The organism is Litoreibacter roseus (assembly GCF_009811795.1).
GTDB classification, from domain to species: Bacteria; Pseudomonadota; Alphaproteobacteria; order Rhodobacterales; family Rhodobacteraceae; genus Litoreibacter; species Litoreibacter roseus.
The window spans coordinates 1-459,472 of record NZ_BLJE01000001.1; the positions used below are offsets into that span (position 1 = coordinate 1).

The window sequence follows — 459,472 nt, forward strand, 5'->3', positions numbered from 1 at the left end:
TCCGGCAAAATCATGCGCCGCATCCTGCGCAAAGTCGCCGAAAACGACTACAAAGCACTCGGAGACACATCAACGCTCGCTGACCCAGACGTCGTCGACGACCTCATCAATAACAGAATGAATAGGGGGAGGTCATGATGGATGGCAGCAAAGGGCCAAAGCGCCCCCCCGTTCTGATCCTGCTCGGACCACCGGGTGCTGGAAAAGGTACCCAGGCGCGCATGCTCAGCGAGCGGTTCGGGTTTATTCAGCTCTCGACCGGCGATCTGCTGCGGGCTGCGGTTGTTGCAGGCACCGACGCGGGCAAGAGGGCCAAATCCGTTATGGAGGCTGGTGGGCTTGTCAGTGATAACATCGTTCTGGCGATCCTCGCCGATCGTCTGGCAGAGCCTGACTGCGCAAATGGTGTGATCTTGGACGGCGTGCCCCGCACCACCGCGCAGGCAAAGGCTCTGGACACACTGCTGGCAAACGCCGGTCAGAGCATTGACGCTGCCCTCGCCCTTGAAGTGGACGATGTGGAGATGGTCGTTCGCATCGCCGGGCGGTTTACCTGTGGCGCATGCGGCGAAGGATATCACGACAGCTTCAAGGCACCCAAGGTCGAGGGTGTCTGCGATTGTTGCGGCGCGCAAGACATGAAGCGCCGTGCCGATGACAAGGCAGAAACCGTGATGGCCCGCCTTGATGCATATCATGCAGAAACGGCGCCGCTCATTTCATATTACGAGCAGCGCGGCGTTCTTTGGCGCATTCGGGCAATGGGAGATATCGACGAGATTGCTGCGAAGATCACCGGCGTCGTTGCAGCAATAACAGCTTAAAAAAGACCGGGCGCGGCGTGTTCGGCGCGTTCAATAAACCACACAAGGAGGAGCGCCAAAATGGCGGATCAAACCACACAACATGAAAAGGCGGCGGAGGGCGACAGTGCCTACTGGTCGGCCAATCTCCGCATCATTGTCATCAGTCTCATCATCTGGGCGCTTGTCTCGTTCGGGTTTGGCATTCTGCTTCGCCCGCTTCTGAGCGGCATTAGCGTTGGTGGCACTGATCTGGGCTTCTGGTTTGCCCAGCAGGGTTCGATCATCGTATTTCTGGCGCTGATCTTCTTCTACGCGTGGCGCATGAACCGTCTCGACCGTGAATACGGCGTGGACGAGGAGTAAGAGAACATGGATCAGTTTACGCTTAACCTTCTTTTCGTGGGCGCAAGTTTTGCGCTTTATATCGGAATTGCGGTCTGGGCACGTGCCGGCTCAACATCCGAGTTCTATGCCGCTGGTCGCGGCGTTCACCCAGTCACCAATGGCATGGCGACCGCTGCTGACTGGATGTCCGCCGCGTCATTCATCTCGATGGCAGGTCTGATTGCCTTTACGGGCTACGATAACTCGTCTTTCCTCATGGGCTGGACTGGGGGCTATGTCTTGCTGGCGCTGTTGCTTGCGCCGTACCTGCGGAAGTTCGGTAAGTTCACGGTGTCCGAGTTCATCGGGGACCGGTTCTATTCGCCGACCGCGCGGCTTGTGGCAGTGATTTGTCTGATCGTGGCATCCGTGACGTATGTGATCGGTCAGATGACTGGCGTTGGAGTTGCATTCGGGCGCTTTCTTGAGATCTCAAATACGGCCGGGCTGCTGATCGGCGCATGTGTTGTTTTTGCCTATGCAGTGTTCGGCGGCATGAAGGGTGTGACCTACACGCAGGTGGCCCAGTACGTCGTGTTGATCATGGCCTATACAATCCCGGCTATCTTCATCTCACTACAGCTAACAGGCACACCGATCCCTGCGTTGGGACTGTTCGGTGAATATACGCCAGGTGGGGAAAGCTCCGGGGTTTATCTGCTGACCAAGCTTGATCAGGTTGTGACCGATTTGGGATTTGCCAGCTACACCGAAGCGCACAAAGACAATCTGAATATGGTGCTCTTCACCCTGTCTCTGATGATCGGGACGGCGGGTCTGCCCCACGTCATCATGCGCTTCTTTACCGTTCCTAAGGTATCTGACGCCCGGTGGTCTGCCGGTTGGGCGCTGGTCTTCATTGCGTTGCTCTACCTGACAGCGCCAGCGGTTGGTGCGATGGCACGGTTGAACATCACAGAACTTATGTGGCCTGAGGGCACAGCAGGTGAAGCGGTGTCTGTCGAAACCATCGAGTCCGATCCGCAGTATGATTGGATGCTGACATGGCAGAAAACCGGTCTTCTCGATTGGGAAGACAAGAACGGGGATGGCCGCATCCAGTACTACAATGACAGTTCTGACACGATCGCAGACCGTGCGGCTGCTGCAGGCTGGCAAGGCAATGAGCTGACCAACTTCAACCGTGATATTCTGGTGCTCGCAAATCCGGAGATCGCAAACCTTCCGGGGTGGGTCATCGGTCTTGTCGCAGCGGGCGGCCTTGCGGCGGCTCTGTCGACGGCGGCGGGTTTGCTCTTGGCTATCTCATCTGCGGTAAGCCACGATCTGGTGAAAGGCGCAATCAATCCCAATATCTCGGAGAAGGGTGAGCTTCTGTCCGCCCGGATCGCGATGGCGGTGGCGATCGCAGTGGCGACTTGGTTGGGTCTCAATCCTCCAGGATTTGCGGCGCAAACCGTGGCGTTGGCCTTTGGTTTGGCTGCGGCATCGATCTTCCCTGCACTGATGATGGGCATTTTCTCCAAGCGCGTGAACAATGTTGGCGCTGTTTCGGGGATGCTGGCCGGTCTGATCTTCACCTTGCTCTACATCTTCCTGCACAAGGGCTGGTTCTTCATCGCGGGCACCAACTCCTTCCCGGATACCGTTGATGGATCACTGTTCGGTATTCAGTCGACGGCAATCGGTGCGATCGGTGCGTTGATCAACTTCGGCGTGGCCTATGCTGTCTCCACGGCAACGAAGGACACACCGCAAGAGATCAAGGATCTGGTGGAGAGCGTGCGGTCCCCTAGGGGTGCAGGCGCCGCTGTGGATCACTGATCCGTCCATGAGGACTTAGCACATAGCCCTATCCCGCATGTTCGTGGGGTAGGGCTTTTCAATAGGGGCATATCTCTTGTGAATACGGTCGCCGCGACTTTTCTGGCAAATCTCCATCCCTATAGCGCGCTGTCCGAGGCCGCGCAGGACGATATGCTGGCCCATGTCAGATTGATGGATCTGGCCGCCGGCGAGACCGTTTATAAGCTGGGCGAACCGCTTACCGGAATCTATGTCATCGTGTCCGGAACAGTCGCAATCACCGATATCAACAATGTTCAGGTTTCCCGTCTTGAGACTGGCAATACCTTTGGCGAACGGGGATTTCTGAAGGACGGAAGCGCCGCAACCACAGCAAAGACGGAAGACCCGACCCGGCTGATGTGCATTCCGGGGGCGTACTTCAGTCAGTTGCTTGACCAGCACCCACCCATCAAGCGGTTCTTCAATCGTTCTGGACAGGCCGAAGATCGCGTTCAGGGTCACAAATCCGATCTGGCCACAATGCGCATTGCTGACCTCATGGCTTCAGACCCGATCACATGTTCTGGGTCCACGACCATTCTAGAGGCCGCGCAGATGATGCGGGACAACCGAATTTCCTCGCTCTGTGTGATGGAGGGCGATGCATTGACCGGTATCGTGACGGTGCGGGATTTGACCAACAAGGCACTGGCTGAGGCGCTGCCGTCCGACACGCCTGTGTCCCAAGTGATGACGGCCGGTCCCAAGACACTGCCCCCCACAGCGATCGGCTCAGACGTTCTTCACCTCATGATGGAGCATGCCTGGGGCCATCTGCCCATTGTGGATGCAGGCAGGCTTGTTGGTATCGTCACGCAAACCGATTTGACGCGCCATCAGGCGGCAACGTCGGCAGGCGTAATCGCTGCGGCGGCCCATGCCGAGAACGCGCAGGATCTTGCACGGATCACTGCGCGAATTCCGAGGCTTCTGGTCCATCTCGTGGCCTCGGGCAATCGGCACGACATTGTCACGCGTCTGATCACTGATGTGGCGGATGTCGTCACCCGCCGTCTGCTTGCATTGGCGGAAGCGAAGTTCGGACCACCGCCAGTGCCGTATGTGTGGCTCGCCTGCGGCTCTCAAGGCAGGCAGGAACAGACCGGCGTTTCGGATCAGGACAACTGCCTGATGATTGATGACAGCGTCGATGCTTCTGATCTGGGCTACTTTGAAGACTTCGCAACCTTCGTATCAGATGGCTTACATGCTTGTGGTTACGTGTATTGCCCTGGCGATATGATGGCCACTAACCCGCGCTGGCGGCAGCCCGTCGCCGTGTGGCGTGACTATTTCAAAAGCTGGATCGCGTCCCCAAGCAAGGAGGCGCAGATGCTCGCTTCCGTTATGTTTGATCTCAGACCTATCGGCGGGCGAGCCGAGCTTTTTGAAGGGGTGCAGACCGAAACACTCGCAGCTGCGTCAAAGAACTCGATCTTCACAAGCCATATGGCCAGCAATGCCACGACCCACGGAACCCCGCTTGGGCTGCTCCGAGGTTTTGTCACGATCCGGTCGGGGGAGCATCGCAATACAATTGACATGAAGCACAATGGCGTGGTGCCGGTCGTCGATCTGGGTCGGATGTATGCGCTGCAGGGTAAGTTGCAGGTCGTCAACACCCGCGCGCGACTTGAGGCTGCCATGTCTGCTGGCATCGTCAGCCCTGGCGGTGGGCGGGATTTGCTTGATGCCTACGATCTCATCGCCCAGAGTCGGCTGGAGCACCAAGCAAAGTCGATCAAAGCTGGGGCGGCGCCAGATAACTTTCTACCGCCGGCCGCGCTTTCCGATTTCGAACGCAGCCATCTGCGTGATGCATTTGTGGTTGTGAAAACGATGCAAGCCGCTTTGATGCAGGGACGGGGTGTTCTGGGCTAAAGCATCAAAAAGGGGAGCCGAGAGATGTTCTACGAATTGATCGGGGTATTCGTTGCCGGTGCCGTCGCCGCCCTTTTGTTCTGGGCGCTGAACCGGACGTTGAAAGGTATATTGCCCAGCTGGCTGATGCCGGTTTGCGCGGGCGCGGCGATGCTGGCCGCCACGATCTCAGGCGAATATGGATGGTTCTCGCGTACCACGGCCAATCTACCCGAAGGGATCGAAGTCGCGCAAACGGTCGAGGAGACTGTTTTCTACCGGCCATGGACCTATGTCAAGCCTTTCGTGACACGGTTCGTTGCCGTGGACCGGGCCACGATGAAGACGCATCCGGCCAGTCCGGAACAACGTATGGTCGATCTTTTGTTCTACGGACGATGGTCCCCTTTGATAAAGGCGCCCGTCTTGTTCGATTGCGCCGCCGGACGGCGCGCGGATCTGATCGACGGCGTTGAGTTTTCTTCGGATGGTCAGGTGTCTGACCCGGACTGGATCGCCGTGGGTACAACGGATCCCATCCTGCAGACTGCGTGTCGGAAGGTTTAGATATGAATGGATTGAGCCTGAGATTAAGAGCGTTCCTTCTGTTTTGTGCGATTGCCATCGGCGGCATAGGGATAACTCTGGTTGCACTGCTCCTTGCTTATCGGCAGCTTGGATTGCCCGATGTGTCTTCTGCATTCGTGACGGCCTTTGTCGTTGCATCTTTTGGATTCGCCTTGCTCTCGGTTGGTATCTGGCTGTGGGTTGATGACCATTGTGCAAAGCCACTTGAACGGCTGGCGGCGGATATCCGAACCCGGGCGCATAGTGGGCATAGCTCCGATCTTGATCCGAGCAGCGCGCCGCATCTCGGTGATATCGGCCCGGCTGCGGCAGCGCTATGCACCCACATGCGCGCTGCACGGGAAGAGACCGGGCGTCTTGTTACGAAGGAAACCGCGCAGCTCGTTCACGAGAAGGAGCAGTTGATCGCGATCCTGTCCGATATTCCGATCGCTGTCATGATGGTCAACGCGGCCCATCAGATCGTTCTCTATGACGGGCAGGCGGCTGAGATGATGGAACGGGAAGCGCCGGTGCGCCTCAACGCGTCCGTCTATGATTATTTCAAAGAAGGGCCCCTGAAAACCGCAGTGAAGGAGTTGCGGGCTGCGGATGCAAGTCGGATCGCTGCAGTTCTGGAAAGTAGGTCCGGCGCATCTTACAGCGGACATCTTCGCAAGACGGACTACAAGGGTGGCTATACGCTGATGCTGGAGCCGATGAGCCCAGATGCCGAGCGTCCGCTGACCTACGATTTTGCACTTTTGGAGCGGCGGACAAGCGTCAATCTGGAGGACACGCCTCTGCGGGATCTCAGCTATGTTGTGTTCGACACGGAAACCACCGGGCTTTTGCCCCATAAAGATGAGGTCGTTCAGATCGGTGCGGTGCGTGTCGTCAACGGCAAACAGGTGGTCGGAGAAAAGTTCGACTGTCTCGTAAATCCGGGCGTTCCAATTCCGAGGACGGCCAGCCGTGTCCACGGGATCACTGACAGCATGGTCGCCACGTCTCGCGATATCATCGACATTGGACGTGACTTTCACAAGTTTTCGACCGGTGCGGTCATGGTCGCGCACAACGCCCCCTTCGACATGGCGTTTCTGCACAGATACTCAAAGCAGATGGGGGTGCGGTTCGATCATCCGATCCTCGACACCGTTTTGCTGTCGGCAATTGTGTTCGGTGCATCGGCACGGCACACGTTGGATGATCTTTGCGCACGGTTTTCTATCACCATTCCACCCCATCTGCGCCACACTGCAATGGGCGACGCTGTTGCGACAGCTGATGTCTTTACATCGATGCTTCCCATTCTCGAAGCGCGTGGTATCTCGACCTTCGGGGACGTGCTGTCAGAGATGAGAAAGCACCAGCGAATCCTCAAAGACCAAAACGAATGATTGTCCGAAGGGACGAAAACGGCGACTGATCGTGAGAATCTCGTTATGGTTTACGGTGAGATCTGCGCTGAAACCCGCCAAATTTTGTTTCGACTTCCAACTTTATTGTTATTTTGTTTCTCAAATCCGCGTAAATCGGCGATATTGCGCTGACCGTATCAGTTAACGAATAAGACTTTTTTGTGTTCAGTTAACCAACTTTTAACCATTTTCCGCGTCGCCGTATCCGCATTGTCAACAATTCGTCCATATTGCGTAGATTTTTGGACGCAATTCGTAGGCAGTGTTCACATCACGAAGAAGGCCGACCTGGACGGCCGCTAGAAACATTTTGGCATTTATCGGAGACAGTCAAATGAAGAGCATGACGCTCAATAAACTTCTTTCAGGCACCGCGCTTGGTTTCGCCATGCTCAGCGCTCCTGCATTTGCAGAGCCAGTGACCCTGACCACAGAAGACGGTTCCATCACCATTTCTGGTGAAATTAAAAACTTTGACGGTACCAATTACACGATCGAAACAGTGATTGGTACGGTTATCATGTCTGCACAGACGGTCAGCTGCCAAGGTGCAGCATGCCCGGTTCTGGCGCCACAGGAATCCCAGTTTAAATTTGCAGGATCCCGCGCACTTGCCGACAGCTTGATCCCGACGCTGATCAGCGATTACAGCAAATCTATCGGCGCACAGTCCGAAAGCAGCGTGTCCTCGAACGGCAGAGCTGTTTTCTCGTTCGACACCGAACAGGCTGGCAAAGCTGAGATCGAAGTCGCTTCCACCAACTCGCGCGACGGTTTCGAGGCGCTGGTAGGGGGCGATGCAACGTTTGCTCTGGCAACACGTCCTGCACGTAACCGCGAAGTTCGCGCCGCCGCAGACGCAGGCAAAGGCGAATTGCGTACACCACAGCAAGAGCACATCGTTGCTGTTGACGGTCTTCTGCTTGTGACGCACCCGGACAACCCGGTTCGCGCCGTATCCGAAGTCAACGCGGCCCTCGCTTTTAGTGGTCGTATCGCAAACTGGTCCGAGCTCGGCGGCAACAACGCCCCGATCAACCTCTATGTGCGTGAAGCTGACAGCGGCAGCCGCGAAGTGTTCGACAACCTCGTGATGCGCCCGAACGGTCTTGCTGTTGCGGCGAATGTCACAGTGCTCGACTCTGACCAAGCTATCTCTGACGCTGTTCAGCAGGATCCAAACGGATTTGGCTTTACGAGCTTTGCGAACGTCGGTGAAGCGGCTGCGCTCGACATTCAAGGTGTTTGCGGACTTCGTACACCGGCCAGCGCGTTCACGATTAAGACGGAAGAATATCCACTGACACGTCTGATGTACATGTATCAGGCGGGTGACCGTCTGGACTACCACGCGAAAGGCTTCCTTGATTATCTGGAAACCGATGAGGCGCAGGAAGCTGTTGCGCGTGCAGGGTTCGTGGATCAGTCGATCTCGTCCGAAACGATCAACTCCCAAGGTATCCGGGTTGCATCCGCTGTTGTGAACAACGAGACGCCCGAGGATTTCGCCGTTATGCGCGATATGCTTGAGTTGCTCTTGTCCTCTGACCGTATGTCCACGACCTACCGTTTCGAGACCGGTTCTGCCCGTCTTGACGCGCGTGCTCAGGCCGACGTTGCGCGTCTTGCGGAGCTTTTGGAAAGTGATCGGTTCAGAAACAAAGAAATCCTCTTTGTTGGGTTCACCGACTCTGTTGGTAAGTCTGATCTGAACCAGCTTCTGTCGCTGCAGCGTGCCGAGCTTGTTCGTCGGAACGTTCTTGCTGAAAACCCAAGTCTGCGTAACTCGATCAAGACACGCGCTGTCGGTTTTGGCGAAGTTTCGCCGCTGGGTTGCAACGAAACCGATACTGGTCGCCGCATCAACCGTCGTGTTGAAGTATGGGTCCAAGACATCGTCGCCGCCGATCAATCTTAATCAATGGTCAATTAAGAAACACCAAACTATCTGAGCGGACCTCATGTTCAACCTGAGCGCTCCGCCGAGAGGAGTAAGACAAATGAAAACTCTAACTAAGTTTCTGACCATTGCGGCAATGGCTCTTCCATTGCCTGCGTTGGCGGATCCAACGGCCTGCGACCCGGGCGAAGAAGTGCTGAAGTTCAGCGTCGTCACAGCGCTTAAAGGTCACCCTAAAGGTGAAGCGGCGCTGGCCTATGCGGCAGTGATCAACAGTGAGCTTGACGGTCGGTACTGTGTGGAAGTCTACGGAAAGAGCGATCTTTATCCTGATGACGACACATTGTTCACCGCTCTGCGTGAAGGCGACGCACATTTTGCAATGCCTGCATTTGCAAAGACCAGCTCTTTCAGCGCCAAAGCTGACATCTTCAACCTGCCATTCCTTTTCGATGGCCCACTGCATGTGTTGGAATTTCTTCAGTCCGATACGATCGACCAGATCGGTGACGACTTTGTAGATGATGGGTTTGCGGTTCTGGGGTATGCCAGTAATGGAATGCGCCAGTTTTCGGCAACCGTCCCAATGCGGTCCCCTGGTGATGCAGAAGGTATGTCCTTCCGCGTATCTTCAGGTTCTCCAATCACTGCGGCAGTTCTCAACATCATGGGTGTCACACCGGTGAAGCTGAAGTTCGCGGACGTTTATGACAACCTCGACAATGGAACGGTGCAGGGTCAAGAAAATACCTATGCAAACATCGAAAAGATGGGGTTCTACGAAGTTCAGGCCGCTGTCACGGAGACGAACCATACCTATATCGGGTATCCAATGATCGCATCCTTGAGCTTCTTGGATAGCCTAGATGCTGAAACCCGGAGTGTCTTCGTGAACTCGGCAAAGCTGGTGCTTCATGAAAGAAATCGGTTTGCGTTCGAGTTGAACCAACTCAGCCGTCAGAACATCTTGGATGACGATGGAATCATCATTCGTCTGTCCGACGGCGAGCTTCAGGAATGGAGAGACGCATTTGCGCCGGTCCTTACAGAATTCAAATCCTCCATTGGTGATGAATTTGTAGACGCAGCAATCGCGATCAACGCTGCGGCGGACCCATTCAACTAAGTCACAGACCAAGACAAAAGGCCCCCCTCCCTGTTTGGGCGGGGGGCTTTTGCCGTTGTGAGAGTGATCCAAAGAGGGTGAAAAACGGCCGTTTTTTACGCGTTCCGCTGCGGAACTTTCATGAGGACGACACATGTTATCGTTTTTTGATCATGAAATCGCCTGAATTCAGGTAGATAAAAGTTTAATGGAGACGTTGTTACATAGTTCGGAGCTTTTTTGGGGATGCTCTGGTAAGCAAATGGGGGGCACCAATCATGGGTGCTGATGGGAAGATGCAAGCAGTAACAAAAAATGGCGGGATTACCGAAGGCGATCCTGCGGATGTGAATGACGAACTGGAGCCGGGCACAGAGCTTCTGGATGGTCTCTACAAGATCACGGAGTTTCTGAACAGCGGTGGCTTCGGGATGACATACCTGGCCGAGGACAGCCTTGAGCGCCGTATCGTCATCAAAGAATGCTTTCCTGGATCGTTTTGTCGGCGGATCGGAACGAAAGTCGCCGTACGCTCACGCGCCCACGAGGCAGAGCTTCGCCGCATCGTAAAAAGCTTCAAGCAAGAGGCGAAGAGCCTTGCGAAGCTTGAGCACGCCAATATCGTCGGCATCCACCTCGTGTTTAACGACAACGACACGGCCTATATGGCAATGGATTACATCGAGGGGACAGACCTTCTCGACCTGATCGAGGACAAATCCGGTCTGCTGACGCCCGAGAACAACATCTCGATGCTGCGCAAGCTGATCAACGCGATGTCCTACGTTCATAAAAATGGCCTGTTGCACCGCGATATCTCGCCCGACAACATTCTTTTGAACGAAAAGAAAGAACCGGTTCTCATTGATTTTGGCGCTGCGCGGGAAAGTTCCCAGAAGGCCAGCCGCCTTCTATCTGCGCTGAGTGTTGTCAAGGACGGGTACTCCCCGCAGGAATTGTACCTTCAAGGCAGCGATCAGGCAGCGTCAATCGACGTGTACGCATTGGGCGCAACCTTCTATCATGTGATCAAAGGTGAAACGCCGCCACCCAGCCAATCTCGCTTGATGGCAGTCGCTGAAGGGGACGGCGACCCCTATGAGCCGCTCCTCGGGAATGTCGAAGGCTACCCTGAAGCGTATCTGAAATCCATCGACCGCGCGTTGGCCGTTCTGCCGAAAGATCGCTTCCAGTCCATGGAAGACTGGTTGGACATGATCGACGGCAAGGATGTTGCCGACGGAAATGTCATCCCGCTGAACGTAGGTGAGCCTCGCGCGGAAGCTCCAAAGCCGGAGAGCACTGCGGACGTCGAGCCAGTCGTTGAAGCCGCTGTGGCGTCCACATTGGCAACGGAGCCTGCGAACAAAAACAAAGCAATTCTTTTGGGCTCTGTCGCAGCTGCCGCAATCGTGGCGGTTGGCGTTGCCTACGTTGCGTTGTCTCCGAGCGAGCCAACCGAGGTTGCTGCCGTTGACGCGCCATCGATCCAAGCGGACGTGGCTGCTGTTGCGCCTGCTGTTGAGGCACCTTCAACCACCGAGACACCTGCACCTGCCGAAGCGGTAGAAACACCTGTGATTGCTGCGCCGGAAGTTGTCGTTGAAGCCCCCGTCGAGCCCGCTGCGCCAACAGCAGCGGACGTCATGGCGACGCTCAACCCGGCAACGATAGATGACGTTTTCACTCCGGCTCCAGAAGCAGAGTTGGTCGACCCTGCACCAACTGCGGCGGAAGTTATGGCTGCTGTTGAACCTTCCGCAATTCAGGACGTCTTTGTGCCCCCGCAAAGTTCTGAATTTACGGATGAAATCATGGCTGCCGTACCGCCAAGTGCGATTGAGGATGTGTTCGTCCCAGAAACGCTTGAAGTTGACATACCCCTGGCAGAGCGTGTCTCACCTATTGCACCCGTTCTGATGAGTGATGCGCCTGCGACAGATGGATTTGATCCGACGCAGCCGCTTGATTTCGGTCCGGGCGTTGCAGTGTCTTCCGCGAATGGCGATGCCGTGCCTGAAACGCTGAAAGTTTCTCAGCTTCAGGGGGGCGCGTCTGTTTCTGATGGCAACCCCGACGGTTTGGCTCAGATCGACCGCGCCACCTATGTTGCGCCGCCGAAGCCGGAGCCCGCGCCAGTTGAAACAGCTGCTGCACCGCTTGTCGTCATGCCACTTGTTGTGGAACCCGAGGCAGTACCCGCGCCTGCGCCAAGTGCTGAGGCCGAGGTTCTTTTCTCCGTTGTTGCACCTACAGCAAACTCCTCCAATACACCTTCTGTTGACGCAAGTTTTGAAGGCCGCTGGGACGTCAGTCTGAGCATCGACACGGTGTCCGAGCAATCAGAATACGGTGTGTTCCCACGGATTGTAGGTGTGACAGCGCCGGAAGTGCTTGCCTATAATCCTTGGATTGAGGTTGGCCAGACCATCTTCTCGATCAACGGGGAATTGGTTTCCAACGAAGCGCAAGTGAAAGAACTGTTCCTGCAAAACGCCAACGTTGATCGGAATGACAATCTGACGGCGAGCGTTCTGATCCGGGACGGTGATGCGCTGATCGATCACCAATTGGCTTTGCCTGCGGTGCGCGTTACTGAACTGGAGAACGGCACTACGCTGCGCAGTTCCACGAACAACGGACTGTGGTTTGCAGAGGTGACTTCATTGTCAAACAACGGTGCGAGTGGCCTTCAGATTGGCGATCGCATCATCAGCGAAGATATTTCGGGACTGTCTGTGATGTATCCTACGGCGATTGAAGACATCCTGACGAGCGTTCTTTCGGACAACATTGCAGAGGCTGAATTCGTAGTTCAGCGTGGCAATAACGAACTCCTGGTAACGGAGCCGCTTACAAACTAAGCGGCCCCGGCCACCCCACTACTACCAGTCTCGCGTCATCCCACCTATTGCGTTTAGGCGTTCTAGGTTGACGATTGTTGACAGCATGATGCGATCTTGGCTCCACCCGCTTTGTTTTTGGATCGCGACAGCCGTTATTCCGACTGCACCAGCGAGAAATAAACTGACGGCAATGGTGGTCCGCTTTCTGATGGTCGGTTCCGTATTCTTTGCCATGGAATTTGCCCGCTCTGCCAAAAGGTTATGTGCCTTCATAGGCTGGCGTTTGGGGGCAAATGGTACACCTGTCAGCACCACACGAGGCTCCGCCGGTTCATGGCTGTCTGCACAGACCCGCAAGAGGCAACTGAGGTAGCGCTGCGGACTGATAGATAAGCGGGCAATCACCGCCTGATCGCAGTTAAGTTCTCTTACCCGTTCAATATCACGCTTCCAGCCATGGAAGGCTGGGTTCCAGAAGAACAATGGCCGCAGAAGCTCCAACGCAAATTCCCACGTGAGGTCTCCGTTGCGGACATGCTGAAACTCGTGCGCCATAACGAGTTTTAGGTCATTCGGTCTCGCCAAAAGTACGTGCGGGAGGATCACGTAAAACCGAAAAAGCCCGCGGGTGGAAAACGGTGTATCGATCCGATCGCTAATCAAAACGCGTGTCCGCCGAGATGTTCGCCAAACATAGGCTTGCCCCAGTATTTTTCGGAGCCCTAGACCCTGACGAACAAGCTTCAGAGCATGTACCAAGGCACCAAGGGCAAGCAGCGTGAGAATCGCGCGGGTGACAGGCATCGTTTGGCTGATCATCGCGTCCACCCATATGTCGCGGCTGTTCAAGACCTGCTGAAAGGTCATCGCGTCGAGCGCAATGTTCCCATGAAGATATTGGCGGACTGTCCAATCCGAAAGCGTCTGCAGCGGCAGGCCAGCGACGCCGTCCGGTCCGAACAGAAGGCCGGCACAGGACCCTATGCCGAAAGCCAGAAGCGTGACTTGCGCAAAAAACAGGTGGCTTCTGTGTGCCTGACTGTATCCAAGCGTGGCCAGAGATCTCTTCGCAAGACTCCAAACCAGAAAGGACGCCACAAGCAAGATATTGGCGTCGATATACAGATGTGCGAGCGTTTCAAGACGAACCATCTTTCAACCTCCGGTCCAGAAGTGCGCGAATTTCTTCAAGAGCTTCGGTGGATAGACCATCATCATCCACCAGCCGTGCGACGAGCGCCACCGGAGTGTTGTCGAACAATTTTTGCGATAGGTCACGGAGAGATCTGGACTGGTAGTCGTCCTTGCTCAGTACAGGTTCGTAAATGAACGTCTTGCCGACCTTCGTGCTGCTGACGAATTTCTTCTGCTCGAGAATGCGCATAATCGTCGCGGCAGAGGTGTATGCGAGGTTCCGATCGGCAGGAAGCGCTGCCAATAAATCACGCACGCTGCCTTCGCCGATGGCCCAAAGCAGGGTCATAAACTCAAGCTCGACCTCTGTGAGAAGTGTGATTTTCTTGCGTTGCCTCATGTCATGTCCGATTGCCTCAGGCCCGGCGAAAAACCCGCTGAGGCGTTAAACCTTCCAAAAGCAGAAACCGCCCCACGCTATTGCGAGCCCCAGCGGAATCCAGAGCGGTGTTCCGAAGAAGCCGAGCCATGCGAGGAAAATGTACGCTGTTCCAAGCAGTGAGATGAACAAGCGGTCGCCGCGTGTCGTTGTCAGACCGAGAATACCCGTCCGTTCTGCTCCGCCTGGGCGCTTGATTTCCAGAACGGTAATTATGGCCATCGCTGAGAATATTCCAATGAAGACAAAAGCCGTCGGCCAGGTCCATGCCATCCAACTCAACATATCAAACTCTCCCGAGGGCAAAGCCCTTCGCGATATAGTTACGAACAAAGTAGATCACGATAGCCCCGGGGATGATTGTCAGAGTGCCAGCTGCGGCCAGCAATCCCAACTCATAGCCCGCGCTTGACGCGGTTTTGGTCATCGTCGCAGCGATCGGTTTGGCTGCGACAGCAGTCAATGTCTTGGCCAGCAGCAATTCGACCCATGAGAACATGAAACAGAAGAAGGCCGCCACGCCCACGCCCGCCTTGATCGTCGGCAGGAAGATCGACACGAAAAAGCGTGGGAAGGAATAGCCATCCACATAAGCGGTTTCGTCCAACTCCTTTGGGACGCCGGACATGAAGCCTTCGAGGATCCAGACCGCCAGCGGAATGTTGAACAGGCAGTGGGCAAGTGCAACTGCGAGGTGGGTGTCGAAAAGACCCACAGCCGAATAGAGCTGAAAGAACGGCAGTGCGAAAACCGCTGCGGGGGCCATGCGATTGGTGAGAAGCCAGAAGAACAGTTGCTTGTCACCCAGAAAACTGTAGCGCGAGAAGGCATAGGCCGCGGGAAGTGCCACGATAATTGAGATCACCGTATTGAGCGACACGTATATGATTGAATTGATGTAGCCCCAGTACCAAGTTGGGTCAGTAAAGATCACCCGGTAGTTTTCCAGCGTGAATGTCTGTGGGAACAGTGAGAAGCCCGACAGGATCTCGTTGGTTGTCTTGAAGCTCATCGCCACAAGCCAGTAGATCGGCAACATCAGAAAGAGGATGTAAAGGATCGGAATGAGGCTACGTTTCTTCATTTCCCATCATCCTTCGTCATCAGAGTGTAGAAGAGCCAAGACACCAAGAGCGTGATCGCGAAGTAGATCAGGCTCATCGCTGCAGCAGGGCCTAAATCGAACTGGCCGAGTGCGATTTTCACCAGATCAATCGACAGCAGGGTCGTCGAGTTGCCCGGTCCACCGCCCGTCAGAACGAATGGTTCGGTGTAGATGTTGAAGCTGTCCATGAAACGCAGCAGGATCGCGATGGTCAGGACCGTCTTCATCTTAGGCAGTTGGATATGGCGAAACACGGACCATGGACTGGCCCCGTCGATCTTGGCCGCCTGATAATATGCATCGGGGATCGAGACGAGGCCCGCGTAGCTCAGAAGGACAACCAGCGATGTCCAGTGCCAGACATCCATGGTGACGATCGTCACCCAAGCGGCAATCGGATCCTGGGTCATGTCATAGGAGATACCCAGCGTGTTGTTCATAAAATAGCCCAGTAGGCCGATCTCGGGCAGGGTGAAGATGTTCCACATCGCGCCGACGACATTCCAAGGGATCAGCATGGGCAACGCCATCGTGACAAGACAAACGGGAACCCAGAACCCTTGGCGCGGCATCGCGAGCGCGATGATGATGCCAAGGGGGATTTCGATGGCAAGGATCAGACCGGTAAAGAGAAATTGACGACCGAGGGCGGCGTGAAACCTATCGGATCGCAGGATTTGCTCGAACCAGTCGAGCCCCTGCCAGAAAAACACGTTATCGCCGAACGTCTCTTGGACGGAATAATTGACCACCGTCATCATTGGGATCAGCGCATTGAACGCGACCAGAAGGAGGACGGGCAGAACGAAGTACCAACCGTACTGGTTTTGGGTTTTCATGATGCGGCCTCCGTCGCGATCCAACCATCCCGGTAGAGCCGGGTCTGATCTGGTCTGAATGCCAGTTTGACGGACGAGCCCTTCACTGGGGTGTCCCCTTCCAGAATGGCTTTGACTTCGATGTCCCCGACGCGGGCTTCGACCACATTATGGCGGCCGACATCTGCGACCTTTGTGATCGTCGCGTCCAATCCTTGATCCGCGATGGAGACGAACTCGGGGCGGATCCCGATCTGTGTTTCACCGTCCCCTTGGGAGGCCGGTCCTTCGAGCGCCACTTGCTCCCCTTGAAAAAACGCACCGCCGTCCCGCAGATCGCAGGGCAGGATGTTCATACCGGGTGATCCAATGAAATGGCCGACAAATGTATGCTGCGGACGCTCAAATAGGTCGACAGGTGTTCCCATCTGTACGATTTCTCCGTCCTGCATAACGACGACCTGATCCGCGAAGGTCAGTGCTTCGGTCTGGTCATGCGTCACATAAATCATTGTGGCCCGCACGCGCTGATGAAGCTCTTTCAGTTTTGAGCGCAGCTTCCATTTCAGGTGAGGGTCAATCACGGTCAGGGGCTCGTCAAACATCACAACATTCACGTCATCGCGGACGAGGCCGCGACCCATCGAGATCTTCTGCTTGTTATCCGGGCTAAGTCCGGCTGCGCGGAGCCCGAGCATATCCGTTACCTCAAGCATATCCGCGATTTCCGTGACGCGCGCATCGACCTTCGCCGCCGCGACGCCGCGGTTGCGGAGCGGGAACGCGAGATTGTCGTAGACGGTCATCGTGTCGTAAATCACCGGGAACTGGAACACCTGTGCGATGTTACGCTGGTCCGGGGGCAGGGACGTAACATCCGTATCATCGAAAAGAATGCGTCCCTCGGACGGATTGAGCAGACCAGAGATGATATTGAGCAAGGTCGACTTGCCGCAGCCCGATGGGCCGAGCAGGGCGTAAGCGCCGCCATCTTCCCATGTCAGGTCTATCTCTTTCAGCGCGTAGTCATCGCGAGTCTTTGGCGTGGCACTGTAGCTGTGACGCAGATTTGAGAGCGTGATCTGTGCCATCTAAGCCACCAACTTTCCATCGGGTGCAAAGTAGTAACAATGCGCGGGATCCATCCAGAAGGCGTGGTCTTCGCCGACTTCATAGGGGTGAACGCCATGGGCGAGCGACACCCAGTTGTCGGTTCCCATCAGGAAATGAGCACTTGATTCCGATCCGCTCAGTTCCGTCACTTGCACCTGGCCTGTCAGCTCAACCGCTTGCGCACCTTGGGAGGCGGGTGTGACATGGTGCGGTCGCACCGCAACAGTGTAGGCTCCATCCGGCAGCGCCGCGGCCTGACCGTCCAGTGGCCATGAAACGCCGGTTGGTAAGCTCGCTTGCGCGCCGTTTTTCTGGATTGTCGCAGAGTTTATGGGGGGATCCGAGAACACCCGTGCGGAGGTCAGGTTCGCAGGTTTGCGGTAAATCTCTGCTGTCGGGCCAAACTGCGCGACATGGCCATCATGCATCAACGCGGTTTCCCCGCCAAGAAGCAGCGCCTCCTCCGGCTCGGAGGTCGCATAGATCACCACGGCCCCGCGACCGGCAAACAACTCTGGCAGTTGCTCGCGCAATTCCTCTCGCAACTTGTAATCTAGATTGGCAAGAGGCTCGTCCAAGAACACCGCTTGGCTTTCTTTCGCGATCGCGCGGGCCAGCGCCGTCCTTTGCTGTTGGCCGCCGGACAATTCTTGCGGACGGCGGTTCAGCATGGGGCGAAGTTGAAGGATGTCGGCGGCCTCTTCGACGCGGCCTTGGATTTCGGATTTCGCCATGCCTGCGACCCGAAGAGGGGAGGCGATGTTATCGAAAACGGTCATGTGGGGGTAATTCACAAAAAACTGGTGGACCAGAGAGATGTTGCGCTTCTGTGGAGAAAGCTTTGTCACATCCTGGCCGTTAATCAGGATCTGGCCGGAGGCAGCGAGATCAAGACCCGCCATCAGTTTGATCAGTGATGTCTTGCCGGACCCGGTCTCGCCCAACAGCACATTGAAATGGCCGGTCTGCAAAGTCAGCGAGGTCGGCTTGATATGGATGATCTGGCCGATCTTCTTGGAGATGTCGCGCAACTCGATCATGGCGGGACTCCGGTGTGATGTGTGGAAACGGGACGCAGGCGTTGCCGCGTCAAAGTGCCAGCCCCACGCATCGGGGCGGGGCTGGCAAATTTGTTACTGGGACGACCAGCGCGCAACCAGTTCGTCATAGTTGACGGTCTGGCCTTGCGGCTTTTCGTTGTCCAGCTTTGGCTTGGGCGAGCCGGGCTGGGACAGCCAGTACTCGGGATCACGCTCTTCGTTCAGGCGTGGGCCACAGCCACCATAGACTTCCTGTGCCTCGTCCGCACGCTGCATCCGAGCCATGGTGATGTCCATTTCCTCGGCCAGCCGGTCCATCGCCTCTTGTGGCGTGAAAGCGCCAGAGTTCACGTCACCGATTTGCTGCCACCAGATCTGGGCCAGCTTCGGATAGTCAGGCACGTTCACACCGGTTGGAGACCATGCCACGCGATCAGGCGAGCGGTAAAACTCGACCAAGCCACCCAGCTTTGGCGCGCGCTCGGTGAAGCTTTCGTGATTGACCGAACTGTCTCGAATGAAGGTCAGACCCACCTGGGACTTCTTCACGTCGACTGTTTTGGAGGTCACGAACTGTGCGTAGAGCCACGCAGCCTTCGCGCGTTCAAGCGGTGTGGATTTCAGGATCGTCCAAGATCCCACATCCTGATAGCCAACCTTCTGGCCTTCTTCCCAGTACGGGCCATGTGGCGATGGCGCCATCCGCCACAGCGGGTTGCCCTCGTCGTCTACTGTATTGTTGCCTTCGGATTTCGGCTTCACCATGTCCGCAGTAAAGGCGGTGTACCAGAAGATCTGCTGGGCCACGTTGCCTTGGGCCAAAGCTGGCAGGGACTGGTAGAAATCGTAGGACGCCGCACCGGGTGGTGCATAGTTCCGAAGCCATTCATCCCACTTGCGGATTGCATAAACAGCAGCAGGCGCGTTGGCGGCCCCGCCACGGGATACCGACGCACCCACTGGGTTACAGGTGCCTTCCTCCATCCGGATGCCCCATTCATCAACGGGTACGCCGTTTGGTTCGCCGACCGAGCCAGCGCCCGCCATGGACAGCCACGCATCGGTCATCCGCCAGCCAAGATCTGGGGCGCGTTTGCCGTAATCCATGTGGCCGTAGATCGTGACGCCGTCGATTTCCTTTACATCGTTCGAGAAGAACTCGGCGATGTCCTCATAGGCAGACCAATTGACCGGAACGCCAAGTTCATAGCCATACTTTTCCTGAAACGCTGTTTTCAGATCCTCACGGTCGAACCAGTCCTTGCGGAACCAATACAGGTTCGCGAACTGTTGGTCGGGCAACTGATAGAGGTCGCCATCCGCACCGGTGGTGAATTGCAGCCCCATGAAATCGTCGAGATCCAGTGTCGGACTTGTGACGTCTGCGCCGTCGCCTGCCATGAAGTCAGTCAGGTTGTACGCCAGCTGCAAACGGGAGTGAGTACCGATCAGATCACTGTCGTTGACATAGGCATCGTAAAGGTTCCGCTTGGTCTGCATCTGCGTTTGAACCGCCTGCACGACCTCGCCTTCGCCCAAGATCTGGTGGTTCACCTTGATCCCGGTGATTTCCTCGAACGCCTTTGTCAAAACCTCGGATTCGTACCCATGGGTCGGGATACCTTCGCTGAGCACGTTGATCTCCATCCCGGAGAACGGCTCGGCGGCATTGATGAACCATTCCATCTCCGACATCTGCTCGTCCTTGCTGAGCGATGAAGGCTGGAATTCTGAATCAATCCATTTCTGTGCTGCGGCCGCATCGGCAAAAGCAGCATTGGACCCCGCAACAACGGCACTTGCCGCAACTGCGGAGAGCAGATACTTGCGCATCTTGTCTCCTCCCTAACATTTTTTAGTCGGACGACTGCCGACACGTTAACCATCATCGAAGATGTGACAATTTGTCAAACTAAATAATTAGTAGAAAATTAATTTCACGATTTCAGATGGTTGTCGGTCACGCGGTCGTCGGCCTGAGTGTGTTGGGCAGCCATGTTGCCAGCTCAGGAATCGCTATCAGCACAAAAACCATCAATACCATGATCAGGAACATCGGGATCGCTGCACGTGCAATGAAACCCATTTCGTGATCGGTCATGCCTTGCAAAACGAACAGGTTGAAGCCGATGGGTGGCGTGATCTGCGCCATCTCGACCACGACCACGATGAAGATGCCGAACCAGATCAGGTCGATGCCCGCCTGACGCACCATCGGTTCGACAACGGCCATAGTCAGAACGACCGATGAGATGCCGTCGAGAAAGCACCCGAGGATGATATAGAATACGAGAAGTACCATCAGTAGTTCGAAGCGGGTCAATTCCCACGCCGCGACCAGTTCCGCGAGACCGCGCGGCAGGCCCGTAAAGCCCATAGATAGGGATAAAAATGCGGCACCCGCGAGAATGAGGGCAATCATGGCAGATGTTCGCGTCGCTCCCATCAAGCTTTCTGTGAATGTCGTCCAGTTGAGCGAACCTTGGCCAAGTGCGAGCAGGAGCGCGCCGATGACGCCGAAAGCGGCCGCCTCGGTGGCGGTCGCAAAGCCCAGATACATCGAGCCGATCACCACAAGGATCAAACAGATCACCGGCAGCAGAAAACGGGAGTTTCTGACCTTTTCCGCGAAGGTTAGCTTCGGTTCTGAGGCGGGGGCCCAGTTGCCCGACAGCTTCGCGTAGATCGCGACATACCCCATGAACATCGCCGCCAACACCAGCCCCGGAACAATGCCCGCAAAGAAAAGTTTTGTTATGCTTTCATTGATCGTGACCCCGTAGACGATCAGCGTCAAAGAAGGGGGTATCATCAGACCAAGCGTCGCCGCGCCGGCGAGCGTTCCGATGACCATACGCTCGGGATATTGGCGCTTCCGCAATTCGGGAATAGACATCTTTCCGACCGTTGTAAGCGTCGCTGCCGAGGATCCGGAAACCGCCGCAAAAACTGTGCAACCGACGATATTCGTGTGAACCAGACCACCCGGCAAGGGCGCCATCCAAGGACTGAGCCCGCGAAACATATCTTCGCTCAGCCGCGTTCGATACAATATCTCGCCCATCCAGATGAACATGGGCAGGGCGGTCAGTGTCCAGGACGATGATGTTGACCAGATGGTCGTCAGCATCACGTCGCCGACCGGGCGCGACGTGAACAACTCCATCCCGACCCACGCAACACCCATAAGAGCCAACCCGACCCAGACGCCCGAACCGAGCAGGGTGAACAGCACAAACAAGAAAAGAAGAATGACTGACAGGTTTTCCATGCGTTATTCCCCGCTGGCCTGATCGTGCAGGTTTCGGTGAATGCGGTTCTCCCCCTTCAGAATAAGGTGCAAAAGGTTGTCAGTCAGCGCAATCGCCAAGATAACTGCGCCCAAAAGCATCAACCCCTGCGGCATCCACAGAGGTGTCTTGTCCTGCCCTTGGCTCACGTCGCCGAACTTCCACGACCAGAAAACAAAGCGCTGCGCGTAGTAAACGAAGTACCACATCACGGCCGTCGCGATTGCAAAACACCAAATATCCAGCCACCTGCGAGCGGTTGGCCCGAGTGCATTCAGAACGATGGAAACGCGAATATGGCTCCCGCGATTGAGCGCGTTTGCGAACGCAAGAAAAGACGCCGCCGCCATTGCATATCCCGCGTAATCAGGGGCGCCCGGAAAGACCTCGCCCGTCCAGCGCGCCAGCATTTGAACCAGTATCAAAAGCAAAATGGCAATCAGGCTCAATGCAGCCAGCACACCGGCAGCGGTATAGAGCGCGTCGAGAGATTTGCGTAGCGCAATCATGGCATTCAACCTGATCGTACAGTTTGAGGGAGCCTATCCCCCGGAGCATCGAACCCCGAGGGACAGATCAGATCAGTTTTTGAACGCGTCCACGATTGCCTGACCGTCGTCACCTGCGGCTTCGAGCCACTCTGCGGTCATCGTCTCGCCAATTGTTTTCAACTCACCAACCAGCGTATCACTTGCCGGGGCCACTGTCATGCCGCCTTCGGCCAGACCGTCCATTGTGAACTGGGTATAGTCCTTCGACAGCTGCAGGCCATTCGCCTCAGCCGTTGCGGCGCAATCTGTCAGCACAGTTTTGTTCGCATCGCCCAGCCCATTCCAGGCATCGCTGTTGACCATCACGTAGTTCCGCGGCAGCCAAGCGTCGACCTCATAGAAATAGTTCAGGCTTTCCCAAACCTTGCGATCATAGCCCGTTGCGCCAGACGATACCATCGACTCGGCCACACCGGTGGCAAAGGCCTGGCTGATTTCTGCGGCTTCGATTGTTACGGGCAGCATACCGGTCAGTTCCGCCAGTCGCGCCGTCGCGGAATTGTAAGACCGGAACTTCACGCCTTTCATGTCCTCAACCGAAGTGACTTCATCCTTGAAATAGAGCCCTTGGGGCGGCCAAGGCACCGCATAGAGCAGGGTCAGGTTTTGCTCTGCCAAGACCTCTTCCAACTTCGGCTTGGCCGCCTCGTAAAGCGCGACGCTGTCATCGAAGGAGGTCGCGAGAAACGGAACAGAGTCAAATCCAAAGAGCGGGTTTTCGTTTTGATGCCCTGACAGGAGGCGTTCCCCGATGGGCACCTGACCGGTTTGGACAGCGCGCTTGATGTCCGCCCCTTTGAAAAGCGAACCGGACGGATGTGTCGTGATTTCGATCTCGCCGTTCGTGCCGGATGTTACGCATTGCGCAAACTCCGCTGCGTTTTCTGAATGGAAATTCGTCGCAGAGTAGGCCAGCGGCATGTCCCACTTCTCGGCCAATGCTGGGGCTGCAGCGGTCACGGCCGTTGCAGCCAGCGCATATGTCAGTCGTCTCATAAGTCTCTCCTTGTTCTGCGGGCCTGGTTTCTCCCAGACATCATTTTGATCCACCGAAGCGTGCAGGCGAATAGCACGCGACGTCAACATTTGGTTTGCGCCCGGATATCATTTGGGCGACCAGTCGTCCGGTCTTGGGGCCGCCGGTCAGGCCGACATGGTGGTGGCCAAACGCCATGTAGAGACCGCGCCAGCCGGGCACCTCGCCGATCACCGGAATGCTGTCCGCAGGCGCCGGGCGATGGCCCATCCAGCGCTCGGCCCGTGACCATGTCAGGCCCGGTAGGGCGGCTCGCGCGCTGCGTTCCAAAAGCTCAAAAGGTGGCTCCGACGGCGGGGCGTCCAACCCCCCGAACTCCACGACGCCAGCAAGCCGCAATCGCCCCTCCATAGGCGTCGCCACAAACTTGCCAGCAGCGACCATGGTGGGCGCGTTGGGCATGATGGATGGATCCCACAGGTCGATGTGGTAGCCGCGCTCACTTTCGAGCGGGATGCTCAGTCCAAGTTTTCCCGCAAGCGGTTTCGACCATACGCCAGTCGCCAGAACGGCCGCATCACAGGTCAGGCTGCTTCCGTCGATTTTCAGATGGGTCAGACGACCACCGTTTCGTTGAAATCCGCTGATCTCACCTTTCAGAATACGCCCACCGTTCGTCGCAAAGTGCTTTGCAAGATGTTTGACATAAGCCCCGGGATCCGTAATCCGGCCGTGATTTGGAAGCTGGATGCCAAAAGACAGATTTTCCGCGAAAACAGGATCGTAAGAACCCAAATCAATTTCCGACCATTCGAAGCCATTTGCCTTGCGAACATCCCATCCAAAGGCGTCACCCAAGAAGGCCGCACGGTCCGGATAGGCATATATGTAGTCGCCGGGCACGACAAATTTCGCCGCATCGGTTCCGGCGCTCAGCGCCTGATGATCCGCAAGGCTGTCTCCGATCAGAGGTGTCAGCGCTTTCGCGATGCGTCGAGCATCTGCCGCGTTTGCATGCTTGAGATATTTTCCGAGCCAAGGCAGCAGTTTGGGAAGATAACGCCATTTGAGGAAAAGCGGTTTCGTCGAATCAAACAGCATGGCGGGTGCCTTGCGAACAAGTCCCGGTACGGTGACAGGCACAACCGCACAGGACGCCAAAACGCCGCCGTTGCCATAGCTTGTGCCTTCCCCGGGGCCTGCCTTGTCGATAAGTGTCACGTGGTGACCATCGCGTTGTAGCCAGATCGCCGTTGCGACACCGACGATGCCTGCCCCAATCACATGGATATGCTTTGGTTCGGTCATTGGCCTACGGTGACCATCTCTGTCAGCTCATGCAATTTCTTTGTTGCCAAAGGGTCACGACGGCCTCCAATTTGCTGCGAATGGAGGACCGTAGATGAGCAGAGGAGCGATAGGTGTACTCATGCTGGAGACGCGGTTTCCGCGCCCGCCGGGTGACATCGGCAATCCTGAAACCTTCGATTTCCCGATGCTTTACCAGACGGTGCGGGGCGCTTCGCCCAAAGCCGTCGTAGAAGATCGAGAGACCGGGCTTCTGACCCCGTTTGTTACGGCTGGTCATGATCTAGTTGAGCGAGGCGCCGTTGCGCTGACAACCAGTTGTGGTTTCCTGACGTTGTTTCAAAAAGAATTGACCGCAGCTTTGCCAGTGCCGGTTGCCACGTCCGCGCTGCTGCAGGTTCCGTTGATCGACGCGGTGTTGCCGGACGGCCAGCGTGCCGGGATACTGACCATATCCGCGCAAAACCTCACGGCAGATCATCTGGCGGCGGTTGGGGTGCCGGAGGACACTCCGATTGGTTCAACCGAAGGCGGGATTGAGTTCACTGATGCCATCCTTGGCAACCGTGAAACACTCGATTTCGCGCTTGCAGAGGTGGACAATGTTGAAGCGGCGCAGGACCTGTGCCGAAGGCATCCGGAGGTTGGTGCGATCTGTCTCGAATGCACGAACATGCCGCCCTATGCAGCCGCAATTCAGGCCGCCACGGGCCGACCGGTTTATTCGATTGTCACCCTTGTCGAATGGTTGCATGCCAGTGCTCAGACGTTCAGGGCGTGACGTCTTGCCTTTGCTTTGCTAGACGCGCAGGACGCCATTTTCCGGAAAGTCTGAGTCCATGACATCTTTCGACCCGTCGACAATCGCATTGTTGGTCGCCATTGCTGCGGGCGCAGGTGTGTTTGGAGGCATTCTGGCCGGACTTCTGGGGGTCGGGGGTGGCATCGTAATCGTTCCGGCACTTTATTTTGCGCTTTCGCTAACCGGTATTGATCCCGCTTTGACGATTCAGATTGCGGTGGGTACGTCGCTGGCGACAATCGTCTTCACCTCTCTTTCGTCAAGTTGGGGGCACTACAAGAAAGGTGCGCTTGATATGACGCTGCTGAAGAAATGGGCGCCTTCCATCTTGATCGGCGTGGTGATCGGCGGCCTTCTGGGCGGTGTCGTGAGCGGCTACATTCTGGTCGCGGTCTTCGCGGTTGTTGCGGGCGTCGTCGCGCTGGACATGATCTTTCGCAAACCCCGGACCGATCCTGAGCCAAAGACATTCTCCAATATGATCTGGGCCGCGCTCGGGGTGTTTGCGGGCGGCGTCAGCGCGATGATGGGCATTGGTGGCGGAACAGTTTGCGTCCCGGTGCTCAGTTTTCTGGGGTATGATATTCGAAAGGCCGTTGGGACATCGGCCGCGATTGGATTTCTGATCGGTGTGCCCGGTGCGCTGATCTATGCCGCGACAGGTTTTGGCCAAGCTGGTCTGCCACCGTTCTCCATAGGCTACGTCAATCTTGTCGCAGCCGCGATCATCATACCTCTCAGCACAACCTTTGCACGGGTTGGCGTTCGGATTGCTCATGCAATTCCGCAGCGCGCGCTGAAACTATCTTTCGGTGTATTCTTGCTTTTGACGTCAGCGCGGATGTTCTCTGATCTGCTCGGCAACTAGAGCCGAGTCCAGCGGACATCCGCAGGTGCAAGTTCCACACCGTCAAACTCTCGCGGTTCTGCGGCATAGTTAAATACAAACTTATGGCTCTCTGTGCGCCTGATCCGAACGCCTTCCGGGAGGTCGGTGGTCTGCAAATCACAGGTCAAACAGAGCTCATCCAACATGCGAGCAAGCGCAGTTTCATCGGGCCAACCGGCGAGGTATCTGATCCCTGCGTCACCCACCAAAAGCGGCCTGTCGTCGGTCATTTTGAACGTGGTTGGGGCTGTCGTTTCGAGTGTTTCGAACCAATGCAAGACATGACCTCCGCCTTCTACAGGGCGCGCCATATCGGCCCGGAACGTTTCTACGTAAGAAACGGTCGCATCCAGGCCGGGCAGGTCAGGCGGCAGCGGTGTCGGGATCGCAAAATCCTTTGTTTTGGAATTGCTCCGAGGGCCAATCACGGCAATCGCGTTTGACCGACTGAGGGCCGTTTTCAGATCCGCAGATAGCGCGAAAAGGCCTGGGGCGAAAACCAACTTATAGTCCGAAAGATCGGCGGCCGTTGCGGGCAAGATATCGACATCAAGCCCGAGTTTCCGAAGGCCACGATAGATTTCGAACACCAGCCTGAAATAGCTGAAGCCTCTGCCTTGGGGTTGCACTGTCCAGGCCCAATCGGATGTATAATCAAAGATCAGGGCAACATGGCTCTGCGCTGTGGCAACCTCTGGCATCCCTTGGATTTCTTCCGCAACCTGAGTGGCTTCTGCCAAGGCAGGTGCTGCTGCGCTGTCAGGCCTCAGAAGGCCAGCATGCATCTGTTCCTGTGCGATGGGGGCCTGCCGCCAGCGGAAATAACAAACGGTTTCGGCACCATGGGCAAAAGCCTCCCACGCCCACAACCGACACATTCCGGGCAGCGGGGCGGGGTTGACAGGCGCCCAATTCACGGGGCCGGGCTGCTGTTCCATAATCCACCATCGTCCACCACCAACGGCGCGATAGAGATCGTGGTGAAACGCCTGAAAATCCGGATCGCCCTGTTGCGCGTAGGCGCATTTGTGTGGGTCGCCGTCCTCCATCCGATCTTCGAGGAAACCCAACGGATAGCTGTCCCACGAGGCGATATCGAGATCCTGACCGACGTCGAAATGATCGAACTCCGTCACCCGGCCCATGTAGTTGTGGATCAACGGCGCATCGGAGTGCTCTCGCAGGATATCGGTTTGCGCCCGGTTGAACCTGACGACCTGATCAGAGCTGAAACGTCGGAAATCCAGCGCATGTGCCGGGTTCGGCTCGGTGACGGTCAGGTTGGGTAAACCGATCTGATCGAACGTGTCATACTCCATGGACCAGAACACGTTGCCCCATGCGCGGTTCAGCGCATCGGTGCTTTGGTACCGCTGCGCAAGCCAATCGCGAAAGCCACTGCGGGCAGCGCCAGAAAACGACAAAACCGTATCATGGCATCCGTATTCATTGTCGGTTTGCCACGCCGCAATATGAGCGTTGGATCCATATCGCTTGACCAGCTTCATCGTGATCCGGCGGCATTCTTCAAGGTACTCGGCGTGGCTGAAGCAGTAATGGCGGCGCGATCCGAACCCGCGGGGATGTCCATGGTCGTCCAATGCGATCATGTCAGGATACTTGTCGAGCATCCACCGGGGTGGTGTGGCAGTTGGCGTCCCAAGAATAACCTTTAACCCGGCGTTGCCCAATGTCTCGATCGCGCGGTCCAGCCAATCAAAGTCATACGCGCCTTCTTTCGGCTCAAGACGGGACCAGGCGAATTCGCCGATCCGAACCCAGCTGAGACCTGCCGCAGCCATCCGATCTGCATCTTCTGCCCAGATATCTTCCGGCCAGTGTTCCGGATAGTAGCAAACGCCAAGTGTGCGTCTCACAGGATCACCAGATATTCGGGCTGTGGTTTGAGGTCGGTTGCGATGGCGAAGGTCTTGCCGGCGTCCGGCTGCTCTTTTTTCTGGGCGTTGGTCAGTCCCTGTCGCGCAGAGGTTGCGAACAGGAAACCACCGCCAAGCGCGGGGCATGTTATGTGATCTGTGGGCATCTCGATTGTCTTAGACATGGTTCCGCTGGGGTCATATACCGCCAATCGCGCGGCCCCCCACTGGGCATTGATCAGACGACCGTCGGTCGTAACGATGGCACCGTCGGGGTTGATGTCGTCAGATGCGAGGTCAAGGAAGACGTTCGGAGCAGCGTTCGGCCAACCTGTTGCGTCATCCAGCAAGACTTTCATTATCTTCTGGGTCGGCGTGTCGGTGAAGTAAGCGCAACTCTTATCCGGGGCAAAGCAAATCGCATTCGAAATCGTGATCGGGGCAAACAACTGACGAAGCTCGCCTTGGTAGAACCGATAAATAGCACCTGCGTCAGGTTCAGCGTTTTTGCCCATCGTCCCGATCCAGAACCCGCCCCAAGGATCCGCGCGGCCATCGTTGGACCGTGTCAGCGTTGTATTCTTTTCGAGATCGCAAATGTGATCTGAGAGACCGGTCTTTACGTCAAATACGGACAAGCTGGTTTCGCTCGCGATCAAAAGTCGGGTTTCAGTTACCCATCCACCAGCCGAGACGTGTTCAGGAAATTGCCACGCCCGCCCGTCGTCGCACAGCAGCTTGCGGTCCATGATGTCGAACCAGAACAGTGCACCGGACCAACTGTGCCAGATCGGCCCTTCGCCCAAAACGCAAGCGCGCGCGTCATGAACCCTAACCCCGGTCATGAAAACGCCGCGTCGTAAGATGCAACCATGTCTGCGGCAATGGCGGAGATGTCGCCTACAGACCGGCCCGGCTTGTACAGCGCAGACCCGATTCCAAACCCGTTGGCCCCGGCTCTTTTCCATTCTGCGAACCCGTCCGGTCCAACCCCGCCAACCATATACATTGGGACGTCGTTTGGAATCACAGCGCGGAGTGCACCAAGCCCATCGACACCCAATTTAAACGCAGGAAAAACCTTCAGGCCGGTCGCCCCAGCCTTGATGGCGGCAAAGCACTCTGTCGGCGTGAGAACGCCGGGCCAGCTTTCCAGTCCTTGGGACAGCGTGGCCGCAACAACTTCGGGGTCAATATTAGGTGACACGATCAACCGACCGCCAATACCAGAAACATCAGCGACAGCCTTCTCTGTCAAAACTGTGCCTGCTCCGATAAGCGCGTCATTTCCGAATGCAGACACCATAGCTTCGATGCTGGTCAGCGGTTCAGGGGAGTTCAGGGGAACCTCGATCTTGGTGATCCCCGCATGCACTAACGCCTCACAGATCGGAACAGCTTCACCGGGCGTAACCCCGCGAAGAATGGCAATAAGATTTCGGGTCATCCATAAAGCTCCGTATATGCTGCCGTTAGGCCTTTCAGCGTCATGGTGTCACCGTCTTCCACCTGCGCGACGAGCCCTTGAACCGAAAGCGCGCTGGCGTAAAGCGCGGTGAGGGCTGTTGCGCCGACCAGCGCGATATTCTGGCCCAGCCAATAGGGTTTGGTCGCGGCCAGTTCCACGCCCAGCAAGAACCCCGAAAGGCGCGCGCGCGCGATACCCGCATGCGTGCCTTCCAGCAGATCGCGCGCCCTGATCTGAAACAGCCGAGCGGCCAAGGCCTCTGGTCTACTTAGTGTATCGGACACCGCCTCCGAGAATGCGGCTTTGTCCCAGTCTTCCGTGTCTACGGAGTGGCGCAGGACAGACTGCCGTCCCAGAAGGTCAAACAGTTCCCCGGTCATGAGTGTCTGGAACGAGACGACCTCGCCTGCGCTGATATGAACCCATTTTGTGTGAGTTCCCGGTAAGCAGAGAACACCATCAAACTTGGGATGCGTTGCAAGAAACCCGGCGATCTGGGTTTCCTCGCCTCGCATTACATCCGGCGCGTTTTGCTGCTTCAAACCCGGCAGGAGAGACACCTTGATCCGTCCATCTGAACAAGGCACGTCCTGCGCCCCACCCAGCGGTGCGGTCGGAACTGCGGCATACGGAGCCTCTCGCCAACCTTGCCGCGAGCCGACCATGCCGCAACAGACAACTGGAGTGGGCGCAGTTCCAAGCCACGGTTCGATCAGGTTCAGCAAAACAGGCTCGAACTCTGCTTGAGACAGCTTGGACATACCTTGGTCCGACATGCGTTGATCGCGAACCTCCCCGCGCCCGGTCATGGCCCAGACGCGTAGGTTCGAGGTGCCCCAGTCCACCGCAATCCAGTCAGCATATGATGCGCGGCCGCTCATCAGCCAGTCACCACCACACCGCCATCGATTACCATGGCTTGGCCCGTCATCATCTTGGACATGTTTGAGGCCAGGAACAGAACGCCACCAACGATATCTTGGGGATCGAGTGTATCCTTCAGGCACTGGCGATCTAAGTGGGCCGCCAACCCATCTTCCGTGACCCACATGTCTTTTTGCTTCTGCGTCAGCACCCACCCAGGGGCAAGGGCGTTCACACGGATCCGATCCGGTCCGAACTCGCGCGCAAGGGATCTGGTCATACCGTTGATCCCAGAGTTTGCAGCGGTGTAGATGGGATAGCCCGCATTGCCCATCATGTAGCTTATTGAACTGAAATTGATGATCGAGCCCCCGCCAGCCTGTTTCATTCCGTCAGCAACCGCTTGGCAGGCGAAGAAATAAGCTTTCATATTAATCGCGATCATCCAGTCCCAGAAATCGCTGTCGACCTCTTCGGTGCTGTGACGTTTGTCGTTCGCGGCGTTATTGACCAGCGTGGTGATGGGCCCGTTGGCTTCTGCGGCTTGAGACATCGCTGCTTTCAACGTCTCTATTTCCGTAATGTCTCCTTGGATGAACAGCGGGGCCGCGCCGTGCTTGTCCGTCATGTCCGTAACGAACCCTGACGCGTCCGATCGGCCAATGAAGGCGACCTTTGCGCCCTGAGCCAGAAATCCGTCGGTAAGGGCCGCCCCAATACCGGAGCCCCCGCCTGTGATGAAAACGGATGTATCTTTGAGATCGTGGAACGTAGCTGTCTGGGTCATCAATGACCTCCCCTGAACAGAGTGCGTGCGATACGCGCGGTATTGCGAACACGACCTTGGCCAATCATAGCCGCTCCCCCTCAAGAACCCACATGGTTTCCGGGAAGCTCCAAGGCATTATAACGCCATGGTTCATAAGATAGGTCCCAGATGCGCGTAGGTTTTCCGTCTTCAGAAGTGGTGACCCCCGTGAGAGTGTCGGCGCGTTTGTGCGGTTGGCCAAAGTAATCTGATACATCGCATCGGGATGCAGGCGCGTCAGCCTCAAAGGGCGTGGAGCAATCTGCTCGCTGGTGGCGGCTTTGCCAGCGAAGACAACAAAGCGGGTGCCATCACCCGCCATTTGTTGTTCCGCAATGACCGCTGGATCAGCGCTGTCGAGCCGCAGGATATCCGCCTGCATCATCCAATCCCGATTGTGTTTCCACCAGGATGTGACCTCCCTCAGCACCGCCGTTTCGTGATCGGTCAACTCGCGCGGGTCCATCTCGAACCCCATATGTCGTTGCGCCGCGACCCATGACCGGAAGCTGATATCCAGCGTCCGGCCAGACGTGTGACATTTGCGCGGACCTACGTGAGAGCCAGTGACAGTAGCAGGCAGAAACAGCGTCGCATTGTGCTGCATCTTCAGCCGTTCGAGCGCGTCGTTGCTGTCGCTGAGCCAGACGCGTTGTGTCCGCTTCAAAATGCCGAAGTCGATCCTTCCGCCGCCGGAGGCACAGCTTTCAATCTCGACAGCCGGAAAATCGGCGCGCAGCCGATCCAGCAATGCGTAAGAGCCTCGTGTCTGGTTCGCATCTGGGGCGGGTAGGACGCGGTTGTGATCCCATTTGATGTAGTCAATCGGATACTTCGACAGGATTGCAGCCATGCGGTCATAGATGAACTCCCGCACTTCGGGCAGCGCCATGTTGAGCGCTTTTTGTTGACGCCCAAGTGTCTGGTCCTCCGACCCAAGCGCCCAGTCGGGATGGGCGCGGTGCAGATCGCTGTCAGGGTTGATCATCTCTGGCTCGAACCAGATGCCGAAACTCAGACCCAGATCGTGAACATGGTCAATTAGGGGACCCAAACCGTCGGGATACTTTCTAGGGTCAACCTCCCAATCACTGAGGGATGTCGTATCATCGTCGCGTTGACCGAACCATCCATCGTCCAGCACGAACCGTTCGGCCCCCAAATCCGCGGCGCGGGTCGCGATGTCTTTCAGGACGGGCAGCTTGTGGTCAAAGTAAACGGCCTCCCAGCAATTGTAATGAACCGGGCGGGGTTTATCGGACGTGGGCGTGACGATCCGGTCGCGCAGATGGCGTTGGAACGCAACCGCGCATCCGTTGAGACCGTCCGTTGAAAACGTGATGTAGAGTGGGGCCGTGCTGAATTTCTTTGATGGCGCAGTTTCCATCCTCGCCGCATGGCCGAACTGAATTTGACGGCGCCCATCAGGTAACTCTTCGGCGATCATCTTATGACCGCCGGACCAACCATAGTGAAATGCGTAGGCTTGCCCTTGCGTGTTGGTTGCGCCACGGCAGGGAATAAGAAGACCCGGAAAATGCTCGTGACCCGTTCGACCCGTGCGATTTTCGCGGTACCGCATCCCGGCGGACCAAGGCGTCCGCGCCAGTTGAAATTCACCACACCATCTGCCGTGAAAATCAATCATGTCATCTGCGAATTGCGGGGCGGGCAGGACCGGGGCAGCAAGCCAGTGAAGGTGCACAGGGCGATCCGCCTCGAGCTCTGCCGAAGTGGTGATGATCCGCGTCTGCGCGTCCGTTTCAAAAGACACGCTATAGTGCAGTTGATGCTCGGCATCGTGATAGCGCAGACGCAGCCCGGTCTCGGATGTTTCATCGCTTTCAAAACAAAATTTTGGCAGGATCGGTGTTCCATCCGTATCCCGCAGAATAAGCCCAGGTTGCCCGGGGAACGTCCGCACGGCCTCTGGACACAGGGACAGATCCGGGTTTTCATCAAGCATCCCGCCGGTCACATCGATCATATGAGCTTCGGCAAGGACCGACAGATCATCCGCTATCGGCAGCGGGGCGCCCCAGTAAACCACTTGGGGCAACCGCATGTTTCTGGCTGCCAGAACAAGTGTCTGACGCCCGTCGTCCAACCGCCAAGTTTGCATTATTTCACGGCACCCAAAGTGAGACCAGCAATGAAGTGGCGCTGCATTAGAAAGAACATCGCGACCGGGGGGACTGCCGCCAGCAGAGACGCCGCTGATACGAGATGCCAGTTGTTTACGAATTGCCCGTTGAGCGCGCGGACGCCCGCCGTGATTGGTTTAGAGGCTTCTCCCTGAGTCAGAACCGTGGCCCAGAAAAAATCATTCCAGATGAAAGTGAAGATCAGAACGGCAAGGGCGGCAATGGCGGGACGCACCAGCGGCAGGACCAGATACCAGAAGATCTTGAACTCGCCGACGCCCTCAATCCGCGCGCTCTCGATCAGGTCAAAAGGCAGCGCTTTGATGAAGTTTCGCATGAAGAGCGTGCAGAATCCGGTTTGAAAAGCTGCATGAAACAGGACAAGGCCGGTGACTGTGTCGTAGAGACCCGTCTTCACTGACAGATCGCGCACCGGAACCATCAGGATCTGGAACGGCACGAAATTACCCGCGACGAAGATAAAGAACAGGGGCAGGGCCGCGCGGAATTTGTAAATTGCCAAGGCATAGCCAGAAAGGCAGGCCAGACTTACTGACAGGATCACGGTCGGAATAGTGATCTTGAAGGAGTTCAGGAAGTAGGTCGTGGCTTCCGATTGCGTGAAAACGGCCGTGTAGTTTTCGATGATCTGGAAGGAAGACGGCCAGCCAAACACATTGCCGGTATTGATGTCGGATGGCGGCCTGACAGACGTTGCCACAATGGCCAGCAAAGGCAGCAGCCAAATGATCAGCGCTATGGGCAGAAACACTTTGTAGGCGAATTGGGTCGCAACGCCTGATTTCTCTATCGGTTTGGGAAACATCAGCGGGCTCCCTTCTCGTCTTGGTACATGCGGTAGAGGAAATAGCTGATGTAAATCAGCATGATCAGGAAGAGGACCGTGGCGATGGCAGAGCCATATCCCATCCGATAACCATATTCGCTGAGCGCTGTTTCGTACATGTAGTAGGCCAGCACATTGGAAGACCCGTAAGGGCCGCCCTGTGTCATGATTGCGATCATGTCAAAGCTGCGCAGCGCGCCGATAACGGTGACAACCACCGCAATGAAAGTTGCGGGCTTGAGTTGCGGTAGCACGACATACCAAAGCATCTTCCAGCCTTTGGCTCCATCCAGTCGGCCTGCTTCGATTTGATCCGCGGCGACGTTGTTCAGCCCGGTTAGATAGAGGATCATGCAATACGCGATTTGCGGCCACAAACCCGCAGCGATGATGCCATAGGTGACGTAACGCTCATCGCCCAGAATAGAGGGTGGGGTGGCCCCGAAGAACTGCCAGACCTGCCCGACGACACCGAAATCGGGATTGTAGAACCACGTGAAAATGAGGCCGACGACAACCTGACTGATCACGAACGGGAAGAAGAACATCGATTTGTATATGCGCATGCCCGTGACGGTCTGGTTCAGGAACAGTGCTACGAACAAGCCCGCCGGGACCGCCAACATGTAAAGCAGCAGCCACAGGACATTGTTCCATAGCGATGTGTAGAACCTATCGTCGTCCATCAATTCGACATAGTTGCGCGCGCCGACCCACTCAGCGGCGCCCAAGCCATCCCATTCGTAGAAGGAGATCCAGATAGATTGGAAAATCGGCGCGATCACGTAAATCAGGAAGAAGATCATCGCGGGGATCAAGAAAAGCCATGGCGTGATCGCCAGCTTGTTGCGCGCATACCAAGAGCGCGTGACCGGGGGATCGGTGTCAGGCAAGGCAGTTGCGGTCATTGCAGTCTCTCCCCCGGAATTGGAAAAGGTGGGCCGCGAAAGGGCCCACCTACAAGGCCGCTTACTTGTAAACGCGCTCTTGGATCTTATCGAGACGCTGCAAGATCGCGTCCATACGCTCTGGCTTGATCATGAATTCCTGAAAGCCTTCCATGCCAGCCTTTGCCATCTCGGCGGGCGCATCGCGGTCATAAAATTGTGCGAGGCCCGCTGCGGTCGAAACGGTTTCAAACCCTTCTCTCAGGAACTTGTTGTCGCCGATCTCGGACTCTGAGTTCACCGGAAGCTGACCAATGGTTTTGTTCCACTCGGTTTGCACATCAGGCTGGGCGACGAACGCCAGGAACTTACGGGCGTCTTCCTTGTTCTTCGCACCGGATGGGATGAAGAATGCATCCGCCGGGGCTTCTTCGGCCCGTGGCAGGCCCGGTGTGATTTCCGGGAACTGGAAATAGTCGATCTGATCCATGGTCAGACCCGCGTTCAGATAGGCGTCCACTGAGAAATTGCCCATCACATACATCGCGGCTTCGCCATTCGCGAAGGGAGCTACGGCGTCCTGCCAGCTCATCGTCGCGTGGTTTTCAATGAAGTAGCCGGGCTCGATCAACTGCTTCCATTTCTCGAAGACGTCGACGATGCGCGGATCAGTGTATTTGATCTTGCCCGCTGTCAGGTCATTGTGCACGTCATAACCGTTGGTGCGCAAGTTCAGGTAGTCAAAGACGCCGGCTGCGGTCCAAAGAAATTTTGTGCCGATGGTGAATGGCGTAACACCATTTTCTTTCAGCTTCGCAGAGGCGGCCAGAAGCTCGTCCCACGTCTGCGGTTCGCTGATGCCCATCTCGTCGAAGATGTCTTTGCGGTAATAGATGCCCCATTGATAGTAAGAATAGGGCACGCCCCAGATCTCGCCGTTGCGGCTCATCGTCGGTTTAATTGCGGCCAGCGTTTCGTTGAAGCCTTCTTGTTCCCAAAGATCGGTCACCGGTTCAAAGAGGCCTGCGTCCACGAAGGGGGCCATGCGGTTGCCGGGATACCATGTGGTGACATCGGGTGCGTCGGCGCTCAGAAAGTTGCGGATCGCTGTCTTGTGGGCTTCGCGGTCGTTGATGTTGACGATTACGTTGATGTCGGGATTGGCTTCTTTGAATTTCGCAACGGCGTCCTCGAAGCCTTTCTTTGGGCCTGGGTTCGGGTCGTCGAAGTTGATGACAAGGTCGGCAGCAAACGCGGCGGCTGTCATCATGGAAGAGGTAACAAGCGCCGCAAGCGACGCCTTCAAGATGGAACGCATAGTATCCTCCCTAGGTGCTTCCACTACTAGTTCCAAATAATGAAACTTAGTTTTGTATATTGAAAATTTAATCTCGACTCGGTTAGGGTTGTCAACAGGTTTCCCCTACGGAGGCGGGGAGAGGGAGGATAAATGAGCGATACCGCGCAAGGCGACGGGACGGTCGGAAAGGCATTGGACGTTCTCGATCAGGTCGCGGGCTTCGGCAGGCCCGTGCGGTTTTCCGAGTTGCTCGACGCCAGTCCTTATCCGAAAGCGACGCTTTACCGCTTGCTGCAAACGCTGACAAAGCAGGGGATGGTGTCTTTCGATCCTGACCGCAGTGCGTATTCTTTGGGGGTTCGGCTTGTTCGGTTGGCGCATCGGGCGTGGCGGCAGTCGTCGTTGGCCCCGTTAGCCCGACCTCAGGTTGACGCATTATCGCGCACTTTGGGTGAGACCGTTCACTTGGCGCAGATGGACAACGCGCAGGTGCTCTACGTCGACAAGCGCAACGCGGCCAAACCCATCGAGATGTATTCGCAAGCCGGCAAGGTCGGGCCCGCCTATTGCACAGGTGTTGGGAAAGCCATGCTGGCCTGGATGCCAGCGGAAGAGCAGGAACGCATCATCTCTCAGCAAAGCTTCCACGGGTTTACGCCAACCACGCTGACCACGGCGGAAGACTTACGGGCAGAACTTGCCGAATGCGTCCGTCGGGGGTTCGCCTTTGACAACGAAGAACATGAACCCGGCATCATTTGCATCGCATTCCCCATTCTATCGGGGGCTGGGCGGGTGATGGGCGGGCTTTCGATTACATCAACAACGACGCGGCATTCGCTGCAATCGCTTCAAACCATGGTGCCGACAATCCGCACCGCAGTCGACCGGATTGCCGAAGACGTCGAAAACTGGCGCTTTCCGGACGAAATCAAAGAACGCGCCTAACCGAGGGAGGACGAGGCCATGTCAGGTCTGACGATACGCAATGCGATCAAACGCTACGGCGAGGTGCAGGTGATGCACGGCGTCGATCTGGATATTGCGGATGGGGAGTTCTGTGTTTTTGTCGGCCCGTCTGGCTGTGGTAAATCTACGCTGCTGCGCATGGTGGCTGGGCTTGAAGAGACAACCGAAGGCAAGATGGCCATTGGCGGGCGGGACGTGACCCACATGGACCCAGCGGACCGGGGCGTCGCGATGGTGTTCCAGACTTACGCGCTCTACCCACACATGACGGTCAAGGAGAACATGAGTTTCGGGCTGAAGATGAACGGTCATCCCAAGGAAGAGATTGAAACCAAGGTGGCCGAGGCATCGCGCATTCTGAAACTGGACGAATATTTGGATCGCAAGCCTGCGGCGTTGTCCGGTGGCCAGCGTCAGCGGGTGTCCATCGGGCGCGCAATTGTTCGTGGTCCTGAGGTGTTTTTGTTTGACGAGCCTCTGTCAAACCTTGATGCGGAACTCCGGGTTGAGATGCGGGTCGAGATCGCGCGCCTTCACAAGGAGATCGGCGCGACGATGATCTATGTGACCCATGATCAGGTCGAGGCGATGACACTGGCCGATAAGATCGTCGTGCTGCGGGCCGGGCGGATCGAACAGGTTGGTGCGCCGCTGGAATTATACCGCGACCCGGACAACAAATTCGTGGCAGGATTCATCGGCTCGCCCTCGATGAACTTTCTCAACGGCACTATGAATGCAGGCGGTCTTGTTGACGTTCCATCTTTGCAAACGTCGCTTAAATTGAACGTGACGCCGCCACCTGAAGGAACGGCGGTTACGCTTGGTCTGCGACCGGAACATCTCATTGTCGATCCAGCAGGGGACACACATCGCATCGACCTGACAGAAGCCTTGGGCGGCGTGTCCTACGACTATCTCATGAGCGCGACCGGCGAGCGGATTGTTGTGGAAGAGCGGGGCGATGAGCGCGCCGTTGAAGGGGCAACCGTCGGTCTCACCATCGACCCGGACCGCGCCATGCTCTTCGACACGAAAACCGAGACGCGCATCAGGTAATTCGTCCTCGGCGAGACTTCGTTCAGGGCATTTCGGAGTGGTTGACAGTCGAGAGCGCTTGGCGACTAATTGACAAAACGCCGCACCCAAGCGGCGAGTTCGGGAGGAACATGCCAATCATGCTGGCAGTCACGCGCGCCTTGGCGGCTGTGAACGCGCTTGTTCTCGCGATCGGTCGGTTTATTTCGATCGGCCTCATGGGCTTTATGGTTCTTGTGATCCTCTTGCAGGTCTTCTTTCGATACATCTTGAACGATGCGTTGCCCTGGTCCGAGGAGGCCGCCCGCTTCATGATGCTGTGGATGACCGGCTTGGTCGCACCATCGGCCTATCGTTGGGGGGGCTTTGTGGCGATCGAGATGGTGCCGCAAATGCTGCCGAAACGGATCGGCGCGCTCCTGATGCTATTCCTGTTGGTTGTTGCAGGCCTCGTTCTTGTCGTTGCCGTCCAACTGGGTTGGAAGCACGTGAACAGCGGTTGGTTGTTCAACTCGTCATCCCTTAAAATCCCTATGGACCTGTTTGGAATGAAGGTCGTCCGGGTCAAGCTGGCGTGGATGTATATGTCCCTTTTCGTCGGTGTGATCCTTCTGCTGTCGGTGAACGTGGAACTGATCCTGCGTACTTTGGCTAAATTCGCCGACCGCGAAGACGAGTTGCCAGAGATCAAGCCGCTGATGGCGGTTGAGGCAGAGTAATGCTGGTCTGGTTCCTGCCCATCTTCCTGCTGTTCCTGATGATTGGCCTGCCGGTGTTCTTCGCGCTCTTGGCGGCGCCGGGCATCATGCTGTGGCTGAACGGACAAGAGCGCGATCTCGCGCTGCTTTATCGCAATGTCTACAACGGCATGGACAGCTTCCCGCTGATGGCGATCCCGTTCTTCATGCTGGCTGGCGAGATGATGAACCGCGGCGGCATCACCATGCGGCTGGTCGAGTTCAGTCAGGCCATGGTCGGGCACTTCAAAGGTGGGTTGGCACAGGTCAATATTCTGTCCTCCATGCTGTTTGCAGGGCTGTCCGGATCGGCCGTCGCGGACACCTCTGCACTTGGCTCGATGCTGATCCCCGCGATGGAAAAAGAGGGCTACACCCGCAGGTTCGCCGCCGCGGTAACCGCTGCCTCCAGTGTAATCGGTCCGATCATTCCACCGTCAGGCATCATGATCATCTATTCCTATGTCATGGGTGAAAGCGTTGCGGCGCTGTTTCTGGCGGGCATCGTGCCGGGCGTGCTGGTCGGGCTTGGTCTCATGATCGTCACGCGGATCATGGCGAACAGCAACGACTTTCCTGCCTCCCGTGCACGCGCCACATGGCCGGAAAAGGGCCAAGCATCGCTGAAGGCTTTCTTCCCACTTTTGACCCCAGTGATCATTCTCGGCGGTATCTTGGGCGGGGCGTTCACTCCGACGGAAGCGAGTGCGGTCGCCGTGGCCTATGCTTTCATCGTAGCGATCTTCATGCGGACGATGACCGTTGGCGATCTGCCGCAGGTTCTGCTGAAGGCCGCGCTTACGTCTTCCGTCGTTTTGCTGTTGGTCGGCGCGGCAATGGCGTTCAAGACGGTTGTCAGCCTTAGTCACGCGCCAGAAGCTTTGGCCGCCTTCATTCTGACCCTCAGCGAGAATCCGTTGATCCTGCTGTTCCTGATCAACCTGCTGCTTTTCATTGTGGGCATGTTCCTTGATGCGGGACCTGCGATCATCATCCTCGGTCCGATCCTTGGCCCCATTTTTACAAATCTGGGCATCGATCCGGTCCACTTCGCGATTATAATGAGTGTCAACCTGACGGTGGGTCTTGCGACGCCGCCTATGGGACTGGTTCTATTCGTCGCGTCATCGGTGTCGGGGGAGCGGGTGGAGTCCATTGCGAAGGCAATTCTGCCGTTCCTTGCGATTGAAATCGCTGTCATATTCCTGATCACATACGTGCCGAACATCTCGCTGTTTGTCCCGAGGTTCTTCGGCTTCGTAACTTAAAAAGAGTTCCAATAGGGAGGAAACACATCATGAAACTGGGAACGCTCACAAAATCGCTGGCTTTGGCTGCGATCATGGGATGTGCAGGGCTTTCGGCCTATGCAGATGGTCATGCGATCACCATTCGGGCCACCGCAAATTCCAACGAAAACGACGAGGATTATGATGGTCTGGTCGTCTTCAAAAACTATGTCGAACAGGCGTCCAACGGCGCGATCACGGTCGAGATGTTTATCGGGACTCAGCTGTGTTCGAATGGAACCGAGTGTTTGCAGGGCATCGCGGACGGTACGATCGACGTTTTCGTGTCTACATCTGGGGGCGTGTCGGGGGCGTTTCCCTTCGTCCAGGTTCTGGATCTGCCCTACCTGATGTCAGATGACCGCGTCGCCGAGACGGCGCTTGCGAACGGCTCGACCTTCACGACAAAAATGCAGGACATGGTCGAAGAAACCTCTGGCGGCGCGATCCGCTTGATGACCATTGGCAACACCGGCGGCTGGCGCAACTTTGCCAACACTCAACGGCGCGTCCAAACACCTGCTGACATGGAAGGTCTGAAGATCCGGACCGTCGTCGCCGATCTGCCGCAGGAGCTTGTGAAGGCGCTTGGTGCGTCCCCGACGCCGATCCCGTGGCCTGAACTGTTCACATCGTTTCAAACAGGCGTTGTAGAAGGATCCAAGAACGGCATCACAGATATCATGAACATGAAGTTCCCCGATGCTGGTCTGAACTACGTCACGCTGGACGGACACGCCTATATGGGCGCGCTTTGGTTCATGAACAACGACAAATTCATGTCGATGGATGAGGACATGCGGCGCGTCATCGTCGACGGGTTCTACCAGCTACAGCAGGCGACGTTTGCGTCACCAAAGCGCAAGTCGATCCAAGCCTACGAAGACTTCCAAGCGGCTGGCGGTGATCTCTATGTACCAACGCCAGACGAAAAAGCTGCATTCAAAGAGGCGGCCGCTCCGGTCTATGACTGGTTCAAGGCCAACATTGATGGTGGCGAAGACATCTTCAACGCGCTGAACGAAGCCGTTGCGGACGCAGAGGAAACGATCAATGCGGCGCGCGAAGCGGACCTGAACTGAACTCTGTAAACAAAAAGTCGGCGCCCGCTGAATCGGGCGCCGACTTCTTTTCAACGGTAGACAAAATGGCAGATTGCCCTGTCACCAATGGCACAATCTCCCTTTTTGGGATCGTTGAACTAGTGGAAATCGAGACGCGTCCGGATCGCGTTGATGCAGGGGGCAATGGTCTGTGGCAAGGTTAATCCGATGATGTCAGCGAAACGGATACATCCAGACCTTGTAATCCGCGATCAAAGCGTGGGCATGGGCGATCTCGTCCTGCGTCATTTTCTTGACCACCTCCTCCTGACTTATCGCGGCATCGGGATCGCCGCCGATCGCGCTGAGGGCGTACCACATATACGCGCGCACCAGATCAGGCGCGGGCATGCCGATGCCTTCTTCGTAGTACCAACCGATGCCGGATTGCGCGCCGGGGTGTCCTTTCATGGCCGATCGCAGGTACCACTCGAAGGCGCGCACCGGGTCCTTTTCGACGCCGAGGCCGAGGGCGTACATTACGCCGATCAACTCTTCGGCGTCGGCATTTCCAGACCGCGCAAACGGGGCAAGCGCGGCGCGGGCTTCTTCGAATTGCCCTGCTTCCATCAGGTCGCGGGCCTTTTCGATATCTCCCAGTGCTGGCGTCGCAAAAAACAGAAGAGCCAAGAAAAGTCGCATCGAAATCTCCGTGTCGCGATCGCACTTTGCCTGTCTGTAGGGTCAACCGCAATGGCGGAGCAACCATTGGTGATCACGTCCGAGATGTTTCCCGCGATTGACGCAGAGAAGGCCGCATTGGGCCAACTCTTATTTTATGACCCCATCCTGTCGGGCAATCGCAACATCAGCTGTGGGACTTGCCATCATCACGATCATTTCTCGGCGGATGGGGTCAGCCTGTCTATCGGCGAAGGCGGGGAGGGCGTTGGACCAAGTCGCAAGGTTGGGCTCGATGAGATCAAGAAACGCGTACCTCGGCATGCGCCCGCTTTATGGAATATCGGCGCGCACCAGTTTCGGACGTTTTTCCACGACGGCCGGGTAAGCGCGTCGGACGATTACGGGAACGGCATAAACTCCCCGGCAGAAGAATGGTTACCCGAAGGCTTGGAAGGCCTCCTCGCCGCGCAAGCGCTGTTTCCGATGACCGCGCAGTTTGAAATGGCGGGCAACCCAAGCGAAAATGAAGTGTCCGGTGCAGTACATGATCGGATCGACAAAGGTTGGCCCATATTAGCGAAGCGAGTGCGCGGGATTGATGACTATGCCCGGCGGTTCACGCGGGCTTTCGATCTGAACACCCGAGAGGATATCTCAATTGCCCATATTGCAAACGCACTTGGTGCATTCATGGGCAGTGAGTGGCGGAGCTTTGACAGCCCATTCGATGAATGGCTCATGGGAACAGGGCAGCTGACAATTGATCAGGATCGAGGCCGCAAGCTGTTTTACGGCCGTGCGGGATGCAGCAGCTGCCATAGCGGGCCGTTTCAAACGGACCATGCCTTTCACGCGATCGGCTTGCCGCCTTTCGGTCCAGGGCGCACCCGGCAGTTCGATCCTCTGCCACGGGATGTCGGGCGCATGGCCGAGAGTAATGATTTGGCCGATGCCTACAGATTTCGAACCCCGTCGCTGCGTAATGTTGCCCTAACGGGCCCGTACGGTCACAACGGCGCTTATCCGACGCTGGCCGGTATCATTCGCCACCATGCAAACCCAGGGAAAAGCCTGCTCGATTGGCTGCCAGAGCTTGCGCGACTTCCGGATATTCCCAACCTCTCTGCGGTGGACTTTGCGATCCATCAAGACAGTCGCGAAATGGCGCGGGTGCGAGGCAAACTTGATATCGAACCGCGCGATCTCAGTGATCGTGATATTGAGGATCTCGTGGCATTTATGGGCTCTTTGACAGGTAGGGACAGCCGCCATGGAAGATTGGGGCGCCCCGACATCGTACCTAGCGGATTGAAGGTCGACTGATGGTTCATGTCTTGGTCGTCGGCAGTGCGGTTCTGGACTTCGTCTACCGCGTAGATGAGTTACCAAAAGCGGCCGAGAAATACAGGGCGTTTGATATGGAAACTGTCGGCGGGGGGTGCGCCGCAAACGCCGCCGTGGCGATTTCACGGTTGGGTCAGAGGGCTTCGCTGTTGGCCCGGTTCGGGCGCGATATTGTTCAAACGCAAGTGATGGAGGATCTGACAAACGAAGGTGTCTTGTTGGATTTGGTCGACATCGCGGAAGGGGGGCGATCGGCTGTTTCGTCGGTCTACGTGGACAGGACCGGCGAACGGCAGATCATGGCGTTTCGCGGGGAAGGGCTAAGCCAAAAACCGGCACCGCTGAAGTTGGAGGCCATCGACGCTGTGCTCGCGGATACCCGTTGGCCCGAGGCCTCCCTTCTGGCTTTAGAGCACGCACGGGCGCTTGGTTCACCTGGCATTTTGGACGGGGAAGCACCGATTGACCTCGCTCTGGCTGAGGCGGCAAGCCACGTTATTTTCTCGGAACAGGGGCTTCTGGATTTCCAAACCGAAACCAATGTAAAAGAAGCGCTTTTGGGCGCATCAGCGCGTCTGCCGGGCTGGGTTGCCGTGACCTCGGGCAGTGCCGGTGTCGCTTGGGTCGAGGGCGACCATGTGCGTCAAATGCCTGCCTTCAAGGTCGATGTCAAAGATACATTGGGGGCGGGCGACGTGTGGCACGGCGCGTTCGCGCTCAATCTGTCAGAGGGGGCAGTGATCGAAGAGGCAATTCGGTTTGCAAATGCCGCGGCGGCATTGAAATGTACGGGCCATGGGGGCCGCAAGGCGGCGCCGAACCGCGAACAGGTTGAACAGTTTCTAAAGGACAACACATGATAATTTTATCGCCGGGCAAGCTCTGGGGAATGCGCCGGATGGCGGACGCGTCGGGTCTTTTCAAGATGACCGCAGTGGATCAGCGCCCACCGATTAAAGGACCAATCGCCCAGCACTACGGAACGGCGGAGGCGCCTTTTGAAGATGTTGCGCGGTTTAAAGCGCTGCTGGTCGAGACGTTGCAGGAGGCCTCGTCGGCCATGCTGCTTGATCCTCACTATGCGATCCCGGTGGGTTTGAAGCATCTGTCGCCAACAAAGGGCCTGATTGTGACGCTGGAGAACTCGCTTTTCGAGGAAACGGGGAACGGCCGGAAATCGTCAGAGATCGATGATTGGTCGGTGGCGAAGATCAAGCGGATGGGTGGCGACGCTGTCAAAGTCCTCGCTTGGTATCGGCCAGATGCGGATGCGGCTGTGTTGCAGCACCAGAAAGACTGGACCAAGCGGATCGGCGCGGCCTGCGCCAAGTATGATATCCCGTTCCTTTTCGAACTGCTGGTTCATCCCCTGGACAGCGACGCGGAGCAGACCAGCGAATACGTCGAAATGAACACCAAGCGTGCAGGTGATGTTCTGGCGTCGGTCGAGGAATTCGCAAAACCGGACTACGGTGTTGATGTTTTCAAGCTGGAAAGCCCGGTTCCGGCCAAGGATGTTGCAAACACGGACGGGGTGCAGGACCTGTTCGATGAGATGGGCCGTCTTTCTGGTCGCCCTTGGGTCATGTTGTCAGCGGGTGCCGGAAAACCTGAGTTCCACACGATACTTGAACACGCTTACGCCGCTGGCGCATCCGGGTTCTTGGCAGGTCGGGCGATCTGGTTGGATGCGTTTCAGATGTTCCCGGACTGGGACGACATAGAGGTTGGATTGCGGGGCGACAGCTCAAGCTACATGGCGGAGATCAGTGCATTGACCGATGCGAAGGCAACGCCGTGGGATCAGCATACATGTTTCGGCGAGGGCGGCGCGCAATTCACCCCAGCGGATGCCAGCTTTCGGCATGGCTACGACGGATTCTGAACCATGAAGATTGGACTTTTGCCCCTGGCGCGCCCGACCTTCGATGTTGCTTATGCGGAAGAGAAGCTGGCCGGTATGTTGGCTGTTTTGGATGCCACGGGTCATGAGATCGTAGGGCCCAGAAGCTTGTTGATGGAAGCGAGCCTTGACGCGCTGAATGCGGTGGGTGAGGCGGATCTGGTCCTTATCCTGCAAGTAACCTTTACCGACGCCGCCTTTATCGTGGAGGCATCCAAGCTCAATCGACCGCTTGCGATCTGGGCCGTTCCTGAACCGCGCTTAGGCGGACGGCTGCGGCTTAATGCATTCTGTGGTTTGAATCTCGCGAGCCACGCATTGGCCGCCAACGGGATCGCTTTCAATTGGCTTTATGGAGATCCGGAAGATGTGGACCTGACGTCGCTGCTGGATGGGTCGCGCGGCGTTCGGCGTATTGAAGGCTCTGTCCCGAATGTATCGCCTTCACCGATGCCTGCCGAGGGTTTGCGAATTGCGCGGATAGGGGAACATCCCATCGGGTTCGATACCTGTGCGTATGACAAAAGCGCGCTGAAGGCACTTACTGGTGCGGAAATTGATGAGCTTGCACTGGACGACATGTTTGCAGCCGCACGCGCTTTGCCCGAAGATGCCGTCGCGCCCTATATGGAGAAAGCAGCAGCTCTTCCAAATCTTAAACACATGGATGCGGGCGAGTTGAATAGATCCTTGCGACTCGCCGGGGCGTTGGATCAACTGAAGACAGACGGCAAGTATGACGCCTTCGCGATACGGTGTTGGCCAGAAACGTTCACTGAATATGGTGGTGCGGTCTGTGGCCCCGTGTCGATGATGGGCGAGGCGCGTGTGCCGTGTGCCTGTGAGGCGGATGTCTATGGTGCGGTAACGCAGGCGATGTTGCAGGAGATTGCAGACGCGCCGGTGTTTCTGGCCGATCTCGTCGATATGGATGTTGCGGACGACACAGGTGTGGTGTGGCATTGCGGGCAAGCGCCTGTCTCAATGACGGACGACACACCGATGGCCACGGTTCATACGAACCGCAGGCAGGCATTGCTCTACGAGTTCACCTTGAAGCCGGGGCGCGTGACATTTTTCCGGCTCTCTCAGGCGGGCGGCACACCGAAGATCATTATCGCAACCGGTGAGATGCTGGCACGGGACATGGCATTCACCGGTACATCAGGCGTGGTCCGCTTTGACCACGGTGCTGCGGGCGTCTTGCGGGACGTGATGAACAGCGGATTGGAACATCACATGGCACTGGCCTATGGCGATCATGCCGATGCCTTACGATCGGTTGCCGCTGGGATGAACCTGCCGCTCATCGAACTGGGGGTGGGACAATGATCCGGTACGGTCTGATCGGCGCCGGCATGATGGGGCAGGAACACATCCGCAATATCGCCTTACTGGACGGGGCCTCCGTCACTGCGGTGGCCGATCCGGATGAAGGCATGCGGTGCCGAGCCGCTGAAGTCGCCCATGGCGCGCGGGCCTTTTCCGACTACGCGGAGCTGTTGGGCTCGGATCTGTGCGACGTTTACCTGGTGGCCGCACCGAATGACTTACACGCAGGCATACTCCAGAAATTGCTCGCGACAGACAAACCGATCCTTGTAGAAAAGCCCTTGGCCACCACGTCAGCGGATTGCCGAGATTTGCTGAACATGGCGCGCGGTCGCAACGCGCCGATTTGGGTCGCGATGGAGTACCGTTATATGCCGCCGTTGCAACGGCTGATGCAGGCCATCGATCAGGGTGCTGCGGGCACCCCCCGCATGATGTCGATCCGCGAACACCGTTTTCCCTTTTTGCCTAAAGTCGCGGACTGGAACCGGTTTAACACACGGACGGGCGGAACCCTGACCGAGAAATGCTGCCACTTCTGGGATCTCATGCGTCTGGTTCTGAAAAGCGATCCCGTGCGGGTCTACGCAAGTGCTGGCGTCGACGTGAACCACAGGGATGAGCGCTATTTTGGAAAGGTGCCGGATATCGTGGATAATGCTTATGTCATTGTGGATTTCGCCTCCGGCGCGCGCGGAATGTTGGATTTGTGCATGTTCGCCGAAGGCTCATATTGGCAGGAAACCGTGGCCGTGACAGGCGAAAAGGCGCGATTAGAGGCGTTCGTACCGGGACCGGCCCGGTTCGCACCCGATGGCCAAGAAAGGAAATCCGAGTTTGTCATGTCATTGCGCGCCTTGAAAGAAGAGGTCCGCGAAGAAATACATGTAGACGAAAAAATCCTGAACGCGGGTGATCACCACGGATCGACCTATTTCCAGCATGAGCGCTTCCTAAAGCTGGTCAGAACCGGGCGCGGCGCGCCTGAGATCACCTTGGAGGATGGTTATTGGTCAGTATTGGTCGGTGAGGCGGCAGAAGAAAGTGCCCGGTCCGGACAGGCAATTGATTTGCGAGGAAAAGGCCCTTGAGCTTTGGTGCGATGCCCGCTGGTGATCCAGTCACGCGCCACCGCATAGAGGGCGGCGGTCTTACGGCTTGGATCTTAAGCTACGGGGCAGTTTTGCAGGATCTGAGGTTTGAGGGACATCCGCACCCGCTGGTGCTTGGCTTCGAACGCTTCGAGCCCTACCTTACATCATCTCCCTATTTCGGTGCGATTGCTGGCAGATGCGCCAACCGGATCACCAATGCCAGTTTCGAAATTGACGGGAAGACCTTTCAACTCGACCGGAACGTCGAAGGCATCCACAGCTTGCACGGTGGCTCAAAGGGCATGGGAAAGCGCAACTGGGACGTGGTTGGTATTGGCCCGGATAGCGTAACGCTGGAATATATCGCTGACAACGGCGAGATGGGATACCCGGGCAAACTGTCGGCACGTGTGACTTACACTTGCCTGCCGGATGGCATTTTCGATATTCGACTTCATGCAACCACCGACACCCCGACCCTCTGCAATCTTGCCCATCATACCTATTGGGCGCTTGATGACACTGGGGATACGGCACACCACCTGCTGCAGGTTGATGCGGATCATTACGTTGAGGTCGATGACCTTTTCATTCCCACAGGGACAGTTGCGAATGTCGCCGGCACGCGCTTTGATTTCAGGACGACCCGTCCTATCGCGGACGAAACGTTGATCGATCATAATCTGTGCCTGTCGTCCGAGCGGGAACCATTGCGCCGTGTCGCCCGTTTGATGTCAACGCAAAGTGATGTCTCGATGGAGGTTCTGACAACGGAACCGGGGCTTCAGGTTTACGACGGCTATAAAATCGACATCGACATACCCGGGCTCGAGCAAAAACATTATGGACCAAATGCCGGGCTGGCGCTGGAACCGCAGGTTTGGCCTGACGCCATCAACCACGACAGCTTTCCAAACGCTGTACTCCGACCAGACGACACCTACCGTCAGCACACGCAATTCAAGTTTTCAAAAGGACCAGCCTCATGAGCTACGACACATATCTCAAGCAAGCGAACTTTATCGACGGGTCATGGGTCGGCGCGGACGGCGGTGAGACCATTGATGTGATCAACCCCGCGACAGGCGAGGTGATTGGAACTGTCCCGGCCAGCGGCACGGATGAAACCAGACGCGCGATCGCGGCAGCACAGGAAGCTTTTCCCGGCTTCTCCTCCATGCCTTTGATGGAACGTCTCGATTTGCTTTGGAAGCTGCACGATGCACTGATGGACAACCGCGACACTCTGGGGGAATTGCTGACGGTCGAGCAGGGTAAACCGCTGGCGGAGGCGAAGGGAGAGATCACCATCGGCGCGGGCTATATCCGATGGTTCGCCGAAGAGGCGCGCCGTGCAAAAGGTGAGATTGTCCCAGCACCCGGGAATGGTCGCCGTATCCTTGTAACGAAACACGCGGTGGGCGTGGTGGGAATGATCACGCCGTGGAACTTCCCATCCTCGATGCTGGCACGCAAGGTTGGCCCGGCCTTGGCCGTCGGCTGCACCGTCGTGGCAAAGCCTGCAACAGCGACGCCATACTCTGGTCTGGCATGGGCTGCTTTATGCGAAGAGGTCGGCTTTCCAAAGGGTGCGATCAACATTCTGACTGGTTCGGCGAAAAAGATCGGCGGTGCAATCATGGATGATCCGCGTGTGCGTAAGGTCACGTTCACAGGCTCCACCGGTGTTGGCAAAGAGCTCATTCGGCAATCTGCGGACACGGTTAAAAAGGTGTCTATGGAGCTTGGGGGCAACGCGCCGTTTCTGGTTTTTGACGACGCCGATATTGACGCCGCTGTTCAGGGGGCCGTCGTCTCCAAATTTCGCAATGCGGGTCAGACCTGCGTTTGCGCCAACCGAATCTATGTACAGTCCGGCGTGTACGATGAATTTGTCGAGAAACTGAAGTCCGAGACCGCGAAGATGAAAGTGGGTGACGGACGCGAAGATGGCGTCGAGCAGGGGCCGATGATCGACATGGATGCTGTCGAGAAGGTGGAGGAACTGTTGTCAGACGCCAAGGAAAAAGGCGGTAAAGTGATACTCGGCGGCAACCGTCACGAGAAAGGGCACAGTTTCTTTGAGCCGACAATCGTATCTGAGGCTACCCAAGACATGCGCTTTTCGAAGGAAGAGATCTTTGGACCGCTCGCACCGGTGTTTCGCTTTGAGGATGAGCAGGACGCAATAGATTGGGCGAATGACACTGAATTCGGTCTGGCGTCCTACGCATACACCCGTGACATCGGGCGTATCTGGCGTCTTAACGAGGGCCTACAATATGGCATGATCGGGATTAACTCGGGGCTCATTACCACCGTCGAGGCACCTTTCGGGGGCGTAAAGGAAAGTGGTTTGGGTAAGGAAGGCGGCAGTCAAGGGCTCGAGGATTACATGGACACTAAGTACACCGCCGTTGATTTCTGATGGCGCTCTGCGAACGTGAGTGTCGCATAGGGACTTGATTTCGGCGGGCGCGCCATGGAGCATCGTCCCATGCGCGCGCCCGTCATCGATAACCTTCAGTATGCCAATTGGTCTGAAAAGATCTTTCGTCAGATGCGTGAGGGGGGCGTCGATGCTGTTCACGTCACGATCGCCTATCATGAGAGCTTCCGTGAAGCCGTCCTCAATTTGGAGGCGTGGAACACGTGGTTCGAGCAGTATCCCAACCTGATCTTTCGCGGATTGACCGGTAAGGACGTCCAGCGGGCTCAAGAGACAGGCCGCACCGCTATCTTCTTTGGCTTTCAGAATCCAAGCCCTATCGAAGACGACATCGGTCTGGTTGAGGTTTTCCACCAGCTCGGCGTTCGGTTTATGCAATTGACCTACAACAACCAATCGTTGCTTGCGACGGGGTGCTACGAGGAAGATGACACGGGCCTCACGCGCTTCGGCAAGCAAGTGGTGACCGAGATGAACCGCGTCGGGATGGTCATCGATATGAGCCATTCGGCAAACCGCTCTACATTGGAAGCCATAGACCACTCCACCCGGCCAATCGCCATCACCCATGCAAATCCGGCGTGGTGGCACGGGGCGCTTCGAAACAAGTCTGACGAGGTTCTGCGGGCCTTGACGACATCAGGGGGCATGCTGGGGTTTTCTCTTTATCCGCATCATCTGAAAGATGGGTCTAGTTGCACACTGACTTCATTTTGCACGATGATTGCGGAAGCCGCAGAACGGTACGGTACGGATGCGCTTGGGATCGGGTCGGACCTTTGCCAAGATCAACCCGACAGTGTGGTGTCATGGATGCGCAACGGACGCTGGTCAAAGGTGACCGATTTCGGTGAAGGCTCTGCGGATGCGCCGGGGTTTCCCGACATGCCCGGCTGGTTCAGGGACAATCGCGATTTCGGTCAAATCGCGGCAGGCTTGCAAGACGTCGGGTTCACCGCAGCGGAGGTTGCGGCGATCATGGGCGACAACTGGCAGCGATTTTATGACGCCTCCTTCGGTCCCGCAGCATGACAATTGCACTTCCCCCACAAGAGCCGTTACGCCCACCGGCAGACGTCATGCGTCTGGCTCGGATGGGGGCGATGTTTCCGACGCGTCTCAGCTTTATGAGAACGCTACTGCGATATCTGGGGACGGAAAGCGCATCCGTGATGCGGCCTGTCTGGGAAATGGACAATGATGGGTACGGCCATGCGGTCTATTCCATCAGTTTTGGTGGATACACTTACAGCCTCGTTGCGGTCTCAAACGCACTGTCGCCGGATCAGCGAACGGACCGCGTTATCGCAGAGGCGTGGGATACCACGTATGTGTTGTATGACGGCGTGCCGGATAGCAATGAGATTGCGCGTCTGACAGAGAACGCCCCGCTGCAAGAGGCCGGGCGATTTACTGAGCGCGATCTCGTGTTGAGCCGGGCCAACAAATCCGTGCGCCTGTTCGCGCATGTCGCCGAGGCGCTTCGACGAGGTGCGCAACCCGACCTGCAGATGGTCCGCGATATTGGGTACCTGATGCGAACCACGGCGGTCTATGGGAACGGTAAGTTCGGCATAGCGGATCGGGAAGTCATCAGGGAAAGACCTGGATTGGACGGTCCGTTCATGGCTGAGATGCTCACTGTTTGGCTGATCCGTGGCTTCACCCATGATCTTGTAGAGCATGTCGGCGGCGGACAGCTGGACCCGGCAGTGAAGCGGCACCTTGGTATCGGCAATTCCACCGGACTTGGCATGGCGCCGTTCCTGGTGTCTCACCCGGACCTTCTCAACAACTGGATGATGGCGCGGGAGACGGCCTTGGCGCGGGTCAGAGCGGTGCGAGGTCTTACGTCTGAACAGATCGACCGTATTGTCGCTCTTACAGATCGCGCAGCGCAGCATCTTGGCGAATGGACTGTCCCTGACGTGGAACACCAGCAGCGGATCGCGCGGTTGCGGTTGGACTGGGCAGACCTCACAGCCAACCTTAAAGACTTGCTCGACCAGCCCAAACCTATTGACCAGCTGGTTCGCGTCTGTGCCACGATCTCGCGGGACTGTGAAGAATTGGCCGCAGCGCTTGTTCTGGAACCTTTTGGCGATCTTGTGGATCAGCTTGCCCTCGGCATGATCAGCGCTCAGTTGCCGCCTTTGGATCCGAGGGGCGGAGTATGCGATTTACGGATGTTGATCGAAGCGCGGTGGGACTGGGCGCTTGAGATCAACTTTGATGATCCTTGGGAAACGGCCCAGTTCTGGTATGTGAGCGAAGAAAAACTGGAGCCGCGTCTGGGGCGCCGTGCGGAAGAACCGGGCGCGGATCAGGAAAGCCCTCTGGACATTGCTCGGCAAATTCAGGCTCTTCACCGGGACATGGCTGACGCAGATGGCACGCTTGCTTCTTTCCTGAGAGCCTATCCGCAGCACCGATCAGCGGTACATCGTGTGCAGATCAATCTTGCTCATCCTTATTCCGAAATCTGCGATAACCTGATTGGCGAGGGGTGCAAGCCGATTGATATGCTACGGTGCAAGCTGTCGTTCTTCGGGGCATCCAAATTTGACCCAAAGTCCGATCGCTGGATCCGGATCACCCTGGCGCAAGGTGCGCCTCTGTTTGATGAACTTGGCGGCGCGGACGATTGGTGGCTGCCTGTCTTCGGTGCATGAGACGCTCGGCCAACGAGGCGCAGATGCTCGTGTTGAAGGCAGTCCGTGGTGCGGGGGCGCCGCTGGGTGCGGCCGAGATGCTTGCGCGTGTCGTCCCTGATCTGAGCACGGCTGCATGGCACGAACTGCCCACTGCGCTCAGAGGCCCGTTCCCTGCATCGCGACCGTACCAAGAGGGCGGCATCGTCAAGTTCACCAAAGCCCGCGTTCTGACTTGCGGAGTTGCAGCCTTGGACATTGCCCTGAGCGAGGACGTCGACGTTCACGTTCTTCAAGTTGATGCCCCGGAGATTACCTGCGCGCTTGCGCGGTATATCGAACAGGCGTTCGGCGTGACGCTCAGCCGCCTTGTGATAACCGATAGCACTGATCGTTCCATCCCGGTCTCAAGGGGTTCTGTACCAGCCTTGTCAACGGCGGACGGTATTCCAGACACTGTCTGGCGGGCATTGATGGAATTTGCGGCGAAAACCTATGTGGCAGCCAGTGAAGCGTCACGCAGCGGTGGTGCCGGAGCTGGTCTGACTGACAACGATTGATCACTAAAGATCAGTTTCGGGATACTTGAAAGCCCCTGGAAACCGCGCGTTTGGCCTTGGAAGACAGGCTACTTTCGCGGAAGCCGTAAGCGACGCACCATTCTGCCGGGAGATTTTCGATGAAGCATATCAAACAGCCAGCAATCGACACGCAGATCGAAGACGGTCGCATCCGCACGCTGGTCGAAGGGATGCTGTCTGAAATCCGTGCCAATGGTGAAGATGCTGTCCGGAAGTATGCGGCAGACTTGGATGGCTGGACCTCCGACTTTGCGTTGAGCGATGAGAAAAAGCAGCGGTTGATTGCGCAGGTACCGCAGCAGACACGCGACGATATCGGCTTTGCCTTCAAGCAGATATCGCGCTTTGCGAAGGCGCAGCGGGGCAGCATTCAGGATTTTCAGATCGATACGGAGCCCGGCGTGACGCTTGGCCAGCGGTGTGTTCCGGTCGATTGTGCAGGCTGCTATATCCCGGGCGGTCGGTATGCGCATGTGGCCTCTGCTTTGATGAGCGTTGCGACGGCCAAGGCGGCGGGTGTACCGTTCGTGGTTGCAGCTTCCCCGCCCCGTGGCGATGCCATTGATCCGTCCGTGGCCTATGCGCTCGATCTGGCCGGTGCGGACGTGATCCTTGAGATGGGCGGTGTTCAGGCAATCGCCTCGATGGCGCTTGGCCTTTTCGGTGCGCGTCCGGCTGACATTCTGGTGGGGCCGGGCAATGCCTACGTTGCGGAAGCCAAACGTCAGCTTTTTGGTGAGATCGGGATCGATGTCTTTGCCGGGCCGACCGAAAGTGCGGTGATTGCCGATGATACGGCAGACCCTATGACTGTCGCTATTGATCTCTTGTCTCAAGCGGAACACGGCACGAACTCCCCGGTCTGGTTGTTCACGACGTCCCCGGAATTGTCCGAAACTGTGGCCCGGATTATTCCGAAAGTCGCGGCCGATTGGCCGACAGGAGAGGTTGCGCTCACGGCGTGGGAGAATTTTGGCGAGGTGATCCTGTGCGAAACACGGGAAGAAATGGCTGCCGTCTCGGATCGCTACGCATGCGAGCATTTGCAGGTGCAGACCGCAGATCTGGATTGGTGGCTGAACCGTCTGCGCAATTACGGCTCGCTGTTTCTGGGTGAAGGTTCGACGGTGACCCATGGCGACAAATGCTCTGGCACAAACCATATTCTGCCGACCCGTCAGGCGGCCCGGTACACCGGCGGGCTGAACGTGATGAAATTCCTCAAGGTCCTGACCTGGCAGGAGATAAAGACCGATGCGGATCCTGAAATGTCAGCAGTCGCATCCCGTCTGTCACGGGTCGAGGGGATGGATGGCCATGCCCGTGCTTGCGACTGGCGTCTGCAAAAGTTCGGCGGACAAACGTCGTGGGATTTCGAGGTTGCTCACCAAGTGCGCTACGACTGAGCCTTACCGTTTGTCGTAGTAAAGACCGACGGTGTGCTCTGCCTCTGCAAAGAACAGCCAGCGGATTGTGACAGCGCCGATGATGTGAAGAAGCACCGCGGCAAGCGCCAACATGTGGCTGAACTGAAAGGCGCTGAGCAGGATAAATGGGGTCAGGCTCAGGCAGAGAATTCCAAAGATCCGCAGGGTGTGACGGTGCTTGCGGCCGACCTGATGGACCATTTCGGTCATGAGGTAGTTCTTGCTGCTATGGGGCGCTTCGAACATCCGGACTTTCCCGATGTTTCCCAGCCCCGTGGCGGTTTCGATGGTGGATCCTGCCTTGGCAAACTGACCGTCGCCGATCATCCAAGCGGCCAGTTGACCAACCCCTAGAAGCAGCAGCAACGGCAAGGCGATGCTAGTCTGTCCGGCGAGGAATGCGCCCCCCGTCAGAGCGTAGCCGAGAAACAGAAGCGGTGTGGTCCAGTGGTTCCAACGGGGCACGGTTTTCAGCTGACCGTAGATCATTGCCGTGGCAAAGACCGTCGCAAGGCTGAGGGCTGCACCAAGCAGCCCCAAAGGGGCAATCCGTGTGTTGAAGAAAACCACGCCAATTGCGTAGAGACCCATGATAACAAGGGCTGCGACGCTCAAACAGGCCTCCCGGCTGAGCCAACTGGACCGCCATTGGGTGAAGGCCTTCAGCGCGCGCTGTGGGTTGCCCAAATGAAAGCTTGAGGCGATCAGACCGCTGACAGCCAAGGCGTAGGCCACGGCGAAAAAGACGAAGGCGGTGAAACCCGAGACGTCCGGTTTGCCAAAACCCAAGAAGGTCAGAAGGCCGAAGCCCAGACCGGAAAAGACGGTGAAGAAGATGATCGACGGGGCTGGATGCATCAGATCTTCTCCAGCGTGCGATCGAGCCATCCCAGAAAGCCCGTGGGCTCTGCCGCGATGGGTTCAAGGAATGGCGCGAGGATGTCTATTTCCTCGTCCTTGGGGCGCGGCGGAAGGTACTTGTTTACGGGTTTTGTGCCTTGTTCGGGCATCAGGTCAAAGCCCCCACGTTCGGCCACCAACTTACTGACTTTGCTATCTTTATCCGCCAGATCGCCGAAATGCCGGGCGTTCGACGGGCATGTTCTGACGCAGGCCGGTTCGCGGTCTTCTTCGGGCAGGTTCTCGTTGTAGATCCGGTCAACGCAGAGGGTGCATTTCTTCATGACACCTTCTGCCAAATCCATCTCCCGCGCACCGTAGGGACATGCCCAGGCACACAGACCGCACCCGATACAGTCGCTTTCATTGACCAGTACGATGCCGTCCTCGACACGCTTGTAGCTGGCACCAGTGGGGCAGACCGTAACGCAGGGCGCGTCCTCGCAGTGGAGGCAGGATTTCGGGAAGTGGATTGTCTGGGCGAAGCCTGTTTCGGGCTGAACTTCGTAGCTGTGGACACGGTTGAGAAAGGTGCCAACGGGCTCCGCGCCATAGGGCTGTTGATCGCTGAGCGGCGCGCCATAATTCTCGGTGTTCCATCCTTTGCAACTGACCACGCAGGCGTGGCACCCGACACAGGTGTCGAGGTCGATCACAAGCCCCAGTTTCTTTTCCGTGTGGGTCGGCAACTGGGTCATAAGGTGTCCTTTTTGGCTTTCGGAAATCTATCGGACTTCCATCGGACTTTTGTCGGACTCATTTTCCCACCTTCCACGCCAGCTTGTCGGGCCCTGCGCCAACCGGAGACTTTTGCGCTGGCAGGCTGGGCTGACTTTCGGCTGGCGCGACCGTCTTCTCGATATTCACGCGCAGGTCGAACCATGCGGCTTGTCCCGTGATTGGATCCGAGTTCGCCCAGCGGAGACCGTCGCCCTTGGGCGGCAAAAGCTCGTGTATCAGATGGTTCAGAAGGAAGCCCTTCGTGACCTCGGGGGCGTCGGTGTCCAAGGCCCATGCGCCCTTGCGTTTGCCGATGGCGTTCCATGTCCAGACAGTGCTGTCGTTCAGCGCAGCCTGATGGGCGACGGGCACTGTGATGGTGCCGTGTGGTGAAGTGACCTTGGCCCAGTCGCCGTCTTCGAATCCGTGCGCCTCCCACACTTTGGTGGGGACATAGAGCGGGTTGTGCCCGTGTATCTGTCGCAGCCATGCGTTTTGTGACCCCCAAGAATGGTACATGGCCATGGGCCGCTGGGTCAGCGCGTGGAGGGGGAATTCGTAGCTGTTGACGGCGGCTTCCTCGAAGGGCTCGTACCAGATGGGCAGCGGGTCCATGGTAGATTTCACCCGCTCGCGCAAATGTTCTGGCGGCTGGCGTGTGCCGTGACCCTCGGCGGCCAACTGGAACCGGCGCATGGGTTCGACATAGAGGTTGAAGATGTAGGGCTGGGGGGCGTCATAGAAGCCCATCTTGACGGCCCAGTCCTGATAGCCCGCGTTCCAAGGTTTATAGTAGGCGGCCTCTGCCGGGACATGTTCCATCCAGAAGCCGCCGTTTTCGATATAGCGGTCAAGTTGGTCGGGGTTCGGTGACCCGCGTCCGTCGGCTGTCGCCTCAGACGGCGTCCCACCCACCCCCGAACCTTCAGCCATGCGCCATCCGGCCAGTGGGCCAATGCCGGGGCGGCGGATGTGGTTGGTGATGTAATCGGCGTAATCCTTGTATTTCTGAGTGCCGTCCTCGTTCACGAACCCCGGCAGGCCAAGGCGCCCGCCCAGATCGCAGAGCGCGGACTGGAAGCCGCGCACGTCACGGTCAGGTTCGACCACAGGCCAGCGGATTGCATCGGCGACGGCGTCGGCCTCGCAAATAGGGCGGTCCAGAAGGCTGATGCAGTCGTGGCGTTCCAGATAGGTGGTATCCGGCAGGATCAGGTCGGCATAGGCCACCATCTCGGATGAATAGGCGTCCGAATAGATGATGTTCGGGATGACGTAATCGCCGTTCTCATCCGTGTCGGTGAGCATGTCGATGACGCCGCGCGTGTTCATGGACGAGTTCCACGACATGTTGGCCATGTACATGAAGAGTGTGTCGATCTTGTAAGGATCACCCGCATGGGCGTTGGAGATGACCATGTGCATCAAGCCGTGGGCGCTCATAGGGTTTTCCCAGGTGAACGCCTTGTCGATGCGGGCCGGGTTGCCGTCGGCATCCAGCGCCAGATCTTCGGGACCGTGGACAAAGCCCAGATGTGGTCCGTTCAAGGCGCAGTTGGGCTGGACCCCGCAATGGGGTTTCGGGTGCGCCTCTGGTGGCTTGGGGTAAGGTGGCTTGAAGCGCATACCGCCGGGCACTTCGACGGAGCCCAAGAGGATCTGCAGCAGATGCAGAGACCGGCAGGTCTGGAAGCCGTTGGAATGGGCCGAGATGCCGCGCATGGCGTGGAAGCTGACGGGGCGTCCGATCATCTTCTCATGTGTCTGACCCCGGAAATCGGTCCATGGCTGGTCGATCTCAATGGCCTGATTGAAAGCGACATCGGCCAGTTCCGCGGCGATGCGCTTGATACGGTCTGCGGGGATGCCAGTCCTGTCGGCGACGGCTTCTGCCGCGTATTGTGGATCAAGATATCTGTCGACCATGTGCAGGAACACGGCCCGATGGGTGACGCCCGCCTCGCGCAGTTTGCCCGACAGATCCGGCTTGACGCCAGGCGTATCGAAGGCCGTGGGCTTTCCGGTTGTCCGGTCGATGACCATCAGCTTATTGTTGTCGTCGCGCAGAAGCAGGCCATGGTCGGCGGATTTTTCGTCGCCATTGACCAGAACGGGCGCGTTGGTGAGGTTGGCGAGATAGTCGAGGTCGATCTTGCCGGCCTTCATCAACTCATGCACCAGCGCGAGAATGAAAAGCCCGTCCGTGCCGGGTGTGATGCCGACCCATTCATCCGCCACAGCGTTGTAGCCCGACCGCACGGGGTTCACGCCAATGACCTTGGCGCCACGTGCCTTCAATTTGCCCAGACCCATCTTGATCGGGTTGCTGTCGTGATCCTCGGCCACACCAAAGATCATGAACATCTTGGTGTGGTCCCAGTCGGGCTGGCCGAATTCCCAAAACGCTCCGCCCATCGTGTAGATGCCCGCCGCCGCCATGTTGACCGAGCAGAACCCGCCATGGGCCGCGTAATTCGGTGTGCCGAAGCCCTGAGCCCAAAGGGACGTGAAGCTCTGCGACTGATCGCGGCCGGTGAAAAAGGCCAGCTTTTCAGGGTGTTTTTCGCGGATCGGGCGGAGGATATCCGTGGCACGTGTGAGCGCCTCCTCCCACGTGATTTCCTCGAACTCGCCCGATCCGCGAGGCCCCACCCGGCGCAGCGGTGCGCGCAGCCGTGACGGAGCATTGTGTTGCATGATCCCGGCGCTGCCTTTGGCGCAGAGAACACCCTGATTCACCGGATGATCGCGGTTGCCTTCGATATATGCAACCTTTCCGTCCTTCATATGGACATTGATGCCGCAACGGCAGGCGCACATGTAGCAAGTTGTCTTGCGGATCTCGTCCGAGACTTTCGGTGAAAGATCAATTTTGGGCTGGTGGGTCATGACGTGGAGCCCTTCGTCGCGTTCACGATGGCCGCCAGCGCGATCGAGGCGAGCCGTGCCGCAGGTGGATCCGCGCGGGAGGTCAGAAGGATCGGAACCTTGGCCCCCATGACGATCCCGGCGGCGCAGGCCCCTGTCAGGTAAACCAGCGCCTTGAAGAGCGCATTGCCCGAGACGATGTCGGGCACGATGATTGCATCGGCCTTGCCCGCGACCGGATCATCGGTCAGCCCCTTGGTGGCGACGCTGTCCGGCGACAGGATGAGATCCAGCGCGAGCGGGCCGGACACACTGGCATTCGGGATATTCTCTGCGGCCCAGTTGGCGAGCGTACGCGCCTCGCCCGAGGACGGCACGGCGTCCAGAACGCTTTCGGTGGCAGACAGGATCGCGACGCGCGGGTGGTCGATGTCGAGTGTCTGCATCAGGTCAACCACGGAGCGGATGGCGTCCTGCCGGGTTTCCATGTTGGGATCCACGTTGACTGCGCCGTCGGACAAAAACAGCGGGCGCCCCCCCCCGGGATGGGTGATGTGGAAGATATGGACCAGCCGTTTGCCGGTGCGCAGGCCTGCGTCGCGGTTCAAGGCGGCTTTCATGAATTGATCGGTGTGAAGCTGACCCTTCATCAGAACATCGGCGTCCCCGCGGCCACAGGCTTCGGCTGCGGCTTGCCCGGCTGCGGCCTCGCCCTTGGCCTCGATGATCTCAAAGCCGGAGATGTCCCACTGCAGGTCGTCGGCAAGCTTTCTGATGACGTTCGCTTCGCCGGTAAAGAGCGGCTCCATCATATTGGCTTCCACGGCCTCTTTCGCAGCTTCCATCGGAAGGGCGCTGCCTGCGCGGGCGATGGCGACGCGGGGCGGTGGCAGACCTTTTGCGCGGGCGATCAGAGCAGCCGGCGCCACCGCCTGGACGGTCGATAAGAACGGGGACCGCGTGTGTGTGGTGTCTGACGTCATGTCCGGCGCGTCCTCTGGTGGGTTTGTCAGTTCATCTGACAGCGTAAATCCGGCTTCCGTGTGAGGCCGGACATTCTGGGTTTTCGTCTTTTACTCGGCGGCCATGTCGGCGGCGTCGATACCGGACACGGATACCGGCTTCTTCATTGCATCGCGGCGGAACGGTTCACCCAGTTCCTGATTGAGCACGACTTCAAGGAAGGTGGTCTCGCCGTCCTGCATCTGCGCCTTGATGGCCTTGTTCAGCTCGTCGGTCAGCTGATCCATGGTTGTAACCTGCACGCCCTTGAGGCCACAGGCCTTGGCGATGTCGGCGTAGCGCACATCCAGATCCAACTCGGTCCCGACGAAGTTGTCGTCGAACCACAGCGTCGTGTTCCGCTTTTCGGCACCCCACTGATAGTTGCGGAAGATGATCATCGTGATTGCGGGCCAGTCGCCACGCCCAACTGCTGTCATCTCGTTCATGGAAATCCCGAAGGCGCCGTCGCCCGCGAATCCTACAACCGGTACGTCAGGTTGACCGATCTTGGCACCGACAATGGCCGGGAAGCCATAGCCGCAAGGGCCGAAGAGACCGGGCGCCAGATATTTGCGGCCTTCCTCGAAGGACGGATAGGCGTTGCCGATGGCGCAGTTGTTGCCGATGTCGGAGCTGATGATTGCCTCTTTTGGAAGAGCGGCCTGAATGGCGCGCCATGCCTGGCGGGGCGACATGTGATCGGGTTGACGGGTGCGCGCGCGCTCGTTCCATGTGGTGCCGGGATCGTCCTCTTCATGGTCGAGCGAGGTCAGTTCCTGTGCCCAGCGAGACTTGGTGTCCGCGATCAGGGCTTTGCGGTCTGCGCGGCCTGCGTCGCCCGCGTGATCGGCCAGCTTGCCAAGGATACCTTCCGCCACTTTCTTTGCGTCGCCCACGATGCCCACGGTGACCGTCTTGGTCAGGCCGATCCGGTCCGGGTTGATGTCGACCTGAATGACTTTGGCGTCCTGCGGCCAGTAGTCGATGCCGTAGCCGGGCAGGGTGGAGAATGGGTTGAGCCGGGTGCCGAGGGCCAAAACCACATCAGCCTTGGAGATCAGTTCCATCCCCGCCTTCGAACCGTTATAGCCCAGAGGCCCGGCAAAAAGCGGATGCGACCCGGGGAACGCGTCATTGTGCTGATAGCCGACGCAGACAGGCGCATCGAGCGTCTCGGCCAGTTTCATAGAGGCCGGGATGCCGTCCGCCAGAACGACACCTGCGCCGTTCAGGATTACCGGAAACTTGGCGCTGCTTAAAAGATCTGCGGCGCGGGCAATTGCGTCTTCGCCGCCCGACGGGCGTTCGAAATCCACCACTGCGGGTAGGTTGATGTCGATGACCTGAGTCCAGAAATCGCGCGGCACGTTGATCTGGGCGGGCGCCGAGGCACGGTAGGCTTTCAGGATCACGCGGTTGAGAACCTCGGCGATGCGGGACGGGTCGCGGACCTCTTCCTGATAGGCGACCATGTCTTCGAACAGTTTCATCTGTTCGACTTCCTGAAATCCGCCCTGACCGATGGTCTTGTTGGCCGCCTGCGGCGTGACCAGCAAAAGCGGTGTGTGGTTCCAGTAGGCGGTCTTCACGGCGGTTACGAAATTGGTGATGCCGGGGCCGTTCTGGGCGATCATCATGGACATCTCGCCGGTCACACGGGTGTAGCCGTCGGCCATCATGCCTGCGCTGCCTTCGTGGGCGCAGTCCCAGAACTTGATGCCTGCGGACGGGAACAGGTCCGAGATCGGCATCATGGCAGAGCCGATGATCCCGAACGCATGTTTGATCCCATGCATCTGCAACGTTTTGACGAAGGCTTCTTCGGTGGTCATCTTCATGAGGTGGGCTCCCTGAACAGAGGTAGACCCGGCTGGAATCGCCGGAGCTTTGAGCGCGAAGCTATCTTTTGAGGTGTCATTTCGATAGGTCCAAAATTATGCGTGTATAACGCCAGCCTGCGCTTCTTCCATCGCCTGTGCGATCAGGGCGACGCCGGGGGCGATCTGGGGTGCGGTGATTGATGAATAGGCCAGTCTGTAATGCCTGTAGGTGCGGGCGGTCCGTTCACAAAATGCCTCTCCGGGTTCGATCAGAACGGAGCGCGCGCGCAGGGTTTCGGCCAGTTGCTTGGTGTCCACGCCGTCCGGGGCGCGCATCCAGTAGCTTGAGCCTCCGAATGTGCCCGCGCCCGCAATCTCAAGCCCGTGCTGGGCCATGGCCTTGTCCATGATGCGCCTGCGGTCCTGAAATGCGGTGCGCAACCGTTTGACCAGCGCGTCGTAGTGGCCCAACGACAGGAAATAGGCTGCGGTGCGCTGCATATGTCCGGGCGGGTGGCGCAAGACGGCGGATCGAAGTGCGCGCGCTTCGCGGATGAAGGGCGCGGGGCCCGCCAGATAGCCCAGCCTCAGCCCCGGAAAGAGCGACTTGGAGAAGGAGCCGATATAGATCACGCGGCCGTCCTCATCCAGTGATTTCAAGGCGGGGGACGGCGGGCGCAGGAACGACATTTCGAATTCGTAATCATCCTCGACGATCAGGAAATCGTCCTTGCGCGCGCGGTCCAGCAGGGCGTGTCGGCGCTCCAGTGGCATGGTCGCGGCAGTCGGGCATTGGTGACTGGGCGTCGTGAAAACGACGTCCGTTTCGGGCGGGATCAGATCGGGGGGCAGACCATCGGCATCGACCGGGATCGGCAGGCGGTGGCAGCGTGATTGCCGGAGGATAGAGCGGATGCCGGGATAGGACGGATCCTCGTGCGCCGCGGTCCGGCGTTGGGTCAGAAGGACCTGTGCGGTCAGCCACAGCGCATTCTGGGCGCCGATGGTGATCAGGATCTCGTCGGGGCTTGCCAGAATACCCCGGCGGGGCAGGGTGTTGCGGGCGATGAATTCGAGCAGTTGCGGATCGTCGCGGTCCATCTGATCGGCAGTCAGGCTGTCAAAATCCCGTTGTCCCAAGGCACGGACCGCGCAAAGCCGCCAATTCTGGCGGTCAAACAGCGTCGGGTCCACTTGGCCATAGAGAAACGGATATTTATAGCGTCGCCAGTCCACGGGCTTTTCGATCTGGATGCCGCCGGAAAACCGAGTGCCGATGGCGCGGGACCAGTCGACCGTATCACCCGACATGCGCTGCGTCAGTTCGGGCGGCTCGGGGGCCTTGTCCGAGACATAATAACCAGACCGCCCGGCAGAGGTCAGATAGTCGTCCGACATCAATTCATTATAGGCCAGCGTCACGGTGATCCGGCTGACCCCCAGATGATGGGCCAACTTGCGCGACGACGGCAGCTTTTCCCCCGGCCGAAACCGACCCGACAAAATGCCCCCCGCAACCATCTGCTGGATCTGCTGCTGCAAGGTGCCCTCAAAAGCAGGATCGAGGAAGAAGGTTTCGACAGCGATGGGCATAGACTGGACCTAAACGAGTGATGTTTTGGACCTATCAGGCGCGCGGCGGGATTGGAAGGTGGCGGTATAGCATTGATGGATAAGGCGAAATATGTGTGACCACCATTCCATTTCAGATGCAGTCAACGTAACCATCATGCTCTCTCTAGCTTCTGACTGAGTTATAATTAATCTAAGTGTCTTGAAATCTAGGATGAGTTTATGATCGACTTTAACCATTCAATGATAGTTGCCAGGCGCGACGTTAATAGTTGGACCTGCGCCTATCGTGACCATGATGGTCATTTACATTCGGAAAGTGCCGGTTTTGTGACGCTGTATAAAGCTATTTGCCAAGCAGAGCGTGAAGCGAACGAAATATACTATGGAGCTTTCTCTTGTCGCGATCACGGAAATTTTCAAGAAGCATATCCAGAAAAGTACCGAAATCACGATCAAGTGACGTATCATATTGATGGAACCCCATCAATCTATATCGATTATCTCAATCGCTGGCTTTCACTTGAAAAAGATCATCGCGAAGTCATTTCGATTATGGTTCAAAATGCTTCTCATGAAGGTGCGAGAGGTGCACACAGAATTTGGATAATGTTTGGATCTATCCTCGCAATCGGACTAATTATTAGTGCAATAATTAATCAATTGTCCAATTAAGCAAACCAAATTTTGACCTTTTCGTGAGATATTTACCAAGCATCCTTAAACGGAAATCAATTTTTAAACCGGGCCAACTGGCGAGGATAAACTTGACGCAAGGCATCAGCCCGTTACCCGGCCCAGAGCCTCATCGACGGCGTTTGTCAGGTGGTCGATGTTGTCCGGCGTGGAGATCAGCGGCGGGCTGAAGCAGAGCGTGTTGTTCATCCCTGGTACAGAGCGGTTGGTGGCGCCGATAATGACACCTTGCGCCATGCAATCTGCGACGACCGCTTGTACTTGCTTTTCGTGCAGCGGCTCTTTGGTTTTGCGGTCGTTGACCAGTTCGGCGCCACAGAAAAGACCCTTGCCGCGCACGTCGCCGATCACGGCGTGCTTTTCGGATAGGGCCTGCAGGTTGTCGATCATCCGCGCGCCCATGGCGACGGTGTTATCGAGCAGGCCTTCCTCTTCGATGATCGCCATATTCTCAAGCGCAGCCGCTGGTCCTGCGGTGCAGCCGCCGAAGGTGGAGATGTCACGGAAGTAGTTCATCGGATCGTTCGTGTCGTCCTTGAACATCTGGAACACCTCTTCGGTGGTCACGCAGCACGAGATGGCGGCGTAGCCCGAGGCGACACCCTTGGCCATCGTCACAAAATCGGGTTTCACGCCATAGTTTTGGTAGCCGAACCACGTGCCGGTGCGTCCGACGCCGCAAACGACCTCGTCGATATGCAGCAGGATGTCGTACTTTGTGCAGATCTCCTGCACCGTTTCCCAATAGCCTTCGGGCGGTGGGATCACGCCGCCGCCCGCGGTCACGGGTTCAAGGCAGAGGCCACCGACAGTGTCGGGGCCTTCGCGCAGGATGACTTCTTCTATCGCGCGGGCGGCGCGGACGCCGTAGCCTTCTTCGCAAGCGCCGTATTGGTTGCGATATTCAAGACAGTGCGGCACCTCGACGAAGCCGGGGGTGTAGGGGCCGTATTGGGCATTGCGTTCCTGCTGACCGCCAGCCGACAGGCACGCGATGGTCGTGCCGTGATAGTCGCGGTCGCGGTAGAGGATCTTGTGCTTTTTGCCGCCATGCCGCTTGTGCGCAATCTGGCGTATCATCTTGAAGGCTTTCTCGTTCGCCTCGGACCCGGAGTTGGCGTAGTAGACGCGGCTCATGCCTGGCATCTTCTCGATCAGCCGCTTGGAGAACATGGCCCCCGGGATCGAACCGGCCGTGCCGCCGAAGAAATTCATTTTGACCAACTGATCCCGCACTGCGTTGGCGATGCGCTCGCGGCCGTAACCCACGTTCACGGTCCAGACTCCACCGGAGACGCCGTCGATGTGTTCTTTGCCGTGCTGATCCCAGACATAGACGCCCTTGCCTTCAACGATGATCCGGGGGTCGGAGGTCTCGAACGGCTTGTGCTGGATAAGATGGTGCCAGACATGGGCGCGGTCGGCCTCGACGATACCGCTGATGTCATTTGCTTGAAGGGTGCCGTCCATGTCTAATCCTCCGCATCTTGTTAGGTGATCGTTACGCAAACCGTGCAGCGTTCCTGCGAATCCGCTTGCGGTTAAGTATATCCTGTTTTCAAGCAACACATAGCGAAGGCGCCCAATAGGGCCAGTTCCGGTCAAGAAATGATGCCAGTTCCGTGCAGGACCTGCGGAATTTCTCACCCTGATGATGCCAGAAAAGCCTGTAAGACAGTGGCGTTGAGTTTTTCCGCATCTTACTTTCTTCGGATCGAAATAAAGTTGCGCGGCGTGTGCAAGCCATTGACTCAGCGTTTTTTCTTTTCTCCACTCTCAATCGGGCGCGGACGTGGCTGACGAAACACCACAAAAAGCGAAAGGCACGACCCATGCGTCTTGGCAATTCAGCGAAAGCTGTGGTTTGGTAAGGCTTCAAATTTTGACGATGTTCCAGCGAAGACATCGCGCACGACCAAAATGTTCTACATGGGAGATGAACAGATGACACTCAAAAGAAAACTTATGGGCGCCGTTGCAGGCGTTGCCATGCTGACGGGCGCTCAAGGCGCGCTGGCAGACGGGCACAGCCTGACGGTCGGCTATTTCCTTGAATGGCCGATGCCGTTCCAGTTCGCCAAGGTGAACGGTCTCTATGACGAAGCCCTCGGCACGACGGTCAATTGGGTGGCCTTCGGGTCGGGCACGGAAATGTCTGCGGCGATGGCGTCGGGCGACGTTCAGATCTCGGTCAGCCAAGGTGTGCCACCCTTCGTGGTTGCAACATCTGGCGGTCAGGACCTGCAGGCGGTCGATGTGGCCGTGAGCTATGCCGAGAACGACAACTGCGTCGTGGCCAGCGGTCTGGAGATCGACAAGGACAGCGCATCTGAACTTGCCGGCAAGAAAGTTGCCGTGCCGTTGGGAACCGCCGCGCATTACGGTTTCCTCAAGCAGATGGACCATTTCGACATCGATGTGGCCTCGCTGGACGTGGTCAACATGAACCCACCCGAAGGCGCTGCGGCAATCGCCCAGGGCTCCGTTGACATGGCCTGCGGCTGGGGTGGCGCACTGCGCCGCATGAAGGAGCATGGCAATGTGCTGCTGACCGGCGCCGAGAAGGAAGAGCTTGGTATTCTGGTGTTTGACGTCACCACGGCACCCGCTGACTTCGTGGCTGAGAACGGCGATATGCTGGCGAAGTTCCTTCAGGTGACCGCTGAGATGAACGAAATGTGGAACGAAGGCTCCAAGCAGGAAGAAATGCTGCCGGTGATCGCACAGGACGCAGGCATGGAGCTTGAAGCGACACGGGAGACCATTGCGACATTCGAATTCCCATCGGTCGAAGATCAGCTGAGCGATAAGTGGTTCGGCGGCGGCAGCCAGGAGTTCATGAAGGGTGTGGCCGAAGTGTTCGTGGAAGCGGGCAGCATCGAGTCCGCGCGCGACAGCTACTCAAGTGCTGTGAACACCGCCGGTCTGGAATCCGTCCAGTAAGCGATAGACTGCGAGGGTGACCCGTCCTGTTGGGCGGGTCGCTCCACCTTCTCCGATCCAAGGAGCTTCCTGCCCGTGTCAGGCCTTCATATCAAAGATATCTCCATGCGTTTCGATCTGCCCAATGGCGGGTCGGTCCAAGCGCTGCAAAACGTCACGCTTGATCTGAAAGAGGGGGATCTGATGTCGGTTCTCGGGCCATCTGGCTGCGGGAAGACGACCCTTTTGAACATCGTTGCGGGCTTTCTGGCCCCGACTGAAGGCGAGATCGAGCTGGGCGGCAAGACGGTCAAGGGACCGGGCGCCGAACGCGGCATGGTTTTTCAACAGGGCGCGCTGTTCGAATGGATGAGCGTGCGGGAAAACGTGGCCTTTGGTCCCAAAATGAAGGGCGAAAAGGAATTCGACTACGCTGAAAACGTGGATCATCTGCTGGATGTCGTGGGTCTGCAGGACTTCAAGGAAAAGGCGATCTATGAGCTGTCCGGCGGGATGCAGCAGCGTGTGGCTCTGGCCCGCTGTCTGGCCAATGATCCGGATGTGATCCTGATGGACGAGCCGCTGGGCGCGCTGGACGCGCTGACCCGCGAGAAGATGCAGGGGCTTGTGCTGAAGCTCTGGAAAGAAACGGGCAAGACCATCATTCTGATCACCCACTCGGTCGAGGAAGCGCTGCTTTTGGGCGAGCGGCTGTTGGTCATGGCCCCGCGGCCCGGGCGGATCCACAAGGAATACCGGTTGCCGTTCGCGGAACTGGGCGTGGGGGCGGACCTGCGTGAGGTCAAGAAGCACCCCGACTACAACTCGACCCGCGAAGAAATTCTTAGCATGATCTGGAACATGGAAGAAGAGATCATGGGCCGGACGGAGGCAAGCGTATGACCGGACTTCTGATCGTTCTTGTCTATGTCGCGATCTTCATCATTTCGGCACTCATCCTTGGGGTGCTGGCCGGTAAGGCGTTGCGGGCGACGGGGTTCAACTCCCTTAAAACGGTGACCTTTGGCGATGAAAGCGCCGTGACCCCCAACAGGGCGGCGTCTGTCGTGTCGGTCGTTACGCTGTTTTTCCTGTGGGGGGCCTTTACCGGATCGTCGCTGATCCCGTCCTTCCTGCACGCGCCGGGGCCCTTCATTGGCGACACCTCCTTCACCTATACCGCGTCCGATGGTGCCGGAAATTCGGATGATGCGACCGTGTTCGCGCGGGTTCATATCGTGGGCGAAACGGTAGATGATCCGGTTGCGGAGGGCGCGGATGACGGTTTTGCCAAGAACGACGTTATCAAGGTGGGGGCATGGCGCTCGCAACTGATCCGCGTCGATCGCAATGACGAGTTGGGCCGCGACGAGAACGTTGCCATCACGGCCATCAACGGCCAGCCCATCGCGCCCGGTGCGCGCGTCCGTGTCGACGACGGCGAAGTTGGCATGACGCCAAAAGGCACACTTAATTTCATCCCTGCAAAGGGCCTGCAGATGGAGCCGATCTGGCTGCCATCCCCCGAAGCGGTCTTTGCGCGGTTCCTTGATGTGGCCACGCAGGGTTACCAGAACGCGACCTTGTGGGAGCATTTGGGCTATTCGCTGTTCCGCGTTGTCGTGGGCTTTCTGTTTGGGGCGCTGATCGGCATTCCGCTGGGCTATGCAATGGGTCTGTCCGGCTGGTTCCGCGGCTGGTTCGATCCGATTGTGGAATTCATGCGGCCCGTGCCGCCCTTGGCGCTGATCCCGCTGGTGATCATCTGGGCGGGCATCGGCGAGACCGGCAAGATCATCCTGCTGTTCCTGGCCGCGCTCTGGATCATGACGATTGCTGCTCGTGCGGGCGTGTCAGGCGTTAACATCACCAAGGTCCACGCGGCCTATTCGCTGGGCGCGTCAAAAGCGCAGATCCTGCGGCACGTGATCATTCCGAACTCTCTGCCGGAGATCTTTACCGGTGCGCGGGTTGCGATGGGGGTCTGTTGGGGCACGGTTGTGGCGGCAGAACTTGTCGCGGCGGAGGTTGGTGCGGGCATGATGATCATGGTCGCCTCACGCTTCCAGCTGACGGACATTGTGATCATGGGGATCATCCTGATTGGCGTGATTGGTTTCTCCATCGATATTCTCTTCCGGGTGGCGGAAAAGTTCCTTGTGCCCTGGAAAGGTCGCAGCTGATCGTTTGAAACGAGCGGTCTTTGAATTACCTGTCGAAACCCTGCGTGGTGATGTTACATCATGCGGGGCTTCAACGAGAACAGGTAAGTCATGACTCAGAACGAACAGACCGGCGCAGATAAACCCTCCGCGTCGATCGGACCTATTCTGTTCTTTCGCAGCTACGACGATGAGCGGCTGAAGCTTGTCGCGCTGGTTCTCTATCCGACCGGGCAAACCGCGGGTGATCTGACAACGGAGTTGGGAACCTTTCAGGCCGAGACGCTTGTGACCCGGGCAGGGTATGACGCCGTGCGCTATAGCTTCGATCTGCCCGCAGGTGGCGTGGTCAGCTACCAGCTGGACGGCGCGTCCTATGAGGTCAACACCCGGTTCACCGGGGACCTGGACTTCGCCTATGTCTCTTGCAACGGGCAGGAAGATGGCGACTTGGATCGGGACGAGGCCGACCGGAACCGGCTGTGGGCGCGGTTGAGCAAGATGCAGAAAGAAACCCCGTTTCAGTTGCTGTTGCAGGGGGGCGACCAGATCTATGCCGACGAGGTCACCAAGCGCCATCCTCTGTCCCACGACTGGCCCGAAGAGGTGCCGGACACTCTGGATCAGGCACAGAAAAGCGCCGTCCGAGAGGCGTTAAGTACGGGTTTCTTTGAGCATTACGCGCAGATCTTCGGGCAATCCGACATCGCCTATATGGCGGCGCGGGTACCGACCCTGGCGATGTGGGACGACCACGATATTTGCGACGGCTGGGGCTCTTTGCCTTTGGATCGGTTGGATTCGGATGTGGGTAAGATCCTTTTTGAAACTGCGCGGGTTCATTTCCTTCTGTTTCAATTTGGGGTGAATGCCGACGAGGTACCTGACATCTGCGCAGATCGGGAAGGTCAGTCGCTGGGATGGTCGGTCAAGTTGCCCGATCTTCAGTTGATCGCGCCGGACCTCCGGTCGGAACGGCGGCCGAACCGCGTCATGGCGGACCGGGGCTGGGAGGTTCTGCGTGGATATCTGGCGGATGAGACACCCGGTCGCCGGTTCATGCTGTCGAGTGTGCCAGCTCTGGGGCCCCGCCTGTCGATCGTGGAGTTCTTCATGGGGTTGTCCCCGCGTATGGAAAAGTACGAGGACGATCTGCGCGATCAGTGGCAAAGCCGCGCGCACCGGAAGGAATGGGCCGCTTTTCTGGAAGACCTGATGAAGGTGCATCGCCGCCCGGATGCCGAGATGACAGTTGTCTCGGGCGAGATCCATCTGGCGACACGCGGCGAGATGCAGACCGAGGACGGCCCGATCCATCAGCTTGTTGCCTCGGGCATCACGCATCCGGTGCCGATCAAGTCCTACCCCCAAATTCTGGGTCTTTTGGCGCGGTTGGGCGAGGCCCCCGTCAAGGGCCATCCGATCCGGCTGAAACCAATCCCCGGCGCCAAGACAATCTACACGGCGGAGCGCAACTTTCTGACATTGTCCCGGGCCGATGGCGATTGGTTCGCCCGCTGGCATCTGGAGGAAAGCGGCACGACACCAGCGCTCGCGATTTAATGCGTCTGTCGCAATCCGGGTGCGTTTCGTCTGGAACGGGCGCGGATTTTGCGTGGGGTCTGCCAAGATTGCATCCATGTTTCTGAGCATCTTCGACATTTTCAAGATCGGCGTTGGTCCGTCCTCGTCCCACACGATGGGTCCGATGACTGCGGCGGGGTTGTTTCTGGATGATTTGCGTCGGGGGCGCGACAAGGAGCCGGGCGCGGGCGATCTGGCGGGTTTGGGCGCGTCACTGCACGGGTCACTTGCCTTTACGGGCAAGGGCCACGCCACTGATCGCGCTGTCATGCTGGGGTTTTTGGGGCAATTGCCCGCGACGCTGTCGGACAAGGCCGATGAGATGATCGAGACGCTTTATCAGACCAAGCAGACCACCCCTGAGGGGCTGCCGCCCCTGCGGTTCGACCCGGACGCCGATATCGTGTTCGACTACGACACGGTGCTGCCGGGTCACGCCAATGGGATGATCCTGAGTGCCTATGACGAAGCGGGACAGCTTTATCTGCGAGAGACCTACTATTCCGTGGGCGGCGGGTTTGTTCTGACCGAAGCGGAACTGGCCCAAGGGTCCGAGGATTTCGCGAGTCAGAAAACGCAGGCGGGGTATCCCTATCCGTTCGGGAGCGCGGCACAGATGCTCGAGATGGGCGCGGCCAGTGGCAAGACCATAGCCCAAATGAAAGAGGCCAACGAGTTGGCGCTGCGCAGCGCGGCACAGTTGGAGGCGGACCTGAGGACAATCCGGGATGCGATGTTTGACTGCGTTGCGCGGGGCCTTGCCGTGGACGGCATTCTGCCGGGTGGACTGAAGGTCAAGCGGCGCGCAAAGCACATCCACGAAAAGCTGATGGCCGAACGGGGGCAGAACCTGTCTCAGCCCCACACAATCAACGACTGGATGAGCGTCTATGCGATGGCCGTCAACGAAGAGAACGCGGCGGGCGGGCGCGTCGTCACGTCCCCCACGAACGGGGCTGCCGGGGTTCTGCCCGCTGTTTTGAAATACTACCGCGACCATTGCATCGGCGCGACGGAAGACGGGCTAAAGACCTTCCTTTTGACTGCTGCGGCCATTGGCGGTCTGATCAAGCACAATGCGTCGATTTCCGGCGCAGAAGTTGGCTGTCAGGGGGAGGTCGGATCAGCGTCCTCGATGGCGGCGGCAGGGCTGTGCGCGGCCTTGGGCGGAACAAATGCCCAGATCGAAAACGCCGCCGAGATCGCATTGGAGCATCATTTGGGCATGACCTGCGACCCGGTCGCGGGCCTTGTTCAGGTCCCCTGTATCGAGCGCAACGGTCTGGGGGCCATCAAGGCGGTCAGTGCGGCGTCTCTGGCGCTGCGCGGGGATGGCACGCATTTCATGCCGCTCGACAATTGCATTGAGGCCATGCGCCAGACCGGGATCGACATGTCAATGAAATACAAAGAGACTTCGAAAGGCGGGCTGGCGGTGAACATCCCTGAGTGCTGATCAGGGATCAAGCAGACCCGTCCGGGCTTTGGCCAACTCCCGCGCGCGCCCCAGAACATCGACACCCAGTTGCGACCACACGTGCAGCAGGTCAATCAGCACCCAGTTTTCGCGGATCACATCGCCTTCAACGCGCCAGAAATCCAGCGACCGCATCTCGATCTTCTGGCCCGCAGGCGCGATCCCCAGCCAGCCGTCACCAGTGACCGTCGCCCCCATCCCAGGCCAGCCGGTGAAGCCGACATAATTGCCCTGTGCAAAGAGATGACCCGATGTGCGCCCGCCGACGCGGTTGGGCAGCGCGTTCAGGAATGGGATCTGGTGCCAGTTGCGGAAGCCTGAAATGCCGCGTCCTGTGCCAATGCCGGATGGTCCGTACCAATTGCAGTTTGGATGCCAGTAGCGGGGCAGGTCCATCGCCTCGGGCCCGCCATCGGCAAAGCGGCTGAGGCCCAAGAGCATGTCGTTGACGATCTGAAAAGCCGCGTCGCCGTTGCCTTCAATGCGCAGCCCGTCTTGCGTTGCCGGACCGGGGACGTGCCATTCGCGGCCCAGCGACGGACCCATGGGCCAGACGCCTGCCTGCATCATCACTTCGGGCAGATCCCAGAGCGTTTGCATCTCGGTGATCTTGTCGCCTTCAAGCCGGTAGAATTCGTGAAATCGCATGACAGCCTGATGCCCGGTCGCGGGGATGCCTATCCACGGCTTGCGGAACGTACCAGTCCAGTAGCCGCAACAGCCTATCCATGTCTGGCCGCCCTGATCTCGGCCTTCCAGAACAATCGTCTCGCGCCGCTCCAGATCGGGCCATGCCGCGTGGAGGTCGCGCAGAACGCCGAGGTAGCCCCGCGGCCCGTCCAACGTTTCGAACGGATGGGCAAGTTGCATCACGGCGGTGGGGGCGAAAAGCTGGTCGATGATCTTTTCCGCCTGCATGGAGTCGAAGTCGCGCAATGCTGTTCTGAGCGGGATCAGGTGGTCTTTGCCTTGGGCCATTGTCCGGCGATCCTTCTTTCAATCAGGAAATCTTTGTCGCCGGGCGGGCGACCGAAATCCAGCGAAATTAAACCGTCCGGATCGCCGTGCCCCAGTCCCGCAATTTCGCCCCCAATGGGTTTGGGGGCAGGGCATCGGTGTAGAAGGCGTCAACCTCTGACATTGACGCGATCCGAACGGGCGCGGTGCGGTCGAACTTCGAATGATCTGCCACCAGAAACGTGCGGCGCGCCTGTTCTATGATGGCCCTGCTGACGCCTACCTCTTGCAGATCGAAGTCGAGAATGTCGCCGTCGCTGTCCAGTGCCGAGCATCCGATGACGGCGATGTCGAACTTGAACTGGCGGATCATCTGGGTGGTGAGCGCGCCGACAAGTCCGCCGTCAGACCGGCGCAGGACACCGCCCGCCACCATCACCTCACAGCCGGGGTTGGCGCTGAGGATATTTGCGATGTTCAGGTTGTTGGTCACGACCATAAGACTGCGATGGTTCAGAAGCGCGCGGGCTACGGCCTCGGTGCTGGTGCCGATGTTGAGAAACAAAGACGCGCCGTCTGCAATGTCTTCGGCGCAGGCTCTTGCGATATCTGCCTTCGCGTCGCGGTTCAGCTTGCTGCGATCCTCGTATTCGATGTTGGAGACACCGGACGGCAGAATTGCTCCACCATGCACGCGTTTCAGCTGCCCGCCTTCGGCCAGATCGGTGAGGTCTTTTCGGATGGTTTGGGCACTGGTCTGAAACAGCCGAGACAACTGATCCACGGTCACGCGACCATCCTTGCGTGCGATATTCAGTATTTCGCTTTGACGCAGATTCTCGACCATTTCACCCTCAATTCGAAACTAAATCGAAAGTAAATGTTGACGAAACGAAAGTAAATCTATGAATGGGGGCAGAATTCGACTCGAAGGTGGATGATATGAAAACGGATGATGTGGTCGATCTCTTTGTGATCGGTGGCGGGATCAATGGCTGCGGCATTGCGCGGGACGCATCCGGTCGAGGCTTGAGCGTTGCGCTGGCCGAGATGAATGATCTAGCCTCAGCAACGTCGTCAGCCTCGACCAAGTTGTTCCATGGCGGGCTGCGGTATCTGGAGTATTTCGAGGTCCGGCTGGTGCGCGAGGCGCTGATCGAGCGCGAAGTTCTGTTGCGGGCGATGCCTCATATCAGTTGGCCCATGCGGTTCGTGCTGCCCTATCACAAGGACATGCGGTTCGAAGGATCAACACCGACCTCCCGCATTCTCGACGTGGTGATGCCTTGGATGAAGGGGCGCCGGCCCGCATGGCTGATCCGGCTGGGGCTATTCCTGTATGACAACCTTGGGGGCCGCAAAATACTGCCGGGCACAAAGACCGTGGACTTGAAAAGCGATCCCGTGGGCGCGCCCTTGGAAGACCGGTTTGAATTCGCCTACGAGTACTCTGACTGCTGGATCGAGGACTCCCGTCTGGTTGTTCTGAATGCGCGCGACGCTGAGGCCCGCGGCGCGCATATCATGACGCGAACTCGCGTGGTTCTGGCAGAGCGCAAAGACGATCTCTGGTCTCTTACACTTGAGGACACACGAACGGGCCGCACGTGGGAGCAGAAGTCCCGGATGTTGGTCAATGCGGGCGGGCCGTGGGTAGGTGATGTCATTCGCCAAACCGCCCGGTTGAACGCGCAGGAGGGTGTGCGGCTGGTGCGGGGCTCGCACATCGTGACCCGCAAACTGTTCGATCACGACAAGTGCTACTTCTTCCAAGGCGAAGATGGACGTATCATTTTTGCGATCCCTTACGAGACTGATTTCACCCTGATCGGGACCACCGACAAGGAGCATGGTGACGCGTCTCAAAAACCTGAGTGTACGCCGGAAGAGCGGGACTATCTGCTGGATTTTGCCTCAAGCTATTTCAAGCAGCCACTCAGCCAGGACGATATCGTATGGACCTATTCCGGTGTGCGTCCGCTCTATGATGACGGGGCAAAATCGGCGACGGCGGCCACGCGGGACTATGTCCTGAAGGTACGCGAGGATGGCGGTGCGCCGATGCTCAATGTCTTCGGCGGCAAGATCACGACGTACCGCAAATTGGCCGAGCATGCCTTGGGGAAGATCGTGCCCTTCTTCGATCAGGCGACCGGGGATTGGACGGCGGGCGTGCCGCTGCCGGGCGGTGATTTCCCCGTGGACGGGGTGGAGGATCAGATTGCGCGGCTTGCGGCGGATTTTCCATTCCTTGATGCGTTCTGGGCGAAACGCCTGATCCGCGCCTACGGGACGGACGCCCGGAATATGCTGGGGGATGCGCAGACGGCTCAAGATCTGGGGCAAGCGTTCGGGGCAACGCTGACCGAACGCGAGATCACGTGGCTGATGCAGCACGAATACGCAGAACGGGCAGAGGATGTGGTGTGGCGGCGGTCCAAGCTGGGGTTGCGCTTGGATGCGGCCCAGATCAAGGTGCTTGACGATTGGATGCAGGCCGCCGCTCAACAAGCCGCCTGACGCGCTAAAGAAAGGGAGGGGATCATGTCGCATATTCTGGCGATTGATCAGGGGACAACGTCGACCCGTGCGATTGTTTTCGATGGCGATCTCAAGGTCGCGGCGTCGGCGCAGCAGGAATTTCCGCAGCATTTTCCGCGCTCTGGCTGGGTGGAGCATGATCCCGAGGATTTGTGGTCAACTACTCTGGACACCTGTCGGGATGCGCTGAAAAAAGCGGGTCTGGAGGCTCGCGAGATCGCGGCCATCGGGATCACAAACCAGCGTGAAACCACGGTGGTCTGGGACAAGAGCACCGGTAAGGCCGTTCACAACGCCATAGTTTGGCAGGATCGACGCACGTCGGATTACTGCAGGCAGATGCGAGATGCGGGCCATGAGGCGATGGTCACGCAGACGACCGGTTTGCTGCTGGACCCGTACTTTTCCGGCACCAAGCTGCGGTGGATCCTAGAAAACGTGAACGGCGCGCGGGCGCGGGCTGAGGTGGGGGATCTGCTTTTTGGCACTGTCGACAGCTTCCTGATCTGGAAGCTGACGGGCGGCGCGTCCCATGTGACGGACGCGACAAATGCCGCGCGAACGTTGCTCTATGACATTCACAAAGGGTCTTGGAGCGCGGAGATTTGTGAGCTGTTTGATATCCCCATGGCGATGCTGCCCGAGGTCAAGGATTGCGCTGCAGAGTTTGGCGAAACGCAGCCTGATTTGCTGGGCGCAGCCCTTCCGGTTCTGGGCGTCGCTGGCGATCAGCAAGCGGCCACTGTGGGGCAGGCCTGCTTTGAGCCAGGCATGCTGAAATCGACCTATGGCACCGGGTGTTTTGCGCTGTTGAACACCGGGGCGAAGCCTGTGGCGTCAGAAAATCGGTTGCTCACGACTATTGCGTATCAGTTGGATGGGGTTCCGACCTATGCGCTGGAGGGCTCGATCTTCGTGGCCGGTGCGGTCGTACAATGGCTGCGCGACGGGCTCAAGATCATCAAGGATGCCTCTGAAACGCAAGGGCTGGCCGATCAGGCCGATAAGGGGCAGTCGGTCATCCTGGTTCCGGCCTTTACCGGGTTGGGCGCGCCCTATTGGGATGCCGAATGTCGCGGCGCGATCTATGGGCTGACTCGTAACACCGGGGCGGCAGAACTGGCGAAGGCCGCGCTTGAGAGTGTAGGCTTCCAAACCCGCGATTTGCTTGAGGCGATGACCGCCGATTGGGCCGGGACAGATCAAGCCGATGGTGGGCGCAGCGTGCTGAGGGTCGATGGCGGCATGACGGCCAGCGATTGGACGATGCAGTTTCTCAGCGACATCATCGGGGCGCAAGTTGATCGCCCCGAAGTGCTTGAGACCACGGCCGTGGGCGCAGCTTGGCTGGCCGGCATGAAGGCTGGCGTTTACCCGGATCAGGCCGGATTTGCGAAAAGCTGGGCACGGGATCGCCGGTTTGAGCCGAAAATGGATGAGGTCGAGCGCGATGAAAGATACGCAGCCTGGAAGAAGGCGGTTGCCGCCACGATGAGCGTCTGACGCGCCATGCCGGGCCGGATGTTTCTGACGACACCGTTGCCTGAAATTGCAGTGAAGTTGGGGGCAACGCTGGAGGGGCTTGGTGACGAACCGGCCCGCCTGAATATTGCGCCGGGCGAGACTATCGCGGTTCTGGAACAGGGGCATCTGATACAGATGCGATGGGGTATTCTGCCAGTTGCGCGGAAGAACGCTCGTGGCAGGCCGGTGATGGAAACGATCATCAATGCGCGGTCCGAAACGGTGTTCGACAAGACAGCCTTCGAGGGCGTACGGCGTTGCGTGGTGCCCGTTGACGGCTGGTATGAATGGACCGGTGAGACCCGCAAGAAAACGGTTTGGCGGATCGCGATGAAAGATGAAACGCCGCTCTATTTCGCAGCGATTGCAGATACTTGGGTCGGGCCGGGCGGGATAAAGCTGGATCAGGTTGCCACGGTCACATGCCCACCCAACGCGGATCTGAAAGATATACATCACCGCATGGGTGTTCTGTTGCGGCGGGACGATATCGGGGTATGGCTGGGCGAAGATGAGGCCGCTGCCCGCGCGTTGATGGTGCCGTGGCCCGATGGTCTTCTGGACATCCGCAAGACCGAAGATCCGGGTGCGATTTGACCAACCCCGGCAATTCGCTACGGTGATCCCACATTATCATCACAATCTGGGAGGTCGCCATGTCTGTCGCACGCGTTACAGAGATCATTTCATCATCCACCAAGAGCTTTGAGGACGCCGTCGAAAACGGGGTCGATCGGGCTTCAAAGACCCTGAAAAATGTCGAGGGTGCTTGGGTGCAGGACATGAAATGCACCGTCGATAACGGCAAGATCTCCGAATACCGGGTGATCCTGAAGGTCACTTTCGTGCTCGAAGACTGATGTTTCTGCCGCATTGCAGGATAATTCTCTGCGATGCGGCGTGATTGTTGCGGCTTCCGCTTCCGTCTAGCCTCAGTTGAGCTATAGTTCGGTATATGACGGGTAAAATCATAACAGTCGCCCAGCAAAAGGGCGGATCGGGGAAAACCACGCTGAGCGCTGGCTTGGCGATGGCCGCGGTCGAGGCGGGCAAGTCCGTCGCGATCATAGACAGCGATCCGCAAGGTAGCCTTGGGCGTTGGTTCATGGCCCGTCACGAGGCCGGTCGGGCGGATGGCGTGAATTTCTCGACCGCGTCTGCCTGGGGCATCGCGTTTGAGTGCGACAAGCTGAAGGCTGATCATGATCTGGTGATCGTGGACACGCCGCCCAAGGTGGATGCGGATTTACGCCCTGCCTTTCGGGCGTCGGATTTGATCATCGTGCCGGTTTCCGCCTCTCAGGTTGATGTCTGGGCCACGGAAAGCGTGCTGGAACTTGCAGAGCGTGAAGATCGTCCGGCCATGGTCGTGCTGAACCGGGCGCGGTCTGGCACCCGTTTGGCCACCGAAATTGGCGAGGCGATCAGTGGGATGCCTTGCATTACGGCAGACACGGTTATCTCGAACCGCGTGGTCTATGCCGAAGCGATGGGGCAGGGCAAAAGCGTCGGCGAGGCGCAGCGTACCGGCCCGGCAGCGCAGGAAATGCGCGCGCTGAGCAAGGAAGTTTTCAAGCAGCTTGGTCTTTGAGGACGGGCTTCAAGACGGCCGCCTGAACAGGGTGACGGCTTGCCGTGTTTTGGCAGGTCTTACCTTACCCAGCAAACCCTCGGCAGTTTGTCGCTAAATTCACGGTCCTGTGGCCTTGGCTTTTGGAGCCTTTGCCCCATCTCATCCTTCAACACTTTGTTTGTTGCTCGGAGGAATGAAGCGAATGTCGCGAATGGAAGAGCGTATTGCTGAGGGTCAGAAAATGAAGATGCAGCAAGAGCTGAGCCAGAAAACCGAAGACGCCTTGGCATCGATTGAGTACAGCGAACGCCGGTCAGAGGCTGGTGGCTACGCCGTGATCGCCGGTGCTATGTCCTATGGCGATGCCTCTTTGGGGGATGGATTGTTCGCGAAAGCCTCCAGCGCTGCGAAATGGTTTTGCATCTGGATGGCGATGATTATCCCGGTCTACCTGTTCTGGGCCGTGGTGTTTTAAGCGACTTTCGATCGCTCTATCTCGTCCGTCTGATCGTCCGGAACATCCTGTTCAATGTAGCCAAGTTCTTGCGACCATTCAGAAATCTGAACCTCAAGGCTTTTTGGCTGCGGTCTTTGACGTGGGATCAGCAGGGTCGTCACGACAGCTGTTCCACCAATGGCCACGTAGACCAGTGTGGCATCGGAAAATCCAAGACCGAACAGCAGGACGGACAGCACCGCCACAACGCTTCCCAAGACACCGCCTATCACAATAGCAATCACGCCCATTTCCTTTGCCTTCCTCGACTTAACCCAAGGACAGCATCGGTCAGAAAAGCTTACGAAATGTTAAGATTGCCTAATGGCAGTGGATTTTCCGCGTGATTTTGCCGAAAATTCGCACGGGTTTCCCAAGATATGGCCCGCATCACAGGCCTGTCCGCTAGATTTTGCGGGAATGAGGCGGGCGCGCGGGGCGCGCCGGCCGAGTGCTTCTCAGCAAAGCTGAACCGACTGGCGCTTAGGCCAGAACGATGTTGGTCGCGCTTTCGCGTCCGTCACGGCCATCTTCGATGTCGAAGGTGACTTTCTGGTTGTCTTCCAACGTGCTGAGGCCAGCGCGTTCCAGGGCAGAGATGTGCACGAACACGTCCTTGCTGCCGCCGTCGGGTGCAATAAAACCAAAGCCTTTGGTGGGGTTAAACCATTTCACGGTGCCTGTGGCCATCCGAGTGTCTCCATTATCAATGCTGCCCGCGGAGGTGCGGCAGCCCGGCGTGGTCGGTCTGGATCGAAGGACTGACAGCCGTAAGGGAGGCAGTGGGTCGAAAAAGGCAAACGTAGCCCCACGCATATGGCCCTTCGCCGGGCGTATGTAAAGGGCCAGCGCATCGGATCGGACCTGCGTCGGACTTTTATCGGACATCCATCGGACCGTCCGCGCGCTGGGTTTTGACGGTTTTAACCCCGCCTGCGGCAAAAGGGGCGCGCATCTTTCCAAGGGACAGCCCCATGACGACACCACGCCTGACCAAAGCCCAACGCATCGCCCGCGACAAACTGAATGAATATCTGTGGCATGCGTCGAACGAGGCCGAGATCACGGTGGCCCTGCGCCAGGAAGTGCCGGAGGCGTGGTACCGGCTGGAGAAGGATCTGGACGTGGCCGAGAAGAAGGTGAAGGTCACGCTGATGCTGGATGAGAGCGTGGCGAAGTTTTTCCGGGGCATGGGCGCGGGCTATCAGGCGCGGATCAACCGGATCCTGGGCACATGGGCGCAGATGAAGATCATGGGCGCGCTGGAGTGGGAGGCCAAGCTCGATGAGATCCTGTCCGAGGGCGTGCGGGCGAAACAGGCCGACGGCAAGCTGCGCCGCGCGGCGGAGGAGGGCTGAGCAGGCTCAGGTCCCCGACAACTTCGCGGCGATCCGGTCCTTGAGGCGCATCCGTTCCTTGCGAAGCTCTTCCTCGCGAAACTGATCGCACGGCTCCACATTGGTTTCAGCGCGATGCACGGCGCGATTGACCTCGTGATAAGTGTCAAAGAGACGCTGGAACTCACCGTCGGTCATCTTCAATGTCCGGATCTGATCGGTCTTGTCCGGAAATTCTTCGTGTAGCTCGTGTGGGGTATGGGACATGGGGCCTCCGTTCGTGTTCGGGCGGACCATGGAAGGTGTCAGTGGGGGCGGCGTTGATTTGGATCAAAAGGGGGGGCGCTGCAGGTCATTCAAGTCGCATTTTGAAGATGTGAAATCCGTCACATTGGGTCATGCCCTGCATGGACACGGACAATTCCGCAAGGTTGTGCTCATAGAAGCTGCGATAGTTCATGCGGGGGATTTGGAAGATGTCTGCTAGACGCTGATCGAGGAACCGGTCCTGATCCTCGCCAAAAAGCTTCTTCAGGTCGGTGTGCGCCCCGAGAATTGCGACCGTAACATCGGCGGATTTCAGACCTTGCGAAGGCAGGCCGGGAGACAGATCTGATCGCACAGCCACATCCGCAATCCAGGTGTCCCAGCGAAAGGCAAGCGGCACGCGACCAATTTTGTCTTCGGGAATAGCGTTAGCCGTAATGACCTCGGCGTACCAGTCGTCATACGTCACCACGCGAAAGCCGGAACATGACACGTTTTCCATCGGCGTCTCTGCTTTGCGATCCACGGCGCGCAAGGCGAGTTCGGCGGTCAGGCTCGCTGTATCAATGTCGGTATATTGCCGTGCGCGCCGCTCAATGATCTCTGATATCGGCGTCTTGGCAAAGCTGACGTAATCCGCGATGAAATCATTGAAAATGATGAGTGGATCGCCTGATGGCGTGGCCGGTTGCACCGTAGCGATTAGGAGGAATAAGAGGGTGAGAGGAGATTTGATGGAGTGTATCTTTCGGGTAGACCGATCCAACATGTTCTATCTCCTTTCTATCAAAGTCGCGAAAATGTCTCCGATGGATTTTCGCCAATCGGCAGCGTCGACACCTTCTAGGTCTTCGTAAGTAAAATACCACAGGGCGACGGCAAAACACTGGTACACACGTTCAGGATTATCATAGCTGTCGTTATGGACCGTTAAAAACAACCGACCTGCGTTTGAAAAGTCAAATGTCTGAATGTAGCATTCATCCGTTTCCGTAGGGGTATTGAGTACTTTTTCCTGAGCTTCCGGTGTAAGCATGTATATCGCATCCCGGGTCACTCGGCGGCCAGAAATATAGCCTTCGCCGGCCGAAAATATGAAGTTAAAGCGCCTAGATACTACGCGTCCGTTCACATCGGACACACTGCCAGAGTTCAAAACTTGATAGGTTGTCAGGATTGCGCCCATGTATTCCTGTGTTATTCCATCGCTGATCCTTAGGGCGGGTACAATTTTCTTGAGTTCTATCTCTTCGGTGTTGGTTTGCGCTTCTGCCAGCGCACTTCCGAGCGTAGATATGAGGATACATGCGCTTAGAAGCACTTTAATAATATAATGGCATTTTGGGTTTGATTTGAATGTGCTGAGCCGCATGATTTGAACCTGTATTTTCCTACTATTATACCGCTTTATAAATGAGCCTTAGATCTTTTCGCATCGCGTTTAATAGCTGCGTTTCACCGAGTTCCCTGTCTTTACTTCCAGCAAATGACAATTTGAAATTTTCCAGAGCCACCATAAAATTTCGAGACGCGACTAGCTTGCAGCGCATCTCCCAGTATCTCACGTTCAGTCTCGCATCATGAGAATTTTTGGGCACACGGTGATATGCATCCAAAAAACCAACGTAGGCAGTCTTCTTTCTTCGAATATGCGTACATTGGATCGGTCTGTCCGCCCTAGTACCCATTGTACAAAGACTGTCAGAATTGACCCGATTGCGAAGAAGGAAATCGAGGTTTCCAAGTATTTCATTTGCAGTCTCGGATTAATATTAATTTGAAATTGGGTTTACCCCCTACCCACTAATGCTTCTGGTGTGCAAATTGCACCGGGTGCCGCTCTCGTCGCTTTTCGATGAAAAGCGACTGCCGCGCACGCGTCGCGTTGGAGGCAACGCGACGGTTACCTCGCAAATTTCTTGTATTTTACCCGTTTGGGCTCGACGGCATCGGGGCCCAGTCTCCGGATTTTGTCTTCTTCATAGGCTTCGAAATTGCCCTCGAACCACTCCACATGGGCTTCGCCTTCAAAGGCTAAGATATGCGTGCAGAGCCGGTCGAGGAAGAACCGGTCGTGGGAGATAATGACAGCGCAGCCCGCGAAGTTTTCCAGCGCGTCTTCGAGCGCGCGCAGGGTTTCGACGTCCAGATCGTTGGTCGGCTCATCGAGCAGCAGGACGTTGCCGCCGGATTTGAGCAGTTTGGCCATGTGGACGCGGTTGCGCTCGCCCCCTGACAGAAGCCCCACTTTCTTTTGCTGGTCGCCGCCCTTGAAGTTGAAGGCGGAGCAATAGGCGCGGGAGTTCATTTGCGCGTCGCCCAACTGGATGATCTCGCCGCCGTCGGAGATCTCTTCCCAGACAGTCTTGTCGGCGCCGAGTGCATCGCGGGACTGGTCGACATAGCTCAGTTCCACCGTGTCGCCGTATTCCAGCGTGCCTTCGTCGGGCTGTTCCTGCCCCGTCAGCATCCGGAACAGCGTGGACTTGCCCGCGCCGTTGGGACCGATCACGCCCACAATGCCGCCGGGCGGCAGGGAGAAGCTGAGATCCTCGATCAGAAGTTTATCGCCGTAGCCTTTCTTGAGGTTCTCCAGCTCGATCACCTTGGAGCCCAGACGCGGCCCGTTGGGGATGATGATCTGGGCGCGGGCCAGTTTCTCGCGCTCGGATTGGCCGGCCATCTCTTCGTAGGCCTGAATCCGGGCCTTGGATTTCGCCTGCCGGGCCTTGGCGCCCGCGCGGATCCATTCCAGTTCGCGCTCCAGCGTCTTTTGCTGGGCCTTGTCCTCCTTAGCCTCGCGCTCCAGCCGTTTGGCCTTCTGTTCCAGCCACGCGGAGTAGTTGCCCTCGTACGGGATGCCGCGACCCCGGTCCAATTCGAGGATCCAGCCTGTGATGTCATCCAGGAAATAGCGGTCGTGGGTGACGATCAGAATGGTGCCCTTGTAGTCGATCAGATGCTTTTGTAGCCACGCGATGGTCTCGGCATCGAGGTGGTTGGTCGGCTCGTCCAGGAGCAGCATGTCGGGCTGTTCCAGCAGCAATTTGCAAAGCGCGACGCGGCGAGCTTCCCCGCCCGATAGGTTCTCGGGCATGGCGTCATCGGGAGGGCAGCGCAGGGCCTCCATCGCGATGTCGATCTGGGCGTCGAGGTCCCACAGGTTCTGGCTGTCGATCTCGTCCTGCAGCTTGCCCATCTCCTCGGCGGTCTCGTCCGAGTAGTTCATGGCCAGCTCGTTGTAGCGGTCGAGGATGTCTTTCTTGGCCTTGACCCCCAGCATCACGTTTTCCCGCACGGTCATGGCCTGTTCAAGATGCGGCTCCTGCGGAAGATAGCCCACATGCGCGCCCTCCGCGGCCCAGGCTTCCCCGGTGAAATCCGTGTCGATCCCGGCCATGATCTTCATCAGCGTGGATTTACCCGCGCCGTTGACACCCACAACGCCGATCTTGACGCCGGGCAGAAAGCTCAGGCGGATGTTTTCAAAGCATTTTTTACCACCGGGATAGGTCTTCGAGACACCATCCATGTGATAGACATATTGATAGGCAGCCATGTGGATCATCCCTTTATGTTTGGCACTTGATAGCGGGCGGCGTCCTGGGGGGCAATCGGGACTTGGCGCGGTTAAACCGCCCTTAAGACCTGTGGTGCAATGGTCCGCCAGACACGAATGACATGCGGAAAACCAATCGATGCAGTGGCCCAAACTCTCTGCCAGCCCCAGACTTGCGCGCGCGCTGGCATGGCGACCGAATTTGCCAGATCGGGTGACGGCCATCCTACCGAAAAATCTGCCGATTTCGGTGAAGATGCCGTTGGGGATTGCGCTGTTGTGCCTGACCGTCGCCGGGGCGACGGCATTCCATAGTTATTTCAAGTCGTCGTCGGTGATCCGGGATCAGACGATCGCCCGCTTTGAGTTGATGCTCGATGACCGGAAAGACGCGCTGGAAAGCTGGCTGTTCCAGCTCAGCCGCAACACGCTGGCGCTTGCGAAAAGCCGGTTTACCCGCGCGGCGACGATGCGTTTTATCGATACGTGGGATGATTTCGGCGCGGATGCGGGCCGTCATGTGCGCGAGTGGTATCAGGTGAAAAACCCGCACCCGCTCGGCGCGCGCGAGATGTTCAACGAAGCCGAAGACAAGAGCCGCTACTCCACCGTTCACGAGCGCTACCATAACGATTTTGCGGATTTGCGGACGGGGTTTGCCTATGATGAGATCTTCCTCGTCGATCGACGCGGTTATGTGATTTATTCGGTCACCAAGCAGGATTCCTTCGGCACCAATGTTTTCGAGGGGCCTTACGCGGACAGCGGTCTGGCGACGGCCGTTCGCGATGCGCTGAAGCAGGAAGAAGGGCATCTGTGCTTTGTCGATTTCGACGCATTTGAGGCGCAAGGTGGCGCGTCTGCGGCGTTCATCGCATCCCCGCTCTTTGATCCGCGTGGTGACAAGATCGGGGCTATCGTCGTGCAGGTCAGTGAACGGCAGGTGTCCACCATCATGGCAAAGGATGGTGGTCTAGGCAAAACCGGCACTGTCATGATTGTCGGAAAGGACATGCTGACGCGGAACGCCAGCCGGCAAGGAGCCGGGTATGACATGCTTCAATCCGTCGAAGGCAGCGAGCAGGTGCGCGCGGCCTTGGCCGGGGAGCGCCGCATTTTCAGGGATACCCCCGGGCCGCTGGGGCAGTCGGTGCTGGCCGTGACGAACTCGGTCAGCTTCGCCGGAACCACGTGGGGGCTGGTGGCACAGCAGGACGCGACGGAGGCTTTTGCCAGCATTACGGCCCTGCGCCGCAACCTCATGACGCAGCTGCCAGTAATTGCGATTGTGGTGGGCGTTCTGGGCAGCCTTTTGGCCCATACGATGACAGGGCGCCTGAAATTTGTGGACAAGGCTCTGCGCAGGCTTGCGCAGGAAGACTACGACATTGATATCCCGCAATCCGCCGTCAACGATGAGATCGGACGCATTTCGAAGCAGTTGGAAGATTTGACGTCGAAGCTGAAAATCGCCAAGGAAACCGATGAAGAACTGGCCGTTCAGCGCCACGAACAGGACCGCGTGGTCGAGCTTTTGCGGGTGGGTCTCAACAGGTTGGCTGCGGGCGATCTGACGCATAAGATTCGCGACTCCTTTGATCCCAAGCACGAGGTTTTGCGCAAGGATTTCAACGCCACGGTGGACACGCTGTGCACGGCCATGGATTCGGTGATCGAGCGCGCGCAGACGATCGGAACGGGGGCCAAGAACATCTCCAACGCGTCTGACGATCTATCCCAGCGCACGGAAAATCAGGCAGCAACCCTCGAGGAAACGGCGGCGGCCCTGGATGAGTTGACCCAGAGCGTCAAGGATGCGGCCGACGGGGCCAAGCAGGTTGAGGGGATCGTCGCCAAAGCCCAGCGCAATGCCAGCGACAGCGGCCGGGTGGTGGACGATGCTGTGGCCGCCATGTCCGAGATCAAGCGCTACTCGGACAGCATCTCGAAAATCATCGGCGTAATCGAGGACATCGCGTTCCAGACAAACCTTCTGGCATTGAATGCAGGTGTCGAGGCGGCCCGCGCGGGCGATGTTGGCAAAGGCTTCGCTGTTGTGGCCTCCGAAGTGCGGGCGCTGGCGCAGCGGTCGTCGGAATCCGCGAAGGAAATCAAGGCGCTGATCGATGACAGCTCCTTGCAGGTGGGCCGTGGTGTGGAGCTTGTGGGCGAAACAGGCGAGGCAATCACCAGCATTGTCGATCAGATCACGAATATTGCTGCCCTTGTCAGCGACATTGCCAGCGGCGCGGTCGAACAATCCTCTGGTCTGGGGGAGATCAACATCGGTGTCACGCAACTTGATCAGGTGACCCAGCAAAACGCCGCGATGGCAGAAGACGCGACCGCTGCGGGCTTTGCCCTGAATGCCGAGGCGACGCAACTCAATGAATTGATCGCGACCTTCAAGACGAAGGACCAAAGCACCAGTGCCCAGTTGATGCAGGACGGAAATGTCGTACCATTTGGTAAGGGCTGGACTGCCGGGACAGATATGACCGGGTCAAAGCCACCCGCCGCGCCCGAGGCGAAACCGGCTCACCGCAGATCCGAAGACCACGGGATCTGGAAGGATTTCTAGGACTATCTGTCTGTAAAAAACGAATTCATCCTAAGCCAAGCCTCTGCTACGAGCGGATTCATGAAGGTGACGATGAACGGCCTGCGGGCTTGGGATGGTTTGACGGTCGGTTTGCTGGGGGGATCTTTCGATCCGGCCCATGAGGGTCACGCTCATATCACGCGCGAGGCGTTGAAGCGGTTTTCCCTGGACGCGGTGTGGTGGCTGGTCTCGCCGGGCAATCCCCTGAAACAACGTGGCCCCGCGAGCTTTGAAAAGCGGCTGGCGGTCGCGCGCCAGGTGATGCAGCACCCCCGCGTCACAGTCACTGACATTGAATACCAGCTGGGCACGGTCTTCACGTCTCAAACGCTGCGTGCCCTGCGCGAGCGAATGCCTCAGACCCGGCTCGTGTGGCTGATGGGGGCGGACAATCTGGCCAACTTCCATCAGTGGCAGGGTTGGCACGACATCATTGAAACCGTCCCGATGGGCGTTTTGGCGCGCCCCGGCGACAGGCTGTCGGCCCGTCGGTCGCTGACGGCCCAGCGCTATGCCCATGCGCGCCTGCCCGGGATCGCCAGTCATATGTTGGCCCGCCAAAATGCGCCCGCCTGGTGCTATATCAACTTACCCCTGAGCGAGCGGTCGTCCTCTGCCATTCGCGCCGCCGGACAGTGGGACGCTGACACCTAGCCAATCATCAGCCACTGGACCGCGCAAACCGGTACACCCGTTCGCCCGGCAAAGCGCCGATTTCAAAGCCACAGAGCATAGATGCCGCGGCGAACACCGCTTGCCACGTCCCCGACGTTGGGCGATGGTCTGCCCCATGGCATCCCCACCTCATATTCGGCCCGGTCGCCGCACGGTTCTGGCCTTCTTGCTTTTTGGTGCGGCTGACGCTGCGCTGACAGGCCCGGCCCTTGCAAAGACGGATCTGACACGCTCGGATCGCCCGCGCCGCAGACCCGAGGGTGGCCCTCAGCGGATCATCCCCGCGGCGGAGGAATTGATCGAGGCCGCGCGGCTGGGCGGCAAGACCAGTTGCGTGGTGGCTGACGCCAAGACTGGCGAAATTCTGGAGGCGGTGCGCCCGCTTGCGCCCCATCCCCCGGCCAGCGTCAGCAAGGCGATCACGGCGCTTTACGCGCTTAACGTCTTGGGACCTGATCACCGGTTCCGCACTCGCCTGCGCGCCACTGGCCCCGTCGAGGATGGCGTGATCCAAGGCGATCTGGTGCTGGAGGGTGGTGGTGATCCCGTGCTCGACAGTGATGATCTGTTTGATATGGCTGGTCGACTGAAAGAGGCGGGTGTGCTTGCCATTCGCGGGGACTTTCTGGTCTTCGGAAACGGTTTGCCTACCGTTGCGCGTATTGACGCGGGCCAGCCTGAGCATGTGGGGTACAACCCGGCGATTTCGGGGCTGAACCTGAATTTCAACCGGGTCTATCTGGAATGGAAGCGGCAGGGCACGCGCTATCAGGTGTCGATGGATGCACGGACGAACCGCATTCGCCCGTCGGTTACGATTGCGCATACGCAGGTGGTGGATCGTCGGACGCCCGTTTTCGGCTACCGGGACGCGGGCGTACGCGATGAGTGGAGCGTGGCGCGTGGCGCGTTGGGCAATGGCGGCGGTCGTTGGCTGCCCGTGCGCCGTCCCGAGATTTACGCGGGCGATGTGTTTCAGACGGTGGCGCGGTCCCATGGACTGGTGCTGCCCTATCCCAAGCGGGTAACGACCCGACCCGCCGGAACTGTGCTGGTCGAGCATACGAGTTCGGACGTCAGGGCTATTTGCCGTGGAATGCTGAAGTATTCGACCAATCTGACCGCTGAGGTCTTGGGCATGTCAGCCAGCCGGATGCTGGATGACGTGATGGATCTGGGCGGATCGGCACGGGCGATGCAAGAGTGGTTGCGGGACAAGTACGACACGCCGCGCGCGCATTTTGTCGATCACTCCGGGCTGGGGGACCAGTCGTCCATGACGGCGCAACAGATGGTCAAGGCACTGGTGGGCGCCGAAAGGGTGGGGATGCTGCGGCCCCTGCTGAAAAACATTCCGATGAAGGACCGGGATCCAAAGATCATTTTGGACAAACCGCCTGTGGTCGTGGCGAAGACCGGGACGCTCAACTTCGTCAACGCGCTGGCGGGCTATATCACGGCGCCCGACGGGCGCGATCTGGTTTTTGCGATCTTCTCGTCCGACCTGCCGCGCCGGGCCGCTTTGACGGTCGATCAGAAAGAGCGACCGCGCGGGGGACGGTCGTGGAACGGGCGGGCGCGCCTGATGCAGCGGGAACTGATCCGCCGTTGGTGCGTGCTGGACGAGATTTGAGCGCGCGGCCATGAACGATATCTTCGAGGGTCTCGTTGCGGCGGCCTTGCTGGTGGTCACGCTGGATGCGGATCTGGTCGACATCACGCTGCGCTCGCTGCAGGTGACGATGACCGCGCTGGTCGTGGCGTCGGCCATCGCGATCCCCTTAGGCACATGGCTGGCGATCCGCCGGTTTCGCTACCGGCGGGTGGTGATTGCGGTGATGAACGCATTGATGGGCCTGCCGCCGGTCGTCGTGGGGTTGATCGTCTACATCCTTTTGTCACGGGCCGGGCCGTTTGGGGTGCTTGGTCTGTTGTTCACACCCACGGCCATGATCATCGCGCAGGTGATCATCATCACGCCACTGATCGCGTCAATTACCCATCAGGCGATGCGCGATTTGTGGGCCGAATACCATGATCTTCTGATCTCGCTGAACACCAACCGCAGGCAGCGTATCGCCGCGTTGGTCTGGGACGGGCGGCGCACGTTGCTGACGGCCTCGCTGGCCGGGTTTGGGCGCGCCATCGGTGAGGTTGGCGCGATCATGATCGTCGGCGGCAACATCGAGAACGCGACGCGGGTTCTGACGACAGCCATCGCGCTGGAGACGGGCAAGGGAGATTTCGCCCTCGCACTGGGGTTGGGGTTTGTGCTGATCGCGCTGGCGCTGGTGGTGAACCTGTCGATCCATTGGTTGTCGCGCACCGAGCGGGAGGGGCGGTGGTGAGCCAGTTGTTCCCTGTCACAGTCAAGGATGTGGAAGTGCATCGCCGGGGTGCGCGGCTTATCGGGCCTGTGGATCTGACGCTGGAAAACCGGGGCATCACGGTGGTGCTTGGGCCAAACGGGGCGGGCAAGACGACGCTGCTGCGCGCGATGCACGGGATCGAACGGATCAACGGCGGCTCTGTCATATGGGCCGTGCCGCCCGAGGTTGCGCGCCTTAAACAGGCATATGTTTTTCAAACGCCCATCATGATGCGCCGGTCCGTTGCGGACAATCTGGCGTATCCGTTGAAGCTGCGGGGGGCTCCGAAGGCCGAGATCGCAGATCAGGTGGCGCTCTGGGCGGAGCGGATTGGTTTGGCGGACGCGCTGGGTCGTTCTGCGCCGCAACTGTCTGGCGGGGAAAAGCAGAAACTGGCGCTCGCGCGAGCGCTGGTCGCTTCGCCAGATGTGTTGTTTCTGGATGAACCCTGCGCCAATCTGGACGGGCGGTCCATGCGCGAGATCGAGGCGCTTTTGATCGGCGCGCGTGATGCCGGGGTTGGGATTCTCATGACCACGCATGATCTGGGTCAATGCAAACGCCTTGCGGAAGACATTGTTTTTATCATCAAAGGTCGCGTGCATGAGACGGGCGCTGCTGCCGCGTTTCTGGAGGGGCCGCGCACGGCAGAGGCCAAGGCGTTTCTGAGGGGAGATATCATAGAATGATACGTGTTGTTCTTGCAGTTCTTGCGCTGGGCTTGTCCGGCTGGATGGCGCTGGCCGAAGATTTCAAACTGGCGGTCACCACGTCCTTTCACAACTCCGGGCTGTCGGATGTGCTGTTGCCCGCGATCGCCGAGGATACTGGCCTGAATGTGCAATTGCTGGTCGTGGGCACAGGCCAAGCGCTGAAGCTGGGCGAGGCTGGCGACGTGGATGCCATTCTGGTGCATTCTCGCGCGGCGGAAGAGGCGTTTCTGGAGGCGGGGCACGGCACGCACCGGCGCGGGATCATGTATAATGATTTTGTCATCATCGGCCCCGCCAGCGATCCAGCGGACGTGTCCAAGGCCGAGACAGCCGCCGCGGCGTTGATGGCGATTTCGACGGCGCAAGTGCCTTTTGTCAGTCGGGGCGATGACAGCGGCACCCATAAGAAGGAACTATCGCTTTGGGCTGCGGCGGGGCTTGATCCGGCGGCGCTGGGTGGTTGGTATCGCCCTGTGGGCGCTGGCATGGGGGCAAGTCTGAACACGGCGGCGGGCATGAACGCCTACATTCTGTCTGACCGCGCCAGCTGGCTGAATTTCGGAAACACGGCGGATCTGACACTTGTCTATGCGGGCGACCCGGTGCTGTTTAACCAATACGCCTACCTTCCGGTACATCCCGACAAGAACGCGGCCATCAAGCATGAGGCGGCGTTGAGGCTGGAGGCGTGGCTTGTGAGTGACCGAGCCAAGGCGCTGATCAATGAGTACAAGGTCGGTGGTGAAACGCTGTTTGTCTTCAATGCCAAGTGATCGTCAGTGCTGGTGCGGTTCCTCGTCCAAGGAGCCGTGGACCGCAAACTGGCTGATGTCGGCCTCCTGACTTTCGATCACCCGGAAGCTTTCCTTAACCCCGGCATCGGTCAGGTCCCGCGCCACGGTCAGCAGCGTGTTCGGGGGATGATCGGCGCACAGGTCGATCATCTGGTCGATCTCTTCTGCCGCAACGGGCTGGGCGGCGTCCAGATCGGGTGCTCCGTAATGGCTGACGAAATGCGCCGCGAGGGCTGCGATCACTTCGCCCCGCTCCCCGGGTTCGATCTGGGTGACGGCAACAAAGGTGACGCGACCGAAGGTCTCGACCCCCAGCCAGCCGTTTGAAAAAGCCTGCTTGGACTTACCTGTCAGATCGGCCTCCCCCCAGTTGGAGAATTCAAACCCGCCGGGGATGCACCATTCGCCCGTGCGCGCGGGGGAATGATAAACACGCTGGTCGCTTTCATCGAAATGGATCGCGCGGGCAAGTTTCATGGGCTGGACTCCAGTAGGGTGGTGAGCGGGATCAGATCGGTCTGATCGCTCCGGCGCAAGAGTAAACCGAAGTCTTCGTCCACGCCCAGAAACGTGCCGGTCTTGCCTGCTACCGTGATGTCCTCACCGATGCCATGGGCCATCCCGCGCCAGTCCTTATGGAGCGGCGCATTGCCTTCCTCAGACCAGCGGTTGATCCAGACAAGCGTGTGCCGGGCCCAGCTTTCCAGCAGTTGAGCGGCATCCACATCCGCACATCCTTCGGCGTACAGCGCGGTCTGGTCGGGCTGGTGGCCCGTGTCATCGCTTTCGGGCCACAGCGTCAGGGTCAGACCAATCACAAGCCAGTCGGGCTGGGTTTCCGGGTCGGTGGTCGCGGCTGCCGGCGTGAACCTGCCGCAGCGCGCGCCGTTGATCCGGACGGTCCCGTCCCACTCCAGATGTACGGCAACCTCGGGTGGGGACAGCGCACCGAGGGCGTTCTGAAAGCCGACACCGCACACGGGCAGCATGGCCATGGCTTGTTGCAAGGGGACTTCGGGCGCCAGAACGATCGCCGCGTCCAGTGTGGTGGGCCGCAGATTATAGACCACGAGCCCCGCGTCGCATCCGGCGGCGGCCTGCGCTTGGGCCACCTCGAACGGATCGGCCGCGCCTTCCAGCCGGTGGCCGGACAGAAGCGGCGGGAAACTCAGCTCAACCGTCATGCCACGCCGTCTGCGATCAGCGTCCGCGCCAGCTCACGAAAAGCATCCGCCAGCGCGCTTTCGGGCTTGGAGATGACAACAGGCGCGCCCCCATCTGCGGCCACGCGAATGTCCAGATGCAAAGGAATTTCGGCCAGAAGCGGCACGCCGATCTTTTCCGCCTCTGCCGCGACGCCGCCATGACCGAACACATGTTCCTCGTGACCGCAGTTCGAGCAAATATGCGTGCTCATGTTCTCGACCATGCCCAAAATCGGGGTACCCAGCTGGTTGAACATATCGATGCCTTTGCGCGCATCCAGAAGAGCCACATCCTGAGGCGTCGACACAATAATTGCACCGTCCACATGGGCCTTTTGTGCCAGTGTCATCTGCACGTCCCCCGTTCCGGGCGGAAGGTCCACCAGCAGCACGTCGAGCGCACCCCATTGCACCTGCATCAACATCTGCTGAAGCGCGCCCATCAGCATCGGCCCGCGCCAAACCACCGCCTGATCGTCGTTTGTCATCAGACCCATCGACATCATGGTGACGCCGAAATTGCGCATGGGCAGGATTGTTTTGCCATCGGGCGAGGCCGGGCGGCCGGAAACGCCCAGCATCCGGGGCTGCGACGGACCATAGACATCCGCGTCCAGAAGGCCGACACGACGCCCCTCGGCGGCCAGCGCGCAGGCCAGATTGGCAGATAGGGTGGATTTGCCGACGCCACCCTTGCCGGACGCGATGGCGATGATGCGATTGACGCCGGGAATACGTTCAGGCCCCTGTTGGACCGGTTTTTTACCGCCTTTCAGGTCAGGCGGCGCGGCGGGGGCGGAATGGGCGGTCATGACCACCGAAACCGGCTCGGCGCCCAGGGCCTTTGTCTTTGCCTCGGCCGCGTCGCGGACAGAGGTATAGCTGTCCGCGCGGGCGGGGTCGACCTCGAGCACGAAGCGCACGTTGGTGCCGTCCACATTGAGTGCACGCACGATACCTGTTTCGACGATATCCTTGCCGCTGACGGGGTCTGCGATGGTTTTCAGGGCCTCAAGCACGGCCTCCCGCGTCAGAGCCACGTCAGGCTTGCCCTTCGATCTTGCCGGTGACGACATGTTCCAGATCCAGCCCGTTCACGGTCAGAACCACCTTCGCCTTGAAGGTCTTGCCGCTGGTGTCGCCCGCGTTGCGCATCGCCTCCTCGATGGCCTGTTGGGAGGTGACGCCCACTTGTTTGAGAAACTTGCGCATGGACATGTTGAAATCATCGCTCATTGTCGGGCTCCTGTTGGCAATCTGGGAAAGCATTGACGGATTTAGGCCACCGCCGCTAGCCTTGCAAGCAATCGGTCTGCGGCGAAAGGCATATCCATGAAATCCGGCGCTTTGGTTCTCGCGATCCTGACCAGCTTTGGCAGCGCGGCATGGGCCGACGGTGACAGCTTCACGCTTGAGGCGCCAGCGGCCCTGAGGGAGACCGGCCTGATGGGATACATCCTGCCGCGGTTTGCCCTGAAGACAAGCATTCGACCAAACCTCGTCGAGACCGACGGGGCGGCAGCGTTCGGGGCGGAGGGCACGCCGGTGTTCCGGCAGGATGACACGATCTGGGCTCTGACCATCGACGGAAGCCCTGCCCAGATGCGGTTTTTGGACTGGCTCACCTCGGATGTGGGGAAACGTACGGTGGAAAGCTTCGCCGACGTTGCGTTCTCTGCGGATGTCAGCCCAAAAGCAGTCGTCGCCGCCGAGGTGTTCGAGGGCGATGCGGCCGCTGGCGAGCGTCTGGCGCTTGCCCATTGCGGGCGATGCCATGTGGTCAGCGAGAAAAACCGGATGGACGCTATTGGGTCGACGCCGTCCTTTGCCGTACTGCGCACATTTTCTGATTGGAGCGATCGATTTCAGGCGTTCTTTGCCCTCAAACCACATGGTGCCTTCACGCAGATCGAGGGCGTGACCGAGCCCTTCGATCCTGCGCGGCCTTCCCCCATCGTGCCAGTCGAGATGACCCTCGATGAGGTCGATGCCATAGTGGCCTTTGTTCAGCATGTATCGCCCGCCGATCTTGGTGCGCCGGTTCAGAGCCGCTAGGGTGCGGGCCGGGTAAGGACCGCCTCCGGCGGGAGTATTTGGACCAGAAAGAAATCCCGATCTTCTTCTTTCTGGCGGAACTACTCCGGGGTTTGGGGCGGCGCCCCCAAGACAGCTGGTGTCAGTGGTCCTTGCGCTTTGAGAAATAGTCCGCTGTGGTCCGGGGCTTTGGGCGCTCTCCGCCCGCAAAGGGATTGTCCTTTGAATGGTACTGCGCGTTGATCCGGCACGTGTCACACATCTGGATCATCTTGGCCGCTTCTGGGTTGCCGAACATGGCATGCTTGCCTGCCAGCTTTTCCGTAATCTTCTCGACCGTTGATTTTACGCCAAAGAGCGCGCCGCATTCGATGCAGGCGAAGGGCTCCTCCTCGTGCAGCACAACCTGGGCCAATGCGGCATCGGTTTGATTGAGTCTTGGCTCCAGCGTGATCGCCGTTTCCGGGCAGATGTTGGCGCAGAGGCCGCATTGCAGACAGGCGTCTTCCTGAAAGCGCAGCTGTGGTGCGTCGGGGTTATCGCCCAAGGCCCCGGACGGGCAGAGCGATACGCAGGACAGGCACAGCGTGCAGGCATCCGTATCCACCAGAACTGCGCCGTAGGGGGCGTGGGCGGGCAGCGGGATGATTTCGGTCGTGGTCAGCGTCTTTGCGGCGGTCCGGGTGATCTGCCTTCGCGTGCCGATCGGCAGGATCGGGTCGGTGCGCACTGAGGGGCCCTTGTCCGTATATAGCGCATCGGACAAGGCAGACGGGTCCGAGATATCCAGCAGCGTGATCTCCGCGTCCCCGGCTACTGCCTGAGCGATTTGCATCTCACCCGTCACGGCGTCCCGATCAGTCTTGGGGGCCAGCAGGATCGTCACGTCGGCGAAGCCGCAGGCGAGCGCACCCAGCATCTCGGCATGCCCAAAGCCTGACAGGGCGTCGACTTCCAGCGGGATCACGTCGGCAGGCAGGCCCTGGTCAAAGCGCGCAGAGAGGCTGATCAGTTCGGTCCCGTGGTCTGCATCATGTGCCAAGAGCCGTGGCGCAGTGCCGCCCGCCTTGCGGTAGGTGGAGGCAAGCGTCTGGAGGCGCTGGAACACGCTGTCGACCGGCGGCGCGTCATAGGCAATGGCGCCCGAGGGGCAAACGGCGGAGCACGCACCGCATCCCGCACAGATCAGCGGATCAATGGCGACGTGATCACCCTCCGACGTGATTGCACTGGTCGGGCAGATGTTGAGGCATTTTGAGCAGGCGGGCTGGCCCGCGCGGGAATGGGCGCAGAGCGCGGGCTCTGTCCGGACATAGAGCGGTTTTTCGAATGTGCCGATCAGTTGGGCTGCGTCGAACACGGCTTTGGCCACGGCGGGCTGGCTTCCGGGATCGGCGCGCAGATATCCTTCGCGTTTCTCGGGGGCTGGAAACAGGGGCGTTCCGCCGGAAAGATCAAGAATGATGTCGCAGACCGAGGCGGCGCCGTCGCGCGGTTCGGTCATTTCGGGCGCTCCGCGTCCGCCGGGGATGACCTGCCTCAGCCCATCGATGGTCAGGGTGAAATGCCCCAATGCGCCAGCTGCCTTGCGGACCTGTCCGTGAATGGTGTCGAAACGGTGGTCAATCGGCGGCTCGGACCCGTCCGTCAGCAACAGTGTGACGGCCAGCGTTTCCGCCAACCGCTCAGCCGCCGGGACCGCTGACGTTGCGGTGCCGATGATCAGGCAGGTCCCTTCCGAGACAATATCGATGGATTTGGCCAAGGGCAGCGGCAGCACCGCCTCTGCTGCGAGGGCGGCCATTTTGGGCGCCGTTTCCGCATCGGCAGACCATCCGGCCCGGTCGCGCAGGTCCACGAAGGCGGGTGGGTCGACCTCGATCTCTTCGGCCAGCGCTTCGAACCGCGCCCGTTCCTGCTGGCATGCGATGATCGCGTCGCCCTTTGCGATGGCGGCAGCGGCGTCTTCGATCTGGTCGGTGCAAAGGGCCGTGTGAATCTTGGAGCAACGCAGTCCAGAGCCCGCCTCGATCGCGTTCGCGTCAAGCGTCTGGCTGCCAAGGCAGTCGCATAAAATAAGCGTCTTGGTCATGCTCATCCCCCGGATCACGCCGCTGTCGGCTGAAAGCCGGTAAAGCTAGTCCCGAAATGCGCAGGGCGTCCAGCCGAAAAACAGGGCGGACCGGTCGCAGATGTCGTGTTTCAACGGTGTTTCGATTTTCCGGGTGAACTTCGAAAATGTCTTGGCATCCGCCTATTACTGGCGCACCCTAGCGGTCGCGAACGCATCTGAGCTTTGGGAGGAGCTTTGACACCAGCAGAAGAACACTCGATTTCTATGCCTCTGGGCGTGGTCATCCGGCGTATGCCGGGCGTGACGCGCTGGGCGAAGTGGACTTGGAAGGCAGTCGCAGTGCTCCCTGGTGCCGCTGACGCCGACTGGAAGGTTCTGCGTCAGGAGGGGGAGGCCACGGAATACCATGCCGCGACCAAACCCCTTGAGCTGTTTCGCACGGACACTGAAGGCTACCTGCATGGCTTGTCCGCAAAGGAGCCTGCGATTTACGTGATCATGCGTGAAGGCGAGGGTGACGCGCCGCTGGATGTCGTGATGGTCACGGCCTCGCCCTACGAGGCTCAGGATTATGCGGACACCGGCGAGGAGCTTGTGGAAAAGGTGGCCATGCCCGGTGGTCTGATCGCGTGGGTGCGCGATTATGTCGAAAAATACCATGAGGACGAGGTCTTCGTGAAGCGCAAGCGGGACAAGAAACGAACGGATCTGGCCGAAACCGGCATCGGGGACGAACGGATTTCGCAGATGACGGATGTTTACCGCGCGCCGGGCCGCAAGGGACAGGTGCATTGAGCCGTCGTGATGATCAGAGGGGCGATTTCTGGTCCCGTCGTCGTGCAGGGGTGAAGGCCGAAGCCCAGACTGACGAGGCCGAAGCCCTTGCCGAGGCGGAAGCCGCAGAGCGTGCGGCCTTGGAAGAAAAGACCGATGAGCAGCTGTTGGAAGAATTGGGCCTTCCCGATCCGGACACGCTGGGCGAAGGCGATGATTTCAGCGTGTTCATGTCCAAGGTTGTGCCGGACAGATTGCGGCGTCGCGCACTGCGCAAGCTGTGGTTGACCAACCCCGCGCTCGCCAATCTGGATGAGTTGGTGGACTACGGACAGGATTTTACGGACAGCGCGATGGTCGTCGAGAATATGCAGACCGCCTATCAGGTCGGCAAAGGTATGATGCGTCACGTGGTGAAGATGGCCGAAGAAGCTGAGCGCGCCGCTGATGGCGATGCCAAACCGGAGGCCGAGTCTGTGGAGGTCGCTGCTGTCGAAGATGCGGTCCAGGCCGATGAGGGGCCGGACCAAATGTCACAGGAGGAGGGGGCTACGACTAAGGTCGAGGTCCAATCTGATGTCATCTCGCACGATGATGAAGACAGGGAGAGACTTTCGGTGCGGCCGCGCCGGATGCGGTTCTCCTTTGACGGGGAGACTGCATGACCCTCATGCAAGATACAGTTCAGGTTCCAGAAGAAGATAGGCTCCGTGCCGATCTTTACAACTATCTTGGCCTGATGCTGGCTGGCCCTCCTGACACCATGCTTCTGGAGCAGACCGCGGGCCTTTCTGGGGACGACAGTCCGCTGGGTCAGGCGATCTCGACGCTGGCAAGGGTGGCCAAGGTGTCAAAACCGCGTACGGTTCTCAGTGAGTTCAACGCGCTTTTCATTGGATTGGGGCGGGGCGAGTTGTTGCCCTATGCCAGCTACTACCTGACGGGGTTCCTGAACGAAAAGCCCCTGGCGCAATTGCGCAATGATATGGCGCAGCGTGGAATCACGCGGGCCGAAAATGTCTATGAGCCGGAAGACAACATCGCCTCTTTGATGGAGATGATGGGCGGCATGATCGTTGGGCGCTTCGGTGCGCCAGCGACGCTGGAGGACCAGAAGACATTCTTCAACAAGCATATCGGCCCGTGGGCCGGTCACTTTTACTCGGATTTGGAAGCAGCCAAGAACTCGGTTCTGTATGCGTCTGTCGGCGGGGTCGGCAAGGCATTCATGGAGATTGAGCGCGAAGCGTTTCGGATGACAGCGGGCTAGGTCCGCACAACCTGCGGGGGATGCCCCGCGCTGGAAGGAAGGGAGACATCCCATGACGACGGAAAACAAAGGCGCAAATCGCCGGGACTTTTTGAAACTTGCGGGCACAGCAGCGCCTGCCGCCGCGGTCGCTGTTGCGGCTGGCGGTACGACGGCTGAGGCTCAGCCCGTCGATCTTGCGTCCGAGACGATGCAGGACACCGCGCACACTCGCGCCTATCTCGACAGCGCCCGCTTCTAGGACAGAACGGACGCTTCTATTGCCGCTGACGACTGGTTGCGTGACGCCCGACTGTCAGAGGTCTCTAAATCGACCCAGCCACCCGATCGGGGGCAGCAAGGGAGGGAACTAAATGCTTAGGAAAAAGACCAACGGGGTTGCGCGACGCCCCCAGCGGACCGGTATCCTGTCTGACATCGCAGAAAAATCCGTCGATCGCCGTGCGTTCTTGCGCGGCTCCGGTCTGGCCATCGGTGGCCTGGCGGCAGTTGCCGCAACGGGCGGCACGGTCACGAAGGCCAGTGCGGCCACGGCGGCCGCAAGTGCGGTCGAGACGATCAAATCTGTCTGCACGCACTGCTCGGTCGGCTGTACGGTCGTGGCGGAGGTGCAAAGCGGCGTCTGGACGGGTCAGGAACCCGGCTGGGACAGCCCGTTCAACCTGGGCGCCCATTGTGCGAAAGGCGCATCCGTGCGCGAACACGCCCATGGCGAGCGCCGTCTGAAGTACCCCATGAAAAAAGTGAACGGCGAATGGGTTCGCCTGAGCTGGGAAGAGGCGATCAACGAGATCGGCGACGGGATGATGAAGATCCGGGACGAGAGCGGTCCGGACAGCGTCTACTGGCTTGGATCGGCCAAGCACAACAACGAGCAGGCCTACCTGTTCCGGAAATTCGCGGCCTACTGGGGCACCAACAACGTCGATCACCAGGCGCGGATTTGTCACTCCACCACTGTTGCGGGTGTGGCGAACACATGGGGCTACGGCGCCATGACCAACAGCTACAACGACATCCATAACTCCAAGGCGATCTTCATCATCGGGGGCAATCCTGCCGAAGCGCACCCAGTGTCGCTTCTGCACTTGTTGAAAGCCAAAGAGCAGAACAACGCGCCCGTGATCGTCTGCGATCCCCGGTTCACCCGGACGGCGGCCCATGCGGACGAATATGTCCGCTTCCGGCCCGGCACTGACGTGGCGCTGGTCTGGGGCATTCTCTACCATATTTTCGAGAACGGTTGGGAAGACAAGGAGTTCATCCGGACCCGTGTCTGGGGCATGGATCAGATCAAGGAAGAGGTCGCGAAGTGGACCCCCGAAGAGGTCGAGCGTGTCACCGGGACACCCGGATCGCAGCTCAAGCGCGTTGCGCGGACGATGGTCAACAACCGTCCCGGCACTGTAATCTGGTGCATGGGTGGCACCCAGCACACCAACGGCAACAACAACACGCGCGCCTATTGTGTGCTTCAGTTGGCCTTGGGTAACATGGGCATCGCAGGCGGCGGCACCAACATCTTCCGCGGCCACGACAATGTGCAAGGGGCCACGGACCTTGGCGTTCTGAGCCACACGCTGCCGGGCTATTATGGCCTGAAGCCCGGTTCCTGGGCCCACTGGGGTCGTGTCTGGAACGAGGATATGGATTGGCTTAAAGGTCAGTTCGCCACGATCAAGGGTGCGGATGGCAAGGACAAGCCATTGATGAACGAGACCGGCATTCCGGTGTCGCGTTGGATTGATGGTGTGCTCGAAGATGCCGAGAACATGGATCAGGCGGAAAAGGTCCGTGCGATGGTGCTTTGGGGACATGCGCCGAACTCCCAAACGCGGATGAAGGAGATGAAAACGGCGATGGAGCAGCTGGATATGCTGGTCGTCGTCGATCCGTATCCGACCGTATCTGCGGTGCTCCATGACCGGACGGATGGCGTATATCTTCTGCCGGCCTGTACCCAGTTCGAAACGCGGGGCTCTGTTACCGCATCGAACCGGTCGATCCAGTGGCGCGACAAGGTTGTCGATCCGCTGTTCGAAAGCCTGCCGGATCACGTCATTATTGCGAAGTTCGCCAACAAGTTTGGCTGGGCAGACCGCTTCTTCCGCAATATCGAGATGGAGGACGCCGAGACGCCCAACATCGAGAGTGTCACGCGGGAATTCAACGCAGGCATGTGGACGGTTGGTTATACCGGTCAGTCGCCGGAGCGGATCAAGAAGCATATGGCCAACCAGCACACCTTTGACCGCACCACATTGCGGGCCAATGGTGGTCCGGCGGATGGCGATTACTACGGGATGCCATGGCCATGCTGGGGCACGCCTGAGATGAACCACCCGGGTACGCCGAACCTCTATGATATGTCGATGCCGGTCTCTGAAGGTGGTCTGACCTTCCGGGCGCGCTTTGGCGTGGAGCGGGATGGCGACAACCTGCTGGCGGAAGGTGTCTACAGCGCCGGGTCGGACATTCAGGACGGCTACCCTGAGTTCACCTACCAGATGCTCAAGGATCTGGGCTGGCATACCGAACTGACCGACGACGAGAAGGCAGCGATTGCCCGCGCAGGCGGCATTCCAGAGTTCCAGAAAGGTCAGGCTGAGGTCGGCGAACAATCCATGTCGCCGTTCCCATCGGATTACGATGACAAGGTTGCCAAGGTAAACTGGAAAACGGACCTGTCCGGCGGTATTCAGCGGGTTGCAATCGCCCATGAATGCGCACCTTTCGGCAACGCCAAGGCGCGGGCCGTGGTCTGGACATTCCCGGATCCGGTGCCTGTCCACCGCGAACCGCTTTACACAAACCGCCGGGATCTGGTGGCGGATTATCCGACCTATGAGGACCGGAAATTCTACCGTCTGCCGACCATGTATGCCTCGATCCAGAAGCAGGATTTCAGCAAGGATTACCCAATCGTGCTGACCTCCGGCCGTCTGGTGGAATACGAGGGTGGCGGTGATGAAACGCGTTCGAACCCGTGGCTGGCTGAATTGCAGCAGGACATGTTCGTCGAGATCAACACCCGCGATGCCAACAATCTTGGCGTGCGTGACGGTGCTCAGGTCTGGGTCGAAGGTCCGGAAGGCGGCAAGGTGAAGGTCATGGCGATGGTCACTGAACGGGTCGGCGAGGGCGTTGCCTTCATGCCGTTCCACTTCGGGGGTCATTTCGAAGGCGCGGACCTGCGGGACAAGTATCCTGACGGGGCTGACCCTTACGTGTTGGGTGAATCCACAAACACCGCACAGACCTATGGCTACGATTCAGTGACCCAGATGCAGGAGACGAAAGCCACTCTCTGCAAAATCTGGTCGGCATAAGGAGGAATGAGAGATGGCAAGAGCTAAGTTTCTCGTCGACGCTGAACGCTGCATCGAATGCAATGCGTGCGTAACAGCTTGTAAAAACGAGCATGAGGTGCCGTGGGGCATCAACCGCCGGAAGGTCGTCACGATCAATGACGGCGAGCCGGGGGAACGCTCAATCTCGGTCGCGTGTATGCACTGCTCGGATGCGCCCTGCATGGCGGTGTGTCCGGTGGATTGCTTCTACCAGAACGAGGAAGGGGTGGTTCTGCACTCCAAGGACCTCTGCATCGGGTGTGGCTACTGCTTCTACGCGTGTCCCTTTGGCGCGCCGCAATACCCGCAGGCGGGTAATTTTGGCAGCCGCGGCAAGATGGACAAATGTACGTTCTGCGCCGGTGGCCCGGAAGAAACACACTCCACCGCCGAGTTCGCCAAATACGGGCGCAACCGGATTGCGGAAGGCAAGCTGCCGATCTGCGCAGAGATGTGCGCGACGAAGGCCCTTCTGGCCGGTGACGGTGACGTCGTGTCCGGCATCTACCGCGAACGTGTTGTGGCCCGTGGCTTCGGGTCCGGCGCTTGGGGCTGGGGCACCGCCTACAATCAAAAAGACGGCTGATCGCCGATCCTTTTGTACCGTAAACGCGAAGGGGCGGCCTCTGATCCAGAGACCGCCCTTTTCCACCTGATATGATGTGAGGACATGACCCATGTTGCGTTCGCTGATCGCCCTGCTTTTGACCGTCACTTTTACAAGCTTCGTTTCCGCCCAAGAAGCTACGCCGCCCACATCGGACCGCTCGGCCACCGGTGGCGCGCAGACGCTTGAGGATATTCTGGCGCGGCAGCGCGGGGAACAGGTCGAAAGTACGGCGCGTGATCCGGCAACGTTGGGCGACGGTGCGCCAAGCAGCGGCCAACTTGGCACGCTTGGTGGCGTGTCGGACGCCGAGATGTGGAGCAAGGTTCGCCATGACACGGCAAACATCACCGCAAGCAACAATGGCCCCGCGGCCACCGTTCTGGTGCAGGATCGCGGCATGTGGTGGCTCACGTTCCGCGAAGGGCCGCTGCTGACCTACGGTCTTTATCTGCTTGGCGGGACTATCATTCTTCTGGCGGTTTTCCTGCTGATCCGGGGGCGCATCCGGATCGACGGGGCGCGCACCGGTCGTACGATCGAGCGATTCAAGGCCATTGAGCGTTTTGGCCATTGGCTGTTGGCGGGATCATTCATCTTGCTGGGTATCACGGGGCTGGTGTCGCTGGCCGGGCGCAAATATCTGATCCCGACCTTTGGCCATGAGAGTTTCGCGGTTCTGGCAACCTGGTCGAAATGGATTCACAACAACGTATCCTGGGCATTTATGATCGCGCTGGTCATGATTTTCGTGATGTGGGTCATTCACAACCTTCCTGACCGGACGGATATCAAATGGATCCTGAAGGGCGGCGGCATCTTCGGTGGAGGGCATCCGCCCGCGAAGAAGTTTAATGCGGGGCAGAAACTGATTTTCTGGTCTGTCATCGTGCTGGGCACATCGATCTCGGTGTCGGGCCTGTCGCTTCTGTTTCCCTTCGAGATGCCCATGTTCGCAGTCACGTTTGAGAAACTGAACGCGTTTGGCATCCCACAAGCGCTCGGGCTCGGGGAGTTGCGCACCGCGCTGGCCCCTCACGAAGAGATGCAATACGCCCAGCTGTGGCATGCCATTGTCAGCTTTGTTCTGATGGCGATCATCATTGCGCATATCTACATCGGCTCCGTCGGGATGGAGGGCGCGTTCGATGCCATGGGCAGCGGCGAAGTCGAAGAACAGTGGGCGCGCGAGCACCATTCGCTCTGGGTCGAAGAAGTGCGGGAAAGAGAGGGCGTGCCTCGGCGCGGCCAAGGCAGCCAGCCCGCAGAATAATGCGGCGGTTTGTGGCGGTTTGCCTGCTCTGTGCCGCCCCGGCGACTGCGCAGGACTTTTTCACTCTCAAGGGCCACGGCGGCCCGATCATGGGCATTGCCGTGTCGCCCGACGACCGGATTGCGACGGCGAGCTTTGACAACTCCGTCGGTCTCTGGTCTGAGGGCAAGCCCGATTGGCAGGAGGGGCACGAGGCTGCGGTGAACGCGGTTTTGTATGCCTCAAGCGAGCTGGTGTTTTCGGCGGGGGATGATTTCGATATCATTCGGTGGGATCTGGTTGCAGGCGTGCAATCCCGTCTGGAGGGGCATGAGGGCAAGATAACTGCCCTTGCCGCGTCCGACCGTGTTTTGGCCTCGGCCAGTTGGGACGGTACCATCGGGCTCTGGCCTTTGGATGGGGGCGCTCCGCAGTTTCTGCAAGGTCACGACAACGGCGTGAATACGGTCGCATTTTCTGATGACGGCGCAACGCTCTATTCCGGGTCGGTCGATGGGACGATCCGCGTGTGGGATGTGGCAACAGCGGGTGAAAAGCTGGTGCTGGTGAAGCATGGATTCGGCGTGAACGAGCTGATCCTGAACGAGGCCGCCGGGTGGCTTGCCTACGGGGCGGTGGATGGTGTGACACGCGTGGTGTCCGTTGCCACGGGTGAGTTACTCTCGGATTTTACGCTGGAGCGGCGTCCGATCCTGTCCATGGCCGCCAGTCCCGATGGTGCCCGGCTGGCCGTTGGCGACGGGGAGGGGTTCATCATGGTGATTGATACGGAGAACTGGAAGATCCTCAAAGATTTCCGTGCGACGCAGCAGGGTCCTGTTTGGGCGCTGGCCTTTTCGCGGAACGGGATGAATATTCACGCAGGCGGGCTGGATGATACGATGTATTCTTGGCCCGTCGCGACCATGGACACTCATGATCAGATGTCGACGGAGCCGCGCAGTTTTCTGGAAAACCCGGAGGATTTGGGCAACGGGGAGCGGCAGTTCAAGCGAAAGTGCTCGATTTGCCATACTTTGACACCGGACAGCGCGCGAAGGGCGGGACCGACGCTGTACGGGCTTTTTGGGCGCAAGGCGGGAACGGTGAAGGACTACAGCTATTCCAGCACGCTGACAGGTTCACCCATGATTTGGTCCGATGAGACAATTGATGGGCTTTTCGATCTGGGCCCGGATCACTATATTCCGGGGACGAAGATGCCAATGCAGCGGATTGTGAAGGCGCAGGATCGTGCCGATCTGATCGACTATCTCAAGACCGCGACGGCAGAGGAGGGGAACTGAATGAAAGCCATGCTCAGTGCGTTTGTCGCGATGTTTGTCATTGCGTTTGGTGCGAATTTTGCACTTGGGGAGCTTGGTTTTTCGAGCTCCGAACAGGGATCGGGCGTGAATGTACGCCTCAGTGACGAATAGCGCTGAACAAAAAAGGCGCCCAGTGGGCGCCTTTTTTCTCGTTGTTATCTGATCGTCAGACGGTTGCTGCACCGCCCTTTGGACCGGCGATCAACCAGATTATGAAGCCCACGACCGGAAGTACGAGGATCAACACAATCCAGAGAACTTTTGCACCGGTGGATGCGCCGCTGCCGAAGATCTTTGCGATTGCATAGATGTTCAAGATCAGGACGATCAGGCCCAGAATACCATATTCCATTGTCAAACTCCTTCTATTGCGGTTCCGGTGAAAGAACGTCCTGCCATTCAAATTTGTTCCGAATATATTTCTTGGAACTCACGGTGACCTCTCCGTGTTCTGTCACTAATCGCGATATAATAAGGAGACAAAACGATGAAAACTACATGGACCTTCGTTGGCGTAGCTGTTCTCGCAGTAGCAGTATTGTTTGGCGTCTACATGGTCGATATCGACCAGACCCAAGATGCACGTTTACCTGACGTGGATGTCAGCGTTGAAGGCGGGCAAGCCCCTGAATTTGATGCGGAAGTCGGATCCATCTCCGTCGGCACTGATGAAACAACGGTGACAGTGCCTGACGTTGAAATCACTACGACGGAAGAGACTGTAACAGTACCAACGTTGAACGTAACACCACCCGAAAACGACGGATAAATTCAAGTAATATCTGACGCGAAAGGCCGCCAATTGGCGGCCTTTTTTGTGACTAGTGACACGCTAATAAGGTCAAAGTGTCGCATGCCGCGCACGGGCCCCGCGTTCGATGGCGGCTGCGTGCAGCCGATCAATATCAAGCTCGTAACGAATTTCTTCTAACATCCGAAGCTCGTCTTGATTGAGCTTATTGTCTGCTGCGCCCACATCACAGGCCAGCGCATAGGCGGTCTCAAACAACCTGTCCGGCAGTTGTTCACGAACCAGTGCGAACATGGCATCCAGACCGTCTTCCTGCTCAAACAAATCTGCAGTGATGCCAGCGACCAGCTTGATCCGGTCCACATCGTAGTTGGCAAAGACCGGCAACTGTTCGACGATGGAATGGATGCTCAGCAATTCAGATGTGCGGACATTCGCATCCGACATTGAAACTGCGATCATGATCGCAACGAGGCTATCCTGCGCGGAAAAGGGAAGCGTGTCTTGGGGCATGGCGATCTTTCGTGTTCCAGATGTTGCGGTGCAGAATATTGACGGAAGACGCCCCGCACAATAGGTAGCGGCGTCTGGATGACATATGGGATGTCCGTCCGATCAGTGAAAGAAGAACATGTCTGATTTGCGCGAAGAAGCGATGAATTCGAAAGCCTGGCCGTTTGAGGAAGCGCGCCGGGTTTTGAAACGCTACGCTAACGGCGCGCCTGAGAAGGGCTATGTTCTGTTTCAAACAGGCTATGGCCCCTCAGGCTTGCCCCACATCGGGACATTTGGCGAGGTCGCGCGGACGACGATGGTGCGCCGGGCCTTCGAGATGCTCAGCGATATTCCGACACAGCTGATCTGCTTTTCGGACGACATGGACGGATTCCGCAAGGTACCCAGCAATGTGCCGATGCAAGAAGAACTGGCAGAGGACCTGCATCTGCCGCTTACCAAGGTCCGTGATCCGTTTGGCACCCATGAGAGTTTTGCGCATCATAACAATGCCAAGCTGAACGAGTTTCTTGACAGCTACGGGTTCGAATACGAGTTCGCGTCCTCGACCGAGTACTATACGTCAGGCCGGTTTGATGAGGCGTTGCTGATCGCTTTGGAGCGGTTCGATAAAATTCAGGAGGTGATGCTGCCGACGCTGGGTCCGGACCGGCGCGCGACCTACTCCTGCTTTCTGCCGGTCAGTCCCAAGACGGGCCATGTGCTGCAAGTCCCGACGCTGGAGCGCAATGTGGCCAAGGGCACGATCGTCTACGAAGAGCCCGACGGAGAGCGGATAGAGGTGCCCGTGACGGGTGGTCATGTGAAGATGCAGTGGAAGCCTGATTGGGCGATGCGTTGGGCGGCCTTAGGCGTCGACTACGAGATGTCAGGCAAGGATCTGATCGACAGTGTGACGCAGTCGTCGAAGATTTGTCGTGTCTTGGGCGCTAAGCCCCCAGAAAGCCTGTCTTACGAGTTGTTCAATGATGAACAGGGGCAGAAGATCTCCAAATCGAAGGGCAACGGTCTGTCGATGGAGGAGTGGCTAACCTACGCCGCGCCGGAAAGCCTGCAGTATTTCATGTACCAGAAGCCGAAAACAGCGAAGCGGCTTTACTTCGACGTGATCCCGAAAGCGGTCGATGAGTATCACCAGCAACTGCGCGGTTGCGCCGATCAGGATGCCAAGCAGCGGTTGGCCAATCCGGTCTTCCACATCCACGGGCATAATGTTCCAAGCTCGAACCTTGTGGTGCCGTTCTCGATGCTGCTCAATCTGGCTTCTGTCGCGGGCGCCGAGGACAAATCACAGTTGTGGGGCTTTATCCAGCGCTATGCCCCTGATGCGTCGCCGGATACTCATCCTGACCTTGATCAGGCGGCGGGTTTTGCTGTGCGCTATTACAATGATTTCGTGAAGCCGGAGAAGACTTACCGTTTGCCAACCGATCTTGAGCGGGAAGCCCTAGAGGATCTCAAAACGCAGCTTGAAGCATGGGATGGCGGGCTTGACGCGGAAGCTTTGCAAAGCGTGGTGTTCGCCTGCGGGCGAGATCGTTTCGATCCGCTGCGGGACTGGTTCAAGGCCCTTTACGAGGTTCTGCTTGGTGCGTCGCAAGGGCCGCGGTTCGGTGGTTTTATTGCCCTTTACGGGGTGGACGAGACGGTCGCGTTGATCGACGCCGCCCTTGCAGGGAAGCTTGCCAGCGCAGCTTGAGAATTGACGAAGATCGGATTTGGCCTAACTCCGACGAAAGGAGTGCGTCATGAAACATATCCTCGTTGCGATTACGATCTTCCTATCTTCAGTGCTGCCGAGCGCCGCGCAGGAAGTACGTAACCCCGATATTGAAGCAACGATACAAAGTCAGATTGATGCATTTCTGCAGGATGATTTTACGACCGCGTTTACCTATGCGTCACCGAATATAAAGCGGCTGTTCGGCTCGCCGGAACGCTTTGGTCAGATGGTACGCAATGGGTATCCGATGGTATGGCGCCCGTCGGATGTCGACTTTCTGGAGTTGCGTCGTCAAGGGCCGCTCTTGTTTCAGAAGGTTCTGCTGCGCGACGCGAATGGCGCGCCCCATGTGCTGGAATATAACATGATCGAGACAGATGCGGGCTGGCAGATTGACGGCGTCATTCTGCTGGCCGCCCCGCCCATTGGAGCTTGAGATTTAAAAACGCGCCACACTAATTCGGGCGCGCCTTTCATTCGTCGTTAGCGGCTTACTTCTATGCTTTGAACCACATACCGTCGCTATTGGTGTAGCGGCCGTCATCTGTGCCTTTGCGCAGTTCGGCGCGCAAAGAGACTTCTTTGACCATTGCTTCCAGATCATTCTCGGCGGTCGCAGCAATATCGGCGATTTTAACACCGTTGCCTTTTCCGGCTTTCTCCATGGCGCGTTCGACCAAGGTGCGTGCCGTGCCGCGTGGCGCGCGCTTACGACCTTTGGGTGTCGCTGCTTTCGCCTTGCGGGGTTTTTTCGCTTTGGGTTTTGGACCCGGCTTAGCGCTGGTTTTACCGGGGCTCAAGACCGACAGAAGCTCTTCCCGTGCGTCTGTTTTCCCCTTGGCGATGCCGTCCTTCATACCAAGCTCATACGCATCATCCAGTGCGCGTTCTACTGTCTTCAAAAGTTTCTGAGTGGCTTTCATTTTTCCAACTTCTCTGCTGATTGGCGTAATCTCGCTATATGCCTGCGCTAATAGAACGTCAATCATGTCGGCATAGTGCCGCCGATGTGTTGATATTTTCACGGTATGGGCGCTAGTAGGCTATTTTCGGCGGCGTTTTACGTTTCCGCCTCTTTGGCCCGGACGGCCCGCTGTTGAGCGACCCGATGCTTTATGCGCATCATCTACCGCTTTCTCAACGGCATATTGACGAGCGAGCGGATCGTCAGACACCACCATATCGACCGTCTCAAGGCGCTTAACTTCGTCCCGCAACCGTGCAGCTTCTTCGAACTCTAGGTTCTCTGCGGCCTTCCGCATGTCCGTCCGGAGCCCGTCGAGAACCGCCTGAAGGTTTGCGCCGGCAAGGGGCATATCTACCTGCGCTGTAACGCGGTTCATATCCACATCACCTTTGTAGAGACCTGCCAGAACATCCTCGACATTCTTCTTCACGGTTTCCGGCGTAATACCGTGTTCTTCATTATATGCCATTTGCTTGGCACGGCGGCGGTCCGTCTCGCCCATCGCGCGTTCCATCGATCCGGTGATCCGGTCGGCATACATAATGACCTTGCCATCCGCGTTCCGTGCGGCCCGTCCGATCGTCTGGATTAGGGATGTTTCGGAGCGGAGGAAACCTTCCTTGTCGGCGTCGAGAATTGCGACCAAGCCGCATTCTGGAATATCGAGACCTTCACGCAGCAGGTTAATACCGATCAGCACGTCAAATGCGCCAAGGCGAAGGTCACGCAGAATTTCAATCCGCTCGATGGTGTCGATATCACTGTGCATGTAACGCACTTTGATGCCTTGTTCGTGCAGGTATTCCGTCAGGTCTTCAGCCATCCGCTTTGTGAGCGTTGTGACCAATGTTCGGTAACCGGCCTCAGACACGCGTCGAATTTCGTCCATAACATCGTCGACTTGTGTTTCGACGGGACGAATTTCGATCATGGGATCCAGAAGGCCCGTGGGTCGGATGACCTGTTCGACAAAGACGCCGCCTGATTGCTCCAACTCCCATGATGCGGGCGTCGCCGAAACAAACACGGATTGCGGTCGCATTGCGTCCCATTCTTCGAATTTCAGCGGTCTGTTGTCCATGCAGGACGGTAGGCGGAACCCATGCTCCGCCAAGGTAAATTTACGCCGATAGTCACCCCGATACATGCCGCCAATCTGAGGTACGCTGACATGGCTTTCATCTGCAAATACGATTGCGTTGTCGGGGATGAATTCGAACAATGTGGGGGGTGGCTCGCCCGGGGCGCGACCGGTGAGATAGCGTGAGTAGTTCTCGATGCCGTTGCAAACGCCCGTGGCTTCCAGCATTTCCAGATCGAAATTCGTGCGCTGTTCCAATCGTTGCGCTTCCAGTAATTTGCCTTCATCGACCAGTTGCTTCAATCGCACGGCAAGCTCTGACTTGATCCCCTTGATGGCCTGTTGCATCGTGGGCCGCGGCGTCACGTAGTGCGAGTTCGCATACACCCGGACCCTGTCGAAATCGTCTGTCTTCTTGCCAGTGAGCGGGTCGAACTCGACAACTTTCTCAAGTTCTTCACCAAAGAACGACAACCGCCACGCGCGGTCGTCCAGGTGGGCGGGCCAAATCTCAAGACTGTCGCCGCGGACGCGGAAGCTGCCGCGTTGGAACGCCTGATCATTGCGCCGGTATTGCTGCGCAATCAAATCCGCCATAACTTTGCGTTGATCATAGTCCTGCCCCGCATGGAGGTCTTGGGTCATGGCGCCGTAGGTCTCAACCGACCCGATGCCGTAAATACAACTTACGGATGCAACGATAATAACGTCATCCCGCTCCAGAAGGGCGCGAGTCGCGGAGTGACGCATCCGGTCGATCTGTTCGTTGATTTGGGATTCTTTCTCGATATACGTATCCGACCGGGCCACATAGGCTTCCGGCTGGTAGTAGTCATAGTAGCTCACAAAATACTCGACTGCGTTGTCGGGAAAGAACCCCTTAAACTCGCCGTAGAGTTGTGCCGCGAGCGTTTTGTTTGGTGCAAGTATAATAGCGGGCCGTTGTGTTTCCTCGATGACCTTCGCCATAGTGAAGGTCTTGCCGGTCCCGGTCGCGCCCAGAAGCACCTGATCCTGCTCACCCCCGTTGACACCCATTGTCAGTTCCTTGATCGCCATGGGCTGATCGCCTGCTGGCGTAAAGTCCGTCTGCATGCGGAACCGAATGCCGCCTTCCAGCTTTTCGCGACCGCGCACATCCGGGGAGGGGGCGTGGTTCAGGGCGGGCATCTGTTCGGGAGAGTTGTTGTGCATTACGCGATTCCTTACGACCACCCTAAGATGATCCTTTTTGGTTCCCCTTCAAGATGCGCCTGAATGCGCACTTGCCAACTCCTGCCAGTCCGGGGATAACATCGCGCAAGTTGACCGGAGTGAAGACCATGCGGGCGCGTATCTACCAACCAGCGAAGACTGCCATGTCCTCAGGGCAGGCCAAAACCAAAACGTGGGTTTTGGAGTTTGTCGCTGAGACAGCGCGCGAGGTTGATCCGCTGATGGGATGGACATCTTCGCAAGACACGCAGGCGCAGGTGAAGCTAACCTTCGATACGAAAGAAGCGGCGCTGGACTATGCCAAAGAGCGGGGCATTGACGCCGTGGTGACCGAGCCCAAAAAGCGGAAGCCTGTCATTCGTCCCGGCGGGTATGGCGAGAACTTCGCCACCAACCGGCGAGGCACTTGGACCCACTAGACCGACCAGAAATAGGCGGTCAGATGGTAGAACACTGGCGCGGCGAAGATGGCGGAGTCCATTTTGTCGACGAAGCCGCCTTGTCCGGGGATCAGATGCCCCCAGTCACGCACCCCAAGATCCCGTTTGATGGCCGCAAGGACAACAGATCCGCCGCTGCCGATCAGGAAGATCGCGATGGCCATCAGCGCGGCTTCGTGGGGGGCAAAGGGTGTGATCCAGTTGAGGACGAAGCCAATCAGCGCCGCAGTTAGCGTTCCTGCGCCAACGCCTTCCCATGTTTTCGGCGACACCCGCGGTGCGATGCTGCGCCGCCCAAACCTGCGCCCGACATAGTATTCCATCAGATCGCTGAGCTGCACGACAAGCACCAAAAACGCCACAAGAAGGACAACCCGGTTCTGGTAGCCCGGGATGTCAAGCGTCAGCAGCGCTGGCACATGGCTAAGGCAGTAGACGCAGATCATGAGCGCCCATTGGGTTTCTGAGACGCGCGCGAGAAATTTCTGATCGGGTTGTCTAAGGACCGAGACGATCGGCAGCAGCAGAAACGCGTAGACGGGGATGAGGATTGAGAACAGTCCACTCTCCCCCAACCAGATCATCACGTATTGCGCAGGGAGCACGACATAAAAGATCGCCACGAGCGACATGTGATCGCCCTTAGTCTTTGTCGTCAGCGTCAGAAATTCCCGCAAGGCTGCGAAGGAGCAGAAGAGGAACAGCACGACGATCCCGATCCGCCCCGTCAGAAGGGCAAGCGTCATCAGCAAAACCATAACCCACCAGGTTCGAACCCGCGTCAGATAGGTCTCAACGGTCGGGTTGTCGGTGTTCGGGGAAAGCTGCGATTGAAGGACCATACCAACGAGGGAGGCCAACACCAGCAGCAGACAGGAGCCCGCAAACAGCAGCAGTAGATCAGCGTCTGTCTGGGTCATGGCGCTTTGTCCTCGGTCGGGCGCAGGGCCAGCAGCGCGTCAGAGGCGCGCGTGAGAAATGTGTCCTTGTCTTCGCCTGTCCTCACGTGGATGGGCTCGCCAAAAATGATGGTGCATCCCAGTGGGACGGGAATGACCTCGCCCTTGGGCATGATCTGCGAGATGTTGTCGATCCAGGTCGGGACCAGATCAACCTCGGGGCAGCGTTGCGCGATGTTGTAGATCCCTGCTTTGAAGGGCAGCAGCGGATCCTCGGTCATGTTGCGGTTGCCCTCTGGAAACAGGATAAGCGACGCGCCTTCGTTTACAGCCGTCACGATTTTGTCGACCGGATCATCGGTTTGATGCTCCCGCCTGCGATCTATGAGAACCGCGCGAAACACCTCACCGCCTGCAAAGGCCCGCAGCTTGGTTTTCAGCCAGTAGTCAGCCGCTGCAACGGGGCGGGTCTGTCGGCGCAGGGCTGGTGGAAGGACGGTCCAAATCAGTGGCATGTCCGCATTGGACGTGTGGTTGGCAAAATAGATGCGTTGGTGCCTGACCGGTTCGATCCCGCGCCAATCGGCACGGGCGGCGGTGATGAACTGGGCGAACAGGGCGAGGACATGCCCCACGATATTTGCAAGTATTCCGCGCATGAGCGTCCTCGTTTTCACACTGTTCGTCAGATTGATACGTTAACTTCAAAGCGCGCAAGGAAAACTGCGCCACAAGAAAACTTGGCGTACAGATCCGGTTTTCGTCACTGTCATTTTCCCATGCCCGTACATGAACGCCGTTCAATTTCCAGCATGCAGAAAACCAGCTATTGCTCAAGGGAATACTTGAGCGATGTTCATTTTTTCTGGGCAGACTTGGTTAAGTTGTTAAGAACAAGGGAAATCATATGCTTCAACTGATCTTCGGGAACGGCCGAAATACGTCTCTCAAGTCCGAGAAGAACGATGCCGTGTATGGATGAGAACAGTCCACGGGTCATCAGTGCCACGTCCTCTGCTTCCATATCAGGGAAAACTTCGGCCAGTGGTTTTGCAATCAACGCCAAAAGCGCGCGCATCTCGGACATATACCATTCCGGCACATCGTGATCGCTCGACATTTCCAAGTCGAAAAGGGTTCGCCAAGCGGGGGCATTCTTCGACGCGAAGTCCAGATAGGCGTGACCCATAATGACAAGCGTTTCAGCGGATGTGCTGTCTGGGTGCGACTTGACCGTCCCCATGACGTGATCGCCCAGCCGTTTGAAGGTCCGACCGTTTACCGCCATTACCAGCTCATTCAGATCGCCGAAGACGTTATAGATTGCGCCGACCGCACATCCCGCATCCTTGGCCAGATCACGTGCACGAATTTGGCTGATGCCGCCGTCGATGATGCGTGCTTCTGCGATATTGATCAGAAGGATACGCAGTTCCTCCCGCTTCTTTTGAACTTTGCCCGCCATAGCGCCTCGATTGTGAACCGGGTTCAATATAGCGCTGAAGCATTTGAGAAGGAAAGAAGCGGATTGCAGGCTTGCTTTTGGTTCACCTTGCCCGCAAAACCGGGCCAGAGCGGTCCCTTAGCTCAACTGGATAGAGCAGCTGACTTCTAATCAGCAGGTTGAGGGTTCGAGTCCTTCAGGGATCGCCAGATGATTTTGCGCTCAGGTGCGGCGCAGCCGGATCACCACATCCACTTTGGAGATTTCTGTACCATCCGGCGCCTTTGGCAAGCCGGAGATCTGCAGTTCTTCCTTAGGCGCGTCTGTCAACTCGCTGGTTTCTTCCCAGAAGAAATGCGGATGATCGTCTACGCGGGTGTCGAAATACGACTTGGTGCCGTCGACCATGACCTCGCGGATAAGGCCAACCTCACAAAATGCCTTGAGTGTATTGTAGATCGTCGCGAGCGAGACGCTGTCACCACTTTCTTTGACGGCGTCATGCAGACTTTCTGCCGTGATGTGGCGGTGCTGGCCGTCGCCGACAAGAAGCTCAGCCAACGCAACGCGCTGCCGGGTTGGGCGCAAGCCCGCGCCATCCAGCCAATCTGCCCCACGTCTTTCTGTTTCTGCCGTCATCGCACTACCTATGTTTCTTCCCAATATATAAGGGCTTTGGACGGCAAGTTTCAAATAAATTCAGCGAACTCTCGGGCTTGTGGCCCACTTGCACGTGGCAAACTGCCAATGCTAGAGGGGGCTGACGTTAAGAACGCATCATATCGGGGACGGCGGCGGATGTCAGATTATCCAACCAGTTTTGGCAAGGAAGACTTGTTGAAATGCGCACGAGGCGAGTTATTCGGACCGGGCAATGCTCAGCTTCCGCTGCCGCCCATGCTGATGATGGACCGCATCACTGATATCAGCGGGGATGGCGGGGCCAACGGAAAAGGTCATGTTGTCGCAGAGTTCGACATCACGCCGGATTTGTGGTTTTTTGAGTGTCACTTCCCTGGGAACCCGGTGATGCCGGGGTGCCTCGGGCTCGACGGGTTGTGGCAGCTGACCGGTTTCAACTTGGGTTGGCGCGGTTGGCAGGGTCAGGGCTTTGCCCTTGGCGTCGGTGAGGTCAAGCTGACTGGGATGGTCAAACCTGACCGAGAAATGATTACATATTACGTGGATTTCACACGGGTGATAGATCGCCGGCTAAAGATGGGCGTTGCCGATGGACGTGTCGAGGCTGATGGCGAGGTCATCTACCAAGTCAAGGACATGAAGGTCGGTTTGGCTGTGGCCGAAGACAACTGATCTGTCCAAAATAGGAGGCGATGATGCGCCGCGTAGTCATTACTGGATTGGGGATCGTCTCCCCGATCGGAAACTCGGCTTCCGAGGTTGCCGCGGCTTTGAAGGCCGGTACGTCGGGTGTAGAATCGTCTCAGGACATGATCGAGCACGGGTTTCGGAGTCAGGTTGCCGGCACACTGAAAATCGACGTTACAGAGCACGTGGACAAACGCAAACTGCGTTTCATGGGACCGGGTGCGGCCTATGCCCATATCGCAATGGAGCAGGCGATTGCAGATGCGGGCCTGGAGGACGGCGATGTGATTAACCCCCGGACGGGACTGATTGCGGGCTCCGGCGGGCCATCGACCTCGTCAATGCTGGCGGCCCACCAGACGGTGCTGGAAAAGGGGGCGCCCAAGCGGATTGGTCCGTTTGCGGTTCCGAAATGCATGAGTTCGACGATCAGTGCCAATCTGAGCACGGCGTTTCAAATAAAGGGCATCAACTATTCGATCACGTCCGCCTGCTCTACGTCGCTGCACTGCATCGGTTCTGCGGCAGAGCAGATCATGATGGGCAAACAGGATGTAATGTTTGCGGGCGGCGCCGAAGAGTTGGACTGGACGCTGTCCTGCCTCTTCGACGCGATGGGCGCCATGTCTTCGAAATATAACGACACGCCGACAAAGGCCTCTCGCGCGTTCGATGCGGATCGCGATGGGTTTGTCATTGCAGGCGGTGGCGGGATCGTTGTGCTTGAAAGCCTCGAACATGCTCAAGCACGTGGGGCCAAGATCTACGCGGAGGTCACCGGCTTCGCGGCGACCTCTGACGGCCACGACATGGTTGCCCCGTCCGGTGAAGGCGGCGAGCGGGCCATGCGGCTTGCGCTGGATACCATCCCGGACGGGCGTACGGTAAGCTACATCAACGCGCACGGTACCTCTACGCCTGTGGGCGATGTGGGCGAGGTAGAAGCGGTGCGGCGTGTCTTCGGTGACGGATCAACACCGCCGATCAGTTCCACCAAGTCAATGACCGGCCATTCCCAAGGTGCGACCGGCGCGCAAGAGGCAATCTATTGTCTGTTGATGCTGCAGGATGATTTTATTGCCCCATCAATCAATGTGGAGACTCTGGACGAGGCGCTTAAACCAGAGGAAATCGCAACCAGCACCGTCATGGATGCTGGTCTGGACACCGTTATGACCAACTCATTCGGGTTTGGCGGGACAAACGGGTCCATGTTGCTGAGCAAGTTTAAAGGATAAAAGATGGCCGATCTGATGAAAGGCAAGCGTGGCCTGATCATGGGCGTCGCAAATGAAAGATCCATCGCGTGGGGCATAGCGAAGGCCATGTCCGAAGAAGGCGCGGAGCTTGCCTTTTCCTATCAGGGTGACGCATTTGGTAAACGGGTTCAGCCGCTCGCAGAGAGCCTTGGCAGCGATATCCTGATCGATGTGGACGTGACAGATGATGCATCGCTGGACGCCTGTTTTGCGAAGCTGGCGGACGAGTGGGGTAGCATCGACTTCGTCGTTCACGCCATTGCCTATTCCGACAAGAACGAGCTGACGGGCCGTTTTATCAATACGACGCGGGACAACTTCAAGAACTCGCTGACGATCTCCTGCTATTCATTGATTGATGTGGCCCGGCGCGCGTCCGCGCTGATGCCAAACGGTGGCACGATCCTGACTCTCACTTACCAGGGGTCCAATAGAGTGACGCCGTTCTACAACGTCATGGGGGTTGCCAAGGCGGCGTTGGAATCTGCCGTCCGTTATCTAGCGAACGATCTTGGGCCCGAAGGGATCCGGGTTAACGCGATTTCGCCCGGACCTATGAAGACGCTTGCGGGGGCTGCCATCGGGGGGGCGCGGCGGACATTCCGGCAAACCGAGGCCAACGCGCCCATGCGTGCGAACGCGACACTTCAAGCCGTTGGTGGCACAGCCGTCTACCTTGCATCTGATCACGGGGCTTGCACGACGGGTGAGATTATTCGTGTCGATGGCGGCTACCACGTCCTCGGCATGCCGCAGAGCGAAAACCTTTAACTTTTAGGCGGCAATTCCGAAGTCGCCACAATCGCACCGCAAGATTGCCAGATTTTGCCTTCAACCTGTCACACGTTCAGTGGTGAGGTGATGATGCTGGTCCTGGGTGGCGCATCTTTTTTGTTCCTTATGATGTATCTCATTGTAAGGGCCGGATTCAGCAACCAAGGCGCTTTGAATATCGTAGGATTGGATCCTCAAGGCGTTTTCCTTGCGATCATCGCAATCGGAGCCGCCGTTTACTATCTTGGACCGCTTTATGGAATCGCTGTCACGCTGAGTGTGATGATCCATGAATTCGGACATGTGGTGGCGTTCAGAATAGCAGGCCATGAGGACGCGCGGTTCCGGTTGGTCCCCCTTATGGGCGGTATCGCGATTTCTGATATGGCTCCACGCACGCAAGCAGACGATTTCTTCATCACGCTGATGGGCCCCGGCATCTGCATCGTACCGATGGTGGCCGCGTTCATTCTGTCCGATCTCACTTTCCAGACTTTCCCTCAAGCGTCTCAGTTTCTCTGGATATTTGCAGTTGCGACCGGTGCGCTCAATTTTTTCAATCTGCTGCCGTTTTGGCCTCTAGATGGTGGGCGGTGCCTTCGGATTGTCACCGACGCCTTTGCACCGCGCGCGACTACTGCAATCACGCTGGGAATGAGCGCAGTTTGTGCAGCGCTGGCCTTTCATCTCGACTCCATCGCGCTGACGATCTTCTCGCTTCTGGGTATCCAATCCCTCTGGTTCGGACGGGGTTTGGACCTTGACCAGACCCGGCTCAGCATCGGGCAGGGGGTCTTGTCGGTGTCCGCATATGTCATGACCTCAGCCGTGCATTTCGTGGGTGGCGTTCAGATGATCTTCTGGATCATTGCCTGACCCATCTTTGAGGTTTTCCCGATCGGTGTGCTGTGCAAACCTGTTTGCAAAACAGGGGGAGCCGTCATGCCGATCACGACCTGCATTTTTGATGCGTACGGGACTTTGTTTGACGTAACCGCTGCAGCGCGGCAGGCCGCCACTGAGCCCGGCCGCGATGCGTTGGCATCCTGTTGGCAGGCTTTGGCGACCGATTGGCGGTTAAAGCAGCTTCAATACACATGGTTGCGGGCGATCACTGGCGCACACACGGATTTCTGGCAGGTCACGCAAGACGGTCTCGACTGGGCGATGGAGTCTCAGGGGCTAAGCGACACGGACCTCCGCGCGCGTCTTCTTCAGCTTTACTGGGAGTTGGAAGCCTATCCCGAGGTTCCGGTGATGTTGAGCGCTTTGAAGACGGCGGGGTTGAGTACAGCTATTTTGTCGAATGGATCGCCTGAGATGCTGGACGGCGCCGTAAAATCGGCGGGGCTGTCGGACGTTCTGGATGACGTGCTGAGTGTCGAGAGCGTCGGGATCTTCAAGCCGGATTCGTCGGTTTACCAACTGGTTCTGGACAGGTTTAAATGCAGCACCGAGAACGTTCTTTTCGTCTCCTCCAACGGGTGGGACGCTGCGTCCGCGGCAGGCTTTGGGTTTGTCACATCCTGGGTGAACCGGGCATCCGAACCGGTTGATCGCCTGCCTTGGACACCAGCACATATTCTGAGCGATTTGACGTCCATCCCGAATCTTGCGGGGCGCGCATGATGATCGATACCGTGGTGCGGCACTTTAAGACGGATGACGGTTTGCAGCTGGCCTATGCTGATGAGGGAACCGGTACGCCGCTTCTCTGTCTGGCGGGTCTGACGCGCAATATGCGGGACTTCGAGCCGGTTCGCAGCGCGTTTGCTGAAAAGGTTCGGGTGATCCGGCTCGACAGTCGCGGACGCGGTCTCTCGGAGTTTGATAGTAACTATCAGAACTACAATATTCCGCGCGAGGCGCAGGATGCGCTGGCGCTGATGGACCATCTGGGGCTGGAGAAGGCTGCAATCCTCGGTACCTCCCGAGGCGGCTTGATCGCCATGACCCTTGCTGCCGGACACAAGGATCGCTTGGCTGGTGTTGTTCTTAATGACATTGGTCCGGTGATCGAAGAAGAAGGCCTGACCTACATTTCAAGCTATCTCGGGCGGCGACCAGGATATCAGTCCTACGATCACGCAGCCGAAAACCTTCAAAGCAAGATGGGCGAGATGTTCCCGAGGGTATCTCTTGCCTCTTGGCGTATCTATGCGGAGCGTCTTTGGATCGAAGGGCCCGAGGAGCTCGAGTTGCGATATGATCCGGCTTTGCGGACCGCTGTCGAAGAAAGCTCTCAGGCTGGGCCCATGCCCGATCTCTGGCCGCTCTATGAGATGCTGCAAGGCATTCCAGTCACGATCCTGAGGGGGGCAAATTCGAATATCCTCTCGCGAGCAAATGCGGACCGGATGCAGGCCCGTCACGATCAGGCAACGTATGTCGAGGTTCCAGATCGTGGTCATGTCCCGTTTTTGGATGAGCCGATTGCGGTGACGGCGATTGCCGAGTTCCTGGAGAGGGTCACATGAATATTGACATGATCACGGCGTCGGCAGAGCGGGGGGCGGGGCAGGTCCGACGCACGCCTCTGCTCAACTCCCCCTTTATTGACGACCTCGCGGGTCGCCGCGTTTTCGTGAAAGCTGAGGCGCTACAACATACCGGTTCGTTCAAGTATCGCGGCGCGTGGTCCGCACTGTCGGCCTTGGGGCACAATGCCCTGCGCGCTGGTGTGATAGCATTTTCGAGCGGCAATCATGCACAGGGTATCGCCCTTGCAGCCAAGGAGCATGAGACGACAGCAGTCATTGTCATGCCCTCGGACGCGCCAAGCCTTAAGATCGAAAACACGCGAGCGCTTGGCGCCGAAGTGGTGTTGTATGACCGGGCTGGCGAGGACCGGGACGAGATCGGAGCGCGCCTTGCAAAGGAACGTGGACTGACCTTGGTGAAGCCCTTCGACGAGCCACAAGTGATCGCAGGACAAGGTACCGCGGGTTTAGAGATCGCGGAGCAGGCAGCCGAATTTGGTGTCGATGCCGCAGAGGTTCTGGTGTGTTGCGGAGGCGGTGGACTAACCTCCGGTATTGCGCTGGCCTTGGCAGATCGTGCACCCGCCATGAAGGTACGGCCCGTTGAGCCGGTGGATTTCGATGACGTCACACGCTCGCTAGCAAGCGGACAGATCGAGCGGAACGAAAAGACCTCCGGTTCGCTTTGCGATGCGATCATTACGCCGCAACCGGGCCAGATCACATTTCCTCTGATGCAGAAGCTGTGCGGTCCGGGCATCGTGGTTCCGGAAGAAGATTGTCTGCGCGCAATGGCCGTGGCGTTTATGCGGCTGAAGCTTGTGTTGGAACCGGGCGGCGCGATCGCTTTTGCGGCCGCGCTTTATCATGGCGATACACTGACGAGCGATCCGGTGATCGCGGTGGCATCTGGCGGCAATGTCGATGCGGATATCTTTCGTATGGCGTTGGAGAAGTATGGGAGCGATTTATGACCCGCTTCACAATCGCCAGTTTCAACGTGAAGAACCTGATTGGCCCCGAGCAGGAGTACTACCGCTTCGAGCAGTACACCGAAGAAGAACATGCGTGGAAAGAGGATTGGCTTGCTGATCAAGTGCTCTCACTGAACGCCGATATCGTCGGCTTTCAGGAGATTTTCGAAAGATCAGCTTTGCAGGCGGTAATCGCCGAGGCGGACCGTAGAGGCCGCGCGTCGAACGAAGATGTCGTACCGGACCCAAATAAGCGCTACGCGCGAAAGGCGATCTTCCGCAAACTGGCGTACCGGGACTATGGCGATGCCGCCCTGGCCTTTGCGCCCAATACCAATGACGGTGAGCCAGGTCAGCGGCGCCCCGGTCTGGCACTGCTGTCCAGATTCGGTTTTGTCGGTACGCCAGAGATCATTCAGGAGATCGACCCGGCGCAGGAGATCGACTTTGATCTGATGGGTGGTGGTGACGGGGGGACGTTTCGGCTGAACCGTCTGTCCCGCCCGCTTTTGAAAGCGCGGATACCGATTGGGGATACGGTCATCACGGTTTTTAACTGCCATCTTAAATCGAAACTTGGGGAATACCCGCGTCCGGCAGATGGTGCGCCCGCGCCCGAGGTTGATCTGCTGAATTACGATCCCGTGGGTCGGGCCTTGGGGTCGCTTCGGGCGGCTGTCCGGCGCATGGCAGAGGCCCACGTGTTGCGCGCGCTTGTTGTTGAAGAGATCAATGCAGGTTTCCCAACGATCGTCATGGGCGACTTTAATGACGGCGAGCATGCTGTTTCTTCAGAGATCATCTCTGGCGAGCGCCCGTTCAAGAATTACGCTTGGATGCGCCGCCACGATGCCGAACGGGCGAATGACAGATACAGCGAGGAAGAGGCGCAGAAAATCAAAGCGGATATTGAGCGCGTGATGTTGCAGTCTTGTGAGAAGCTCTTCATCAGGACATCCCTTCGCGACATGATCTATACGACTGCATTTGGTGGTGTTTTCGAATCCATCGATCAGATCCTGCTGTCGCAACACTTCTTGGACGGATCGGGCCAAATCGGTGAGATGGAGTACTTCAGTGTATTCAACGATCACCTGACCGATGGGTCACATGCAGAGGCGCCTTATAATAAGTTGGCGTCCGACCACGGACAGATCATGGCGCATTTGCGGTTGTTCGACGATCAGCCTTAAGGCTGTTTGTGTAGAAAACCCACGACACGAGCATCAAAAGCATCGCCAGCAGGAAGGGGGCGCCCGGCAGGTCGAGCGGTGTATCCTCGCTTGTAAACGTCGAGAAGACGCGCGTCATGATCAGCGGCGTGGCGATCATTCCAATGGCGTTGATCGACGCCAGAACCCCCTGAAGCTCCCCCTGCTGATCGTCTGCTGCCCGACCTGACATGACACCTTGAAGCGCCGGAGCGACAACCGCGCCAAACGCGGCGAGAGGCGTGAGCACCAATAGCATCCAGCCCTGCGTTGCGAAGCCAAAGAGTGTCAGGGTCAGGACGTTGTAGAGAAGTCCCCAGTAGACCGTTCGGACCTCTCCAAGAAAGCGGATGACGATGCGAATGAGATAGCCTTGGGTCACCGCCATCGAGACGCCGTATAAAGCGAGGGACGCGCCGATCATGCGGGGGCCCCAGTCGAAGGCGGCTTGGGTGTGATAGGCCCAGATCGCCGGATAAACCATGTTCGAGATCTGGTAAAAGAAGTAGACGGCCAGCAACAGGCTGAGCCCGGGCAGCGCCCCGATATGCTTCAAGCCGCCAGCCGGGTTCGCGCGCGACCATCGGAATGGCCGGCGTTTGTCCGGTGTCACGGTTTCCGGCAGCACGAAATAGCCGAAGATAAAGTTTGCGCCCGCAAGAATTGCGGCTGCGTAGAAGGGCGCACGAGGACCAAGCTCCGCCAGTAGGCCCCCTATGATGGGGCCCAGTACGAAGCCAACGCCAAACCCCGCCGAGATCAGTCCGAAGTTCTGTGCCTTCTTCTCACGGGGTGAAATATCAGCCATGAAGGCGCTGGCCGTTGACTGTGTGGCCGCGGTGATCCCGCGGATGATGCGTCCGACCAACAGCAGCCAAATTGTTCCGGCCAGGGCCATCAGAATGTAGTCAAAGGCCATGACAGCGGTTGATGTCAGAAGAACAGGCCTGCGCCCTAAACGATCACTTAGATTTCCAAGCGTTGGACTGAACAGAAATTGCATCACGGCGAATGTCGCCGACAGGATACCGCCCCAGACCGCTGCGTCCGAAATGGAAGTCTCGCGCACATCCATGATCAGTTCTGGCATAACCGGAAGAATGAGACCGATGCCCATCGCGTCGATCATCACTGTGATCAGAATGAACGTAACGGGAAGGTTGCGGAACATACATGCTCGGTTTGACTAGAGCGTGACCATGCCCGCAGTCTGACAACGGATCAAGCCGGGACGTGACCAATGCTGTGCAAGAACTCCGTCAACGCATCTGCGTATACCTCGGGCTGTTCGACGCAGGGTAAGTGTCCTGCGCCACGGATCAATTGAAACCGGCTGCCTTTGATGAGCTCTTGCGTTTCACGCACCAGATCAGGCGGGGATGCCCCGTCTTCGCTGCCCGCAATAGCCAGCGTTGGCAATGTCAGCCCCGCGGTGGTCGTGTAGAAATCCGTCCCCGCGATGGCCGCACAGCAGCCCGCGTAACCATCGACAGGTGTATCGACCAACATTTGTCGCCATCGCGCCACTTCCGGCGACATGCGGAAACGCTTGGAAAACCACCGCTCCATGACGCTGTCGGCGATGCCCGCCAGCCCGTCTTTTTGGATGGCATCAATGCGGTCCTGCCACATCTGCGCGGTGCCCATTTTTGCGGCCGTGTTCGATAAAACCAGACCGCGCACAAGATCGAGTCGCTTGGTGGCCAGACCTTGAGCCACCATGCCGCCGATAGAGAGACCAATGAAGACGCAATCCCTGACCTGAAGGTGGTCCAGAAGACGTTCCGCGTCTCGGATCAAGGCGCCCATCGAATAGGGGCCTGTCGGCACGTCAGAACCGCCATGTCCGCGCATATCATAGCGGATCAGTCTCAATCCATTTGGAAGCAAAGGGATGATCTGATCCCAAAGCGCATGGGTGGTGCCGAGCGAATTTGCGAAGACCACTGGCGGCCCTGTCTCAGATCCATCTTCCTGAACCCGAAGCGAGATATCCCCCAGATCAACGATCACCACTGTCTCCTCAGTAAGGTAGGCCCACGTAGTTCTCGGCCAATTCGGTCTGCGCTGCAACGGAGGTTTCGATGTGATCCAACTCCGCTTCCTGTATGCGCTGATCGAACGCGCTCTGATCGGGGAAACGGTGCAACTTGGTTGTCATCCACCACGAGAACCGCACCGATTTCCAGACACGTGCCAGAGCATTGGCAGAGTAGGCGTCGATCCCTGACTGATCCTTATGCGTGTAATAGGTCTGCAAGCCGGTAGACAAGTAATGGACATCAGAGATCGCGAGATTTAGCCCCTTGGCACCCGTTGGCGGGACAATGTGGGCCGCGTCGCCGACGAGAAACAGGCGTCCCCATCGCATCGGCTCGGCGACGTAGGATCGGAGAGGCGCGATTGATTTCTCGATGCTTGGTCCTGTTGTGATCTTGTCCGCCGCTTCTTCCGGAATGCGGCGCTTCAACTCGTCCCAAAATGCGTTGTCGGACCATGCGTCCAGTGGATCATCCACAGGGGCTTGAATGTAGTAGCGGCTGAGTTTGCTGTTGCGCATGGAGCAGAGCGCAAAGCCACGCTCGTGATTTGCATAGATCAACTCATCGCTAACCGGCGGCGTTTCAGAGAGAATACCCAGCCACCCAAACGGATAAACGCGCTCATATTCCCGCAAGACATTCTTCGGGATACAAGTGCGGCTGACGCCATGAAACCCATCACAGCCCACCACGAAATCGCAGTCGATGCGCTGCTCCGTTCCGTCTTTCTCATAGGTCACGTAGGGCTTGTCTGTATCAAGATCCTGTGGGGTGACGGACAGGGCTTCCTCAATAACAATGCCGTCCATCCGGTCCCGAGCATCGTATAGATCGTGGGTTACCTGCGTCTGCCCATAGACCATCACCCGCTTGCCAATGAGCGCGTCGAAATCAATGCGGAACCCTCTATTTTGTGTGGCAAGATAAGTGCCGCTGTGGACATAGCCTTCCGCATCCATACGTTTGCCGACACCTGCTTTCCGCAGCATCTCGACGCTGCCCCATTCCAATACACCGGCGCGGATCCGCGACAAAACATAGGACCGGGCGCGTCGCTCGAGCACGACCGTGTCGATCCCGGCCCTGTGGAGGAGCTGAGATAACAGAAGCCCGGATGGACCGCCCCCGATGATGACAACCTGAGTACGCATAAAAATCCTCCCTTGGAATGAGTACGCAATTTTAGTTGTCAACGTCAATCAAATTGCAATTCCACTTGCGAGTCGATTCCGACCTCGCGAAAGCTGCGCGATGAGACTGTTGGAAGGATGCGATGTGACCAAGATAAAAGCCGCTGTTTGCCGAACCTTCGGCGCGCCGCTCACCGTGGAAGAGGTCGACCTGCGTGCGCCGCAGGATGACGAGGTTGAGGTCACCCTGAGCGCTTGCGCCATCTGTCATTCGGACCTGTCCTACATGGATGGCGGTTGGGGTGGTACATTGCCCGCTGTTTACGGTCATGAGGCTGCGGGAACGATCACAGCGCAGGGAAGCGGCGTGCGCGGCTACAGCGCGGGCGATCGCGTTCTTGTCACGTTGATCCGGTCCTGTGGCCACTGTCCATCTTGTTCTGACGCGCGCGGTGTTCAATGCTCGACCCCCTACGACAAATCGACGGGCCCGCTCGCCATGTCCGATGGGGGCACGTTGGAACACGGGCTGGCCTGTGGCGCGTTTGCGGAGAAAGTTGTCGTTCACCACAGCCAGATTGTGAAAATCCCTGAAACCATGCCGATGGATGCGGCCAGTCTTTTGTCCTGCGGGGTCATCACTGGGCTAGGTGCTGTTGTGAACACAGCCCGTATCCGCCCCGGTCAAACTGTGGTCGTCATCGGGGCTGGTGGGGTTGGACTGAATGCGATCCAGGGTGCGGACATTTCGGGCGCTGCCCGCATTATCGCAATGGATTTACTGCCGGAAAAGCTTGAGGACGCGAAAGATTTTGGCGCGACAGACACTATTTTGGCAGATGCCCCGAAGCCGTGGAAGGAGGTATCTTCCATAACCGACGGGCGTATGGCGGATGCGGTTTTTGTGACAGTGGGCGCGCTGCCCGCTTATGATCTGGCGCTGCGTCTGCTGGCCCCACACGGCGATGCTTACATCGTTGGATTGCCACATTCCGGGCAGATGAGCGAATACGAACCGGTCGTCTTAGGCGCGCTTGGACAGGGCCTGAAGGGGTCCAAGATGGGTGACGTGGTGCTCAGGCGTGACATTCCGTGGATGGTCGATCTCTATCAGCAAGGGCGGCTGAAGCTGGATGAATTGATATCGGGTAGATGGTCTCTTGATCAGATCAATGAGGCGATTGCGGATACTAGGACCGGGGCTGCACGTCGCAATGTGATCGTCTTCGAATGAAACTCCGCGAGCTTGAGATATTCGTCACCGCGCCCCCCGCACCCGGCTGGGGCGGTCGATATTGGATCCTCGTCCGCCTGACAACAAATGACGGCATCACCGGCATTGGGGAGGTTTACGCCGCATCCACAGGGCCGGACGCCATGCGTGCGGTTATCTCTGACGTGTTTGCGCGCCACTTCGAGGGGGAGACACCAGAAAACATCGAACGGCTTTATCGTCGGGTTTATTCGTCTGGGTTCACGCAGCGCCCGGACCTCACTGTGATGGGCGCATTTTCGGGGCTCGAAATGGCGTGCTGGGATATTCTGGGCAAGGCGCGGGATCGCCCGGTTTGGGCCCTGCTTGGCGGCAAGATGAACGAGCGCGTGCGGGCCTATACCTATCTCTATCCTTTGCCTCATCATGATATGACCGATTTCTGGACGGCGCCTGACTTGGCTGCTGAAGCTGCGCTGGATGCGGTGAACCGTGGCTACACGGCTGTGAAGTTCGATCCGGCGGGGCCCTATACGATGCGGGGCGGTCACCAACCGGCCATGTCAGACATCAGCCGATCGGTCGCCTTTTGCAAAGCGATCCGGGACGCCGTCGGGGACAAAGCGGACCTTTTGTTTGGGACCCACGGTCAGTTCACAACGTCCGGTGCGATACGTTTGGGGCAAGCGCTCGAACCCTATGCGCCGCTGTGGTTTGAAGAGCCGATCCCGCCCGACAACCTTCTGGAATTTGCGCGGGTCGCTGACGCTGTACGGATACCAGTTGCAACGGGTGAACGGTTGGTTGGGAAATCGGAATTTGCGACCGTGCTGAAATCGGGTGGCGCCAAGATCCTGCAGCCTGCATTGGGACGTGTCGGCGGTATCTGGGAGGCAAAGAAAATCGCGGCAGTTGCCGAGGTGTTCAATGCAGAAATGGCACCGCATCTTTATGCAGGACCGGTCGAATGGGCGGCAAACATCCACTTTGCGACTTCAATTCCCAATCTGTTGATGGCTGAGACGATCGAGACACAGTTTCATACGGATCTCATCTCGGGCGCACTTAAGGTAGAGGGTGGCTATGTTACGCCACCGGATACCCCGGGGCTGGGGATTGAGTTGGATGAGGTGGTCATCGCCGAGAACCCTTATGACGGCGACAGGCTTCATCTGGAAATGCAGGACGCGCCCTGTGACTATCAGAATGGGAACAGTTTTGCTGGCGGCGCCCCGCCTGAGATCGACTAGCAGGCGCTAGCGTGCGTTTTCGTGGGCAAGCCTTTGGCGCGCGACGACTTCGTTGTGATCGGTGCGCTTTTGGTCGGTTAGGCTGGCTTCGACGTAGCTTAGATGCGCTTCAATGGCTTCGCGCGTACCCTCCGGGTCCCGGCGCATGAGGCAATCCCGAATGTTTCGATGTTGATCCAGTAGCATGTCGCGGGTGGTGCGTTGTTTGAACATAACGCGGCGATTATAGAACACGCCCTCACGCAGCATCTGAAACATTGCGCGCATCATATGCAGCATTATGACGTTGTGACTGGCCTCAATGATGGCGAGGTGAAATTCAGCATCAAGTTGAGCTTCCTCGGTTGGGTCTCTTTTCGAGTGAGCCGTTTCCATCTTGCGAAAAATCGTATCGATGACCTTCAGATCAGTATCGGAGGCATGGCGCGCGGCGCGCTCGCCTGCCAGCCCTTCCATATCCCTGCGAAAAGAAACGTAGTCGAACACGGCTTCATCATGGGCTGCGAAGAGTTGCACCAATGCGTCCGAAAACGCGGCTCCCAATACGTCAGCCACATAGATGCCCGCGCCCGCCTTCGTCGCCAATAGTCCCCGGGTCTGCAGATCCGCGACCGCCTCCCGCAAGGATGGGCGTGAGACGCCCATCTTTTCCGACAGTTCGCGTTCTGACGGAAGACGCTCGCCCGGGCGCAAAATGCCCCGCAGGATCAGAAGCTCAATCTGCTGAACAACGGATTGTGACAGCTTTTCTGCTGCAATCTTTTCGAAAGGCATCGCGAAACTCCGGAATTGGCTATAACTTATGACCAATTGAAGGTCGGGCAAAGCGAAATCCGTAGCTCTGACCTGCGGGTCAGTATTGGAGGTTTCGAAATGCGCGGTCTTCTCGTTTTGCTTTTGCTGGCAAGCCCGGCGCTCGCCGACCAAGCTGTTATTGAAGATGCAAGCGCGCGTAAATCCGGCGACAGTTGGAGCTTCAGCGTCACGATCAGCCACCCCGATACGGGCTGGGATCACTACGCCGACGGGTGGTCGGTGAACGCGCCTGATGGAACTGAGTTGGGTTACCGCGTTCTGGCGCACCCCCATGAGAACGAGCAACCATTTACCCGATCTCTGGGTGGTGTGGTGGTACCAGAGGGTGTCACACAAGTGATCATCCGCGCCCATGACAGCGTGCATGGTTGGTCTGACGAGACCTACACGCTCGACTTACCCTAGATATGCCTCCCTATGGACCATTCCAAAACGTAGTGCATCACTGTAGGATCATTTGGAAGACGATGCCTGACAGGACCGCCCCAGAGACCCCGAGGCTGAGGTAGAGCGCGAATACACCCTTTTTCACCAGTGACCATACGGCTGCCATCGCGGGGATCGAGCTGACGGAGCCCGCGATCATGAACGACATGGCGGCGCCATCGCTCATGCCCTGTTCGATAAAACCGGCCAGCAGGGGGGGCGCGACATAGCCGTTGAGGTAAGCGGGCATGCCCACAAGCGCGGCGGTGACAATCGGTCCGATGCCTTCGCCGCCGACAACACCCGCGATCAGGTCAGCAGGTACGTAATGGACCAAGAGCGCCTCAAGCGTATAGGCCAGTGCGAGCCATTTGATCAGGAAAAGTGCATTTTCTCTAAACGATGTTCGGAAGATCTCCCGGCGCGGTGCATCGGTCCACATCGTCCAGACAGGCCGACCGGAAACGGGCGAGGGTCCGCATCCGCAGACACTTGTCGTGTAGCTGCGCAGGGGATCGGTAATGAACCCGCGTGATGCTACGAACTTCACTGCGAAGCCACCAAAAAGGCCCAGAGCAACGGCGGAGATGGCTTTGGCTAAGGCGAAGGGCCATCCGAGTGCTGCCGCGGTAATCAAAAGCGTGGGTGGGTCGATCAAAGGGGACGAAAGCCAGAATGCCATGACAGCAGAGAGCGGCGCGCCCAAGGCTAGAAGTCCTGCGATAAAGGGGATGACCTCGCACGAACAGAACGGCGCGAGACCGCCAAGAAGGGCCGCAAGAAAGATCATGCGCGTTTCCCGACCTTTGAAGGCTTCCGCGATCATGGCCTCTGCGCCCGCTGCTTTCAGATAGGCAATCGTTACAACTGCAAAGACGATGAATGGCAGCGTGTTCAGGAAGGCACGAATGGAGAAGTCGACCACAGTGCCAACCATGTCAGGATCGAAAATAGCAACAAGGACAGGGACCGCGACAACGACGGTCCAAGGGGATTTCAGAGAATTGAGCCATATGCGCCAATGTCGTCTTGGGCTTTGTGTGAGGTCAGCCATTGTTCGCTGCCTTCCGAGCCACGTCCGCGCAGCATTCCTGCAGGATGAAATCCGATAGCGCTTCCAGTGCGGCGTAGTCTGCTCGGTTCAGTGTGGTTCGTCCGACCCGCTCTTGTTTTACCAAACCCGATCCAACCAGAAATTTCAGGTGATGCGCCAATGTCGTCGGTGCGATATCCGTACGAGACTGAAGATCGCTGACCGCGAGGCCATCTTCGCCCGCACGAATAAGGACGCGCAGAACTTTCAGACGCTGCTCCGATCCCATGGCTGCGAAACCTTGTGCTGCTTCTTCCCAGATCATTTTCACGCCTCAAAAGAATCTATTAAACTAGTTATATAGTTTTATCTGATTAAGGTAAAGTAGCAGTATGAAGAGGTCAGTCTGTGGGCTTAGGCTCGGCCTTCTCGCAGCCAAGCGCCGATGGTGAGCAAGGCTGCGATGGCCAGAAACAGCCAGGCCGAGATCAATGGCGTGATAGTGACAGATGTTGTCAGGTAGGCATTGCGTGGAGTCAGACCTATCCAGTTGCGGCCCGCTGCGTTGCGCCCCTCCCCAACCAGACGAAGGTTTGGAATGCCCTCCTCAAGCCGCAGGATGCCGCCACGCGTGGCCTCTACAAATGGGGCAAGCTTTTCACCGGACGCGATGGTTTCGATGAATTCCCGTGGCGCTGATGGTCCCAAAGCAATCACGGCGTTTTCCTCGCCTTCCGCCAAGCGGTAAAGTCCTGGCTCTGGCCCTTCGAATTCGGCGACATAGCGACCTGGCTGGGCTTCATCCAGTTGAAGCTCTGTCTCGGTTCCATCCGGTGCGGTTATCTTAACGCTGCCGATCTCTTCCGACAGTGTTCGACGTGTGATTGTCATCGTCTGGCCCTCGGCGGTCGCCGTCAAGGCTTCCTCCTCAAGGTCGGGTTCCTTCATCATCCAATGGGCAAGACGACGCAACAATTCCAGCTGAGGCCCGCCGCCTTCAAATCCCCGGTGCCACAGCCACGCATGGTCCGATGCCAGCAATGCGACGCGGCCTTCACCGACCCGGTCCAGTGTCAGAAGGGGTTTATCTTCTATTCCCGTCATCACTGTTTGGCCCGCGTTCTCCTCAACTTCGATCTGACGCATCCAGCGCCCCCATCCGGGAACGCCATCTTCAGCTTCACGTGGTGCCAAATCCGCCAGACCTTCGGTCACCGGATGGCGCGCGCCAAGTTCTGAGATTTCCGGCACGAAACCTTCTTCGATTACACGGGCGGTCGGTTGGGCGGGAATTATTTCGCCCAAAGCCGATCTGTAGATGCTGTCGGCACTCGCAAAATCAGGGCCAGCCGCCACCAAGACAGCCCCACCGTTTTCCACGTAATCTCGGATCGAGTCGAAGTAGAGACCCGGAAGAATTCCCCGGCGCTTATACCTGTCGAAAATGATCAAATCGAACTCATCGACCTTTTCCATAAATAGCTCACGGGTCGGAAACGCGATAAGTGACAGCTCCGAAACCGGGACGCCGTCCTGCTTTTCAGGCGGCCTGAGGATGGTGAAGTGCACCAGATCCACGGCTGCGTCAGACTTTAGCAGATTGCGCCATGTCCGTTCGCCGGCATGCGGCTCTCCGGATACCAGCAAAACACGCAAGCGATCGCGGACGCCATTGATCTGAACAACAGCGGCGTTGTTTCGATCCGTAAGTTCGCTATCGGTCGCGGCGACCTCAAACTGGAGAACATTCATACCGCCATGGGGCAAGGTTACCGGCAGTTCCAGATCTTCACCGATAGGCACTTGGAATTGCAGAGGGTCGCCGCCATCGACAGTGATCGTCAGTTCCGCGCGCTCCGGGATATCTTCAGGCACGGCGCCCTGATCTTCGATGTGAAGCGTCAGCGTTATCTCTTCGCCAAGGATTGCAAACGCGGGCGCATTGCGAACGATAAGGCGGCGATCCCAATCCGTATCGCGCCCCGTTAGAAGCGTATGAAACGGCGCATTGATTTCCGGCGCGCGGATCGTGTCATGAAGCTGGCCGTCCGTCACCATAATCGTCCCTGCGATCCGGGAGGCCGGTTCTTCGGACAAAACATCGCTCAGCGCGGTCATTAACTCGGTGCCGGCATCACCTGTGCCGTCAGGCACCGTGATCGTGCGAAGTTCCATACCCTGATCGGCAACAGATTGAATAAGATCTTCTACTGCTTCGGTGGCCTGGCTTGCCCGGTCGGATAGATCCTGGCTCGCGCTTTCGTCAACGACCATGACAACAATATCGCTCAGCTCATCGCGTTCTTCGCTTTGAAGCGACGGGTTTGCCAAGGCAAGCAGAAGGCACAGGCCCGCGAGCCCACGTAGCCACCATCCGGAGAGGCCGCGCCAGAGGGATAGTATGACCAGAAGTGCTACAAAAATTCCGATCGCTGCAATCGCAAACCAAGGGATAAGGGGATCGAAAATGACATCCGTCATATCAGTTCCCCAGACGATCAAGCAGGGCAGGAACATGAACCTGATCGGATTTGTAGTTGCCCGTCAGGACATGCATCACCAGATTGACGCCGAAACGGACAGCCATTTCCCGCTGCCGCTCACCTCCGTAACCGCGCCCTACGGGGTAAAGGGGCTGTCCACGTTCATCGCGGGCCCACGCGCTGGCCCAGTCATTTCCGCCAATCAGAACGGGTGTCACACCATCATTCAGATCGCGAAACGGTAGACCGTCGATCTGCTCGGCATTCGCAGGGGCGGCTTCTACCCAGACGTCGCGGCTGTCGTGGCGTCCGGGAAAGTCCTGTAGCAAGTAAAATGTCCGGGTCAGAACGTGATCCGCCGGAATGGGTTCAAGCGCTGGGATATCCAAAGGAGCCGCCAGTTGGCGCAATTTTCGCCCGGCCGGCGTGGCGGTTCCAAACCCACCGATATTTGCATCCCGCGTATCAAAGACGATCATGCCGCCGGTGCGCAGATACCGGTTGAGCCGCGCGTACGCGTCTGTTGAAGGGGTGGCCTGACCCTCAGTGACAGGCCAGTAGATCAGTGGAAAAAATGACAGTTCGTCGGTTTCGAGGTCCACCGCAACCGGCTCAATTGGTTCAACGGAGGTGCGCAGGAACAGGCTGCGCGACAGACCACGCAACCCTTCGAAGGACACGCGGTCGACGGCTGCGTCCCCAGTTTGGACATATGCCAACACGACATCACTGGTCGCCTGCAACGCCAACTCATCACCAGCGCTGGTGTCTTGCGCCTCGACGGTTGCAGGCACCAGTACGATTGCTGCCAGCAAGACTGCTGCGGCTTGGCGCGGCCCGCGCAATCGCCCGCCGACGAGAAGCGATGCCAGAATATCGATCATCAGCAATGTAAGCGCGGCCATCAGGAATGCCCCCTTAAGTGGCGTTTCTTCTGCAATTGATATGCCTTCGACACTGACGGTGTCAGGCCAGGTTGCCGCTTGCAGGACGGTGTCATCATTGATCACGTTCAAAGCCACGCGCCGGTCGTTGCCTTCGTAGAGCCCGGGCGGCAAGTCAGCGCCCAGAACCGGCTCTGCCAGCCGTTCACCGGCGACACCTGGCAACGTATCCGCCCTGCGGACTTCGCCGAAAGGGTCGATCACCTCTTCAATGGTCCATGTCGTCCCGGACAGATCCTCGGCGTCGAGTTGCGTTGGTCTGGTCGAAATTGCGAGCCGCTCCAGCATCTGAACGAAGAGACCCGAGAGCGGTAGCGTCGACCACTCCGCATTCGCGGTGACATGGAACAGAACGACCTGTCCTTGTCCCAAATCGGATCGGGTTACCAGTGGCGTTCCATCTGCCAAACTCGCGATTGTGCGATCCGCAAGAATGGGATCGGGTTCTGCAACAACCTGACTGCTGACAACGACATCGCCGGGAATGCTCAGGCCGAAAAACGGGCTATCCCGTGAGAACGCACGGAGGGTCTTGGGTTCGCCCCAACTCATCGCGCCACCGACAGAGCGTCCACCGGCCCGCAGCCGAATGGGAAGCAACGGGTCATCGTCTAGTAAATCGACCGCAGCTGTGCGCGGACCCGCAAACCGGACCAGCATCCCACCACTTTCCGCCCATTCTGCAATGGCTTCTCGCTCGCCATCGCTGAGTGTCGCCACATCTGCCAATATCAAAACGTCCGGGCTCGCCAAGAGCATATCATCCAAGGCGCCATCAATGAGGTCGGCGCTTGGGACCAGTGCTCTGCGCAGATAGAAAAGAGGTGAGAGCAAATCCTGTGCCTCTTGGTCATTGCGGCTGGCCAAGAGCGCCACCTTGCGCCGCTTCAAGCTGTCATCGGTCAGAGAGGTCGCGCCAGCGGACCGGGTTCCATCGATTTCAAACCGCCTGACCCGGTTACGCAACTCTGTCGGTAGATCTAGCTGGACCTCAAGTTCTGCAGCACCTGGTTCGAACGACGCAACAGCGCGTGCAAGCTCACGCTCAACACCGTTGGGGTCGGGTCCATATGCAACCACACCATAATCACGGGCGCCGGTGTCCGGACTTCTGATGGCGGTGACAGTGACGAGACTGTCTTCAAAGCGGGCCGGGCGCAACGCAACTACGGGACGCTGCCCCTGAATTACAGAAACAGCACCGCGATTTTCCAGCGCTTCAATAAGATCAGTGCGGCCCTCCCGTTCCAGCCCATCCGAGAACCAGATTGTTTCGAAGCCAATTTCACCAAGGCGGGTCGACCATTCTTGAACTGATGCGGTGTCTGGTTGCCACGCGCGGGGTTGAAGGCTCGGCAAGCCGGCGAGAACCGTATCTGCGGTTTGGAACACCAGATCGCCTGCAGGTAGGTCGGTAAGTGTCACGATCGCTGCGGGACGTCCCTGTCGTCCGGCATCTGCAATCAATTGCTCTACCCGCTCGATCCGGGACGGCCAATCGGCTGCACTTGCCCAGCTGCCGTCCATCACAATCAGCAGTGGTCCACGGCCATCACCGGCCTCTTTCGGATTTAGAACTGGACCGGCGAACCCAACAATCAGGGCCGCTACAGCGAGCATTCGCAACAGCAACAGCCACCACGGGGTTGTCACTGTTTGGCTTTCGTCGTCCTTCAAACCCAGCAACAGCGCGACGCCGGGGAACCGTCTGCGGATCGGAGCGGGCGGCACAGCGCGCAAGAGCCACCAAAGGATCGGCAGCGCAATCAGCGCGACAAGCAAAAGCGGCGCGGTAAAGCCAAGGGAGGAGAGACCGAACACCTAAGCCCCCCGATCCAGCGCTTGATACAGCCAAAGCATTGCACTGGCAGCGGGCGTCGATGTGTGATGGCAGTGATATTGCCATCCGGTATGGCGGGCTAGGGATTTCAGTGCTGCCTTGCGGGCCGCGAGGCGATCAAGATAGGCGTCCTTCAAGGCGCGGGCTTTCAACGTCTCGAACCTGACCGCGCCAGACATGCTTTCGAACACCGTGCGACCATCGAAAGGGAATGCCTCTTCGTCCGGGTCAAGCACCTGAACCAGCGCACCCTTGACGCCCCGATCGGTTGCGCTGGTCAACGCTTTTGAAACAGGGTCGAGATCCCCCAGAAAGTCAGACACGAAGATAGCCCGAGATCCGGCAGGCAGAACCCTTGCATTCGGCGTGCCGTAGTCGGCAGTCCCAGCGGCAGCCATCAGATGTGTGGCGATCCGGCCAAGCTGTCCTTCGCCCCGGCGTGGGGGCGTGCCACGATTTGCCAGTCCAAAGCGCTCCCCGCCCTTGTTGAGCAAGACGCAGAGAGCGAGTGCAAGGACGCGAGCCCGGTGGCCCTTCGTGGGCCGGTCGTCGCCGCCGGTGAATGTCATTGACAGGGCGTCGTCCACCCAAAGCATCACGGATTGCGCGGCCTGCCATTCTTTCTGTCGCACGAAATGGGCGTCGCTGCGGGCAGACCGTCGCCAGTCTATGTCCCGCAAACCGTCGCCTCGTTCTGCGGGACGGTATTGCCAAAACTCATCGCCCGTCCCCGCACGCCTGCGACCGTGATCGCCCAGAAGGATCGTCGCGGCCAGATGCTCTGCTTCCGCCAAAAGGGCAGGGTAGGCGCTGGCATGGGTTTCGGCGCGATGCCTGAGACCCGCAGGACTGGTGGCCGGGTCTTGGTTCACGCGGCGGCTTTCCGGGTGGATGTAGCTTCAACCACCTCGGCGATCACGTCTTTCAGTTTACGGCCTTCGGCCCGGGCCGCGAAAGACAGGGCCATGCGGTGGATCAGTACCGGCTCTGCCATGGCAATGACGTCATCATGAGACGGCACAAGCCGTCCATCCAGAAGAGCGCGCGCGCGGACCGTCAGCATCAGGGCCTGCGCAGCTCGTGGGCCTGGACCCCAAGACACGGTTTCCCGAATGACTGGGTGCGCTTCTTCCTCGTCGGGACGACAGGCACGCACCAAGTCAAGAATTTGCTCAACGATCGCGTCGCCAACTGGCATCTGGCGAACAAGATCCTGGGCTTTGATAAGTTCTGCGGCTGTGAAGACCTGATGGGACAAGGTCGTGTCGATGCCAGTCGTGGCGAGTAGAATATCTCGCTCGGTCTGGCGGTCCGGATAGGCGACTTCAATCTGAATGAGGAACCGGTCAAGTTGAGCTTCAGGAAGGGGGTATGTGCCCTCTTGCTCAATCGGGTTTTGCGTTGCGAGAACGTGGAAGGGCGCGGGCAGCGCGTGCGGTTTGCCCGCCACTGTGACGGATTTCTCCTGCATCGCCTGAAGAAGGGCTGACTGCGTTCGCGGCGAGGCGCGGTTGATCTCGTCCGCCATCAAGAGTTGCGCAAAAATTGGACCTTCGATGTAGCGAAACTGCCGTGCGCCGTCTTCACCCGTATCAAGGACCTCAGACCCCAGAATATCTGCAGGCATAAGGTCCGGTGTGAACTGGACCCGGTTGGAGGCCAGTCCCATGACGGTAGACAAGGTGTCGACCAGAAGCGTTTTGCCCAGACCCGGAAGGCCCATGAGCAGCGCATGGCCGCCGGAAAGCATCGCCGTCAAGGCAAGGTCCACGACCTCTTGCTGACCGACGATGGTCTGCCCGATGCTGGTCCGTGCCCCGCCAAGCTTTGCGCCGAGCGCTTCAATTTCTTCGACGAGGTCGTGCGCATCCGCCATGACAATCCTTTCCGTCTCGCTATATTCTTTAAATATATAAAGGCAGATATGGCGGTACGAGGGAATGGCAAAAGGAACTGGTGCACAAAAGCTTGAGCTTCCTTCAGCAGAGAGCATTGCCGCGAGCGCATCTGAGGCCTCAAAAAGCGGCATTCCCCCGGTAGAACGCTGGAATCCGCCCTTTTGTGGTGATCTCGACATGCGGATCGCCCGTGATGGGACATGGTACTACCTTGGTACACCCATTGGTCGTCCGGGCCTTGTGAAACTCTTTTCGTCAATAATCCGCAAAGATGGCGAAGATTATTTCTTGGTCACTCCGGTCGAGAAGGTGGGAATCACCGTCGACGATGCGCCGTTTGTGGCCATCGACTTCGCCGTTTCGGACGCAGGTGCAGACCAAAAACTCACCTTTGAGACCCATGTCGGGGATAAAGTGACCGCGGGGCCAGATCATCCGATCCGCGTTTTCCGCGATCCCGACACCGGCGAGCCGTCGCCCTATATCAATGTGCGTCGCAACCTTGAGGCCCTTATTGATCGCAAGAGTTTCTACCGTCTTGTCGATATTGGCGTGCATCATGACGTTGATGGGGTGTCGTGGTTTGGTCTCTGGTCCACGGGTGAATTTTTCCCGATGATCCATTCCGCTGATTTGCCAGAATAAAGTGGCCTGAACTCAGTCAACGTATTTGTGATCTTGCAGAATTGCACAGGCGCAGTTCGCCACTCGGCATTTCTTTAAAGGCGTGTGAACGCCATAAACGTACGGACCCAGTGCGAGATGTCCGTGATCATGAACCGTAGCTTTATTGCGCATATTCTTTTTAGCGCCATTTCATCAGCACTGATGTCTGCGCTGGTCTGTGCGTTGGCGACTTACAAAGTTGCGGGGTTTGGCGGCGCATTCCTGCATGTTTGGCTCGGCGGCTGGCTTTTCGCCTGGCCTGCTGCGTTTGCAGTTCTCGCGACGCTTGGACCTGCTATTCGACGCAGTGTTTACAGGGGGTGCCAATGCCCTCTTGAGGTGCCGAACTCTGCCGGTAGGAGCGCTAGTGAGCCTCGGCCCAACTCTTCCCCTGACCTGCATCTACGGTGAGCGGGACATCAAGTTTGACAACCGGCTCTGACGCGGTCTCCATCACGTCACGCACAATCTTGACGGTTTCGTCGACCGCATCTTCCGGCACCTCGAAAATCAATTCGTCATGGACCTGCAGAAGCATTTTTGCAGGCAAGTCCTTGATAGCATCAGGCATCCGGATCATCGCGCGCCGAATGACATCTGCTGCCGTTCCTTGAATTGGCGCGTTGATCGCCGCGCGGCGTGCAAACCCCGCATGCGGACCTTTTGCATTGATTTCGGGCGTGTTTATTTTCCGCCCGAAGAGGGTTTGCACGTATTCCCGCTCTTTCGCGAATGCGATCGTATCGTCCATATAGGCGCGAATGCCCGGAAAGCGCTCAAAGTAGCGGTCGATAAACCCTTGCGCTTCTTCACGCGGGATCCGCAAATTACGAGCCAGTCCAAAGCCGGAAATTCCGTAGATCACACCGAAGTTGATGGCTTTAGCCTTACGGCGCACGTCCGGCGTCATATCCTCCAGCGCGACGTCAAACATTTCGGACGCAGTCATCGCATGGATGTCGATCCCGTCTTTGAAAGCTTTCTTCAGTGCCGGGATATCTGCGATATGCGCCAGAATACGCAATTCGATCTGCGAGTAATCGAGTGAGACGAGTAAGTTACCTTCATCGGCCACAAAGGCTTCCCGGATCCGACGGCCTTCTTCGGTACGGATCGGGATGTTCTGCAAGTTGGGATCGGTCGAGGCGAGCCGCCCGGTGTTCGCCCCGGCAATGGAATAGGACGTATGCACCCGGCCGGTATATTGGTTGATGTGATCCTGCAGGGCATCGGTATAGGTCGATTTCAGCTTTGACAGTTGACGCCAGTCCAGAACGCGCCGCGGCATCTCGTGCTCGGTTGCCAAGTCTTCCAGAATATCGGCGCCGGTTCCGTATGCACCGGTCTTGCCTTTCTTGCCGCCCGGAAGCTCTAGGCGGTCGAACAAAATCTCCCCCAGTTGCTTTGGTGAACCCACGTTGAAGGATCCCCCTGCAAGTTCGTGGATCTCATCTTCCAATGCGGCCATTTTCTGGGAAAAAGCATTCGACATACGCGAGAGTGTATCGCGATCCACTTTGATGCCATTCCGCTCCATCTGCGCAAGAACCGGAACAAGCGGTCGTTCGAGTGTTTCGTAAACTGTCGTGACCTGCTTTTGATGCAAAAGCGGCTTGAACAGATGCCAAAGCCGCAAGGTGACATCGGCATCCTCGGCGGCGTAGGGCACGGCCTTGTCAACTGGCACGCGGTCGAAGGTGATGGCCGACTTTCCAGTACCCAGCAGCGATTTTATCGGAATGGGCGTGTGGCCTAGATAGCGTTCGCTGAGTGCATCCATGGAATGGTTATGCAGCCCGGCATGAAGGGCATAGCTAAGAAGCATCGTGTCGTCGATTGGCGCGACGGTGATGTCGTAATGCGAAAAAATCTTGGCGTCGTACTTCATGTTCTGTCCGATTTTCAGAACACTTGGGTCTTCCAACACCGGCTTGAGCAGCTTGAGCGCCTCGTCGAAATCCATTTGTCCCTCGGACCGTTCTTCCGATCCGAAAAGGTCGTCGCCGCCTGCCTTGTGTGCCAAGGGAATGTAGCACGCATGCCCGGGCTCGACGCACAGGGATATGCCAACAAGATCAGCTTGCATCTCGTTCAGGCTCGTCGTTTCCGTATCCACGGCGACCCAGCCTCGCGCATAGATCCGGTCGATCCAGGATTGCAGATCTTCTGCGCTTCCGACGGCATCGTAAACAGCATCCTTCAGATCCGGCATCGACGGCGCGTCGACAGCGGTGGGTTCCGGTTCCGCAATAGCCGGAGCCTCTACGTCAAGCTTATCGGCGATCCTCTTGGTGAGGGTGCGAAACTCCATCTCCGCCAAAAATGACATGAGCTTGTCAGGGTCGGGATCTCGCACCTCCAGATCATCCAATGTGAATGTCAGCGGTGTTTCACAATCCAACTGGACCAAGCGCTTCGAGAGCCGGATCTGATCGGCAAATTCCACCAGTGTTTGGCGCCTCTTGGGTTGCTTGATCTCTTCGGCGCGGTCCAAAAGTTCTTCAAGGGAGCCGTATTCGTTGATCAGAAGCGCCGCCGTTTTGACACCGATGCCCGGAGCACCCGGCACATTGTCGACACTGTCGCCAGCCAAGGCCTGAACATCAACGACACGCTCCGGGCCAACCCCGAACTTGGCTTCCACACCTTCTGTGTCGATTGTCACGTTTTTCATGGCATCGAACATCTCGACACCATCACCGACAAGCTGCATCAGATCCTTGTCCGAACTGATGATCGTACAGCGACCACCCGCCGCCCTGGCATTGACCGCCAAGGTCGCGATCATATCGTCGGCTTCGAACCCTTCCATCTCTTCACACGCGATGTTGAACGCTTCGGTGGCCCGTCGGGTCAACGGGATCTGCGGTCGCAGGTCCTCGGGCATCGCATCGCGATTGGCTTTGTATTGATCGTAGATTTCATTGCGAAACGTGTGCGATCCCTTGTCAAAAATCACTGCGACATGGGTCGGTGCATTGGAACCTGTGTTGCCGTCAACATAGCGCTGCAACATGTTGCAAAATCCGGAGACAGCGCCAACAGGTAGCCCGTCTGACTTGCGCGTTAACGGTGGTAAGGCATGGTAAGCCCTGAAGATAAACGCAGAGCCGTCGATCAAGTGAAGATGGTGACCTTTGCCGAAGCCCATGCGATCCCCCAAGGCAGGTGTGAAAGTCACGTTTTCGCCCGAAGGCAAGAGCGGCGCAAGTCACTCCCGGTTAAATGACCATTAATCTGCGCGAGGTAGTTCAAAGCGCATGAATGACAGCGATTTCAAAATCGATCTTTCGACCGCGATGTCAGATGCAGCGAAGGCTCATGGCGCACTGGCCCAGATAGAGCTTGTTCGGATCGTCGACACAATCCGCTCCAATGGTGCGCGGGTTTCGCTTGGCGCCGCGTTGCGTCTAATGGCGAAGGAGCCCGCAGAGGCTGAAATCGCGGCGGGGCTTTGCAAAAGGGCAGGGGCCGCCTTCGAGAACGCCGTGAAGATGCCGCTGACCGATGACGCCATCGACGGGATCGATCAGCCCGCGCTGAAATGGATGCGAAAAGTCTTTCGCAGCGATCCAAGCCAAGAGGCAAACTTACGAAGCTACGCCGAGCTCGTGCGCAAGCTGATTGATCCGGGCGATGCTGGGGAAGATGAGCAACGCAAGGCTATCTTCGAACTTGCATTCTTTACACGAGATGTCTTCGCGCACAGTTTTCTATCGCTCTACGAAGCTCTTTACGGGGATCTGATTGAACAGCGCACTCAACGCGAACACACTGCGATCGAGACGACCGGAAAGGCCCATGAAGCCACTATAGAAATTGAACGCGTGACGCGGATGGTGCGCCTCATCTCGTTGAATGCATCGGTGGAAGCAGCGCGCGCTGGCGAAGCTGGTCGAGGATTTTCGATCATCGCGAGCGAGATCAAAACACTCTCAGACGAAATTGCTGCCGCGAGCGCCGATGTTCGGGATGGCATGACCGATTTGGTGCGACTGCTCGACGGCTGATGTTGACGCCGGTCTGCTGGCGATCACCGATCGGACTTGAGCTACACTTTACCTTCAAAATCGCGATGGATAATTTTCTTGTCGCAGTATCCGCACTCAACGAAGCCTTTGTCCCGCGGAATTTCGTACCAGACCCGGGGATGTCCAAGTGCGCCTTCACCGCCATCACAGGCCACACGGTAGCTGTCGACTATCTCGGTCTCGGGCGCATCAATCGGCATGGTGTAGTCCTGTCTTGCAAACGGTATTTCACCGTAATTGAGCTAGCGTGCCCTGCTCTGGCTCGCAAGGGATGATCTGATGAATTGGACAAGCAGGGTCCTTCAGTTTCACGAATTGATTTGGGCTATGCCTTGGCCAACATACGACCCAGACCACGACCTGCGAGAATGTGTATGTGCAAATGAGGAACTTCCTGCACACCATCGTTTCCTGCGTTGGAGATCAACCGATAGCCATCACCATCCTCGCCCGGCTGAATTTTCTGGTCCGCGCAGATCTTTCCGACCATTCGGTTGAAATCTGCAATCTCGGCGTCGCTGGCCTCCAGCGCGAAATGATCGAAACAGACGTAAGGACCCTTTGGGATAACGAGGATATGGATGGGCGCCTGAGGCGTGATATCACGAAACGCTAAGCTATGATCGCTCTCCATCACGGTGTCGTTGGGAATTTCCCCCCGCAGAATTTTCGCAAACACGTTTTGGTCGTCGTATTGGTAGCCCATTGGCTTGCTCCTATTCAAAAAAGAGATAGTCGATATCCAAGATATTGCGCGCGGCATCCAACTCAATATTCAGAAAACGAGCCAGAGCCGTCGCATTTTCTGAAGCCGACCGGGTTTCGCCGATGCGCATGAGATGGGCAAAGCCTTCATCGCGGATCGTGGCGATTTCATCCTCAAACGTTTGTCGAATTGGGGCGATGATGCCATTCACCACCTCGGGTGGCGTATTCTCGCGCGCCAACCCGATCCGCTGGGCATGTCCAAGAAGATACGCATCAGAGAAGTCGCACTCAATCTCAAGTATGTGTATCTCTGCACGGTCTCTCGCAAAATCCCGAAGCACTTCGATGTTGCTGGGATCAACGCAGATCAACAACTTGGACGTTTGATAGCTATCAAAGATAAGACGAAGAAGCGCGCGGTTGTGGCGTGTCCGCTTTGTCAGACTGGTTTCTATACCGCCAAGTTCGGGAAGCTCAGTGTCCTCTTCGTCGAAGATATATTCTAGACCGTTTACATGGGTTTCGTTGATGATCCGATCTGCCAGCCGCTTTGCGACGTGCCATTTTTTGCATGTCAGAACCAGTAAGGTGCGCTCCCGCCCGATCTGAGCTTGGTCTTCCCAGATGCGCGGGGCAAAACGCAAACCGCGCCGTCCCCGTGTCGTCAGGAACTGAAACAGCGACTGCCCTTCATCCGAAATTCGGAAATCCTCCCGCCCGGATACATAAAGCTCGCCCAGTCGCGTTTTCAGATCTGCAGCCTGCGGTGAAATTTTCCGCGCGAAGAGAAATTTTTGACTCAGAAGCAAATCATAGTGATCGTTGTAGAACGTAACCGGCATGCCGTAGTCGCTAAACATCAGAAATGTCAGGGTGCGTCCTTCTATTTCACTGTCGGGCACGAGGTGACGGACCATAGTCTGAAAAAACGTCTCATCGGGAATCCAGGTGGTCTTGAAGAATCGCATGACGTCTCGCCGGGACTTGGCGAATTCAAGGATCCATTCAACCGTGCGTCTCCTGAGACACCACCACTGGGACCCGATCATAATCTGCAGATCTTCGGGTATCGCACGCCGCAATCCCAGTTTCTTTTGCACCTCAAGCGCGCCGTAGAACAAGGATGGGTTTTGTCGTTCATTGAAGACGTGCCGGTAAACAAGCCGGTCTTCCTTCAGCCCTGTCTTTATCCAGTTGGAAGAAAAGAAGTCGAAGCTTTCAATGTAGTCTACATCTGTCTCATCCAGAAACGTATGCGCATAGGCGGCGGATTTGATTGGCATGCAATCACCCGACAGCATGTAGAAATGCGTTGCCCGAGGGAAAGCTTCCACAGCGGCTTCAACCGCTCGCAGGCTCGCTTCGACCAGCGACCACGCGCCCCAACCGCAGCGCACACGGTTACGGACAAAGGTCACCGACGCATTTCCGGCAAGAGCCTCCTGAATCTCCGCGTAGGCATCTTTGTTGGCCCGGGCATCGAAATGTATAGAGATGTAGTCTCCAGCGGCGGTCAGACGCTGGGCTTGATCCACAATTGCCTTGGGGTCTTTATGACACAGCAAAATGAAGGCAATCTTTGCCATCTGGATCAGCGCCCCGGCCTTGGTCTATCAGTTTTCAGGTTTGTCTACATAACCTTAGGGATTGTTGAATAAACAGCCTCAATCGGTTTGGACAGACCCAAGTTTATGTGGGCGCGCGTCTGCGTGGGAAGGAGCGGTCGATGGGGTTTCCCGGGACCTGGATGACGGAAAGCGAAAGCATGGTGTATCGGGTTGTGCCGAAATGCGCCTGCTCGACCATCGGTCAGATCATGTACTACTCCGACCACGGCAGTTTTTTCGATGGCGACATCCATGACGCATCCAACGGTTTGCATAAATGGGCCTTGGAAGACAGTCAGCCGCTGATCACCGACAATGTGCGGGCGCATCGCAGCTATGCATTTACATGTGTGCGCAACCCTTACGGTCGAATCCTGAGTTCGTTTTTTGACAAGATTTGCGGCATTCAGCGGAACGGCAAGCGATATCGTGGTAATCTGGTTCCGCTTATCATGCAGAAATACGGGGTTGAGGTTGGTGATCCTGAGAACGGATTTGAATTCGATCAGATCGCTTCATTTCGAAGGTTTCTGCTGTTTGCACGGGACACCATCCGCTGGCGGCGCCCGATGGAGCCGGATATTCACTGGTCCGCAATGTCCGGTCACATTTCGACTTTCATTCTAAACGGCGGCACCTACGATACCATCTTTTTCACCGAGCATTTCAACGACGGAATGCAAACTGTCCTATCCTCCGTCGAAACACCTGTGCCGGTAGAGCTTGCCGAAATTCCGCGGTTCAACGAGTCCGAGGGTCATGGGCCGAAGCGAGCGCATCCGATCGAAGACTATTTCGACGATCTGTCCATGCATCTGGTCTATGAGATCTACAAACGAGACTTTCAGTTGTTCAAGTATGACGTCGAAAATCCTGGCAACAAAATGCCGTTAGGCGAGATTGATCTTGATGAGGTTCACGCAAAACTTGGTGAATGAAGGACGGAAGGCAGCCAACGTAGTGTTCAGACAAGTGCTTGCGTTGCTTGTTCTGTTTCCCGCCCATCAGGAAGGTCGCGACAGAGCCATGCGGAGATTTTCCAGAGTACAAACGTGATCAGGATACCCGCATAGCCGTCGATTGCGTAGTGCCACGCCAGATGGACCGAGCCGATTAGTATGATGATCAGGAAGATCGTCATTACGATACCCGCCCATCTGCGGAAGCTGAATGCACCGATTGCCAGAAGGGTGGAGCTGGCCACATGCATGCTCGGCATGGCCGATATACCTTCGTTGGGCTCTGTTGGGCCCACATAGCTGTCCCAGAGCATTGTCTGTACGTCCAGCGCCCAGACGGGTGACGTTTGTGCAAAGGTGTTCAATGCGTCCATCAGCGGCACGTAGTCCGTCCCGTATCCCAGCCCCTCATAATAGACCGGCCCAGCAGATGCGAAAAGTGTCGCAAGTAGGTTTCCACCCACGCCCCACGTCAGCAGAAGCGCGATAAGGAATGTCATCCGCGCCCGCTGATTTTTATGCGCAAACCATGCGACGAACATGAAAAAGTAGAGCAGGAAGAACCATGCATGATATGCGACGTTCAAAGATGTTGTCATAAATGGTGTACCGAAGATTGGCATGAGCCATTCGTGCGGATATCGGCCAAAATGCATGGCCCGATCAATTTCTGCGAAGGCTGGATCCCAGGAAAACGCGTCATACAACGGAATAATTGATTTGAAGTAGGCGAAGCATGCAAAGAAAACCAGCAGGCAGGCCATTGCAAAAAGGCCGTTGAGCAGGCGCTGCCAGCTGCCGACAACCTTCCACAAGATGGATGCAAAAGCCGGAATGGGTTTTGCGGGACGATCAAAGATCGCCATCAAAATGAACGCGCGTATTGTCAGGATCACCAAAAAAAATGGGATCATGACGCCGCCGAGAACCGACAGCCTTTTCACGAAGGAGATATCGAATGCGATCCCCGTCGCGTTTTCAACAATCAAAGCGGCAAGGACGTGGACGACGATTAGTCCGACGAAGAAGCGATAGCGGTTGACCAGAACAAGTGGCTTACCCGCAGCAGACAAGGTGCCGCCCAATTCAACTACTGTCATGGATTTCGTCCCAATTAGCCACTAACTGCACCTTTGTTATCGCGAAACGTGGCGAGGATTGGGCATCGTCAGGACCTTTTGGAGCCCTCATAGCTGCAGCTCGTCAGGTATGTTGACCTGATGTGTTTATGAATTTTTTAGCATCTCTCGCGGTTGGCTAGATCAGTCCTTCGGCCCGCAGCAATGCGAGCAGGTCGCTTTCGGGCCGGGGGCCGATGTGGGAAATGACTTCCGCAGCCATCAAGACACCCATTCTGCCACAAACCTCAATCGTCCTGTTTGTCGCCAAGCCGAACAGAAAGCCCGCCGCGAACTGATCGCCCGCGCCGGTCGCATCTACGGGTGTCACCCGTGTAACCGGAACTTCCACTGTTTCGCTGTGCTGCTTCAGAATCACGGGATCTCCCGACCGGGTGCAGACAACCGTGTCGCAGGCGGATGCGGCGGCCGAGAGTGCGGCGTTCAGATCGTCCGTTTCATAAAGCGACAGCCATTCCGCCTCATTCCCGATGACCCAATCCATTGGCCCATCGATCAGCTTCTTGAAGTCTCCACGGTGACGATCTACGCAGAACGGGTCGCTCAGCGTGATCCCGGGACGCCCGCCCCCGCTGCGGCAGGCCTGCGCTGCGGCTTCAAAAGCCTGTTTCCCGAGATCTTTATCGAAGAGATAGCCTTCAAGAAAAAGGAAACGCGCTTTGCTCATGGCGGTAGTGTCCACGTCTCCGGGCGACAACTCGGCCGAGATGCCCAGATAGGTGTTCATGGACCGCTCGCCGTCGGGCGATACGAAGATCATCGAACGAGATGTTGGCAGTTCCCCACCATTCACGGGTGCATTGAGAAACGAGGTCCCCCCCACTTCCATCGCGTTGGCATAGAATTGCCCCAGGGAGTCGTTCGCGACTCTGCCCGTGAATCCGCAGGCCAACCCAAGCTCGCCAAGACCGGCCAAAGAGTTTGCGACCGATCCGCCTGGGACCTCCCGCCGGTCGGACATCGCTGCATAAAGAACCTCGGCGCGGTCCCGTTCGACCAGCTGCATGATGCCTTTCTCGATCCCCATATGGCCGAGAAATGTGTCTGGGGCGTGGGAGATAACGTCGACAATCGCGTTGCCGATCCCAATAACGTCGTAGCTGCTCATAAGTCGGTTTTTTCCTCAAAGGGGCAAAGGTCTCGGATCAGACAGTTCGGGCAATTCGGTTTGCGGGCTTTGCACACGTAACGGCCATGTAAGATCATCCAGTGGTGCGCGTGAAGTTGGAATTCAACGGGGATGTTGTCTTCGATAGATCGTTCAACCGCGTCGACATCCTTGCCGGGGGCGATGCCGGTTCTGTTGCCGATGCGGAAGATGTGCGTGTCGACCGCTTGGGCGGGATGACCCCACCACATGTTCAGTACGACATTTGCAGTCTTTCTACCGACGCCGGGAAGCGATTGGAGTGCGGCGCGAGACGACGGGACTTCACCATCGTACTGGTCGACCAGAATTTTGCTGAGCTTGATCACGTTCTTGGCTTTGTTTCGGTAAAGCCCAATCGTCTTGATGTGCTCGATCAACTTCTCTTCACCGAGCGCGAGCATCTTTTCCGGTGTGTCAGCGATCTCGAAAAGCGCGCCCGTGGCCTTGTTGACACCCGCGTCTGTCGCTTGAGCAGACAATGCCACCGCGACAACCAACGTGAATACGTTGGTGTGGTGCAGTTCTCCTTTCGGCTCGGCCTCTGCATCACGGAACCGCTCGAAGATTTTGTGAATTTCTTGGTATGAAAGCTGCTTGGCCATAGGCGGGGGGTATGCCGAAACTGGAAGCGTGGGGCAAGCGCCCGATCTCGCTAAAGTTTTAGATGAAATTGGCGGAATACCTGTGATGCATTAACCGTTCTTTTTGGGATTTGGCGGCAGAGTTTGCCAAAGTTGAGGAGAGCCTGATGCAAAAGCATACGTCCCAAGCCGCCGAATTCCCGGACCCGGTACCGCTCTCGGGTGGTTGTTTTGTGCATCAAGACGGGCTTGAGCACAGCGCCTTGAGCAACGAGGCCGTTGTCATGACCGATGATGGGCCCGCCCCTATCGCCTGGCTCAAACCGGGCGACAGGCTGCAGACATTTGGCGGTGGGACGCAAATGATTTCCGACATCGCCACATTTCGCTTATCCCAGTCAGATGCCGGCCCTTTTACCATGCTGGCCTGTGCCGGGGTTCTGGTTTCCCCCGCGACGCGCTTTCTAATTTCTGATTGGGTGCTTGAGCTTTACATCGGTCAAGCGACTATGCTGATCGAGGCGGCCATGCTCGGTGATGCAGAGCCTGTGAAAATGGACGTTGATCAACCGATATATCAACTCATCATGGATAAGCGTGCGCTGATATCTGTCGATGGTCTTTGGGTTGAGGCCGATGGGACTGACCCGCTTGTGCAGTCTATTTATCCAGACGCCGCCAAAGTTAATGCGGATCACTATGTTCTTCATGGCTGGGAGGCCGCGGCACTGGATTTGTGCAGCAAATCCCTCTTGCGCTCTGATCGTGCCAAAGATCGGGGTGTACGCGATGATTTTCAGAGCGAGCTTTATGAAGTCGCAAGTAACGGGTCGCTCCGGTCTGCCGGTTAAACTAATCTGACCCTGCAAGATGCGGAGGTTGGATATGCAAGCGACACCTTTATCGGTTCAAGACGATACGCCGGTCGAAACCGGCGGTTACCATTTCGAAGTCATGCGCCGAGCGATCACGCTGATCGACCAGCATGGTCCGGACCTGTCTCTTGATGAACTCGCCGCTCGGATGAACTTTAGTCCCGCGCATTTTCAGCGTATTTTTACGCGCTGGGCGGGCGTGTCCCCGAAACGGTTTCAGCAATATCTGACATTGGGCCATGCAAAAGCGCTCCTCTCGGAAGAGTTCACAACGCTCGCGACGGCGGATGCGGTGGGTCTCTCTGGCAGCGGTCGTCTGCATGACCTCTTTCTGCGTTGGGAGGCGATGAGCCCCGGCGATTTCGCCAAGAAAGGGCAAGACCTGACAATCAAATATGGTTGGTTTGACAGCCCGTTCGGGGAAGCGTTGAGCATGGGAACCGATCGCGGCCTCTGTGGCGTCGCTTTTTCCAACGAGACAGGGCGAGACGTCGCGATGGACGATATGCGCAGTCGCTGGCCGAACGCGTCTTTCGTAGAAGATCCTGATGCCGTCGCAGCTTGGACCAATGCCGCTTTCGCCGAGCAGGGCGAGACGAAGCTCTACCTCATCGGCGCGCCGTTTCAGATCAAAGTGTGGGAGGCGCTGCTGCGTATCCCATCCGGCCAAGTGACGACTTATTCTGAGATCGCGGGTTCAATCGGAAAACCTCGCGCAGTGCGTGCTGTCGGAACGGCGGTTGGTCGGAACCCGATCAGTTGGCTTATTCCCTGTCATCGCGCATTGCGGAAATCGGGTGGTTTAGGCGGCTACCATTGGGGCCTGCCGCTCAAGCGCGCCATGCTTGCCTATGAGACCGCACGGAAAGAGGCGGGCTAACCTGCAACAAATATCACGGTTTGGCAGGTTCACGCCGAATGTTACCAAAAGTCCTTCACATTGATATTGGATAACAGGACAGACCCGGTCATGAAGGCGCTCAGAACCAACGAGACCTGAGAGGCTGGTAAGATGACTTCCAAACTTTTGATCACGGCGGCTGCCGTCCTTGCGCTTGGCGCTTGTACCGAGGCGCAACTTGCCAACGGCAATGGTGATCCCAACCAACGCGCTAAGACAGGTGCCTTGATCGGTGGGGCGATCGGTGGACTTGTCGGGGCTTCAAGCGATGACGACAAACTGATCAAGGGCGTGGTCGGGGCTGGCGTCGGCGCCGCTGTCGGCGGTGTTATCGGTAACCAGTTGGACAAGCAGGCCGCTGAACTACGCCGTGATATTCCGGACGAGCGAATTCGTATTGAGAACACGGGATCCGAGCTTGTGGTGACGATGCCGCAGGACCTTCTTTTTGCGGTAGACAGTGCCTCCGTGCGCTCTGACCTACAGTCAGATCTACGGGCATTGGCCAATAACTTGCGAGACTACCCGGATACGACTGTCAACATCATCGGTCATACCGACAGCACCGGCAGTGACAGCTACAACTTCTCCTTGTCTGAACGCCGCGCGGATGCGGTGTCATTCGTTCTGCAAGACGCAGGTGTATCCCGCGGACGTATCCGGTCCTTCGGAGAAGGCGAGACACGCCCGATTGCATCAAACGAAACTGCATCTGGTCGGGCCAGAAACCGGCGTGTGGAAATAATAATTCGTCCAAACGCCGCATAATATATCTCTGACAGTGAAGCAGTGGCCTGTCCCGGAAACGGGGCAGGCCATTTCCATTGGCGCGGCTCGATTTGATACGATTGACCCGCGTGAAAATAATTGGTAAAAAGATATTACCAATTTTTACGGGAGAGCGCCAAATGGAAATGCCGGTTCCAAACGCGAACGTCGTGTCACGCAAGGCGAGATTGGTGGAACGGCTTCGGGATGTCCTGCCCTCTGATGCTGTGATCGACGACGAATTCGAAACCCGTGCCTACGAATGTGATGCACTGACGGCCTATAGATGTCCGCCGCTTTGCGTGGTGCTTCCAAGAACGACGGAAGAGGTATCGGCGGTCCTCAAGATCTGCAGCGACATGGGCGTGCCAGTCGTCCCAAGGGGCGCAGGCACGTCGCTTGCGGGCGGTGCGTTGCCTACTGCAGACAGCGTGATCCTCGGGGTCGCCCGAATGAATGACGTGCTGGAGACGAATTACGACGACCGCTACATCAAGGTGCAGACCGGCCGCACCAATCTAAGCGTCACCGGCGCCGTCGAGGCGGATGATTTCTTCTACGCTCCGGATCCATCCTCCCAGCTGGCCTGCGCCATCGCGGGAAATATAGCGATGAATTCAGGCGGGGCGCATTGCCTGAAATACGGTGTGACCACCAACAATTTGCTTGGCGTGAAGATGGTCTTGATGGATGGTACAGTCGTTGAGGTGGGTGGTGCCCATCTTGATGCATCCGGATACGACCTGCTCGGTCTGATCTGCGGATCAGAGGGCCAATTGGGTGTCGTAACGGAAGCCACATTGCGCATCCTGAGAAAGCCCGAGGGCGCCCGCCCGGTGCTAATGGGGTTCAATTCCAACGAGGTGGCCGGTGCGTGTGTCAGCGACATCATCAAGGCAGGCGTTTTGCCCGTCGCCATTGAGTTCATGGACCGCCCTGTTATTCGCGCGACGGACGCATTTTCCGGGGCGGGCTATCCTGACTGCGAAGCGCTGCTGATCGTAGAGGTGGAAGGGTCCGAGGCCGAAATCGACGAACAGCTCGGAGTGATCCTTCAAATTGCCCGCAAGCACGATCCCGTAGAACTGCGCGAAAGCAAGAGCGCCGAAGAAAGCGCAAAGATCTGGCTGGGTCGAAAGTCGGCCTTCGGTGCCATGGGGCAGATCAACGATTATATGTGTCTCGATGGCACGATACCTGTCTCTTCCCTGCCGTTTGTTCTGAAACGGATCGGAGAGCTTTCGCAGGACTACGGTCTGGATGTGGGGAACGTCTTTCATGCGGGCGACGGGAATATGCACCCGCTCATCCTGTTTGACGCCAACAAGCCCGGTGATTTGGAACGGTGCGAGGCGATGGGGGCTGACATTCTGCGTTTGTGTGTCGAAGCGGGCGGTTGTCTGACCGGGGAACATGGCGTCGGGATTGAGAAGCGCGACCTGATGGTAGATCAGTTCACACCCGAGGATCTGGACATCCAAATGAAGGTCAAAGACGTGTTTGATCCAAGTTGGTTGCTAAACCCCGCCAAGGTCTTTCCCCTCAAATCAAGCGAGACACGCCGCGCGGCCTAAAATCCGCGCAGCAACATGAGACATTTGAAAGGGATCCAACGTGCTGGAGCCGACATCCGAAGCCGATCTGGCAGACATAATCCGGAGGGCAAGCGAGCCGCTTAACATCCGGGGCGGTGGGACGCGGGGCATTTCCGCGCCATCTGGACAAGTTCTGTCCACCCGTAGCCTGTCTGGAATCGAGCTTTACGAGCCCGGTGCACTGACGCTTGTCGCCAAGGCCGGGACACCGATGTCCGAGATTGAGACCGCCTTGGCTTCAGAAAATCAACGACTTCCGTTTGAACCTATGGATCACCGTGCAGTGCTCGGCACGGACGGGGTTCCAACGATAGGCGGCGTTGTCGCGGCGAATGTATCTGGGCCAAGGCGTATTCAAGTGGGTGCATGCCGGGACAGTCTGATTGGGGTTCGTTTTGTCGACGGTCAGGGGACCGTGCTGAAAAACGGTGGCCGGGTGATGAAGAATGTCACCGGATACGATCTTGTGAAACTTATGGCTGGCAGCTACGGGACGTTGGGCGTGTTATCCGAAGTTGCATTCAAGGTTCTACCGGGGGTCGGTGCAAGCGCAACTCTTACACTAAGGGGTTTGCCCGTTCCGCAAGCTGTACAAGCGATGTCTGCCGCTTTGGGATCCCCCTTTGAGGTGTCCGGCGCGGCCCACGATCCCGCGAGACAGGAAACCTATCTCAGGCTTGAGGGGTTCGCTGATTCAGTCGAGTACCGTGCGCGTATGCTTACCGAGCAGCTAGCGTCATTTGCGAAGGCAGATGTCATCAGTGATCCTGACCTCAGCGCGGCAACTTGGAAAAAGATACGTGATGTTGAACCATTCACGGGCGCCGACGGTGACGTCTGGCGAATTTCCGTCAAGCCCAGTGACACGCCGCAGGTGGTCAATCGGTTATCGGATGCGCAGTGCCTGCTCGACTGGGGCGGCGGGCTAATCTGGGTTCTGGCTCCGACCAGCACGGACGTGCGCGCGACACTTGCAGGCATTCCCGGCCACGCGACGCTGGTCCGCGGTGCGTCTACGGTTCGTTTCCATCCAGAGGCCCCGACAATTGCCGCGCTCAGTGCCACACTTCGAGAAAAATTTGACCCGCGCGCCATCCTCAACACAGGGCTTATGGGCGTGGCCACTCCCGCTGCTGCCTGACTCTTTCCCCTCAAACTATCTGGTATTCATGCAAACAACATTTACGCCTGAGCAGCTCAAAGATCCCGCAATCGAGCGCTCGAACGAGATTCTGAGGTCTTGCGTTCATTGCGGGTTCTGCACTGCAACCTGTCCGACATACCAAGTCCTTGGCGATGAATTAGACAGTCCGCGGGGCCGTATTTATCTGATCAAGGATATGCTTGAAAACGAGCGTGTGCCGGATGAGAAGACCGTCAAACATATAGATCGGTGCTTAAGTTGTCTGGCCTGTATGAGCACTTGCCCGTCCGGTGTGCACTACATGCATCTCGTCGATCATGCGCGGGAATACATTGAAGAACATTATGACCGTCCTTGGTCTGACCGCGCCTTGCGCTGGATTCTCGCGCGTATTCTTCCCTATCCGACGCGGTTTCGTGTGGCATTGTTGGGCGCCAAGATAGGGCGACCATTTGCAGGACTGATGCCAGATGCACGCCTCAAGGCGATGCTGAATATGGCACCGAAAACCATTCCGCCCGTTAGTCTGAATGATGATCCGCAGGTTTTTCCTGCGAAAGGCGTGCGGCGTATGCGGGTCGCCCTAATGACCGGCTGTGCGCAACGCGCACTAAATACTGACATAAACGACGCGACGATCCGGCTGCTGCGGCGGCTCGGCTGCGATGTCGTAATTGCAGACGGGCAGGGGTGCTGCGGCGCGCTCACCCATCACATGGGCAAAACCGAAGAAAGCCATCGGACCGCGGCGAAGAATATCAAGGCCTGGACTCGCGAGATTGCGGGCGATGGTCTTGATGCGATCGTAATCAATACATCCGGTTGCGGAACGACGGTGAAAGACTACGGTCATATGTTCCGAACCACGGATCTTGCGGAGGATGCGGCGATCATCGCCGGATTGACGAAGGATGTCAGCGAGGTCCTTGTCGACCTTCTCAAGCCTGAAGCTATCAGCCTCAGTCCGAACACCGCGCGGATGGACATCGCTGGAACTGACCGTGTCACGCCGGACCAGACTGAGGGGGCAGCGGTGCGTGTCGCATATCACGCGGCGTGTTCTCTTCAACACGGGCAGCAGATCAAAACGTACCCAAAAGACCTGCTCAAGATTGCCGGGTTTGAAGTGGTTGAGCCAGCTGATCCTCATTTGTGTTGCGGGTCGGCCGGGACGTATAATCTGATGCAGCCTGAGATTTCGGGCCAATTGAAAGCACGAAAGGTCAAAACCCTTGAGGCCAAATCGCCGGACATCATAGCGGCGGGCAATATAGGTTGCATGATGCAAATCGGATCGGGGACGTCGGTGCCGATCGTCCATACAGTTGAACTTCTTGACTGGGCATCCGGTGGGCCAAGGCCGCCTGCACTTGATCCGAATTTACGCTCCGCCACAATTGATTTGAAGATGCCGCGGCTCCGCTCCGAATAGGCCGTAATTCGGCCCAATCATATCAATACCCCATCTTTGTACACGGTTGATGGAGTATGGTATGCGGTTTGTTTTTCAACTTTTGGCGGGCGCCCTTGTCGGGTCTCAGGCTTACAGTGCTGATCTTAGCGCGCTTCATTCACTGGATACGGCGGAGGCAGGCCGCGACTGGCAGGCGGTAGGTCGCATCGATATCGGTGGCACCGGGTTTTGCACGGGTACTTTGATTTCTTCAAATCTAGTTCTGACTGCAGCGCACTGCCTGTTTGACACCAAATCTGGCCTGCGGGAGCTTGATAACGAGATCGAATTTCTTGCTGGATGGCGCGATGGACACGCCGTCGCACACAGAACCGCGCAGCGCACCGTCGTGCACCCCGATTACGACTTCGATCAGGTGGTCAGTCTGGATCGTGTGGCCACGGACCTCGCCGTTATTGAATTGAACGAACCTATCGCGATTGCGGATATCTTGCCTTTCGAGACCAGCGAAACAGCCAGCGCGGGACAGGTCGTTCAGGTTGTGTCCTATGCGATGGAGCGCTCGGACGCGCCTTCGCTTGAAGAGGCATGCTATGTGCTTGCGGATGACGACGGAATGCTGATCACCTCATGTGAGGTTGACCTCGGCGCATCGGGCGCGCCTATCTTTGGAATGGAAAACGGCAAAGCGCATATCGTTTCGGTCGTTTCCGCCAAGGCGCAATGGGGTCCTCAGGAGGTCGCGCTTGCAGTGTCATTGGAGAAAAACTTACTGCTGGTTCTCGGCCAATTGGAGCAGGATGGTGATCTTTATTCCGACTCAGATCTGGAGATGCTCCAGTCCGCTCAGGCTCAGGTGTCCGTGCCCTAAAATCTGAGTTTTGCACCTCTTGAAAAGCAAAATCGCGGTTCCCAGATTTGTTCTATCCGAATGCCAATGATGGGTTCGGACGGCAGAAAACTGGTCCTGTCCGAAAAGGAAGGGCCACAAAGACCGCAACATTGCTTTGAAAAGGATGAAACATATGCGAGCTTATGATTTTGCACCTCTCTATCGCGCGACTGTCGGGTTCGACCGAGTTGCTGACCTGATGGATCGGGTTCTCTCGAGCGACGTGAATACGTCGACATACCCACCTTACAACATCGAGAAGACCGATGACGACGCATACCGTATTTCGGTTGCTGTTGCCGGGTTTGGCGAAGAAGATCTTACAGTCGAGCAGCGCGAAAACGCTTTAATCGTGTCGGCCAAGAAAGCCGAAGGCGAAGATCAGCGTACATATCTGCACCGTGGTATCGCGACCCGTGCGTTTGAGCGTCGGTTCCATCTCGCTGACCATGTCCGGGTGACTGGTGCGACACATGCCAACGGTATGCTGAACATCGATCTGGCCCGCGAAGTCCCCGAGGCGCTGAAACCGCGCCAAATCCAGATCGACAGTAAAGCGTCTGTCGATGCCAAGGCGATTGAAGCCTAAGGCAGTTCCCCTCACGACAGAGCTTTTGCGCGGCCTTCACGGCCGCGCTTTTCTTTTTAGATCCGCCTCAGAACCATTGGCCGGGTTCGATAAACCCCAGTTCCAGAAGTTGAAGCGAACTCCATTCGAACTTGGTAGAATTGTCCCACCAGAAATGCGGAATACTATACATTGATCCGGGGTTGGTCAGCAGCGCCTTGGCGGTCCGAAAAGACGCGATGGACCCCGTTATGTTGTGATGCCATTTGCAGGCATAGGTGTTGTATTCGTCGATGTTAAAGCGGTGATCGCTTGAAATCTTCAATCCCTCTTCAGCGCGGAACAAACCGATGCGGTCAATCCGCCTTTTGTCTGCCGGTATGTGGTCTTCGAAGCGCCATCTCAGCCCTCCGTAAAAATCGTATTGACGTTCGCATGTGCCACCGGTGTCGTCACGCCGAGCCAATGCGTAGTAGCCCGCGCGGTCAAAGTGGGCGCCGTCCACGGTGACGCCATTTGGATGTGCGCCCAGATCGGAGGAATAGAGATCCAGAACACAGGTCAACATGCCGCGCCGACGCTCTTCACCATGAAACGCGACCAACTCTGACACGCTGCGCGTTTCGCAGAACGGGTAGAAGAGGTATTCGGCGTTATAGCAATAATGCAGCCACACATCCGGCGCGACGCTGATCATCCCATTTATTGCCTCAACCGCATTAGTAGCGCTATGCGAAACAAGGTGCACCGATCCGTCGTCCATCGCTGGCAGTAGGTCGGGCAGTCCACAGACGATGACATCGCTAAACCCAAGCTTCTGGCAATGGGTGACCGTCGATCGCACCTCGGCTGTATCCTCGACAAACACCATCGCGTATGGGCCCGAGGGGGATAGATGGGTGCGAGCGTCCGCCAGAAATGCCTGAAGCGATGGGTGGTGCATGGCCTGTCCTGATTGATGCTTGATTTTGCAAGATCAGCGAAAGGACATTCAATTGCAACGCCGGGATGAGTGGGGTACATGCCAGCGATCACCCTTTTCAGAGGATCGTGCCATGGCTGGGCCGAAAAAGCTGTTTATCAAAACCTATGGCTGTCAGATGAATGTCTATGACAGCGAGCGGATGTCCGAAGCGTTGAGCACGCGCGGGTATGAGCAGACTGATGCTATGGATCAGGCCGACATGATCCTTCTGAACACCTGCCATATTCGCGAGAAAGCAGCGGAAAAGGTGTATTCTGAACTTGGTCGTCTGCGGCCTTTGAAGGATGGAAATCCCGATCTGAAGATAGGTGTTGCTGGCTGTGTGGCGCAAGCCGAGGGTGAGGAGATTGTGCGGAGGCAGCCTTTGGTCGATTTCGTTGTGGGGCCGCAGTCCTATGACCGCCTGCCTGCAATGCTGGATCAGTTGGATCGGGGCGAAATCGCGCTCGAAACTGAATTTCCTGTGGCCGACAAGTTCGACAAGCTGCCAGCTCGGTCCCGTCCTTCGCGCGGTCCTTCAGCTTTTTTGACAGTTCAGGAGGGATGCGACAAATTCTGCGCGTTTTGCGTGGTGCCGTACACCCGAGGTGCGGAATTCAGTCGTCCGACAGAACGCGTTCTTGGCGAAGCCCGTGAACTTGTGGATCGGGGGGTGCGCGAAATCACCCTGCTGGGGCAGAACGTAAATGCCTACCGTGGTCATCCCGGGGGATTGTCCGGCCTGATCTGGGAGCTTTCGGAAATTGATGGCCTGGACCGCATTCGGTTCACCACCAGCCATCCGAACGATATGGACGACGCGCTGATCGATGCCCACGGGACCTGTGAAAAGCTGATGCCCTACCTGCATCTGCCGGTACAATCCGGATCCGACCAGATCCTCAAGGCGATGAACCGAAAGCACACAGCTCAGGGCTACATTGCATTGATTCGGCGAATTCGCGCGGCGCGGCCTGATATCTTGTTATCCGGGGACTTCATTGTCGGGTTTCCGGGAGAAACCGACGAGGATTTTGAGGCGACAATGTCTCTCGTTAGAACAGTGCGGTACGGTCAGGCGTATTCGTTCAAGTACTCCGCGCGTCCTGGGACGCCCGCCGCGGAGAAAGAGTCCGTGCCTGACGATATTTCTTCGGAGCGGTTGCAACGCCTTCAGGCCCTGCTGACCGAGCAGCAACGCGCCATTCAGGACAGCATGGTCGGTCGAGAGGTGAAAGTCCTCTTCGAAAAGACAGGTCGCCTAGAAGGTCAACTCATTGGAAAGTCGGAATACTTACATGCGGTTCATGCCGATGCACCCGCCGACAATATTGGCCAGATCCGCACCGTACGGATCGTCGAGAGCGTCCGAAACTCTCTCAAAGGGGAACTGGTGGGCTAGGTGTCCAGGTTTTTCGTCTCAATTTTATGAAGATTACTCCCTTCCAGCTTGCGTATCCGAAAGGGGCTTGGCACCATCCCCTAACACGCCAACGCAGGAGAGCGGATTGACATCAAGCACCCTGACCCCACCGCAGGTGGCGGACGCAGACCACGAAGTGTTGTTGGAATTTCCTGATAACAGGTTGCTGATTGATCTATGTGGCGAGTTTGATCGGAACCTTGCGCAGGTCGAGCAGACTCTCGGCGTGCAAATTATTCGCCGTGGAAACCAGTTAGCTGTTATGGGCGAAGCGCGCGAAGAGGCGGGCCAGACATTAAATGCGCTCTATAACCGCTTGGAGTCAGGCCGTGAGATAGAGCCTGCCGATATCGAAGCGGAAATCCGCATGGGCGGATCTGGTGCCGAAACCGGTGTGCGCGACGGTGATCAGATCGAGATGTTTAAGGGCGGGCAGGTCGAGATCAAAACCCGCAAAAAGACCGTGGAGCCGCGAACACAGGCGCAGAAGGCCTACGTGACCTCGCTTTTTCAGAATGAGCTTGCGTTCGGGATCGGGCCCGCTGGTACGGGCAAGACCTATCTGGCGGTCGCGGTTGGCGTCTCGATGTTTCTGACAGGGCAGGTTGATCGGATCATTTTAAGTCGCCCGGCTGTCGAAGCCGGGGAGCGGTTGGGATTTTTGCCCGGCGATATGAAAGACAAAGTCGATCCCTATATGCAGCCGCTCTATGATGCGTTGAACGACTTTTTGCCGAGCAAGCAGGTCGCCAAGCTCATCGAGGACAAGAAGATCGAAATTGCCCCTCTGGCCTTCATGCGTGGTCGGACGTTATCCAACGCCTTCGTCGTTCTTGATGAGGCACAAAACGCGACCACGATGCAGATGAAAATGTTCCTTACGCGGTTGGGCGAGGGATCTCGCATGGTGATCACAGGCGATCGCAGTCAGGTGGATTTGCCACGCGGCGTGAAATCCGGTCTGCGCGATGCCGAAGATTTGCTCAACAACGTCAAAGGCGTCAGCTTCAACTATTTCACGTCGAAGGACGTGGTGCGACATCCGCTGGTGGCGCGCATCATTGAGGCCTACGACAAGGCTGATGCGGCGAAATAGGAATCCGGACCAATTGCGCTTTTCCGCCGGATGTTCAGATGTCTGACGCAAAAAACAATAACGGATTGGATATCCTTGTAGAGGACGCGCGTTGGCAGGACGCTGAGATCACTCGGATTGCTGGTCGTGCAGCCGCCGCAACAATTCAGTATTTGAAATTGAAAACTCCAGAGATCAGTCTTCTTGCCTGTGATGACGACCGGATCGCCCTTCTGAACGCCGAGTTTCGAGGAAAAGCCGTTCCGACAAATGTTTTGTCGTGGCCCTCTGTTGACAGGGCTGCTGATGTGGACGGCGCTATGCCGGATCTAACCTTCGATGAGGCCGAAGAGCTTGGTGACATCGCGATAGCCTATGACATCTGCCATGACGAGGCGGCCGCATTAAAACGCTCCTTCGATGATCATGCGACGCACTTGATTGTCCACGGCATTCTGCATCTGTTGGGTTTCGACCACATTCGTGATCAAGATGCTGCCCTTATGGAAGGGCTGGAGACACGCATACTTGCAAAATTGGGTATCTGTGATCCATATATTGTTTAAGGCCTATCCCGGCCTGGATTTGGAAAAGGACCGATGGGCGAAGAGAACGACGGCTCGTCTATTGCCGCGCAAAGCGCGCAAGACAAGAAATCACCGGACACTCAGGCCCCAGACGGCGTGTTCAAACGACTTTTGGCAACCCTGATGGGTACGACTTCTGAGGCGCGGAAAGGCGCGTCCGATGACGTAAACGGTGTCGCGGTGCCGAAGAAAATAGGCCTCGGCAATCTCGACGTGAAGCGGGTCGAGGATGTCGCAACCCCCCGCGCCGAGATCATTTCAGTCCCCGTAACGATCGAGTTGGACGAACTTGTGAAGGTATTTCGGGAAAGTGGCCTGACCCGTTTGCCACTTTTTGAGGAAACTCTCGATACGCCGGTCGGTATGATCCATCTAAAAGACTTGTCCTTGAAACATGGATTCAACGGGCAAAAGAGTGATTTCACCTTGCGCGACATGGCACGGCCGGTGCTGTTCGTTCCGCCCTCTATGCCCATAGGGGTTCTGTTACAGAAAATGCAGTCCGAACGGACTCATATGGCGCTGGTCATCGATGAGTATGGTGGCGTTGACGGGCTTGTTACGATCGAGGATCTGATTGAGCAGGTTCTTGGCGAGATTGAAGATGAGCATGACGTCGATGAGGACGCGCTATGGCTGCAGGAGCGGGCCGGAAGTTATCTTGTTCAGGCTCGCGCGCCACTTGCTGACTTCGAAGAGCAAAGCGGCATACGGCTGTCTGACGACGAAATGGACGAAGAGGTAGACACGCTTGGCGGTTTGGTTTTCATGCTTTCCGGTCGCGTTCCTACGCGGGGCGAGGTTGTAAAGCATCCTTCGGGCGCCGAGTTTGAGATCGTCGACGCCGACCCTCGCCGCATCAAGCGGTTGCGGGTGCTATTGCCGTCAGAGGGTGGGCGCACATAGGAATGCCCGGTTTCGACGCGGCCTTCTCGCCGGATAAGGCTCGATCTTGGCGTGTTTCACTTATTTCTCTCGCTCTTGGGGTATGTGCTGCACTGGGCCAAGCCCCCTGGTCGCTTTGGTGGATCAGTCTGCCAGCCTTCTTAGGCGCGTTTCTTCTTTACAAACGGACCTTTGATGCGGGCCAGGCGGCGTGGCGAGGCTGGCTGTTTGGCGTCGGGTATTTTGGGTTGGCGCTGTTTTGGATCGTGGAACCGTTCTTGGTAGACATCGCACGGCACGGATGGATGGCGCCCTTCGCGCTGATATTTCTAAGCGGCGGCTTGGCATTGCTATGGGCAGCCACTTGGGCCGTTTCCCGAAGGATCGGCGGCGTCGGCGTGCTCGTTATCATTTGGGTGGCCGTCGAAATGCTCCGGTCCGTACTCTTCACCGGCTTTCCGTGGGCTACAATCGGTCATATCTGGATCGGGACGCCGGTGATGCAGATGGCGGCTTTTGGTGGGGCGCCGCTTTTGAGCTTGATCGCACTGGGTATTGTGGGCGCGTTATTTCTGCCTCGCCGAACGGTTGCCATCGGCATCGCCGCGACGATTTTCACCACAACTTGGACAATTGGATTAGTCATCCTCATCTCTCAGCAACCTACGAAGATGGAAAAGACGGTCCGTCTTGTTCAACCGAACGCCGCGCAGCATCTGAAATGGAAGTCCGAGATGATTCCGGTGTTCTTTCAGAGGCAGCTTTCGATGACGTCCCTGAAAGGCGATCCCGATGCCATCATATGGCCGGAAACGTCTATCGCCTATCGACTAGATCGCGCCGAACCCGCATTGTCTTTGATGGCCGAGGCCGCTGCTGGCACGCCTCTTGTCTTCGGTGCGAACGCTTTCGTGGACGGTGCATATCGAAATACGCTCGTCGTGATGGATGAAACAGGTTCCTTGTCAGAACGGTACGACAAGCATCATCTCGTTCCTTTTGGTGAGTACGTCCCCTTTGGAGATCTGCTTGGCCAGCTTGGCATCGCCGGGCTTGCAGCACGAGATGGGGGTGGATTCGCACCCGGGCCTGGTCCGCAATTGGTTGAGATACCGGGACTTGGCAAAGCCCTGCCTTTAATTTGCTACGAGCTGATCTTTCCTCGAAATCTCCGCAACGTTCCGCGTGCTGACTACATTTTGCAAATCACGAACGACGCTTGGTTCGGAGAAATCTCCGGCCCGTATCAGCATTTGGCTCAGGCCATGTTACGGGCAGTTGAGCAGGGTCTGCCATTGATCCGAGCGGCCAACACTGGTGTGTCGGCCGTCATCGATCCCGTGGGCCGGGTCATTGCCAATACGCCATTGAACCGGGAGGGGTATCTTGATGCCGATCTGCCAAATCCCAATCCTGTGACATTCTACTCAGAATGGGGTGACTGGCCGATGCGGATTGTGTTGCTGATTTCGCTCTGCGGCGTTCTCGTCACACGAATACGTGCACATGATTGACGTTGAACCGGTCTGCCTGTAGGCCGCTCTGACATTATCGTCACAACGGCTTCCTGGCGTGACGATCAACTTTTCCAACGGAGCACTCCCCATGCCACGTAGCGACTATCTATTTACCTCGGAATCCGTGTCCGAGGGTCATCCCGATAAAGTGTGTGACAGGATCTCGGATGCGGTCCTCGATGCGTTTCTTTCCGAAGAGCCCGAAGCGCGGGTCGCTGCAGAGACCTTTGCCACCACTAACCGGGTCGTCATCGGTGGCGAGGTTGGGTTATCCGATCAGAATAAGCTCAGTGAGTACATGGGGCGGATCGATGAGATCGCTCGCGCGTGCATCCGCGATATTGGATACGAGCAGGACAAATTTCATTGGAAGACGGTCGAGATCACCAATCTTCTGCATGAGCAGTCCGCGCACATTGCTCAAGGCGTTGATGCGTCGAATGAGAAAGATGAGGGCGCCGGCGATCAGGGTATCATGTTCGGTTACGCAGTTGATGAGACGCCGGAACTTATGCCTGCTCCAATTCACTACGCCCATGCTATTCTGCGGCGGCTGGCAGAGGTCCGGAAGAGCGGTAAGGAACCGACACTCGGGCCGGATGCCAAATCTCAGCTGACTGTTCGGTATGAGAACGGGCAGCCCGTTGGTATAGGTTCTGTCGTCCTGTCGACCCAGCATCTGGACGAGAAGATGACGTCAGCTGATGTTCGGAGCCTCGTTGAGCCGTATATTCGGGAGGTCTTGCCTGAGGGGTGGTTGAACGCGGATACCACTTGGTGGGTCAATCCAACCGGTAAGTTTGTCATTGGTGGTCCAGATGGGGACGCCGGTCTGACTGGACGTAAGATCATTGTCGACACGTATGGTGGTGCGGCACCCCATGGTGGCGGCGCGTTCTCGGGGAAAGACCCGACCAAAGTGGACCGCTCTGCGGCCTATGCTGCGCGCTACCTTGCGAAAAACGTGGTGGCAGCCGGATTGGCGCGCCGTTGTACCATTCAGCTCAGCTATGCGATCGGGGTCGCCGAGCCGCTTTCCATCTACTGCGACACTCACGGCACAGGGACCGTGGCGGATGATACCATCGAACGGGTGATCCCACAGCTGATGGACCTGACACCACGCGGAATTCGCGAGCATCTGGATCTTAATAAACCAATTTATCAGCGGACGGCGGCCTATGGGCATTTCGGTCGAGCGCCTGACGAGGACGGTGGTTTCGGTTGGGAACGCAGGGATCTGGTAGACGCGCTAACCGCAGCGGTCTGATTGGACCTATGACCGAGAAGCATCCAACCGGTGCACCGTGGCGTAATTTCTACGGACGGATGAAGGGGAAAACGCTTCATTCCGCGCAAGTGAGGTATCTCGAAGAAGACCTCGAAGCGCTGTCTCCGGGACCCGTTACGTGGGAAGACAACCCTGATCGCACGCCATTGGACATGACAGCCCGGTTCGGGGGTCATCCGGTTTGGCTCGAAATCGGGTTCGGAAGTGGCGAGCATCTGGTTCATCAAGCGGCTGCCAACCCTGAGGTTCGCTTTATTGGGTGCGAGCCGTTCATCAACGGTGTCGCGACCCTTTTGGGTAAGATCCGGCGCGCTGGTGTCAGCAATATCTCGGTACATCCGGGGGATGCACGCGACCTTTTTGATGTGCTGCCGTCTGGCTCGATCAGCAAAGCCTACCTGCTATATCCCGATCCGTGGCCAAAGGCGCGTCACCACCGCAGGCGGTTTGTGACACCAGAACATCTTGAGCCACTGGTTCATGCCATGAAACCGGGATCGGAGTTCCGTGTGGCGACAGATATCCCTGACTACGTGCGTCAGACCCTTCAAGAGGTACCTCGAGCTGGGTTTGAATGGCAGGCGGAAAGTCCAAAGGACTGGCGGGACCCATGGGGGGACTGGCTCTCAACACGTTATGAACAAAAGGCTTTGCGCGAAGGTCGTCGGCCGCATTATCTGACATTCAGGACGCATTTGGCTGGCTAGCCGCGATGGACCTCGGGTTTGGGTTGGGCTATCCCGAACGGCGACACATCGAAAGAAAGAGCCCCATGTCCAGCCACGGCACCCCCATTCCTATGAGCTCGCACAAATCCGGACCCCTCACGGGCGTGGCGAATGTACCGGGTGACAAATCGATCAGCCACCGCAGCCTTATTTTTGGCGCGATGGCTGTTGGCGAGACCCAGATTACTGGCCTGCTGGAGGGCGAGGATGTCTTGGACACCGCAAAGGCCATGCGGCAGTTCGGCGCCGAGGTGACCGATCTCGGCTCGGGGGAGTGGTCCGTACATGGTGTCGGTGTCGGCGGTTTCGCAGAACCCGATCAGGTCATTGATTGCGGTAATTCTGGCACCGGAGTTCGCCTGATTATGGGGGCGATGGCCACCTCGCCGATTGCAGCGACATTCACCGGCGACGCCTCCCTCAACAAGCGACCCATGGGACGGGTTACGGATCCTCTTGCCCTCTTTGGTTGTCAGACATACGGGCGCAGCGGTGGGCGCTTACCACTCACGCTGATCGGCGCCGCTGAGCCTGTTCCGACGCGCTACACCGTTCCCATGCCATCTGCGCAGGTGAAGTCAGCCGTCCTTCTGGCTGGCCTCAATACACCTGGTGAAACAGTGGTCATCGAACAAGAGGCGACGCGGGATCACACGGAGCGTATGCTGACAGGCTTTGGCGCATCGATTAAAACGGAAGAGACAAAAGAGGGGCGCGTTATCACGCTGCAGGGTCTGCCAGAGTTGGTGCCCCAAACCATCACGGTGCCACGCGATCCAAGCTCTGCTGCGTTTCCCGTTGCTGTTGGTTTGATCGTCGATGGGTCAGACGTGCTGGTGCCGGGGATCGGACTGAACCCGACCCGTTCGGGGCTGTTCACGACCCTACGCGAAATGGGCGCTGATCTCACTTATGAGAATGAGCGCATCGAAGGGGGAGAGCCTGTTGCGGACCTGCGGGCGCGGTTCTCGACCCTGAAAGGGATTGAGGTTCCGCCGGAACGGGCGGCCTCCATGATCGACGAATATCCAATCCTGTCGGTGGTCGCGTCCTTTGCAGAAGGTAAAACCATAATGCGCGGTGTAAAAGAACTTCGGGTCAAGGAGAGTGACCGCATTGACGCGATGGCACGTGGTCTTGAGGCCTGCGGTGTTGAGGTCGAAGAGGACGAAGACACGATGATTGTCCACGGGATGGGGCCGGGTGGCGTTCCCGGCGGCGGAACCTGTGCCACGCATCTCGACCACCGCATCGCGATGTCCTTTATATGTTTGGGATTAGCGTGCAAGAACCCTGTGAAGATTGACGACGGTGGCCCGATTGCCACGTCTTTCCCCATATTTGAAAAGCTTATGAAAGACCTTGGCGCCACCATTCTGCGCGCGAATTCATGAGGGGGCTGACGTGGGGCTGTGCGGGTTTAACTGCGCTGCTCTATGGTGGCCTGTCTTACTTCAGCTTTGGACCTTTGCGGCGGGAAGCGAATGGTTTGCTGGGCTTTGACTTGCAGACTTTTGGCTTTGAGGCCATCGCGGGGCTGGATTACCTGACCGTACTTTCTCCGGTGGGGCGCGCACTGTATCTATCGACGGTCTGGCCCCTTGATACAGCGTTCATCGTCGCTTTGACGTGCCTCTTCGCGTTGGTCACGCGGAAGATGCCGCATCGACTGGCGATTATTGTCGCTACGTTGGCCTTTGCGGCATTTGATTTGACCGAAAACGCGACCGTGGCCAGTGTAATGCGGGTTCCGGTGGAAGTCGTGACACCAGATGTCATCACATTGATTGGAACGTTTACGACGCTGAAGTTTTTGACACTGACGCTTGCGGTCGTACTTTTGCTGGCCGCGCTGATGAGGAGACGGTTCAATGCTTGAGGGTGGATGCCTGTGTGGCGCCGTTCGATATGCCGTCAGCGGTGAGCTACGCCCGATCATTGCGTGCCATTGCGCGCAGTGCAGAAAGACGAGCGGTTACCACGTCGCGGCGACCTCTTGCGCCCGGGAGCATCTCGAAGTCGACGGAGAGGTGTCTTGGTACCGTTCTTCTGAAACCGCGCAACGGGGGTTCTGCGGCATCTGCGGTTCGAATCTTTTTTGGACGGGCCCGGGCACCCATACATCGATTTTTGCGGGGACACTTGATGAGACCGGGGACTTAAAGATCGCAGGGCATATCTTCTGTGCGGATAAGGGGGATTACTACGAAATTCCCGACGGCGTTCCAAAGGCGGAACAAGATGATCCGGCGTTGACCACTCAAGTCCAAGGTGAATCATGATCTTTACGGTCGCGATAGATGGCCCTGCAGCCGCCGGAAAAGGCACGATCTCCAAACAGGTCGCGGCACGCTTCGGTTTTGCACATCTCGACACCGGGTTGATCTACCGGGCGACAGCCGCGCGGGTTCTTGAAGGCGAGGATCCGTTGAAAGCCGCAGGCGGGTTGCGACCATCGGATCTGGAGCGGGACGATCTGCGGACCCCGAAGGTCGCCCAAGCCGCGTCAAAGGTGGCTGCAATCTCCGAAGTTCGTGAGGTTTTGGTCGCCTTCCAGCGAAGCTTTGCAACACGAGATGGCGGCGCGGTTTTAGATGGGCGAGATATCGGGACAGTCATCTGTCCGGACGCGGATGTAAAACTCTACGTAACAGCCTCAGACGCTGTGCGGGCCAAAAGGCGGTTCGCAGAGCTTTCGCCGAAAAATCCGGATTTGACCGAAGAGGGCGTTTTGCAAGATCTCATGGTTCGGGACAAACGCGACCGGGAACGGGTGACCGCACCCATGCGGGCGGCTTATGATGCGCTTCAACTCGACACATCAGAGATGTCGATCGAACAAGCGGTCGCCGCCGCAATTTCTGCCATCGAAGAGAAGCTGCCGCAGCCTCAAGCTGATCTTTAGGTGGTGAAAAAACCTTCCACGAAGGCCTGCAAATAAGGCAGTGGGCGAAAACCGGACCATCCTCCACAGCAGATGATTGCCTCACTGCCCCGTGCGGCGTATTCCTGTTTCATGTGATGGGCATATCCATGCCGTGATCTGAAAAGGCGATGTGATCCATGATGCAGAGCGCATCCGAAGCTTCAATAGCCGCACCGTTTCAGCGCCTCAGAACTGCGGTCCTCTTTTTGACGCTGACCCTTATCGGGCTCTGGCCTGCTTTTCTGAACGGCGATCCGCTGCTCTTTTATGACAGCGCCAGCTATTACAAGGGTGGCGGCGCTGCGATTGAGATGCTGGAAGACAAGCTCGGTATCGATACTCAAAAGACGGACCGCGAACCGACGCCGGAGCCCACGGTCTCTGCACCAAGCGAAAGTAATCCTGAAGATGCGGTCGCGGAACAGTTACGCCCCGCCACTGCGGACGTCACGTCTCGCAAATTCGGCCTCAGATCACTACCGTTCTCGCTATACGCAAATGTCACAACGCGATTGTTCGGTGTCTTTGGCCCGATCGCCCTGATTTCCGCGCTTACGGCTTGGCTGATCCTTGCCTTCGTAGCGATCCTGCCGACTGCCACGCGGTCGCTGGTGGCTTTGGGAACGATGGGCTTGAGTGGCTTGCCGTTCTATACGTCGCAATACATGCCGGACACGTTGGCGGGACACCTGATACTTGCGCCCATCATCATGGTCGTGCGCACCGATTTGGGCGCATGGACGCGGCTGCTGCTTCTGGCCACCATGGCCTTTGCATTCTTGGCCCATTACGCCCATATCCCGCTTGGCGCCGTGATGCTTTTGCTTCTTGTCGGTGCGTACGTTGTTCGCCGCTCCTATATCTGGGCGGGACTATCGGCGGCCACTCTTCTGATCGCACTTGGCGTGAACGTCGCGATCTCGCTTCTTGTTCCGACGGTCGAGCCCGATAGGGCAACATCGACACAGACGGCTGAAGCAGCGCCGGTGGAGAAGCCAAAGAGCGGCAAGAGCATTTCCATTGCCCCCGCGCGTTTTCCCATCCTGCTGGCCCGTACGCTCGAAGATGGACCGGGCCGAAAATACCTTGAGGCGACATGTCCCGACCCGCGCTTCACCCTTTGCGAAGTCTACGCAACATTCCCGAAAAACGTAGGCGCCGCGCTTTGGGGGGACGACAGTATTTACAATCGCGCCACACCCATTCAAGCGCAGCGGATTGCGGATGAGGAACTTGAGCTGATCTGGGAGGCGTTCAAAGCTTACCCGGTAGAACAGACGACCGCGCTTCTGGGGAACGCTTTCGAGCAGCTTTATCTGATTGGGCTGAACGACCAGATATTTGGTTCTATGGAAGTCTTGGGGCCCCGCACAATTGACGTTGAACTGGAGTTTCACACCTATGACAGCGTGAAGGCGGCGGTGGAACAGATACAGTTGATCTCGGTCGGTCTCGCACTGCTTGGGCTTATTTTGCGGTTTGGATCTTTTTCGCAGCCGTTTCGACAAGGTGTCTGGTTTTTGGCCGTGGGGTTATTGGTCAACGCGGCTGTTTGCGGCGGGCTGTCTGCGCCGGTTGATCGCTATCAAGGCCGTGTGATCTGGTGTCTTATTCTTATGGGATTTTCTGCTTGGGCTCTGCATCCAAGGTTGGCAGGTCTCAACCTTCGCGCCGCGCCTCAATAAATCCCCAGATCGTTGCCAGTTGCGCGACCCCGACAAGCCCCGCCCGCGCAAAGCCTGCTGGCCTGACTTCCTCATGGAGTGGGGCAGTGACAAGACCCCAATAGAATCCTAAGCGAGACAGGGGACGGAATGCACCCTTCGGTCCGCTTTGATGAAACCCCGCCGCGCCATAACCGTAGTTCCTATGCTGCCGCCAGAACTTACGGAACGTGAAAGCATGGTGATGATGGAGAACAGCCTCTTCCACATAGGAAAAGCCAAATCCGGCATCAGCCCAGCTTCGACATAGTGCCCGATCTTCCCCTGCTGCGCGCCGGTAGCTGGTGTCAAAGCCTCCAATCTCGCTGAATTGCTTGGCTGGCATGGCGATGTTGTTGGAGGCGAAGAATGGTTCCGCATTGCCGCTCTGAGCGGAGAGAAAATCGTTCATCTCTTGGCTTGTGCGGGCATATATGTCGTTTGCGATGGCATTGATCGTTTGGCCGCCGAACAGCGTCGGGGCAGGGGCGTCCTTCGCCGCCTTCTCGAAGGCCGCTGCCCACCCCGGTTGGGGGCGGCAGTCGTCATCTGTGAAGAGCAATAAATCGCCTTTGGCTGCTGCTGCTCCGCGGTTTCTTGCCGCTGCGGGGCCGGCATTCTCCTGCCGAAGCAGAGTTAGATCGTGCGGTCCGTCCGGAAGATGGTCAACGGGCTGGTCAGATCCGTCATCGACGATCACGATCTCCAGCGTGCAACCGGTCTGTTTCTGCAGCGCGTCGACGCAGGATCGCAGAGTTTCCGGCCTATTATATGTTGGAACGATAACGCTTAGCTGCATGGCGCCCGTGTATCTCTCATCCGCGAAAAGTTGCCGTATCAGATTTAATTTGGCGGGCATCCCCGCATCCGTTCATGGTACATCGAATAGTAAGAGTTCGAAACCTGCTAAGCCAGAGAGGCAACGCGCCATTTTTCCATATTTTGCTGGACTGTCATGACCGGGAAGGATTTAGACATCGACGTCGTCGTGCCCGCTTTTCGATGCCGGGCCGAGTTGAAAGCCTGCCTTGAGGGGCTGCTTGACGCGGGGGCGCCTGCGGAGCGCATTATTGTCGTAGATGACGCGTCCGGGGATGACACGCCAGAGGCCGCGCGCGCTGCTGGGGTCCAGCTAATCGCGCTGGATAAGAATGTCGGACCCGCCGCTGCCCGCAACCGGGGCGTCGCGGCCGCGACCGCCGATCTCGTGCTGTTCGTAGATGCGGATGTTGTGGTGGCTGGCGACGTGTTGGATCGCGTTCGCGCTGCATTCTCGGCGGATGCCGGTCTAAGCGCCCTCTTTGGCGCTTACGACACAAAACCAGCCGCGCCCGGCCGGATCAGCCGTATCCGTAATCTGTTGCACCATTGGAACCACGATCGTGCTGCGGGCGGCGCGGTTACGTTCTGGACGGGTTTGGGGGCGGTTCGGCATGACGCATTCGATGCAGTCGGCGGCTTTGACGAAACGCTAGACTATATGGAGGATGTCGATTTGGGTATGCGGATCTGGCGGCAAGGCGGTCGTATCCAGATTGATCCGGCAATCCAGGGCAAGCATCTAAAGAACTGGAGCTTCCGGTCCATGATGCGCACAGATTTTTGGGGCAGGGCGGTTCCATGGTCCAGACTGATCATGAACGGCGAGTTTAAAGACGTTCCGAAAACACTTAACGCGGGACGGCGGGGCCAATTGTCTGTCATCGCCGTTGCTGTAAGCGTTTTTGCACTAATCCTTATGCCGATCAGCGCCTTCTTTCTCGCGGTCGTAATCTGCGCGATTGGTCTGATTGGCTGGCTTCATAGCGGCTTCCTGCGGCTGTTGAAGCAGGTTGGGGAGCCCGGTGATCGTCTTGCCGCTTTGGGCGTGTTGTGGCTTCTCTATCTGACCGCGGGCTTCGGGTTCGTCTGGGTAATCTACGAACGAGTCGCCGGGCGCGTCCCCAATCAAGCCTGAACATCTACCGCCGCCTTGTGAGATTGGATCATCGCGCCCCTTGCTCTTCGGCATCGCCCTTGCTATACGGCGCGCGTTGATGCGGCGGAAACAGCTGTGGGACGTAAGAGGCAGGGTCGGTTTGCACCGGCCCTCTTTGTTTTATGCGTGTCTCACTTATGACCAAAGCACCGGCCAATTGAAATCCAAAGACCGGCGGAGACAACCGCGCGGCCAGTCAAAGCACTAGTAAAGGAAACCTGAGACCACATGGCTCAAAGCGCATCTATGGAGGAATTCGAAGCCCTCCTGAACGAAAGCTTCGAAATGGACACCCCGGACGAGGGTTCGGTTGTCAAAGGCAAAGTCATCGCAATCGAAGCGGGACAGGCCATCATCGACATCGGCTACAAAATGGAAGGCCGCGTCGAGCTCAAAGAATTTGCTGATCCCGGTGAAAGCCCGAAAATCGACGTTGGCGACGAGGTAGAAGTCTTCCTCGAGCGCGTTGAAAATGCGCGTGGCGAAGCCTCCATCAGCCGTGACAAGGCCCGCCGTGAAGAAGCGTGGGATCGTCTCGAAAAAGCATATGCCGACGAAGCACGCGTCGAGGGTGCAATCTTCGGTCGCGTCAAAGGTGGTTTCACCGTAGATCTGGGCGGCGCTGTAGCATTCCTGCCCGGTTCACAAGTCGACGTGCGCCCCGTGCGCGACGCTGGCCCACTCATGGGTATGAAGCAGCCTTTCCAGATTCTGAAAATGGACCGCCGCCGGGGCAACATCGTTGTGTCACGCCGCGCGATCCTTGAAGAATCCCGTGCTGAACAGCGTGCAGAAGTCATCGGCAACCTTACAGAAGGTCAGGCTGTTGACGGCGTGGTCAAAAACATCACCGAGTACGGCGCATTCGTCGATTTGGGCGGTGTGGATGGCCTGCTGCACGTCACAGACATGGCATGGCGCCGCGTCAACGATCCGCGTGAAATCCTTTCCATCGGCGAAACCGTTAAAGTTCAGGTCATCAAGATCAACAAGGAAACACACCGCATCAGCCTCGGCATGAAGCAGTTGCAGGACGATCCTTGGAATGCGGTTGAAGCCAAGTACACGCTGGACAGCGTGCATCAAGGTCGCGTGACAAACATCACCGATTACGGTGCGTTTGTTGAACTTGAGCCCGGCGTCGAAGGTCTGGTCCACGTCTCCGAGATGTCCTGGACCAAGAAAAACGTACATCCAGGCAAAATCGTGTCCACCTCGCAAGAGGTTGAGGTCATGGTGCTGGAGATCGACAGCGCGAAACGCCGCGTATCGCTTGGTCTCAAGCAAACCATGCGCAACCCTTGGGAAGTGTTCGCCGAGAACAATCCTGTGGGAACCGAGATCGAAGGCGAAGTCAAAAACATCACCGAGTTCGGTCTGTTTGTTGGTCTCGACAACGATATCGACGGCATGGTGCACCTCAGCGACATTACGTGGGACGGCCGCGGCGAAGACGCGCTGGGCGATTTCCGCAAGGGCGACATGGTCAAAGCTGTGGTCACCGAAGTGGATGTCGAGAAAGAGCGGATTTCGTTGTCCATCAAGGCACTCGACGGATCCTTCGACACAGCGACCGAGGGCGTCAAGCGCGGCTCGATCATCACCGTTGAGGTCACATCCATCGAAGACGGTGGCATTGAGGTCGAGTATGAAGGGGCGAAATCCTTCATTCGCCGGTCCGATTTGTCCCGTGATCGTGCGGAACAACGTCCCGAGCGCTTCCAAGTTGGCGACAAAGTTGACGTTCGCGTAACCAACGTCGACAGCAAGACCCGCCGTTTGGGCCTGTCCATTAAGGCACGTGAGATCGCAGAAGAGAAAGAGGCCGTGGAACAGTACGGCTCCTCCGACTCCGGTGCATCACTTGGTGATATCCTCGGCGCAGCGTTGAAAAGCGACGACGATTAAAGTCCGACGATCTGAGAATTGAAGAAGGCCTCGCACGTGCGAGGCCTTTTTTACTGGACCATCACAGCCTCGAATCGATTCTTCCCGAAAGCGAGAAGAACGCTGCTGATATTTCGCTCAAACGCTGCCTCAGACCGCGCATACGCCTGCTGGAGCGTGATAAAATGAATTTTTCCCCATTGTATCAATGCCAAAGCGGCCTAATGTCTTTTATCGAAAAGCAGAATAGGCCTATAGTCTGGGACATCACGGGCTCGTGGTTCGGCAAAGTCCTGGGGAGGATTGTTCATGATACGCTCGGAGTTGATCCAAAAGATCGCTGACGAAAATCCACATCTCTACCACCGCGATGTGGAGCGAATTGTGAACACGATTTTTGACGAAATCATCGAGGCCATTTCTTCCGGCAACCGGGTGGAGCTGCGAGGGTTTGGTGCATTCTCAGTGAAAGCACGCGGTGCACGCACCGGACGGAACCCACGGACAGGTGAAGCCGTTGATGTGGAAGAGAAGCACGTTCCATTCTTCAAGACCGGAAAATTGCTCCGAGATCGTCTGAACGGCAAGGAAAGCTGAAAAACTCATGCGCTACGTAAAGTACCTGTTTCTAGCACTCGTCGCGATCTGCTTGGTTGTGGTGGCGCTCGCCAACAGGGACAGCGTGAATGTTCAGGTTTTGCCGCCGGAACTGTCGGCCTATCTGGGCCAACCGTTCAGCTATACGTTGCCACTCTATCTGATCATCTTTATCAGCATCGTGGTCGGACTTCTGATTGGTTTCGTGTGGGAATGGCTGCGTGAGCATAAACACCGGGCCGAGGCACGCGCGCAGCGCCGTGAGAAAGAAAAGCTCGCTCGCGAAGTCAAAGGTCTCAAGCGTCGCACGAATGAAGGCAAGGACGACGTTCTGGCACTTCTCGACGACGCCCAGCCCTCCCGCTGATACATGAATGTTCGCGTCAAGATTTGCGGTCTGCGGAGCGCGGATGATGTCGCGGCCTGCGTGGCGGCCAGAGCAAATTATGTTGGTTTGGTCTTCTTCCCTAAATCCCCCCGACATCTTGAGGTAGATATGGCGCGCGACGTCGCGTTGTCCGTACCAGTGGGACTGGCCAAGGTCGCACTGACGGTAGATGCAACCGATGCCGAATTGGACGCTCTGATTGAGGCGGTTCCGCTGGATATGCTGCAACTTCACGGGCATGAAACACCAGATCGGGTTGTGCATGTGCGGTCGCGCTACGGCTTGCCGGTCATGAAGGCGGTCGGCATCGCGGATGAGGGCGATTTGCCTGCGTTGTCAGATCACTTACAAGTTGCTGATCAGATACTTGTCGATGCGAAGCCCCCGAAGTCCGCTCAGTTGCCTGGGGGCAATGGTCTGACTTTCGATTGGCGGTTGATCGCAGGGCGTCGGTGGCCGGTTCCTTGGATGTTGGCCGGTGGATTGAATCTGACCAATGTGGCGGATGCCCTGCGGTTGACTGGTGCGGACCAAGTGGACGTCTCGTCGGGGGTGGAACGCGCGCCCGGGGTCAAGGACGCGGCCAAAATCGTCGCATTTTGTGACGCGGCTCGGATGCCTGCACGTGACGCGGCGATTTGAGGGCTTGTAGTCACTGCATTTTTTAGAAAGATGCAGGCCTTCGATGCAGGGAGCACTTTGATGGCCAACGACCTCTTTAACAGCTTTATGACCGGGCCCGACGAAACGGGCCGTTTCGGAAAGTTTGGCGGTCGGTTTGTTAGCGAAACACTGATGCCGCTGATCCTGTCTCTCGAAGACGAATACGAGAAGGCCAAAACAGACGACAGCTTCTGGGCAGAGATGAACGATCTTTGGACTAACTACGTCGGCCGCCCTTCGCCAATGTACTTCGCAGAGCGTTTGACCGCGCATTTGGGCGGTGCGCAGATCTACATGAAGCGCGATGAATTGAACCACACGGGCGCACACAAAATCAACAACGTGTTGGGTCAGATTATTCTGGCGCGGCGAATGGGAAAGACACGCATAATTGCGGAAACAGGCGCGGGCCAGCACGGTGTTGCGACGGCGACTGTATGCGCGAAATTTGGTCTGAAATGTGTGGTCTATATGGGTGCGCATGATGTGGAACGTCAGGCGCCCAACGTGTTCCGGATGCGTCTGTTGGGGGCCGAAGTCATTCCTGTGACCTCCGGCCGCGGTACGTTGAAGGACGCTATGAACGACGCGCTGCGCGACTGGGTGACCAACGTGCGGGATACATTCTACTGTATCGGGACAGTCGCGGGCCCGCACCCGTACCCGGCCATGGTCCGTGATTTTCAAGCTATCATCGGCAAGGAAGCGAAAGCGCAATTAGAAGAACAGATCGGCCGTTTGCCCGACACGCTCATCGCCGCGATCGGCGGCGGGTCAAATGCGATGGGTCTTTTCTTCCCCTTTCTCGACGACAAAGAGGTCGAGATCATCGGCGTCGAAGCTGGTGGAAAGGGTGTAAATGCGAAGATGGAGCACTGCGCGTCGCTGACTGGTGGGCGGCCGGGCGTTTTGCATGGCAACCGGACCTATCTTTTGCAGGATGATGACGGACAGATCCTTGAGGGTTTTTCGATTTCTGCTGGTCTGGACTATCCGGGTATCGGCCCAGAACACGCTTGGTTGCATGAGATCGGCCGTGCCAAATATGTCGCGATCACCGATGCTGAAGCCCTCGAAGCCTTTCAGTTGTGCTGTGAGCAGGAAGGGATCATCCCTGCACTTGAGCCCAGCCATGCATTGGCTCATGTCATGAAGATCGCTCCTGATCTGCCGAAGGATCATGTGATCTGCATGAATATGTGCGGCCGAGGCGACAAGGATATCTTCACCGTCGCCAAAGCGCTCGGTTTCGAGATGAACACAGGCGCTTAAAGTTCGCAGCGATCAGACCGAGCGCTCCGCAATTGGCGCGGTGCATCCTCCCTTTGTATATATCTTTGGTTTAGCCCGCGGCCGCACACGCCGCAGGTGACGATTCAGAGATGGTCTTCACGGGTAAACCTCAGTTTATTCCTGTACATGACCGGTTTACGAAGCTCGTGCTAAACCTTTTGAAAATAGCTCGAAAAATTCGGGGTGGTCACAGTCAAGGTACTCAGGCACCGCACGTCGCGGCGCCGCAGCCTTGAAAGGACTAAAAGATGCCAAAGATACTTGCCCTCTCCACCGCAGCAATACTCATGGGGACGACGGCGTTCGCCCTCCCGGCAGTCTCTACGGAAACCGGCGATAAAGCACCCCATGATATCCGCATGGCGCAAGTTGGCGAAGACTTGAAAGAGTTCCTCTCATCTTTTCGCAATGGCGGTGACACGACGTTCCGCGACGACGACGACGACGACGACGACGAGGATGATGATGAAGATGATGATGAAGATGAAGATGACGATGATGATGAAGACGATGATGACGATGATGATGACGATGATGATGAAGACGATGATGATGACGATGACGACGATGACGACTGATCATGCGATCAAGTGAGCAATGCGACCTCTCGCTTCATCAGCGGGGGGTCTTAACCAGGGGACCAGTATGGTTAAGATGAACCGACGCGCGTTCCTGATCGGGCTGACCTGCGTGATTACCCCAACAGTGGGAAGCTCACAGTCTGTCGAACGCAGCGTGCGCCACCAGCTTCAGCGACAAGGTTACCGGAATATTGAGGTTTCGCGCACATTGCTGGGGCGCCTCAAGTTCTCGGCGACACGCGGGCAGTTCCGCAGAGAAATTGTTCTCAGTCCGTCAACTGGAGTAATTCTTCGCGATTTCTCTGCCAGGATTGGTAGCAACGGTGTTGCCAGTCCGAATATCCTTGGCGGTGACAACGACGACGAACGTGGCAACATCTCGGGTCGGGATGATGATGGTCGAAGCGGGTCGTCGGGCGGCGGCTCGAATGGCGACGATGATGACAATGAAGGAGGAGATGACGACGACGACAATGACGACGACAGTGATGATGACGACGACGACAATGATGACGATGGTGACGACGACAGCGATGACGATGATGGTGACGACGATGGCGATGACGATTGATCCGCCATGTTGAGCAACCCGATCACCTTTGCCATTATCCTCGGCGTCCAAGTGTTATGCGCGGTTTTCTTTGTCTCTGATATTCTCATCTCGGTGTTCGGACTGACGTCTGTGCCAATCAGTTGGCAGTTTCACGAGTTGATTGAGATTGGCGCGTCGGTGGGCCTTCTTCTTGGGGTGGCCGTGGGGGCTGTGGCTCTCAGGCATGTATCGCGGCGCAATCTACATGTGGAGTCTCAACTTCGGGTGGCATCCGGCGCGTTCGCAGAATTGATCTTCGAAAAATTCAATCAATGGCAGTTGACGCCAGCGGAACGTGATGTCGCGCTATTCGCACTGAAAGGGCTTTCAACATCGGAGATCGCTGCTTTGAGGGAAACGAGCGAAGGGACCGTGAAGGCTCAAACAAACGCGATCTATCGCAAAGCTGGCGTAAGCGGGCGGGCGCAACTTATGAGCCTCTTTGTAGATGATCTGATGAGCGAGACACTGATTTCAGATCTAGCGAGCTAGCTCTGATCGATATCAGGAAGGTCCAGTGCGTGCTCCTCTAACACGCTACGCGGCACGATGTTGAGTGCTTGTTCATGGGTCGAGGCTAGGCTGACCTTTGGCGCGGCGCCTTCCTCATGTGCTTGTAGGAACCGCGCGGCGCAAAGGCACCATTTGTCGCCCGCTTTCAGACCCTTGAAACCAAATTGCGGCATTGGTGTACTGAGGTCGTTCCCGAGGTATTTTGACAACGCGAGAAACTCATCGGTCATCACAGCGCACACCGTATGGCTTCCTCTGTCTGCAGATCCCGTGTCGCAGCAGCCGTTGCGGAAAAAGCCTGTCACGGGATTGTTGGAACAATGCTCCAGCTTGGTGCCAAAGACGTTGATCGACGGTGCTTTATCCATGTGCATCTCCCTTACCGGCTTAAGATAGCGGTCAGTCGGGTGGTGTCCATTCCACATGTTGGCCATGGAACCCCGCGCGGCCCATTTTGAACACGAGATCCCCCGGCCAAAGGCGAAGCGTCAGCCCTGCGCTGCCCGGTGTTCCGTCCGATTCCATTCCAAACCACGCCAGCGGTTCATCCGCGGTGGCTTTCTGACCGGCGCTTTCTATCGCGCGCGTTGCCCTCTTCTGGCTTTCCTGCGGGAAGTACTGCCAAGCAATGGTGTGATAGATCAGATGTACATGACCTTTTCGCGTTTGCGACAAACGCTGCTCAAGCCACGATGCGACATCACCACGGTCAACGCTTGGTGTTGCGAGCGCGATTGCGGCATCTGTCAGGGCGCGGCGCTCTGGCTGGTCGGGCCAAAGATACGCCCGCAAACGCAGGGCATCGGCTGGTTGGTTGGGATCTAGCGGGTTGAGATCTATTCCGCGCCGATCCGCGACCTGCGGCTGTGACGTTGCAGGGGTGGGCCCTTGCCAGTCTGGCGCAAGCCTCACTGTTGCGACCGGATCCCCAAAAATCTGCCCGCCGACATCAAGCGCGTACCGATCCCAGAAGAGGTTCAGACCTGCGCTGGCCCCAAGCTCAGACAGAACAAGCGGCAGTCCATATCTGTCAGCAAGCCACCGCCCCGCTGCAATCAAAACAGCGCTACGCCGGACCTCGTTCGTCTGCGGCGGGCTATCGAGCCAGCGGTCCAGTTGCGCCTCATCACGGATGAGCGTTTCTTTGACTGCGGACCACAACGCATCGTCCGACACAGTGTGCGGAGGATATACATCTCGCAGCGGGCCACCTTGCAGCGCTGTTGCGTGCAGGGCGCCTGCCAGGCGAAGTGGGACAGACTGGCCAGAGGGTGACAAATCACCCTGCCAGTTGAACAACCTGTTTGCGATGGCGGTCTCGGGCCTCAGACGGTCGGCAAACAGGGTCATAAGCCGACCCATGAAGGGGGATCCCAATCCGGTGCAGGAGCGAGCTTGGTGTCTCAGCGCGTCCTTAAAGGTCATCTGAAACGATCAATCAGCTTTTGGACCGCTGTGCGGGCATCAGGCACAGGATCTTCCGGCGCGTGGGCGGCGACCACTTTCTGCGGCTTTGGTGTGGTCGTCGACGACCGAGGTGGCGCAACCCGTAGCGCAACTGCGTTCATGAAGCGCCCGCTGTCGCCATCGGCAAGATGGGGCGCCCCATCCCCAATCCCGCGGATCACGTCATCCAGCCAATCGCGATCGCTTTTGGGGAAATCGTGAAGCACATATCCTGGCACTTTGTCCTTATGACCGGGATGACCCACGCCAAGACGGACCCGATCATAATGCGGCCCGATATGTTCGTGGATGGACCGCAGCCCGTTGTGCCCTGCGTGGCCACCGCCCGCCTTTACGCGAACCTTTGACGGCGCAAGATCGATCTCGTCGTGGAACACCGTAATGTCCGTGCTGTCGAGCTTGTAAAACCGCATCGCCTCGCCCACGGATTGGCCAGAGCGGTTCATGAAAGTTTCGGGCTTCAACAGGACGATCTTGTCTGAGCCAAGGCGTCCTTCGCTGATCTGTCCCTGGAACTTCTTTTTCCAACTGGAAAAGCCGTGATTCTGCGCGATCTGATCGACCGCCATAAAACCGATATTATGCCGGTTCTGCGCGTATTTCGCACCGGGATTTCCAAGGCCAACGAAAAGTTTCATGAGGATTTTCTATCGTTTGGCGCCAGATTCTAAAAGATCGTAAACGCGTGGGCTTGCAGGACTTCAATATTAGATCAGCAGAGCAGCCTTCGTAGGATTTCAGGCGGGGCTCGATGTTGTCAGCTTCTTTTCACAAAGATTGCGTTACCCTTAGCACTTATGCCTTAGAAATAGAGAAGCCTGCATGTTTGAGATCCCACGCCTGGAGACTGACCGTCTTGTTTTGCGCGCTCCTTGCGAAGTAGACGTTGAAGCATATCGCGCGTTCTTTGCGGACGGCGAAGCGTCCGAGTTTTATGGCGGACCACTGTCGACCAAGGAGGCCTGGAACAGTTTGGCCAGTGTACTGGGGCACTGGTATCTGCGTAGGTACGGCTAATGGACCATTCAGAAAAAGGACGTCGGATCTGTGGTTGGCAGCTGCGGATTCGCATGGCCCGATGGTTGGCCAAGATCAGAACTTACATGGTGGATCGCCGCCTCAGAACGGCGTCGTGGATTTGCCAAAGAGGCTTCGCTCGCCGCAATCAAGTTCGGATACGACGTACTGGATTGGGACTTGGTCCAGACGCATATGAAGGATGAAAATGTCGCAGCGCGCTCCTTGGTCAGATCTCTTGGCGGCAAGGTTATCGGGCGAGACAAGTTTCCCGATGGCATAGAGCGCGATATTTACCGACTACCAAGGTCCGCCGAGTCCTGATGTGAAATCTAAGGGCTTTAAGTAGAAACGCGGGCCTGTTTCCAGTGCCCGCGTTTCAAAACTTCCGAAAGAACACTATCAGTCTTCAGAGACTTCAGTTGCGGGCACTTCGTCTGCTGCAACTTCTTCCTCTTCGTCGTCATCGTTCTGTGACGCAAGACCGGATGGTGCTTGCACGTTCGCAATCACGAAGTCACGGTCGATGGTGGGTTTTGCACCCTCTGGCAGATTGATCGACGAGATCGTCAGCGTATCGCCAATTTCCATTTCTGACACATCAGCCGTGATACTTTCAGGGATGTCGCCTGCGGTCACGATCAGTTCGATCTCAGGACGCACAACAGTCAGGACCCCGCCTTTCTTGATGCCGGGTGCCACGTCTTCGCCTGTGAATTCCAGCGGAATGAACAGGTTGATTTTTGTGGTCCTGCGCAAGCGCATGAAATCCACGTGCGTTGGCAGGTCCTTGACCACGTCGCGTTGCACATTACGGCAAATAACGCGTACGTCGTCTTGGCCTTCTACTTTCATGTTGTAGAGCGTGGACAGGAAGCGGCCTGCCTTCAACTTCTTGAACAACACGTTAAAGGGAATGTTAATCGGTGTTGGGTCTACGCCACCACCATAAACGATACCGGGCACCTTGCCTTCGCGGCGTGCTTGACGGGCGGCCCCCTTGCCTGTCCCCGTCCGTGCCTCGGCTACGAGATCAGGGATCTCTCCAGCCATGAGCTTTCTCCATCAATGTAAATGCGGCTGCCTCCAAGGGTGTCGGGCCGCGTGAAGCCGTGGCGATAAAGGAGCACCGGTGACTTGTCCAGCCGATTCTCACGCGTGCGAACATGTCCGTAGGAATTCGTGACTTGTGAGCGAAGAGATGGAGCGATAGCCCCGACCAATGCGCTTTGATCATTCCCTTCGTCTGTCACGTCATACGCTGCCCGCTTTTGCGGCGGAAGGCTTGGTGTGGGGAACATTTGCCGCCTATGTGCCAGAGATCAAGGCGGCCATCTCAGCGAGTGATGCGCAATTTGCCATGGGTCTCTTGGTGTCCTCTGCAGGGGCGCTGCTGGGACTTTGGATCGCCCCGCGGTTTGACCAGCGGGTGACGCGATTGGCGATGCCGATCGCGGCGATTTTTATGGCGGCTGCGTTCATCGGGCCTGCGGCCAGTACGTCGCTGCTCATCTTTATCGCGCTGATGCTGTTTGTCGGGACCGGATCCGGTCTGCTTGATGTTGTGATGAACGCCCGGGTCTCGCAGATTGAGGCGGCGTCTGGCAGCTCGCTCATGAACCTCAATCACGCTGGCTTTTCGGCAGCCTACGGTTTGGCGGCGCTCGCATGCGCGCCCGCGCGCGAAGCAGGCGTTCCCGCATGGATGATGTTCACCGGTATCCTGCTTATCGTTCTTGTCTGCGGACGTATGATGGTTCTTGCACCGTTGGAGGAGGACGCGCCCGAAACAAGCCAGAGCAGAAAACGGCTGCCGGGGTTCGTTTTCTGGGCCGGTGTGATTGTTTTGGCCGGGTTTCTGGCAGAGCAATCGATTGAGGGATGGTCCGCGCTGCATCTCGAACGGACCCTTGGGGCAGGGCCTGCCGAGGGAGCATTGGGTCCCGCGCTTCTGGGCATAACCATGTTGATCGGGCGGTTGAGTGGCCAATTGGTCGCGGCACATCTATCAGAACGCTTTGTTATCGCAATGGCCGCCACCTTGGGCAGTGTGGGCTGTATTATAGCGGCCTCTGCAAGCACTGTCGCAATGGCGTACGTGGGATTTGCATTGGCGGGTCTGGGCATATCCGTGACCGCGCCCATGGCCCTCGCGCTTGCAGGAAAACTGGCCCCGGGTGGGATGCGTACCCATGTCATTTCCCGCACTGCCATGATTGGCTACATGGGCTTTTTCGTTGGGCCACCGTTGATCGGGTTTGTCTCCGAGGCGAGCAGCCTTAGGGTGTCCTTTCTGGTTGTCGCGACCATACTTTTGTTCTGCCTGCCAAGCCTGATCCTGTTTCAACGAGCGATTAAGCCAAGCGAACAGCCCGGTCGCGGCTGGCTTGGATAAAGAGCCCGGTTCATGGCACGCGCATAGCGGAATGCGCCGACATCGTCCGGGCCCACACTGATCTCGACAGCGTGCATGTCGTCCGCCCCGAACATTTCAGTGCGGGCTTTGATGGTGTCGATCAGTGTCTCGTAGGGCGGGAACGCTTCATCTGGCGCGCCATAGATAATGGCGTCCAAAGCAACGAACGTGAAGGGTTCGGCCGAAGCCGCCGTGATGGCAAAGCCGTTGCAACACATATATGTTCAGGCATGTAAAATCTCCCTGATGCGATTGCGGGGAGGTTTATCCTAGTGAAATGAGAGGCCCGTAAAACCTGCGCTTAGGCCCAATCGCCCTCAAAGTCCTTCGGGACCAGAAGGTTGTGTCGGCCTAAGTTCTTCACGTCTTTTTCGCCGCAAAGCGCCATCGTGGTGTCGAGCTCGGAATGTATGACGCGCAACGCTTCCTCGACACCCTTCTGACCCATCGCACCCAGACCATACACAAAGGCGCGCCCGATGTAGGTGCCTGCCGCACCCATTGCCAAAGCTTTGAGAACGTCCTGGCCCGAACGGATACCGCTGTCCAGATGCACTTCGATCTTATCGCCGACCGCGTCCATGATTTGAGGAAGTACCTGAATAGAACTTAAGGCGCCGTCCAATTGACGCCCGCCATGATTGGATACGACGATTGCATCTGCTCCGACGTCCAAGGCTTTCTTGGCATCATCTGCGTCCAAAATTCCCTTCAGGATCAGCTTGCGGTCCCACTGCTTGCGGTAGTTTTTGACCGTGTCCCAATTCAGTCGCGGGTCGAACTGCTGCGCGGTCCAGCTGTGCAGGGATGAGACGTCGTCGACATCCTTTGCGTGACCCACGATATTACGGAACGTCCGGCGATGGGTTTGCAGCATTTGAATGCCCCACCGCCATTTGGTCGCAAGATCGGCAATCACGTAAGGAGTCAGCTTCGGCGGGGCGGACAATCCGTTTTTGATGTCCTTGTGGCGTTGCCCAAGGATTTGAAGGTCCAGCGTAAGAACCAGCGCGTCGCAATTTGCCTGATGCGCCCGGTTGATCAAATTCGCGATGAACTCTTCATCCCGCATGACATAGAGTTGAAACCAGAACGGTGCGCTTGTGTTCTCGGCCACATCCTCGATTGAGCAGATGGACATAGTCGACAGGGTGAACGGCACCCCGAATTTCTCTGCTGCCTTGGCAGCCAGAATTTCACCGTCCGCATGTTGCATCCCGGTCAGGCCAACGGGGGCAAGGGCAACGGGCATCTTAACGTCCCGTCCAACCATCTGCGATGACGTGCTGCGCCCTTCCATGTCAACGGCCACGCGCTGGCGCAGGCGAATTCGATCAAAATCGGACGAGTTCTCGCGGAATGTCTGTTCGGTCCAACTGCCCGATTCTGCGTAGTCATAGAACATCTTCGGGACGCGTCGTTTATAGATGCGCTTGAGGTCCTCGATCTCTGTGATGACGGGCATAGGCGTCCTTACCGGCAAAATTGGTTAGTTTTTCTTACCTATATCGAGGATTTCGCGCAATGCGTGAATTTAGGTTGAGTTTAGTGCGATATCGTACTATATAGTTCGATATCGTATTAATGGAGCTTGAAATGACCCTTTCCCGTCGAAAAACTCTTGCGCTCATTGGGGGTGGAACAATCTTTGCAGCGGGGGCTGCATCTGCCGGTTTCATCATGACCCGCACCCCCAGCAAAGCCCTGTCTCCATGGGCCGACGCCGGCACCTATGACGACCCGCGGCTTCGCGCGCTGTCTTACGCGTTGCTCGCACCCAATCCCCACAATCGCCAACCCTGGGAGGCGGAGTTGATCGGTGACAATCAAGTTGCGATCTATCGCGATCCGACTCGGAATCTTCCGGTGACGGATCCGTTTGCGCGTCAGCTTACGATCGGAATGGGGTGTTTTCTTGAGTTGATGAAACTCGCTGCCGCCGAAGAAGGCTTCGATGTCGAAATGACGCTATTCCCGGAATGGGAAGCCAATCAGGTTGCGTTGTGTACATTCATACCGAATGCGGCCAAATCAGACCCGCTTTTTGCCCATGTGATGGAACGGCGAAGCCATAAGGACATGTTCGATCCACGCACCATCGAGGCTGACAAAGAGAAACAACTTGCGGCCTACGCAACAATCTACACTGATCCCGAGAATGTCGCGGCCTTAAAAGAGATCGGCGTCGAGGCATGGTTGATCGAGGCCAATACCCAAGATGCATGGCAGGAAAGCATAGACCTGTTCCGTATAGGAAAGTCAGAGATAAACGCACAGCCGGACGGTATCGACCTTGGTGGACCCATGCTAGAAGCGCTCAACAAGGTGGGTTTGTTTACCCGAGAGGTCGCGGCTGATCTCGAAAATCCTGGTACACAAGCTGCGGTTCAAGACATGGTTGATGCTGTTAATCAGGCCCCTGCCTTCGTCGTCCAAACCACACAAGGGAATACCCAAGAGAACCAGATTGAGGCTGGGCAACAGTGGCTCCGGCTGAACCTTGCGACGACCTCTTTGGGACTTGCCCTTCGTCCGATCAGTCAGGCCCTGCAGGAATATCCTGAGATGGAGGGACCCTACAAAGCGATCCATGAAAAATTTGCGGAGGATGGCGAGACGGTTCAAATGCTGGGTCTTCTCGGATACGGTCAACTGACGCCGCGCACGCCGCGCTGGCCGCTGGAGACGCGCCTTAGGAATGGATAAGAAGTCTGTCGGAACCTATTTTTCGTTCTTCAACGAGGTTGCCATCATTGAACAACTCAGCCGCGCCATGCTGGAGGCGCGGCTGCCAAACGGTTTGATCGCGCCCCATTTTACGGTTCTGAACCATCTGACACGCCTAGGGGATGGCAAGACACCTTTAGACATGGCGCGAGCCTTTCAAGTTCCAAAGACATCGATGACCCATACGCTCTCTGGTCTTGAACGGCATGGGCTGATCGAAATGCGGCCCCATCCGAAAGATGGCCGCTCAAAACAGGTCTGGCTGACGGAGGAGGGCCGAAAAGTGCGCGAGCGTACCATTGATGCGCTCGGGCCAGATTTCCAAAAGATCGCCGCGCGGTTCCCGGTGGAGCAGATCGAAAACGGATTGCCGCTGCTTGAAAGTGTGCGGGCCTATCTGGACAAGATGCGCGACACCTAACATCTAAGCCCTGTGGGCCCCCTCTGCGAGACTTTTCACAAAGCTCAGAACGTCAGCAACCGGCGCGTCATCCGCAATTTTCTGGACAATAGCCGACCCCACAACGGTGCCATCCGCGACACCTGCAATCGCTTCTGCCGTTTCGGGTGTCTTCACCCCAAATCCAACAATAACCGGCAGATCAGTATCTGACTTGATCCGCGCAACTTCGGGGGCGACGTCGGCGGCCTGGGCCTCGGCTGCTCCAGTAATCCCAGTAATCGAAACGTAGTATACAAAGCCGGAGGTGTTCCGAAGCACGGTCGGAAGCCGTTTTTCGTCGGTCGTCGGCGTCGCCAGCCGAATGAAATTTAAACCGGCTTTTTGGGCGGGAATACAAAGTTCCTCATCCTCTTCGGGCGGCAGGTCCACGATGATCAACCCGTCGATGCCGACATCTTTGGCGTCCTGCAAGAATTTGTCCACGCCGCGTGAATAGATCGGGTTGTAGTACCCCATCATAACGATCGGTGTCGTGTCGTCAGTTTCGCGGAAGCTTCGTACCATCTCCAGCGTTTTTTCAAGGGTTTGTCCCGCTTCCAGCGCCCGCTGTCCAGCCAACTGGATTGTGCTTCCATCCGCCATTGGATCCGTGAACGGCAAGCCAAGCTCAATGATATCGACACCCGCGGCAGGCAGTCCTTTCACGATCTCCAAAGATTTTTCATAGTTTGGATCGCCCGCCATGACATAAGACACGAAGGCTTTCTTTCCCTCGACTTTGAGCCGCGCAAATGTGTCGTCGATCCGTGTCATCTGGTGTTCCTTGCCAAAGCGCCTCTGGCGGTGTGCACCAGAACGCGGCGGAAAATCAATGCCCCGCTTGACGAGATCGGACCTCGGCCCCTACATGCGCTCCGAACCGGACAAGCGAAAGGCGCGGATCATGGGCTTCAAAATGGGTATTGTCGGTTTGCCGAATGTGGGCAAATCAACGCTGTTTAACGCGCTGACCCGCACGGCCGCCGCTCAGGCTGCGAACTTTCCGTTTTGCACCATCGAGCCCAACGTGGGCGAGGTTGCCGTACCGGATGATCGGCTCGATACCTTGGCCGAGATCGCCAACTCGCGCCAGATCATCCCGGCCCGCATGACATTTGTCGATATTGCTGGGTTGGTCAAAGGTGCCTCGAAGGGGGAGGGGCTGGGAAATCAGTTTCTGGCCAATATTCGCGAAACCGATGCGATCGCCCATGTGCTGCGTTGCTTTGAAGACGGCGACATCACCCATGTGGATGGCAGAGTTGACCCGTTGGCGGACGCAGCGACCATCGAAACGGAACTGATGCTGGCAGACCTAGAAAGCATCGAGAAGCGGTTGCAAAACATCGTCCGCAAGGTTCGCGGCGGCGACAAGGAGGCGGTCCAGCAAGAACGGCTGTTGCGCGCCGCGATGGCGGCCCTCGAAGACGGGCGACCCGCGCGAACAGTTGAGGTGGATGTAGATGACCAGAAGTCCTGGAAGATGCTGCAGCTTCTGACCACCAAGCCGATCCTCTATGTTTGCAATGTGGATGAGGCATCTGCCGCAACTGGCAACGCTTTTTCGAACAAGGTCGCGGTCATGGCAGAGGAACAAGGCGCAGCCCATGTGGTGATTTCCGCGCAGATCGAGGAAGAGATCAGCCAACTTGATGCGGACGAGGCTGAGATGTTCCTGAGCGAGATGGGGCTAGAGGAAGCAGGCCTCGACCGGCTAATCCGGGCGGGCTATGCGCTTCTTCATCTCGAGACCTACTTTACGGTCGGTCCAAAAGAAGCACGGGCCTGGACCATCAAGCACGGCACGATGGCGCCTCAAGCCGCCGGTGTGATCCATGGGGACTTCGAAAAAGGGTTCATTCGCGCCGAGACGATTGCCTATGACGACTATGTCACGCTTAAAGGTGAACAGTCGGCAAAGGAGGCCGGGAAGATGCGGGCGGAAGGCAAGGGGTACACTGTCAAAGACGGCGACGTTCTGCACTTCCTGTTCAACACCTGATTTTGCCTAAGGCGCGTTGATCCGGAGCTGCGCTACTATCTCTGACGCCCTCCGAAAGTCGTTTTCGAATGCGATCTGTTCTGCTGCCCGAACCTTTTTGTCGGTCAGCCTTAGCAGATAGGACGGGTGAACCGTGATGAAGATAGGTGTGCCATCTGTTGCCAACTCAATCTGGCCGCGTCGCTTGAGAAGATCTTTACCCGAACCGGTCAACGCCTCGGCGGCTGTCGCGCCCAAAGCCACGATCACCTTCGGTTTGATTTGGGCACGTTCTGCATCAAGCCACCATTTGCAACGCTGAACCTCGTCGCTTGATGGACGCTGATGAATCCGTCTGCGCCCCCGTGGTTTGAATTTGAAATGCTTTACGGCATTTGTAACGAAGACCTTATCGCGCTCGATATTGGCCAAAGTCAGAGCTGCATCGAATACCTGGCCAGCCGGACCCACAAATGGCCGCCCTGCCAGATCCTCCTGATCGCCGGGCTGCTCGCCGACAAACATCAACTCCGCCGTCGGCGGCCCCTCACCCGGTACGACCTGCGTGGCGTTGGCATGCAAAGGGCAGGCTGTACATCCTTTAAGGTCCGCACCGGTTTCAGCAGATCCTGCGCGTTGATCCTGCAGCCGTTCGCTTATCCGAGCCGCACGAAGCGGTGGCAAAGACGGCGCATTCAACTGCATCTCGCGCACACGTGCTTCGGCCGTTGCGATCAGTTCGGGGATATGCCGTGTCTCTGGCATATTCTTCCAGTATTTCTTTGGCATTTCTGATTGCATCGCGTTCAGCTTCACCCGCGCAGGATTGAAAATGTTGCAAAAATACGTGCCCCATAGGTCTTCGGTGGCGTCCTCCGGCAGATCCGGTTTCTCGCATCCGCCATGAAACGACAACTTGCCATCCTCGAATGTGGCCGTCGCATCTGGCGTGGCGATCATCCAATCCATGTCTGCAAAACGCCGGGCGAAGAAGGGGGCGGTCGGCTCGACCGTGAAATGGGTCGGCTCGAACCATGCCGCGAATTTCCGCCGGGCAGCAGATGTCGGAAGTTCGCGAAACCGGACGAACGCTTTCATTTTGTGTTGGCAGCGGCGAACGTTCTTTTCCAACTGGCGCAAGCGGGCCAAATCCGGATCCGCCCTATCGATCATCAACTGCGGCTTTGTCCGCATCCGCCACAAAAAAGCGTAGAGCCGCGCGAACCGTTCCGGATCCGAATGCCAGATCACGGTTTGCGCCATTGCGACAAACGCCTTCGAAACGGTGATTTGACCTTCGGCTTGGGCGGGCAGGGGCGCTGCGAAAAGATCGGCAGGTCCATTGGCGAACGACCAGATCACACACTCCGGCGGGGTGTCTGATTGCATGAGTGCCCGGGCAGCATCGCGCCACGCAACCCACGTCCCCTGTTGGGGCAGATCAATCGCAACCTGGCCTGTCATAGAAGGCTCAATTGCTCTGGTGGTGGGGCGAAGCGCGCCCGCAGATCGACACTGTCGGTCAACGTACCGGGTGACCACCCGCCAAGCGTCACGAAGGCACGCGCCTTTTTCATCGACGCCCCCATTCGCATCAAATCTTCATACCGCAAATATCTATGGCGCCGCGTGCTCAGAATTCGATTGACTGTTTTGACGCCAAACCCCGGAATGCGCAAAAGCAGCTCCCGATCCGCTTTGTTCACGTCGACGGGGAACTGATGACGGTTTGCCAGTGCCCAAGCCAGTTTTGGGTCGATCTCTAAATCCAGATTTCCGTCTGCTCTGCCACCTGTAATTTCAGACAAATCGAAGCCGTAGAACCTGAGCAACCAGTCCGCTTGGTACAGCCGATGTTCCCGCTGCAAAGGTGGTTTGATCAGGGGCAGGTTTCGGGAAGCATCCGGTATCGGCGAAAAGGCCGAGTAATACACGCGCTTGAGCTTGTAGCTGGAATAGAGCCGCGTGGAGTTTCCCAGGATGGTTGTATCCGTTGACCCGTCCGCACCGACAATCATTTGCGTGCTTTGCCCGGCCGGGGCGAATTTCGGCGGGCGCTTTCCCGTGTGGCTTTTTTCACTGCGAACCTGTTTGGCCAGTCTGACGTCCGCCATCGCCTTTCGGATTGTATCCGGATTTTTTTCGGGCGCGTAGGATTTGACAGCGCCGTCCGTCGGCAACTCCACATTGATTGAAAGTCGGTCCGCTAGCAGTCCGGCCTCTTCAATCAATTCGGGCGCAGCATCGGGAATGGTCTTCAAATGAATGTAGCCGCGAAAGTTCTCATCATGCCGAAGTTTGCGCGCGATCTGAACCATATCCGACATGGTCGCGTCAGGCGATTTGATGATGCCAGACGACAGGAAAAGACCTTCGATGTAATTACGCCGGTAGAATTCTACCGTAAGCGAAACGACCTCATCGACGCTGAACCGCGCCCGTTGCACATTGGACGAGACCCGGTTGATACAATAGGCGCAATCGTAAATGCAGAAGTTCGTCATCAGTATCTTCAGAAGGCTGATACAGCGCCCGTCCGGTGCATAGGCGTGGCATATGCCGGAGCCTTCGTTTGAACCCAGACTCTTGCCATCCCGGCTGTCCCGCTTGGTCGATCCGCTTGACGCGCAAGACGCATCATAGCGCGCCGCGTCGCTTAGGATTGCCAGCTTCTTCTGTAAATCGAGTCGCGCCATTCGTTCATGTTATGTTCTCATTTTGATCGGCGCAATAAGCTGTGACATTCTGTTGCGATCTAACCTTGCAGGCTTGCTGACTTGTCGCTAAACGGGTCGGCGGAGACGTGGCCGAGTGGTCGAAGGCGCTCCCCTGCTAAGGGAGTAGGCGGGAAACCGTCTCGAGGGTTCGAATCCCTTCGTCTCCGCCACTACACATTTTCAATGAATTTGAGCGGGTCGATTTGGGCCGTCTTTTTCCTTTGTTTGCTTGGATTTATGGCTGTGGTTCGGTTGTCTTGAGTTTCTTTCGATAACGCATATATTCTTTCCTTGAGTGGTATAGAATGTGGTATTTTCGAATGACCTTATCTGGGAAGCTGACAAAGAAGTTAGTCGAAAACCTTGGCGCTGGGCGGCACGGCGATGGCAATGGATTGTATCTTGTCGTTGATCCATCGGGGGCGCGGCGTTGGATCGTGCGCGTAGTTGTCAAAGGGCAGAAAAATAAGAAGGGCGCTCCACTGCGCACGGATTTTGGCTTGGGTGGGGCCGATATTGTCACGATCAACCAAGCAAGAGAACGCGCGCTGGAATATAGGCGCATGGCAAAGCAAGGTTTGAATCCGCGTTTCAATGCGCGCCAAGAGGTGCCAACTTTTGAAGAGGTGGCGCAACAAGTCCATATTGACCGAATGCCAACATGGAAAAACGCCAAGCATGGTCAGCAATGGATCAACACTCTGCGCGACTATGCTTTTCCAAAGATTGGTCGAATGCCGATTGATAGCGTAGATCAGCCGGAGGTCATGATGTGCCTTGCGCCGATCTGGACGGAAAAACACGAAACCGCTAAACGACTAGCCCAGCGTATAAAAACTGTCTTGGATGTCGCACGCTCTAAAGGTTTTCGGAGTGGTGAAAACCCCGTGACAGCGATTAAAGACGCTGGCGTGCTTCCCAAAGTCAAAGCTAAGGTAAAGCATCATAAAGCGATGCTTTGGAAGGACGTGCCTGCGTTCTATGCTGATTTGAAAACGCGCCCTGCGATGGCGGCGAAGGCACTTATGTTTACATGTGTTACCCGCTCTATTGACCAAAGTGGACGAGAAACACACCAATTTAGCGGCCATCCTCACAGATCAACGCAAAAGGTTACAGACCGGCCTAAGCGCTGGTAGTGGGCGCGTCTGCCGGGATAGTTTAGGATTATGTCTTCCTTTTTAACAGCGTGCATCAGTAGAACTTTAGGCGTCAGGGCGGGCAGGCCGAACGGTTACATATGTAATATCGAAATGAGCACAGCAGATTGAGCACGGAACTTGAATGAACCGCCAGTCGCGCTATCAAACCCGTTGCAAGATCATATTCGTACGATGCGAGGGGGTGTGGCCGGTCCATGACATTGATTTTATTTCGGGGTGTAGGCTCAACCTAAAGTGTTCGCATACCACGAATTATTCCAACGATACCGAAAAATATTACGGTAAACCAAACATATCGATTCCGGTCCAAAATCTCTTCGCTTGTCAGCTTGCCCGTCGATTCATTGTGAAAACCAGCAACGCTCTCTCCGGCCTCGTGAGGCTTGGACCCGAGCCAAAACAAGAGGTGATGCGTGTATTCCACTTGGGGGCCGTCTTCCGAATTAAGTGTGAATTTCGGGCTGTATGAAAAACCACCGCCTCCTGGTCTCGCGTTCCTCTTTTTGCCCTCATCTAAGACTAGAAGTGTGACTGACTCGGATTCATTTCTGAAGGCATGATCATCGAAAAGCACGAACATAGCCATACCGATCAAGCCGATACTCAGTAAAATTGCGGTTCCACCCTTCGCCATGACGCCTTCTCTCAAATGAACGCTATCAATCTGCACCGAATATTGCGGGATTGTTATGGCAATTTTTTGTCTTAGACGTACCCGTATAGTCTGACTGCTTTTCGCAGCATGAGAGGCGCTGTTACGCTACTCGGGCAGCGTGACGCTTGGGGAGGAGCTCGTCGAGGCGTGTAATCTTGTGGTCTGCGATTTGGCCAAGGACCCATGTCAGCCAGGTTTGAGGGTCGATGTCTTTGAGCTTGGCGGTCTCGATGGGACCGTTGCATTAACTCTTCTTGTGGGCAAGATTTTGGCTTTTGAGGTTGCTCATTCTGCGTAGATCTCCGTTCAAGCACCACCGGTTTCCGCCTGACATCATCTTATTTGCCGTGCGTTGGTACTTCCGTTTTCCACTGCCCTATCAGGATTTGGTGGATCTCTTAGCTGAGCGTGGCATTGATGTGGATCGCACGACGGTGCTTCGCTGGGTGCAGAAGTTTGTCCCTGAGCTGACGAAACGAACCGAGAAGCACCTTCGCCGGGCGGGTGTCGATTGGCATGTTCCCTCTCGGCAGATCACTGCGTGATCGCCTGCCGGGCGCGGGATTAGACTTACATCCGCGTCAGCGGGAAGTGGCGATATCTATGGCGCGCAATTGATGCAAATGGGCAGATGGTTGATTTCCGCTTGACCGCGAGGCGCGATGACAATGCGGCTAGAGCCTTCCTGAATAAGGCGATTGGAAGCGAGAGTTGCGGGCACATGAGAAGGCCCTCGAATAAGGGGGCTAAATGACTGGCAAGAGTCTTACATCCGAAAACGTATACTTTTGCTTTCTGACGCAATGAAAGCTGGCGGTGAGCGATTGCGAGGATCCGGAGTGTTCTTTCGACGCAAGCCCGGAGATGATTTCCCCTTTTGGGCTGGAAGTTTTTGGTTGGATAAGTCCGCAGTGGTAGTCGCAAATGCCAAGCACGGCGTTAAAATTGCAGAAGCCGATGTTGATGTGGCGGATTTAGTGTGTGCTGTGTCATCCGCTGTCCACGCTTGGCGATGCAGCAACCCGAATTCAGGTGTGCTGTCACATGATCTGAGCTTCGATGAAGTCATCAACCAAGAAGTCACAAGTGAGAACGTAGGATTCAATGAATCCTATGCTAAGAGCGGCGATTTGGCGTTCTTTGAAACCTCGTGAGATCAGCGCGTCAGGATCAAACGCTGATACTAGAAGCATGCTATCCAATATCTTTCTGGACCTGAACGAAACAAATCCCCATCGCGTTCTTGGAGGCGAGGCTGCGCTGATTTATGCTTGGCGGCTACGCAGTCTACTAGGCGCCGAGGGACAAGAGAAAGTGGATTGGCCTTATCTTCTATATTTTGCGGAAGCCGTCGAAACCCGCTAGTCGGACCAATCTGCGATGCCCGCGCCGCAGCGAATGGCCGGAAAGCGGGCTCAACCGCTGCATCTCCTAGTGATGCGGGACGGCGGCTCTGGGCCGCGAGTTACTACATATTCTGAAGCTGCCGATGTGCCAAAAATCGGACAATGCTGTCATTCTGTCGCAAGTTGAAATTTGAGGAAGGTCGCCTCGTCATATTCGACTTCGCCAACCTGCCACGCGCCAAGTCTTTCCAGTGCCCGCAAGTGCGTTCGAGAGGGTGGCAAAAGGAAAGTCACGAATGGGATGCGTTCATCCGAAATCGCGAAGTCGATAGCCTTTCGCGAGATGCGCGGCCCAAGGCCAAACGTGTCGGGTCGCAAGACAAGTCCGAAATCCCACTCGGCTCCTTCCTTTTGAAATCCACCCCATCCGACATATCGGCCATCGGACAAAAATGCCCAGTGTCCAAGTTCGTCACGACGCCAACAGTCTTCCTTCTTGGCGACGAACTGCGCCACAGTCGAGGCATCCCAGGCCATTTTCAAAAGCGGCATATGCTCCGCCACGCGCGGGTCAGACATGTGCGCCAAGATTTCGGCTGGGTCGATTTCCGACAATCGGACGAATTTTATTTCAGATCTCATTGCGGCGTCTTTCGATTTACTCGTCGCTCTTTGTCCACTGGACGCGACATTTCAACAGCCAACTCTTTGCCTGCTGTCACGCTGGGACATACGCATTCAGTTTGTTGCCATCCAAATCCCGGAAATACTCTCCGTAGAAATCATGGTCCATGCGTGGGCCTGGGGCCTTCATCTATTCCGCCAAGTTCGAGGCACTTGGCGTGAAGCGTATCAACGGCTTTTCTGTTGGTCATTTTCAAAGCGACCATCATCCCGTTCCCAACGCTTGCCCGTTCCCCATGGAATGGACAAGCAAGGTATAACGCAGGCTCGGCCCTTGAGCGCGCCCATGCCGCCATATGGCCGTGTTGCCATAGACGGCTTATGCCCACGCTCGAAAACAAGGCGTCGTAGAAATTCAGCGGCGCCTCGAAATTGTTCGTTCCGAGGGTAACATATCCGATCATGCTTGTTTTCCATGTTGCGGCGGGTTTCTGTTCCAGCCTGACCATTGGCTACCAGGGCGCTCGGGATGTTGCGCCCGACCGCTTTACAAGCAAGGTCGAGGCCGGACCGTGGCTCGGAACCGCGCGCACCTCCAAGTCTCCGAAACTCTCGATTGCCCGCACCAATCGGGAGCGGGACAAGAAGCGGCCGGTTCCGCGAAACAAGAGCGCCTGGCGCATTAGGCGGTCGGCAAGACCACGGGCAGGCTCATCCGCGCAAAACGCGAGACAAAGCGCGCCGCCGGGTCGAACAACCCTGCACAGCTCAACCAAAGCCAGCAAGGGATCGGGGACGGTTTCTAAAGCCCAGACACACGTCACAAGATCGAATGCGCCATCCTCAAACGGCAAGGACTCCAAACGTCCTCGTATCTTCGGCACAGGAATGTCGGCGCAGCGTGCAAGCATCGCTGCGGAAGGGTCGAGAAGGGTCATCAAACTAGGCCGCATGCCCTCGGCAATCAAACTACGTGCCAGTTTACCGGTGCCGCAACCTGCATCCAAAAAATTCGAATTCGGCGTCGCAAGTGCACGCACAAGGCCTTCGAGGGCGGCCTGCGCCTCGCCGCCTGCATGACGCAGCCAGCGATGATGAAGTTTGTCATAGCGAGGTGCGAGTTTGTCATAAAGATCAACCCCATCGCTTATAGGCGTTGCTGCCAACATCTCTTTGGTCCTGTTACTCATTCGGAGTGTCCGCGGTTCGCGCACGTTTTTTACGAAGAACATGCGTCGGACTGCGGCGCGGAGTGTTCGTGCACGGGCCACATCCATGCGGTCCAGAAAATTGCCACAAGAGCCACGATCTCGATGACGAGGTGAAAGGTGTCATCCATGTCGGTGGGGGATGAGGAAAGGAGCGTACCCGCGGTGACGATTGCTGCAAGGAAGGTGACAGGGCGACCGATCCTGCGGGCTAGCAGGAGCGAGAAGAGCACCATCGCAATCGGCACCTGGACGAGGAAGCCGCCCAAAAGCATCAGCCCTTCGGTGATCTTGATGCCGTTGTAGTAGCCGGTCAGCAGCATCTCGATATGGGACGCGAGGACAAACTGGTGAATGTCGCGAAAGATGATGTTGAGCAGTATGAACAGCCACAAGGCTGACAGAAGAATATGGGGATCGAGCCGTCTCATTTCGGTGTCTTCTTTCTGTGTGTCAGGAGTTTGCTGGTATCAGGCCGGGAGCACGGTCGAGTTCAGATCACGGCACCGGATGTGCGCGCCGCAAAGGCGCGGCGGATCATAAGTTCCGCAATCGCAAGGTTGATGACCCACGCCCCGATCATCAGGAGGTCACGGGAAAACCCCAGCGGCTCAGTGTCAAAGAGAGCCATTGCGACCAGAAAGAGCGCGGTCTGCGTTGAGGCCCCTTGGCCGATGGCATAGGCGCGCAGCATCGCGGCGCGGTGCGCGGCGACGTTTCGCGACCGGATCGCGACGATGGCCCATGAGATGAGAGCGACCATCGCAAGGCTAAGCGTGACCCTTGCCACGTAAAGCAGTGGTCCCTGCAGGGTGTCGGGAAATGCATAGGCCACGGTCATCCAGAGACCGGTGAGCGCGCTGACGCATCCCGCTACCGCCACGATCCGCCCGAGGGCCCTGTGCAGGGCGGGGCGGCAGCGCCTCAGGCTCGGCAGGAACTGCACAGCCCCCACAAGGCAGAAAACTGAACTGCCGAGGATATGCAAAGTGATCGGGAGCGGATCGATCACCGCACGCGGGTTCGGCGGGATGATCGCCGGAGCGCCGAGAAGTTCCGGAAGACGGACCAGCCCGACGACTGCCGGAATGAAAGAGTAGAGGAACACGAGGGCAAGGAACGCCCATTCGCGACGGCTGATAAAGTGCATTCTTCGGTTTCCCAGAATAAGGTGTCGGTCTGCCTCAGGCCGGCTTGCGCGCGACGATGAAGGGGCTCAGTCGGTTCTTTCCGAAGTACCGCGTCTGCTCGATTTCGAACCCAGCCCGGATCAGGTGGCGGGTCAGCTCGGCGCGACTGAGGATGATCACATGGGGCGCGATCCGCGCGGCCATGAGCACGCGAACCATGGCTCGCATCCAGCGCGGCGCGTCCTTCAGACAAACCGTCTTTGATATGAAGCGACCGCCGGGTTTCATTTGGTGGAATGCTGCATCCAGCACGGTGGGTATGTCATCCACCAGGTGAAGCAGGCTGAACGCGCATATGACCTCGAACGGTTGGCCAGGAATGTCTTGCGCCGCCTCCGCCTGAAGGAATTCTGGTGTTTCCGCGGCATCTCCGCCTGATCGTGAACGGGCGATCCGGATCATCTCGGCAGAGAGGTCGGTCGCGGTCACATTAGCGACGACCGGCGCGATCTTTCTTGCTGTACCGCCCGTTCCGCAGCCGATTTCGAGAACGCGATCCGTCGATCGAAGAAGCGCCATCACGCACGTTAGCTTTTCTTCGTAAGCGGTGACATCGGCGATAGGCTTTTTTGCGTACTTGGGCGCATGCCGGTCCCAGAAGGCTTGGGCAGTCATGTCGGCTTCCTTTACGTTGCAAGTCAGGTTTGAGGCAGCGTGGATGCGCCAGTCGTAAGAAACTGCGGGATACATTCGGTCGCCTTCGATTGCCGGGACCTCGCTGATCTCGTTCCGTAGCCGGTATCACCCATACGCTCCTGAAAGGTCGATTGCCTAAATTCGTCCACTTGCTATACGTTTTTATATGAACTGGCAGGCCATCTCCTTCGATTGGAATCAAGTGCGCGCTTTCCTTGCGACTGCCCAGGAGGGCTCGTTCAGCGGCGCGGCGCGCGCGCTGAAGACAACGCAGCCTACGATTGGACGGCAGATCGGTGCGCTCGAGAAGGCACTTGGCGTCACGCTGGTTGAGCGCAGCGTCCGCGGGCTTACTTTGACAGAGGCAGGGCGAGATCTGCTTGAACACGTGCGCACCATGGGCGATGCCGCAACGCTCATCTCGATGGTAGCCGACGGTAAATCACAGGACGTCACGGGCGAGGTTACGGTAACGGGTACAGACCTCTTGTCAGCAGCAATCCTGCCGGGTGTACTCAAGCCGTTGCGAGAGACGGCGCCGGGCATCCGCGTCCGCATTCTTGCGTCGAGTGAGATGCAGAATTTGACGCAGCGCGAGGCAGACATCGCGATACGCCACGTCCGCCCGGATCAGCCGGACCTGATCGCACGGCACTTGGGCGACTTTCGGGCCAATCTCTATGCCGCGGCCGACTATCTCGATCGCGCAGGTCGCCCGCGAACGCCGCGTGAAGTGGCAACGCTCGATTTCGTCGGCAACGCCGACCCCGAGCGACTGATGGCCCCGCTGCACAACATGGGCGTGCCCGTTCGCGCCGAGAGTTTCGTGATGTCGAGCGAGAGCGGTGTCGTCGCATGGGAATTGGTGAAAGCGGGCTACGGCGTCTCGATGCAGCCCGAAACTTTGGGCGAGGCTGAACCTAGCATCGAGAAGGTCTTGCCGGATTTCCCATCGTTAGAGTTCCCAATTTGGCTGGTTACTCACCGGGAACTACAGACCAGCCGCCGCATCCGCATCGTATTCGACCTGCTGGCCCGGGGTCTGTCAGACGTTGCGAAGCGCCGAAATGGTGGGGATTGACAGGTGTAAATGCGCCGAACCCGGAGCAAGTGAGGTCGCGTGGCAATAATTGAAGGTGGGGTTGCACGAGTTCGTTTTGTCCGATGAGTGTACGCTAATGTTGGAAATTCTGCGCAATCGATCAACGTCCGCTTTGGGGAAGCTGCAATGCGGCAACGTATCTCGCGATGAACGGCTGGTTAGGGCCGTCCCCTTCCGTTCTTGTTGGGGGCGTGAGGCCTTTTGGGCGAACATAATGCGAACGATCTAAGGACCGCGAAGAGCCCAGTTCGACCAATGCTGCAGGCCGCACGAATGTCTCCTCTGCCGGGCCGCGCCGAAACGGTGCCGGACGAGGAGTGGGGTCCGTAAGTGACGTTCTCTCAGCCTGGAACAACCGGCTGTACCGGTCCGGCTTGCGCCTGCATCAAGGCTTCGAATTCCGGCAGACCGAGAGTGCCGAGCGTTTCGCCATCTGGGCCCAGAATTTCGTAAATCACACCGTCAGTGTCTTTCCCTCTCGATGACTTTTCAGAGGTGTTTGCAGGGCGGCAAAACCAATCCGTGCAGCCGCGCGTCAGACGCGCTGGCGACGGTTGATGTAGCCCCGCTCAGTACAGTTTTTTCTCGTATTTCCACTCGTCGGCGTCGGGGGTTACGCTGTCGAGATCGAAATCATTGTCGATTAAATGCTGCGCAGACTGATCGCCGAGATCAGCCGCCCGCTGGATTATCTTGCGGCCGAGTTCCTCGTCAAAGGTGACGCCACGGCCGCGAAGAATATCCAAACCGTAGTTGAACGCCCCGATCGAGCTGCCCGCTTTCATCGAGCGGCGGTCCCATTGCGCTGCCGCTGCTGCATCTTCGGGTCCGCCCAGACCATTGTCTTCCATCCAAGCCATCCAGGTCATCGCTGGCACATTGCCCTGATTTGCCAAGGTGCTGAAGATTTCCCGCGCCGAGTCATGGTTTCCCGCCTTTGCCTCGATGTATCCGATGAAGCCCAACACCGGATGTGTCTCTCCCTGCCGCATACGGTCGATATGGCTGCAGATCGTGAGCTCTTCTGGATTGTGCGTGCCGTGCGCGTCGGACGTGTGCTGGCCACATTGCCTGACACTTTGTGCAATGCCGGGGGACGCAAGGGCGGTGAACAGTGTAATAGTGGGGACAGCCAATAGGTGCATGCGCATCAGGGTCTCGCCTCTCGTTCTGAGTTTCAACTCCGGCCAGCGTTGACCAATCCACTCAACGGCTGTGCGAGTTTTCCGCAAAAACACTGCAAAAAATTTGCAAAAAACGCTCCTACAGGAGCCTGTAGCCAACCCCGCGCACGGTTTCGATGACAGGGGCGCGGGATTTGTCAGGGTCGAGCTTTTTTCGAAGGTTGATCATGTGCTGATCCAATGCGCGCGAATTGGGCATAAAATCCCGACCCCACCCTGCATCATAGAGTTCATCTTTGGTGACAACTTTACCCTGTCTCGATTTAAGAAACTCGAGCAATCGAAAGTCGCGAGGTGTCAAAACAACTTCGAGCGTGCCACGGCGTGCGCTGTGGTGTTCGGGCATTAGGACGAGTTGATCGTTCGTCGCCGCGGCTTTCCAGGGACGCCAGCTTAACACCAAGCTAAGCAATCCCATCGCTGCCAGCAAACCAATCATGACCCGATTCACACCATTCAGAGAAACATGCAGTTTGTTCTGCAGCTCATTTCGATCGTAGATCAGACAAACTCGGGGTGTGCTTTGGCAGTAAAGAAGCTCGTTCCCGTCTCGATCATAGGTCGACCAAGTTGCTTGAGACGCCTGTGACGTAAGACGTGCGAGAGCCTGCAATTCCTCTACTGACACATCGAACCTTGTTGGCACGTAAATGCTTGGTCCAGGATAAAGAACCGACCCGGTCTCCGACCAAACTACGGCTTTCAAAAGAGCCGGATCTTTGCTCAGCAAAAATCCAACACGATGCGGCTGGCTCCGGACATCAAGAATTGCGCGTGCGTCCGCTGAACTCTGCAAAGAGGCCCGCGCCCATGGGTCACCACTGACCCATAGATATACAGCCCCCAAAAGACAGATGAGTCCTGTCACAAAAAGCCAACGTAGCGTCATGGCATCAAAAATGTACGAGTTCGCAGTTTTTTAAATGAGACATTCGTCAAAGCCGACGTTATGCAGCGTTCTTTTAATGGTATGTTTGTCCCGCGTTGTGTCAGTTCCACGTCGAGCCGATCATGCTCGCGCAGCGAACGTCCGGTTCGGTGAACAGCGTTGCGGCGTGGCCTGAATCCATGAATGGCTGGTATGGGCCGTCCACGCTAGGGGCGGATGATACCGCAACCGGCTATACTGCGACCGATCTAACGGCCGCGAAGAGCCCACTTGGACCCATGCTGCGGGGCGTATGAATGTCCGGTCTGAGGAATGATCATTTGCAGATGACTAACCATAGCCGATACCCATGATGGGCGTTTGGGGATAAGCGCTTCGACTTGCCTATTGGGATGCAGCTTGTATCCTAACTTTAAAAAGTGCGCCTCTCTCATGAAACCGCTTTGGGGGTCGTCACGGCGAAAGCCATAAATAATCTGAGACCGCAATGCACAAAAGAAAGCTCTTTTTTTTCCTCATTCTGATGCTGTCCGTTGCTGGTTTTTTAGCAATCCAGAGTGGAGCAGTTGGACTTTCAGGCATCTTCAGATTTTTGGCAGCCTCTATTGTGATTGTTGTTCTGGTCGTCATCACCTGCGTTGCCTTGCTTTTCATCTGGGCGTTCGCATCGAGGACGCGCAAGAAGCCTCCGCGAGCAGTCGATGGACCCCAACTTGTTCATCAACTTCCAGACGGTGATTGGGCTCCATCCGCACTTGCGTTTCATGAACGCTGCAATCTTGTTGTGTCGACCATTCTTGCAGACGATGAAGCCGTTCTCGAGGCATTCCCGATTGTCCCTCCCGATCCGCAGAAAGTGCAACCGACCTATATCCATCGGGTCGACAAGGACTTGGGATGTCATTTCGAAACCGATGTCGAAGGAGAACACGACTACTGTTTGCGCTATTCAAATGTTAGCCAAAAGGTATCCAAGCAAGATAAAGCTCTCTATGTCGCACTTTTCACAGCTTGGACGACGTACCATGTGGAAAAGGGCACCATGAAAGGCTTCAATGACCAAGATGGCATCATGTATGGCTGGAAACTTGGCCCGGATGATGTGATCGGTGTGCGCCTCGATACCGCGGGCGGCAGTCTGGTGTTCTCAGCGACACGCGCGTGGGTTATCCGTGAATTAAGAGAGCAGTTCCCGTGTCAACGCGACAACTAATGACGCTGCTCAAGACGATACTGAAGTATCTGGTGGTTGGCGCGGCGCCGAAAACAATGCGGTGAAGGTATTCCGAATGTCAAAGCAGACTTTGAAAAAATTCTGCCAAACGGCAGCTTCGTCCCGCACAGCGTGATTTCGACCTGTTGAACACTTTGCTATAGCAGCGAATGGCAGCTAAGCGGGCTGCGAACGCAGCATCGTAGCAGTGTCGCCAACGGCAGCTCTGGGCCGTTAGGGTAGGGCATCCTGCTTACAAAGTTCAGTTTGATCTAAGACTTTCACCATAAGTAGCCAAAAGCTAGGTCTTTGAAAAACAAGCAAATCCAATCCCATTAATTCAGTCCCACTATTAACGAGTTCCGACACGCGCTCCGATCCGTTATCGCTAAGCAGACGCGGCTTGTGGACGACATGAACCCGATCGCAGCCGGAAGCCTGCAACGCCAGGTCTAATGTGTCAGTCACATCCTCCGCGCGCATGGTGGTGCAAAGCTTCCAAGAGATGATTTAGCGGCTTTAGTCATCCAGGATCGTGCTGAGATAAAACCACCCCCAGCCGATCACCTTGAGATAGGTGAAGTCGGTCTGCCAAAGCTGGTTGATTGCTGTCGTCTTATGCTGGAACTCTTCTGCTGCTTTCAGGACGATGAAGGCAGGACTGATGATCAGATCATGCGCCTTCAGCACGCGATACACGGTAGATTCTGACACGAAGTAGCGTTCCTGATCCGTGAAGGTCACCGCCAGTTCGCGTGGTGACAGTTCCGTCTCCTGCAGCGCGAAGCTGACAACCTTGCGCTTCACTTCGTCAGGCACGCGGTTCCAAACGTGCTTTGGCTTGGGAGATTGATCCTGCAGCCCAGCCTCACCACGCTGCAGATACCGATCATACCAGCGGTAGAATGTGGTGCGGGGAATGCCCAGTTTGGCCAGTGCCCGACGTGCCGACAGATGGCTTTCTTCCACCAGCCGAATGTTTTCCAACTTCTCTGATGCGGCATACCTCATTCGCGGTCGTCCCCATCCACTGCCCGGCAGTTGATTGCGCAGCAATCAATGGGAGGGGCCGAGCATGCTTTTTTTGAGAAGACGCAGCTCAAGCGTCTGCTCAGCGACCACTTCCTTGAGGTCTTTTGCCTCACGGCGCAGCTCTTTGACCTCATCTGTGTTCGCAGCACGCGCAGTGTCGCCAGCCAGACGCTTCTTCCCGGCCTCCATGAAGTCTTTCGACCACTTGTAGTAAAGGCCCTGGGATATGCCCTCGCGGCGGCACAGTTATGCAACGCTGTCTTCACCACGCAGGCCATCCAGCACAATCCTGATCTTCTCTTCGCTGGAATACTGCTTGCGCGTGGCACGCTTGATGTCTTTGACGATCTTCTCGCCGGGACTCTTTGTTGTCTTTCTCATCGTCCACTCCTTGGTGGTGACGATGAGTAACAAACACTCTCTTAGCAAATGACTCTATTTGGTCCCATAGGCGCTGACGTCAGACATATCACGGTCGCATCCACTGTTGTGACGTCAATGTCGCCATCACCATCTACATCCGATGCGATGGTCTTGGTCAGAGTGTCAGATGATTGGGCTTGGACGACCCTGCTACGGAGGCTGCCGTCGCCGTTCTGCACCTCCAGAACCGATGTGCTTTCGTTATCAACACCTAACGTGATTGTAAGGTCCTCGACAGTCTCTGCCGTGCCGTCGCCATCCAAGTCGCGGGAGATCACTTTACTCTGGCCATTTGGGCCAACAACCACTGTCTCCGAGGACCGCAAGCTCGCATCGCTATTACGCGCCACTGTGCTTTCCGTCCGGCTGCCATCTGAGTGCTCAACTATGCTGTTCGTGACCGCCAGATCGTCTACGCCATCGCCGTCCTCATCCGTACCCTTGACGCGGATCAATCCATCAATAGTGTGATTTCACTCGAGCCGCGAATGACCGATCCATCTTCGGCTAAGTCGTTGACTACAATACTGCGGCTGCCATCAACATTAGTGATGCGCGATTCTTCCTGATCAAACCATCCGCCGCCTGTACTGTCGCGCTGAACAAGCACATCCGTACCATCAGAGCTAGTTGTCGTCACCACCTGGTTCGTCAGAATGGCCGTTGTCAGAATAGCGCCAGAGTAATTGGCCACTGTTTCAGTTCTGCTGCCATCCGAATTGGTGACCGTAGTGATCGTCTGGGTGCGATCCACAGCACCGTCACCGTTGTCATCATAGCTATTTGTAATGTTCGCTCCATCGAAGCTTGTCACCGAAGTTACCCTATAGGCGACATCTCCGGTTGCGGCATAGGCTGTGCTGACCACAACCCGATTACCAGAACCATCCGTGCTTTCTATCTGATCTACTTTGTAGCCCTGCGCCTCGGCGAACAGGGTCGCGTTCGCAACCGTGCCGATTGTACCATCTGTTCGCGTGAAAGTCGTCTGCCCGGTAATCATGGAGCCATCAGGGAGCTCTATCCGCGTGGTATCGGCGGTAAGGTCAATCTCCGCGATCCCAAGCTCTGCCAGCGTCTTGGCCTCTGTCGAGCCATCCGGATTTGTCACCAACAACTTAAAGTCCGCGAACTGAGCGTCCGAAGCGTTTAGAACACCGTCGTCATTGCTGTCAAATACAGCCCGCAAAGCCGCGAGATCATCCTTCGCCGTCGGATCCCACTCTGTGAAAACATACTCCTTCTTCTCCGAGATTGCGCCATCACCATCATCGTCAAAAACCAAAACTGCATCACCGGCAGCCGCCCAAGCCGTCCGATGCAAGAGTCCGTCTCCGCCTGCATCCATGAAGACCGTCGACTTGCTCAGTTCGGTTATTTCAACGCCATCGCCATCCAAATCGAGAAGAATGGGTTTTCCACCACTGCTATCTCTGCCGCCATTTCCCTCGTTGCTCTCGTTGCCCTCATTTCCTTCGTTACCAGATTGTCCGTCAAACCAACCTTTGGTTCCATTTCTGCCAGAACCTGTAGTCGCTGTCGCCTCGTTACCTTCGTTGCCTTCGTTACGATCAACACCATCGAACCAGCCTGTTGTTCCGTTTAGACCGAAACCGGTTTTCGGGGAAGGAGTTAGAGCAGCTTCGATTTGAGCTTGAAGTTCGGCATATTGCGGATCAATAATCCCATGCCGCTCCACAAAGTTATTGTAATATCCACTGCCCCGGTAAAGTTGATGCCCTGGAGCCATTGGAACAACGTGCTCCTTAACAGTGCCATCTGGACCGATTACTTTGTAAACGTGATGATCTTGACCATTTATTCTTCTTGAGTCAGCATTTTCTACTACCGTACCATCGCGCGCCACACTCCTTGCTGTGCTCGCCGTGGCGTCCCAATGCGTAATTGGATTGTCTTCATGGGGTTCGATTCCAACTGAAAACATACCAGCATCTATCCCAGCTGTTCCATAGGTACCATCTTCTTTAAATGTTTGACCTACACTTAAGTCTAAGGGTCCTGCAGGAACTGACGCAGACCATCCCCATTCTGTCCCGCCTGAGTCAATAGTGACGTTTCGCCCCCATGATAACGATTCAGACACAACGCCATCTTGATCGCGTGCAATACCGATACTACCAACGTCAAAATTGAACGATGCAGTGACGGAACCCTTTACCGGGTGTGTTTGCGCAACTACTGTTTGAGATTTATTATTGTCGCCCATTACTTCAACCTGCTTTGTAGTTATAAAATTAACGCTCACCTACAGAACGCATTATGCTTCTAGAAAGGGTGTCTTTACATCGCATATCTAACAAAATTTCCTCTTCATAAGGAAGCCAAGCGACAAAAAAGCTAGCGTGATTACCGCCTATCTGGGTGGTAAGGCAACCTTCATAGGAATTCGCATCAATAGTATCTTCGAGTACATGACGAAAGCCACGCAGGTATCCTTCCAGCCCCAATAAATAACTATCTGAAAAACTTTCCCTCAAACAGTTATGAATATTTGCATTAAAGCTAATAAACAAGAATTTATCACTAGAAATCTGCGAGAAGGATTGTCTAATCTCCTCGACCATCTCGACATATGGGACCCAACTCTCTGGACACTGAGTAAAATCTCTAACATCGCTAGCAAAGACCGCCGAGCAAATAAGTGGAGAAGTGATGGCTGACAGTACTAATGCACGCAAACTAGATTGCATATCCGTAGTTCCCTCCGAGGGTTTTGAGGCCGGATTTGCGAAAAAACCGATCCAGATTGCTAGCATTCATGCCGGACGTGACATGGTATAATACAAATTTCGCGTTATGAGTTCGCGCCCACTCCTCGATGCCACGCTGCAACATGATCACCGCTCGCCCACCTAACATTGTAGATCTAACTTTTCTTTCTGTTGCTATAACATTTACAGTTACAACGTTTGCGTTGTCGCCAATGTAATAGCCGCCCAGCGAGGCGCAGCAAAACCTTACGCTTTTACCGCTTGACTTAACTGCTAAACCAAGATAATGCTCCGGCTTATTGATTGTGTCGTCAAATCGAGTTGAGAATTTCTTGGTCGAAAATTGCATGTCTGCGAAGACAGTTCCTTCGTGTGCCAGCCTAGCCAACTCACAAATCTCTGATCGATCGGCTTCAACCATCCTATTCACCTTCAAGCCAGCCATTACCGGACAGCCTGAGATAGATTAAAACTCAAAATTACACGCTCGCCATCTCTACCAGCAAGTTTAGAAAAACTTGGGTGCACCGAGTGGTACAGCCAACTTGGAAAGATCGATAGTTGACCAGCTGAGGGAGTGAATTTTACGCTCGTCCAGCACTCTACTGGACGTCGCCTATCTGAATCAAATTTCGCGGCATTCATGACATTACTTATTCGCGGGTTCACAAATTCGATTTCACCGCAATCTTCTGGTGTATGAAGGTAGTACACGCTACTCCAAAGCGCTCCCGGGTGAATGTGCGCGCTGTCATGGCTTCCCGGAGCGTTGATAATTGCCCACATACTGTCGATTTGCAGAGGATAGCTTGGATCGTACGCTAAATCGTCGGAAATACCCAATGCAGCACGCTTAATTAATGAGGCAAAGTGCTCGAACTCCCTGTCAGTATGCAGTGAATTTCCGCTATGACAGCCACCTAGGGTGGGTAGGTTTGATCTTGTTATTCCAACGGGTCGCGCGCCTGAAACTCACGAATCTCTAATACTCATTCATCATTGAGACCTTCTGGATTATTCATTTTTATATTGTATATAAGTGAGGAAAAATATCGCTCTTTTCCAAACTCAGCACTGATATTTTCCATAGTTCCTAAAGTCATGTTACGCCTTATTAGAAAGCAATCCTTCTCAAAAAACTCCACATTGATACCGCACGCATGTAAAACTGAAGAACACCCCTCTCGCTAGGAGTGAAAACTAGCCCACTATATCCGCACGAAAATTCATGGCATCCTGAAAGATATCAGGCTTATCAACAGCAGGCTGATGCTTCGTAGTGGCAAACGAGATGACACGTGGGCGATAAATAGTCCTTGTTTCGGAAAACTAAAACATGAGCGAAGCGCCGCTGGCAATAGCTTATTTAACAAAAGCTAAAAAACTTGAATTCTGATCGTTATGATGAAGTTTAATGCAACAGTCCCGTCGAAAGGGTGTAAACGCAGTGATCAACCTCATCGATGGTTTGTTGTTCGAGATGGAATTCCGGGGGATTTTCGTTGACCAGCCTGACAAGATCATTGCTTGATTGCATGTCAGCGTTAGCTGCCAACGGAAAAATTATTAGGAAACCCAGCGAAGTATGTTTCAGCATTGAGGTGCCTTTCGTTGCGAATATAGTCTGCGGATCGAGAAACCCTGCCTATCTTGTGTGGTCATATACAAGATAGCAGTGTCGCAGACAGCATGCGCTGATCCATGGCCCTAAGTTCTATTCTAGCGCTCTGCGGTCCGCCTGAAACCCGTGCGGTGTCAAATCTTACCTCTAACGCCGTTATATCTGCGAAATCGGGCAAAAGCTCACGATCAAAGCGGAGCTCTGTGAACCCGTTTTCAGCGCCAGCCCATGCGCTGTAGTGGTTGCTCTTGATCCGTGCATCAGCATCTCGGCCCTCATGGGGCGTTTTTGTCCAAATAAGCAGTTCCCCATCGCCGTCTTCGCTCGCGAAGCCACCAATTGAAGTCAATAGAAAATAAACATCACCAGAGCTGCGACAATACGCGGTCAAATGCGAAACACGATCGTAGGGCGACGGTTCATCCAAACGTTCACTTACTACGATGATCCCATCGCGATAAGGTTCCATCACAAAGGGCCCAAAACCAACCTCAGGATGATACGTCACGCGGTAACCTACCATTTCCTGCCCGGTCAGCACAGGCGCTTCATTCTCACGCAGCAACAGCCCAGGATCAGCACCCATTTCGAGCACATAAGTGGTCGCTGTGACAGCGTTCGCAATAACCTGCCCACCCTGTCCCTGCACAGGATCAGCCCATGCGAAATTAATCTGGCCTTGACCTTCGGCCAGGTAACGCGCCGACCCGCCAAGAAACGCATAAACACAGGCATACGCGCACACGCCGGGCTGTGCTTCGTATCTGCCAGCCTGCACGCGCCCTACAATGGTTTGATAACCTAGCGCACGGATTATACGGCCAAGCGCCATAGCGGCTTTAACATCACCACCGTTGCTGTTGATTAGTACTTTGTTGCCATCAGATTGCGCCACCACCGCCTTGAATAAGGCTGGCGCGTCTGCACTGATCGTGCCATCAATCACGATATGGCAGCTTTCCCATGCGTTTGCGAAACAGGTCGAAGAGATGTCTGTCCCTGACGCCGGACCAGTTGACCAAAGCAAGCCAAGAACAGCAAAAAATCTTAAATGCATATACATCTCGAGTAGTTGACAATCGAACAATCACAAGTATGCAGCCAAGTAAGGCTGCAAAGCTGCGGGCCATCGCAGGCAGGATCATCTGACTGTTGCGAATGATCAAGACCGCATCAGAGTTACCAGCAAATACTTTGGTGATCCCAACTATACGCGCTTGATGGCCGCTGATAGGCTAAACGCTCTCATCGAGGAGCCACTATGAGCAGCAAGAAACTGACTTTACTGGGCATGTTGTCGTTTTGCATATGCCTAGTAGTTGCCTTTTTTTCCTTTGCCAGAGTATGGGAAATCGACGAGGTATATCGTGAACCCAACGGGGAGATTTACCATATTGCGGCAACGGAATACACGATTATGTCTGCGTTGTGTTTGATGGGGCTTGCTGGGGCGGCCATCAGCTTTTTCATGGTGTTCATGGATTTTTTTGGTATGGGCGATGATGAGGAAACAGAATGATCGGCATCGTTGGCACGTATATGGTTTGTCGAGGCATTGTCATCGTTGCTGATCGGCACAAAAGCGCTAATCATGTTCCAAGGCATGAAAGGCCGGTCTTCTTGCCGTCACTTCGGCGGCATCAGTTCATAGAGAGTTGAATGCAATAGCTGCGGACGTTCGCCAAAGCGGACAATCGCCATGTCATTATCAGGTAACAGGTAAAGCATTTGACCTCCACGGCCCATAAATAAGCAAACGGTCCGGCCAGCGTTTCACCTTCATGGTCCAGAACATCATGTCTGAGATGCCATCCATAAGATCCTTCGCGCCGCTGCGAAACGGCCAAGTCAGGCAGGATGAAGTCCCGCCAAGGGTTATCAGCCAGAAATGGTTGCTCGGGCGTACCATTGTCCAAAAGATAACGCCCGACCTGCAACCAATCCTTGGGGCGTGCATGAAGACAGCAATAGGCAACGACACCATCGGCCCGTGAGTAAGAAAGCCAGTCAGCGCTTGCTGCCCCTGCGGGCTCCCAGATCAAATCCGAAAGAATTTGGGAAAGGGATTGATTATAGACTGCTTCCAGGACAGCCCCCAAAAGCGCTGTGTTCACGCTTTGATAAGCAAATTGACCTTGCATAGCGGGATCGACCGTCAGGTCTGGCAGAACAGCCTCTGTTCCAAAGACATGCAGTCTGGCCAACGGTCCAAAAGGCGAAAAGCCTGCGTCGTCCACGGACTTCGGCGGCTCGCCATCGAAAAGCAGACCTGATGTCATGGTCAGCGCTTCGGCTATGGTGACATCCGGCGCTTCTGGGCCCAAATAAGCTGGCAGCGGATCGTCAAGCGATGCGATTATCGGCCAAAGCACGTATCACCAGGGCACCAACAAGGCTTTTCACCAAAGAGAAAGAATTTAGCCGCTTTTCAGTCCCGAAATCGTAACCATAGCTTTCGAAAATCAACGAACCACCTTTGTCGACAAGTATAGCACGGCCACCTGCAGCATCGAAAAGCGTTTGTGCCGCTGCTGGTATTGCAGGAACACCGGTTGTACCTACACTGTTTACGCCGTCGACATGGTCATAACGTCCGCCATCGTTCCAGACCTCGGACGGAAAGCCTTCGCGCAAAAGAATAGGAACTTGCGGTGCAAATGCGAAAATTCTGGCACTCACTGCCCCCGCGGCAAGAAGGCATACTGCCAATAAACGCTTCAGACTAATCATGTCGGCAAGTGCGTCATAGGACGCACGGGAGAAGCCATATGGTATTTGACCCGCCTTCGCTTGAGATCCGTTATCGCTTCCACACAAGTATGGGGCTAGAGCCTCAATCAGCGCAAAGAAATCACAAATGCCGCACGCAACGATGGCTTCAAACACAGGGCGAAGCAGATCATTATCAGGGATCATACCGTTCCGGTACTTTGAGAAAGTTCTGTGAGCCAGCGCTTTGCTGATTAAATCGAGGCGGACAATCGCCGACACGCCAAGCTCATGTAAACCGCGCTGGACAAACACCGCTCAGAACGCACCGCGATTGACACCTTGGCCAGTTGCGGCAACAACTGTTTTTATGAAAAGCGTTTTATTGGCCTGCATCGCTATTTTGTCTGCCTGCGCATTGGCTACAGATGACAGCAATCCCCGTATGGGTGAACCCAATTTGATCATTATCGAGTTTCGAGGTTGGGATGGTGCAGGTGCGGAAGAGGTCGCAAACGCTGTCATTCGCCCCGACGGATCGCTTTGGTGTAGTCTTGGTAGCTACGAACCACGCGTTCGTGGTCGCGTGACGCGCTACGCAACAACAGAGGCCTACGAACAGGTTGCCGCTTTGATTAAGGAGAATGCGAACACAGGCGCAGGGCCTTCAGGCGGTGACATCCTACGTCTCAATGCACCTGACGATATCACAGGCTACACCGATGTTCTGCCCGGTGCGGGTGAAGAGTATCTTCCATCACTGCTGGTCCAAAACGTGTCCGAAATTCTAAACAGTGCCACAGATGGGCAATGCTTCATTTGGGGATGAGCGGAGCGAAGTTGATTTGCTTTTGACGCAAATGAGGTTTTTGCGTTGAGCCAAGACTGCGATATGCGTGATCAGGAAATGCGGCAGCCATCCTATCTACCAGAACTGATAACCGCAGTAAGTGCTTTTTGAAGCATGGCATCCTGTAGGGGACTTCCATAAGGTCACTGATAACTGAAGGAAGGATAATTATGCCAATTGTCGGTTTTGGTGCCTCGATGAAGGATTTTGGGATGCTAAAGATTATCGCCGCGTTTTTGGTAATCATCCCGCAGTATGCGATTAGTCAACCTCACTATTTTGCAAGTGATGAGGAGGTCGCGGCGGCGAGCTGCTCCTCCAATACTGAAAGAGAGCTTGGCGCGCGTTCTCTAACGAATGCGCGCACAGACGTCAGCGGCACCCTTCATGGGCGGTTTGTTCAATACACCGAAGATGCATCGTCGGAATTTTCGAGTTCTGCCGCATCAAAGGCGGTGTTCTTCATCGAGATTAAGCAAGGGTCCGCTTTTTTTCGCTCTATGGTGGTAACTCGTTTTACAGCGGACATCTGGTCGCATGGAACAATTCGTGGCTTCTTTGCGCCAAATCTGGCGCGGCGGTTTTTAGTAGTATTGACGTCTCGAAACCCTACCTGCGCATATTCCCCGAAGAAGACAGCCTGACGGAAGGTGGGTATTACGAACGGTTCCGTATCCAGGAATATTGGGAAGAAACGAGTCGCGTAGTAAGGTCACCGATCCAACTCGTCAGTAGCAACTGGATATTGCAACCTTGCGACGGTGTGCAGATTGAAGCGCGTTGCATTCCTTTTGACGAAACATATTTGGACATCAGTTATATGTGGCTAGACGATGTTTCATTCCTCAGCGAACTGACACAACTGGAATATTTGGACATAGGGTTTAACCCGCTCCATGATCTGTCGCCGCTGCGCCACCTCACAAAGTTGAAAGAGCTTGATCTGGGCGAAATGCGGACAGATGACGTTGCTTTGGATATCTCATCGTTTGCCTATTTGCAGAATTTGGTCACGCTCGATATCTCAGAGAATGTGATTGACGATCTATCGCCACTCAGCGGTCTGACACAGCTTGAAAACATCATTGCTTTCAGTTCGGACATTCATGATGTGTCGCCACTTGCGAGTATCGAAAGTCTGCGCATGCTTCAGCTTCAAAACACGTCCGTGACGGACATCGCGCCGCTTGGCATGTTGCCAAACCTTGAAATCTTGTACCTGGACAGTACCAATGTGACGGACATATCAGCCCTAAGAACACTTCCAAAGCTTGCGGATTTGGCCCTGCCAGATGGAACAGAGGCGCGTGGCCATGCAGCAATACAAGAGGCATTGGCGCAGCGGTGAACGGAATGAAAGCTATGAAACAAGCGAAGTTGCTAATTTGTGTGATGTCGTTGTTGTCGGCGCTGCCTGCCTCTGCACAACGCTGGTGCGCCCAGCAACTTACACTGTTTGAGGGTATCGCGGCGATCAACGAACGCTATGCAAACCCATCTGCTAATCTGCCACCGGCTGCTGCGATGGTCGTCATGGGCAGGATGAATGAAAAATACCAGTTTGCCGGTATAAAACTGTCAGCCGATGATGGCGAGGAGGATATCGCGTTTAAGGTGAGTCCCGGCCCGCCCACAATATGGGGGATCATAGGGCGCGTACCGCCACAATTTCTAGGCGCTCGCCATTGCCGGCGAACCATTTGTCGGCCTTGTGCATGTCGGTGCGCCTTGGCTGGATGACGGGATGATCTTGACGGAAAAACGAACGCGCTTGTACTACAACAAATTTAGCACTGAGTGCAGCGAAGGCTACGTGCCCAACCCTACGCCGGAATTCATTGAACAGGTCAGGCTCTGCCTCACCACAGGCCAGTGCCAGTGATGAATAGAATAAGTGTTCTATAGCGGTACAACATTGACCTGAGACGCCGCGTTTCGCCAATGACTTTCGAGCTGCAAAGTGATCGATCAAAGAGTCTGATAAGCAATCATGAAGTCTGGGCAACCACCGGCGACAAAATCCACGTCGCGATTGTCGAATCCATGCACTGCGAAAGGATTTTTTGAAGGGTGCCAGAATGACATCGCAAGGTGCGGTGTGGGGAATATCGCGGCAGCGCAGCGAACGACCTGCCGTAACTGCGAAGCAATGCTTCGTTAGCAGCATCGCCAAACATCAACGGCGGGAAAGTCCGGAGGCTGTGTGAAAACTCCCCTGATGATCTGAATGATGGTATTGTTTCTGCATTCGTTGCGGAGGCTTTCCATGGGTCAGTTTATCGAAGGGGTGGACCGCCAGCAGGCGCTTTTGCTGCCTGAGTGTCTCGATGATTATGTAAACGAAAACAACCCCGTCCGAGCGATTGATGCCTTTGTGGACATGCTCAGTTTGGCTGAGTTGGGTTTCCAGGCCTCGCCAGCTGCGACCGGTCAGCCCGGTTATCATCCCGGGGTTATGCTGCGCATTTATCTCTATGGGTATTTGAACCAGATCCAGTCTTCGCGGCGGTTGGAACGGGAGTGCGGTCGCAACCTGGAACTCATTTGACTGACCGGCCGGTTGAGACCGGACTTCAAAACCATTGCTGACTTCCGCAAAGATAATGGGCCAGCGATGGAAAAAATTGGCCTCCTTGACCGCGAGGTTGACGAGCGCGACGCACGGCTGGTCTTCGTCGTGGCGACGAATGCTGGGCGCGCAAAACTGTCTGAAGCGCTTTCCACGTTCTCAAAGCGAGCAGGTTATCTGTTCGGCGACCGTTGCGAACGCCGAGCGAGTGATGGCCGTCTGCACTGGGACCGTATTGCTTGGAATGACAGGGCTGCTTGATGGCCGCAGAGTGACGACGAACAAGCTCGATTTCACAAGCACAGTCCCGCTCGCCCCGCACGTCGAGTGGGTCAAAGAAGCGCGATGGGTTGAAGACGGCAAGTTCTTCACATCTTCCGGTGTGTCAGCGGGAATGGACATGGCGCTCGCCGTGGTGGCGAACCTTTTTGGAGTAGCTGCGGCAGAGAGATTGGCCTTGGCCTGCGAGTATGAGTGACACCGGGATTCCGCCAGAGACCCGTTTGCGAAGTCGGCGGGGTTGGTGTGATGACGCAAAGCATCAAGTCTGTTGGCGTGTTTTGCGGCTCTGCGTCGGGCAAAGGCCATGACTATAGAGCAGATGCTGGATTGTTTGGCGCGCACCTCGGTCACCAACAGCTATCGCTTGTTTATGGCGGTGGCCGGGTGGGACTGATGGGTGCAGTTGCTGATAGCTGTCTCAGTCACGGCGGTCAGGTGTACGGCGTGATACCGAAAGCGCTGGTCGACAAAGAGATCGCGCATCCTGACCTGATAGACCTCATCATCGTTTCCGACATGCACGAACGCAAAGCGAAGATGGCCGAAATGGCAGACGCGTTTCTCGTCCTACCCGGAGGGACGGGGACCATGGAAGAGTTCTTCGAACAATGGACGTGGGGCCAGATCGGATATCATTAGAAGCCTGTTGCGCTTCTGAATGTAGCTGGGTTTTTCGACCCGCTCCTTACGATGCTGGATACGATGGTGACGCGTGGGTTTCTTTCGGCACAACATCGCGAAATGCTGATTTGTGCGCCGGATATCAAAGGCGTTCTAGCCGAGTTTTCGCATTATGAACATCCGCCGGAAAGGGGATATGCAAAAAGCTGATGACGTTACCTAACGAAAGCAGCCATTCAGTTCTGGATCGCGAAAGCCCGAAAGGTCCCGCAGACTGTGAGTTTGAGCGCGAGCAGATCGTGCACATGCGGCGAAAGTCCGGTCTGGTGAAGCTGCGCCGCGGCGCTTGACCTCTTCGGCAATGGCCGGTTTGGGCCGTCCACCGCGGGGCTTTCAGCTGCTACCGCTAAGATGCTGCACCACCTCCGATGACCGCGAAGAGCCCAAAATACTTGATGCTGCGGCTCCTATCGACGTCTGCTTCGGCGGTCGTCACATGTTCGGTTTTTGAATACAGAACGTTCGTTGCGGGCGTTCCAGAAAGTGGAAATGACCACGTTGGAACGGGCCCACACGTTGCCATCCGGCCGTAGCGTTTTCGGAACGCCCCCATCGACCGGCCAAGAACCTACTCCTCTTGCGTTCGTATATCCTTGATCCGCGCAAATCGTTAACCTGCACTTAGACCGCGCCGAGGCCGACGACCAGGATCGGGTCGGCAGTCCAGCACAGCTGTTGCCCGTTGTCGGTCTCGACCATCTCCCGGGTCGACGACAGGGTGATCGTCTCGACCGATGCGCCCTCGGCAATTCCGAGATCGGAAAGATTGACGGTGGTGGCGTAGACCTTGAAGTATTCGATGGTCGCCAGCGGGCGCATCTCGAGCTCCGCGAGTTGGGTCAGTGTTTCGATGCGGAATTCAGCCTCCCCCAGCTCACGCGTCCCGTGGTTCAGCTGTGGACCCGCGGGGCCGAAATCGATGAAGGCCTCCGGCGCAAGAGTGATCTCGCCGCCAGCGGTGACGCTAATTACCATCGCATCGGCGCCGGAGGCGGGCACGCCCGGACAGCCGCCCGATATGCGACCCGAGGGCAGACTCGCCTTGGCGATGAGGATGTCCGGGCCGGGCCCATTTACTAGGCCGTCCGGAAAGGCGAGTGTCAGCCCGTCGAGGTCATCCGCGATATTGAGCAGCATCGAGTTTGCGAGATCGTCGGTGACCAGCGCGGCCCGGTCGCCGCCAGGGACAGGAATGTCCGGCAGCCCTTCGGTGACAGCGACATTTCGCGTGACGGGTACGTTCGGTCCTGCCGGTACCCCGAGGGCCACGACGATCGGGGCGGCCGCTTGCGCGTAGCCGGTCACCTTCGGACGAAGCCAGGTATCCGTCGTAAGACGGACGGCAATGCCGTTTCGCTCGATGACAACCGCTTCAAACCGGTTCTCGTGCGTAACTGGATCAAGATGCATTTCCAAATCGAGCGGTGGCCCGGTCTGCGCAAGCGCCGGCGCGGAAAGCACAGCAAGCAGGGATGCGGAGAGTCCGATCATGCGAGGTCCTTGCGAAGCGGGGAGTCTACGAGGGGCGATCATCTTTCGACCAGCGTGGTCACGACCGGGCCGACCCCATGGTCGAGTATGGAAAATGCGCCATCGATTGCGCCGATGAAATGCGGCGACCCGGCCGGCGTGACGAAATAGCTGCCTTCAGGATAGGCGACGAGGGCGGCTTCGTCGTAGACCTCGCCTGTCCCGACATAGGCCGTTCCAGACGTCACCACGGTGGTGATATCAACATCGTGGACATGGGGCGCGACGGTGGCGCCGGCTTCCAGCCGCGCGTGGGTCGCGTAGAGGCCCGCCTCGCGGTTGTCGCCGACCAGTCGAGCTGTCTCGACGCCTCGAAAGAATAGCGAAGCGCTATGGTTCGCAGCGGCAAGGTCGATTGCCTCGGTCCGGTCCTGAGCAAATGCAGACGATGCGGCCAACAAGGCCACCATGACCACGGGTTTCATTCTGTCTCTCCTTCGATGGTGTCGAGCCAGGCGTCGATCGCGCTGGCCACTGCGGTGGGGTTCTCTTCCTGCACCACGTGCAAGCCTGGGCCGACGGACGTGGTGGTGACATTTGGAATATTGGCCTCGGTCCATTCGACCATCGCGGCCGGATAGAGCCGGCCCGGCTCTGCAAACATCACGAGTTTCGGAAGGTCGGTCCCGCGCCACCACGCCGCGGCGGCGCTATAGGCGACGACGACGTCTGCGGGCTCTCCGCCGATGGGTAGAGAGCGACTCATATCCAGAAGAGGTTGACGGCTCTCTGGCGTGGGAAAGGCGCGCTTGTATTCGGCCAGCACCACCGCCGGCAGTGGCTCCAGCGACATCGTCGGCAGAATGGTTTCCTGCCACAGGTTGTCGTCGAGGACGTTTGCCTCTGCATCCTCCTCCCGCATCGATTGGAACATGCCCGCGACACGCTCCGGCATCTCGTCATATGTCGGTCGGGGATAGACCGGCGGCATCGCACCCTCCGCAAAGGCGAAACCGCGCATTAATTGCGCATTCTCATGTGCGAGGATCAGGCCGATACCCGCGCCCCAGTCGTGCCCGACAACCGTGAGATCTTTCAGATCGAGCGCTGCGACGAACCTGTCGAGGTGAGCGGCCTGCTCAGCCACACCAAAGCCGGTGCCTGTGCTGTCGCCGAAGCCGACCAGATCGACTGCGATGAGCCGCCGGCTTCCGTCGTCGAGCGCCGAGATCACATCCCGCCAGATATAGGATGAGAATGGCAGACCATGGACGAAGAGAACGGCGGGTGCATCCTTTGGACCGACCGCATAATAGGCGATCCGGGCGGTCTCGGTTTGGGCATGCTGGATCGGTGCAGGACGCGGAGGAAGATCCTGCGCGGTCGCCGCAACGGTCGTCATCCCGGTTGCAAAACTTAGGAGAATTCGGATTTTGAGCATCTGTGCCTCATTTAGAGATTTATTAGTCTCTAAATGCGCAGAGAATATACGAACCGTCCAGTCTCTTATTCGTGAAGAGGGTGTCAGGCCAGCGGATATCCCCGTCGTGCCGTCTCAACAAGGGACAGCAAAACCTGGCGAGAGGAACCGCCCCTGGCCATGACCACCATCCCATCGATCATGGCCGTGAGGAAGCTGGCCGCGGCGGCGATGCGCGCCTTTGGCAAAACGCCTTCCGTCGCCGCTGCCGACATGATCCGCGCCATCGCGCGCTCGAACCGATCGTTGATCTCCTTGAGCAGCGCGTCGAGTTCCGCATCCCGTCCGGCAAGTTCCAGCGTTGAGTTGCACCGCAGACAGCCTGGCGGCGCCTCCCCGCCGGTCAAGCGTTCAGCGGATGCGGTCAGGACGGATTGGACGACCGCATCGGCATCCGGCCCCGCCTCGAGCGCTTCTGAAACCCGACGATCAAACCGGCTCGCGTAAAGATCGAGAGCGGCGGCGAAGATCGCCTTCTTGTCGCCGAACGTACGATATAGGGATGCCCGCGAAGCTCCGGTGGCGGCCACGACATCGTCCATCGTCGTTCCGACATAGCCTTGCCGCCAGAAGGTTAGCATAGCGGCTTCCAGCGCCTCATTCTCGTCGTAACTCCGGGGGCGACCACGCGGTCGGGAGGCTTCTTCCATTCGATTCTACCAACAATGATTAGAGACTGCCTGGTCTTTATAGCTTGTGCTTTGATGCCGCGACAAGAACGTACACGCCACACCGATCACGCGATCCAAGCGGGGTGGACAACGAAGCGCCGAGTGTCGCAAAAGGTATTTGCCTTAGCCATGCAGACCTTCGCGCATCTGCAGCGAATGGCGGCTCTGACGGGCCGCGTCGCGGCATCCTGACCCACTGGCCAACGGCAGCAATGGGCCGTTAACGTCTTAGTCGAAAGAGCACCAAGCGCACCGTCATACGCCGATCAGCCTAACGCTGGTGAGAAAGCTGATGGGCAAGAACAGAGCACAGGAAATCAGCGCAGTTTTCGAATCTTCAGCTTGTCTAGCTTTGCTCGCGTCTTGATCGATTCCTCAGAAAGCGTAAGAGCTTTGGCACTAGCTTTCAGTCCCATCCCCCGCCAGAAAATGCAGCTTATGAATTTCCTCACCTGTCCAAGCTTGGCTGTGAGAAACATGGATTTTTCATTGTGGAAATCCAGCCTCTTGCATCATTTCTAAATAGTGTTTCAGGTCGGAGTTCTTCAAAAACGGTTCACTTCGTGCAGCATGAGATATAGTAATTTGCGGCTTCGCTTCCAATACATATGAGCGTGCGGCTTCCAACTTGTCAGGCTCGCTCAGCATCGCGTAGGCCATAGCCAAAAGCACATAAGTGCCAGTCGTCTTTGGCGTCCTCGTCTCCAATATTTCGGCGGCGACCTGATACCGTCCCGCCATAAGATGGGCAAACGCAAAATCCCACAAATACCAGCCAGGATAGCGCGGATTTACTTCCATGGCATTCTCAATGAACGCGATTCCCTTGTCCGGTTCGCCCGCGTAAGTCAGCGCCCATCCTAGATGTACAAGCATTTCAGCATTATGTGGGTTGAGTTCAATTGCCTTTTCATAAGCCGCAATCGACAGGTCATGGCGGCGCTGGTAGAGGCGCACCGCTGCAAGCGTCCAGTAGCCATATGGGTCATGTGGGTCAATTTCTATCGCTTGTTGTGCGCGTTGATCTGCATAAAAAAGCGAGAGTTGCGGATTATCGCCCCAGTCGTTTCTAAAGTGCTGAAGATGAGCCCAACCTGCGTAAGCATGCGCCCTACCATACAACGGATCGATCTCGACCGCGGTATCAAACGCGTCGATCGATAATTTGGTTTCTTCCTCGCGATAGGACTCAAAAAGAACCAAGCCTTCTAGAAAATGATCGTAGGCAGTCAGGCTCGCAGTCGGCAGCCGCTGGACGCGTGTTAACTCGGCTGCGCGCAACTCACTCAAAGCGCCATCAACGGGTCCGATGAGACGCACAACCTCGGTTACAACCTCATTTTGTAAAATGAGCAATTGCTCTTCCGGTGCCTCGAACCGATTGGCCCAGATAATTTCCGAACTATCTGCCCAATACAATTGGGCATTTACACGTACGACATCACCTTCCCATCGTATGTCGCCAGAGAGGATGTATCGGGCATCCAATTCGTGTGCCATATTTTGGATGGAAATACCTTCCTCAGCGTACCCGAATGTTGTGTCTGCAGCAAAGACAAGCAGCGTGCTAAAGTTCGACAAATCGGTGACAAGATCACGCGCAATTGCTGAAGCAAAGGAAAGTTTTTTCTCATCATCTGATGCTACTTCGAACGGATAAACTGCAATCGAAGGAAGTCCGGTGCGTAACGGAATAGCAGGTATATCGAAGTTGGTGGCCCGCGCATTTTGTCGATCAAAGGTGATGTAAAAAAGTAAAAGACTAGAGACCACCGCCAGAAAGATAGCTGTTAACCAGCGACGTTTACCTTTAGGCAACTTCGCCGATTCAGGCGGGTCTGATGTCTGTATGCCAATCAGCTGAAACAATTGCACTTTGGTTTTGACGTCTAGCTTCCTGTAAATACTGTTTACATGCGTGCGAACAGTTGCTGGCGATATACACAGCTTTTCGGCGATTTCTTTGTGGCTCAGGCCGTTCGCGTAGGCCCGCGCGATTTCGCGCTCCCTTGCGGTCAATGACGACATTGTTTGCATTTTGGCACCTCAATTAAAGAGTGCATTGATCGGATATATATCAAAAATACGCCGAACTACGTAGGGAAAATACAGCAATTGCACGATGTATCCCGCGCTCAATCGATACAAGCATAAACAAATGACGTCTGCCTGATGCCTCTTGTTTCGTCAGGATGGCTACATGGCCGGCGTCAGGTCTTTGGGCGCTCAATTTGTCACATAGATCACTATCAATTCTCATTCAAACATAGGAGGCCAAGATGGCCAAATTACTCGATCGAAGTTTTGGAGCGATAGAAAAAAAGAGTGTCGCGCAATTGAACGAGCTGCTGCGTCAAAAACCAACTGAGCGCATGAAAGTCATGAAAGCACTTGAGCACGATTTAGTTACAGCACTCGGCGTCTTGTTTGATGTCAAAGACGAACAAATTGAGGCGTTACGCGATCTTCAATTGACCGGCATGGATCGTGTCGTGTCGCGCGCAGTTTCAGAGGCGTTGCGCCGTGGGTATGATGTGGAATTTCGGACCGAAGCTGCCGGCGAAAACGACCCGCCAGTCAATCTTCGCCTAGAGGTTGACTCTCAACGACCCAGTGCGGCGCACCGCCCGAAGGTAACTGTAATCGTTTGGTGCATTTGCAGGTTCTGACTTTGGCAACTAACCGTCCTCGTCCAAAACTTCGAGGATATACTATACAATTCGTCTTTTTGAATCGGAGAGTTAAATGGCTATTCGTATGAAACAATTCACTATTCATTTTGATCCCGAAACCGGGGGCGTTAGAACCGGACAAACCACGGTGAATTTTAATGAAAATATCAAAGAAGCAAACGCGGTACTAAAGGGATTCGAGGCGCGTTTTACATCACCTGGAAGTGATCGCGATATTCGTCAGATACACATTGATTTGGATGTCACCTCAGTTACCCAACACGCTGTCAATGTGAAGGCTGATTTTGGCCTTCGTGACGCGTCTGGGAATTTCGATGATGCTTATGCAGGATTTGTACAAGGCGTTGTCATCGCAGAGCATTGATTAAGGGAGCGCGCGGGGTGTGCCCCGCGCGCGTCATCTTTTGATGATGCTCCAACCGTGTTTGGCTTATGGTTATAAGTGCGCTGATAAATAAAACTTTCTAGATTTAGTGAACTCGCCGAGACCGCACCTCTTTTTTCTTGGTTCACTTGCGAAAAAATTTTAGAAGAAACGGTCTTATCGACGAAAAAAGAACGCCGCGCGCAACTTTTGAATGTCCAGGAAAACTGCAAGTCTGTCATCTGAATCGCCCGAATGCCACAGCATCGACCAAAGAGGAGTGGGCAAAACTTGGTGGTCAAGCCGCCATTTTTGAGATGGTCAGTCTCCCATCAAGGACTGCAACCCATGTGACGGCAACACGATGCGCTCCAATCGGAGACCACCTCATGCGCCGACGTTTTCCCATTCGGGCTTTGCCAATATCGTCGGCACAGCCTTCTGCGCGGGATGATGAGGTGTCGAGGCCAATTCGATGTCGACGACCATAGTTTGTCAGTGGATCAAAATTGCTGGACAGGTAAGTGTAGAGCTCTTGAGATCGCGCCTTGCTGCCGCGTGGAGTTCTCTGGTTTCGGCACGAGACCGGTCGCAGTCGATTGTGAGAACCTTGGGGTGTGTGGCGGCGGTGATCACCTTCCTGTGCCAAAGGTCCCAACGCAGTATTTCTACTGAGCGTCTAAAAAGCTGCTGCGATCCCGCGAAACCCCGTGTTTGCAAAAGCCCTTTCACCGCATTCTCGATGTGCTTTACCCGCATCGAGATATACCACCAGTTGAGAATGTGGGTAATCGGACCTTTGACGGCGCGTCGCACCAGATTTGGCAGGGCTGGCTCCCCACCTGAAATCACCGTCACCTTGCTTTGGCCGTCCTAACCTTGCATCGACAAGCCATTTTGCAACTGCTCGGCGGGAGACTTCGCTGCCTGTTGCACAAGACCAAAGCGTCGGCTCATGTTGGGGTTCTCGTTCTTGTCAACCACGACATTAATGTGTCGCTTCTGGAATTCGGGTCGGCATCGGATATCAGCGCCATCCAGAAAAACGCTCAATGGAGGCGATGTGACATTGGCGCTTATTTCAATTTTTGCAGCGTTGGTCGATCCAAGCGGCTCGGCAACGCGCCCCAAACGATTGCGAATTGTCGTGTTAAGCTGGAGCGCACATGGCAGAAATGGTTTCCATCAGCCGTGCTGCTTCCCGAAACGAATGTCGTGATCCGAGTTCTGCCTGGAGACGCTGAAGTTCTGGTGTCGCGCGTTCAGAGTACCGTTCGGAAAGCGGCGATTGCAACACAGGACCCATTCTACCAGCGGCGGCTTCGCAGGAGCGTTGGCGAAGATGTAGTGCGTTTACGCGAAACTGGCTATACAGCGTGTCCAGACTGCGGCCCCGATTATCGTGGATCGCCCGCCGTTTTCCGCACGCGCTGCAATTTCTCTTCGCATCGAGCACTTCGTCAATCTGGTCTTGTAAAACCACTTCCTGCAGCCGTTTCAGAAAACTCTTGGCCTCACAAAGGCGTATACCAAGATTTTCCGATCCAGCGTCCTCAATCGGGCGACAAATATGCCCACATCGTGCGTCCGCCCTTTACCGTCTTCAAATACCGTCTCAAGAAAAATTCGCACTTCCATGATGGACTTCGTCTGGTTCCAAAAACCTCATGCTATCACATCGACCACGAACTTTTGCCCACTCTCTCCCGCAGATCGACCTCGACCCGACCGGGCGGAAGCGAAGTCACGCGCCATCCCGTGGGATTGCAGGTCTGCGCTTCCGGCGTCAGATGCGGAACGTAGGAACCTTCGTCGCCGGAATATGCAGGACGAAGTTGTCGTTGCTTTTGCTGCTCGACGTCACCGCATCTCCTTCGGACTGATGCCGTAGCGGGCTCGAAACAGCCGGGTCATATGGCTGTGGCCGGAGAATCCGCTTTTGTGTGCGATTTGGCTGAGCGATAGGCGCTGGTCGGCCAGCAGGATGCGCGCGCGCTCTAGACGGCGCTCGCGGATATAGGCGAAGACGGGCTGGCCCATCGTGGTGCGGAACGCGGACTGAAACCAAGAGGGCGACATGGCGGCGACGGCAGCGATCTCAGCGACCGACAGATTGTCTCCAAGGTGCGCCTCGATGTGGTCAATGGCACGGGCAATGCGGGGGGCGGTGCCCTTGGTCGAGACCTCGCGGCACGGGGGCGTCAGCGTCCGTGCGAGCATCGCGATGGCGAGACCCTGGACGTACAGAGGGTCGGGCGGGCCGAAGCGGAGGTGGCGGATGGAAAGGACGGCGAGTTGAGCGATTTCGGGATCCTGCCCCGCGCGCAGTTCACCGTCAAATACAGCCAGGCCATCGAGCGCCTCGGCAGCGAGCGAGGTCGCTGCCTTCGGATCGATCTCGACAAGATACTCCCAGTTTGGATTTCTGCACACAAGGTCGAGATCGCCCGGCGAGTAGAAAATCTGCCGGGCGCCTAGGTCGGCGGTTGCAATCTCGTTTCGACCGCAAAAGCGGAAACGGGTGATTTCGTCCGGGCCAAAGGGCAGGACGTTGAGGCCGATGCGGTCGACCTCAAGGCGAACATCGACACGTCCGGGTGGCATGGCCATAGCCGTGAGGCCGAGCGTTTCGCACACATGGCCGCGCGGGGTCAGGTAGTTGACGACCGACCCAACGGCACCGGGGATATGGAACACATAGTCGTCGGACTTATCGGCCATAACTTCCCGGCCTCCTTCCTCTGCACAACACCAATATTAAATTGTATGCAATCAAGTACAATCCGACCTTGGCATGCATTACCGCGCTCATTCCAGCAACCACAACAGTAGCCTCGTGACAGCATACCGTACCCTGGTGCCAGGGCGTGCAGGTCCCGCGCGCTACTTGGTACCCGGCGGGATGCCGACAATAGTGACAGGGTTCTGGTTTCTCGTGCCTGCGAGGATTGCCATGTCTGCGTCAAGGACAGGCACCAAACCCTAGCCAAAGGAGCTTGCGCAATGACTGACTTTACGCTGAACGGAGAGGCCGCCTCCGTCGATGCCGATCCAACCACGCCACTGCTGTGGATCATCCGTGAGCGGGTGGGTCTCACTGGCACAAAGTACGGTTGCGGCGTCGGCGCATGTGGGGCCTGCACTGTGCATATCGACGGTCAACCCGTGCCGTCCTGCTCGCTGCCACTCTCGGCCGCCGAGGGCGCCGAGATTACCACGATCGAGGGGCTGTCGCTGGACGGTAGCCATCCGGTCCAGCAAGCGTGGGTTGAGGTGGACGTGCCGCAATGCGGCTATTGCCAGTCGGGTCAGATCATGGCCTGCGCGGCAATGATCCGCGACGTCCCTGATCCGACCGACGCAGACATCGACGCCTATCTCGCGGGCAACCTTTGCCGGTGTGGGGTTTACAATCGTATCCGCGTGGCCGCCAAGCGCGCCGCCGAAATCGCACGCGGCTGAGGGGAGAAATCATGGATATCGACACTTCCCGCCGCTCCTTCCTGACCGGGGCCGCCGCCGCGCTCACCGTGCCGCTGGCTCTGCCGGCCGCCGCCCAGATGACCGAAGCCCTGATGCCGGAACTGGCGCGCTGGCCCGACAGCTACCTGCGGATCGATGCGGATGGCATCGTCACATGCATCTTGCCGACGTGCGAAATGGGACAGGGCACGCATACCGGCCAAGCGATGATCCTCGCTGAGGAGTTGGGCGCGGACCTTTCGACCATTCGCATCGAGATGCCAACCCAACCCTCGGAGCCCTTCCGGCTGCCCTTTGGCCAGATGCGGTCTGTGGGATCCTACGGCATCCGGTTCTTCCACGATCCCATGCGGCGAGCCGCAGCACAGATGCGCCTGATGCTTGTGCAGGCCGCCGCCGACCAGTTAGGCGTACCCAAGAAATCGTTGCAGGCGAGAAACGGCATGATTGTGCACGAAGGCACCGACCGTGCCATCCCCTTCGCCGACCTCGTGCAGGCCGCGCGCATGCTTCCCGTGCCGGAGCCGGAACTACTTCCCGAGGAGGAGCGCACGCTGACGGGCACGGACGTACCCCGCCTCGATACACCCGCGAAGACGCGCGGCGAGGCTATATACGCTATCGACGTGACCCTGCCCGACATGGCCTATGGCGCGGTGCGGTTGGCTCCGGTCTTCATGGCCGACGTCGCGTCCATGGACCCGGCTAGCGTTCTTGACATGCCGGGTGTGATTGCTGTGACACAGGTTCCGCGCGGCGCCGTCGTGGTGGCCGAATCGTGGTGGCAGGCCAAGCAGGCCGCCGACGCGCTCGACATCACCTTTACCCAAACGGCCGGCGACACGCTGGACCAGGCGACGCTTGAAGCGCGCATCGCCGAAGGTCTGTCGCGCGAGGACGTGCCCGAAACCCTCACACGCGGCGATCCCGCGGGCGTCCTCGAGGCGGCGGAAACGGTAGTGGAAGCCGACTATGCCGTGCCACTGCTCGCGCATGCGTGCATGGAGCCGGTGAACTGCACCGCTCAAGACACAGGCGATCGGGTCGAGCTTTGGGCCGGGACGCAAGGCCACGACTGGAAGCGCATGATGCTGGAGCGCGAGCTTGGCATTACCGCGGACCAGCTATTCATCAACACGACCTTTCTGGGCGGCGGCTTCGGAAGGAAGACGTGGCACCACGACGCTGTGCAGGCCGTGCTCGCTTCGCGCGCTGTGGACGGTCGGCCGGTAAAGGTGATCTGGTCGCGCGAGGACGACACCGCTTTTGGCATGTACCGCCAGACCATGCAGGCCCGTTTCCGTGGCGCGGTGGATAGCGACGGACGCATTACCGCGATGACCGTACGCGTCGCCGGCCCGCAGATGGGCGCAGCCATCGTGCAGGAGAATAACATGGACCCGTTCTCGCTGCTTGGGCTCGTGGATCAGCCCTATGCGGTTCCGAACTACGCGGTCGATCACGCGGTCGTTGACATCCCCGTGCCGCTCTCGGCATGGCGCGCCATCGCGACCAGCTTCACCGGCTACTGGATGGAGAGCTTCATTGACGAGTTGGCCGATGCCGCCGGGATGGACCCTGTGGCCTTCCGTCTCCTGAATTTGCCAGAGGATAGCCAAGCCCGCCCTGTGCTGGAGCGCGCAGCCGCCATGGCGGGCTGGGACCAGACCCCGCCGGAGGGCGTTTATCGCGGCGTGTCGGTCGTGGGCTCCTATAACAGCATGGTCGCTCAGGTGGCCGAGGTGGCGATGGTAGGCGAGGGCGATGACGCTCGGGTGACGGTGCCCCGCGTCTTCGCGGCCATCGATTGCGGCCGCGCGATCCACCCCGGCCAGGTCGAGACGCAGATCCAAGGATCCGTCATCGACGCGCTCGGTCCAGTGCTGCGCGCCAAGATCACGTTGGAAGGCGGTGCGGCGGTGCAGTCGAACTACACCGATTACCAACTCGTGCGGATCGACGAGGCGCCCGCGGTCGCCGTCGAGATCGTGGACACTGGTGCCTCCTTGGGCGGCGTGGGCGAGCCGGGCGTGCCGCCGCTCGCAGGCGCGGTGTGCAACGCAGTCTTCGCTGCTACGGGCCGCCGCATTCGCGCGTTGCCCCTCGCCGATCACGGCCTGGCCTGATGAAGACGGAGAGCCGCATTATGCCTTTCGCGAACGCCACCCGCCTCCTGTCCCTGATCCTCCCCTTGTTCGCCGTACAGCAAGCAGGGGCGCAGGAGGCGGGCGGCGACCCGATGGCGGGCGAGGCACTCTGGCCCCGCTGCGCCGGATGCCATGCCCTTACCGAGCCTCGCAACGGCGCGGGGCCGCATCTCGTCGGTCTCCTCGGGCGCGAGGCAGGCAGTGTCGAGGAGTTCCGCTACTCCCCGGCCTTGGCCGACAGCGACATCGTCTGGGACGCGGAGAGTCTGCGCGCCTACATCCTAGATGCACGCACGGTCGTTCCCGGTACGCGCAAGGCCGGCGTTCTGACTGATACGCAGGACGTCGCGGACGTCGTCGCCTTCCTCCTGCAGAGCGAATGAGTGCAACGGTCGACACGCATTGTCTTTCTTTGACCGCGCGCACGTATCATCTACAAGGGCGCAGATTCGGACGGTCTCAAAGGGGCACCGCCCGACGGTGGGCGCGCTGGATCCGATAGGCGGATCGGTGGACCGAAGGGCGCGATGACACGGAATGCCACGCGAACTGGGCCAAGCCGGTTCACCGTCGTATTCAGGAAGATGGCGGCCGAGGGCGTCCTGCTTTCGGGGTCATGCCAGCGAAGCTGGAGTGTGGGCGGTGGTGGTTGAAGTCGGTGCGCCACGCCGCCACCAGATTGCGGGCATGACGTAGGCTGTCAAATAGGTGCTCATTGGGGCATTCGTTGCGCATCCTGCCATTGATGGGGAAGACCGCCCCGCTCCTGAGAGGGGACCGTATGCTGGTCCTACAGTGCAAGAGGAGCTTTCCCATGACCCCAACCACCGTTTGCCTCGATCTGGCCAAGAACGTTTTTCACGTCCATGTCGCCGATGCGTCGGGCCACACCATTGACAGCAAGAAGCTTGCGCGGCGCGGGCTGTTGTCATTCTGGGGGGCGTGGGGCTCGAACAGTCGTGAGCTATCCTAGGCGCGTTCACGCGTTGATGGCCCATGGATCGAAGCATTGCTCGAACGACGCCGACCTATGGTCGTTGCCGTCGCCGTTGCAAACAAGTTGGCACGAGCCATATGGGCCATGCTCACGACCGGGGAGGTGTTCCGAACCGCATAGCTCCAAATCCAAAATCAACCCAGGCACAACGAGATGGCACAACTGCAATGACAGCGTGATGGAAAATCGGCAGAGCTGAGGATCGAGAAAGCCCGGAGAGCTTTGAGCGCGGAAAAGCGCGTCCCGTTGATAAGGCCTCGATCCGCGGACACCATCAGGGCCAGCAGTCATGTTAGGGCTGCATAAACAGGCCGAATACATGAACGCACCCGCCGATGACGATCGCGATTAAAACACTTGCGCCTGCGGGGCCGTCTATAAATGAAGCTTTCAATGAACGCGTTCTGCATGGGCTTTCCTGGTGCGATGTAGTGCCAATCAACCTTGCGATCCTCTTGCCATTTGAGGATGGCGTTGCTGGTCAATTCGGTGCTGTTGTCGCTGACGACCAGATAGGGATAGCCCCGCATCTCAGCAATGCGATCTAGTTCACAGGAAACGCGCTCGCCAGACATTCCCGGCTGAAGTCATTGATGACGTTCAGAATGCGGAACCGACGTCCGCACGACAGGCTGTCAGATACGAAGTCCAAGCTCCAGCCTGGTTTGGGCCTTGGGGTATTGCAATTGGCGCTCTGGTACCCACAGCACGCTTGCGTCCGCCCCGTTTACGGACTGCTAACCCCTCTTCGCGGTAGATCCGGTACAGCTTCTTCCAGTTCACCTGCCACCTCTCTCGTTTGAGCAGGATGTGAAGCCGCCGATATCCAAACCGCCGTCGTTCAGACGATAGTTCCTTCAAGCGATCCCGCAGTTCCGTATCCGCTGACCGCTGCGACGCGCGCCGATAAACACGCGGATCAATCCCGGCCAAAGCACAGGCCCATCTCTGATTGTATCGTTTCTCTTTCATGGCCCAGCTTGCAGCTCTGCGGCGCGCACCAGGCCTCAAAAGTTCTTTCCCAACATCTCCTTGAACGTCGACACATCCATCATCTGTTCCGCCAATAGCTTCTTGAGCCTGGCATTCTCAACCTCAAGCGCCTTTAACTTCTTGGCGTCGGATACTTCCATGCCGCCATACTTGGACCGCCACTTGTAAAACGTCGCATCACTGAAGCCATGCTTGCGCCATAGTTCCTTCGCTCCAAGACCAGCCTGATGCTCCTTCAAAATTCCAATGATTTGTTATTCACTGAAACTGCGTCTCTTCATCGTCTGTCTACTCGGTTGGAGAACAGGCTAACTCAAAACACCGGACATTTCAGGGGAGCAGGTCACCTGCGTTGGAAGCGTTTTTCGTGATTGCGATGGCCTATCAGTACAGTCGTGTGTCCAGCCTGTTTGCGTCGCATTTCCCACTGGCCCTGATGAGTTCCGCAAGCAAGGTTCCTATCGGCTAAACGACCTCAAGTGCCATGCCGTTCGACGGCGTGTCCTTACTTTTGGTAGACTTCGCTTCGCATCATCACATCAAGCGTCTTGCATTTCGAGGCGGGATCACACGATCGGCTGCCGGTACTCTTCTCGTTTCTGCAGTAGCGCCCAGATGATCGGGGCGGACTTCTTGACCGTGTTCCCCGACGAATTTGGACTTGGCTTCTATTCCCGTCCGCAAGATATGCCCGAACTCTCGCAAAATGCTCCGGATCATGTTCACGACCTGAGTGCGTTGTCGGACGACCAGATCGCGCGCCCGATGTATAGCAAGCACAGCCTGCTGATCTTCGGACCCGATCTCGACAAAGCGCATGGTGGGGCGGCGCGCTGCTTCGCAGATTGCCTCCGCGTCGGCTGTATCGGTCTTCCCGCGCTTCACATATAGTTTGACATAGGTCGCCAGCATCAGGCGAACATCATGGTCAAGCTTGCGCAATTCACAGCCCCAAAGTTTGGCTCATCCGCAGCCTCCATGCCGACGACAGAGCGCGGCAATGTCTCGAAGAAGAGCAGCTTCACGCGCTTGATCTTCTTGTTGATGATCTTGCGCCCCGTTGCCGAAACGCAGTGCACCTGAAATGCGTCCCGGGCCAAATCTAGGCCCGCGGTCTTTGCTGTCATAGGGTGGCTCCTTTCCTAGCAGTCGATAGCAGCTGCACTTTGGCACATTCGATGCCGTTGGAGAGGAGCCATCCATCTCATTCGGTAGGGGCCGAAGTGGCAAAGTCAGCCTTCCGTATTGGCGCCTGGCGCCAATATAGGCCTCTTCTGCTAAGGCGGGAATGCCCATCCCAGGGGCTGGATGCAACGCTTACGGTCCAGAGCCGGTGGGGGGTGGCCAAAGTAGGCTTGGTTGAGCGCTCACGTTCATCACGAGCAGTCGTGCGTTGAGGTATTAAGTGAGGTACGAAAATCTGAACGCAAAAAAATGCTAAATTATATCAAAATGATTTACATGGCGGACACAGCTCCGCCACTCTAACGCGTCTATGCGTTTCCTCAGCTTAGCAGGCCCATATCAAAAATTCCGGTGAGACATCGACCCACGCAAAAGCGCCCCGACCCAAAACTGAGCCGAGGCGTTCTGTTTTTCACGGCGGCTGGCGTGCCGATCAATTTACCGGGTAAGGTATCCACCGTTGACGAACACAGTCTGGCCGTTGGTCCATTGTCCCTCCGGTAAGGCCAATGCTGCGACTGCCGGAACCACGTCTGCAACTGTACCAAGCCGACCCTCGACTGCGAGACCGCTCGCATATGCAACCGATTGCGGCGTTTCAGCAGCATGGAAAAAGGGCGTGTCGATTGGGCCTGGTGCGATGTTATTTACTGTGATCCGGCGAGCGCCCAGTTCCTTTGCCAGCATACGCGTAAATTCCTCGACTGGAGCTTTTGTGCCGCTATACCCGGCGTAGCCCGGTGCCGCACCGGCGGTCAGCGATGTGCCGATCGCGATGATGCGACCACCGTCCCGCAACCGGCGCGCACCTTCCCGCATGGCGTAGAACGTGGTTTTCGTATTGGCGTTCAAAAGCTCTTCGAATTCAGCGTCGGTGAACTCGGCAACGGGTTTCTTGATGATTTTACCCGCTGTATGAACCAAAATGTCCGCACCGCCGAACTCGGTTTCGGCCAAATCGAACATGGCTTTGACGTTGGCGCTGTCGCCTAGATCACCGTGGATCAGCGCGGCCCGGCGACCGGTGGCTCGGACCAGTTCGGCGGTCTCTTCAGCCTCGGCGCGGGTCTCGGTGCGATGGTAGTGCACGACGACGTCGGCACCCATCTGCGCCAAGCGCTCGGCAAAGCCGCGGCCAAGATTATTACGCGCACCCGTGACGATGGCAACCTTGCCGGCAAGCGGGCCTGAACTGGCAGTCTGGGCATGGGCGGCGGCGCCCGCGGCTGCAGTAGCTGCACCAGCAGCAACAAGGCCCCGCATCATGGTGCGGCGGGAGGGGTTCTGGATATCGGTCATGTCTTTCGTCCTTTCAGGTGAAGTCAGGGTTTGATGGGGAAGGCTGTTCAGTCGGCCATCATGGCTTCGATTTCAGCCAGCCGCTCAGGTGTGAACTTCGTGTTCTCTTGAGCATTGAAGGGTCCGAAGAGGCCGCCCAGTGTGAGGGCGAAGGCGAAAACGGCTGGGGCAAGTGTGATCTGCATCTCTCTGGTCTCCATTTGTTGTTTCGATGAAAGGAATATGGACGTTGCGCTAAACTGTTGGTATTCACGGAATTGACCAATCAGAATTGCGAAAAACGCATCAATGGAAGATGACGATCTTTTTCTGGCGGTGGTGGATGGCGGCAGCTTCCGCTCTGCCGCAATAGCCTCTGGTCTCGATCCCAGCCGGGTCAGCCGCCGGATCGCGGCGTTGGAAGGTCGGCTTGGCGTTAAGCTGTTGAACCGGACAACTCGTGCGTCGTCCCCGACCGAGGCAGGCGCCCGATATGCCGAGGGCGTGCGTCGGCTCGGACAGGCCCGCGCCGCGCTGCTGGCAGAGGTCACAAGTGGGAAAGATGTGCCGCGCGGGCGGCTGCGGGTCGCCGCGCCGGTGGACTTCGGAGCGCGCTTCGTTGCGCCCGTGCTGTCGGATATGTCGGCAGCCCATCCTGATCTCGTGGTTGATCTGCGGCTTGGGTCCGGTTTTGCGGACCTGTTGGCAGAGGGCATAGATGTCGCAATCCGGATCGGACGGCTTCCTGACAGCGCTTTGACCGCGCGCAGGGTGGGGCTGTCCCGTCGGGTGCTGGTGGCTGCGCCCGAGTTGGCGGCCTGCGTGTCGTCTCCAAACGACTTGACGCAGATTGACATGGTGTCCTACCGACCCGGTGCAACAGAGGTCACGGCAGGCTTCGACTTTCACGGCACCCGTTACGAGATCCGTATGCCAAGTCGGTTGGGCGTCAACTCCATGTCAGCGGTACGGGCGATGGTGCTGGCCGGGCTTGGGGCGCATTTGGGCCCGGACTGGGCATTCGGAGAAGACATCAAGGCTGGGCGTCTCGCGCGCCTGCTGCCGGACGCATCGTTTGACGCGTTTCCCGTCCATGCTGTCTGGTCACCAACCCCGTTTCAACCCGCGGCTTCCCGCACCTTCGTGTCATCCATCGCGGAGGCGCTGCGGAGTGCGGGGCTATCGTGATGGATAATGGCTTGCTCAATCAGGCGCTGTCTTGGACTTTTGGTATACTATCAGTGACCCAAAGCCTGACGTCGCGATCAAAAAGAGGCCTATGAGTGCGTACATGTCTGGCCAATCTCCGAAAACAACGAACCCCAACACAGTTGCGGAAAGAAGTTGGCTGTACACGAGAGGTGCAATCAGGCTGGCCTCTGCCGTTTTGTTTGCCAAAACAAGTAAGTAGTTCCCAAAGGCGGAGCCAAGGGCGCTGACCAAGATGAGCGCAGTCACATTCAAGTCAATCTCAGGCAGGCCAGCGGTAAGGCCAAGCGGGGCCAAGATCGCAGAACCGATCAAAAGCTGCGACAGGAGTAGAAATCGTGGTCGATGGTCGCGCGCTATTGTGCGGGTCATGGTGAGATACGCGCCGTAAAATCCACCCGCCAAGAGGGCGAAGATCATTCCAGAAGATATTCCGAACCCTGGTTTCACAACAAGCATGACCCCTGCAAAGCCCACCGCCAGCAAGGCGGTCCTGTCGCGCGACGGGGTTTCTCTTAAAAACACAATTGCGAGGACATATGAGACGACCGGGCCGATAAAAAACGCCCCAAACACATTCGCGATCGGCTCTGTCCTGAGGGCCGTGAGGATGCAAGAAATTCCGCCTGCGATGAAGAGCGCCCTGACAAGAACGCGCCAATCGAGCAGGCTTGGCAGTTCGTTTCGGGTCAGCCCGCTGATTGGCAGTAGGATTAAGGCCGCGAGAGCAAAACGGGACCAAGCAACAAATACCGGTTCAACGCCCTTGCCGGTGAGCAGCTTGCCCGCCGTGTCGCCGATCACCACAAGCGTCACAGCACAGAAAACCAATGCGGCCAAGCCCAACAGCTCCGAAAACTTCATACAATTGTACCCTTGTGGCACCGGCTTTCGTGCCGCGTTCGCCGATCTCTGCTGCTTGACCTGTGTCACTCACATGACCGCACCTATCTGCAGCGTCAGCCGCAGCCGTTGTCTGAAAGCACCACCTACTTGTCTAGATCAAACCCGCTGATCTTGCGAACGGGTCGTTGGTTGGATCTTGGTTCCAGCAGTATTCTGAACCCGTAGCGGTCTCTTGCGCCATCTCTGGTTTGTACAAATCGGCGAGTGTTGCCAGTGTCATGTCTATTCCCGCAGAAACACCGGAAGATGTGAAAAACTTCCCGTCCTGAACCCATCTCGCTTGCTTGACCCAATCCACGCCGGGCGCAAGGTGGACCGTTTCATTGAAGTCCAACTTATTGGTCGTCGCCCGGCGGCCGTCCAGCAAGCCGGTCATGCCCAAAAGTATGGTCCCGGTGCAGACCGCCATAACGCGTTCGGCGTGATCCGAGACATCTCTGATCCATTGCAAAAGCGTTTCGTCTTTCGCCTCGATCAATGCGCTGTCGCCCCCCGGGATCAGGAGCAGGTCGTAAGACGTTTGTGAAGACAAAAGGTTGTCGGGGATGATCTGTTGCCCATGTCTGGAGGCAACAGGGCCGGGCGCTTTGGCGACCGTGATGATGTCTATCTCGTAGGCCGGGTCGCCGAGCATCTCGATAGGTCCGAAAAAATCCAGCGTTTGGAAGCCGGGGAAAACCAGCGCAGCAAGTGTTCTCATATCAGAGCCTTTTCAAAGGGTGGGACGTTGCTTGGTGTCTTTCATGCTGTCGCATTCGGATCTGACATGAATGATTACATGACCTCGATTTGTACCGGACCTTTTGATTGCGGTGAAGATCAGAGGCGGGTTTGTTTCATCGTCTATGCGAATACCGCATCTCTTTGATACCCCGACACGTTTTAAATCTTCACGTGGGCGCGCAAAGGTGATGCATCAAACAAAGTATTTTGCCGTTGCATCCTCTTGAATTTGGGCCTCGGAGCGTGAGCATTGCGCCAAGTGACGGTTGAAACCCATATTAGCGTCTCTCTTGTACGTCAGCCAAAGCACATGCGGGAGGCATCTGTCCTATTGCGTGCTCCTGTGCGTTTTAGGATCGCAGAAATGTGTAATTTGACCGTTCCAACCGTAATTGATAGGGCGTCCGCTATTTCGGTATTTGACGCGCCAGCGTGGACCATCTGCATGATCTCCAACTGCCGCGTCGTCAGAGCCCGTTTTGCGGCGGTGCGGGTGGTGTGTTCGCGGTCTTTCTGAGCCGGGCTTGCCTCGACCAGCGCACGGGCGGCTGAGAGTGCTTTGGTAAATGCTTCAAAGCTGCGCTTCACCTCTGCCGCCTGGGAGGATAACCCGGCAGGTCCACTTTCTTCGGTGACAACCAGATTTTCGATGGCGCTAGTCAGCGCATGAAGCGGTGCTGCCATATCTTGCGCGGCAATTGCGGCGTAGCGGCTCCCTGACACCTCATTGCGCTTTGCGTCCTGTAGAGCTCGCTCAAGTGCTTGCAGTGCTTCGCGCCGGTCGGTCACATCCAGAGCAACGCCGTCCCAAATAACAGTGCCGTCCCTCAGACGCCGGGGTTGGCCAAGCGAGCGCACCCATTTGTATCCACCACCGGGAAGAACCACGCGCACTTCCTCGTCCAAAGTGGAGAGCTCTGCTGAGGATCGCTCCAGAGCTCTCACAAAGCGCGGGCGATCGTCTTCGTGTATCCAGGCATGATCCACCGCATCCTCGGCCAACAGTACAGCAGGATCTAGCCCGAAAGCTGCCTGAACTTCGTCGCTGACATAGGTGTAGCGATATTTACCATCCGGCGTACGCATACGCTGCATCGTATGTCCCGGAAACGCGCCCCCAAGCAGGGTCGTGACGTTATGAACGGGCAAGAATGGAAGGTTAGACATATATCTAAAGATATATTTTAGCATCAAAATTAGCAATAGGTATATAACTTTTTGTGTTCAGAGGAGTGATTCTGCCCTATGCATGTTTCAACCGCAGCCAGAAAACTGGCGCATCCGGGAGGAAACAAACTTGGACAAGATTATTATCGAGGCGCGCGTGAACGAGCTCGCGACGCGCCGCGGTAACCCGAATGTGCCGTTCCTGCCGCGCGAGATCATTGCAGATGCAAAAGCGTGCTATGAGGCTGGAGCGTCCGTTTTTCACTATCATGGTCGGAAAGATGACGGGGCGCCCGATCATGCACCCGAATTCTACCTGGAAACCAACGCTGGAATTCGCGCACAGTCCAATATCCTGATCCATCCGACCCTTGGTTATGTCGCCAATGACGCTGACGCAAAGGAACGGTTTGCGGCAGTGGATGCGATGATGAGGTCTGCGGAAACCGCACCAGATTTTGCTCCAATGGACTGCGGCAGCGTCAATGTCGATTGGTGGAACCCCGAAACTGAACGCTACGATACGACGGACCTGATCTATAAGAATTCGACCGAGACGCTGATGTATTTTGCGGATCGGATAGATCGGTACGGTCTGAAGCCCTATCTTGTCAGTTGGAACGTCAGCTTTACCCGCCAGATTGAGCAATTTCTGAGAATGGGTGTGCTCTTTGGCCCTGCCTATATTTGCTTCTGTATGACTGACGAGATCATCTTCGCAGGTCATCCAGGCACACAGGCGGGGTTGGACGCACATACAGCCTTCTTGCCGAAAGATTTTCAAACGGTCTGGACGGTCGTCAATTATAAGGGCGATCTGTTTCAACTGACTGAAAGAATTATCCGGCAGGGCGGCCATATCTCCATCGGGCTGGGCGACTACGCCTACATGGATGGCACGCGACCCATGACAAATGCTGAAGTGATCGAAAAGGTCGTTGCTCAGGCCCGGAAACTGGGCCGCGAGCCTGCGAGCGTCGAAGAGACGCGAAAGATACTCCAAATGCCAAATCTAAAAATAGCGGACTAAGCCGCAAAACACGTTCATGGGAGGAAAAACAATGACACTGAAGCTTACGCTTTTGGCGACGGCCAGCGGTGTGCTGATTGCCAGCAACGTAGGGGCCACCGAACTTAAGATGCAAACGTTCCTTGGAGCAAACGCTTCAACGACAAAGGCCTTTGAGGCGATGGCTGCCCGTTTGAAAGACGAAACCAGCGGCGAAGTTGCGATCACAGTATTACCAGGTGGCGCAGTTGTGGGCGCGGGCGAGACGATTGATGCCATCCAAAACGGATTGCTAGACGGGCAATACACGGCGCCTAGCTACTTTGCTGGCAAGGATGCAGCTCTTGGTGTGCTGGGCGATACTCTGGCCGCTTATCCGGATAGCGCAACGCGAGACCGCTGGTTCACCGAGGGCGGCGGTTTGGAATTGGCACGAGCCCTTTACGCCAAGTACGACATGCATCTTGTTTGTCCCGTCTATTGGCCGCCCGAGCAAATTCCGTCGAAGGTCGAAATCGGTTCGGTTGCCGATCTGGACGGGATTAAGATGCGGGCACCGGGTGGTCTGGCGTCTGATCTGCTCAGCCGGGCCGGGGCCGCATTGGTAACAATGGGCGTCGGCGAAAGTGTCACGGCGATGGAAACCGGCGTGCTTGATGCGACCGACCTCGCGAATGTTGCGTTAAATGTGGCCTTGGGCATGCACAATCAAGCTAAGTATTCGGTGCTTGCTCGTCATTCTATGGCGGTGACCGAGATGTCGGTGTCAATGGACAAGTGGACTGCGCTGTCATCTGAAAACCAGCAGAAATTCGAAGCTGCCTGCAACGCAATGTCCGCAGAATTGCAAACGACGCTAAGCGACGAAGACGCCGCCGCCGAAGCAACAGCCACAGATGATCTGGGCGTGACATTCGTTGCATTTGGGGATGAGGACGCTTCTAAGTTTCGTGCCATGACGAACGAAGTCTGGGCGGACTGGGGGGGCAAATCCGCTGATGCTCAGGCGGTGGTCGACAGCCACAAAGCATTCATGGCTACGATCGGATTGGATTGATCTGTCCTGAGGCTAAGGGGGCGGCGTTCGGATCGACCCCTTTTGGGAGCCATCAATGACACTACTGGACCGTTTTGCCCTTTGGTTCGGCCGCATGACGGCATGGTGCTTTGCCGCGATCATTCTGGTCATGGTCTACGAAGTCACCGCTCGGTACGGGTTCAATGCTCCGACCACGTGGGCGCACGAGGCATCCGTTCTGCTGGCCTCTTTCGGTTTTGTGTTTGGCGGTGCCTTCTGCATGGCAGAGGGCACCCATATGCGGATCTCTTATCTCGTAGACAAGCACGCCGGGCTGGCGCGAATTTCTGATGCGCTAAGTCTCACGGCGGGAGCTGTCTATCTTGCGGGTCTTTGCTATGCAGCGTGGCGCATGGCGGAAAAGGCACTTTGGCGTTTTTCGATTTCCGGGGCATGGGATCCGGAGCGGTCGGGAAGCACGCTAAATTCGCCTTTGCCTGCCTACCTTAAGGCGCTTCTGTTCGTCGGTTGCCTGCTCTTCTTGTCGCTGGTTTTGCAGCGTATGATCCTGCGGCGTAAACCTTGATGGACATCGGAACGCTCACCCTTCTGATCATTGGTGCCATGGCGGTCATGTTGATGATGGGGGTCCCGCTGGCCTTTGTTTCTGGCTCGATTGCGGTGGTTTTAACTGTCACTCAATTCGGCTGGAATGCGCTTTTTGTTGTCGGTAGCCGTACGGTAGAATTCCTAGACAGCTTTGCGCTTATCGCCGTGCCGATGTTCGTCATTATGGCCTCGATCATGGAAAAATCCGGCGTCGCAGGCGATCTCTACCGCGCGTTCCATGTGTGGGCAGGCGGGTTGCGCGGGGGCATCGGGGTGGTGACCACGTTTGTTGCCGTTCTGCTGGGGGCCACCACCGGCATAATCGGCGGAGAGATCGTGCTGCTGGGTCTGATTGCCCTGCCGCAGATGCTTAAGCTTGGGTACGACAAGAAACTTGCCATCGGCACGATTACCGCTGGCGGGAGCCTAGGCACGATGATCCCGCCGTCGATTATCCTGATCTTCTACGGGCTGACGGCGGAGGTTAGTATTTCACATTTGTTTCTGGCCACACTGATGCCGGGCCTGATGTTGGCGGCGTTCTACATCGCCTATATTCTGATCCGATGCGGATTGAACCCCGCGATGGGGCCGCCTTTGAGCGCCGAAGAGCGCAACATGGCATTTGCAGAAAAGCTTCGGCTTTTCGGCGGTGTTGCCTTGCCAATGCTGGTGGCGGGTGGGGTGCTTGTTTCAATCTATGCCGGGTTTGCCTCCATCACGGAAAGTGCCGCTCTTGGAGCGTTTGGTGCCGCAATCGCGGCTTGGGTCCGTGGTCGCTTCAGTTTCGAAATGCTGTGCGATGTTCTCGTGCAGGCATTGCGTACGTGCGGCATGGTGTTCTGGCTGGTGTTCGGAACCAACGCACTTATCGGCGTCTACAACCTCATGGGGGGCATCGACTTTGCCCGGGAAATGCTGGGGGGCGTCTCCGATGAGCCAGCTATCATTCTTGGCGTGATGATCGGGGTATTCATCCTGCTTGGTTTCTTCATCGACTGGATCGGCATCCTGTTCCTGACAATGCCGGTGTTTCTCCCTGTCGTGACATCCACCGGTTACGACCCGATCTGGTTCGGCATCGTCTTTAACCTGTCCATGCAGATCGCGTATCTGACGCCACCCTTTGGACCGGCGTGTTTCTATCTCAAAGGGGCTGCCCCGTCTGACGTTACGCTGCCGGATATCTTCGCCGCGCAATGGCCGTTTATCGGCATCCAGATTGTCGCCCTGATTACCGTTGTGCTCTGGCCGGGCCTTTCATTGTGGCTTCCTCAATTGGTTTACGGGTGATCTGACATGGCTGATGCTTCGATTCTTGATACGCTTCCCCGACCTCAGACGAACCGGTTGAGTGGCAAGGATCATCTGGCGCTTCTTGAGCAGATGATGCTGATCAGGCAGTTCGAAGTGCGCGCCAAGGAATTGTTCCTGAAGGGTGTGATCAAAGGAACGGCGCATTCGTCGGTCGGGCAGGAAGCGATTGCTGTTGGTGCGTGCCATGCCCTCGAACCGCACGACTTTCTTCTGACACATCACCGTGGCCATGGTCATACGATCGCCAAGGGTGCCGACATCGGACGGATGTTTGCAGAGCTGATGGGCAAGGCCGAGGGTTATTGCGGTGGCATCGGGGGATCGATGCACATCGCGGATTTTGATCTCAATATACTGGGGGCCAATGGGATCGTCGGTGCAGGCATGGGCCTTGGCACCGGGGCAGCGCTGGCCGCAAAGCTACGGGGTGACGGATCGGTTGGGATTGCATTTTTCGGGGACGGTGCTTCGAACGAGGGGATATTCCATGAGGCGATGAACCTATCTGCACTCTGGAAACTGCCGCTGATCTTCTTTTGCGAGAACAACCAATACGGCCTGACCACCCCCACAGAAAGTGTGATCGCGGGGCAGGGGATCGCAGCGCGGGGCGATGCCTACGGCATTCCCAATACCGTGATTGATGGAAACGCACCAGTCGCGGTCTTTGATGCGGTAGAGAAGGCTGTCTTGCGTGCCAGAGCAGGCAACGGACCTACTTTGATCGAAGCGATGACTTATCGCTGGGACGACCATTCGATGCGCGCCAACCTCGCGGGTTATCGGACAGAAGCGGAAGAGGCGGGCTGGCGTATTCGTGATCCAATTACACGGCAGCGCGCGCTTGTACTGGATGCGGGCGAGACTGACGAAGGTGGTATCAAAGCCTTGCAAGCGAGTGTGAACGCGACTGTCGAGGACGCGATCAAGTGGGCCTCGAATTTGACTGAACCCGAACTTCGAGGCGCCATGCAAATGGTCAAGGTCCCTCCCCAAACGGACAGTCGGGCGGAGCCCCCAGCAAGCACCCGTGCACTGACTTACAAGATGGCAATCAACGAAGCCTTTCATCAGGAGATGGCGCGCGATGAAACGGTGATCCTGATGGGGGAAGATGTCGGTCCGGTCGGTGGTATCTTCGGCACCACTGCGGGACTGCACGAAACCTTTGGATCTGAACGGGTGCGCGACGTGCCGATTGCCGAAGGCGTTCTTGCAAACTGCGGGGTTGGCGCGGCGCTCCGTGGCTACCGACCAATCATTGAAATCCAGCTTTTCGATTTTGTCACTCTGATGATGGATGCAATCGTCAATCAGGCCGCAAAGGCGCGCTTTATGCTGGGCGGAAAGGCCCGCGTGCCTATCGTGTTTCGCGGACCCCAAGGGGCGGGTATCCGGCTCGCCGCACAACACACACAATCGTTGGAAATGCTCTTCGCAAATGTGCCGGGGCTGGAGGTCTATGCGCCTGCCTCTGCCTACGACGCAAAAGGTCTGATGGCTGCGGCTGTTCGATCTGACAACCCCGTTGTCTTTCTCGAGCATAAACTGCTGTATCTCGGGGCAGAGGCACCTGTCCCTGAAGAGCCGTATCAAATTGCTCCCGGAAAGGCGCGTGTCGTCCGCTCCGGAACGGATTGCACGGTCATTGCCACCTTGGCGATGGTCGAAAGGGCTCAACAGGCAGCTGAGCGGCTGGAAGGCAAAGGCATCAGCGTCGAAGTCATCGACCCACGCACAATTAAACCGCTCGATATGGCGGCAATTCTAACATCTGTACGGAAAACCAATCGTGCTGTTGTGGTCCACGAGGCCCCGCTTTTTGGCGGTTTCGGCGGAGAGATCGCGGCCAGCATCATGGAAGAGGCTTTCGACTGGCTCGACGCGCCTGTTGTTCGCGTGGGCGCTCCTGAAATGCCAGTTCCCTACAATGATCGACTTGAGCGGGATTACATGCCCGATGCTCGCGATATCGCAACAGCAATCGAAGCCGTCTGTTACAGGAGTTAGTCTATGCCCAAACGCCGTGTCATTGTCCCCCAAGGTATGGAGAATATCTACAAGACGTATCATTATGCCCCCGGGATCTTGATCGGCGAGACGCTTTACTGCTCCGGTCAGGTTGGCCGCGATGCCGATCTGAATGTCGTGGAAGGGGTCGAGGCGCAATACACCCAAGCTTTTGAAAATATGGGCAAGGTTCTCGCTGCCGCAGGCGCCGAATGGGATGATGTCGTGGAACTCGAAAGCTGGTTTGCCCCCGACATGGGCGATCTACAAACGTTCATGGCGGTAAAGGACCGGTTCTTTACGAACCTTTATCCCACATGGACGGGCTTTGCGGTGAGGGGGTTTTCGATGCCGGGCATCATCGTCGAAATAAAATGCAAGGCTATCCTTGGCCTCACGTCATGAGCCGCGACCTCAAATCCTTGCTCGCCCGTGATCAAACGACGCTAGGCACTTGGACACAGATCGCCGCACCTGAATTGATTGACCTGATCGGGCTGAACGGCTTTGCCTTCACGATCATTGACTGTCAGCATGGCCCGTTTGGCTTGGAAACTGCGGAAAAACTCGCGAGGGCGGCGGATGCCAATGACATCGCCTGCGCGATCCGTCTGCCGACCAACGATCCCGTTGAGATCATGAAGGCACTCGATGCCGGCATTCGCCACGTGGTGATCCCCAATCTCGGGACGGCCCAAGAAGCGGAGCGTGCGGTAGCCGCAACCCGTTTCGGACCGCAAGGCTTGCGCGGGGCCTGCCCATGTTGCCGTTCGGGCGGTCATTTTATTCGCAACTGGAAAGAGTATGTTGCCGCAGAAGAAGTGCGGGTCGGCGCTATTGCCTTGGTCGAAACGGCGACAGGGGTCGAAAACATCGAAGCGATCGTACAGGTGCCGGGCTTAGCCGCATTGATGTGCGGACCATTCGATCTATCGGTCTCAATGGGGTTTCAAGGTGACTGGCGCTCACCAGAGGTTCTTCAGGCAGTCGAGTATATGGTCGCTGCCGCTATCGCCGTGGATTTGCCAGTGATGATGCCTGTGTTTTCACCCAACAAAGAAGAAGCAAAAGACCTGATCGAGCATTGGCGCGGCAAAGGCGTTACAACCTTTGTTGTCGGCTCTGACAAGATACTTATCGCAGATGCGTTTGCACTTTGGACAGAGAACCTCGCTGGCCGATAACTTAACCTAGCGGACTCGAGGCCTCCATCGCGGGAATTTTACGTCTTCGCCCAGCGGTTTCTCTGCGGGTGGCAATTCGTGAAAGCTTTGGTGTTATTGAGCTAACGCCCTGACATGTCCAAAGTACGGGTTATGATGAACGAACTTCCCCGATATGTCCTATGGCGACGGATCGATGTTGATGGCATGGACGCGTGCTCTGTCAGCCAATCCGATGAAGGGTATGTAACCTCGGGCGTGGCCGTCTATTTGGCCGAGAACGGTCCGGCGCGGGTTTCTTACGAAGTCACCTGCGACTCTGAATGGCGTAGCAGATCGGTCCGTGTGAGCGGCTGGATTGGAAGGTCCAGGATATCTCTCACCCTTTCTCGATCTTCGGGCACAGGCTGGAGCGTCAACGGCGAGAGGTTACACGGAGTTGATGATCTTCAGGATATTGATCTCGGGTTTACTCCAGCGACCAACACAAATGCGCTGAAAAGACTTCGGCTGGCAAATGGAACAGCGACTGAAACAACGGCACTTTGGTTGGACGTTAAAGACTGGCGTTTCAAGCCGTTAAGGCAAGTCTATCGGCGTGTCTCCGACACTGTGTATGAGTACTCTTCGCCATCCCATGATTATCATACCGAGCTTACTGTCGACGGGTTCGGCATCGTTCGCTCTTATCCTGAGTTGTGGGAGGCAATATCGCACCCTGCTCCACGTCTCGACGGGGCAAGTGAAGTTCGCTTCACCTGACATTCAGGCAACCCCAGATCAACCAATCGTCATAATGCTGGTAGTCATATTCATATCCGAATGCGCACTTCCCCATGACTTCTCTGACTGCCTAGTCTTTGTATCCAACGATGAAAACGCAGGCGGTTCCGATTGCGGGGGGACAGCGGGGTGAAAACGTCCTTGCCTCAGCCCATAGCTCTGTCCACCGTCGGATAGAAATTTGGATTGGGGAATACTAATGGAACGCTGGATCACTACACTTTGCGCCGTCGCATTGCTTGGCTTCGCGGCGGTATCAGACGGTCATGCTGCGACCTTGCTGATCGGCAACACCGAAACCTCTTCGATTGTGCAGATCGACACGGAAACATCAGAGGTTAAGGAGTTCATCGCGGCAGGTAGCGGGGGATTGATCAGCCCGGATGATCTGACCTACGGGCCAGATGGCAATCTCTATGTATCCAGCGGCACCAACACGACCGGTCAGATCCTGAAATATGATGGCAAGACGGGTGCCGCTCTTGGTGTATTCGCCGAAACGCCGGGGCTGCGCCGCCCCTACGGTGTGGCCTTCGGGCCGGATGGATACATGTACGTCTCAAGCTTCCGGAGCGACGAGATTTTGCGCTTCGATGCCGAAACCGGGGACTTTTTCGATGTCTTCGCCGCAGGCGATGGCACAATGGACGGATTGAACGGTCCAAACGACCTGCTTTTTACCGAGGACGGCCGGCTGTTGGTAACGACCCAAGGCAGCGTGGCGGATGCCAGCGGCGAAATCAGCTTTGAATTCGACAGCCAAGTGCTGGCCTACGATATTGAAACAGGCGTCGGCGAGGTTTTTGTTCAGCAGCCATCTCCGTCGCCTGACAGCTTCGGTTTCGTGAGTTTCTTGGGACTGACCATCGGCCCGGACGATCTGCTCTATACCAGCGACTTCGCGAATGGCATTCGCGTTTATGATCCGTTTACCGGAACGCTATTGGACGAGCTGGACACAAACTTTACCGGCACCACACCGTCAGGAAACTTTATCGGTAACTTGGCTTTCCTCGAAGAGGATCTCTTCTTTGTGGGCTTTGACCTGAACAATGGTGACCTCGGAAGCCTGTTGCTTGCGACGGATGGCGCGCCGGACGTTTTCCTGACTGACGCGCTGCTGCAGCGCCCAATCGGGCTGACCGTGATGCCACAACCGATCCCGCTGCCTGCATCACTGCCATTGTTGTTTGCGGGACTAATCGCTCTGCGTGGCCTGCGCCGACGTTGAGAATTACACCTGCAGGGTTGCATGACTGGTGGAAGGTAGTTTCCGCCTGTTTCAGTTTTCGATGAACGCCCTAATTGCTGAGGTATACTGTTCTGGCGCCTGGAAAGACGCGAAATGGCTGACATCGTCCAGAACCAAAAGATCAGCGTCGGGGATCGTTTCGGCAATTGCTTCTGCGTGCTCCATGAGGATCGCTTCGTCATGCTCACTCTGAACGACCAATGTTGGCACTGAGATGGTCGCGAGAGCTTCCATGCCACCCGGCTTCTCGGTACCCCACATCGCGGCAACGCCCCCCAAGAAGGTGTCAAAGTCATCTGACGTCCGTGACATCTCTGCGTAGTCTTTCGCCATCGCGTTGACGTAAGTCCCAAAAACCTCGTTTGTCTCGACTGACGGATCGATCCCGGCCAAAGTCACGTTTCCAGCGTGGGCGAAATGGCTGGCAAGGCGATCCGGGGCGGTCACGGAAATGGTAAATCCTATATTGGCGCCATCAGACCAGCCAACCAGATGAACCCGATCAACACTCAGATGATCGAGCAGCGCCAGATAATCCTCGGCGAGCAGGTCGTAGGAATAGGCACTTCCATCATTCGTGGAGCGACCGTGCCCGCGCGTATCTGCAATTATAACCGTGTGATCGACTGACAGATCGGCAACATGCGCCGCCCAGATATCGCCGTGGGCCAGACCGCCGTGAATCATCAGCAGGGGCGTGCCCTCGGCATCGCCGTAAACTGCATAATATATATCTATTCCATTGACTGCGGCAGTCGCGGTCTCGGCCGCGCTTGGCATCGCGGGAACGTCCGGGATTGACGTCCAGCGCTCTTCTGCAGAACTCGTCCCGGCTGTCATGATCAGCAAAACGGAGGATAGTTTTTTCAGCATTACCAGTCTCCTTTGTATTGGATCAACTGTAGGATCGGAGTTTCACAACCGGCAACACGAAACACCGTATTGCCGTACGGTTGTCCATCCAAACCCCTTTCGAAGTAATACTTTGCTCAATATGTCGGCGATCAGGCGACCTAGCAGATGGGCGTTTCTTGCTTCGATGTTTTGCGGTCCACCTATTAAGGCCGCGCCGAACTCTGCTGCTTTATTATGGTCGATCCAAGATGAAGTCAGGCGTAATACCCGCGTCAGCCGCTGCCCGCGCCGCATCATGGCCCGCGAAAAATCCGTAATCCGCGATCAAGGCTGAAGCAATGCCGGCGGTTTGTGCACCTAGGATATCGGTGTGGAGGCTGTCACCTACCATCACCACCCGCGCGCGGTCGACATCGCCGACCCGAGCAAACGCGAGATCGAAGATGTTGGCGAAGGGTTTGCCAAAGAACTCCGGCGTGATGCTTGTCTGGTCAGCCAGTCGGTGGGCGTAGTGCCCCGGTTCGGTGGAAAAGCCTTGCTCCCGCGGGGCGACGATATCAGGATTGCCTACCAGTACGGGCCGGGGCCGGGTGCGAAGAGCATCTTCTAGCAGCTCTTGGCGTGCCTCTGTCCAAGCGGCGGAACCGACCATCAGAACGCCATCAACCGCGGCATAGACCGATGGATCTTCCTCGAGATAGGTGAGATTCAGGCCTTCGAGGTCGCGCAGTCCTGTGCTACGCGTGGCCATGAGCCCCCAGTGCAGATCCTTGCGCCCCTTCAGCCCCGCCAGCAGGCTGGCCCGGCTGGTAATGACATCCTCAGGCGCAAAGTTGTAGCCAAGGCGGGTGTATTTCTCCATCAAGGCCGAATGCGGAAAACCAGCGGCATTCGAGACGATCAGCACGCGTTTTCCCGCATCGCACAAGGTAGCCACCCGTTCGGGAGTGCCAGGGATTGCGGTCTCACCAATGTTGAGCACGCCGAACGCATCGAGCAGGAATACATCGAATTCCTCCGCGATTTCGGCAAGATTTTCTGCGTGTCTTGCGGGGTGCGTCCGGGACTGCGCCTTTGGGAGGCGATGTCGCACTGCCTCATAGGCATCAAAAGCCTGCATGGCCGTTAGCGCAGTCAAATAATGGCACTCCGCACCTTGGCCGAGACCCACTCACTGATGACGACTGCGGCCAGGATAACCAGAAGGATCAGGCTGACCTGGGGCCAAGCCAACACATTGAGGGAGGCAGACAGCTGCAGGCCGATCCCTCCAGCGCCGACCAATCCCAACACCGTGGACTCTCGGATGTTGATGTCCCAGCGAAAGACAGCGATGCCCGCGAACGCGGGTAGGATCTGCGGGACGATCCCATAGGCCATGACCTGCCAGCGGCTCGCCCCAGTTGCGGTGATTGCCTCGACTTGCGTATGGTCAATTTCCTCGATGGCTTCATAAAGAAGCTTGGCGCAGAAACCGATGGACCGGATCGCAATCGCGATGACGCCCGCGAAAACGCCGGGGCCGATGATTGCGATAAGCAGAAGCGCCCAGATCAACGAGTTGATCGACCGGGTCGAAACGATGATCAAAAGGGCAATGGGGCGGATGAACAAGGCCGATGGCGTAGTGTTGCGCGCAGCCAGAAAAGCCACAGGCACCGCTAGACAAAGCGCAATGAGCGTACCTAGCGTCGCAATGTTCAACGTGTCCCAAATTGGTCGACCTAACTGAGTAATGTAGTCCCATCTGGGTGGCGTTGCTCGGGTCCAGATGTCATCGGCAATACGCGGCGCGTCCCAAACGAAGAACCACGTGGTTGAGGCCGAGATGATCTGCCAGCAATAGACAAAGACTGCCACGCCCAGAAGCCAGCCGAACCATCGGATCAGGCTTTCCCGACCCGTGCGCCGCCGCCAGATTTGTGCGCCGTCGCGCTCGAGAACCGGCATTACTGCACCCTCGCGCGGATAACACCAGACAGGTATTCCAACGCCATGACAATGCCGATGATCAAGAGCAGGATCGCAGCCGCGGTGTCGTACTCGTAGCGGTCGAACGCGGTATTCAGTGTCGCGCCAATGCCGCCTGCTCCGACGAGGCCGAGGATTGCACTTTCGCGGAAGTTGATGTCGATGCGGTACATGGATAGTCCCACCAGTCTGGGCATGACCTGCGGTTGGACACCGTAGTTAATCCATTGCATCCAGCGTGCGCCAGAGGCCTTGATGGCCTCGGCCTGCACACGGTCCATCGCTTCGATCTCCTCCGCCAAAAGCTTGGAGAGGAAGCCGATGGTCGCAAAAGACAGTGTCAGGAACCCTGCCAATGGGCCGAAGCCGAAGATGGCGACCAAGAGTATGGCAACGATGATCTCCTGCAACGCTCTGCTGATGGCCACGACGCCCCGGCAGATGACGTAAACCGGCAACGGCGCGATGTTACGCGCCGCACCCAATCCGATGGGGATCGAAATTGCGATTCCGACCACGGACGCCGCAACTGTCATCACGATGCTTTCCCAAAGGCCGCTCCAGATGTCGCTCCAGCGGGAGGTGAAATCTGGACTTGTGAATGCCAGCACAAAGGCCCAGCCACGGTCCAGCCCGTCATAAACGCGGCCCCAGTCGACCTCGATTGTCAGGAATGCCGCGACGAGGTAGGCGAAGAAGCCTAGGAATAAGGTCCACCGCAGTGCTGGGTTCTGGACAAACGCGGGCTTCCGCCAGCGCTTTCCCAGCACATCATCCAACTCGCGATGGTTCATTCCGCAGCCTCGATGTCTTCGTCCTCCTCCTCGACCTTTTCGATGGTCGCTTCCCAGTCTTCTTCGCCATAGATTTCGGTCAGCTTGTCGGGGGTGAGGCCTGTTGGCAGGCCATCATAGACGATCTCGCCGAAGCGCAAGCCGACAACACGGGGTACAAACATCTGAGCCAAGGCGACGTCGTGGATGTTGATGATCGCAGCCAATCCGCGTTCCTGGCAAAGCTCTGTGATCAGGCGCATGATCTGACGGCTGGTTTTCGGGTCGAGCGACGCGGTCGGTTCATCCACCAGCAAAAGCTTGGGATTCTGGATTAGTGCGCGGCAGATGCCGACGCGCTGCCGCTGCCCCCCGGACAATTCGTCAGCGCGTTTGTCAGCCATGTGCAGCAGACCAACCCGATCAAGCAGACGGAAGGCCTCATCCACATCAGACTGCGGATAGCGACGCAGGAAAGACCGCCAGAACCCCACGTAGCCAAGACGGCCCGACAGGACATTTTCCATAACCGTCAGCCGTTCTACGAGGGCGTATTCCTGAAATATCATCCCCATCTCGCGCCGCGCCTTTCGCAACGCGCCGGAGCCAAGGGAGACGAGGTCCACATCCTCCAGCAGCACCGCACCGCTGCTAGGCTCTACCAGCCGGTTGATGCAACGGATCATGGTCGATTTGCCCGCGCCGGAAGGCCCGATAAGGGCCAGTACCTGACCTTTGGGGACCTCCAGATCAATCGCTTTGAGCGCTTGATCGCCGGTCTTGTAGGTTTTCGTAAGCTTTTGAAGGCGCAGCATGAAATGTCCTTAGCACGATGGTGGCGGACCCCTTGGGGCCCGCACTTATTGGCGAAGGATCACTCGCAGGCGTAAGAAACGCCGTTTGCCGTGTCGATCTTGCGGATGACTTCCCAGAACTCCTGATAGGTCATCTCAAGAAACTGACCCTCGTTTGACTTCTCGAACTCCGCCTGCAGCGAGGTGCCTTCCCACTCGAAGTTGAAGAAGGCATTGCGGATTTTCTCCTGCAACTCAGGCTTGAGATTGTAGACCGTGCCGAATCCGGTTGTGGGGAAGGTTTGCGATTTATAGATCACCTTGACGTCATCTTCGCTGATCACGTCGCGGGAAATCATCCGAGACTTGACCGAGTTCGCAATGGACGCCGCCATATAGTCCTTGTTGGCCACGCCCAAGATCGAGTTGTCATGCTTTCCGGAATAAACGGGCTCGAAGTCGCGCTCGGGCAGCATATCAAAATCGCCCTTCAGGATAGCCGAAGGTGCCTTGAAACCGGAGTTGGACGTAGGCGAGGTGAACGCCAATTGCTTGCCCTTGATATCCTCGACCGCTTCGATGCCGGAACCAGGATAGGTGATAATTTCCATCTCATAGCCGAAGTTGCCATCCTCGGAGGCCATGATGGTGAAGGGCCGGAAGCCCGCACAATTCACAGCCAGTGGGTTCGAGCCGGTGTTGAAACCCGCAATGTGCAGTCGGCCCGAGCGCATGGCCTCAATCTGGGCCGCATTGTTCTGGACGGGGAAGAAGACGACATCCTTGCCGGTTTCAGCTTCAAGATGCTCCAAGAAGTCTGACCATGCGGTCTTGTAGACGGCGGGATCTTCGACCGGCGTGTAGGCGAAGATCAGTGTGTCGGGGTCAAGCTGGTCTGCCGGATCCGTTGGAATATCGGCGATCAGATCGCCATCCACATCGCAAAACCGAGTGTCCAGATCGCCGCGTGGGCAGTCCTGTGCTGCCGCTGTGCCGCCCATCGACATGAGTGCAATGGCGGATGCACCGATCAGTAATTTTATATCAAGTCTCATAATGTCCTCCCTGACATACAGCCTTTTGGCTGCGATTGAGTGTGAGTGTTTAATCCGTGGTGATGACCCCGGCAGCGACAGAATGCATCTCCGGCCAAGCGCTCACGCGGGCCAGTCCAAGGCAACCAAGTTTCTGCGCGTCGATCAGAAGATGCAGTATGCCCCGCTTGATCGCAGCGAAACCGCGCGCTGCCCGACCATAGTCGGCGCGCGCGTCGAAATTCCAACGCGCGATTTCGGAATAGATATTTAAGCGGCTGGCTTGTTTGATGATGCGCACATTGATGATCAGCAACTTCAGCTCCAGAAAGATCTGGGGATGTCGCTCGGAATCAGACCAGCGCGTCAAACATTCGTCGCCGCCTGCATCGTGAATTCGCGTCTTTGCCATCCCACCTTCCGAGTCGCCTTCGGGCAAGGCTGTGGTGTTTCGCGCAGAATTACAAACATATTTGTTGCATGAGCCACGAACGGGGGGGCGTTTTCTGGCATGTTATATGTTTACGCCAGCGCGGATACTTCAGGTTTAAGGCAAGCCCGCAAAGATGGGTGAAGAGAATGATACCGCATAGCGGACCGCAACAAAGCCCGTCTGAGGAGACGAATAGAAATTGGCGGCTGACACGTGTCATGCTCGCCGACTGATTTGGTGGCCCGTGCCATCCCCGACACTGACCGTCGGTAATGGCTTTGAATGTGTCGTAAGCTCTGGATCAGCTCGGTGTGAACGGCAATGAGGAGTGGTGCAGGATGATTTTCAATTCTTCATCATCCATCTGTTCGATCCCGAACGTGTATTCGACCTTTACCTCTGCGCCATCGGTCGTGGTGAAATAGTAGTTACCCATTGCTAGGGCGATATCGCCGTTGATTGTGGTGCCCTCGTTTTCCCAACGCACAGCCGTATAAGGCGCTATGGCAAACCCCTTGTCCTCGCTGATGCTTCCCCCAACGAAGTAAGACAGCGCTTCGTCGAAGGTGCCCCGGAACTGGTCATCGCTCGCCAGTGTCGGTTTGAAGAGGACGATATCCTTGCCAAAGGCATAGAAGTTCAGAATGTGATCCCGCGCTGCGGCTTGATAGTCTCCGCCCGCCGTATGGACCGCGCCAATATTAACGATGCCTTCGCCCCAGGCGGTTTTGAATTCCGTTACACGATCAGGCGTCAGCGTCGGGTCATCCGAGGCGGCAGCGATGCCGGTGGATGCAAAAATTGCGAGAGCAGCGGTCGTGGTAAAAGTTTTAAGCATTAAAGATCTCCATTAGCATGACGACGGGTGTGTCGTTGTGAACTAGAGATGGTGGGCATTATCAATAAAACCAATTGAAAGAATTTCGGAGATCCATAGTCTGAGGGTATGGATAAAGAGTCGCCCGCCCGCCCGAGTTTGCGCCAGCTTCAGTATTTCGTTGCTGTCGCGGATCACTCCGCCTTTGGCCGCGCCGCGCAGGTCTTGGCTGTCAGTCAGCCCAGCCTGTCGAAGCAGTTGGCCACCATGGAAGAAGAGCTTGGAGTGGCTCTTTTCGAACGCACATCGCGAAGAGTTAAACTGACCTCCCCTGGTGAAAAGCTACTGCCGCGTGCGCGTGTTATCTTGCAGGAGGTTCGTGAGTTCCGCGCTGTCGCCCGCGGTGCAATCGGGCTGTTCGGCGATAAGCTCGCAATCGGGGTGCTTCCGTCCATTGGGGCTTACTTCATGCCAATTGCAAACCGCAGGTTACACCGGCTCTATCCTCAACTGCGCCTCGCAGTGCAGGAGGGATCGACCGTGCAGCTGCTTGAGATGCTCAAGGAAGGGCGCCTTGATGCGGTGGTCGGGACGCCTGCAAATGATCCGGATATCGTCAGCCACACTCTGTTCACCGAAACCCTGTGGGCCTGTGCTGCGCCGGACGATCCACTCAGCGCAGCGACCACGCCCATCACTCTGTCGCCGCTTGCAGAGCGGCCACTGCTCTCTCTCAGTTCAGAATTCCGCCTTTCGCGGATCGTGGAACGCCTGGCAGAACAGGCCGGGGCGTATGTCAGTCGGGATTATCAGGGCGCAAGTCTTGATGCGGTGCGGCAGATGGCGGTTATGGGGGCGGGGGTTGCAGTGCTTCCGTCGCTCTATGCCCTTGCCGAGGCGGTACGTGATCCTGAATTCGTGGTGCGTCGCATTGATCACCCTGACGCAAAACATGAGATCGCATTCCACTGGCGCCGGTCGTCCCCATTACAGGATGATTGCCTTGAACTGGCCGAGCATTTGATTTTGGTAAAGCGCGAGATCAGGGAGGCGCGAGCGGAGCAGTTCCAGTAGCGCGCCTTGCAAGAACTCGCGTGGACGTTTGCTTTTACCGGTACTCCCAAAGTAGTCGGCGTCGGCATACCATGTAGCGACAGCAGCAAGCACCCCTCCGATTGGCGCCGCGGCTGAGCCCTCGGACCCAAAGGGGCGCGTCATCCGCTGCGAACGATCTGGCATGGGCATCTTACAAAGCAGAAGCTTCGCAAGCGTTGCGTGTTGGATTGGCTCGTCGCTGCCGATGGTTTGCAATTCGACCAAATGTTAGGCGGAGACCAGCGAGCAATTTTTCGCGAAAATATGTTCAGTTGGTCGGCGACACGTCGCGGCCCTCACTTGGATCGGCAGAGGTCTGCAGGGCGGCTTCGGGATCACCGGCAATTGGCCGCGCCGCAAAGCATTTTAAGTTTTTATAAAAGTTTATGGGTCCGTTCTGTCTTAGCGAAACCGCAAGACGCCCGAAGACGATACCGGGTGCCGCAAATCGCCAGACAATGATCACGGAGCGCCAGACATGCAGACCCCTGTCCAATCCTCTTTCACACCGCCGCCCCTACTCCCGCCGCATCAACTGTTTCAGGGGGAAGGCGGGCAGATTGTCATGGAGGCCGAGAGCGGAGCCGCGACAGGGGACTGGATGCGGACGAATATCGGGGGCAATTCGGCACTGCTTTGGAACCCGAAACACAGCAGCTACGAGGCCGCGCCGTCCGATCAGTCTATCACATTCGATTTCCGCACCGATGAGGCGGGTATCTACAGCTTGGCCATGCTGGCGGCGCGCAACAAGAACACGATGGGGCAGGCGGATCTCCATAACAGCAAAGGCAAAGCCCGGGCGGATACCGGCAACGACGTCTATGTGAGGATCGTCGATCTGGACACCGGTGCCGTTATTCTTCAACCCACTGAATTCTACGCCTGGCTTGGACACAGCAACAAGGAGCAGGTGTGGGGAACCAAGTTTTACATTGGCAGCGGATACAAACGACCAGCTGAGATCGAGCTTGATGCGGATACCAACTACCGGCTGGAGGTCATCGGACGGTCGGATGGATTCATCATCGACAAACTCACACTCAGCAATTCCGGTGCCCTGCGCGATGAGGACGCGCCGGAGTCCCCCCGTGTTTCCGCGGTCAATGCTTCTGAAGTCGAAGGCATTTTTGACGCGAGCCCTCAGCCGCCAACGGCGGACTTTCGAATCCAGACGTCTACCGATGGCACGTTCAACGGGACGATCAGCCTTACCAATTCAGGCGATACGGCCATCAAGGGGTGGTCGATGGAATTCGACGCCGACTTCGAGATTGAGAACATTGAGAGCGCCGAAGTTCTGTTTGTACAGGGCGATACGCATGTCATTGGCGACACGCGGGCCAACCGGGATATCGGACCCGGCGAAACGGTCACGTTCTCAATCTCCGGCGCATATGACGGCCCGGATCTGCCGCAGCCAACGAATTTCCTGATCAATGGGACGGAGGTTAAGGCCTCCGGCAGCGTGGTGAGCGCTGCCGCCAGCGGCACGGCTCGTGCGCAGGTCCAGCCCGAGTTTAGCGACGACGTAGTGATCTTTCAAAGCTTTGAGACCCATGACGATGGCGCTCAGTATGATGAAAATCTTCAAAATGAAGATTGGGACGTTCAGTTTGTCAGTCAGAAAGATGGCCACGGAACAATCACGGATGGTGCAGCACGAGGCGGTGATAAGTCCTTGAAGATCACCTATCCTGACAATGCCTCAGACGGGGCAGGGGCGGCGTGGGAACTGCCGGAGAACGACGAGTACTATCTGTCCTATTGGCTGAAGTTCGAGGACGACTTCGACTTTAACGGCGACAACCACAGTGGTGGAAAGCTGCCCGGTTTGGCCGCGTCCGGATGGGCCAGCGGTGGTGATGATGTGACGGGCGATAACGGATTTACTGCGCGCTACATGTGGCGCGAGGACGGGAAGGCAGAACTCTACCTTTATCACATGGATAAACCCTCCAAGTGGGGCGACCGGATCGGCTTCAAGGATGAACAGGGTGACGATGTCTTTTTTGAGGATGGTACCTGGCACAATCTGGTGCAGCGCGTCCAAGTGAATGACACCGGTCGCGCAAATGGTGAGATTGACGTGTGGATGGACGGCTCGCAGGTCGTAAGCGTCGATGGTTTGAGGTTTCAGACCGATAATTCAGGCATCGATTCTCTTTATATGAGCACATTCTACGGCGGGTCGGGCAGTGGATGGTGGCCGGATCAGGAAACACAGGCCTTCTTCGATGACTTCCTCGTCACCACAAATCCTGACGATGTCTGGGTGTGACGAACAAGGCGCGTCCGACACGCTGCAACAATTGCTTCAATTTAATTGGATCGATTCGTGTCTGTCGCGCAATTGAGTCTGCTTCGGAAACAATGAAATGCTTGCGTGGGAGTTGTCGCCAGAGAGGCTCGTCCAGTATTTGTTTCTGTCGTCTGGATAGAGGCGGACACCTGCCAGCGACCCTCTCAGATTGTGTTCAGATCGCCTAAATTGAGGTCAATTCATGGTCAAATGTGGCGAAGAAGCACCATTTGTGGCGCATTCGTTAATTTTAGGTCAACAAATGTGCCGTTGTCACCTGATGTTCATCTCGCTTTTCGATAAGTTGACGCTGCGTGGGGGCGCTCAGAGATCAACAAGCGGTCTTTGATTTATTCGGGCAAGATTTTGATATGTTTGATACAATTACAGCGGCCGGAGGTGCCTCCCAACCTCGTGAGGCAGAAGATCCGGTTTCAAGTCCGGGCAAAATCGTTCTCGTTTCTGATCGCAACCCGATCCTCTCTGATGGCGTCGCAAAGTTGCTTTCCAAAGACAATGACGTGAAATGTGAGAAAGCTATGCTGTCAGCAGGTCCGCTTGGCAACTTTGTCGCAAAGCATAGACCGGACGCGGTAATCTTCGATCCCAGCCAAGACGGCGCGATGCCAGCTAGCGCAGCCAACACCGCTGCAGGCATTCGCTACATTGCATATGTCGAGAACGCATCAGAGGAAGTCTTGCACGAATGCCTGAGCGCGGAGTTCAGCGCCGTCGTCGCAAAGACCTGTTCCATGTCCGATCTGGAATCTGCGCTCTGCGCGGCCTTCACGGGCGGCGTGTTTCTTGATGACGTGTTCCGGTCCATGTTGATAAGCCGGGGAACCGCAACTTCAACGCCGCCAATTCCGGATGGATTGCAGGATTTGAGCGAGCGCGAAACAACCGTTCTTTTAAGCATCGCGCAAGGATTGAGCCTGAAGCAGATTGCATTCGACATGGGTCTCAGCGTGAAGACTGTGGATACCTACAAGGCCCGCGCGATGAAGAAGCTCGAGCTTTCTGATCGTGCAGCGATCTTTAGCTATGTCCAGCAGCACAATCTACTGACTTAGCCATCACGCCCAATGAAACACGAATGCTGCAGCGCGTTTGCGACTGCAGCATTTTTCTTTGCAATTTCCATTTAACATTATGATTTAAAAAGATTTCCTACACATGTCGGGTATTTTCTGACTGTGCTGCAAGTGCGAAATGCTCCATCTCTTGCCGCGAGTTTTCAGCTTGATGCTTCGGCGCGTGGAAGGATGATCATGGCCAAAATTAGTGTTTTCGGAATTGGGTATGTCGGGGTGGTTGCGGCCGCCTGTCTTGCAAAAGATGGTCACGATGTTCTCGCGGTCGATATTGATCAGGGAAAGATCGATGCGATCAATAAGGGTGAAAGCCCGATCGTCGAAAAAGGTCTGGATGAGCTTGTCGCCTCTGGCGTTTCTGCCGGCAAGTTGCGGGCAACCGGTGACATCGCGAAAGCCGTTGCCGAGACCGATGTCTCATTTGTGTGCGTTGGCACGCCAAGTGCAGAAGACGGATCTGTCGGCCTGACGGCTGTGACCGCGGTCTGCGAGAGCATCGGCAAGGCGCTTGCGGAAAAATCGACGTTTCACTCGGTCGTCATTCGCTCAACGACGGTGCCTGGCACCACGGAAAACACCTGCATCCCGGCATTGGAAAAGCATTCCGGCAAAGAAGCGGGCCGCGGGTTCGGGGTTGGGTATTACCCTGAGTTTCTGCGCGAAAGCACCGCGATCGAGGACTACTACGATCCCGGCCTGATTGTTTTCGGTGCTCTGGAAAGCCGGACTGCAGCAATCCTGACAAGTCTCAACAAGGACCTCCCGTGCGAAATCCATGTCGTAGATGTCCGCACGGCTGAAATGGTGAAATACACCTCGAACACATGGCGCGCGGTCAAGGTGACGTTTGCGAACGAGATCGGGAACATCGCCAAGGCCTGCGGCTTGGACGGCCAGACCGTCATGCGGATCCTGTGTTCGGACGACAAGATCAACATGTCGCCCTACTTCATGCGACCTGGCTTTGCTTTTGGGGGGTCCTGCCTTCCCAAGGACGTCCGCGCCCTAAGGCGATTGGCGCTGAACATCGACGTCAAGGCGCCGCTTCTTGAAGCTGTCCTGGAAGCGAATGACGAGCAGATCGCTCGTGCAGAAAAGATGGTGGAAAGCTCCGGTGCTAAGACCGTCGGTATGGTTGGCATCAGCTTCAAGCCGGGAACCGACGATCTGAGGGAAAGTCCGCTGGCCGAGCTCGCCGCGCGCCTGATCAAATCCGGCGTCAATGTCAGTGTCTATGATCCCTATGTGCATACTGCCTATGCGGAAAATATGAGCGCCGCGGGTCGTGGCAACGATGTGGTGCCGGACCTGCAAGAGCGTCTCGTCGGAAAACTCGACGATCTGATCTCGGGATCCGAGGCGATCATCGTAGGTAACCTCTACAGCGATACGGTCGATCAGTTGACGGGCATGTCCGAAGACAAGCTGGTTGTCGATCTCGCCCGGCTGAAGCCAAGTCTGACCTCAAACGGTGCCTACGAAGGCATCTGCTGGTAAGGGCAGGCGCGCGTGCATCTCCTGATGTCCCATATCGCCTACCTTTCGGTGATGGTGTTGCTGGCTCTGTCAGCGCCCGTCACCGCCTTGGGCGAGGCGAAAGGCGCTATCATCGTGCTGGGGGTGATCGGTGTCTGGCGCTACGGCTGGGCCGTTGTGAATATGAGCCGCGCCGTATGGTTCCTGCTGGTTGCGTATCCCAAGCGGAAACGGCGCGCTCAGGTCGCCTATGCCTCGCAGCCCCTGAAGGCGCACGCGTTCTTCCTGACGACGACCTACGGCATCGATCCGGAAGTGACGCTTCCCGTCTACCAGTCGATCTTTCGTGCGGCCGCGCAGGCAGAAGGCGGGGCGACGATTGTCGCATCCGTCGTCAACACGTCCGATGCGCGACTGATCAGATCGATCTTTGCCAATATGTCGATCGATATGACAGGCGTCCGGCTCGACGTGGATCAAATTCCGGGGACTGGCAAACGGGACGCTTTGGCCAAGTCTCTTCAGTTGATCCTACGTCAATGTCCGACGCGACGTGACGTGGTGATCTTCGTGGATGGGGACAGCTGCGTTCCGGAAGACATGGTGGAACGCTCTGCACAGGTTTTCACCGATCCTGCCGTTGGTGCGCTGACAACCGACGAAGCGGTCGAGATCCCGCAACCAGGCCTCTTCCGCGACTGGTTTGAGTTGCGGTTTACACAGCGGCAAATGATGATGTCCTCGATGGGTCTGTCGAACCGCGTTCTGACCCTGACCGGTCGAATGTCAGCATTTCGCGCTGATCTGGCGACGGATCCCAGCTTTATTCGGATGGTTCAGGACGACTACATTGACCACTGGCGTCTGGGCCGGGTTCAGTTCCTGACGGGCGACGACAAGTCGACTTGGTTCTGGCTGATGAAAAACGGCTACGAAATGGCCTATCTGCCCGACGTTAAATCCCTGTCCATGGAAACGCAGCCGAAACCGGGTTTTTTCGAAAGCGCAATTGTGCTGATGGTGCGTTGGTTCGGAAACATGCTCCGCACGAATGGTCGCGCATTGGCACTGCCCGCACGCAAGATCGGCTACTTCACATGGTGGTCGATCCTTGATCAGCGTTTGTCGATCTGGACCACATTGGCAGGCCCCTTGGGCGTCTTGCTGACGGCACTTTTCGCAGAGCCGCTGATCCTGCCCGCCTACATCGCTTGGGTCATGGGGACGCGTTACGTGTTCTGCACGATCCTCTGCGCATTCCGTGGTCGCAGCTTCCCGATCACCTATCCATTCCTGCTTTACTTCGGCCAGATCGTAGGCGCGGCCGTGAAAAGCTTCGTCCTCTTCCGATTGGATCGCCAAAAATGGACCCGCCAAGCTGCAAGCGGTGGCCCCGGTTTGCCTGTTCCGCTGGGGCAGCGGATCCGCGCGGCGGGCTCTGCCTACCTTCATGTCCTAACACTCGGATGGCTCGTTCTTGCGGTCGTCTACATCACCCAGCTCGTTTGATTTGAAAGAAAAGAGGGACCTCACCCCGATGCAAAATCAAGATCATCAACTCGAAGCGCTGCGCAAAAGCACGGATGCCCCCCAAACCTTCATGATGGACACGCCCATGGGCAATGAGCATCCGTTGCTGCCCATTCCGTTTATCGTGATGCTTGCCGAACGGCGTCTGGAAGGCAAAGGCCTTTCGCTGATCGGTGGGACGGCATCCGGCCTCGTTGATCCCTCGATGGATGGTAAACAGGAGCTTGCGACGCTGATCTTCAGCTTCGATGGATTCCGCATTGTTCTGTCCGCTGTTGTTAACATTCGTTTGAACGACAACAAGAGCCTGGGGCTGGTGGAGCTTGAGTTCGCTGATCCGGTCGGACCTCAATTGCCGCAGCTGCGCTATATCATTAATGCCTTTATCGCAGGCGATATCGTGGGGCTGGGGCCGTTATTGTCTGTTCCGTCGGTCGAAAAGAAGAAGAGCGGCGGTCGCGCGAAATCCCTCAGCTTCACGGATCGTCTTGGTCAAGTGGTTCGCAAGGCCGGTGTCGCCGCTTTGGTCTTGGGCCTTCTAGGTGCGGTCGCGCTCACAGTTCAAAATCGGGTTCTGACGTTGGACGAAATCCGCCCGGCCGTGGTCACCATTGAGGGTGAGGCTTTGCGATCGCCCACCGCCGGTCAGATCAGCTTTATCAACGCTCAGGCCGAGGAAGGCGATGTCGCCTTCGCGATCCTGTCCAACTCCGGCGCACAGCTCAGCGTTATGATGCCCTGTAACTGCGACATCACCAATGTCGCGTTCCGGGAAGGCTCAACTTTGTTGGCGGGCGAAGAAGTCATGACCTTGGTTGAACCGGGCGCTGGTGTCCACGTCGATGCGGTCATGAGCTACGAGGGCATCAACGCGGCCCTCAAAGGTAGCGAGATCGAGATGGTCTTTGCGGATGGTCGTGTGGTGTCCGCCACCATCAGTCCGACCTCTTTCAGTGACATCATGATGGTACGGCCGTCCGAATGGACCCCCTTGACCTTGGTGCCTGAGGACAGCGTCGCGGAAGCCGATATCGGCCAAATGACCCGCGTCAGGCTGCGCCAGCCAATGCCGGTCATCGGCGGCTTGCTTGCCTGGTTCGGGGATGGCGCATCGCTGCAGGCTCAGGCGGAAGCTGCGGCAGAATGAAAACCTGAACCGGAAGACTTGTAAAAAAGGGCATTTGGCCGAGCTCGCGGCCATTGCCCGGAAATTGGAATATCTCTTTGTTGGGGAAGTAAAAATGTCCAAGATCTATCCGATCATTCTATGCGGTGGCAGCGGCTCACGGCTGTGGCCCATGTCTCGCTCTGGTGAACCGAAGCAATTTCAATCTGTAACCGGTGTAGACGATCTGTCGTTGTTCCAGGCAACCGTTCAGCGACACAGATCCGCTAAGTTTGCGGACCCTGTGATTGTGACGAACCTCAAGCACACCCGGCGTGTGGCGCAACAACTGCAGGAAATCCAGTGCAAGGGAACGATCATCAGTGAACCGGTTGGACGCAATACCGGCCCGGCCGTCTTAGCCGCAGCACTTACGATCCTGAAAAGCGATCCGGATGCGATCATGCTGGTTTTGCCATCCGATCATGTGATCCAGGGCGACGTGAACACCTCGGTGGTGGAGATGACACAGGCTGCAATTGACGGGCGTATCATCACGTTCGGGATCAAGCCCAGATACCCCGAGCCTGGTTTCGGCTACATCACGGATGGCGGGCGCTTCGTGAACTACAGCGGCCTTCACCGCGTTGATGCATTTATCGAGAAACCGCCACTCTCAGTCGCTCAGTCGCTGGTGTCTTTGGGCAAGGCCTATTGGGCTTCTGGCATCAGTATGTTCAGTGCGGCGACGATCGTCGAAGAATACCGCAAGTACGATCCTGCAACCACAACGGCAGTTTCGCTGGCGGTTGAGGATGCGATCGAGAACGACTACGGCCCGATCCTCGAAAAAGTGGCGTTCAGCGCCGCCAAGGATTTGCCAACCGAAAGCGCTGTCTTCGAAAAGAGCGCCGCCGTCGCGTTGACACCTCTGGATATCACGTGGAGCGACGTGGGTTCATGGTCTGCGGTCCATGACGTTGTCGCGAAATCTGACGATGGAAATGTTCTGCACGGCGATGTCCACGTCGTTGATACGACGAATTCTCTTATTCGATCTGAAGATCGTTTGGTCACTGTGGTGGGGCTGTCAAACATCATCGTGGTGGATACGCCGGATGCTGTCCTCGTGACGTCCCACGAAAAATGCCAAGACATCAAGACGCTTGTGAACAACCTCAAGGTCGAAGACCGCCGCGAAACGGTTGAGCATGCAAGGCGCACGTACTCGTGGGGGGAAAGCCGCCGGATTGGGGCGACGCAGTCCTGTGAGATGACCATCGTGCGCTTGAAGTCCGGCTTCAGCATAGATCTGGACGCTGTGCAGGGCACGCAAATCATCAATGTGTCAGGTAAGTTCGCCATTAACGGATCGGCCGCGTCGCGCGATCTTGCCGTCGGTGACCAATTCACCAGCGAAAGCGTCGGGAACATGCGTTTGAGCAACAGTGGTGATGACATGGGGGAGGCGTTGATCGTTCGCTATCGTACAGATCAGTCTGCGACCGCGTCAGGCCAGATAGCTGTTGCGAGCTGATCCAAGATGACCCTTCGCTGCCTCACTCTAGTCTGCGCGACTGTGTTGTCATTGGCCGGAACGCTTGCATCTGCACAGCAGTCCGATCAATCAAGTTCGTTGTCGCTTGTGGATATGCAGGTTGTGATGGCGCAATTGGCACTTCGGGCAGGGGCGAATGGGCATCTGACACTTGCACGCGCGCAGACCGAAGACGAGCCGAAGGCGATTGTCTTGTCGAACGGGACGTTCCGGCTTTCAGACATCACCCCAGACACGTTGCCGAATGCCGGACTTGGCCTCTCCTCCCAGCATCTGACCAGTCCGCGGCCCATCGTGGTATGGTCCAACGCCACACTGATCATGGAAGACGGGGACCGGTTGGAACTGCGCCGCGACACAGGTGCGTTCCTGTTGAATTTCGGCAGAGTGATTGCAGATGGCGCTCAGATCGGCGGTTCGCAACTGCCGAACCTGAAGGATCAGACCTTCAGGCCGTTCCTTTTGAGCGCAGGCAGTGGCAGCGTCGAAATCCGAAACTCCCGACTGGAGTTTCTTGGCTTCGGGCGTGCCGGCAATTTCAGCGGCGTTTCCGTTCTCAACCGTGGGCTCTATCCGGCGCTTGGCCCAAGCCTGATCGAGGACAGCACGTTCCACAGCGTTCAGTCTGCCAGCTTTGACAGCACCAAAGGCACTGTCATTCGCAACAACAATTTCTCGGGAAGCGCGGCCACGTCTTTGCGGCTGATCGGCGCGGAAGGCGCTGAGGTCACGGGCAACACCATCTCTACCGCGAAAAACCATGGGTTGCGCATCACCGCAGGCAGTCGCCAGATCCTGATCAAGGATAATACGTTCCGAAATATTGCAGGCGTTGGCATACTTGCGGACCGCGGTGTCGAAAATCTGGTGGTTGCAGGGAACCACATCGATCAGTCAGCGAAGGGCGGCGTGTCGTTTGTACGGGTCACCTGCGCGATCTTGTCCGACAACCACGTTGCGCTTGTCGGACAAAAGGGCCTCTCCGTCCGCGAAAGTCAGGACGTGCACGTTCTCAACAACCAGCTTTTCGGAAATCGTGGCGCCGGCATTTATGTCGGGGATCAGGCACCGGACGCGCTGACGGTCCTGCAAGGCAATGTCTTTGAGAAGAATGGCAGGGGACTCTCAGGGGCCGCCGCCGAGCATCTTGTTCTCAAGGGCAACGATTTTTCCAAGCAGTTCCCAAGGCTTCTGGGGGGCGACCTGATGTCGGTCATTCATGTGATTGCGAGGGATTTGACGGGCGATGCCGTGATGTCGATCTCACCTCGGAAGACGGATCTGAATGTCGCGATGCCAAAACCCTGCGATGCACGGGCGGAGATCTGACAATGGTATTTTCCTCTGAATCCTTCCTGTTCCTGTTTCTGCCACTTTTCTTGCTGGCCTATTACGCCACACCTGTACGGTGGCGGTCGGCTACGATTTTGGTGGGCTCTTATACGTTCTACGCATGGTGGCGCATTGATTTTCTGGGATTGCTGATCCTGACGACGGTTTGGGCTTACGGCTTGGGTGCGTTGATTTCGCGGCATCGTGGCACCGCAAAAGGCCGCATGTATCTGACAATAGCGGTGACGGGCTGTTTGGGCGTTCTGGGCATCTTCAAGTACCTCAACTTTTTCCTCGACAGCATCGCGGCACTTGTCGGTACAGATGTGGCGGGGTTGGGCATTCACTGGCGCCTAATCTTGCCCATTGGTATCTCGTTCTACGTTTTTCAGTCGATCAGCTACCTGGTTGACGTGCACCGGGGCGATGCAAAAGCAAACGCCACGCTGCTTGACTTCGCCGCTTTCATTGCACTTTTCCCGCAGCTGATCGCAGGGCCAATTTTACGATACAAAGACCTCGAAGACCAGTTCCGCCAGCGCGAACACAGCGTCGAGCTGTTCTGTGATGGCATGGCCCGCTTCATCATCGGTCTTGCCAAGAAGGTGTTGCTCGCAGATGCCATCGCGCCCCTGGCGGACCTCGCCTTTGCGGCAGAGGACCCCAGCATGGCACTCGCCTGGTTTGGTGCGGCAGCCTACATGCTGCAGCTTTACTTCGATTTCTCAGGCTACAGCAGCATGGCGATCGGGCTTGGCATGATGATGGGGTTCCGCTTCATAGAGAACTTCAACATGCCCTATATCAGCCGTTCGATCACTGAGTTCTGGCGGCGCTGGCATATCTCTCTGTCTGTCTGGCTGCGCGACTACCTCTACATCCCTCTTGGCGGCAACCGGTCCGGCGTGGCGCGCACGTATATGAACCTGATGATCGTCATGACGTTGGGCGGCCTGTGGCACGGCGCAAACTGGACCTTCGTCCTGTGGGGCATCTGGCACGGGGGCATCCTCGCCATCGAGCGTGCGACCGGGTGGGATAAATCGTCCAGCCGCCATCTGATCGCTTTGCCAATGACACTTCTTTTCGTGCTGATCGGCTGGGTTATGTTCCGTGCCGCGACTGTGGATGAGGCGTTCGGGGTCTATGCAGGCATGATCGGCTTGAACGGTCTGATGCCTGATCCGTCCACATGGCAGGCTGTCACGCGAGAAAGCCTTGCCTTGTTGATTGTGGCCTTTGGTATTGCCGCGTCAGAGCCTTGGTTGCGCGGGATTTTCCGTCCCGATCCAGCGATCAGGATCTCCGCAAGTGGCGCTGCAGCGCTGACACGTAGCGATGTCGTGGCGCAGGCAACGCTGTCCGTGGCCGTAACGGTGATCGGCGCACTGACGATCATGAAACTGGCCGAACAAAGCTTTTCACCCTTCCTCTACTTCCAATTCTGATGGAGCCGTTGATGTCCCGCCTCATCACAGCGTTTAAACTGATCCTTCCGATTTGCTTCTTTGCCTATGCGGCGGTTGGAAATTTCGTGATCTTCACCGAAGACGGGATCGATCTGTCCGGAAAGGAGATCATGCGCGGTGAGGCGACCGGGCAGATTGATACGATTTACCGCCGAGATCTGCCCCACCGGGAACCGTCCATCGGCCTCATCGGTGCCGCACGCTACGCCGTCTTGGGCGAAGGCCGCGAGGGCGTCATCGCGGGGCAGGGCAACTGGCTTTTCAGTGCGGAAGAGCTCCGGGCCTACGGGCCAGACAGTACAGTCTTGGAAGAAACGGTCGCCAAGATGTCGGAGATCCGCGATCGGCTTGCGGAAGCGGGCTCCGACCTTGTCATCGTGCCGCTGCCCGCAAAGATCGACATTGACCGGTCCTTTGCGCCAACGAGTGATGCGCCCAACGTGAGCGCGGCACAATATCAAGACTTTCTCGCAGCGCTGTCAGACGCAGGCTTGTCCACAGTTGATGTCCGGTCCGAGTTGCTTGACGCACAAAAAACCCGCCCTGCATTTTTACAAACGGACACCCATTGGCATCCCGAAACAGCGGCACTTGTTGCGTCGATTGTGGCTGGCTCGAAGACTGTCCCACTTGGGGATGCGAAGTTCGAACGGCAGGCCCAAAAGGACGTGTCTTTTACTGGTGATCTCGTGTCGTTTGTCACGAGCGAAAATCTCGCCCCGACGGTGGGTCTGCGCCCGGAAACGGTCCAGCCTTACCTTGCCATCGAGGCGGGCGGCGGCGTTGATTTGTTCGGATCTTCCAGTGCCATTGATGTCGCTCTTATCGGGACAAGTTATAGCGCGAACGAGAATTGGAGTTTCGCGGAAGCGCTCAAGCTGGCGTTGAAGCGGGATGTGCTCAATCTTGCCCAAGAGGGGCAGGGACCGGTCACACCGATGATCGACTACCTCGCGGACGGTGCCGCTCGGTTGGACCAACCACCAGCGCTGATCATCTGGGAATTTCCCGTACGCTACCTCACCGACCCGAAGCTTTGGGAAAAATCTGAAAAGGAGGAGGGCAATGTATAATCTGTCCTACCCAATCAAAATTGCATGTCTTCTGATGATTGCTGCAAGCGTTTCGGCCTGCGCGCCGCCAACCAAGAAAACGATTGTTTACGTCAAAGCGCCGTCAACAGCGAACACCGTAGAGAAGCCGCAGAGAACTCAGGCCGAGCTTTATGAACGCGAGGTCAAGCGCCGCCTTTCGGCTGGTCAGTCGGTTTCGCCGGAAGATATTCGTCCTCTGGCGGACAGTGGCGATGGCTTCGCGGCCTTGCGTCTGGCTCAATCCCTTGAGCAAAGCGGTGCGTCCGCCAGCGATGTGGCGCATTACTACGCAATTGCCGCGGCCGCTGGAAAGGGTGGCGCGACCTATGGTCTGGTTCGGCAACTCCGCCGTCCCGGGATTGAGAACGCCGGCAAAGACCGCCTTACGTGGATCGAACAGACCACCAACGGACTGGCGAGGAAGGGCGACCCAGTTGCCGCCGCGTTCATGGCCGAAGCGTACAGGTCAGGCAAACCGTTTGGCGAGAACCGCGACAAGTCTTTGTCTCTTCAAACCCAGCTTGCCGAAGGCGGCAACGCGAATGCCGCGCTCGATGCGATCACAACTCTTTTGTCAGAACCTGATCCGTCCCGTGAAGAGTTGGAGCAGGCGTTGTCATTGATTGATGTCGCGTTGGAAAACGGAAACCTCTCGACAAAGACAACCGCACAGAACCTGCGCCCCCGCGTCGTCGCAGCGCTGTCTGAAGAGCCAGTGGAGGGATGACCATGGTGTCTCGCAAATTCCGAACTCTCATCTCGATTGCTGCGCTGTGCGGCGGTGTCGCGACGTCTGCCATGGCCGACGATGATCCTGACGCTTTCCAGTGTGCGGCTCTGAACGATCATCCGGTGACGCCCGTTCTTGAGGGGCATAACGGTGTTTTCTTCCGGGTGTTTCTCGATCTTCGGATGAACCACCCCTTTACGGACCAGACGGTCGACCTTTTGGGTCAACTTGCTGATGCGTTACGGGAAAACGGAACCGAACTCGTCTTTTTGCCGGTCCCCACCAAAAGCCTCGTTTTGAACGATGATCTTCCAAAGCAGGCAAGCCTCTATGGTTACGACATTGAAACGGCCACGCAGGTCTATCGCAATATTATCGAGCGGCTGCGCGACCGGGGTGTGGTTGCCATCGATGGGCAAGAGGCGATGCAGGACGGCAATCCCGACGCGCTGCCGTTCTTTCAGGCGGACTTTCACTGGACTGCCGAAGGCGCCAGACGTGCTGCGCAAGGTGTGGCCGCTGAGATGGACCGTTTGAACTTGTTCGCTGGGATGGAACGTGGCGAGTACGAAACCACCCCGCTTCAGGAAGAGATCGCATTCTCCGGGCTGCGCCGTCAGATCCAGAAAAAATGCAAGGTCGCGCTGCCCGAACCGGTGACCATGACCTATCAAACGGAAGCCGTAGGTGGATCCGATGCCGACGCGGCAGTCGATCTTTTCGGGACCGCATCTTCTATTGATCTCGCGTTGGTCGGAACATCGTTCTCGGATATGGAAATCAGCCATTTTGAGGGCTGGCTGAAACAGTATACCGGTCTCGAGGTGGTCAACTACGCGATCACAGGTGGCAACCAATTCGGCGCGATGCTGTCCTATCTGACGTCGCAGGATTTCCGGGAGAACCGCCCAAAATTCTTGGTCTGGGAAAACCCGCTTTACAACAATCTGATGCAGAACGGCGACCAGCCTTTACGCGAGATGGTTGCCGCCGCAGGCGAGACCTGTACGCTTGAGCTGCCGTCCGAATTGTCTGACCGAAATACGCTGACTGCCGATCTGAGCGGCATCGCCTTAGAAGCCTCCGACGTCATTCATGCCTCCGCTGCGGGCGAGGGCAGTCGGGAGGTCGAATTTCGATTTGAGACATCATCGGGCGCCGTGCGTCACAAGGCGTTGCGTCGCGAAAACCGCTTACGTGCAACAGGTAACTATTACATGCCGATCAATTCCCTCGGCACCGTCGATTTCACGAAACTCAGCGTGACCTTCGACCGAACTCTTCCCAAAACCGCAAGCCTGCGCCTATGTCGCAGCCAAAAGGAGAACCTCTGACTATGTTTGCCAACCCTCTCAAAATAGCAGCCCTCGCGGTTTTGCTGAGCCCTATTTCTGCTTTGGCTCAGGATGGCTCGCTGTATGAGCCCGCGCCGGATCCGTCCATGAGCTACGTGCGGGTCATCGATCCAGGTACCGAGAATGTTGCGGTCGGTTCGAAACGTCTCGACGATGTGGCCGATGGTATCTCGCCCTACGTGGGCGTTGTGGCCGGCGACGTGCCCGTGATTACCGACGCGGTTGATATGACACTGACAGTGGAGGCGGCGACGTACTACACTGTGTTGGTCAGCGATGACGGCGCGACGCAAATCATAACTGACGCGATCACCAACAGTCCTGCTAAGGCCGATCTTGCCTTCTATAACCTGTCGGACCTCGGTAGCGCGGATCTGTTTGTCCCACGGGCCGATGCAATGGCTGTTGAAGGGGTTGTGCCCACGAATGCCGCATCCGTCGCCTTGAACGCACCGCTCGAACTGGATTTCGAAGTCCGTGAAGGTAAGGCCGTGATGGCCACCGTCGAAACCGTCAGCCTCAAACGCAAATCAGGTGTCTCCATTGTCGTAACCGGCAGTGCAGGCAGCTACGAGGCGATCTCAATCGATAACAGCTACATCTACTGAACCCGTCGTCACGACCGGTCCAAGAAGAGGAAACGCCCATGTCCAGTCTCGCTTTCAAAACAGGACGCGTCACGCTTGTCTCGGCATTGATCGCGGGGCTGGCAACGGGTGTCACAGCGGATCCCATCAAGCTGGAATTTATGCCACCCGAGTTGGACGTGGAAAACATCTGCTCCCCTCGGGAACCGGACGGCGCTCTGCTGGAGAAATGGTCGGGCTGGACCGGCGGTGATCTGCCCGAGACCAACCCAAGCCTTCTGAAGCGCGATCTGCAACGATTGGAACAGATCGATCCGGTCGCGTGGTACGACACCATTGAGACGGCGATCTCGCTCTTCCCGAATATTGACGAGAAATACACCGAGAACCACGCTTTGGTGGACCGGATAGATCTGATGGTCGCAGCCGGACGTGATGACAAGCTGATGACCCGCCGTCTGGTGCCTCAGCTCATGCTGAATGCGGAAACACTTTCGCCGCGCTTTCAGAACATTCTGGGCAATTACCTGATTGAGGGCGTCGGGATTGAGCCGGATGAGCGGCGCGGGCTGCAATTGATCAAAGCCAGCGCCTACGCCGGAAACGCCGACGCGCTTTTGCATCTCGCAAAGCTGGATATTGAAGGTGCACCCGCAACGGGCTGGGATATTCCACCGGATCTCGCGATCACGATGGCCCTCGGTGCTTTGGTGGGCGAATTAAATCCGACGATCTGTGACCGGATTTGGCGCATCGCGCGGGAATTCCACAACGGTGATCTTGTGGTACGCGATGTGTCAACAGCTGAGGCGTGGTTCCGGTTCGCCGCTGATCTGGGCGATGCCAACGCGGCATGGGAAGTCACGGAATACCACATGGAAAGCGAAGGCTTTGCCAAAGACAATGACATTCTCATCGAATACCTGACGAAAGCGGCGGATGGTGGTCTTCCTTACGCGAAGCTCGAACTCGGTAGCCTCTACGAAGAAGGCGCGTTGGTCGAAAAGAACTTCGACGAGTCACTCAGGCTCTATCGCGAAGCGGCCGCATTCGACAACAGATCCGGCCTGCTGCGTCTGGCAAGGTTCCTGGAAGAGAACGTGGGGACGCGCCCTGAGCTAGAAGAAGAGCGCCTAGAGGTTCTGACCAAACTGATCAATCTGCCCGACGCACCAGGCTGGGCTTTTACAAGACTTGCAAACAACGTGCTGAAAACAAAGGGGCGATGGGCTGGCGACACCGAGGCGCGCGCTCTTTTGGAGAAAGCCGTCGCGCGGGATGATCCGGACGCCTTTGAGCGTTTGGGATTGCTGCTGATGAGAGATCGCCGCGACGCGGATGCGTTCAACCGCGGCATTGATCTGATGGTGCGTGCGGTGTCTCACCACGGCTCGATCAACTCAATGGACAAGCTTCGTGGGGCGCATATGTGCGTGGCCAACAAAGAGCCGATGCTGGAGCAGGCAAATTATTGGCTTCATATGGATCAATCCTCAGGGACAGCGACGCTGGAATTCACCGCAGAACAGATGCAGGCCCAGCCTTGGCAAGACGATCCGATCATGCTGGCGACGATGCAATCACAGGCCCTTTATGGTCGGCCCAAGTCTTTGGCAAACTACATGGCGATGCTCGACAGTTCTGAAACGGCCAGCCCGGAAGAGCGTCAGTTCTGGTCGGAATACGCCGGTGCCTATGACCGCGTTCTAAAGGCCCGTGCCAGTATCGCCTATGAGCTTGCAGCGACCGACAAGGACCGCCAATCGGCGCTGAACCTTATGCGACGCGCCGTGCAGGAAGGTGATCCGGATGCGGCGGTGGCTTTGGCGGAAATCCTGCTTGAGTTGGAACAGTCCCCCGAGCATGTTCGCGTCGAAGCGTCGGATCTGTTGCTGCCGATCGCGGCGACCGGCGACGGTGACGCCATGAACCTGCTCTTGCTTCTTGCGGGTGGCGGCGTTGAGGCGCAGCAGAGTATCTATACTCAATTCGCCGAGGCCATCGAGGTGCGTGGCGACTTTGAAGCCCTTCTCTTTTCGCTTCCATTCGTCGATGGGCAAAAGCGGATCGATTATCTGGACCGCGCAATCTCGGTTATGATTTGCGACTTCAAGTCGACCATGCGGGTTGCCGCGGTTCTGAATTCGATCGGGGAAGGGGAGGCGTCTCGCCGCTGGCTCGATACCGCATCCCACCTAACCGAAGGCGTGCCATGGACGCTTGTTAAATTGGGCGATGGATATGTGAACATGGTGGGTGATGCGGCAACGCCAAAAGCGATAGAGCGGTACTCTCAGGCGCTGGAGGCAGGCTCCGAGGTCGGCGGCCTGCGGCTCTGGTCCTTTTTTGGTGATCCGAAATCTGAACTCTATAGCGAAGAAAAAACTGTCGAGTTGCTGACCACTCTCATCAAGATGGCTGACATCGAAAGCCTGTCATCCGTCTTGGGCAAGATGCGCGGCAGCAGCGATGAGATTCAGGCAGCGGTCGGTGCGCGCGTTGATGTGCGCGAGAAATATCTGGTCGCGGCAGAAGCGGGCGATCCGCGGGCGATGCGTGGATACGCACAACTTACACGCGATGGGGCGACAAGCGCTGACGAGTTGTCCGAGTCCGTTGCATGGATGACCAAAGCAGCGGAACATGATGATATCCCCGCAATGGTTGAACTATCGCAGATCTACGCATTCGGCCTTGGTGTCGAGCCCTCTCCAGAAGATGCAATCGCGTGGCTTGAAAAAGCTGCCGCCGCCGGAAGTGAACCCGCGGCAGGATACCTCGATCTTCTGAAACTTCAGCGTAATCTGACCCAATGAGGATGTCCCGGCTGCCCATCGTTCTGGGCGCACTGTCTGTCATTGGCTGCACCATAGGACCAGCCAATGCGCAATGTGGACTGTCGAATGCCCCTGTTGTTACCTTGGATATCCCAAGCAGGTATACTGCTGAAAGCGAGAGCCGGTCCGACATTGATGCGGAGCTAAACGCGCTTGTGAACAAGCGGCTCAAGCCAGTAGATGTGTTCGTGCAGGACCTGGCGCGTGAGGCCAACAAGTCGCTGGTCGAGGATGATCCCGAGGAGGCCGCTGATCACGCACGCTGCGTTATCGATGCGTTGCACCGATGGGCTGAGGCGGATGCCCTGTCCACGCTCGCGTCACTCAATGCAAAAATGGCGGTCGGGTCTCGTTTGGGTGGCATGGCAATGTCGCTCTGGCAGTTGGAGATACCGGACGACCGCGCTGACGAGGTTAAAACCATCGGAACTTGGATGTCAGGCATCGCACGGGACCAAATGCAGTTCTGGGCGACTGATGCGCCCAATGGGGCGCGGCAAGGGAATTTGCGTGCGTGGGCTGCACTTGGCGTCGGTGCCGTCGGCGCTGTTTCTGGCGATGACGCGTTTCTGAGTTGGTCCAAGAATTCCGTAGGCTTCATTCTGAGCACAGCTGCCCCAGACGGAAGCATCCCGCAGGAGATGCGGCGCGCGCAGTGGGCGCTGCACTATCAGTTGCACGCGGTTTCACCGCTTGTTGTTACGACGGCGCTTCTGAAAACACAGGATGTCCATCTGTCAGAGGGACAAATGGGGGCATTGAAGCGCGCTGTTGACTACGCGATCTCCGACCTCGACACCGGCGATGTCACCCGCGAAAAGACAGGGCACGTGCAGAAATATTTCGATGGAACTGAAGAGTTGCGGTCTTTCGAATTGGCGTGGGCAGATGCATTTTTGTGGCTTGCGGATGCACCCGAAGTGGCCGATTTCGTGGAGCCCTATCGACCCCTCGGAAACTCTAAATTGGGCGGACGTCAGGTGGATATCTGGTCCGCTAGGCGCTGATACGCGACAAAGTCGCTTTGCTGTCCGCTGAAAAAACAAGCACGCAGGGCTGAGTTTGCGGAAAACGACATCAAAATCCCCAACTGCCTCTTATTCAAGCAGATGCCACTTTACTGGCGCGGGGTGTTGGCAAAGTTTGCCTATGTTCCGGCGCATAAGCGCACTGGGCAGAAGCGTGCGGCAGCCATTTGATTTGGAGATCTTGCAGCCACCGCACTCAACGCAACGATAAAGTTGCGAAGGGAAGCGTTAGTCATTCGCTGGGCGTGTGGCAAGTGTTTGACCCTTCGCGGGGGGCCTCTCTATGGCATTTTTCAAAGACCTGACACTCTGCGCCGCGTCGCTGAGTGCGTTTACCTTGTCCGCCTTCGCCGACGGCCACGAGCCGATCAAGGTCGGCATTCTGCACTCGCTCTCGGGCACGATGGCAATTTCCGAAACCACCCTGAAAGACACGATGCTGCTTCTGATCGAAGAGCAGAACGCCAAAGGCGGCGTACTTGGACGCCAAATCGAGCCGGTGGTCGTCGATCCGGCTTCCGACTGGCCGCTTTTCGCGGAAAAGGCTCGCGAGCTTCTGACCGTTCACGAGGTGGATGTGATCTTCGGAAACTGGACCTCAGTAAGTCGAAAATCCGTTCTGCCGGTGATCGAAGAACTTAACGGCCTGCTGTTCTACCCCGTCCAATATGAGGGTGAAGAAAGCTCGAAAAACGTATTCTACACGGGTGCCGCCCCCAACCAACAAGCGATCCCGGCAACGGATTACTTCCTTGAGGAGCTTGAGGTCGAGAAGTTTGCGCTTCTTGGAACGGACTACGTTTACCCCCGGACGACAAACAATATTCTTGAGAGCTATCTTAAGGAAAAAGGCATCCCCGAAGAAGATATCTTCGTAAACTACACGCCCTTCGGTCACTCTGACTGGTCTAAAATTGTCTCCGACGTCGTGGCGCTTGGCGCTGACGGTAAAAAGGTTGGCGTGATTTCGACGATCAACGGGGACGCAAATATCGGCTTTTACAAAGAGCTTGCCGCGCTTGGCGTGTCTGCAGATGACATTCCGGTCGTCGCATTCTCGGTGGGCGAAGAGGAACTGTCCGGTCTAGACACCTCCAACCTTGTCGGTCACCTCGCGGCATGGAACTACTTTCAATCCGCTGAGTCTGAAGCCAACGATGAATTCATTGCTGCTTGGAAGGCGAAAATGGGTGAAGATCGTGTGACCAATGACCCTATGGAGGCTCACTACATCGGCTTCAATATGTGGGTAAACGCGGTAGAACAGGCCGGGACCACGGATGTCGATGCGGTCCGCACCGCGATGTACGGGCAGGAGTTTCCGAACCTGACGGGCGGCACTGCCGTGATGCTGCCAAACCACCATCTCGCGAAGCCTGTCTTAATTGGTGAGATCCAGGATGATGGTCAGTTTGATATCGTGAGCCAGACCGAGGAAGTACCCGGCGACGCCTGGACCGACTTTCTGCCCGAGTCTGCCATCCTGAAATCCGATTGGCAGGAACTTGAGTGCGGGATGTACAACACCGAGACCTCAAGCTGCGTACAGATCAAGTCGAACTACTGATGTATCCAGTGTCCCCGGCGCAGTGTGCGCCGGGGATATCTGTCGCACACCGGGGACCAAACCCATCATGATCCTTCGTCTTTTCGTCGCAATGGCGCTGATGGTTTGCGCTTCTTCCGTGACGGGCCAAACACTGCAGGACGTGCTTCAGGATCATCAAGGCGCCGTCGAAAAAGCTTCCCGCAAGACCATTGATCCTGTGATCGAAGACCTGATCGCGTCCGGCCTCCCCAGCGTTCCTGGTTTCTTGGAAGAATGGCGTGAAAAGAACGTTTGGGTGCGCAAATCCGACGGTCTGTTTTTCTACGCGGATACCGTGGACAAGGCGACCTACACGCTCCGAGATCTCACTACGGGCGCGGATGTTGGAACGGTCGAAAAGAGCGACATCAAGCAGCTCAGACCAAACTCAGGCGTGCGTTCGGTAATCGCGACTGCACTTGTACGGTTTCAACTGTCCGATCCCGATCCCTTTCGACGGATAGATGCGCTGACGTCGATTGAACGCGACCCCGAGCCTGAGCATCTGGAGCCGCTCCGCGCGTCCATCGCAGATGAAACTGCGCCAGCTTTAAGGGCGCGCAAAGAGCGGCTGGAGCGCTTGCTCTCCGTATCGTTTGAACAAGATGAAGATCGGCGTATCATTGCAATCCGAAGCTTTGATGGTGATCTGGGCGTTGACGCACGTGCTGCACTTAACCCCATTTTGCGCACCAAGCTGGTCTATGCCGAAGACGTGCCGGACGACGCCAACATCGCCGCACAGGTCATACCCGGATCTGAAGATTTGAGCGTTGAAGCCGCCTACGCCCTGATGGTTGGTGCCGGGGCCGCGGCCGCTATCCCTGACGCAGACGCGCGCAAGGCTATCCTGATCAAAAACATCCAAGACGGGCAGGTGGCCGGGTTCGACCTTGTCGACCTGGATACTCAAGATGCACGTGATCAGGCTTACGTCGCTTTGGCCCAAACAACAGATATCCCGGTTTGGTCGCCTACATTGGCAAAGTCTGACATCGTAAAGGAAGAGCCGTTTGCCTTGGTCTATGGTGAGCCATCCGAAGCCGTCACAGACGCAGCGTTAAAGATTTTGAACGGGATAGAGACACGGGTCGCCGCAAATCAGTTCCTCGATCTTGGCCTGGATGCGATTTCACTGGCCTCGATCTACTTTCTGGCCGCTATCGGTCTTGCGATCACCTTCGGCGTCATGGGCGTTATCAATATGGCCCATGGAGAGTTTATCATGATGGGCGCGTATACAGGTTACGTCGTGCAACTCTTTGTGCCCGACTACACCCTGTCGCTCATTCTTGCCGTGCCGTTGGCTTTTGCCGTGACGTTCGCCGCTGGTGTCGCGATGGAGCGGTTGGTGATCCGTTGGCTGTACAACCGTCCTTTGGAGACGCTGCTCGCGACATTCGGCATCTCGATCGCACTACAACAACTCGCGAAAAACATCTTCGGCACCCAAGCTCGGCCGCTAACCGCACCGGGTTGGCTGGACGGCGCGTGGATGATCAATGACGTCGTGTCGATCAGTTACATTCGAATTGCGATCTTCGGTCTGAGCCTGCTGTTTCTGGGCATACTTCTCTACATTCTCAAGCGGACACGGCTTGGGTTGGAGGTCCGCGCCGTCACCCAGAACCCCAAAATGGCCGCCGCTGTGGGGATTAATCCGGATCGGATCAATATGCTGACATTCGGGCTTGGGTCGGGCATTGCCGGGATCGCAGGCGTGGCAATCGGGCTTTATGCAAAGGTCACGTCAGAACTTGGCACAGATTACATCGTTCAAAGTTTCATGACCGTCGTTGTCGGAGGTGTCGGAAACATCTGGGGCACGCTTCTGGGGGCCACCATGATCGGCAGTCTCCAGAAGGGTATAGAATGGTTCAATCCGTCCAATACCCTTGCGGCGCAAACCTATATGATTTTGTTCATCATTCTGTTCATTCAGATCAGGCCACGGGGCATCATAGCGTTGAAAGGCAGGGCCGCGGGTGACTGAGATCGCGCAACGCTCCTTCTTTTTGCGGAACCCGTCGGTGCTGGTCTTTCTGGCGCTTCTTTCGGTGTTCACTCTGGCGGTGACGCTGGCCAGCGAAGCGACGGGCTTTGGCTGGATGTCCACATCCTTTGTCAAAACTCTGGGCAAGACCTTGTGCCTCTGCCTGATCGCCATCGCGATGGACTTGGTCTGGGGATACTGCGGCATTCTGAGCCTCGGACATTTCGCGTTTTTCGGGCTGGGTGGCTACATGATCGGGATGTGGCTCATGTATGAGCGAACGAAAGACATTGTCGCGCAATCTCTGCAGAATGAAGTTCTTCCCCCGACACCAGACGAATTGCGCGACGCGATCGGCACGCAAATCTTCGGCGTGGTTGGCGGATCTGATATTCCGCTTGTGTGGACTTTTGCCGATAGCCTGTTCATCCAGCTTGTGCTTGTGGTCCTTGTGCCCGGTCTTCTTGCTCTGGTCTTCGGGTGGCTTGCCTTTCGAAGCCGGGTCACGGGCGTCTACCTGTCCATCCTGACCCAAGCCATGACGCTGGCGCTGTCGCTGTATCTTTTTCAGAACGACAGTGGATTGCGCGGGAACAACGGTCTGTCGGGACTTCAGAACATACCGGGCCTGACCGGGGTGTCGCAGGATGTCATTTCGATCTGGTTTTTCTGGGCCTCTGCGCTTGCGCTTGCGCTCGGGTATCTTTTGGCTGCCTTCATGGTGAGCGGAAAATTCGGGTCGGTCATCCGGGGGATACGGGACGATGAAGCGCGGGTGCGGTTCCTTGGCTATAACGTCGAGGCCTACAAGTTGGTCATTTTTACTGGAACGGCCATGATTTCTGCGATTGCAGGTGCGCTTTATTATCCGCAGGCCGGTATCGTGAACCCCGCCGAGATTGCACCGATTGCCTCGATCTATCTTGCCGTCTGGGTCGCGATTGGCGGGCGAGGACGTCTTTACGGGGCCGTGATCGGCGCTGCATTCGTGTCGCTGCTCAGCTCATGGTTTACGGGTGGATCCGCCCCCGACATCCCGCTTGGCACGTTTACGATTCAGTGGACGGATTGGTGGCTGGTCGTATTGGGATTGTCGTTTGTTGCGGTGACACTCTTCGCCCCCCAAGGCATCAGCGGTGTCTTTGACAAGTTGGTGCGCAAGTCATGACGACACTTCTGGAAGTGTCCGGGGTTTCCGTGTCCTTTGATGGATTCAAGGCGATCAACAACCTCAGCTTTCAGATCGGCGAGGCCGAGATGCGGGCGATCATCGGTCCAAACGGCGCAGGCAAGACAACCTTCATGGACATCGTGACTGGTAAGACCAGACCGGATGAGGGCCACGTCATCTGGGGGGACCGGTCGGTTTCTCTTTTAAAGATGTCAGAAAGCCAGATCGCGCGCGTAGGTATAGGTCGCAAGTTTCAACGTCCTACTGTGTTCGAGGCGCAGACCGTCCGTGAAAACCTCGCGATGGCGCTCAAGAACGCGCGTGGTCCGTTCGACGTCCTTTTCTATCGTAAGTCCAAGAGCGGCGCTGACCGTATCGAGGCGCTGGCCGAGGAAATAGGTCTCAGCAACCAGTTGCCTCGCATTGCGGGTACCTTGAGCCATGGGCAAAAACAGTGGCTGGAGATCGGTATGTTGTTGGCGCAAGAGCCGCGCCTATTGCTGATTGATGAACCTGCCGCGGGCATGACGCCGGAAGAACGGGAACACACGACGCAGATCCTTGTCGAAGCAGCCAAAACGCGCGCCGTCGTCGTGGTTGAACATGACATGGAGTTCGTCCGGCGGCTGAATTGCAAAGTAACTGTGCTTCACGAGGGCGCTGTTTTGGCGGAAGGGTCCCTTGACCATGTGACGCAAAATCAAACCGTCATCGACGTTTACCTGGGGCGATAGATCAATGCTCTCAGTTGAAAACCTGTCCTTGCATTATGGTCAAAGCCAGATCTTGTTCGACGTCTCTCTCAAGGCGCAGCGTGGGCAAGTCAGCTGTGTCATGGGCACGAACGGCGTTGGCAAGACGTCGCTTCTGAAGGCTGTCTCAGGTGTTCTTCCGATTTCTGGCGGGACAATAACGCTGCAGGGAAGTCCGATGCAGACTTTGCCGCCACATCAGCGCGCTCAGAACGGCATCGCATATGTTCCGCAGGGGCGTGAGATCTTTCCCCTGATGACCGTGCGCGAAAACTTACAGTCCGGATACGCCTGCCTCCCGAAGTCAGAACAGAAAGTTCCAGACCAGATTTACGAGCTTTTCCCGGTATTGAAAGAGATGCTCAACCGCCGCGGTGGGGACTTGTCGGGTGGGCAACAGCAGCAACTCGCGATTGCCCGTGCATTGATTACGAAGCCGAAGCTCCTGTTGCTTGATGAGCCGACCGAGGGCATTCAACCCAACATTATCCAGCAGATCGGACGCGTGATCTCGTTCCTGCGGGACGAGGGCGATATGGCGATCGTGCTGGTCGAACAGTATTTTGATTTCGCCTACGGTATCGCGGATCATTTCTATGCGATGAAGCGTGGCGCGATGGTGCTTGATGGCGCAAAGGATGAAGTGGATCGTGACACGATGTTGGGTCTCGTCGCTGTCTGAGCCATCACCCAACTATCAAATTTGTCGCGTGGTCTGAACTTCGATGATTTGCGGCCTCTGCTTGACGCTCCTGCGCTTCTCACGGATTACTGCCTCAACCAGCCTATTTTGGCGGATAACAGACCTCAGCGTGCCCACGTGGCGGTGGGCCGCATAAGCGTAGAAGCGATAGGCAGATGTCAGAACCCGAAAATGCGAAGATCAATGCGGCAATCTGCATAGCCACCATGGATCGTCACGACATGCTGCGCGATCTGTTGCGCTCGATGACGGCGCTGGAAATCCCCGAGGATGTCGAAGTCTTCTTCGTGATCATCGATAACAATGAGGCGGGAGATTCCGGGCCAATTGTGGATGAACTTCGATCTGCATTCGGTGACCGTAAGGTATATTTCGATGTGGAGCCTATTCGCGGCATTCCGTTTTCCCGTAACAAGGCGGTCGAGGTTGCCTTGGCTAAAGGTGCAGATGTTGTTCTTTTCGTCGACGATGATGAGATCGTTCCGACCGACTGGTTTTCAAAAATCTGGGCTTTCTACAAAGCCGAAGACCACGTTCTGATCGGGGGGCCGGTTAAACCAAGATTTGATGGCGAGCCCGCTGACCTGATGGAAAAACTCGTGCGGGATGGCCTATCAGCACGAACCGCCCGTGTTGCACAAAAAGCTGCTGACCGCGTTGAGAAAGGTGAAGGCCATACGGTCACCGTCATCACAAGCAACTGGCTGGCAGATGCGCGGATTTTCAAAGACCACGACATATGGTTCGACACAAAGCTTCAGTTTACTGGCGGAAGTGACACGCAGTTTTACCGTGATGTCAGGGCAAAGGGCCTTAGCACTGGCTGGTGTTCGGATGCATATGTCATCGAGACCATACCCGAAGAGCGGCTGTCGCTCGGCTATCAGTTCCGCAGAGGCAAAGAACAATCTCGCGTATCATTGGCCGCTAAGATCCGGGACAAAGGCTTGGTGAAGATGGTCCCTGTTACGTTCGTTTCCATCTTGCTTCGAAGCATAGGGATTGCCGCGACGACGCTCCTGGTTTTCGTAAAACCGGGCGACGCGCTTGTACGGATCGCCCGGTCCTCTGGCTGGCTTGTCGGCCGTGTAACGGCCCTTTTGGGTGCCAAGTCGTCTCTTTATGCACCCGACACGTGATGACCCATCAGTGGTGGTAAAACGGATAGTCCGTGTAGCCCTTTTCGTCGCCGCCATAAAACGTATCGCTGTCTGGCTCGGTCAATTCCGCGCCGATACGAAACCTCTCTGGCAGGTCCGGATTTGCGATAAAAGGCCGGCCAAAAGTGAAAGCGTTCGCGTCTTGGTCCGAGATATGGGAACTGGCGCTTTCCGCATCATATCCGCCATTTCCAATGTAAAACCCGTCATAGGCGGCGCGAAGGCGTTTGATGAACGCTTTGTTCTCGTCGGAGGCTTCGTTTCCAGGAAACTGCTCAATCGTATGCACATAGGCCAAATTGCGGGTCCCGAGCATTTTGAGCACCGTGGTGAAGAGTGCGTCAGGATCACTATCGCTCATGTCGTGCGCCTCGCCCAACGGTGACAGGCGAACGCCGACACGCCCGGGCGACCAAACGCCATTCACCACGTCCAGCACATCTTCCAGCAACCGCATCCGGTTCTCGATGCTGCCGCCGTAGGCATCGTCGCGCTTGTTTACGCCGTCCTGCAAGAACTGATCCAGAAGATAGCCGTTCGCCGCATGAACTTCGACACCATCAAAGCCGGCTTCCTTCGCGGCCTTTGCCGCAGCTTCAAAATCAGAGATTGTTTCCTGAATCCCGGCTGCATCAAGGGCCACAGGCTCCGAGCAATCTTCAAAGCCGTTTTCGGTAAAAGTCTGCGCGTCCGCTGCAATGGCGCTCGCTGACACAGGCTGGTGCCCGTCGGGTAAAATGGAGACATGGCTGATCCGCCCAACGTGCCACAGTTGGCAGAAGATCCGGCCGCCACTCGCATGCACGGCATCTGTGATCTTTTTCCATCCGGTGACATGGCTGTCCTTGTAGATGCCGGGGGTGTCGATGTAGCCCTTGCCCATCGCCGAGATTTGGGTTGCCTCGCTGATGATCAACCCGGCGGAGGCCCGCTGTCGGTAGTACTCCACCATCATTTCCGTCGGCGTCCCGTCGCCTTGCGCTCGGTTGCGGGTCAGCGGGGCCATCAATACGCGGTTGGGCAGCAGCAGATCGCCCATTTGCGTGGGCTCGAACAGGACGGAATTCTTTGTCATGGGATCCTCGGAGGTTGATGCATGTCCGAAGAGAACACGTGGTCCGAGACTGGGTTCCTGTATTCCTTTTCTGTGACCAATTCGCGTGGACCGGAGTTTTGTAAGCGGGCGCCGCCTCAGGTCGTCGGCATCACCCGACACAGGTCACGCAGCACCTCACAGAACTGGACTGCGGTCGGTTCCTGTTCCTGATCGCGACGGGTGCAGAGCCCGACCGGACCAAGCGTTGACGTTGTATCAAGCGGTAGGGACACGAAGGTGCCTGTATCCAGCTCATGCCGGATGACGCCGGCAGAGATAAACCAGATGGCATTGTACGCGTGGGTAAACGCCTTGCCGAAACTGTCAGATACGGTGTTGATCGCATCTGATGGGATATCCAAGCCGTGCTCGAAAAAGAGTCGCTCTACAAAGGGTCGGATAATGGATCCCTCATCGGGTATCAGAACAGGATAACTCTCGCACATATCGCGTGCGATGCGAGATCTACCGGCCAAGGGATGGCTGGCCGACACCGTTGCTACGACATGCTCCTTGAACAGCGGATCAAATCCGAGGCCTATCATGTTTTCTGGTGCGGGCAGGCGTCCGATGACCAGATCAAGATGCCCATTCCGCAATTGATCCAGCAAAACCTGATTTTCCCCGGTCCGGATCGTCAAACCGTTCGTGAAACCCGTTGTCCGAAACTGGGCAACGGCTTGCGGAACAAGCGCCGCGGAGACCGTCGGCAGTGCTCCGATCCGCAAAGCCGGACCGTTGTCGCCGTCCTGAGAAAGCACCCTCAAACCATCGCGGGCCTGTGATAGGCTATGACTGGCATATTTTAGGAAAACCTTGCCGTGAGCAGAAAGCCGTATGCCGCGACCGGCCTTTTCCAAGAGAGATTGCCCGCATACGGCCTCAAGGTCTCGCAAGGTTCGGCTGACCGCTGGCTGCGTAAGGTTCAGCATCTCGGCCGCACGGGTAACGCTTTTCCAGCGCGCAACCTCCACGAAAACCTCGAGATGCCTTAGCTTCAGATGATCTGATAATCGCATATCATTTATGGTATGACTTTATGTTATTTAGTTTATTATACATACAGTTTCTATCATGCAAATATTCCAAAAATGGAGGAGCCAGCCAACATGACATCGAAAGACAGCCGGAGCCGCTTCGATGCCGGTATGGCAGTCCGGCGTAAGGTGTTGGGCGACGCACATGTGGATGCGGCCGAGGCGGCGAAGACACCGGTTGATGCGCCTTTCCAGACATTGATTACGGAAAGTGCGTGGGGCACGGTCTGGTCCAGTGATGCGATCAGCCTGCGCGAGCGGTCCATGCTGACCCTTGCTGTGCTGGCCGCGACAGGAAATTTCGAGGAAATCCCGATGCATGTCCGCGCAACCGTAAATACCGGCGCGACGCAAAGTGACGTGATGGAGGTTTTCCAGCATGTTGCAATTTATGCTGGCGTGCCTCGGGCCAATCACGCGATCAAATTGGCAAAAGAGGTCTTTGCCCAGAACGAGCGACCCTGAAAGATGACTGAGACAGTAAACCTGCAGCCATTCTCCAGGCGCGATTTGGCTTGGCACCCGCCCGCATTGGCACCGGACTATAAAAGCTCTCATCTGCGGAGCCCGCAGCATCCGCCGATCTCGTTCCCCAATACTCTTTCGGAATGCGCCGGACCGGTTTTTGGCCATGATATCATCGGACCGCAAGACCACGATCTTATCGTAAACTATGCCTCCTCCGGCCAGACAGCCATTGGGCCGCGCCTTATTGTGCACGGCAGGCTTATTGATGAAGACGGACGCGCGGTCCCCAATGCTTTGATTGAGATCTGGCAGGCCAATGCGGGTGGCCGCTACAGACACAAGAAAGATGGGTATCTTGCGCCGCTTGATCCGAACTTTGGCGGCTGCGGTCGGACGGTAACGGATCAGGACGGTGCCTACAGCTTCCATACCGTCCAGCCTGGACCGTATCCGTGGCCCAACGGCGGAAATGACTGGCGCCCCGCTCATATTCATTTCTCGGTCTTCGGCAGTGGCTTCGCGCAACGTCTCATCACGCAGATGTATTTCGAAGGCGACCCTCATATTGCGCTGTGTCCAATCGTTCAGGCGATCCCTGATCAGGCTGCGATCACGAGGCTGGTGGCAAAGCTGGACATGGAAAAAACGATCCCGATGGATGCACGGGCTTATAGGTTCGATCTTATATTGCGCGGCCGCCAGGCGACGTATTTCGAGAACCGGCCGGAGGGGTCATGAGCGCAGATTTGAAAGAAAGTCCGTCCCAGACGGCCGGGCCTTATGTTCACATAGGGTGCGTGCCCAGTTTTGCGGGATTAGAGGGCATGTATAGGGGACGCGATCTAGGCGCCCAGATGATACGGGACGGCGTGGTCGGAGAGCGGATCACAATTCAAGGCCGCATTTTCGATGGTGCTGGCGAGGCATCAAAAGATGCGATGGTAGAGATCTGGCAAGCCGACTCAGCCGGTCGCTTCAACAGCCCCGGAGACACAGGTGAGGCATCGGATCCGTCTTTTTCCGGGTGGGGTCGTCAGCCGACCGATGGCGAGACCGGTCTGTTTCGGTTCGAGACCATCAAGCCCGGAGCGGTTCCTTGGAATGATGGACGCCAACAGGCGCCGCATATCTCTGTTTGGGTTGTTGCACGCGGAATAAATCTTGGACTGCACACGCGGATATACTTCTCGGACGAGGCGGCCAACGCGGATGATCCTCTGCTTTCGATGATTTCTGACACGGCCCGGCGGTCCACCTTGGTCGCCAACCGCTCTGGTGATACGTTTCATTTCGACATACACCTGCAAGGCGAGAAAGAGACGGTATTTTTCGATGTCTGACGTTGCCGGAAAACCCTGCATTCTATGTTGCGCGATCACCGGGTCGGTACCGCGAAAGTCTGATAATCCTGCGGTTCCAATCACGGTCTCTGAACAAGTTGAATCGAGCCATGCGGCGGTTGAGGCCGGGGCATCCATCATACATGCACATGTCAGAAACGCCGACGAAACGCCCTCAAGTGATCCTGAAAAATTCGCGGCATTGAAAGAAGGGCTTGAGAAACACTGTCCTGGAGTGATCATCCAATTCTCAACGGGCGGTAGATCGGGTGCCGGGAAAGAGCGGGGCGGCATGCTGTCCCTACGACCGGATATGGCGTCGCTTTCCGTCGGCTCCAACAACTTTCCCACCCGCGTTTATGAAAATTCACCTGATCTGGTGGCATGGCTGTCGGAAGAGATGCAGCGCTACGATATTATGCCCGAGGTCGAAGCGTTCGATCTGAGCCATATCCTTCAGGCGATTAAGTTGCAGGGCGACGGAAAGCTCCACAAAAAGCTCTACGTGCAATTTGTGATGGGCGTCAAAAACGCGATGCCTGCGGACCGGGCGATCTTCGACATCTATCTGCAGGAGGTAACCCGCCGCGCGCCGGAAGCCGTTTGGTGTGCCGCTGGTATCGGCGCAGCGCAGATTGTTGTGAACGAGTGGGCGATCGCGGCCGGAGGTCATACGCGGGCCGGGCTTGAAGACAATGTGCGGCTGGATCGCGACCGGTTGGCGCCATCGAACGCTGCATTAATTGAGCGGGCCGCTGAGATCTGCGCGCGCTACGACAGGCCAGTCGCGACATCTGCCCAAGCGCGGGAAATTCTGGGGTTGCGCGCCGGGTGAGCGATATCTTCTCTCACGGTTGGCTGGGCGGTCTGTTTGGTGATCCAGATATGGCCCGTTTGCTGTCGGCGGAGTATCAGTTGGCCGCGATGATCCGCGTCGAGCAGGTCTACACCACCGCGCTTGGCGAGGTGGGGCAAATACCGAAAGATGCGGCACGGGCGGCAGCTGATGCCATTTTGGTGGCACCGATAGATATGAAAGCGCTGTCAGATGCCGCCGCGCGGGATGGCATTCCCGTTCCTGATCTGGTTCGGCAAATTAAAGCACATGCGCCTGAGGGCCTTCACCACACAATCCATACTGGGATGACCACACAAGACGTTGTGGACACGAGTCTTGTTCTGATTCTGAAAGACATTCTCGATGTGCTGGACAGCCGGTTGGCTGATTTGATCGCGGCACTTGAAAAAATCCGGGCGGAGTACGGGAAACTGCCATTGATGGGACAGACGTGGATGCAGGCCGCTCTGCCAATCACTGTTGCAGATCGCGTATCCACATGGGTTACCCCTTTGAAGGATCATCAACTCCGTCTCGCTGAGATGCGTCCCCGGCTTTTGCGTCTCTCTTTGGGTGGGCCTGTCGGAACGCGCGCGCAAATGGGTGAGTACGGTGATACGATTGCCACCAATATGGCCTGCGCGCTTGAGATCGGGAACCCGGACAAGGCATGGCATACAACACGTGCGCCAATCGCCGAACTCGCGTCTTGGCTGTCGCTTGTTTCCGGCGCGCTTGGGAAACTTGGGCAGGACGTGGCGCTGATGGCGCAGCAGGGGATCGACGCTATCGAACTGCGCGGAGGCGGGGCATCCTCTGCGATGGGACACAAAAAAAATCCCATTGTGGCTCATCTTCTTGTTGCGCTGGCGCGCTTTAATGCGGCGCAGGTTTCGGGCGTGCATCAAGCGCTGCTGCATGAGCAGGAACGATCTGGTGCGGCTTGGATGCTGGAATGGATGATATTGCCCCAGATGCTGCAGACGACCGGCCGCAGTCTGATCGCAGCAGGCGAATTATTGTCTCATGTCAAGCGCATTGGTGATCGTTGACCTTATGGAGCCCACGAGAAATCCGAGCGTATGCGACGGTCGGGTTAACTGATGACCATGGGTCAACTCGTGGCCGAACCTGAGTCGAAAAATCTGGGTTGATTTGGATAGTAGGCAGATATTCTCGCTATTCTGCAACTTTTCGATCTGTCTTCGCCCATCAAAGCGCTTAGATTTTCCACTTTAAGTTGAGTTAAATTGGCGAGATTCGACACAAGGCGAGCGAAAATTCGCCTTTTTATCGTCATATCAAGTCGTAAAAATGCGTTCTGGCCAAAAAAGTAGCCAGAGTGCAACAGATGCACGGTTTTGCGTCAGGCCTAAACCGAACAAATGCTGAATACACTCGCGGCGATCTCTATAACTCTTGGCCAGGGTGTGTATTGAGGGGTTGAGGAAACGTGGCACAGATTGCAGCATGGCTGTTCGGATCTTCTGCGTTGGCGGAAGACAGCATCACGGGGAATGGTGCGCAAAACGGCAGCTATCAGAATGGCGCAACCGCGTCCGGTGGCCAAGGTCGGTTCGACGGGAACAATGACTACGTTCTTGTAGCGCCTGATCCAATTTTCCAGCTTGCGACCGGGACGATTGTCACCGAGTTCACGCCTGATACCGTTCACAACGGAACGCTGATGTCCCGCGACAGCTCGGGCAATGATGACGGCGGTCACTTCCGGCTTCGGGTCGAGTCCAACGGCAGCATCGAAGTGCGCCACCAGACCTCAAGCAACTCAACCACGTATTCTACCTCCAACGGGTTTTACAGTGCGGGCGACACACTGCGCGTCACCTATTCATGGGACAATGGAAATGGCGGCGGGGACTACACGGTCGAAAACCTGACCGACGGCACATCTTTTACGACGCCGACCTCGACAAACCTTACAATGGATATGGGTGGGTCGTTCAACGAACCATGGACGTTCGGCGCATCTCAGTCCAACTCAGGCAACAACACAGCCACACCGCTGAATACTTATTTCGACGGGTCAATCGACTACATCTCGATTTTTGACACGGTTGAGACACCGGATAGTCCGTTCGTCCTTGATGGCATCGTGTCAGGTACATCTGGCAACGATGTTATAGATGACAGCTACACAAACGATCCGGACGGTGATCTGATCGACCGAAATGACGCCACCGGCGTTTTCGGAACCGAAGGCAACGACGACGTGGTGCTTGCGGGCGATGGGAACGATGCCATCAACTCAGGATCTGGCGACGATCAGGTCTTCGGTCAGGATGGCGACGACGTCATTGATGGCGGGATCGGTGCGGATCAGCTTTCGGGTGGACGCGGAAACGACATAATCAACGACGGCGACGGGGCGGCACAGGACCCTGTTGTCATCACGGATGAGAACTTCTCCGGCGGCGCGTCCGGTTGGTCGAACAACGCAACCTCTGCTGCATCGCCGGCCCCCAGCAGACATCTTGGACCGCTGCAGGACAGCAACAACGCCCAGTCCCTATTTAAGACGTTTTCTCTGGATCCAGGTCGACCCGCAGCGGTCGTCGAGTTCGATCTCTACCGGATGGGGGGATGGGACGGCGAACCCATTACCATCTATGGCAATGATGAAGTCATCTTTCAGGATCTGTTTGAGGATACAGATGGCGCCCGGACGCTGACGTCACAGGTCGAAGTCGATGGTGTGTTTTACGATATTACCTTGGATGCGCCGAACGCGTCGTCCGGTCCGACAGGCAATGCCAACAACATCCAAGTCTATAACGTCAGGCTCGAGATCACCGACCCGGGCGACACCTTCAAGTTGGGTTTCGGTATCAACACGACCGTGTCGACCGAGACTATCGGTATCGACAACCTCAAGATCATTTCAGCAGATGATCCCGCGACCGATATTGACGCCACCACAGCTCTTCCGACAGACGATATTCTGATCGGCGGAGATGGGGACGACACGCTGACGGCGACCTCTGGCGATGACATTCTCTACGGCGACCAGCAAGGTCAGGACATCACAGAGAAGTTTCAGTATGAAGTCTACGACTTCAACTTTTCTTCAGACGCGGGACAGGCGTTCGATATCGAGAGCGGAACGCTGGTCGACAGTGGTGACACCAGCAGTTTCGATGTCAGCGCGCTGGCAAATGCGGCGCGTGGCACAACGGGTAACCCGGAAGATTTCGGGATAATCTATACATCCGAGCTGCGGCCTACAGAGGATGGAACCTACCGCTTTACGACCACGTCCGATGACGGGTCGACAATTCGCATCATCGACAGTGACGGAAATCCGCTGACCTTTGCCAACCAGACTGGTGGCAACCTCCCCTATATGAACAACGACTTCCACCAAGGCGCGACGCAGCGCTTTGGGGACGTGGCGCTGGACGCTGGCGAAACCTACACCATCGAAGTTCGGTATTGGGAAAACCGCGGTGGGGACTCGCTTTCAAGCACAATCAGAACGCCAAGCGGCGCGACATCGAACCTGTTAACCAGTCCGTTGGTAGGTTTTGTCGCTGAACCGGAAAGCGGGAATGACGGCAACGATATCCTGTCGGGTGGTGATGGCGCTGATGAGCTTTATGGCCAGGGTGGTGATGACACGCTGACTGGTGGAGCGGGCGCAGATATTCTGTCCGGCGGCAGCGGAAACGACACGTTGAATGTCGGCGGAGGGGACTCAGCGGACGGTGGGGACGGGGATGACACGTTCATCATCGACGGCACAGCGCTCGGATCTGGCGAAGTTTCCATCATCGGTGGTGAAGGGAATGAGACGAACGGTGACACTCTTGATTTCAACGGATTCCTCGAAAAAGGGTCTGTGGTCCGCACAAATGAGGATGACGGTGCGGGTGGAATATCCGGCAGCGCGACCTTGCTTGATGGGACAAAAGTCAACTTCCAAAATATCGAGACGATCATCTGCTTCACGCCATCCACCACCATCATGACAGAAAGCGGACCCTGTCGGGTTGATAAGCTGCGCCCCGGAGATCGCATTCAAACACGAGACAACGGACTACAACCATTACTCTGGGTCGGGCGCCGGGACCTCGACGCGGTTGACTTGGCCCACCAATCCAAGCTCGCGCCGGTGCGCGTGCGCGCCGGCGCATTTGGACCGGGTGTTCCGGAACGTGATGTTATCGTGTCGCCCCAGCACCGCTTGCTGACAAGTTGTCCAATGAATGCACTTTTGTTCGGCGACAGTGAGGTTCTTGCCCCGGCCGTCGGGCTGGTGGATGGCACACACGTTGTACGTGACACTCAGGTTACCGAGGTCAGCTACATCCACCTGCTATTTGAGGAACATCAGATCGTCATGGCTGAAGGGCTCTGGAGCGAGAGCTTGTTCATGGGGCAGATGTCGCTTGCCGCTTTGGGTGAGGATGTCAGGCACGAGCTTGAAACGCTATTCCCGGAGCTCGACAGCACCGATGGCGCACGACGGTTCCTGGGTGTGAGTGAAGCCAAAGTGTTGCAACCCTATGCGTTCGCGCAATAGTCCGGGACTGATCCTGGCTCAGATATAGGGGATGTCGCTCAGGTGCGGGACAGTCCGTTCTGCGATTTGATCATACGCTTTATCGCGCCTGCGAAACGCTAACGGAAGCTGCATTGAGAGCTGAAGCAGGCGGCGGTCGTTATAGGGATTTACGATAAAGTTATTCGGCACCCCATATTCCCGAGCACCCTGATTGTGCGGAAGCACAATGTCGGTCCAGAGCAGATCATAGACTTTAGAGCGTCCAACCTCGGGCAACGTCTGATACCACATCATAAATTCGTGGGTCCAACGGTCTGTCGTGGAATGCGCCGCGCCGGACGCCTCGCCAAGACGAAGCCGTCTGATCGCATGTGTGAGGTTCAAAGGGCCCTCGCTTTGCCCTGTCCAATTCGTTGCCCTGAGGATTCCCATGATGTTGCCCCGAGGCAGAACGTGACCCTCGGGCAGCGTTTCCATGATCCCAAGCGACCGCAGCGCTGTGCCGTAAATCGCGTAGCCGTTGCGAAGCAGATAGGTCTGTTTGGAACGCATGGTCAGTTTTTGAAACAGGTATTCCTCATGGGGGAGGTCAAGGCGACGTGCGATGACCTTTGCGGTTTCTGAATCGAGCCCGGACTGCCGATGAAACCGCCACGTGAAGAGCGTTCGGGCGCGGTGTATTTCTGCCGATCCCACGCCGATTAGACATCGGGAGTCTCGTCCCCCGGACAGGGGGACCATACATGTCTGGGTTCGCAGGATCTCACAAAACACGGCTCTCAGGCGTTCGATGATCAGGTCTGTTGTTTCGACCGGTGTATCTTGACGGACCTCCAGATCGGTGTCCGGTCGTGGCCAGAAGCGCGCGGTCGTGAACGTTCTGAGATCGAGATAAAAGTTCGCCAGCATGCGCTTTACGCGCTGGTCCCGAGTGTGCCCCAGGGTATAGAACTGTGCGCCCGACCGGATGTCGTCAAATGGCACAACTTCGTTGGGCAAAATGTCATCGCGAAGGGCGAGCATCAGCGAAGAAGCCACAATGCGGGTTGTTGGATCATAAACCATGCCGAGATCGGCGACCGGATCAGTATAGACGCTCTGGAACTCTGGCGTCAGCACAGCGAAGAGGTAGCGCCCGGCGCACCCCGTGATCGTCTCTTCGACCGCATCAATGAAACCGGGATCTGTTGCAGCCAGTCTGAATTTTACGCCTTTGTGCAGGGACTTGCCATTTGCGTCTACTGCGATGCCCAGAAGAAACCCGACTGGCTTACCATTCGCATCGGTCAGTGGTGCAGTATCAAGCTTTTCGGAATGTCGAAGCGTCCAGCCGTTGCAGGCCTTTTCTTGCCAGCCCGGCGTGTCAAGCGAAGCCTCTTGCGACAGGATGAATTGGTAGATGAAGGTTTCTGCAAAGTCTCGATTGCTCTGTTCGCAACTCGTCAGGGCGGTGGGGCGCACGGTCATAAAGGCATGGGCTTTCGAAGATCTGTCGCGCCGAGCAGACAAAGATCGCCCGCATCTGTCAACCGCGGCGGCTAGCTGTCCTCCAGCAAGATTTTCAAGCGGGCAGCATGAGATGACCGAATATGTTTACGCGCGGCCGCCTCGGCTTCGACTGCGTCTCCGACGGCAATGGCGTCGATAATCTTCCGATGCTCGGAAATTGCCTGATCCTTCCGGGCCTCCAGTCCTAAGGTTGACCGACCCAGCAGGGCCATGGACAGGTCCAGTCCGTCAATCATCTCGATGAGGTATCTGTTGCTGGCCCCGTGGCAGATTGTGCGATGAAAAAGCTTGTTCAGACGCGAGGCCTCAACCTCATTATCCTTTACTTCGATCTGCGCGGGCAGCATATCATAAAGCGCCGCGATTTCGACCTCTGACATTTGTCGGGCCGCTAGGCCGGCTGCTGTTCCCTCAAGAACCTCACGGATTTTGTAGAGTTCCGAGATAGACTGGAAATCCAGCTGCTTAACCACGGCGCCCTTGTGCGGGGCATGGGTGAGCAGACCGTCACTTTCCAGCCGCCGCAAAGCCTCGCGCACAGGTGTTCTGGACACGCCAAGGCTTTCTGCGATCTCGACCTCGCGCAGTTTTGCGCCCGGTTTCAAGTCGCCCGCGATAATCTTGTCGTGCAACGCGCGATACGCGTCATCTGCTGTGAGTTTCTTCTGCGCCATGGCCTGTTCCTTTGGTCCGTTGATCAAACGCAGAAATTCATCCGGGTCCACAAAAATCGCTTGCAACTAAAATTGTATACAATGTAATACAATCTTAAAGCCGACGGTAAAACCACCACTCGGCACAGGAGAGAGTGATGAATGTTTCCGAGGTGATTGCCAAATATCTAACTTCTGCGGGGATCGGTCCGATCTTTGGATACCCAGGTGATCCGTCGGTTGAGTTTCTCGAAGGTTGCCGGAAGGAAGGCGTGGACTTCGTGTTGGCGCGGCGCGAAGGAACGGCTGGCTTGATGGCGGAGGCCTATGGAATGTTGACTGGAAAACCGGGCGTCGTGCTTTCGACTCTGGGACCAGGATCGACCAATCTTGTCAATGCACTGGCCAATGCTTATCTGGATCGAACTCCGATGATCGCCTTGTCCGGTCAGATTGACACAAAGCGACTGCCCACATTCACCCACCAGGTCGTCGACCAACATGCAATCTTTGCGCCGGTCGCGAAATACGTCGCGGATGTGATGCCCCATACGGCGGGTCACGTGCTGCGCAAAGCGCACCGGACCGCAACTGCACCGCGACCCGGGCCTGTTCACTTGTCTACACCCGCAGACGTTGTTGGCGCAGTTGCAGAAGATTCAGAGATCAGATTGCCACCAACAAAATCGCTCGGGATGGGCGTCGCTGTGGTGTCCGACAACGGAGCTGATCCAATCCTGCAGATCGCTGCAGCGGAAAAACCGATTATTCTCTACGGCATCTCAGCGATGCAGGGCGACGCCGGTTCTTCAATTACCGCGCTGGCGGAACGCATTGGCGCGGCTGTCGTATCCTCCCCGATGGCAAAGGGTACAGTTTCGGAAGATCATCCGCTGTTCGCCGGAACGCTCGACATGGCTTGTAATACGGTGATGTGGGACTTTCTCGACCAAGCGGACCTGATCCTCGCTATTGGTTTCGACGCAGTGGAACTGATTAAGCCGTGGTCCGTGCAGGCCCCAGTGCTTCACATCGATGAGGTTGCGAACACGGACCAGATTTATGCAGCAGACATCGAGGTTGTCGGGCCACTTTCTGAAACCGTGGCAATGCTGACCGATGGGGTCAAAGCAGGCACCGGTTTCAGTCACGCAGAGATGAGAACCCACCGCGAAACGCTCCAAGCGGCGTTTGATGCGGGTCGCGTTTCTGGCACGCTCAACCCGTCCGATGTGATACATGTGGCGCGCGGTGCAATTGGCAGTGATGCGATCGTCACGACGGATGTTGGTAGCCACAAGTTGCTCGTGGGGCAGGGGTGGCGGCCATCCGGGTCCCGCCAGCTGTTGATGACGAACGGTCTGTCGTCGATGGGCTTCTCCCTGCCAGCCGCAATTGCCGCAAAGATCGTCCATCCCGAGCGGGAAGTGGTCTGTTTTACGGGCGACGGAGGCTTGGCTATGGTGCAAAGTGAGCTGCGTCTCGCCGCCTCAATGAAACTTGGTATCAAGGTTGTTGTGTTTCTGGATCAATCGCTTAACCGGATCGAACTGAAGCAAATGGCCCGCCAGTATGCGTCTACCGGGACGGTCATCGAGGAAACCGATACGGTGCTGATGGCGCAATCCATGGCGTGCAACGGGATCGTGGTTGAAACTGAACGCGCCCTTGCAGACGCCCTGTCACAGGACGTTGGGGATACGCCCCTTGTGATTGGCACCCGGATCGATCCGGCGCAATATCTGGCGCAGTTCTGATGGCAGTTTCGGACATCTGGACCGGCAGCATTTACGCGAACCAAAGCCATCCCGGCGATGTGACTTTTGAGGTGCTGGACAAGTATCATTTAACGCCACTGACCCGTGTTACGACCGCAAACGCGACACATATCGAAGAAGCCATGACACTGGCAGAGCGCTACGGCGCACGTGTACCGTCAGCCTACGCGCGTTACGAAATCTTGATGCGCGTACGCGATCTGGTGGCGGAGCGGCGAGACAGGTTCCAGCAGGTAATCACCAGCGAGGCGGGCTTTCCGATCAACGATGCGAACGGCGAAATCAACCGGGCTCTGCAAACCTTGGCTTTGTCTGCGGAGGAGGCCAAGCGGTTAGCGGGCGACGTCATTCCCTTCGACGGGGCACCCTCGGGTGGCGGACGCATTGGTTTTACACTGCGTGTTCCTTTGGGAACAGTCGTCGCAATCACGCCTTTCAATGCGCCACTGAACACGGTGTGTCACAAGGTCGGTCCGGCATTCGCGGCGGGGAATGCGGTGATCCTGAAGCCTTCCGATAAGACGCCGCTGACATCCGCGCTGCTGGCTGAATGCTTTGCTGAGGCAGGCGCCCCAAACGGTGCCATCGCGGTGTTGCAAGGCGGCGTCAAAGTTGGGCAAGCGCTCTTGGCTGACCCGCGCCCTGCTTTCTACGCCTTTACAGGGTCTACGGCTGCAGGTGCTGCTATCCACGCGGCTGCCGGTCTACGTCGGACCCAGATGGAACTTGGGTCCATTGCCGGTACCATCGTGATGGATGATGCTGATATTAAAGATGCCGCGCAAAAATGTGTCGGCGCATCCTTCCGGAAAGCCGGTCAGGTCTGCACCTCCATCCAGATGTTGATGGTGCATGAAACGGTTCTGGAAGACTTCAAAGAGACATTTCTGGCGGGTGCAAAGGCGCTGACGGTCGGCAACCCAGCTGAGCCGGGCGTCGATGTTGGGCCCATGATATCTGTTGCTGCGGCAGAGCGGGTTGCAGACCTTCTGAAAGACGAACCGCTTTTGATAGGTGGAGACCGCAGCAATGCAGTCGTATCCCCCACTGTGATCAACAGCCCTAAGACTGGAACACGCGCGCTGACGGAAGAAATTTTTGGCCCCGTTACCTGCATCATTCCCATAGCCTCGCTCGACGACGCCGTCTCACGCATAAACGCGACGCCCTACGGTCTGGCTTCGGGTTTGTTCACAGACCGGATCAAGGATGCCTTTAAAGCAGCGACCCAACTGAAAGTGGGGGGCATTCATATTAATGAGACCAGCTCGTCCCGCGTCGATCTGATGCCCTATGGTGGTACCAAAGCCAGCGGGTTTGGCCACGAAGGCCCAAAATACGCGGTCCGCGAAATGAGCGAGGAGCGGCTGGTGACGTTTTCAGGATTGCGCACGTGAAGGACTATGATGTTTTGATTGCGGGCGGCGGGAATGCTGCGCTGTGTGCCGCGATTGCAGCGGCAAAAGGAGGCGCATCGGTTTGTATCGTCGAGGCCGCACCTAAGGCGTGGCGGGGAGGTAACACACGCCATACCCGCAACTGCCGAATTGCCCATGACGAAGGGAACGGCATTTTGACCGGTCCCTATCCAGTAGATGAATTCATGGATGATCTGATGCGCGTCACGAAGGGCGTGACTGACGAAGAATTGGCCGAATTGACACTTGAGCGCTCGAAAGAGCTTTGGGATTTCTTGAGCGCGCAAGGTGTCCGGTTCCAACCGTCGCTGGGCGGTACATTGTCTTTGGGGCGGACAAATGCGTTCTTTCTGGGTGGCGGACGCTCCATGTTGAACGCGCTCTATATCACCGCTGAGGATGCCGGGGTCGACGTGTTCTACGACACCCGCGTTGTCGGTTTGAACATCGAAAACGGGTTCTTTCTGTCGGCTGATGTCGAGGCCGACTGGCAAACCGACGCGCCTCAGCGGCGTGAGATCCAAGCGCGGTCCTTTGTCGCCGCAGCGGGTGGATTTGAGGCGAACATCGAGTGGCTCACAGAGGCTTGGGGACCTGCCGCAGAGAACTTTCTGATCCGGGGGACGCCCTACAATACTGGCGGTGTTCTAAAGCTGCTACTCGACGCGGACGTCCAGCGGACGGGCGAGCCAGATCAATGCCACGCCGTCGCCGTTGACGGGCGCGCGCCGAAATTCGACGGCGGGATTGTCACACGTCTGGATTGCGTTCCCTTTGGCGTTGTTTTGAATGCGGAAGGCAAGCGCTTTTATGATGAGGGCGAGGACTTCTGGCCCAAGCGTTATGCGATCTGGGGACGTCTTGTAGCCGCCCAGCCGGATCAGGTCGGTCACGTCATCATCGACGCGAAATCCATTGATCTTTTCATGCCATCAGTGTTCCCGCCCGAAACCGCAGACACGCTGGAAGACCTCGCGGCAAAAATTGATCTGGACCCGCAGACAGTAAAAGAAACGATTGCGGCCTTCAACGCGGCCTGCCTGCCAGGGTCATTCGATCACACCGTTCACGACGATTGCAGAACGGAGGGTTTGGAGCCGCCAAAGTCTCACTGGGCGCGTCCCATCGATACAGGACCGTATTATGCGTACACCCTGCGACCGGGCATCACGTTTACGTACATGGGGGTCAAGGTGAACCGGGACGCGCGAATGGTTATGGCGGATGGCTCCGTCAGCCCCAACCTTTTTGCCGCTGGCGAGATCATGGCGGGCAATATTTTGGGGCAAGGATATCTTGCGGGGATCGGTATGACGATTGGCAGCGTTTTCGGACGGATCGCCGGAGAAGAGGCGGCGCGATATGTCCGAAATTGATTTGGCGAAATTAACACAGATGCACCAGGACGAGGTCGCGCGTCAGATGTCGATCTGTAACGCGTGCCGCTACTGCGAGGGACTTTGTGCAGTTTTCCCGGCGATGGAGCTGCGAAAGAGCTTCAACGCAGGCGATGTCGATTTCTTGTCGAACCTCTGTCACAACTGCGGGGCGTGTTACTACGACTGCCAATACGCACCGCCTCATGAATTCGGCGTCAACGTTCCCAAAGCGATGGCAGACCTGCGCGAAGATACCTACGCAAACTATGCGTGGCCGGCTCCGGCGCAACGGCTCTTCCAAAAGAACGGAATGTGGATCACCGTCTCGTTGATTGTGGCGGTTGCAGTATTCATTGGTGGATTTGTGGCCTTCGCTGATCCTGAAGCCTTATTCGCGAGCGGATTGGAGAGCGGGGCTTTCTACCGGGTCATGCCGCATAACACGATGGTTGCCATTTTTGGCTCGGCGTTTCTGTTCGCCATCGTTTCTATCGGCATAAGTCTCAGACGGTTCTGGCACGCCGCTGGCGCCATGCCGGTGACGCTCGCCAGCCTCTGGCAGGCGGCGAAAGATGCGGGACAGTTGCGTTATCTGGACGGTGGCGGCATGGGCTGCATGAATGAAAGTGAGCGCCCGAATGATCGACGGAGACTTTATCATCACCTGACGATGTATGGCTTCCTGTTGTGCTTCGCATCGACGAGTACCGGGACGCTGTTTCATTACGTGCTGGACTGGCAGGCGCCATATCCGTGGTGGACCCCGGTGAAGATTTTTGGCGTGCTGGGCGGCATTGGGATTGTTGTCGGACCCATCGGGTTGCTGCGCGAGAAGGGCCGTCGGGATGAAGCCATTACGACCTCAAACAACGGTCTGGGGGAAGCCTTCCTCTGGAGCCTTATTCTGCTGGGCGCGACCGGTTTGCTGCTGACTGCGTTGCGAGACACGTCCGCTATGGGTTTGCTGCTTGCCGTCCACCTTGGCGTGGTTTTCGCCTTCTTCGTAACGATGCCGTATGGAAAGTTCGTCCATGGCCTTTACCGCTTTGCAGCACTGATGCGCCACGCTCACGAACAGGCTGTCGATCATGAACGGGAGCGTGCGGCGGCATAATCCATTGACCGTCAGGGCGATCGCGTCAGTGGTTTGTCAAACCACTTCGTGCCGGTTGTCAGTATATGCCGTTCGATCACGGCTTCCGCGATGTTCACACCCACACCGAAATCAGGCTCGGCAAATAACTTGAGATCTGGTGTGCTGGTCATCCTTTGTACCACCCATTTTTCTGATCCGAACCGTGACAATCGCAGATCGATACTTGCCATCACAAGATCGGGCAGCGCGTGAAACGCCGCAAGGACGGTTTTCTGAAACGCCTCCGAGATCAAGTGGGTGCATGCGAACGTCATCCGGTCGGGGGAAGTCTCGAAGAAAACTGCCTCACCTTTTGCCGGGACTGCGGCAGGTTCTAAATCCGCGTCGGACAAAATGGTTTCAGGGTCTGACGTTGAGCGTGTGATTTTGGACTGAAGCGCGCTCAAGAGGTTCTGCAGGTTCGTCGCCCCGTCACCAGTAACGAAGAGCGGACTGTCCGCAACCGCATGAACAATTTGGCCCTCAATTACTGCGATGGACAGTTTGGGTAGGCCATCATCGATCTGCGGCGCAATGGCAAAACTCTCGAGGTTTTCGGCCCGTTTGGTGAGCATCCGTTTCAAAAACTGCGGGCTTTGCGTGTTCACATACTGTGGTTGCCCTCGTTTTGGAATGACGGTCACGGTCGCGTTCGTACCAAGAGCCGCTAGATGCGCGCACGCGATATCGACTTTGCGCCCTCGGAAGATTCTCTGATCGGCGACAGGCACGCCCGCCTTCATAAGCAACGCACGCAGAGCGAACACCTGCTTGGCTGCCAAGAGATTGCCGACAACCGTCGAGTTCTTTGCCGCCGTTGTGTAGCCCCACCTTTCGTTCGCCAAATACTCAATCAGACCGTCTTCCAAGATCCTAGGCTCTGCCCCTCTCAGATGGATCAGATCAAGTACACTGTCCGTCACTGTCTCGGCGTCTCCGATGGGCGCATGTTGGCTTGGGGCGCTGTCGAAATGTGTGGCCATATCGAACTCAAGCGCGTGCTCGGTGCCATCCATCTGCAGCGCTGCATTGTGGATGTAGTTCTCCGTCGTGCCGCGCCATCCCGTGATTGCCATATGAGCTTTGACAACGTCGCCAGAGCGCCCGACATACGTGAGATTTACTTGATCGCGCGAGATATCGTGTGAAATCTCCACGTCGTTTTCCGTCGCAATCCGTGCCAGAACATCCTCAAAGCCTTCGCTGAAACGCCCGGTGTATCTGGCCGAACAGGTGACATGGGGCCACGCGTCGATGTTGCCGTCAAAGTTTGAGACGGTGGGCAGGATATGCGCAAAGTTGTTCACCCGTTGACCGTGGGTGATGTATTGAAAAAACAGGACGTTGGGGCGGCTGTTCGCTTCGCAGATGACGGCGCGACGCTCTGACAGTGGTTTGGTGAAGTTCTCCGCCAGAACGTCAAATCCCCAGAAATCAGCTGGCCCGAGTGCCTTGGCTGCCCGCTCGACCATGTCGACAATTGAGGGGTGTATGATATCGGTTACGTTGTAGTAATCCGCACCGCCGTAATAATTTGGATTATGACCTAAAACGACGATCTCGTCTTTCGGCAGGACACTCGCGGGTGTCAGGTTTTGTTTGGACAAATGAAACTGCGCCAAATCATCCAGATTTACAGTTTTACCAACCACGCCCGGAAGGGTATTTCGCTTGCGGTTTTTCTCATGAACAATCTGTTCAATGGATCGCGTGCCATCGCCGACGACGTTTGCGGCGATGCGTAGATAGCAAACACAGACCTTTCCCCCTGCCACATTGATCCTCAGGTCCGCACCGGGCACGAAGTCTTCAATCAGAATTTTACGCTCGGGGCTCGCCTCGCGGGCATGGGCCCACGCCGCCTTTAGTTCCTCTTCGGTTGTGACGTCGATTGTGACGCCTGCATAAAGGGACCCGTAGGCAGGTTTGACGACTACAGACTTGCTCTGAGAGAATGCCGCAAGCACTTCGTCGTAGGTATCGACGATATGCGCGTATGGGACCCGGATGCCGGCAAGCCGCATGACCTCTTTGCTGTATTGCTTGTCGTTGGCAACCGCTTCAACTACGGCGCTGACCCGCGAACTTCTGGAACCTTGGAGGCAAACTTCTCCGTGTGGCGAGACGATCAGATAACGCGGAGGTTGTCCGCTTCCGATTGGCAGAACTGTTAGTCCGCTTTCCGCTATGGCCACCGACATCTCATGTTGTTTCCAGCGGGGAACAGGTTCGAGCAATTCGTTGGTTTGCGCCTCCCGGATTGCCGCGACTTCGCGCAGCGTTTCCTTGAAATTTTCCACCTGCCGTTCAGAGCGGCGGTATTTCAGAATGTCATTCATCACTGCGCGTCCGAAGAGGTGTCCTGCATACCTTACTCGTAATGCTATCTGTCCAGAGAGCAATCATTGACCATCCAGAGACACAAGTCAGAATGGCTCATGCCCGCGTGTACGGCCTGCTCAACAACAAGCGCTTGGGGGCGCATGCCCGGTTGCGTGTTGGTTTCCAGAAGGAATAACCCGTCCGCGCCGCGCGTCTCGTCCCAGCGAAAATCTGATCTTGAAAGTCCGCGGCACCCCAGTGCGGTATGCGCAGACAAAGCTTGCTGTGCACAAAGCGTGTATATGTCATTGGGCAAGGGGGCCGGGGTGATATGCCGTGTCCGGTCGTCTACGTATTTGTCATCATAGCCAAAAATATCGCCGACGATAACTTCAGTTATGCCCAAGAGGCGGTCACCGATGATGCCCACGGTGACCTCGCGCCCGGGAATGTAGTCCTCGACCATCATCGGTTGATCACACGCGGCCGCAATCTCCGGAACATTGTCGAAGTCGTTCAGCAGATATATGTTGTCTGAAGATCCGCCATTGCTCGGTTTTACGATAAAGCGATCTCCGGAAAATTGGCCCCTCTCAATGGGCGCGCCAAGCTCAAATTCGACAGCGTGGGGGGTATTTATCCCTGCATCGCGGTAGATCTGCTTTGATTTCATCTTGTCCATCGCTAACGCCGACGCAAGAACCCCGGAATGCGAATACGGCGTCTTCATCAGTTCAAAAACGCTTTGCACTCGTCCGTTTTCTCCGTCGCTTCCATGAAGCAAATTTATAACCGCGTCGGGTTTTTCACGTTCGAGAAGGTTCGAAAGTGTTGTGATGTCGCCGTCATAGATCATCAGCGTGGCATCCAACGCGTCTTTGAGCGCGTCAACGCAGAACCGGGCGGAATTCATGGACACCTCCCGCTCGAACGAAGCGCCGCCACCTAGCACACTGACACGCATACTGCCTCCCGATTACGTTGCGCGGCGCAGGCACTGATAGTGGGACACTGCCCGCGCTAGAGAGCCTGCGCAGTCCGGACCATTTGTCTAGCACCCATATGGTTAACAAATCTATGGACGGCAATCCGAACCAGTGCTTGGCCCGCGCAGCATAGCGTGAAGCTAATCTTCGAAATAGTCGCTGTGCGACTTCCACACCGCCTCAACAGTGGAATCCAGCCGGGCGAGATGGGTTCTGATGGCCTGTTCGAGGGCGTCGCGGCTATCAGCTTTCAGCAACTTCAAGATCTCTTCATGATCATCGAGAAGCTGCTCCATACGGTCTTTCTCCGTGAGGCTGAGCACGCATAACCTGTCAACCTGAGCCTTGTTTTTCGCAATCACCTCAAACGCCATGTCTGCATTGGCGACGCGGCACAGAAGCCGGTGGAAGTGATAGTCAAGCGCATGAAACTCATCGAAATCAAGCGTATCAACAGCAGAGCGCTGATCTTTTAGGTTGCTGTTCAGTTCATCAAGTCCGGAGCCGTCCCACGTCGCGGCCGTCTTCCGCAGAACCTTGATTTCGACGGCCAACCGGACGAAACGCGCGGTCGATATTTTTCGAAGCGAAAACTTTTTAATCAGTGCCGCCTTCTGCGGACGAATGAGCAGCAGACCCAGATTGCCTAGACGACTGAAATCATCACGTACGGGTTGGCGCGATACACCAAAGCGACTGGCAATCTCGACTTCCTATATTTTTTCGTACCAGGCATAAATTCGAGAGAGATGATCTCTTGGTAAACATAGTTAAACACTACGTCTGAAGTCGTACGCCGTTGCGCGATGTCAGCAAGCTGCTGCATTTCTGATAGTTACCGCTGCGGATGTAACGTGTTGACGGTCCCATGGATATACTGCGCGGCCGGCGAGGTAAGGAAAACAACAGCCCCCGCGATGTCATCTGGTTTCCCCCGCCGCTCGGCAGGGGTGCGCTCTAGGATCGCCTTGTTGCGCTCGGCATTTGCTCGCAACGCTTCGGTGTTATTGGTTTCTATGTATCCGGGCGCGATGACATTCACATTGATGCCCTGTGCCGCGCATTCATTTGCAAGCAGCTTGGTGATCCCGGCTATTTGGAACCACAGAAGTGATGCGACGTCGATGATCTTGCCTTCTGCATCTTGGGCGAAGATCGCTTTGGCGAAGGCCTGACAGGTAAAAAAACGGCCTTCAGATTGACGCCGATCACGTCATCCCAGTCACTTTCATCAAAGTCGATGCGGCCCGCCCGCCGTATAATTCCGGCGTTGTTTACCAAGATGCCGAGTTCGCGATCGACAAAGATATCCCGTGCTGCCATCGGATCTGCAAAACCCAAATGCAGCTCTTCCCCTTGCTCGATCTGATTGACCGTATCGGCGCAGGACGACCGACTGGCGCAGATCACCCGCGCGCCTACGCGGCCATGGCGACAGCGATCGCCTGTCCGATCCCGGTATTCGCACCGGTTACAAGGGACGTCTGGTTTTTGAGCGAAAGTGGGTTCATCGAAGGTCTTCCATCGCGATCATTTCGACGTCCTTGTAGTCGATGCTGTCGCCCGCCATCGCCCAGCAAAACGTGTAGCTTTCCGTTCCGGCCCGCAGTGGATTGACCAAGGTGGTGACAGTATGCCTTCTTCGTTTTTCATCACGATGTGACAGGTTTCCTCAGGCTTGCCCATAAAGTGAAAGCCTCGGGTTTGCTCATCAAGATTGAAGGAGTGATATGCTTCCATACGGCGATCGTGCAAATGGGCGGGCGTGGTATTCCAGACAGACCCGACGTGAAACATCGTGTACCCCATCGCAAGCTGGCAGGTCGGCATGACGTTGTGGTGAGTTAATTGAAAGATCGTCCGATCGTTTGCTGCTGCCGGGCACCCATCTTGACGCTGGCCGCATCATTCAGCGTAACAAGTCGACTTGGTGGGTGTGGTGCGCAGGCGCCAAAATGACGTCGTACTTCCTGCCGCCGTTGCAAGATACGATCCCTGTTTCGCTGATGTTAAGGATGCCCATTTCGCGGCGATCAGGGACTGAAGACGTCTCGCATTCCTTCACCTCGTCAAGTACCAGATCGAAACCCATCGGGCAGGCGCTCCCGACAATGAGGCGATCATAGTGCGACTAGGTCCGCCGGATTTCTCCATCCTTGAACATATAGCCCACATGGAAAATTTCGCTCAAAGCGGCAGTGTCCATAGCCTTTGTCACGAGAGGGAGTGAAACAGTCCATGAGCGTGCCGGGTTCGACGCATTTGCAGCCATGGGTGGCTTTCGATGGATGGCGAAACTATCGCATGGGCCGACGCGCTTTTCCTCGCCGTCCATGGTAGAGAGGAACTGTCTGCTTTCAATGTAAGTGGATTGTACGTGGGGATGCTGATGAAGTTTTCCCTCCGCATTTTCTTCGAACCGGAAGGCAACGACCATCAGGTCAGCGTGATCCGCAAGAACTTGGCGAGCTACACCGGGATCAGCGGAAACGGGTTGGAAATCAGCGATAAGCGCCTCTTGCTTCTAAACTCGCAATGCGAAATGCGCCTAGCACAGCAGGACATCTACGCGTCTATTACGCATCTATAGCTAGTACTGATATGTTAGTATGCTAGATTGCTGGAAGTACAGGTGTACTTCCATTCAGATGAAGCCATCATGTTGCTTTGCTGTTCGACATCGAGGACCGGCGAGGCCGGTTGGAGGTTTTAAGACGCGGTGATTTCTTCGGCCATCATGATCGCGTTTGTATCCTTCACGGTCTCCATCACCGCGAAGGAATGGGTCTGCATCACGCCGGGTAATTTACCGATCTGCTCGCCCAGAACTTCGCGAAAGTGAGCCATATTCCGTGTCCGCACTTTGAGCATGTAGTCGAACGATCCAGCGATCATGAGGCAGCTTTGAACCTCTGGTATGCGGGTCACTGCCACATTAAAGGCGTCAAGCATCTCGTCGCTTGTCTTGGTCAGGTTTACATGGACGACCGTCACATGGCTGAGATCGACCTGATCCGGTGCAATCCGGGCATGATACCCGCTGATGACACCTGTTTTCTCCAACCTCCGCACACGTTCAGCAGTTGGCGTTTTTGTCAGAAAAACCCGTCTGGCGAGTTCCACAATAGAGAGGCGCCCGTCTCGCTGAAGTTCATCGAGGATACGTTGATCTATTCGGTCTAATACCCTGCGCATTCCAGCCATTATTCCTATTAATGCCTGTCAAATAGGCAATTAGACCGGAATATAGCCAACATAAGTCCCATAAGCTAGGCGAAAAGACCAATACTGAGATGTGATAGAAGCAATGAATTTGTGTGATGCTTTAAATGGGGTGCGCATTTTTCATGCTCCTATTCGCAGTGTCGGGCGCTGTTTCGGCACACCCACAGGGACGAAAGGAAATTAAATGACCACAACGTTGGTAATTGGCCTCGATGGGCAAGAGACGGGGGATCGCGCGCTTGCCTTTGCCAAAGATCTCGCGTCGACCATCAAGGATTGCGAGCTTCTGGTGGCCTATGTGATCGAATGGTCGCCGTATTCATTCCAAACCGCCGAGGAAAATGCGCTCCGACATGGGCGCAAAGAAGCAGAGATCTCGACCGCGCACGAGCGGATCGTTGATCCTGCCGTCAAAGCGTTGACGGAGGCTGGTTTGAACGCGCGCGGGGTCGTTCGGCACGGGGACGTCGCCGACACGCTCAACCAGATTTGTGAAGAAAATGGCGGTCAGCAGATCATCGTCTGCCGCGCGTCGGCGGGCGGTTTTGCCAAGCGCATCTTTGGAAGTTCTACAGCAAACCTTGTGATGAGCGCGACTGTGCCCGTCACAGTCATCGCGTGAGGAGTGGACAAATGAATGTATTCACCAAAGCCAGTTTGGCGCTGCCATGTGTGCTGATGACCCTGCCGGTCCACGCGCAGGAGGCGTTGTCGCTGGATGAACGGGTCAACCAAACCTTTGCAGAAATCACCGGACCGTTCGTCAGTCTGATCTTTGCGCCACTGCCGGGCACAAGTTTTCCATGGATCGTGATGTGGCTCGTTGTCGCCGCAACGGTATTCACGCTGTATTTCTCGTTCGTGCAGCTGCGGTTCTTTAGCCATGCAATTTCTCTTGTGAAAGGCGACTACTCCGACCCGAAAGACGCAGGCGAAGTTAGCCACTTTCAGGCCCTCGCGACGGCGTTGTCCGGCACCGTGGGTCTTGGGAACATTGCAGGCGTTGCCGTGGCCGTCGGCATTGGCGGTCCCGGGGCTACGTTCTGGATGATCCTCGCGGGTCTTCTTGGCATGGCATCGAAATTCACCGAATGTACGTTGGGCGTGAAGTACCGCAACGAATATGAAGATGGCTCGGTCTCGGGCGGGCCAATGTATTATCTGTCGAAAGGCTTTGCAGAGCGTGGCTTGCCAGGGGGCAAGATCCTGGCCGTCTTGTTCTCGATCTTCTGTATTCTCGGTGCTTTGGGCGGGGGGAATATGTTTCAGGCCAATCAGGCACATGCACAGATCGCAGGCATCGTTGGCGACTACCCCGGCTGGATCACAGGTCTCGTCTTTGCAGCTGTTGTCTTTGCGGTCATCGTCGGCGGCATCAAATCCATTGCGCGGGTGACTGAAAAGGTCGTGCCATTCATGGGCGTTCTCTATGTCGGTGCAGCGCTGATCATTATTTTGGTGAACTACGACAAAATCGGCTGGGCGTTCGGCCAGATCTTCGAAGGTGCATTCACTGGTCTCGGGGTCGCAGGTGGCTTTGTTGGCGCCCTGATCCAAGGTTTCAAGCGGGCCGCATTTTCCAACGAGGCGGGTGTGGGTTCAGCGGCGATTGCGCACTCTGCCGTGCGCACAAAAGAACCGATTACAGAAGGTTTCGTATCCCTATTGGAGCCCCTGATCGACACCGTCGTGATCTGTACGATGACCGCTTTGGTGATCATCATCTCCGGACAACTGATCTCTGATCCTGAAACAGGTCTTTACGTGCTTGACGGGGGCGCGATTGCGACCGTTGACGGCAACAGCGGTGTCGCTTTGACCTCAGCGGCGTTCGGATCTGCCATCGGCTGGTTCCCGTATCTGTTGGCACTTGCGGTCATTCTCTTCGCCTTCTCGACCATGATCTCTTGGTCCTACTATGGATTGAAGGCGTGGACATATCTCTTTGGGGAAGGCAAGGGATCGGAGCTGACGTTCAAGATCATCTTCTGTATCTTCATTGTGATTGGTGCAGCGGCAAGTCTTGGTCCGGTAATCGACTTCTCAGATGCAGCGATCTTTGCGATGGCGGTGGTCAACATCACCGGGCTTTACTTCCTGATGTCGATCGTTCGGGCTGAACTCAAATCCTACAGCGATCGCTTGGCCACAGGCGAGATCAGAAAGTTCGCACACTAACTGAAACTTGGAGGGAGGCGACATGATTGCCTCCTTCCACTCTCATCAGACCACTTTAAAGATCGCCAATGACAACAGTGTGTCGTCCGTCGATCTCAAATAAATAAAGAGGATTGGTGGAGCCTAGGGGAGTCGAACCCCTGACCTCTTGCATGCCATGCAAGCGCTCTCCCAACTGAGCTAAGGCCCCGGTTGCAGCGCTTGAACGCTGCGGTGTGGGTCTATGCGGCGGCGCGGATCAATTCAAGCAAAAAATCCGCGCAATCCAAGTGCATCAGGACTCGTCGTCGTCCTCAGAGGCGACGTCCGCCAGCTCGTCCAGGCTGACCGTATCTTCGTCTTCGTCCTCTTCCAGAACGTCATCGCCCAGATCGACATCCGCCTCATCCGCGTCATCATCGTCGTCGAGGATGACAGCATCGTCGTCATCGCTTTCGACCTCTGGCTTGTTGTCTGTGTTTTGCGCGTCAGGCTTATCTGCGCGCATCGTGCGGGATTTACTGCCTGTAAGACTTTCCAACGTGAACTCATGTCCGCAGGAGGGGCAGGTCATCGGATTGTTTTGCAGGTCGTAAAAGCGGGTCGAGCAGCTTGGGCAAACGCGCTTAACGCCCCATTCTTCCTTGGGCATGATCGTCCTCGTATCTCTCTTCGAAAATAGGGTTCGCGCCAGTTGCCACACCGCGCAGGGCGTGTCAAAGGCTTTCCCCCGAAGCGGCCAGATCGGCCTTCCGATTGTGCAAATGGGACGGTAGGTTCTGATTTGCAAGGGCAAACATAAGGGCAGGGTAGATGGCAGAGACCATCAAACTGGGACAGCCGCCGATAGAGGTGACCGTAAAGCAATCCGCGCGGGCGCGGCGGATCTCCCTGCGCGTGTCAGGGTTGGACGGAAAGGTGTCTTTGACCGTGCCCCGTACGGCCAGACGGCGGGATGCACACGCCTTTCTCACTGAAAAAGAGCCTTGGATTCGAAGTCATCTTCAGTCTCGGCCTGATCTTGTGCAAATCGCCGTCGGAACGGAACTGCCCGTCGAAGGTATGCCGCGTCGCGTAGTAATAGGCGATGTCAGGGCACCACAACTGACGGATGCGCAACTGCTGGTCCCGGCCGGGCCCGATAAGGTCGCGTCGCGCTGTTTGGCGTTGCTGAAGGTCACCGCACGGGACCGTTTGGCCAGTGCGTCGCAAAAACACGCCGAAACGCTGGGCCGTCCGTTTCACAAAATCACCCTTCGGGACACGCGATCGCGGTGGGGGTCCTGCACGTCCCAAGGCAACCTGATGTATTCATGGCGGCTGATCCTCGCGCCGCCCGAGGTTCTGGACTATGTCGCGGCTCACGAGGTCGCCCATCTGGCGCATATGGACCACAGCCAGCGCTTCTGGACGGCGGTGGGCGGGCTCTGTCCCGGATATCAGACGCCCCGCGCATGGCTGCGTCGCAATGGGGCCACGCTTCACCGCTATCAGTTCTAGACCGTTGACGGCGTACAGGTTTGTGATCACGTTGCGCGGATGTTGATCCAACATCAAAAGACGGACGCCGCCAGCGCTTTGCCCACCGGGGCGGCCAATGATATGGTGTATCGCAGATTGCGCGGCGAGATCATGCATGGCCAGATCGCACCGGGTTCTGCACTGACGTTACGCGGGATTGGCAAGCGCTTCGATGTCTCCATGACCCCTGCACGGGAAGCCGTGCGCCGGTTGGTGGCGGAGGGGGCGCTGTCCTTGTCGTCTTCTGGGCGGGTTTCGACGCCTGAGCTATCGAACGACCGGATTGAGGAGCTCGCTGCGCTGAGGGCTTTGCTGGAGCCGGAGCTGTCCGCCCGCGCGCTGCCCCGTGCGCATATGGCGCTGATCGAGCGTTTGCAATCGATCAACGGGCAAATCTCTCAGGCCGTCGCAAAACAGGACGCTGTTGGCTACATCAAAAGCAACTTGGACTTCCACCGGACACTTTACTTACGGGCTCAGGCACCTGCCATGCTTGCGATGGCCGAGACCGTCTGGCTTCAGATGGGACCGACGATGCGCAGTCTCTATGCAAAGCTGGAACGTACCGAGATCCCTCGCCATCATAAGCTAATCGTGGCTGCGCTGAAGGCCGGGGATGAGCCCGGCCTGCGCGTCGCTGTCCGGGCCGATGTCACCCATGGGTTGCGCATGCTGGCGCAATAGCGCCAGATATCTAATACCCTGAAAAATCAGGAATGAATTGGTCCGTCACCGCAGGCCAAAGCTGCTTCGCGCACGGCTTCGGAATAGGTCGGGTGCGCGTGGCAGGTGCGGGCGAGGTCTTCGGCGGCGGCACCGAATTCCATCGCGACGCAGACCTCGTGGATCAGATCGCCTGCCATGGGGCCGATGATATGCGCCCCGATAATCCGGTCCGTTTCGGCATCCGCCAGAATTTTGACAAACCCTTCCGCGGCATGGTTGGCCTTGGCACGCCCGTTGCCCATGAAACTGAACTTACCTGCCTTGTATTTATGGCCTGCGTCTTTCAGTTGCGCTTCGGTTTGGCCGACATTCGCGACCTCGGGGTGGGTGTAGATCACACCGGGGATAACCCCATAATTTACATGACCTTTTTGGCCTGCGATGGTCTCCGCAGCGGCCATGCCTTCATCCTCGGCCTTGTGGGCCAGCATGGGACCGTCGATACAATCGCCGATGGCATAAATGCCTTTGATATTGGTTGCCCAGTGACCATCGGTCTTGATTTGGCCGCGGTCTGACATCTCGACGCCGAGCGCCTCAAGACCCAAGCCGTCGGTGAAAGGTTTACGACCGGTGGAGACCAGAACAATGTCCGCGTCTTCCACGTGTTCGCTGTCATCCTTGCGCAGCTTGTAGGTGACTTTGGCCTTGTTTCCCTTGGTCTCCACGCCTTGCACGGCGGCGCCCAATTGGAACTCAAGCCCCTGTTTTGTCAATATTTTCTGGAACTGACGCTGCACCTCGGCGTCCATGCCGGGGGTGATCGTGTCGAGATATTCGATCACCTTCACTTCGGACCCCAGACGTTTGTAGACGGAGCCCAGTTCAAGCCCGATCACGCCTGCGCCGATGACGACCATCTTCTTCGGCACCTTCGACAGTTCCAGCGCGCCGGTGGAGGACACGACGACTTTTTCGTCAATCTCGACGCCGGGCAATGTGGCCACATCCGAGCCTGACGCGATCACGATATTCTTGGCCTCGTGCACGTCGTCGCCAACCCTGACCTTGCCCGCCTCGGGGATGGAGGCCCAGCCTTTGATCCAGTCTATCTTGTTCTTTTTGAACAGAAATTCGATGCCGGAAGTGTTCTGGCCAATAGTCTCCTTCTTGTAGGTCAGCATCTGTTTCCAGTCGACCGAGGGCGCCTTGCCCTTCAGGCCCATCTTGGCGAAGTTATGCTCTGCCTCATGCAGCTGATGGCTGGCGTGCAGCAGCGCCTTGGAGGGGATGCAGCCCACGTTCAGACAGGTGCCGCCCAAGGTCTCCCGCCCTTCGACACAGGCGGTTTTCAGACCCAGTTGCGCGCAGCGGATGGCGCAGACATAGCCCCCCGGGCCGGAGCCGATTATGATGACGTCATAGCTGGACATTGGGGGTCTCCTTCAGGGCGTTTTGGCGTATCGGACTTGTGTCGGACTTTCATCGGACTTCCGTCGGACCTTTTTTCAGATGAGGGCTGCGATGAGCATGATCAAGGTGGCGATGAACCCGACCATCCAGATGACAGAGCGCCACGGCGCCAGCCCCTGGGCATAGGCGGGAATATAGAGGATGCGGGCCACCAGATAGGCATGCGCACACCACTCTGTGACGGGGGAGGATTGGTCGGCGAGTGTGACGACAACAACCGCGATGGTGAAGAGGATCAGTCCCTCGAAATGATTGTCCATCGCCCGCTTGAGCCGTCCGGCCACCCCGCTGAGCGGCAGCGGCTCGTCCCGGGGTCCGGCGGTGGTTTTCGTGCCCAGCTGCAGATTGGCCGGGATGGCCATGAGCACGAACTGCACGACCTGCAACAGGGCGGCGAGGGTCAGGATGTAGAGTTCGGTGGTCATGTGAGCTTGCCTTTGCGTGTCAGAGAATATGACCATCCGATGAGCACGGCATAAATGATACCCCAGATCATCAGAATTCTGGGACTGAAGTTCGCATTCGAGACCGTGGGGTCGTAGAACAAAAGTTGGGGTGCCAGCGCAAACAACCCGTATATTGAAAAAAGGACCGCTGCCGTCACGATGGCCGCCAGGGTCGTTCTTTTCGACAGCTTCCACGCGAAGACCGCCCAGATGACATGCAGCGCGGCAACGATAAGGCTGAGGCCGATCATCGCGCTTGGTCTGACGATTGGCTCAAGACTTCCCCACATGCTGTTCACGGCCTCGAACAGGTTATAGGTCATAGCCAAAGTGACGAGCGCGCAAAACACCAACGTGACCCAGATGCCGAGTGGTTTTGACATGTTCTGGATGACCTTTGCTTGCGGGTTTGAGGTATGCGGGGATGTCGTGTCGGTGGTCATGCGTCGTTTGTCACCTTGGAGTGGTGGGTTAGGTCGCCTAGTTTACTGTTGCTTTATAGCCCTAAGGCAGTTGCGATCTCCGACACTAACCCCCTTCTTTCAGACTGACATGGTTTGCCAGTCTGATACCTTTATTGATCTCAGTAACATACGATACGGGAATGCCTGCTATCTTGCAGATATCCCTAATCGACAGTTCACTAAGAGAGTTCGCATATCTAATGCCAAATAGGTGAATAGTCGTTGCGACCATACCCGCGGAAGCAGAATTGTAATTCGCCTTTAAAATCTGCCCAAATTCCTGTTCAGTCATAATAACCTCACAAATCCATCAGTAACCTTCTGGGATCCTCAAGCGCCTCTTTCACGCGGACCAGAAAGGTTACGGCGCCTTTGCCGTCTACGATGCGGTGGTCGTAGCTCAGGGCCAGATACATCATCGGGCGGATGACGACCTCTCCGCCGATGGCCATGGGGCGGTCCTGAATCTTGTGCATACCCAAGATACCCGATTGCGGCGGGTTCAGGATGGGCGAGGACATGAGCGAGCCGTAGACGCCGCCGTTTGAAATCGTGAAGCTGCCGCCCTGCATCTCGGCCATGCTTAGCTTGCCGTCCCGGGCGCGGGCGCCTTTTTCGGCGATGGCCTTTTCGATGGCCGCAAAGCTCATGCTGTCGGCGTCGCGGATCACCGGCACCACAAGGCCCGTGGGCGTGCCTGCGGCGATGCCCATGTGGACGTAGTTCTTGTATACGATGTCCGTGCCGTCGATCTCGGCGTTGACCTCTGGCACTTCTTTCAGGGCATGGCAGCAGGCCTTGGTGAAGAAGGACATGAAGCCCAGTTTCACGCCGTGTTTCTTCAGGAACAGGTCCTTGTATTCATTGCGCAGCGCCATGACCTCGGTCATGTCGACCTCGTTGTAGGTGGTCAGCATCGCGGCGGTGTTCTGGCTGTCCTTCAGGCGGCGCGCGATGGTCTGGCGCAGGCGGGTCATCTTCACCCGCTCTTCCCGAGCTGCATCATCGGCGGGGACGGGCGCGCGGGGCGGGGCCTTGGCCTCTGGTGCGGCCTGCGTGCTGGCCTGCAGGGCCTTCTGGACGTCCTCTTTCATGATGCGCCCGTCGCGGCCCGTGCCGGTGACCTGATCGGCGCTGAGGTTTTTCTCGGCCATCAGTTTGTTGGCGGAGGGGGCGTTTTCCACGTCCGTGCGACCGGACCCTTGCGGGGCAGGGCTGTCGGCTGGTTTGCTGTCGGCAGCCGGGGCGCTTGCGGCGGCCCCTTCGCCTTGGGTCATAATGGCCAGCTTGCCGCCAGCCTCGACCGTGTCGCCTTCCCCGGCGAGAATTTCGGTAAGGGTGCCGGCCGCTGGGGCGGGGACCTCGACGGAGACCTTGTCGGTTTCCAGCTCGCACAGCATTTCGTCGGCGGCGATGGTGTCGCCTGCTTTCTTGAACCATGTGGACACGGTGGCTTCCGTGACGCTTTCGCCCAAGGTCGGGACCATGATGTCGAGCGCGTCGCCAGAGCCTGATTTGGCGGTGTCCGGTGTTGCCTTGGCGGTGTCGGTTTCTTCCGGTTTTGCCTTGCTGTCTTTCTTGGGCGCCGGCGCGGCATCGCCTTCGCTGACCTGGGCCAGAAGGGCATCGACGCCGACGGTCTCGCCTTCGTCTGCCACTATTTCGGACAGGGTGCCTGCCACGGGGGAGGGCACTTCGACGGTTACCTTGTCGGTTTCCAGCTCGCACAGCATCTCATCGACCGCGACGCTGTCGCCGGGTTTCTTGAACCATGTGGCGACGGTCGCTTCGGTGACGCTTTCACCAAGGGTGGGGACGCGGACTTCGGTCATGGGTTATTTCCCTTTGCCTTTGGATTTCTCGATGGTCAGCGCCTCGTCAACGAGGGCGCTTTGTTGTGCCTTGTGCTGGCTGGCCAGACCCGTCGCGGGTGAGGCTGCTGCGGCCCGACCGACATAGCGGGGGCGCTTGTGCTTGGATTTGGTGCGGCCCAGAACCCATTCGATGTTGGGCTCCATGAAGCTCCATCCGCCTTGGTTCTTGGGTTCTTCCTGACACCAGATCATTTCCGCCTGCGGGAAGCGTTCAAGTTCCTGAACGGCAGAGATGGCCGGGAAGGGGTAGAATTGTTCGAACCGCAGGATGTAGACATCGTCGATGCCGCGGGCGTCGCGTTCTTCCAGCAGATCATAGTAGACCTTGCCCGAGCACATCACGACGCGTTTGATCTTGTTGTCGGCCACCAGCTTGGTGTCGGAGTTGCCGTATTCCGCATCATCCCACAGCACCCGGTGGAAGGACGAGCCTTCGGTGAAATCCTCAGCCTTGGAGATCGCCAGCTTATGGCGCAGCAGCGATTTCGGCGTCATCATGATCAGCGGTTTGCGGAAGGACCGGTGCAGCTGACGGCGCAGGATGTGGAAGTAGTTCGCAGGCGTCGTGCAGTTGGCAACGATCCAGTTGTCGCCGCCGCACATGGTCAGGAACCGTTCCAGCCGGGCCGACGAGTGCTCGGGGCCCTGACCTTCGTAGCCGTGCGGCAGGAGGCAGACCAGACCGGACATGCGCAGCCACTTGCTTTCGCCGGAACTGATGAACTGATCGAACATGATCTGCGCGCCGTTGGCAAAGTCGCCAAACTGCGCTTCCCACAAAACCAGCGCGTTGGGTTCCGCCAGTGAGTAGCCATATTCGAAGCCCAGAACCGCGTATTCCGAGAGCATGGAGTCGATAACTTCGTACTGGGACTGGCCCGCGCGGATGTGGTTGAGCGGGTAGTAGCGTTCTTCGGTGTCTTGGTTGATCAAGGCCGAGTGGCGCTGGCTGAATGTGCCCCGCGCACTGTCCTGACCGGACAGACGAACGGGATAACCTTCTGTCAAAAGCGAACCAAATGCCAGCGCTTCGCCTGTTGCCCAGTCGAAACCCTTTCCATTTTCGAACATTTTGGACCGTGACTCCAAAAGGCGTCCGATGGTCTTATGAACAGGGAAGCCCTCGGGTGGGACGGTCAGGGCCTTACCGATCTCGGCCATTGTCTCGCTGGAAATCGCGGTCGCGCCGCGCTGGTAGTCGTCGGTGTGGCGGTCCAGATGGGACCACTTGCCGTCCAGCCAGTCGGCCTTGTTGGGTTTGTAGTCCTTGCCCGACTCAAACTCTTCGTTCAAATGGGCCTGAAACGCGGCTTTCATGTCTTCGATCTCACCCTCGGGGATGAGGCCATCCTTGACCAGCCGTTCGGTGTAGAGCGTCAGCGTGGTCTTGTGCTTCTTGATCTGCTTGTACATCAGCGGGTTCGTGAACATGGGCTCGTCGCCCTCGTTATGGCCGAACCGGCGATAGCAGATGATGTCGAGCACCACGTCCTTGTGGAATTTCTGGCGGAACTCGATGGCGACCTTCGCCGCGTGGACCACGGCCTCGGGATCATCGCCGTTCACGTGGAAAATCGGCGCCTCCACCATCAGGGCGATGTCCGTGGGATATGGGCTGGAGCGCGAGAAATGCGGCGCGGTCGTGAAGCCGATCTGGTTGTTGACGACGATATGGATCGTGCCGCCCGTGCGGTGGCCTTTCAGGCCGGACAGACCGAACCCCTCGGCCACGACGCCCTGACCCGCAAAGGCCGCGTCCCCGTGCAGCAGCACCGGCAGGCAGGTTGTCCGGTCGGTGTCGTTGTTCTGGTCCTGCTTGGCGCGGGCCTTGCCTAGAACGACCGGATTGACCGCCTCCAGGTGGGACGGGTTCGCGGTCAGCGACAGATGGACGATGTTGCCGTCAAATTCCCGGTCCGAGGACGCGCCAAGGTGGTACTTCACATCGCCTGAGCCGTCGACGCTTTCGGGTTTGAAGCTGCCGCCCTGAAATTCGTTGAAGATCGCCTTGTAGGGTTTGCCCATCACATTGGCGAGCACACTCAGACGTCCCCGGTGGGGCATGCCGATCACGATATCCTCGACGCCAAGGGCACCGCCGCGTTTGATGATCTGTTCCATTGCCGGGATCAGGCTTTCGCCACCGTCCAGACCGAACCGCTTAGTGCCGGTGTATTTGACGTGGAGGAATTTTTCGAACCCCTCCGCCTCGACCAGTTTGTTCAGGATCGCGCGACGGCCTTCACGGGTGAAGTGAATTTCCTTGCCCAACCCCTCGATCCGTTCTTTCAGCCAGCCGGCCTGTTCCGGGTCCGAGATGTGCATGTATTGCAGGGCAAACGTGCCGCAATAGGTCCGCTCGAGGATGGCGATGATCTCACGCATCGAAGCCGTTTCCAGCCCCAGCACGTTGTCGATGAAGATCGGACGGTCCATGTCGGCCTCGGTGAAACCGTAGGATTTCGGGTCCAGCTCCGGATGTGGCACCGGCTCTTTCATCCCAAGCGGGTCCAGATCGGCGGCCAGATGCCCGCGGATCCGGTAGGCCCGGATGATCATAATAGCGCGGATGCTGTCCAGAACGGCGGCGCGGATCTGCGTGTCGGTTACCTGAACGCCGGCTTCTTCCGCCTTGCCCTTGATTTTTTGTGCGACCTCGCCTGCGTCCTTGGTGTCCGCAGGCCATTGGCCGTCCAGGGCAGACGTCAGATCGTCTGCTGGCATCGGCGGCCAGTCCGTGCGCGCCCAGGAGGGGCCTTCTGCCTCGCGTTTCACATCCGTGTCCGCATCGCCCAGTGCCGCAAAAAACGCCCGCCAGCCTTCGTCGACCGCGTTGGGATCGTTGGCGTAGCGCGCATAAAGCTGTTCTAGGTATTCCGCATTGTGCCCCTGCATGAAGGAGGAGGCATGGAACTGGTCGTTGGGGGAGTGTTCGGTCATGGGGTTACCTCCATTGGAGAGAGAGCTAGAGCGTCGGATGCGGATGGACCTGTCAGCATCCAGAATGCGCTTAACTTGGCTATGGTCCATAGGATTGCATAGAACAGGAAGACAAGGGGGTCCGAATGATACGTATCATCCGCGATGATCGTGTCTAAGACGGCGTTGAAGAAGAACAGGACGGGGCTGAGGATCAGGATCCACCAGACCCATTTGCCCTGATCCCGCATGCGTCGAACCGCCGCCGCGTGCAGTGGAACAAGGCTTGCCACCCAAACCAACAGCCCCAGCAGAGGACTGATATCCAAGGCGATCCACATGGCAACGCTGACAACGGCCCAGAACCACCAGAACTCACCGCGGGACGCCTCGCCCGAAAATGTCGCGTATTTGCGCAGGCAGGTTTTTGTGGCGTTGATCGGGCCCATCACTGCGCCTCCGCGTCAAAGCTGTTGGATGTCACCAGAACAGAATTTGCGGTCACGGGGGTGTCCAGCTTTTCGGACAGGGTTTCGGTGTTCAGAAGTGTCAGCGTGGCGTCCGCGCCGGGGGCTGCGGTCAGCGGGTTGCCTGCAGGCAGGGGCAGGAAGTCCGGCTGCGGTCCGGCAGGCAGGGTGATAGCGGCCAGCGCGCTGAGCGTCGTGGCTTCCGAAAGGGACGCGCGACAGGTGATCAGGCGCATGTTGGGCGTGGGGGCCTGCCACGCCAGAAGCAGTGTTTCAGGCTGGTCCTCGGTGGTTCGGGTCAGGATGCGGGTCTTGCTCTGGTCGATATCGACCTTGCGGGCGAACCCCGCGACGGTTTTGCGCTGTAGATCAAGGATCGCCTGCAGCGTCTCACCGCCCGTATCGCCCGTAAAGTAGAACACCAGCTGGGGCCAGACCAGTTGCTCGGCCACAATCTCGGGCAGGGGTCGTTCGTCCACGACGGCCCAGCCTTCGCCGGACAGGGCCGCAACTGCGTCCTCTACGGCCGCGGCCTTGGTGTGACAGGCAGCGATGGTCGCATCGATGCTTTGTGCCAAGCCGGCAGACGCCGCCAGAACGGTGCCAAGCGCGAAGCCCGTTATGGCGGTTAAGCGGATCATTGGTCGGTCGCCTTGGTCATTGCGGCACCTCGTGAGAATCAGGCCCATATTCGTTGGGGCCGGATTCAGAGGGATGAAGCGCAAGAATAAATGGCGTAAGCATTCCAACTGCTAAAAGAAGCATTGCAATCGTGGTTGGTACATCTGAATTCCCGAACGCTGCAAGAATCAGAATTGCGACCGCCGCCAAAAAAGTAAAAACTGGTGTGATTGCTAGAATACCGCGGAAGCCGACATCGTGCATCCGTCTCCAACCTACAGCTATAAGCGGGACGAATATAACCGCTGCCGCCCCTAACATGAGAGGTCCAGCGTGCAGTGCTATCGTGATTTTTAGACCACTATCCGTCTCGTGTCGTAGACTTATCCAATAGATACTATTTGGGAATACTGACAACTCGATCCGTCGTATCAGTGATATGATCGAAGCCGACAACGCAAAAAACCACCAGAATTCCGACCGCGAGGCGCGGCCGGAAAACGTGACATACTTCCGAAAACAGGTTTTGACCGACTGGATTGGGGTCATGGTCGCGCCTCGCCCTCGGAACCTATGCGTGGTCCGTTCGACATTTGCCCTAGCCAATCGCCTTCAGAACGGCCTCGCCGAGGCCTGCGGGGCTGTCGGCGACAACGATGCCTGCGGCTTGCATGGCTTCGATCTTGTCATCCGCGCCGCCCTTGCCGCCTGCCACGATGGCACCCGCGTGGCCCATGCGGCGTCCGGGAGGGGCTGTGCGGCCAGCAATGAAGCCCGCGGTGGGCTTCCAACGGCCTTTCTTTTTCTCGTCCGCGAGGAACTGAGCGGCTTCCTCTTCGGCGCTGCCGCCGATCTCGCCGATCATGATGATCGACTGCGTCTCGTCATCGGCCAGGAACCATTCCAGCACATCGATATGCTCGGTTCCCTTGATCGGGTCGCCGCCGATGCCCACGCAGGTGGATTGGCCAAGACCCACATCGGTGGTCTGCTTGACCGCCTCGTAGGTCAGTGTGCCCGAGCGGCTGACGACGCCGACGCTGCCGCGTTTGTGGATGTGGCCCGGCATGATGCCGATCTTGCAGGCGTCCGGCGTGATGACACCGGGGCAGTTCGGCCCGATCAGGATCGTGTCGGAGCCTTCGAGCGCGCGCTTGACCTTCATCATGTCGAGGACCGGGATCCCTTCCGTGATGCAGCAGACCAGCGGAATCTCGGCATCGATGGCCTCAAGGATCGAGTCCGCGGCGAAGGGCGGGGGCACGTAGATGACGGAGGCATTCGCGCCGGTTTCGTGCACCGCCTCGTGGCAGGAGTTGAAGACCGGCAGGTCCAGATGGCTCTGCCCGCCTTTGCTGGGTGTCACACCGCCGACCATCTTGGTGCCGTAAGCAATGGCTTGCTCGGAATGGAACGTGCCCTGAGAGCCGGTAAAGCCCTGACAGATCACTTTGGTGTTTTCGTCGATGAGGACTGCCATTTTTGTGGCTCCTTCGCTAGCTATCTAATTTGTTGGAGTTCGATGGACGAGTATATTGGTCCAGCGGTTTGTGTGGGCTTTGGTCCTGAGACGATGTATACCTTCCGTCCCGCGACTGGTTTCTCTGCACGTAATGTTGTTCTCGAAGAATTTCTGCGTACGCTGTAAGTAGTCGTCCTGCCGATGTATTTCTCCGCCATAAGGCTTTGGATTTCCTCAACTTCGCCAACCGAAACACTTGTCGTCGTCACGTAGCAGTAGTCATATTTAGCTTTGCCCAGCGAAACAAACTCAGAAGTTGTGGTACCCGTGACAGCGTATATCCAGTTTGGTTCGCTGAAATACCGGGTTCCTCCTTCGGATGTATCTGAGATTCGCTCTAAATCAGAGCTTTCGAGAAGACTTGTTGATTTGGCAGGGTTTCCTAAGCCAGCCATACAAACAGTCTCGAAGAGCATTTTGACCTCTTGGAACGCGCTACGCTGCGCAACAGGCGTGGTGGCACAACCCGCTACGAAACCAACGGCAACCAAGGAGTAAGCAAGGGTTTTCATTCGTTCAGCCTTAGAGAAGTTGAGAACCATGTGCCGACTGAATAGAGGGTTGTTGAATAACGCATCTCCGTCAGACCAAATTTACCCTTTCACCGCCTTAACGATCTTTTCAGCGCCGTCCTTGAGGTTATCGGCAGCGATGACGTCGACGTCGGAGTTGTTGATGATGTCCTTGCCCTGCTGGACATTCGTGCCTTCCAGGCGGACGACGAGGGGCACTTTCAGGCCCACTTCTTTCACGGCGGCCACGACGCCCTCGGCGATCACGTCACAGCGCATGATGCCGCCGAAGATGTTCACGAGGATGCCTTTGACCTGAGGGTCGGACGTGATGATCTTGAAGGCTTCGGTGACCTTTTCCTTGGTTGCGCCGCCGCCCACGTCGAGGAAGTTGGCAGGCTCGGCGCCGTAAAGCTTGATGATGTCCATCGTGGCCATCGCCAAACCCGCGCCGTTGACCATGCAGCCGATCTCGCCGTCCAGCGCGATATAGTTCAGGTCGTATTTGGAGGCGGCCAGTTCCTTGGGGTCTTCCTCTGTCTCGTCGCGCAGGGCGGCGATATCCTCGTGGCGGTAGACCGCATTGCCGTCAAAGCCCATCTTGGCGTCGAGGCATTTCAGGTCGCCCTCATCGGTGACGATCAGGGGGTTGATCTCAAGCATTTCGGCGTCTTTTTCGACGAAGAGCTTGTAGAGCGTGCCCATCAGTTGGACGCATTGCTTCACCTGCTTGCCTTCGAGGCCCAGCATGAAGGCGATGCGGCGCCCGTGGAACGGCTGATAGCCCGTGGCCGGATCAACGGAAAAGCTGAGGATTTTCTCAGGGGTCTCGGCAGCGACCTCCTCGATGTCCATGCCGCCCTCGGTGGAGCAGACGAACGAAATGCGGGAGGTTTGGCGGTCGACGAGCAGGGCCAGATAGAGTTCTGTCTCGATACCGGAGCCGTCTTCGATGTAGATGCGGTTGACCTGCTTGCCGACGGGCCCGGTCTGGTGCGTAACCAAGGTGCGGCCCAGCATTTTCTTGGCTTCCTCGGCGGCTTCCTCGACCGATTTGGTCAGGCGCACACCGCCTTTTTCGCCCGCGTCGGCCTCCTTGAAGGAGCCCTTGCCGCGTCCGCCCGCATGAATTTGCGCCTTAATCACCCAGAGCGGGCCGTCCAGTTCGCCAGCCGCGGTTTTGGCGTCTTCTGCGCGGGTCACGACACGACCGTCCGACACAGGGGCGCCGTAGCTGCGCAACAAAGCCTTCGCTTGGTATTCATGAATGTTCACGGCCGCATCTCCATATAACGTCAGTTCATGCTGTGTTGGCATGCCGCGGGATGCAGATGAACTGTTATTTTGCTGACTCCGCCGAAAAAGCGACATTTGTGATCACAGGAAAAAATGGTGTGATCACAAGGCGCTGCATTTTACGGGAATCTTAAACGTCTGGCGGATTTCGCTGCTGCCGCAGGCCTTCGGTCTTTGATGCATAGACGTGTCAAATCCGAGGGATATCTACGGGGTCTTCAGCTTGCGTAGTCGTCAATCAGGGGCGTGGGCTTGGCGAATTGCAAAAGGTCCGCCTGATCGTTGATCCTGATCTGGTTGCCGTTCACCTCTACCCCATAGGGCTGAAGACCTTTCAGGGCGCGGCTCAGGTTCTCGGGCGTCATCCCCAGGAACGACGCAAGCCTGCGCTTTTCGATCTGAAGTTCGAACTCGGCTGCGCCGTTCACCCGGTCTTGTTGGCGCAAAAGATAGTTCGCAAGACGCTCCAGGGAGGTGCGCAGCTTCAGATCCTTTTGCGATTTGATGACAGAGCGATAGCACTGTGCAAGTTCGGTCACGATAGCCCGTGCGAAGATATGATCCGTGTCGAAGACAGCGCGGACATCAGAGCTGGGGATCAGCGCGATCCGGCTTTTCTCAAGCGTTTTCGCCGCCATCAAATAGGGCGCGTCCTTGATCGTTGCTGCCAGAATGAATGTCGAGATGGGCCGAACCGTCGCCATCGTGGTCTCGCGCCCGTTCCATGTGGACGTCAGTTCGACGGAGCCGGACAGGACAACGTGGAGAAAATCGCTGGGCTCCCCTTCACTGATCAATTCCACCTGTGGCGGGAAATTCTGCACATAGGTGCCGCGCATCAGGGCTTCGAAATGATCCGCGTCCATATCCACGAACAGATGCAATGCACGGATATACGCGCGGTAAGACTCGGGCATCGTGAGGCACGCCTGTTTCACTCAGATTAGCATTTATCAATTTCTTTCTTGATAAATGTCAAGGATCGGTTTGATGGGTGCCTCCGGCTCCCTTGATCATGCCACGGCTGTCACACGACATATTTCTGTAAGTCATTTATTTTACTACATAAATCGGAATTTCTTGATCTGAATCAAGCTGCCGGGGCCGGACCGTCCGGATATTTGCCTCAATGCGCTTCATCGAAATCAGCGCAAACGACCGGAGGGGACATCCGATGGAACTACAAAACAAGGCCACCGCTTTGTGGTCGAACTTTCTGAACGTAAAAATGGTGCAGATCAGAACCTTCCACATGACGTGGTTCGCATTCTTTTCCTGCTTCTTTGCATGGTTTGGTATTGCGCCCTTGATGAGCGTGGTCCGCGATGAGTTGGGCCTGACGCCCGACCAGATTGGTTGGGCTATCATCGGCTCGGTCTCGATGACGATCTTTGCGCGCCTGTTCATTGGCTGGCTTTGCGACCGGATCGGGCCGCGTAAATCCTACACCTGGCTTCTCTTGATCGGTGCCTTGCCCGTGATGGGCATTGGCCTTTCGCAGAGCTTCGAGACGTTCCTGCTGTTCCGCGTTCTCATTGGCGGGATCGGGGCGGCTTTCGTGATCACCCAATACCATACCTCTGTGATGTTCGCCCCCAACGTGGTGGGGCAGGCGAACGCAACGTCGGCGGGTTGGGGAAATCTGGGCGGCGGTGTCACCCAGTTCGTCATGCCTTTGCTGTTTTCCGTGATGGTCGTGGGCTTTGGCTTCTCGGAGGCCGTTGGCTGGCGCTTGTCGATGGTTGTCGTCGGCGTGATCATCTTCCTGACCGGCATCGCCTATTATTTCCTGACCCAGGATGCGCCGGACGGCAATTTCGACGAGCTGCGCGCACAGGGCAAGATGGAGGAACAGAAGAACGTCACCGGCAATTACATGCACGCCCTGAAAGACCCGCGTGTCTGGGTTTTGTTCGTGATCTACGGCTCGTGCTTCGGCATCGAGTTGACCGTCAACAATGTCGCCGCGCTGTATTTCATGGATTACTTCGATCTGTCGCTTGTGACGGCTGGCTTCGTTGCGGCGTCTTTCGGGTTGATGAACATCTTCGCGCGGACACTCGGAGGGTTATTCGGGGACAATTTCGGGGCGCTTTGGGGTCTGAAGGGCCGCGCGTTCTGGTTGTTCATCTGTCTGTTCTTTGAAGGCTGCGCGCTGATGGTCTTCAGCCAAATGAATGTGCTGTTTGTCGCGCTTCCGTCCCTGATCGTCTTCTCGCTGTTCACGCAAATGGCCGAAGGCGCGACCTACTCTGTGGTGCCGTTCATCAACAAAAAAGCACTTGGCGCGGTGGCCGGAGTTGTTGGCGCAGGCGGGAACGCAGGTGCGGTTCTGGCGGGCTTTCTGTTCAAGAACGTCATCGATTGGTCCGAGGCCTTCTTCATTCTTGGCGTCGTCGTGACCTGCGCGTCCTTTCTTGCCTTCTTTGTCCGGTTCTCGACCCGGCAGGAAGACGAAGAGCGCGCCAACTTTGCCGCCGCCAACATCGAAACGCTGCGCGCCCGTGCCGAGAAGGCAAACGCCGCGCTGGAAGAAGGCTTGATTGCGGTCGCCCAGAAGAACGGCGCGCAACCGGCTGAATGATTTTCGAACCCGGCGGGCCGGTGAGCGGCCCGCGATATCAAAGAACGCCGATACGGGAGGATCCCACCATGGCGACGACTGCAACCCCTCCGGCCAACACCGGTTACCTGCTGACCGACTGGCGGCCCGAAGATCCGCAATTCTGGGAGAGCGAAGGCAAGCGCATCGCGACCCGCAACCTGTGGATTTCAATCCCGAACCTGCTGCTGGCCTTTTCGGTCTGGATGGTCTGGTCCGTCGTGGTGGCAAAGATGCCTGCCATCGGCTTCGACTTTTCCGTGGGCGAACGGTTCTGGCTTGCCGCCCTGCCGGGACTGTCCGGGGCGACTTTGCGCATCTTCTACAGTTTCATGGTTCCGATCTTTGGCGGGCGGAAGTGGACGGCGCTGTCGACCGCGTCGCTTTTGCTGCCTGCGCTTGGCATCGGCTTCGCGGTTCAAAACCCCGAGACAAGCTATGCCACATTCCTGACCCTCGCGTTGATGTGCGGCTTTGGCGGCGGCAACTTTGCATCCTCCATGGCAAACATTGCCTTCTTCTATCCCAAGAAAACCAAGGGCAACGCGTTGGCGCTGAATGCAGGTCTCGGCAATCTTGGTGTGTCGGTCATGCAGTTCGTGGTGCCGCTGGTGATCACGATGGGGGTGTTCGGCGCCATTGGCGGCGCGCCTCAGCAATTGTCTGACGGCGGGCAGCTGTTCATCCAGAATGCGGGCTTCATCTGGGTGCCATTCCTCGTGCTCAGCGCGATTGCGGCGTGGTTCGGCATGAATGACATCGCCGATGCGCAGTCTTCGTTCAAAGAGCAGTCGATCATCTTCAGCCGCAAGCACAACTGGATCATGTGTGTCCTCTATACCGGCACGTTTGGCAGCTTCATCGGCTATGCGGCGGGCTTTCCACTGCTGATGAAAACGCAGTTCCCCGAGGTGGATGTGCTGCAATACGCCTTTCTTGGTCCACTTGTCGGCGCGCTGAGCCGGGCGGCCACGGGCTGGGTGTCCGACAAGTTTGGCGGCGGGCGTGTCACCTTCTGGACCTTCCTTGCAATGATCGTGGCGGTCTTCGGTGTGCTGCAGTTCCTGCCGTCCGAGGCCGTGCCGACCGGTAATTTCTGGGGCTTTTTCGTTTGCTTCATGGCGCTGTTTTTCCTGACCGGCGTGGGCAACGCATCTACATTTCAGATGATCCCGTCGATCATGCGGCAGGAAGTGCCACGCTTGATGCCGACCCTGGATGACACGGCGACGCTGAAGCAATCCGAGCGCGAGAGCGCGGCGATCATCGCATTTACGTCGGCGATTGCGGCCTACGGCGCCTTCTTCATTCCGAAGCTCTACGGCACCTCGATTGCGGTGACAGGGGCGCCCAACGGTGCGCTCTGGGTGTTCCTTGGCTTCTACGCCGTGTGCGCCGTGATTTGCTGGATCTTCTACAGCCGCACATCCGCGCCGGTTCCTTGCTGAGCCCCAAGACAAACGCCGCGCCGCCCGAGGGGCGGGGTGGTTCCCCCAACAAGGAGATGATGACATGAGCCATTTGCTCGACAGATTGAACTTTCTCCAGTCGACCACGCTGGAGCAGTTCTCGAACGGTCACGGCCAGGTCACCCGCGAAAACCGCGACTGGGAAGACACCTATCGCAACCGGTGGCGGCACGACAAAGTGGTTCGCTCGACCCATGGGGTGAATTGCACGGGGTCCTGCAGTTGGAAGATCTACGTCAAGTCCGGGATCGTGACATGGGAGACCCAGCAAACCGATTACCCGCGCACCCGCGCCGATCTGCCCAACCATGAGCCACGCGGTTGCGCCCGCGGTGCAAGCTACAGTTGGTATTTGTATTCCGCCAACCGTGTGAAGAACCCGCTGGTCCGGGGCCGCCTGATGAAGATCTGGCGCAAGATGCGCGAAACCATGGGGCCGATCGCGGCATGGACCAAGCTTCAGGCTGACCCTGTCCTGCGCGCCTCTTATGTCGAGACGCGCGGCAAGGGTGGGTTTGTCCGAGCCACGTGGGATGAGGCAACCGAGATCACGGCGGCGGCCAACGCGTATACCGCCAAGACTTACGGCCCGGACCGGGTCTTCGGGTTCTCGCCGATCCCGGCGATGTCGATGGTCAGTTATGCCGCCGGGTCGCGGTATCTGTCCTTGATGGGCGGCGTCTGCATGTCTTTCTACGACTGGTACTGTGATTTGCCCCCGGCCTCGCCGATGACATGGGGCGAGCAGACGGACGTCCCGGAAAGCGCCGATTGGTACAACGCGGGCTATCTGCTGCTCTGGGGCTCCAACGTGCCGCAAACGCGGACCCCCGATGCGCATTTCTACACCGAGGCCCGCTACAAAGGCACCAAGTCCGCAGTCATCTGCCCGGACTATTCCGAGGCTGCCAAGTTTGGGGATGTCTGGCTGAACGCCAAGCAGGGCACCGATGCCGCGCTGGCGATGGCGTTTGGGCACGTGATCCTGCGGGAATTCCATTTGGACCGTCAGTCGGAGTATTTTGAGGCGTATACCCGCAAGTATTCCGACTTCCCGATGCTGGTGAAGCTGGAGGAGAAAGGCGGGCAGATGGTTCCCGGTCGCTTCCTGCGGGCCGATGATCTGGATGGCAAACTGGGGGAAGACAACAATCCCGCTTGGAAAACCGTCGCCTTTGACGGCGTATCCGGCGGGTTGGTCGCGCCCAATGGGTCGATTGGCTATCGTTGGGGTGAGGATGGCGAGTGGAACCTTGAGGAAAAGGCGAGTGAAGCCGACACCAGTCTCAAGACCTCTTTCATTCTTGAGGAGGACCATGACGACGTTGTTGGCGTCGATTTCCCGTATTTCGGTGGCGAGGCCTATGGGCAGTTCAAGACCGATGCCGATCACCCCGATGTCCTGACCCGCAACATTCCCGTCAAGCGGATCAAGACGGCCGAGGGCGAGATTGCCGTGGCCACGGTGTTTGATCTGTTCTGTGCCAATTACGGGCTTGATCGGGGGCTGAACGGGCAGTGGGTCACCAGTGACTACGCCGACGACATGCCGGGTACACCGGCTTGGGCCGAGAAAATCACGGGCGTGCCTGCCGACAAGATCATCCATGTCGCGCGTGAGTTCGCAGACAATGCCGAGAAGACCAAGGGCAAGTCGATGATCATCATCGGCGCCGCGATGAACCACTGGTTTCACATGGACATGAACTATCGCGGTGTCATCAACATGCTGGTCATGTGCGGCTGTGTCGGCCAGTCCGGCGGCGGCTGGGCGCATTATGTGGGGCAGGAAAAACTGCGACCCCAGACCGGCTGGCAACCTCTGGCCTTCGCGCTGGATTGGAGCCGTCCGCCGCGGCACATGAACTCGACCTCTGCGTGGTATGCCCACACGGATCAGTGGCGCTACGAGACATTGAGAGCCGACGAGATCCTGTCGCCCACGGCGCCGGAGGGCGATTGGGACATCAGCCTGATCGACTACAACATCCGGGCAGAGCGCATGGGCTGGTTGCCATCTGCCCCGCAGCTCAAGACCAACCCGCTTGAGGTGGCCAAGGCCGCGCAGGCGGCGGGTAGGGACATCCCGGCCTACGTCGCTGAAAACCTCAAGTCCGGCGATTTGGAAATGGCCTGCGAGGATCCGGACAACCCGGCCAACTGGCCACGGAACCTGTTTGTCTGGCGCTCCAACCTGCTGGGCTCCAGCGGCAAGGGGCATGAGTACTTCCTCAAGCACCTTCTGGGCACCGACAACGGAGTCATGGGTAAGGATCTGGGTGAAGAGGGCGCGCAACTGCCGAAGGAAGCCAAGTGGCACGACGATGCGCCGCGCGGCAAGCTGGACCTGCTGGTGACCATCGATTTCCGGATGAGCACAACATGCGTTTACTCGGACATCGTTCTGCCAACGGCCAGTTGGTACGAAAAAGACGACATGAACACGTCGGACATGCATCCGTTCATCCACCCGCTGCAGGCTGCTGTGGATCCGGCCTACGAGTCAAAATCCGACTGGGACATCTTCAAATCCATCGCGAAGAAGTTTCAGGAAATCGCACCGGGGTATCTGGACAAGGAAACCGATATCGTCGCGCTGCCAATCCTTCATGACACACCCGCCGAGATTGCTCAGGATCAGGTAAAGGACTGGAAGAAAGGCGAATGCGACCTGATCCCCGGCAAGACCGCACCTGCATTTGTAGCTGTGGAACGCGATTATACCGCGATCTATGACCGTTTTACCGCGCTTGGGCCTTTACTGGACAAGCTGGGGAACGGCAGCAAAGGCATCAGCTGGGACACTCAGGAAGAGATTGACAACCTGTCTGCGCTGAACGGGGTGCAACCGGAGGGCGCGGCGGCGGGTCGGCCCAAGATCGATACGGCGATTGATGCCTGCGAGGTTATCTTGATGCTGGCGCCAGAGACCAACGGCAACGTTGCCGTCAAAGCCTGGAACGCTCTGGGCAAGGCCACGGGGCGCGCCCACGCGCATCTGGCTGCGGGTGAGCATCACCAGAAAATCCGCTTCCACGATATTGCGGCGCAACCGCGCAAGATCATCTCCAGCCCCACATGGTCGGGGATCGAAAGCGACAAGGTCAGCTACAATGCGGGCTACACCAATGTGCACGAGTTGATCCCGTGGCGGACCCTGACCGGGCGACAACAGCTCTATCAGGATCACCTGTGGATGCGCGCGTTCGGGGAAGGGTTCATGTCCTACCGACCGCCGGTTGATTTGAAGACGATCACCGAGGATGTGCAGGACGATGGCGACAACCTTGTGCTGAACTTCATCACGCCGCACCAGAAATGGGGCATTCATTCCACCTATACCGACAATCTGCTGATGCTGACGCTCAACAGAGGCGGTCCGGTGATCTGGATCAGTGAGAACGACGCCCGATCTGCCGGTATTGTCGATAATGACTGGGTGGAGTTGTACAACACCAACGGCGCTTTGACGGCGCGGGCGGTGGTGTCTCAGCGGATCAAGGACGGCACGACGTTCATGTATCACGCTCAGGAAAAGATCGTGAACACACCCGGCTCCGAAAAGACGGGACATCGGGGCGGCATCCACAACTCCGTCACCCGTGCGGTCCTGAAGCCCACTCACATGATCGGCGGCTACGCCCAGCAGTCCTACGGGTTCAATTACTACGGCACCGTGGGGTCGAACCGGGATGAGTTCGTCGTTGTCCGGAAAATGAAGACCATTGACTGGCTTGACCGCGAAAAGAGCTGGAACGCACCTGCACAGGAGGCAGCAGAATGAGAGTCCGCGCGCAAATCGGCATGGTGCTGAACCTCGACAAATGCATCGGGTGTCACACATGCTCCGTCACCTGCAAGAACGTCTGGACCAGCCGGGATGGCGTCGAATACGCCTGGTTCAACAACGTGGAGACCAAACCCGGCACCGGCTATCCGACGGATTGGGAAAATCAGGACCGCTGGAAGGGCGGTTGGGAGCGCACGAAGGCGGGTAAGCTGCAACCCAAGCAGGGCAGCAAGTGGCGGATCCTGTCCAACATCTTCGCCAACCCGTCGATGCCTGAGATCGATGATTATTACGAGCCGTTCGACTTCGATTACGACCACCTGAAATCCGCGCCCGAGATGGAAGCGTTCCCCACGGCGCGTCCGCGATCCAAGATCACGGGCGAGCGGATCCAGAAGATCGAGAAAGGCCCCAACTGGGAGGAAATTCTGGGCGGCGAATTCTCGAAACGCTCTGCGGATTACAACTTCGACGGCATCCAGAAGGAGATTTACGGAGAGTACGAGAACACCTTCATGATGTACCTGCCGCGGCTGTGCGAACACTGCCTGAACCCGGCCTGTGCGTCGTCCTGCCCGTCGGGCGCGATCTACAAACGCGAAGAGGACGGCATCGTCCTGATTGATCAGGAGAAATGTCGCGGCTGGCGGATGTGCGTCTCGGGCTGCCCCTACAAAAAGATCTATTACAACTGGTCCTCCGGAAAATCTGAAAAATGCACGCTTTGCTATCCGCGGATCGAGAGCGGCAATCCAACGGTCTGTTCCGAGACCTGCGTGGGGCGCATCCGCTACCTGGGCGTGATGCTCTATGATGCCGACAGGATCGAAGATGCGGCAAACATGGAGAGCGAGCAGGATCTCTATGACGCGCAGCTTGGGGTCTTCCTTGATCCCAGCGATCCGGTAGTGATCGAAACGGCCCGTGCCGACGGCATCCCGGAAGACTGGATCACGGCCGCGCAGGCCAGTCCGATCTGGAAGATGGCGATGGAGTGGAAGGTTGCTTTTCCCCTGCATCCTGAATACCGGACCCTGCCGATGGTGTGGTACATCCCGCCGCTCAGCCCGATCCAGAACGCCGCCGAAGCAGGTGCGATCGGGACGCGCGAGGGGATGCCAGACGTCAAAAACCTGCGCATTCCGGTCAGATATCTCGCCAACATGTTGACCGCCGGGGACGAGGCCCCCGTGGTCACCGCGCTGGAACGGATGCTGGCGATGCGATCCTACATGCGGTCCAAGACCATCGAAGGTGTCATTGACGAAGGCATCGCGGCCCGTGTGGGACTGTCGGGGCGGGTCATTGAGGACATGTACAAGATCATGGCCCTTGCCGATTACGAGGATCGGTTTGTGATCCCGACAACACACCGCGAACAGGTCGAGGAAGCGTATGATTTGCGCGGCGGCTGCGGGTTTACTGACAGCAACGGATGCTCGACCGGCATCTCGACGGGCTCGCTGTTCGGCGGCGCCAAGAAACCCCTCAAAATGCCAACGGAGGTACAGTAAAATGGACCGTACGCTCAAAGCACTTTCTCTCATTCTCAGTTACCCGACGCGCGAGCTGCAGCATGCCATGCCCGAGATCAGTGCCGTTCTGGCCTCGGACACGCGATTGACAGCAGCAGCGCGCCGGGCGTTGCGGCCGCTGGTGGAGGAGCTGGCTGGCCGCGACATCTATGATCTTGAAGAACAGTTCGTGCTGCTCTTTGACCGGTCGCGGACCCTGTCGCTCAATCTCTTTGAGCATGTGCACGGTGAAAGCCGGGACCGCGGGGGCGCGATGGTGTCCCTGATCGAGACCTACCGTGATGGCGGTTTCGATCCGGCGACCTCGGAACTTCCCGATCATCTGCCGGTGTTGCTGGAGTTCCTGTCGACACGGCCCTTTGCGGACGCCAAAGAGACTCTGGCCGATGCGGCCCACATCTTCGAGGCTCTGAACGCGCGCCTTGTCCGACGTGAAAGCCCCTATGGCGCCGTCTTCGCCTGTCTTCTGCAACTGGCTGGCGTCAGGGCGGATGAGAAGACCGTGGCGGATATGCTGGCCCAGCCAGATGACGACCCGACCGATCTGGACGCTCTGGATGAGGTCTGGGAGGAAAGCGAAGTTCTTTTTGGACCCGATCCGAACGCGGGCTGCCCGCAAGCGCGCGACATGCTGGCGCGTATGGACACCCCCCTCACCCCCGAACCCGCGTCCCATGCGGCCGAATAAGGAGACTGGGCAATGTTTCTAGACATCGACTATTTCATCTTCGGTATCATGCCATATATCGCGCTGACTGTTCTGATCGTGGGGTCCATCGCGCGCTATGAACGAGACCCGTTCACGTGGAAATCCTCGTCCAGCCAGCTGCTGCGCCGCCGGCAATTGTTCTGGGGCTCGGTCCTGTTTCACGTGGGCATCATCACCGTTTTCGGAGGACACCTGATCGGGCTCTTTACGCCGGTCTGGATACTTGATGCGCTGGGCATTCCCTACGCGCTCAAACAGTGGATGGCTGTCCTTCTTGGCGGCACGGCGGGGATCGCTGCGCTGATCGGCGCGACGTTGTTGATCCATCGTCGTGTGACCGACCCCCGGATCTGGCAGACGACCAGCTTTGCCGATATCGGAATTCTGGTGCTGATCTGGCTGCAGCTCTTCATTGGCCTTGGAACGATTTTCCTGACGCTTCAGCACATGGACGGCGCCGAAATGGTCCGCTTCATGACCTGGTCGCAAAGTGTGATCCTGCTGAACCTGAATGCATGGGCGATGGTTGTGGACGTGCATTGGCTCTACAAGGCGCACATCTTCCTTGGGCTTTTGATCACCATTCTCTTTCCGTTCACACGGCTGGTGCACATGGTGTCGGGCTTTACGGCGCCGTTCCGGTATCTGCTGCGCCCGGGCTATCAGATTGTCCGCTCTCGTCGTCAAAAGGCACTGCCGAAACACACCGTGCAGCCCAAAGCTCAAGCGCACGCCAACGCGGCTGCGAAACCTCAACCCGCGGAGTAAGTCATATGAACTCAGCACTTTTCCCTGATCTGGTTGTGAACGGTGAGGCGGTTCCACACACGGTTGTGGCGGCTGAAACCCAGAACCATGACGCCCCGGCGGGCAAACCGGGGCTGGCTTGGCGCAAAGCTGCAAACGCCGTGGCCATCCGGACCCTGCTTTTGCAAGAGGCCAAGGCGCGCAATCTGAGGCCAGTGTGCCAAGAGGTCAGTCCGGGTCGGTTCGAAACCGATGAGGAGGCCCTGATCCGGGGGCTTCTGGATACGGTGGTCCATGTCGAGGCCCCGGATGAGGACGCCGTGCGCGCTGAGTGGGAAAAAGACCCGACCCGCTTCAGGGCACCGCCCCTCTGGGAGGTGTCCCATATCCTGTGTGCTTGTGACCCTCGGGACGTGGATGCCACGCAGATCGCCCGGGATCGGGCGCGGGCTCTGACTGAACTGGCCCTCGCGAACGGCACTGATTTTGCGGCGCTTGCCACGCAGGAAAGCGACTGCGCCTCAAAGGCGTCCGGTGGCGCGCTTGGCCAGCTTGGGCCGGGTGACACCGTGCCTGAATTCGAAGCCGTTCTGCGGGGAATGCGAGCGGGCGAGGTGACATCGGCACCCATTCTCACGCGGCACGGTTGGCATATCGTGCGGATGGATGCCGTTGCAATGGGGGCCGTGCTTCCCTTTGAGACGGTCCGACAAAAGATCACGGATGCTATGGAAAAGGCGGCATGGGCCAGTCAGGCCCGATCATTCGTGGACAGCCTTGTCGCGTCGGCCGAGATAGCCGGCGCGGATCTCCGACCCATTTAGCCCGGGGAGGGCAGGATCATGGGCAAACACATTCCTCTGGCCAATCGGGTCACCTGTCTGGATCCCAGGGTTGTGTGTCTGCTTGGTACACCGCTGGAGTTCATCCACGAGGACAATCTGCGGGAGCGGGAGATCTGCGTGATGTTTGATGCGATTGCGCAAGGTGACGCGTCAGGGGATGTTGTCACGGCTGTATTAAACTACCTGACCTGCGAGCTTCCTCTTCACCTCAAGGATGAGGAAGAAGATCTCTTCCCGCTGCTCAAACGCAGATGCGAGCCTGAGGACGAGATCGAGAAAGTGATCGCGACGCTGTTATCAGCCCATGCGCGCGCTGACAGGCACACGTCGGAGATTGCAGCACTGCTTGCAGATTTGCGAGAGACGTCCCGTTCGCCAAACCATAAAGAGCGGGGTGCTCTGGTGAAATTCGCCTTGCGTGCGCGCAAACATGTCAGTCTGGAAAACGCGGTCATCCTGCCGTTTGCCCGGTTGCGGCTGACCGAAAGCGACCTTGAGACACTTTACATCCGCATGTGCCAGCGTCGCGGGTTGGATCATCTGAAAGGGACGCAGGATGTGGAGTAATCCCTTTGAAGCTGGCGCGGAACAATGACCATCCGACACACGCTAGGGAAGGACCGACCGATGAGAATTGCATATACTATGGCCTCTGGCAGGGGCGATACGGATCTCCTTCTTCTTGAGGTCTCCCAAAGGCTTACGGCGGACGGTATCCGGTGTGCCGGTACCGTGCAGATCAACACGATCCGTGCGGCTGGCTCTTGCGATATGGATGTGAGGGTGCTGCCAGACGGACCAACGCTGCGCATCTCGCAAAATCTGGGGTCTGCATCAAGAGGGTGCCGCCTTGATCCCTCGTCACTTGAGGCGGCAGTGGGTCAGGTGGCCACGGTGCTGGAATTTGGTGCCGACCTTTTGATCGTGAACAAGTTTGGCAAGCACGAGGCGGACGGGCGGGGCTTTCGCGACGTGATTGCTCAGGCCATCGGGCGCGACATTCCCGTGCTGGTCGGCGTCAATGCCCTGAATCTTGAGGCATTCAAGGCGTTCGCCGGACCAGAGGCTAGCCCGTTGGCGCCATCTGCAGAGACGATTTGCCAGTGGGTGAAATCAGATCCGACCTGCCGCAGCGCGGTCGCCTGATGGTCCAGGGCACCCGAATCTGCGGCTAAGCCTCTTGGTTTGGGGCGTGCCCTGTGGCCCCGTATTCCAGCCAACGCCGGTCATTGGGTGCCAAATGCGCGTCCATCATATCGTTGTATGCGGCCAGTTCTTTCGGGGTCAGCTGCCCTTCCCATTTGCCGCTGGTGCCGCTGTGGAAGAACGCGTCATCCGATTTGAAGAACCCTTTGCCGCCAGACGGTGCAAAGCGTTCGGGGTTGGCCTTCATGTTGGCGAAGGTAGCAGCTTGAACCAGCGTGTTCATCAACTCAGGGGGGTGTGAAATGTCCAGCAACTCACTCACTCTGGCAAACGTGCCTGCCAGATCGCGGGTCATGTCTGCGTAGTGAAACAAGGACACATTGGGCCGGTCCGCGAGTGCGGCTGCCGCTTGGTAGTGGCGGATGATATGCGCCAGCGGCATTGCGTCCGTGTCAAACCCTTCCGGGCCGCCGTCCAGAAAGCGGCGGAATGTGATACGGTCCGGATCGTCTTCCGGGTACCACAGGTCGAACCACGGCACCGGAAGGTTACGAACATGCGTGCGGTACGAGAAATGCGCATCCAGCGGGTGGCGGAACACGCAAATGTATTGCGCCTGATCATCCAGTGGCAATCCGTCCATGGGCGTATGGCTTTTCATGCTGCGCCGTGAGGTCATCTTTTCCAGTCGATCCGCGATCTCCGGCATCTCGCGCACGCGGATATCGACCCAAGGCATTCTTATGGATAACTCCGTTTCGACTTCGGGATCGCCGGACAGCAGCAGGGCCACGATGGTCTGCATCCATGTCGTCCCGCATTTCGGCGGCGTGACAACGAGCACATCATCCGGGCGCATGTTCACCATGTCCCACCGCCTGTTGTCTGTCAGCGCACCAAGGTAGAGCTTACGATCGGTCATATCTTCACCTCACACATGCGTTTTGATCAGCAGAGGTTGGATACGAGCAAAATACAACAAAAACTGATGATGCGGTGGCTTGATGGTGAGCCGTCCGGAACGGGCCGTTTTGATCAGTTCGTGCTCCAGCTTTCGACAATGTCGGTATTTGCAGCCATCCAGCTTTGCGCGGCTTCGCGTGCACTCATGCCGTCAACATTCATGAGCCGGTCCATTTCGGTGACGTCCGCTACGTCGAAGCGGATGCCCTGCAGAAGCTGCATCGTCTCTGCGCTCAGCTTGTCGCGCAGTTGCTCATGGCCAATCAGATACGCGGTGTCGGGATCGCCGTAGGCATTTTTGGGTTCGGTCAGGGGCCTGATGTCGTAGACGGCGTTGATCCATTGCGGCTGCCAGAGGGGAAGGACGACCCATTCCTTTTTCTCGACGGCCGTGCGGAAGGTGTCCAGCCATTCTGACGGCTCTGCGGCGATAAGTTCATAGCCCGCATCTTCAAGCCCGTAGGCCTCCATCACGCGGCGGGCGCCGGTGGTCAGGCCCGTCGCCTCGGGCAGAGATATGATTGTGTTCGGCATGATTGCAGCGACCTTTGGCTTGGTCAGATCGGCGACAGACGACAGGACGCTTTCAGGTATGTAGGACGGCACGGCCCAGAAGAATTTTGCTTCTTCGTAGATTGGTGCGATCTCAAAGGTGACATCTTCGACGGGCTCGTAAAGTGTGCCATGCGCCGAGGGCAGCCATGCGGCGGCCAGCATATCCACATCACCTGCGCCGAGTTGCGGGAAGATCTCGTCGTGGGGTCCTTCAACGACATCTACGGTGTACCCCTCCTGTTCAAGGACCTCCTGTACAACGCCCCCCACGACCGCATAGAAACTCAGGCCGACCTGACCCAGCACGATGGTGTCTTGATCGTCTGATGCGGCGCGCATCTGGTTTGGCAAGACTGTCGCTGCCAGCATGGCCGTGGCGAAAGTGGTCTGACGAAATGCGTTGGTCATGTATTTGGTCCTTTCCTACGGTGTGAAGGGTTATCCCGGTACACCAACAGATGGGAATTGCCGCCGCGCGGAGTAGGTATGAACGCCGAAAAAAGTGCTCGGTTGCCACGAATGATGGATGCGTGACGTCTTGGGCGTGCAAACCAGCCAGTGTTTCAACCGTCGAGGAAATTGATCAATTTGCGTAATACGCGGTCGGGCGCCTCAAGCTGTGGCAAGTGTCCGACGCCGGGTATGGTCTCAAACCCGGCCTTGGGCATCTTTTCGGACAGGGCGCGGCCGCGCTCAAGCGGGATCCACGGATCATCCTCCCCCCACAGAATGTGCACGGGGCTTCGAACGTCACCGAACATGGGTTCAACCTCTGCCGTGTAGCGCTCGTCCGCCTGCGCGAACTGCCTGTAGAAGCTTCCGTGCCCGTCTTCTGTCAACCAAGGCGCAACCAATGCATCGAAATCTTCCGTTGCGATATCGGACACCAGCGCGCCCTGAATATAGGCCCGGACCACCGCCGCGTGGATGTGAGGCGGCAGGCCGGTAAAGGCCTCCACATGACGCCCGACATGGTCGAAAAAATCGGATCCCCACGGACGCATTGCGACGACATTCAACAACACATAGCGCCTGTACTCAACCCGGTGCAGCAGATGGGCCCGCAAGGTCGTGGCCCCACCGAAATCATGGGCGACCACATGGGGTCGCTCCAGCCCCCAGTGTCCCAACATGTAAGCGAACACCTCACCCTGAACATCGAGTGAGGTGCGCTGATCGGCGCGTTTTTCCGACTGCCCGTAGCCGGGCATATCGTACCAATGAACGTGAAAGCGTTTTGCCAGCTCCGGGATCACCCGGTGCCAGGAATAGGAGGACCAAGGCCAGCCATGGGCCAGAACCAACGCTGGACCATCCCCGGCGCTGCCCGCCGCCACTTTGCCAGCGGGCGTAGATATGGTCTGATCAAGGGTCCAGATCATGGTCCGCTCTTTCCTATGCTCCGTTTGGGACGCCAGCGCTTCAGGGCAATCAGGATTTTATCTGATCACATCCTTTGCGCAAATGACTTTTATCCGCCCGTCATTACGGCGAGATCGCCATTGGCCCAAAGATTGTCGATCGTCATGCGGGACATCACCCACTGATCGCCTTCCCGGACCAGATCAATCTGGTACTGGTTCATCATCATGAAATGACGGGTGTTATCGACGACCGGCAGGTGTTGCGCCTCGACCAGAGCATAGAGCGTGGCGCTGTCCCCCTGAACGTCGACCCGTGCATTGGTCACGGAATGCGATGTGGTGAAGGCCGACGCGAACGGTACAAGTGCCCCCACGATGCCGTCACGGCCTTCCAGAACCGGAAATTGCATGCCGACCTTGGCCGCCGCGGGTGTGAAATCGGCGATCCCGTTTTCCGAAAATGCCGACGCTATGAGCGCGCCGTCGTCGGTGTCCATCCCGTTTGTAAACCGGATCAGCGCATCCGTAACCGCATGATGGTCTGCCACTTCGGATGTTGGGGCGACGTCTTCGGCGGGTGTGCCGGTGGTAAGAAACGCGCTGGTCAGAGTGGCGAGTGCAACAGATTTGGTGGAGCTTAACATGATCGTCTCCTTTTGTTTTCAGCGGGTCAGTTGGGCAGGTCGAAGTCTACGGTGCGCGCTCCTGCACCTTCGAAAAGGCCGTAGGGGCGCCAATAGGCAAGGGTAGATTCCCCATCGAGCGGCTCCGCGATTTCTTGATAGAACCGCTGCATATGAGGTGTCTGTGTGTGCGCTGTCTCGGCCGCCTTGCTTACGAATGTTTCGATGAACAGAAATTTCGTCGGATCGTCGGGATCCTGAAACATCTGGACATTTACGTTGCCTTCCTCCGCCAGAACGTCGCGCAGGATGCGGTTGACCACCTCTTTGGCGTGGTCCTGCTGACCGGGTTTTGTCTGGAACTGCACCACGATGGTGATGGGCTCGGTTTTCGCTACGATATCTTTCATGGGTCTCTCTTTCGTTTGGACTTCGGTGTCCGTTTGCGTTGAAGAGAAGATGGGCTAAGTCTGAAAAGATGATAATTGCATATCTGGTTGAATGATTATCAACGTCTGGTCCACAATTGGGTATGGACCAGCTCAACGATCATTCCGTCTTCGCGGCTGTGACAGAGGCCGGGGGCTTCAGCTCGGCGGCACGTCGGCTTGGCATCACGGCCTCGGGTGCGTCAAAAAGCGTGGGGCGGCTGGAGGCGCGGCTTGGCGTTCGGCTTTTCACGCGCACAACTCGCAAGGTCTCGCTGACCGAAGAGGGTCAACAGTTCTATGCCCGCGTGCGTGCAATTCTGGATGATATTTCGGAAGCCGAAGCGGAGATACAGAACACACGCGCAGATCTTCGGGGTCGGGTTCGGATCGATATGCCCGCGATGCTGGGGCAGGGCGTGGTGATGGGGCACTTGCTGGATTTCAAACGGACACACCCCGGCGTCGATCTGGATATCCGCTTCAATGATCATATCAGCGATCTGGTCGAACAGGGCATTGATCTGGCCTTTCGGATCGGCGAGCTGCCAGACACCAGCTTGCACGCACGGAAAGTGATGGACACGACATGGCTGACCTGCGCGGCCCCCGGCTATCTGGATCGGCACGGCCCGCCGGAAAGGCCTGCGGATCTGGGTGATCACAGTTGTGCCAGCTATATATTCAAGGGATCTGGCCGCGCTTTCCAATGGCGGTTCACGATCAATGACCGCCCGGTTCGTTTTGAACCGCCGCAGCATCTTTGCGTGAATGACGGAAATGCGTATCTCGCCGTCGCGCGATCCGGGCTGGCGATTGTTCAGGATCTTGATTTTAATCTGACCGCTGATCTGAAGGGCGGCACCCTTGTAGAGGTGATGCAGACGTTCAAGAGCGCGGGCCCTCCGGTCTCTATCGTCTACCCTGATGGTCGCCACTTGCCCCGCAGAGTGCGTGCGGTCTTTGATCATCTTGTGACCCGCATGCTGCTCTAACGCATAGGGGTCATTTGGTGGGAGAGAGCAAGCTGGCCCTATGTGAGGACGTTCGCGGCTGTGCGGAACGTTGGATGTCGCGCAGGTTTGGCCGACCTCAGATCAAGCTGCGGCTTTCTGCACTGTGATGCCGTCGGAGCTCATCTGCAACTGGCAGCCCCGGCGCAGTTCCGGTTGCATCGCGTCCGAGATGGCGGTGAGAGCGGCAGCAGTGCCGCCGGGCCACGATGCCGGATGAATGGCAGATAGGCGCTCGCGGATGATGCGGGTGCGGATCTGGCGCACGCGCTGGGCTTTCTTCTTCACGATGTCCTTTTGCAGCTTGGACAGGCCGCGGGGCAGGGTCGGGCGTTCCATCCCCCGCAACTCTTTGAGAAGACGCGCCACGAAGGCCGGATCGCTGCCCCTGTGGTCGATTAGATCAAAAACCGCGCTTTCCAACAGCGCCGTGTCGAGGCGGAAGATCATCTCGCCTGCACAGGTCATCGTCTTGCGGTAGATCGATGCGTAGGCGGCGGTGCCGGTCGTGGTCTGCGTCGCCTCGACCGCGCGCCGGGCCAGCGCATCCAATTCGTCAAAGGACCCGTACCAAAGCGGCGACAGAAGCCATGCCATTTTCGAATGGGCGCGCTGATCGCCCGGATCCAGCTCGACCCAGTCCTCGTAATAGCGATGCAGGTAGCGGCGGGGATCATCGTGGCAAATCAGCGTCTCGAACCGCAAAGCAGCCAGCAAAGGGGCGTTCAAGAGGATCGGATCAAGCGGTGCGAGGACCCATTCGGCGCGGTTGAACGCCTCGGCCATGCGGGTCCAGTCTGCGTGGGGCACATCCTCGGCCGCGCGCTTTCCACGAATGGACCAGCCCTGATAGATACGAAACGCAGCGGCCAGCGCAGTCAGGCCGTAAAGCTGCGGCTGTTTCATGGCCATCGCGTCCAGAAGATCGGCGATGTGATGGGGAACGGCGGGGGCCACCGGCTCGGTATATGGCGTGGGCAGGGCGCGTCCTGCGGCGGCATAGCCCGCGGCGCGCAGAGCAATTTCGGTCAAACGGATGCCTGCGGGGGTTGCGGCGCGGGCCTGGTCCCAGTCGGCCAGTTGTTTTGCCAGCCCGATCCAGTCTTCGGCGCGGACCATCTCCGCAACTCTCGCGGTGATCTGGACCTGTTGGGTGAGGTCCGGGGTCGTGTCCACCGTTTCGAACACGATGCGGTGGGACTGTCCGCGGTCGCCCAGATGGATAGGGCGTCCGGCGTTCAAGGAGCGGGCCAATCCGCGCGAGGTCGAAATGGAAAAAAGCGGTGTCCGGGCAAGCCCCCACGTCGCGGTCGCGGCGTCTTTCAGCAAATGCGGTAGAGAGCGGGGGTTAATCTGCGTATCGGACATTGCAAACCTTTCAAACCAACGGTTCGATAGAGGTCGCAAGGGAAGGGGGCGCCATTGCGGCGGGTTTTGGGAATTGGGCTGGCGGGTTGTTTAACCGGGTCTTAATGTTCGCCCAAGTGTTAACGCCACACGCGTTAACGCAGGGCGCGCGATCCGGATTGCCCCGGATCGCGCATTTTTTGATACTACGCCAGCGTGCTGTCGATTTCCTTACACGCTGTGACCAAGCCTTTGACCGCATCGACGGAGCTGTCGAACATCGTCTGCTCGTCTTTGTTGAGCTTGATCTTGACCACGCGCTCGATGCCGCCAGCGCCGATCACGGTGGGGACCCCCACGTAGAAGCCGTCGAGCCCATAGGCGCCGTCCACGTAGGCCGCGCAGGGCAGAACGCGTTTCTGATCTTTCAGGTAGCTTTCGGCCATCTCGATGGCACTGGTCGCGGGCGCATAGTAAGCGGAGCCATTGCCCAAGAGGCCGACAATCTCGGCGCCGCCGTCGCGGGTGCGCTGGACGATCGCGTCAAGCTTCTCTTGCGTGGTCCAGCCCATCTCGACCAGATCGGGGAGCGGGATGCCCGCAACCGTGGAATAGCGGGTTAGCGGAACCATGGTGTCGCCGTGGCCGCCGAGGACGAAGGCAGTGACGTCTTTCATCGACACATCGAACTCGGTCGACAGGAAATGGCGGAAGCGGGCGCTGTCAAGCACCCCGGCCATGCCACAGACTTTCTCGTGGGGCAGGCCCGAGAATTCGCGCAGGGCCCAGACCATCGCGTCCAGCGGGTTGGTGATGCAGATCACAAACGCGTTCGGTGCATTGTCGCGAATGCCTTCGCCGACGGCTTTCATAACCTTCAGGTTGATACCCAAGAGGTCGTCGCGGCTCATCCCCGGTTTGCGGGGGACACCGGCGGTCACGATACAGACATCCGCGCCCGCGATATCGGCGTAGCTTGTGGTGCCTTTGAGCGTTGCATCGAACCCTTCGGAGGGACCTGATTCCGCAATATCGAGCGCTTTACCTTGCGGCGTACCGTCCGCAATGTCGAAAAGTACAACGTCGCCAAGTTCTTTCAGGGCGGCGAGATGGGCGAGGGTTCCGCCGATTTGTCCGGCCCCGATGAGGGCGATTTTGGGTCTGGCCATTTTGGAGTGGTCTCCGCAGTTGGGTTTATATTGGGAGCGAGGGGTATCCCGTCATACGGCTGCGTGCAAGTCCGCCGCGGCGCAGCAATCGTGTGAATTTCCTGCGGTGCACGAGGCCGGTTCCGGTTAGTCTTTGATTTAGCAAAATATTTTGCACCACCGTCGGGACGAGCAGTCTTTTTTTGTAGCCAATGCCTGTTTTGACGGCGTTCTGACGTGGTGCCGATTCCTTTTGTTGGGATGATTTTGGACGGTGCGCCATGAAAAAAGGGCCAGCGAGATCTCTCTCGCCGGCCCCATACGCGGGTTGGAGACAAATCAACCTTCGTATTCTGGTTGCTCTGACAGCGCCTCTTGTGATGCGTCGATGTAGACGCGCACATCGCTGTCTTCTGCTGCACGCATCAGCTTCAGTTCATCAAAGGTGACAGCTACCGGCTTTTCGCCCAAGCCAAGAAAACCGCCAACATTGATGATCGCTTTGTCGATCTCACCGCTGTCTGTCAGAAGTAGCTCGCCGATTTCGCCTACGGTTTCATCATTGCTGCCGTAGACGTACTTGCCCTGCAGATCTTCCGCGCTGAGTTGGTCGATGGAAGCTTCCTGATAGCCTTCACGCTCAATTTCAGGCTTGTTCAGCATCGGGCGGTCGCCATCCATCCGCGGTTCTGCGTCGGACATCTGAGTTTCGGCTTCTTCGGTCTGCATGGTTTCATCGGAAGTGCGTTCAAAAACGGGCGCGTTTTCGAGCTGTTCCTTTGTCATTGCGACGACAAGGAAGCGGTTTTCCGCGTTATTGTCTTCCCGCATGACTTTGATCTGATCCATGGACAGAGCAACGTCGCGCTCGCCGAGGCCGAGGAACCCACCGACGCCGACGATGGCAGCTTGAACGTCACCGTCCTGAGATACGATCAGGTCGTTGATTTCGCCGATGTCGTTCCAGTTGTCGTTGGCGTTTGCAGCGACCGTTTCTGCTTCAAGCTCTTCTTCGGATGTGTAGACGCGCATACCGATCAAGGTGCTTGCAAAGAAGTCGTTCTGCTCCTGGAATTCATAGGTCATGGATGCGTTCGCATCGGCGAATGCAGGACCACTGATCAGAAGGGCTGCGGCGGTTGTTGCGAGTAACTTTTTCATCGTGTTCTCCTTTGACAAGATAATTTTCAAGTCGTGCAAAAAGAACGATGAGATGGCTCAGTTGTTCCCGGAATTTAAAGCAATAAAGTCAGGAACTTGAGGCGGTATTTGCGCGTTTATTAGGCGCAATATAAATTTGACATAGACATAAGACATAGTCGTTGTTCTCTCACTCAGAGAGAAAGAGCCAGACGCGATTTGAACAGATATATTCCACGCGTCCGGCTCTCTCAGTTTGCGTGCTGCGCAAGTCTGTAGAAATGGACGAAGGGTGCTTAGGTCGGTGCGCCAAGCGCTGCCGGAAGCTGTTCCTCGATTTGCTCAAATGAATTGCCGGCTGCCAAAAGACAGGTGACCCCGTCCGGACGCGTAACCGTGATGGTCCATGTGCCGGTGTTGTCGGACGCATGCATTTCAATAATGCCATTGTTGGCGGCCAATCCCATGCTGCGGCGGGTTTCCCCGTACTGGCCGGAAAGCTTCTTGAGAACGACGGCACGGTCGGCACAGGTGTTGCGCTGCTGTGCATACACCATTTGACCTGCACACAGGACTGCGACCAGTCCGAGGGAAAGTCCAAAAATCTGCTGTTTCATCTTGCATACCTCAAGTCAGGATCCGCAGCGCCTGTGGGGGCCAGTTCGATATGAACATCAGGCGATCCGCTGGACCGATGATGCCGCAAAAGCCGGGCGCTTGCGCCTCTGTCTTGGTTGGAGCCCTTCACTTGATTTGCGAGGCGATCCGATCTTCAGCGACGCCCTTAGCCTGCCTTCGAAGGCCGAAAAATAAGGTTAACGCAGCGTGCGGACACCGGATGATTTCTCTAAAATTTGAGAAAAGCGCTGTTTCTGCAACGCGGCAAAAGTAGGGTTGCGGGCCGATCTGAGTTGTGGTGGATAACAAAATAACACCAGAGGAGCTTTTTGAGATGTTTAATGTCGCGGCGCCCTATCGCTCGGTTCTGTATATTCCCGGCTCAAAAGAGCGCGCGCTTGAAAAGGCGCAGAGTCTTGCTGTGGACGCGATTATCTTCGATCTGGAGGACGCAGTGGCCCCGGACGAGAAAATCGCCGCGCGGACTCTCTTGGGCGAAACGCTGAGCAAGGCAGATTACGGCCCGCGTAAGAAGATCGTTCGCATCAACGGTTTGGACACGGCGTGGGGCCGAGATGATCTCTCGGCTATGGCTGCGCTAGGACCGGACGCCATTTTGCTGCCCAAGGTCGAGAGTGCGGGCACCGTATCAGATGTCGCGGCGACGCTTGATCAGGTGAGCGCTGCTGCTCAGACCGCCATTTGGGCGATGATGGAGACGCCGCGTGGGATTCTGAATGCTGCCGGCATCGCGGGTGCGCCGCGGATGGCTGGGTTTGTGATGGGGACAAACGATCTGGCGAAAGAATTGGGCAGTCGAACCCGCGATGCGATGATAACAAGCTTGCAGATGTGCCTGTTGGCTGCCCGTGTCGAAGGCTTGGTGTGCGTGGATGGCGTCTATAACGCATTCAAGGACGAAGATGGTTTGCGCGCGGAATGTACCCAAGGGCGCGACTGGGGTTTTGACGGGAAAACCCTTATCCACCCCGCCCAAGTGGCCGTCGCCAACGATATCTTCGGACCGTCGCAAGATGAAATTGCCTTGGCTCGGCGTCAGATCGAAGCCTTTGAGCAGGCCGAAGCCGCAGGACAGGGCGTTGCAGTTGTGGATGGAAAGATCGTCGAAAACCTGCATGTTGAAACCGCGCGCAAGACGCTTGCCAAGGTGGAGGCGATTGCAGCGTTGGAGAACGGCTGATGGGATGGGTATTGCTGGTCGCGGGGCTTGTACTGTGGTGCGGGGCGCATCTGTTCAAGCGAATTGCCCCTGAGTTGAGGACGCGCGCTGGCGATCCGGGCAAAGGCGCGATCACGGTGCTGATACTGCTTTCGGTCGTTCTGATGTGGATCGGCTACAGACGTGCCGGGATCGTGGATCTGTGGTTTCCGCCGCCTTGGACTGTTCACATCAACAACCTTTTGATGCTGGTCGCGGTGTTCCTGATTGACCTGGGATTCTCTCGAGGCGTGCTGCGGACGAAGCTACGTCATCCGATGCTGACGGCAATCAAGATCTGGGCCGTGGCGCATCTGCTTGTGAATGGCGATCTCGCTTCGGTCATCCTGTTCGGCGGGATGCTGGCTTGGGCCGTCGTGACGGTCATTCTGATCAACAAGCAGGACCGCGCATGGACCCCGCCAGAACGGGGACCTGTGCGAAACGATATCATTTATGGCAGTGTTGCCTTGGTCATCTTTGCCGTGATCATCTACATCCACAATTGGCTCGGCGTCTGGCCGCTTCCGGGGTAAGCACATGAAACTATATAGATTTCTCAGTGAAGACGACACTTCTGCCTTTTGCCATAAGGTGACCAAGGCCCTCAATGATGGGTGGACGCTTTACGGCACGCCGACGCAAACCTATGACCATGCCAACGGTGTGATGCGCTGCGGTCAGGCGGTGACCAAAGAGGTCGAGGGCACCTACACGGCAGATACAAAACTTGGGGATCACTAGATGAGCAAGACCAATGCCGGGCGTTTTTTTGAGGATTACAGCATTGGTCAGGTGATCGAACACGCTGTGCCCCGGACAATGTCGGGGGGCGAGCGGTCCTTGTATCACGCGCTCTACCCCGCGCGGCATGCGCTGCACAGCTCGGACGATTTTGCCCGTGATTGCGGACTTCACGAAGCACCCTTGGATGATCTGATTTTGTTTCACATGGTGTTCGGCAAAACGGTGCCTGACATTTCGTTGAACGCCGTGGCCAATCTTGGCTACGCGGAAGGCCGATTTCTGAAACCTGTCTATCTGGGCGACACGCTGAGCGCTCGGTCCGAAGTGATTGGCCTGAAAGAAAACTCCAATGGCAAGACCGGGATCGTATGGGTGCGCACGACTGGTGAGGATCAGTTCGGTGGTCCGATCCTGAGCTATGTGCGTTGGGTTATGGTACGCAAAAGGGACCTGACGGCGGCGGCACCAGAAACCGTCATACCGGATCTAAGTGGCAGCGTGTCGCCTGCGGATCTGGTCGTGCCCGAGGGGCTGAGTTTCGAGAAATACAATTTTATCCATGCCGGCGAGTCACACCGGATGTCAGATTACGAAGTTGGCGAGCAGATCGACCACGTGGATGGCGTCACGATCGAAGAAGCTGAGCACATGATGGCCACGCGCCTTTGGCAGAATACAGCCAAGGTGCATTTCGATTCCACTGCGCGCCCCGATGGCAGGCGCCTGATCTATGGCGGGCACGTGATTTCGATGGCCCGGGCGCTGTCCTTCAACGGTCTCGCAAACGCACAGATGATCGTGGGACTGAATGGCGGCGCCCATGCAAACCCGTGTTTCTCCGGTGATACTATCACGGCATGGTCGGAGGTTCTGGATAAGGCGGAAACGGATGCGCCGGGTATTGGTGCGATCCGTCTCAGACTTGTCGCGCAAAGATCGGGTGCGACGGCGTTTTCGCTCAAGGGGGATGACGGAAAATACCTGCCGGACGTATTTCTTGATCTCGACTATTGGGCTTTGATGCCGCTTTAAGCACCTGCGGACCATACCAAATATCTGCTGTTGCTTCATTTTCGAGCGCTCTCAAGTGCTGGGGATACCTTTCAACACAAATCGTGATGTGCCGAAGCGTTTTGGCACTTTATCTGCCGCGCTGGGTCATTAGGCTTGATCTGATCTATCAGGACTGCTCATGCGCATATTGGTTTCATGATCCGACGTTCTGCAATCGCAGTTTGTCTTGGCCTCGCGTCGGTTCAACCGGCGGCGGCGTGTGGCGTCGCGCTGCTTTTGGCTGTGGACGTTTCGGGGTCGGTTGATCCGTTTGAATACGATATTCAGATGAAAGGACTCGCCACCGCCTTGCGAGATGACAGTATTGCCGAGGCCTTGGTTGTGGAGGAAGCCGCCGTTTCCTTGCTGCAATGGACTGGGCAGTCGCGGCAGCACATGTCAATCCCGTGGCGGCGGATCGTGGATTTCGAGGACATCGATGCGCTTGCCGATGAGGTCGAGCGGACCCCTCGGAAATGGCGAAACTTCTCGACAGCCATTGGCGAGGCGTTGCAAGTGGCGATGCGCGCCTTTGTCGATGTTCCCGACTGCGAGCGCAGGATAATTGATGTTTCAGGCGATGGTAGGTCCAACGAAGGTGTTCAGCCCAACGACATGCATGACGTGCTAAACGCGGCGGATATCACCGTGAACGGCTTGGCGATCGAGGAAACGGATGGAAATCTGACCGAGTATTACCGGAACTTCCTGATCACCGGTCCCGGCGCATTTGCAATGACCGCTGCAACCTATGAAATTTATCCGGATCGTATTCGGCAGAAGCTCCTGAGAGAACTGACGAAACAGTTGTCGCAGACCGATCCTTAGTGGAGTTAAGCGATTTGTGATCACACGGTGATATCCAGTGATCACAACGTGGCCAAATTTATGCCAGTTGCGCCAAAAGATCGCGCTCTTTTCCCAATTGGGGCCGTGACTTCCTGTGCGGCAGGTCCCATGATGCGTCCCGAACGATTAGTCAAAGGACGCTTGCATGGCCGACGTCAACAGAGGCAACCGACCGCTTTCGCCTCATCTTTCCATCTACCGCCCGCAATGGACCTCCGTGACGTCCATCCTTACCCGCATCACAGGAAACGCGTTGCTGCTGGCCAGCATCTTGATCGTCTGGTGGTTTTTGGCGGCCTCCTACGGGCCGGAATATTTCGAGACAGCCAACGCTGTGTTGACGTCTTGGTTCGGTGATCTGGTTCTGTTCGGTTCCCTCTGGGCGGTTTGGTATCATCTTCTTGCAGGTCTGCGGCATCTTTATTGGGACAGTGGCCACGGGTTCGAATTGGATGTGGCTGAAAAACTGGCTTATGGGGTCGTCGGTGGATCGCTGGTCCTGACGATCCTGACCGCCTTGGTTTTGTGAGGAGCACGATATGGCTTACATGACCGACCGCAAACGGGCCGAGGGAATGGGTTCGGCGAAATCTGGGACCGAGCATCATTGGCATATGATGGTCAGCTCCGTAGCGCTTGCGATCCTCGTTCCTTTGTTCATCTTCACCTTTGGACGCATTTTGGGGGCGCCTTACGAAGAGGTGGTTGCCTATTTTGGTCGTCCATTCCCTGCCATTGTCGCCGCACTTACCGTTGTCGTCAGCTTCCTGCATTTCAAGAACGGTGTGCAGGTTTTGATCGAGGACTACGTACACGGCACGATGCGCAAAGTTCTGATCATCGCGATGATCTGTCTGTCTTACGCCGCCGCGGGAACGGGGCTTTTCGCCATCGCTCGCTTGGCCTTTTAATCAATCGGAGCATCGAACATGGCTGCTTACGAATACGAAACACATGAATATGACGTCGTTGTTGTCGGGGCTGGCGGTGCGGGTCTTCGCGCTACCCTTGGCATGGCAGAACAGGGTCTGCGGACCGCCTGCGTGACCAAGGTATTCCCCACCCGGTCACACACCGTAGCGGCACAGGGTGGCATCGCGGCGTCCCTGTCGAACATGGGCCCTGATCACTGGCAGTGGCACATGTATGACACGGTCAAAGGCTCGGACTGGCTGGGCGACACGGATGCCATGGAATACCTCGCACGCGAAGCGCCTAAAGCCGTCTATGAGCTGGAGCATTACGGCGTGCCTTTCTCGCGCACGGAAGAGGGCAAGATCTATCAGCGTCCGTTTGGCGGCCATACGACTGAATTTGGCGAAGGCCCTCCGGTTCAACGGACTTGTGCGGCAGCAGACCGGACCGGTCATGCGATCTTGCATACGCTTTACGGTCAGTCCTTGAAGCAGCAGGCCGAGTTCTACATCGAATATTTCGCAATTGATCTGATCATGTCCGATGACGGCGTATGTCAGGGCGTGCTGTGCTGGAAGCTGGATGACGGCACTTTGCATATGTTCAGTGCCAAGATGGTGGTGCTGGCGACGGGTGGCTATGGCCGAGCTTATTTTTCGGCCACATCTGCGCACACCTGCACTGGTGACGGCGGGGGCATGGTGGCCCGCGCGGGTCTGCCGCTGCAGGATATGGAATTCGTTCAGTTCCATCCAACGGGAATTTACGGTGCGGGCTGTCTGATCACCGAAGGCGCGCGTGGCGAAGGCGGCTATCTGACCAACGCCGAGGGCGAGCGCTTCATGGAGCGCTACGCACCGACCTACAAGGACCTGGCGTCTCGTGATGTTGTATCCCGCTGTATGACGATGGAAATCCGCGAAGGGCGCGGTGTCGGCGATCAAGGCGATCACATTCACCTACACCTCAATCACCTTCCACCTGAAACACTGGCGGAACGGTTGCCCGGCATTTCTGAAAGCGCGCGTATCTTTGCGGGTGTTGATCTGACGAAAGAGCCAATCCCGGTTCTGCCTACTGTTCACTATAACATGGGCGGGATTCCTACAAATTACTGGGGCGAGGTACTGTCGCCGACCTCGGATGATCCGGACCGCGTGTCCCCCGGTTTGATGGCGGTGGGCGAAGCGGGTTGTGCGTCCGTTCATGGGGCAAATCGGTTGGGCTCCAACTCTCTCATCGATTTGGTTGTGTTCGGGCGGGCTGCGGCCATTCGCGCGGGTCAAATCATAGATCCGGAGATGGCCAATCCGACGCTCAATGAACGCTCTGTCGAGATGGCTTTGGCGCGGTTTGACGGCCTGCGCCATGCGCGCGGACAGGTGCCGACGGCAGAGCTGCGGCTTGAGATGCAGAAAACCATGCAGGACGATGCCGCCGTATTCCGGACCGACGAAACTTTGTCGCAAGGCGTCAAGAAGATGGAAGGCGTTGCAGACAAACTGGACGATCTTCAGGTGTCCGACACCAGCCTTGTCTGGAACTCCGACCTGATGGAGACACTGGAACTGGCGAACCTGATGCCCAACGCTGTGGCAACAATCGTCTCCGCCGAGGCGCGCAAGGAAAGCCGCGGCGCCCATGCCCATGAAGACTACCCTGACCGTGATGATGAAAACTGGCGCAAGCATTCGCTGACATGGTTCAAGGGGATCAAGCCGAAGTTGGACTATCGCGGCGTGCATACCGATCCACTGACCAGCCACAACGAAGGTGGCATCGATCTGAAGAAGATCGCTCCGAAGGCGCGGGTTTACTAAGATGAAGGTCCTTTCGAATTTTGCCGTTTTGATTGCCCTTTGCGGTGGGCTTGCGGCCTGCGGACAGGGCGGCGTTACGCAGGATCAGCTGAATGCGGTGGCCCGCGCGTGTGAAGATCGGCATGGGGTGACGGCGACGACGCTGACTTACGATTACAGCTATTCCAGCAGAAGCGGGACAACGTACCGGCTGGAGCCTGGAACCGGTGTCAGCGCTACGCAAGCCGCGCGGGTCAACGCCTGCATCGACAACAGCATTGTCAGGTAAGGGCGGAGTTCGTTGATAAAGCGCATTGCTACCTTGTGTGTCGCAGGACTATTTCTGGCTGGTTGTGAGCCTGACGGTCTGGCCGATCAATTGGCTCGAGATCAGGCGCGTGAGGCAGTACGCCCCGTATTGGCACAGCGCTTTCCGGGCGTGCCGCTGGAACCGGCCAGCGACTGCGTGATCGACAACGCCTCTGCGGCAGAAATTTTACAGCTGGCCCGCGCCAGCGTAACCGGGCTTGGTCCCGAGGACAGCCAATTGGTCGTCGAAATCGCGACACGGCCTGAGACGGTACAATGTTTACTCAAGGATGGCCTTGCGCCGTTCCTGACATAGGAGAGCGAGAATGGTTCAGCTAACCTTGCCGAAGAATTCACGGATCATGACGGGCAAGACATGGCCCAAACCTGACGGTGCGACCAATGTGCGGAAGTTCCAAGTTTACCGCTGGAACCCTGATGACGGGAAGAACCCGCAGGTCGATACTTATTTCGTTGACATGGATCGGTGCGGCCCAATGGTTTTGGACGCGCTGATCAAGATCAAAAACGAGATCGATCCAACATTGACGTTCCGGCGGTCCTGCCGCGAAGGCATCTGCGGATCTTGCGCCATGAACATTGATGGCATCAATACGCTGGCCTGCATCTACGGTATGGATGAGATCAAAGGCGACGTGAAGATCTACCCGCTGCCGCACATGCCGGTTGTGAAGGATTTGATTCCGGATCTGACTCATTTCTATGCGCAACATGCTTCCATCATGCCGTGGCTTGAGACGAAGACGAACCGCCCTCAGAAAGAGTGGCGTCAGTCCATTGAAGATCGCAAGAAACTGGACGGTCTCTATGAATGCGTGATGTGCGCGTCCTGCTCAACCTCGTGCCCGTCTTATTGGTGGAATGGCGACCGTTATCTTGGCCCCGCCGCGTTGCTGCATGCGTATCGCTGGATCATTGATAGCCGGGACGAAGCGACAGGAGAGCGGCTGGATGAGTTGGAAGACCCGTTCAAGCTGTACCGGTGTCACACCATTATGAACTGCGCCAAAACCTGTCCCAAAGGGCTCAACCCGGCCAAGGCGATCGGCGAGATCAAGAAAATGATGGTGGAGCGGACTGTTTAGACGACAGATGTCTGACTGGTCGCGTCAGTCAGATCTTGAGCAGCCCCGCCCTGTGTGACGGGGCTGTCTTGCTTCAGTCTTCGTCATCGATATCGTTTTCAAAGGTGATGATTGTGCCGTCTTTTGCGTAGATTGGCGTGCGAACCTCTACGGGTTCTGGCTCTGGCTGTGAGCAGGCCGCGACGCCCAAAATCAGAAATGTTGTGGCAAGTAGCTTCACTGATGTTCCACTCATATCACTCTCCATTTATCACACTAACGTTATCCAACGGCAGAGCAGGCAGCGGGTTCCCTGTCTCGTCAGGGTCGTAGAGCGCCGGCCTTGCATTATTTGGCGAATGCGGCCTCAAGCGCGATCTCAACCATGTCGCCAAAGCTCTTCTCGCGATCTTCTGCGGGCAGAGCTTCGCCCGTGAGCAGATGGTCTGATATTGTCAGAACTGCCAAGGCGCGGCGGCCATAGCGTGCGGCGAGCGTATAGAGCTCCGCCGCTTCCATTTCAACGGCGAGAATGCCATGGCGGGTCATTTGTTCGTTGAGGTCCGGACGTTCGTCATAGAAGACATCCGATGAATAGATGCCGCCGACATGAAAAGGGGCTGACCGCTTCGTCGCCGCGCGGGCTGCGGCGTCCAGAAGGCTCCAGTCGGCGCTTGGGGCGAAATTGACCTCTTTAAAAATGCCCCGCGATGGGGTCGATAGAGTCGTCGAGGTCATGGCGAGCACCAAATCACGCACTTTGACTTTATCTTGCATCCCACCAGCGGAGCCAATGCGGATCAGGGTTTGTGCACCATAGTCCTTAATTAGTTCATTGGCATAGATGCTGAGGCTGGGCATCCCCATCCCGGATCCGTGGATCGTAACGCGATTGCCCTTCCACATGCCGGTATAGCCCAGCATGCCACGCACTTCGTTGACCAGCTTTGGGTCGGTCAGAAACGTCTCGGCAGCCCATTTCGCACGATATGGATCGCCGGGCAAAAGGACAGTTTCAGCTATATCGCCTTTTTTGGCTCCGATATGGATGGTCATGGGCACCTCGTTTCTGCATGTGCCTCGACAGGCCATGACAGTCGCAGAAGGTCAAGCGGTGACTTCCGTTCGTTGTGGGAACTATTCGGCGGCCACGGCCTGTGGATCGACCAGAGTGACCAAGTCTTCCATGATCCGGTTCAGCTCAAAATCCTTTGGCGTATAGACCTTCGCCACGCCCATGGCCTTCAGACGCTTTGCGTCGTCTTCAGGTATGATTCCGCCGACAACGACCGGGATATGACCCATATCGGCCCTGGCCATCTTGGCGAGCAGATCTTCGATCAAAGGGATGTGGCTTCCTGACAGGATAGACAGGCCCACGACATGGACCTCATCTTTGGCGGCTGCGGCTACAATTTCATCAGGTGTCAGGCGGATGCCTTCGTAGGTAATGTCCATGCCGCAATCGCGGGCGCGGGCGGCAATCTGTTCTGCTCCATTTGAGTGTCCATCCAGGCCGGGTTTTCCGACAAGGAATTTGAGCCTGCATCCCAGCCGTGTGGAAACGGCGTCCACGCGGGCGCGGATGTCTTCCAAACCTTCAGTGCGGTTGGAAGGATTGCGCGAGACACCGGTGGGCGCGCGGTACTGGCCGAAAGCGGCACGGACCATATCGCCCCATTCGCCGGTCGTGACGCCTGCTTTTGCGGCCTCAATCGAGGGCGGCATGATATTTGCCCCGCTTTGTGCGGCGTCCCGCAGCGCTTCCAAGGCCAGAGCCACGGCGTTCTGATCCCGGCTTGCTTTCCAGGCGGACAGGCGCGCCACCTGATCTGCCTCTGCATCCTTGTCGGCGATCATTATAGCTTCGTCTCCGGCCGTCAGCGGGCTGTCTTCGGCCTGTGTGAAGCGGTTTACGCCAACAACGGTGGTTTCGCCGCCTTCAATACCGCCGATGCGGGCTGCATTGGATTCCACCAAACGTGACTTCATGTATTCGATTGCTTCGTTCGCACCGCCCATTGCGTCGATCTGCGCCAGTTCCGCACGGGCACCTTCCTTCAAGGCAATTACCTTTCGTTCAACGGCAGGGTTTCCGTCAAAGAGGTCGTCATACTCAAGCAGATCGGTCTCGAATGCCATGATCTGTTGCATGCGCAGGGACCATTGCTGATCCCAAGGACGGGGCAAACCAAGGGCTTCGTTCCAAGCCGGCAACTGGACCGCGCGGGCCCGTGCGTTCTTGGACAGGGTGACAGCCAACATTTCGATGAGAATGCGGTATACATTGTTTTCCGGCTGTTGCTCCGTCAAGCCGAGCGAGTTCACCTGAACGCCATAGCGGAACCGCCGGAACTTTGGGTCTTCGACGCCGTAACGGTCTTGGCAAATCTCATCCCATAACTCGACAAAGGCGCGCATCTTGCACATCTCGGTTACGAACCGGATACCTGCATTCACAAAGAAGCTGATACGACCGACCATTGCCGGGAAGTGTTCTGCGGGCACTTTGCCTTTCAGGTCGTCCAACACGGCGGTTGCCGTTGCCAGCGCGAAGGCCAGCTCTTCCTCTGGTGTCGCGCCCGCTTCTTGCAAATGGTATGAGCAGACATTCATCGGATTCCATTTCGGCAAATGCGCACGTGTGTAGGCCGCGACGTCCGTGATCATCCGGAGGCTTGGTTTTGGCGGGCAGATGTAGGTGCCGCGCGATAGATATTCCTTAATGATGTCGTTCTGTACGGTGCCCTGAAGCGCCGTAACATCCGCGCCCTGTTCCTCCGCCACAGCGATGTAGAGCGCCAACAGCCACGGCGCTGTCGCATTGATCGTCATAGAGGTGTTCATCTGGTCGAGCGGAATGTCCGCAAACAAAGTACGCATATCGCCCAGATGGGCGACGGGGACGCCAACCTTGCCGACCTCACCACGGGCCAGTTCGTGATCGCTGTCATAGCCCGTTTGTGTGGGCAGGTCGAAGGCCACCGACAACCCGGTCTGACCCTTCGCCAAGTTGCCACGATAGAGCGCGTTTGAGGCCTTTGCTGTGGAATGTCCCGCATATGTGCGAAACAGCCAAGGGCGGTCTTTCTTAGTCTCGGTCATGGGCAAACCTCGCGAGTCATCTGCGCAATTTTATTACTCAAATAGAGTGATAGGCGGAATTTTATGCCAATGTCAATTCGCTGCGTCGCAGAATTCCGGAGCTGCGACCTTACGGTCAAAGGATATCGCTTGCCATTTACGGGCCTGCCTAGGTGTGGCAGCGTCTGGTCATGTTTCAGACTGTCGAACTGCCCGTTTGGGCTCTGATCCTGATGGCACTTTTGGCGGCTGTGACGGCGGCCTCTCATTTGTTGTTTCCGTCTGTGCGGTGGTTCTTCCGACGGCGGGCAGAGCGGGTGGTCGGTCGCCTCAACGAACGGCTCGCGCGTCCGATCCAGCCCTTCAAGCTGGCTCAGCGGCACGACATGATTCAGAACGTGCTTTATGATCCGGAGGTGATCCGGGCGGTCAATGAGTATGCCGAGGAAAACGGCGTACCTGATAATGTCGCCTTTGAAACGGCAACGCGGTACGCAAAGGAGATCGTGCCGTCGTTTAGCGCGTCAGTCTATTTCGGGATCGGGACGCGACTGGCCAAATGGCTGGCTCGCTCGCTCTACCGGGTTCGGGTGGTTAAGACGGGCGCTGATGGCCTTGATGCGATCGACCCGGACGCCACGGTCGTGTTCATCATCAATCATCGGTCCAACATGGATTATGTGCTTGTGACCTATCTCGTCGCTGAGGACGCTGCTCTGTCCTATGCAGTTGGTGAATGGGCGCGCGGATGGCCCTTACAGCCCCTTATCAAGATGATGGGCGGCTATTTCATCCGCCGCAGATTCTTGAATCCGCTCTACCGGAAAGTTCTGGCGCGCTACGTCCAATTGTCCACACGGGAAGGTGTGGCACAGGCGGTCTTTCCCGAAGGTGGACTGTCACGAGATGGCAGTCTGCGGGATCCAAAGCTTGGTCTCATCAGCTATATTGTTGACGGGTTTGATCCCGCGGGACTACGCGATGTTGTCTTTGTTCCAGTGGGCCTGAATTATGACCGCGTGCTCGAGGATCGTGTCCTCGTAAAAGCCGCCGGTAACAGCCGTGCGCGATTCAAATTCCGAATGTCGACGGTGGCGCGCTATGTTGCGCGGCATGCGTGGGCGCGGGTCACTGGGCGATTTCACAGGCAGGGGTTTGCAGCAGTGGCCTTCGGCAAACCCATTTCCCTCAAGACGTTTCTTATGACGGCATCAGAAGATGTTCCAACTGCTCTTGGGAAGACCCTTATTGAAAACGTCGGCAGCGTGGTTCCCGTTTTGCCGGTGCCGCTGATAGCCTGGCATCTTGTCGCCGCAGAGGGGCAGTTGGCGCGCGAAGAGCTGCAGATCAGATTCGATCAGGATGTGGCGCGATTGAATGCACAACATCATCCTCTGTGCCTGCCGCAATCAGGGTCGGAAAAGGCGGTTCGCGAGGCTTTGAACATGCTCAAAACCCGCGGGCTGGTTGGTATCAAGGGGGATACGGTAGTTTCAAAAGATCCACAGATGAAGCTGCTAACCTACTATGCCGCGTCCGTGGATCACGCTTTAACAGACAAGACATAATATTTCAAAAAATGACCCCAAAAGGTTGTAATGTTACTTTTGAATTTGTATTCCCTCCTTATTGGCGGTGCAGAAAGTGATTCTGCGTCGCGGCACAGTCTAGGTTAGGATTGGGATATGGCTTTAGATACGCAGGACAGAGTGATGGACTACGACGCTCCTCAGAAGGACCTCTATGAGGTCGGTGAAATTCCCCCAATAGGACATGTTCCAAAGCAGATGTACGCTTGGGCCATCCGTCGGGAACGGCACGGAGAACCAGAGCAGTCGTTTCTTCAAGAAGTGGTCGATGTTCCACAGCCCGACAGCCATGAGGTGCTTGTTCTCGTGATGGCCGCTGGCGTTAACTATAATGGCGTCTGGGCAGGGCTGGGCGTTCCGATCAGCCCGTTCGACGTGCACAAAGCCGAATTCCATATTGCAGGCTCTGATGCATCCGGCATTGTCTGGGCCGTCGGTGACAAGGTCAAAAGCTGGAAGGTGGGCGATGAAGTTGTGATCCACTGCAACCAGGACGACGGTGACGATGAGGAATGCAACGGCGGCGACCCGATGTACTCAGCGAGCCAGCGTATTTGGGGCTATGAAACCCCTGACGGGTCCTTTGCTCAGTTTACGTGTGTGCAAGCCCAACAGCTTATGCCGCGACCCAAGCATCTCAGCTGGGAAGAAAGCGCTTGCTACACGCTGACGCTGGCGACCGCGTACCGTATGCTCTTTGGTCACCATCCCCATGAGTTGAAGCCCGGTCAGAACGTGTTGGTTTGGGGGGCGTCTGGTGGGCTCGGCTCGTACGCGATCCAGTTGGCGAACACGGCCGGTGCAAATGCCATCGGTGTGATCTCGGAAGAAGACAAGCGCGACTTCGTAATGGGGTTGGGCGCGAAAGGCGTTATCAACCGCAAAGATTTCAACTGCTGGGGGCAATTGCCCACTGTGAACACCGACGAATACAAAGCCTGGTTTGGCGAAGTGCGGAAATTCGGAAAAGCGATCTGGGATATCACTGGCAAGGGCAACAATGTCGACATGGTGTTCGAACATCCCGGCGAGGCGACGTTCCCGGTTTCCACATTTGTCTGCAAGAAGGGCGGTATGGTGGTGATCTGTGCAGGCACGACCGGCTACAATCTGACGATGGATGCGCGCTATGTCTGGATGCATCAGAAGCGCGTGCAGGGGTCTCACTTCGCCCATCTCAAGCAAGCGGCATCAGCCAACAAGCTGATGGTGGAGCGCCGCCTTGATCCGTGCATGTCCGAGGTGTTTCCGTGGGACGAGATTCCGCAAGCCCATACGAAGATGATGCGCAACGAGCACAAGCCCGGAAACATGGCCGTGTTAGTGACCGCATCCCAGACCGGGTTAACCACATTCGAGGATACATACGAGGTAAGCCCGAAGGGCAGATAAGCCTCACTTGACAGTACCAAGCCTCGCGAATCATCCGATTTGCGGGGCTTTTTTGACCCTAAGGCATGCCAGCCTAGTTTTTACAGAACACTAGAAAAACACGCCCTCACTATTTCTGGGGAGTTTAAATCCGCGAATTTCGAGAAATTGCATGGAATGGTAGTCTTGTTGTTAAGAATTGATTAACCTTTCACGAAGGAAACTGACCATGACGAATGACTGGATTATTGATGTTCTGACTGACCTCAAGAAGTTTTCGGCCACAAACGAACTTGGGCGTCTGGCCGACCATCTCGACGACACGATCATGGTCGCGGCGAACGAGCTTTCTTCAGAGCAGTCAGAGCAGTTGGTGGGATCTTTTGACCAAGCTCGAGGACATGCAGGACCTGCTCACTCAGGCGACAGCGCTTGAAGAGCTTCAGCGGGTTACAGAAAACCTGCGCGATTACTATGGCGTTAATCACGTCGTCTATCACTGGGTAAATTCTGTCGGTGAACGGTTCGGGTGCGGCACCTATACGACAGAATGGGTCGATCGCTACGTAGAGAAAGACTACCTTCATATCGATCCGGTGATCATAGGCTGTTTCCAACGCTTCGACCCGGTGAACTGGAAACAACTCGACTGGTCCAGCAAGGCGGCCCGGTCATTTCTGAAAGAAGCCTCAGACTACGGCGTGGGAAGCCAAGGATTTACGATACCGGTCAGGGGACCTAACGGGCAGTTTGCACTTTTCACGATGACGAACACCTGCAGCGACGAAGAGTGGGCGGAGTTCATCGAAACCAATCAACGCGATCTATTGCTGGTCGCTCATACGTTCAACAAAAAGGCACTGGCGTTCGAGGAAGGGGTTTTCAATGCCTCAACGCCACAATTGTCACCACGAGAACTCAGCGCCATGACCCTGCTCGCCAAAGGGCGTAGCAGGGCTCAGGCCGCCGACGAAATGTCCATCTCGGAACATACTTTGCGAGTCTATATTGAAGCCGCGCGCCATAAATTGGGTGCAATGAACACCACGCATGCGGTTGCAAGGGCATTGGCGATGGGTTTGATCGTTATGTAGTCGTCTGTTTTTGAATGAAAAATCCAGACGTCTAAAATTGGTCTTAAATTTCAGGGCGCAGTGGCAATAATCTGCTAACTGCGTATGGGTAGCTTCTTCACATAGCGATGAAGAAGGAACCCCCGCCATGCTCCGTTATGTTTACGCCGCCGACCTGCACAAATTTCCTAAATTGCGCGATACAATGTTTCGCGACCGCGCTGAACAGTTTGCCAATCGCCTTGGTTGGGAGGTTACCGTTGATGAAAACGGTCATGAGCGGGACGAGTACGACGATCTGAACCCACTCTACGTCATCTGGGAACGGGCTGATGGAAGCCACGGCGGTTCCATGCGGTTTCTGCCGACATCCGGCAACACAATGATCAATGACCACTTTCTTCATCTGACCGACGGTGTTCGCATCGAAAGTCCGTTTATCTGGGAATGTACCCGGTTTTGCCTTGCACCCGATGCGGATCGCCGTGTCACCGCCGGTCTGGTTCTGGGTGCGGGCGAAGTTATGCTGCATTTCGACCTGTCGCATTTCGTGGGCGTCTTCGATCCGCGCATGGAACGTATTTATCGCTTGCTGGGCGTTGTACCCGACGTCATCGGTCGGAAGGGCGAAGGCGATGCGGAAATCGGTGTGGGCCTTTGGGAATTTGATGAAACTGCACGTCCACGTGTCCAAGGCCGTGCTAAGGTTACGCGTAAGGATTCTCTCGACTGGTTCCGTCGTGCATTTAACATCCACAATCCATTGCAGTGTGCTTTGGCTCTGGCCTGATCCCCTGCGACGCCATATGGTCTGCCCATGTCCGGGCAGGCCCTAAAACTCTCAGATGATCAGGCCGAAGCCTATGATGCGTTGGGCGATTTGCTGGCCCGTGCCGGCGTAGATCTTGTCGACGGGCATACAACACCACTCCGCGAAGAGACCTCGCAGGTGATGGCGATTGTCGGTAAGGCTGGATCCGGTAAAACCCTTTTACTTGCGGAGCTTGTGACTGCCCTTGATGATGCGGGCGTAGACGTCATTTCGGGCGACTACGATGGAAAGCCACGCAAGGACCGGCGTACACTTGCTGTTCTTGCCCCAACCAATAAGGCTGCGAGCGTTTTGCGTAACCGGGGTGTGCCCGCCACGACCATACACCGCATTCTCTACACACCGATGTACGATCCGGAATATGAAAAAATCGCCGATTGGCTGGCAGGTCATGGGGACAAACCTTCGATTGAAGGTATGACCGAAGAGGCGTTGGAGCGGGCCAAAAGGTTCTACGACGACCATAAATCGATCCCAGGTGCCCTTGCGGCGGCTGGTTTGAAGGGATCGGACTTCATCCAAGGCTGGAAGCGGCGCGAAGATCCGCTGGATATTGGGTTTATCGATGAGTCCTCCATGCTGGATGACAAGCAATATGAAGACCTTCGCGAAATCTTTCCGACGCTCGTTCTTTTTGGGGATCCAGCGCAGTTGGCGCCTGTCGGTCAGTCCGGCGCGATGGTGTTCGATACGCTGAAAGACGGTCGAAAACTGGAACTCAGCCGCGTGCACCGACAGGAAGAGGACAATCCCATCCTCGACCTTGCCCACGCCTTGGCGGATCCTTCGATCACTTTCGACCAGTTCGAGCGGTTGGTTCAAGAGGCGGCTCAGAAAGATGACCGCGTCGTCTATGCGGGCCGTGTCGAGGCCGATCTTATGGCGCGCTCGCCCGTACTGGTCTGGCGAAACGCCACGCGGATCCGGTTGATCCAGGCATTTCGGGCAGCTTATGGCGCGACTGTCGATACTCTGCTGCCCGGTGAGCCGCTGGTTTGTGACGGGATCGAATTGCCGCTCAAGCATCGAAAAAAGCGCATCGATCTCGAGGCGCGAGGTCTGATCAAAGGCGCGCAGGTCATCTACATGGGCGCAGGCACGAAGCCCGGCTTTTCCAAGCTTCATGTGATCGGCGCGGAACAACCGCAGGTTTCCGCTGCGTCCATTATCAAAATCGAGGCACCAGACGAGGAGGAGCCTTTTATTCCTTTCGCCGCGCGGATGGGCGCCACGTTTCTGCACGGGGCGGCTGTCACGATTCACAAGGCCCAAGGATCACAGTGGGATACGGTTCAGGTTTTCGCACCGGACCTTTATGCGGCCGCGCGCTCGAACAGGGACGAAGCCGGGCAACCCTTGTGGAAACGTCTGGCCTATGTCGCGATCACTCGTGCAGAAAACAGATTGCTATGGGTCACGCGCAACCGATTGGCTCGCCCGATGCATGCTTTGAGCACAGATGATCTGGCGGACGTGAAAGCTGAATTGACTCTGACGGCAGAACGCTAGAAACGGATATAGCGGAATACAGCGGACGCCAGCCAACCGGCTGATATCGCGATGAAAAGTGAGAGCAAGCCATATATCAGCGGGCGGTCATGGGCCAGATTGTAAATCCATCGCTCTAGACCTACTTTGCTCACCTGAATGATCGTCGTGTGATTGTCGACGACCCGGCCATTGCGAGTCAGGAAAATCTCGGTCTTATAGTCGCCTTCCACTAGGTTGGCGGGCAGATCAATCCGGGTGGAGAACAGCGTTTCTTCGAACAGGTTCACCGCGCCTTCAAGCTGCTGATACAGGTTTGCTTCTTGCCGGATCCGCACCAGAGCGTCGGAGAATTCCTGAACGCTACGCCCGCCCGTTGCTGCACCGACAACGCGGATGGCCCGAGGAATGGTGATCGTGTGGCGCAAATCGTCGGTGTTGGTCAGCACTTCGTCGAGCGGCCCCGTGGTTGCCACTGCGTAGAAGCTGGGGGCTGCATCAACTTCAATCGCCTCCGTGTTCACCCAGATGCCCAGCCGCCGATCTTTGCGGCGCACGGTGACGGGTTCCTTGGGGCCTGATACTGTAATGATGACCTGAAGCGGTGCGCTGGACGGGATCGGCGCCTCCCTCTTTACGGCGCCGAAGACAAGAATATCAGATCCATCAAAATTGGCGGTGATGGCAACCTGATCGCGGGATAGGCCTGCCACGACCTCTTCGGGATGTGCCGCGGTGACACTTGCCAAAAGCAGAAAGATGCTCAGGAGGCCCCGCATCAGTTATGGCCCTCCGAGCCGATCGAGAACAGTTCTGCCGGTTCAATCAGAAGGTCCATCGCCAGCTTCCCGCATACCGCCAGAACCATGATCGACAGAAGTATCCGCAGTTGCTCGGCCTTCAGGCGCAAACCGATCCGTGTTCCGATTTGCGCGCCTACCACGCCACCCACCAGCAGCAATACGGCCAGCGCCATATCGACGGTGTAGTTGGTTGTCGCATGTAAAAGTGTCGTGAAGGCGGTGACGAAGATGATTTGAAACAGAGATGTTCCGACGACAACCTTTGTGGGCATGCCCAGCAGATAAATCATCGCAGGCACCATGATGAACCCGCCACCGACGCCCATGATTGCGGCGAGAATACCCACCAAAAGGCCAACAGCCAGTGGTGGTATCACGGAGATATAGAGACCGGACGTGCGAAATTTCATCTTGAAGGGCAAGGCATGGACCAGACCATGCTTGCGCCGCTGTGGGACCTTCGTCGGTGATTTTGCGCGGCGAATGGCGCGCAGGGATTCCAGAAACATCAGCCCGCCGATGATCCCAAGGAACACCACGTAGCAAAGCTTGACGAGCAGGTCGACCTGACCGATCTCCTTCAATGCTGCAAAAACCTGCACGCCTAAGGCTGCCCCGAAGAGGCCCCCGATCAGCAGCACGGTGCCCATTCGGAGGTCCACCGTCTTTCGCTTGAAATGGGCCAGAACCCCCGAGAAGGACGAGGCCACGATCTGATTGGCTTCAGTCGCGACCGCAACCGCCGGGGGAATGCCGATGAAAAACAATAACGGCGTCATCAGAAAGCCGCCGCCCACGCCGAACATACCCGAGAGAATGCCCACAATGCCGCCCAGTCCCAAAAGAAGGAACGCGTTGACCGAAACCTCGGCTATGGGCAGGTAAATCTGCATGACCCCTCATTGGCGCTTGTGCCGATGTCTTAGACCCGTCCAGTTGTACGGGGCAATGGCAATCCATAGGTCCAGTTCAGGGGCAACCCTTGCTCAGGGAACCTAGCGCTCCTTCACGTAGGGCGCGCCCCCGGCCCGGGGTGGAACAGCCTTGCCCACGAACCCTGCCAAGATCACCACCGTCAGAATGTAGGGCAATGCATCCAGAAGCTGGATCTGCACATTGAACCCGACCAGTGATTTAATCACATCGGGCCTAAGCGAGATCGCCTGCAAGAACCCGAATAACAGTGTCGCGTAGAGCGCGTACCATGGCCGCCATTTGGCAAAGATCAACGCGGCCAGCGCGATGAAGCCGCGGCCCGCACTCATGTCTTTCACAAACCCCGCTTGCAAGCCCGTCGCAAGGTAGGCTCCTGCAATCCCGCACAGGACGCCGCAAATGGCCACCGCTGCGAACCGGAGTCCAACTACCGAAACACCTGCTGTATCGACGGCGGCTGGATTTTCGCCAACCGCACGCAATCGCAGACCGAACCGGGTTCGAAACAAGATGTACCACGTCAGTGGCACACAGAGGAGGGCGACATAAACAGGGATCGTATGCCCAGAGATTAATTCAGCATAGAGCGGACCGATGATCGGAACACCCGAAAGCGCCTCTGCGAACGGCAATGTTATGGGCTCGAACCGACCGCCCCCGATCAGGGAGGGTGTCCGACCGCCAAGACCAAACCAGCTTTGGCCGATCAAGACGGTCAGCCCGGCTGCAAGGAAGTTGATCGCTACACCTGAAATCAACTGGTTGCCGCGAAACGTAATCGACGCAACGCCATGCAATCCGGACAGGGCAAGAGACGCCCCGATCCCGGCCAAAAGACCAACCCATACGGACCCTGTTGCGGCCGCGGTTGCCGCTGAAAAGAACGCCGCCGCCAGCATTTTGCCTTCCAGACCGATGTCAAAGATCCCGGCACGCTCCGAGAAAAGCCCGGCCAGGCAGGCAAGCAGCAGCGGCGTTGACAGTCGGAGTGTGGAATCGAGGATTTGCAGAACTGTGAGAAAATCCATTATTCCGCTGGCCCCCGTGTCGGTTGCGGTTTTCTGCGTCGCAGGGCCAAAAACATGCGTTCGACCGGTGTTCGGACCATACCATCAAGCGCACCTGTGAAGAGGATCACCAAGGCTTGTATGACGACCACCAAGTCGCGTGGGATTGACGTCCAGAGCGCAAGCTCGGCACCGCCTTGGTAGAGGAACCCGAACAGCAGTGCTGCGATCAGAACGCCGAACGGGTGTGATCGACCCATAAGCGCCACGGCGATGCCGATGAAGCCCGCCCCCTCGACCGAGTTCAGAACCAGGCGTTCGGCTTCCCCCATGACATTGTTGATCGCCATAAGACCTGCAAGCGCACCCGAGATCATCATGGTGATCATGATGATCCAGACCGGGCTGATGCCTGCGTAGATCGCGGCCGGTTCAGATTTTCCAAGCGCGCGGATCTGATAGCCCAACCTGGTGCGCCAGATTAGAAAGTAGACCGCAACGCAGGCCAGAAGGGCAATGATCAGCGTGATGTTTGCCGGGGTGCGGGCGGCGAACGGGATGCCGAAAATCTCAAGAAAATCGGTCAGCGTCGGTAGATGCGTGGCCTCGGGAAACTTCGCAGTTGCCGGGTCCATCGATCCGGCAGGACGCAGCATGTTGACCAGCACGTAGTTTAGAAGGCTTGCGGCAATGAAGTTGAACATAATCGTGGTGATTACGATATGGCTGCCACGCTTGGCCTGAAGATAGGCCGGAATGGCGGCCCAAAGCGCGCCGAAGAGGCCCGCACCAACGGTCGCCGCGATCAAGGCGATGGTCCAATGGGGCCACGGGACCATCAGACACACCAGCGCCACGCCAAGTCCACCCAGCGCCGCCTGTCCCTCTCCGCCGATGTTGAAGAGCGAGGCGTGAAACGCCACAGCAACGGCCAGACCCGTGAAAATGAAGTTGGTGGCGTAGTAAAGCGTGAAACCCCAGCCGTAGGTTGAGCCCAACGCACCGTCGACCATCAACTTTAGCGCTTCGATCGGGTCCTCTCCGATTGCGAGGATCACAAGGCCCGAGATCAGGAACGCCAACAGAAGATTAATCAGAGGGATCAGGACGATATCGGCCCAGCGAGGCATCCTGTCCATCAGTGTACCTCCCCATGGGCACGCGCCAGATTGGCTTCGATCTCTTCGACACTGTGATCGTGCGTCGTGTCGGTAATCCCGGCCATCAGAAGGCCCAGTTCTTTCTCATCGGTTTCGGAAGGCAGGCGTTCACCCATGATCTGACCGTCGAAGATCACGGCGATCCGGTCGGACAATGACATGATTTCGTCCAGTTCGACAGACACCAAAAGGATGGCTTTACCTTCATCGCGAAGCTCGACAATCCTTTGGTGGATAAACTCAATGGCACCGATATCGACGCCGCGTGTGGGCTGGCCGATTAAAAGCAGATCCGGGTTTCGCTCAATCTCCCGCGCCAGCACCAGCTTCTGTTGGTTGCCGCCTGAGAAACTTTTCGCGGGCAGATTGGCGTTGGCGGGCCGAACGTCGAAGCGCTCTATCTTGCCTTCGGTATCCTCGCGAATTGCGGCATTGTTCATCAGAAGTCCGCTCTGATAGGCAGGGTCGTCGTGATAACCGAAGGCCACATTTTCCCATGCCTTGAAATCCATGATCAACCCGGCGCGTTGCCGGTCTTCGGGTACGTGCGCGATCCCGCGCGCCCGACGGGTCCGCGCGTCTGACTGACTGCCTGTCAGATCAATTTCCTGACCGTTCACACGGATGGTTCCGGTTCCGGTCTGGACCCCTCCCAAAACTTCAAGCAGTTCCGACTGGCCGTTTCCCGCAACGCCGGCCACACCAAGGATTTCGCCGGCCTTTACGACCAGAGATACGCCCTTGACCCGCTCGACACCTTTGTCATCGACCACGCGAAGGTCCTCGACCTCCAATACATTTGCCCCCGGCGTGGCTGGCTTTTTGTCCACCCGCAACAGAACTTTGCGTCCGACCATCAACTCAGCCAGCTCCGCCGGTGAAGTCTCGGACGTCTTCACCGTGGCGGTCATCTCGCCCCGGCGCATCACGCTGACCGTATCGGTTATATCCATGATCTCGCGCAGCTTGTGGGTGATCAGAATTATGGTTTTGCCTTCGCGTTTGAGGCCTTCCAATATACGGAACAGGTGATCGGCCTCTGCGGGTGTAAGAACCCCTGTCGGCTCATCTAGGATCAGAATATCTGCGCGACGGTAAAGCGCCTTCAGGATCTCGACCCGCTGCTGCATCCCCACGCCAATGTTTTCAATCAGCGCGTCTGGATCGACATTCAATTCGTATTCGGCTGCAAGCTGGGTCAGCTCTTTGCGCGCCTTTGATAAGGACGGTCCCAACCGCGCACCATCTTCTGCACCAAGAATGATGTTTTCGAGAACCGTGAAGTTTTCGACAAGCTTGAAATGCTGGAAAACCATGCCGATGCCCGCCGCAATCGCGGCCTGACTGTCCGGGATGTCGGTCTTTCTGCCAGCAATGAACACTTCGCCCGCATCGGCTTTGTAAAAGCCATAGAGGATCGACATCAAAGTGGATTTGCCCGCACCATTCTCGCCGATGATTCCATGGATCGTACCAGGCATCACCCGAATGGAGATATCCTTGTTCGCCTGAACTGCACCAAAGGCTTTCGAGATACCCTTGAGCTCAATAGCAGGAGCGGCCCCGTCAGGCCGCCCCTCTGTCGTATCACTCATTTAGAAAGACAGCGCAGGGCAGCTTTCGTCAGACATATAGTCGTGAACTTCGATGTTACCCGCGATAATCTCGGCCTTCACGCCTTCGACGGCCGCTTGCATCTCTTCGCTGACCAATTCCGCGTTGTTCTCGTCCATCGCATAGCCGACGCCATCGTTGGACAGCCCAAGAACTTGTACGCCGCCAGCCAATTCGTCGGCCGAGAACGCTTCGTAGACGGCAACATCAACGCGCTTCATCATCGATGTCAGGACGGACCCCGGGTGCAGGCCATTCTGGTTGCTGTCGACCCCGACGGACAGTTTACCCTCATCAGCCGCAGCCTGAAGGACGCCAACGCCTGTTCCGCCCGCCGCCGCATATACTACGTCAGCGCCTTGGCTGATCTGTGCTTTGGTCAACTCAGCGCCCTTGACCGGATCGTTCCATGCAGCCGGTGTTGTACCGGTCATATTGGCGATGACGGTCGTGTCGGGGTTCGCGGCCTTGGCGCCTTGAGCGTACCCGCAAGCAAACCGGCGGATCAGCGGGATATCCATGCCGCCGATGAAACCAACGGTGTTGTTCTGCGAGGCCTGGGCCGCCATGTAGCCGACAAGGTAAGAGCCTTCATGCTCTTTGAAGACAATTGATGTGACGTTCGGCTGTTCGACAACCGCGTCTACGATCACGAAATCGGTTTCAGGATAGTCACCCGCAACCTCTGCAAGAACGGATCCAAAGGCGAAACCAGTCATAACAACGGGGTTGGACCCTGTTTCGGCCAGACGGCGCAGGGCCTGTTCGCGCTGCGCTTCGGACTGCATTTCGATTTCTTTGTAGCTTCCGCCGGTTTCCTGCGCCCATTGTTGCGCGCCATTGAAGGCTGCCTCGTTGAAGGACTTGTCAAATTTGCCGCCCAGATCGAAGATGATCGCAGGGTCTGCAAGCGCTACGCCGGTGCCAAGCGCAAGCGTCGCCGCCGCACCGAGAAAGTGTTTCATGAGGCTCATAGTGGTCTCCCAGATGTTTGATTCAGCCAGTTCATGGCCCGGGGCCGTCCCCCCGGTATTTTTGTCCGCTTCATGCGTGACTTACCGGCCAATTAGGGCCAAGCGCGTCGGGAGGGTCAACCGATTCTTCTGACGGGGATGGTTTCGGCGCGGGTTACCGTGCGTCCGCTGGGCCAGATGCTGAAACACTGCGCGTCATGAGGACAGCGTCGACCGAGGTTCCGTCCGGCTGCATGTAGTAGCCGGTACGACGATTGATTTCTGTAAAGCCCGCTGATTTATATAGATTTATCGCGATGGCGTTGTCGGACGCCACCTCCAGAAAGGCATCTGCGGCCCCCTCGTCCAGAGCGGTGTCAAGAAACCCTTCGATCAGCTTTCGACCTATACCGTGACCCCGGCGGTCGGGGTGAACGGCGACAGTCAAAAGTTCTGCCTCATCCGCGATCAGCCGTCCCAGAAGAAACCCATCTGGTGCTGTCAGCAGAAAGACCCCCCTCGATCCAAGCATGTCCGAAAACTCGGTCACAGACCAAGGGCGAGGGGAGGTGAAGCAGATTTTGTGAAGCGCTGCTAGTTTTGCAGGGGTCATGCCAAGATCTTGGGGCCAGGGTCTTTAGGGGGCGCCGCGTCTGCGGGTCGGATGTAGAGCGGGGTGGGCGGCGGCAGGTTCTTATCCTGATACCGCGTTAATGCAATCCGGCCCAAAGCCTCGGCCAGAGGTCGCCTTGGTGATTGCACTTTGGCGTTCAGCAGTGCTGCGATCTCGTCTGTGCGGTCACCGACCACACTCAGTCCGGGCGTCATAAAAGTCTGGCGAAGGTCATGCATCGCGATCAGACGTGGTGGTGCGTCATCGTACTGAGCGTAGAGCTTGTCTTGACGCGCATCAATACATGCGAGCGCGGGGCCAACCAGTCCAAACCTCAGGGCGTCCAGCCGCGAGACACCAACGACAGGAACGCCCAAGGCAAGCCCCAACCCCCGCGCGGCGCTGACCGAGATACGGATGCCGGTGAAATTTCCCGGCCCGATACCAACGCCGATCGCGGCCAAGTCCTGCCATTGGGTCCCGTTTTCTGCCAAAAGGTCCTCAAGACGCGGCATAAGCTGCTCGACCTGGCCTTTCGGCATGTCGATCTCAAACTGGGACAACACCGTTTCGCCACGCAGCAAAGCGGCCGCACAATGGGCGGCCGCAGTGTCGAAACTGAGAAGTAGAGGCTCTTGCGTCACGCAGCCACGGGGCGCACTTCGACCACCTCGGGAATGTAGTGCCGCAACAGGTTTTCGATGCCCATTTTCAGTGTCAGGGTAGAGGATGGGCAGCCCGCACAGGCGCCTTGCATGTGAAGGTAGACAATTCCGCGCTCAAATCCGTGGAACGTGATGTCGCCCCCATCTTGCGCCACGGCAGGCCGGACGCGAGTGTCCAGCAATTCTTTTATCTGGCCGACAATCTCACCGTTTTCGCCCGTATGCTCCGCGTGGCCAGACGCCGGCGTTGCATCGCCTGCCATCACTGGTTGACCGGATTGGAAGTGTTCCATGACGGCCCCGAGTATCGCGGGTTTGATATGATCCCACTCGACACCATCCGCCTTGGTCACCGTGACAAAGTCATTGCCAAGAAAGACGCCTGCGACCCCCTCGACCGCAAAGATCCGCGTGGCCAAGGGCGATGCGCCCGCAGTGTCGGCTGATGGAAAATCCGCTGTTCCCGCTTCCAGCACAGATTGGCCCGGAAGGAACTTCAAAGTGGCCGGGTTTGGGGTCGACTCGGTCTGGATGAACATGGCTTCAATCCTTTATCATTTGACTCAAGATATGCGCTTTCTGCACCGTCAAGTCAATAGTTTGGAACCATTCTAAACTGTACTTTTGAACTACGAAACAGCCTCTAGCTGCTCTTTCGTTAATTCGCCGGGTACAATGGTGATCGGCATCGGAAGGCTGCCGGAACTGCGCGAAAGCTCTGTCACCAAAGGACCGGGGCCGCCACTGTCCGTGCCCGCCCCAAGAACAAGGACTCCGACATCCGGGTCTTCGCGCACTTGTGCAAGAATTTGCGGCACCGGTTCGCCCTCGCGGATCACCAGTTCAGGATCAATGCCCTGCTTGTCGCGCATCCACTTTGCAAAGACTTCGAAATGAGCTTCGATCCGTTCGCGCGCTTCCTGTCGCATGATATCGCCCACACCAATCCAATGATTAAATTCGTCGGGCGGTATAACGGCCAGTATCTCAACGCCGCCGCCGGTACGCGCGGCCCGCATCGCCGCGAACCGCATCGCGTTGAGACATTCGCGGCTGTCATCCAGCACAACCAAAAATTTCCGCATGAGTGCACGCCTCCCGACGCGGGATCATGGTCCAAGCAGGCGATCCGCGCAACACTGCATTTCCTGACCAAGATCTAGCGGGACAAGGCCCAGTCCCAGTACATTTCGCGAATGCGTTTGGTCAGGGGGCCACTCTGGTAATGAGTCCCGTCGAATTCCTTCACCGGGGTAACTTTCATCATGTTCCCGCTGAGAAACACTTCATCCGCGTCGTGGAAATCTGCAAAGCTCAGCACTTTTTCATGCACGGCGACGCCGTCCTTTCGCAGATTGTCCATATGGCGCGCGCGGGTGATACCGGACAGAAACGTTCCGTTTGGGATGGGCGTGAACACCTCCCCGTCTTTCACCATGAACACATTCGCTGTTGCGGTTTCAGCGACGTTGCCGAGAGCGTCGGCCACAAGCGCGTTGCCGTATCCCTTGGCTCGCGCTTCGGCCAACATGCGCGCATTATTCGGGTAAAGACAGCCCGCCTTGGCATTCACAACACTGCTCTCCAGCACTGGGCGGCAGAATTGGGTGGTGGTCAGGGTGGTGGCCGCGCTGTCCGGCGCCATCGGAATTTCTTCAAGGCAAATACAAAACCCGGTGACGTTTGGCTCGGGCACGATCCCGAGATGACCGCCGTCGATCGCCCAATACATCGGTCTGATGTAGATTGCGGCGTCTGTCGGGTAAGACTTCAGACCGTCCCAGATTATATTGACCATATCGTCAGCCGTATGGGTCGGTGTGATCATCAGCGCTGCGGCTGATTTGTTGATCCTAGTGCAGTGGGCCTTTAGGTCGGGGGCTACGCCGTCAAAATACCGCGCCCCGTCGAAAACAGTGGTTCCAAGCCATGATCCATGATCGGCCGCGCGCATGATGGCGACGTCCCCATCGTGCCATGCACCCTCGAAATAGGTCTTGATATGTGTCCCGGTTGCCATCTGGTCCTCCCACGGGTGAACCTATGCATTGGTAGGTCAGCGGTCCAGACACATTTGCTGTCGCATTGACTTGGAGCTTAAAACGCCTCCGACCTGGGACTGGTCGGAGGCGTTCATAAAGTGGTGCGGGTCGTGGATGGGCAACCTGCCGTCCCGCACACCAGACGGCTTGGTCTCAAACTGCGGGGACAGCGAAAAGACGGACAAGCCAGTTAGAACCGTGCTTGCCTCGGAAGACGTCAGAGATCAGGCGCCGCTTCTATGAACGGCTAACTAAACTTACTCTGAATCCGAAGTGAGACGGGCGCATATCAGTTTTGTAACAACACGCCCCCAAAGGCTTACACTTATGCGCCGACCATTCCGACAATCTCATATGTCCTCTTCAGGATCGGTGCCGCGACACCGCGCGCGCGCTCTGCCCCGCGGGCAAGAATTGCGTCAATCTCGTGCGTGTCCTGCATCAAACGGCTCATTTCATCGGCGATCGGGGCCAGCTTTTCGACGGCCAGATCCGCGAGCATCGGTTTGAATTCTGAAAACTGCTTGCCGCCGACATCGCTAAGGACCTGATCCACGCTTTGATCGGACAGCGCAGCGTAGATATTCACCAGGTTTGCAGCTTCGGCGCGACCTTCAAGCCCTTTTTGTTCGGACGGCAAGGCGTCAGGATCGGTGCGGGCCTTGCGTATCTTCTGGGCGATCATGTCGGCGTCATCGGTCATATTGATCCGGCTCATGTCAGATGGGTCGGATTTTGACATCTTTTTTGAGCCGTCGCGGAAGCTCATCACGCGGGTCGCGGGACCCTGAATGACCGGCTCAGTGATCGGGAAGAACTCAACGCCAAAATCGTGGTTGAACTTGGCCGCCACGTCACGGGTCAGCTCAAGGTGCTGTTTTTGATCGTCGCCCACAGGAACGTGGGTTGCGTGATAAAGCAGAATATCCGCGGCCATCAGCGCCGGATAGGAAAACAGCCCGACTGACGCATTTTCGCGGTTCTTACCCGCCTTGTCCTTGAATTGGGTCATCCGGTTCATCCAGCCCATGCGCGCCACGCAGTTGAAGATCCAGCCCAGTTGCGTGTGCTCAGGCACTTGGCTTTGGTTGAACAGAATGGATTTCTCGGGGTCGATGCCGGAGGCAATGAAGAATGCGCAAAGCTCTCGCGTGTTATGCGCCAGTTTCTTTGGCTCCTGCGGGACGGTGATCGCATGCAGATCAACCATACAGTAGATCGTCTCATAATCCTCGGCCTGCATCTCGACGAAGCGCTTCACAGCCCCCAGATAATTGCCAAGGGTCAGGCCGCCGGACGGTTGGATCCCGGAAAACACCCGTTTGGTGAAGGTAGGTTCGGACATGAGGCCCCTCTGACGGCTGGATTTCTGAACCACCGTCGCTTACCCATGAGGAAACAAGAGGTCAACCGGAGCAGTCCAGATGTATGATCCCAACGCCAATGTCTCGCCGTTCAATGCTTTGCCGCCTGCGGTGGTTGGGCTTGCCATGATCATGGGGGCGGTCGAACTGGTCCTGCAGATAGGGGCTCTTGGTTTCGCGGGCGCCGGTGGCATTGGGTGGCGCATTGCCGCCATTCAGGACTACGCCTTCTTGGGACCGGTCTGGACGCAGATGTTGGAGCTGGGCCTGTTCCCACCAGAGCACATGATGCGCTTTGTCACCTTTCCCTTTATCCACGGCAGCCTTTTGCACGCGGCCTTCGGTGTAGTGATCGTGCTGGCGATTGGTAAGTCGGTCGGGGAGGTCTTCTCCTCTTGGTCCTTCCTTGCTGTGTTCTTCCTATCCTCGATCTTTGGCGCACTTGTGTACGCCGCGCTGACGGATACCAACGCGGCTCTGTTCGGCGCGTATCCCGGCGGCTACGGTCTTATCGGCGCGTTCACCTTCCTGCTGTGGACCAGATTGGCAGCCGTGGGTGAAAACACCATGCGGGCGTTCACGCTGATCGGGTTTCTTCTGGGCATCCAGTTGGTGTTCGGGGTGCTGTTCGGATCCGGTTTGGACTGGATCGCGGATGTCGCAGGGTTTGCTGCTGGCTTTGGCCTGTCGTTTCTCGTCAGTCCGGGTGGTTGGGCGCGAGTCCTGTCAAAGCTGCGACAGCGCTAGCGACGAAGAGCGGTCTTGAAGTCCCTGATCCGGAAAGCGCCGATCAACTGTCCTGCAAGCCCGTAGGTCGCGATCCCGGCCGTGACCAGAACGGCAAGTGCAAGATAGCGCAGCGTCGCAATCCCGAAGAACGGCAACAGCAGCAGATACACAGCGTTTAGTGCGACGCCCATGATCACGGACGCGATGACTATACGCGGAACCCTGCGCTTAAAACGGTCGTCAAACTGCGCCGCTTCGCCGAAGCGGGATGCAAACCGCCAGAGCAACCATGCCATAACCCAGCCCGCAATCGTCGTTCCCAACGCGGCGGCCACATACCCGAAAATACTGGCCAGCCCGATCGCGAGGACAGCATTGACCACCATCGCCACCAGCGCGAAGTAAAACGGACGCCGCGTGTCTTCGCGGGCAAAGTAAAGCGGTTGGATCACTTTTTGTAGAACAAACGCCGGAAGGCCTGCACCGTATATGGCCACGGCAATCGCAGTTGCAGCCGTGTCATCGGCGTCAAAGGCTCCACGCTCAAACAGTACCGATACAAGGGGCGTGGGGATAACCATCAAGGCCACGGCGGACGGAATGGTCAGCGCAAGAGCGACTTCGCCCGCGCGGTTGAACGCCTCCCGCCCGCCTGCGGTGTCCTCGGCCTGCAACTTGCGCGACAGGTCCGGCAGCAGAACAACGCCGATGGCAATCGCGACGACCCCAAGTGGCAGTTGATAGAGCCTGTCAGCGTAATTGAGCCATGCAATTGCGCCATCGAAATAGCTGGCGACCTGTCGGCCCACGAGAAGGTTGACTTGAACCACACCGCCGGCCAAGGCGGCAGGGGCTGCGATAATGGCCAATCGCTTCAATTCGGGGGTGAAAGTCGGTCGCTTTGGGATCAGCGGATATCCCGCCCGGGCTGCAGCGATCCACACAAGCGCCATCTGCGCGACACCGGCTACGGGCACCGTCCAAGCCAGTGTCAAACCAATGTCCCAGCCGAGACTCCAGGCCGCTGACAAAGCCGTAATCAACAGAATATTCAAAAGTACTGGTGCTGCCGCGGCTGCAACAAATCGACCGGTTGCGTTCAAGACGCCGGACAAAAGGGCGGCCAGTGAAATGAACAGGATGTAGGGAAAAGCGATACGTCCGAACAGAACTGCCAAGTCAAACCGCTGATCTTCGGCAAAGCCCGACGCCATCAAAAGCACGAGCCCCGGCATAAACACCTGAGCGACGAGGGTGAAGGCAATCAAAAGCGTTCCGAGCCCCGTAAATGCGTCGCGGGCAAACCCATGGGCGTCGGTCTCTTTCTCGACCTTTTTCGAGAACATCGGGACGAACGCCATGTTGAATGCCCCTTCTGCAAAGAAGCGGCGGAACATGTTGGGTAGTGAAAAGGCAATCAGAAACGCTTCGGCCACTGGGCCAGAGCCTAAAAACCCGGCGATCAGGATGTCCCTGACAAACCCAAGGATTCGGCTGAGAAGGGTCCACACACCGACAGTTGCAAACCCGCGCAACAGACGGATGGGTTGCGTCACGTGTGCGCCCTTTCGAAGCCTTCTGCGATAGCCTCGCGCAGTTTCTTCTCGATAGCGTTTTGTTTGGGAGTGGAGTGGAACTTCAGGCCAAACATGTCTTTGACGTAGAACGTATCGACCACCTGTTCGCCGTAGGTGGCGATAACCGCTGACGCAATGTAGATGTTCGCGTTGGCCAGTGTCCGTGTCAGGTCAAATAGAAGACCGGGGCGATCACGGGTGTCGACTTCGATGATCGTATAGATTTCCGAGCCGTCATTGTCGAAGGTGATCGAAGTTGGCACGCGGAATGCGCTTTCCCGTTTCTTGATCTTGTCTTTCGGGGCCAGTGCCTCGCGCGCGACCACTTCGCCCGCCAGCGTCTTTTCGATCATGGTCTTCAGGCGCGGCAGCCGTCTGGCCTCATAGGGGCTTTCTTCGATGTCTTGGATCCAGAACGCGGCCGTGACGTAGCCGTCCTTCGTGGTATAACTGCGTGCGTCGACGATGTTGGCGCCGACCAGAGCAAGTGCGCCGCAAATCCGGCTGAAGATGCCCGGGTGATCCGCCATGGTGAAGCAAGCGCGCGTAGCGTCGCGATCATCATCAGGGGTCAGTTCGATCTGTATTTCGTCGTCAGAGATGTCCTTCAGAAGGTTCGCAAAATCGACATGTGCCGTGACATGCAGACCTTGCCAATAGGCGGGATAATGACGCGCGACCTCCTGGCGAAGATCTTTGGTGGACCAGTCTGGCAACGCTTCCCGCAGCTTGCGTTTCGCTTCGGTGCCCCGTTCTTCGCGATTGATCGCCTCCATTCCTTCACGCAGAGCGCGTTTGGTCTGGCGATAGAGCGCACGGATCAGCGCGGCCTTCCAGTTGTTCCAGACATTTGGACCAACGCCCCGAATATCACACACGGTCAGGACGGTCAGCAGGTCCAACCGCTCCACGGTTTTGACCGCTTTGGCAAAGTCGCGCACCGTGCGCGGGTCTGCAATATCGCGTTTCTGCGCCATATCAGACATGAGCAGGTGGTAGCGCACCAACCACTCGACCGTGTCCCGTTCCTTTTTCGTCAGACCAAGCCGTGGCGCGATCTTGCGTGCGAGCTTCGCACCGAGGATCGAGTGGTCCTCGTCTCGTCCCTTACCGATATCGTGGAGCAGCAGGGCAACGTACAGAACCTTTCGGTTTACACCTTCCTTCAGAATGCCGGAGGCGATGGGCAGCTCCTCGACCAACTCGCCGCGCTCGATCTGCGCCAGATGGGAGATGCACTGAATGATGTGCTCATCCACTGTGTAGGCGTGATACATGTTGAACTGCATCATCGCGACAACGGTCTGAAAGTCTGGAATGAACGCCCCAAGCACGCCGATCTCGTTCATCCGGCGCAGCGCGCGCTCCGGATTGCCGTGTTTCAGCAGGGTGTTCAGAAAAATGCGTGCGGCATCCTTATCGCCCTCAAGCTGGCGCACCAGATCGAGGTTGGCCGAAATGAGCCGCATCAGGTTGGGATGCAGCAGGTTGCCTGATCTCAGCGCCTCCTGAAAGGCACGCAGTATGTTGAGCGGATCGTCAAAAATTGCCGACGGCTCTGGAATATCAAGCCGCCCGTTTTTTAACACAAAACCGTCGCGGATCCGAAAATTGCGCGTGCGACGCAACAACCCGATGAGCGCGGGTTCGGTTTTGACATGTTGTTCTTCGAGGTCGGTCAGCAGGATGCGCGTCAACTCGCCAACACGGGTGGCGTGCCGAAAATAGGACTGCATGAAATGCTCGACCGCGCGCCGTCCGCCGCCATCTGAAAAACCCATCCGCTGGGCGACATCCGCCTGCATGTCGAAGGTCAGTTGTTCCATAGCACGGCCTGCAGCCAGATGCATGTGACCCCGCACGGCCCAAAGAAATGCCTCTGCCGTCGTGAAATTCTCGAACTCGTCCTGCGTAAAGACGCCAAGATCAACAAGCATGCTGACGTCTTTGACCCGACGGACGTATTTAGCAATCCAGTAGAGAGACTGCAGGTCCCGCAGACCGCCTTTGCCCTCTTTTACGTTCGGCTCCACGATATAGCGTTGCCCGCCATGCTTCTTCAGACGGGTCTCACGTTCGCTCAGCTTGGCTTCAACGAACTCAGCTTCGGTCCCCTTGAACAAATCCCGCCAGAGACGCTGGTCAAGTTCTGCGGCCAACACGGTGTCGCCGTCCAGAAACCGATGTTCAAGCAACGCTGTGCGGATGGTGAAATCCTCTTTCCCCAACCTAAGGCAGTCTTTCACTGTCCTGCTGGCGTGGCCAACCTTCAGTTTCAAGTCCCACAGAATGTAGAGCATCGACTCGATGACACTCTCGGTCCAGGCGGTGATCTTGTAAGGGGTTAGAAACAGCAGATCGACGTCAGAAAAGGGCGCCATCTCGCCCCGGCCGTAGCCGCCGACGGCGATCAGCGACATGCGTTCTGCCTCAGTGGGATTGGGCAGGGGATGCAGAACCTCGCGTGCCACGAAGAACGCCTCGCGCACGAGGCAATCCGTGAGGTAGCTGTAGGACCGCGTCATTTGCCCGGCAGCCCTTGGGGCTTCTGCAAATGCCTCGGCGATCTTCATGCGGCCCGCCTTGTTGACCTCGTTCAGAACGGCGACCGTCGCTGCACGGCGGCCTTTGTCGGTGTCGGTCGCCCCAAGCGCCTTCAAGACGGTACTGCGCAGATCACTGCGATCCACAATATCAGTTGCCGGACAAATCAGGTCGTCCGGCACAGTCTCATGTGGAAAGGCAGTGTCGTCGTCAGGAGCCGCCGCGGCTGAATGATTTTGGAGCGGGGTCAATGATACGAACCTGACTGTTGTTGACCTCAGCGACTGCAAGGGCGCGTTCGGCTGTGCCATCTGCTTTCAGCCGGAATACTCCGTTCACGCCGACAAAACCAGACGATTGGCGCAGATTTGCAGCGGTCAATGCACGTTTTTTCGCCGCAAGGGCGCCTATTGCAGCAATACCATCATAGGCCAGACCGGCCAGTGGATGCGGTGACGTACCATAGGCACTTTGATAGCGCGTGCGGAAGCGCGCTGTCAGCGTTGGATCGGGAAGGGCGAACCAACCACCTTGCAAACCAGGCAGGCTAAGGGTTTGAGGGGGAACGTCCCAACGGGTCAGACCCATGTACTGGATGTTGGCCGGGTTGACCCCGCGATCCGGCAAAAGTTCTGCGAGAACGGGCAGGGCGCCCACGCTGTCGGATGTCAGCATAATCGCATTCGCGCCTGTGGTCGTGACAGTCTGTGCGACCCGCGGGGCAGCTGCAGTGATGCCTTCATTGGTGAAGCGGAAGCTGCTGTTCGACACGATCTGCACGCCGGTTCTGGACGCCGCCCGTGTGATGGAGTTCCGGGCGATCTGCCCAACGGGCGTTTCCGGGTGCACCACGACAACGCGGTTGCGGCCCTGCCGCCCTGCATAGCCCATCAACCGGGTTGCGATGTTTTCAAAAGTGTTGCCGAGCACGAAAAGATTGCCGCCCGCGATGGACGCATTGTTAGAAAAGGCTAGCACGTTGATACCGTCGTCAGAGGCGGCGACCGCCGCCGCGTTGGCCGCGTCCGATCTCAGTGGTCCAACGATAATATCCGCGCCTGCCGCGATCGCCCGATCTGCAAGCTGACCCGCTGTGGCCGCTTGACCACCGGTGCGGTAGACCGTGATATTGACTGCGCCGTCGGCCAGATCATTCGCCGCCAGACGCGCTGCGTTTTCAAGTGCGCGTGCCAGACCGTCATCGCCCGGCGTCGGTGATCCGTAAGGCACCAGCAACGCAACATTAACCGCATTGCCAAGCGCTTTGGGCGGACTGGCCGTCTGCTGTCCAACGTCGACATCGCAAGCCGTCAGTGCCATAAGCGCTACGGCTGACAGGCAGACCCGCGTATAGGATTTCGCGCGGGCTTGGATACCCTGCAAAAAGGAAACCATCGTGAAACTCCTCCGTCCCAGTATGCGGCCTGGTATCGACCTGCCGCTTGGTGTTTGGCCGCACGTTAGGCGCTCGGTTGAGGCAAGTAAATGAGCAGAAGGATCCTGACGCAATGAAGGCTGCTAATCGCGTGGCTCTGGGGGCGGGGCTTTACTTCATTGCAACCCCCATCGGTACGGCCCGGGACATCACGCTCCGCGCGCTGGATATTCTGGCATCTGCGGATGTGCTGGCTGCCGAGGACACCAGATCACTTCGAAGATTGATGGATATCCACCAGATCGCGGTGGGGGAAAGACCGCTGATCGCATACCATGACCACAACGGCACTGCACAGCGTCCCCGTATTCTCGAGGCTATCGCAGCCGGTAAATCGGTGGCCTACGCGTCCGAAGCGGGGACGCCGCTGATCGCTGATCCCGGTTTCCAGTTGGGCCGCGCGGTGGTGGCGGCCGGTGCTTATGTGACCGCAGCACCGGGCGCCTCGGCAGTTCTGACGGCCCTTACGGTGGCGGGCCTGCCCACGGACCGTTTCTTCTTTGCCGGATTTGCGCCGAACGCCACCGGACAGCGTAAAACGTATATTCGCACGCTCAAGGACGTGCCGGGTACGCTGGTCTTTTACGAGTCGCCGAAACGAATTCACAAAATGTTAGATGATTTGGCCTCTGAGTTGGATGGCGCGCGCCCCTGTGCCGTGGCTCGCGAATTGACCAAGAAGTTTGAGGAGGTCATTCGCGGTACGGTGGATGAGGTTCGGGCACAGCTGGCTGATCGAGCTTTGAAGGGCGAGATTGTGGTCTTGGTCGGCCGGTCAGAGAATGAAGACATGGACGAGACGGCGATCGAAGAAATGCTGCGGGCTTTGATGAAACAATCAACGTTGAAAGATGCTGTCGCAGAGGTCGCGAGCGCATCGGGAATGGCGCGCAGGCAGGTCTATCAGATGGCCTTGTCGCTTGATAAGCCGGAGTGAGCGGACAGCGATCCTACCACGCGGGCCTTCAGGCAGAGCGGAGCGTCGCGCGCCAGTATCTGCGTGCCGGCTACACATTTGTGGCGCACAGATATCGCTCGAAGTCTGGTGAAATCGATCTTGTGTTGCGGCAGGCCGACACGGTGATCTTTGTTGAGATCAAACAAAGCAAGACCCATGCGCGCGCGGCGGATCACCTGTCAGAGCGTCAGATTTCGCGGCTTTACGATGCTGCCTCCGAGTTCTTGGGCGGCGAACCGGCAGGACAACTGACGAACACCCGTTTCGATGTCGCGCTGGTCGACGGCGACGGTATGATCGAAATTCTTGAGAACGCTTTTGCCGGCTGACGTCTGAAAGAGGCGATTGAAAGACCAGCGCGGTCAGGTCACAAAGGCCTGATAAATTGCTGCAAGGATTTCCCATGGGCCTGACCGTCGCCATCCAAATGGACCCGATCGACGCGATTGATATCGACGCCGACAGTTCCTTTCGTATCGCCGAAGAGGCGCAGGCCCGGGGCCACTCCCTGTTTTTCTACACGCCTGATCAACTGTCTTATCGCGAAGGCAAGGTGTCCGCCCGGGGGTGCGACCTGACCGTCCGCAGGGAGCTTGGCAACCACGCTACGCTCGGCGAGATGCGTGAGGTCAATCTGGCGGAGTTCGACGTGGTTTGGCTGCGTCAGGATCCCCCGTTCGACATGGGCTACATCACAACGACCCATATTCTGGATCGCATCCACCCGAAGACGCTTGTGGTGAACGATCCGACTTGGGTGCGCAACTGGCCGGAAAAGCTCAAGGTGCTGGACTATCCCGACCTGACACCGCCAACGATGATTGCGCGCGATTTGGATACGCTGAAAGCGTTTCGGGCCGTGCATCGCGATGTGATCCTGAAGCCGCTGTACGGAAACGGTGGCGCGGGTGTCTTCCGGATCAAGGAAGACGACAGCAATCTCAACTCTCTCCATGAGTTGTTTTCCGGCATCAACCGGGAACCGCTCATCATGCAGAAGTTCCTACCAGACGTCTCGAAAGGCGACAAGCGGATCATCCTCGTGGACGGTGTGGCGGTCGGTGCCATCAACCGTGTGCCGGCCAAGGGCGAGACCCGGTCAAACATGCATGTGGGCGGTCGCCCCGAAAAGGTTGGTATGACCGAGCGCGATCTGGAAATCTGCGACGGTATTGGTGACGATTTGCGGGATCACGGTCAGATCTTCGTTGGCATCGATGTGATCAGCGGTTGGTTAACAGAGATCAATGTGACCTCGCCCACGGGTATTCAGGAGCTTGAACGCTTCGATGGCGTGAACGTGGCCGAGAAAATCTGGCAGGCGATTGAGGCGCGTAAGGCGGGCTGAGATCAGCTCGCGACGCGGTAGCTGATCGCTTCGGCCACGTGGGGGCTTCTGACGTTAGGTGCGCCATCCAGATCCGCGATTGTCCGTGCGACGCGCAACACGCGGTGATAGCTGCGAGCGGACAGCCTGTAGTGGTCTGCAGCTTTTGCCAGAAGGGCGCGCCCTTCGGTGTCAGGTTCCGCAATCTCTTTCAGAACTTCGCCTTCTGCGTCTGCATTCACGCGCATGTCATCGTTATGCGCAAACCGCGCCGTCTGCACATCACGTGCCAGGGCCACCCGTTCCGCGATCTGCTCTGATGGCTCGCCGGTCGCGGGCAGGTCCAGATCCGTGTAGCAAACAGGCGGAACGTCAATTCTGATATCAAACCGGTCCATCAGCGGGCCGGAGATGCGGCCCATGTAGTCCTCGCCGCAGGAAGGCGCCCGCGCGCAGGCTTGTGTCGCGTCGGTCATGTAGCCGCATTTGCAAGGGTTTGCCGCCGCGACCAGCATGAATTTACAAGGGTACTTCACATGCGCATTGGCGCGCGCCACGACCACGTCACCTGTTTCGATCGGCTGGCGCAGAGTTTCGAGTACAGTACGCGGGTATTCGGGGAACTCGTCCATAAAGAGCACGCCGTTGTGGGCCAACGAAATTTCACCGGGCTTCGCGCCCCGGCCCCCACCGACAATGGCAGCCATAGACGCCGTGTGATGGGGTGTCCGAAACGGGCGTTCGCGCGAGATGCCGCCTTCATCCAGCAATCCCGCGAGGGAATGGATCATCGAGGTTTCCAGCGCTTCCTCGGGCCGCATCGGCGGCAGGATGCCCGGCAGGCGCGCGGCCAGCATAGACTTCCCGGATCCCGGCGTTCCGACAAAAAGCAGGTGGTGTCTGCCTGCAGCGGCAATCTCCAAAGCGCGCTTGGCCCTTTCCTGACCCTTCACATCCCGCAAATCCTTTGCGTGCGACCGCGCATCAATCTCGCCGGGGGTTGCGACGTCCAGCGGGGCTTGGCCCGTGAAGTGCTGTGTCACCGCATGAAGCGAGGGCGCGGCGAGAACGCGCGCTGCGTCGACCCAAGCCGCCTCTGGCCCGCACCCGGTTGGACAAAGCAACGTGCAATCTTCCGTAGCCGCAGCAACCGCAGAAGGAAGTGCACCAATGACCGGAACGAGGGAGCCATCGAGGGACAGCTCCCCCAGAGACATGATACTTTGCATCTCTTCCCGGGGCAGGATGTCCAAAGCGGCCAACAGCGCCAGCGCGATTGGGAGATCAAAATGTGAGCCTTCCTTGGGCATATCCGCCGGGGAGAGATTCACGGTGATCCGTTTTGACGGCATTGCGATTGACATGGCCGTCAAAGCCGACCGAACCCGGTCGCGGGCTTCGCTGACCGCTTTGTCTGCCAGACCGACGATGGAAAAAGACGGCAATCCTGCAGATACCGCGCATTGGACCTCGACGGTCTTTGCCTCGATCCCCTCGAAAGCCACCGTGTATGTTCGTGAAATCATGACGCCCTAGCCGTGTTTGGTTAACGGCTAGGGCGGAAATCTTTACGAACGGTAAACGTCCATGAAGGCGGGAAAGGCTTCTGCATCTGCGACTGTCTTATCCCGGCAAAATGCATTGCAGAATCCAAAGATGCGGCCTTCGATCTCCGCCAGATGGGTGACAGGCTGACCAGAATAGGGGCAGGCTGTGTTCTCCGGCTCGCCCGTTTCTATCGCTTTTCCACGAAGTGGCTTGGGACCCGGCCAGGTGGTGGTCCTATAACTTTTCACATACCACGGCAGAGCCGTGTCACCGACCAGCCCCATCGCGCGCCATTGCCGAAATGCCGTATCCGCAAGATGGCGCGCGACGTAGTCTGCGGCAAATTCGTTCACCTCGAGCCCATATCCCGCAATCCGGGCCGCGACGGGGGCAAAGAATGCGTCAGCAACCGAGTAGTCCCCGAACAGCCACGGTCCATATGAAAGCTCACGGGCGTGGGCCCAAATCGTTTCCAACCTACGTAAGTCATCCGAAACGCCCTCGCTGACGGGAGCGTTGACGTAGGCTTGACCCAAATGCATCGGACATTCCGACCGCAACGCTCCAAAGCTCGAATGCATCTCGGCGGTGGCTGCACGGGCTGTCGCTCTCAATTTCGGATCACCCGGCCAGAGCCCTGCCTTCGGATGCCGTGTTGCCAACTCCTCCGCGATTGCGAGCGTGTCAGAGACGATGGCCCCTTCAGGTGTGACCACAGTCGGCACCGTTCGCGCAGGCGCATACTTGGACAGCTGATCCGCCACATCGCGTGAGCTGAAGTCAACGAATTTGGTGTCTGCGGGGATGCCGAACTTCTCAAACAGAAGCCATCCGCGCAAAGACCAACTTGAATAGGTGCGATCACCCAGAATTAATGTATAAGTCATGAGCGGATATTATCTTGGAAGATGCTTCACGGAAATCGATGAATCGTGACGTATCCCATCACGGAACGTGATTAATCTTCCCGAGATGCCATTGATGTCCGTCCCAACTCATTTCTGTGACAGACAGGTTATCTATCCCGTGTCCCAAGCAGTCATAGGGCGGCAATCCCCCGGCTCGTCCAACCTGGGTCAGAATCGCACCGAAATGCGCGACCGCAATAATATTCTGTCCGGCGTAACTCTCGTTCATACGATCGACTTCCGGTTCTATCCGCCTTGCTGCGTCGTACCAGCTTTCGCCATTCGGCGCTTTGATTTCGCCGGGATCTTCCCAATAGGCGCGGCTGAGTTCCGGATCACGCCGGGACACGTCGTCAAAGGTCAAACCATCCCAGTCGCCGAAGTGAAACTCCCGAAACGCCTGTAAGTGATCAAGGCGCGTTCTGCCCTTTTCGAGGGCGTCCGCCGTCTGTACCGCGCGTCGCAAATCTGATGAGACAATGACCGCCTGACTTGGCAGATACGCATTCAGGCGCAAGATTGTATCTTCGTCTGACAGATCGGCGGGTACGTCACGCCATCCGCAGAACGCCTTTTCATGCGTCGGGCCGTGACGCACCCACCACCAGCGGGTCAAAGGGGACTGCCTTTTAACACCTGCGGAAGCCCCGCGATCACCTGCACAACTCTATCCGCTTGCGCCGCCAGCTTGATATTGAATCGCCCCTGGATCGCCCTAAATTCACGCCCCAGTTTTGAAGATGGAACAATTCCGCCCCCAACTTCGTTGCACACTAAAGTGACAGGGTTTTGGGTTGATGTGAGGGTGGTCAGTAATTCTTCTACTGCACCTTCAATATCGGCTCCCGCGAGAAGAAGGTTTGACAGCCACAATGTCGTGCAATCAATCAGGACAACGCCCCCTTCCGCGGCCTTTGAAACTGCGGCAGCAAGATCAATGTGTGCTTCAACAGTGGTCCAGTCATTGCCGGCGCGGGCAGCGCGATGCGCTTCGATCTTTGACGACATCTCCGGATCAAATGCTTGCGCCGTCGCTATGTACGTTCGGGGAGTTCCCTGAGCGATCACAATTTGCTCAGCAAAATCTGATTTGCCTGATGACGCCCCACCCAACACCATTGTCACAAAACTTTTTTGCACCGAGTGATATTTCCTTTGATCCGAAAGCGCCTATGGCGCGTAATAAACACAAAATAAGATAATCTGCGACGCAATAATCGATAACAGACGACCTGGGAGTAAGACCAATGGCATTAGACGCAAGATCCGACAATTCCCTGTCCCGCACCGCAATGAAGGCGGAGCTACTGGACGCGGAAACGGAGCTGCGACTTGCATATGCATGGCGTGATGAACGGGATGAAGCTGCCCTTCACCGTTTGATCACAGCTTATATGCGGCTCGCGATTTCAATGGCCGCAAAGTTCAAACGCTATGGCGCGCCAATGAACGATCTGATTCAGGAAGCTGGTCTGGGTTTGATGAAAGCGGCGGACAAGTTCGATCCGGACCGCGGTGTTCGCTTCTCAACTTACGCTGTTTGGTGGATCAAGGCATCGATTCAAGACTACGTGATGCGGAATTGGTCTATGGTTCGCACCGGCTCCACCTCTTCGCAAAAATCATTGTTCTTCAATATGCGCCGCGTTCAGGCCCGTTTGGAGCGGGAGGCTGCAGCGCGGGGTGAGAGCTTGGACAAGCACCAGTTGCGCCAGATGATTTCCACAGAGGTCGGTGTTTCGATGCGCGACGTCGAGATGATGGAAGGGCGCCTTGCGGGATCCGACTACTCCCTGAACGCGACCCAGTCGACTGAGGATGAAGGGCGCGAGTGGATTGATGCGCTCGAGGATGATGGCGAGCAGGCTGCGGAGATCGTGGAAAACAGCCATGATACCGACTGTCTGCGGAACTGGCTGGTCAAGGCCATGACAGGTCTGAACGAGCGCGAGCAGTTCATCGTTCGCGAACGCAAGCTTTTGGACCAACCTCGCACGCTTGAAAGTCTCGGCAATGAGCTTGGTCTCAGCAAAGAACGTGTGCGCCAGTTGGAAGCCGCAGCGTTTGCCAAGATGCGCCGTGCCCTCGAAAGCCAATCCAAAGAGGTCCAGCATTTCCTCGCATAACACGCGTGTGATTTTTACTTTTTGCGTGGCCTTTTCCCTCTGCCCGCAAATCCTAAGCGCTGATGTCCTTGAGACGTCGGCGCTTTCTCATTTGCCCGACGCCGATATCTACCTCTTGGGCGAACTTCATGACAATGAAATCCACCACGAAAACCAAGCGACGGCTGTGGCCGCGATTGAGCCAAAGGCGTTGGTGTTCGAGATGCTTTCCCCAGATCAGGCAAGTGCTGCTGTTGGGATTGATCGATCTGACGAAGCTGCCTTAGGCGCAGCCTTGAATTGGGCGGACAGCGGCTGGCCCGAGTTTGGCTATTACTATCCAATTTTTGCGGCAGCTCCGGACGCCCAGATTTACGGCGCCGCGGTCCCACGCGACGATGTCAGACGGGCGTTGGAAGACGGCGCTGCGGCAGTGTTCGGCGAGGATGCGGGGCGATTTGGGCTCAGCGATCCGCTTGAGCAACCAGAGCAGGAGATGCGGGAAGACATGCAGCAGACTGCCCATTGCAACGCTTTGCCGCCCGAGATGCTGCCCGGTATGGTCGAAGCGCAACGTCTGCGCGACGGGGTGTTTTCCAAAACGGCCCTGCAGGCCCTCGAAGATACAGGCGGGCCTGTCGTCGTGATCACCGGCAACGGCCACGCACGCGCTGATTGGGGTATGCCGCGATACTTCCGTGCCGCCGCACCCGAAGTGACACTTTTGTCATTGGGTCAGATCATCGAGGCGGAGGATAACCCGCCCTTCGACTATTGGCTGATCACCGCAGACACGCGCGATCCCGAGTTTGATCCTTGCGCCGCGTTCAAAAGCAACTGATTGCACGCTGCTGTCCTGCGGCCTAGATATCAAGGGCTTGGAATGCAAAGGGGCGGCGAAATGCTGGCAGGCAAACGGATATTGTTGATCATCGGCGGCGGCATTGCCGCATTCAAATCCCTTGATCTCATCCGGCGCTTACGCGAGCAGTCTGTCGAGGTCACGCCCGTTTTGACAAAAGCTGCCGAAGAATTCGTAACTCCACTTAGCGTATCGGCCTTGGCTGCTCGGAAGGTCTATCGTGATCTCTTTGATCTGACGGACGAGGCAGAGATGGGTCATATCGAGTTGTCCCGCGCCGCGGATCTTGTTGTTGTCGCACCGGCGACAGCGGATTTGATGGCCAAGATGGCGTGCGGCCATGCGAATGATTTGGCCTCAACTTTGCTGATGGCGACGGATAAGCCAGTCCTAATCGCGCCTGCCATGAACGTGCGCATGTGGGAACATCCGGCGACGCAGCGCAATCTGGATGTTTTGACCGCTGACGGCGTAACCTGTGTCGGGCCAGACGAGGGCAACATGGCATGCGGCGAGTTTGGTCCGGGGCGGATGTCCGAACCAAGTGCTATTATTGATGGGATCCGCGCCATGTTCGCGGACGGTCCACTGAAAGGTCGCCACATCCTCGTAACGTCTGGCCCGACCCATGAACCAATCGATCCGGTCCGCTATATCGCCAACAGGTCTTCGGGCGCGCAGGGCACGGCCATCGCGGACGCGCTGGCGCGGTTGGGTGCACGGGTGACATTCGTGACCGGACCGGCCGAAGTCGCCAATCCGACGGGCGCACAGATCGTGTCTGTTACAACTGCCTCAGAAATGTTGGATGCCGTGCAGGGCGCTTTGCCAGCGGATGCGGCGGTGTTTGCCGCAGCAGTTGCGGACTGGCATGTGACGTCAGCTTCAGATCAGAAGATCAAGAAGGGCACCGATGGCCTGCCTCACCTGACATTTGCGGAGAACGACGACATCCTTGCGACCGTCGCACAGATGAAAGCGGGCCGTCCCGATCTGGTCGTGGGCTTTGCCGCCGAAACGCAAAATGTCATCGAAAATGCGAAATCGAAACGGCTTAGAAAAGGCTGCGATTGGATTGTCGCCAACGACGTCAGTCCGGGGACCGGCATCATGGGCGGTTCGGAAAATGCCGTTACTTTGATTTGCGAGGACGACACTGAAGATTGGCCGCGTGCCAGCAAGTCCGACGTCGCAGCAAGACTTGCACAGAAAATTTCCGAGGCTTTGGATAAGTGACCTGTGCGCCGCTTTTGAAATTTGCGTGGGTCGACGGGGCAGACCGCGCACTTGGGCTGCCGTCCTACGAAACAACGGGGGCCGCCGGAGCGGATTTGAGGGTCAATCTGGATCCAACAGATCGTGCCGCCGGGATTACCTTGGCCCCAATGGCGCGCGCTTTGATACCGACGGGATTGAGACTGGCGATACCGGAGGGGTTCGAGGTTCAAATCAGACCACGCTCCGGCCTGGCGCTGAAGCACGGGATCTCTCTTCCGAATACGCCCGGCACGATAGACAGCGATTACCGCGGCCCTCTCGGTATCATTGTGATCAACCTAGGCGAGGCCGATTTCCTGATCGCCCATGGGGACAGGATTGCTCAGATGATCGTGGCGCCCGTTCTGCAAGCACGGTTTGAGCTTGTTGGCTCCCTGGACGAAACGGATCGCGGCGCAGGTGGCTTTGGCTCCACGGGGCGCGGCTGATGCTTCTGATTTTGGCAATCGCGGCGGGGATCTACTTCGGTGGCCGACAGCTTGGGGTCGCACACCACGTCAGAACGTCATTGCTGATCGTGTTGTTTGTTGCCGTACTGTTCTTTCAACTCACTTTGGCCGACGGCAACCCGTTAAAAGATGCAACCGGCGGATCGGTCGCCAACTGGCTGATCGCAGCAGGGGTGGCCGCGATCTTCGTGGCATACCGAACCCTTCTGCAGCGCCTGCGCACGCGACATCTGGAAGAGATGCCGGAAGCGGAAAGCGATTCCGACAATTTCAAACCCGCAGAGCTGGACCGCTATGCCCGCCACATCATTTTGCGGGAGGTCGGCGGCGCCGGACAACGAAAGTTGAAGAACGCCCGCGTTCTGGTCGTCGGCGCAGGGGGGCTTGGTGCGCCTGCGTTGCAATATCTGGCTGCGGCTGGTGTAGGAACCATCGGGATCATCGATGACGATATCGTAGAAAGCTCTAATCTGCAGCGTCAGGTCATCCACACAGATGCGCGCATCGGAATGCCAAAGGCATTTTCTGCGGTAGAGGCACTAAAGGCCCAGAACCCGTTCGTGGCAATCAAACCCTATAACAGGCGGCTCACGGCAGATATCGCGGAGGATCTGATCTCCGAGTACGATTTGGTGCTGGATGGAACCGACAATTTTGCTACGCGCTATCTGGTGAACCAAATTTGTGTGGCGCTTTCAAGGCCGTTGATCTCGGCCGCGATCACACAGTGGGAGGGGCAGATCAGCCTCTATAACGCCGATCCGAACGCGCCTTGCTATGCCTGTGTTTTCCCGGCCGAACCGGCGGATGGCCTTGCGCCGACTTGCGCGGAAGCAGGCGTTATGGGCGCGTTGCCCGGTGTCATTGGATCCATGATGGCAGTGGAAGCGATCAAATGGATCACCCAGGCAGGCGATCCTTTGAACGGGCGCATGATGATTTATGACGCGCTCTACAGTGAGACTCGGGTCATTGCGGTCCGCAAGTCATTGACTTGTATGGTTTGCGCAAAATCACAATAGGGGTTACCAAATCGTTAACCACAATCTATTGTGTGTAACCCCAAATAAACTCTTTACAGAGTCACAGTTCCGTCACAACATCTAGGCATGGTCGATATAAGAATAACGACCTATTGATGGGAACCCAGCGTCTAGCGACGGGCAAACCGCCGGGCGCGATTTCAAAAAGGGGACCGGGCATGTCTAACCTGGAGCAGTATCTCGAGACCGAGGATTTACACCCGATTGATCTGGTGGAAACGCTCGCAGAACATCATGATTGGGATTTTGATCGCATCGCGGAGGATCAGATTGCGATGGCCATCGAGGGGCAGTGGCGCACCTATTCCATCACGCTGGCATGGTCCGGCTATGATGAAACACTTCGGATGGTATCCACATTCGAGATGGAGCCGCCTGCAGAGAAGCTACCGGCCTTGTACGACCTTCTGAACCGAGCAAATGACACCTGCTGGAGCGGCGCGTTCACCTATTGGGAAGCCCAAAAACTGATGGTATTCCGCTACGGGCTTGTTCTGTCAGGCGGCCTTGGTGCGGGTGCAGAGCAGGTAGACCGCATGTTGACCACAGCGGTTATGGCATCCGAACGCTTTTATCCGGCCTTTCAGCTGGTATGCTGGGGAGATCGGACCCCGGAAGACGCGATGCAAGTCGCCATTGCCGAAGCCTACGGGCGCGCATAACCTCCGTCCCTGAACAAACGGGGGCATCGTGGAATTTTCAGACTTGAACCGTCGCGGGCTGGTCCTGCTGGGCTGCGGCAAGATGGGATCAGCCCTTCTGGCCGGGTGGTTGTCCAAAGGCGTCAATCCGGACGCTGTGACCGTAATTGATCCGGCGCCGTCCGATTGGGTGAAGGCACAAGGCGTCCGGATCGGGACTTCTGCACCTTCAAACCCGGCGGCGCTTATACTGGCGGTGAAGCCTCAGATGATGGCGGATGCCTTGGTGCAACTGCCGCCCATTGAAGGCGAAACGCTTGTGCTTTCTATTGCCGCTGGGACCTCTATTGCGACGCTGGAAGATATCTTGGGCGAGGGCACAGCGATCGTGCGCTCCATGCCCAATACACCGGCTGCCGTCGGAAAAGGAATTTCGGCCATCGTTGGCAACAACACGGTAACGCCTGAGCAGGTGGATTTGGCCGAGGCGCTCCTTGGTGCAGTGGGTGATACCGTTCGGTTGCAGACAGAAGCCCAGATCGACGCAGTCACAGGGGTGTCTGGGTCGGGTCCGGCATATGTCTTCCATTTGATCGAGGCTTTGGCCGACGCGGGAACCGCTCAGGGCTTGTCTGCGCCTGTTGCCATGAAGCTCGCAAAAGCCACGGTGATTGGCGCGGCAGCACTGGCAGACAATACTGACGAGACGCCGACCCAACTGCGCGAAAACGTGTCGAGCCCGGGGGGCACAACGCTTGCGGCGCTGAAGGTCTTGATGGATCCAGAGCACGGTTTTCCCCAGTTGCTTAAGGACGCGGTAAAAGCCGCCGCGAATCGCGGACGGGAGCTTGGATCGTGACACCTGATCTTACGTTCGATGACTTTCTGAAGGTGGATGTCAGAGTTGGCCGAATTGTGAAGGCTGAGCCATATCCCGAGGCGCGCAAGCCAGCGATCAAGCTCTGGGTTGATTTCGGGCCGGAGATTGGCGAGAAGAAGAGTTCGGCCCAGATCACCAAGCATTACACGCCAGAGGACCTGCCGGGACGGCTGGTGATGGCAGTGGTCAACTTTCCACCCCGCCAAATTGGTAAATTCATGTCTGAGATATTGGTGCTTGGTGTGCCCGATGAAAATGGAGACGTTGTTTTGCTGACGCCAGACAAGACGGTCCCAATCGGGGGGAGGCTCTATTGAAACCGACGCTTCTGATCTCTCGCGCTCTGCCGGAAAAAAATCTCAGCGCGGCACGTGCGGCATATAATGTGACGCTTCGTGACACGACCGATGCCATGCGGCCTGACGACGTCACCGACGCCCTGAATAAGTATGACGCGGTTCTTCCAACGTTGGGGGACCAGTTTACAGGCGATGCGATCCGGGCGGCATCGCCCAAATGCAAGATCATCGCGAATTTTGGCGTCGGCTATAACCATATCGACGCCGACGCCGCGCGCGAAATGGGTATCGCGGTGACAAATACCCCTGGCGCGGTCACGGACGCAACGGCTGACATCGCGCTTATGCTGATCCTCATGACGGCCCGCCGTGCAGGCGAGGGGGAGCGGATGGTCCGGGCCCGTAATTGGACCGGCTGGCAGCCCACGCAAATGCTGGGGCTGCACGTTTCCGGCAAAACCATTGGGATCATCGGGATGGGCCGGATCGGGCAGGCAATCGCGAAGCGGTGTCACGATGGGTTTGGCTGCAAAATTGTCTTTGCGAACAGATCCGAAAAAACCGTCGACGGGGCCATGCAGCTGAAGGATGCCGCCGCCGTAGCCAGCGCTGCTGACGTTATTGTTGTTGCAACCCCCGGTGGACCTGCAACGCACCACCTGATCGGGGCGAAGTTTTTCGCCGCGATGCGACCTCATGCGATCTTCGTGAATATTTCGCGTGGCGATGTGGTTGACGAAGCCGCCTTGGTCAGCGCCTTGAAGAACGCGCAGATCGGTGGTGCAGGGCTTGATGTCTATGAAAATGAACCTTCGGTTTCGGAGGCTCTGCTTGGCATGGAGAACGTGACGCTCTTGCCCCACCTGGGGACGGCAGCATTGGATGTGCGGGAGAGTATGGGGCAGATGGCTCTGGACAACCTCGCCGCTCATTTCGCGGGTGAGGCGTTGCCGAACCCGGTCTAGCGCCCGACCTCCTCGCGCCAATGGCGGCGGCACAAAGAGACATAGGTTTCGTTTCCGCCGACTTGCACCTGATCGCCGTCGAGCAGCGCTTGACCATCTTCACCCTTGCGAATGACCATTGTCGCTTTTTTCCCGCAGTGGCAAATCGTGCGCACTTCACGCATTTCGTCGGCAAGTGCCAGCAGTGTTGCTGAACCGGGAAACAGCTCACCGCGAAAGTCGACGCGAAGGCCGTAGCACATGACGGGAACGCCAAGATCGTCAACTGCGCGGGCCAATTGCCAGACCTGTTCCTTCGACATCCACTGCGCTTCATCGACCATGACGCAGGCCACAGGCCCGGCCGAAAGGCGGGTGGCGATCATCTCAAACAGATCGCTGTCCGATCCGTATATATCTGCATCGCGCGACAAACCAATGCGGGACCCGATTTGTCCGTTGCCCGCGCGATGATCGAAGTCAGCGGTCATCAGGTAAGTGTCCATTCCCATCTCATGATAGTTATGCGCCGCCTGAAGGAGCAGGGTCGATTTGCCTGCGTTCATAGTCGAATAGTGAAAATAGAGTTTTGCCATGGGGCGCGGCGTAGCGCGGTCCGTCAGGGCGTGCAAGCGGGTGAGGGCATTCCACTCACGGATACCACGTCGCTGGAAAATTGCCCGGCCAGCGACGTGGTAATATACCCCCACCCTCGCTGGCCTGCGCAGCACCGCATCCAGCGTCGCCCCGAGACCACGGGGCATGGTTAATTTATGAAAGTTATTGCAATCGCTGCAGGGGAAACGACAATGGAGTTTCCCCTAATCGGGACACCACTATTCCGCCTTGGGACCAACAGATCACGGAAGAATTTTGATGAGCGCGTTGCATAAGTATTTGAAAAAACATACGGAAGCGTTGGTGAAGGACGTCGGCGTGGAAGCGGCTTGTACGCTGACGGGTCGGTCTAAGGCGACGATAGGCCGTTATTATTCGGACGCCGTTGAACATCAGGACAGGTACATGCCTGTTGATGCCGTCGTCGCCCTGGAGGCCGCGGCGAGCTATCCACACCTGACATCTGCCATGGCGGAACTAAACGGAAATACGCTGAGCTACGCTGAAAAGCGCAATGATACGCAAGGCGGAGTGAACAACGATGTCGTCGCTTTGGCCGAACGGTTTGCCAGGCTCATGGGGGAATATCATCAGTCTATCCAAGACGGTGTGATCACCGCGAACGAGGCCAAGCGCATGCTTTCTGAAACGCTCGCCCTGCAATCGGTTCTGGTGGATATGAAGCTGCATCTTGAGGATGAAACGACACCAGCGCGGTCAGTTTGACGCCATCAAATCGGCATTCATGCGCCAAACTCGGCGAATAATTAACGAATTACTAAAGTTTTGGTTCGATTTTTACTACGGGGCACTTAAGGTCGCCGTCCAAACAGGCCTGCGCAAGGACAAACGAGTATGATACCCAAACGTCTTTTTATCCTCTTCACAGTGCTTCTTGCCGTTGCCGGGTGTTCGAGCACATGGGAAACGAAGTTTGACGAGCAACTCGATCCGGCGGTGACACGCGGCTGGAACGTCCAGGATATTGATATCGTCATTCCAGACCAGCTCACCGTTTCTAATACAAATCGGTACTTCGTCGATGCCGATATTGTTTGGCATGATGATGAGTTTGGCGACCGCAGAAAGCAGGTCGCAACCGTTCTGGAAGACGGTCTGCGTGAAGGTCTGAACGATCTCAACGGCTCACGTCCTGTAAACTTTCGGATCACACTGACACAATTTCACGCCCTTTCGCCCCGCGCGCGAACCAACGCGCCATCCGCAGTTCACAACATCACGTTCTACGCACAGGTCTTTGACGCCAGAACAGGCAAGCTCATCGTGCCGGCAGATCTTATTCAGGCAGATATAGAGGCGTTGACTGGGTTTCGGGCGAGAGAAGCCGAAGAACGAGGTGAGACGCAGAAAGTTCGTATCAAGAACCACCTTGCGAATGTCATTCGTGGATGGGCGGGAATCGGACCTGATCCACGGCGCAGCTTCACGACCGTAGGTAGATAGGCGCACGCAATTCGCAGAAAAAGCGGCCTGAGAGCCGCTTTTTTTATGACAGACAGTTCGTTAGAGAGCAATTAGCCCTGCAATGCCCTCACGCCGATCTCACCTTCGACACGCGCTTTCATGGCGAGTGCCGCTGCATGGCTCGCCGCCGCGGTCGTGAAATACGGGATCTTGTCATAGAGCGCGACCGCACGAATGGATCGGCTGTCTTCCACGGCTGCAGCGCCTTCTGTCGTGTTAAATACCAGCGAAATCAGTTTGTCCTTGAGTTGATCGACGACATTCGGGCGACCCTCATAGACTTTGTTGACGGTCTCTACCTCCAGCCCATGTTCGGCCAACCAGCTTGCCGTACCGCGCGTCGCGATAATCGAGTGGCCCAGATCTGACACGATTTGCGCGGCCTCGCGCATTGCTTTGGTTTTGTCGGCGTCCCTGATCGAGAAAAACACTTTGCCAGACCCGTTTTCCGGCAAATCAGTGCCGGCACCCATTTGCGCTTTCAGAAAAGCACGGGCGAAGGACCTGTCCCAGCCCATGACCTCGCCTGTGGACCGCATCTCCGGACCCAAGATCGTATCGACGCCGGGGAACCGGGCGAACGGCAGGACTGCCTCTTTCACCGAAAACCATGGTGTTTTCGGGTCGGCCAATGTGAACGGATTGCCAAGGGGTAAGACGTCCATCGGGTTGTCGGTTTCGGGATAGGGCGCGCGATGGGGGAACGTGCTCAGCGGCTCCCCTGCCATAAGACGTGCGGCGATTGAGGCAACCGCGGAGTCTGTCGCCTTGGCAACGAAGGGCACCGTTCGGGAGGCGCGCGGGTTCACTTCGATCAGGAAGATCTCCCCGTCTTTGATTGCGAACTGCACGTTCATCAGCCCGACCACGTTCAGCCCACGGGCCAGTGCCTCGGTCTGCTTCTTCAACTCGGCGATAACCTCATCGCTGAGGGAATGTGGCGGAAGGGAGCAGGCGCTGTCGCCGGAATGAACACCTGCCTCCTCAATGTGTTGCATGATGCCTGCGACGTGGACATCGCGTCCATCGCTGAGCGCGTCTACGTCGACCTCAACCGCACCCGCCAGATAGCTGTCCAAAAGCACCGGGCTGTCACCCGAAACGACGACGGCCTCGGCGATATAGCGTTCCAGCTGGGCTTGATCGCGCACGATCTCCATCGCGCGGCCGCCCAGCACATAAGAGGGTCGGATCACCAGTGGGAAACCGATCTCTGTGGCCACGTCGAACGCTTCGGCATCCGTGTGCGCCAGCGCATTGTGGGGCTGCTTGAGGCCTAAATCCTGAACAAGCTTCTGAAAACGCTCGCGGTCTTCGGCCAGATCAATCGCGTCGGGCGAGGTTCCGAGGATCGGAATGCCCGCCGTTTCAAGGGCATTTGCCAGTTTCAACGGGGTCTGGCCGCCGAATTGCACAATCACGCCGTGCAGCGTGCCGTTTGCCTGCTCGACCCGTAGGATCTCCATCACATGTTCGAAGGTCAGCGGCTCGAAATAAAGTCGGTCAGACGTATCGTAATCGGTTGAGACAGTCTCGGGGTTGCAGTTGACCATGATTGTCTCGTAGCCCTGCTCGGTCAGAGCGAAACAGGCGTGGCAACAGCAGTAATCGAACTCGATCCCCTGACCGATCCTGTTAGGACCGCCGCCCAGAATGACAACTTTCTTGGCGTCACTGGGGCGTGCTTCGCATTCGACCTCGCCCATCATAGGCGTCTCGTAGGTTGAATACATGTAGGGGGTCTGCGCCTCGAACTCCGCGCCGCAGGTGTCGATCCGCTTGAACACGGCAGTCACACCAAGATTGTGCCGCGCTTGCCTGACATTGTCCTGTGTCCGACCCGTCAAAGTTGCAAGCCGGGCGTCGGTGAACCCCATCATCTTCAACTCGCGCAGACCGGTTTCTGTGAGCGGCAGACCGTCCTTGCGAATGCGCTCTTCGCGCTCAACGATCTCGCGGATCCGGGCCAGAAACCACGGGTCGAACATTGTGACAGCGTGGATTTCATCATCGCTCAAACCATGGCGCATCGCCTGTGCGATCACGCGGATACGGTCGGGCGTCTGCTTGGCCAGAGCTTTGGTCAGCGCGGCAGTCTCCGGGGCGCCTTCGATCTCAATCTCATCGAAGCCGGTCAGCCCAGTCTCCATCGAGGCCAATGCCTTCTGCAAGCTTTCGTGGATGGTTCGGCCGACCGCCATCGCCTCACCCACCGATTTCATCGCAGTGGTCAAATACGGTACAGAGCCCGGGAATTTCTCGAAGGCGAACCGCGGAATTTTCGTGACAACATAATCAATGGTCGGCTCAAAGGAGGCAGGCGTGACCTTGGTGATGTCGTTGTCCAACTCATCGAGCGTGTACCCCACGGCCAGTTTCGCGGCGATCTTTGCGATCGGGAACCCCGTCGCTTTTGAGGCCAACGCGGAGGAACGGGACACCCGCGGGTTCATTTCGATCACAACCATACGCCCATCGGCCGGGTTTACTGCCCACTGCACGTTCGACCCGCCCGTTTCGACGCCGATCTCACGCAGCACGGCGATCGAGCCGTTCCGCATGATCTGATATTCCTTATCCGTCAGTGTGAGGGCAGGGGCCACCGTGATCGAGTCCCCCGTGTGCACGCCCATGGGATCCACGTTTTCGATGGCGCACACGATGATGGCGTTATCGGCTTTGTCGCGCACGACCTCCATCTCGTATTCTTTCCAGCCCAGAAGGCTCTCGTCGATCAGGATCTGGTTCACCGGCGACGCATCGAGGCCCGATTTGCAGAAATGTTCGTAATCGTCACGGTTATAGGCGACGCCGCCGCCTGTGCCGCCAAGGGTAAAGGCCGGACGGATGATCGCAGGCAGGCCGATGCTTTCAAGCGCCGCCATGCATTCTTCCATCGTCTCCGCGATTGTGGCCTTGGGGTTTTCCAGACCAAGCCGGTCCATCGCTTCGCGGAACAGTTTGCGGTCTTCAGCCATCTCGATGGCCGCGCGTTTGGCACCGATCATTTCGACGCCGAATTTCTCAAGAACACCCATCTCCTCGAGTGCCAGAGACGTGTTGAGGCCAGTTTGCCCACCCATTGTAGGCAGAAGCGCGTCGGGGCGTTCTTTTTCGATGATCGTTGCGACCACGTCGGGTGTGATCGGCTCGATATAGGTTGCATCCGCAAGGCCGGGGTCGGTCATGATCGTCGCCGGGTTCGAGTTGACCAGAATGACCCGGTACCCTTCCTCTCGCAGCGCTTTACACGCTTGCGCACCCGAATAATCGAACTCGCAGGCTTGGCCAATAATGATGGGTCCCGCGCCAATGATCATGATCGACTGAATGTCGGTTCTCTTTGGCATGGCAGCGCCCCCATTTTTTTCCGGCGGACCCCCGTGATCCGCGCAAAATTAGACGGGGTTTAAGTTGTGCCGGATGCAAGGGCAAGGGGCTTCACTGCAAGAGTTTGAGTTTTGCGCCACACGCATTAGGTGCCTCGAAGGGAAAGGGACCTGGATGAGCGATATTTCGGAAAACATGCCTGTGTCCCGCACCCTCAGATGGGTTGAATTTCTAACGCTTTTTATCGCGACGCCCGTATTGATCGCAGTCGCCTTGCCACCGGATATGATGTTCCCGGCACTGTTTGCAGCGACCGCGATCGGTGTCGCCCTGCTCGGGCTGACCCGCGGCTTCAGATGGTCCAGCCTGTGGGTCGGGATATCCCGCATCCGCTGGGGCTTTGTCTTGCTGACTGCAGGGCTGACGGCGCTTGTCGGATTGGCGGTGCTCTGGGCCTTTCGCCCCGGCGCTATTTTCATGCTTTTAGGGCAGGGGGCGCCTGTGACGTCAAACGGCGTTCCGATCATTGTGATCATCGCGCTGTTCTATCCAATTGTCTCGGCCTTGCCGCAAGAGCTTGTGTTTCGACCGCTTTTCTTTCGCCGCTACGGCTCCATCCTGCCATCTGAGACTGGCGCAATCGTGCTGAACGCGGCCACCTTTTCGCTGGCCCATCTGATGTATTGGAGCTGGATCGTCGCGCTCATGACGTTTGTGGGCGGCCTGCTTTTTGCCCACAGTTATGAACGGCGAGGCAGTTTTCCCGAGGCCGTCGTCCTGCACTCGGTCACAGGCGTTGTTTTGTTTGCGGTCGGAATGGGGGCATACTTTTACAGCGGAAATGTCCGGCGCCCGTTCTGATCCTATTTTTCCGGAACGAAGCCTGCCGGAAAGGCGGAATGTGGCTCTGGCGCTCCGTCAACGTACAGATAGTCACGCGTGATCGGCACCGTCGTTTGGTGTTTTTCCAGCTGCAGATGAAAAAGCACATGCGGCATACGTGACATGCTTAGTTCCGACGCGATGAGATAGTAGCGCCACATGCGAATAAAGCGCTCATCATATCCCATGGCTCGAACCTCATCGAGCTTTGCCTCGAACCGGATCAGCCATTCGTAAAGCGTGCGATCGTAATGCGTGCGCCAGACTTCGATATCGGCCTGCTCCAGCCCGGTCTTTTCGACCTCGCGCAAAACTTCTGACAGGGCGGGGGTATAGCCACCGGGAAAGATGTATTTCTGAAACCATGGTGAGAGGTTCCCGGGCGGAGATGTGCGACCGATGAAGTGGATCAGCGCGATGCCATCCTCGGCCAGATTTCGGTCGATTTGACTGAAATAAGTGGCGTATTGCGGCTGGCCGACATGTTCCAGCATGCCGACGGACACGATCCGGTCAAAGGTGTCGGTCACATCCCGATAGTCTTGCAGGCGAAACTTGACCTTATCCGCAACGCCTTGTTCTTTCGCCCGCGCAGTTGCTGCCGTAAGCTGTTCTTTTGACAGCGTCACGCCGGTGACATGGGCGCCGTACTCCTTGGCGAGCGTAATCGCCAGCCCGCCCCAACCCGAGCCGATATCAAGCACGCGCATGCCCGGTTGGATCAGCAGCTTCCCGGCGATATGCGCTTTCTTGTTAATCTGCGCCTGCTCCAGAGTGTCGGATGGATCGCGGAAATAGCTACAGGTGTATTGGCGGTCTTCGTCTAAAAACAAATAGTAGAATTGCGTCGAGATATCATAGTGATGCGCTGCGTTTTTTCGGGCGCGGCCCAGCGGGATCCACTGGTCGTACTTGCGTTTTGCTATCCGGGCCTGCCGTGCCAGCTTTTGAAAAAACGGCAGATGGCCGGACTGAAAGTTTTCGACAATCAGTGTCAGAAGACCACGCACATCGTCGTTTTCGATGGTCATGGTCTCATCCATGTAGGCCTCGCCCAAGGCCAGCTCCGGATTGCGGATCAGTTTGCCGGGCAGGGTGGCGTCATGCAGGTGCAATGTTACGTAATTGGGTGACTGTGTGCCAAAGGATCTGACGTTTCCGTCAGGCATATGAACGGTAAGCCGCCCGGCCTTCACCAGCCGGTCGAGCATCTTGAAAAGGATCTGATCCCACATGCGCGTCGTTTATGTCCCTTTGGCCGCCAAGACGCGCGGCGCCAAGACTTACTTCGTCATCCCCAGAAGCAAAATTTTTAGCGGCGCGGTCTTGCAATCGAAAGGGCATAAAAAACTTACCTTATGGCGTGACAGGCCGCAACCGCAGCATCCCTTGACTTTGGCCCGTTTGCCATGTGTATCGGGCCGACATTCAATCTTCCCGAAGGGGCATCCTGATGCACGCATATCGCAGCCACACCTGCGCGGCTCTCACCAAATCCAACGTGGGCGACACTGTTCGTCTGGCCGGCTGGGTGCATCGGGTCCGAGATCATGGCGGCGTCCTCTTCATCGATCTGCGCGATCATTATGGCATGACCCAAATTCTGGCCGATCCGGACAGCCCGGTGTTCGCTGAGGTCGAGAAGGTGCGATCCGAGTGGTGCATCCGCATCGACGGCGAGGTAAAGGCCCGTGACGAAAGTCTTGTAAACGCCAAGATCCCGACCGGCGAGATCGAGGTGTTCATTCGTGACATCGAAGTTCTCGGTGCCGCTGACGAGTTGCCCTTGATGGTCTTTGGTGAGCAGGAATATCCGGAAGAAACGCGCTTGCGTTACCGCTTCCTCGATCTGCGCCGGGAAAAGCTGCAGGAAAACATGAAGCTGCGCTCAGACGTCGTCGCATCGATCCGCAAGCGGATGTGGGATAAGGAGTTCCGCGAGTTCCAGACGCCTATCATCACCGCCTCAAGCCCCGAGGGCGCGCGCGATTTTCTCGTACCGTCGCGCCTGCATCCGGGCAAATTCTACGCGCTGCCGCAAGCCCCGCAGCAATTCAAGCAGTTGCTGATGGTCTCAGGCTTCGACAAGTATTTTCAGATCGCGCCGTGTTTCCGCGACGAAGACCCGCGGGCCGACCGCTCCCCAACCGACTTCTATCAATTGGACTTGGAGATGAGCTTCGTCACGCAGCAGGATGTGTTTGACACGATCCAGCCGGTGCTGCAGGGCGTCTTTGAGGAGTTCGGCGGGGGGCGCAAGGTCGACGCGGACTGGCCGCAGATCAGCTATCGCGACGCGGCGCTCTGGTACGGCACAGACAAGCCCGACCTACGCAACCCGATCAAGATGCAAGTCGTCAGCGAGCATTTCAAAGGCTCGGGCTTTGCCATATTCGCCAAAATTCTGGAGCAAGACGGCACCGAAATTCGCGCGATCCCCGCGCCGGGGGGAGGTTCACGGAAGTTCTGCGACCGGATGAACGCCTTCGCCCAGAAAGAGGGGCTGCCGGGGATGGGGTACATCTTCTGGCGGGAAGCCGATGGTGGGATGGAGGCCGCTGGCCCGCTTGCGAAAAACATTGGGCCGGAACGTACTGAAGCGATCCGTCAGCAATTGGATCTTGGTGTCGGCGATGCGGCTTTCTTCCTTGGAGGAAAGCCAGACAGCTTCCAGACTGTCGCGGGTAAGGCGCGGGTCGAGATTGGCAATGAACTTGGTCTGACCGATACAGATCGCTTCGCTTTCGCATGGATCGTCGACTTTCCGATCTACGAAAAGGACGAGGACACCGGTCGCATCGACTTTGAACATAACCCGTTCTCCATGCCCCAAGGCGGGATGGATGCGCTAAACGGCGATCCGCTCGATGTGCTGGGCTATCAGTATGATCTGGCGTGCAACGGGTATGAGCTGGTCTCGGGCGCGATCCGGAACCACCGGCCAGAGATCATGTTCAAAGCCTTCGAGATCGCAGGCTATGGCGAGGACGAGGTGCGCAAGCGGTTCGGTGGTTTGGTCAATGCATTCCAATACGGCGCGCCGCCCCACGGCGGGTGCGCCGCCGGTATTGACCGGATTGTCATGCTGCTGGCCGATGAGGCGAACATTCGTGAGGTGATCCTCTTCCCGATGAATCAGCGCGCAGAAGACCTGATGATGGCAGCCCCGTCTGAGCCCGCGGCGGATCAGTTGATGGAACTGAGCCTTCGCGTTTTGCCAAAGGAATAATGTTGCAGGGATCAGCTGAAATGTCTGAGCGTTTCGGATTTCCGGTCCCGGATTGGCAGCGATGTCCAGAACCTGATTTTCGGACGCTGGCGGGCGCGCATGTTCAGCTTGAGCGGTTGTCGGTTGGAGAACATGCGACAGAACTGCACGCGGCCAATATCGTGGATGACGCCATCTGGGATTACCTGCCTTATGGCCCATTCTTGGATCAGGCCAGCTACGCAGCGTGGGTCGAAGCGGTCGCAGAGAAAAGCGATCCCTATTTCATGGCGATCCGGCCTTCAGCGACTGGAGGGGCCTGCGGCGTAGCCAGCCTTCTTCGGATTGAACCGGATGTTGGCGTGATCGAAGCGGGACATCTGAATTTTGCCCCGGCGCTGCAGCGCACGGCTGCGGCAACCGAAGCGCTTTTTTTGTTGATCGACTGGGCCTTTGACGCAGGGTATCGGCGATTTGAATGGAAGTGTGATGCCCTCAACATGCCTTCACGCCGCGCGGCCGAGCGTCTAGGGTTTCAGTTTGAAGGGATCTTTCGTCAGGCGACGATCTATAAGGGCCGCAATCGCGATACTGCTTGGTTTTCAATCATCGACACGGAATGGCCCGCGCTGAGGCGGGCCTATGTGGATTGGTTGGACGCACCCAATTTCGATGCGGAGGGTCGGCAACGTGCGCCATTGTCGGCTTGCATCGCGCAACAGACCGGTGGTTAGACCAATTCTGCGACCGAAAGACGTTCCTTGATCACTGCACGGGTTTGCTTGATCGCAGCCTGAATGCCTTGCCCGCGGCTCGCAGCCTGGGTCAGCGCATCAGACGCTTCTTTCAGCTTTGCATCGCCTGCCAGACGCGCAAGACCCTGCAGGAAGGGCGCGACGTAGGGCAGTGTCTCGAGCCCACTCGTCAAAAGATCATCCAGATGGGACAGATCTTCGTTCAGCGCCAGCGCATCGGGCGAGATTACCTCGTTGCTGATGGCACGCGGGCCTGTGGGGCGCATTTCTTCTGGCAGATGCTGCAAAATCGCCTGCTGGAAGGCGCTGACTGTGTCGATCGGTTTGGGCAGGAACTCATCTGCGCCTGCCGCCAATGCGCGTTCAACCAAGCCCTCGCTGTCGGCGCCGCTGGTCGCAAGGATCACAGGGCGTGCGATTTCGTCCTCTGACGCAAGCTCGGCGATCAGATCGATACCCGAGCCGTCTGGAAGGCCCAGATCGACGATGACCACCGAAGGCCGATACACCTGCAGGTGCCGGTGTGCGGCGGTCAGACTATCGGCCCTGCGAATGCGCGCCCCCGATCTGATACACAAAAGCCGCACGGCCTCCGATGCATAGCGGCTGTCTTCGATCACAAGAACCGTAAGACCGAGAAGCGGTCGTACAGCGGTCGCTTGTACGTTCATTGTCAGGTATCCAAGGTCTTCGGGCATCGAGTTATCTCCGTCAGGACAGATCCGAGTCGCATTGATCGTTCTAAAATCCGCGAAGTTGCCTAACAGAAGATGAATCGCCCGATGCTTTCGCGTGCGAGGCTTTCCGACTGCGACACGCTGCACCTTGTGGGCGCGCGCAGGCTGTTCGATAAGCAAGCGGAGACTTCAATTGGGAGACGGAAGATGATTGGCCGCCTGAACCATGTCGCAATTGCCGTGCCGGATCTGGAGGCTGCGGCGAACCAGTATCGCAACACCCTTGGCGCCGAGGTTGGGCCACCACAAGATGAACCGGATCACGGTGTGACGGTCATCTTTATCAAATTGCCCAATACCAAGATCGAACTGCTCTATCCGCTTGGTGAGGGCAGCCCGATCCAAGGGTTTCTCGATAAGAACCCCTCCGGGGGCATCCACCATATCTGCTACGAGGTCGATGATATCATAGCAGCGCGTGATCGTCTGAAGGACAGCGGTGCGCGGGTTCTCGGATCTGGAGAACCCAAGATCGGCGCCCACGGAAAGCCGGTGCTATTCTTGCACCCGAAGGATTTCACCGGAACGCTGGTCGAGCTGGAGCAGGCCTGATGCAAATCACATCGGCACTGGTTGTCTTTGCGGTGATCTGGTTTCTCACTCTCTTTTGCGTCCTGCCCCTTCGGATGAAGTCTCAGGGCGATATGGGACAGGTTGAACCAGGCACACCGGCCTCAGCGCCAGCAGACCCCCAGATGGGCCGTAAGTTCCGGATCACGACAATCGTTGCGTTTCTGATCTGGGTGCCGGTTTGTCTGGCGATCGTCTATGGCTGGCTGTCCGTGGACACCATCAACCTCTACGATTGGGCGAACCCGTCAGACTGATCTGTTCAGACGGTGAAACAGATGAGTAAAGGCCGCCACGCCTAAAATCGGAATGGTCAAATTGACAATCGGGATCGTAAGCGGCACAGCCATGATCGTCCCTGCCAGCCAGATCTCTGTCCGATGCTTTTTCCGAAAGGCCCGGGCACCGGCCATCCCCAAGCGACGCTGCGCAACCAGCGTCGCATATTCACGACCCAGCAGTAGCCCGTTCACCGCCCAGAAAATGAGCGGCGCAAAAGGCGCGAAGATCAAGTAAAGCACCAGCGCGACCAGATTGACCGCGATGATGAGGCCCAGGAACTTAAGCGTATCGACCAAGGCGTCACCAAAGGGCACACCTGACACCGGGGGCAAGCCCTCGTAATGCTGCGCCTCCACCGCGTCGGCCACCTGATCCAGAAACAGCCCTGTGAAAGCAGAAGCGACGGGGACCATTAGGAAAACAGACGCGACCAACATAATGGGGATGACCGCAATACTCGCCACATTGTCGATCCAAGTGATCTCACCAATCCATGGCAGAACGAAGCTGTCGGGGATCAGAAACCCAGCCAGCCACGCGAACCCAACGGTAAAGGCGAAAAGCAACAAGAGCGTCAGCCCGATCCCCATGGCGAGAACCTTTGTGAAACGCGGGTCGCCTATCTGACCGAGTGCTTTGAGCATGTCAGCGAACATCAGGCGGACATCCATGTCGTAATTTGATCAAGGTTCGGACGAGGCCGCTCGGGCGGTGCACCGGTCTCGGTGCCAAGATGAATGAAACCTGCGACAAACTCATGCGCGTCGAGCGAGAGCGCTTCAGTCAGGAAGGGGCGATCCATGGCGACAAATCCGCTGAGCCAATTCGCACCCCAGCCGGAGGCCAAGGCCGCATTCAGAAGAGCCAGACACACCGCACCTGCGCTCAGCGTTTGTTCGACCTCAGGTATCTTTTCGGAAGGTTTCGGACTTGCGATGACCGCGACCGACAACAGGGCATCGCCAAACATACGCGCAGTTTTTTCGACCTTGTCCGGATCAAGATCCAGCGCAGTTCCGCGGCGCCGCGTTGCATCAGCCAATCGCGCAAGGGCCGTTTGCTGTAGCACGATAAATCGCCAAGGTTCCAGCTTGCCATGATCGGGTGTCCGCGCCGCAGCGGTCAGAAGTTTTTGGATTTCTGTCACATCGGGTATGGGCGCTGTCAGTGTCTTGGACGGGCGCGACCGGCGGGTCAGAAGAAATTCCATCGCGGCGGGGTTTGCGTCTGGCATTTGGTCCCTCGTTCTATGCCCCTTCATGTCGGGCATGTTCCGCGGAACTTCAAGGGCGGGCGGCACTGGTGTGAGCCGCTGGCAGACAGCGGCTCACTCGCAATGGTCAGTCCAGCCCCATGCAGCTTGCGTAGTAGCTGACGGTCGCAGGCCAGTCCGAGAAGATGCCGACGACGCCGACATCCTGCGCCAAGGCGTCAATGTATTCGAACATGATGCCATCGCTGTTGGTGATGTCAGCGATGCTCTGGTAATACCAGCCGCCACCTTCGACCAGCGGGCCGGAGCGTTCGATGGTCCACGTAATGATCTCAAGCCCGGCTGTCTTGGCTTGCTTTGCCAGCTCAGAGGGGACAATTTCGCCGTTCTCGACCGTGACCAGCATCCAGGTTGGGGGCGCGATGAAGTTGATGCCCATCCCCTTCAACTCTTCCATCGTATTGGGCCATGTGGCGGGATCCATCGGGGAGTAGCCCTCGATGTCGTACTCATCCATCAGATATACGGCTTGGGCACCGAATTCCGGCTCGTTCTCAATCCAGTAGAGGACGTGGTCCAGATTGAAGCTCTGTGCCCAGACATCAGACGCGGGAATGCCCGCAGCCTTGTACTCGTCGATCAGTTTTTGCGCGTAATCCTGTTGGCTGAACCCGTCGAATGGCATATCAACGGAAGCGCTTTTGAGTTCTGGCGTAAACTTGGCCCCCAGCGATTTGAAAAGTTCGATGGACTCAGCGTGGGTCATCAACTCACCGCCGTCCGCGGCGTAAAGGTCCGTACGCCAGCCGGCGGTCCCGTCCATATAGCCTTCGACCGTCGTTGCATCCGCGTTGGCCGCATCCATTTTGCCGGTCAGCGTCCTGAATTCCGCCAAAGTCAGATCAGACGCGCGGCATTCTGCGCTGGCCTTTGTCTCGCCCTCGGCAGGGGTAAAGCCAGCGGTGCATTTCGCAGCCAGATCGGTCGCCAGTATGTTGGTCGTGGTGTGCAAGTCGTTTTGCGCGTGACGGCAGACCAGTTCTTTGTCCGCCGTGAAGGTAACGTCACATTCCAGAATACCGGCGCCCATCCGAGCTGCGGCCACATTGGACTCCACTGTATGTTCGGGGAACTGCATTGGCGCGCCGCGGTGCCCGATCGAGAAGTTGGTGGTCCGAACCGGGTCGGCTGCACAGGCCAGCAGTCTGTCCTTCAGGGGGCCGTCGTTCATCTGATCCACAAGGTAGAGTGGGCGCGGACCGGTCTGAACATTTTCAGCAGCGGAAACCGCGGGAAGGATGAGCGCAAAACACGCGGTCAAAGCCAGAGTTGTCTTCGTCTTCATTCGGCAGCCTTTCAAAGTAATTATCGGACCTCAAAAATGGTCTCACGCTACAAACTCGTGACGGTCTCGTAAAACTCTGGTGAAACCATAGCATGAGCAGGCCGGGTTTTCGCAAGAACCAGCAGAGACATGAGGACGACGAGAATGGCGAAAAGGATCAGAAGACCTTTTGTCATTCCTTTTTGGCGGCAGATTTCTTAGGGGCAGCCTTCTTTGCAGCCGCCTTTTTCGCCGGGGCCTTCTTGCGGGCAGCGGGCTTTTTCTTACCACCCTTCGCCACTTTCTCCGCAATCCATTCGACGGCCATTTCCATGGTCACATCAGCGGGTTCCGTGCCCTTCGGGATGGTGGCGTTCACCTTCTCCCATTTCACGTAAGGACCATAGCGACCCTCCATGACATTGACGGGACCACCGTCGCCGGGATGCTCGCCCAGTTCACGCAGGGGTTTTGCGGCCTGACCGCGTCTCCCACGGGAGGCCGCCTTTTTGGCAAGTTCTTCGACGGCCCTGTTCATACCGATCTCGAAGACATCGTCGACGCTGCCGATGTTGGCGTAGATCTTTCCGTGCTTCACGTAGGGACCGTAGCGCCCGATTGAGGCTTCGATCATCTCACCGTCTTCCGGGTGCGGTCCGACCTCGCGGGGCAGGGACAGCAGCATCATGGCCTTCTCGAAATCGACCTGATCCAGTTCCCACCCTTTTGGGATCGACATCCGGGGTGGTTTCGGGGCCTCTTCTGTCGGCTCCCCACGCTGCACATAGGGACCAAACCGGCCCTTCATCAGCTTAATCGCGTCTTCGCCATCATAGCCTAGAATTTTGCCATCCGGGCCAATTTCGCTGCTGTCATCGGCACCGGGCGGGCCAAAGGGCCGGGTGTAGCGGCACTCAGGATAGTTCGAACACCCGATGAACGCGCCGCCGGACCGAGCCGTGCGCATGGACAGGCGGCCCTCGCCGCAGTTGGGGCAGAGACGCGGATCGGTGCCTTCTTCATTGGGGGGGAAGATATGAGGGGCCAGCACCTCGTTGATCTTCTCGAGAACCTCGGTGATCGACAGGTCCATCGCTTCTGCAATGGCGACCGAGAAATCTTTCCAGAACCGGGCAAGCACATTCTTGTAGTCCCGCTCGCCGGCGGACACGTCGTCCAGTTCCTCTTCGAGCGCAGCCGTGAAATCATATTCGACGTAGCGCGAAAAGAAGTTGGACAGGAACACGGTTACAAGCCGCCCCTTATCTTCGGGGATCAGGCGGTTCTTTTCTTTCCGGACATAATCGCGATCCTGAATTGTCGTTACGATGGAGGCATAGGTGGACGGGCGCCCAATCCCAAGCTCTTCCATCTTCTTGACCAACGTCGCTTCGGTGTAGCGGGGCGGCGGTTGAGTGTGGTGCTGGAGGCCCAGCACAGCTTCATTCTCGGACAGAACGGCGGATTTGGTACGCTGAACCCCATCAGACGCCCCGGCATCCTCGATAACGGCATCATCTGACGTCTTCGCGAAATCGGCGCTCAATCCCCCGGCGCTCAGCTTTGCAACTTCACCTTCAGTGATTTGCGGCAGTCTGTTCTCGTCATCTTCGGCGACATCATCACGCCCTTCTTCGTATATTTTTATAAAGCCATCGAACAAGACAACCTGACCTGTTGCGCGTAGTTCGACCTGACCGTCATCCGACGCGATATCAACGGTGGTTCGTTCCAGGCGCGCGGCGGCCATCTGGCTTGCGATGGTGCGCTTGTAGATCAAATCATACAGCTTGCGCTGATCCCCATCGGAGATCTTCAGCGTGGCAGCATCTTTCCACATATCCGTAGGCCGGATACATTCGTGCGCTTCCTGCGCGTTTTTTGCCTTGTTCTTATACATGCGCGGCGAGTCTGGCAGATAGGTTTCGCCGTATTTGTCTTTGATCGCATCGCGCGCGGACATCACGGCCTCGGGCGCCATGTCGATGCCATCGGTCCGCATGTATGTGATATGTCCGGCTTCATACAGGCGCTGCGCTGCGCTCATGGTCTGGCGGGCGCCCATACCGAACTTCCGGCTTGCCTCTTGCTGAAGCGTGGATGTCATGAACGGCGCAGAGGGATTCCGGGTGCCGGGCTTGGCCTCGACCGACTTGACCTTCAGATCGCGCGACGTGACCGCTTGTACGGCCAGTTCGGCGGCCGTTGCGTTGTCGATGTCGAACTTATCCAGCTTCTTGCCGCCCAAAACCGTCAGGCGCGCTTCGTAGCTTTGGGACCGCTGCGTTTCCAACATGGCCCGCACGGACCAGTATTCCTGCGGGTTGAACCGCTCGATCTCCATCTCACGGTCGACGATCAAACGCAGGCAAACGGATTGAACACGGCCCGCAGATTTCGCGCCGGGCAGGCGACGCCAAAGAACCGGGCTGAGCTTGAAGCCCACCAGATAATCCAGCGCACGGCGCGCGAGGTAGGCGTGGACCAGAGGCTCATCCACCTGACGCGGGTTCTTCATCGCGTCCGTGACGGCGGCTTTGGTGATGGCGTTGAACACGACCCGGCTGACCGGGGTATCTTTCTTGATGGCCTTGCGATTGCGAAGCGCTTCTTCCAGATGCCACGAGATTGCTTCCCCTTCGCGATCAGGGTCCGTCGCAAGGATCAGTTCGCCGTCCTCTTTCAAGGCATCGGCGATTGCTTTGACGTGTTTTTTGGAGTCCGTCGCGATTTCCCATTTCATGTCGAAGTCCGCGTCCGGATCGACAGAGCCATCTTTCGGCGGCAGGTCCCGCACGTGACCGTAAGAGGCAAGAACCGTGTAGTCGGAGCCCAAATATTTGTTAATTGTCTTGGCTTTAGCCGGGGACTCTACGACGACGACGGGCATGAAGGTCCTTCCAAAATACACATACTATTCGCGGCGTACATGTGGCGGCTCCGGGGGGATGTCAACAGGATGAGTGTAAAGAAGCTAGAACACAATTGGTTCAAGTGGATCGTAGGTAATGGCCTGCGCATCCGCGAAAGCGACCCCCGAAAGACTGTCCGGTTTGAAGCGAATTGCAGACATTTCGTTCCGAGAAAAGAACCGGCGCTGTGTGACGATGCCTTCCGGATCTTTCCACGTCTGATCAATCGTGCCTGCCACAATCTCGCACCGGAAATAGACATCAATCTGATGAAAATCTCTGGAAGAATCCTCAAACTCATTCACCAGACAAGGCGCCCCCACGTTGACACGCAACCCGGTTTCTTCATGTACTTCACGCATCAGGTTGTCCGGCAGGGAGCTTCCCAGTTCGACGCCGCCCCCCGGCGCGCACCAAAGATCGGAAAGTCCGCTGCCAAAGGCGTTGACCAAAAGCAGTCTGTTTTCGTGCAGAATAACGGCGCGAACGGCCAGACGGGGTGAGTTTGACATGGATCGAGCGTTAAGTGTGACGCAAGGTTGATGCAAGCATGGTGGTGAAACATTTACCCAATGCAGTTAGTTGAGTGATATGAGATTTATTCTGGCTCTCCTTTTTTTCCTGCCAACGGCCGCTGTCGCGGATTGTGTTGTCCTGCTCCATGGTTTGGCGCGGACCTCTTTTTCGCTCAGTGTTATGGAAGAAAGCCTGAAGGCGAACGGCTATCAGACGGTCAATCCGGGCTACCCGTCCACGTCTGACACCATCCGCGATCTGGCCGATGGGACAATTCCCGCCGCGATAGAGGAATGTGATCAGAACGTTCCGATCCATTTCGTCACCCATTCCATGGGCGGGATTCTTGTCCGGGCATGGCTGGCGGAAAACGATCTGGCTGATCTGGGGCGCGTTGTGATGCTCGCGCCCCCGAATAAAGGGTCGGAGCTTGTCGATACGCTCGGTGATCTCGACCCGTTTGAATGGGTGAATGGCCCCGCAGGTCTTCAGCTGACAACTGGCCCGGATTCGTTGCCAAACGCACTTGGCCCAGTGGATTTTGTGCTTGGGGTCGTCGCGGGCACTCAGACCCTCAACCCGATCTATTCAGCTATTATTCCGGGTGAGGATGACGGGAAGGTGTCGGTCGAGTCCACTCGCATCGAAGGTATGACCGATCATCTGATCCTGCCGGTGACCCACACATTCATGATGAACTCGCCTTTCGTCGTCGCGCAAACCGTGCGGTTTCTTCAAAACGGCGCTTTCGATGACACGCTTACGTTGTCCGATATTGTGTTGGGCAGCGACTAAACTGCTTTAATCCTTGGGCGTAATGCGGTTGACATGACCCATCTTTCGGCCGGGCTTCGCCTCGGCCTTTCCATAAAGATGTAGCGCGACGCCTGGATCTGCCGACAGGTCGGCTACCCGATCCATATCCGCGCCGATCAGGTTTTCCATTTTGACATTCGCGTGGCGCGCGCCATCGCCCAGAGGCCAACCTGTAATGGCCCGGATGTGCTGCTCAAACTGATCGATCACACAGCCATTCTGCGTCCAGTGGCCGGAATTGTGCACGCGCGGCGCGATCTCATTCACGATCAGTCCCCCCGGCGTCACAAACAACTCCACCCCCAAGACACCCACGTAGTCGAGCGCGTTCAGGATTTTGCCCGTCAAAAGCACGGCATCCGCCTTCTGCGCGCCGCTCAATCGCGCAGGGACCGTCGTCGTTCTCAAAATGCCGTCGTCATGAAGGTTCTCGCCCGGATCAAAGCAGGCAATCTCGCCGTTTAGACCACGCGCGCCGATCACGGACACTTCATGACTGAAATTGACGAAGCCTTCTAGGACCGCATCGGATCCTGCCATTTCTTCAATCGCACGCCCGATATCTGCGTCCGATCCAAGCCGAACCTGACCCTTGCCGTCATATCCGAACCGCCGGGTTTTCAGGATCGAAGGGACGCCGATACCCTTGACCGCTGCTGTCAGGTCATCTGCAGTCGAAATCGCGGCAAAAGGTGCCGTCTGCAGGCCGAGCCCGTTCAGAAACTCTTTCTCCGTCAAACGGTCCTGCGAAATGCCAAGCGCTTTGCGGTTGGGTCGGATCGGGCAGGTCTCTTCCAGAATATCCAACGCAGCTGTGGGAACGTTCTCAAATTCATACGTGATGACGTCCACGGTGGCCGCAAACGCGCGCAAGGCATCTTCGTCGCCGTAAGGTGCTGTAACCACCCGCGCCGCGACCTGACCGGCAGGTGGGGCACTGCCTGGCTCGTAGATCGCGCATTCAAATCCAAGCCGAGAGGCCGCAACGGACAACATCCGCCCAAGCTGGCCACCGCCCAGGATCCCTATGGTCGCACCGACCGGTAACCGGTCAATCATCGCCTGGTACCTCTGGAATACTGTCGGTGAGCGCCGCGCGCCACGCCTCCAGCCGTTCAGCCAGATCCGCGTCGCTGAGCGCAAGAATACCGGCAGCCATCAGCCCCGCATTGGCCGCCCCAGCCGCCCCGATAGCCATAGTCGCAACCGGAAAGCCGCGTGGCATTTGCACAATGGAATACAGGCTGTCTACACCACTCAGAGCCTTCGTCTGGACGGGCACACCGATCACCGGAAGGCGCGTTTTAGATGCCATCATGCCGGGCAAATGCGCGGCCCCCCCGGCGCCTGCAATAATCACGTGTAGGCCACGATCAACCGCCGTTTTGCCGTAGGTCCATAGTCTGTCAGGTGTCCTGTGGGCCGAAACGATCTGCACGTCACAAGCGATGTTGAGATCGGCAAGGATGTCTGCGGCTTCTTTCATCGTGGCCCAGTCCGATTGACTGCCCATGATGATGCCGACTTTTGCTGTGGTCATGACCCCTCCCGCCTCAAGGAAGCGGTGTTATAGCGGGCGAGACACGTTATGCAATGATATCCGGCGTCAGACGGTCTTCCAGCGCGATGATCTGGTCTTTCAAAACAAGTTTCTGTTTTTTCAGCCGTTTCAAGGTCAGTTGGTTGAAACTGGGTGCGTGCTGAAGCGCTTCGATTGCCTCATCCAGATCCCGGTGATTTTGTTTCAGGACGTCGAGTTTGACGCGCAAGACCTCCTCGGTCGACATTTTCGGCGAGGGAGTCATTGTGGATAACGTCCTTTTCAATGTGCGGTTTTCCACAATCTAGCGATTTTCTGCAGCGCTCAAAAGCGTTTTGCACGCGAAACCCTTGCGATTTTCCTGATGCACACCCAAATTTAGACCAAGGTCGCCGAACCGGGGCCTCTCTTATGCAAAGTCGCTGAACCTAAGGACTGTGCCATGACCAAACTTGCACTGGGCGCCCACCCCTTTCTACTGGGCTTCGACCAGTTGGAGCGCCTCGTCGAACGGACCGCGAAGTCCGGGAATGACAGCTATCCCCCGTTTAACATCGAACAGGCCTCTGACCATGCGTTTCGGATCACACTGGCTGTGGCGGGTTTTGCCGAAGAAGATCTTTCGATCACCGTGGAAGATCGCCAATTGATCGTGCGCGGGCGTCAGTCCGATGATCAGTCAGACCGCATTTTTCTGCATCGTGGGATCGCCTCACGGCAATTTCAAAAGGCGTTTGTGCTTGCTGATGGCGTGGATGTGGCAGGTGCGAAGACGGAAAACGGTTTGCTGCATATCGATCTGAAACGCTCTGTACCGGACACCATCGTTCAGACAATCGAAATCAACAAAAGCTAAGGAGCAGTATGATGAACACACCATTTGACATGAAGTCGGGGCGCGAGGATCGTATTGTTTATGTGCGCCCTGTCGATGCTGCGGAGCTTCCCGAGAAATTGCGCGCTGATATCGATCAGATTAAAAATCTCTACGCAGTGCACGCGCCCGATGGCGAACGGTTAGCCCTTGTCGAGGGCCGCTCCCTTGCCTTTGCGCTGGCCCGTCAAAATGACTTTGCGCCCGTCACCGTGCATTGACCACCTATCCGTTCGATTGGGTCGACGCGTTTACCACCAAGCCTTTCGGTGGAAACGGATGCGCGGTCGTCTATGATGACGGCGCATTACCCGTTGAGACCTGCCTTGCCTATACGCGCGAAACTGGTCTGGTCGAGTGCACGTTTGTCGGGCCCTCAGAGATTGCCGATTTAAAGGTGCGATACTTCTTGGCCGAGCGCGAGATTCCGTTTGCCGGTCATCCAACAATCGCAACCGTTGTATCAGCATTGTCGCGCAAGGTGGTCAGTGGTCCCAAGCTAAGCCTGGAAACCGGGGCAGGGGTGCTGGAGATCGACGTCAGCGACGATTTAATACCTCAAGTGGCGATGACCCAGAACGCGCCAGAGTTTGGAGTGGTCCTTTCTGCGGATACCGTCGCTGCCGCTGTCGGGCTCTCTGCCGATGATATCGCGGCCCCGCCACAGGTGGTGTCCACAGGGCTGCCCTTTGTTATTACTATTCTGAAAGACCACAATGCGCTGAAGCGCGCCAAGCTAGACGCGAAAGCGCTCATCAAGGTACGTGAGCAGGCGAAGCACGACGATGCAGACATGATGGAGCCTTATCTTGTGACGCTAGAGGGGGCCGACGATGACGGCGATACATTCGCTCGCCTGCTGCTTGCACCCCCGAACCCCGCTGAAGATCCGTTCACGGGGTCAGCGACCGGATGTGCCGCAGCGTATCTGTGGCATCATGGTTTAATAGATGCACCTGACTACGTAGCCCAGCAGGGCCATTGGATGGGACGGCCCGGTCAGGCCGCCGTATCCGTGCTGGGTTCCCGTGACGCAATAGCTGGCGTGAAAGTCACAGGGCAGGGGCGCATTGTGATGCGCGGCGACGTTCTGCCCGTTTAGGGGATCCGGTCCTTAGGACCGGATCAAGCCCATGCTTTCCAGCTTCAGGATCACCTGATGGGCGCAGTTGTCGACATCGACATTCTCTGTCTCCACGCTCAATTCAGGATTGGCAGGAACGTCATAGGGATCAGAGATGCCGGTGAACTCCTTGATTTTGCCTTCCCGTGCCAACTTGTAGAGGCCCTTGCGGTCGCGCCGCTCACATTCCTCAATTGACGTGGCAACATGCACTTCGATGAACGCCCCGAACTGCTCGATGTCTTCGCGCACCGCACGCCGCGTAGTCGCATAAGGCGCGATGGGCGCGCAGATCGCGATACCGCCGTTCTTTGTGATCTCGGACGCGACGTAGCCGATCCTGCGGATGTTCAGGTCCCGGTGCTCTTTCGAAAAACCGAGCTCAGATGAAAGGTTCTTCCGCACGATATCACCGTCCAGAAGCGTGACAGGGCGACCACCCATTTCCATCAGCTTGACCATCAGCGCGTTTGCAATTGTCGATTTGCCGGAGCCCGAGAACCCCGTGAAAAAGACCGTGAAGCCTTGCTTGGCGCGGGCCGGACGGGACTTGCGCAGCTCTTCGACGACGGCGGGGAAGCTGAACCATTCGGGGATTTCCAGACCTTCTGCCAGACGGCGGCGCAGTTCGGTGCCCGAAATATTCAGGATCGTGACGTCGTCCTTATCCTTGATCTCGTCGGCAGGCTCATATTGCGCGCGGTCCTGAACATAGACCATGTGCTTAAAGTCGACCATCTCGATGCCGATCTCTTCCTGGTGCGCGCGGAACAGGTCCTGCGCATCGTACGGCCCATAGAAATCTTCGCCTTGGCTGTTCTTGCCGGGGCCTGCATGATCGCGCCCGACGATGAAATGCGTACAACCGTGGTTTTTGCGGATGATCCCGTGCCAGACAGCCTCGCGCGGGCCAGCCATCCGCATCGCCAGATTGAGAAGGCTCATGGACGTGGTCGCGGATGGGTACTGGTCCAACACAGCCTCGTAGCACCGAACCCGCGTGAAGTGGTCGATATCACCGGGCTTCGTCATCCCAACGACAGGGTGGATCAGCAGGTTCGCTTCTGCTTCTTTCGCAGCCCGAAAGGTCAGTTCTTGGTGGGCGCGGTGAAGGGGGTTCCGGGTCTGGAACGCCACGACCCTACGCCACCCCATTTTGCGGAAATAGGCGCGCAATTCGTTGGGTGTGTTGCGCAGACCGCGGAAATCGTAATGTACGGGCGCCTGAATGCCGGTGATCGGTCCGCCCAGATACACGGCCCCCGCCTGATTGTGCAGGTAGTTCACCGCCGGATGTGCTTCGTCGTCCGCGCCAAAGACCTTTTCGGCCTCGCGGGACTTGTTCGGGGTCCAGCGATCCGTGACCGACAGGATCGCGAGGATCACGCCTTCTTGGTCGCGCAGTGCAATATCCTGACCAACGTCCAGTTTCCCGGCAAATTCTTCGCTGACATCCAGCGTGATCGGAATGGGCCAAAGTGTACCGTCGGCGGTCCGCATATTTTCAACGACGCCGTCATAATCTTCTTCGGTCAGAAAGCCTTTCAACGGGGCAAAGCCGCCATTCATCAACAGATCGAGGTCACAGATCTGGCGCGGCGTCAGGTCCCAAGAGACAAGATCGCTTGCTTCCGCCTTCAGCTTCTGGGCGGAATCGTAAGACACATAGAGTTCGGGGACAGGGGCGCGGTTGGCGAGTTGCATAATGGCTCTCTAAACTATTGAACATTCGGCGCCCCCCACGCCGTCGGGGTGCCTTTAACGCGGGATTCGCACTGGGATCAAGCCGTCATGCGTGCGCCCGACCGTTTGCCGCCGATAGAAATGCATCGACAGGCAAAGGTGGCGCTGTTTGGTCGCGAGACTGGCTTCAATAGGATCAGGTAGCCAAGACTGTTCAGGCGTCGACCTTTGCACCGTAGCCCATGGGCAGGCTGGCCTCTTCGCCATCCTGTTCCGCGAGGAACCGTTCTGCTTCCAACGCGGCCATACATCCCATGCCCGCGCTTGTGACGGCCTGCCGGTACTTGTGGTCCGTCAGATCGCCGGCAGCAAAAACGCCAGGGATCGACGTCTCGGTGCTGTCGGGCTTCGTTACCACGTAGCCGCCCATATGCGTGTCCAACACATCTTTCACCAACTCGTTGGCGGGCGCATGGCCGATTGCAACGAACACGCCCTTGCACGGGATTTCTTTGACCTCGCCGGTTTTGACGTTTTTCACACGAACGCCTGTGACCCCCATGGGATTGCTGTCCCCCACAACCTCTTCCAGTTGGTGGAACCAGAGCGGCTCGATCTTCGGGTTCTTCATCAGCCGGTCCTGCAGAATTTTCTCAGCGCGCAATTCGTCCCGCCTGTGGATCAGCGTGACTTTCGACGCGAAGTTCGTGAGGAACAAAGCTTCCTCCACCGCAGTGTTGCCACCACCGATCACCACGATCTCCTGACCGCGATAGAAAAAGCCGTCGCAGGTCGCGCACGCGCTGACGCCGAAGCCTTTGAATTTTTCCTCGGAAGGCAAACCAAGCCACTTTGCCCGCGCGCCCGTGGCCAAAATCACGGCGTCGCAGGTATAGATTGTGCCACTGTCACTCTTTGCCGTGAAGGGCCGCTTGGACAGGTCAATATCTGAGATGATATCGGAGATCACTTCGCAACCCATCGCCTTGGCATGGGCTTCCATGCGCACCATCAGGTCGGGACCTTGCACTTCCGTGTCGCCCGGCCAGTTCTCGACCTCGGTCGTCGTCGTCAGCTGACCGCCCGGCTCAATCCCTTGCACCAGAATCGGCTCGAGCATCGCCCGCGACGCATAGACGGCTGCGGTGTATCCGGCCGGACCAGATCCGATGATCAGAACTTTGGTATGACGCGTGGCGGACATGGACGTGTTCCTTGGCAAGCTGAGGGTTCGGGACATATAGACATTGCGCGCGACAAGCTAAAGTCTGTTTGTCGCGCGTAGCTCAACATCTATCGTGCATCGCTGCGCTTTGAGTAAAGTACAAAATCAGCGTTAAACTAGGAAAGAATGTTGCGCAAAAACCGCCTCGCAGGTAAGATATTTCAAAAGGGGAGCGCTGAAAGCCTATGTCCAAGCTTGACGAGATCGACCGCAGAATACTTGCTGAATTGCAAGCCGACGGTCGGATGACCAATGTCGAGCTGGCCAAACGCGTCGGAATATCTGCACCACCCTGCCTGAGACGCGTGCGGACACTGGAGGAAAGCGGGTTCATCCGGGGATATCATGCCGACGTCGAGGCCCGTGCCCTTGGGTTCGAGGTGCAGGTCTTTGCGATGGTGGGGCTGCAAAGTCAGGCCGAGATGGATTTGAGTGCGTTCGAGAGGCGCTGCCAAGGCTGGCCGCTGGTCCGGGAGTGTCACATGCTGAACGGCGAGGTTGATTTCGTGCTGAAATGTGTGGCGCCGGATCTCAGCAGCTTTCAGCGGTTTCTGACGGAACAACTGACATCAGCCGAGAACGTGGCCAGTGTGAAGACATCGCTTGTGATCCGTTGTGCGAAAGACGAGCCCGGCGTGCCGTTCGAAATTGTAGAGGAACGTCTCGCCCAGATCGCCTGACGCTCAGCCGCCGCTTCGCAGGCGCAGAACCTCTTGCGCCGTAAGACGCTCGATCGTGCGCTGACCGAAATCGCCGGTGCCGCGCACATTCGGGAACAGCCGCAGCAGCATATGCCGCAACTCGTCGTCCCGCAGCGCTTCGGAATGGGTGCCGGGATGATAGCTTTCCAACTCCATACCGTTCGCGAGATAAGTCGCCTGCCGCTCGAAGGCGATGTTGAAGACCGTGACGCGCGCGACGGGTTTGATCGCGATCACACCCAGCCCGTCTTCGAAACAACGCACGGGCGCAAACGCATGGCGCAGACCAAACAAGGTTGTACAAGCCGCGTGCCGCAGCCGCATATGTGCCCGACCCGTGACCATCAGATCCTGACTGGGCTTGGCAAGGCCGAACGCATCGGTCATCACGCGGATGAGAGGATCGGAGTCTTCGACGTCGTTGGGATCAATTGTGTAAGAGCCAATCCATTGGACTGGTAGCAAGCCATGATCGGATGTGTCGACCAGCGTCCCAGGCACGATGTCTTCGATCGCGACGGGGCCATCATAGGTGTTGATCAGAGCACCGCGAACCAGGCTGGAGCATGCATTTTCAAGAAGTGTTGAGCCGGGGGCGACCACCGTGTCCCATGCGGGACATCCGGGGCGATTGAGCCACGCAACATCGTAGGATCGCGCACGCGGCTGGGCGCGGGGCAGAGGTCCCCGGCCAGACGCCGCTCGCGTGGAATAGTCTGTGGTATAATCGTCGAAATGCTCATGCACCATTCTGGCGCCAACGGGTTCGGTCACACTATCTCCCTCTCAGGTATTTGCGTGACCGTATCGGTCCCCACCGACACGCATTTCTTCCGTTCACGTACACAGTCGCCCAGTTTCGGCCTTAAAGTCAAACGAAACCGACACATTTCCATGCGGAAAGTAACAATAGCTCGCCAAAAATGGTTACTGTTTTCACTGCTCGCGGCAATCTCGCCACATTTGTTAGACGTCTCGCGTGGACACTCCCGAATCGCTCTGACAGAGTGCGCCAATGACACCGGATCAGATCAAAAAAGCATTCGAAAAAGCGCGCGCGCAGCAGGCTGCAGGTAAGCTGGATGACGCGGCCAAAGCGTACGCTCGTATCCTGAAGGCCGCGCCCAATGTCGCGGCGGCTCAGTTCAGCCTCGGACAGATACTCGCGCGGCAAGGGAAAGCTGCAGAGGCAGAGCGGCACTACCAAGCCGCCGTGAAGTTGCGCCCGTCCGAGGCGGCAATCTGGTTTGGGTATCTTGAGCTCATCTCGCGCCATCCTGATCCCGCCCGATTGCATCAGGTGTTGTCACAGGCTGGCAAAGCAATTGTCGGAACGCCTGCCGCGATCCTCTACCCGGCGCTACTGGCCGCCAGAACCGGGCAGGCCGGCGCGGAAGATGCCCTGAAAAAGGCGCGGGCTGCGGGCATTGACGATCCAAGGCTCGGTGTGGCCCTGGCGCAAATCAAGGATCGCGCCGGGGCGCCGGACGAGGCGCTTGCGCTTCTTGACGATGTGCTGAGCGCCCACCCCAAGAATGACGTTGCGCTCGCCAGAAAGGCCGAGATCCTGCGCGATACAAGCCGGTTGGACGAGGCGCTTGCAACAGCTCGCAGCGCAATTGACGCGGTTCCGGCCTCTGGGGGACTCTACCATCTCTATGCGGGGATCCGAAAAATTCAGTCCGATGATCCCGTGGTCGGACAAATGCAGAAACTTCTGAAGAAGAAACCGAAGGGGCATCCAGACATCCCGTCATTGGCCCATGGGCTTGCCAAGGCGATGGAAGACACTGGCGCAAAGGGCAAGGTGTTTGGATATCTCAAGATCGCGAATGCCGAGAGCAACAAGCGCTTCCCCTACGATCTCGATGCAGACCTGGCCGAAATAGACGCTCGCCAGACGCTCTACCTGGCTCTCAAACATGATGGGGAAACGCCCAAACAACAGACAGCGGACGGACCGGTCTTTGTGACCGGCATGCCACGCTCGGGGACGACGTTGATCGAGCAGATCATCGCCGCCCACTCGCAGGTCACTGGCGGGGGGGAGCTTGGGCTCCTGGCGGGTGGTGTGTCGAAAGCGCTGGCTGAAAAAGGCCCCGATCTGGAAGACCGGTTGAAAAAAGCAGGGGCTGTCTATCAGGACCGGCTTGCGGTTCGCTTTCCCGATGCGACGCGCGTGACGGACAAAAGTATCAGCACCTACAGCATGATCGGGTTTGTCCCCTACATCCTGCCTGCTGCGCGTGTGGTTGTTGTGCGCCGGGACCCACGAGACAATGCCCTGTCGCTCTACAAAAATCTGTTCGTTGGTGGGCGTCACCGCTACGCCAACGACCTGCGCAATATCGCGCGTTTTATGCGGGCGTTCGAGGACCAGCTCGCGTTCTGGCGCAAGCACTGCCCCGATCAGTTCTTCGAAATTGCTTACGAGGATGTCGTGAACGCGCCGGAGGATGCGACCAAGGCACTGATCTCTGCGGTGGGGTTGACATGGGAAGACGCGTGCCTGTCCTTCCACGACAGTGACGCACAGGTTCGAACGCTGTCATCGGCACAGGTCCGGCAGCCGCTTTACGCAAGTTCGATCGGGAAATGGCAGAGCTTCGAGGAAGAGCTTGCGCCCTTCATCGAAGAATACGACCGGCTTTCGGGGGAAGGTAAGCCTAGTTTGCGCCAGCGCGCTTAAGCGGAACGACGGATTCAGACGTGGTAAGTTTGCTTTGGCGCGTCCATGGCAAAGCGACGTCCGTCTTTGCGCTTTCCTCGAGCACCCATTTCAGCCAACGCGATTTAGCAGCCATGTTTGATCCTTCGTTTGTAGCGGGCGGCGGCGTTAAGTGCTGCGTTGTTACCCACGGTATTCGAACGCCCCATCTTGGGGCCTGTTTACGATCTATTAAGGGTTTTGGGCCGAACCATGACCCGGATAGGGCCATACCACGATCTGATGTGGCTAAAGTCGGATGGTGGCGATCAATCGACCGTAATCCGCTTCGCCCGTATGGACCGAGCGGCGGTAGGAATAGAATTTTTCAGGCATGCTATAGGTGCAATGACGTGTCCACTCGGCGGTCACACCAGCACTGCGCAGCCTGTGCAGTCCGTAGGCGGGGAGGTCAAATTGAAGCCGGTCGCCCTCGCCTTGGGCGAAAAACCGAGTGTTTTCCGGATCCTCATCGACGAAGCGATCAAAGAACTCAGGCCCCACCTCGTAAGCAGCCTGACTGATGGACGGACCGATCACCGCCGTGATCCGGCTGCGCGATGCGCCAATCTCAACCATCGCATCAACCGTCGCCTCCAACACGCCCCGAAGGGCGCCACCCCACCCCGCATGGGCTGCCCCAACCACCTGAGCGTCGGCGTCGGCAAATAGAACAGGCTGGCAATCGGCAGACAACACGCCAAGCGCGATGCCAGGTGTTGCCGTCACCATACCGTCCGCTTTGGGTTTTTCTGACAAAGGCTCGGTCACATTGATCACATCTGCCGAATGGATCTGATGAACCGAGACAAGTGTCTCAGGTGTCACATCCATTGCACCCGCGACCCGCGCCCGGTTTGTGGCCACCGCATCGCGCTGATCCGAAGACCCGAAACCGCAATTCAACCCCTCAAAGATGCCCGACGATGCGCCACCGCGACGGGTAAAGAACCCGTGCCGCAGCGGGGCCAGACTGTCGGATGTCAGGATCTCTAGGGTCATGGATCAAACCTTAGCGCTGAACCCCGGGGGCAGGGGTGCGCCTGCGGGATAAAGGGCAAGTGCTTTAAACAAGGTTCCCATTTCTTCGGGGTGGGTCAAGCGCCGATGCGCCAAGGTATGGCTTTCCAGCAGTTCGCCGGAAAGCCCCCTGGCCAGCGCTTGCGCCCGTGCCGTGATGCCCAATCGTTCCAGCAAGACGCCTTGAGGGACCATCTGTGAGGCTTGGCATTCGGTGATCGCGTTCGACAGGGCTTCGAAATCGACATGGGCCGTCAGATCGGCCATACCGGGGGCGTCCAACGGATTGACGGGCTGGTGGTTCTGGACCGCCTGAAACGTGTCACCCTTCGAGCGCCAATCGCCGTAATCAATGAGCAGCGCAGCGCCGCCGTTCTGCGCTATCCGCTGGTCCAGTGTCGTTATGATCTGCGGCGCAGCGGGGCAAACCTCCACGATATCCCCGTCCCGTGTGTCGACCAGTCGATGGGCCAGCATGTCGGGCAGCGCGACAGGCGCCCGTCCCCAGACCAGCGTATCACTGTCCGACCCGATCCGACGTTCCGCCCATCCCGTGCGCGTGCGTTCATATTGGCGGATCGGAAGCGCGTCGAAAAACTCGTTGGCCAAAAGAAGCGTCGGAGCGTCCGGCAGCGTCGTCACATCGTCGTGCCATGTGATATCAACATCCCCAAGCGTCGCGCGCTGTTTGTCGCGCAGGGCGGGGCTGGCTTCGACCAGATGAATAGGTGGCGGTTGCATGACCTTGCAGATGACCCGCAACACGTCTTTCATCAGCGTGCCCCGGCCCGGTCCGATCTCTGCCAGCACGGTTTTCGCGGGCTTGCCCTGATCCACCCATGTCTGCGCCAGACAGAGCCCGAGCACCTCGCCAAACATCTGACTGATCTCCGGCGCGGTGGTGAAGTCGCCTTGCCGTCCGAACGGTGTCTTTGTGGTGTAATAGCCATGTTCAGGATGCAACAGGCAAAGCGCCATATAGTCAGCCACAGACAGGGGGCCATCCAGCGCGATTTGCTGAAGGATCAACTGCTTGAGCGGAGTCATGCGTGTTGTGCGATCCGGCGACGGGCGACGGCAATCAAGGCAAATCCAGCAAGGATCATCGGCAGCGACAAAAGCTGCCCCATCGTCAGACCATATCCTCCAACATGCAGCGCCAGACCCAACGGGTTTCCGTCCGACACGAACTGAGCGTCGGGCTGACGCACGAACTCCACAAGGAACCGCGCAACACCATAACCTGCCACAAAGACACCGATCATCGCGCCGGGTTTCTTCAACCAACCGCGCCGCACCCCCAGCCAGAGCAGGAGGGCAAAGAGCAAAGCACCCTCCATCAGGGCTTCGTAAAGTTGTGAGGGATGTCGCGCGCAAAGTCCGGCGACGTCCGGGCAGAACTGCGCGGCGTCGCCCGGAAAAATCACACCCCAGGGCAGATCCGTCGGGCGCCCCCAAAGCTCAGCATTGATGAAGTTAGCAACGCGTCCCAGAAACAGCCCCGGCGCTGCCGATATGGCAACGGCATCTCCCACCGACAACACCGGTAGCTTATACTTCCAGCTATACAAACAGATCGCCAGCACAACGCCCAGAAAGCCGCCATGAAATGCCATCCCGCCGCGCCAGATTTGCAGGATCTGAGCGGGGTTTTCGACGTAGTATGCGGGTTGATAGAACAGCACAAATCCAAGCCTGCCGCCTAGCACCACGCCAATGATAATCCATGTCAGCAAATCTTCCGGCTGTTTGGGGGTCATTGGCGCCGTTTCATTGGGCCAAAGGGCAGGGCGTTTCACCAACTGCACAACAATCCACCATGCAATGATCATCCCGACGATATAGGCCAGCGCGTACCAGCGCAGCGCGAACTCGAACCCGCCAAGAGACAAGACAAAGATCTCGGGGCTGAGATCGGGAAAATGTATCGCTGCCGCTATCATGGTCCCGAAGTGCGATGAGCCTGCGGCGAAGTCAACCTTGAGAAAGACGCCAAGTCAGCCCATATACAGACCAAGCAAAGCGATGAGGATGCCATGCAGACGCGCAACAAGTTTTTCGACGACATGTCCCAACTGATGACAAACGCCATGGGTGTGGCCCAAGGGGCCAAGTCGGAAGCCGAAGGGGCAATGAAAGGCATGCTCGACCGTTGGCTTGCAGATCGCGATTTTGTGACCCGTGAAGAGTTCGACGCCGTGCGTGCGATGGCTCAGAAAGCCCGGGAAGAGAACGAAGCGCTGAAAGCCCGCCTCGATGAGTTGGCTGGGGGCGGAAAATCCAAAACCAAGAAAAGCTAGGGTCTGCCACCTACGCGCCGAGCGCTTGGCATGTCCAAAAATGAGGCGCGGGGTTAAGGTCAAACGCGCTTTTCATTCCCTGACTTGCAGAATCCGACTGAGTGCGCCCTACTTCGGCAGTGTCACCTGAACGGAGTTCCCGCATGAAAATTCTGTCCGCATTTGTTGCGTTTGGTCTCGCCGCCCTGACAATGCCAGTACTGGCCGATGGTCATCTGCCCAATCTGGACGGTCGCGAGATTGTCGTCGTGACGGAAAACGCCTACCCGCCGCTGCAATTTGTAGAGCCAGGGACAGGTGATGCGATTGGCTGGGAATATGACGCGATGGCCGAGATCGCCGAACGCATCAACGCCGAGATCACTTATGAGAACACAAGCTGGGACGCGATGATCCCTGCGATCAGCGAAGGCCAATACGATATTGGTATGACGGGCATCACTATCCGGGACGACCGGAAGGAAAAGGTCGACTTCTCTGAACCCTACATGCGGTCTGAAATGGTGATGCTGGTGCGCGGGGATGAAGAGCGGTTCAGTGATGCGGCCGCGTTCGCCGAAAACGAGGATCTCCTGATGGCGGCTCAACCCGGCACGACGCCCTTTTACGTCGGTGTCTACGACGTACTCGACGGGGATGAGCAAAATCCACGGATCAAGCTCTTTGAAACCTTCGGGGCCGGGGTTCAGGCGCTGCGGACCGGCGATGTGGATCTCGTGCTAACCGATGGAACCGCGGGCAATGGCTACGTCGCCGCTTCAGATGGCGCGCTCAAGATTGTTGGCGAAAAGCTGGGGACAGAGGATTTCGGGTTCATCTTCCCAAAAGGGTCGGACCTTGTTGAGCCGGTCAATGCGGCCATCGCCGATATGCGCGCTGATGGCACACTCGATGCTCTGAACCAGAAGTGGTTTCTCGATTACAAGCTGGGCGGATGAGGTCACGCTGACAGAAGCGCGCGGGTCGCGATGCTCGGGCCATCCCCAAACGAAAAAGACTTTCCCTACTGGCTCGTGCTTCTTGCGCTGATCGGCCTTTGGCTGGGCTACCGCGTGGTGGCCGATGATCTCTACGCTCAGGTATTGGGTACGCTCACGAAGGGCATTCGGATCACGATATTCGTAACGCTCGTTGGGTTTACGACGGCCTCGCTGGCCGGGCTTCTGCTGGCTGTCATGAGCCTGTCGGGCAACATCGTTCTCAGGCAGATCGCCCGCTTCTACATCGAGGTCATCCGCGGCATTCCCATCATCGTGCTGCTGCTCTACGTGGCTTTTGCACTGGCACCAGGACTTGTGGCTTTGGCCAACTGGGGACTGGATCTCGTCGGCGGCGAGCCGGTATCGACCCGGCAGTTCCCACTTCTGTGGCGGGCCATCCTTGCACTGGCGATCGGCTATTCCGCTTTTATCGCAGAGGTCTTCCGCGCGGGCCTTCAGTCAGTCGATGCGGGCCAGATCGAGGCGGCAGAGGCGCTTGGACTTAACCGCTGGCACCGGTTTCGCCACATCGTCTTTCCTCAGGCCATTCGGGTCATCCTCCCGCCTCTGGGTAATGATTTCATCGCAATGGTGAAAGATTCCAGTCTTGTGTCCGTGCTGGGCGTCAGCGACATTACCCAATTAGGCAAGGTGACGGCAGCGGGGAACTTTCGCTATTTTGAAACCTATAATATTGTTGCGCTTCTGTATTTAACATTGACGATCACACTTTCGCTCATGCTCCGGTACCTCGAAAGGCGGTTACGCGCCCAGCCAAAGTGAGGCACTTGGAACGCCAAGCCGCGGGGGCTATTCTATTGTGACGAGGAGACTTTTTAATGACGAACCCGCTTTTGTCCGATTGGACGACACGCTTTAATCTTCCCCCCTTTTCAGACATCAAAGACAGCCATTTCGAAGAAGGACTTGATGCTGCGTTGACCACGGCGCGGGCTGAACTGACCGCCATCGCGAACAATCCGGAGCCCGCGACCTTCGACAACACCATCAACGCTTTGGCCTTGATGGGCGAAGATCTCGATAAGGTTCTGGTGCCGTTCTACACGCTCGCCTCGACCGACAGCACGCCTGAGCGGGAAGCCCTACAGCGGGATTTTTCGCCGCTGCTGTCAGCCTGGAGTTCCGAGGTCATGATGAACCGCGCGCTGTTCGAGCGGGTGGACACTCTTTGGAACTGTATAGACGATCTGAACCTCAGCGATGAGGAACGGCGCGTGCTGGATCTAAGCCACCGCAACTTCGTGCGTGCCGGCGCGAAGCTGGAAGGGGACGCATATGATCGTCTGAAAGAGGTGCAGAAGCGCCTGGCGGTCTTGGGTACTGAGTTCACACAGAATATTCTGGCAGATGAACGCAGTTGGTCCATGGCGCTGACAGATGATGATCTGGAAGGCCTGCCCGACTTCGTGAAAGCCTCTGCCATTGCGGCCGGAAAGGAGCGGGATGCGGACGGTCCCGTCGTGACCCTGTCCCGCTCGCTGATCGTACCGTTTCTTCAGTTCTCCAGCAGGCGGGATTTGCGCGAACGCGCTTACCGCGCGTGGACCTCACGCGGTGCGAACGGGGGCGAGACCGACAATCGAGAGATCGCTGCGGAAATTTTGCAACTGCGGGCCGAGCGCGCGCAGCTCTTGGGCTACTCCAGCTTTGCCGACTACAAGCTGGAAATTCAGATGGCCAAGACACCGGATGCAGTGCGCGGCCTTCTGATGGATGTCTGGCACCCGGCAAAGGCGCAAGCCGAACGGGACGCCGAGGTCCTGACCCGGATGATGCACGAGGACCGTGTGAACGGCGATCTGGAACCGTGGGACTGGCGGTATTACTCGCGCCAACGACGCGCGGTTGAACACGACCTCGATGAAGCTGAGCTCAAGTCCTATCTGCAGCTCGACAACATGATCGAAGCGGCCTTCGACTGCGCCACACGGCTGTTCGACCTGGAGTTTTCCCCCATCGACGTGTCCCTTCATCACCCCGATGCCCGCGCGTGGGAGGTCACGCGCGGCGGCAAACACATCGCCGTTTTCGTCGGTGACTATTTCGCCCGGGCGGGCAAGCGGTCTGGTGCGTGGTGTTCGGCCATGCGGTCCCAGCAAAAGCTGAAAGGCGACATTCGCCCTCACGTCTTGAATGTGTGCAACTTTGCGAAACCGTCCGGCGATGCGCCCGCACTCCTGTCTTATGGCGACGCCCGCACATTGTTCCATGAGTTCGGCCACGCATTGCACCAGATGCTGAGCGACGTGACCTATGAAATGATCTCGGGCACTTCCGTTGCCCGCGATTTTGTTGAGTTGCCCAGCCAGTTGTATGAGCATTGGCTCGAGGTACCGGAGGTGTTGCAGAAGCACGCACTCCACGCAGAGACAGGCGCGCCCATGCCCGACGAGTTGCTAAAGCGTCTTCTGGATGCGGCGACCTACGATCAGGGCTTCGCGACCGTGGAATATGTCGCGTCCGCGCTGGTTGATCTGGACTTCCACACAGGCACCCCGCCCGCTGATCCCATGGCCCGTCAGACTGATCTGCTCGAAGAACTTGGCATGCCGCATGCCATCGGTATGCGCCACGCCACGCCGCATTTCGCCCATGTGTTCTCAGGCGACGGGTATTCGGCGGGCTATTACAGCTATATGTGGTCCGAGGTCATGGACGCGGACGCGTTCGAGGCCTTCGAGGAAGCGGGCGGTGCCTTCGACGAGGAAACCGCTGACAAGTTGGAAAAGTTCATCCTGTCCACCGGCGGCTCGCAAGAGGCCGAAGACCTCTATCTGGCGTTCCGCGGGCGGATGCCCGGCGTCGAGGCGTTGCTGAAGGGGCGGGGCCTTGCGGCCTAGTCGCGTACTTCGTCCGGCAAAATACCCCAGACCTGATCGCGGGCGACCCAGCCCCGCGTGCCGTTCACGGTGATCTTGCACAGGGATGTCTCGCAGGATCCAAGCCGTGCGATCACGCCAGCCTCGGCATACGCAACAGGGTCAGAGCTTGGATCAGCCTTCCGATACAGCGGTGCCAGGTCCTCTTCGACACGCACAAAGCGTGACCCGCTGAGCAGCGAGTAATGCACCCAGCCACCGGCCCCCTCGCTGTCGACCACCCGCCGCCAATGACCGTGCTCCGCCACGATCTGCAGCGGCATGTTGCGATGTTTGAAAACCCAGTCGATCCGGTGGCTCAGGCTCGGTCCGCGCCGCACATTCCCCTCGGCAGCTTTCAGCGACACGTAGCGCGGCATCGGCAGATTCGTCACCGGCCCTCTGTCCGCGGCCCAGGCGGGCGCACAAAACGCAAAACTGGCGGCAATCGCGAAAACAGCGTGTCGTATCATGGGTATGTCCTGCTCAATCTTCTTCTGCGGCATGGCATTTCTTGCCTTGCTCCTTTGGCGCTTATCTTTGCATCATGGTTCACGAAATTCCACAAAAGGATGGTCTGACATGCCGCGTGAGAAACTCAGTGTTGTCGTGACGCGACGCTTGCCGGAAGTGGTCGAGACCCGCATGAGCGAATTGTTCGAGGTAAACCTCAGAACCGCCGATGCGCCTATGACCCGTGCGCAACTCGTTGAGGCAGTGAAGTCCGCCGATGTTCTGGTGCCCACCCTGACGGATGAGATTGACGCGGGCTTGATCGGGCAGGCGGGCGATCGCTTGAAGCTGATCGCCAATTATGGGGCTGGCGTGGACCATATCGACGTGGCGACCGCCCGCCAGCGGGGCATTTTGGTGTCGAACACCCCCGGCACGGTGACCGATGACACTGCCGACATGACCCTTGCCCTGATCCTTGCCGTGACCCGGCGTATTCCCGAAGGGTTAAACCTGATGCAATCGGGGGACTGGGATGGGTTTTCCCCCACGGCCCTGATGGGGGGCCGCATCTCTGGCCGCCGTCTGGGCATTCTGGGGATGGGACGGATCGGGCAGGCCGTCGCCCACCGCGCCCGTGCCTTTGGAATGCAGATTCACTACCACAACCGGACCCGCGTGCATGAGGCGACGTCGGAAGAACTTGAGGCGACCTATTGGGAGAGCCTTGACCAAATGCTGGCCCGGATGGATGTGGTCTCGGTCAACTGTCCGTCGACGCCCTCGACCTATCACCTTTTGAACGCCCGTCGCCTCAAGCTGATGAAGCCGACCGCGGTGGTTGTGAACACATCCCGCGGCGATGTGGTCGATGAGAATGCCCTGACCCGGATGCTGCGCGCGGGCGAGTTGGCGGGGGCGGGTCTCGACGTGTTCGAACATGGCCCCCAGATCAATCCGCGCCTGCGGGAACTGCAGAACGTTGTCCTCCTGCCTCATATGGGGTCAGCAACGGAAGAAGGGCGCGTCGAAATGGGCGAAAAGGTCCTGTTGAACATCAAAACCTTTGCGGACGGTCATCGCCCACCGGATCAGGTTGTGCCGGGCATGCTCTGACTTTTCGTGGAACATTGATTGCCGGGGCACGTTGTTTGTCCAGACAGTCATTAACCGAGGAGCGATGCGATGAATTGGGATCAAGTCCAAGGAAACTGGAAAGAATGGAAAGGCAAAGCCCAGTCGAAATGGGGTGAGCTGACGAATGATGAGCTGGATCAGGCCGAAGGTGACCGTGAGCAGTTGGAAGGTCTCATTCAGCAGAAATACGGCAAGACGAAAGAACAGGCTCGCGCGGAAGTCGACAGTTGGATGTCGGGGAGCTGAGCGATGGCAGACACTGATCTCACCAAGGAAGACGCAACCAAGCAACTGTTCGATCAACTCGATGATCTGCGCGCAGGCATGCTTGGCATCGAAGGGTCGGGCCAGCATATGCAGCCAATGACCCACTACTTTGATCGCGAAACCCAGGAGCTTTGGTTCATCACCTCACGCGACACCGATTTGGTGCGTGCCGTGGGGCAAGGCAACACGGCTCACTTCACGATCCAAAGTACCGATCAGGACTACTATTCCTGTATGAGCGGTCCGATTACGCAAAGCAGTGACGAGGCCAAACTGGACGAAATCTGGTCCGCCGTTGCCGCCGCGTGGTTTGAGAACGGTCGCGAGGATGCAGACGTCACTTTGCTGCATATGCCGCTGCGTGAAGCCGCGGTCTGGGCGTCGTCCGGTAATCCGCTGGTTTTCGGTCTGGAGATTTTGCGCGCAAATATGTCGAGTGATACCGCCGACGTGGGTGAGCATCGCGTGATCAATTTCGCGACAGCCGCCTGAGCCACATCAAATACAGAGAAAGCCCCGGATGGTCCGGGGCTTTTTTTATCCGTCGATCTGCTTGGCCATGATCGCGATGGCCTTTTGATAAACCCCTGCCGCGTTCCACTGCTGGATCACTGCGAAATTCGGCTGCCCTTCCTGATAACCGACGCCCGGACGCCAGCCCTTCTGGCTGAGAAAGTTCGCCGTCGACGCCAACGCGTCGCCCATACTGTTCAGATCGAGACGCCCGTCGCCATTCCCATCAATCCCGTATTTCAATACGTTGCCGGGCAGAAATTGCGTGTGACCCAGTTCCCCGTGCTTGGCCCCGATTGAATTGGGTGAGATCACACCTTGATCCACCAGCTTCAAGGCAGCCAGAGTGTGTCCCGTGAAAAAGTCCGAGCGTCTGCAATCATAAGCCAGTGTCGAGATCGCGGACAGCACGTTGCTGTCCCCCATGAAATTTCCAAAGCCCGTTTCCATCCCGTGGATCGCGATGATCACCCCCGCGGGAACCCCGAATTTCCGCTCCAGCGAGTCGAAGAACGCGGCATTGCGGGCTTTGCGTTTGCGACCTTGGGCCACAATGGTCTGCGCGCCGCGCACCTGCATGAATTTCTCGAGGGAATACTTGAAGCTTTTCTGGTTACGGTCAGCAGCGATCGTTCGCTTGGCATATTGCGTTCCTGCCAGCGCCTGCAGCCCCCGCTTGCCGACACCAGCCTGCGCAGCTTCATTGGCAAACGCCGCTTTCCATGCGTTGAACCCCCCCGCAGAATTGCCACACGCTGCAGCCAACGCGGCACCAGGAAGAACCAAAGCCACGGCAGCCGCCGCAAGCGCACGTCTTGAAAACAATCGCATAGGGTCAGAACTCCGCTTCAAACAATCCGAGGCACTTTACGCAAAAGCCCTTTGATTCCAAAACGCTTTGTCACCGTGACAGCGGCGCGCATGAAAACTCGCTCAGGTATAGGTCTGGTCCGGACCGGGGAAGTCGCGCGTTTTGACCTCTTCCGCATAGCTTTTGACGGCGTCTTCGATCATCGGTCCAAGCTGACCGTAGACTTTCACGAATTTCGGCGTCCACGGGTTCAGGCCCAGCATATCCTCCAGCACAAGGATTTGACCGTCGCAGTCCGCCGAGGCGCCGATCCCGATGGTGGGGATATCGATCTGTTTGGTGATCCTCGCGGCCAGCGGCTCCACCATGCCTTCCAGAACGACGGCAAACGCACCGGCGTCCGACACCGCCTTCGCGTCCGCCTCGTGGGCGGGCCAAGTGTCCTCATCACGACCTTGGGTCTTGAAGCCGCCCATCACGTGGGAGCTTTGGGGTGTCAGTCCCGTGTGCGCCATAACAGGCACACCCCGTTCCGTCAGGAAGTGAATGGTCTCGGCCATCCGCGCGCCGCCTTCCAGTTTCACCGCGCCGCATCCGGTTTCCTTCATGATCTTCGCGGCATTGCGAAACGCTACATTGGGGCTTTCCTCATAAGTGCCGAACGGCATATCCACCACGATCAGCGCCCGCTTGGTGCCGCGCACCACGGCCTTGCCATGCATGATCATCAGATCCAGCGGTACGCCTACGGTCGTTTCCATCCCGTGCATCACCATTCCGAGGCTGTCGCCCACCAGAATGAAATCCGCGTATTTGTCGACAATCCCTGCCGTATGCGCGTGGTAGGACGTGAGCGAGACAATCGGTTCGCCCCCTTTACGGTTTGCAATCTGCGGAACAGTCATCCGGCGGACGGTTTCGGTTTGCGTGCTCATGGGACAGCCCCCTCGGTCAATTGAATGACCCCTGCATATCCCCGCGCGCACCCGATTTACAGCAAGAACCGGGCAAGCATTGCCTGCCAGCCATCAAGCGAATCCAGCCATTGGCTACAACGTAAACACAGCAACGAGATCCGAGAGACGAAACAGCGGTCCTTACGAGTTATTGCAAATGGCGGCTTTGAGCCCAGAACAGACCTAGTTTGTTAGAGCGAGTCTAGGCAATCCAATGGAGTTGGCAGATCGAGGATTGCAAATAGCTGCACCGTGTCATTTGCGTTCATGATTGACGTTTTAGATGTTGAGGGGGGCAATGTAGCGAATGTCCAAACCTCATCATCATCTGCTTGAGAGCGATAATTTTCCAGCCCAACGACCAACATCTCCTTAAGCTCGGAGATCTCAATGTTCTGCCGCTCCAGCTTAACCTCAATGCCATAGGGAATATTGAGCAAACGCATTGTCTTGGCGGCTAAGTTGTTGTGATGCGGATAAATTCCGGCAATCTTGAATACTTCGCCTTCTGCGTTCAGAAACAGGTTATCAGATGATCGAGCAACTACTGACCTCAGCGAACCCTGAGCAAATTCGAAACCATGGGAAGAGAAGGGATATAATTCTTCACCACTGATTAGAAGCCATACTTCGTAATTGTCTAGCTCTCGCACCACTTGCACCACTATTGTGTTTCAACTACCGCTCATCCAAACGGATTTGGTAGCTAATCACCAGAATATTTCAGTGCACGATGGATGATCCCAACGGCAACTAAGTCCACAAACCATCCGTTCAGTCAGACATGGTCTACGGTTCCGCGTGTCGGAAACGGCGGCTGTTGCGTCGAATGGCGGATTTGGTGGTTTCGCATTTTTGCTAGAACCGATGTCAGTCAACGTAGAAGGGGACATCCCATGAAAACGCATGTCAAAGCACTGGTCGTCGGCGGCGGGGCGGTGGGCACTTCGATCGCCTATCATCTGGCCCGGGCCGGATGGGACGATGTCATGCTGCTGGAACGGGACGAGTTGACCTCGGGCTCCACATGGCACGCGGCGGGCCTGCTGCCGTATTTCAACATGAGCTACGCGACCACCCATATCCACGACCACTCCATCAAGTTCTATAAGACGCTGGAAGAAGAAACCGGCCTCAACGCTGGATTTTCTGTCGTCGGCAATCTGCGGATGGCCCAGAGCGACGCGCGGATGGATGAATACATGCTCTACGCCACAACCGCCGAGACCTGCGGCGTGCCCTATGAGTTCCTGACGCCCGCGCAAGTGAAAGATCGCTACCCGCTGGTGCGCACCGAGGATCTGAAAGGCGCGATTTACCATCCGACCGACGGCTACATAAATCCTGCCGACGTCACGATGGCCATGGCCAAGGGCGCGCGCCAGCGTGGTGTTGTGATCGAGCGCAAATGGCAGGTGGATGCGTATCAATGGACGGGCGATCACTGGGACGTGACGCTGACCAAGATGGTGGAGAAGGGCGGGAACCTTGTGCCATCTGACGAACAGCAGATCATTCATGCCGAACATGTCGTGACGGCGACGGGCAATCATGCTCAGCGCACCGCGCAGCTTCTGGGTATCAAGATCCCGGCTATCCCGGTCGAGCACCAGTATATCGTGACCGAACCTGATCCTGCACTGGTGGAGTGGCGGAAATCCAACCCGGAACATCCCGTCCTGCGCGATGCCGACGCAAAGTGGTACGTGCGGGAGGAACGCGGCGGCTGGATCCTCGGCCCCTATGAAAAGAACGCCCCGGCGCGTTTTGAATACGGTGTGCCCGACAGTTTCCGCGCCGATCTCTTCCCGCTGGATTTGGAGCGGATCGAAGAAGAATACATGTCGATGATCCATCGTATCCCTTCCTCGGAAGAGGTCGGGCTAAAGGACGACTTCAACGGTCCGATCTGCTACACACCCGATGGCAACCCGCTGCTGGGTCCCGCGCCCGGTCTGCAGAACATGTGGCTTGCGGAAGGGTTCAGTTTCGGGATCACCGCTGCTGGCGGCACCGGTCACTACCTGGCTCAGCTCATGGTTGAGGGGGAGGCAGAGATCGACATGGCCTCACTTGATCCCAAGCGTTACGGCACCTGGATGACGACGGAATACGCCGCCCGCAAGAACGAGGAGGCCTATGACCATGTCTACGTCCTCCACCACCCGGATGAAGAACGTCCAGCCTGCAGACCGCTTCGCACCTCACCTGCCTATGACCGGCAAAAAGCACGGGGCGCGCAGTTCGGTCAGGTCAACGGGTGGGAGCGTCCGAATTACTTCGCGCCCGATGGGTTCAACGATCACGACAGCCGGTCCTTCCGGCGGGGTGGCTGGTGGCAACACGCGGTGGATGAGGCCAAGGCGATCCGCGAGGGCGTAGGCCTGATCGATGCGACCGCCTTCACCAAGCATCGGATCAACGGACCGGGGGCAACGGCGTTTCTGGACTGGTTCACCACGAACAAGTTGCCGCGCGTGGGCCGGATCAATCTGACCTATGCGCTGACCGGCGCCGGAACCACGCGGACGGAATACACTATCGTGCGAATTGCCGAAGATGACTATTATCTCGTCTCTGCGGGCGCATGGCATGCCTACGATCAGGACTATCTGTTCAAAGCCATCGCCGAAAAGGAGCCAGAATTAGGCCGCATCAATGCACAGGACGTCACGACCCAATGGGGCGTCTTTGCCATCGCTGGCCCCAAATCGCGCGATGTATTGAAGGCGGTTATCAAGGACGCCAACCCGGACACCGCCCTGTCAAACAAGCGCTTCCCGTGGTTGTCCTATCGCGAGATTGAGCTTGGTATGTGCCCCGTGCGCGCCATTCGCGTGGCCTATACGGGCGAGCTGGGATGGGAGCTTCACCACCCGATCGAGATGCAGACCTATCTGTTCGACCTCTTGGAAAAGGCAGGCGCGGATCACGGCATGAAACTGGTCGGTGCCCGGGCGCAAAACTGGTTGCGGCAGGAAAAGAGCTACCGTGCCTTTGGGACCGAGCTTGGTCGTGACGCCACCCCACTGGAAGCTGATCTGCCGCGCTTCGTCGATCTATCGAAAGAGTTTCACGGCAAGGCGTCGATGGAGGCGCTGGGCATCCGCTCCAAATGTGTGACGCTCCTGATTGACGGACCTGCGGATGCGGATCCGTGGGGGCGCGAGGCGATTTACAATGGGGACGAAAAGATTGGTCGCCTGACCTCGGGCGGATACTCCGTCGCGTTCGGCAAAAGCATCGGCATGGGCTACGTCCCGCCCGATCTGGCGAGCGCTGGCACAAAGCTCAAGGTGCGGATGTTCCGCGAGCTTTGGGATGCGGAAGTGGTCGAGGACAGCCCCTACGATCCCTCTAACGCCACGATCCGCGTCGATGATATCCCGATGGACGGCTAGGCTTCTTCCAATCGATCCGTCGCCGGGGCAGGGGCCTGGGACAGCGCCGTGATCTCGGCGTAAAGCGCGTCGGTCATGTTGAAGTCCAGCGCCGCCAGCGACGGGGCCAGTTGTTCAACAGATCTGGCGCTGATGATCGGTGCGGTAACGGCTGGATGATGGCCCGCCCACGCCACAGCCAGCGTCGCGGCAGTCGTTCCATGGGCCTTGGCGATTTTCGGCAGTTCAGCAGCCACGTTGTGCATCCACTCGACATCATAGCGCGCCGCATAGCGGTGATCATCGATCAGACGGCCACCGCCACCTGCGGCGTACTTCCCGGTCAAAAGCCCGCCGCCCAACGGCGAGTACGGGCAGACCGCCACGCCCTGATCGGCACACATTGGCAGAATTTCCACCTCGGCCTGCCGTTTCACAAGGCTATACATCGGCTGCAGCACATCAATCGACAGATCAAAGGATGCGGCGACACGGATCGCTTTCATCACCTGCCAAGCGGCGTAGTTGCTGACCCCCACATAGCGGATCAGCCCTTGCGCCTTGAGGCTGGCCAGCGTCTCCAGCGTTTCCTCAAGGGGCGTGTCCGCATCCCATCGGTGCATATAGAACAGATCGACGCGATCCATTTTTAGCCGTTTGCAGCTTTCGTCGAAAGTCTTGAGAATATTGGCCCTGGAGGCACCCCCCTCATAGCCCGCCTTGGTGGCGATGATCACGTCATCGACCTCGCCCGCGCAGAACGTGCCAAGCAGTGTTTCGGAGCGCCCTTCGGTATAGACATGCGCGGTGTCGAAGAAGTTCACGCCCACGCTGCGGCAGGCATCATACATCCCACGGCTTGCGGTCTCATCGGCGGTTCCACCGAACTGCATGGTGCCGAAACAAAGAGGCGAGGCGGGGGCGCCGGTGCGCGTTGTCATCTGTGTCATGGGACAAGGCTGGCAGATCGCAGCGGCAGAGAAAAGGCCCCCAAAGCAAAAAGGCCCACCACAAGGGCAGGCCTTTCCGCAAACCAGACGCGTGTCTTAGTTCGGGATGTCGCCGGTCAGACCTTCGACGTAGAAATTCATGCCAGCGAGCGTGCCGTCATCGGCCACTTCGCCGTCCGCCAGCCAATCGCTGCCATCCTGCTTTTTCAGGGGGCCGGTGAACGGATGATACTCGCCCGCTGCCATGGCGTCCCGCAGGGCTTCGGCCTCGGCCTTCACGTCGGCGGGAACCGCGTCCGTGATCTCGCCGATCTCAACCATGCCGGGCGCGATACCGTCCCACGTGTCTGTGCTTTCCCACGTGCCGTCCATCACCGCGCGAACGCGGTCGATGTAGTAAGGTGCCCAATTGTCGATGATTGAGGACACACGCGGGCTCGGCTTGAACTCGGCCATATCAGAGGCTTGACCGAACCCGATCACACCCTCGACCTTCTCGGCCGCCGCCAGCGGCGCGGTGGAATCGGTGTGTTGCAGGATTACGTCCGCACCCTGTTCGATCAGCGCTGTGGCCGCATCCGCTTCCTTGGCAGGATCAAACCATGTGTAGGCCCAGACGATGTTGAATTCGACATCCGGGTTCACGCGCTTGGCGTGGATATAGGCCGCGTTGATGCCCCGGATCACTTCGGGGATCGGGAAGGACGCGATGTAGCCGATCTTGTTCGACTTCGTCATCTTGCCCGCGATGTGGCCTTGCACGGCGCGTCCTTCGTAGAACCGGGCGGAATAGGTCGAGACGTTTTCGGCGCGCTTGTAGCCCGTCGCGTGCTCAAACTTCACTTCGGGGAATTTCTTCGCCACGTTGATCGTCGGATCCATGTAGCCAAAGGATGTGGTGAAGATGATATCCGCACCGCCCAGGGCCATCTGCGTCATTACGCGTTCGGCATCGGCACCTTCGGGCACGCTTTCCTGAAAGACTGTTTCGACCTTGTCACCGAACTCCGCCTCGACGGCGAGACGGCCCTGATCGTGCTCATAGGTCCAGCCGCCATCGCCCACGGGGCCGACATAGACAAAGCCGACTTTCGTGGGCTCATGGCCGTCGGCAAATACAGCGCCCGCACTCAGCACAAATGCGGCAGCGGCGCCTTTCAGAAGCGTTCTCTTGTTCATTCTTGGTTTCTCCCCAGTGTTAGACATGCCTCACGTCGAGGCGTGGAAAATACGGCCCAGACAGGCGGGCGCAGCAGCGCGCACACGACCCTTTGAGGCTGACATGACCACAAGCACCGCGATGGTTATCAGATATGGGCTCATGGACAAGTACTCGACCGGGATCGCAAGCCCCGCCGCTTGCAGATTTAGCTGCAAAACTGTGACGCCGCCAAAAAGATAGGCACCCAGTAGCACCCGCGGGGCGCGCCAGCTGCCGAAAACGACAATGGCCAGTGCGATCCAGCCCGCACCCGCCGTCATGCCTTCGGTCCATTGAGGCACGCGGATCAGGCTCAGATACGCACCACCCAGCCCCGCGCAGGCCCCGCCGAACATGATGGCACAAAGCCGGACGCGCACGACCTTGTAGCCAAGGGCATGGGCTGCATCATGGTTTTCACCAACCGCCCGCAGGATCAGACCGACCCGTGTGAACTTCAACACGGCCCAAACCGCAATCACCAGCGCAAGGGAGACATAGACCATGATGTCATGGTTGAAGAACATGCCCCCCACGACGGGCAGATCGCTAAGGACCGGAATGTCGAGCCGGGCTGTGGCAGGCGGGCGGATCCCCACATAGCTCTGGCCGACAAGGGCCGAGAACCCAAGCCCGAACAGCGTCAAGGCAAGCCCGGTGGCCACCTGATTGGACAAAAGCGATTGGGTCAGGATTCCGAAGATCAGCGACAGGATTGCCCCGCCAACCGCTGCGGCGACAAACCCCAAGAAGGGCGAGCCGGTGTTGACGGCAATGGCAAACCCGCAGATCGCGCCGGTGATCATCATCCCCTCGACGCCCAAATTCAGAACGCCCGATTTCTCAACCACCAACTCGCCCAACGCGGCGAGCAAAACAGGTGTAGAGGCCACCATGATCGAGGCCACCAAAAGGACCGGGTTGATCGAGGACAGATCCATCATGCCACCTTTGCCCGGCCGAACCGGATGCGAAAATTCGACAGGGTGTCCATCGCCAGCAGGAAGAACAGAAGCATCCCCTGAAACGCATCAATGGACGCCGACGGCAATCCCAGATTGGTCTGCGCGGCCTCGCCGCCAATGTAGGTCAACGCAATCAGAAGCCCGGCCAGCAGGATCCCCACCGGATGAAGCCTGCCCAGAAACGCTACGATGATTGCCGTGAAGCCATAGCCCTGATTGAAGTCGATGCTGATCTGGCCCGCAGGACCGGTCAGTTCGAAAAGCCCCGCCAATCCTGCCAGCGCGCCCGAGATGCCAAGACAGAAGATCACCAGCCGGTCCGGATTGACGCCCGAAAACCGCGCGGCGCGCGGGGCCTCGCCAGACACCTTGATCTGAAAGCCCAGCACATGGCGCGTCATCAGGATATAGGCAAAGATCACCGCGATTGTGGCCGCCACAACACCCCAATGGGCGCCCGTGCCTGCGATCAACTCCGGGTTGGCGGTGGCCTCGTAGGCCGATAGGTTGCGCGATCCGGGAAAGCCATTGCCGTCGGGATTTCTGAGCAATCCCAAGGACATGGAGGCGAGGATCTGCTCTGCCACATAGACCAGCAACAGCGAGACGAGGATTTCGTTGGTGTTGAACTTCACCCGCAACAGCGCGGGGATCATCGCCCAGGCCCAACCGCCGATTGCGCCGAACAGAACCACCAGCGGGAAAATGTACCAGCCTGTCATAGGATAGAAGGCCAACCCCACGCCGCCGCCCAGAATTGCGCCGATGATATATTGCCCTTCCGCTCCGATGTTCCAGATCCCGGCGCGAAAGCCAATGGACAGACCAATGGCGATCAGGACCAGCGGCGCGGCTTTCACCAGCAACTGCCCCCGGTAGTAAAAAGCGAACTCACCAAACAGCGGATCCCAGAAAATTGTGCGGATCGCCTCGACCGGGGGTTTGCCCAGAAGCGCGAACATCAGCCCGCCTGCGATCATGGTGGCGAAGACGGCAAGCGCGGGGGTCAGGGCGGCCCACAGGCGAGACGGCGCGGGCCTGCGCTCCAGCCGGATCACGCGGTTGCCTCGTGCATGTCATGGGCACCGCCCAGCATCAGGCCGATCTGCTCAACGGTCAGCCCCGCAGCGGGAACCGGTGCGCTGAGACGCCCCTCGTTCAGGGCGCAGAAGCGGTCGCAAATCTCCATCAACTCATCCAGATCCTGACTGATCACCACAACCGCCGCGCCCTTCGCAGCCAGATCCAGAAGCGCCTGACGGATCGCGGCGGCAGCACTGGCATCGACCCCCCATGTGGGCTGGTTGACGACCAGAACATCCGGGCGCTGCATGATCTCACGCCCGATGACGAATTTCTGCAGATTGCCGCCCGAGAGAGACCGCGCCGCCACACGGGCCGAGGGCGTCCGTACATCGAACCGCGCGATGATCGCGTCCGCGAAACTGCCGGACTTCGTCCAGTTGATCAGGCCGCTCCGGGCCAGACCTTCCCGCGTACGCCCGGTCAGCAAGGCGTTCTCGATGAGGCTCATGGCAGGCGCTGCGGCGTGCCCCAGTCGTTCTTCGGGGGCCACCAGAAGACCCGCCGCCCGTCGCTGCGCGGGTCCAGCCGTGCTCAGATCGTCGTTGCGGATGAAAACACTGCCGCTTGGGCTAAGTTGCTCGCCCGACAGCGCGGCCGTCAGTTCGTCCTGGCCATTGCCCGCAACACCCCCGATGCCCAGAACCTCGCCCTTGCGCACCTCCAGCGAGATGTCCTTCAGCGCCGTGCCGAACTCGGACGGCGCGGGCAGGGACAGCTCCCGGATCGAGAGCGCAACCGGCCCTTCGTCATGCGCCTTGCGCTCAGGCACTTGCAGCACAGTGCCGACCATCATCTCGGCCATGGCGCGCGCGGTTTCCTCTTGCGGATTGCAGGTCGCAATTTTTTTGCCCAGACGCAGAACAGTGGCCGCGTCACACAGGCGCCGGATCTCTTCCAGCTTGTGCGAAATATAGAGGATCGACGTCCCCTCGATCTTCAGTTTCTCCAGCGTTTTGAACAGGATATCGACCTCTTGCGGGGTCAGCACACTGGTGGGCTCGTCCATGATCAAGAGCTGGGGATTTTGCAGGAGGCAGCGAATGATCTCCACCCGCTGACGTTCTCCGGCGGACAGATCGCCCACCACGCGAAACGGGTCCAGCGGCAAACCATACGCCTCCGACACATCCCGGATACGCGCCGCCAGATCACGCATGCGGGGCGGGTGCTCCATCCCAAGCGCGATGTTTTCCGCGACGCTCAATGCCTCGAACAGCGAGAAGTGCTGGAAGACCATCGCCACACCTGCCGCCCGTGCGGCCCGTGGTTCGGCTGGCGCATAGGGCGCGCCCTTGAAGATCATGCGCCCCGCGTCGGGGGCCACAAGCCCGTAGATCATCTTGACCAGTGTGGATTTGCCCGCGCCGTTTTCGCCCAGCAGTGCGTGAACCTCGCCCGGTTGAATGGCAAACGAAACATCATCATTGGCGACGACACCGGGATAGGCCTTGGTCAGCCCCTCCAATGTCAAAAGCGCAGTTGAATGCGCGGTCGAATCTTCAGTCGTCACGATGCGATATCTGCCCCAGAGTTGGCTGCCCCGCCGCCCAAGCGGGATGTGCCTGCCATGTCCGAACAGGACAGTAGCCCCGCTGCCACGCCAACTGCAATGGCCTGCGGGTGTTTGCCAAGGCCGGGCTGCCCGATCGGGCAGGAAATCTGGTCGATCCGCGCGGTTTCATGGCCCAGATCGCGCAGGCGCGACCGGAACCGAGCCCATTTGGTGTCCGATCCAATCAGTCCCGCCGAGGCAAACCGTGTGTTCAGAATCCGATGGCAAAGCTCCAGATCCAGCGCGTGGGAATAGGTCAGCACCAAATGGTGCGCGTCAGCCGGGGCCAGCGCGACGGCCTCTGCCGGGTTTTCAGCGGGCATGACGCGAACGCCACCGGGCACCGTATCCGGGTAACGGTCCAGCCCGGTGTCGATCCACGTGATCTGAAAATCGGGCAGGGGGGCCAGAACATCGACCAGCGCGCGGCCCACATGACCCGCGCCATAGATCCACAATGGCGTCGCCACAGGCTGCGCCGCCTCAAACAGCCAACCTTCCGCGAACACCAGCGCACCGTCCCCGGTGCCATTGCGCGCGGCAGCCTCGGCCCGTTGGATCACGAGCGGCTTCGCGGTCTCACCCGCGATCCGGCGGCTGTAGCACCCGTTGATCTCCAGGGGCGCGTCGAACACTTCCGTCACAAGGCTGACCGCGCCGCCGCAACACTGACCCAAGGTCGGGCCAAGAGGGATATGGCGCAGGGACGGGGCGTCGAACGCCTGCAATGCCGCCTCATGTTCCAACGCGCCGCCGCCGATGGTGCCTGATTGTCCCCCCGGCCACACCAGCATGGATGCGCCTGCCTCCCGTGGGGTGGAGCCTTTGACGTCGGCTACAACAATCCGCGCGACCCGGCCATGGAGTGCCACCGCATCTGCCAGTGCCTTGGTATCAAAGCTCACCAGCGCACCCGATCCACTGCAGACAATATCTGTTCTGCCGTCGCGGGGGCCTGAAGGTTGGGATAGTCCGTTCCGCAGGACGCCACTGCGTCTGACAGGGCCAGAAATGCCGAAATCCCCAGCATCAATGGCGGCTCCCCCACGGCCTTGGAGCGGTAGATCGTCTCGGCGGCATTGGCCCCGTCCCAGAGCGAGACATTGAAGATCTCTGGCCGGTCACTGGCGCAGGGGATCTTGTAGGTTGCAGGCGCATGGGTTTTCAGCGCGCCCGTGTCATCCCAAATCAACTCCTCCATCGTCAGCCAGCCCGCGCCCTGGACATAGCCGCCCTCGATTTGACCAATGTCCAGATCGGGGTTCAGGGACTTGCCGCAATCATGCAGGATATCCGTCCGCAGGATCCGGTTCTCGCCGGTCAACGTGTCGATCACCACCTCGGTCGCCGCAGCGCCGTAAGCGAAGTAGTAAAACGGGCGACCCTGTCCTTTGATCCTGTCCCACGTGACTTCTGGCGTCGCGTAAAACCCGGTGGCTGACAGGGACACGCGGCTCATATAGGCCAACTGCACCGCGTCCTTGAACGCAATCCGCTCGGCCCCGACCTCAACATGGCCATCCGTGAATATGACCTGATCGGATGCTGCCTGATAGCGTTCTGCGATACATGCCGCGATCCGGTCCTTGATGGTATCGCAGGCGATCTTCACCGCCATCCCGTTCAAATCCGTGCCGGACGAGGCGGCCGTCGCCGAGGTGTTGGGCACCTTGCCCGTATCCGTCGCGGTGATCTTCACATGGTCTAGCGGCACGTCGAAAGCCGCCGCGGCCACTTGCGCAACCTTGGTGAACAACCCCTGACCCATCTCGGTGCCGCCATGGTTCAGATGGATCGAGCCGTCCTGATACACATGCACCAGCGCGCCCGCCTGATTGAGATGGGTGAGCGTGAACGAAATCCCGAACTTTACGGGCGTCAGCGCAATGCCACGCTTGAGCACCGGGTTCGCCTCGTTCCAAGCCGCAACCGATGCCCGGCGCGCTCGGTAATCAGACGACGTTTCCAGGGCTGCAACCATGTCATGGAGGATAAAATCGGTCACCTCCATGCCGTAGGGCGTCGTCTGAGCGGTCGCAGGTACCGTGCTGACACCGCCACCTTTCGGGGCCGCACCCCGCGTTGCCAGATCATCCTGAGCGGGGGGCGCCTGAGCCGGTTGATGCCCGTCGCCAGACGCCGCGCTTGTCGCATCCGCCGGTGCGTAAAAATTCGCCCGCCGCACCTCCAGCGGATCGCGACCCAGATGATGGGCGATATGATCCACCACACGCTCGATCCCCACCATGCCCTGCGGCCCGCCAAACCCCCGGAAGGCGGTATTGGACTGGGTGTTGGTCTTCAGCCGATGGGACGTGATCCGCGCGTGTTGCAGATGATAGGCGTTGTCCGCATGCAGCATGGCTCTATCCGCCACTGGCAAGGACAAATCCTGCGCCCAGCCGCACCGCACAAACTGCTCAAAGATGATGCCCGCAATTCGTCCCTCGCCGTCAAACCCCACGTCATAGGCAATGCGGAAGTCATGCCGCTTGCCGGTCACGATCATGTCGTCGTCCCGATCATAGCGCATCTTGCAAGCCCGCCCCAGCCGGGCCGCCACCACGGCACAAGCCACACAGAGGGCATTGCCCTGACTTTCCTTGCCGCCGAACCCACCACCCATGCGGCGCACTTCGACCCGCACGCTGTTCATAGGCTGGCCCAACGCCTCAGCCACTTTGTGCTGGATTTCTGTCGGGTGCTGGCTGGACGCGTGGACCACCATATCACCGCCCTCTTGCGGGACGGCGAGGGCGACCTGGCCCTCCAGATAGAAGTGTTCCTGCCCGCCTATTTCGATCTGACCTGTGACGGTATGCGTCGCCTGCGCGATTGCCGCTTCCGCATCGCCCTTGATGTAAATGCGGGGTCCGTCCTCGAACCGGCTGTCCGCGGCCAAGGCGTCATCGATTGTCAGCAGCGGCGTCTCTGCGGCGTAGGTGATCTGCCCCAGCCGCGCCGCCTTGCGCGCCGCCAGATGGCTGGTCGCAACAACCAGAAAGACAGGCTGCCCCAGATAGCAAATCTCGCCCGCGCTCAGGAGCGGCTCGTCATGGGCCGAGGGCGACACATCGTTGTCATGGGGCAGATCATCCGCCTCAAGCACGGCAACCACACCCGGCGCGGCGCGCACAGCGTTCAGGTCAACGTCGGTCATGCGCCCTTTCGCGATGGTCGAAAGCCCGAACGCCAGATGCAGCGTCCCCGCCGGAACAGGGATGTCATCGGTATACCGCGCGGCCCCCGACACATGGAGCCTGGCCGCATCATGGGGCGTCGCGCGATGCACGCTCATGGGCGCACCTCCAAAACGTTGGATGGCACGCCCAGACTTTCCACATAGGCCCGCCGCAGCATGTTCTTCGCCGTCTTCATGCGATAATCGGCAGAGGCGCGCATGTCGCTGAGCGGCTGAAAGTCTTCATCAAATGCCGCCAGCGCGGCTTCGATATTGTCTTCGGTCCACGCCTTGCCGATGAGCGCTGCCTCCACCGCCAAGGCCCGCCTGGGCGTCCCGGCCATTCCACCAAACGCGATCCGCGCCTTGGCGACCGAGCCTCCGGCCACGGCGATATTGAAGCACCCGCAGACTGCGCTGATGTCCTGATCGTGCCGCTTGGACAGCTTATAGCATTTCAGGCGGTCCTTCTGGCGCGGAATGCTGACCGCCTCGACGAACTCACCGGGGCCGCGGTCCTGTTTGCCGTATGCGATGAAGAAATCTTCCAGCGGCATGTCCCGGCGTGCCTCGCCCTTGCGCAGATGCAGTATCGCGCCCAACGCGATCAGGGCAGGCGGGCTGTCTCCGATCGGCGAGCCGTTGGCGATATTGCCGCCGATGGTGGCCGCGTTGCGCACCTGAACCGAGCCATAGCGGCGCAGAAGTTCCGCAAACGAGGGGTGTACATCCCGCACCGCTTCCAGAACCTGCGTGATGGTGCAGGCCGCCCCGATACGCAGGGTGTCCCCCGTTACGTCGATCTGCTGTAAATCCGTACATCGGCTCAGAAAGGCCACCTCTGGCAGATCCCGCAGCTGCTTGGTGACCCAAAGCCCCACATCGGTCGCGCCCCCGATCAACGTGGCCTCGGGATGTGCAAGGTACCACTCGGCCAAAGCGTCAGCGCTGTCCGGCATGACATGCATCGTCTCGCCCGGATCGAACCCATCAAGCGGTTCCGCCATCCATTCGGGCACGGGTTTGGCACTGGCCGCGTCAGCCGCACGAATGATCGGCGCATAGCCCGTGCAGCGACACAGGTTCCCCGCAAGCTGGTCGTCGTGATCCTTCGCGCCGTTCTTGTGCGCCGCCGCCATCGTCGTGACGAACCCCGGCGTGCAGAACCCGCATTGGGAGCCGTGATGCGCAACCATCGCCTCCTGTACCGGATGCAATGCGCCGTCCTGCCCGGAAACGCCCTCGACGGTGCGCACGGCAAGACCCTGAAGCTGGGGCAGGAACAGGATGCAGGCATTCATCGCCCGCGCGGCACCGTCCGCGCCGGTCACGATCACCGAACAGGCGCCGCAATCGCCTTCGTTGCAGCCTTCCTTTGTGCCGGTCAGGCCACGCTGCTCGCGTAGCCACTCCAGCAGCGTTTCCGTGGCGCCTGCCTCCACGCATTCAGGTTCCCCATTGAGAAGAAACCGCACCGTCATGAGATCAACCCGCCGCTTTACCCGAAATGTTCCATAGGTCCCGCGCGCCTTCGATGCGGCGTAGAAGTGCGCTGGTCGTGAGACATCACAAAAGCGTGCCGGGCGCTGTTTTGCAAGCGAAAGGCACCCAGTCGAAGCAGTGTCTGGTCAGTCTGTCGCAGGACCGCCTCCGGCGGGAGTATTTTGACCAGAAAGAAATCCCATCGCTCTTCTTTCTGGCAGAAATACTCCGGGGTTTGGGGCAGCGCCCCAAGAGCCTGCCGTTTGTCCGGCGCGGTCAGGGAAGTCCCAGCGCCTTCAGGATGTCCGGGCGCCACGTATCTGTTTCGGGATCATAGGCCCGGAAATTTGCGCCAAAGCCCCAGTGACACCAACCGATGCCTGCGGTGTCTGCGGCGTCCACGACAGCCCGGATCCAAGGGGCGCGATCAGCATCCGGGATCACGTTATGCACCCCGAATTCGCCCAGAAAGACGGGGTTTCCCAGATCCGGGATGGCGGTTATGTCCCTGGTGACCTCTGCAATTTCTTCCTGAGTAACGGGCGCGCGATAGGGCATGTCGCGGCCGACCCAGGTGGCGCGCTGATGGGTGAAATCAAACGGTCCGTAGTAGTGGAAGGTAAAGGCCACCGCGCCGTCCCTTGGCTTCAGCTTGCGCATTTCGGCGATAGTCCCCCAGCGGCCGCCGGACAGGATCACCCAGCGATCCGGATGGTCCGCGCGAATAATTGGCAGTACCCGGTCGTAGAGCGCGTCGGCCCTGGCCGTGGTCAACTGGTCGTTGGGCTCGTTGATCAGCTCGAACATCAGCGCGGGCGGCCAGCCTGCATAGTGCTGCGACAACTCCGCCCAGATCGCCACGAACGTATCGGCCTGGCCCTCGGGATCATCCATCAATTCTTCGAAATGGTGCAGATCCAAAATGACCTGCAGTCCCTGATCCAGAGCGCGCTGGATAATTCCGTCCACACGTCTGAGAAGCGCCGGCGCAATGCCATCATCATAATAGGCCGAGAAGCGAACAGGCAGCCGGATCGTGTCGAACCCGGCATCCGCGATCGCGTCGATGTGGTTGTCCTCGATCACGTAGCGCCATGCACCCTCGTAGGGGGCGTCGAGCCCGTTGGACAGGTTCATGCAGCGCTCGATCGGAAGAGCCTGCGCGGGCAGGGCAAGCAAAGCGCAAAACATCGCGATCCATCGTTTCATGGTTTTCCCTCCTGCGGTCCTTCGCTACGCTTCTGATATGGCTCAGACACCCCGATTCATCCACCTTCGCTTGCATACGGAATATTCACTTTTGGAAGGGGCGGTCCGCGTCAAGGCACTGCCCGGCATGTGCGTGGACACCAAAATGCCCGCCGTTGCGATTACCGACACCAACAACATGTTCGCGGCGCTGGAGTTCTCTGAATACGCCAGCGGGGCAGGGGTGCAGCCTATCATCGGCTGTCAGGTTGATCTGGCTTACGAGACCGCCGCGCCGGGCGAGAAGACGAAACCGCCCGCGCCCGTTGTTTTGTTGGCGCAAAACGAGGCGGGCTATGAGAACCTCATGCGGCTCAACTCCTGCGCCTATCTCGACAAGGGCGGGGATACGGTGCAAGTCACCATGGCCGAACTGGTCCAGTATTCCGACGGGTTGATCTGCCTGTCGGGCGGGCCGGACGGGCCGATCGGGCGGCTCTTGCGGGCGGGCCAAATGCAGAAGGCCGAGGCACTGCTGCGTCAGTTCGCAGACATCTATCCCAACAGGCTCTATGTGGAATTGCAGCGCCATCCCGGCGAGGACGGTTTGCCCGACGCAGAAAAACAGTCTGAACGCGGTCATATTGAACTGGCCTATGCGCTGGAATTGCCGCTGGTTGCCACCAACGATGTCTATTTCCCGAAAACGCAGATGTATGAGGCCCATGATGCGCTGATCTGCATCGCGGAAGGCGCATATGTCGATCAACAGGAAGAGCGCCGCCGTCTGACGCCCCAGCACTATTTCAAAAGCCCCGAAGAGATGGCGACCCTGTTCGCCGATCTGCCCGAGGCGCTGGAAAACACCGTCGAAATCGCCCGGCGCTGCGCCTTCAAGGCCTACAAGCGCGACCCGATCCTGCCGAAATTTGCCGATGACGAGGTGGAGGAACTGCGCCGTCAGGCCATCGCTGGCCTGAAGGACAGGCTCGCCGTCATTCCCCATGCGGCCCCCGTGGAAGAGTACGAGAAGCGGCTGGAGTTCGAGCTGGGCATTATCGAAGGCATGGGGTTCCCGGGGTACTTTCTGATCGTGGCCGACTTCATCAAGTGGGCCAAGGATCAAAACATTCCCGTCGGACCCGGTCGGGGATCCGGCGCGGGGTCTCTGGTGGCCTACGCGCTGACAATCACCGACCTCGACCCCCTGCGCTATTCGCTTCTGTTCGAGCGGTTCCTGAACCCCGAGCGGGTGTCCATGCCCGATTTCGACATTGATTTTTGCATGGACCGGCGGGAAGAGGTGATCCGCTACGTGCAAGAGAAATACGGGCGCGACAAGGTGGGCCAGATCATCACCTTCGGTGCGCTCTTGTCGAAGGCTGCCGTGCGTGACATCGGGCGCGTGCTGCAGATGCCTTACGGGCAGGTGGACCGCCTGTCCAAGATGATCCCGGTCGAGGGCGTCAAGCCGGTCAGCATCGAAAAGGCGCTCGCCGATGAGCCAAAGCTGCGGGAAGAGGCACGACAGGAAGAGGTCGTCGCGCGCCTTCTGGACTACGGCCAGCAGGTCGAGGGCTTGCTCAGAAACGCCTCGACCCACGCGGCGGGCGTCGTGATCGGGGACAGGCCACTGGATCGGTTGGTGCCGCTTTACCAAGACCCGCGCTCGGACATGCCTGCCACCCAGTTCAACATGAAATGGGTGGAGCAGGCGGGCCTTGTGAAGTTCGACTTTCTCGGACTGAAGACCCTGACCGTTATTCAGAACGCGCTGGACCTTCTGAAACAGCGCGGCATCGAGATCGACATCGGGGCTATCCCGCTGGATGACAAGAAATCCTACGATCTCTACGCCTCGGCCAAGACCGTTGCTGTGTTTCAGGTGGAAAGCTCGGGCATGATGGACGCGCTCCGGCGCATGAAGCCCACCTGTATTGAGGACATCGTGGCTCTTGTGGCGCTCTACCGCCCTGGTCCGATGGAAAACATCCCGACCTATTGCGAGGTCAAGAACGGCCAGAAGGAATTGGAGTCCATCCATCCCCTGATCGACCATATTCTGGCCGAAACCCAGGGCATCATCGTCTATCAGGAACAGGTGATGGAAATCGCGCAGGTCATGGCGGGCTATTCCCTTGGCGGGGCCGATCTTCTGCGCCGCGCCATGGGCAAGAAGATCAAGGAGGCGATGGACGCCGAGCGCCCGAAATTCGAAGCAGGCGCCAAGGCCAATGGCGTGGACGCCAAGAAAGCGCGGGAGGTGTTCGACCTTCTGGAGAAATTCGCCAACTACGGCTTCAACAAATCTCACGCGGCCGCCTATGCTGTCGTCAGCTATCAGACCGCATGGCTCAAAGCCAACCACCCGGTTGAATTCATGGCCGGTGTGATGAATTGCGATATCCACCTCACCGACAAGCTGGGCGTCTACAAGGAAGAGATCACCAAGACGCTCGGGATCGAGATCGTGCCGCCTTGCGTGAACCGGTCCGAGGCGACGTTCAGTGTCAGCGAGGGCAAAGTGGTCTACGCGCTGGGCGGTCTGAAGAACGTGGGCGTCGAGGCGATGCGCCTGATCACAGACGCACGCGGCGATCAGCCCTTCGCGACGCTGTTCGATCTGGCCCGCCGGGTGGACCTGAAGCGTGTGGGCAAGCGCCCGCTGGAGATGCTGGCCCGCGCAGGCGCTTTTGATCAGTTGGATCCCAACCGCAGGCGCGTCTTCGACAGTCTGGATGCGCTCAGCAACTACTCTGCCGCGATCCACGAACAGCGCAACTCCAATCAAGTGTCGCTTTTCGGCGAGGCGGGCGCTGATCTGCCCGAACCGCGTCTCAGCCCGGTCGAGGATTGGCTGCCCAATGAGCGCCTCAGCGAAGAACACACCGCCGTGGGCTTCTACTTGTCCGGCCACCCGCTCGACGACTACATGATCGCCCTGAAGCGCAAGGGCGTGCTGACCTTGGCAGAGGTCGAGGAAAAGGTGCAGGGCGGTCCCTTCGTGGCGAAACTTGCAGGCTCCATCGCGGGGCGGCAGGATCGGAAATCCGCCCGCGGCAATCGGTTCGCCTTCGTGCAAGCCTCTGATCCGACAGGGCTTTACGAGGTCACAGTCTTTTCCGACACGCTAGAAGCATCGGGCGAGCACATGACCTCGGGCGCCAATGTGGTCCTGACCGTGGAGGCCACGCAGGAGGCCGAGCAATTGAAACTTCTGTGCCGCGGGGCCCAGCCAATCGATGGGGCGGTGACCGATATGGGGTCCATGGGCCTGCGCATTTTCGTGGACAGCGATGCGGCCATCCCGTCCATCGCTTCCGTCCTCGAACGCTCGGCCAGCGACAAGAGCATCCGCGCGCGTGGGCCGGTGTCCTTGTGTCTGATGGACCCAGAGTTGCCCGGCGAGGTCGAGGTCAATCTGGGCACCAGCTTTGCCGTGAACCCGAAGGTCAAAGGCGCGCTGAAATCCTTGGGCGGCGTCGTTATGGTGGAAGAAGTCTAGGGGACATCACCGCGCCACCCGCGGGCAGCGCGGCAAAATCATTCAGGGCGTCAGCTTGTGGATCATTCCTTCATCCACCGCCGCGTAGAGGCTACCATCCGGCCCCAGAACCAGCGACCGGAACCGACCGGGCTCCATCGGCAGGGTCATCTCGGTGACGTCAACAACCGCCGTGCCCTCCTCGGACAACTCGATCACGTCAATCCGTTGGCCAATCGGCGTGCCGCCGAACCCGATGCCCATAACGCCCACGACCATATGACCGTTCCAGTCCCCCCACTGATCGCCGGTCAGGAACTCCGCCGACGAGGTGCCTTGGGATAGTCCATTGTTGTTCCAGATCGGCGGCATGGCGTCGGGATAAGTGACAAAATCCGTCATCGGCATGAACGCTGCCCGTTCAAACGGGTTCATCCCTTCCAGCTGGTTGGGCATGTAGCCGCAGTATTCGTCCGGACAGTCCCCGCGCCCGGCCATGTTCGGGCGGGGATCCCACCCGCCATTGCCACCATTGGCCAGCACCGTGATCTCATCGGAATGCCACGGGCCGTGTTCTGCCACGATAGGCGTGCTTGTCTCGGGATGGAACGCGATGCCCTGCACATTGCGATGCCCGTAAGTGTAAGTGCGCGGGTCAAACCCCTCGGGTGGCGCATTGTCCGGCGCGGCGTTGCCATCGCCATCAATCCGCAGGATCTTGCTGCCCATGAGCGTCGGACTTTGCGGCACAGCACTGTTGTGGTTGTCGCCCGTCGTCACATAGAGAAACCCGTCGCCCGCATTGAACCGCAGACGCCCCCCATTATGCGCACCCGGCCCGCCGAAGGGGTGATCAGAGGACGCCACCTTGTAGGGGATGTCATCGACGATATCGGTTCGATCGGCGACGTTGGTCAGGTCCTCACTCACCGTCATCCGCATCACGCGGTTGGTCTGCGGCTCGGACAGGTTGGAGGTGGAGTAGACATAGATCGTCCGGTTGTCGGCAAAGCCCGGATCGACAGCGACCCCATTCATCCCGGCCTGTCCTTCGCAGAACAGGTCATCGGCGGTCGTCGCATAGCCGTCGCTGCCGCTCATCCCGAGCAGGGCGTTGACTTCACCCGAGGGTAGCATCACCGACAGACCCTGGCATTTTTCCGTAAAGAACATGGTCCCGTCCGGCAGGAACGCCATATCCCACGGGTCCTGCAAATCAGACAGAACAACGGAATGGGTCAGGCTGGTCGTGTTCGGCCCGGTCTGCGCCATGGCCTGCGGCGCAAGCGCCAAAGCTGCGGCTGCAAGCGCGCCATACGAGAATGTGGATAAAACACTTTGTTGGTTAATCATCGCAATACCTCCCTATGCACTTTCGGTGCTCTGGCCCAACGCCCGCACCGATCGTTGGCCTCGGATACATTTCACGAGTTCTCAGAGCGTAGACCTCCGGCCGGACCACATCAAACAAATTTAAAACAAGGTCAGGGACTTAGACGTTTCCCGGCAAAAGTGCGCTGGCAGATGGTGCCCGGCTCAGGGTGCCAGCACGACCTGTCGTAGCTCGCCGTCAGCGACATCGCGATGTAGATGCACCGCGCAGTATATGCGCTGTCCGCGGGTTGGGCTTCTTGCCTAGGATCCGTTCTACAGAGGCGGCGGTCACCTACACGAACGTAGTGTCACCCCGACCCCGGTTGCTAATTTCCACCAACATTACGCGGGCTGTTGTCGAGGGACACGTCGTCCCCCTTGGGCCGGGGGTGATGTGTCCAGCGCCCGGACGGATCGCTGCCCCGGCAGACGATTGCCTCGACGCCCACAGCCCAGTTTTCATCCGTGACCTCGACCTCAGGCGGGCAGTAGCGCAACGTCAGCCCACAACGGCGCCGGTCAGAGCTGTTGGGCTGTGAGCCGTGCACCAGCATATCCGCGTGTAGCGAGACCTGCCCAGCGGTCAGCGCATTGACAAAAGGCGCGCCCATCGCGTCGGCGCCCGCCGTCTCATACTGCAGCACCGCATCCGCACCGGCGGTCTCGAATGTCAGATGACCCTTGTCATGGGTGCGCGGCAAAAAACGCATCGCCGCGTTTTCCGCATCCGCATCGTCAATCGCCAGCCAAACCGTGACCGTGCGCGCCGGTGTCAGCTTCCAGAACGACGCGTCCTGATGCCATGGAACGGCTTTGGGGTCGTGGGGCATCTTGCAGAAGAAATGCGATGCCCAGCATATGATATCCGGGCCGATAAGATCTTCCACCAGATCAAGGATCCGGGGCTCCGTGCAGATGTCCCAAATCCCTTGGCAGCGGGCCTGATAACAGTTGATGGAATAGGCCCCCGTCTTGGGCACCTGCGCAAGCAGACCATCGAAATAGCTGCGGTTCTGCTTGGCTTCGTCAGCGGAATAGACCGGGAGCGGGCTGATAAACCCCTCGGCATTGTAATGCGCGATCTGCTCAGAGGTCAGCGTTTGCGGGCGCTTCGTCGGGACAGGGGCAAATTTCAGATCAAGATCGGGGGTCATGGGGAAGGCTCTTTCTAGCGACGGCACCAATCACCCTAGAGGGTCCAAAATCTGTAAGCAGTGTTCCAGAACGCCTTTTTGATGCACTATATTGATATGATGCCCAACAGAACACTCAAGGCTTCGGATTATCTGCGGGGGCAAGAGGCCTTCCACCTTGCCCGCTGCCCCTTGAGCCAAGCGCGGCCCGCATTGACCCATGACCACGACTTTTACGAGATCTTCTGGGTGGAGGCCGGATCAGCCGAGCACATGGTCAACGGACAGACCTCACGCCTTGCCTCCGGCACCGCCGTCTTCATTCGCCCGGCCGACACCCATGCGCTGTGGCGGCGGCGACACCCCGCGACCGTCCTGAACCTAATGTTTCGGGCCGAGACGCTTGATGCCCTGCGCCAGCGCTACCATGGCCAATTCGCCGCGCCGTTTTTCTGGACCAAGACCGCGCAGCCCGAAACGCATCAGTTCGATCCCGCACAGCAGACGGATATGTTCCGTGATCTGGCCCGGCTCTTCGACGGCCCCCGCACGCTCGCCCGGCTGGATGGTTTTCTGCTGCGCTTGATGGCATCGGAAAGCGTCAAATCCGACGACACGCCAGATTTGCCGCCATGGCTGAGAACCGCGCTGACGCAAGTCGACAATCCCGCACATCTGCGCCGGGGCGCGCGGGGACTGTCTGACGCGGCGGGCCGCTCCCATGAACATGTCTGCCGGGTCGTGAAGGACCGCTTGGGCAAGACCGCCTCCGAAGTGATGAACGAGCGGCGCATGGCCTTCGCCGCGCGGGCGTTGCTGACCACCGACTGCCCCATCGCCGAGATCGCAGAGCTGTGCGGCCTCGAGAATAAAAGCTATTTCTACCGCCTGTTTCGCGCGCAGCACGGCATGACACCCCGCGCCTACCGGACACGAAACACCCGCGATCCCGTCAATCCAACCCGGTAAAGCGCGCGCCGTCTTTCCTCCGTCCGGCCTATAAGGGATACTGTTCAACGCCCCATGCACCTTTGAAGGAGCAGGACCTTGGCGAAATGTCTGATGCTGGACGTGGATGGCGTGCTCATTGACGGCCGTCCGGAGGATGCCCAACGCTGGGACCATACGCTTTACACGGATCTGGGGGTGGCTCCCGAAGATCTGGGTCGTATTTTCTTTGCACGGGACTGGCCGGACATCATCATTGGCAAAGCGGATCTCAAGCCTGCCTTGGCAGACGCTCTGATCCGGCTTCAGGCATCCGTCACAGCGCAAGAACTGATCGATTACTGGTTTGCAAAGGACGCCCGGATCGTCGTTCCCGTTTTGTCAGACGTCAGAGCCGCCAGAGCCAGCGGTCTGCCCGTGTACCTTGCAACCAATCAGGAGCATCTGCGCGCCGACCACCTGATGACCGCGATGGGTCTGGGGGCCGAGGTGGACGGAATGATCTATTCGGCAGCAGCAGGATTTCGCAAACCTCAACCGGAGTTCTATTCCTATGCGCGCAAGGTCACCGGGGTGGAACCTCACGAGATGCTTCTTGTCGATGATACGCCGGCCAATGTCGAAGGGGCTCTGGCGGCCGGATGGGACGCGATCCTGTGGGACGAAAGCGCGCAGCTTTCCGAGATTTTGCAAAATCGCGCCTGATACGAGCGCCGTCAGCAGGCACGCTCGATGCCAGCCCGCTGATTCAAGCGGTGATTACGGCACGGTCGGTCCGACGCGGCGCGCCGCCCGGCCGTGATCGAAAAAGCCCCCTCACCAATGGGGTGGTTTCTGATCCGCAAGAACCGCCGCGCCGCCCGCGTCCAGTTCGCGCTCGGCCTCGCGTTCCATCACCATCTGCATGCGCCGGGCCAGCCGTGTGATCTCGCGCTCCTGACGGGCGACGATGTCGGACAAATCTTCGACTGTCCGGGTCAGATGGGCGATGCGTTCCTCCATTTGGGTGAGGTCGGTCATTGGTAAGGCTCCCGCTGGGTCGGACAAAGGTCCGATGAAAGTCCGATAGAATTCCGATGGATATCCGATCCCGCATGTTGCGGCTTGCTTGCCCCTGCGGGCGGGCTTCGGTAAACGCATCGCAGTTCATATATCAGGACCCATCCCCGATGGCCAAAGTCAAGAAACAACCCCGCCCCAAGGCCGAAACTCCGAAAGGATTTCGCGATTATTTCGGGGCCGAGGTGGCGCAACGCAAGGCAATGCTGGATCAGATCGCAACGGTCTATCATCGCTACGGGTTCGACGCGCTGGAAAGCTCCGCCGTCGAAACCGTGGAGGCGTTGGGGAAGTTTCTGCCTGACGTGGACCGCCCAAACGAGGGCGTGTTTGCGTGGCAGGAGGAAGACGACTGGCTGGCGCTCCGCTATGATCTGACGGCCCCGCTGGCGCGGGTCTACGCGCAGCACCGCAATGACCTTCCGACGCCTTACAGGCGCTATGCAATGGGGCCTGTCTGGCGCAATGAAAAGCCCGGTCCCGGCCGGTTTCGCCAGTTTTATCAATGTGATGCCGACACGGTAGGCGCGGCCAGTGTTGCTGCGGATGCCGAGATTTGCGCCATGTTGTCCGACACGTTAGAGGCCGTGGGCATCCCCCGCGGCGACTACATCGTCCGCGTCAACAATCGCAAGGTCCTGAACGGCGTGATGGAGGTGGCGGGCATTCTGGACCCCACCGATCCCGAGAAATTCAGCACCGAGCGCGGCATCGTTCTGCGCGCTATCGACAAGCTGGACCGCCTCGGCCCGGACGGCGTGCGGGCGCTTCTGGGCGAGGGCCGCAAGGACGACAGCGGCGACTTCACCAAGGGCGCAGGTCTTGCAAATGAACAGGTGGACGTCGTGATGAGCTTTATGGAGGCCAAGCGCGCCGACGGTGCGGCCACGGTCGCGCGTTTGAAGGAACTTGTCTCGAACTCGACCATCGGCCAGAGCGGTGTGCAAGAGCTTGAAACCATTGCAGAACTCATGGCGGCTCAAGGCTACGCGTCCGATCGGATCGAGATTGATCCGTCCGTCGTACGGGGGCTCGGCTATTATACCGGTCCGGTGTTCGAGGCGGAATTGACCTTCGAAATCGAAGACGAAAAAGGCCGCCCACGCCAGTTCGGCTCCGTCGCGGGCGGAGGGCGCTACGACGACTTGGTCAAACGCTTCACGGGTCAGGAGGTCCCCGCAACCGGTATCTCTATTGGTGTTGACCGCCTGCTGGCTGCACTCCACGCCAAAGGTCGGCTCGATAAAGCCGCCGTGGGTCCTGTGATTGTAACTGTAATGGACCGCGACCGGATGGGCGCTTACCAGTCGATCGTGGGTGATCTCCGCAACGCGGGCATCCGCGCCGAGGTTTATCTGGGGAACCCTAAGAACTTCGGTAACCAATTGAAATACGCGGATAAACGCAATGCGCCGGTGGCGATTATCCAAGGCTCGGACGAGGCGGAGCGCGGCGTCGTGCAGGTCAAGGATCTGGTTTTGGGCGCCAAGATCGCCGAAAGCGCCAGCCATGAGGAATGGAAAGCGCAGCCCGCCCAACGGGAGGTCGCACTGGCCGATCTGATCGCAGAACTGCGCAAAATGCTTGGCGACATGGACAGTGATGGTGCTGGGTAAATCCTTGTCCCAGGATGGTGCGGTACGCAGCGCGGCGGAGGCGCTTTTTGCGACCTTTCAGGCCGCAGGTGCCATGCCCGTCGAGACAGCGATGTTGCAGCCCGCCGATACGCTGCTTGATCTCTACGGTGAAGACATCCGTGCCCGCGCATATGTCACCGACGACCCCGTTCTAGGCGAGCAGATGTTGCGGCCGGACTTTACCGTACCCGTGGTGCAGATGCATATGTCAGGCGGCGCGGACCCGGCCAGATATGCCTATATGGGCAAGGTGTTTCGCAAACAGGATGCAGGCTCCGGCCGTTTGAATGAGTATTTTCAGGTGGGCTACGAGGTCTTTGATCGCTCGGCGCCCGAGGCTCTGGATGCCGAGGTTTTCGTAACGTTTGCAGCAGCTTTGGAAGGAATTGCACACACCGCTGTCGTTGGGGATATGGGATTGCTCACATCGGTCGTGGCGGGTCTCTCCACATCCGAACGCCGCAGGGCGGCTCTGATGCGCCACGTCTGGCGGCCCATTAGGTTCCGCCGTCTTTTGGATCGGTTTGGTGGTGCTGCGCCACCGCTGGAACGCAACACCCTCACAGACGACGCGCCCGAAATCGGCCTGCGCACGAAAGCCGATGTGACGGACAGGTTGGCCTTGCTTGCGGAAGAGGCGCGGGAAAGTCCGATCCCAGCGAATGAATTGTCCGCGATGGACGCCATACTGTCTCTTGCTGCGCCGGCGCCCGACGCACTCGCCCGGCTCGAAACTCTGTCCGGCAACCTGCCATCCCTGAGGCCGGCAGTTGACCGGCTGGCGCGTCGCTTCGATGCCCTCCGTAAGCGGGGGATCGATACGGAAGCGCTGATGTTCGAAGGTTCTTATGGGCGCACGCATATGGAATATTATGACGGATTTGTCTTCGGCTTTTCCGCGGGCGATATCGGCCCCATTGCAACCGGCGGTCGCTATGATGCGCTGACCCGAGCACTGGGCTCAAACGGTGCTATTCCGGCCGTAGGCGGCGTTGTCCGGCCAGACCTCCTGTTACAAGCCCGGTCGGCGTCTTCATGACCGTGAAGCTTGGAATCCCCTCCAAAGGTCGCCTGATGGAGCAGACACTCGCGTGGTTTGGTGATCGTGAAATTGGTCTGTCCCGCGCCGGTTCGGACCGCGAATATGCGGGCGCTGTCAGTGGCATCGACGGCGTTGAACTGATCTTGCTCAGCGCGGGTGAAGTGCCACGTGAATTGGCGGCCGGACGGTTGCATCTGGGCGTGACGGGTACAGACTTGGTGCGTGAAAAAATCCCTCTGTGGCGCACGCAGATCGAGACCGTGGCAGAACTTGGATTTGGGCATGCCGATCTGATCATTGCCGTTCCTAAGTTCTGGACCGATGTTGAGACGCTTGATGATCTGGACGCCGTTGCAGCCCGGTTCCGGGCGGATCACGGCCACCGACTGCGGATTGCCACCAAATATCACCGGCTGGTCCGCGAACATCTGCAATCTGCAGGTGTAGCAGATTATCTGATTGTCGACAGTCAGGGGGCGACGGAAGGCACGGTCAAGAACCTGACGGCCGAAGCCATCGCAGACATCACATCTACAGGCGCAACGCTTGAGGCGAACCACCTCAAAGTGCTGGCCGACGGGCCGATCTTGGCGTCGCAAGCCACGCTGTTTGCCTCCCACGTGACGCCATGGTCAGAAGCGGAACAGAAGACGCTGACCCGGATCGCAGATATGCTTGGCGCCAAGCTACCAGAGGCTTTCATATGAGCGCTGTTGTCCGGGATGTTAAAGATCTGCGCCAGCATATCGTACCTTGGCAGAGGAAAGGCCAGATCGTGGGCCTTGTCCCGACAATGGGCGCACTGCATGCCGGGCACATGGCCTTGGTTCAAGCGGCCAAGGGCAAATGCGACCGAGTGGTAACAACGATCTTCGTGAACCCGACACAATTCGGTGCTGGCGAGGATTTGGATTCATATCCAGATACCTTTCAGGACGATCTCGCGCTTCTGTCAGAGGCGGCCGTCGACCTCGTCTTCGCGCCGACCCGTCAGATAGTGTACCCAGAAGGGTTCGCCACCCGGGTCGAGGTGGATGGTCTGACCGACATGCTATGCGGTGCTACACGACCCGGACATTTTGATGGCGTGACCCAAGTTGTTGCAAAGCTCTTGAATATGGCGGGGACGGACCATGCGTTCTTCGGCGAGAAAGATTGGCAGCAGCTTGCCGTGATCCGGCGCATGGCAGCAGACCTGAACTTCTCGACGGAAATTCAGGGTGTGGGCATCGTCCGGGCGGAAGACGGCTTGGCGTTGTCATCCCGCAATGCCTACCTCACATCTGCAGAACGCGCGGTTGCGCCCGCCCTGAACGCGGCTTTGATGGAGGCGGCTCATGATATCCGGTCGGGAATGTCAGCGGCCGGGGCATGTGCAAAGGCTTCAGAAGCGGTGTTGTCTGCCGGATTTGAGCGGGTCGATTACCTTGAGTGTCGCGATGCCGTCCGCCTCACATTGGCAGACCATCCTGATGCGCCCGCACGAGTGTTTGGTGCGGCATTTCTTGGCAGAGCGCGCCTGATTGACAACGTTTCCATCTTCTAGTTTCAGCGCTTGTGAAGATGGCGTCGCGCAAATGGCGCATATGTCTGGCGTAGTGCCTTTGTTTTAACGCAATATTCGCCTCGCTTGCTGAAAAGTAAGTTTGATCGAGACGCGTTGAAAGCGCTTAAGAAATTCGCGCGGCATCTTCGGATGCATGCGGTCTGAACCGTTATGTTCTGCTGGTCCTACCCAATTACCTAAACGACAATGATCGTAAATCGGCCTTTGTCGGTTCGTAACGCGCTTCAAATTTTTACGCCACGATCATGAAAGTTTTTCCGGTGATTAATTCAGATCGCGCGCTGCATCAAAAATCTGTCGGAAGCCACCGCGGACGCAAGTAGCGAGGTGAAGCAAAGTCTGGAGCATCTGATGGCACATGTGATCGACTGAGAAGACCTACCGCACTCCGATTTCGGCAAGGGCTGCGCTGAGCTTTGGCGGAATAGCCTCATCACTGGCCCGGTGCGCGGGCAGGTCGCGGGAAGCATCTTCCGGTTTCAGATATCGCCACCCCTGAAAGGGTCGCTTGAGTTGATGCTCGGTCAGCACAATTTCAGGGTCAAGGATCAGCCCGCACCGCCGTATCCCATCTTTGCCAATGATCTCATCAAGGCGAAGAACCCGCTGGCGGCATTGAAGAACTCCCGACACAACCCAGTAAATACTCCCCCCATTCAGCAGGTCGGCTTCGCGCTTTGGCCACATCCGTGTCAGGTGATAATACTGCCCACCTTTCAGCTGTTTGGAGCGATGTTTTTGCCAATGGGCAATGTCGGCTACGCTCTCAGAACCGACCGATAATTTGATCAAGTTGATGTGGTCAGCCATAGACGAGTCCCCCAAGTCTAGCTATACAGTAAAGCCCGCGCGTCCGATTTCAACCTGATATACGAGCCGAAAGGTCCACTGCCATGAGCCGTTTTGCCGCCCCTATCGCCGAGCAGATCTGGGATATGAAGTACCGCTTCAAAGCGGCGGACGGCACCCCGATAGACGAAACTGTAGAGGATACGTGGCGACGGATCGCGAAGGCCTTGGCTGCCACCGAAGCAGAGCCGGACCACTGGGAGGACCGGTTCTACGCAGCGTTGGAGGACTTCAAGTACCTGCCAGCGGGTCGCATCACTGCAGGGGCAGGGACAGAGCGGTCCGTTACGCTGTTTAATTGCTTTGTGATGGGCACGATCCCGGACAGTATGGGCGGTATATTCGAGATGCTGAAGGAAGCCGCGCTGACCATGCAGCAGGGCGGCGGCATCGGCTATGATTTCTCCACGATTCGACCCAAAGGGGCTGGTGTGAAAGGTGTCGCGGCAGATGCGTCAGGGCCTCTGAGTTTCATGGATGTGTGGGACGCCATGTGTCGCACGATCATGTCCGCAGGCTCTCGCCGGGGGGCAATGATGGCAACCATGCGGTGTGATCACCCGGACATCGAAGAGTTCATCACAGCCAAGGAAGACCCGGCGCGGCTGCGCATGTTCAATGTGTCGGTCCTTGTGACGGATCCGTTCATGGACGCTGTGAAGGCGGACGATGACTGGGATCTGGTGTTTGACGGCGCTGTCTATCGTACTGTGAAAGCCCGGGCGCTATGGGATCGCATCATGCAGAGCACCTATGATTTCGCGGAGCCTGGCGTGATTTTCATTGACCGGATCAACGCGGCCAACAACCTGAGCTACTGCGAAGAAATCGCAGCAACAAATCCCTGCGGCGAGCAACCTTTGCCGCCCTATGGTGCGTGCCTTCTGGGATCGATCAACTTGGCGAAATTGGTAAATGCGCCTTTCGCGGAGGGCGCAGCCTTGGATGAGCCGGCCTTGGATGACTTAGTGGGCACGGCCATTCGGATGATGGACAATGTCGTCGATGCCTCCCGCTTTCCGCTTGAGGCACAAGCGCGCGAGGCACAGGCCAAGCGGCGTATCGGACTTGGCGTGACTGGGCTGGCCGACGCGCTGCTGATGGTTGGCGCGCGCTATGGATCAGAAGAGGCGGCGCGTCTGACCGACCGCTGGTTGCACGCAATCGCCCGCGCCGCATATCTAGCGTCGGTCGACCTGGCAAAGGAAAAGGGCGCCTTCCCCCTGTTCGAAGCAGAGGCTTACCTGTCGAGTGGCGCGATGCAGCACATGGATGAAGACGTCCGAGCCGAAATTCGCGAGCACGGTATCCGAAACGCGCTTTTGACGTCGATCGCACCGACGGGCACCATCAGCCTTTACGCCGGGAATGTTTCCAGCGGGATCGAACCTGTGTTTGCTTACGCCTACACCCGCAAGGTGCTGCAGAAAGACGGCAGTCGGACCGAGGAAGAGGTCGTGGATTATGCCGTGCAGATGTGGCGGGATCTGAAGGGCGATGTCGATCTGCCGGACCACTTTGTGAACGCGCAGACCCTTGCGCCGCTTGACCATGTCCGGATGCAGGCGGCAGCTCAGAAATGGGTGGACTCCAGTATCTCGAAGACGATCAACTGCCCGGAAGACATCAGCTTTGCTGACTTCAAGGACGTTTATATGGCGGCATGGGATCAGGGCTGCAAAGGCTGTACAACCTACAG

Annotated in this window: 445 protein-coding genes, 3 tRNA genes, 10 pseudogenes and 1 riboswitch (1 of these 459 cut by a window edge); of the genes and pseudogenes, 248 read left to right on the plus strand and 210 right to left on the minus strand. The window is 57.5% G+C overall.

The genetic code is table 11. From position 1 onward, the window contains the following. Positions 1-137 precede the first annotated feature (137 nt). From KIN_RS00005 to KIN_RS00045, 9 genes are all read left to right on the plus strand, one after another. Entirely contained in the window at positions 138-824 is a 687-nt protein-coding gene (locus KIN_RS00005) for an adenylate kinase (protein WP_159805254.1), read from the plus strand. Between the two features lie 60 nt (positions 825-884). After that, complete coding sequence (locus KIN_RS00010; RefSeq protein WP_159803924.1) at positions 885-1,169, plus strand: DUF4212 domain-containing protein; 285 nt, start codon at positions 885-887, stop codon at positions 1,167-1,169. 6 nt (positions 1,170-1,175) lie between these two features. After that, a complete protein-coding gene (locus tag KIN_RS00015; RefSeq protein ID WP_159803925.1) occupies positions 1,176-2,975 on the plus strand; it encodes a sodium:solute symporter family protein in 1,800 nt (599 codons plus the stop codon). Positions 2,976-3,053: 78 nt separating this feature from the next. Beyond that, entirely contained in the window at positions 3,054-4,880 is a 1,827-nt protein-coding gene (locus tag KIN_RS00020; protein WP_243144774.1) for a DUF294 nucleotidyltransferase-like domain-containing protein, read from the plus strand. Between the two features lie 24 nt (positions 4,881-4,904). Continuing rightward, complete coding sequence (locus KIN_RS00025) at positions 4,905-5,426, plus strand: hypothetical protein (RefSeq protein WP_159803926.1); 522 nt, start codon at positions 4,905-4,907, stop codon at positions 5,424-5,426. A gap of 2 nt (positions 5,427-5,428) precedes the next feature. Continuing rightward, the gene (locus tag KIN_RS00030; protein WP_159803927.1) at positions 5,429-6,829 is read left to right on the plus strand and encodes an exonuclease domain-containing protein; all 1,401 of its coding nucleotides are present in this window, start codon (positions 5,429-5,431) and stop codon (positions 6,827-6,829) included. Positions 6,830-7,184: 355 nt separating this feature from the next. Then, positions 7,185-8,768 (plus strand): phosphate ABC transporter substrate-binding/OmpA family protein, encoded by a 1,584-nt coding sequence (locus KIN_RS00035; protein WP_243144775.1) that lies wholly within the window; start codon positions 7,185-7,187, stop codon positions 8,766-8,768. 82 nt (positions 8,769-8,850) lie between these two features. Next, positions 8,851-9,876 carry a TRAP transporter substrate-binding protein DctP gene (gene dctP, locus KIN_RS00040; RefSeq protein ID WP_159803928.1) on the plus strand — a complete coding sequence of 342 codons (1,026 nt, stop codon included), beginning with the start codon at positions 8,851-8,853 and terminating at the stop codon, positions 9,874-9,876. Between the two features lie 275 nt (positions 9,877-10,151). After that, positions 10,152-12,719 carry a serine/threonine-protein kinase gene (locus KIN_RS00045; RefSeq protein ID WP_159803929.1) on the plus strand — a complete coding sequence of 856 codons (2,568 nt, stop codon included), beginning with the start codon at positions 10,152-10,154 and terminating at the stop codon, positions 12,717-12,719. Between the two features lie 21 nt (positions 12,720-12,740). Here the strand turns inward: KIN_RS00045 and KIN_RS00050 are convergent, their stop codons facing one another. The 12 genes from KIN_RS00050 to KIN_RS00105 all read right to left on the minus strand — a co-directional run bounded on the left by KIN_RS00050 (position 12,741) and on the right by KIN_RS00105 (position 24,475). Then, the gene (locus KIN_RS00050) at positions 12,741-13,853 is read right to left on the minus strand and encodes a M56 family metallopeptidase (protein WP_159803930.1); all 1,113 of its coding nucleotides are present in this window, start codon (positions 13,851-13,853) and stop codon (positions 12,741-12,743) included. Next, positions 13,840-14,235 carry a BlaI/MecI/CopY family transcriptional regulator gene (locus KIN_RS00055; protein WP_159803931.1) on the minus strand — a complete coding sequence of 132 codons (396 nt, stop codon included), beginning with the start codon at positions 14,233-14,235 and terminating at the stop codon, positions 13,840-13,842. The genes KIN_RS00050 and KIN_RS00055 overlap by 14 nt, the downstream gene beginning before the upstream one ends. Positions 14,236-14,280: 45 nt before the next feature. Further along, the gene (locus KIN_RS00060; protein WP_159803932.1) at positions 14,281-14,559 is read right to left on the minus strand and encodes a DUF2160 domain-containing protein; all 279 of its coding nucleotides are present in this window, start codon (positions 14,557-14,559) and stop codon (positions 14,281-14,283) included. Between the two features lies 1 nt (position 14,560). Continuing rightward, on the minus strand, positions 14,561-15,358 hold the full coding sequence (locus KIN_RS00065) for a carbohydrate ABC transporter permease (protein ID WP_159803933.1): 798 nt from the start codon (positions 15,356-15,358) through the stop codon (positions 14,561-14,563). Beyond that, positions 15,355-16,218, minus strand: coding sequence for a carbohydrate ABC transporter permease (locus KIN_RS00070; protein ID WP_159803934.1), 864 nt, complete (start codon positions 16,216-16,218; stop codon positions 15,355-15,357). Before KIN_RS00070 ends, KIN_RS00065 begins: the two co-directional genes overlap by 4 nt. Beyond that, a complete protein-coding gene (locus KIN_RS00075) occupies positions 16,215-17,288 on the minus strand; it encodes an ABC transporter ATP-binding protein (protein ID WP_159803935.1) in 1,074 nt (357 codons plus the stop codon). Before KIN_RS00075 ends, KIN_RS00070 begins: the two co-directional genes overlap by 4 nt. Then, positions 17,289-18,350 carry an ABC transporter ATP-binding protein gene (locus tag KIN_RS00080; protein ID WP_159803936.1) on the minus strand — a complete coding sequence of 354 codons (1,062 nt, stop codon included), beginning with the start codon at positions 18,348-18,350 and terminating at the stop codon, positions 17,289-17,291. A gap of 93 nt (positions 18,351-18,443) precedes the next feature. Continuing rightward, on the minus strand, positions 18,444-20,183 hold the full coding sequence (locus KIN_RS00085; protein ID WP_159803937.1) for an ABC transporter substrate-binding protein: 1,740 nt from the start codon (positions 20,181-20,183) through the stop codon (positions 18,444-18,446). Between the two features lie 127 nt (positions 20,184-20,310). Beyond that, the gene (locus tag KIN_RS00090; RefSeq protein WP_159803938.1) at positions 20,311-21,621 is read right to left on the minus strand and encodes a TRAP transporter large permease; all 1,311 of its coding nucleotides are present in this window, start codon (positions 21,619-21,621) and stop codon (positions 20,311-20,313) included. A 3-nt stretch (positions 21,622-21,624) separates the two neighbouring features. Further along, complete coding sequence (locus KIN_RS00095) at positions 21,625-22,149, minus strand: TRAP transporter small permease (protein ID WP_159803939.1); 525 nt, start codon at positions 22,147-22,149, stop codon at positions 21,625-21,627. A gap of 72 nt (positions 22,150-22,221) precedes the next feature. Then, on the minus strand, positions 22,222-23,187 hold the full coding sequence (locus KIN_RS00100) for a TRAP transporter substrate-binding protein (RefSeq protein ID WP_159803940.1): 966 nt from the start codon (positions 23,185-23,187) through the stop codon (positions 22,222-22,224). A gap of 40 nt (positions 23,188-23,227) precedes the next feature. Continuing rightward, positions 23,228-24,475 carry an NAD(P)/FAD-dependent oxidoreductase gene (locus KIN_RS00105; RefSeq protein ID WP_159803941.1) on the minus strand — a complete coding sequence of 416 codons (1,248 nt, stop codon included), beginning with the start codon at positions 24,473-24,475 and terminating at the stop codon, positions 23,228-23,230. 94 nt (positions 24,476-24,569) lie between these two features. On the opposite strand from KIN_RS00105, the gene KIN_RS00110 reads away from it, so the two are divergent. Together KIN_RS00110 and KIN_RS00115 are read left to right on the plus strand one after the other, a co-directional pair. Continuing rightward, positions 24,570-25,256, plus strand: coding sequence for an aspartate/glutamate racemase family protein (locus KIN_RS00110; protein ID WP_159803942.1), 687 nt, complete (start codon positions 24,570-24,572; stop codon positions 25,254-25,256). A gap of 58 nt (positions 25,257-25,314) precedes the next feature. Further along, the gene (locus KIN_RS00115; protein ID WP_159803943.1) at positions 25,315-26,145 is read left to right on the plus strand and encodes a sulfite exporter TauE/SafE family protein; all 831 of its coding nucleotides are present in this window, start codon (positions 25,315-25,317) and stop codon (positions 26,143-26,145) included. Here the strand turns inward: KIN_RS00115 and KIN_RS00120 are convergent. From KIN_RS00120 to KIN_RS00160, 9 genes are all read right to left on the minus strand, one after another. Beyond that, positions 26,142-28,043 carry a beta-galactosidase gene (locus tag KIN_RS00120; protein ID WP_159803944.1) on the minus strand — a complete coding sequence of 634 codons (1,902 nt, stop codon included), beginning with the start codon at positions 28,041-28,043 and terminating at the stop codon, positions 26,142-26,144. The genes KIN_RS00115 and KIN_RS00120 overlap by 4 nt on opposite strands. Next, positions 28,040-28,888 carry an SMP-30/gluconolactonase/LRE family protein gene (locus KIN_RS00125; protein ID WP_159803945.1) on the minus strand — a complete coding sequence of 283 codons (849 nt, stop codon included), beginning with the start codon at positions 28,886-28,888 and terminating at the stop codon, positions 28,040-28,042. Before KIN_RS00125 ends, KIN_RS00120 begins: the two co-directional genes overlap by 4 nt. Continuing rightward, the gene (locus KIN_RS00130; protein WP_159803946.1) at positions 28,885-29,490 is read right to left on the minus strand and encodes a 2-dehydro-3-deoxy-6-phosphogalactonate aldolase; all 606 of its coding nucleotides are present in this window, start codon (positions 29,488-29,490) and stop codon (positions 28,885-28,887) included. The genes KIN_RS00125 and KIN_RS00130 overlap by 4 nt, the downstream gene beginning before the upstream one ends. Continuing rightward, positions 29,487-30,392 (minus strand): 2-dehydro-3-deoxygalactonokinase, encoded by a 906-nt coding sequence (locus KIN_RS00135; RefSeq protein WP_159803947.1) that lies wholly within the window; start codon positions 30,390-30,392, stop codon positions 29,487-29,489. The genes KIN_RS00130 and KIN_RS00135 overlap by 4 nt, the downstream gene beginning before the upstream one ends. Next, the gene (locus KIN_RS00140) at positions 30,392-31,162 is read right to left on the minus strand and encodes an SDR family NAD(P)-dependent oxidoreductase (RefSeq protein ID WP_159803948.1); all 771 of its coding nucleotides are present in this window, start codon (positions 31,160-31,162) and stop codon (positions 30,392-30,394) included. Before KIN_RS00140 ends, KIN_RS00135 begins: the two co-directional genes overlap by 1 nt. 64 nt (positions 31,163-31,226) lie before the next feature. Further along, positions 31,227-33,305 (minus strand): alpha-galactosidase, encoded by a 2,079-nt coding sequence (locus KIN_RS00145; RefSeq protein WP_373281625.1) that lies wholly within the window; start codon positions 33,303-33,305, stop codon positions 31,227-31,229. Continuing rightward, positions 33,305-34,153, minus strand: coding sequence for a carbohydrate ABC transporter permease (locus KIN_RS00150; RefSeq protein ID WP_159803949.1), 849 nt, complete (start codon positions 34,151-34,153; stop codon positions 33,305-33,307). Before KIN_RS00150 ends, KIN_RS00145 begins: the two co-directional genes overlap by 1 nt. Further along, on the minus strand, positions 34,153-35,082 hold the full coding sequence (locus KIN_RS00155; protein WP_159803950.1) for a carbohydrate ABC transporter permease: 930 nt from the start codon (positions 35,080-35,082) through the stop codon (positions 34,153-34,155). The genes KIN_RS00150 and KIN_RS00155 overlap by 1 nt, the downstream gene beginning before the upstream one ends. Before the next feature lie 61 nt (positions 35,083-35,143). Further along, on the minus strand, positions 35,144-36,379 hold the full coding sequence (locus KIN_RS00160; protein ID WP_159803951.1) for an ABC transporter substrate-binding protein: 1,236 nt from the start codon (positions 36,377-36,379) through the stop codon (positions 35,144-35,146). Between the two features lie 132 nt (positions 36,380-36,511). On the opposite strand from KIN_RS00160, the gene KIN_RS00165 reads away from it, so the two are divergent. From KIN_RS00165 to dctP (KIN_RS00185), 5 genes are all read left to right on the plus strand, one after another. Next, complete coding sequence (locus tag KIN_RS00165; protein ID WP_159803952.1) at positions 36,512-37,309, plus strand: IclR family transcriptional regulator; 798 nt, start codon at positions 36,512-36,514, stop codon at positions 37,307-37,309. Positions 37,310-37,327: 18 nt separating this feature from the next. Then, on the plus strand, positions 37,328-38,389 hold the full coding sequence (locus KIN_RS00170; protein WP_159803953.1) for an ABC transporter ATP-binding protein: 1,062 nt from the start codon (positions 37,328-37,330) through the stop codon (positions 38,387-38,389). 119 nt (positions 38,390-38,508) lie between these two features. Next, on the plus strand, positions 38,509-39,087 hold the full coding sequence (locus KIN_RS00175; protein WP_159803954.1) for a TRAP transporter small permease: 579 nt from the start codon (positions 38,509-38,511) through the stop codon (positions 39,085-39,087). Next, the gene (locus KIN_RS00180; protein WP_159803955.1) at positions 39,087-40,373 is read left to right on the plus strand and encodes a TRAP transporter large permease; all 1,287 of its coding nucleotides are present in this window, start codon (positions 39,087-39,089) and stop codon (positions 40,371-40,373) included. Before KIN_RS00175 ends, KIN_RS00180 begins: the two co-directional genes overlap by 1 nt. Positions 40,374-40,402: 29 nt before the next feature. Then, entirely contained in the window at positions 40,403-41,476 is a 1,074-nt protein-coding gene (gene dctP, locus KIN_RS00185) for a TRAP transporter substrate-binding protein DctP (protein ID WP_159803956.1), read from the plus strand. 195 nt (positions 41,477-41,671) lie between these two features. On the opposite strand, the gene KIN_RS00190 is transcribed toward dctP (KIN_RS00185), so the two are convergent. Continuing rightward, entirely contained in the window at positions 41,672-42,139 is a 468-nt protein-coding gene (locus KIN_RS00190) for a tetratricopeptide repeat protein (protein WP_159803957.1), read from the minus strand. A gap of 51 nt (positions 42,140-42,190) precedes the next feature. Between KIN_RS00190 and KIN_RS00195 the strand changes: the two genes are divergently transcribed. The 11 genes from KIN_RS00195 (at position 42,191) to hisD (ending at position 54,881) form a co-directional block, all read left to right on the plus strand. Next, complete coding sequence (locus KIN_RS00195; protein ID WP_159803958.1) at positions 42,191-43,444, plus strand: cytochrome-c peroxidase; 1,254 nt, start codon at positions 42,191-42,193, stop codon at positions 43,442-43,444. Further along, on the plus strand, positions 43,444-44,325 hold the full coding sequence (locus KIN_RS00200; protein WP_159803959.1) for a PfkB family carbohydrate kinase: 882 nt from the start codon (positions 43,444-43,446) through the stop codon (positions 44,323-44,325). The genes KIN_RS00195 and KIN_RS00200 overlap by 1 nt, the downstream gene beginning before the upstream one ends. Then, positions 44,322-45,350 (plus strand): tagatose 1,6-diphosphate aldolase, encoded by a 1,029-nt coding sequence (locus KIN_RS00205; protein WP_159803960.1) that lies wholly within the window; start codon positions 44,322-44,324, stop codon positions 45,348-45,350. Before KIN_RS00200 ends, KIN_RS00205 begins: the two co-directional genes overlap by 4 nt. Positions 45,351-45,353: 3 nt before the next feature. Beyond that, complete coding sequence (locus KIN_RS00210; protein WP_159803961.1) at positions 45,354-46,700, plus strand: L-fucose/L-arabinose isomerase family protein; 1,347 nt, start codon at positions 45,354-45,356, stop codon at positions 46,698-46,700. Further along, positions 46,697-47,791, plus strand: coding sequence for a Gfo/Idh/MocA family protein (locus tag KIN_RS00215; protein ID WP_159803962.1), 1,095 nt, complete (start codon positions 46,697-46,699; stop codon positions 47,789-47,791). The genes KIN_RS00210 and KIN_RS00215 overlap by 4 nt, the downstream gene beginning before the upstream one ends. Continuing rightward, complete coding sequence (locus KIN_RS00220) at positions 47,788-48,783, plus strand: aldose epimerase family protein (protein ID WP_207710107.1); 996 nt, start codon at positions 47,788-47,790, stop codon at positions 48,781-48,783. The genes KIN_RS00215 and KIN_RS00220 overlap by 4 nt, the downstream gene beginning before the upstream one ends. Next, the gene (locus KIN_RS00225) at positions 48,780-50,222 is read left to right on the plus strand and encodes an NAD-dependent succinate-semialdehyde dehydrogenase (protein WP_159803963.1); all 1,443 of its coding nucleotides are present in this window, start codon (positions 48,780-48,782) and stop codon (positions 50,220-50,222) included. Before KIN_RS00220 ends, KIN_RS00225 begins: the two co-directional genes overlap by 4 nt. Before the next feature lie 54 nt (positions 50,223-50,276). Next, complete coding sequence (locus tag KIN_RS00230; RefSeq protein ID WP_373281626.1) at positions 50,277-51,275, plus strand: membrane dipeptidase; 999 nt, start codon at positions 50,277-50,279, stop codon at positions 51,273-51,275. After that, positions 51,272-52,915: a hypothetical protein gene (locus KIN_RS00235; protein WP_159803964.1), complete on the plus strand. Its 1,644-nt coding sequence runs from the start codon at positions 51,272-51,274 to the stop codon at positions 52,913-52,915. Before KIN_RS00230 ends, KIN_RS00235 begins: the two co-directional genes overlap by 4 nt. Then, on the plus strand, positions 52,912-53,454 hold the full coding sequence (locus KIN_RS00240) for a DUF3726 domain-containing protein (protein ID WP_279285191.1): 543 nt from the start codon (positions 52,912-52,914) through the stop codon (positions 53,452-53,454). The genes KIN_RS00235 and KIN_RS00240 overlap by 4 nt, the downstream gene beginning before the upstream one ends. Before the next feature lie 119 nt (positions 53,455-53,573). Continuing rightward, complete coding sequence (hisD, locus tag KIN_RS00245; RefSeq protein WP_159803966.1) at positions 53,574-54,881, plus strand: histidinol dehydrogenase; 1,308 nt, start codon at positions 53,574-53,576, stop codon at positions 54,879-54,881. Positions 54,882-54,884: 3 nt separating this feature from the next. Here hisD and KIN_RS00250 read toward each other — a convergent pair whose 3' ends face one another. The 6 genes from KIN_RS00250 to pdxR form a co-directional block, all read right to left on the minus strand. Further along, on the minus strand, positions 54,885-55,760 hold the full coding sequence (locus tag KIN_RS00250; RefSeq protein WP_159803967.1) for a dimethyl sulfoxide reductase anchor subunit family protein: 876 nt from the start codon (positions 55,758-55,760) through the stop codon (positions 54,885-54,887). Continuing rightward, positions 55,760-56,500, minus strand: coding sequence for a 4Fe-4S dicluster domain-containing protein (locus tag KIN_RS00255; RefSeq protein ID WP_159803968.1), 741 nt, complete (start codon positions 56,498-56,500; stop codon positions 55,760-55,762). Before KIN_RS00255 ends, KIN_RS00250 begins: the two co-directional genes overlap by 1 nt. Before the next feature lie 58 nt (positions 56,501-56,558). Then, on the minus strand, positions 56,559-59,411 hold the full coding sequence (locus KIN_RS00260; protein WP_159803969.1) for a molybdopterin oxidoreductase family protein: 2,853 nt from the start codon (positions 59,409-59,411) through the stop codon (positions 56,559-56,561). Further along, positions 59,408-60,373 carry a bifunctional enoyl-CoA hydratase/phosphate acetyltransferase gene (locus KIN_RS00265; protein WP_159803970.1) on the minus strand — a complete coding sequence of 322 codons (966 nt, stop codon included), beginning with the start codon at positions 60,371-60,373 and terminating at the stop codon, positions 59,408-59,410. Before KIN_RS00265 ends, KIN_RS00260 begins: the two co-directional genes overlap by 4 nt. A gap of 90 nt (positions 60,374-60,463) precedes the next feature. Continuing rightward, positions 60,464-62,233 carry a sulfoacetaldehyde acetyltransferase gene (gene xsc, locus KIN_RS00270; RefSeq protein WP_159803971.1) on the minus strand — a complete coding sequence of 590 codons (1,770 nt, stop codon included), beginning with the start codon at positions 62,231-62,233 and terminating at the stop codon, positions 60,464-60,466. Positions 62,234-62,329: 96 nt separating this feature from the next. After that, positions 62,330-63,808, minus strand: a complete 1,479-nt coding sequence (pdxR, locus tag KIN_RS00275; protein WP_159803972.1) for a MocR-like pyridoxine biosynthesis transcription factor PdxR — start codon at positions 63,806-63,808, stop codon at positions 62,330-62,332. Between the two features lie 201 nt (positions 63,809-64,009). Here pdxR and KIN_RS00280 point away from each other — a divergent pair, with 201 nt between their 5' ends. Continuing rightward, positions 64,010-64,462 (plus strand): hypothetical protein, encoded by a 453-nt coding sequence (locus tag KIN_RS00280; RefSeq protein WP_159803973.1) that lies wholly within the window; start codon positions 64,010-64,012, stop codon positions 64,460-64,462. Positions 64,463-64,567: 105 nt separating this feature from the next. On the opposite strand, the gene KIN_RS00285 is transcribed toward KIN_RS00280, so the two are convergent. Further along, a complete protein-coding gene (locus tag KIN_RS00285; RefSeq protein ID WP_159803974.1) occupies positions 64,568-65,953 on the minus strand; it encodes an aminotransferase family protein in 1,386 nt (461 codons plus the stop codon). Between the two features lie 474 nt (positions 65,954-66,427). Between KIN_RS00285 and KIN_RS00290 the strand changes: the two genes are divergently transcribed. The 5 genes from KIN_RS00290 to KIN_RS00310 all read left to right on the plus strand — a co-directional run bounded on the left by KIN_RS00290 (position 66,428) and on the right by KIN_RS00310 (position 72,607). Next, positions 66,428-67,426, plus strand: a complete 999-nt coding sequence (locus KIN_RS00290; RefSeq protein ID WP_159803975.1) for a taurine ABC transporter substrate-binding protein — start codon at positions 66,428-66,430, stop codon at positions 67,424-67,426. A 75-nt stretch (positions 67,427-67,501) separates the two neighbouring features. Further along, on the plus strand, positions 67,502-68,308 hold the full coding sequence (locus KIN_RS00295) for a taurine ABC transporter ATP-binding protein (RefSeq protein WP_159803976.1): 807 nt from the start codon (positions 67,502-67,504) through the stop codon (positions 68,306-68,308). After that, on the plus strand, positions 68,305-69,588 hold the full coding sequence (locus KIN_RS00300; protein WP_159803977.1) for an ABC transporter permease subunit: 1,284 nt from the start codon (positions 68,305-68,307) through the stop codon (positions 69,586-69,588). The genes KIN_RS00295 and KIN_RS00300 overlap by 4 nt, the downstream gene beginning before the upstream one ends. Positions 69,589-69,678: 90 nt before the next feature. Beyond that, positions 69,679-71,130, plus strand: coding sequence for an alkaline phosphatase D family protein (locus KIN_RS00305; RefSeq protein ID WP_159803978.1), 1,452 nt, complete (start codon positions 69,679-69,681; stop codon positions 71,128-71,130). Positions 71,131-71,206: 76 nt separating this feature from the next. Next, positions 71,207-72,607: an L-serine ammonia-lyase gene (locus KIN_RS00310; RefSeq protein ID WP_159803979.1), complete on the plus strand. Its 1,401-nt coding sequence runs from the start codon at positions 71,207-71,209 to the stop codon at positions 72,605-72,607. Here the strand turns inward: KIN_RS00310 and KIN_RS00315 are convergent, their stop codons facing one another. Together KIN_RS00315 and KIN_RS00320 are read right to left on the minus strand one after the other, a co-directional pair. After that, positions 72,608-73,606 carry an ester cyclase gene (locus KIN_RS00315; RefSeq protein ID WP_159803980.1) on the minus strand — a complete coding sequence of 333 codons (999 nt, stop codon included), beginning with the start codon at positions 73,604-73,606 and terminating at the stop codon, positions 72,608-72,610. It lies immediately after the preceding gene. A gap of 67 nt (positions 73,607-73,673) precedes the next feature. Continuing rightward, positions 73,674-74,432: a DeoR/GlpR family DNA-binding transcription regulator gene (locus KIN_RS00320; protein ID WP_159803981.1), complete on the minus strand. Its 759-nt coding sequence runs from the start codon at positions 74,430-74,432 to the stop codon at positions 73,674-73,676. 95 nt (positions 74,433-74,527) lie between these two features. Here KIN_RS00320 and glpD point away from each other — a divergent pair, with 95 nt between their 5' ends. The 6 genes from glpD (at position 74,528) to KIN_RS00350 (ending at position 79,698) form a co-directional block, all read left to right on the plus strand. Continuing rightward, on the plus strand, positions 74,528-76,105 hold the full coding sequence (gene glpD / locus KIN_RS00325) for a glycerol-3-phosphate dehydrogenase (RefSeq protein WP_159803982.1): 1,578 nt from the start codon (positions 74,528-74,530) through the stop codon (positions 76,103-76,105). Positions 76,106-76,129: 24 nt separating this feature from the next. Continuing rightward, on the plus strand, positions 76,130-77,629 hold the full coding sequence (glpK, locus tag KIN_RS00330; protein WP_159803983.1) for a glycerol kinase GlpK: 1,500 nt from the start codon (positions 76,130-76,132) through the stop codon (positions 77,627-77,629). An 18-nt stretch (positions 77,630-77,647) separates the two neighbouring features. Further along, positions 77,648-78,247, plus strand: coding sequence for an SOS response-associated peptidase (locus KIN_RS00335; protein WP_243144776.1), 600 nt, complete (start codon positions 77,648-77,650; stop codon positions 78,245-78,247). Between the two features lie 59 nt (positions 78,248-78,306). Next, positions 78,307-78,510, plus strand: coding sequence for a dodecin family protein (locus KIN_RS00340; RefSeq protein WP_159803985.1), 204 nt, complete (start codon positions 78,307-78,309; stop codon positions 78,508-78,510). A 95-nt stretch (positions 78,511-78,605) separates the two neighbouring features. Then, a complete protein-coding gene (gene parA / locus KIN_RS00345; protein ID WP_159803986.1) occupies positions 78,606-79,241 on the plus strand; it encodes a ParA family partition ATPase in 636 nt (211 codons plus the stop codon). 184 nt (positions 79,242-79,425) lie between these two features. Beyond that, positions 79,426-79,698, plus strand: coding sequence for a hypothetical protein (locus KIN_RS00350; RefSeq protein WP_159803987.1), 273 nt, complete (start codon positions 79,426-79,428; stop codon positions 79,696-79,698). On the opposite strand, the gene KIN_RS00355 is transcribed toward KIN_RS00350, so the two are convergent. Further along, entirely contained in the window at positions 79,695-79,964 is a 270-nt protein-coding gene (locus KIN_RS00355; protein ID WP_159803988.1) for a hypothetical protein, read from the minus strand. The two genes, KIN_RS00350 and KIN_RS00355, sit on opposite strands and share 4 nt — an antisense overlap. A 238-nt stretch (positions 79,965-80,202) precedes the next feature. Next, positions 80,203-80,409 carry a cold-shock protein gene (locus KIN_RS00360; protein WP_159803989.1) on the minus strand — a complete coding sequence of 69 codons (207 nt, stop codon included), beginning with the start codon at positions 80,407-80,409 and terminating at the stop codon, positions 80,203-80,205. A 284-nt stretch (positions 80,410-80,693) separates the two neighbouring features. Here KIN_RS00360 and KIN_RS00365 point away from each other — a divergent pair, with 284 nt between their 5' ends. Continuing rightward, complete coding sequence (locus KIN_RS00365) at positions 80,694-81,077, plus strand: BrnA antitoxin family protein (protein ID WP_159803990.1); 384 nt, start codon at positions 80,694-80,696, stop codon at positions 81,075-81,077. A gap of 6 nt (positions 81,078-81,083) precedes the next feature. Here the strand turns inward: KIN_RS00365 and KIN_RS00370 are convergent, their stop codons facing one another. The 4 genes from KIN_RS00370 to ettA all read right to left on the minus strand — a co-directional run bounded on the left by KIN_RS00370 (position 81,084) and on the right by ettA (position 84,882). After that, complete coding sequence (locus tag KIN_RS00370) at positions 81,084-81,323, minus strand: HP1242/YdcH family protein (protein ID WP_159803991.1); 240 nt, start codon at positions 81,321-81,323, stop codon at positions 81,084-81,086. 85 nt (positions 81,324-81,408) lie between these two features. Then, positions 81,409-82,092, minus strand: coding sequence for a hypothetical protein (locus KIN_RS00375; RefSeq protein ID WP_159803992.1), 684 nt, complete (start codon positions 82,090-82,092; stop codon positions 81,409-81,411). 3 nt (positions 82,093-82,095) lie between these two features. Then, on the minus strand, positions 82,096-82,695 hold the full coding sequence (locus tag KIN_RS00380) for a hypothetical protein (RefSeq protein WP_159803993.1): 600 nt from the start codon (positions 82,693-82,695) through the stop codon (positions 82,096-82,098). A gap of 531 nt (positions 82,696-83,226) precedes the next feature. After that, the gene (gene ettA, locus KIN_RS00385; RefSeq protein ID WP_159803994.1) at positions 83,227-84,882 is read right to left on the minus strand and encodes an energy-dependent translational throttle protein EttA; all 1,656 of its coding nucleotides are present in this window, start codon (positions 84,880-84,882) and stop codon (positions 83,227-83,229) included. Positions 84,883-85,021: 139 nt separating this feature from the next. Here ettA and KIN_RS00390 point away from each other — a divergent pair, with 139 nt between their 5' ends. From KIN_RS00390 to KIN_RS00415, 6 genes are all read left to right on the plus strand, one after another. Beyond that, positions 85,022-87,463 (plus strand): methyl-accepting chemotaxis protein, encoded by a 2,442-nt coding sequence (locus tag KIN_RS00390; protein ID WP_159803995.1) that lies wholly within the window; start codon positions 85,022-85,024, stop codon positions 87,461-87,463. A 72-nt stretch (positions 87,464-87,535) separates the two neighbouring features. Continuing rightward, entirely contained in the window at positions 87,536-88,138 is a 603-nt protein-coding gene (locus KIN_RS00395; protein ID WP_159805266.1) for a nicotinate-nucleotide adenylyltransferase, read from the plus strand. Positions 88,139-88,274: 136 nt separating this feature from the next. Beyond that, positions 88,275-89,792 carry a D-alanyl-D-alanine carboxypeptidase/D-alanyl-D-alanine endopeptidase gene (gene dacB / locus KIN_RS00400; protein WP_159803996.1) on the plus strand — a complete coding sequence of 506 codons (1,518 nt, stop codon included), beginning with the start codon at positions 88,275-88,277 and terminating at the stop codon, positions 89,790-89,792. 10 nt (positions 89,793-89,802) lie between these two features. Then, entirely contained in the window at positions 89,803-90,507 is a 705-nt protein-coding gene (locus tag KIN_RS00405; protein WP_159803997.1) for an ABC transporter permease, read from the plus strand. Continuing rightward, positions 90,501-91,217 (plus strand): ATP-binding cassette domain-containing protein, encoded by a 717-nt coding sequence (locus tag KIN_RS00410; RefSeq protein WP_159803998.1) that lies wholly within the window; start codon positions 90,501-90,503, stop codon positions 91,215-91,217. The genes KIN_RS00405 and KIN_RS00410 overlap by 7 nt, the downstream gene beginning before the upstream one ends. Beyond that, positions 91,214-92,014, plus strand: coding sequence for an ABC transporter substrate-binding protein (locus KIN_RS00415; protein WP_159803999.1), 801 nt, complete (start codon positions 91,214-91,216; stop codon positions 92,012-92,014). The genes KIN_RS00410 and KIN_RS00415 overlap by 4 nt, the downstream gene beginning before the upstream one ends. Before the next feature lie 3 nt (positions 92,015-92,017). Here the strand turns inward: KIN_RS00415 and KIN_RS00420 are convergent, their stop codons facing one another. Genes KIN_RS00420 through KIN_RS00435 form a run of 4 tightly spaced genes read right to left on the minus strand, consistent with a single transcriptional unit; the run spans position 92,018 to position 94,476 of the window. After that, complete coding sequence (locus tag KIN_RS00420) at positions 92,018-92,512, minus strand: DUF6505 family protein (protein WP_159804000.1); 495 nt, start codon at positions 92,510-92,512, stop codon at positions 92,018-92,020. Beyond that, positions 92,509-93,219 carry a biotin/lipoate--protein ligase family protein gene (locus KIN_RS00425; RefSeq protein WP_159804001.1) on the minus strand — a complete coding sequence of 237 codons (711 nt, stop codon included), beginning with the start codon at positions 93,217-93,219 and terminating at the stop codon, positions 92,509-92,511. Before KIN_RS00425 ends, KIN_RS00420 begins: the two co-directional genes overlap by 4 nt. Then, entirely contained in the window at positions 93,216-94,280 is a 1,065-nt protein-coding gene (locus KIN_RS00430; RefSeq protein WP_159805268.1) for an Mrp/NBP35 family ATP-binding protein, read from the minus strand. Before KIN_RS00430 ends, KIN_RS00425 begins: the two co-directional genes overlap by 4 nt. 1 nt (position 94,281) lies before the next feature. Beyond that, entirely contained in the window at positions 94,282-94,476 is a 195-nt protein-coding gene (locus KIN_RS00435; RefSeq protein ID WP_159804002.1) for a DUF6494 family protein, read from the minus strand. Positions 94,477-94,572: 96 nt separating this feature from the next. Between KIN_RS00435 and KIN_RS00440 the strand changes: the two genes are divergently transcribed. Beyond that, a complete protein-coding gene (locus KIN_RS00440; protein WP_159804003.1) occupies positions 94,573-95,295 on the plus strand; it encodes a c-type cytochrome in 723 nt (240 codons plus the stop codon). 121 nt (positions 95,296-95,416) lie between these two features. Here the strand turns inward: KIN_RS00440 and KIN_RS00445 are convergent, their stop codons facing one another. Then, positions 95,417-97,366, minus strand: coding sequence for a 4Fe-4S binding protein (locus KIN_RS00445; protein WP_159804004.1), 1,950 nt, complete (start codon positions 97,364-97,366; stop codon positions 95,417-95,419). 246 nt (positions 97,367-97,612) lie between these two features. Between KIN_RS00445 and KIN_RS00450 the strand changes: the two genes are divergently transcribed. From KIN_RS00450 to KIN_RS22525, 9 genes are all read left to right on the plus strand, one after another. Beyond that, the gene (locus tag KIN_RS00450; protein ID WP_159805270.1) at positions 97,613-98,143 is read left to right on the plus strand and encodes a DUF3305 domain-containing protein; all 531 of its coding nucleotides are present in this window, start codon (positions 97,613-97,615) and stop codon (positions 98,141-98,143) included. Then, positions 98,140-98,787 (plus strand): DUF3306 domain-containing protein, encoded by a 648-nt coding sequence (locus KIN_RS00455; protein ID WP_159804005.1) that lies wholly within the window; start codon positions 98,140-98,142, stop codon positions 98,785-98,787. Before KIN_RS00450 ends, KIN_RS00455 begins: the two co-directional genes overlap by 4 nt. Then, positions 98,784-99,392 (plus strand): TorD/DmsD family molecular chaperone, encoded by a 609-nt coding sequence (locus KIN_RS00460; RefSeq protein WP_159804006.1) that lies wholly within the window; start codon positions 98,784-98,786, stop codon positions 99,390-99,392. The genes KIN_RS00455 and KIN_RS00460 overlap by 4 nt, the downstream gene beginning before the upstream one ends. Positions 99,393-99,444: 52 nt before the next feature. Continuing rightward, on the plus strand, positions 99,445-99,633 hold the full coding sequence (locus KIN_RS00465) for a twin-arginine translocation pathway signal protein (protein ID WP_159804007.1): 189 nt from the start codon (positions 99,445-99,447) through the stop codon (positions 99,631-99,633). Positions 99,634-99,745: 112 nt separating this feature from the next. Beyond that, positions 99,746-102,721, plus strand: coding sequence for a formate dehydrogenase subunit alpha (locus KIN_RS00470; RefSeq protein WP_159804008.1), 2,976 nt, complete (start codon positions 99,746-99,748; stop codon positions 102,719-102,721). A gap of 13 nt (positions 102,722-102,734) precedes the next feature. Continuing rightward, on the plus strand, positions 102,735-103,328 hold the full coding sequence (gene fdh3B, locus KIN_RS00475; RefSeq protein WP_159804009.1) for a formate dehydrogenase FDH3 subunit beta: 594 nt from the start codon (positions 102,735-102,737) through the stop codon (positions 103,326-103,328). 91 nt (positions 103,329-103,419) lie between these two features. Then, positions 103,420-104,622, plus strand: coding sequence for a formate dehydrogenase subunit gamma (locus tag KIN_RS00480; protein WP_159804010.1), 1,203 nt, complete (start codon positions 103,420-103,422; stop codon positions 104,620-104,622). Next, on the plus strand, positions 104,622-105,908 hold the full coding sequence (locus KIN_RS00485) for a c-type cytochrome (protein WP_159804011.1): 1,287 nt from the start codon (positions 104,622-104,624) through the stop codon (positions 105,906-105,908). The genes KIN_RS00480 and KIN_RS00485 overlap by 1 nt, the downstream gene beginning before the upstream one ends. Further along, entirely contained in the window at positions 105,909-106,040 is a 132-nt protein-coding gene (locus KIN_RS22525; RefSeq protein WP_279285193.1) for a hypothetical protein, read from the plus strand. A gap of 55 nt (positions 106,041-106,095) precedes the next feature. On the opposite strand, the gene KIN_RS00490 is transcribed toward KIN_RS22525, so the two are convergent. Then, positions 106,096-106,281, minus strand: a complete 186-nt coding sequence (locus KIN_RS00490) for a PLD nuclease N-terminal domain-containing protein (protein ID WP_159804012.1) — start codon at positions 106,279-106,281, stop codon at positions 106,096-106,098. Positions 106,282-106,416: 135 nt separating this feature from the next. Here KIN_RS00490 and KIN_RS00495 point away from each other — a divergent pair, with 135 nt between their 5' ends. Beyond that, a complete protein-coding gene (locus KIN_RS00495; RefSeq protein ID WP_159804013.1) occupies positions 106,417-106,698 on the plus strand; it encodes a hypothetical protein in 282 nt (93 codons plus the stop codon). Between the two features lie 72 nt (positions 106,699-106,770). On the opposite strand, the gene KIN_RS00500 is transcribed toward KIN_RS00495, so the two are convergent. Further along, positions 106,771-107,193, minus strand: coding sequence for a tellurite resistance TerB family protein (locus KIN_RS00500; protein ID WP_174239086.1), 423 nt, complete (start codon positions 107,191-107,193; stop codon positions 106,771-106,773). 118 nt (positions 107,194-107,311) lie between these two features. Between KIN_RS00500 and KIN_RS00505 the strand changes: the two genes are divergently transcribed. After that, entirely contained in the window at positions 107,312-108,895 is a 1,584-nt protein-coding gene (locus KIN_RS00505) for a lysine--tRNA ligase (protein WP_159804014.1), read from the plus strand. Between the two features lie 49 nt (positions 108,896-108,944). Beyond that, positions 108,945-109,355 carry a DUF4864 domain-containing protein gene (locus KIN_RS00510; RefSeq protein ID WP_159804015.1) on the plus strand — a complete coding sequence of 137 codons (411 nt, stop codon included), beginning with the start codon at positions 108,945-108,947 and terminating at the stop codon, positions 109,353-109,355. Between the two features lie 61 nt (positions 109,356-109,416). On the opposite strand, the gene KIN_RS00515 is transcribed toward KIN_RS00510, so the two are convergent. Further along, positions 109,417-109,842 (minus strand): hypothetical protein, encoded by a 426-nt coding sequence (locus KIN_RS00515; RefSeq protein WP_159804016.1) that lies wholly within the window; start codon positions 109,840-109,842, stop codon positions 109,417-109,419. Positions 109,843-109,962: 120 nt separating this feature from the next. Continuing rightward, on the minus strand, positions 109,963-112,161 hold the full coding sequence (gene uvrB / locus KIN_RS00520) for an excinuclease ABC subunit UvrB (RefSeq protein WP_159804017.1): 2,199 nt from the start codon (positions 112,159-112,161) through the stop codon (positions 109,963-109,965). A gap of 128 nt (positions 112,162-112,289) precedes the next feature. Between uvrB and KIN_RS00525 the strand changes: the two genes are divergently transcribed. Then, positions 112,290-112,601: an ETC complex I subunit gene (locus tag KIN_RS00525; protein ID WP_159804018.1), complete on the plus strand. Its 312-nt coding sequence runs from the start codon at positions 112,290-112,292 to the stop codon at positions 112,599-112,601. Here KIN_RS00525 and KIN_RS00530 read toward each other — a convergent pair. From KIN_RS00530 to KIN_RS00540, 3 genes are all read right to left on the minus strand, one after another. Beyond that, complete coding sequence (locus KIN_RS00530) at positions 112,598-113,542, minus strand: phosphatidate cytidylyltransferase (RefSeq protein WP_159804019.1); 945 nt, start codon at positions 113,540-113,542, stop codon at positions 112,598-112,600. The genes KIN_RS00525 and KIN_RS00530 overlap by 4 nt on opposite strands. Beyond that, entirely contained in the window at positions 113,539-114,180 is a 642-nt protein-coding gene (locus tag KIN_RS00535; RefSeq protein ID WP_159804020.1) for a lysophospholipid acyltransferase family protein, read from the minus strand. The genes KIN_RS00530 and KIN_RS00535 overlap by 4 nt, the downstream gene beginning before the upstream one ends. Positions 114,181-114,377: 197 nt before the next feature. Next, positions 114,378-114,986 carry a TetR/AcrR family transcriptional regulator gene (locus KIN_RS00540; RefSeq protein ID WP_159804021.1) on the minus strand — a complete coding sequence of 203 codons (609 nt, stop codon included), beginning with the start codon at positions 114,984-114,986 and terminating at the stop codon, positions 114,378-114,380. A gap of 111 nt (positions 114,987-115,097) precedes the next feature. Here KIN_RS00540 and KIN_RS00545 point away from each other — a divergent pair. Next, positions 115,098-115,174 (plus strand) — tRNA-Arg (locus tag KIN_RS00545). 13 nt (positions 115,175-115,187) lie between these two features. Here KIN_RS00545 and irrA read toward each other — a convergent pair. Then, complete coding sequence (irrA, locus tag KIN_RS00550) at positions 115,188-115,604, minus strand: iron response transcriptional regulator IrrA (protein ID WP_159804022.1); 417 nt, start codon at positions 115,602-115,604, stop codon at positions 115,188-115,190. A gap of 159 nt (positions 115,605-115,763) precedes the next feature. Here irrA and fabA point away from each other — a divergent pair, with 159 nt between their 5' ends. The 8 genes from fabA to KIN_RS00590 all read left to right on the plus strand — a co-directional run bounded on the left by fabA (position 115,764) and on the right by KIN_RS00590 (position 122,974). Beyond that, positions 115,764-116,279, plus strand: a complete 516-nt coding sequence (gene fabA, locus KIN_RS00555; protein WP_159804023.1) for a bifunctional 3-hydroxydecanoyl-ACP dehydratase/trans-2-decenoyl-ACP isomerase — start codon at positions 115,764-115,766, stop codon at positions 116,277-116,279. A gap of 23 nt (positions 116,280-116,302) precedes the next feature. Next, the gene (gene fabB, locus KIN_RS00560; RefSeq protein WP_159804024.1) at positions 116,303-117,532 is read left to right on the plus strand and encodes a beta-ketoacyl-ACP synthase I; all 1,230 of its coding nucleotides are present in this window, start codon (positions 116,303-116,305) and stop codon (positions 117,530-117,532) included. Positions 117,533-117,535: 3 nt separating this feature from the next. Further along, on the plus strand, positions 117,536-118,324 hold the full coding sequence (locus tag KIN_RS00565) for an enoyl-ACP reductase FabI (protein ID WP_159804025.1): 789 nt from the start codon (positions 117,536-117,538) through the stop codon (positions 118,322-118,324). 90 nt (positions 118,325-118,414) lie between these two features. Then, positions 118,415-119,203 carry a metalloprotease gene (locus KIN_RS00570; protein ID WP_159804026.1) on the plus strand — a complete coding sequence of 263 codons (789 nt, stop codon included), beginning with the start codon at positions 118,415-118,417 and terminating at the stop codon, positions 119,201-119,203. A gap of 66 nt (positions 119,204-119,269) precedes the next feature. Further along, positions 119,270-119,956, plus strand: coding sequence for a haloacid dehalogenase type II (locus KIN_RS00575; RefSeq protein WP_159804027.1), 687 nt, complete (start codon positions 119,270-119,272; stop codon positions 119,954-119,956). Next, a complete protein-coding gene (locus KIN_RS00580; RefSeq protein WP_243144777.1) occupies positions 119,953-120,804 on the plus strand; it encodes an alpha/beta fold hydrolase in 852 nt (283 codons plus the stop codon). Before KIN_RS00575 ends, KIN_RS00580 begins: the two co-directional genes overlap by 4 nt. After that, positions 120,801-121,781, plus strand: coding sequence for a threonine ammonia-lyase (locus tag KIN_RS00585; RefSeq protein WP_159804028.1), 981 nt, complete (start codon positions 120,801-120,803; stop codon positions 121,779-121,781). The genes KIN_RS00580 and KIN_RS00585 overlap by 4 nt, the downstream gene beginning before the upstream one ends. After that, on the plus strand, positions 121,778-122,974 hold the full coding sequence (locus KIN_RS00590; protein ID WP_159804029.1) for an endonuclease/exonuclease/phosphatase family protein: 1,197 nt from the start codon (positions 121,778-121,780) through the stop codon (positions 122,972-122,974). Before KIN_RS00585 ends, KIN_RS00590 begins: the two co-directional genes overlap by 4 nt. Here KIN_RS00590 and KIN_RS00595 read toward each other — a convergent pair. From KIN_RS00595 to pobA, 3 genes are read right to left on the minus strand one after another with little or no spacing between them, the layout of a single operon-like run. Then, positions 122,937-124,163 (minus strand): TCR/Tet family MFS transporter, encoded by a 1,227-nt coding sequence (locus tag KIN_RS00595; protein WP_159804030.1) that lies wholly within the window; start codon positions 124,161-124,163, stop codon positions 122,937-122,939. The two genes, KIN_RS00590 and KIN_RS00595, sit on opposite strands and share 38 nt — an antisense overlap. 50 nt (positions 124,164-124,213) lie before the next feature. Next, a complete protein-coding gene (gene pcaD, locus KIN_RS00600; protein WP_159804031.1) occupies positions 124,214-125,008 on the minus strand; it encodes a 3-oxoadipate enol-lactonase in 795 nt (264 codons plus the stop codon). 7 nt (positions 125,009-125,015) lie between these two features. Then, complete coding sequence (gene pobA / locus KIN_RS00605; protein WP_159804032.1) at positions 125,016-126,185, minus strand: 4-hydroxybenzoate 3-monooxygenase; 1,170 nt, start codon at positions 126,183-126,185, stop codon at positions 125,016-125,018. Between the two features lie 124 nt (positions 126,186-126,309). On the opposite strand from pobA, the gene KIN_RS00610 reads away from it, so the two are divergent. After that, the gene (locus KIN_RS00610) at positions 126,310-127,398 is read left to right on the plus strand and encodes a Zn-dependent alcohol dehydrogenase (RefSeq protein ID WP_159804033.1); all 1,089 of its coding nucleotides are present in this window, start codon (positions 126,310-126,312) and stop codon (positions 127,396-127,398) included. Further along, a complete protein-coding gene (locus KIN_RS00615) occupies positions 127,395-128,627 on the plus strand; it encodes a mandelate racemase/muconate lactonizing enzyme family protein (RefSeq protein ID WP_159804034.1) in 1,233 nt (410 codons plus the stop codon). Before KIN_RS00610 ends, KIN_RS00615 begins: the two co-directional genes overlap by 4 nt. Positions 128,628-128,633: 6 nt before the next feature. Here the strand turns inward: KIN_RS00615 and KIN_RS00620 are convergent, their stop codons facing one another. Next, positions 128,634-129,401, minus strand: coding sequence for an FCD domain-containing protein (locus KIN_RS00620; RefSeq protein WP_159804035.1), 768 nt, complete (start codon positions 129,399-129,401; stop codon positions 128,634-128,636). 99 nt (positions 129,402-129,500) lie between these two features. On the opposite strand from KIN_RS00620, the gene KIN_RS00625 reads away from it, so the two are divergent. Then, positions 129,501-129,848 (plus strand): hypothetical protein, encoded by a 348-nt coding sequence (locus KIN_RS00625; protein ID WP_159804036.1) that lies wholly within the window; start codon positions 129,501-129,503, stop codon positions 129,846-129,848. Positions 129,849-129,885: 37 nt separating this feature from the next. Here KIN_RS00625 and KIN_RS00630 read toward each other — a convergent pair whose 3' ends face one another. From KIN_RS00630 to KIN_RS00655, 6 genes are all read right to left on the minus strand, one after another. Further along, positions 129,886-130,923 carry a permease gene (locus tag KIN_RS00630; RefSeq protein ID WP_159804037.1) on the minus strand — a complete coding sequence of 346 codons (1,038 nt, stop codon included), beginning with the start codon at positions 130,921-130,923 and terminating at the stop codon, positions 129,886-129,888. Beyond that, positions 130,916-131,227, minus strand: coding sequence for an ArsR/SmtB family transcription factor (locus KIN_RS00635; RefSeq protein WP_159804038.1), 312 nt, complete (start codon positions 131,225-131,227; stop codon positions 130,916-130,918). Before KIN_RS00635 ends, KIN_RS00630 begins: the two co-directional genes overlap by 8 nt. A gap of 89 nt (positions 131,228-131,316) precedes the next feature. Continuing rightward, positions 131,317-133,383, minus strand: coding sequence for a hypothetical protein (locus KIN_RS00640; protein WP_159804039.1), 2,067 nt, complete (start codon positions 133,381-133,383; stop codon positions 131,317-131,319). 1 nt (position 133,384) lies between these two features. Then, positions 133,385-136,150, minus strand: coding sequence for a DUF4159 domain-containing protein (locus tag KIN_RS00645; protein WP_159804040.1), 2,766 nt, complete (start codon positions 136,148-136,150; stop codon positions 133,385-133,387). Then, entirely contained in the window at positions 136,151-137,041 is an 891-nt protein-coding gene (locus KIN_RS00650; protein WP_159804041.1) for a DUF58 domain-containing protein, read from the minus strand. Beyond that, a complete protein-coding gene (locus tag KIN_RS00655) occupies positions 137,038-138,045 on the minus strand; it encodes an AAA family ATPase (protein WP_159804042.1) in 1,008 nt (335 codons plus the stop codon). Before KIN_RS00655 ends, KIN_RS00650 begins: the two co-directional genes overlap by 4 nt. Positions 138,046-138,109: 64 nt before the next feature. On the opposite strand from KIN_RS00655, the gene KIN_RS00660 reads away from it, so the two are divergent. Both KIN_RS00660 and KIN_RS22625 read left to right on the plus strand, forming a co-directional pair. Then, positions 138,110-138,712: a DUF1285 domain-containing protein gene (locus KIN_RS00660; RefSeq protein WP_159804043.1), complete on the plus strand. Its 603-nt coding sequence runs from the start codon at positions 138,110-138,112 to the stop codon at positions 138,710-138,712. Positions 138,713-138,841: 129 nt separating this feature from the next. Further along, complete coding sequence (locus tag KIN_RS22625) at positions 138,842-139,144, plus strand: DUF2798 domain-containing protein (RefSeq protein ID WP_159804044.1); 303 nt, start codon at positions 138,842-138,844, stop codon at positions 139,142-139,144. On the opposite strand, the gene polA is transcribed toward KIN_RS22625, so the two are convergent. Continuing rightward, positions 139,098-141,884 carry a DNA polymerase I gene (gene polA / locus KIN_RS00670; protein ID WP_159805276.1) on the minus strand — a complete coding sequence of 929 codons (2,787 nt, stop codon included), beginning with the start codon at positions 141,882-141,884 and terminating at the stop codon, positions 139,098-139,100. The genes KIN_RS22625 and polA overlap by 47 nt on opposite strands. Before the next feature lie 109 nt (positions 141,885-141,993). On the opposite strand from polA, the gene KIN_RS22530 reads away from it, so the two are divergent. Continuing rightward, complete coding sequence (locus tag KIN_RS22530; protein WP_159804045.1) at positions 141,994-142,743, plus strand: methyl-accepting chemotaxis protein; 750 nt, start codon at positions 141,994-141,996, stop codon at positions 142,741-142,743. Positions 142,744-142,784: 41 nt separating this feature from the next. Here the strand turns inward: KIN_RS22530 and KIN_RS00680 are convergent, their stop codons facing one another. The 3 genes from KIN_RS00680 to KIN_RS00690 form a co-directional block, all read right to left on the minus strand. Then, positions 142,785-142,964, minus strand: a complete 180-nt coding sequence (locus KIN_RS00680; RefSeq protein WP_159804046.1) for a zinc-finger domain-containing protein — start codon at positions 142,962-142,964, stop codon at positions 142,785-142,787. 125 nt (positions 142,965-143,089) lie between these two features. Further along, positions 143,090-143,470 (minus strand): HIT domain-containing protein, encoded by a 381-nt coding sequence (locus tag KIN_RS00685; protein WP_159804047.1) that lies wholly within the window; start codon positions 143,468-143,470, stop codon positions 143,090-143,092. 10 nt (positions 143,471-143,480) lie between these two features. Further along, on the minus strand, positions 143,481-145,058 hold the full coding sequence (locus KIN_RS00690) for a DUF5928 domain-containing protein (protein WP_159804048.1): 1,578 nt from the start codon (positions 145,056-145,058) through the stop codon (positions 143,481-143,483). A gap of 140 nt (positions 145,059-145,198) precedes the next feature. Here KIN_RS00690 and KIN_RS00695 point away from each other — a divergent pair, with 140 nt between their 5' ends. After that, the gene (locus KIN_RS00695) at positions 145,199-146,017 is read left to right on the plus strand and encodes a sulfotransferase family protein (RefSeq protein ID WP_159804049.1); all 819 of its coding nucleotides are present in this window, start codon (positions 145,199-145,201) and stop codon (positions 146,015-146,017) included. Between the two features lie 26 nt (positions 146,018-146,043). Here KIN_RS00695 and KIN_RS00700 read toward each other — a convergent pair whose 3' ends face one another. From KIN_RS00700 to nth, 3 genes are all read right to left on the minus strand, one after another. Further along, on the minus strand, positions 146,044-147,138 hold the full coding sequence (locus KIN_RS00700; protein WP_159804050.1) for a phosphatase PAP2 family protein: 1,095 nt from the start codon (positions 147,136-147,138) through the stop codon (positions 146,044-146,046). A gap of 157 nt (positions 147,139-147,295) precedes the next feature. Next, positions 147,296-148,285, minus strand: coding sequence for an adenosine kinase (locus KIN_RS00705; protein WP_159804051.1), 990 nt, complete (start codon positions 148,283-148,285; stop codon positions 147,296-147,298). Then, positions 148,282-148,929 (minus strand): endonuclease III, encoded by a 648-nt coding sequence (nth, locus tag KIN_RS00710; RefSeq protein WP_159804052.1) that lies wholly within the window; start codon positions 148,927-148,929, stop codon positions 148,282-148,284. Before nth ends, KIN_RS00705 begins: the two co-directional genes overlap by 4 nt. A 146-nt stretch (positions 148,930-149,075) precedes the next feature. Here nth and KIN_RS00715 point away from each other — a divergent pair, with 146 nt between their 5' ends. The 8 genes from KIN_RS00715 to KIN_RS00750 all read left to right on the plus strand — a co-directional run bounded on the left by KIN_RS00715 (position 149,076) and on the right by KIN_RS00750 (position 157,086). After that, positions 149,076-149,759, plus strand: coding sequence for a Hint domain-containing protein (locus KIN_RS00715; RefSeq protein WP_159804053.1), 684 nt, complete (start codon positions 149,076-149,078; stop codon positions 149,757-149,759). Between the two features lie 34 nt (positions 149,760-149,793). Next, positions 149,794-150,663, plus strand: a complete 870-nt coding sequence (locus tag KIN_RS00720; protein WP_159804054.1) for a bifunctional helix-turn-helix domain-containing protein/methylated-DNA--[protein]-cysteine S-methyltransferase — start codon at positions 149,794-149,796, stop codon at positions 150,661-150,663. Between the two features lie 132 nt (positions 150,664-150,795). Further along, positions 150,796-151,452 carry a YiaD family glycine zipper/OmpA-like lipoprotein gene (locus KIN_RS00725; protein WP_159804055.1) on the plus strand — a complete coding sequence of 219 codons (657 nt, stop codon included), beginning with the start codon at positions 150,796-150,798 and terminating at the stop codon, positions 151,450-151,452. A gap of 140 nt (positions 151,453-151,592) precedes the next feature. Further along, positions 151,593-153,026 (plus strand): FAD-linked oxidase C-terminal domain-containing protein, encoded by a 1,434-nt coding sequence (locus tag KIN_RS00730; RefSeq protein WP_159804056.1) that lies wholly within the window; start codon positions 151,593-151,595, stop codon positions 153,024-153,026. 43 nt (positions 153,027-153,069) lie between these two features. Next, entirely contained in the window at positions 153,070-154,188 is a 1,119-nt protein-coding gene (locus KIN_RS00735; RefSeq protein WP_159805278.1) for an FAD-binding protein, read from the plus strand. Positions 154,189-154,216: 28 nt separating this feature from the next. Then, a complete protein-coding gene (gene glcF, locus KIN_RS00740) occupies positions 154,217-155,623 on the plus strand; it encodes a glycolate oxidase subunit GlcF (RefSeq protein WP_159804057.1) in 1,407 nt (468 codons plus the stop codon). Between the two features lie 61 nt (positions 155,624-155,684). After that, positions 155,685-156,476, plus strand: coding sequence for a trypsin-like serine peptidase (locus KIN_RS00745; RefSeq protein WP_159804058.1), 792 nt, complete (start codon positions 155,685-155,687; stop codon positions 156,474-156,476). 154 nt (positions 156,477-156,630) lie between these two features. Next, entirely contained in the window at positions 156,631-157,086 is a 456-nt protein-coding gene (locus tag KIN_RS00750; RefSeq protein ID WP_159804059.1) for an Hsp20 family protein, read from the plus strand. Positions 157,087-157,153: 67 nt separating this feature from the next. On the opposite strand, the gene KIN_RS00755 is transcribed toward KIN_RS00750, so the two are convergent. Next, the gene (locus KIN_RS00755) at positions 157,154-158,008 is read right to left on the minus strand and encodes a hypothetical protein (protein WP_159804060.1); all 855 of its coding nucleotides are present in this window, start codon (positions 158,006-158,008) and stop codon (positions 157,154-157,156) included. 112 nt (positions 158,009-158,120) lie between these two features. Between KIN_RS00755 and miaB the strand changes: the two genes are divergently transcribed. The 12 genes from miaB to KIN_RS00815 all read left to right on the plus strand — a co-directional run bounded on the left by miaB (position 158,121) and on the right by KIN_RS00815 (position 170,146). Beyond that, positions 158,121-159,431, plus strand: a complete 1,311-nt coding sequence (miaB, locus tag KIN_RS00760) for a tRNA (N6-isopentenyl adenosine(37)-C2)-methylthiotransferase MiaB (protein WP_159804061.1) — start codon at positions 158,121-158,123, stop codon at positions 159,429-159,431. 106 nt (positions 159,432-159,537) lie between these two features. Further along, on the plus strand, positions 159,538-160,548 hold the full coding sequence (locus KIN_RS00765) for a PhoH family protein (protein ID WP_159804062.1): 1,011 nt from the start codon (positions 159,538-159,540) through the stop codon (positions 160,546-160,548). Between the two features lie 38 nt (positions 160,549-160,586). Next, the gene (ybeY, locus tag KIN_RS00770) at positions 160,587-161,093 is read left to right on the plus strand and encodes an rRNA maturation RNase YbeY (RefSeq protein WP_159804063.1); all 507 of its coding nucleotides are present in this window, start codon (positions 160,587-160,589) and stop codon (positions 161,091-161,093) included. 33 nt (positions 161,094-161,126) lie between these two features. Beyond that, complete coding sequence (locus KIN_RS00775) at positions 161,127-162,020, plus strand: hemolysin family protein (RefSeq protein ID WP_159804064.1); 894 nt, start codon at positions 161,127-161,129, stop codon at positions 162,018-162,020. A 2-nt stretch (positions 162,021-162,022) separates the two neighbouring features. Next, complete coding sequence (gene lnt / locus KIN_RS00780) at positions 162,023-163,513, plus strand: apolipoprotein N-acyltransferase (RefSeq protein ID WP_159804065.1); 1,491 nt, start codon at positions 162,023-162,025, stop codon at positions 163,511-163,513. Positions 163,514-163,547: 34 nt separating this feature from the next. Further along, positions 163,548-163,598: riboswitch (SAM-SAH riboswitch) on the plus strand. Between the two features lie 6 nt (positions 163,599-163,604). After that, the gene (metK, locus tag KIN_RS00785) at positions 163,605-164,786 is read left to right on the plus strand and encodes a methionine adenosyltransferase (RefSeq protein WP_159804066.1); all 1,182 of its coding nucleotides are present in this window, start codon (positions 163,605-163,607) and stop codon (positions 164,784-164,786) included. Positions 164,787-164,794: 8 nt separating this feature from the next. Then, complete coding sequence (gene trmB / locus KIN_RS00790) at positions 164,795-165,514, plus strand: tRNA (guanine(46)-N(7))-methyltransferase TrmB (protein WP_159804067.1); 720 nt, start codon at positions 164,795-164,797, stop codon at positions 165,512-165,514. Positions 165,515-165,579: 65 nt separating this feature from the next. Continuing rightward, positions 165,580-166,929 (plus strand): 3-phosphoshikimate 1-carboxyvinyltransferase, encoded by a 1,350-nt coding sequence (gene aroA / locus KIN_RS00795; RefSeq protein ID WP_159805280.1) that lies wholly within the window; start codon positions 165,580-165,582, stop codon positions 166,927-166,929. After that, a complete protein-coding gene (locus KIN_RS00800; protein WP_159804068.1) occupies positions 166,926-167,414 on the plus strand; it encodes a hypothetical protein in 489 nt (162 codons plus the stop codon). Before aroA ends, KIN_RS00800 begins: the two co-directional genes overlap by 4 nt. Beyond that, complete coding sequence (locus KIN_RS00805; RefSeq protein ID WP_159804069.1) at positions 167,407-167,817, plus strand: GFA family protein; 411 nt, start codon at positions 167,407-167,409, stop codon at positions 167,815-167,817. Before KIN_RS00800 ends, KIN_RS00805 begins: the two co-directional genes overlap by 8 nt. Beyond that, entirely contained in the window at positions 167,814-168,440 is a 627-nt protein-coding gene (locus KIN_RS00810; protein WP_159804070.1) for a (d)CMP kinase, read from the plus strand. Before KIN_RS00805 ends, KIN_RS00810 begins: the two co-directional genes overlap by 4 nt. A 158-nt stretch (positions 168,441-168,598) precedes the next feature. Further along, on the plus strand, positions 168,599-170,146 hold the full coding sequence (locus KIN_RS00815; RefSeq protein ID WP_159804071.1) for a hypothetical protein: 1,548 nt from the start codon (positions 168,599-168,601) through the stop codon (positions 170,144-170,146). Here the strand turns inward: KIN_RS00815 and KIN_RS00820 are convergent. Continuing rightward, positions 170,121-171,023 (minus strand): glycosyltransferase family 2 protein, encoded by a 903-nt coding sequence (locus KIN_RS00820; RefSeq protein ID WP_159804072.1) that lies wholly within the window; start codon positions 171,021-171,023, stop codon positions 170,121-170,123. The genes KIN_RS00815 and KIN_RS00820 overlap by 26 nt on opposite strands. 96 nt (positions 171,024-171,119) lie before the next feature. On the opposite strand from KIN_RS00820, the gene KIN_RS00825 reads away from it, so the two are divergent. From KIN_RS00825 to KIN_RS00865, 9 genes are all read left to right on the plus strand, one after another. After that, a complete protein-coding gene (locus KIN_RS00825) occupies positions 171,120-172,121 on the plus strand; it encodes a glycosyltransferase family 2 protein (protein WP_159804073.1) in 1,002 nt (333 codons plus the stop codon). Positions 172,122-172,370: 249 nt separating this feature from the next. Further along, entirely contained in the window at positions 172,371-174,050 is a 1,680-nt protein-coding gene (rpsA, locus tag KIN_RS00830) for a 30S ribosomal protein S1 (RefSeq protein WP_159804074.1), read from the plus strand. 288 nt (positions 174,051-174,338) lie between these two features. Continuing rightward, positions 174,339-174,626, plus strand: coding sequence for an integration host factor subunit beta (gene ihfB, locus KIN_RS00835; protein ID WP_159804075.1), 288 nt, complete (start codon positions 174,339-174,341; stop codon positions 174,624-174,626). A 7-nt stretch (positions 174,627-174,633) separates the two neighbouring features. Next, positions 174,634-174,993: a LapA family protein gene (locus KIN_RS00840; RefSeq protein ID WP_159804076.1), complete on the plus strand. Its 360-nt coding sequence runs from the start codon at positions 174,634-174,636 to the stop codon at positions 174,991-174,993. A gap of 3 nt (positions 174,994-174,996) precedes the next feature. Continuing rightward, the gene (locus tag KIN_RS00845) at positions 174,997-175,656 is read left to right on the plus strand and encodes a phosphoribosylanthranilate isomerase (protein WP_159804077.1); all 660 of its coding nucleotides are present in this window, start codon (positions 174,997-174,999) and stop codon (positions 175,654-175,656) included. Positions 175,657-175,716: 60 nt separating this feature from the next. Next, entirely contained in the window at positions 175,717-176,949 is a 1,233-nt protein-coding gene (gene trpB, locus KIN_RS00850) for a tryptophan synthase subunit beta (RefSeq protein WP_159804078.1), read from the plus strand. Between the two features lie 269 nt (positions 176,950-177,218). Continuing rightward, positions 177,219-177,548 carry a hypothetical protein gene (locus tag KIN_RS00855; RefSeq protein WP_159804079.1) on the plus strand — a complete coding sequence of 110 codons (330 nt, stop codon included), beginning with the start codon at positions 177,219-177,221 and terminating at the stop codon, positions 177,546-177,548. A gap of 67 nt (positions 177,549-177,615) precedes the next feature. Then, on the plus strand, positions 177,616-178,122 hold the full coding sequence (locus KIN_RS22215; RefSeq protein WP_174239087.1) for a PepSY domain-containing protein: 507 nt from the start codon (positions 177,616-177,618) through the stop codon (positions 178,120-178,122). A gap of 6 nt (positions 178,123-178,128) precedes the next feature. Further along, positions 178,129-178,635 carry a helix-turn-helix transcriptional regulator gene (locus KIN_RS00865; RefSeq protein ID WP_159804080.1) on the plus strand — a complete coding sequence of 169 codons (507 nt, stop codon included), beginning with the start codon at positions 178,129-178,131 and terminating at the stop codon, positions 178,633-178,635. On the opposite strand, the gene KIN_RS00870 is transcribed toward KIN_RS00865, so the two are convergent. From KIN_RS00870 to pth, 3 genes are read right to left on the minus strand one after another with little or no spacing between them, the layout of a single operon-like run. Next, entirely contained in the window at positions 178,632-179,024 is a 393-nt protein-coding gene (locus KIN_RS00870) for a DUF2237 family protein (protein ID WP_159804081.1), read from the minus strand. The genes KIN_RS00865 and KIN_RS00870 overlap by 4 nt on opposite strands. Before the next feature lie 31 nt (positions 179,025-179,055). Then, positions 179,056-180,081, minus strand: a complete 1,026-nt coding sequence (locus KIN_RS00875) for a DUF2332 domain-containing protein (protein ID WP_159804082.1) — start codon at positions 180,079-180,081, stop codon at positions 179,056-179,058. Further along, the gene (pth, locus tag KIN_RS00880) at positions 180,078-180,761 is read right to left on the minus strand and encodes an aminoacyl-tRNA hydrolase (protein ID WP_159804083.1); all 684 of its coding nucleotides are present in this window, start codon (positions 180,759-180,761) and stop codon (positions 180,078-180,080) included. Before pth ends, KIN_RS00875 begins: the two co-directional genes overlap by 4 nt. A gap of 184 nt (positions 180,762-180,945) precedes the next feature. Here pth and KIN_RS22325 point away from each other — a divergent pair, with 184 nt between their 5' ends. Together KIN_RS22325 and KIN_RS22330 are read left to right on the plus strand one after the other, a co-directional pair. Then, positions 180,946-181,140, plus strand: a complete 195-nt coding sequence (locus KIN_RS22325; RefSeq protein WP_243144778.1) for a GNAT family N-acetyltransferase — start codon at positions 180,946-180,948, stop codon at positions 181,138-181,140. A gap of 6 nt (positions 181,141-181,146) precedes the next feature. Continuing rightward, the gene (locus tag KIN_RS22330) at positions 181,147-181,464 is read left to right on the plus strand and encodes a GNAT family N-acetyltransferase (protein WP_306438996.1); all 318 of its coding nucleotides are present in this window, start codon (positions 181,147-181,149) and stop codon (positions 181,462-181,464) included. A gap of 78 nt (positions 181,465-181,542) precedes the next feature. On the opposite strand, the gene KIN_RS00890 is transcribed toward KIN_RS22330, so the two are convergent. Then, positions 181,543-182,193, minus strand: coding sequence for a 50S ribosomal protein L25/general stress protein Ctc (locus tag KIN_RS00890; RefSeq protein ID WP_159804084.1), 651 nt, complete (start codon positions 182,191-182,193; stop codon positions 181,543-181,545). Positions 182,194-182,362: 169 nt separating this feature from the next. On the opposite strand from KIN_RS00890, the gene KIN_RS00895 reads away from it, so the two are divergent. Next, positions 182,363-183,535: an MFS transporter gene (locus KIN_RS00895; RefSeq protein ID WP_159804085.1), complete on the plus strand. Its 1,173-nt coding sequence runs from the start codon at positions 182,363-182,365 to the stop codon at positions 183,533-183,535. Here KIN_RS00895 and KIN_RS00900 read toward each other — a convergent pair. After that, positions 183,484-183,774, minus strand: a complete 291-nt coding sequence (locus KIN_RS00900; RefSeq protein WP_159804086.1) for a hypothetical protein — start codon at positions 183,772-183,774, stop codon at positions 183,484-183,486. The genes KIN_RS00895 and KIN_RS00900 overlap by 52 nt on opposite strands. An 83-nt stretch (positions 183,775-183,857) precedes the next feature. Next, entirely contained in the window at positions 183,858-185,021 is a 1,164-nt protein-coding gene (locus KIN_RS00905) for an alpha-hydroxy acid oxidase (protein WP_159804087.1), read from the minus strand. 131 nt (positions 185,022-185,152) lie between these two features. Here KIN_RS00905 and KIN_RS00910 point away from each other — a divergent pair, with 131 nt between their 5' ends. Beyond that, entirely contained in the window at positions 185,153-186,262 is a 1,110-nt protein-coding gene (locus tag KIN_RS00910) for an Acg family FMN-binding oxidoreductase (protein WP_159804088.1), read from the plus strand. After that, positions 186,255-186,704 (plus strand): MarR family winged helix-turn-helix transcriptional regulator, encoded by a 450-nt coding sequence (locus tag KIN_RS00915; protein ID WP_159804089.1) that lies wholly within the window; start codon positions 186,255-186,257, stop codon positions 186,702-186,704. The genes KIN_RS00910 and KIN_RS00915 overlap by 8 nt, the downstream gene beginning before the upstream one ends. 3 nt (positions 186,705-186,707) lie before the next feature. Here KIN_RS00915 and trpA read toward each other — a convergent pair whose 3' ends face one another. Next, positions 186,708-187,499, minus strand: a complete 792-nt coding sequence (gene trpA, locus KIN_RS00920) for a tryptophan synthase subunit alpha (protein ID WP_159804090.1) — start codon at positions 187,497-187,499, stop codon at positions 186,708-186,710. 130 nt (positions 187,500-187,629) lie between these two features. Between trpA and ychF the strand changes: the two genes are divergently transcribed. Beyond that, positions 187,630-188,727: a redox-regulated ATPase YchF gene (ychF, locus tag KIN_RS00925; protein WP_159805282.1), complete on the plus strand. Its 1,098-nt coding sequence runs from the start codon at positions 187,630-187,632 to the stop codon at positions 188,725-188,727. 6 nt (positions 188,728-188,733) lie between these two features. Here the strand turns inward: ychF and KIN_RS00930 are convergent, their stop codons facing one another. Continuing rightward, the gene (locus KIN_RS00930) at positions 188,734-190,170 is read right to left on the minus strand and encodes a UdgX family uracil-DNA binding protein (RefSeq protein WP_159804091.1); all 1,437 of its coding nucleotides are present in this window, start codon (positions 190,168-190,170) and stop codon (positions 188,734-188,736) included. After that, the gene (locus KIN_RS00935; protein ID WP_159804092.1) at positions 190,167-191,402 is read right to left on the minus strand and encodes a putative DNA modification/repair radical SAM protein; all 1,236 of its coding nucleotides are present in this window, start codon (positions 191,400-191,402) and stop codon (positions 190,167-190,169) included. The genes KIN_RS00930 and KIN_RS00935 overlap by 4 nt, the downstream gene beginning before the upstream one ends. A 101-nt stretch (positions 191,403-191,503) precedes the next feature. On the opposite strand from KIN_RS00935, the gene KIN_RS00940 reads away from it, so the two are divergent. Further along, positions 191,504-191,593 (plus strand) — tRNA-Ser (locus KIN_RS00940). A 135-nt stretch (positions 191,594-191,728) separates the two neighbouring features. Then, positions 191,729-192,562 (plus strand): tyrosine-type recombinase/integrase, encoded by an 834-nt coding sequence (locus tag KIN_RS00945; protein WP_243144780.1) that lies wholly within the window; start codon positions 191,729-191,731, stop codon positions 192,560-192,562. A gap of 779 nt (positions 192,563-193,341) precedes the next feature. Here KIN_RS00945 and KIN_RS00950 read toward each other — a convergent pair. Next, positions 193,342-193,473 (minus strand): annotated as a pseudogene (locus KIN_RS00950) (transposase domain-containing protein); the annotation flags it as partial. 55 nt (positions 193,474-193,528) lie between these two features. Here KIN_RS00950 and KIN_RS22790 point away from each other — a divergent pair. Then, positions 193,529-193,941: pseudogene (locus KIN_RS22790) on the plus strand (IS6 family transposase); the annotation flags it as partial. Between the two features lie 139 nt (positions 193,942-194,080). Beyond that, positions 194,081-194,395: a hypothetical protein gene (locus KIN_RS00960; protein WP_159804093.1), complete on the plus strand. Its 315-nt coding sequence runs from the start codon at positions 194,081-194,083 to the stop codon at positions 194,393-194,395. Positions 194,396-194,755: 360 nt separating this feature from the next. Here KIN_RS00960 and KIN_RS00965 read toward each other — a convergent pair whose 3' ends face one another. The 5 genes from KIN_RS00965 to KIN_RS00985 all read right to left on the minus strand — a co-directional run bounded on the left by KIN_RS00965 (position 194,756) and on the right by KIN_RS00985 (position 198,224). Next, complete coding sequence (locus tag KIN_RS00965) at positions 194,756-195,229, minus strand: GNAT family N-acetyltransferase (RefSeq protein ID WP_159804094.1); 474 nt, start codon at positions 195,227-195,229, stop codon at positions 194,756-194,758. A 494-nt stretch (positions 195,230-195,723) separates the two neighbouring features. Further along, on the minus strand, positions 195,724-196,401 hold the full coding sequence (locus KIN_RS00970) for a methyltransferase domain-containing protein (protein ID WP_243144782.1): 678 nt from the start codon (positions 196,399-196,401) through the stop codon (positions 195,724-195,726). Positions 196,402-196,430: 29 nt separating this feature from the next. Further along, entirely contained in the window at positions 196,431-196,850 is a 420-nt protein-coding gene (locus tag KIN_RS00975) for a DUF6326 family protein (RefSeq protein ID WP_159804095.1), read from the minus strand. A 62-nt stretch (positions 196,851-196,912) separates the two neighbouring features. Next, positions 196,913-197,569, minus strand: a complete 657-nt coding sequence (locus tag KIN_RS00980; RefSeq protein WP_159804096.1) for a DUF2306 domain-containing protein — start codon at positions 197,567-197,569, stop codon at positions 196,913-196,915. Between the two features lie 34 nt (positions 197,570-197,603). Then, positions 197,604-198,224 carry a class I SAM-dependent DNA methyltransferase gene (locus KIN_RS00985; protein ID WP_159804097.1) on the minus strand — a complete coding sequence of 207 codons (621 nt, stop codon included), beginning with the start codon at positions 198,222-198,224 and terminating at the stop codon, positions 197,604-197,606. A gap of 187 nt (positions 198,225-198,411) precedes the next feature. On the opposite strand from KIN_RS00985, the gene KIN_RS00990 reads away from it, so the two are divergent. Further along, entirely contained in the window at positions 198,412-199,326 is a 915-nt protein-coding gene (locus tag KIN_RS00990; protein WP_159804098.1) for a LysR family transcriptional regulator, read from the plus strand. Between the two features lie 590 nt (positions 199,327-199,916). On the opposite strand, the gene KIN_RS01000 is transcribed toward KIN_RS00990, so the two are convergent. Beyond that, on the minus strand, positions 199,917-200,498 hold the full coding sequence (locus KIN_RS01000) for a tetratricopeptide repeat protein (RefSeq protein ID WP_159804099.1): 582 nt from the start codon (positions 200,496-200,498) through the stop codon (positions 199,917-199,919). 112 nt (positions 200,499-200,610) lie between these two features. Continuing rightward, complete coding sequence (locus tag KIN_RS01005; RefSeq protein ID WP_159804100.1) at positions 200,611-200,970, minus strand: winged helix-turn-helix domain-containing protein; 360 nt, start codon at positions 200,968-200,970, stop codon at positions 200,611-200,613. Between the two features lie 937 nt (positions 200,971-201,907). Here KIN_RS01005 and KIN_RS01010 point away from each other — a divergent pair. Beyond that, entirely contained in the window at positions 201,908-202,633 is a 726-nt protein-coding gene (locus KIN_RS01010; protein WP_159804101.1) for a hypothetical protein, read from the plus strand. A 363-nt stretch (positions 202,634-202,996) separates the two neighbouring features. Here KIN_RS01010 and KIN_RS22340 read toward each other — a convergent pair. The 7 genes and pseudogenes from KIN_RS22340 to KIN_RS01055 form a co-directional block, all read right to left on the minus strand. Continuing rightward, positions 202,997-204,046: pseudogene (locus tag KIN_RS22340) on the minus strand (DDE-type integrase/transposase/recombinase); the annotation flags it as partial. Between the two features lie 41 nt (positions 204,047-204,087). After that, positions 204,088-204,543, minus strand: a complete 456-nt coding sequence (locus KIN_RS01030) for a hypothetical protein (protein WP_159804105.1) — start codon at positions 204,541-204,543, stop codon at positions 204,088-204,090. Continuing rightward, positions 204,540-206,315: an SPM autocatalytic domain-containing protein gene (locus KIN_RS01035; protein ID WP_159804106.1), complete on the minus strand. Its 1,776-nt coding sequence runs from the start codon at positions 206,313-206,315 to the stop codon at positions 204,540-204,542. The genes KIN_RS01030 and KIN_RS01035 overlap by 4 nt, the downstream gene beginning before the upstream one ends. Positions 206,316-206,343: 28 nt before the next feature. Then, positions 206,344-206,799, minus strand: a complete 456-nt coding sequence (locus tag KIN_RS01040; protein WP_159804107.1) for a hypothetical protein — start codon at positions 206,797-206,799, stop codon at positions 206,344-206,346. Beyond that, the gene (locus tag KIN_RS01045; RefSeq protein ID WP_159804108.1) at positions 206,789-207,241 is read right to left on the minus strand and encodes a hypothetical protein; all 453 of its coding nucleotides are present in this window, start codon (positions 207,239-207,241) and stop codon (positions 206,789-206,791) included. The genes KIN_RS01040 and KIN_RS01045 overlap by 11 nt, the downstream gene beginning before the upstream one ends. Before the next feature lie 23 nt (positions 207,242-207,264). Continuing rightward, the gene (locus KIN_RS22630) at positions 207,265-207,768 is read right to left on the minus strand and encodes a TIGR02466 family protein (RefSeq protein ID WP_159805286.1); all 504 of its coding nucleotides are present in this window, start codon (positions 207,766-207,768) and stop codon (positions 207,265-207,267) included. A 710-nt stretch (positions 207,769-208,478) separates the two neighbouring features. Then, entirely contained in the window at positions 208,479-209,498 is a 1,020-nt protein-coding gene (locus KIN_RS01055; RefSeq protein ID WP_159804109.1) for a hypothetical protein, read from the minus strand. Positions 209,499-209,702: 204 nt separating this feature from the next. On the opposite strand from KIN_RS01055, the gene KIN_RS01060 reads away from it, so the two are divergent. Continuing rightward, complete coding sequence (locus KIN_RS01060) at positions 209,703-209,960, plus strand: hypothetical protein (protein WP_159804110.1); 258 nt, start codon at positions 209,703-209,705, stop codon at positions 209,958-209,960. A 121-nt stretch (positions 209,961-210,081) separates the two neighbouring features. Here the strand turns inward: KIN_RS01060 and KIN_RS01065 are convergent, their stop codons facing one another. Both KIN_RS01065 and KIN_RS01070 read right to left on the minus strand, forming a co-directional pair. After that, positions 210,082-210,813 carry a serine hydrolase gene (locus KIN_RS01065; protein WP_159804111.1) on the minus strand — a complete coding sequence of 244 codons (732 nt, stop codon included), beginning with the start codon at positions 210,811-210,813 and terminating at the stop codon, positions 210,082-210,084. Continuing rightward, entirely contained in the window at positions 210,785-211,432 is a 648-nt protein-coding gene (locus tag KIN_RS01070) for a hypothetical protein (RefSeq protein WP_159804112.1), read from the minus strand. The genes KIN_RS01065 and KIN_RS01070 overlap by 29 nt, the downstream gene beginning before the upstream one ends. A gap of 88 nt (positions 211,433-211,520) precedes the next feature. On the opposite strand from KIN_RS01070, the gene KIN_RS01075 reads away from it, so the two are divergent. The 9 genes and pseudogenes from KIN_RS01075 to KIN_RS01110 all read left to right on the plus strand — a co-directional run bounded on the left by KIN_RS01075 (position 211,521) and on the right by KIN_RS01110 (position 215,822). After that, positions 211,521-211,979 (plus strand): hypothetical protein, encoded by a 459-nt coding sequence (locus tag KIN_RS01075; RefSeq protein ID WP_159804113.1) that lies wholly within the window; start codon positions 211,521-211,523, stop codon positions 211,977-211,979. 191 nt (positions 211,980-212,170) lie between these two features. Next, positions 212,171-212,644 carry a hypothetical protein gene (locus tag KIN_RS01080; protein WP_159804114.1) on the plus strand — a complete coding sequence of 158 codons (474 nt, stop codon included), beginning with the start codon at positions 212,171-212,173 and terminating at the stop codon, positions 212,642-212,644. Positions 212,645-212,820: 176 nt separating this feature from the next. Then, the gene (locus KIN_RS01085) at positions 212,821-213,348 is read left to right on the plus strand and encodes a leucine-rich repeat domain-containing protein (protein WP_159804115.1); all 528 of its coding nucleotides are present in this window, start codon (positions 212,821-212,823) and stop codon (positions 213,346-213,348) included. Positions 213,349-213,362: 14 nt separating this feature from the next. Further along, on the plus strand, positions 213,363-213,740 hold the full coding sequence (locus KIN_RS01090; protein ID WP_159804116.1) for a hypothetical protein: 378 nt from the start codon (positions 213,363-213,365) through the stop codon (positions 213,738-213,740). A 526-nt stretch (positions 213,741-214,266) separates the two neighbouring features. Next, positions 214,267-214,626, plus strand: a pseudogene (locus KIN_RS01095) (transposase); the annotation flags it as partial. Continuing rightward, positions 214,615-214,830: a winged helix DNA-binding protein gene (locus KIN_RS22275; RefSeq protein WP_207710120.1), complete on the plus strand. Its 216-nt coding sequence runs from the start codon at positions 214,615-214,617 to the stop codon at positions 214,828-214,830. The pseudogene KIN_RS01095 and the gene KIN_RS22275, both read left to right, overlap by 12 nt. Further along, complete coding sequence (locus tag KIN_RS01100) at positions 214,814-215,047, plus strand: type 1 glutamine amidotransferase family protein (protein WP_243144783.1); 234 nt, start codon at positions 214,814-214,816, stop codon at positions 215,045-215,047. The genes KIN_RS22275 and KIN_RS01100 overlap by 17 nt, the downstream gene beginning before the upstream one ends. A 50-nt stretch (positions 215,048-215,097) precedes the next feature. After that, positions 215,098-215,682 (plus strand): annotated as a pseudogene (locus KIN_RS01105) (LOG family protein). Next, on the plus strand, positions 215,682-215,822 hold the full coding sequence (locus KIN_RS01110) for a hypothetical protein (protein WP_159804117.1): 141 nt from the start codon (positions 215,682-215,684) through the stop codon (positions 215,820-215,822). Before KIN_RS01105 ends, KIN_RS01110 begins: the two are co-directional and overlap by 1 nt. A 331-nt stretch (positions 215,823-216,153) precedes the next feature. On the opposite strand, the gene KIN_RS01115 is transcribed toward KIN_RS01110, so the two are convergent. From KIN_RS01115 to KIN_RS01135, 5 genes are all read right to left on the minus strand, one after another. After that, the gene (locus KIN_RS01115; RefSeq protein WP_159804118.1) at positions 216,154-217,023 is read right to left on the minus strand and encodes a hypothetical protein; all 870 of its coding nucleotides are present in this window, start codon (positions 217,021-217,023) and stop codon (positions 216,154-216,156) included. A gap of 38 nt (positions 217,024-217,061) precedes the next feature. Continuing rightward, entirely contained in the window at positions 217,062-217,487 is a 426-nt protein-coding gene (locus tag KIN_RS01120) for a cupin domain-containing protein (RefSeq protein WP_159804119.1), read from the minus strand. Further along, positions 217,484-218,443, minus strand: coding sequence for a haloalkane dehalogenase (locus KIN_RS01125; RefSeq protein WP_159804120.1), 960 nt, complete (start codon positions 218,441-218,443; stop codon positions 217,484-217,486). Before KIN_RS01125 ends, KIN_RS01120 begins: the two co-directional genes overlap by 4 nt. A gap of 83 nt (positions 218,444-218,526) precedes the next feature. Continuing rightward, a complete protein-coding gene (locus KIN_RS01130; protein ID WP_159804121.1) occupies positions 218,527-219,132 on the minus strand; it encodes a TetR/AcrR family transcriptional regulator in 606 nt (201 codons plus the stop codon). Positions 219,133-219,639: 507 nt separating this feature from the next. Further along, positions 219,640-221,190, minus strand: a complete 1,551-nt coding sequence (locus tag KIN_RS01135; RefSeq protein ID WP_159804122.1) for a LuxR C-terminal-related transcriptional regulator — start codon at positions 221,188-221,190, stop codon at positions 219,640-219,642. A gap of 242 nt (positions 221,191-221,432) precedes the next feature. Between KIN_RS01135 and KIN_RS01140 the strand changes: the two genes are divergently transcribed. Both KIN_RS01140 and KIN_RS01145 read left to right on the plus strand, forming a co-directional pair. Further along, a complete protein-coding gene (locus tag KIN_RS01140) occupies positions 221,433-221,822 on the plus strand; it encodes a hypothetical protein (RefSeq protein ID WP_159804123.1) in 390 nt (129 codons plus the stop codon). Between the two features lie 76 nt (positions 221,823-221,898). Next, a complete protein-coding gene (locus KIN_RS01145; RefSeq protein WP_159804124.1) occupies positions 221,899-222,210 on the plus strand; it encodes a hypothetical protein in 312 nt (103 codons plus the stop codon). A 298-nt stretch (positions 222,211-222,508) separates the two neighbouring features. On the opposite strand, the pseudogene KIN_RS01150 reads toward KIN_RS01145, so the two are convergent. Both KIN_RS01150 and KIN_RS01155 read right to left on the minus strand, forming a co-directional pair. Beyond that, a pseudogene (locus tag KIN_RS01150) lies at positions 222,509-223,848 on the minus strand (ISKra4 family transposase). A gap of 222 nt (positions 223,849-224,070) precedes the next feature. Further along, a complete protein-coding gene (locus KIN_RS01155) occupies positions 224,071-224,931 on the minus strand; it encodes a helix-turn-helix domain-containing protein (protein WP_159804125.1) in 861 nt (286 codons plus the stop codon). Positions 224,932-225,213: 282 nt separating this feature from the next. Between KIN_RS01155 and KIN_RS01160 the strand changes: the two genes are divergently transcribed. From KIN_RS01160 to KIN_RS01170, 3 genes are read left to right on the plus strand one after another with little or no spacing between them, the layout of a single operon-like run. Continuing rightward, a complete protein-coding gene (locus tag KIN_RS01160) occupies positions 225,214-225,672 on the plus strand; it encodes a (2Fe-2S)-binding protein (RefSeq protein WP_159804126.1) in 459 nt (152 codons plus the stop codon). Between the two features lie 11 nt (positions 225,673-225,683). Continuing rightward, complete coding sequence (locus KIN_RS01165) at positions 225,684-227,819, plus strand: xanthine dehydrogenase family protein molybdopterin-binding subunit (protein WP_159804127.1); 2,136 nt, start codon at positions 225,684-225,686, stop codon at positions 227,817-227,819. Beyond that, positions 227,819-228,223: a c-type cytochrome gene (locus tag KIN_RS01170; RefSeq protein WP_159804128.1), complete on the plus strand. Its 405-nt coding sequence runs from the start codon at positions 227,819-227,821 to the stop codon at positions 228,221-228,223. Before KIN_RS01165 ends, KIN_RS01170 begins: the two co-directional genes overlap by 1 nt. A gap of 193 nt (positions 228,224-228,416) precedes the next feature. Here KIN_RS01170 and KIN_RS01175 read toward each other — a convergent pair. Further along, positions 228,417-228,614: pseudogene (locus KIN_RS01175) on the minus strand (integrase core domain-containing protein); the annotation flags it as partial. Between the two features lie 40 nt (positions 228,615-228,654). Between KIN_RS01175 and KIN_RS01180 the strand changes: the two are divergent. Beyond that, the gene (locus KIN_RS01180; RefSeq protein ID WP_159804130.1) at positions 228,655-228,813 is read left to right on the plus strand and encodes a hypothetical protein; all 159 of its coding nucleotides are present in this window, start codon (positions 228,655-228,657) and stop codon (positions 228,811-228,813) included. A gap of 398 nt (positions 228,814-229,211) precedes the next feature. Here KIN_RS01180 and KIN_RS01185 read toward each other — a convergent pair. The 5 genes and pseudogenes from KIN_RS01185 to KIN_RS01200 form a co-directional block, all read right to left on the minus strand. Further along, positions 229,212-230,081, minus strand: a pseudogene (locus KIN_RS01185) (IS3 family transposase); the annotation flags it as partial. Between the two features lie 283 nt (positions 230,082-230,364). Further along, positions 230,365-230,772, minus strand: coding sequence for an IS110 family transposase (locus KIN_RS22635; protein WP_373281628.1), 408 nt, complete (start codon positions 230,770-230,772; stop codon positions 230,365-230,367). Beyond that, on the minus strand, positions 230,742-230,957 hold the full coding sequence (locus KIN_RS22640) for a hypothetical protein (protein WP_373281629.1): 216 nt from the start codon (positions 230,955-230,957) through the stop codon (positions 230,742-230,744). Before KIN_RS22640 ends, KIN_RS22635 begins: the two co-directional genes overlap by 31 nt. Before the next feature lie 496 nt (positions 230,958-231,453). After that, the gene (locus KIN_RS01195) at positions 231,454-232,314 is read right to left on the minus strand and encodes an SDR family oxidoreductase (RefSeq protein WP_159804131.1); all 861 of its coding nucleotides are present in this window, start codon (positions 232,312-232,314) and stop codon (positions 231,454-231,456) included. A gap of 47 nt (positions 232,315-232,361) precedes the next feature. Continuing rightward, positions 232,362-232,499, minus strand: a complete 138-nt coding sequence (locus KIN_RS01200; protein ID WP_159804132.1) for a hypothetical protein — start codon at positions 232,497-232,499, stop codon at positions 232,362-232,364. Between the two features lie 103 nt (positions 232,500-232,602). Here KIN_RS01200 and KIN_RS01205 point away from each other — a divergent pair, with 103 nt between their 5' ends. Further along, the gene (locus tag KIN_RS01205) at positions 232,603-233,481 is read left to right on the plus strand and encodes a LysR family transcriptional regulator (protein WP_159804133.1); all 879 of its coding nucleotides are present in this window, start codon (positions 232,603-232,605) and stop codon (positions 233,479-233,481) included. A gap of 15 nt (positions 233,482-233,496) precedes the next feature. Here KIN_RS01205 and KIN_RS01210 read toward each other — a convergent pair whose 3' ends face one another. From KIN_RS01210 to KIN_RS01220, 3 genes are all read right to left on the minus strand, one after another. Continuing rightward, complete coding sequence (locus KIN_RS01210) at positions 233,497-234,366, minus strand: DMT family transporter (protein WP_159804134.1); 870 nt, start codon at positions 234,364-234,366, stop codon at positions 233,497-233,499. A 133-nt stretch (positions 234,367-234,499) separates the two neighbouring features. Next, complete coding sequence (locus KIN_RS01215; protein ID WP_159804135.1) at positions 234,500-235,108, minus strand: DJ-1/PfpI family protein; 609 nt, start codon at positions 235,106-235,108, stop codon at positions 234,500-234,502. 320 nt (positions 235,109-235,428) lie between these two features. Continuing rightward, positions 235,429-236,226, minus strand: a complete 798-nt coding sequence (locus KIN_RS01220) for a LuxR C-terminal-related transcriptional regulator (protein WP_159804136.1) — start codon at positions 236,224-236,226, stop codon at positions 235,429-235,431. A 202-nt stretch (positions 236,227-236,428) separates the two neighbouring features. Between KIN_RS01220 and KIN_RS01225 the strand changes: the two genes are divergently transcribed. From KIN_RS01225 to KIN_RS01265, 9 genes are all read left to right on the plus strand, one after another. Next, complete coding sequence (locus KIN_RS01225) at positions 236,429-237,328, plus strand: beta-keto acid cleavage family enzyme (RefSeq protein ID WP_159804137.1); 900 nt, start codon at positions 236,429-236,431, stop codon at positions 237,326-237,328. A 31-nt stretch (positions 237,329-237,359) separates the two neighbouring features. Beyond that, the gene (dctP, locus tag KIN_RS01230) at positions 237,360-238,364 is read left to right on the plus strand and encodes a TRAP transporter substrate-binding protein DctP (protein ID WP_159804138.1); all 1,005 of its coding nucleotides are present in this window, start codon (positions 237,360-237,362) and stop codon (positions 238,362-238,364) included. A 55-nt stretch (positions 238,365-238,419) separates the two neighbouring features. Next, positions 238,420-238,911 carry a TRAP transporter small permease subunit gene (locus tag KIN_RS01235; protein WP_159804139.1) on the plus strand — a complete coding sequence of 164 codons (492 nt, stop codon included), beginning with the start codon at positions 238,420-238,422 and terminating at the stop codon, positions 238,909-238,911. Beyond that, positions 238,911-240,227: a TRAP transporter large permease gene (locus KIN_RS01240; protein WP_159804140.1), complete on the plus strand. Its 1,317-nt coding sequence runs from the start codon at positions 238,911-238,913 to the stop codon at positions 240,225-240,227. Before KIN_RS01235 ends, KIN_RS01240 begins: the two co-directional genes overlap by 1 nt. A gap of 6 nt (positions 240,228-240,233) precedes the next feature. Then, positions 240,234-242,261, plus strand: a complete 2,028-nt coding sequence (locus tag KIN_RS01245) for an alpha-ketoacid dehydrogenase subunit alpha/beta (protein WP_159804141.1) — start codon at positions 240,234-240,236, stop codon at positions 242,259-242,261. A gap of 3 nt (positions 242,262-242,264) precedes the next feature. After that, the gene (locus KIN_RS01250; protein ID WP_159804142.1) at positions 242,265-242,666 is read left to right on the plus strand and encodes a RidA family protein; all 402 of its coding nucleotides are present in this window, start codon (positions 242,265-242,267) and stop codon (positions 242,664-242,666) included. Further along, positions 242,663-243,445, plus strand: coding sequence for an HpcH/HpaI aldolase family protein (locus KIN_RS01255; protein ID WP_159804143.1), 783 nt, complete (start codon positions 242,663-242,665; stop codon positions 243,443-243,445). The genes KIN_RS01250 and KIN_RS01255 overlap by 4 nt, the downstream gene beginning before the upstream one ends. 135 nt (positions 243,446-243,580) lie before the next feature. Beyond that, positions 243,581-244,186, plus strand: coding sequence for a putative glycolipid-binding domain-containing protein (locus tag KIN_RS01260; RefSeq protein WP_159804144.1), 606 nt, complete (start codon positions 243,581-243,583; stop codon positions 244,184-244,186). A gap of 220 nt (positions 244,187-244,406) precedes the next feature. Then, positions 244,407-245,438, plus strand: a complete 1,032-nt coding sequence (locus KIN_RS01265) for a PEP-CTERM sorting domain-containing protein (protein WP_159804145.1) — start codon at positions 244,407-244,409, stop codon at positions 245,436-245,438. 51 nt (positions 245,439-245,489) lie between these two features. Here the strand turns inward: KIN_RS01265 and KIN_RS01270 are convergent, their stop codons facing one another. The 8 genes from KIN_RS01270 to KIN_RS01305 all read right to left on the minus strand — a co-directional run bounded on the left by KIN_RS01270 (position 245,490) and on the right by KIN_RS01305 (position 252,157). Continuing rightward, complete coding sequence (locus tag KIN_RS01270) at positions 245,490-246,332, minus strand: alpha/beta fold hydrolase (RefSeq protein WP_159804146.1); 843 nt, start codon at positions 246,330-246,332, stop codon at positions 245,490-245,492. A 214-nt stretch (positions 246,333-246,546) separates the two neighbouring features. After that, the gene (locus KIN_RS01275; protein ID WP_159804147.1) at positions 246,547-247,452 is read right to left on the minus strand and encodes an HAD-IIA family hydrolase; all 906 of its coding nucleotides are present in this window, start codon (positions 247,450-247,452) and stop codon (positions 246,547-246,549) included. Beyond that, positions 247,449-248,264, minus strand: a complete 816-nt coding sequence (phnE, locus tag KIN_RS01280; RefSeq protein WP_159804148.1) for a phosphonate ABC transporter, permease protein PhnE — start codon at positions 248,262-248,264, stop codon at positions 247,449-247,451. The genes KIN_RS01275 and phnE (KIN_RS01280) overlap by 4 nt, the downstream gene beginning before the upstream one ends. Next, positions 248,264-249,079 (minus strand): phosphonate ABC transporter, permease protein PhnE, encoded by an 816-nt coding sequence (gene phnE / locus KIN_RS01285; protein WP_159804149.1) that lies wholly within the window; start codon positions 249,077-249,079, stop codon positions 248,264-248,266. Before phnE (KIN_RS01285) ends, phnE (KIN_RS01280) begins: the two co-directional genes overlap by 1 nt. After that, complete coding sequence (gene phnC / locus KIN_RS01290; protein WP_159804150.1) at positions 249,076-249,873, minus strand: phosphonate ABC transporter ATP-binding protein; 798 nt, start codon at positions 249,871-249,873, stop codon at positions 249,076-249,078. The genes phnE (KIN_RS01285) and phnC overlap by 4 nt, the downstream gene beginning before the upstream one ends. Before the next feature lie 59 nt (positions 249,874-249,932). After that, the gene (gene phnD / locus KIN_RS01295; RefSeq protein WP_159804151.1) at positions 249,933-250,907 is read right to left on the minus strand and encodes a phosphate/phosphite/phosphonate ABC transporter substrate-binding protein; all 975 of its coding nucleotides are present in this window, start codon (positions 250,905-250,907) and stop codon (positions 249,933-249,935) included. A 49-nt stretch (positions 250,908-250,956) separates the two neighbouring features. Continuing rightward, the gene (locus KIN_RS01300; RefSeq protein ID WP_159804152.1) at positions 250,957-251,298 is read right to left on the minus strand and encodes a hypothetical protein; all 342 of its coding nucleotides are present in this window, start codon (positions 251,296-251,298) and stop codon (positions 250,957-250,959) included. 322 nt (positions 251,299-251,620) lie between these two features. Further along, the gene (locus KIN_RS01305; protein ID WP_159804153.1) at positions 251,621-252,157 is read right to left on the minus strand and encodes a metal-independent carbonic anhydrase family protein; all 537 of its coding nucleotides are present in this window, start codon (positions 252,155-252,157) and stop codon (positions 251,621-251,623) included. 108 nt (positions 252,158-252,265) lie between these two features. Here KIN_RS01305 and KIN_RS01310 point away from each other — a divergent pair, with 108 nt between their 5' ends. The 21 genes from KIN_RS01310 (at position 252,266) to KIN_RS01410 (ending at position 280,074) form a co-directional block, all read left to right on the plus strand. Continuing rightward, positions 252,266-253,210 carry a LysR family transcriptional regulator gene (locus KIN_RS01310; RefSeq protein WP_159804154.1) on the plus strand — a complete coding sequence of 315 codons (945 nt, stop codon included), beginning with the start codon at positions 252,266-252,268 and terminating at the stop codon, positions 253,208-253,210. A 499-nt stretch (positions 253,211-253,709) separates the two neighbouring features. Continuing rightward, on the plus strand, positions 253,710-255,512 hold the full coding sequence (locus KIN_RS01315) for a polysaccharide lyase (RefSeq protein WP_159804155.1): 1,803 nt from the start codon (positions 253,710-253,712) through the stop codon (positions 255,510-255,512). 392 nt (positions 255,513-255,904) lie between these two features. Then, on the plus strand, positions 255,905-256,606 hold the full coding sequence (locus KIN_RS01320) for a helix-turn-helix transcriptional regulator (RefSeq protein ID WP_159804156.1): 702 nt from the start codon (positions 255,905-255,907) through the stop codon (positions 256,604-256,606). 198 nt (positions 256,607-256,804) lie between these two features. Then, positions 256,805-258,124, plus strand: coding sequence for a nucleotide sugar dehydrogenase (locus KIN_RS01325; protein ID WP_159804157.1), 1,320 nt, complete (start codon positions 256,805-256,807; stop codon positions 258,122-258,124). Positions 258,125-258,148: 24 nt separating this feature from the next. Continuing rightward, on the plus strand, positions 258,149-259,612 hold the full coding sequence (locus KIN_RS01330; RefSeq protein ID WP_243144784.1) for a glycosyltransferase: 1,464 nt from the start codon (positions 258,149-258,151) through the stop codon (positions 259,610-259,612). A gap of 28 nt (positions 259,613-259,640) precedes the next feature. After that, entirely contained in the window at positions 259,641-260,780 is a 1,140-nt protein-coding gene (locus KIN_RS01335) for a hypothetical protein (RefSeq protein ID WP_159804158.1), read from the plus strand. Positions 260,781-260,874: 94 nt separating this feature from the next. Next, positions 260,875-262,275: a mannose-1-phosphate guanylyltransferase gene (locus tag KIN_RS01340; RefSeq protein WP_159804159.1), complete on the plus strand. Its 1,401-nt coding sequence runs from the start codon at positions 260,875-260,877 to the stop codon at positions 262,273-262,275. Positions 262,276-262,281: 6 nt separating this feature from the next. After that, a complete protein-coding gene (locus tag KIN_RS01345; RefSeq protein WP_159804160.1) occupies positions 262,282-263,625 on the plus strand; it encodes a right-handed parallel beta-helix repeat-containing protein in 1,344 nt (447 codons plus the stop codon). 2 nt (positions 263,626-263,627) lie between these two features. Further along, entirely contained in the window at positions 263,628-265,076 is a 1,449-nt protein-coding gene (locus KIN_RS01350) for an MBOAT family O-acyltransferase (protein WP_159804161.1), read from the plus strand. Positions 265,077-265,087: 11 nt separating this feature from the next. After that, complete coding sequence (locus KIN_RS01355; protein WP_159804162.1) at positions 265,088-266,170, plus strand: alginate O-acetyltransferase AlgX-related protein; 1,083 nt, start codon at positions 265,088-265,090, stop codon at positions 266,168-266,170. Next, complete coding sequence (locus KIN_RS01360) at positions 266,163-266,918, plus strand: hypothetical protein (RefSeq protein ID WP_159804163.1); 756 nt, start codon at positions 266,163-266,165, stop codon at positions 266,916-266,918. Before KIN_RS01355 ends, KIN_RS01360 begins: the two co-directional genes overlap by 8 nt. A 2-nt stretch (positions 266,919-266,920) precedes the next feature. Continuing rightward, a complete protein-coding gene (locus tag KIN_RS01365; protein ID WP_159804164.1) occupies positions 266,921-268,255 on the plus strand; it encodes an alginate O-acetyltransferase AlgX-related protein in 1,335 nt (444 codons plus the stop codon). A gap of 2 nt (positions 268,256-268,257) precedes the next feature. Further along, positions 268,258-268,884, plus strand: coding sequence for an alginate O-acetyltransferase AlgF (locus tag KIN_RS01370; RefSeq protein ID WP_159804165.1), 627 nt, complete (start codon positions 268,258-268,260; stop codon positions 268,882-268,884). A 38-nt stretch (positions 268,885-268,922) separates the two neighbouring features. Continuing rightward, positions 268,923-271,679 carry a tetratricopeptide repeat protein gene (locus tag KIN_RS01375; RefSeq protein WP_159804166.1) on the plus strand — a complete coding sequence of 919 codons (2,757 nt, stop codon included), beginning with the start codon at positions 268,923-268,925 and terminating at the stop codon, positions 271,677-271,679. 2 nt (positions 271,680-271,681) lie between these two features. Further along, positions 271,682-272,707 carry an alginate lyase family protein gene (locus KIN_RS01380; RefSeq protein ID WP_159804167.1) on the plus strand — a complete coding sequence of 342 codons (1,026 nt, stop codon included), beginning with the start codon at positions 271,682-271,684 and terminating at the stop codon, positions 272,705-272,707. A gap of 304 nt (positions 272,708-273,011) precedes the next feature. Continuing rightward, the gene (urtA, locus tag KIN_RS01385) at positions 273,012-274,295 is read left to right on the plus strand and encodes an urea ABC transporter substrate-binding protein (protein WP_159804168.1); all 1,284 of its coding nucleotides are present in this window, start codon (positions 273,012-273,014) and stop codon (positions 274,293-274,295) included. A 67-nt stretch (positions 274,296-274,362) separates the two neighbouring features. Further along, entirely contained in the window at positions 274,363-276,309 is a 1,947-nt protein-coding gene (gene urtB / locus KIN_RS01390; protein ID WP_159804169.1) for an urea ABC transporter permease subunit UrtB, read from the plus strand. Further along, a complete protein-coding gene (gene urtC / locus KIN_RS01395; RefSeq protein WP_373281630.1) occupies positions 276,302-277,477 on the plus strand; it encodes an urea ABC transporter permease subunit UrtC in 1,176 nt (391 codons plus the stop codon). Before urtB ends, urtC begins: the two co-directional genes overlap by 8 nt. Beyond that, complete coding sequence (gene urtD, locus KIN_RS01400) at positions 277,474-278,214, plus strand: urea ABC transporter ATP-binding protein UrtD (protein WP_159804170.1); 741 nt, start codon at positions 277,474-277,476, stop codon at positions 278,212-278,214. The genes urtC and urtD overlap by 4 nt, the downstream gene beginning before the upstream one ends. 4 nt (positions 278,215-278,218) lie before the next feature. Beyond that, positions 278,219-278,914 carry an urea ABC transporter ATP-binding subunit UrtE gene (urtE, locus tag KIN_RS01405; RefSeq protein ID WP_159804171.1) on the plus strand — a complete coding sequence of 232 codons (696 nt, stop codon included), beginning with the start codon at positions 278,219-278,221 and terminating at the stop codon, positions 278,912-278,914. A gap of 176 nt (positions 278,915-279,090) precedes the next feature. Beyond that, on the plus strand, positions 279,091-280,074 hold the full coding sequence (locus KIN_RS01410; RefSeq protein ID WP_159804172.1) for a glycosyltransferase family 2 protein: 984 nt from the start codon (positions 279,091-279,093) through the stop codon (positions 280,072-280,074). A gap of 7 nt (positions 280,075-280,081) precedes the next feature. Here KIN_RS01410 and KIN_RS01415 read toward each other — a convergent pair whose 3' ends face one another. Continuing rightward, on the minus strand, positions 280,082-281,170 hold the full coding sequence (locus tag KIN_RS01415; protein ID WP_159804173.1) for an alkene reductase: 1,089 nt from the start codon (positions 281,168-281,170) through the stop codon (positions 280,082-280,084). A gap of 116 nt (positions 281,171-281,286) precedes the next feature. Further along, positions 281,287-282,210 carry a pca operon transcription factor PcaQ gene (gene pcaQ / locus KIN_RS01420; protein ID WP_159804174.1) on the minus strand — a complete coding sequence of 308 codons (924 nt, stop codon included), beginning with the start codon at positions 282,208-282,210 and terminating at the stop codon, positions 281,287-281,289. A 90-nt stretch (positions 282,211-282,300) separates the two neighbouring features. Here pcaQ and pcaC point away from each other — a divergent pair, with 90 nt between their 5' ends. The 6 genes from pcaC to KIN_RS01450 all read left to right on the plus strand — a co-directional run bounded on the left by pcaC (position 282,301) and on the right by KIN_RS01450 (position 289,414). Continuing rightward, positions 282,301-282,693: a 4-carboxymuconolactone decarboxylase gene (gene pcaC / locus KIN_RS01425; protein ID WP_159804175.1), complete on the plus strand. Its 393-nt coding sequence runs from the start codon at positions 282,301-282,303 to the stop codon at positions 282,691-282,693. Between the two features lie 3 nt (positions 282,694-282,696). Beyond that, complete coding sequence (pcaH, locus tag KIN_RS01430) at positions 282,697-283,434, plus strand: protocatechuate 3,4-dioxygenase subunit beta (protein WP_159804176.1); 738 nt, start codon at positions 282,697-282,699, stop codon at positions 283,432-283,434. Then, positions 283,431-284,036 (plus strand): protocatechuate 3,4-dioxygenase subunit alpha, encoded by a 606-nt coding sequence (pcaG, locus tag KIN_RS01435; protein WP_159804177.1) that lies wholly within the window; start codon positions 283,431-283,433, stop codon positions 284,034-284,036. The genes pcaH and pcaG overlap by 4 nt, the downstream gene beginning before the upstream one ends. After that, on the plus strand, positions 284,029-284,871 hold the full coding sequence (locus KIN_RS01440) for a 3-oxoadipate:acetyl-CoA acetyltransferase (RefSeq protein WP_159804178.1): 843 nt from the start codon (positions 284,029-284,031) through the stop codon (positions 284,869-284,871). The genes pcaG and KIN_RS01440 overlap by 8 nt, the downstream gene beginning before the upstream one ends. Next, positions 284,868-285,926, plus strand: a complete 1,059-nt coding sequence (locus KIN_RS01445) for a 3-carboxy-cis,cis-muconate cycloisomerase (RefSeq protein ID WP_159804179.1) — start codon at positions 284,868-284,870, stop codon at positions 285,924-285,926. Before KIN_RS01440 ends, KIN_RS01445 begins: the two co-directional genes overlap by 4 nt. Before the next feature lie 401 nt (positions 285,927-286,327). Beyond that, positions 286,328-289,414 carry a Hint domain-containing protein gene (locus KIN_RS01450; RefSeq protein WP_159804180.1) on the plus strand — a complete coding sequence of 1,029 codons (3,087 nt, stop codon included), beginning with the start codon at positions 286,328-286,330 and terminating at the stop codon, positions 289,412-289,414. 18 nt (positions 289,415-289,432) lie between these two features. Here the strand turns inward: KIN_RS01450 and KIN_RS01455 are convergent, their stop codons facing one another. Then, entirely contained in the window at positions 289,433-290,863 is a 1,431-nt protein-coding gene (locus KIN_RS01455) for an asparagine synthetase B family protein (RefSeq protein WP_159804181.1), read from the minus strand. 71 nt (positions 290,864-290,934) lie between these two features. Beyond that, positions 290,935-291,579 carry a GntR family transcriptional regulator gene (locus KIN_RS01460; protein WP_159804182.1) on the minus strand — a complete coding sequence of 215 codons (645 nt, stop codon included), beginning with the start codon at positions 291,577-291,579 and terminating at the stop codon, positions 290,935-290,937. A gap of 137 nt (positions 291,580-291,716) precedes the next feature. On the opposite strand from KIN_RS01460, the gene KIN_RS01465 reads away from it, so the two are divergent. From KIN_RS01465 to tcuB, 4 genes are read left to right on the plus strand one after another with little or no spacing between them, the layout of a single operon-like run. After that, a complete protein-coding gene (locus KIN_RS01465) occupies positions 291,717-293,315 on the plus strand; it encodes a thiamine pyrophosphate-binding protein (protein ID WP_159804183.1) in 1,599 nt (532 codons plus the stop codon). Further along, positions 293,315-294,733, plus strand: coding sequence for an aldehyde dehydrogenase family protein (locus KIN_RS01470; protein WP_159804184.1), 1,419 nt, complete (start codon positions 293,315-293,317; stop codon positions 294,731-294,733). Before KIN_RS01465 ends, KIN_RS01470 begins: the two co-directional genes overlap by 1 nt. Further along, entirely contained in the window at positions 294,730-296,130 is a 1,401-nt protein-coding gene (gene tcuA, locus KIN_RS01475; RefSeq protein ID WP_159804185.1) for an FAD-dependent tricarballylate dehydrogenase TcuA, read from the plus strand. Before KIN_RS01470 ends, tcuA begins: the two co-directional genes overlap by 4 nt. After that, positions 296,117-297,247, plus strand: a complete 1,131-nt coding sequence (gene tcuB / locus KIN_RS01480) for a tricarballylate utilization 4Fe-4S protein TcuB (protein ID WP_159804186.1) — start codon at positions 296,117-296,119, stop codon at positions 297,245-297,247. Before tcuA ends, tcuB begins: the two co-directional genes overlap by 14 nt. An 11-nt stretch (positions 297,248-297,258) precedes the next feature. Here tcuB and KIN_RS01485 read toward each other — a convergent pair whose 3' ends face one another. The 5 genes and pseudogenes from KIN_RS01485 to KIN_RS22355 form a co-directional block, all read right to left on the minus strand. Further along, positions 297,259-299,607 (minus strand): hypothetical protein, encoded by a 2,349-nt coding sequence (locus KIN_RS01485; protein WP_159804187.1) that lies wholly within the window; start codon positions 299,605-299,607, stop codon positions 297,259-297,261. A 44-nt stretch (positions 299,608-299,651) separates the two neighbouring features. Further along, on the minus strand, positions 299,652-300,554 hold the full coding sequence (locus KIN_RS01490) for a D-alanine--D-alanine ligase family protein (RefSeq protein WP_159804188.1): 903 nt from the start codon (positions 300,552-300,554) through the stop codon (positions 299,652-299,654). 162 nt (positions 300,555-300,716) lie between these two features. Continuing rightward, on the minus strand, positions 300,717-301,130 hold the full coding sequence (locus tag KIN_RS01495; protein WP_159804189.1) for a GntR family transcriptional regulator: 414 nt from the start codon (positions 301,128-301,130) through the stop codon (positions 300,717-300,719). Between the two features lie 281 nt (positions 301,131-301,411). After that, positions 301,412-302,087, minus strand: a pseudogene (locus KIN_RS22535) (SDR family oxidoreductase). Positions 302,088-302,277: 190 nt separating this feature from the next. After that, a pseudogene (locus tag KIN_RS22355) lies at positions 302,278-302,406 on the minus strand (5-dehydro-4-deoxy-D-glucuronate isomerase); the annotation flags it as partial. A gap of 454 nt (positions 302,407-302,860) precedes the next feature. Here KIN_RS22355 and KIN_RS22645 point away from each other — a divergent pair. Next, positions 302,861-303,166 (plus strand): hypothetical protein, encoded by a 306-nt coding sequence (locus KIN_RS22645; protein ID WP_159804190.1) that lies wholly within the window; start codon positions 302,861-302,863, stop codon positions 303,164-303,166. Between the two features lie 119 nt (positions 303,167-303,285). Here the strand turns inward: KIN_RS22645 and KIN_RS01520 are convergent, their stop codons facing one another. After that, complete coding sequence (locus tag KIN_RS01520; protein WP_159804191.1) at positions 303,286-303,771, minus strand: Lrp/AsnC ligand binding domain-containing protein; 486 nt, start codon at positions 303,769-303,771, stop codon at positions 303,286-303,288. 214 nt (positions 303,772-303,985) lie between these two features. Here KIN_RS01520 and KIN_RS01525 point away from each other — a divergent pair, with 214 nt between their 5' ends. Next, on the plus strand, positions 303,986-304,423 hold the full coding sequence (locus KIN_RS01525; protein ID WP_159804192.1) for a universal stress protein: 438 nt from the start codon (positions 303,986-303,988) through the stop codon (positions 304,421-304,423). An 11-nt stretch (positions 304,424-304,434) separates the two neighbouring features. Continuing rightward, on the plus strand, positions 304,435-305,979 hold the full coding sequence (locus tag KIN_RS01530) for an alanine/glycine:cation symporter family protein (protein WP_159804193.1): 1,545 nt from the start codon (positions 304,435-304,437) through the stop codon (positions 305,977-305,979). A 114-nt stretch (positions 305,980-306,093) separates the two neighbouring features. On the opposite strand, the gene KIN_RS01535 is transcribed toward KIN_RS01530, so the two are convergent. Then, a tRNA-Ala gene (locus KIN_RS01535) sits at positions 306,094-306,169 on the minus strand. 84 nt (positions 306,170-306,253) lie between these two features. After that, a complete protein-coding gene (locus tag KIN_RS01540) occupies positions 306,254-306,610 on the minus strand; it encodes a TIGR02300 family protein (protein WP_159804194.1) in 357 nt (118 codons plus the stop codon). 161 nt (positions 306,611-306,771) lie between these two features. Between KIN_RS01540 and KIN_RS01545 the strand changes: the two genes are divergently transcribed. Together KIN_RS01545 and KIN_RS01550 are read left to right on the plus strand one after the other, a co-directional pair. Next, on the plus strand, positions 306,772-307,458 hold the full coding sequence (locus KIN_RS01545) for a M48 family metallopeptidase (protein ID WP_159804195.1): 687 nt from the start codon (positions 306,772-306,774) through the stop codon (positions 307,456-307,458). Positions 307,459-307,497: 39 nt separating this feature from the next. Then, complete coding sequence (locus KIN_RS01550) at positions 307,498-308,163, plus strand: GntR family transcriptional regulator (protein ID WP_159804196.1); 666 nt, start codon at positions 307,498-307,500, stop codon at positions 308,161-308,163. Positions 308,164-308,189: 26 nt separating this feature from the next. On the opposite strand, the gene lpdA is transcribed toward KIN_RS01550, so the two are convergent. The 13 genes from lpdA to KIN_RS01610 all read right to left on the minus strand — a co-directional run bounded on the left by lpdA (position 308,190) and on the right by KIN_RS01610 (position 320,656). After that, positions 308,190-309,578 (minus strand): dihydrolipoyl dehydrogenase, encoded by a 1,389-nt coding sequence (gene lpdA, locus KIN_RS01555; RefSeq protein WP_159804197.1) that lies wholly within the window; start codon positions 309,576-309,578, stop codon positions 308,190-308,192. 75 nt (positions 309,579-309,653) lie between these two features. Further along, a complete protein-coding gene (locus KIN_RS01560; protein ID WP_159804198.1) occupies positions 309,654-310,043 on the minus strand; it encodes an MAPEG family protein in 390 nt (129 codons plus the stop codon). Then, positions 310,040-310,507 carry a hypothetical protein gene (locus tag KIN_RS01565; protein ID WP_159804199.1) on the minus strand — a complete coding sequence of 156 codons (468 nt, stop codon included), beginning with the start codon at positions 310,505-310,507 and terminating at the stop codon, positions 310,040-310,042. Before KIN_RS01565 ends, KIN_RS01560 begins: the two co-directional genes overlap by 4 nt. 85 nt (positions 310,508-310,592) lie before the next feature. Beyond that, positions 310,593-310,820, minus strand: a complete 228-nt coding sequence (locus tag KIN_RS22795; protein WP_444543177.1) for an HTH-like domain-containing protein — start codon at positions 310,818-310,820, stop codon at positions 310,593-310,595. Between the two features lie 7 nt (positions 310,821-310,827). After that, on the minus strand, positions 310,828-312,360 hold the full coding sequence (gene odhB / locus KIN_RS01570; RefSeq protein ID WP_159804200.1) for a 2-oxoglutarate dehydrogenase complex dihydrolipoyllysine-residue succinyltransferase: 1,533 nt from the start codon (positions 312,358-312,360) through the stop codon (positions 310,828-310,830). Positions 312,361-312,363: 3 nt separating this feature from the next. Further along, on the minus strand, positions 312,364-315,342 hold the full coding sequence (locus KIN_RS01575; RefSeq protein ID WP_159804201.1) for a 2-oxoglutarate dehydrogenase E1 component: 2,979 nt from the start codon (positions 315,340-315,342) through the stop codon (positions 312,364-312,366). After that, positions 315,339-315,770 carry a DUF805 domain-containing protein gene (locus tag KIN_RS22365; protein WP_159804202.1) on the minus strand — a complete coding sequence of 144 codons (432 nt, stop codon included), beginning with the start codon at positions 315,768-315,770 and terminating at the stop codon, positions 315,339-315,341. Before KIN_RS22365 ends, KIN_RS01575 begins: the two co-directional genes overlap by 4 nt. Continuing rightward, the gene (locus tag KIN_RS01585; protein ID WP_159804203.1) at positions 315,770-316,429 is read right to left on the minus strand and encodes a hypothetical protein; all 660 of its coding nucleotides are present in this window, start codon (positions 316,427-316,429) and stop codon (positions 315,770-315,772) included. Before KIN_RS01585 ends, KIN_RS22365 begins: the two co-directional genes overlap by 1 nt. A gap of 16 nt (positions 316,430-316,445) precedes the next feature. Beyond that, positions 316,446-316,958 carry a DUF805 domain-containing protein gene (locus KIN_RS01590; RefSeq protein WP_159804204.1) on the minus strand — a complete coding sequence of 171 codons (513 nt, stop codon included), beginning with the start codon at positions 316,956-316,958 and terminating at the stop codon, positions 316,446-316,448. Between the two features lie 49 nt (positions 316,959-317,007). Further along, complete coding sequence (gene sucD, locus KIN_RS01595; protein WP_159804205.1) at positions 317,008-317,889, minus strand: succinate--CoA ligase subunit alpha; 882 nt, start codon at positions 317,887-317,889, stop codon at positions 317,008-317,010. A 20-nt stretch (positions 317,890-317,909) separates the two neighbouring features. Continuing rightward, positions 317,910-318,443 (minus strand): hypothetical protein, encoded by a 534-nt coding sequence (locus tag KIN_RS01600; protein ID WP_159804206.1) that lies wholly within the window; start codon positions 318,441-318,443, stop codon positions 317,910-317,912. An 81-nt stretch (positions 318,444-318,524) separates the two neighbouring features. After that, a complete protein-coding gene (gene sucC / locus KIN_RS01605; protein ID WP_159805292.1) occupies positions 318,525-319,718 on the minus strand; it encodes an ADP-forming succinate--CoA ligase subunit beta in 1,194 nt (397 codons plus the stop codon). A 239-nt stretch (positions 319,719-319,957) separates the two neighbouring features. Then, on the minus strand, positions 319,958-320,656 hold the full coding sequence (locus KIN_RS01610; protein WP_159804207.1) for a cyclic nucleotide-binding domain-containing protein: 699 nt from the start codon (positions 320,654-320,656) through the stop codon (positions 319,958-319,960). Positions 320,657-320,913: 257 nt separating this feature from the next. On the opposite strand from KIN_RS01610, the gene KIN_RS01615 reads away from it, so the two are divergent. The 9 genes from KIN_RS01615 (at position 320,914) to KIN_RS01655 (ending at position 332,582) form a co-directional block, all read left to right on the plus strand. Then, complete coding sequence (locus KIN_RS01615) at positions 320,914-322,323, plus strand: MFS transporter (protein ID WP_159804208.1); 1,410 nt, start codon at positions 320,914-320,916, stop codon at positions 322,321-322,323. Positions 322,324-322,391: 68 nt separating this feature from the next. Continuing rightward, positions 322,392-323,789, plus strand: coding sequence for a NarK family nitrate/nitrite MFS transporter (locus KIN_RS01620; RefSeq protein WP_159804209.1), 1,398 nt, complete (start codon positions 322,392-322,394; stop codon positions 323,787-323,789). Between the two features lie 64 nt (positions 323,790-323,853). After that, entirely contained in the window at positions 323,854-327,594 is a 3,741-nt protein-coding gene (locus KIN_RS01625) for a nitrate reductase subunit alpha (protein ID WP_159804210.1), read from the plus strand. Further along, complete coding sequence (gene narH, locus KIN_RS01630; RefSeq protein WP_159804211.1) at positions 327,591-329,114, plus strand: nitrate reductase subunit beta; 1,524 nt, start codon at positions 327,591-327,593, stop codon at positions 329,112-329,114. Before KIN_RS01625 ends, narH begins: the two co-directional genes overlap by 4 nt. A 1-nt stretch (position 329,115) precedes the next feature. Continuing rightward, positions 329,116-329,823 (plus strand): nitrate reductase molybdenum cofactor assembly chaperone, encoded by a 708-nt coding sequence (gene narJ / locus KIN_RS01635; protein WP_159804212.1) that lies wholly within the window; start codon positions 329,116-329,118, stop codon positions 329,821-329,823. Positions 329,824-329,835: 12 nt separating this feature from the next. Further along, positions 329,836-330,612, plus strand: a complete 777-nt coding sequence (gene narI, locus KIN_RS01640) for a respiratory nitrate reductase subunit gamma (protein WP_159804213.1) — start codon at positions 329,836-329,838, stop codon at positions 330,610-330,612. A 5-nt stretch (positions 330,613-330,617) separates the two neighbouring features. Next, positions 330,618-331,415, plus strand: a complete 798-nt coding sequence (locus KIN_RS01645) for a peptidylprolyl isomerase (RefSeq protein ID WP_159804214.1) — start codon at positions 330,618-330,620, stop codon at positions 331,413-331,415. Between the two features lie 18 nt (positions 331,416-331,433). Continuing rightward, positions 331,434-332,003 (plus strand): hemerythrin domain-containing protein, encoded by a 570-nt coding sequence (locus KIN_RS01650; RefSeq protein WP_159804215.1) that lies wholly within the window; start codon positions 331,434-331,436, stop codon positions 332,001-332,003. A gap of 60 nt (positions 332,004-332,063) precedes the next feature. Continuing rightward, on the plus strand, positions 332,064-332,582 hold the full coding sequence (locus KIN_RS01655; protein WP_159804216.1) for a DUF2478 domain-containing protein: 519 nt from the start codon (positions 332,064-332,066) through the stop codon (positions 332,580-332,582). Positions 332,583-332,607: 25 nt separating this feature from the next. On the opposite strand, the gene KIN_RS01660 is transcribed toward KIN_RS01655, so the two are convergent. From KIN_RS01660 to KIN_RS01680, 5 genes are all read right to left on the minus strand, one after another. Beyond that, positions 332,608-333,504 carry a sulfotransferase domain-containing protein gene (locus KIN_RS01660; RefSeq protein ID WP_159804217.1) on the minus strand — a complete coding sequence of 299 codons (897 nt, stop codon included), beginning with the start codon at positions 333,502-333,504 and terminating at the stop codon, positions 332,608-332,610. Between the two features lie 113 nt (positions 333,505-333,617). Continuing rightward, positions 333,618-334,508 (minus strand): glycine betaine ABC transporter substrate-binding protein, encoded by an 891-nt coding sequence (locus KIN_RS01665; protein ID WP_159804218.1) that lies wholly within the window; start codon positions 334,506-334,508, stop codon positions 333,618-333,620. Between the two features lie 155 nt (positions 334,509-334,663). Continuing rightward, the gene (locus KIN_RS01670) at positions 334,664-335,482 is read right to left on the minus strand and encodes an alpha/beta fold hydrolase (protein WP_159804219.1); all 819 of its coding nucleotides are present in this window, start codon (positions 335,480-335,482) and stop codon (positions 334,664-334,666) included. 89 nt (positions 335,483-335,571) lie between these two features. Further along, on the minus strand, positions 335,572-336,108 hold the full coding sequence (locus tag KIN_RS01675) for a nuclear transport factor 2 family protein (protein ID WP_159804220.1): 537 nt from the start codon (positions 336,106-336,108) through the stop codon (positions 335,572-335,574). 26 nt (positions 336,109-336,134) lie between these two features. Next, positions 336,135-336,497 carry a putative quinol monooxygenase gene (locus KIN_RS01680; RefSeq protein WP_159804221.1) on the minus strand — a complete coding sequence of 121 codons (363 nt, stop codon included), beginning with the start codon at positions 336,495-336,497 and terminating at the stop codon, positions 336,135-336,137. Positions 336,498-336,619: 122 nt separating this feature from the next. Here KIN_RS01680 and KIN_RS01685 point away from each other — a divergent pair, with 122 nt between their 5' ends. Continuing rightward, the gene (locus KIN_RS01685) at positions 336,620-337,510 is read left to right on the plus strand and encodes a LysR family transcriptional regulator (protein ID WP_159804222.1); all 891 of its coding nucleotides are present in this window, start codon (positions 336,620-336,622) and stop codon (positions 337,508-337,510) included. 102 nt (positions 337,511-337,612) lie between these two features. Here the strand turns inward: KIN_RS01685 and KIN_RS01690 are convergent, their stop codons facing one another. The 4 genes from KIN_RS01690 to KIN_RS01705 all read right to left on the minus strand — a co-directional run bounded on the left by KIN_RS01690 (position 337,613) and on the right by KIN_RS01705 (position 341,780). Next, positions 337,613-338,896, minus strand: coding sequence for a hypothetical protein (locus KIN_RS01690; RefSeq protein WP_159804223.1), 1,284 nt, complete (start codon positions 338,894-338,896; stop codon positions 337,613-337,615). A 185-nt stretch (positions 338,897-339,081) separates the two neighbouring features. After that, positions 339,082-340,044: a malate dehydrogenase gene (gene mdh, locus KIN_RS01695; RefSeq protein ID WP_159804224.1), complete on the minus strand. Its 963-nt coding sequence runs from the start codon at positions 340,042-340,044 to the stop codon at positions 339,082-339,084. 318 nt (positions 340,045-340,362) lie between these two features. Beyond that, on the minus strand, positions 340,363-341,184 hold the full coding sequence (locus KIN_RS01700) for a PRC-barrel domain-containing protein (RefSeq protein WP_159804225.1): 822 nt from the start codon (positions 341,182-341,184) through the stop codon (positions 340,363-340,365). Between the two features lie 275 nt (positions 341,185-341,459). Next, a complete protein-coding gene (locus tag KIN_RS01705) occupies positions 341,460-341,780 on the minus strand; it encodes a hypothetical protein (protein WP_159804226.1) in 321 nt (106 codons plus the stop codon). A 335-nt stretch (positions 341,781-342,115) separates the two neighbouring features. Here KIN_RS01705 and KIN_RS01710 point away from each other — a divergent pair, with 335 nt between their 5' ends. The 11 genes from KIN_RS01710 (at position 342,116) to KIN_RS01760 (ending at position 349,778) form a co-directional block, all read left to right on the plus strand. Further along, entirely contained in the window at positions 342,116-342,982 is an 867-nt protein-coding gene (locus KIN_RS01710) for an HpcH/HpaI aldolase/citrate lyase family protein (RefSeq protein WP_159804227.1), read from the plus strand. Beyond that, positions 342,982-343,536, plus strand: a complete 555-nt coding sequence (locus KIN_RS01715; RefSeq protein ID WP_159804228.1) for an NnrU family protein — start codon at positions 342,982-342,984, stop codon at positions 343,534-343,536. Before KIN_RS01710 ends, KIN_RS01715 begins: the two co-directional genes overlap by 1 nt. Before the next feature lie 4 nt (positions 343,537-343,540). Further along, the gene (locus KIN_RS01720) at positions 343,541-343,744 is read left to right on the plus strand and encodes a DUF1737 domain-containing protein (protein WP_159804229.1); all 204 of its coding nucleotides are present in this window, start codon (positions 343,541-343,543) and stop codon (positions 343,742-343,744) included. Further along, entirely contained in the window at positions 343,745-344,779 is a 1,035-nt protein-coding gene (locus tag KIN_RS01725; RefSeq protein ID WP_159804230.1) for a MaoC family dehydratase, read from the plus strand. A 177-nt stretch (positions 344,780-344,956) separates the two neighbouring features. Then, on the plus strand, positions 344,957-345,628 hold the full coding sequence (locus tag KIN_RS01730) for a DUF1194 domain-containing protein (protein WP_159804231.1): 672 nt from the start codon (positions 344,957-344,959) through the stop codon (positions 345,626-345,628). A 166-nt stretch (positions 345,629-345,794) separates the two neighbouring features. Further along, a complete protein-coding gene (gene sdhC / locus KIN_RS01735; RefSeq protein ID WP_159804232.1) occupies positions 345,795-346,178 on the plus strand; it encodes a succinate dehydrogenase, cytochrome b556 subunit in 384 nt (127 codons plus the stop codon). 10 nt (positions 346,179-346,188) lie between these two features. Continuing rightward, a complete protein-coding gene (gene sdhD, locus KIN_RS01740; protein ID WP_159804233.1) occupies positions 346,189-346,560 on the plus strand; it encodes a succinate dehydrogenase, hydrophobic membrane anchor protein in 372 nt (123 codons plus the stop codon). 18 nt (positions 346,561-346,578) lie between these two features. Then, the gene (gene sdhA, locus KIN_RS01745; RefSeq protein ID WP_159804234.1) at positions 346,579-348,384 is read left to right on the plus strand and encodes a succinate dehydrogenase flavoprotein subunit; all 1,806 of its coding nucleotides are present in this window, start codon (positions 346,579-346,581) and stop codon (positions 348,382-348,384) included. 1 nt (position 348,385) lies between these two features. Beyond that, positions 348,386-348,652 (plus strand): hypothetical protein, encoded by a 267-nt coding sequence (locus tag KIN_RS01750; protein ID WP_159804235.1) that lies wholly within the window; start codon positions 348,386-348,388, stop codon positions 348,650-348,652. Positions 348,653-348,664: 12 nt separating this feature from the next. After that, on the plus strand, positions 348,665-348,988 hold the full coding sequence (locus tag KIN_RS01755) for a succinate dehydrogenase (RefSeq protein ID WP_243144785.1): 324 nt from the start codon (positions 348,665-348,667) through the stop codon (positions 348,986-348,988). 10 nt (positions 348,989-348,998) lie between these two features. Further along, positions 348,999-349,778, plus strand: a complete 780-nt coding sequence (locus KIN_RS01760; RefSeq protein WP_159804236.1) for a succinate dehydrogenase iron-sulfur subunit — start codon at positions 348,999-349,001, stop codon at positions 349,776-349,778. 73 nt (positions 349,779-349,851) lie between these two features. Here KIN_RS01760 and KIN_RS01765 read toward each other — a convergent pair whose 3' ends face one another. The 3 genes from KIN_RS01765 to KIN_RS01775 form a co-directional block, all read right to left on the minus strand. Next, on the minus strand, positions 349,852-350,013 hold the full coding sequence (locus KIN_RS01765; protein ID WP_159804237.1) for a hypothetical protein: 162 nt from the start codon (positions 350,011-350,013) through the stop codon (positions 349,852-349,854). Positions 350,014-350,105: 92 nt separating this feature from the next. Then, entirely contained in the window at positions 350,106-350,813 is a 708-nt protein-coding gene (gene deoD, locus KIN_RS01770; RefSeq protein ID WP_159804238.1) for a purine-nucleoside phosphorylase, read from the minus strand. Positions 350,814-350,894: 81 nt separating this feature from the next. Beyond that, entirely contained in the window at positions 350,895-352,862 is a 1,968-nt protein-coding gene (locus KIN_RS01775) for an ethylmalonyl-CoA mutase (RefSeq protein WP_159804239.1), read from the minus strand. A gap of 170 nt (positions 352,863-353,032) precedes the next feature. Between KIN_RS01775 and KIN_RS01780 the strand changes: the two genes are divergently transcribed. From KIN_RS01780 to KIN_RS01805, 6 genes are all read left to right on the plus strand, one after another. Beyond that, positions 353,033-354,409, plus strand: a complete 1,377-nt coding sequence (locus KIN_RS01780) for a 1-acyl-sn-glycerol-3-phosphate acyltransferase (protein ID WP_159804240.1) — start codon at positions 353,033-353,035, stop codon at positions 354,407-354,409. A 117-nt stretch (positions 354,410-354,526) separates the two neighbouring features. Then, complete coding sequence (gene ccrA / locus KIN_RS01785) at positions 354,527-355,822, plus strand: crotonyl-CoA carboxylase/reductase (RefSeq protein WP_159804241.1); 1,296 nt, start codon at positions 354,527-354,529, stop codon at positions 355,820-355,822. A 208-nt stretch (positions 355,823-356,030) separates the two neighbouring features. Continuing rightward, a complete protein-coding gene (locus tag KIN_RS01790) occupies positions 356,031-356,237 on the plus strand; it encodes a hypothetical protein (RefSeq protein WP_159804242.1) in 207 nt (68 codons plus the stop codon). Continuing rightward, a complete protein-coding gene (locus tag KIN_RS01795; protein WP_159805296.1) occupies positions 356,203-356,895 on the plus strand; it encodes a helix-turn-helix transcriptional regulator in 693 nt (230 codons plus the stop codon). Before KIN_RS01790 ends, KIN_RS01795 begins: the two co-directional genes overlap by 35 nt. A gap of 127 nt (positions 356,896-357,022) precedes the next feature. Beyond that, entirely contained in the window at positions 357,023-357,664 is a 642-nt protein-coding gene (locus KIN_RS01800; protein ID WP_159804243.1) for an acyl-homoserine-lactone synthase, read from the plus strand. A gap of 27 nt (positions 357,665-357,691) precedes the next feature. Then, positions 357,692-359,215, plus strand: coding sequence for an ATP-dependent DNA helicase (locus KIN_RS01805; RefSeq protein WP_159804244.1), 1,524 nt, complete (start codon positions 357,692-357,694; stop codon positions 359,213-359,215). Here the strand turns inward: KIN_RS01805 and KIN_RS01810 are convergent. The 12 genes from KIN_RS01810 to trpS form a co-directional block, all read right to left on the minus strand. Continuing rightward, positions 359,212-359,973, minus strand: a complete 762-nt coding sequence (locus KIN_RS01810) for a TIGR02186 family protein (RefSeq protein WP_159804245.1) — start codon at positions 359,971-359,973, stop codon at positions 359,212-359,214. The two genes, KIN_RS01805 and KIN_RS01810, sit on opposite strands and share 4 nt — an antisense overlap. Beyond that, a complete protein-coding gene (locus KIN_RS01815; protein ID WP_159804246.1) occupies positions 359,973-360,890 on the minus strand; it encodes a sulfite exporter TauE/SafE family protein in 918 nt (305 codons plus the stop codon). Before KIN_RS01815 ends, KIN_RS01810 begins: the two co-directional genes overlap by 1 nt. Before the next feature lie 102 nt (positions 360,891-360,992). Next, a complete protein-coding gene (locus KIN_RS01820) occupies positions 360,993-361,961 on the minus strand; it encodes an ABC transporter permease (RefSeq protein ID WP_159804247.1) in 969 nt (322 codons plus the stop codon). Continuing rightward, positions 361,961-363,079: an ABC transporter permease gene (locus tag KIN_RS01825; RefSeq protein WP_159804248.1), complete on the minus strand. Its 1,119-nt coding sequence runs from the start codon at positions 363,077-363,079 to the stop codon at positions 361,961-361,963. The genes KIN_RS01820 and KIN_RS01825 overlap by 1 nt, the downstream gene beginning before the upstream one ends. Continuing rightward, positions 363,079-364,695, minus strand: a complete 1,617-nt coding sequence (locus tag KIN_RS01830) for an ABC transporter ATP-binding protein (RefSeq protein WP_159804249.1) — start codon at positions 364,693-364,695, stop codon at positions 363,079-363,081. Before KIN_RS01830 ends, KIN_RS01825 begins: the two co-directional genes overlap by 1 nt. Beyond that, on the minus strand, positions 364,696-365,688 hold the full coding sequence (locus KIN_RS01835; RefSeq protein ID WP_159804250.1) for a BMP family lipoprotein: 993 nt from the start codon (positions 365,686-365,688) through the stop codon (positions 364,696-364,698). 154 nt (positions 365,689-365,842) lie between these two features. Next, a complete protein-coding gene (locus KIN_RS01840; RefSeq protein WP_159804251.1) occupies positions 365,843-366,280 on the minus strand; it encodes a GNAT family N-acetyltransferase in 438 nt (145 codons plus the stop codon). Then, positions 366,277-366,924, minus strand: a complete 648-nt coding sequence (gene tsaB, locus KIN_RS01845) for a tRNA (adenosine(37)-N6)-threonylcarbamoyltransferase complex dimerization subunit type 1 TsaB (RefSeq protein WP_159804252.1) — start codon at positions 366,922-366,924, stop codon at positions 366,277-366,279. The genes KIN_RS01840 and tsaB overlap by 4 nt, the downstream gene beginning before the upstream one ends. Next, the gene (locus KIN_RS01850; RefSeq protein ID WP_159804253.1) at positions 366,921-367,484 is read right to left on the minus strand and encodes a NifU family protein; all 564 of its coding nucleotides are present in this window, start codon (positions 367,482-367,484) and stop codon (positions 366,921-366,923) included. The genes tsaB and KIN_RS01850 overlap by 4 nt, the downstream gene beginning before the upstream one ends. Before the next feature lie 90 nt (positions 367,485-367,574). After that, complete coding sequence (locus tag KIN_RS01855; protein WP_159804254.1) at positions 367,575-368,030, minus strand: universal stress protein; 456 nt, start codon at positions 368,028-368,030, stop codon at positions 367,575-367,577. Between the two features lie 74 nt (positions 368,031-368,104). Continuing rightward, positions 368,105-368,965 carry a branched-chain amino acid aminotransferase gene (locus KIN_RS01860; protein WP_159804255.1) on the minus strand — a complete coding sequence of 287 codons (861 nt, stop codon included), beginning with the start codon at positions 368,963-368,965 and terminating at the stop codon, positions 368,105-368,107. A gap of 347 nt (positions 368,966-369,312) precedes the next feature. Further along, on the minus strand, positions 369,313-370,332 hold the full coding sequence (trpS, locus tag KIN_RS01865; RefSeq protein WP_159804256.1) for a tryptophan--tRNA ligase: 1,020 nt from the start codon (positions 370,330-370,332) through the stop codon (positions 369,313-369,315). A 79-nt stretch (positions 370,333-370,411) separates the two neighbouring features. On the opposite strand from trpS, the gene KIN_RS01870 reads away from it, so the two are divergent. Continuing rightward, a complete protein-coding gene (locus tag KIN_RS01870) occupies positions 370,412-371,098 on the plus strand; it encodes a rhomboid family intramembrane serine protease (protein ID WP_159804257.1) in 687 nt (228 codons plus the stop codon). Here KIN_RS01870 and murJ read toward each other — a convergent pair. From murJ to KIN_RS01885, 3 genes are read right to left on the minus strand one after another with little or no spacing between them, the layout of a single operon-like run. After that, positions 371,095-372,636, minus strand: a complete 1,542-nt coding sequence (gene murJ / locus KIN_RS01875; protein ID WP_159804258.1) for a murein biosynthesis integral membrane protein MurJ — start codon at positions 372,634-372,636, stop codon at positions 371,095-371,097. The genes KIN_RS01870 and murJ overlap by 4 nt on opposite strands. After that, complete coding sequence (locus tag KIN_RS01880) at positions 372,633-375,452, minus strand: [protein-PII] uridylyltransferase (protein ID WP_243144786.1); 2,820 nt, start codon at positions 375,450-375,452, stop codon at positions 372,633-372,635. The genes murJ and KIN_RS01880 overlap by 4 nt, the downstream gene beginning before the upstream one ends. Beyond that, positions 375,412-376,596, minus strand: a complete 1,185-nt coding sequence (locus KIN_RS01885; protein WP_159804260.1) for a penicillin-binding protein activator — start codon at positions 376,594-376,596, stop codon at positions 375,412-375,414. The genes KIN_RS01880 and KIN_RS01885 overlap by 41 nt, the downstream gene beginning before the upstream one ends. Positions 376,597-376,709: 113 nt before the next feature. Here KIN_RS01885 and rsmI point away from each other — a divergent pair, with 113 nt between their 5' ends. The 3 genes from rsmI to gshB all read left to right on the plus strand — a co-directional run bounded on the left by rsmI (position 376,710) and on the right by gshB (position 378,942). Continuing rightward, positions 376,710-377,573 (plus strand): 16S rRNA (cytidine(1402)-2'-O)-methyltransferase, encoded by an 864-nt coding sequence (gene rsmI, locus KIN_RS01890; protein WP_159804261.1) that lies wholly within the window; start codon positions 376,710-376,712, stop codon positions 377,571-377,573. Then, the gene (locus KIN_RS01895) at positions 377,570-377,923 is read left to right on the plus strand and encodes a YraN family protein (protein WP_159804262.1); all 354 of its coding nucleotides are present in this window, start codon (positions 377,570-377,572) and stop codon (positions 377,921-377,923) included. The genes rsmI and KIN_RS01895 overlap by 4 nt, the downstream gene beginning before the upstream one ends. Positions 377,924-377,997: 74 nt before the next feature. Further along, positions 377,998-378,942 carry a glutathione synthase gene (gene gshB / locus KIN_RS01900; protein ID WP_159804263.1) on the plus strand — a complete coding sequence of 315 codons (945 nt, stop codon included), beginning with the start codon at positions 377,998-378,000 and terminating at the stop codon, positions 378,940-378,942. A gap of 2 nt (positions 378,943-378,944) precedes the next feature. Here the strand turns inward: gshB and KIN_RS01905 are convergent, their stop codons facing one another. From KIN_RS01905 to cobU, 4 genes are read right to left on the minus strand one after another with little or no spacing between them, the layout of a single operon-like run. Continuing rightward, entirely contained in the window at positions 378,945-380,447 is a 1,503-nt protein-coding gene (locus tag KIN_RS01905; protein ID WP_159804264.1) for a YifB family Mg chelatase-like AAA ATPase, read from the minus strand. A gap of 42 nt (positions 380,448-380,489) precedes the next feature. After that, complete coding sequence (locus KIN_RS01910; protein ID WP_159804265.1) at positions 380,490-381,356, minus strand: glutathione S-transferase; 867 nt, start codon at positions 381,354-381,356, stop codon at positions 380,490-380,492. Between the two features lie 58 nt (positions 381,357-381,414). Beyond that, complete coding sequence (locus tag KIN_RS01915; protein WP_159804266.1) at positions 381,415-381,993, minus strand: histidine phosphatase family protein; 579 nt, start codon at positions 381,991-381,993, stop codon at positions 381,415-381,417. Next, positions 381,990-382,517 carry a bifunctional adenosylcobinamide kinase/adenosylcobinamide-phosphate guanylyltransferase gene (gene cobU, locus KIN_RS01920; RefSeq protein WP_243144787.1) on the minus strand — a complete coding sequence of 176 codons (528 nt, stop codon included), beginning with the start codon at positions 382,515-382,517 and terminating at the stop codon, positions 381,990-381,992. Before cobU ends, KIN_RS01915 begins: the two co-directional genes overlap by 4 nt. 107 nt (positions 382,518-382,624) lie before the next feature. Between cobU and KIN_RS01925 the strand changes: the two genes are divergently transcribed. The 9 genes from KIN_RS01925 (at position 382,625) to KIN_RS01965 (ending at position 389,899) form a co-directional block, all read left to right on the plus strand. Further along, the gene (locus KIN_RS01925) at positions 382,625-383,503 is read left to right on the plus strand and encodes an RNA polymerase factor sigma-32 (protein ID WP_159804267.1); all 879 of its coding nucleotides are present in this window, start codon (positions 382,625-382,627) and stop codon (positions 383,501-383,503) included. Between the two features lie 91 nt (positions 383,504-383,594). Continuing rightward, a complete protein-coding gene (locus tag KIN_RS01930; protein WP_243144788.1) occupies positions 383,595-384,323 on the plus strand; it encodes a ChaN family lipoprotein in 729 nt (242 codons plus the stop codon). A 60-nt stretch (positions 384,324-384,383) separates the two neighbouring features. Next, a complete protein-coding gene (gene coaBC, locus KIN_RS01935) occupies positions 384,384-385,580 on the plus strand; it encodes a bifunctional phosphopantothenoylcysteine decarboxylase/phosphopantothenate--cysteine ligase CoaBC (protein ID WP_159804269.1) in 1,197 nt (398 codons plus the stop codon). 14 nt (positions 385,581-385,594) lie between these two features. Further along, on the plus strand, positions 385,595-386,050 hold the full coding sequence (gene dut / locus KIN_RS01940; RefSeq protein ID WP_373281644.1) for a dUTP diphosphatase: 456 nt from the start codon (positions 385,595-385,597) through the stop codon (positions 386,048-386,050). Then, positions 386,050-387,093, plus strand: a complete 1,044-nt coding sequence (locus KIN_RS01945) for a HesA/MoeB/ThiF family protein (RefSeq protein ID WP_159804271.1) — start codon at positions 386,050-386,052, stop codon at positions 387,091-387,093. Before dut ends, KIN_RS01945 begins: the two co-directional genes overlap by 1 nt. 179 nt (positions 387,094-387,272) lie before the next feature. Next, on the plus strand, positions 387,273-387,776 hold the full coding sequence (locus KIN_RS01950; RefSeq protein WP_159804272.1) for a type III secretion system chaperone family protein: 504 nt from the start codon (positions 387,273-387,275) through the stop codon (positions 387,774-387,776). Between the two features lie 28 nt (positions 387,777-387,804). Continuing rightward, positions 387,805-388,614: a pyrroline-5-carboxylate reductase gene (gene proC, locus KIN_RS01955; RefSeq protein ID WP_159804273.1), complete on the plus strand. Its 810-nt coding sequence runs from the start codon at positions 387,805-387,807 to the stop codon at positions 388,612-388,614. After that, complete coding sequence (locus KIN_RS01960) at positions 388,611-388,952, plus strand: tRNA-binding protein (RefSeq protein WP_159804274.1); 342 nt, start codon at positions 388,611-388,613, stop codon at positions 388,950-388,952. The genes proC and KIN_RS01960 overlap by 4 nt, the downstream gene beginning before the upstream one ends. Beyond that, a complete protein-coding gene (locus KIN_RS01965) occupies positions 388,949-389,899 on the plus strand; it encodes a 2-hydroxyacid dehydrogenase (protein ID WP_159804275.1) in 951 nt (316 codons plus the stop codon). The genes KIN_RS01960 and KIN_RS01965 overlap by 4 nt, the downstream gene beginning before the upstream one ends. Here KIN_RS01965 and KIN_RS01970 read toward each other — a convergent pair. Beyond that, positions 389,896-390,474 (minus strand): thymidine kinase, encoded by a 579-nt coding sequence (locus tag KIN_RS01970; RefSeq protein WP_159805300.1) that lies wholly within the window; start codon positions 390,472-390,474, stop codon positions 389,896-389,898. The genes KIN_RS01965 and KIN_RS01970 overlap by 4 nt on opposite strands. A 280-nt stretch (positions 390,475-390,754) precedes the next feature. Between KIN_RS01970 and KIN_RS01975 the strand changes: the two genes are divergently transcribed. Next, positions 390,755-391,222 carry a hypothetical protein gene (locus tag KIN_RS01975; protein WP_159804276.1) on the plus strand — a complete coding sequence of 156 codons (468 nt, stop codon included), beginning with the start codon at positions 390,755-390,757 and terminating at the stop codon, positions 391,220-391,222. A 129-nt stretch (positions 391,223-391,351) separates the two neighbouring features. Beyond that, positions 391,352-391,960 (plus strand): DUF6778 family protein, encoded by a 609-nt coding sequence (locus KIN_RS01980; RefSeq protein ID WP_159804277.1) that lies wholly within the window; start codon positions 391,352-391,354, stop codon positions 391,958-391,960. A 71-nt stretch (positions 391,961-392,031) separates the two neighbouring features. On the opposite strand, the gene carB is transcribed toward KIN_RS01980, so the two are convergent. Beyond that, positions 392,032-395,331, minus strand: coding sequence for a carbamoyl-phosphate synthase large subunit (gene carB / locus KIN_RS01985; RefSeq protein ID WP_159804278.1), 3,300 nt, complete (start codon positions 395,329-395,331; stop codon positions 392,032-392,034). A 154-nt stretch (positions 395,332-395,485) separates the two neighbouring features. Between carB and KIN_RS01990 the strand changes: the two genes are divergently transcribed. After that, a complete protein-coding gene (locus KIN_RS01990; RefSeq protein ID WP_159804279.1) occupies positions 395,486-396,172 on the plus strand; it encodes a CPBP family glutamic-type intramembrane protease in 687 nt (228 codons plus the stop codon). Positions 396,173-396,174: 2 nt separating this feature from the next. On the opposite strand, the gene KIN_RS01995 is transcribed toward KIN_RS01990, so the two are convergent. Continuing rightward, positions 396,175-397,428, minus strand: a complete 1,254-nt coding sequence (locus KIN_RS01995) for an SAM-dependent methyltransferase (RefSeq protein WP_159804280.1) — start codon at positions 397,426-397,428, stop codon at positions 396,175-396,177. Positions 397,429-397,646: 218 nt separating this feature from the next. Here KIN_RS01995 and aspS point away from each other — a divergent pair, with 218 nt between their 5' ends. Both aspS and KIN_RS02005 read left to right on the plus strand, forming a co-directional pair. After that, a complete protein-coding gene (aspS, locus tag KIN_RS02000) occupies positions 397,647-399,422 on the plus strand; it encodes an aspartate--tRNA ligase (RefSeq protein WP_159804281.1) in 1,776 nt (591 codons plus the stop codon). 20 nt (positions 399,423-399,442) lie between these two features. After that, on the plus strand, positions 399,443-400,135 hold the full coding sequence (locus KIN_RS02005) for a GNAT family N-acetyltransferase (protein ID WP_159804282.1): 693 nt from the start codon (positions 399,443-399,445) through the stop codon (positions 400,133-400,135). Here the strand turns inward: KIN_RS02005 and KIN_RS02010 are convergent. Next, positions 400,132-400,854 (minus strand): response regulator, encoded by a 723-nt coding sequence (locus KIN_RS02010; protein ID WP_159804283.1) that lies wholly within the window; start codon positions 400,852-400,854, stop codon positions 400,132-400,134. The genes KIN_RS02005 and KIN_RS02010 overlap by 4 nt on opposite strands. Positions 400,855-401,040: 186 nt before the next feature. On the opposite strand from KIN_RS02010, the gene mce reads away from it, so the two are divergent. Both mce and KIN_RS02020 read left to right on the plus strand, forming a co-directional pair. Next, positions 401,041-401,445 (plus strand): methylmalonyl-CoA epimerase, encoded by a 405-nt coding sequence (gene mce, locus KIN_RS02015; RefSeq protein ID WP_159804284.1) that lies wholly within the window; start codon positions 401,041-401,043, stop codon positions 401,443-401,445. Continuing rightward, the gene (locus tag KIN_RS02020; protein WP_159804285.1) at positions 401,445-401,720 is read left to right on the plus strand and encodes a DUF1467 family protein; all 276 of its coding nucleotides are present in this window, start codon (positions 401,445-401,447) and stop codon (positions 401,718-401,720) included. The genes mce and KIN_RS02020 overlap by 1 nt, the downstream gene beginning before the upstream one ends. Here the strand turns inward: KIN_RS02020 and KIN_RS02025 are convergent. From KIN_RS02025 to KIN_RS02045, 5 genes are all read right to left on the minus strand, one after another. After that, positions 401,712-402,401: an EI24 domain-containing protein gene (locus KIN_RS02025; RefSeq protein WP_159804286.1), complete on the minus strand. Its 690-nt coding sequence runs from the start codon at positions 402,399-402,401 to the stop codon at positions 401,712-401,714. The two genes, KIN_RS02020 and KIN_RS02025, sit on opposite strands and share 9 nt — an antisense overlap. Then, positions 402,401-402,979 (minus strand): nitroreductase family protein, encoded by a 579-nt coding sequence (locus KIN_RS02030; RefSeq protein WP_159804287.1) that lies wholly within the window; start codon positions 402,977-402,979, stop codon positions 402,401-402,403. The genes KIN_RS02025 and KIN_RS02030 overlap by 1 nt, the downstream gene beginning before the upstream one ends. A 106-nt stretch (positions 402,980-403,085) precedes the next feature. Then, a complete protein-coding gene (locus KIN_RS02035) occupies positions 403,086-404,303 on the minus strand; it encodes a glycerophosphodiester phosphodiesterase family protein (protein WP_159804288.1) in 1,218 nt (405 codons plus the stop codon). Between the two features lie 172 nt (positions 404,304-404,475). Next, a complete protein-coding gene (topA, locus tag KIN_RS02040; protein ID WP_159804289.1) occupies positions 404,476-407,172 on the minus strand; it encodes a type I DNA topoisomerase in 2,697 nt (898 codons plus the stop codon). A gap of 84 nt (positions 407,173-407,256) precedes the next feature. Continuing rightward, positions 407,257-407,706 carry an NUDIX domain-containing protein gene (locus KIN_RS02045; RefSeq protein ID WP_159804290.1) on the minus strand — a complete coding sequence of 150 codons (450 nt, stop codon included), beginning with the start codon at positions 407,704-407,706 and terminating at the stop codon, positions 407,257-407,259. Positions 407,707-407,785: 79 nt separating this feature from the next. On the opposite strand from KIN_RS02045, the gene KIN_RS02050 reads away from it, so the two are divergent. Next, the gene (locus KIN_RS02050) at positions 407,786-408,505 is read left to right on the plus strand and encodes an alpha/beta fold hydrolase (protein ID WP_159804291.1); all 720 of its coding nucleotides are present in this window, start codon (positions 407,786-407,788) and stop codon (positions 408,503-408,505) included. Between the two features lie 6 nt (positions 408,506-408,511). Here the strand turns inward: KIN_RS02050 and KIN_RS02055 are convergent, their stop codons facing one another. From KIN_RS02055 to KIN_RS02065, 3 genes are read right to left on the minus strand one after another with little or no spacing between them, the layout of a single operon-like run. Continuing rightward, positions 408,512-409,585 (minus strand): 5-(carboxyamino)imidazole ribonucleotide synthase, encoded by a 1,074-nt coding sequence (locus KIN_RS02055; protein WP_159804292.1) that lies wholly within the window; start codon positions 409,583-409,585, stop codon positions 408,512-408,514. Then, the gene (gene purE / locus KIN_RS02060; protein ID WP_159804293.1) at positions 409,578-410,066 is read right to left on the minus strand and encodes a 5-(carboxyamino)imidazole ribonucleotide mutase; all 489 of its coding nucleotides are present in this window, start codon (positions 410,064-410,066) and stop codon (positions 409,578-409,580) included. Before purE ends, KIN_RS02055 begins: the two co-directional genes overlap by 8 nt. Before the next feature lie 46 nt (positions 410,067-410,112). Next, positions 410,113-410,331 carry a YdcH family protein gene (locus tag KIN_RS02065; RefSeq protein WP_159804294.1) on the minus strand — a complete coding sequence of 73 codons (219 nt, stop codon included), beginning with the start codon at positions 410,329-410,331 and terminating at the stop codon, positions 410,113-410,115. A gap of 177 nt (positions 410,332-410,508) precedes the next feature. Here KIN_RS02065 and KIN_RS02070 point away from each other — a divergent pair, with 177 nt between their 5' ends. Genes KIN_RS02070 through KIN_RS02080 form a run of 3 tightly spaced genes read left to right on the plus strand, consistent with a single transcriptional unit; the run spans position 410,509 to position 412,042 of the window. Further along, the gene (locus KIN_RS02070; protein WP_159804295.1) at positions 410,509-410,922 is read left to right on the plus strand and encodes an Hsp20 family protein; all 414 of its coding nucleotides are present in this window, start codon (positions 410,509-410,511) and stop codon (positions 410,920-410,922) included. A gap of 11 nt (positions 410,923-410,933) precedes the next feature. Next, positions 410,934-411,161 carry a DUF1150 family protein gene (locus KIN_RS02075; RefSeq protein ID WP_159804296.1) on the plus strand — a complete coding sequence of 76 codons (228 nt, stop codon included), beginning with the start codon at positions 410,934-410,936 and terminating at the stop codon, positions 411,159-411,161. Beyond that, a complete protein-coding gene (locus tag KIN_RS02080; protein ID WP_159804297.1) occupies positions 411,158-412,042 on the plus strand; it encodes a PhzF family phenazine biosynthesis protein in 885 nt (294 codons plus the stop codon). Before KIN_RS02075 ends, KIN_RS02080 begins: the two co-directional genes overlap by 4 nt. A gap of 12 nt (positions 412,043-412,054) precedes the next feature. Here the strand turns inward: KIN_RS02080 and KIN_RS02085 are convergent, their stop codons facing one another. Together KIN_RS02085 and trxB are read right to left on the minus strand one after the other, a co-directional pair. Beyond that, the gene (locus tag KIN_RS02085) at positions 412,055-413,767 is read right to left on the minus strand and encodes a bifunctional sulfate adenylyltransferase/adenylylsulfate kinase (protein WP_159804298.1); all 1,713 of its coding nucleotides are present in this window, start codon (positions 413,765-413,767) and stop codon (positions 412,055-412,057) included. Positions 413,768-413,960: 193 nt separating this feature from the next. Further along, positions 413,961-414,950 (minus strand): thioredoxin-disulfide reductase, encoded by a 990-nt coding sequence (gene trxB, locus KIN_RS02090; RefSeq protein ID WP_159804299.1) that lies wholly within the window; start codon positions 414,948-414,950, stop codon positions 413,961-413,963. A 206-nt stretch (positions 414,951-415,156) separates the two neighbouring features. Here trxB and KIN_RS02095 point away from each other — a divergent pair, with 206 nt between their 5' ends. After that, positions 415,157-415,651: an Lrp/AsnC family transcriptional regulator gene (locus KIN_RS02095; RefSeq protein ID WP_159804300.1), complete on the plus strand. Its 495-nt coding sequence runs from the start codon at positions 415,157-415,159 to the stop codon at positions 415,649-415,651. A gap of 3 nt (positions 415,652-415,654) precedes the next feature. On the opposite strand, the gene KIN_RS02100 is transcribed toward KIN_RS02095, so the two are convergent. Further along, entirely contained in the window at positions 415,655-416,446 is a 792-nt protein-coding gene (locus tag KIN_RS02100; RefSeq protein ID WP_159804301.1) for a Hint domain-containing protein, read from the minus strand. 241 nt (positions 416,447-416,687) lie between these two features. On the opposite strand from KIN_RS02100, the gene KIN_RS02105 reads away from it, so the two are divergent. After that, entirely contained in the window at positions 416,688-418,361 is a 1,674-nt protein-coding gene (locus KIN_RS02105; RefSeq protein WP_159804302.1) for a tetratricopeptide repeat-containing sulfotransferase family protein, read from the plus strand. Between the two features lie 267 nt (positions 418,362-418,628). On the opposite strand, the gene pgeF is transcribed toward KIN_RS02105, so the two are convergent. The 3 genes from pgeF to lgt are packed head-to-tail and all read right to left on the minus strand — an operon-like array spanning position 418,629 to position 421,339. Beyond that, positions 418,629-419,381, minus strand: a complete 753-nt coding sequence (pgeF, locus tag KIN_RS02110; protein ID WP_159804303.1) for a peptidoglycan editing factor PgeF — start codon at positions 419,379-419,381, stop codon at positions 418,629-418,631. A 3-nt stretch (positions 419,382-419,384) separates the two neighbouring features. Beyond that, positions 419,385-420,446, minus strand: coding sequence for a class I SAM-dependent methyltransferase (locus tag KIN_RS02115; RefSeq protein WP_159804304.1), 1,062 nt, complete (start codon positions 420,444-420,446; stop codon positions 419,385-419,387). Continuing rightward, positions 420,443-421,339 (minus strand): prolipoprotein diacylglyceryl transferase, encoded by an 897-nt coding sequence (lgt, locus tag KIN_RS02120; protein ID WP_159805302.1) that lies wholly within the window; start codon positions 421,337-421,339, stop codon positions 420,443-420,445. Before lgt ends, KIN_RS02115 begins: the two co-directional genes overlap by 4 nt. A 96-nt stretch (positions 421,340-421,435) precedes the next feature. On the opposite strand from lgt, the gene KIN_RS02125 reads away from it, so the two are divergent. The 4 genes from KIN_RS02125 to KIN_RS02140 all read left to right on the plus strand — a co-directional run bounded on the left by KIN_RS02125 (position 421,436) and on the right by KIN_RS02140 (position 425,540). Beyond that, positions 421,436-421,699, plus strand: coding sequence for an accessory factor UbiK family protein (locus KIN_RS02125; RefSeq protein WP_159804305.1), 264 nt, complete (start codon positions 421,436-421,438; stop codon positions 421,697-421,699). Positions 421,700-421,842: 143 nt separating this feature from the next. Next, positions 421,843-422,637: a transporter substrate-binding domain-containing protein gene (locus KIN_RS02130; RefSeq protein WP_159804306.1), complete on the plus strand. Its 795-nt coding sequence runs from the start codon at positions 421,843-421,845 to the stop codon at positions 422,635-422,637. 30 nt (positions 422,638-422,667) lie between these two features. Beyond that, on the plus strand, positions 422,668-423,462 hold the full coding sequence (locus tag KIN_RS02135) for an amino acid ABC transporter permease (protein ID WP_159804307.1): 795 nt from the start codon (positions 422,668-422,670) through the stop codon (positions 423,460-423,462). 56 nt (positions 423,463-423,518) lie between these two features. Continuing rightward, positions 423,519-425,540: a M3 family metallopeptidase gene (locus tag KIN_RS02140; protein WP_159804308.1), complete on the plus strand. Its 2,022-nt coding sequence runs from the start codon at positions 423,519-423,521 to the stop codon at positions 425,538-425,540. Here the strand turns inward: KIN_RS02140 and KIN_RS02145 are convergent. Beyond that, positions 425,537-426,031, minus strand: a complete 495-nt coding sequence (locus tag KIN_RS02145; RefSeq protein WP_159804309.1) for an SH3 domain-containing protein — start codon at positions 426,029-426,031, stop codon at positions 425,537-425,539. The genes KIN_RS02140 and KIN_RS02145 overlap by 4 nt on opposite strands. Positions 426,032-426,140: 109 nt before the next feature. Here KIN_RS02145 and KIN_RS02150 point away from each other — a divergent pair, with 109 nt between their 5' ends. The 3 genes from KIN_RS02150 to KIN_RS02160 all read left to right on the plus strand — a co-directional run bounded on the left by KIN_RS02150 (position 426,141) and on the right by KIN_RS02160 (position 427,907). Then, positions 426,141-427,127: a 2-hydroxyacid dehydrogenase gene (locus KIN_RS02150; RefSeq protein ID WP_159804310.1), complete on the plus strand. Its 987-nt coding sequence runs from the start codon at positions 426,141-426,143 to the stop codon at positions 427,125-427,127. A 69-nt stretch (positions 427,128-427,196) separates the two neighbouring features. Next, entirely contained in the window at positions 427,197-427,394 is a 198-nt protein-coding gene (locus KIN_RS02155; protein ID WP_159804311.1) for a CsbD family protein, read from the plus strand. Between the two features lie 3 nt (positions 427,395-427,397). Then, a complete protein-coding gene (locus KIN_RS02160) occupies positions 427,398-427,907 on the plus strand; it encodes a pyridoxamine 5'-phosphate oxidase family protein (RefSeq protein ID WP_159804312.1) in 510 nt (169 codons plus the stop codon). Positions 427,908-427,952: 45 nt separating this feature from the next. Here the strand turns inward: KIN_RS02160 and KIN_RS02165 are convergent, their stop codons facing one another. The 3 genes from KIN_RS02165 to KIN_RS02175 all read right to left on the minus strand — a co-directional run bounded on the left by KIN_RS02165 (position 427,953) and on the right by KIN_RS02175 (position 430,348). After that, the gene (locus tag KIN_RS02165) at positions 427,953-428,759 is read right to left on the minus strand and encodes a lytic murein transglycosylase (protein ID WP_159804313.1); all 807 of its coding nucleotides are present in this window, start codon (positions 428,757-428,759) and stop codon (positions 427,953-427,955) included. Positions 428,760-428,861: 102 nt separating this feature from the next. Continuing rightward, complete coding sequence (gene panB / locus KIN_RS02170) at positions 428,862-429,674, minus strand: 3-methyl-2-oxobutanoate hydroxymethyltransferase (protein ID WP_159804314.1); 813 nt, start codon at positions 429,672-429,674, stop codon at positions 428,862-428,864. A gap of 212 nt (positions 429,675-429,886) precedes the next feature. Then, the gene (locus tag KIN_RS02175; RefSeq protein WP_159804315.1) at positions 429,887-430,348 is read right to left on the minus strand and encodes a hypothetical protein; all 462 of its coding nucleotides are present in this window, start codon (positions 430,346-430,348) and stop codon (positions 429,887-429,889) included. A gap of 243 nt (positions 430,349-430,591) precedes the next feature. On the opposite strand from KIN_RS02175, the gene KIN_RS02180 reads away from it, so the two are divergent. Next, on the plus strand, positions 430,592-433,096 hold the full coding sequence (locus KIN_RS02180; protein ID WP_159804316.1) for a GcvT family protein: 2,505 nt from the start codon (positions 430,592-430,594) through the stop codon (positions 433,094-433,096). Here the strand turns inward: KIN_RS02180 and KIN_RS02185 are convergent. The 9 genes from KIN_RS02185 to KIN_RS02225 form a co-directional block, all read right to left on the minus strand. Then, complete coding sequence (locus KIN_RS02185) at positions 433,093-434,025, minus strand: aldo/keto reductase (RefSeq protein ID WP_159804317.1); 933 nt, start codon at positions 434,023-434,025, stop codon at positions 433,093-433,095. The two genes, KIN_RS02180 and KIN_RS02185, sit on opposite strands and share 4 nt — an antisense overlap. A gap of 96 nt (positions 434,026-434,121) precedes the next feature. Continuing rightward, positions 434,122-435,204 carry a BMP family ABC transporter substrate-binding protein gene (locus tag KIN_RS02190; RefSeq protein WP_159804318.1) on the minus strand — a complete coding sequence of 361 codons (1,083 nt, stop codon included), beginning with the start codon at positions 435,202-435,204 and terminating at the stop codon, positions 434,122-434,124. Between the two features lie 30 nt (positions 435,205-435,234). Then, complete coding sequence (locus KIN_RS02195; RefSeq protein ID WP_159805304.1) at positions 435,235-436,167, minus strand: ABC transporter permease; 933 nt, start codon at positions 436,165-436,167, stop codon at positions 435,235-435,237. Beyond that, complete coding sequence (locus KIN_RS02200) at positions 436,167-437,249, minus strand: ABC transporter permease (RefSeq protein ID WP_159804319.1); 1,083 nt, start codon at positions 437,247-437,249, stop codon at positions 436,167-436,169. Before KIN_RS02200 ends, KIN_RS02195 begins: the two co-directional genes overlap by 1 nt. Continuing rightward, the gene (locus KIN_RS02205; protein WP_243144789.1) at positions 437,246-438,787 is read right to left on the minus strand and encodes an ABC transporter ATP-binding protein; all 1,542 of its coding nucleotides are present in this window, start codon (positions 438,785-438,787) and stop codon (positions 437,246-437,248) included. Before KIN_RS02205 ends, KIN_RS02200 begins: the two co-directional genes overlap by 4 nt. Beyond that, positions 438,784-439,734: a xanthine dehydrogenase accessory protein XdhC gene (xdhC, locus tag KIN_RS02210; RefSeq protein WP_159804320.1), complete on the minus strand. Its 951-nt coding sequence runs from the start codon at positions 439,732-439,734 to the stop codon at positions 438,784-438,786. Before xdhC ends, KIN_RS02205 begins: the two co-directional genes overlap by 4 nt. Beyond that, positions 439,731-442,127 (minus strand): xanthine dehydrogenase molybdopterin binding subunit, encoded by a 2,397-nt coding sequence (gene xdhB / locus KIN_RS02215; RefSeq protein ID WP_159804321.1) that lies wholly within the window; start codon positions 442,125-442,127, stop codon positions 439,731-439,733. The genes xdhC and xdhB overlap by 4 nt, the downstream gene beginning before the upstream one ends. Then, positions 442,124-443,491: a xanthine dehydrogenase small subunit gene (xdhA, locus tag KIN_RS02220; protein WP_159804322.1), complete on the minus strand. Its 1,368-nt coding sequence runs from the start codon at positions 443,489-443,491 to the stop codon at positions 442,124-442,126. The genes xdhB and xdhA overlap by 4 nt, the downstream gene beginning before the upstream one ends. 277 nt (positions 443,492-443,768) lie before the next feature. Then, entirely contained in the window at positions 443,769-444,701 is a 933-nt protein-coding gene (locus tag KIN_RS02225) for a glycoside hydrolase family 5 protein (protein ID WP_159804323.1), read from the minus strand. A gap of 37 nt (positions 444,702-444,738) precedes the next feature. On the opposite strand from KIN_RS02225, the gene dnaE reads away from it, so the two are divergent. Then, positions 444,739-448,185 carry a DNA polymerase III subunit alpha gene (gene dnaE / locus KIN_RS02230; RefSeq protein WP_159804324.1) on the plus strand — a complete coding sequence of 1,149 codons (3,447 nt, stop codon included), beginning with the start codon at positions 444,739-444,741 and terminating at the stop codon, positions 448,183-448,185. A gap of 42 nt (positions 448,186-448,227) precedes the next feature. Here dnaE and KIN_RS02235 read toward each other — a convergent pair whose 3' ends face one another. Continuing rightward, complete coding sequence (locus tag KIN_RS02235) at positions 448,228-449,517, minus strand: PQQ-dependent sugar dehydrogenase (protein ID WP_243144790.1); 1,290 nt, start codon at positions 449,515-449,517, stop codon at positions 448,228-448,230. Between the two features lie 347 nt (positions 449,518-449,864). Further along, on the minus strand, positions 449,865-450,692 hold the full coding sequence (locus tag KIN_RS02240) for a phytanoyl-CoA dioxygenase family protein (RefSeq protein ID WP_159804325.1): 828 nt from the start codon (positions 450,690-450,692) through the stop codon (positions 449,865-449,867). A gap of 81 nt (positions 450,693-450,773) precedes the next feature. Here KIN_RS02240 and KIN_RS02245 point away from each other — a divergent pair, with 81 nt between their 5' ends. Continuing rightward, positions 450,774-451,640: a helix-turn-helix domain-containing protein gene (locus KIN_RS02245; protein ID WP_159804326.1), complete on the plus strand. Its 867-nt coding sequence runs from the start codon at positions 450,774-450,776 to the stop codon at positions 451,638-451,640. Positions 451,641-451,718: 78 nt separating this feature from the next. Beyond that, the gene (locus tag KIN_RS02250) at positions 451,719-452,324 is read left to right on the plus strand and encodes an HAD family hydrolase (protein ID WP_159804327.1); all 606 of its coding nucleotides are present in this window, start codon (positions 451,719-451,721) and stop codon (positions 452,322-452,324) included. Between the two features lie 111 nt (positions 452,325-452,435). Here KIN_RS02250 and KIN_RS02255 read toward each other — a convergent pair whose 3' ends face one another. Then, on the minus strand, positions 452,436-452,639 hold the full coding sequence (locus KIN_RS02255) for a SlyX family protein (protein WP_159804328.1): 204 nt from the start codon (positions 452,637-452,639) through the stop codon (positions 452,436-452,438). A 149-nt stretch (positions 452,640-452,788) separates the two neighbouring features. Between KIN_RS02255 and hisS the strand changes: the two genes are divergently transcribed. The 4 genes from hisS to panC are packed head-to-tail and all read left to right on the plus strand — an operon-like array spanning position 452,789 to position 456,903. Further along, a complete protein-coding gene (hisS, locus tag KIN_RS02260) occupies positions 452,789-454,294 on the plus strand; it encodes a histidine--tRNA ligase (protein WP_159804329.1) in 1,506 nt (501 codons plus the stop codon). Then, a complete protein-coding gene (locus KIN_RS02265; RefSeq protein ID WP_243144791.1) occupies positions 454,284-455,354 on the plus strand; it encodes an ATP phosphoribosyltransferase regulatory subunit in 1,071 nt (356 codons plus the stop codon). The genes hisS and KIN_RS02265 overlap by 11 nt, the downstream gene beginning before the upstream one ends. Then, positions 455,351-456,064 carry an ATP phosphoribosyltransferase gene (hisG, locus tag KIN_RS02270; RefSeq protein WP_159804330.1) on the plus strand — a complete coding sequence of 238 codons (714 nt, stop codon included), beginning with the start codon at positions 455,351-455,353 and terminating at the stop codon, positions 456,062-456,064. Before KIN_RS02265 ends, hisG begins: the two co-directional genes overlap by 4 nt. Further along, positions 456,061-456,903 carry a pantoate--beta-alanine ligase gene (gene panC / locus KIN_RS02275; protein WP_159804331.1) on the plus strand — a complete coding sequence of 281 codons (843 nt, stop codon included), beginning with the start codon at positions 456,061-456,063 and terminating at the stop codon, positions 456,901-456,903. The genes hisG and panC overlap by 4 nt, the downstream gene beginning before the upstream one ends. Positions 456,904-457,302: 399 nt before the next feature. Here panC and KIN_RS02280 read toward each other — a convergent pair whose 3' ends face one another. After that, positions 457,303-457,734 carry a DUF1489 family protein gene (locus KIN_RS02280; RefSeq protein ID WP_159804332.1) on the minus strand — a complete coding sequence of 144 codons (432 nt, stop codon included), beginning with the start codon at positions 457,732-457,734 and terminating at the stop codon, positions 457,303-457,305. Positions 457,735-457,817: 83 nt separating this feature from the next. Between KIN_RS02280 and KIN_RS02285 the strand changes: the two genes are divergently transcribed. Continuing rightward, positions 457,818-459,472, plus strand: the 5' portion of a protein-coding gene (locus tag KIN_RS02285; protein WP_159804333.1) for an adenosylcobalamin-dependent ribonucleoside-diphosphate reductase. 607 nt of this gene lie beyond the right edge of the window; 1,655 of the gene's 2,262 nt are visible here — the first part of the coding sequence; it begins with the start codon at positions 457,818-457,820; the stop codon falls past the right edge of the window.

Bases quoted from the DNA above. Each gene is read 5' to 3' on its own strand.
- KIN_RS02235 (WP_243144790.1), bottom strand. From the start codon at position 449,517: ATGATTAACCAACAAAGTGTTTTATCCACATTCTCGTATGGCGCGCTT.
- dnaE (WP_159804324.1), top strand. From the start codon at position 444,739: ATGGCTCAGACACCCCGATTCATCCACCTTCGCTTGCATACGGAATAT.
- KIN_RS01975 (WP_159804276.1), top strand. From the start codon at position 390,755: ATGAGCGCGTTGCATAAGTATTTGAAAAAACATACGGAAGCGTTGGTG.
- pcaH (WP_159804176.1), top strand. From the start codon at position 282,697: ATGACTGAGACAGTAAACCTGCAGCCATTCTCCAGGCGCGATTTGGCT.
- KIN_RS02255 (WP_159804328.1), bottom strand. From the start codon at position 452,639: ATGACCGACCTCACCCAAATGGAGGAACGCATCGCCCATCTGACCCGG.
- xsc (WP_159803971.1), bottom strand. From the start codon at position 62,233: ATGAAGATGACCACCGAAGAAGCCTTCGTCAAAACGTTGCAGATGCAT.
- narJ (WP_159804212.1), top strand. From the start codon at position 329,116: ATGGACCGTACGCTCAAAGCACTTTCTCTCATTCTCAGTTACCCGACG.
- KIN_RS22275 (WP_207710120.1), top strand. From the start codon at position 214,615: ATGGAAAAAATTGGCCTCCTTGACCGCGAGGTTGACGAGCGCGACGCA.
- phnE (WP_159804148.1), bottom strand. From the start codon at position 248,264: ATGCCGGTTCTCGAGCGCGACGGCGCACAAATCTGGCGGCGGCGCACG.
- KIN_RS00730 (WP_159804056.1), top strand. From the start codon at position 151,593: ATGGAAATGCCGGTTCCAAACGCGAACGTCGTGTCACGCAAGGCGAGA.
- KIN_RS01840 (WP_159804251.1), bottom strand. From the start codon at position 366,280: ATGACCCCTGCAAAACTAGCAGCGCTTCACAAAATCTGCTTCACCTCC.
- KIN_RS02050 (WP_159804291.1), top strand. From the start codon at position 407,786: ATGAGATTTATTCTGGCTCTCCTTTTTTTCCTGCCAACGGCCGCTGTC.
- KIN_RS01035 (WP_159804106.1), bottom strand. From the start codon at position 206,315: ATGGGCGACAATAATAAATCTCAAACAGTAGTTGCGCAAACACACCCG.
- KIN_RS00840 (WP_159804076.1), top strand. From the start codon at position 174,634: ATGCGCTACGTAAAGTACCTGTTTCTAGCACTCGTCGCGATCTGCTTG.
- KIN_RS00985 (WP_159804097.1), bottom strand. From the start codon at position 198,224: ATGACTGCCCAAGCCTTCTGGGACCGGCATGCGCCCAAGTACGCAAAA.
- KIN_RS00855 (WP_159804079.1), top strand. From the start codon at position 177,219: ATGCCAAAGATACTTGCCCTCTCCACCGCAGCAATACTCATGGGGACG.
- narI (WP_159804213.1), top strand. From the start codon at position 329,836: ATGTTTCTAGACATCGACTATTTCATCTTCGGTATCATGCCATATATC.
- KIN_RS01245 (WP_159804141.1), top strand. From the start codon at position 240,234: ATGGCTGATGCTTCGATTCTTGATACGCTTCCCCGACCTCAGACGAAC.
- KIN_RS00775 (WP_159804064.1), top strand. From the start codon at position 161,127: ATGGGCGAAGAGAACGACGGCTCGTCTATTGCCGCGCAAAGCGCGCAA.
- KIN_RS01315 (WP_159804155.1), top strand. From the start codon at position 253,710: ATGCAGACCCCTGTCCAATCCTCTTTCACACCGCCGCCCCTACTCCCG.
- KIN_RS00990 (WP_159804098.1), top strand. From the start codon at position 198,412: ATGAACTGGCAGGCCATCTCCTTCGATTGGAATCAAGTGCGCGCTTTC.
- KIN_RS01565 (WP_159804199.1), bottom strand. From the start codon at position 310,507: ATGACCACCGACACGACATCCCCGCATACCTCAAACCCGCAAGCAAAG.
- KIN_RS00155 (WP_159803950.1), bottom strand. From the start codon at position 35,082: ATGACCGCAACTGCCTTGCCTGACACCGATCCCCCGGTCACGCGCTCT.
- KIN_RS01830 (WP_159804249.1), bottom strand. From the start codon at position 364,695: ATGAGTGATACGACAGAGGGGCGGCCTGACGGGGCCGCTCCTGCTATT.
- KIN_RS22215 (WP_174239087.1), top strand. From the start codon at position 177,616: ATGGTTAAGATGAACCGACGCGCGTTCCTGATCGGGCTGACCTGCGTG.
- KIN_RS01300 (WP_159804152.1), bottom strand. From the start codon at position 251,298: ATGGCAAAGACGCGAATTCACGATGCAGGCGGCGACGAATGTTTGACG.
- KIN_RS02005 (WP_159804282.1), top strand. From the start codon at position 399,443: ATGTCTGAGCGTTTCGGATTTCCGGTCCCGGATTGGCAGCGATGTCCA.
- KIN_RS00135 (WP_159803947.1), bottom strand. From the start codon at position 30,392: ATGAGCGGCCGCGCATCATATGCTGACTGGATTGCGGTGGACTGGGGC.
- KIN_RS00695 (WP_159804049.1), top strand. From the start codon at position 145,199: ATGGGGTTTCCCGGGACCTGGATGACGGAAAGCGAAAGCATGGTGTAT.
- KIN_RS01350 (WP_159804161.1), top strand. From the start codon at position 263,628: ATGGTATTTTCCTCTGAATCCTTCCTGTTCCTGTTTCTGCCACTTTTC.
- KIN_RS00915 (WP_159804089.1), top strand. From the start codon at position 186,255: ATGGATAAGAAGTCTGTCGGAACCTATTTTTCGTTCTTCAACGAGGTT.
- KIN_RS01355 (WP_159804162.1), top strand. From the start codon at position 265,088: ATGTCCCGCCTCATCACAGCGTTTAAACTGATCCTTCCGATTTGCTTC.
- carB (WP_159804278.1), bottom strand. From the start codon at position 395,331: ATGCCAAAGAGAACCGACATTCAGTCGATCATGATCATTGGCGCGGGA.
- KIN_RS01165 (WP_159804127.1), top strand. From the start codon at position 225,684: ATGGATATCGACACTTCCCGCCGCTCCTTCCTGACCGGGGCCGCCGCC.
- KIN_RS01560 (WP_159804198.1), bottom strand. From the start codon at position 310,043: ATGACCACCGAACTCTACATCCTGACCCTCGCCGCCCTGTTGCAGGTC.
- KIN_RS00965 (WP_159804094.1), bottom strand. From the start codon at position 195,229: ATGAGATCTGAAATAAAATTCGTCCGATTGTCGGAAATCGACCCAGCC.
- KIN_RS00115 (WP_159803943.1), top strand. From the start codon at position 25,315: ATGACATCTTTCGACCCGTCGACAATCGCATTGTTGGTCGCCATTGCT.
- KIN_RS00595 (WP_159804030.1), bottom strand. From the start codon at position 124,163: ATGTTCCGCAACCTTCCCGTTACGTTCATTCTGATCACAGTGATGATC.
- KIN_RS00005 (WP_159805254.1), top strand. From the start codon at position 138: ATGGATGGCAGCAAAGGGCCAAAGCGCCCCCCCGTTCTGATCCTGCTC.
- panC (WP_159804331.1), top strand. From the start codon at position 456,061: ATGAGCGCTGTTGTCCGGGATGTTAAAGATCTGCGCCAGCATATCGTA.
- KIN_RS00145 (WP_373281625.1), bottom strand. From the start codon at position 33,305: ATGCAAACTTGGCGGTTGGACGACGGGCGTCAGACACTTGTTCTGGCA.
- rsmI (WP_159804261.1), top strand. From the start codon at position 376,710: ATGAAGGCTGCTAATCGCGTGGCTCTGGGGGCGGGGCTTTACTTCATT.
- KIN_RS02030 (WP_159804287.1), bottom strand. From the start codon at position 402,979: ATGCCAGACGCAAACCCCGCCGCGATGGAATTTCTTCTGACCCGCCGG.
- KIN_RS00590 (WP_159804029.1), top strand. From the start codon at position 121,778: ATGACCCGCTTCACAATCGCCAGTTTCAACGTGAAGAACCTGATTGGC.
- KIN_RS00175 (WP_159803954.1), top strand. From the start codon at position 38,509: ATGCTGGCAGTCACGCGCGCCTTGGCGGCTGTGAACGCGCTTGTTCTC.
- KIN_RS00340 (WP_159803985.1), top strand. From the start codon at position 78,307: ATGTCTGTCGCACGCGTTACAGAGATCATTTCATCATCCACCAAGAGC.
- trpA (WP_159804090.1), bottom strand. From the start codon at position 187,499: ATGACACGGATCGACGACACATTTGCGCGGCTCAAAGTCGAGGGAAAG.
- KIN_RS01005 (WP_159804100.1), bottom strand. From the start codon at position 200,970: ATGATTGGTTTGCTGGCAGCGATGGGATTGCTTAGCTTGGTGTTAAGC.
- KIN_RS01675 (WP_159804220.1), bottom strand. From the start codon at position 336,108: ATGTTAAGCTCCACCAAATCTGTTGCACTCGCCACTCTGACCAGCGCG.
- KIN_RS00490 (WP_159804012.1), bottom strand. From the start codon at position 106,281: ATGGAATATGGTATTCTGGGCCTGATCGTCCTGATCTTGAACATCTAT.
- KIN_RS01060 (WP_159804110.1), top strand. From the start codon at position 209,703: ATGAGCAGCAAGAAACTGACTTTACTGGGCATGTTGTCGTTTTGCATA.
- KIN_RS01115 (WP_159804118.1), bottom strand. From the start codon at position 217,023: ATGATCGGACTCTCCGCATCCCTGCTTGCTGTGCTTTCCGCGCCGGCG.
- aroA (WP_159805280.1), top strand. From the start codon at position 165,580: ATGTCCAGCCACGGCACCCCCATTCCTATGAGCTCGCACAAATCCGGA.
- KIN_RS02140 (WP_159804308.1), top strand. From the start codon at position 423,519: ATGACGAACCCGCTTTTGTCCGATTGGACGACACGCTTTAATCTTCCC.
- KIN_RS01200 (WP_159804132.1), bottom strand. From the start codon at position 232,499: ATGCAGATCACACTTGCCCCAGCCGTTTTCGCCTTCGCCCTCACACTG.
- KIN_RS00100 (WP_159803940.1), bottom strand. From the start codon at position 23,187: ATGAGACGACTGACATATGCGCTGGCTGCAACGGCCGTGACCGCTGCA.
- KIN_RS01705 (WP_159804226.1), bottom strand. From the start codon at position 341,780: ATGAAACAGCAGATTTTTGGACTTTCCCTCGGACTGGTCGCAGTCCTG.
- sucD (WP_159804205.1), bottom strand. From the start codon at position 317,889: ATGGCAGTCCTCATCGACGAAAACACCAAAGTGATCTGTCAGGGCTTT.
- KIN_RS00225 (WP_159803963.1), top strand. From the start codon at position 48,780: ATGAGCTACGACACATATCTCAAGCAAGCGAACTTTATCGACGGGTCA.
- KIN_RS01335 (WP_159804158.1), top strand. From the start codon at position 259,641: ATGCAAAATCAAGATCATCAACTCGAAGCGCTGCGCAAAAGCACGGAT.
- KIN_RS01925 (WP_159804267.1), top strand. From the start codon at position 382,625: ATGGCATTAGACGCAAGATCCGACAATTCCCTGTCCCGCACCGCAATG.
- phnE (WP_159804149.1), bottom strand. From the start codon at position 249,079: ATGAACCATCGCGAGTTGGATGATGTGCTGGGAAAGCGCTGGCGGAAG.
- hisG (WP_159804330.1), top strand. From the start codon at position 455,351: ATGACCGTGAAGCTTGGAATCCCCTCCAAAGGTCGCCTGATGGAGCAG.
- KIN_RS00190 (WP_159803957.1), bottom strand. From the start codon at position 42,139: ATGCGACTTTTCTTGGCTCTTCTGTTTTTTGCGACGCCAGCACTGGGA.
- KIN_RS01680 (WP_159804221.1), bottom strand. From the start codon at position 336,497: ATGAAAGATATCGTAGCGAAAACCGAGCCCATCACCATCGTGGTGCAG.
- KIN_RS02035 (WP_159804288.1), bottom strand. From the start codon at position 404,303: ATGAAGACGAAGACAACTCTGGCTTTGACCGCGTGTTTTGCGCTCATC.
- KIN_RS02065 (WP_159804294.1), bottom strand. From the start codon at position 410,331: ATGACTCCCTCGCCGAAAATGTCGACCGAGGAGGTCTTGCGCGTCAAA.
- KIN_RS01730 (WP_159804231.1), top strand. From the start codon at position 344,957: ATGATCCGACGTTCTGCAATCGCAGTTTGTCTTGGCCTCGCGTCGGTT.
- pth (WP_159804083.1), bottom strand. From the start codon at position 180,761: ATGAAACTTTTCGTTGGCCTTGGAAATCCCGGTGCGAAATACGCGCAG.
- KIN_RS00865 (WP_159804080.1), top strand. From the start codon at position 178,129: ATGTTGAGCAACCCGATCACCTTTGCCATTATCCTCGGCGTCCAAGTG.
- KIN_RS00095 (WP_159803939.1), bottom strand. From the start codon at position 22,149: ATGATTGCGCTACGCAAATCTCTCGACGCGCTCTATACCGCTGCCGGT.
- KIN_RS00450 (WP_159805270.1), top strand. From the start codon at position 97,613: ATGCCTCTGGGCGTGGTCATCCGGCGTATGCCGGGCGTGACGCGCTGG.
- KIN_RS01600 (WP_159804206.1), bottom strand. From the start codon at position 318,443: ATGAAAACCCTTGCTTACTCCTTGGTTGCCGTTGGTTTCGTAGCGGGT.
- KIN_RS01455 (WP_159804181.1), bottom strand. From the start codon at position 290,863: ATGACCGTGCGCCCCACCGCCCTGACGAGTTGCGAACAGAGCAATCGA.
- KIN_RS00425 (WP_159804001.1), bottom strand. From the start codon at position 93,219: ATGACGGTTGAGCTGAGTTTCCCGCCGCTTCTGTCCGGCCACCGGCTG.
- KIN_RS01465 (WP_159804183.1), top strand. From the start codon at position 291,717: ATGAATGTTTCCGAGGTGATTGCCAAATATCTAACTTCTGCGGGGATC.
- KIN_RS01125 (WP_159804120.1), bottom strand. From the start codon at position 218,443: ATGCTCAAAATCCGAATTCTCCTAAGTTTTGCAACCGGGATGACGACC.
- KIN_RS00570 (WP_159804026.1), top strand. From the start codon at position 118,415: ATGATGCTGGTCCTGGGTGGCGCATCTTTTTTGTTCCTTATGATGTAT.
- KIN_RS02180 (WP_159804316.1), top strand. From the start codon at position 430,592: ATGAAAACGCATGTCAAAGCACTGGTCGTCGGCGGCGGGGCGGTGGGC.
- KIN_RS00900 (WP_159804086.1), bottom strand. From the start codon at position 183,774: ATGTGTTGCAACGGCTTTGCCATCACGGCGGCTTCGGCCGAACCCTTC.
- KIN_RS01575 (WP_159804201.1), bottom strand. From the start codon at position 315,342: ATGACCGAACACTCCCCCAACGACCAGTTCCATGCCTCCTCCTTCATG.
- KIN_RS01085 (WP_159804115.1), top strand. From the start codon at position 212,821: ATGTGGCTAGACGATGTTTCATTCCTCAGCGAACTGACACAACTGGAA.
- KIN_RS01145 (WP_159804124.1), top strand. From the start codon at position 221,899: ATGGCTATTCGTATGAAACAATTCACTATTCATTTTGATCCCGAAACC.
- KIN_RS01725 (WP_159804230.1), top strand. From the start codon at position 343,745: ATGAGCAAGACCAATGCCGGGCGTTTTTTTGAGGATTACAGCATTGGT.
- trpB (WP_159804078.1), top strand. From the start codon at position 175,717: ATGGCCAACGACCTCTTTAACAGCTTTATGACCGGGCCCGACGAAACG.
- pcaC (WP_159804175.1), top strand. From the start codon at position 282,301: ATGACATCGAAAGACAGCCGGAGCCGCTTCGATGCCGGTATGGCAGTC.
- KIN_RS01660 (WP_159804217.1), bottom strand. From the start codon at position 333,504: ATGACCGATCGTAAGCTCTACCTTGGTGCGCTGACAGACAACAGGCGG.
- KIN_RS00715 (WP_159804053.1), top strand. From the start codon at position 149,076: ATGCAAAAGCATACGTCCCAAGCCGCCGAATTCCCGGACCCGGTACCG.
- KIN_RS00585 (WP_159804028.1), top strand. From the start codon at position 120,801: ATGAATATTGACATGATCACGGCGTCGGCAGAGCGGGGGGCGGGGCAG.
- KIN_RS00290 (WP_159803975.1), top strand. From the start codon at position 66,428: ATGACACTCAAAAGAAAACTTATGGGCGCCGTTGCAGGCGTTGCCATG.
- KIN_RS00635 (WP_159804038.1), bottom strand. From the start codon at position 131,227: ATGATCTGGGAAGAAGCAGCACAAGGTTTCGCAGCCATGGGATCGGAG.
- KIN_RS02115 (WP_159804304.1), bottom strand. From the start codon at position 420,446: ATGACTCCGCTCAAGCAGTTGATCCTTCAGCAAATCGCGCTGGATGGC.
- KIN_RS02095 (WP_159804300.1), top strand. From the start codon at position 415,157: ATGTCCAAGCTTGACGAGATCGACCGCAGAATACTTGCTGAATTGCAA.
- KIN_RS00655 (WP_159804042.1), bottom strand. From the start codon at position 138,045: ATGGCGGATGCGCACGACCTCGTCGAAGAAATTGAAGCGCTCGGCGCA.
- KIN_RS01000 (WP_159804099.1), bottom strand. From the start codon at position 200,498: ATGCGCATGCACCTATTGGCTGTCCCCACTATTACACTGTTCACCGCC.
- glpD (WP_159803982.1), top strand. From the start codon at position 74,528: ATGAAAACGGATGATGTGGTCGATCTCTTTGTGATCGGTGGCGGGATC.
- trpS (WP_159804256.1), bottom strand. From the start codon at position 370,332: ATGTCCGAACCTACCTTCACCAAACGGGTGTTTTCCGGGATCCAACCG.
- KIN_RS00970 (WP_243144782.1), bottom strand. From the start codon at position 196,401: ATGAGTAACAGGACCAAAGAGATGTTGGCAGCAACGCCTATAAGCGAT.
- KIN_RS00060 (WP_159803932.1), bottom strand. From the start codon at position 14,559: ATGTTGAGTTGGATGGCATGGACCTGGCCGACGGCTTTTGTCTTCATT.
- lnt (WP_159804065.1), top strand. From the start codon at position 162,023: ATGCCCGGTTTCGACGCGGCCTTCTCGCCGGATAAGGCTCGATCTTGG.
- KIN_RS00230 (WP_373281626.1), top strand. From the start codon at position 50,277: ATGGAGCATCGTCCCATGCGCGCGCCCGTCATCGATAACCTTCAGTAT.
- KIN_RS02245 (WP_159804326.1), top strand. From the start codon at position 450,774: ATGCACTATATTGATATGATGCCCAACAGAACACTCAAGGCTTCGGAT.
- KIN_RS00815 (WP_159804071.1), top strand. From the start codon at position 168,599: ATGATGCAGAGCGCATCCGAAGCTTCAATAGCCGCACCGTTTCAGCGC.
- KIN_RS01140 (WP_159804123.1), top strand. From the start codon at position 221,433: ATGGCCAAATTACTCGATCGAAGTTTTGGAGCGATAGAAAAAAAGAGT.
- KIN_RS02105 (WP_159804302.1), top strand. From the start codon at position 416,688: ATGACACCGGATCAGATCAAAAAAGCATTCGAAAAAGCGCGCGCGCAG.
- KIN_RS01810 (WP_159804245.1), bottom strand. From the start codon at position 359,973: ATGCGGGGCCTCCTGAGCATCTTTCTGCTTTTGGCAAGTGTCACCGCG.
- KIN_RS00725 (WP_159804055.1), top strand. From the start codon at position 150,796: ATGACTTCCAAACTTTTGATCACGGCGGCTGCCGTCCTTGCGCTTGGC.
- urtA (WP_159804168.1), top strand. From the start codon at position 273,012: ATGGCATTTTTCAAAGACCTGACACTCTGCGCCGCGTCGCTGAGTGCG.
- KIN_RS00240 (WP_279285191.1), top strand. From the start codon at position 52,912: ATGAGACGCTCGGCCAACGAGGCGCAGATGCTCGTGTTGAAGGCAGTC.
- KIN_RS00905 (WP_159804087.1), bottom strand. From the start codon at position 185,021: ATGCCCGTCATCACAGAGATCGAGGACCTCAAGCGCATCTATAAACGA.
- KIN_RS00165 (WP_159803952.1), top strand. From the start codon at position 36,512: ATGAGCGATACCGCGCAAGGCGACGGGACGGTCGGAAAGGCATTGGAC.
- dacB (WP_159803996.1), top strand. From the start codon at position 88,275: ATGGCATCCCCACCTCATATTCGGCCCGGTCGCCGCACGGTTCTGGCC.
- KIN_RS00105 (WP_159803941.1), bottom strand. From the start codon at position 24,475: ATGACCGAACCAAAGCATATCCATGTGATTGGGGCAGGCATCGTCGGT.
- KIN_RS00435 (WP_159804002.1), bottom strand. From the start codon at position 94,476: ATGAGCGATGATTTCAACATGTCCATGCGCAAGTTTCTCAAACAAGTG.
- hisD (WP_159803966.1), top strand. From the start codon at position 53,574: ATGAAGCATATCAAACAGCCAGCAATCGACACGCAGATCGAAGACGGT.
- KIN_RS01340 (WP_159804159.1), top strand. From the start codon at position 260,875: ATGTCCAAGATCTATCCGATCATTCTATGCGGTGGCAGCGGCTCACGG.
- mce (WP_159804284.1), top strand. From the start codon at position 401,041: ATGATTGGCCGCCTGAACCATGTCGCAATTGCCGTGCCGGATCTGGAG.
- hisS (WP_159804329.1), top strand. From the start codon at position 452,789: ATGGCCAAAGTCAAGAAACAACCCCGCCCCAAGGCCGAAACTCCGAAA.
- KIN_RS01470 (WP_159804184.1), top strand. From the start codon at position 293,315: ATGGCAGTTTCGGACATCTGGACCGGCAGCATTTACGCGAACCAAAGC.
- KIN_RS22795 (WP_444543177.1), bottom strand. From the start codon at position 310,820: ATGACTGAACAGGAATTTGGGCAGATTTTAAAGGCGAATTACAATTCT.
- ybeY (WP_159804063.1), top strand. From the start codon at position 160,587: ATGTCTGACGCAAAAAACAATAACGGATTGGATATCCTTGTAGAGGAC.
- pcaG (WP_159804177.1), top strand. From the start codon at position 283,431: ATGAGCGCAGATTTGAAAGAAAGTCCGTCCCAGACGGCCGGGCCTTAT.
- KIN_RS01750 (WP_159804235.1), top strand. From the start codon at position 348,386: ATGAAGGTCCTTTCGAATTTTGCCGTTTTGATTGCCCTTTGCGGTGGG.
- KIN_RS01530 (WP_159804193.1), top strand. From the start codon at position 304,435: ATGAATGTATTCACCAAAGCCAGTTTGGCGCTGCCATGTGTGCTGATG.
- KIN_RS00845 (WP_159804077.1), top strand. From the start codon at position 174,997: ATGAATGTTCGCGTCAAGATTTGCGGTCTGCGGAGCGCGGATGATGTC.
- KIN_RS00580 (WP_243144777.1), top strand. From the start codon at position 119,953: ATGATGATCGATACCGTGGTGCGGCACTTTAAGACGGATGACGGTTTG.
- KIN_RS01055 (WP_159804109.1), bottom strand. From the start codon at position 209,498: ATGCATTTAAGATTTTTTGCTGTTCTTGGCTTGCTTTGGTCAACTGGT.
- KIN_RS01650 (WP_159804215.1), top strand. From the start codon at position 331,434: ATGGGCAAACACATTCCTCTGGCCAATCGGGTCACCTGTCTGGATCCC.
- narH (WP_159804211.1), top strand. From the start codon at position 327,591: ATGAGAGTCCGCGCGCAAATCGGCATGGTGCTGAACCTCGACAAATGC.
- KIN_RS01110 (WP_159804117.1), top strand. From the start codon at position 215,682: ATGACGTTACCTAACGAAAGCAGCCATTCAGTTCTGGATCGCGAAAGC.
- KIN_RS01970 (WP_159805300.1), bottom strand. From the start codon at position 390,474: ATGGCAAAACTCTATTTTCACTATTCGACTATGAACGCAGGCAAATCG.
- KIN_RS01170 (WP_159804128.1), top strand. From the start codon at position 227,819: ATGAAGACGGAGAGCCGCATTATGCCTTTCGCGAACGCCACCCGCCTC.
- KIN_RS00440 (WP_159804003.1), top strand. From the start codon at position 94,573: ATGAAATCCGGCGCTTTGGTTCTCGCGATCCTGACCAGCTTTGGCAGC.
- KIN_RS01585 (WP_159804203.1), bottom strand. From the start codon at position 316,429: ATGATCCGCTTAACCGCCATAACGGGCTTCGCGCTTGGCACCGTTCTG.
- KIN_RS00030 (WP_159803927.1), top strand. From the start codon at position 5,429: ATGAATGGATTGAGCCTGAGATTAAGAGCGTTCCTTCTGTTTTGTGCG.
- KIN_RS00800 (WP_159804068.1), top strand. From the start codon at position 166,926: ATGAGGGGGCTGACGTGGGGCTGTGCGGGTTTAACTGCGCTGCTCTAT.
- KIN_RS00125 (WP_159803945.1), bottom strand. From the start codon at position 28,888: ATGACCGGGGTTAGGGTTCATGACGCGCGCGCTTGCGTTTTGGGCGAA.
- fabA (WP_159804023.1), top strand. From the start codon at position 115,764: ATGTCAGATTATCCAACCAGTTTTGGCAAGGAAGACTTGTTGAAATGC.
- KIN_RS01950 (WP_159804272.1), top strand. From the start codon at position 387,273: ATGTCTAACCTGGAGCAGTATCTCGAGACCGAGGATTTACACCCGATT.
- KIN_RS00150 (WP_159803949.1), bottom strand. From the start codon at position 34,153: ATGTTTCCCAAACCGATAGAGAAATCAGGCGTTGCGACCCAATTCGCC.
- KIN_RS01860 (WP_159804255.1), bottom strand. From the start codon at position 368,965: ATGGCAACCGGGACACATATCAAGACCTATTTCGAGGGTGCATGGCAC.
- KIN_RS00130 (WP_159803946.1), bottom strand. From the start codon at position 29,490: ATGACCCGAAATCTTATTGCCATTCTTCGCGGGGTTACGCCCGGTGAA.
- KIN_RS02225 (WP_159804323.1), bottom strand. From the start codon at position 444,701: ATGAAACGATGGATCGCGATGTTTTGCGCTTTGCTTGCCCTGCCCGCG.
- KIN_RS00510 (WP_159804015.1), top strand. From the start codon at position 108,945: ATGAAACATATCCTCGTTGCGATTACGATCTTCCTATCTTCAGTGCTG.
- KIN_RS00180 (WP_159803955.1), top strand. From the start codon at position 39,087: ATGCTGGTCTGGTTCCTGCCCATCTTCCTGCTGTTCCTGATGATTGGC.
- KIN_RS01520 (WP_159804191.1), bottom strand. From the start codon at position 303,771: ATGCGCAGGGTATTAGACCGAATAGATCAACGTATCCTCGATGAACTT.
- KIN_RS00285 (WP_159803974.1), bottom strand. From the start codon at position 65,953: ATGGACGGCACCCTTCAAGCAAATGACATCAGCGGTATCGTCGAGGCC.
- KIN_RS00090 (WP_159803938.1), bottom strand. From the start codon at position 21,621: ATGGAAAACCTGTCAGTCATTCTTCTTTTCTTGTTTGTGCTGTTCACC.
- phnC (WP_159804150.1), bottom strand. From the start codon at position 249,873: ATGCTGCGCCTTCAAAAGCTTACGAAAACCTACAAGACCGGCGATCAA.
- KIN_RS01815 (WP_159804246.1), bottom strand. From the start codon at position 360,890: ATGCAGATTTACCTGCCCATAGCCGAGGTTTCGGTCAACGCGTTCCTT.
- KIN_RS02150 (WP_159804310.1), top strand. From the start codon at position 426,141: ATGCCGCGTGAGAAACTCAGTGTTGTCGTGACGCGACGCTTGCCGGAA.
- KIN_RS00875 (WP_159804082.1), bottom strand. From the start codon at position 180,081: ATGACCTTTAAGGACGCGCTGAGACACCAAGCTCGCTCCTGCACCGGA.
- KIN_RS00975 (WP_159804095.1), bottom strand. From the start codon at position 196,850: ATGAGACGGCTCGATCCCCATATTCTTCTGTCAGCCTTGTGGCTGTTC.
- pdxR (WP_159803972.1), bottom strand. From the start codon at position 63,808: ATGCCCATCGCTGTCGAAACCTTCTTCCTCGATCCTGCTTTTGAGGGC.
- KIN_RS01995 (WP_159804280.1), bottom strand. From the start codon at position 397,428: ATGTGGGATCAGATCCTTTTCAAGATGCTCGACCGGCTGGTGAAGGCC.
- KIN_RS00480 (WP_159804010.1), top strand. From the start codon at position 103,420: ATGTTGCGTTCGCTGATCGCCCTGCTTTTGACCGTCACTTTTACAAGC.
- KIN_RS00380 (WP_159803993.1), bottom strand. From the start codon at position 82,695: ATGCGGCTCAGCACATTCAAATCAAACCCAAAATGCCATTATATTATT.
- KIN_RS01365 (WP_159804164.1), top strand. From the start codon at position 266,921: ATGGTGTCTCGCAAATTCCGAACTCTCATCTCGATTGCTGCGCTGTGC.
- KIN_RS01010 (WP_159804101.1), top strand. From the start codon at position 201,908: ATGCACAAAAGAAAGCTCTTTTTTTTCCTCATTCTGATGCTGTCCGTT.
- irrA (WP_159804022.1), bottom strand. From the start codon at position 115,604: ATGACGGCAGAAACAGAAAGACGTGGGGCAGATTGGCTGGATGGCGCG.
- KIN_RS01700 (WP_159804225.1), bottom strand. From the start codon at position 341,184: ATGAAAAAGTTACTCGCAACAACCGCCGCAGCCCTTCTGATCAGTGGT.
- KIN_RS00195 (WP_159803958.1), top strand. From the start codon at position 42,191: ATGGCGGAGCAACCATTGGTGATCACGTCCGAGATGTTTCCCGCGATT.
- trmB (WP_159804067.1), top strand. From the start codon at position 164,795: ATGACCGAGAAGCATCCAACCGGTGCACCGTGGCGTAATTTCTACGGA.
- KIN_RS01155 (WP_159804125.1), bottom strand. From the start codon at position 224,931: ATGGCCGATAAGTCCGACGACTATGTGTTCCATATCCCCGGTGCCGTT.
- KIN_RS00210 (WP_159803961.1), top strand. From the start codon at position 45,354: ATGAAGATTGGACTTTTGCCCCTGGCGCGCCCGACCTTCGATGTTGCT.
- KIN_RS00415 (WP_159803999.1), top strand. From the start codon at position 91,214: ATGATACGTGTTGTTCTTGCAGTTCTTGCGCTGGGCTTGTCCGGCTGG.
- odhB (WP_159804200.1), bottom strand. From the start codon at position 312,360: ATGACCGAAGTCCGCGTCCCCACCCTTGGTGAAAGCGTCACCGAAGCG.
- urtE (WP_159804171.1), top strand. From the start codon at position 278,219: ATGCTCTCAGTTGAAAACCTGTCCTTGCATTATGGTCAAAGCCAGATC.
- nth (WP_159804052.1), bottom strand. From the start codon at position 148,929: ATGGCCAAGCAGCTTTCATACCAAGAAATTCACAAAATCTTCGAGCGG.
- tcuB (WP_159804186.1), top strand. From the start codon at position 296,117: ATGTCCGAAATTGATTTGGCGAAATTAACACAGATGCACCAGGACGAG.
- KIN_RS01305 (WP_159804153.1), bottom strand. From the start codon at position 252,157: ATGCTTAAAACTTTTACCACGACCGCTGCTCTCGCAATTTTTGCATCC.
- KIN_RS01540 (WP_159804194.1), bottom strand. From the start codon at position 306,610: ATGCCCAAGGAAGAATGGGGCGTTAAGCGCGTTTGCCCAAGCTGCTCG.
- KIN_RS00525 (WP_159804018.1), top strand. From the start codon at position 112,290: ATGCGGGCGCGTATCTACCAACCAGCGAAGACTGCCATGTCCTCAGGG.
- KIN_RS01380 (WP_159804167.1), top strand. From the start codon at position 271,682: ATGTCCCGGCTGCCCATCGTTCTGGGCGCACTGTCTGTCATTGGCTGC.
- KIN_RS00465 (WP_159804007.1), top strand. From the start codon at position 99,445: ATGACGACGGAAAACAAAGGCGCAAATCGCCGGGACTTTTTGAAACTT.
- dctP (WP_159803928.1), top strand. From the start codon at position 8,851: ATGAAAACTCTAACTAAGTTTCTGACCATTGCGGCAATGGCTCTTCCA.
- KIN_RS00375 (WP_159803992.1), bottom strand. From the start codon at position 82,092: ATGTTGGATCGGTCTACCCGAAAGATACACTCCATCAAATCTCCTCTC.
- KIN_RS00045 (WP_159803929.1), top strand. From the start codon at position 10,152: ATGCAAGCAGTAACAAAAAATGGCGGGATTACCGAAGGCGATCCTGCG.
- KIN_RS00110 (WP_159803942.1), top strand. From the start codon at position 24,570: ATGAGCAGAGGAGCGATAGGTGTACTCATGCTGGAGACGCGGTTTCCG.
- KIN_RS01250 (WP_159804142.1), top strand. From the start codon at position 242,265: ATGCCCAAACGCCGTGTCATTGTCCCCCAAGGTATGGAGAATATCTAC.
- KIN_RS02165 (WP_159804313.1), bottom strand. From the start codon at position 428,759: ATGCGATTGTTTTCAAGACGTGCGCTTGCGGCGGCTGCCGTGGCTTTG.
- KIN_RS02155 (WP_159804311.1), top strand. From the start codon at position 427,197: ATGAATTGGGATCAAGTCCAAGGAAACTGGAAAGAATGGAAAGGCAAA.
- KIN_RS01905 (WP_159804264.1), bottom strand. From the start codon at position 380,447: ATGATTTCACGAACATACACGGTGGCTTTCGAGGGGATCGAGGCAAAG.
- KIN_RS00805 (WP_159804069.1), top strand. From the start codon at position 167,407: ATGCTTGAGGGTGGATGCCTGTGTGGCGCCGTTCGATATGCCGTCAGC.
- KIN_RS00255 (WP_159803968.1), bottom strand. From the start codon at position 56,500: ATGACCCAGTTGCCGACCCACACGGAAAAGAAACTGGGGCTTGTGATC.
- miaB (WP_159804061.1), top strand. From the start codon at position 158,121: ATGGCTGGGCCGAAAAAGCTGTTTATCAAAACCTATGGCTGTCAGATG.
- KIN_RS02240 (WP_159804325.1), bottom strand. From the start codon at position 450,692: ATGACCCCCGATCTTGATCTGAAATTTGCCCCTGTCCCGACGAAGCGC.
- sdhC (WP_159804232.1), top strand. From the start codon at position 345,795: ATGGCCGACGTCAACAGAGGCAACCGACCGCTTTCGCCTCATCTTTCC.
- polA (WP_159805276.1), bottom strand. From the start codon at position 141,884: ATGGGCTTCGGCAAAGGTCACCATCTTCACTTGATCGACGGCTCTGCG.
- KIN_RS00530 (WP_159804019.1), bottom strand. From the start codon at position 113,542: ATGACCCAGACAGACGCTGATCTACTGCTGCTGTTTGCGGGCTCCTGT.
- KIN_RS01870 (WP_159804257.1), top strand. From the start codon at position 370,412: ATGTATGATCCCAACGCCAATGTCTCGCCGTTCAATGCTTTGCCGCCT.
- KIN_RS01255 (WP_159804143.1), top strand. From the start codon at position 242,663: ATGAGCCGCGACCTCAAATCCTTGCTCGCCCGTGATCAAACGACGCTA.
- KIN_RS00160 (WP_159803951.1), bottom strand. From the start codon at position 36,379: ATGCGTTCCATCTTGAAGGCGTCGCTTGCGGCGCTTGTTACCTCTTCC.
- KIN_RS00460 (WP_159804006.1), top strand. From the start codon at position 98,784: ATGACCCTCATGCAAGATACAGTTCAGGTTCCAGAAGAAGATAGGCTC.
- KIN_RS02085 (WP_159804298.1), bottom strand. From the start codon at position 413,767: ATGCAACTCGCCAACCGCGCCCCTGTCCCCGAACTCTATGTGTCTTAC.
- KIN_RS02025 (WP_159804286.1), bottom strand. From the start codon at position 402,401: ATGTTCGCTGACATGCTCAAAGCACTCGGTCAGATAGGCGACCCGCGT.
- urtB (WP_159804169.1), top strand. From the start codon at position 274,363: ATGATCCTTCGTCTTTTCGTCGCAATGGCGCTGATGGTTTGCGCTTCT.
- urtD (WP_159804170.1), top strand. From the start codon at position 277,474: ATGACGACACTTCTGGAAGTGTCCGGGGTTTCCGTGTCCTTTGATGGA.
- dctP (WP_159803956.1), top strand. From the start codon at position 40,403: ATGAAACTGGGAACGCTCACAAAATCGCTGGCTTTGGCTGCGATCATG.
- KIN_RS01235 (WP_159804139.1), top strand. From the start codon at position 238,420: ATGACACTACTGGACCGTTTTGCCCTTTGGTTCGGCCGCATGACGGCA.
- KIN_RS00050 (WP_159803930.1), bottom strand. From the start codon at position 13,853: ATGGTTCGTCTTGAAACGCTCGCACATCTGTATATCGACGCCAATATC.
- KIN_RS00485 (WP_159804011.1), top strand. From the start codon at position 104,622: ATGCGGCGGTTTGTGGCGGTTTGCCTGCTCTGTGCCGCCCCGGCGACT.
- KIN_RS02075 (WP_159804296.1), top strand. From the start codon at position 410,934: ATGAACACACCATTTGACATGAAGTCGGGGCGCGAGGATCGTATTGTT.
- KIN_RS01180 (WP_159804130.1), top strand. From the start codon at position 228,655: ATGACCCCAACCACCGTTTGCCTCGATCTGGCCAAGAACGTTTTTCAC.
- KIN_RS00015 (WP_159803925.1), top strand. From the start codon at position 1,176: ATGGATCAGTTTACGCTTAACCTTCTTTTCGTGGGCGCAAGTTTTGCG.
- KIN_RS00305 (WP_159803978.1), top strand. From the start codon at position 69,679: ATGACTCAGAACGAACAGACCGGCGCAGATAAACCCTCCGCGTCGATC.
- KIN_RS00310 (WP_159803979.1), top strand. From the start codon at position 71,207: ATGTTTCTGAGCATCTTCGACATTTTCAAGATCGGCGTTGGTCCGTCC.
- KIN_RS01375 (WP_159804166.1), top strand. From the start codon at position 268,923: ATGTCCAGTCTCGCTTTCAAAACAGGACGCGTCACGCTTGTCTCGGCA.
- KIN_RS01460 (WP_159804182.1), bottom strand. From the start codon at position 291,579: ATGGCGCAGAAGAAACTCACAGCAGATGACGCGTATCGCGCGTTGCAC.
- KIN_RS00895 (WP_159804085.1), top strand. From the start codon at position 182,363: ATGCGCTTTGATCATTCCCTTCGTCTGTCACGTCATACGCTGCCCGCT.
- KIN_RS00265 (WP_159803970.1), bottom strand. From the start codon at position 60,373: ATGACGTCAGACACCACACACACGCGGTCCCCGTTCTTATCGACCGTC.
- parA (WP_159803986.1), top strand. From the start codon at position 78,606: ATGACGGGTAAAATCATAACAGTCGCCCAGCAAAAGGGCGGATCGGGG.
- KIN_RS02130 (WP_159804306.1), top strand. From the start codon at position 421,843: ATGAAAATTCTGTCCGCATTTGTTGCGTTTGGTCTCGCCGCCCTGACA.
- fabB (WP_159804024.1), top strand. From the start codon at position 116,303: ATGCGCCGCGTAGTCATTACTGGATTGGGGATCGTCTCCCCGATCGGA.
- KIN_RS01090 (WP_159804116.1), top strand. From the start codon at position 213,363: ATGAAACAAGCGAAGTTGCTAATTTGTGTGATGTCGTTGTTGTCGGCG.
- KIN_RS01440 (WP_159804178.1), top strand. From the start codon at position 284,029: ATGTCTGACGTTGCCGGAAAACCCTGCATTCTATGTTGCGCGATCACC.
- KIN_RS02145 (WP_159804309.1), bottom strand. From the start codon at position 426,031: ATGATACGACACGCTGTTTTCGCGATTGCCGCCAGTTTTGCGTTTTGT.
- KIN_RS01410 (WP_159804172.1), top strand. From the start codon at position 279,091: ATGTCAGAACCCGAAAATGCGAAGATCAATGCGGCAATCTGCATAGCC.
- KIN_RS01620 (WP_159804209.1), top strand. From the start codon at position 322,392: ATGGCGACGACTGCAACCCCTCCGGCCAACACCGGTTACCTGCTGACC.
- KIN_RS00810 (WP_159804070.1), top strand. From the start codon at position 167,814: ATGATCTTTACGGTCGCGATAGATGGCCCTGCAGCCGCCGGAAAAGGC.
- KIN_RS00660 (WP_159804043.1), top strand. From the start codon at position 138,110: ATGGCAAAAGGAACTGGTGCACAAAAGCTTGAGCTTCCTTCAGCAGAG.
- metK (WP_159804066.1), top strand. From the start codon at position 163,605: ATGCCACGTAGCGACTATCTATTTACCTCGGAATCCGTGTCCGAGGGT.
- KIN_RS00315 (WP_159803980.1), bottom strand. From the start codon at position 73,606: ATGGCCCAAGGCAAAGACCACCTGATCCCGCTCAGAACAGCATTGCGC.
- KIN_RS01310 (WP_159804154.1), top strand. From the start codon at position 252,266: ATGGATAAAGAGTCGCCCGCCCGCCCGAGTTTGCGCCAGCTTCAGTAT.
- KIN_RS22645 (WP_159804190.1), top strand. From the start codon at position 302,861: ATGGATGGCGAAACTATCGCATGGGCCGACGCGCTTTTCCTCGCCGTC.
- KIN_RS00365 (WP_159803990.1), top strand. From the start codon at position 80,694: ATGACGACACCACGCCTGACCAAAGCCCAACGCATCGCCCGCGACAAA.
- KIN_RS01525 (WP_159804192.1), top strand. From the start codon at position 303,986: ATGACCACAACGTTGGTAATTGGCCTCGATGGGCAAGAGACGGGGGAT.
- KIN_RS01160 (WP_159804126.1), top strand. From the start codon at position 225,214: ATGACTGACTTTACGCTGAACGGAGAGGCCGCCTCCGTCGATGCCGAT.
- KIN_RS00935 (WP_159804092.1), bottom strand. From the start codon at position 191,402: ATGGCGCGACTCGATTTACAGAAGAAGCTGGCAATCCTAAGCGACGCG.
- KIN_RS01850 (WP_159804253.1), bottom strand. From the start codon at position 367,484: ATGTTCATCCAGACCGAGTCGACCCCAAACCCGGCCACTTTGAAGTTC.
- KIN_RS01645 (WP_159804214.1), top strand. From the start codon at position 330,618: ATGAACTCAGCACTTTTCCCTGATCTGGTTGTGAACGGTGAGGCGGTT.
- trxB (WP_159804299.1), bottom strand. From the start codon at position 414,950: ATGTCCGCCACGCGTCATACCAAAGTTCTGATCATCGGATCTGGTCCG.
- KIN_RS01545 (WP_159804195.1), top strand. From the start codon at position 306,772: ATGGCAGAGACCATCAAACTGGGACAGCCGCCGATAGAGGTGACCGTA.
- KIN_RS01670 (WP_159804219.1), bottom strand. From the start codon at position 335,482: ATGATCTGGACCCTTGATCAGACCATATCTACGCCCGCTGGCAAAGTG.
- KIN_RS01195 (WP_159804131.1), bottom strand. From the start codon at position 232,314: ATGACCGATATCCAGAACCCCTCCCGCCGCACCATGATGCGGGGCCTT.
- KIN_RS00690 (WP_159804048.1), bottom strand. From the start codon at position 145,058: ATGGCAAAGATTGCCTTCATTTTGCTGTGTCATAAAGACCCCAAGGCA.
- KIN_RS01220 (WP_159804136.1), bottom strand. From the start codon at position 236,226: ATGCAGCGTATGCGTACGCCGGATGGTAAATATCGCTACACCTATGTC.
- KIN_RS00540 (WP_159804021.1), bottom strand. From the start codon at position 114,986: ATGGCGGGCAAAGTTCAAAAGAAGCGGGAGGAACTGCGTATCCTTCTG.
- KIN_RS02135 (WP_159804307.1), top strand. From the start codon at position 422,668: ATGCTCGGGCCATCCCCAAACGAAAAAGACTTTCCCTACTGGCTCGTG.
- KIN_RS01330 (WP_243144784.1), top strand. From the start codon at position 258,149: ATGTCCCATATCGCCTACCTTTCGGTGATGGTGTTGCTGGCTCTGTCA.
- glpK (WP_159803983.1), top strand. From the start codon at position 76,130: ATGTCGCATATTCTGGCGATTGATCAGGGGACAACGTCGACCCGTGCG.
- KIN_RS00700 (WP_159804050.1), bottom strand. From the start codon at position 147,138: ATGACAGTAGTTGAATTGGGCGGCACCTTGTCTGCTGCGGGTAAGCCA.
- KIN_RS00930 (WP_159804091.1), bottom strand. From the start codon at position 190,170: ATGACAGGCCAGGTTGCGATTGATCTGCCCCAACAGGGGACGTGGGTT.
- KIN_RS01325 (WP_159804157.1), top strand. From the start codon at position 256,805: ATGGCCAAAATTAGTGTTTTCGGAATTGGGTATGTCGGGGTGGTTGCG.
- KIN_RS22625 (WP_159804044.1), top strand. From the start codon at position 138,842: ATGAACCGTAGCTTTATTGCGCATATTCTTTTTAGCGCCATTTCATCA.
- KIN_RS00470 (WP_159804008.1), top strand. From the start codon at position 99,746: ATGCTTAGGAAAAAGACCAACGGGGTTGCGCGACGCCCCCAGCGGACC.
- KIN_RS00705 (WP_159804051.1), bottom strand. From the start codon at position 148,285: ATGAGCAGCTACGACGTTATTGGGATCGGCAACGCGATTGTCGACGTT.
- KIN_RS01490 (WP_159804188.1), bottom strand. From the start codon at position 300,554: ATGCGTGTCAGTGTGCTAGGTGGCGGCGCTTCGTTCGAGCGGGAGGTG.
- KIN_RS01885 (WP_159804260.1), bottom strand. From the start codon at position 376,596: ATGGTTTCCTTTTTGCAGGGTATCCAAGCCCGCGCGAAATCCTATACG.
- KIN_RS01130 (WP_159804121.1), bottom strand. From the start codon at position 219,132: ATGGAAGAAGCCTCCCGACCGCGTGGTCGCCCCCGGAGTTACGACGAG.
- KIN_RS01795 (WP_159805296.1), top strand. From the start codon at position 356,203: ATGCAGGACCTGCTCACTCAGGCGACAGCGCTTGAAGAGCTTCAGCGG.
- KIN_RS00035 (WP_243144775.1), top strand. From the start codon at position 7,185: ATGAAGAGCATGACGCTCAATAAACTTCTTTCAGGCACCGCGCTTGGT.
- KIN_RS22365 (WP_159804202.1), bottom strand. From the start codon at position 315,770: ATGGGCCCGATCAACGCCACAAAAACCTGCCTGCGCAAATACGCGACA.
- KIN_RS00910 (WP_159804088.1), top strand. From the start codon at position 185,153: ATGACCCTTTCCCGTCGAAAAACTCTTGCGCTCATTGGGGGTGGAACA.
- KIN_RS02020 (WP_159804285.1), top strand. From the start codon at position 401,445: ATGCAAATCACATCGGCACTGGTTGTCTTTGCGGTGATCTGGTTTCTC.
- aspS (WP_159804281.1), top strand. From the start codon at position 397,647: ATGCACGCATATCGCAGCCACACCTGCGCGGCTCTCACCAAATCCAAC.
- glcF (WP_159804057.1), top strand. From the start codon at position 154,217: ATGCAAACAACATTTACGCCTGAGCAGCTCAAAGATCCCGCAATCGAG.
- KIN_RS01240 (WP_159804140.1), top strand. From the start codon at position 238,911: ATGGACATCGGAACGCTCACCCTTCTGATCATTGGTGCCATGGCGGTC.
- KIN_RS00890 (WP_159804084.1), bottom strand. From the start codon at position 182,193: ATGGCTGGAGAGATCCCTGATCTCGTAGCCGAGGCACGGACGGGGACA.
- KIN_RS00065 (WP_159803933.1), bottom strand. From the start codon at position 15,358: ATGAAGAAACGTAGCCTCATTCCGATCCTTTACATCCTCTTTCTGATG.
- KIN_RS02160 (WP_159804312.1), top strand. From the start codon at position 427,398: ATGGCAGACACTGATCTCACCAAGGAAGACGCAACCAAGCAACTGTTC.
- KIN_RS00215 (WP_159803962.1), top strand. From the start codon at position 46,697: ATGATCCGGTACGGTCTGATCGGCGCCGGCATGATGGGGCAGGAACAC.
- KIN_RS00280 (WP_159803973.1), top strand. From the start codon at position 64,010: ATGATCGACTTTAACCATTCAATGATAGTTGCCAGGCGCGACGTTAAT.
- KIN_RS01080 (WP_159804114.1), top strand. From the start codon at position 212,171: ATGCCAATTGTCGGTTTTGGTGCCTCGATGAAGGATTTTGGGATGCTA.
- dctP (WP_159804138.1), top strand. From the start codon at position 237,360: ATGACACTGAAGCTTACGCTTTTGGCGACGGCCAGCGGTGTGCTGATT.
- KIN_RS01715 (WP_159804228.1), top strand. From the start codon at position 342,982: ATGGGATGGGTATTGCTGGTCGCGGGGCTTGTACTGTGGTGCGGGGCG.
- KIN_RS01855 (WP_159804254.1), bottom strand. From the start codon at position 368,030: ATGCGGAAATTTTTGGTTGTGCTGGATGACAGCCGCGAATGTCTCAAC.
- KIN_RS01790 (WP_159804242.1), top strand. From the start codon at position 356,031: ATGACGAATGACTGGATTATTGATGTTCTGACTGACCTCAAGAAGTTT.
- KIN_RS00070 (WP_159803934.1), bottom strand. From the start codon at position 16,218: ATGAAAACCCAAAACCAGTACGGTTGGTACTTCGTTCTGCCCGTCCTC.
- pcaQ (WP_159804174.1), bottom strand. From the start codon at position 282,210: ATGCGATTATCAGATCATCTGAAGCTAAGGCATCTCGAGGTTTTCGTG.
- KIN_RS01765 (WP_159804237.1), bottom strand. From the start codon at position 350,013: ATGAGTGGAACATCAGTGAAGCTACTTGCCACAACATTTCTGATTTTG.
- KIN_RS01370 (WP_159804165.1), top strand. From the start codon at position 268,258: ATGTTTGCCAACCCTCTCAAAATAGCAGCCCTCGCGGTTTTGCTGAGC.
- sdhA (WP_159804234.1), top strand. From the start codon at position 346,579: ATGGCTGCTTACGAATACGAAACACATGAATATGACGTCGTTGTTGTC.
- KIN_RS01835 (WP_159804250.1), bottom strand. From the start codon at position 365,688: ATGAGCCTCATGAAACACTTTCTCGGTGCGGCGGCGACGCTTGCGCTT.
- KIN_RS01550 (WP_159804196.1), top strand. From the start codon at position 307,498: ATGTTGATCCAACATCAAAAGACGGACGCCGCCAGCGCTTTGCCCACC.
- KIN_RS00010 (WP_159803924.1), top strand. From the start codon at position 885: ATGGCGGATCAAACCACACAACATGAAAAGGCGGCGGAGGGCGACAGT.
- KIN_RS01685 (WP_159804222.1), top strand. From the start codon at position 336,620: ATGGACCAGCTCAACGATCATTCCGTCTTCGCGGCTGTGACAGAGGCC.
- KIN_RS00335 (WP_243144776.1), top strand. From the start codon at position 77,648: ATGTTTCTGACGACACCGTTGCCTGAAATTGCAGTGAAGTTGGGGGCA.
- KIN_RS01805 (WP_159804244.1), top strand. From the start codon at position 357,692: ATGTCCGGGCAGGCCCTAAAACTCTCAGATGATCAGGCCGAAGCCTAT.
- KIN_RS00680 (WP_159804046.1), bottom strand. From the start codon at position 142,964: ATGCCGATTGATGCGCCCGAGACCGAGATAGTCGACAGCTACCGTGTG.
- lpdA (WP_159804197.1), bottom strand. From the start codon at position 309,578: ATGTCCAGCTATGACGTCATCATAATCGGCTCCGGCCCGGGGGGCTAT.
- KIN_RS00625 (WP_159804036.1), top strand. From the start codon at position 129,501: ATGCGCGGTCTTCTCGTTTTGCTTTTGCTGGCAAGCCCGGCGCTCGCC.
- KIN_RS00685 (WP_159804047.1), bottom strand. From the start codon at position 143,470: ATGGGCTACCAATACGACGACCAAAACGTGTTTGCGAAAATTCTGCGG.
- KIN_RS00495 (WP_159804013.1), top strand. From the start codon at position 106,417: ATGAAAACTACATGGACCTTCGTTGGCGTAGCTGTTCTCGCAGTAGCA.
- KIN_RS22640 (WP_373281629.1), bottom strand. From the start codon at position 230,957: ATGACAGCAAAGACCGCGGGCCTAGATTTGGCCCGGGACGCATTTCAG.
- mdh (WP_159804224.1), bottom strand. From the start codon at position 340,044: ATGGCCAGACCCAAAATCGCCCTCATCGGGGCCGGACAAATCGGCGGA.
- KIN_RS00945 (WP_243144780.1), top strand. From the start codon at position 191,729: ATGTGGTATTTTCGAATGACCTTATCTGGGAAGCTGACAAAGAAGTTA.
- KIN_RS22525 (WP_279285193.1), top strand. From the start codon at position 105,909: ATGAAAGCCATGCTCAGTGCGTTTGTCGCGATGTTTGTCATTGCGTTT.
- KIN_RS00320 (WP_159803981.1), bottom strand. From the start codon at position 74,432: ATGGTCGAGAATCTGCGTCAAAGCGAAATACTGAATATCGCACGCAAG.
- KIN_RS01825 (WP_159804248.1), bottom strand. From the start codon at position 363,079: ATGGACAGGATGCCTCGCTGGGCCGATATCGTCCTGATCCCTCTGATT.
- KIN_RS00720 (WP_159804054.1), top strand. From the start codon at position 149,794: ATGCAAGCGACACCTTTATCGGTTCAAGACGATACGCCGGTCGAAACC.
- uvrB (WP_159804017.1), bottom strand. From the start codon at position 112,161: ATGCACAACAACTCTCCCGAACAGATGCCCGCCCTGAACCACGCCCCC.
- KIN_RS02070 (WP_159804295.1), top strand. From the start codon at position 410,509: ATGACCAAACTTGCACTGGGCGCCCACCCCTTTCTACTGGGCTTCGAC.
- ettA (WP_159803994.1), bottom strand. From the start codon at position 84,882: ATGGCTGCCTATCAATATGTCTATCACATGGATGGTGTCTCGAAGACC.
- KIN_RS00505 (WP_159804014.1), top strand. From the start codon at position 107,312: ATGTCTGATTTGCGCGAAGAAGCGATGAATTCGAAAGCCTGGCCGTTT.
- KIN_RS01720 (WP_159804229.1), top strand. From the start codon at position 343,541: ATGAAACTATATAGATTTCTCAGTGAAGACGACACTTCTGCCTTTTGC.
- KIN_RS00235 (WP_159803964.1), top strand. From the start codon at position 51,272: ATGACAATTGCACTTCCCCCACAAGAGCCGTTACGCCCACCGGCAGAC.
- KIN_RS01615 (WP_159804208.1), top strand. From the start codon at position 320,914: ATGGAACTACAAAACAAGGCCACCGCTTTGTGGTCGAACTTTCTGAAC.
- KIN_RS00820 (WP_159804072.1), bottom strand. From the start codon at position 171,023: ATGCCCGCCAAATTAAATCTGATACGGCAACTTTTCGCGGATGAGAGA.
- ccrA (WP_159804241.1), top strand. From the start codon at position 354,527: ATGGCTTTAGATACGCAGGACAGAGTGATGGACTACGACGCTCCTCAG.
- KIN_RS01485 (WP_159804187.1), bottom strand. From the start codon at position 299,607: ATGAATGACATTCTGAAATACCGCCGCTCTGAACGGCAGGTGGAAAAT.
- sdhD (WP_159804233.1), top strand. From the start codon at position 346,189: ATGGCTTACATGACCGACCGCAAACGGGCCGAGGGAATGGGTTCGGCG.
- KIN_RS01360 (WP_159804163.1), top strand. From the start codon at position 266,163: ATGTATAATCTGTCCTACCCAATCAAAATTGCATGTCTTCTGATGATT.
- ychF (WP_159805282.1), top strand. From the start codon at position 187,630: ATGGGCTTCAAAATGGGTATTGTCGGTTTGCCGAATGTGGGCAAATCA.
- KIN_RS00620 (WP_159804035.1), bottom strand. From the start codon at position 129,401: ATGCCTTTCGAAAAGATTGCAGCAGAAAAGCTGTCACAATCCGTTGTT.
- KIN_RS00140 (WP_159803948.1), bottom strand. From the start codon at position 31,162: ATGACCCAGACAGCTACGTTCCACGATCTCAAAGATACATCCGTTTTC.
- KIN_RS01205 (WP_159804133.1), top strand. From the start codon at position 232,603: ATGGAAGATGACGATCTTTTTCTGGCGGTGGTGGATGGCGGCAGCTTC.
- KIN_RS01980 (WP_159804277.1), top strand. From the start codon at position 391,352: ATGATACCCAAACGTCTTTTTATCCTCTTCACAGTGCTTCTTGCCGTT.
- ihfB (WP_159804075.1), top strand. From the start codon at position 174,339: ATGATACGCTCGGAGTTGATCCAAAAGATCGCTGACGAAAATCCACAT.
- KIN_RS22325 (WP_243144778.1), top strand. From the start codon at position 180,946: ATGTTTGAGATCCCACGCCTGGAGACTGACCGTCTTGTTTTGCGCGCT.
- KIN_RS01590 (WP_159804204.1), bottom strand. From the start codon at position 316,958: ATGACCCCAATCCAGTCGGTCAAAACCTGTTTTCGGAAGTATGTCACG.
- xdhB (WP_159804321.1), bottom strand. From the start codon at position 442,127: ATGAGCGTGCATCGCGCGACGCCCCATGATGCGGCCAGGCTCCATGTG.
- KIN_RS00500 (WP_174239086.1), bottom strand. From the start codon at position 107,193: ATGCCCCAAGACACGCTTCCCTTTTCCGCGCAGGATAGCCTCGTTGCG.
- KIN_RS00085 (WP_159803937.1), bottom strand. From the start codon at position 20,183: ATGCGCAAGTATCTGCTCTCCGCAGTTGCGGCAAGTGCCGTTGTTGCG.
- KIN_RS01655 (WP_159804216.1), top strand. From the start codon at position 332,064: ATGAGAATTGCATATACTATGGCCTCTGGCAGGGGCGATACGGATCTC.
- KIN_RS01040 (WP_159804107.1), bottom strand. From the start codon at position 206,799: ATGCAATCTAGTTTGCGTGCATTAGTACTGTCAGCCATCACTTCTCCA.
- KIN_RS00260 (WP_159803969.1), bottom strand. From the start codon at position 59,411: ATGACCCACCAGCCCAAAATTGATCTTTCACCGAAAGTCTCGGACGAG.
- KIN_RS00055 (WP_159803931.1), bottom strand. From the start codon at position 14,235: ATGAGGCAACGCAAGAAAATCACACTTCTCACAGAGGTCGAGCTTGAG.
- KIN_RS00575 (WP_159804027.1), top strand. From the start codon at position 119,270: ATGCCGATCACGACCTGCATTTTTGATGCGTACGGGACTTTGTTTGAC.
- KIN_RS02125 (WP_159804305.1), top strand. From the start codon at position 421,436: ATGCAGACGCGCAACAAGTTTTTCGACGACATGTCCCAACTGATGACA.
- KIN_RS01800 (WP_159804243.1), top strand. From the start codon at position 357,023: ATGCTCCGTTATGTTTACGCCGCCGACCTGCACAAATTTCCTAAATTG.
- KIN_RS02280 (WP_159804332.1), bottom strand. From the start codon at position 457,734: ATGGCTGACCACATCAACTTGATCAAATTATCGGTCGGTTCTGAGAGC.
- KIN_RS00515 (WP_159804016.1), bottom strand. From the start codon at position 109,842: ATGAAAGCCACTCAGAAACTTTTGAAGACAGTAGAACGCGCACTGGAT.
- KIN_RS01345 (WP_159804160.1), top strand. From the start codon at position 262,282: ATGACCCTTCGCTGCCTCACTCTAGTCTGCGCGACTGTGTTGTCATTG.
- panB (WP_159804314.1), bottom strand. From the start codon at position 429,674: ATGAGCACGCAAACCGAAACCGTCCGCCGGATGACTGTTCCGCAGATT.
- KIN_RS02195 (WP_159805304.1), bottom strand. From the start codon at position 436,167: ATGGATCTGTCCTCGATCAACCCGGTCCTTTTGGTGGCCTCGATCATG.
- pobA (WP_159804032.1), bottom strand. From the start codon at position 126,185: ATGCGTACTCAGGTTGTCATCATCGGGGGCGGTCCATCCGGGCTTCTG.
- KIN_RS01910 (WP_159804265.1), bottom strand. From the start codon at position 381,356: ATGACTTATACATTAATTCTGGGTGATCGCACCTATTCAAGTTGGTCT.
- KIN_RS00390 (WP_159803995.1), top strand. From the start codon at position 85,022: ATGCAGTGGCCCAAACTCTCTGCCAGCCCCAGACTTGCGCGCGCGCTG.
- KIN_RS00405 (WP_159803997.1), top strand. From the start codon at position 89,803: ATGAACGATATCTTCGAGGGTCTCGTTGCGGCGGCCTTGCTGGTGGTC.
- KIN_RS02055 (WP_159804292.1), bottom strand. From the start codon at position 409,585: ATGATTGACCGGTTACCGGTCGGTGCGACCATAGGGATCCTGGGCGGT.
- KIN_RS01625 (WP_159804210.1), top strand. From the start codon at position 323,854: ATGAGCCATTTGCTCGACAGATTGAACTTTCTCCAGTCGACCACGCTG.
- rpsA (WP_159804074.1), top strand. From the start codon at position 172,371: ATGGCTCAAAGCGCATCTATGGAGGAATTCGAAGCCCTCCTGAACGAA.
- KIN_RS00300 (WP_159803977.1), top strand. From the start codon at position 68,305: ATGACCGGACTTCTGATCGTTCTTGTCTATGTCGCGATCTTCATCATT.
- KIN_RS00745 (WP_159804058.1), top strand. From the start codon at position 155,685: ATGCGGTTTGTTTTTCAACTTTTGGCGGGCGCCCTTGTCGGGTCTCAG.
- KIN_RS01415 (WP_159804173.1), bottom strand. From the start codon at position 281,170: ATGACAAAGAATTCCGTCCTGTTCGAGCCCACGCAAATGGGCGATCTG.
- KIN_RS00755 (WP_159804060.1), bottom strand. From the start codon at position 158,008: ATGCACCACCCATCGCTTCAGGCATTTCTGGCGGACGCTCGCACCCAT.
- KIN_RS01710 (WP_159804227.1), top strand. From the start codon at position 342,116: ATGTTTAATGTCGCGGCGCCCTATCGCTCGGTTCTGTATATTCCCGGC.
- KIN_RS01760 (WP_159804236.1), top strand. From the start codon at position 348,999: ATGGTTCAGCTAACCTTGCCGAAGAATTCACGGATCATGACGGGCAAG.
- KIN_RS01775 (WP_159804239.1), bottom strand. From the start codon at position 352,862: ATGACCGAGACTAAGAAAGACCGCCCTTGGCTGTTTCGCACATATGCG.
- KIN_RS01270 (WP_159804146.1), bottom strand. From the start codon at position 246,332: ATGCTGAAAAAACTATCCTCCGTTTTGCTGATCATGACAGCCGGGACG.
- KIN_RS01120 (WP_159804119.1), bottom strand. From the start codon at position 217,487: ATGAAACCCGTGGTCATGGTGGCCTTGTTGGCCGCATCGTCTGCATTT.
- KIN_RS00205 (WP_159803960.1), top strand. From the start codon at position 44,322: ATGATAATTTTATCGCCGGGCAAGCTCTGGGGAATGCGCCGGATGGCG.
- KIN_RS00025 (WP_159803926.1), top strand. From the start codon at position 4,905: ATGTTCTACGAATTGATCGGGGTATTCGTTGCCGGTGCCGTCGCCGCC.
- KIN_RS01265 (WP_159804145.1), top strand. From the start codon at position 244,407: ATGGAACGCTGGATCACTACACTTTGCGCCGTCGCATTGCTTGGCTTC.
- KIN_RS00250 (WP_159803967.1), bottom strand. From the start codon at position 55,760: ATGCATCCAGCCCCGTCGATCATCTTCTTCACCGTCTTTTCCGGTCTG.
- KIN_RS01045 (WP_159804108.1), bottom strand. From the start codon at position 207,241: ATGGTTGAAGCCGATCGATCAGAGATTTGTGAGTTGGCTAGGCTGGCA.
- KIN_RS00565 (WP_159804025.1), top strand. From the start codon at position 117,536: ATGGCCGATCTGATGAAAGGCAAGCGTGGCCTGATCATGGGCGTCGCA.
- KIN_RS01665 (WP_159804218.1), bottom strand. From the start codon at position 334,508: ATGACCAACGCATTTCGTCAGACCACTTTCGCCACGGCCATGCTGGCA.
- KIN_RS01780 (WP_159804240.1), top strand. From the start codon at position 353,033: ATGTTTCAGACTGTCGAACTGCCCGTTTGGGCTCTGATCCTGATGGCA.
- KIN_RS00350 (WP_159803987.1), top strand. From the start codon at position 79,426: ATGTCGCGAATGGAAGAGCGTATTGCTGAGGGTCAGAAAATGAAGATG.
- KIN_RS01945 (WP_159804271.1), top strand. From the start codon at position 386,050: ATGCTTCTGATTTTGGCAATCGCGGCGGGGATCTACTTCGGTGGCCGA.
- topA (WP_159804289.1), bottom strand. From the start codon at position 407,172: ATGCCCGTCGTCGTCGTAGAGTCCCCGGCTAAAGCCAAGACAATTAAC.
- KIN_RS22530 (WP_159804045.1), top strand. From the start codon at position 141,994: ATGAATGACAGCGATTTCAAAATCGATCTTTCGACCGCGATGTCAGAT.
- KIN_RS01210 (WP_159804134.1), bottom strand. From the start codon at position 234,366: ATGAAGTTTTCGGAGCTGTTGGGCTTGGCCGCATTGGTTTTCTGTGCT.
- KIN_RS00980 (WP_159804096.1), bottom strand. From the start codon at position 197,569: ATGCACTTTATCAGCCGTCGCGAATGGGCGTTCCTTGCCCTCGTGTTC.
- KIN_RS00170 (WP_159803953.1), top strand. From the start codon at position 37,328: ATGTCAGGTCTGACGATACGCAATGCGATCAAACGCTACGGCGAGGTG.
- fdh3B (WP_159804009.1), top strand. From the start codon at position 102,735: ATGGCAAGAGCTAAGTTTCTCGTCGACGCTGAACGCTGCATCGAATGC.
- gshB (WP_159804263.1), top strand. From the start codon at position 377,998: ATGGGCCTGACCGTCGCCATCCAAATGGACCCGATCGACGCGATTGAT.
- KIN_RS00360 (WP_159803989.1), bottom strand. From the start codon at position 80,409: ATGGCCACAGGCACCGTGAAATGGTTTAACCCCACCAAAGGCTTTGGT.
- KIN_RS01100 (WP_243144783.1), top strand. From the start codon at position 214,814: ATGACAGGGCTGCTTGATGGCCGCAGAGTGACGACGAACAAGCTCGAT.
- phnD (WP_159804151.1), bottom strand. From the start codon at position 250,907: ATGAGACTTGATATAAAATTACTGATCGGTGCATCCGCCATTGCACTC.
- KIN_RS00075 (WP_159803935.1), bottom strand. From the start codon at position 17,288: ATGGCACAGATCACGCTCTCAAATCTGCGTCACAGCTACAGTGCCACG.
- KIN_RS02185 (WP_159804317.1), bottom strand. From the start codon at position 434,025: ATGACACAGATGACAACGCGCACCGGCGCCCCCGCCTCGCCTCTTTGT.
- KIN_RS01820 (WP_159804247.1), bottom strand. From the start codon at position 361,961: ATGGATTTTCTCACAGTTCTGCAAATCCTCGATTCCACACTCCGACTG.
- KIN_RS00445 (WP_159804004.1), bottom strand. From the start codon at position 97,366: ATGACCAAGACGCTTATTTTATGCGACTGCCTTGGCAGCCAGACGCTT.
- KIN_RS00535 (WP_159804020.1), bottom strand. From the start codon at position 114,180: ATGCGCGGAATACTTGCAAATATCGTGGGGCATGTCCTCGCCCTGTTC.
- KIN_RS01690 (WP_159804223.1), bottom strand. From the start codon at position 338,896: ATGTCCGATACGCAGATTAACCCCCGCTCTCTACCGCATTTGCTGAAA.
- pgeF (WP_159804303.1), bottom strand. From the start codon at position 419,381: ATGACCCTAGAGATCCTGACATCCGACAGTCTGGCCCCGCTGCGGCAC.
- KIN_RS00200 (WP_159803959.1), top strand. From the start codon at position 43,444: ATGGTTCATGTCTTGGTCGTCGGCAGTGCGGTTCTGGACTTCGTCTAC.
- KIN_RS00870 (WP_159804081.1), bottom strand. From the start codon at position 179,024: ATGGATAAAGCACCGTCGATCAACGTCTTTGGCACCAAGCTGGAGCAT.
- xdhA (WP_159804322.1), bottom strand. From the start codon at position 443,491: ATGACGGTGCGGTTTCTTCTCAATGGGGAACCTGAATGCGTGGAGGCA.
- KIN_RS00395 (WP_159805266.1), top strand. From the start codon at position 87,536: ATGAACGGCCTGCGGGCTTGGGATGGTTTGACGGTCGGTTTGCTGGGG.
- KIN_RS00825 (WP_159804073.1), top strand. From the start codon at position 171,120: ATGACCGGGAAGGATTTAGACATCGACGTCGTCGTGCCCGCTTTTCGA.
- KIN_RS01990 (WP_159804279.1), top strand. From the start codon at position 395,486: ATGAGCGATATTTCGGAAAACATGCCTGTGTCCCGCACCCTCAGATGG.
- KIN_RS00080 (WP_159803936.1), bottom strand. From the start codon at position 18,350: ATGATCGAGTTGCGCGACATCTCCAAGAAGATCGGCCAGATCATCCAT.
- deoD (WP_159804238.1), bottom strand. From the start codon at position 350,813: ATGACCATCCATATCGGAGCCAAAAAAGGCGATATAGCTGAAACTGTC.
- KIN_RS01215 (WP_159804135.1), bottom strand. From the start codon at position 235,108: ATGAGAACACTTGCTGCGCTGGTTTTCCCCGGCTTCCAAACGCTGGAT.
- KIN_RS02045 (WP_159804290.1), bottom strand. From the start codon at position 407,706: ATGTCAAACTCACCCCGTCTGGCCGTTCGCGCCGTTATTCTGCACGAA.
- KIN_RS02190 (WP_159804318.1), bottom strand. From the start codon at position 435,204: ATGAACAAGAGAACGCTTCTGAAAGGCGCCGCTGCCGCATTTGTGCTG.
- coaBC (WP_159804269.1), top strand. From the start codon at position 384,384: ATGCTGGCAGGCAAACGGATATTGTTGATCATCGGCGGCGGCATTGCC.
- KIN_RS01075 (WP_159804113.1), top strand. From the start codon at position 211,521: ATGAAAAGCGTTTTATTGGCCTGCATCGCTATTTTGTCTGCCTGCGCA.
- purE (WP_159804293.1), bottom strand. From the start codon at position 410,066: ATGACCACAGCAAAAGTCGGCATCATCATGGGCAGTCAATCGGACTGG.
- KIN_RS00615 (WP_159804034.1), top strand. From the start codon at position 127,395: ATGAAACTCCGCGAGCTTGAGATATTCGTCACCGCGCCCCCCGCACCC.
- KIN_RS01260 (WP_159804144.1), top strand. From the start codon at position 243,581: ATGAACGAACTTCCCCGATATGTCCTATGGCGACGGATCGATGTTGAT.
- KIN_RS00640 (WP_159804039.1), bottom strand. From the start codon at position 133,383: ATGACGGATGTCATTTTCGATCCCCTTATCCCTTGGTTTGCGATTGCA.
- KIN_RS00420 (WP_159804000.1), bottom strand. From the start codon at position 92,512: ATGAAACTTGCCCGCGCGATCCATTTCGATGAAAGCGACCAGCGTGTT.
- KIN_RS02010 (WP_159804283.1), bottom strand. From the start codon at position 400,854: ATGCCCGAAGACCTTGGATACCTGACAATGAACGTACAAGCGACCGCT.
- KIN_RS01135 (WP_159804122.1), bottom strand. From the start codon at position 221,190: ATGCAAACAATGTCGTCATTGACCGCAAGGGAGCGCGAAATCGCGCGG.
- KIN_RS00370 (WP_159803991.1), bottom strand. From the start codon at position 81,323: ATGTCCCATACCCCACACGAGCTACACGAAGAATTTCCGGACAAGACC.
- KIN_RS01610 (WP_159804207.1), bottom strand. From the start codon at position 320,656: ATGCCCGAGTCTTACCGCGCGTATATCCGTGCATTGCATCTGTTCGTG.
- KIN_RS00750 (WP_159804059.1), top strand. From the start codon at position 156,631: ATGCGAGCTTATGATTTTGCACCTCTCTATCGCGCGACTGTCGGGTTC.
- KIN_RS00630 (WP_159804037.1), bottom strand. From the start codon at position 130,923: ATGGCTGACCTCACACAAAGCCCAAGACGACATTGGCGCATATGGCTC.
- KIN_RS01320 (WP_159804156.1), top strand. From the start codon at position 255,905: ATGTTTGATACAATTACAGCGGCCGGAGGTGCCTCCCAACCTCGTGAG.